We start from the raw sequence: 457,408 nt of genomic DNA, 5'->3' as shown, positions 1-457,408 counted from the left end.
AATTTCAACTAACAATAAATTTTCGCAATTAAATGGAACTCGACCGCTACGACCGGCAAATTCTCGCCATCCTTCAGCAGGATGGGCGGATCAGCAACCAGGACCTGGCCGAGCGCATCGGCCTGTCGCCGTCCCCCTGCCTGCGCCGGGTCCGGGCGCTGGAGGAGTCCGGCCTGATCACCGGCTACCGGGCCCTGCTCGACGCCAGGAAGCTCGGCCTCAGCCTGATGGCCCTGATCGGCATCTCCATGGACCAGCACACGCCGGAACGCTTCGCCAGCCTGGAGGCCACCATCCGCGACATTCCGGAGGTGCTCGAATGCCTGCTGATCACCGGCCAACAGTCGGACTACCAGCTCAAGGTGGTGATCCGCGACATGGACGCCTACCAGGACCTGCTGCTCAACCGCATCACCCGCATCCAGGGTGTCACCGGCGTGCACACCAGCTTCGTGCTGCGCCGGGTGGTAGATCGCACCGAACTGCCGGTGGGGCTGGACGGCCGCTAGCCGCAGACGCAGCGGCAGCGCGGGCTTGAAGCAAACAGTGTTATTTTGTACAGTAAATAAACCGTTTGCCTGTAGCGTCCCCAGGACGCGATGCCCATGAACGCCCAGATGAGTTTCGATTTCCCCTCCGACGCCGCGCCGCTCCCGCCGGCCCTTGCCCCGCGCCGGCGGATGTCCCGCGCTGCGCTGGCCGCCGAGCAGGCCCCCACGCAGCTGGCTTTCGTCAATGCCAGCGGCAGCCTGGTGGCACCGTCCGCACCCGCCGCAACGGCCCGGCGCCCCTTCGCCGCTCCCGTCCCCAAGATCGTCGAAGCCCCGGCCAACAAGGGCGACGCGATCCGCGAAAGCCGCCTGTGGCAGGAAGACGGCTGGACCGCGCGGGTGCTGCGCAACGACGGCGAATGGAGCGTCGAACTGCGCCGCGACGGCGACAGCGAAGCCGCGCTGCTGGCCCCATGGGACCTGGAACGGGACCTGCGCAATCCCAAGCCCCTCAACTACGGCGAGTTCCTCACCCTCGTGAAATCGGCCGAGGAGGTCATGCAGCGCCAGCGCCAGCAACTGCAGGCCCGCCTGCACAAGCGCCTGACCGTCTTCGCCCAGGACGCCGAGTGGCATGTGACGCTGGACATCGTGCCCGACGAATACGAACCCCACGCCCTGCTCAGCGCCTTCAGCGCCGACGGCGAGCTGGTCGCCCAGCAGCGGGTGACACCGGACTTCAAGCTCAGCACATCAACGGCCCAAGCCTGGATCGACGGCGACTTCCGTCAGGCCGGCAGCGATGGCTTCTGAGGTCGGCCTTGTCCGGCAGTCGCCGGAGCCGCCGCAGCCAGTTGATCTTTGGCGGGCTGCAGGCAGAATCGCGCAGCATCGGAACGGGCACGCCCCGTCCGCCCGCCTCCACGAAAGGAAACCCGTGCGCCCCCTCCACCGCCTTCTGCTCCCCCTGCTCACGACCGCCTGGCTAGTCGCCCCCGCCCACGCGGATGACGCGCTGCGGCAGTGGATCGACGGCCCCCAGCGCAGCGAGAAGAACCGCCAGCGTGACCCCGCCCGCCAGCCGGCGGCGACCCTCGAGTTCTTCGATATCAAGCCCGGCCAGACGGTCGTCGAGATCTGGCCCAGCGTCGGCGCCTGGTGGTTCGAGATCCTCGCCCCCTACCTGCGCGACCACGGCCATTACATCGCCGCCCTGCACGCCGGCGAGCACAATCCCGCCGCCGCCCGCGCCGAGCACGACGCCATCGGCGGCCTCATCGCCAGCCAGGCGGCGCTGTACGGCAAGACCGAGCTGGCCCTCAGCCCCGGCCTCACGACGACTGTCCAGCCAAACTCCGTCGACCTGCTGCTGACCTTCATGAACCTGCACAATTGGATCACCGACGGCAACGCCGACGCGGTGATCCGCGAATTCCACACGGTGCTCAAGCCCGGCGGCGTGCTCGGCGTGGTGGACCACCGCGCCCGCAACGACCGCCCGTCCGCCGAGCAGCTGCAGGCCGGCTACCTGCGGGAAGATGAAGTCATCGCCCGCTTCGAGAAGGCCGGCTTCAGGCTCGTCGCCCGCTCCGACATCGCCGCCAACCCGCTCGACACCAAAGACCACCCCGCCGGAGTCTGGACGCTGCCGCCCACGCTGCGCCTCAAGGATCAGGACCGCGAGCGCTACCTGGCCATCGGCGAGAGCGACAAGTTCACGCTCAAGTTCATCAAGGCCGCGGAGAAGTAAGAGTCGGCCGGAGCGCCTTATGGAGGCGTCGTAGGGGCAAGTTCATTCGCACCCACCGCCTCCCGCACCCTGCTCATCCGTTGAAGCTCAGCCCTGCGGGCGACCCGCCCGCAGGGCTTGGCCCACCTCAGAACACGTGATTCACGCCGAGCATGTAGCCATTCGGGTCGTAACCCGGCTTGGCCACGGTGCCGACCAGGTTGCCACCGTCAGTGAGGCTGTAGGTGCCGTTGGTCTTGTTGAGGACCTTGCCCCAGGTGCCGTACAGCGTGGTCGAATCCTGCAGCTTGTAGGCATAGCCCAGGCCCAGCAGGTTGGCGTCGCGGTTCTTGATCGACTTGTCGTCGAGCTGGCTGTAGCTCACCAGCGCCTTGCCGCGCCACACCGGGATGCCGGCGCTGACGCTCCAGCCTTCGGCCTTGGACAAGGTCGCGGTCACGTTCTCGTAGTTGCCACCGCTGATCCGGCCAGCCACATAGTTGCCATACAGGGTCGCAAAGCCCAGGTTGTAGCTGCCGCCCACCTGCCAGCCACGCCGCTTGGCCAAGCCCGTTTCCTGCGGGCCGCTGGCCGGGGCGACGTAGCTGGCGTTGTCCACGTTCCAGGCCGTCACCGTGGCGTTGAGCGGGCCGGCGCTGTAGTACAGCGCCAGATCACCGCCGCGACCGGCCTTGTCGGTGGTCACGGTCGTCGAACCGGCCGCCACCGGCGTCACCATGTTCACGTTGTTCTCGCTGCCGCTGCTCAGTGTCAGTTGGCCGGAGAAGCCGGCGACCTTCGGCGAGGCGTAGACGAGGGAATTGTTCAGGCGCGTCGGCATGCCGCCGATCACCGGCAGCAGGCCGGCGGAGGAACCGAAGAAACCGGCGCCCATCGCCGCCGACATCACCGACGAGGTGTAGGAGCCGGCGTACTGGCGACCGGCCGTCAGCGTGCCGAAGCGGGTCGAGAGCCCCGCGTAGATCTGCCGCGAAAAGATCTGGCTGCCGTTGCTGGTCTGGCCACCGCTGGACACGGCGGTGTTGTTGATGCCCGGCGTAATCGCGCCGGTACCGACGGAACCCGTGTCGAAGAGGATGCCGGCCTCCATCAGATAGACGGCTTTCACTTCGTCGCCCAACTCCTTCTCACCCTTGAAGCCCAGGCGGGAGGACGTCATGCCGCCCGAGCCGATCGTCGATTTCTGGCCATAGCCGCTGTTCACCGTCGAGGCGCTGACGTCGGCCACACCGTAGATCGTCAGCGTGCCGGACGGGCCGGTCGGTACCCCCATCTGCAGGCCAGCGCCGCGGGCCGGACCGCCGGTCTGGATCTCGGTCTTCTTCTGTTCCTCCTGGTTCTTCATCAGTTGCTGGATCAGCTGGCGCTGTTCGGCCAGTTCGCGCTTGAGCGCGTCGATCTCGCTCTCGGCGAAAGCCGGCGCGGCGGCGCCAGTGCCGAAGGCGGCCAGCAAGAACAGGCTCAGCGGGCGGCGGGCGATGGAACGGCTAGTGGAACGACTCATGGACTTCTTGTGATGCACGGACAGTCTCCTCTCCTGAAACCGGCTCTCGGCCGGCAACGATGTGCCCCTCTGCAGGGGGCTGTGGCGTGCGACAGCCCGGCCGACCGGGCCGTCGCGGGGCGGCGGGGCGCAAGACTCCCGCCGTGTTCTCTGAACAGACGCAAATGGGGAAATACGGAACCGGGAAGGACTAGGCGGAATAGATCCGCCGCAGCTCGCGCTTGAGCAGCTTTCCGGACGCGTTGCGCGGCATGTCCTCGACGAAGAAGATCCTCTTCGGAACCTTGAAGGCCGCCAGATGCTCACGTGCGTGGGCCATCAGTTCGTCGGCGCTGGCCGTGGCACCCTGCTTGAGGGCCACCACCGCGGCCACGATCTCGATCCAGCGCTCGTCGGGCAGGGCCACCACCGCCACCTCGGCCACCGCCGGATGGGTGTACAAGGCCTCCTCCACGTCCCGGCTCGACACCAGCACGCCGCCAGTCTTGATGACGTCCTTGATGCGGTCGGTGATGTACAGGTAACCCGCCTCATCCACATAGCCCACGTCGCCGGAACGGAACCAGCCGTCGGCAAAGGAGCCGACGGTTTCCTCTGGCTTGTTCCAGTAGCCGCTCATCAGCTGCGGCGAACGATGGACGATCTCGCCCATCTCGCCAGGCGGCACGTCGTTCATGTCGGCATCGACGATGCGGGTTTCCACGTTGAAGATCGGCCGCCCCGCCGAAGCCGGCCGCTCGGCATGTTCCTCGGGGCGCAGCACCGTTGCCAGCGGAGCGATCTCGCTCTGCCCGTAACAGTTGTAGAGCTGCAGCGCCGGCAGACGGGCGGCCAATTCCTGCACCACCGCCACTGGCATGATGGAGGCGCCGTAATAGCCCTTCTCCAGGGACGACAGGTCGCTGCGCCCGAAAGCTGGGTGACGCAGGAAGGAAATCCACACCGTCGGCGGGGCGAAGAAAGAGGTGATCTTCTCGGCGGCGATCAGCTCGAAGCACAGCTCGGCCTGGGGCGCCGGCAGGATGATCGTGGTCGCGCCGACCAGCAGTTGCGGCATCAGGAAGACGTGCATCTGCGCCGAATGGTAGAGGGGCAGCGAGGCCAGGGAACGGTCGCCGGGCTTGATGTCGGTGGCCAGCAGCGTGCTGGTGTACTCCGCCAAGAGCGCCCGGTGGCTCATCATCGCGCCCTTCGGCGCCGCCGTCGTGCCTGAGGTGTACAGCAACTGGGCGATGCTCTCCTCGTCGATGTCCAGCACCGGCGCCTCGTCACGGCCCGGCGTGTCGGCCCAGGCCAGCACGTTGTGGTCGCCATCGCCGCCATGCAGCGTGCCCTGCCATTGGCAGGCCAGCGTCGGGCCGAGGGCCTGCACGTGGCTGGCGATGTCGGTGTCGCAGAACAGCGCGCGGGCGCCGGACTGTTCGACGATGTAGCGCAGCTCGCTGTCGATCAGCGCGTAGTTGATCGGCACGTGGATCAGCCCGGCCCGCACGCAGCCCAGCCACAGCATCACGTAGGCGTCGGAGTTGCGGCCGTAGGCGGCTACCCGGTCACCGCTCTGCAGGCCGAGGCCCAGCAGCTGGTTGGCCACCCGGTTGGCCGCCGCGTCGAGGCGCGCGTAAGTCCAGCTGCGCGTCTGGAAGCGCAGCGCTTCCTTGCCCGGATTGCGACGCACCGAGCGGTGCAGCGCATCGCCAATCAGGTTGCGGCTGGCGCGGCGGACGTCGTTGCGGATGTCATTCATCTTGGTCTCCTCCTTGGCTGCTTAGTATTTTTTTATGGGTGGTGTCACAGGCGCTCGACGATGGTCGCCGTCGCCATGCCGTGGCCGATGCACATCACCTGCAGGCCGAGCTGCCCGTCCACATGGGCCAGGCCGGTGAGCATCTTGGCCAGCAGGCCTGCGCCGGTGGCGCCCAGCGGATGGCCGTGGGCAATGGCACCGCCCCACGGGTTGAGCTTGTCCATGTCCGGCTCGAACTCCCGCGCGAAGCACAGGGCCACGCTGGCGAAGGCCTCGTTCACCTCGATCCAGTCCAGGTCGCGGATCGACAGGCCGGCCCGTTGCAGCGCCAGCCGGGTGGCCGGGATCACACCGGTGAGCTGCATGACCGGGTCGGAGCCGACCGCCACGCGGGCCCGGAAGCGGGCCAGCGGCTTGAGCCCGAAATCGGCACTGGCCCGCCGGCTGCCGATCAGCACCGCGGCGGCGCCGTCGGACATCTGGCTGGCGTTGGCGGCGGTCACCACGCCGGCGTCGGAACTGCGGAAGACCGGCTGCATCGCGGCCATCTTTGCCGGGTCGATGACGGCCCGGATGCCTTCGTCGTGGGCCAGGCGGATTGGCTGCCCGTCCTTGTCCACGCCGGCCTGCGGCAGGATCTCGCGGTGCAGGCCGGCGGCCCGTGCGGCTTCGGCGCGGCGGTGGCTCTCGATGGCGAAGGCGTCAAGCTCGGCGCGGCCGAGGGACCAGTGGTCGGCCACCCGCTCGGCGCTCTCCACCTGATGGGGGATCGGGTAACGGGCCAGCAGGTCCGGATGCAGACCGTCGAAGCCGCGGAAGTCGCCCTGCCCCAGCGTGAGGTCGAGGAACATCGGCACCCGGCTCATGCTTTCCACGCCGCAGCCGATGGCGAAGTCCAGGTCGCCGGCGGCCACCGCCTGGGCCGCCGCGTGGGTGGCGAACTGGCTGGAGCCACACATGCGGTTCATCGAAACGCCCGGCACATGCTCGGGCAACCCAGCCAGCAGCAGGGCCTGGCGGGCGATGTTGGCGCCCTGCTCGCCGGCCTGGCTGACGCAGCCGGCCAGCACGTCGCCGACCCGCTCGGCGGGCAGGCCGGCACGCTGGAGTACGCCGTCGATGGCGGCCGCCAGTAGGCTGTCGGGACGGGTGTCGCGGAAGGCACCACCACGGCGCCCGAAAGGCGTGCGTACGGCGGCGAGGATCAGGGGTTCGGAAGGAGTGGCGAAAGTCATCGGAGCGTTCCCGTAAGACGAAGAAATCGTGGATCAGGCCGCCCGCAGCATTTCGCGGGCGATGATGTTGCGCTGGATCTCGCTGGTGCCCTCGTAGATCTGCAGCACCTTGGCGTCGCGGAAGAGCTTTTCGACGGGGTATTCGGTCGAGTAGCCCATGCCGCCGAAGATCTGGATGGCCTCGGTGGCGCCCCACATGGCCGCGTCGGCGGCGGTGGCCTTGGCAACGGAAGCCTGCAGCGTGTTGGGCTGGCCCTGGTCCACCAGCCAGGCGGCCTGATAGGTGAGGAGACGCGCCGCCTCCAGGCGCATGCGCATCTCGGCCAGCTTGTGGGCGATGGCCTGGTGCTCGACGAGCGTGCGCCCCATCGAGCGGCGCTCCCTGGCGTAGGCCAGGGATTCGTCGATGCAGCGCTCCAGCAAGCCGACGCCGAAAGCCGCCACCATTGGCCGCGAGTGGTCGAAGACCGCCATTGCCAGCGCGAAGCCACTGCCCTCCTCGCCAAGCCGGTTGTCCTCCGGCACGAAGACCCGGTCGAGGAAGACCTCGGCGGTCGGTGCGGCGCGCTGGCCGAGCTTGCCGAGGGGCTCACCGACGCTGAGCCCGGCGCTGTCCCGCGGGACGATGAAGGCGGTCATGCCCTTGTGGCCGGCGGCCGGGTCGGTCTTGGCGAAGACCACGAAAAACTCGGCCAGCGGCGCGTTGGAGATCCAGGTCTTGCTGCCCGACAGCAGATAGCCGCCGGCCACCCGCTCGGCACGGGTGCGGATGCCGGCCACGTCCGAGCCGGCACCGGGCTCGGTCAGCGCGAAGCTGGCCAGCGCACCTTCGGCAATGCGCCCCAGGTAGCGCGCCTGCTGCTCCTTTGACCCCGCCAGCACGATGGGCTGGGCCGCCAGCGCATTGATGCACAAGGCGGTGCCGATGCCCAGGCAGCCGTAGCACAGGGCCTCGGTCACCAGCACCAGCTCCAGGCAACCAAGTCCGGCGCCGCCGACCGCGACGGGGAGGTTGACGGTGGCCAGGCCGAGTTCGACCGCCAGCGCCTGCACTTCCAGCGGGAAGGCGCAGTCCCGGTCGGCCTGGACGGCGCGCGGGATGATTTCACGGTGGGCGAACTGGCGGGCCAGTTCGCGGATCTGACGGCGCTCGCCGTCCAGTTCGAAGTACATCGCAAGTCCTCGCAACAACAATCCGGAACAGTCGGCCAGGCGTGCCAACGCCCACCTCGGCACGCCATGGGGGCGCACAAGGACCGTCTCGGAACAACAGGGAAATTGACGAAGGGCGCCAGCCGGAAGCTGGGCCACAACCGGGCCAGAAGGCCTGTCAGGTCACGCGCGGATGCTTCTCAGGAAATGCCATGATTGTCGTGTCTCCGTATTTATCGGTCCCCGGGCTGGGGCCGGCGGGCATCTTTGAAGCACCCGTTGATGGCGACATGGTAGGAGATCGCCCGGCGGGCGGGGATGGCAGAGGCGGACGACAAATTGACATTTTCTGCCATCATTCCATCTTTCCCAGGCCCGCCCCGTCCGCCGATGAATCCGCAGACCCAGACGATCCCCGCCCGCTTCGCCACCGAGCTGATCGCCCATCTGCGCGACACGCCGGGCTTCGACCCGGATTGCGCGCTGCGCGCCGGCATCGCGCCCGCGCAGCTGCAGCACGACGGCGCCCGCGTAACTATCGAGCAGTTGTCGTCCCTGTACCGGCTGCTCGCCATCCAGTACGACGACGAGACGCCCGGGCTGTTCTCGCGGCCGCTGCGCAACGGCACGCTGAAGTTCCTGTGCCTGTCCATGCTGGACGCGCCCAGTCTCGGCGTCGCGCTGCACCGCTTCGCCGGCTTCTTCCGGCTGGTGCTGGACGACCTGCAATTCGAACTGGGCGAATCGGAAGCCGGCGCCTGCGTCACGCTGGTCGAAAAGGCCGATCTGGGCGAGCGCCGCATCCTGGCACTGGAGTTCATGTTGCTGCTGGTCCAGGGCGTGGCCTCGTGGATGATCGAGAAACCCATCTCTTTCCAGCACATCGACCTGGCCTATCCACCGCCGCCCCACGCCGACGAATATCCGCACATGTATGCCGGCCCGGCCCGTTTCTCCCGACCGGTGACAGCTCTTCATCTCGATCCGGCCGGCCTGTCCCTGCCGATCCGCCGCAACAAGGCGGCGCTGAGCGCCTTTCTGCGCAATGCGCCGATGGACTGGTTCCATGTTTCGGCCAGCAAGCGTCCGGTCACCCACCGGGTCGGCGATCACCTGCGGGAACGTCTGGCCCAACCACTGACCATCGAGGACGTGGCCCGCACACTGCACACCTCACCGCGCACGCTGGCGCGCCGGCTGGCCGTGGAAGGCAGCCGCTTCCAGTCCCTGAAGGACAGCCTGCGGCGGGATGCGGCCATTACGCTGCTGACCAAGACCAATGAACCGATCGCGCTGATCGGCGCCCAGATCGGCTTCGACGACCCGTCGGCCTTCAACCGGGCCTTCAAGCAATGGACCGGCAGCCCGCCCGGCGCCTATCGGCGCCAGCCGCGGACCGAGCGGGCAAAAAAAGACGCGCCCGAAAGCGCGTCCTGAGATCCCAGGCCACACATCTGCCCGGCGGCAAACCCGGCTTAACGCCAGGGCGCGCTGGCCTCGATGAAGTCGGCGATGTCCCGGTCCAATGCGTCGAAGCCTTCGTCGAGCTCCGTCTCGCCGCGGTCGAGCGCAGCCTCCAGCGCCCGCGCCGAGGCCATCAGGTCGAAGGCGCACAGGAAACCCGCGTTGCTGCCCAAGGTGTGCATGCGCCGCCCGGCGGCCTCCCGATCACCGTCGGAGAGGGACTGACGGGCCTGTCCAGCGGCGTTGGCGTTATCGTTCACAAAGAGCTCCAGCAGGCCGAGGAACATCTCCCGGTCGCGCCCCAGGCGCTGGACCGCACGCTCCCGATCGATGCCGGGAATCTCCGGGAAGGCTGCATCCTCAGGTATATCGGCAGCTGTGGATGCCGTGCCTTCTGCCGGAGCAAGCACCACAGCAACCTGCACGCCGGCCTCCTCGTCATCCGGCTGCCGCGGCCGAATCCAGCGTTCCAGCATGCGCGCCATCTGCTCCAGGTCCATCGGCTTGGCGAGCACGTCGTTGGCACCTGCGGCCCGCGCCGCGGCCTGCTGCTCGTCGCGCACGCCGGCGGTGAAGGCGATGAGGGGCAGGTCGATGAGGCCCAGTTCGCCGCGGATCAAGCGCATCGCGGTGAGGCCATCCATCACCGGCATCTGCACGTCCATCAGCACCGCGTCGAAACGTTCCGGCCGCGTCTGCAGGATCTGGATCGCCTGCAAGCCGTCGGCGGCCAGCGTGGCGCCGGCCCCTTCCAGGCGCAGCGCCCGCTCCACCAGGTCGCGGTTCATCGCGCTGTCATCCACCACCAGCAGATGCGCCCCCACCAGGCGCGGCCCGGCCGGCCTGGGCGGTTCAGCCTGCACGGCCAGCGCCTCCACCTCGGCCGCGCTGGCGCGCAGCAGCGGCAGTTCGAACCAGAAGCAGCTGCCGCTTCCAGGCCGGCTGTCGGCGCCGATCTCGCCGCCCATCAACTCGACCAGGCGCTTGCAGATGGACAGACCCAGGCCGGTACCACCGAAGCGGCGGCCGATGCCCGCGTCGGCCTGCGCAAAGGGCGCGAACAGCCGGCCGAGCGCCGCCGGATCGATGCCGATCCCGGTGTCGCTGATTTCGAAGCGCAGCACCAGCTTCCCATCAAGCAGCGGTCGGGCGGCAACCCGCACCGTCACCGCGCCCCGCTCGGTGAACTTGATCGCATTGCCGGTGAGATTGAAGAGAATCTGCTCGAGGCGCAGCCCATCCCCCAGCAGGGGGCCGGGGGGCTCGGCCGGCCCTTCGATGTGCAGCATCAAGCCCTTGCCGCGGGCAGTCTGTCCCATCAGGCTGTCGAGACTGGCCAGCAGCGCGGCAAGGTCGAAGGGGCGCGGCTCGATGCGCAACTGCCCCGCCTCGATCTTCGACAGGTCGAGCACGTCGTTCAGGATGGCCAGCAGCGACTGCCCCGCAACCCGGATCCGCTGCACCATCTCGTGCTGCCTGTCGGCCAGCGGCTCCCGCTCCAGCACCTGGGCGAGACCGAGCACCGCATTCATGGGAGTCCGGATCTCGTGGCTCATGTGGGCCAGGAACTCGCTCTTGGCCGCGTTGGCAGCCTCCGCGGCCTCCGACGCCCGGCGCAGTTCGTATTCGTGACGCTTGCCCTCACTGATGTCGCGGATCACGCCGAGGATCTCCTCGATGCCGCCCTCCGCGTTCAGCAGCGGGCTGGCGCTGACATCGGTCCAGACGGACGTGCCATCCTTGCGCCGCACCTCCAGCTCGCCGCGGAAATGCTCCAGCGCCTGGGCTTTGGCAAGACTGGCCTTCAGGCGCGCAAAATAAGCCTCGGCGATCCGCAGGGATTCCAGCGTCAGCACCGCCGTCAGCGGCTGTCCGATCGCCTCCTCCGCGGAATAGCCACGCAGACGCTCGACGGACGGGCTGATATAGGAAAAATGGCCGTGCAGGTCCATCGTCACGATCACGTCGACGGCATTGTCGGCCAGCAGCCGGTGCCGCGCTTCGCTGATCTGCAGGCGCTCCTCCATCTCCTTGCGGGCGGTAATGTCCTCGACGATGACCAGATAACGGCGGCTCCCCTCGTTGGCAACCTGCACCGGCGCGCAGCTCAGGCTGACCCACACCACCGCCCCATCCGGACGCAGATAGCGCTTGGTCAGACGATAGCCCGAGATGGTGCCCGCATTGAGCTGCTCGATGTGCCGACGGCTCTCCGTCACATCGTCGGGGTGGGTCATGACGGTCGGGTCCAGCCCGACCATCACCTCCGGCGACAGGCCAACGATCTCGGCGAAACGGAGGTTGGCCTCGGTAATCCGCCCGCCCTCGGAATCCAGCAGCGCCACGCCAAGGGGCGCCTGCTCGAAGATCACGCGAAAACGCGCCTCTGCCGCCTGCTGGACCTGCAGGGCCAGCATTTCCTGGCGTTCCCGGTCGCGGCGCCACAGGAGATAACCTGCCGAATAGACGAACAGCAGCCCCAGGCCCACCACCAGCCCGGTTGCCCAGGCCAGGGTGTGGATGCCCGCATAGGCCTCGACCTCGTCGATCTCGGCCAGCATCAGCCACGGTGTACCGCCCACCGGGGAGGCGTAGGCCAGCACCGGAACGTTGCGGTAATCCCGCCCACCAGCCAGGATGCCGTGCTCGCCCTTGGCCGCCCGGCCCGCCGGCAGGGACGGCTGATCGAGGGGCTGGCTCAGGGACAAGGCAGGAACGGCCCGGTGGCGCAGCGGCGTGAGGAAGCGCACGTTGTTGCCATCCCGCCGCACCAGATAGGTTTCCGCCGTGCGGGTCGGCACCGGCCAGGACTCCACCAGCGGATACAAGGCCTGCTCCGCCTTCCACGTGAGATAGGCCACCCCCAGCGGCTTCTCGCCCGAAGCCCCAATCGGCGCAAGAACCCCGTACAACACTTCGCCTTCGGCCGTACGGTAGAGATCGACAAACTCGATGCGCGGCTCGCGCAGGATGTCCTTGATCAGCGCCGTGTGATCACGGACATCAGCCTTGCCGACCATCACCACCGGACGCGCTTCGGCGTCTACAACAGCCAGCCCGCCCCAGCCCCGCACGCGGGCTACTTCCTGCATGCGGTTGCGGATCTGGTCGAGAACAGCCGAATCCCGGCGCCCGCTGTCCAGCCATTGGCGGAACAGCATCTCCAGTTGGGAACGGCTGGCAAAGTACAGCTCGGCATCAACGCGGGTCTCCGCCAGCGAATCCTCGATCTGCTGGCGCTTCTGCTCGGCGATGACCGCCAGTGTACGGTGCGTTTCCCGACGCGTTTCCTCACTCAGGTAGCGATAACCCACCGCACCGACCGCACCGATAAGCACCGAAACGGCAACGAGCGGCAGGGCAAGGCGGAGCCATCGTCGGCGGACAGGGCCGGAGCTTCTGGAAGAGGCTTGGGAGACAGGCACTATGATCATCGTGGCAGGAACAGCATGCCGCAGGCTCGCTCCAGAGGCACGGGGAAGTGCCCGTTAAGGCGCGTTGTCGCTCGGCTCCGCACCCCGTTTCCGGCGAGAAACGGCAGCACACGACGCCCGAAGCAATATTGACGTTTAATTATGCACCAATGCAGTGCGCGTGTCGATAAACCCTCGGGGCGCAGCGGATGACACGCACCACAAATGATCGAAATCGAATTTGCGCACCGTTAGCGGGCGCCCAATGCGACGACACAAATCCAGTCTGGAAAGCAAAAAAGCCCAACCACCTGAGTGATTGAGCTTTGACGCTTGAAACTTGGTTGCGGGGGCAGGATTTGAACCTGCGACCTTCGGGTTATGAGCCCGACGAGCTGCCAGACTGCTCCACCCCGCGTCAGAGAGGCCGGATATTACCTACCAACCTGGGCTTTGCCAAGCTTTTTGTGAAAATCCCTCGAGCGTGCGGCGTATTCGGCAGCGCCGGGCTGCGCGGCAATTCATGCCAAAAAACTAAAGAACCCCAACTCCGCGACTGCAAGCGCCACGCGAACATGCTCACTGCGCCGCAAATAAATGCAAGTTGCATTAATCTGAAGCTGCAAAGGTAATACGCCACATCTTTCATGTGCCTCGACTAACCGCCTTCACACAGCTCGCTCTAGGACAATCGGGAATTCGAAAATCCATATGCCTTCAGGCAGGACAGGCAATCCGCCGATCTACAGGAATACGCCCATGACCCGTTGCATCAAGGCCTTCCCTCCCCTTCTCCTTTCCTTGTCACTCTGCGCCTGCGGAGGCGGAGGCGGCAGTGTGAGCACGGGAACGGGCAGTGGCGCCCAGGGGCCATCCCTGGTGGCCTCCAATACAGCTGAAGGCCTGTGGTTCGGCACGAGCGACACCGGGGCCAGCATTTACGGCGTGATCCTGGACGATGGCAGTTTCTATGCGGTGTATGCCAGCGAGAACGACAAGCATCTGATCGATGGGGTCATCACCGGCACCGGCCAGGCCGCCAGCGGCAGCTTTACGGCGAAGGATGGCGTCGATTTCAACTTCAACGGTTCCGGCGTCAATCCGGTCAGCGTCTCGGCAAGTTATTTCGCCAAGTCTTCGCTCAGCGGGATGCTGAGCTACACCAACCGCGACACACACACTTTCACCGCCCAATACAACCCGGTTTACGAACAGACTGCCAGTGCCACGCTAGCAACCGGAACCTACACGGGATACATCGCCTCTTCCACCGGCCGCCAGACCGCATTCATGACCCTGCAGACCAACGGCACCGTCACCGGCGTCGCGTCGAACTGCAATATTTCCGGCACAGCCACGCCCCGCGGATCGGTCAATGTCTTCAACCTTTCCCTCACCTTCCGCGGAAGCAACTGTGCATCCGACGGCGACACCCTGAGCGGGATCGGTTTCTACGACATTCCGGGCAAGCAGCTCTTCATTACAGCACCTAACTCAACCCGCAGCGACGGCGTGTTCTTCCAGGGCACCCGCCCCTGATCACTTCCATCACGGAATGCCGGCGCGGCAACTCCGCGAGCATCAGCGGCGCCCTCACGATCCTGAAGAGCACGTCTCGTTGGAAACCACCCTCTTGGTAAGCGGGAAAGAGCGGCAGCGTCCAGGCGTGCCTTTCAATGTAAGACTCCGCGGGAGTGCCATCGGATGTGCAATGCCGTTCTAGCGCGGATCGACTACAACTCTTACCAGTTCGGACTGGAAGATCGTGAGCATGCGGCCCGCCTCCCCCTCGGACCTGCACCGCAGCCAGTCGCCCCAGGCCCCATCCGGCAGGATCACCACCGACCGCTTCTCGTCTTCGGGCTTGTGAAAGCGGCTCATCACCGGATGCCCGTCCGCGTTGATGGTCAGCATAGACATGGACCAGGACGGCAGGCCGTCATCCCTGATCCGCCGCTCCCAGATGCCGGCAATGCCCATCGGGCGGCTGTCGGTCCGCTCGATCCGCCACCTCACGGCCTTCCCCGACTCGTAGCAGGGCTCATAGAGGGCGTCGGCGGGGATGATGCAGAGTTGACCACGCGTCCACACGTCGCGGAAGGAAGGCTTGTCTCCAAGCGTTTCGCTCCGGGCGTTGTAGGTGGACCGGGCGATCTTCGCATCCCGGGCCCAGGCGGGGATCAGCCCGAAGCAGGCGGGCACCCACAGGCGCGGCGCGAAATTGGTGACGATCGGAACGACAGACCCGGGATAGGCCTCGCCGTAGGCAAAATCGGGGGGCGGCAACGGGAAGGCCGCAAGTGCTTCCGGGGAGGATGGGCGAAAATTGGCGCACATGACAGCAGCCCGGAACCCCAGCAGCGACGGCTACTTCGGTCGCAGGCGCGAAACGAGTTGCTGTCGGCGCTGCTCTGCCTTCTTGCTGTGCCTCATGTCGCGGAAAAACAACACCGTCGCCAAAATGGCGGCCAAAACACAGCCCAAGATGACGACGACCCCCAGCAATCCATGCATGTCCATGATCGGGTGAGTTTGACTGAACCTGAACCCCGGTGTAACCCCAGCGAAAAGGCCGACCCATCCGGATCGGCCTAAGTCTTTGAATCCATTGGTGCCGGTGAAAGGAATCGAACCCTCGACCTTCGCATTACAAGTGCGCTGCTCTACCAACTGAGCTACACCGGCATCATCGGGGCCCCGCATCCACAGGCCGATCGTATCAGCATGGACGCAAAAGGCACGCCTGCACTATCCTTCAAGATGATCAGGCCCCGAGCGAGGGGCGGATTATAAACAAACCGATCCATTCGCGCAGCACGCCGATCGCCCCCATGTCCATTGCGCCCCGCCCGGCTGCCTCCCCCGTCGAAGAAGGCAGCGCGGGCAAACCCACCATCAGCCTGCTTTTCATCGAAGACTCCGACAGCGACGTACGCCTGCTGCTGCAGCGCTTCCGCGCCGCCGGCTATGCCCCCCGGCATCGATGTACGGCATCCACCGCAGAGTTCCGCGATGCCCTCGGGCAAGGCCCCTGGGACGTCATCCTGTGCAATCACAACCTGCCCGGCTGCGGCATGCAGGCGGCCCTTGGGGTCGTGCGCGAGCTGGCCCTCGACCTGCCCTTTATCATCGTCTCCAACGTCATGCAGGAAGACGAGGCGATTGCCGCGATGCGCGCCGGCGCCCATGACTACCTGAGCAAACGCAAACTCGACCGGCTGATTCCCGCCGTCGAACGCGAGCTGCGAGAAGTTGCCAACCGGCGGGAAAAGCGACTCGCCGAGCAGACCCTGCGCCAGAGCGAGGCTCGCCTGCGCGCACTGACCGACAACATCCCCGGCGTGGTCTTCCAGATGGGCTATACGCCGGACGGCATGCTCGGCTTCCAATACCTCAGCGAAGCGGCGACGATGCTCTTCGGCACCGGCTCCGACGAACTCGTCGGCGGCTCGGCCAGCTGGATGACCTGGCTCCTCGACGACGATCTGCCGGGATTCGTGGCCGCCGCCGCCAGCTCGGCCGACCAGCTGTGCACACTCAACTGGGAAGGCCGCATCCAGCTGCCATCCGGCGAGCAGAAGTGGATCAACCTGCGCAGCTCACCCCGCCGCTCCGAAAACGGCAACGTGGTGTGGGACGGCGTGATGTGGAACATCACCCACAGCAAGCGGGTGGAAGCAGACCTGCGCGAATCGCGCAGCCAACTGGCTGCCCTGTCGAACCATCTGCAGCGCATCAAGGAAGATGAGCGCGAGCGGATCGCACGGGACGTCCATGACGTCCTCGGTGGCACGCTGGTGGCGATGAAATTCGAGATCGCGCGCCTGGAGGCCAGGCTTCACGACGGCCCAGGGCAGGCCATGACCGGGGTCCGCAACGTGGGGCGCATGATCGACGATGCCATCGCAACGGCAGGACGCGTGACCCGCGAACTGCGGCCTGGCATCCTCAAGGACTTCGGGCTGGCGGCAGCGATTGAATCCCAGGGCGAAGACTTCGCCCAACGCACGGGCATCGCCTGTAACATCCTGCGCACCGACCACGACCTCGCGCCGGCTTACGATACCGCGCTGGCCTTTTTCCGGATCTTCCAGGAGGCGCTGACCAACGTCAGCAAGCATGCCCGGGCCCGCCAGGTGAACGTTCGCCTGCTGCAGGACGGAGAGGAGGCCCTGCTCGAAATCACCGACGACGGCTGTGGCATTGCAGCGGCCGATCTCCTGAAACCGCGTTCCTTCGGTCTGCGCGGCATCCGCGAGCGGCTGGCCAGCCTGGGGGGGCAACTTGAAATCGGCCCGGCCAGACCTTACGGGACGCGCCTCGCCCTGCGTGCGCCACTACAACCTGCACTGCCTGAAGAAGCGCCGAACGACGACAGGAAACACCGTCCATGAGCAAACCGATTCGTGTCCTGATTGCCGACGATCACGCGATTGTCCGTCAGGGCCTGCGTCAGATCCTTTCCGACACCACCGACCTGACCGTCGCCGGCGAAGCCGACAATGGTGTCGAGGCCGTACAGATGGTCCGCAGCGGCGAATGGGACGTGGTGCTGATGGATGTCTCGATGCCCGACCGCAATGGCATCGACGCACTCAAGCTGATCAAGAAGGAGTTCCCGCGCCTGCCGGTGCTGATCCTCAGCATGTATCCGGAAGAACAGTATGCGATCCGCGCGCTGAAGGCCGGCGCGGCAGGCTACCTCACCAAGCAGAGCGCCCCCGACCTGCTCGTGACGGCAATCCGACAGGTCGCCAGCGGCAAGAAATATGTCAGCCCATCCCTGGCCGAGGAACTCGTCAATGCCATCGGCAGGGACAGCGAACGGCCCGCCCACGAGAAGCTGTCCGACCGTGAGTACCAGACCCTGTGCCTGATCGCTTCCGGCAAGACCCCGGCCGAAATTGCCGAAGCCCTCAACCTGAGCGTCAAGACGGTCAGCGTCTACCGGGCCCGCCTGCTCGAAAAGATGAACCTGCGCAACAACGCCGAACTCACCCATTACGGGCTCAAACACGGTCTTGCCGAATGAGCATGCCCAGCCGTCACGAATTTTTGCATATTCGGATACCGTCCGGCTCAAGGCCACGCCCTGCGGACCGTTATCGGCGCACACGTCACGAGTACGAGTACGAGTTTTCCAGAAACCTGAGTGTGGACCAGTCCGATCACGCAGAGAACCAGGACGCCGGATGATCCAACGCTCCCACCCGTTGCGCCGCCCGCAGATGACCGATACCAGCCAACCCTCTGACGTCGCCCGGGAAACCCTGCGCCAGCTCGCGCTGCGCCGCATCGCCCCGACGCCCGACAACTACCGGGCCCTCTATCACGAGATCGCCGGCTCGGTCGCCGAAGACGTTTTCCCCGAGCGCCCTCTCAAGCAGATCGCGGCGGCATTGCCGCGCAACAACCAGGACGCCCTGCGCCTGGCGCTCGATTTCGAGGCCGCCGTCGACCAAGGCGAATGGTCCGCCCTGCGTACGCTGCTGGTGGACAAGTTCTCCATCCCCAGCAAGCCCGACCTCAATTGGGCTCCCCTGCTGCGCGACCTGGTCACCGAATGGGATCGGCGCCAGGCCGGCCTGACGCAGGCGCGCAAACGGGAAATGCTGGAGCGCGTACTGACCAGCTCCGGCGGCAGTCCGGCCAAGCTCTTCGAACGGCTGCAAGGCTTGTTCCGGGCCTGGAGTCGCAGCAACGACGATGAGGCATCACCGGTCGCCGGCGAGGCACAGCCCGTCGAAACCGAAGATCAGGCCGAGCCTGTCGCCGAGGCCACGCCCTCCGCCGTTACCGCCCCTCCTTCACCCGCCTTTGCCGATCTGCTGGCGACGCTGCTCGACAGCCTGGCCAACCAGCCCCAGCTGGCCGGCACCCCGCTGGCTGCCGAGGCCCGGGACTTGGCCGCCACCCTCCGCCAGGATTCCGGCAGCATTCCTTTCAGCACGCTCCTCGAACGGGTGGACAAGCTGCGCACCGGCCTGGAGTGGGTCGCCGAAGATCAGCACGCGGTGCGCGACGCATTGCAACGGGTTCTGCAACTACTTCTCGAGAACATCAGCGAACTGGTCCTCGATGACCGCTGGCTGCGCGGTCAGATCGTGCTGATGGGCGAGATGTTCGAACGCCCGCTGGATGTCCGCACGCTCGGCGAACTGGAAAGCCGCCTGCGCGACGTGATCCACCGCCAGGGAGCCATCAAGCTCGAACTGAACGACGCGCAGAGCCGGCTGAAGCAGATGCTGGCCAGCTTCGTCGATCGGCTGGGTGATTTTTCCGATGCCACCGGCGACTATCACGACAAGATTGAGCAGTGCGCCAAGCGCATCGAAGGCGCCGCCGACATCAGCGAACTGACCGACGTCATCGCCGAAGTAATGCGCGAGACCCGCACGGTTCAGGAATCCACACTGCGCTCCCGCAGCGAGATTGAGGTGCTGCACGATCGGGTCAACGATGCCAATGCGGAGATCACCCGACTGCAGTTCGAACTGGAACAGACCAGCGAACTGATCCGTCACGACCCACTGACCGGCGTACTCAACCGGAAAGGGCTCGATGAAGCGCTGGCCCGCGAGACGTCCCTCGCCCGGCGCCGCGGCACGGCCCTCTGCATCGGCCTGCTGGACGTGGACAACTTCAAGCAGATCAACGACGTACATGGCCACCAGACGGGGGACGAAGCTCTTCAGCATCTGGTGGAAGTGGTGCGCGAGAACATGCGCCCGCAGGATTCCGTCGCCCGCTACGGTGGCGAGGAATTCGTCATCCTCCTGCCGGACACGTCATTGGAAAGTGCGGTGGCCACGCTGACGCGCCTGCAGCGCGCCCTCACCAAGCGCTTCTTCCTGGCCCGCCAGCAGAAGTTGCTGATCACCTTCAGTGCCGGCGTTGCGGAGCTGTACCAGCACGAATCCCCCGAAGACGCGATCGACCGCGCCGACAAGGCCATGTACATCGCCAAGCGCTCCGGCAAGAACCGGGTCATCGCCGCCGGAGCCTGAAGCAAAACCGAGCCCCGGCGCCCCACTGAGCGGCCGCGGTTTATGCTAAATTCATGTCGAAATGAATATCCATTCGACATGAACTGTATTGATTGCTGCCTGCCTCGTCACATCCGGCGCCGCGGGTAGCGAGCCGCTTGGGCGCTTGTTTTTCTCGCCCGCAGAACGCGTACAGATAGACCGCGCACAGCGGCCGGCCCCGCCCAGCGTGCCGCCACCCCGACTCGACGGTTTCATCACGCGTAGCGACGGCCCGCCGATCCTGTTCCTGGACGGCAAGGCCCACCCCGCCTCCCCTCGGCAGATCCATCCGCAGGATGCCTCGGTCAGCCTCACCACCGCAGACGGACGAAGCCATCGCCTGCAGGTCGGAAACCCCTCCTCCGGCACCGCGCCATGAGCGCCGGCCGACGACAGCAAGGCATGGTGCTCCCCATCCTGATCCTTCTGCTGTCGCTCGGCGGACTCGGCTGGCTGCTGGCCCGCGCCGACACAGGCGCTGACCGGGCGGCCCGCAAACTCCAGCGGGAAATGCAGACAAACCACGCCCTGGAAATGGCCAGGGACGCCCTGCTCGGCTTCGCCGCCAACTACCGCAACAAGGAACACCCCAACGCCGATTTCGGCTACCTCCCCTGCCCCGACCTGGACGGCGACGGCTCTTCGGAAACCTGCGGAACGAAGGATCAACCCAGCATCGGCCGTCTGCCCTACCGAACGCTGAACCTGCCCGACCTGCGCGACGGAGCATGGGAATGCCTGTGGTACGCCGTTTCCGGCAGTTTCAAGAACAACCCGAAGGCCGACATCCTGAACTGGGACAGCATCGGCCAGTTCCGCCTGATCGACCGGAACGGCCAGGCCATCATGCTTGTCGGCGACCAGCTGGGTCTCGCAGCCGCCCTCGTCTTCGCACCGGGCCCGCCCCTTGGTCAGCAGCAACGTGCGGCAGGCCAGGGTCGCTGCGGTGACGGCCAGACGGCGCAGGCCGAGGCCTATCTGGAAGCGCTCGGTGGTACCAGCAACGGGATCGTCGAGATACGCCCCGAAGCGCTCGCAGGCAATGACCGGCTGATCAGCCTGACCAGCGGTGAGATCTTCACGCAATTGAAACGACGGACCGACTACGCCCAACATCTGCAGTCGGCCCTGCAAGCCGTTGCCGACTGCCTTGAGCAAACCGGCCTGCCCAGCCCGGCCACGCCAGAACTCCATGGCCTGCTCCAGTTCGGCGGCGTTCCCGCCCTGAGCAGCCTGAGCGGGCCCTGCACCAGCCCCGAGAAACGCGACCTGTCGAGCAACTGGATAGAACTGATGCGTTATGGACGCTGCGCGGACGGCAGCCCCTGCCTGGCCTCGCCCCCGGGCACCTGTCGCGGCGTGCTGCTGTTCGGCGGAGAACGCAGCAGCACACCGCCCCAGCAACGGATCAGCCTCCAGGACAAGCTGACGACGGACCAGTACCTCGAAGCACCAACGCTGGCCGCCCTCGCCGCCGGCCAGCTCCAGGCCTTGCACGGAACGATATCCCTGCCATTCAACGCCCCCGATGGCCCAAGCTGGGGCGACACGGCCCTATGTCTGCCATGAACTCCTGCCCCACTCGTTTCACCATGCGCCGGACCGCCGGCTTCACCCTCGTCGAAATGGCCGTGGTCATGCTGATCCTGACCCTGCTGGTCGGCGGCCTCAGCACAGGCCTCGGCGCCCAGCTGAGCCGGCGCGCCGAAGCGAACACCGATGAGGCCCTGGCCGAAGCCCGCGACGCACTCCTCGGCTACGTCGTCCGGAAAGGCATGTTTCCCTGCCCCGCCAAAAGTGCCCAGGACGGCAGCGAAGGGCGCGAGGCCGGCAACTGCCAGACCAACACCGGCCTGCTGCCATGGGCCACCCTGGGCATTGCCGGTACGGACGGCTGGGGGCGCCGCCTGCGCTACGCGGTGACATCCCCTTACACGCAAAAGATCACCACGCTGGGTGATGGCGACATCGAGATCTTCACGCGCAACGGCAATGGCGACGTGCTCAAGCTGACGACGGACGGCGGCAAGACGCCAGCCGTGGTCCTGTCCCACGGCGTCAATGGGGCCGGCGCCACGACACAGGATGGCCAGGCTCTTCCACAACCGGCCGGCGCATCCGATGAAGCCATCAACGCCGACGCCAGCGGGCGCAAGTTCTACAGCCGCACGCTTTCCGAAAACGCTGCAGCCCCCGGCGGCCCCTTCGATGACCGGCTCATCTGGCTCTCCCCGAACCTCATCGCCAACCGTTTGATCAGCACCGGCCACTTCCCCTAAGCATCCGCATGCCGCGCCAGAAAAATGACAAATGAATTACAATGACAACTCCATATCACCCTGCCCGGCGACCCGAACACAGGGACCGGCACACCAGGAGCACACATCATGGGAAAACGGCAGTACGGCTTCACCCTCGTTGAAATCGCAGTCGTCCTGGTCATCATCGGACTGTTGCTGGGCGGCGTTCTGAAAGGGCAGGAGCTCATCAACGGCGCGAAGGTCAAGAACGTGATGAACGACTTCCGCAACACCTCGACATACGTCTTCGGTTATCAGGACCGTTTCCGGGCCATGCCCGGTGACGACGCCAACGCAGCGACCCGCCTCGCCGGAGCCGTCAAGGCCAGCACCGGCGGAACCGTCGGCAACGGGCGCCTGGAGGGAAACTGGAATTCGACGACATCCACGGACGAGAGCGTGCTGTTCTGGCAGCACGTGCGGCTCGCCAATTTCGCCGGCGGGGATGGTCGTAACCCGGGCGGGGAAAACATCTCCATCCAGGACTGGCTACCGCACAACGCCGTCGGTGGCCGGCTCGGCGTCACCGGCAGCAGCCCGATCACGGGTTGGGGAGGAAGCCTTTTCGTCTGCCAGGACAAGCTGTCCGGCAGCTTTGCGCGTCAGATCGACATTGCGCTGGATGATGGTCAGTCCGACAGCGGATCGGTGCGGATCCTTGCTGACGGCGCCAGCAGCGGCGCGGCCATTGAAGCAGCCAAGCTCAGCGACAGCGACCTGTATACGGTATGCGCGAGCTACTGACCGGCGCAGGGCGCACCGGGGCCATCACAAGCCTTTGAAAATGCGCGTCTCCGCATTGGCAAGCTGCGACGGCGTGCCCAGCAGCACCAGCACGTCGTCGAGTTCAAGACAGGTCTCGGGCGTCGGCTCGTCCATGCGGACCCGCTGACGCCGGAGCGCACTGACCTCGACCCCCAGCTCTTTCAGGCGCAGATCCGCCAGGCTGCGTCCGATCGCATGCGTCCCGGCATCCAGAACAACGGAATGCAGGCGGATCTGCTGGCGCTCCTCGAGCGCCTCCTCGTGCAAATGCTCGCCGCCGCGGTAGATGCCGCGCAACAGGTGATAACGCTCGGCGCGGATCTCACGGATCCGCTTGAGGATCCGCGGCAAGGGCACACCGAGCAGGGCCAGCGCGTGGGAGGCCAGCATCAGCGACGACTCGACCGCCTCCGGCACCACCTCTGCCGCCCCAGCCTGCTGCAGCTTTTCGAGGTCAACCTCATCGGCGGTCCGCACCACCACCGGCACGTCCGGGCGACAGGCGCGCACCTGGCTCATCGCCCGCAGCGCCGCATTGGTGTCGGCATAGGTGATCACCACCACTGAGGCCCGGGAGATCCCCGCGGCCATCAGCGTCTCGCGCTTCGCCGCATCGCCGAACACCACGGTCTCGCCGGCCGCGGCCGCCTCGCGCACACGCTCGGGGTCGAGGTCGAGGGCAATGTAGGTAATGCCCTCCTGTTCGAGCAGACGGCCGAGATACTGTCCATTGCGCCCGAAGCCACACAGGATCGCGTGCTTGTCGACGAACATCGACTGGGTCGCGATATTGGTCAGCTGCAGGGAACGGGTCATCCACTCCGACGGTACCAGGCGCAGTACGATCTTTTCGCTGTACTGCACGATCAGCGGGGCCAGCAGCATCGACAACACCATGGCAGCCACCACCACCTGCGACAGGGCCGGCGGCAGCAGATGCGCCTCATCGATCTGCGACAGCAGCACGAAACCGAACTCGCCTCCCGCGCACAACCACAGGCCGGTCCGCGCCGCCGTGCCCTGGCTGGCCCCCAGCATCCATGACGCGGCACCGACGATCAGAAACTTGCCAACCAGCAACGCCGCCAACATCGCCAGCACCATCGGCAGGCTGAGGATGATCTGCCCCACGTCGAGGAACATGCCGACCGTCACGAAGAACAGGCCAAGCAGCACGTCGCGAAAAGGCTTGATATCCTCTTCCACGTGGTAGCGGTATTCGGTCTCGGAGATCAGCATGCCGGCCAGGAAGGCACCCAGCGCCATCGACAGGCCGGCCACCTCGGTCAGCCAGGCCAGGCCCAGGGTGATCAACAACACATTGAGCATGAACAGCTCGGCGGAGCGCTGCCGGGCGACCAGGAAAAACCAGCGCCGCATCAGCTTCTGACCGATGAACAAAACCAGGCCGAGCACCAGCACCGCCTTGCCAGCCGCCAGCGCCAGCGTGCCGAACAACTCGTCGGCCGGGCGCGACAGCGCCGGAATCAGAATCAGCAAGGGCACCACGGCCAGATCTTGGAACAGCAGCACGCCGATCGTTTCCCGCCCGTGCTTGGAGTCCAGCTCCAGGCGATCCGACAACAGCTTCGACAGAATGGCCGTCGACGACATGGCCAGCGTGCCCCCCAGCGCGAAACTTGCGCCCCAGTTGAGCCCGCCGATGGTGCCGATGAGCATCGTCAACAACGTGGTGCCCAGCACCTGGACCGACCCGAGGCCAAACACGGTGCGCTTCATGCTGTACAGGCGCGGCAGGGAGAACTCCAGCCCGATGGTAAACATCAGGAACACCACGCCGAACTCGGCCAGGTAGCGGGCGCCGTCGGAATCCTGCATCAGGCTCATCGCGTGCGGGCCGACGGCCGCGCCGACCATCAGGTAACCCAGCACCGGCGGCAGATTGAGCGACCGGAGGATACCGACCACCAGCACGGCTCCGGCAAGAAGGACGAGCACCAGCTCAAGCGTGTTGATCATAGGCATGCAAAGGTTCGCCCTGAATAGGCGAATTAATCGATCTGATATACTGCCGCACCCAATTATACGCGCCGTTCCCATGAGCCCAGCCCCGATTGCCGCTGCGCATGCCCGTGTTCTGGAGCTTGCGCGCCGCGTCCTCGACATCGAGGCGGAGGCGGTGCGCCAGCTCTCTGTCCGCCTGAACGGCAGCTTCGTCCAGGCCGTGGACCTGATCCTCTCGTCCCACGGACGGGTCATCGTTTCGGGCGTCGGCAAGTCCGGCCATATCGGCCGCAAATTTGCCGCCACGCTGGCCAGCACCGGGACCCCGGCGTACTTCGTGCACGCTGCCGAAGCCGCCCATGGCGACCTCGGCATGATCACCGCCAACGACGTGCTGATCGCAATCTCCTATTCCGGCACCGGCGAAGAGCTCCTGAAGATCGTGCCGCTGGTCAAGCGCCAGGGCGCTCGCCTGATCGCGCTGACCGGCAATCCCGACTCGCCGCTGGCGCAGGAGGCCGACGTGCATCTGGATGGCGCGATCAAGGAAGAAGCCTGTCCGCTCAACCTGGCGCCCACCGCCAGCACCACCGCAGCGCTGGCGCTGTCGGATGCGCTGGCCGTCGCGCTGCTCGATGCCCGTGGTTTCGGGCCGGACGATTTCGCACGCTCCCATCCCGGCGGAGCCCTGGGCCGACGCCTGCTGACCCGAGTCGAGGACATCATGCGCACCGGCGACGCGATCCCCCGGGTCGGCGAAGACGCGCTGCTCAGCGACGCGCTGATGGAGATCACGCGGGCCGGGCTCGGCATGACCGCGATCGTTGCCGACACCGACCGCATCATCGGCATCTACACGGACGGCGACCTGCGCCGCTCCCTGGCCAGCGGCTGCAACTTCAATACCGCGCGGATCGCCGACGTGATGAGCCGCAACCCCAAGACCATCCACGCCAACGCGCTGGCCGTGGAAGCGGCCGAAATGATGGAGCGCCTGCGCATCAGCGAATTGCTGGTGACCACCCCCGACGGCGGCCTGGCCGGCGCACTGAACCACCACGACCTCATGCGCGCCAAGGTGATCTGATGCAGTCTCACCACCGGCCTGCTGCCCCCGATCTGCTATGAACCGGCGCGGCCACAGCTTCTTCCCGCTCGTCGTTCTGACCCTCATGGCCGGCGTCAGCGTCTGGCTCGACCGGGTCACCCAGCAGGAGCAGACCGTCAGGACGGACAAGAGCCGCCATGAGGCCGACTTCTCGGCGGAACAGGTCACCTTGCGGCGCTTCGACCTGACCGGCAAGGTCCAGTACGTGCTGGTCGCCGACAGCATGGTCCATTACGGCGATGACGAATCCACCGAACTCGTCCGCCCCCGCCTCGACTACCTGAACCGCCCGGAGCCGGTGCGGATCGAATCCGAGTTCGCAACGGTCAGCAAGGACGGAGAAGTCGTCGTTCTCACCGACCAGGTGCTGCTGCGTCGCGCCGCCCACAACGGCAAACCCGAATCCACCCTGCGCACCGACCAGATGACGGTCTGGCCGGACGACGAGAAGATGCACGCCGACAAACCCGTGAAGCTCACCCAGGGCCAGACGGTGATCACCGCCGAGCACATGGACAGCGACAACGTTGCCGGCGAAGTCCGGCTGCACGGCCAGGTCCGCGGCACCCTCTATCGCACCACTCCGACGCCGAAGCCATGAAAAAGACACCCCGGCAGTTTGTGCTGCTTGCCCTCCTCGCCCTCTCCACCTCCTGCGCCTTTGCCGAAAAGGCCGACCGCGGCAAGCCGGTCAACATCGAGGCGGACCGGGTCACCGTGGACGACAAGAACAAGATTCACATCTTCGAGGGCCATGTGGTCCTGACCCAGGGCACCCTGACCATCCGCAGTGACAAGCTGGTCGTCAGTCAGGACATGGAAGGCTACCAGCGGGGCATCGCCACCGGCGGCGAAGGCGGCCTGGCCCGCTTCCGCCAGAAGCGGGAAGGCAAGAACGAATGGGTTGACGGCGAAGGCGAGCGCATCGAACACGACGCCAGGAGCGAGCTGTCCCAGTTTTTCCAGCGCGCCCATGTGAAGAACGGCGACGATGAAGTCCGCGGCCAGTACATCCAGTACAACGGGGTCACCGAGACCTACGTCGTCACCAACGGCCCCAACGCGACCACGATTCCCAGCCAGCAGGGCCGCGTGCAGGTCACGATCCAGCCCAAGAAAAAAGGCGAGGCCAGCCCGGCCCCCTAAGCTTCCCGGTGCCATGTCACAGGGCTGACAGCCGCACCTGCCCTGGCTCCCGGACATTATTCATATTGCCTCCTGTCTTTCAGATTTTTCTTTTCTTTCAATAAGATTAAAAACAGATAAAGATTTTTGTGCGGCGCAACAAATAGGTGTTGACAGCCCCTCCAACGTGAATATAATGGCCCTCATGTTGCAACGCACCAATACGGGCATTGCAAGACCGACGAGAATGCATTTCATCCATTCACTCAAGGAGATTGTCATGAGCACCCCCGAACAAATCGTTGCCGCCAACAAGGCCAATGTCGAAACCCTGCTGACCGTGGCCAACACCGCCTTCGCCAGCGCCGAGCGCATTGCCGCCCTGAACCTGAACACCGCCCGTGCCGTACTGGAAGACAGCGTCGCCTCCGCCAAGTCCCTGCTGGCCGCCAAGGACGTGCAGGAACTGATCGCCCTGCAATCCGCCCTGGCCCAGCCGGTCGTGGAAAAGGCCGTTGCCTACTCCCGCAGCATCTATGAGATCGCTTCCCAGACCCAGGAAGAAATCTCCAAGCTGTTCGAAGCTCAAGTGGCTGAAGCCAACAAGAACTTCGCAGCCGCCCTCGACAAGGCTGCCAAGTCCGCTCCCGCCGGTTCCGACGTCGCCGTGGCTGCCGTCAAGTCCGCCATCGCCGCCGCCAACTCCGCCTACGACAGCGTGACCAAGGCTGCCAAGCAAGTCGCCGAGATCGCCGAAGCCAACGTTGCCGCTGCCACCAGCGCCACCGTGAAGGCCGTCAGCGCCTCCACCCCGGCCAAGGCTTCCTCCAAGAAGGCTGCCTAAGCTACATAACCAAGCCGAGAGGCCCCGGCCTCTCAGCCCGGTTGAAAAGCCCGCCCTGCACTGCAGGGCGGGCTTTTTTTCGTCTTGCAACGTTCCATTTCGGATGCCGGGAAGACATTGCGACCGATGCAATGAATCTGGAACCATGCTATTTTGGAAGACGTGCCTGAAAGGACACATCGGGGGGGCTCCACGGCCCGCACCGTCACTGTCGTGACGCTCAAAATCAAAATTCGCAAGAGGGAAGACACAGAATGAGCACTGGACAATCGAAGATCATCTACACGCTGACGGACGAGGCCCCGCTCCTCGCCACCTGCGCCCTTCTCCCCATCATCCGGACCTTCACCAGCCCGGCGGGGATCGAAATCGAGAAGGCCGACATCTCCGTAGCCGCTCGTGTCCTGGCTGAATTCCCCGAAAACCTGCGCCCCGAACAACGCGTCCCGAACACCCTCGCCGAACTGGGCCAGAAGACCCTCGATCCGGACGCCAACATCATCAAGCTGCCCAACATCAGCGCCTCCGTGGCTCAGCTGAAGGCCTGTATCAAGGAACTGCAGTCCAAGGGCTACGCCATCCCCGACTACCCGGAAGCCCCGGCCACCGAAGAAGAGAAGGCCATCGCCGCCCGTTACGGCAAGTGCCTGGGCTCCGCGGTGAACCCGGTGCTGCGCGAAGGCAACTCCGACCGCCGCGCACCGCTCGCCGTCAAGAACTACGCGCGCAAGAACCCCCATTCCATGGGTGAATGGAAGCCCTGGTCGCGGACCCACGTGTCCCACATGCACCACGGCGACTTCTACCATGGCGAGAAGTCCATGACCCTCGACAAGGCCCGCAACGTGCGCATGGAGCTGATCGCCAAGGGCGGCAAGATCACCGTGCTGAAGCCGAAACTCGCGCTGCTGGAAGGCGAGGTCATCGACTCCATGTTCATGAGCAAGAAGGCCCTGTGCGACTTCTACGAGAAGGAACTGGAAGACTGCCGCGAATCCGGCATCCTGTTCTCCCTGCACGTGAAGGCCACGATGATGAAGGTGTCCCACCCCATCGTGTTCGGCCATTGCGTCAAGATCTTCTACAAGGAAGCCTTCGAGAAGCACGGCAAGCTGTTCGACGAGTTGGGCATCAACGTCAATAACGGCATGGTCGACCTCTACGAGAAGATCAAGACCCTGCCGGAATCCAAGCGCGACGAGATCATCCGCGACCTGCACGCCTGCCAGGAACACCGTCCGAAGCTGGCCATGGTGGACTCCGCCAAGGGCATCACCAACTTCCACTCCCCGAACGACATCATCGTCGATGCCTCCATGCCGGCGATGATCCGCCAGGGCGGCAAGATGTGGGGCGCCGACGGCAAGCAATACGACAGCAAGTGCGTGATGCCGGAATCGACCTTCGCCCGCATCTACCAGGAGATGATCAACTTCTGCAAGACCAACGGCAACTTCGACCCGAAGACCATGGGCTCCGTGCCGAACGTCGGTCTGATGGCCCAGAAGGCTGAGGAATACGGCTCCCACGACAAGACTTTCGAGATCCCCGAAGACGGCATCGCCAACATTGTCGATATCGACTCCGGTGAAGTGCTGCTGACCCAGAACGTGGAAGCCGGCGACATCTGGCGCATGTGCCAGGTGAAGGACGCCCCGATTCGTGACTGGGTCAAGCTGGCCGTCACCCGCGCCCGCAACTCCAACACTCCGGCGGTCTTCTGGCTCGACCCCTACCGTCCGCACGAAGCCGAACTGATCAAGAAGGTTCAAACCTACCTGAAGGATCATGACACAACCGGTCTCGAGATCCACATCATGTCCCAGGTCCGCGCCATGCGTTACACCCTGGAGCGCGTGATCCGTGGTCTCGACACCATCTCCGTGACCGGCAACATCCTGCGCGACTACCTCACCGACCTGTTCCCGATCATGGAACTGGGCACCTCCGCCAAGATGCTGTCCATCGTTCCGCTGATGGCCGGTGGCGGCATGTACGAAACCGGTGCCGGCGGCTCCGCGCCGAAGCACGTCCAGCAGCTCACCGAGGAAAACCACCTGCGCTGGGATTCGCTGGGTGAATTCCTGGCCCTCGCGGTGTCCCTGGAAGACCTCGGCATCAAGACCGGCAACAAGCGCGCCGTGCTGCTCGCCAAGACCCTCGACTCGGCCACCGGCAAGCTGCTCGACAACCGCAAGTCGCCGTCGCCGAAGACCGGTGAGCTGGACAACCGCGGCTCCCAGTTCTACCTGGCCATGTATTGGGCCCAGGAACTGACCGCCCAGACCCAGGATGCCGAACTGGCCGCCTACTTCGCACCGCTTGCCAAGACCCTGACCGACAACGAAGGCCAGATCGTTGCCGAGCTGAAGACCGTCCAGGGCAAGCCGGCCGACATCGGTGGCTACTACATGGCCGACGCTGAGAAGTGCACTGCCATCATGCGTCCCAGCCCCACGCTGAACGCCGCGCTGAACGCCGTCGGCGCCTGAAGCTGACCTGCCCCCGCCCACAAGGCGGGCCGGCAAGGCAACAAAAAGCCCTCTCACCTGCGAGAGGGCTTTTTGTTTATGGGCACAGATGGCGTCGGCACGCCGCCGGGCAAAACCTTACATCCGCTCGATCATCGCATCGCCGAAGGCCGAACAGGACACCTCGGTCGCGCCATCCATCAGGCGCGCAAAATCGTAGGTCACGATCTTGTCGCCGATTGCCGCCTCCATGGACTTGATGACCATGTCGGCCGCCTCGGTCCAGCCCAGATGACGCAGCATCATCTCGGCGGACAGGATGATGGAGCCCGGATTGACCTTGTCGAGCCCGGCATACTTGGGCGCCGTGCCATGGGTCGCCTCGAAGCAGGCGTACTGGTCGGAGATGTTGGCCCCCGGCGCAATGCCGATGCCACCGACCTGCGCCGCCAGCGCATCCGAGATGTAGTCGCCGTTGAGGTTGCAGGTGGCGATCACATCGTACTCGGCCGGGCGTAGCAGGATCTGCTGCAGGAAAGCGTCGGCAATCGCATCCTTGACGATGATCTCGCGGCCGGTCTTCGGGTTCTTGAACTTGCACCACGGACCGCCGTCGATCGGCTCGGCACCGAAGTCCTGGCGGGCCACCTGGTAGCCGACGTCACGGAACAGGCCTTCCGTGAACTTCATGATGTTGCCCTTGTGGACGATGGTCACCGACTTGCGGTCGTTGTCGATCGCATACTGGATGGCTGCCCGCACCAAGCGCGTCGTCCCCTCGATGGACACCGGCTTGATACCGATGCCGGACGTCTCGGGGAAGCGGATCTTCTTGACGCCCATTTCCTCGAGCAGGAACTTGATGACCTTCTTCGCCCCTTCGGACTCGGCGGCCCACTCGACGCCGGCGTAGATGTCCTCGGTGTTCTCGCGGAAGATCACCATATTCACCAGTTCCGGATTCTTCAGCGGCGACGGCACGCCCTGGAAATACTGGACCGGGCGCACGCACTGGTAAAGATCGAGCTCCTGGCGCAGGGCGACGTTGAGGGAACGGATGCCACCGCCGACCGGCGTGGTCATCGGCCCCTTGATGGACACCGAGTACTCCCTCAGGGCATCGAAGGTCTCCTTCGGAAACCACTCGTCCGGACCGTACAGCTGGGTGGACTTCTCACCCGCGTACACCTCCATCCAGTGGATCTTCTTCTTGCCGCCGTAAGCCTTGTTCACCGCGGCGTCGATCACCTTGATCATCACCGGCGTGATGTCCACGCCGATACCATCACCCTCGATGTACGGAATGATGGGATTGTCGGGAATGGCCTGGCCGGAGACGATTTTTGCGCCGCCGGCCGGCACCTTGATCAGAGACGTACTCATTCCAACCCCCTCAACTCGAATTGTGTTGCGGATGTGTGGGTGAATCGGCCGGGTCACGACTTTCGCCACGCGCGGCTTTCTGGTTCTCGGAGACGTGCAGCACGGAGCCCGTCCATGGCCACCGATCCACTGTCTACCCCGCCGGGCCCTCCTCCAGGCCGCAGCAAAGTGCGTCGATTATGGCCGAAATACGGGCCCGCTAGAAGCACCCGGAATTCCATCGGAAAGCCTTGCGACAGGCCCTTCTCCACCGCTTTCACGACCACCGGACAGCGGTGCTAGACTCGGCAATCCGTCGAATCCGGCATGGGCGCACAGCGGCATTCAGCGCCGGAGCCCTGCACGCCAGGAGAGGAATCATGGAGACCCACAGCACCGAAAACCCGGTCGCCCAGGCCATCGCACAGGCGATGATCGAGGGCTTCAACAAGCACTACCGGATCTTTCGCGAAACCTCCCGGCGTGCCAAGGAAAGCTACGAAGCCGCCGACTGGCAGGGCCAGCTGTCCGCCGTGCGCGACCGCGTGCAGTTCTACGATGACCGCGTGAATGAAGCCGTGCAGCGCCTGCACGAGGAATTCGACGCCGAATCCATCGACGACGCCACCTGGCAGGCGGTCAAGCTGTACTTCATCGGCCTGCTCATCAAGCACAAGCAGCCCGAACTTGCGGAAACCTTCTTCAACTCGGTGACCACCAAGATCCTGCACCGGGACTACTTCAACAACGACTACATCTTCGCCCGCCCGGCCATCTCGACGGACTACATCGAGTCTTTCCCGCCCACCTATTCCAGCTACTACCCGCAGGACGAGGGCCTGCGCGCCACGATCTGCCGGATCGTCGAGGATTTCGACTGGCAACGCCCCTTCGAGAATCTCGAGCGCGACGTAGACTATGTGATGCGCACCGTCGAGCAATACATCGGCGAATGGCCCCGGATGGAGGTGAACTGCCAGATCCAGGTGCTGTACTCGTCCTTCTACCGCAACAAGACCGCCTACATCGTCGGCAAGGCGGTCAATGGCTACCAGGAATATCCTTTCGTGATCGCCGTGCGCCACGGCCAGTCGGGCAAGCTGTACCTGGACACCATCCTGCTCGACACCTGGCGGATCTCGCTGCTGTTCTCGCTTTCGCGCGCCTACTTCCTGGTGGAGATGGAGGTACCGTCCGGCTACGTGCATTTCCTGCGCAGCATCATGCCCAACAAGCCGCGCTCCGAGCTGTACACCATGCTGGGCCTGGGCAAGCAGGGTAAGACGATCTTCTTCCGCGACCTCATCGCCCACCTGCGCCACTCCAACGACCACTTCATCGAGGCGCCGGGCATCCGCGGCCTGGTCATGCTGGTGTTCACGCTGCCGTCCTACCCCTATGTCTTCAAGATCATCAAGGACGTGTTCGGCAGTTCCAAGAACATGGACCGGGCCACCGTGAAGCGCAAATACCTGCTCGTCCGCCAGGTGGACCGGGTCGGGCGGATGGCCGATACGCTCGAATTCTCCAACGTCGGCCTGCCACGCAGCCGCTTCCATCCGGACCTGATCCAGCAGCTCAGGGCACTCGCCCCGTCGGTCATCGAGGAGGACGGCGACACCCTGGTCATCAAGCACCTCTATATCGAGCGTCGCATGACGCCGCTCAACATCCACCTGAGCAAGGCCACGGACGAGCAGATCGACGAAGCCGTGCGGGAATACGGGCAGGCCATCAGCGAACTGGCCATCGCCAACATCTTCCCCGGCGACATGCTGTGGAAGAACTTCGGCATCACCCGCTACGGGCGCGTGGTCTTCTACGACTACGACGAGATCGAATACATGACGGACTGCAACTTCCGCAAGATCCCGCCCGCCCCCAACGAAGAGATGGAGATGTCCGGCGAGCCCTGGTATAGCGCCGGCCCGCGGGACATCTTCCCGGAAGAGTTCGCCACCTTCCTGCTCGGCCAGCCGAAGATCCGCAAGGCCTTCCTCAAGCACCACCGCAAGCTGCTCGATCCGGCCTTCTGGCAGGACGCCCAGGAGAAGATCCGCAACGGCTACGTGGAGGACTTCTACCCCTATCCGCAGGAACTGCGCTTCTGCAACACCTTCGCAGCACCGGCCACCGGCGCCCATCCAGCGCCCTGAGCCCTCAATAAACGCCTGCGGATTGGCGTAAACCCCAGTGTCACCCACCGCCTTCGCCAACCAATATGAGTATGAAAGCCTCTCCCAGGTTTTCATACAACATAACAAGGAGGAGACACATGACATACCCTTTGCGTCAGTCAGCCCTTGCTCTCGCGCTCAGCAGCGCCCTGGTCCTGGCCGCCTGCGGCGGCGGTAGTGGCGGCGGTGGCAAGACAAGCCTCAGCGGCTTTGCCGCCGAAGGCCTGGCGATCGCCAACCAGACCGTAAGCCTCAAGGACGCCAGTGGCGCCATTCGCCAGGCCACCACCGACGCCAACGGCAATTTCAGCTTCGACATCACCGGCCTGAATTACCCCTTCATGCTGCAGGTCACCGGCAGCAAGGGGATCTGGTACGCCCTGGTCACCAGCGACGACGCCGGCAAACCCGCCAACATCAACAACGCCACCAACAGCATCGCACTGCTGGCGCTCGGCATCGGCTCGAACAGCGCCCTGCAGGCCGCCTTCACCTCGGGCAGCTTCAAGGACGTCAGCGGAGGCGCCGTCGCCAACGCCGACAGCAAGCTCCTCGACGCACTGGAGGCGGAACTCGGCACGCGCCCCGCAAGCCTGCGCAGCGCCCGCTTCACGCCAGGTACCGCCGACACCGACGGCGACGAGACCGACCGCCTGCTAACCCTCGCCGATCTCCAGCCCAGCGGCGGCGGCTTCATCACCTACAACGCGCTGCCCGAGCGGGTGTGGGCCGACACCTATACCACCCATACCTACGACGGCAACGCGGACGATCTGCTGACCGTGGGCCTCGGCAAGTCGGGGCTCGGCAGCGCGACCGCCCCGCTCTATGCCAACCCGGCCACCCCCACCGCGGCGGAGCTGCGCCGCAACGCCATCTACAACAACTACCGGGCACTGGTCGACGCCAACAAGAGCACCGGGGGCTACGGCACCCTGTTCGGGCCCAACGTCGACATCCACGGCAGCGACACCCTCGGCGAAGGCAAGATCAGCGGCCTGGAGGCCATCGCCTACGCCGGCGACATGAGCGGCAAGCGCAAGGTGACGCTGATGGTCCAGGTGCCGGACAGCTTCGACAGCACCAATCCCTGCATCGTCACCGCCACGTCGTCGGGCTCCCGCGGCATCTACGGCGCCATTGGCACCGCCGGGGAATGGGGGCTGAAACATGGCTGCGCCGTGGCCTACACCGACAAGGGCAGCGGCAACGGCATGCACGACCTGACCGCAGACACCGTCAATCTCATCGATGGCACCGTCGTCACCGCTGCCGCGGCCGGCAATAGAGCCTTGTTCGCCGCCGATCTCAGCAAGAACGCCCTCGACGCGTTCAAGCTGGCCTTCCCGAACCGCATCGCCTACAAACACGCCCACTCCCAGCAGAACCCGGAAAAGGACTGGGGCCGCAACACCCTCGACGCGATCGGCTTCGCCTTCTATGTGCTCAACGAGAAATACGGAGTCATCGACAGCAACGGCAAGAAGCGCCGCACCATCCGGCCAGCCAACACGCTGGTACTCGCGTCCTCCGTCTCCAACGGCGGCGGCGCGGCCCTGCTGGCCGCGGAGCAGGATACGCTCGGCCTGATTGACGGCATCGCGGTCGGCGAACCGCAGATCCAGCCGAAGGACGTCAGCGGGCTGAGCATCAAGCAAGGCAGCAACACCGTCGCCACCATCGGCAAACCGCTGCTCGATTACTTCACCTACGCCAACCTGTACCAGCCCTGCGCGGCCCTCTCGCCGACCATGGCCAATGGATCGCCGGGGGTGGCCTTCGTTGCCGCCTACGGCACCAACCGCTGCACCGCACTCAAGGCCAAGGGGCTACTCACCGGCGCGACACTGCAGGAGCAGGCCGACGAAGCGATGCAGAAGCTGCACGCCTACGGCTGGGGCACCGAGCACGACCTCTACCACGCGTCCCACCATGCCTTCGCCACCACCGCCATCGTGGTCACCTACCTGAACGCCTACGGGCGCTTCAGCGTTGTCGACAATATCTGCGGCTTCAGCCTGGCGACAACGGTCACCACCGGCACGGACCTGGGCAAGGTGACGGCCACCAATCCGCTCGTGCAGGCCGGCATCTTTGCCAGTGGCAACGGCGTGCCACCGACCGGTGGCATCAACCTGGTTTACAACGATGCCAGCGGTGGCGCATTGCGCGACGTGCTGGCGATTTCGCCCTCCACGGGCCTTGCGGACGGCGCGCTGGACGGTGCGCTATGCGCCCGGGCCCTCGCCACCGGCGTCGATCCGGTCAGCGGCGCCAAGCTCAGCGGCACGCTGCTCGCACAGTCCGAACGCATCAAGCAGGGTATTGCCGAGGTTCAGGCCTCCGGCGCGCTGGGCGGCAAGCCGACGGTCATCGTCGCCGGCCGTTCGGACACGCTGATCCCGGTCAATCACGCCGCCCGCGCCTATTTCGGAGCTAGCCAGAAGCTTGATGGCAGCAAGAGCCAGTTGTACTACTACGAAGTCACCAACGCTCAGCACTTCGATACCTTCATCGACAACGCGCTGCTGGCGGGCTACGACTCCCGCTTGGTGCCGCTCCACGTGTATTTCAACCGGGCCATGGACCTGATGTATGCCCATCTGAAGTCGGGAGCCCCGCTTCCCCCGTCCCAGCTCATCCGCACCACGCCGCGGGGCGGCACGCCGGGGGCGGCACCGGCGCTGACGGGAAGCAACGTTCCGCCGATCGCCACCAGTCCGGCGGCAGCGGATGCGATCAGCTATAGCAACGGTACCGTCAGCGTTCCCGAATAGGTCGCAGCCACATCATCCTCGCCGGCGTCCTCGGACACTGGCGAGGATGGATCACGACCAGCCGAGTTCCTGAATCCACGGGCCGGCGCCCGCCAGCAGAGCCTCGCGCACGTAGGGAACCGTCTCCGCAGGCAAGGCGCCACGCTCAAACCAGCGCAGATCGTCGCACTTGTCCGGCTCGGCAATGCACGGCGTTCCCGACCAACGGAGCGCACGCAGGAAGAAGTCGATACGGTTCGTATCGGAGTGGCGATGCACCACGCCAACGATCTCGAGATCCGCCGCGTCGAGTTCGATGGCCAACTCCTCGCGCATCTCCCGGATGGCCGTCTGGCGTGCGGACTCGCCCTCCTCCACGTGCCCACCGGGCAGGCTGTACAGCCCGTCGAAGAAGCCGGTGCCGGCGCGCCGCATCAACAGCACCCGCTCACCATCCTCCAGCAACACATGCACGCCGGTTGGAATCCCCGCGTGACGCATCAATGCTTGCCCGTGCTGCCGAAGCCACCGGCGCCCCGGTCGCTCTCCTCGAAATGCTCCACCACGTTGAAGGCCACCTGCAGCACCGGCACGATCACCAGTTGCGCAATGCGCTCCATCGGCTGGATCGTGAAGCTGTCATGGCCGCGGTTCCAGGTCGAGACGAAGATCTGCCCCTGGTAGTCGGAATCGATCAGGCCCACAAGGTTGCCCAGCACGATGCCGTGCTTGTGCCCCAGGCCCGAGCGCGGGAGGATCATCGCCGCCAGCCCCGGATCGGCCAGGTGGATGGCGATGCCGGTCGGGATCAGCGTGGTATGCCCCGGCGTCAGCACGACCGGCGCATCCAGGCAGGCGCGCAGGTCGAGTCCGGCCGAACCGCTTGTGGCGTAGGCCGGCGGTTGTGCCTTCAGGCGTTCGTCGAGAATACGGATGTCGATACGGTGCATGGCGTCGCCTCGCGAGTCGTCAGTCAATCAAATCAGGAAGCCGGCAGCAGGGCCGCCAGGTGGGCCACGATGGCACGCGCCACGTCGGGCTTCGGCGCCTTGGGCAGCGGATGACGCCCTTGGTCGTCGAAGAGCACGACCTGGTTGTCGTCGCCGCCCAGGCCGTCCTGCACCAAGTTGCCGACGATCAGCGGCAGCTTCTTGGCCTTGCGCTTGCCTTCTGCGTATTCGTCGAGGTTGCGGCTTTCGGCCGCAAAGCCGACGCAGAACGGCGGCTGCGGCAAGGCCGCCACCTCGGCGAGGATGTCCGGATTGGGCGTCAAAGTCAGGCCCAGCTCGGCGCCGGACTTCTTGATCTTGTGCTCGGCCGACGTCGCCGGCCGGTAGTCGGCAACCGCCGCCACGCCAATGAAGACATCGGCCCCTGGCAGCGCGGCGAACACCGCGTCACGCATATCAAGCGCGCTGCGCACACCGACCTTTGCCACGCCGGCCGGAACCGGCAGGGCCACCGGGCCGCTGACCAGCGTCACCTCGGCACCGGCCTGCGCGCAGGCCCGGGCCAGCCCATAGGCCATCTTGCCCGAGCTGGAATTGGTGATGCCACGCACCGGATCGATGGCTTCAAAAGTCGGCCCGGCCGTCATCACGATGCGCCGTCCGGCCAGCAGCTTGGGCTGGAAGAAGGCAATCACCGCCTCGCACAGCTCCTCCGGCTCGAGCATGCGCCCAAGCCCGACCTCGCCGCAGGCCTGCTCGCCGGCGCCCGGCCCCAGCAGGCCCACGCCGTCGGCCATGAGCTGCGCGGCGTTGCGCCGGGTCGCCGGGCTCTCCCACATCTGGCGGTTCATCGCCGGCGCCACCAGCAGCGGGCACTCCCGGGCCAGGCAGAGGGTTGTCAGCAGATCGTCGGCCAGGCCATGGACCAGCTTGGCCATCACATCGGCGGTCGCCGGCGCGATGAGGATCGCATCCGCGTCGCGGGTCAGATCGATGTGGGCCATGTTGTTGTCCATTCGCGGATCCCACAGGTCCATCCATACCGGGTTGCCCGACAGAGCCTGAAAGGTCACCGCCGTGACGAAGCGTGCGCCGCCCTCAGTCAACACCACATGGACATCCGCCCCCGCCTTGCCGAGCAGCCGTACCAGCTCGGCAGCCTTGTACGCCGCCACACCGCCGGTCACGCCCAGCACCAGTTTCCTGCCCTTCAGCTCACTCATGCCAATGGTATTATCAGTTACCTACGGAAGAATGGATTGTACACCCATGGCGATCACCGATTGGCCAGCCGACGAGCGCCCGCGGGAACGCCTGCTGGCCCATGGCGCGGCAGCCCTGTCCGATGCGGAACTGCTGGCCCTGTTCCTGCGGGTCGGCATTCGCGGCAAGAGCGCCGTCGACCTGGCCCGCGAACTGTTGAAGCACTTCGGCGGCTTGTCGGCCATGTGCACTGCGTCGGCCTCCGCCTTCTCGGCCATTCCCGGCATGGGGCCCGCCAAGTATGCACAGTTGCAGGCCGTCCTTGAACTCTCGCGGCGGGCCCTGGGCGAAGAGATGGCCAGCCGCGACGTCCTCGACTCCCCCACCGCCGTGCGGGACTGGCTGCGCCTGAAACTCGGACAACTGCCCCATGAGGTCTTCATGATCCTGCTCCTCGACGCCCAGAATCGCGTGATGGGCTCCGAGGAACTGTTCCGCGGCACGCTCACGCAGACCTCAGTCTATCCCCGCGAAGTGGTCAAACTGGTCCTGCAGCGCAACGCCGCCGCCGTCATCCTCGCCCACAACCATCCATCGGGCGTCAGCGAACCCAGCCAGGCCGACCAGGCCTTGACCCGCAGCCTCAGCCGGGCCCTATCCCTTGTGGACGTGCGGGTGCTCGACCATTTCATCGTCGCCGGCAACACCCCGCCGCTGTCCTTCGCCGAGCGCGGTCTCCCCCTCGGTTGATCCGGCCAACCCAGGCATGCTCATCACAACGACACCAAGGTATTGATTTGAGTACACATAGTTGTCTATAATCGACGGTCTTATCGAATCAAACCAGTTTGGAGCAACAAATGGCTCGCGTTTGCCAAGTGACCGGAAAAGCACCGATGGTGGGCAACAACGTTTCCCACGCGAACAACAAGACCAAGCGCCGCTTCCTGCCGAACCTGCAAAACCGCAAGTTCTGGAGCGAAGCTGAAAACCGCTGGGTGCGCCTGCGCGTATCCAACGCTGCGCTGCGCACGATTGACAAGAAGGGCATCGACGCCGTCGTCGCCGAGCTGCGCGCTCGCGGCGAGAAGGTCTAAGCCTTTTTAACCAGGAGATAAATCGAAATGGCAAAAGGCGGCCGCGAAAAGATCAAGCTCGAGTCCACTGCTGGCACCGGGCACTTCTACACCACGTCCAAGAACAAGCGCACCACCCCGAACAAGCTGGAATTCAACAAGTACGATCCCGTTGCCCGCAAGCACGTGCCGTACAAGGAAGTGAAACTTAAGTAATTGCTTCCGGCACGCGATTACCGCTTGTTGCACAGTAATAAAAAACCCGCTTCCGAGCGGGTTTTTTATTACTTCGCGGTCCACGCTCCAATTCATCAACGCTCCCCGCCATACAAATAACTGTCACATTTCCGACAACGCGCATCAAAAATGTGCGGAACCCTGCTGCCAACGCACCACCCCGCAGCATGAGACAGCCCCGTCCGGTATTCCACTCGCGCCCAAGGCGCCCCACAAAGCCTGACTGACGAACCGTGAGCCAGCCTCCCGAATACCGTCACACAACAAAAAACCTACCCGGAAAAAGAAAACCGCCAATGCACTTTCGCGCATCGGCGGCCTTGGTCACGACACCAGGGTGCTTAACCCTGGCAGGTCGGGAGCATCAAGCGCGCTGGATGTTCGACGCTTGCTTACCCTTCGGGCCCTGGGTGACTTCGAATTGGACTTTCTCCCCTTCCTTCAGCGACTTGAAGCCGTTCATATTGATCGCAGAGAAGTGGGCGAACAAGTCTTCGCTACCGTCATCCGGCGTAATGAAGCCGAAACCTTTGGCGTCGTTGAACCACTTAACAGTACCAGTTGCCATATTGCAAATTCCTTCTTGATTTCAGTAATACGATCCGGACATCCAGCGTGCTATCGAGTCAAGACAAGCGAGAACTTTCGACGGCATATCTTGTAATACGCGACGCAAAGCCCCGTCGCTTCTAACTTGGCGCGAACACAGTTTTGCTTTTACGTGACTTGATTGAGGCCGTCAACGCATTTATGAACCGGCACGGTTGTTGCAACACAACATGCGAGCAGGTTCAATTTGTCGCGTTCAATCCCATTTCGGGTCGAAGCATCTGTTTTTTCGCGACTTAATTCCCTCTTGCAGCGCACCATGAAAAGTACCAATGCGCTGCCCCAGGTTCCCCTGGATGGGCGTGCGGGGTGGCTCTTGCACAATCATCGGGGTTGTTTAGAATGGTTCGCATGGTCATCAAAAAGCAGGAAGAGTCGGTTCTCGATACAGAGGTCACGCGGGTCAAGCCGCCACCGCTGTTCAAGGTCATGCTCCTTAACGACGATTTCACCCCGATGGATTTCGTGGTGACCGTGATACAGAAATTCTTTGGAATGGACCGCGAACAAGCCACGCGGATCATGCTCAAAGTGCACAGAGAGGGCGTTGGTGTATGCGGAGTCTTCCCGCGGGACATCGCAGCCACCAAGGTCGAGCAGGTCATCGCGTACGCACGCCAGAACCAGCACCCCTTGGCTTGCGTCATGGAGGAAAACTGAAATGATCGCGCAAGAGCTTGAAGTCAGTCTGCACATGGCCTTTGTCGAAGCCCGGCAGAAGCGCCATGAATTCATCACCGTGGAGCACCTCCTGCTTGCGCTCCTCGACAATCCTTCCGCCGCCGAAGTGCTGCGCGCCTGCGCCGCCAAGACCGACGAGCTGCGCAAGGAACTGACGAACTTCGTCAACGAGCACACGCCGAAGGTGGAAGGCACCGAAGACATCGACACCCAGCCCACCCTCGGCTTCCAGCGGGTCATCCAGCGGGCCATCCTTCACGTGCAGTCGTCCGGCAAGAAGGAAGTCACCGGCGCCAACGTGCTGGTGGCGATCTTCGGCGAGAAGGACTCCCACGCTGTGTACTTCCTCCAGCGGCAGAACATCTCCCGCCTGGATGTGGTGAATTTCATCTCCCACGGCATCACCAAGACGCCGCAACAGGGTGCGAACCCGGCGCGTCCGTCGGGTGACCCCGAACAAGGCGAGCAGGAACAGGAAGGCGCAAGCCCCGGCGGCGCCCTCGACAACTACACGCAGAACCTCAATCAGCAGGCCTTGCTCGGCAAGATCGACCCGCTGATCGGCCGCGAAAAGGAAGTCGAGCGCGTCATCCAGACCCTGTGCCGCCGCCGCAAGAACAACCCGTTGCTGGTCGGCGAAGCCGGCGTCGGCAAGACCGCGATCGCCGAAGGCCTAGCGCGCCGCATCATCGAAGGGCGCATTCCGGACATCCTGGCCGACGCCCAGGTCTACGCCCTCGACATGGGCGCTCTGCTCGCCGGCACCAAATACCGCGGCGACTTCGAACAGCGCCTGAAGGCCGTGCTGAAGCAACTGGTCGAACACCCGAATGCGATCCTCTTTATCGACGAGATCCATACGCTGATCGGCGCCGGCGCGGCCTCGGGCGGCACCCTCGATGCATCCAACCTGCTGAAGCCGGCCCTGTCGTCCGGGCAGCTAAAGTGCATCGGTGCGACCACCTACACCGAGTTCCGCCAGATCTTCGAAAAGGACCACGCGCTGTCCCGTCGCTTCCAGAAAGTGGACGTCGTTGAGCCCTCGGTCCCCGAAACCGTCGAGATCCTCAAGGGCCTCAAATCGCGCTTCGAGCAGCACCACGGCATCAAGTACTCCGCTTCGGCACTGTCCAGCGCGGCAGAGCTGTCGGCCCGCTATATCAATGATCGTCACCTGCCCGACAAGGCCATCGACGTCATCGACGAAGCCGGTGCCGCCCAGCGCATCCTGCCCAAGTCGCGCCAGAAGAAGCTCATCGGCAAGGCAGAGATCGAGGAAATCGTCGCCAAGATCGCCCGCATCCCGCCGCGCAGCGTCTCCAACGACGATCGCGCCTCACTGAAGACCCTCGAACGCGACCTGAAGAACGTCGTGTTCGGCCAGGATGCAGCCATCGAAGCCCTCGGCAAGGCCATCAAGATGTCCCGCTCGGGCCTCGGCAATCCGCAGAAGCCGATCGGCTCCTTCCTGTTCAGCGGCCCGACCGGCGTCGGCAAGACCGAAGTCGCCCGTCAGCTCGCCTACACACTGGGCATCGAGCTGGTGCGCTTCGACATGTCCGAGTACATGGAACGCCATGCGGTGTCCCGCCTGATCGGCGCGCCGCCGGGCTACGTCGGTTTCGACCAGGGCGGCCTGCTCACCGAGCAGGTCAACAAGAAGCCGCATTGCGTGCTGCTCCTCGACGAAATCGAAAAGGCCCACCCGGACATCTACAACATCCTGCTGCAGGTGATGGACCACGGCACCCTGACCGACAACAACGGGCGCCAGGCGGACTTCCGCAACACCATCATCATCATGACCACCAATGCCGGTGCGGAAACCATGCAGAAGGCGGTCATCGGCTTCTCCGCGAAGCGCGAGCAGGGCGACGAGATGTCCGACATCAAGCGCCTGTTCACGCCGGAGTTCCGCAACCGTCTGGACGCGATCATCTCCTTCAAGAACCTGGACCACGACATCATCACCCGCGTGGTCGAGAAGTTCCTGATGCAGCTGGAAGCTCAACTGCACGAGAAGAAGGTCGATGCCCACTTCACCGACAAGCTGCGCGACTGGCTCGGCGAGAAGGGTTTCGATCCGCTGATGGGCGCCCGCCCGATGGCTCGTCTGATCCAGGACACCATCCGCTCGGCTCTGGCCGACGAGCTGCTGTTCGGCCGCCTGGCCAACGGTGGCACGGTCACCATCGACCTGGACGATGATGGCAAGGTGAAACTCGTGTTCGAGGAAATGGTGGAAGCTACGGTATAGTTTTTTCCAACCAAGCTTTGCACCTTTGACGGGCGGCTGAAAGGCCGCCCGTTTTCATTTCACCGCTCTGATGGAGTCACCATGGAATTCCAGACCACCGATCTCTGCGACGCCAACGAAGGCAAGGTCCGCGCTGTCGCCCCGATGTTCCGCAGCTTTGGCGGCAAGACCCGCTTCTCCGGCCCGATCCGCACCCTGAAGGTCTTCGAGGACAACGCGCTCGTGCGCTCGACCCTCGACACCCCGGGTAACGGAAATGTGCTAGTAGTGGACGCCGGTGGCTCCCTGCGCTGTGCGATGCTCGGCGACCAGCTCGCCCTGCTGGGCGTCAAGAACGGCTGGGCCGGCGTGATCATGTATGGCAGCATCCGCGACTCGGGCCCCATCGCCGGCATGGACATCGGCGTCTTCGCCCTCGCCACGCACCCAATGAAGAGCATCAAGAAGGGCGCCGGCGACGTGGACATTCCCGTCACTTTCGGCGGTGTCACCTTCGTTCCCGGGCAGTGGCTGTACGCCGATGAAGACGGTGTGATCCTGTCGGAAACCCCATTGCTGTAAACCCGTAGAAGGAACCGCAGCGCAGCGAGGCTCCATTTCATAATCGCCGACACAGTTTCACCATATAAAAACAGGAGCCCAAGCTCCTGTTTTTTTTGATAAATTTATTTCTTATATCTTATATAAGACCTATTGCTGCCATGCACGATCATCCCTATACTTTCTCTCACTGATCGACGTTTCCGAAGCGCTCCAAAGCCTACGGCAGCAGGATCAAGCGGCTCAGGAGTGAGCGTGAAGCACAGCCCGCAAGAGCAGACTTCCGCCCCCCGGCTTCCCCTCCCCACTTGGTTAAAAAAGGATTACGTATGTCTCTGACTCGCGAACAGCAAATCGCCGCTCTCGAAAAAGACTGGGCCGAAAACCCCCGCTGGAAGGGCGTCAAGCGCGGTTACTCCGCCGCTGACGTCGTGCGCCTGCGTGGCAGCCTGCAGCCCGAGTACACCCTGGCCCAGCGCGGCGCCAAGGTCCTGTGGGACAAGGTGAACGGTGGCGCCAAGAAGGGCTACGTGAATGCTTTCGGCGCCATCACCGCCGGCCAAGCCATGCAACAGGCCAAGGCTGGCCTGGAAGCCGTGTATCTGTCCGGCTGGCAAGTCGCCGCCGACGGCAACACCTCCGAAACCATGTACCCGGACCAGTCGCTGTACGCCTACGACTCCGTGCCGACCATGGTTCGCCGCATCAACAACACCTTCAAGCGCGCTGACGAAATCCAGTGGTCCCGTGGCATCAACCCGGGCGATGAAGGCTTCATCGACTACTTCCTGCCGATCGTTGCTGACGCGGAAGCCGGTTTCGGTGGCGTGCTGAACGCCTTCGAACTGATGAAGAACATGATCGCCTCCGGCGCTGCCGGTGTGCACTTCGAAGACCAACTGGCTGCCGCCAAGAAGTGTGGCCACATGGGTGGCAAGGTGCTCGTGCCGACCCGTGAAGCCTGCGAAAAGCTGATCTCCGCGCGTTTCGCTGCCGACGTGATGGGTGTCCCCACCCTGATCCTGGCCCGTACCGATGCCGAAGCCGCCAACCTGATCACCTCCGACTACGACGAGAACGACAAGCCGTTCCTCACCGGCGAGCGCACCCAGGAAGGCTTCTTCCGCGTCAAGAACGGTCTGGAACAGTCCATCTCCCGTGGCGTGGCTTACGCTCCGTATGCTGATCTGGTCTGGTGTGAAACCGGCGTGCCCGATATCGGCTTCGCCCGTGAATTCGCCCAAGCCGTGCTGGCCGCCTGCCCGGGCAAGCTGCTGTCCTACAACTGCTCGCCGTCCTTCAACTGGAAGAAGAACCTCAACGACTCGCAGATCGCCTCCTTCCAGGAAGAACTGTCCGCACTGGGCTACAAGTACCAGTTCATCACCCTGGCCGGCATCCACGTCAACTGGTACAACACCTTCAAGTTCGCCCAGGCCTATGCCGGCGGCGAAGGCATGAAGCACTACGTCGAAATGGTTCAGGAGCCGGAATTCGCCGCTCGCGAACAGGGCTACACCTTCGTGTCCCACCAGCAAGAAGTGGGCACCGGTTACTTCGACGACGTGACCACTGTGATCCAGGGCGGCTCTTCCTCCGTGAAGGCGCTGACCGGTTCCACCGAAGAAGAACAGTTCCACTAAGAAATCCGGTTGCCGGCATCCCTCGCCGGCACGCTTGGTTGAAAACCCCCGCGAGCGCGAGCCCCGGGGGTTTTTCACGTTTGCGCCGGGCCCGGACTCGTTCATTCAGTAAAATGCAGGGGTTCACTTTCACCGAAGCTCCCCATGCAATCCCTCTGGATGATCGTCGCCAGCCTGTTGTTCGCCTGCATGGGGGTGTGCGTCAAACTCGGCTCCGCGCTGTTCTCCACCGGCGAACTGGTCTTCTACCGGGGTCTCGTGGGCTTGCTGATGATGATCGTCCTGCTGCGCCTGCAAGGCACGTCCGTCGCCACGCCGCATTGGCGCCTGCAGCTGTCGCGCGGCCTGTCGGGCACCATCGCGCTGATGTGCTACTTCTTCTCTCTCAGCATCCTGCCGCTGGCCACCGCGGTCACCCTCAACTACACCTCCCCGCTGTTCGTCGCCCTGCTGCTGGCGCTGTGGTTCAAGGAGCGTGTCAGCACCGCGCTGTTCGGCGCCGTCGGGCTCGGCTTTCTCGGCATCGTCCTGCTGCTCAAGCCAACCCTGCAGCCCAGCCAATGGGTTGGCGCGCTCAGTGGCCTGGGAGCCGGCCTGATCTCCAGCCTCGCCTACGTCAACGTCCGCGAGTTGGGCCGCGCCGGCGAACCGGAAGCCCGCACGGTCCTGTGGTTTTCGCTGACCACCTGCGCTTTTGGCCTGCCGTGGGCCCTGCTCGCTGGCGGGCTTCACCCCATCTCGCCGGAAGGTGCGGCCATCCTGCTCGGTGTGGGCGGCTTCGGCGGATGTGCCCAGCTCGCGATGACCCGAGCCTACCGCTACGGCAAGACGCTGGTTTCGGCCAACCTGGCCTACAGCACGGTTGTCTTTTCGAGCCTGTTCGGCGTGGCATTGTGGCAGGAGCACCTGCCATGGACATCCGTGGTGGCCATCGTCGTCATTATCACCAGCGGCATCCTGGTCTCGCTGGCCTCCCGTAAACCCGCACCGGTCCTGGAGGCCGATTGAAGCGGGACGCCATACGGCGCTACACTGCGACCATAGAGTCAGCCTAGAAAGGAAGCAGGCGATGATCACCACCGACCACAAAGACAAGCGGATCAACGTGACGGTCTTTGGCGAGTTCACCTTGGCCGACTACAAGGAATTCGAGGAGCTCGTCAATTACAAGGTGCAGTTCGAAGGCCCTGTCAGCCTCTTCTTCGACCTGCGCGAGATGACCGGCTTCACCGTGGACATGGCCCTCGAGGAAATCCGCTTCGCCCGCGCACACGCCCACGACTTCGCACGCATCGCGATCGTCACCGACGACCAGTGGGTCACCTGGAGCGCCTGGCTGTCGCAGATCTTCGTCGACGCCGAAGTCCGCGTCTTCGAAGACGCAGACGATGCCGAAGCCTGGCTCGGTGGCATTCCCTCGCCGGTTGCCTGAGAGCGTTCGCACCGTGCTGCCGATTTTCACGACGCTCATCACACCGCAGGAGCTGGCCGAATCGGCCAACACCACGTGGCGCCTCTTCGATTGCCGTTTCGACCTGCGCAACCCGGATTTCGGGCGGCAGGCCTACGCCGACGGGCATCTGCCGGGCGCTTTCTTCCTCGATCTTGAAGAAGACCTGTCAGGCCCCTGCACGGGGCTGAACGGGCGCCATCCGCTGCCCGATCCACAGCTGCTCGCCGACAAGCTGGGCGCCCTCGGGGTTTCCGCCGACACCCAGGTTGTCGCCTACGACGACGTCGGCGGCATGTTCGCCGCCCGCCTGTGGTGGCTGCTGCGCTGGCTCGGCCATGATCGTGTCGCCGTGCTGAACGGTGGCCTGCAGGCGTGGATCGGCGGATGCCACCCGCTGACCACCGAGCAAGTCGTCGCAGACGCATCGCGAGCCTTTGGCGTGAATCTGCAAGCCGCCATGAAGGTGGACGCCAACTACGTACTCAGCCACCTGCACAGCCCGGACATGCTCCTCATCGACGCCCGCGCGCCAGACCGTTTCCGTGGCGAGAACGAAACCCTCGATCCGGTCGGCGGGCACATCCCGGGCGCGATCAACCGCTTCTTCAAGGACAACCTCACCCCGGACGGCAGTTTCAAGCAGCTGTCGGAACTCCAGGAGGAGTTCGGCGCGCTAATCAAAGGCGGCGACGCACGCAACGTGATACTGCAGTGCGGCTCAGGCGTCACGGCCTGCCACAACCTGCTGGCCATGGAGGCCGTCGGCCTCGACGGTGCGAAGCTCTACGCCGGATCCTGGAGCGAATGGTGTGCCGATCCAGCCTGCCCCGTCGCCAGCGGCCCCACCTGATTGCGCGTCGGATGGGCGCTGCCCCGGTTAAAATCACGCTTTTGCCTTCCGGCTGCACATCATGACTCAGGACGAACTCAAGCAACAGGCCGCGCTGCGCGCGCTCGACTACGTGATCGAAGGCGAAGTAGTCGGCGTCGGCACCGGCTCGACGGCCAATTTCTTCATCGATGGACTGGCCGCCCTCAAGGACCGCATCGCCGGCGCGGTCCCCTCCTCCGAGGCATCGGCCCGCCGCCTGGCCGCCCACGGCATCCGTCTGCTCGACCTGAACGACGTCACCTCCCTGCCGGTCTATATCGACGGTGCCGACGAGATCGACCACTCCCTGGCAATGATCAAGGGTGGCGGTGGCGCTCAGACCCGCGAGAAGATCGTCGCCGCCGTGGCCGACAAGTTCATCTGCATCTGCGACGCCTCCAAGCGGGTCGCCCAGCTCGGACGTTTCCCGCTGCCGGTGGAGGTTATCCCGATGGCCCGCGCCCAGGTAGCCCGTGAGCTCACCCGCCTCGGCGGCCTGCCGGTCGTCCGGGAAGGCTTCGTCACCGACAACGGGAACCTGATTCTCGACGTGCACGGTCTCGCCATCAGCGATCCCGTCTCCCTCGAAACAACCATCGACGGCATCGTCGGTGTCGTGACCAGCGGCCTCTTCGCCAAGCGTGGCGCCGACGTGCTGCTGCTGGCCAGCGCCGAAGGCGTACAAACCTTCGAACGGGCCTGATTGACACAAAAGGATCATCATTCCCTGCTAGCCTTCGGCAGTTTTCATTGCCTTCAATCACAGGACTTGCCATGACCGAGCACACCTCCAAGAAGTTTGATTCCGAACTGGAAGGAATCCGCAACCGGGTTCTCCAGATGGGGGGCATGGTCGAACTGCAGATCGTGAAGGCGATGGAAGGCCTTGGCGAAGGCGATCTGCTGCTGATCGACCAGGTCATCGAAAACGACAACCGGGTCAACATCCTGGAAATCGAACTCGACGAAGCCTGCAACCAGGTCATCGCCAAGCGCCAGCCCACGGCGGTCGACCTGCGCATGATCAGCACCGTGCAGAAGACCATCACCGATCTGGAGCGCATCGGCGACGAAGCCAAGAAGATCGCCAAGACGGCCAAGCAGCTGCATACCGGCGGCGCTTCGTTCATGCCGCAGATCCGTCTCGGCCACATTGCCGACGCAGTGGTCGACATGCTGCGCACGTCGCTCGACGCCTACGCCCGCCTCGACACCGTCTCGGCCGCCCAGGTGGTCCGCCAGGACAAGGAAGTGGATGCCGAATTCAAGGGCATCATGCGCCAGCTGATCACCTACATGATGGAAGATCCGCGCACCATCTCCCAGTCCATCGAACTGATGTTCGTGGCCAAGTCGGTGGAACGCATCGGCGACCACGCCAAGAACATCGCCGAGTACGTGGTATACATGGTCAAGGGCCGCGATGTCCGCCACACCAGCCTCGAAGAAATCGAGCGCGAAGCCACCCGCTGACCGCCAGCAGAAAAGCTTCGCAACGGGCCCGGCGCCTCACCGCCCGGGCCCAGCTTGTCATTTGCGGGAACAGGGATCGCACAGCCGCTCAGACCATGGGGCGGACTGTTAAAATCGGGCTACTCCTTCCGATCGCGGATCCACCGATACCATGCCGCTCAAGTTCGAACTCCTGCAGGCCGACGACTATTCCCGCTATCTGCTGCGCGGGAAGACCGACATCCTCTACAACCTGCGTGGACTCCTGCACAAGCGGTCGATGGTGAGCGTCTTCATCGACGCCAGCGCGGACTCCTTCCTGAGCGCCATCCTGGCGGTCACGCCGGACGAGCAGCACCTGATCCTGGATTCGACAAACGACGAAGCCATCAACCGGCGGGTCGAGTCAGCCGAACAGCTCATCTGCGTCACCCAGCTCGACAAGGTCAAGATCCAGTTTGCCGCCCGCAGGATAGAGCGCTTCCCATTCGAGGGTCACGAGGCCTTCCGTGTCCCGGTGCCTGACGTCCTCCTGCGCCTGCAGCGGCGCGAGTATTTCCGCCTGACCACACCGAGCCAGCAAGGCCTGTCATGCCTGATCCCCGTCGGAGAGGACGGGGCCGACAAGACGGTTTCGATGGAGGCCAACGTGCTCGACATCAGCGGCGGCGGACTGGCGATCGTGATCCCCCCCAACGGCGCGCAGTTCTCCGCCGACATGGAATTCCACGACTGTCGCCTGATGCTGCCGGAAGTCGGCCCGATCGCAGCCTCCCTGCGGGTACGCAACGTCTTCCGCATCACCAATCGGGATGGCAGCACCACCATCCGCGCCGGTTGCGAGTTCATCAACCTGTCCAACAACATGGCCTCGACGATCCAGCGCTACATCCTGAAGGCCGAGCGCGAACGCAACGCGCGGGAACGCCACCAGCTCTGATCTCAAGGGACGCCGCACAAACAAAAAAGCCGGCAATGCCGGCTTTTTTTCATTCTCACGGCAAGGTCCAGTCAGACGGACATGTTCATCATGTCCTGGTAAGCAGTGACCAGCTTGTTGCGCACCTGCACCATCTGCTGGAAGGACAGGTTGGCTTTCTGCAGATTGACCATGACATCCTGCAGGTTCACGTTCGGGTCGCCGGACGAGAATCCCTTGGACATTTCCTGGGCCTGCATCTGGGCCGAACTGACCTGATCGATCGCACTCTGCAGAACCTGGCCGAAATCAGTCTCGCCGGCCGCGCTCGGCGCCTGGGCAGGCTTGCCCGACGCCACCTGCGAAGTGGCGCGCAGTTCCGACAACATCTGATCGATCCCGCGGGTATCCATGGTTCGGCTCCTTTTTCTCCACTATAGCAGAGCAAAGCACGTGCCAAGCAAGGGCATCAAGCTCAGTCGCTGAAAAGGCCTTCCTCCCGGTACTGCTGGAGCTTGTAGCGCAAGGTCCGTTCGGAGATGCCAAGCTGCGCCACTGCACGCTTGCGCGACCCTCCGACCTCCTTGAGCACCTGCAGGATGTGCTCCCGTTCCAGATCCTTCATGTTGGCGGGACGGGGCGCCTCCTTGTTTGCCGGCAGCGCCTCCACGGCAAAATTTGCCACCTCGCCGGCAAACGCCGCCGGCAACGCCGGGGTCGGCGGCACCAAGCGCACTGGCTCGCCGTTCCAGTGCGGCAGGCAAAGGCGGATCGTCTCCGCCGACACGGCCTCTCCGCCGCTGAGGATCAGCGCACGCTGCACGGTGTTTTCCAGTTCGCGCACGTTGCCCGGCCAATGGTAGGTGACCAGCACCGACTCCCCTTCTGACGACAGGCGCGCAATGCGCTTCAGGCGCTCGCCGTGCATCGCTGCAAAATGGCGGGCCAGCGGAATGACGTCACCGGGACGCTCGCGCAGCGACGGGATCTGTAGCGGAAAGACGTTCAGCCGATAGAACAGATCCTCACGGAAACGGCCGGCCGCCACCTCCTTGGTCATGTCCCGGTTGGTCGTGGCCAGCACGCGGATGTCGAGGGGAATCGCCTTCTTGCCGCCGACGCGCTCCACCTCCCGCTCCTGCAGCACCCGCAGCAACTTAGCCTGCAGGCCCAGCGGCATCTCGGAAATCTCGTCGAGCAGCAACGTGCCGCCTTCCGCCTGCTCGAACTTGCCGGCCTGCGAAGTGGCCGCACCGGTGAACGCCCCCTTCTCGTGGCCGAACAGCGTCGCCTCCAGCAGGGTGTCGGGAATCGCCGCACAGTTGATGGCCACGAAGGGACCGTTGCGGCGCGAAGAATGTTCATGCAGGTACCGGGCAAAGACTTCCTTGCCGGTCCCCGACTCGCCGTTCAGCAGCACCGTCGCATCGGTTTCCGCCACCTTGTCGGCCAGCGCCAGGAGCTTGCGGGTGTGCGGATCGGCCGCCACCATGCCCTCCGCCTGGCGGGTCCGTGCGTAGCGCTGCACGTGCTCCAGCAGCAGCTTGGGCTCGAAGGGCTTCATCAGGAAATCGCAGGCCCCGCCGCGCATCGCATCCACCGCCTTTTCCACGTCACCAAAGGCGGTCATCAACAACACCGGCAACTGGGGCACGCGCTGGCGCAACTCGGCCAGCAACTGCAGGCCATCCATCGGTTGCATCTTCAGATCGGACAGGACCAGGTTGAAGGCCTGCTGCTCCACTTCGAGCAGCGCGGCAGGCCCGTCGCCGACGCCGGTGACCTGGTGGCCTGCGACCTCCAGCGTCAGGCACACCGCGTCGCGCAGGGGAGCATCATCTTCGACAACCAGGATGTTCAGGGTATCGGACATTGGACTTCTCTCTAAAACTGGGGTGCAACTGGGCGTCAGCCGCCCATGGCGAGGGTCAGGGTGAAGGTGGTGCCACGGCCCGGCTCGGACTGGATGCCGATGTCGCCGCCGTGGGCACGGGCCACCCCCCGTGCGATCGCCAGACCCAATCCCGTACCATCGGGTCGCGTTGTAAAAAACGGCTCGAAAAGCCTCGACTGAAGGGCTGGATCGACACCCTTTCCGGTATCGGTCACGCTGAAACGCACCAGCCCACTGTCGAGTGCCGCGTCGAAACGGATGCCGCCGCCGGCTTCGGTCGCCTGTACGGCGTTCTCCAGCAGGTTGGTCAGCGCTCCGGTGATGGCCTTGCGGTCTCCCACCACCTGCGAGGCACCGCAGCCGCAGGCCGGCTCGAAGACCAGACCCTTGGCACGGGCCACGGGCTCCAGCGTCTGCGCCAACTCGGCCACCAGATCGCAGATGGCGAAGGGCTCGCGCCCCAGCGCCTCACCGCGTGCAAACAGCAGCATGTCGCGGATCAGCTTTTCAAGATGCCGCAGACGCTCGATGGCCCGGTTGCCGATCCGTTCCCGGTCGGCTGGCCCCATCTCCTGCTGGACCAGGGTCGCCGTGTAAAGCAAGGCAGCGGACAGCGGCGTGCGCAGCTGATGGGCCAGCCCGGCAACCATCTCGCCCATCGCGGCCAGGCGCTCCTGACGTTCTGCCGTCAGACGCATGCGATGGGCCTCGGTCACGTCGGTCAGCAGCACGATGTGGCCGTCGCCGGACTCCAGCGGCGCATCGACGCGGGTGACCCGCAGGGTGTCGCCGTCGCTAACCAACTGCCACTCGCCCGGCGTCTCGGTTGGCTGCAAATGCGCCGCGCAAAAAGCTTCCCATGGCACGCCGGCCAGCGAGCTCGCGAACATCGCCTCGACGGCCCGATTGGCCTGCACCACCTGCCCTTCGCGGTCGAGGACCACCACCCCGGCCGGCAACGCGCCCATCAGCACGCTGAGACGTTCGGTCAGCTGGCCGACCTGGGTCTGCAGGCCGGCGTAGGCACCGGTCAGCGCCTCCGAAGCCTCGCTGAACTGGCGAAAGGCTTCGGCCAGCTGGCGGGCATCGAGACGGTCGTCGATGGCGGGCAAGGTCATGGGTAATCCGGGGCGTTATTCACCGCTTCGCAGCTTAGGCCCCATCGTCGTGCGGCAAGGCGGCAAATAGGCGGCAAAAAACGCCGCTTATCGCTGCCTTGAAACGCCTCTTGTGAAGGACAATGCGGGCATCCGATAAGAGGAAGTGTGTCCATGGCAGCAGAAGACGCCGCCGCCGCTCCCGTACCGCCGCCCGCTTCGCCGCTGGCCCAGGTTCTGGAGAACATCCGCAATCTGTCCCAGCGCCAGAAGATCGCAGCCGGCGCTGCGCTGGCGTTCGGCATTGCGTTGATCGTCGGCGTACTGCTGTGGAGCCGACAGCCAGAATACTCCGTGCTGTTCTCCAACCTCGCCGAGAAGGACGGCGGTGCCGTCGTGGCCAGCCTCCAGCAGCAGAACATCCCCTACAAGTTCTCGGACAACGGCAACGCCATCCTCGTCCCTGCCACGCAGGTCCACGACCTGCGCCTGCGCCTCGCCGCCCAGGGCATCCCCAAGGGCGGGCTGGTGGGTTTCGAACTGATGGAGAACCAGAAGCTGGGCCTGTCCCAGTTCCACGAGCAGATCAACTACCAGCGCGCCCTCGAGGGCGAGCTGTCGCGCACCATCTCGTCCATCGCCAGCGTCGCCGGCGCCCGCGTACACCTCGCCATCCCGAAGCAGACCGCCTTCCTGCGCGACGAGCAGAAGCCCACCGCGTCGGTAATGGTCAACCTGCATACCGGCCGCGCCCTCGATCCCTCGCAGATCGCCGGCATCGTGCACCTGATCGCCTCCAGCGTCCCCAACCTGACCAACGACAACGTCAGCGTGATCGACCAGGACGGCAACCTGCTCACCAAGAAGCCCGACCCACTGCGCGGCAGCCTCGACGCCAGCCAACTCAAGTACACCCACGAACTCGAAGAAGGCTACATCGAGCGGGTCAATTCGATCCTCACCCCGCTCTACGGCAAGGGGAACTTCCGCGCCCAGGTGTCCGCCGACGTGGATTTCAACCAGACCGAGCAGACCGCCGAAACCTACCGCCCGAACCCCTCGCCGGAACAGGCCATCCGCAGCCAGCAAAGCAACGAGAGCCAGACCCGCGACCAAGGCCCACAGGGCGTGCCGGGCGCGCTGACCAATCAACCGCCGGTCCCCGCCACCGCGCCGGTCACCACGCCGGCGGTGCCGCCGACCACAGCCAGCGGCCAGGCCCCACTAACTTCCACCAAGAGTGCCACCATCAACTATGAAGTGGACAAGACCATCCAGCACACGCGCAAGGCCCTCGGCCAGATCAAGCGCCTGTCGGTGGCGGTGGTGGTCAACAACAAGGAAGAAAAGGACAAGAACGGCAACGTCAAATCGGTACCGATCACCGATGACGAGCGCCAGCGCGTCGAAAACCTGGTACGCGAGGCTGTCGGCTACAGCAAGGACCGGGGCGACACCATCAGCGTGGCCAGCAGTGCCTTCGTCGTCTCCGACAAGGACCTGCTCGAAGCCCCGTTCTGGAAAGACCCGGACAACGTCGCGCTGTTCAAGGAGCTCGCCAAGTACCTGGTCATCGCCGGCGTGATCGCCTTCGTGGCCTTCGGCGTCATCCGCCCGCTGGTCAAGCAGGTTCTGCCCCAGCCGGAGGTGAAGGAGGAGGAAGAAGGCGAAGGCGCCTCGGCACGGGAAGGCGAGGAAGGCTTCGAAGGCGAAGAAGGTGAGGAAGGCGAGGACGGGGCCCATGTCGCCCTGTCGCCGGAAGCCGCCGCCCGCCTCGCCTATGACGAGAAACTCGCCAAGGCGCTGGCCCTCGCCAAGGAGAATCCGCGGATGGTGGCCAATCTGATCAAGGAATGGATGGGAGCCAATGAGCAGCAACGATGAAGGACTGGAAAAGGGTGCCTTGCTCCTGCTGACCCTGGGGGCCGACGAAGCCGCCGAGGTGCTCAAGCAGCTCGGCCCGCGGGAAGTCCAGAAGCTCGGCGCCTCCATGGCCTCCATGCAGGCCCAGCCGCGCGAACGGGTCGAGGGCATTCTCGATGAGCTGATCGCCTACGCCGACAAGGGTTCGCCGATCGAGGCCGACCACGAGCACATCAAGGCAATGCTCACCAAGGCCCTCGGCGACGAGCGCGCCACCCACCTGATCAGCCGCGTGCTGCAGGGCTCCGACACCGCCGGCATCGAGAGTCTGAAGTGGATGGACGCCGCCACCGCCGCCGACATGATCAAGAACGAGCACCCGCAGATCATCGCCACGATCCTGGTGCACCTGGAGTTCGACCAGGCCGGCGACATCCTCAAGCATTTCACCGATCGCCTGCGCAACGACGTCCTGTTGCGGATCGCCACCCTCGACGGCGTCCAGCCGGTCGCCCTGAAGGAGCTCAACGAAGCTCTCACGCGCATGCTGTCGGGCGCATCGGCGGTCAAGAAGACCGCCATGGGCGGCGTCCGCCACGCGGCCGAGATCCTCAACTTCGTCGGCTCGGCGGCGGAAACCGCCATTCTCGACAACGTGCGCGAGTACGACCCGGACCTGGCCCAGAAGATTCTCGACGAGATGTTCGTCTTCGAGAACCTGCTCGACCTGGACGACCGCGGCATTCAGACCCTGCTGCGGGAAGTCCAGAGCGATTCGCTGGTGGTGGCACTGAAGGGCGCCCCACCCGAGCTGCGCGAGAAGATCTTCAAGAACATGTCCCAGCGGGCCGCCGAAATGCTGCGGGAAGACCTGGACTCCCGCGGGCCGGTACGCCTGTCGGAGGTCGAGGCGGAACAGAAGGAAATCCTCAAGACCGCCCGCCGCCTGGCGGAGGAAGGCCAGATCGCCCTGTCCAGCAGCGGAGGCGACGATGCCTTCGTCTAAGCACGAGGCCCACCGATGAGCATGGACCGACACCAGGCCGTCGGTGTCTACCGGCGCTGGCTGCCTCCCTCCTTCGATGAGCCCGCCCCCCAGGAGCCGGCGCCGCTGGAAGCCGAGCCGGCCATCGAGCCCCCTGTCATCGAAGCGCCGCCGTTCGAGCCGGCCCCGGAACCGGAGCCGCCCCCCCTGCCCGACATGCTCCCGGACGACATGCTGGACGAGGACACCACGGTTTTCCAGTTCCCCACCGCCGAGGACATCGAGCGCATCCATGAAGAGGCCCGCAAGGAAGGCTACGCCGCTGGCTACGAGGAAGGCACGGCCCGCGGCCGCATCGAGGCCATGCACTTCCACGGCCTCGTCGAGGGAATGGAAAACTCGCTGACGACGCTCGACCAGGAGGTCGCCGAGGAGATTCTCGCCATGTCTATCGAACTGGCCCGCCAGATGGTGCGCCACACCATCGCCACCCGGCCGGATACGATCACCGATCTGTTGCGCGAAGCCCTCGGGCAGATGCCCCAGACCCACGCCCAGCTCCACCTCAATCCGGAAGACGTCGCCATGGCGCGGGACTATCTCGGCGAGCACATGGCCCACGCCGGCCATCGGCTGGTCGAGGACGCCAGCATCGCCCGTGGCGGCGTGCGCATCGAAGCGACCGGCAGCCAGATCGACGCCACCGTGCAGACCCGCTGGCGCCGCATCATGGACAGCCTCGGCCGCGACATCCCGTGGGATGGAGAAGAGCCCTGATGAATCACGGCACCGAAACCTGGCGCACCTTCCTGGACGATGCCCGCAAGCTCGTCGGCGCCACATCGCCGTACCAGGTGGCCGGCCGCCTGACCCGCATCAACGGCCTGGTCATGGAAGCCTCCGGCCTTAAGCTGCCCCTCGGCTCGGGCTGCAAGATCGTCATCCCGGGCGGCAGCTCGGTCGAGGCCGAGGTCGTCGGCTTCAACGGTGAAAAGATCTTCCTGATGCCAACCGATGACGTCTTTGGTCTGTCGCCGGGCGCCCAGGTCTTCCCCCTCGAACCAACCCAGCCGCCGCTGATTGCCGGCGAGCGCATCGAGCCGCGCCGCCGTGCCTCCGACCGGGCCAAGCACCTGCCGATGGGCGACGAACTTCTCGGCCGCGTCGTCGATGGCGCCGGCCGCCCGCTGGACGGACTCGGCCCGCTGAACACCCGCCATTCCCGCTCCCTTCAGTCGCGCCCCATCAACCCTTTGCAGCGCGCCCCGATCAGCCAGTCCCTCGACGTCGGCATCCGTGCCATCAATGGACTGCTGACCGTCGGCCGCGGCCAGCGGATGGGCCTGTTCGCCGGCTCCGGCGTCGGTAAATCGGTGCTGATCGGCATGATGGCGCGCTTCACCGCCGCCGACGTGATCGTCGTCGGGCTGATCGGCGAACGGGGCCGCGAAGTGAAGGAGTTCATCGAGCACAACCTGGGCGCCGACGGCCTGGCCCGTTCCGCGGTCATTGCCGCACCGGCCGACTGCAGTCCGCTGATGCGCCTGCAGGGCGCCTCCTATGCCACCACGGTGGCCGAGCACTTCCGCGACCAGGGCAAGCAGGTCCTGCTGATCATGGACTCCCTGACCCGTTACGCGATGGCCCAGCGGGAAATCGCACTGGCCATCGGCGAGCCACCGGTCACCCGCGGCTATCCACCATCGGTGTTCGCCCGCCTGCCAGCCCTCGTCGAGCGCGCCGGCAATGGCCCGGAAGGCGGAGGATCGATCACCGCCTTCTACACTGTGCTGGCGGAAGGCGATGACCAGCAGGATCCGATCGCCGACTCGGCGCGCGCCATTCTCGACGGCCACATCGTGCTGTCACGCAGCCTGGCCGACCAGGGACACTACCCGGCCATCGACATCGAGCAATCGATCTCGCGGGCCATGCACAACCTGGTCAAGAGCCAGCATTTCGATGTCGTGCGGCGCTTCAAGCAGCTGTTTTCCCGTTACCAGCGCTCCCGCGACCTGATCGCGGTCGGTGCCTACCAGGCCGGTGCCGACCCGATCCTCGATCAGGCGGTGGCCATGTACCCGCGCCTGGAGGCCTTCCTGCAGCAACGCATCGATGAGTGCGAACCCTATGACTCCGCGGTCGAGAAGCTTTACACACTCTTCGGCGCGGCGCCGTAACACCACGACTGCGCCAGGGCTATTCTTACGCTCCCGTAAAGAGCTCACCCCTCGACCCGATAACGCAGAGAGCACCTGAACATGTCCGAGCCTTTCCCGCTACAAACCTTGCTGGACTTGGCCAACAATCGGATGGACGAGGCTGCGCGCAAGCTGGGCGAACTGATCGCCAGCGAACGGGCGGTCGAGGAAAAGCTCAGCCTGCTGGTGGACTACCGCAAGGAATACCAGACCCGCTTCGTCGAAGCGGCACGCAACGGCATCGGCCCCGATGCCTGGCGCAACTACAGCGCGTTCCTCCTCAAGCTCGACGACGCGATCACTCTCCAGCAACGGGTGGTCGCCGACTCCCGGATCCGCGTGGAACAAGGGCAGCAGGCCTGGGTGGTCCAGCGGAACAAGGTCAAGGCCTTCGACACCCTGTCCCAGCGCCACCAGAGCCAGCAAACCCGCAAGGAAGCCAAGCAGGAACAGAAGCTCACGGACGAACATGCCGCCAAGCAATTCCGTGACCGGGAACAGGACGACTGACAGGCCGCCGGCCGCTGGCATGCCGCTTGCTGACGAGTTGGTGTCTGCATCCTCCACTGGGAACACCATCATGTCCGGACCGGCTTTGAACCCTCTCGCGAACATTGCCACCACGGCCCAGAGCGCCGAGGTCTCCCGGAGCGACAACACCCAGGCATCCGCCACCGACTCGGCGAATTCGGGGTTTGCCCGCGAGCTGCAGCGTCACATCGATCGTGACGCCAAGCCGGCCACCGGAGCCTCCCCCGCGTCGCCCACCAAGGCCGACGGCAACCAGAGCACCGCGAACACGACGACCACCGACGCGGCAGACGCCGCGGCGCAAGCGCCGGAAGACGGCCAGGCCCAACCCGCTGACGTGATCGCCCTACTGGGCAAGCTGCTCGTTCCGGGCAACGGCACGGCCACGTCTTCGGTCACGGACGACGCCGTCCAGCCCGATACCACTCAGTCCCTTGTACCGGCAGATTCGCTCTCCGCAGACCCGGCGCTGGCAGCCCTGCTCGCGGCCGGGCTGCCCCCGCAGGGCACGCCCGCAGTCAAGCTCACCCCGTCCTCCCAGGAAACCTCCGCTGACAAGACGCTCAGCGACGGCCTCCTGGCCGGCAAGCAGCGCGGCAACGCCAGCCTCGTCCTGGCCGACGCTGCCGAGCGGCGTCAGTTGTCCGCCGATACGGCAACGGACGGCGCAACGCCGGGCACGGCACTGGCCGCTGCAACGGCAAAACTTGCCGCAACCGGTGAAACTGCCGGCAAGAGCCGGGACCTCGCAGCGGAAAGCACGACGGTCAATAATTTCGCCGACGTCCACGCCGCAGCCCTGGCCAACCTGCGCGGAGAAGCGACCACCCGTGCCCCGTCACCCGTTCCGCTGCACGTCGCAACGCCGGCAGGCAGCCCCGGATGGCCCGAAGAAGTGGGTAGCCGCGTCAGCTGGATGGTCGGACACGACGAAAGCCATGCCCAGCTCACGCTCACACCACCGCAACTGGGCAAGATCGAGGTGTCGATTACGGTCAACGGCGACCAGACCAGTGCACAATTCGTGGCAGCGACGCCCGCCGCCCGGGAACTCATCGAACAAAGCCTGCCGCGCCTGCGCGAGGTTCTCGAACAAAGCGGGATCAACCTCGGTCAGACCGACGTCGGAACATCGAGCCAATCGAACAACTCGGGCGATGGCCAGCAGCGTGGCAACAATGCATGGGGTACAGGGCGCAACGCCGACGACGGAACTACATCCATGGCGGTTTCCCAGCAGTGGAGCCGGCGCGGCGACGGACTGGTAGACACGTTCGCCTGAAATGAGGTAAATGACGGGCGATCACGCCCCTGTTTCCCGTTTGGCGGGTAGACATGGTGGATACAATGCAGTGAGATAAGGAGCAATCCAGCATGTCGAAAGCACCAGCCAAAGCGGAAGCCGCCGAAGGCGAAGCGCCCGCCAAGGGCGGCAAGAAGAAACTCATCATCATCATCGCGGCCGTGCTGATCCTGGCGATCGCCGGCGGCGGTGCGTTCCTGCTGCTGGGCAAGAAGAAACACGCGGAAGGCGAAGAGGGCGAGGAAGAAACCGCGCACGAACCGCCGAAGGTCAAGGTCGATCCGTCCCACCCACCGGTCTTCGTCCCGCTGGAGCAGTTCACCGTCAACCTGGCCCCCGAAGAAGGCGAGCACTTCCTGCAGGCAACGATGGTGCTGCGGGTTTCCGACGCCAAGATCGGCGATTCGCTGAAGCTCTACATGCCGGAGCTGAAGCACCGCATCGTCATGCTGCTGTCTTCCAAGAAGCCGTCTGAACTGGCCGCCTCGGAGGGCAAGGAAGAACTGGCCGACGAGGTCAAGGACGAAGCCAACGACGTACTCGGCTACGCGCCCAATCCCAAGAAGAAGAACAAGCGCAACCGTCCCGAGGACGACGGCCCCGTGCTGGCGGTCCTCTTCAATCAATTCATCGTGCAGTAACGGGGTTTCATCATGGCCCAGGATTTTCTCTCCCAGGAAGAAGTGGATGCCCTGCTGAAGGGCGTCACAGGGGAGAGCGAGGAAGCCGATGTCGCCGACGATCATGGAACCGGGGTACGCGATTACAACCTCGCGACTCAGGAACGCATCGTCCGTGGGCGCATGCCCACGATGGAGCTCATCAACGAGCGCTTCGCCCGCTATCTGCGGGTCGGCCTGTTCTCCTACATGCACCGCAACGTCGAGGTTTCGGTCGGGCCGATCAAGGTCCAGAAGTTCAGCGAGTTCGTGCGCAACCTGGTGGTACCGACCAACCTCAACCTGTTCATTGCCAAGCCCCTGCGCGGAACCGGACTGATCGTCCTCGACCCGAACCTGGTCTTCCTGGTGGTGGATAACCTGTTCGGCGGCGACGGGCGCTTCCACACCCGCGTCGAAGGGCGTGACTTCACGCCCACAGAGCAACGGATCATCCAGGGGCTGCTGAAAGTTGCCTTCAATGAGTACGAGAAGGCTTGGCTACCGGTCAAGAAACTGGAGTTCGAGTACGTCCGCTCGGAAATGAATCCCCAGTTCGCCAACATCGCCACCCCCAGCGAAATCGTGGTGGCGGCATCGTTCACGCTGGAATTCGGCGGCTCCCAGGCGGAAATGCACTTCTGCTTCCCATACTCGATGCTGGAGCCGATTCGCGAAACCCTGTATTCCACGATGCAGAGCGACCACATCACCCAGGACAACCGCTGGGTCAGCATGATGGGCAAGCAGCTGCAGAGCGCCGAAGTCACCCTCGCCGCGCGCCTTGGCTGGACCAAGGTGACCCTCGGTGACATCGTCAACATGAAACCCGGCGACGTCATTCCATTGACGATTCCGCCCCTCATCCAGGCCGAAGTGGATGGCATTCCGTTCATGGAATGCCATTACGGCGTGCAACGCGGACAATACGCCCTCAAGGTGGAGCGTTTCCTGGCGCAGGAAGAAGAAGTCGCCCCCAAGGGAGGCTAGGAGTACGAGATGTCAGAAACAGACACCCCAGAAGACGAAAACCAGATCAGCGACGACGATTGGGCCGCTGCGATGCAGGAGCAGGCTGCCGCCGAAGGGCTCACCGACCCGGCAGAACCCGGCCTGGCCGACGAATCCCCGTACCAGGCCAAGCCGGCCAGCCAGCTGTTCCCGGATTTCGGCCAGTCGGGCCCCAAGTCGGGCTCCATCAATGACTACGACATGATCCTGGACATCCCGGTGCAGCTCACCGTGGAACTGGGGCGTACCAAGATCGCGATCCGCAACCTGCTTCAGCTGGCCCATGGCTCGGTGGTCGAACTCGACGGTCTGGCCGGCGAGCCGATGGACGTGCTCGTGAACGGCACCCTGATCGCCCAGGGCGAAGTGGTGGTGGTGAATGACAAGTTCGGCATCCGCCTGACCGACATCATCACGCCAGCGGAACGCATCCGCAAACTGCGCAACTGACGGCAGGCCACCATACACAACAATACCGGCTCCTGCGGGGGCCGGTATTTTTCTTCCTGCCGGCAAGCGGCCGTCAGGGCATCGCGGCATCTCCGTGCAGGCGGGACAATACGGAACGCACCGGTCGCCGGTCGGGGGCATTGGCCCGGTGGAGCAGCCAGCGTTCGCCGAGAATCTGCAGCGCACGCTGACGCTTGGCCTCATAACCCGCGGACGGCTCGACCGCCCCCACCTTTCCTTCAGACGCGCCAGCCTCGGGCTGGATGTCACGATGCCAGAGCAACATGATCACACCTCCAGGACGTTGTGCTTGCTTTGAGTGTGGGCATAGCATGCGGTTCAGCACCATGAACTGAAAAGCATGAAAAAATACCGTTTTGGGTGCTTAATCCGGACTTCGATTTATGCTCCGCTCCCCTAAGCTCGTTTATTAGCCTCCCCACCTTGTATCGACCCACCATGCGCCCCACCACGCTTGCCCCCGTCGGCCTGCTGGCACCCACGTTCGCGCTGGCAGCGGACGGCAGTCTCGATGTGGCTGGCAGTGTCATCCAGATGTTCCTGGGCCTAGCACTGATCCTCGGGCTGCTCTACGCCACCCTGCTTTTTCTCAAGCGCTTTGGAGGCGGCGGCGCCGGAGGCGCCAACCTGCTGAAGGTACGCGGCGCAGCCCCTGTCGGCCCGCGGGAGCGGGTCGTGCTGGTGGAGGTGGCCGGCAAGGTGCTCGTCCTCGGTGTCGCCCCGGGGCGGGTCAACACACTGCACACCCTCGACGCAACCGAACTGCCGCCAGCCACCGGTGAAAGCACCTTGCTCTCCGGTGGCAAGGATTTCCAGACCTGGCTGAAACAGACCCTGGAGCGCCGGCCGTGATGCGCTTACTGTCATTCGTGCGCCGCCTCGCACCGCTGTGCCTGCTCGCCCCCCTGCCGGTCCTGGCCCAGGCACTGCCGGCCCTGACCAGCACCCCGGCCGGCGGCGGCGGCACCCAGTACAGCCTGTCGATCCAGACCCTGCTGCTGCTCACCTCCCTGAGCTTCCTGCCGGCGATGCTGCTGATGATGACCTGCTTCACGCGCATCGTCATCGTCATGTCCCTGCTGCGCCACGCCCTCGGCACGCAGACCTCGCCGCCCAACCAGGTGCTGGTCGGCCTGTCCCTGTTCCTGACCTTCTTCATCATGTCGCCTGTGGCCGACAAGGTCTATACGGAAGCCTGGGTGCCCCTGTCGGAAAACCGCATCACCTTCAACGATGCCCTCGACCGTGCCACCGTGCCGGTCAAGGCCTTCATGCTCACACAGATCCGCGAACCGGACCTCAGCCTGTTTGCCAAGCTCGCCAAGACGCCCCGCGTGGAAAAGGCGGAAGATCTGCCGATGCGCGTCGTCATCCCGGCCTTCGTCACGTCCGAACTTAAAACCGCCTTCCAGATCGGCTTCATCGTCTTCATCCCCTTCCTGATCATCGACATGGTCGTGGCCTCGGTGCTGATGTCGATGGGCATGATGATGATGAGCCCGGCCACCGTCGCCCTGCCCTTCAAGATCATGCTCTTCGTGCTGGTGGACGGCTGGGATCTGCTGATCGGCTCGCTGGTACGCAGCTTCGGCTGAACAAGGAGTTCACCATGACGCCCACCACTGTCATCGACCTCGGTCGGCAAGCTCTCGAACTCACACTGCTGGTGTCGGCTCCGCTGTTCATCGCGGCCCTCGTCACCGGCCTGATCGTGTCGATCTTCCAGGCCGCCACGCAGATCAACGAGCAGACCCTGTCTTTCGTCCCCAAGCTGGTCGCCACCTTCATCACCCTGGTGCTGGCGGGCCCGTGGATGATCACGATGATGACCGACTTCATCCGCCGCTTGTTCGACAGCATTCCCACGCTGATCGGCTGAGGCCGGCGCTCCGCCATGCTGTCCATCACCTCAGCCCAGCTCGACGCGTGGCTGGCCATGCTGGCCTACCCGCTGGCGCGCATCCTCGGGCTGGTGGGTACGGCCCCGGTGTTCGCCAACGACGGCATGCCGCGGCGCATCAGGCTGCTGGCCGGGCTGGCCATCGCCGTCGGCCTGGCGCCGGCCCTGCCCCCTGTTCCAAACGTACCGCTGGGCTCGTGGAGCGGCATGCTGATCCTCGGCCAGCAAACCTTGATCGGCCTGGCGATGGGCCTGACGATGCGCATCATGCTGGCGGCCCTCGAGCTAATGGGCGAACTCGTCAGCCTGCAGATGGGCCTGTCCTTCGCGACCTTCTTCGATCCGATGTCCGGCGGCCAGACCGCAGTCGTCGGCCAGTTCCTGACCCTGCTGTCCTCGCTGATCTTCCTGGCCCTCAACGGCCACCTGCTGCTGGTCGACGTGCTCGCGCGCAGCTTCGAGTGGCTCCCCATCTCGGCTGCGCCGGTCCATGGCGATGGCTGGATGCTGCTGGCCCGCACCGGAGGGATCATCTTCAGCAGCGGCCTGCTGATGGCCCTGCCCATCGTCACCGCACTGCTCATTACCAACATCGCCCTCGGCATCCTCACCAAGGCAGCACCGCAGCTCAACCTGTTTGCGATCGGCTTCCCGATCACGCTGAGCGTCGGCCTCGGCATGCTGGTCATGACCCTCGAACGCATTGCACCGCTGCTGCAACGCCTCTACGACGTGGGCTTTGAGAGCATCGCGCAAGTAGTGCGGGCCACACAATGAGCCCGTCAGCACGCCACATATCACTAGCACTCAACTTCCCGGGGCTTTGACCGATATTCCCCATTAGAAGCGCAACGCACCTGCGGAACCCCATGGCCATAGTCATCGTCGACGACACCCCCGTCAATCTCACCCTGATCCAGGCGCTGGTCCGCAAGCTCACGCCAGCCGGAACGGAAATCCATGCCTTCGCCTCACCGGTCGAGGGCCTGCAGTGGTGCGGGGAAAACGAACCGGACCTGATCATCGTCGATTACATGATGCCCGACATCAACGGCATCGAATTCATCGAGACCGTGCGCCGACGCCACCCGGCCGACGCGGTCCCGATCCTGATGGTGACCGCCGCCCATGAGAAGGAAATCCGCTACCAGAGCCTGAGCGCCGGCGCCAACGACTTCCTGACCAAGCCCATTGACCGCCACGAGTTCGATCCCCGTGTGCGGACCATGCTAGCGCTACGCGACAGCCACACGCGCATGCGCCGATGGAACGACGATCTGATCGCGGCGGTCATGCGCAAGACTGCAGAGATCGTCGCCCGCGAGCGGGAGACGGTCACCCGGCTGGCGCGGGCTGCCGAATACCGGGACCCGGAAACCGGCGCCCATATCGTGCGCATGGCCCATTACTCAGAACTGATCGCCCGCCAGATGGGGCTGGACGCGGAGTATTGCGAGCGCCTGCTCAGCGCCGCGCCGATGCACGACGTGGGCAAGGTCGGCACGCCGGATCACATCCTGCTGAAACCCGGCCGCCTGACCGACGACGAGATGCTCATCATGCGCCGCCACGCGGCCATCGGACACGACATTCTCAGCGGCTCCAACTCGCCGATGATCCAGATGGCCGCCGAGATCGCCCTCAACCACCATGAGAAATTCGACGGCAGCGGCTATCCATCCGGCCTGGCAGGTGAGGCAATTCCGCTGAGCGGACGCATCGTCGCCGTTGCCGATGTGTTCGACGCCCTGACCTCCGCGCGCCCCTACAAACCGGCCTGGGAACTGGATCGGGCGGTAAGCCTCCTCAAGGAAGGACGCGGCACGCATTTCGACCCGGTCTGCGTTGACGCCCTCCTGGAACAATGGCCCGCAGTGCTGGCCATTCGCGAGCGATACCAAGACCAGGAATGAACGCCCCGTTTCATGCCCTGGCCTCCCGCCTCGGCCTGCGCTCCCTCGGCCAGCAGCTCACCTTCCTGTTCGCGCTGCTGCTGACGCTGTCGATCGGTATTTACTCCCTCTATATCGGCGCAGGGCAGGCTACCTACGTGGAGCGCCTCGAGCGCCGCCACGGGGACGAACTGGGCCAACAGATGGCCACCGCCCTCGAACCCTACGTGGCAACCGGCGATGCGCCGCAGATCCTGTCCCGCCTGCTGCAGCTCCGCCCCTCCCCAAGCATCCTGCGGGTCACGGTGACCGACCGCCAAGGCGTCCCCCTCGCCAGCGCCGCGCGGGAGCGCGAAGACGCCCCCATGGAGGCCGAGACCATCGCCGCGACGCCGCTGGTCCTTCCGACCGACAACCGGCAGGCCAGTGCTGCCCAGCTCCGTACGACACAGCGGACGATCCTGTCCTGGTCAGGCATCGGCGAGCACGCCCCGCTCGGCTGGCTGCGCGTCGAGATGAAGCCGCTGGCCGCCGAAGCGAGCTTCCAGCACATCATCGAGGACAGTGCGCTGGCCAGCCTGCTGACACTGCTCGCCGGCACGCTGGCCATCCTGTACTTCCTGCGCCGGCCGCTGCGCAGTCTCGAACGCGCCACCCATTTTGCGGAATCCCTCGAGAACAACCAGGGGGCGATGCTGGCCGAGCCCGGCAGCATCCACGAGATCCACAAACTGGTGGATGCCCTGAACTGGACCTCCATTCGCCTCTTTGACGGCCAGGCGGCCCTCAGCGCCAGCGAGTCCCGCAACCGGGCGATCACCGAGGCGGCGCTGGACTGCATCATCACGGTGGACGGAGAAGGCCGCATCATCGAGTTCAACCCTGCCGCCGAACGCACCTTCGGCTACCTTCGCAGCGAGGTGCTGCACCAACCCTACGCCTGGCAGCTGTTCCCCGAGCGCCTGCGGGACGCCCAGGGCACCGAACTCGCCAGGCAGCTCGCCGAGCCCCGCCCCGAACGCACCGGCCAGCGCATCGAAGGCATCGCCGTGCGCAAGGGCGGCGAAGAGTTTCCGGTGGAAGTAGCCTTGGTCGCGGTGGAAAGCAACGGCCAGCGGCTCGTCACCGCCTACTTGCGGGACATCGGCGAGCGCAAGGCGGCCGAAGCCTACATGCGCGAGGCCAAGGAAGCCGCCGAGGCCAACAGCCGCTCGAAGAGCGACTTCCTGGCCAACATGAGCCACGAGATCCGGACGCCGATGAACGCCATCCTCGGCATGACCGACCTGGCCCTCGACACGCAACTCGACGACGAACAACGAGAATACTTGCAGCTGGTGAAGAGCTCAGCCAACGCACTGCTGGGCGTCATCAACGACATTCTGGACTTCTCGAAGATCGAGGCCGGCAAACTGGATTTCGAACACATCGACTTCAGCCTGCGCGACTGCGTCGCGCTGGCCGCACGCACACTGCAGCAACGAGCCACCGAGAAGGGGCTGCAACTCACGGCCCAGGTCTCGCCGGACGTCCCCGACAGCCTGCTGGGCGACCCGCATCGCCTGCGCCAGGTGCTGATCAACCTGCTCTCCAACGGCATCAAGTTCACGACGGCCGGCAGCGTCCAACTGATCGTCCAGCCCGGCCAGGCTGGAGTCGACGGCAAGGCCGCGGTCCACTTCCGCGTCCGCGACACCGGCGTCGGCATCCCGGCCGAAAAACAGAGCCTGATCTTCGACGCCTTCTCCCAGGCCGACACATCCACGACGCGCCGCTACGGGGGCACAGGACTGGGGCTGACGATCAGCGCCCAACTGGTTCAGGCGATGGGGGGGCACATCGGGGTGGACAGCACGCCCGGCGACGGCAGCACCTTCCACTTCACCGCTCATTTCGATCGGGGCCAGCAAGCGGCGGCGCTTGACGACGAAGCCCAGCTGGACAACCTGCCGGTGCTCGTCGCGGTGGACAACCCGACGGAACGGACGATGCTGATGGAACTGCTCAAGCAGTGGCGAATGGCGCCGCTGGCCATGTCCGATGCGGCCGGGAGCAGGCGCGCACTGGCTGCGGCCTACGCCGATGGCCATCCTTTCCGGGTCGTCATTGTCAGCACGCAACTCCCCGACGCCGAGGGTTTCGAGCTGATCCGGGAGATTCCGCGGGTTACCCGGCCGCAACCGTGCATCATCATGCTGGCCGGGGAAGGCCGGCGCGGCGACGGTGCCCGCTGCCGTGAGCTGGGGATATCCGCCTACCTGCCGATGCCCGTGCAGGCCTCGGACCTGCTGAACGCCATCCTGCTCTCGGTCGGGCCCATCGACACGCAAGAGCACGACCGCAGCCTGATCACACGCCACAGCCTGCGTGAGCAGCGACGCCAGTTGCGCATTCTGCTCGCCGAGGACAACATCGTGAACCAGACTCTCGCGCTGCGCCTGCTCGAAAAGCTCGGGCACCAGGTCGAGGTCGCCAACAACGGCGCGGAAGCCGTCGAACTGCATGCCCACGGACATTTCGACATCATCCTGATGGATGTCCAGATGCCCGTCCTCGGCGGGTTCGAAGCCACCGCCCGGATACGAGAAAGAGAAACCGCCGGTATGTCCCGCACCCCCATCATCGCCATGACCGCCCACGCCATGAAAGGCGACCGGGAACGCTGCCTGGAAGCCGGCATGGACGGCTACCTGTCAAAACCGGTCCATGCTCCCGACCTGGTCGAAGTACTGATCAACAACGTCGGGCACGGCGATCCGGCCCCGCTCCCCGCCACCGAATCGGCGCCGGGCGGCGCCCCCATCTTCGACCGCGAGAAAATGCTCGCCAACCTGGACAACGACGAAGAGCTACTGGTCCAGTTGATCGAGATGTATTCCGAAGACGAAGCGCGCATGGTGGCCACCGTGGATGCCGCAGTAGCCGCCGGCGATGCCGACGCGCTCTACAACGCGGCCCATGCGCTGAAGGGGGCGGTCTCCAACTTCTGCGCCGAGCGCGCCCAGGCCAAGGCCCAGCAGCTGGAGCGGCTGGGCCGCGACAAGCAGCTGGCCGACGCACCCGCCGTCCTCGCCGAACTGCACCAGGAGCTGATCGCGCTGCGGGAAGCCTTCAGCCGCCCGCCCAAGTAAGCCCCTCAGCTCCGGGCCTGGATCAGCTCGACCTTATAGCCGTCCGGATCCTCGACGAAGGCGATTACCGTCGTCCCGTGCTTCATCGGACCGGCTTCGCGGACGACCTTGCCGCCGCGTGCCTTGATCGCCTCACAGGCCGCATAGGCGTCGGGCACTTCCAGCGCGATGTGGCCGTAGGCCGTGCCGAGCTCGTAGGACTCCACGCCCCAGTTGTGGGTCAGCTCGAGAACCGCCCCTTCGGATTCGTCCTGGTAGCCGACGAAGGCCAGCGTGAACTTGCCCTCCGGATAGTCGTTCCGGCGCAGCAGGCGCATGCCAAGCACCTCGGTGTAAAACGCGATGGAGCGGTCGAGATCGACGACCCGGAGCATGGTGTGCAGAAGACGCATGGAGCTTTCCTCGGTTCAAATGTGCGGAAGGGATGCCGCCACCTGGCGGAGCGCCTGGCGGGCGGCGAGGTGATCGGGATACAAAGACTCCACTACGGACCAGAAGCGCGGCGAGTGGTTCATCTCGACGAGATGGGCGACCTCGTGGGCCACCACGTAGTCGATCAGCCCCAACGGCAGGTGGATCAAGCGCCAGTGCAGGCGGATACCGCTACGGCTGCTGCAACTGCCCCAGCGCGTGCGCGCATTGGTCAGCCCCACCGCCGGCACCGGGCGTCCGAGACGCAGGCAGAACTCCTCGACCCGATTGGAGAACAGCTCCAGCCCGCGCCGCTGCAGGCCCCGCAACAGTAGCTGGCGGGCATCGCCGCCGCTGCGCAGGGCCAGCTCGAGAATGCGCTCGGGGCCGGACTCGTGCCACAGCACCCGATTGTTGCCGCGCCCGACTTTGAGATGCCAGGTGTCGCCGAGCAGCGGCAGCGTCGCCCCGTCCTCAGCCACGAAGGCCGGCAGCGGACTGGCCTGTGGCCGCTGGTGCAGCTTGTCTACGACCCAGTCCGCATGGCTGCGGATGAAGGCCTCCACGTCCCGCAGACTCACCCGCTGCGGCACACCGACGTTCAGGCCGCGATCGTCGATGCGCAGCCCCAGGGTCTTGCGCACACTGCGCCGCAGCCGATAGACGACCCGCTGCCCGTTCAGGACGATCTCGCGGGTTTCGACGGCCGGCGCCGTCACGCCTGGACCGTTTCCTTGCGGGAATGATCCCGGTAATGGTACGGAAACAGGCGGCGCATCTCGGCCTCGATCCACTTCTCGGCGAGGGCGTTGATCTGGTCGGCGGACAGGCCGGTGGTATCGATCACCGGTCCGACGCTCACCACCACTTCGCCAGGACGCTTGAAGAACGCGTTGCGCGGCCAGAACTCACCGGCATTGTGGGCCACCGGCACCACCGGCGTCCCAGTCTGCGCGGCCAGCCAGGAACCGCCGGCCTTGTAGCGTTTCTTGCTGCCCGGTGCAACGCGGGTACCTTCCGGGAAGATCGTCACCCACAAGCCGTCGGCCAGGCGCTCGCGCCCCTGGGCCTCGACCTGGGCCAGAGCATCCTTGCCGGCGGCCCGGTCGATGGCGATCATCGGCATTTGCGCAATGCCCCAGCCGAAGAAGGGCACCTTGTGGATCTCCTTCTTCATCACGAAGACCATGGGCGGGAAGATGTCCTGCAGCATGATGGTTTCCCACGCCGACATGTGCTTGGAAAGCACGATGGCGGGTCCCTGGGCCGGAATGTTCTCGGCACCGATCAGGCGGTAGGGAATCCCCAGCACGTGCTTGACGACCCACGCCATGATGCGCGGCCAGCCACGGATGATCTTGTGGCGGGTCCTCGGGCCGAAGGGGAAGGTGGCCATGGCGATCACCGCGTACAGCGGGGTGAAGATGCCAAGGGCCAGCATGAACAGCAGATTGCGGATCAGAACCACGGAGCGGACACTTTCAGGCGGTAAGCTGCGCGACGACGGCCGCCAGGTCGGGATGGATTTCGGTGCCCTCGGGCAGCGTGGGGTCGGCCTGGGTCTTGGGCCCCTTGCCGGTCAGCACGAGGTAGGGCTTGCAGCCCACTGCCATGCCGGCCTGCAGGTCGCGCAGGCTGTCGCCGACCACCGGCATGCCGGTCAGGTCCACGTTGAAGCGCTCGGCGATCTGGATGAACATGCCCGGCTTGGGCTTGCGGCACTCGCAAGTGGAATCCGCCGGGTGCGGGCAGAAGAAGATCGCGTCCAGCCGGCCGCCGACCTGGGCCAGGGCCTTGGTCATCTTTTCGTTGATGGCGTTGAGGGTGTCCATGTCGAAGAGGCCGCGCCCGACCCCCGACTGGTTGGAGGCCACCACCACCCGCCAGCCCGCCTCGTTGAGGCGGGCAATGGCTTCCAGGGAACCGGGAATCGGCTTCCATTCCTCGGGTGACTTGATGAACTGGTCGGAGTCGAAATTGATGACCCCGTCCCGGTCGAGCACGATCAGCTTCATGGACAGCTTTCCTCAGGCGGACAGGCGGGAGATGTCGGCCACCTGGTTCATCAGGCCGGCCAGCTGGTTGAGCAGGGCCAGGCGGTTCTGACGCACCAGCGGCTCCTCGGCCATCACCATCACCTCATCGAAGAAGCGGTCCACCGCCGCCCGCAGGCCGGCGAGAACACGCAGCGCGTCGGTGTAGGCCTCGTTCTGGAAGTGGGAACGGGCCAGCGGCGCAACCTCGACGATGGCGTGGAACAGGGCCTTTTCAGCCTCCTCCACCAGCAGCGCCACATCGGGCTCGCCGATCGGGCCTTCGGCCTTCTTGAGGATGTTGACGATGCGCTTGTTGGCGGCGGCCAGCGCGGCGGCTTCGGGCAGTTGCTGGAAGGCCACGACGGCTTCGAGCTTCGGCACCACCAGGTCGATGCGGGTCGGCCTGAGGGCCAGCACCGCGTCCACCACGTCCTGGGCATGGCCTGCGTCGCGCAGGGTGTTGCGCAGGCGCTCGAGGATGAAGTCGTACAGCGGGCCGTCCACCTCGGCGGTCAGCACGCCCGGGGTGAAGGCGGCCACGGAGATCTTGATCAGCTCGGCCAGGTCGAGGGGCAGCGGCGCTTCCATCAGGATGCGCAGCACGCCCAGGGCGGCACGGCGCAGGCCGAACGGGTCCTTGTCGCCGGTCGGGATCTGGCCGATGCCGAAGAAGCCGACCAGCGCGTCGAGCTTGTCGGCCAGCGCCAGCGCGCGGCCGATGTTGCTGTCGGGCAGCGCGTCGCCGGCAAAACGCGGGCGATAGTGCTGCTCGATGGCCTCGGCGACCACCGGCGCGGCGCCTTCGGCCAGCGCGTAGTAGCGGCCCATGGTGCCCTGCAGCTCGGGGAACTCGCCGACCATGTCGGTCAGCAGGTCGGCCTTGGACAGCAGCGCGGCGCGGTTGGCCTGGTTCTCGTCGGCGCCCAGCAGGCCGGCGACCTTGCGGGCCACGGCGGACAGGCGCTCGACGCGGTCGCCGAGGGAGCCCAGCTTGTTGTGATAGACCACCGAGCCGAGCTTGACGACGCGCGGCGTGAGGCCCGCCTTGATGTCCTGCTCGAAGAAGAAGCGCGCGTCGGACAGGCGCGGGCGCACCACGCGCTGGTTGCCGGCGATGATGTTGGTCGGGTCGGCCAGCTCCATGTTGGAGACGATCAGGAAGCGGTTGAGCAGCTTGCCGGCCTGGTCGAACAGCGGGAAGTACTTCTGGTTGGCGCGCATCGTGAGGATCAGGCATTCCTGCGGCACGGCCAGGAACTCGGCCTCGAACTCGCCGACGTAAACCGTCGGGTGTTCGACCAGCGCGCTCACCTCGTCCAGCAGGTCGGCGTATTCGCCCAGCGTGGCGTGCTGGCGGCCGGCTTCGGAAACCAGCTGTTTCTCGATGTTGGCGCGGCGCTCGGCGAAATCCGGAATGATCTTGCCTTCGGCCAGCAGCGTCGGCTCGTAGGCGTCGGCGGTGGCGATCTCGATGTCGCCCTTGCTCATGAAGCGGTGGCCACGGGTCGTGCGGCCGGACTGGACGTCGAGCACCGACCCGGGCACCACGTCGGCACCGTGCAGCATGGTCAGCTTGTGGGCGGGACGCACGAAGGTGGCGTCGCCGTCGCCCCAGCGCATCACCTTGGGAATCGGCAGCTGCTTCAGCGCATCCTGCACGATGCCGGCCAGCACGTCGGCCAGCTTGGCACCAGCCACGGTGGAGGTGTGGAACAGTGCTTCGGCCTTGCCGTCCATGCGGCGCTCGAAGCTCGCCACGGCAGACAACGGAATGCCCTTGGCTTCCAGCTTCTTGGTCAGCGCCGGAGTCGGCTGGCCGTCGGCGGAGAGCGCCACGGACACCGGCATGATCTTCTCGGTGACGTCCTTGGCGGCGGCTTCGGGCAGCACGTGGGCGATGGTCACCGCCAGCCGGCGCGGCGTGGCAAACCAGCGGAAGGCGCCGTCGGCAGCCACCAGGCCGCGCGTGCGCAGGCCGGCGACGATGCCGTTGGAGAAGGCCTGGCCGAGCTTGGGCAGGGCCTTGGGGGGGAGTTCTTCAGTCAGCAGTTCAACGAGCAGGGTCGCGCCGGTCATCACGCGGCCTCCTTCTTCAGCATCGGGAAGCCGAGGGCTTCGCGGGAGTTGTAATAGGCCTGGGCCACTTCACGGGCCAGCGCACGCACACGGCCGATGTAGGCGGCGCGCTCGGTGACGGAGATCGCCCCACGGGCGTCGAGCAGGTTGAAGGTGTGGGAGCACTTCATGACCATCTCGAAGGCCGGCAGCACCAGCGGTACGGCCAGCAAGCGCTTGGCCTCGCCTTCGTACTCGCCGAACAGGCGGAACAGCCATTCCACGTTGGAATGCTCGAAGTTGTAGGTGGACTGCTCCACCTCGTTCTGGTGATAGACATTGCCGTAGGTCACCGGCGTACCGTCCGGGCCGATCGACCACACCAGGTCATAAACGTTCTCGACGCCTTGCAGGTACATGGCCAGGCGCTCGAGACCGTAGGTGATCTCGCCCAGCACCGGCCGGCAGGACAGGGAACCGACTTCCTGGAAGTAGGTGAACTGGGTGACTTCCATGCCATCCAGCCAGACCTCCCAACCCAGGCCCCAGGCGCCCAGCGTCGGCGACTCCCAGTCGTCCTCGACAAAGCGGATGTCGTGGGCATTGGGATCGATGCCCAGCGCACGCAGGCTATCGATGTAGAGCTCCTGGATGTTGGCCGGCGACGGCTTGAGCACCACCTGGTACTGGTAGTAATGCTGCAGGCGGTTGGGGTTCTGGCCGTAGCGGCCGTCCTTCGGGCGGCGGGACGGCTGAACGTAGGCGGCATTCCAGTGTTCCGGGCCGATGGCGCGCAGGAAGGTCGCCGTGTGGAAGGTGCCGGCGCCGACCTCGATGTCGTAGGGCTGGAGCAGGGTGCAGCCGTGCTCGGCCCAGAAGTTCGAGAGACGCAGGATGATCTGCTGGAAAGTCGGTTTTTGAACGGACATGGAGTCTCCGCGGCGAGCGCCGCGCGAATTTGGGCAAAACCCGGATTTTACTGGGTTTCCGTGCGCAGGGGAGCCTTGGCGGCAGGAAGCCGGCTTCGGCCTCCCTTCATCCATCACGATGGAATACTGTCAAGAAATGGGACAGATCGGCCGTAAATAAAAGACCTATATAAAACATTTGCCAGCCAGCATCCCTACATAAGCCGGCGGCGCCTGAGCAAATCAGGTTTGAGGAGAGGATCGATCATGAAACTGGAAAGCCTGCGCGTCTCCACGCGCATGCGACTGCTCGTCGCACTGACCCTGCTCGGCCTGGTCGCCCTATGCGCCGTGAGCCTGGCCCATCTACACAGCAGCATGATGGACGACCGCAAGTTGCAGACCCAATACCTCGTCGAAAGCGGCATCGGTATCATCGACCACTTCGACAAGCTGGCCAAGGCCGGCACCCTGAGTGAAGCCGACGCCCAGAAGGCGGCCAAGGACGCCCTGCGCAACATGCGCTATGCCGGCAACAACTACCTGTTCGTGGTGGACAACAAGAACCACTACGTCGTGCTCCCCCCAAAGCCCGAGAAGGAAGGCACCGACGCCAGCGGCCAGAAAGACGCCAACGGCAAGACGATGATCGTCGAGATGGTCAAGGTTGCGGCAGCCGGCGGTGGCTTCGTGGACTACTGGTACCCGAAGGCCGGTGAGAGCACCCCGCAACCCAAGCTGTCCTATGCCGCCCCCTTCGCCCCATGGGGCTGGGTGGTGGGGACCGGGATCTACGTGGATGACGTGGACCGGCAGTTCCACTCCATCGCTGCCTTGCTGGGCGGTATCTCCCTCGGGTTGCTGATTCTGCTCGGCATGGTTGGCTGGCGCGTCAGCACCAGCGTCACCAGCCAGCTCGGCGGCGAGCCGACGGAAGCCACGGCGGTCATGCAGCGTGCCGCCCAAGGCGACCTCACCTCCCACATCGACGCCTCCAGCCGCAACAGCATGCTCGGCGCCCTCGACACGATGGTGGTCGCGCTGCGCTCGATGGTCGGCGAAATCAACAGCGGCGCCAACCAGCTCGTGCATAACGCCGACCACATCAGCCGCGTGTCGAACGAGGTTGCCGAAGCCGCCGAACGCCAGTCCGACGCCACCACGTCGATGGCCGCCGCGATGGAAGAGCTGACCGTCAGCTCCAGCCACATTTCGGCCAGCGCGCTGGAAACCGAAGAGAACTCCCAGGAGGCCATGCGCCTGGCCGCCGAAGGCAGCCAGCGGGTGGATCAGGCGGCCGGCGCGATCCGCAAGATGTCGGAAACCGTCACCAGTGCCTCCGGCCGCATCCTGGCCCTGGAAGAGCGCATCGGGCAGGTCTCGTCGATCGCCAACGTGATCAAGGAAATCGCCGGCCAGACCAACCTGCTGGCCCTCAACGCCGCCATCGAAGCCGCCCGCGCGGGCGAGCAGGGGCGCGGCTTCGCGGTGGTCGCCGACGAGGTGCGCAAACTGGCCGAACGGACCTCCTCCGCCACCACCGAGATCGAGCAGATGATCGCCGGCATCCAGAGCGACACCAGCAGTGCCGTCGAGGCGATGAACGCGGCGCTGCCCGAAGTGGATCAGGGCGTCGCGCTGGCGGCCTCCGCCGCCGAGGCCCTGCAGGCCATCGAGAGCGGCGCCCGCCAGACCCTCGAACGGGTCCGCGAGATCGCCGACGCGACGCGGGAACAGAGCGCCGCCAGCACCTCCATCGCCCAGCGCGTCGAGGAAATCTCGACGATGGTGGAAAGCACGACGGAGAACATCCGCGGTGCGGCCGATGCCGCCATCGGCCTGGAAAAGATCGCCTTCAGCCTGAAGGACCAGATCGGCCGCTTCCGCGTCTGAACGAAACGGAAGCCTTGCGGCAAGGCATGCATGACGGGGGCGAGTTCATTCGCCCCCGTGTTTTTTTACGAATCCTTTTTCCAGACCAACGATGACCGCCATCAGCACCGCAGCAGCGGCAATCTCTGCCCACGCGGCGGCCGGTGGCGGCGCCGATGCGAAAACCCGGTTCATCGCCGGCAGCCACGTGAACAGAGCCTGCAAGACGAGCATCGCCGCGATCCCCGCCCAGAACCAGGGGTTGGAGAACCATCCGCAGCGCCAGAACGGGCCACGCAGGTTGCGGCAGTTGAAGAGATAGGCGATCTCCCCGGCCACGAAGACGTTGACCGCCACCGTACGTGCCTCTTCCAGCGTCACCCCCAGCGCCCGCCAGCGCAGGAACAGGCCGAAGGACGCCACCAGCAGCAAGGCCCCGACCAGCACGATGCGCCGCACCAGCAGACGATCGACGATGGGCGTGCCGGGCGGGCGTGGCGGGCGCCCCATCACATCGCCCTGGATCGGCTCGAAGGCCAGCGCCAGGCCCAGCAGGACCGCCGTGGTCATGTTGATCCACAGGATCTGCAGCGGCGTGATCGGCAGCGTCACGCCGGCCAGCACCGCGAAGAGGATCACCAGCCCCTCGCCGAAGTTGGTCGGCAGCGTCCAGATGATGAACTTCACCAGATTGTCGTAGACGCCGCGCCCCTCCTCGACCGCGGCCTCGATGCTGGCGAAGTTGTCGTCGGTGAGGACCATCGCGGCGGCCTCCTTGGCGACCTCGGTGCCCCCCGCGCCCATCGCCACGCCGATATCGGCAGCCTTCAGCGCCGGCGCGTCGTTCACCCCGTCGCCGGTCATCGCGACCACCTCGCCGTTGGCCTGCAGGGCCCGTACCAGGCGCAGCTTCTGCTCGGGCTCGACGCGGGCGAAGACATGGACGTTCCGCACCACGCTACGCAGCCCGTCCGCGTCGAGCCGGGCGAGCTCACGGCCGGTCAGGGCCCGCGCCCCCTCCTCCACCAGGCCCAGTTGGCGGGCGATCGCCAGCGCCGTCACCGCGTGGTCGCCGGTGATCATCTTGACCGTGATGCCGGCCCGGTGGCACGCGCGGATGGCACCGATCGCCGCCTCGCGGGGCGGATCGAGCATGGCCTGCAGGCCGAGGAAGCACAGGCCGTCGGCCAGCGCAGTCTCGTCCAGCGTTTCCGCCTCCGTCGGCAGGCGGGCGAAGGCCAGCACCCTCAACCCTTCGGCCGCGAGGCCACGCGCCACCTCATGGACGGCCTGCGCGTCGAGCGGAATCACGCTCCCGTCGCCGTCGAGCATGTGCGTGCAGCGGCGCAGCACGACTTCCGGCGCCCCTTTCAACATGACGATGCAGCCTCTGTCGCTGCGGTGCAACGTGGCCATGAACTGGCGCGCCGAATCGAAGGCGATCTCGTCCAGCCGCGGCATCGCCGTGCCCAGCGCGTCCTCGTCGAGACCGGCCTTGCGGGCCGCAACCAATAGCGCAGCTTCGGTGGGATCACCGGTGATCTGCCAGTCGCCGCTCTCTTCCCGCAAGCCCGCGTCGTTGCACAGCACGCCAGCCAGCAGGAGCTCGCGCAAGGCGGCGGGCGGCTCGACCAGTTCTGTACCGTTGGCACTCACCGCGCCCCGCGGCGCATAGCCGTCCCCGCTGAAGTCGTAGCGCTGGCTGCCGGCAAAGGCGGCGCGTACGGTCATCTGGTTCTCGGTGAGGGTGCCGGTTTTGTCGGAGCAGATCACCGTCGTGCTGCCGAGCGTTTCCACTGCCGGCAGGCGGCGGATGATCGTGCGGCGGCGGGCCATGCGCGCCACGCCGATGGCCAGGGTCACACTCACCGCCGCCGGCAGACCTTCGGGAATCGCCCCAACCGCCAGCGCCACAGCCGCCATCAGCATGTCGAGCCAGGGTTCGCCGCGCAAGCTGCCGACCACGAAACCCAGTGCCGCCAGCGCCAGGATCAGTACCAGCAACGCACTGGAAAAACGCGCCATCGCCCGGGTCAGCGGCGTGGCCAGCGTGTCGGCCTGCTCCAGCATGTCGGCGATGCGCCCGGTCTCGGTACCGCGGCCGGTGGCAACCACCAGCCCGGCTGCCTGACCGGCGACAACCAGCGTCCCGGCAAAAGCCATGCAGCTCCGCTCGGCCAGGCCGCTGTCCGCCGACACCGGCTCGACGCCCTTTCCCACCGCCGTGGACTCGCCGGTGAACGAGGCCTCGGTGATCTGCAGCGCGCGCGTGTCGAACAGGCGCAGGTCGGCCGGCACCTTGTCGCCGGCGGCCAGCCACACCACGTCGCCCGGTACCAGTTCGGCGGCGGAGAGGCGCCGACGCTGGCCGGCCCGCAGCACCGTCACCTCGCTGGCGACACTGCGAGCCAAGGCCGCCAGCGCGTCCTCGGCGCGCCCTTCCTGGATGAAACCGATCAGCGCGTTGACCAGCACCACGCCGAAGATGACGCCGGCGTCGGCCCATTCGTGCAGGAAAGCGGCGATTGCCCCGCTGGCGATCAGGATGTAGATCAGCGGCTGATGGAACTGCAGCGCAAAGCGCAGCACCGCCCCACGCCCGGGCCGGGCGTCGATACGGTTGGGGCCGTGGATACACAGGCGCTCGGCAGCGACCGCCTCGGCGAGCCCGTCATCCGGGCTCGACTGGAAGGTCGCAAAGGCCTCCTGATGGGAGCGGGCATGCCAGCCCGGCGGATCGACAGGCGTCATGACAATGGAGCCGGACGGACGAAGCCCGTCCGGCGGACTGGTTCAGCCGACCTTGGGCAAACCCGACAGGGCCATCGCCAATTCTGCTTCGTCGTAGTCCTGGTCGACCAGCTTGCCGGACAGGTAGTTGGTGTAGGCACTCATGTCGAAATGGCCATGGCCGGACAGACAGAAGAGGATCGTCTCGCTCTTGCCTTCGGCCTTGCAGCGCAGGGCTTCGTCGATGGCCGCGCGCACCGCGTGGTTGGACTCCGGCGCCGGCACGATGCCCTCGCTGCGGGCGAACATCACGCCGGCCTCGAAACAGGCGGTCTGGTGGTAGTTGCGCGCTTCGATCAGGCCCAGTTCCTTCACGTGGCTGACCAGCGGCGCCATGCCATGGTAGCGCAGGCCGCCGGCATGCAGGCCCGGCGGCGTGAACTCGCTGCCCAGCGTGTGCATCTTGACCAGCGGCGTCATGCGGCCCGTATCGCCGAAATCGTAGGCGTACTGGCCACGGCTGAGGGACGGACAGGCCGACGGCTCCACGGCGACGATGCGCCGCTTTTTGGCATTGGCTCCGCCACGCAGCTGCAGGCCGATGAAGGGGAAAGCGATGCCGGCGAAGTTGGAGCCACCACCGGTACAGCCGATCACCACGTCCGGATCGTCACCGGCCATTTCCAGCTGGGTGATCGCCTCTTCGCCGACGATGGTCTGGTGCAGCAGCACGTGGTTAAGCACGGAGCCGAGGGCGTACTTGGTGTCCTCGTGCTTGGCCGCCACTTCGACGGCTTCGGAGATGGCGATGCCGAGGGAGCCGATGTGGTCGGGATACTGGGCCAGCACCGCGCGGCCGTACTCGGTCTCGTTGGACGGCGAGGCCACGCAGCGGCCGCCCCAGGTTTCCATCAGCGCCCGGCGGTAAGGCTTCTGGTCGTAGGACACGCGCACCTGGAAGATCGTCACGTCCAGACCGAACAGGCCACCAGCGTAGGACAGGGACGAACCCCACTGCCCCGCGCCGGTTTCGGTGGTTAGCCGCTTCACCCCTTCCTGGGCGTTGTACCAGGCCTGGGGCACGGCGGAGTTGGGCTTGTGGCTGCCGGCCGGCGACACGCCTTCGTACTTGTAGTAGATCTTGGCCGGCGTATCGAGCAGCTTTTCAAGGCGGCGTGCGCGAAACAGCGGGCTCGGCCGCCACTGGCACAACACCTCACGGACCGGCTCGGGAATGTCGATCCAGCGCTCGGTGGACATTTCCTGCTCGATGATCGCGTTCGGGAACAAGGGCGCCAGGTCGGACGGACCGAGGGGCTGCAGGGTGCCGGGATGCAGCGGCGGCGGCAGGGGCACCGGCAGGTCGGCGGCAATGTTGTACCAGGACTTGGGCATACGGCTTTCGTCGAGCTGGTACTTGATCCTATCGGTCATGGCGAGATCTTCCTTGCGTTGGTCTTGTTATCGAACGGAACGGCCCACCGCTTACTGGCGGCGGGCTGCAGCAGCGCACTGCATTGAAACTGGATAATCCGGATGATAACCCCACGAACTCAGGCGCGCCGACGAGCACCCACCGCAACGGTCGCCACGATCAGCACAGCCAGCCCCACCGCCGGCCAGTTGCCCCAGCGGGCATAGGGCGTCAGCCCCTGGTAGCCGCGCACCTCGGCATGCAGCGCACCGGCGTCAAACGGCGGCAGCACCGCCTGCACGCTACCATCCGGCCGGACCACCGCGGTCATGCCGGTGTTGGTGGAGCGCAGCATCGGCCGCCCGGTTTCCAGCGCGCGCATGCGGGCGATCTGCAGATGCTGGGGCTGCGCCCAGGAGTCGCCGTACCAGGCCAGATTGGAGATGTTGAGCATCACGCTCGCCTCCGGCAGGCTGCGGATCAGCTCCTCGCCGAAGACGTCCTCGTAGCAGATGTTGATGGCCACCTTCTGCCCCGCCAGGCTCAGCGGCGGCTGGCGGGCGGCGCCACGGGTCTGGTCGGCCATCGGGATGCTGACCAGATCGTAGAACCAGCGGAACATCGGCGGCGAATACTCACCGAAAGGCACCAGGTGCTGCTTGGCGTAGTGGCCGGACGGCGACAGGCCCAGGCTGATCGCCGCGTTGAAGATGTGCCCATCCCCGTCGCGGGTGAAGGTGCCGAGCACCGCGTCGGCGCCGTTTGCCACGGCGATCTGCCGCACCGCGTCCAGGTAGCCGGGCGGAAGATCGTCCACCAGCAGCGGGATGGTGGTTTCCGGCAACACGACGAGCTGGGCCGGGTTGTCGCGCAGCATCGTCAGATTGCGCTCCAGCCAGTGGCGCAGCATCTCCGGACGCCACTTGAGGCTCTGCTCCACGTTGGTCTGCAGCAGAGCGACCTTCATCGGCTCGCCGACGGGCTCGGTCCAGGCCACCTGGCGCAGGCCTGCGCCAGCGACAAGGACAGCCGCAACAGCGGCCAGCACGCGCCCACTGCGTCGCCACAGCGTCTCGACACCCAGGGCAGCCAATAAGGCCAGCAGGCCGCCGACGCCATACACACCGAACAGCGGCGCGAAGCCCGCCAGCGGACTCGGCGGACTCTGGCTGTAGCCGCTGGCCAGCCACGGGAAGCCAGTGAACACCCAGCCGCGCAGCCATTCGGAGAGCAGCCAGAGGGCGGCGAACAGCGCCGCGTCCCAGCCGGGCCGCCCGCGCCGCAAACGGGCGAACAGGACGCCGGCCAGGCCCGCGTAGAGCGAGACGAAGGTGCAGAACAGCAGGATCGCCAGCGCCGCCAGCGCCATCGGCATGCCACCGAAACGGTGCAGCGCCACGTACAGCCAGGAAACGCCGGCCAGCATTGCACCGAGCTCCCAGGCCCAGGCGATGGAGAAGCCGGTCCGCAGGGGACGCCGGCTGTCGGCCACCGCCGTGCCAAGCAGCCAGTACAGCAGGCCCAGCGCCAGCGCGGCAACGGGGAACAGTTCGAACGGGGCGTAGGCAAAGACTGACGCGCCCCCCGCCAGCAGGGCCGCGCCCTGGCGCAGGAAACGCATCAGCCGCTGACCGCTTCCGGATCGGGCAGACGCTCGACGAGCAGGGAATGCACGCGCCGGCTGTCGGCACGCAGGACCTGGAAGCGCAGGCCTTCCAGATCCACCACCTCGTTGCGCTTGGGCAGGCGCCCGAGCTTGCGGATCAGCAAGCCGCCGACAGTGTCGTATTCGGAGTCGCTGAAGGTGGTGCTGAAGGCTTCGTTGAAATCCTCGATCTCGGTGCCGGCCTTGACGCGGTAACGGCCCGCCTGGTCGAGGCGGATGTTGTCGGCGGTTTCGTCGAAGTCGTATTCGTCCTCGATGTCGCCGACGATCTGCTCCAGCACGTCCTCGATGGTCACCAGCCCCGCCACGCCGCCGTATTCGTCCACGACGATCGCCATATGGTTGCGGCTGACGCGGAAGTCGCGCAGCAGCACGTTGAGGCGCTTGGATTCCGGCACGAAAACGGCCGGACGGAGCATGTCGCGGAGATCGAAGGCTTCGCCGGCGAAGACCCTCAAGAGGTCCTTGGCGAGGAGGATGCCGACCACGTCATCCTTGCCTTCACCGATGACCGGGAAGCGCGAGTGGGCAGCGTTGATGGCGAAACGGGTGATGTCTTCGATGGAGTCGTCCACATTGACGACGTCCATCTGCGCCCGGGGAATCATCACGTCGCGCACCTTCATGTCGGAAACCTGCAAGGCCCCCTCGATGATGGCCAAGGCATCCGCGTCGAACAGGTTGCGGTCGTGGGCGGAATGCAGAAGGTGCAGCAACTCTTCCCGGTCTTCCGGCTCCCGGGTCAGGAGAGCGGACAGCCGTTCGAGCAAAGACGGTTTACTACTATGGGGTTCCATAAAAAGGGTGGATGAGAAATGGGCCATGGGCAATGGCCGACTGTTACGTCTGTCATTGCCCATGGCGCATTGCTCAGCCCACCATCGAGTCTCCGGCTAGCGTTCTCCCGCGTAGGGGTCGGCGTAGCCCAGCTCAGCCAGGATCGTGCGCTCCCGCGCTTCCATCTCCTCGGCCTCGGCATCCTCTTCGTGGTCATAGCCCTGCAAATGCAGCATACCATGCACGCTTAAGTGAGCGTAATGCGCATCCAGGGCCTTGCCCTGCTCCGCCGCCTCGCGCTCGACGACCTGCCGGCACAGCACCAGATCGCCCATCAGCGGCAAACCTTCCGGCAAGGGCATGTCCTCGCCTTCATCATAGGCAAAGGTCAGTACGTTGGTGGCGTAGTCCTTGCCCCGGTAATCCCGGTTGAGCTCCTGGCCTTCGGCCTCATCGACGATGCGCACGGTGATCCGTGCGGCGCCAGGTTCGGCCGCCCGCAGCCAGCGGCGAAAATCGGTGCGGGAGGGTACGCCCTCCCTGTTGCAGGCGTATTGCACGGAAAGATCGAGTCGGCGGGGCAGCTTGATGTCGCTCATTGCGGGTTCTGTTGTTGCTGGTTGCGGTTCTGGGTGTGGCTCTCGTAGGCGGCGACGATGCGTGCCACCAGCGGGTGGCGCACCACGTCTTCCTTGAGGAACTGGGTGAAAGCGACGCCGCGCACATCGGCAAGCACCTGCGCGGCTTCGCCGAGGCCACTCTTCTGGCCGCGCGGCAGATCCACCTGGGTCAGGTCGCCGGTGATCACCGCCTTGGAGCCGATGCCGATGCGGGTCAGGAACATCTTCATCTGCTCCGGCGAGGTGTTCTGCGCCTCATCGAGGATGATGAAGGCCCGCGACAACGTGCGACCGCGCATGAAGGCCAGCGGGGCGATCTCGATGCAGCCGCGCTCGAACAGCTTGGTCACGCGGTCGAAGCCCATCAGGTCGTAGAGCGCGTCGTACAGCGGACGCAGGTACGGATCCACCTTCTGGGCCAGGTCGCCGGGCAGGAAGCCGAGGCGCTCGCCGGCCTCCACCGCCGGACGGGTGAGCACGATACGCTCCACGTGCTCCCGCTCGAAAGCATCCACCGCACTGGCCACCGCCAGGTAGGTCTTGCCGGTGCCAGCCGGACCGATGCCGAAGGTGATGTCGTGCTCCTGGATCTGGCGCAGGTAGTCCACCTGGCGCGGCGTGCGGCCATGCAACTCGCTCTTGCGGGTCAGCAGGGCCGGCGCCGGCTGGTTGGCCTGGGACAGATTGCTCAACTCGATGAGACCGAGCTGGATGTCGTCCACCGACAGGGGGTTATCGGCGCGGCCATAGAAATGGCGCAGCGCCCGCGCCCCGATCTGTGTCTGCGGCGGCTCGCCGTTCAGCGTGAAGCGCTCGCCACGGCGGGCGATGGTCACGTCGAAGGCGGTTTCGATCTGGCGGATGTTCTCGTCGAGCGCCCCGCACAGATTGGCGAGGCGCACGTTGTCGAGGGGATGCAGGACGATTTCGGTCGGTTTCATCGGACGCATGCTGCCAGACCCGCGCCCGCGGGGGAAGACAGGATCATCGACGGCTCAGTCCCGGGTGACGATCGCGCCACGCAGGGAATGGGGCAGCGCCGACACGATGGTGACGTCCACGAAATTGCCGATCAGGCGCGGATTGCCGGCGAAATTGACGACGCGGTTGTTGTCGGTACGCCCCGCCAGCTCGTTCGGATCCTTCTTCGACGGCCCTTCCACGAGGATGCGCTGGACGGTGCCGACCATGCTCTCGCTGATTTTCGCGGCGTTTTCCTCGACCCGCTTCTGCAGGCGGGACAGACGCGCCAGCTTGACGTCCTGCGGCGTATCGTCGGCCAGGTCGGCGGCCGGCGTGCCGGGGCGCGAGCTATAGATGAAGCTGAAGGAGGTGTCGAAGCCCAGATCGTCGATCAGCTTCATCGTCGCTTCGAAATCCGCCTCGGTTTCGCCGGGGAAGCCGACGATGAAGTCGGACGACAGGGAGATGTCCGGCCGCGCACCGCGCAGCTTACGCACCAGCGACTTGTATTCGAGCACCGTGTAGCCGCGCTTCATCGCCGCCAGCACCCGGTCGGAACCGGCCTGCACCGGCAGGTGCAGATGCGACACCAGCTTGGGCAGCTTGGCGTAGGCATCGACGACGCGCTGGGTCATCTCGCGGGGATGGGACGTGGTATAGCGGATCCGCTCGATACCCGGGATTTCATGCACGCATTCGAGCAGGAAGGCGAAGTCGGCCATCTCGCCGCCGTCGCCATCCACCGGCGCACGCCAGGCATTGACGTTCTGGCCGAGCAGGGTCACTTCCTTGACACCCTGGGCAGCCAGCCCCGCCACCTCGGCCAGCACGTCGGCCAGCGGACGGTAGATCTCGTCGCCGCGGGTGTAGGGCACGATGCAGAAGGTGCAGTACTTGGAACAGCCCTCCATGATCGACACGAAGGCGCTCGCCCCTTCCACGCGGGCCGGCGGCAGGTTGTCGAACTTCTCGATCTCCGGGAAGGAGATATCCACCTGCGAGCGCCCCGACGCCTTGCGCTCGGCGATCAGCTTGGGCAGGCGATGCAGGGTCTGCGGCCCGAACACCAGGTCGACATAAGGCGCACGCGCCACGATAGCCTCGCCCTCCTGGCTCGCCACGCAACCGCCGACACCGATGATCAGGTTGGGGTTCTGCTGCTTCAGATGCTTGACCCGACCGAGGTCGTGGAAGACCTTCTCCTGCGCCTTCTCACGCACGGAACACGTATTGAAGAGGATCACGTCCGCTTCTTCAGGATTGTCCGTTTTTTCCAGGCCATCGGCCGCCCCAAGCACATCCGCCATCTTGTCCGAGTCGTACTCGTTCATCTGGCAACCGAAAGTCCGGATATAAAGTTTTTTCATCGCATGTTGACCAACAACCATCAAGACACTATTATAGCGGCCTTCTCCGGTTGGTGATGTAGCTCAGATGGTTAGAGCGATGGATTCATAACCCATAGGTCGGCGGTTCGACTCCGCCCATCACCACCAACAAATTCAAGCAAAAAGGCCAATCCGAAAGGGTTGGCCTTTTTGCTTTGCGCGGCAGCGCCATCGCGTTGCCACGGAACGCCCTGCACCGCACAAGCGGGACACGCTCGCGCAGACACACGGCGGCGGTCACGAATCTGTAAATCTCCGTGACCTCGCCCGCTGCCGGAGCGCCTTCGAGACATAGTTCTCATCCCCGCCGCCCCACAGCCGGGACAATCGTGTCCAACAACAGGGAGGACATATGGGCTCGACTCATGGAAGCATCAAGCGCTGGGACGGCGCGGAACGCCGGTCGGGGCAGGATCGCCGGCAGATCGACGGAGAATCGCCGACCGGGCACGAACGCCGGAAGCGGCCCGAGCCGCGACAAATGACGGTCGTCGAGCTGTTCTTCTCCCCTGAGCAGTGGCGTGTCGCGCAGCGGCACTGGTTGCCGTCCGGCAACCGCAATGCCCGCAGCCTCTGAAGCTCCAACGGAGCCGTAACGACGGCTCCCTTGCCGCCCCATTAGGGAGCCGGCAGCCACCTTCCGCAACATCAGCACACGTCGGAGCCGGACGCCGCCAGCCCCGACCTCAGATCGGCCTGACGAACAGCCCAATCGTCAAAGCCACGCCGATCCCGACGATGGCGATGCGCAACAGGCGCTCATTCACGTGATGAAGCGCCATCGCCCCCAGCACGCCGCCGATGATCGCGCCACCACTCAGCACCAGGGCCTGCTGCCAGTGGAGCTCGGGTGACATCAGGAACAGGGCGACCGCCGACGCATTGATGACGCCGGCCAGTGCATTCTTCGTTGCTCCCGCATTGCGGGTTGCCAGCCCCGCCATCGTCAACGCGGCCATCATCAGGAAGCCGATGCCCCCGCCGAAATAGCCGCCATAAATCGAGATCAGGAACTGCGCGAAGCCCGCGCCCACCGGCCCCAGATGCATCCTGGCCAGGGACTCCCGCGGCGCAAAGCTGCCCCATGCGAACGCCACCGTCGCAAACAGCACCAGCCAGGGCACGAGGCGCGCGAAGACCGACGATGGCGTGTTCAGCAGCAGCAGGCCGCCCAGCGCGCCGCCGAGGATGCTGATCACGAACAGCCCGCGGAAGGACAGACTGTCCACCCCGGAAACCAGCTGGCGCCCTGCGACGCCGGATGCGATCTGCGCCGGAAAGAGCGCGACAGTCGAGGTGATGTTCGCCGCCAGCGGCGACAGCCCGGAGAGGATCAACGCAGGAAGGGTGATGAAGGAACCACCGCCCGCCAACGCGTTTTGCAGGCCAGCCCATAGGCCCGCCAGAAAAACCAGTACGAGGATCAAAGCCACCCCTTTTGAAGCACGGATCGCTACCGTAGAACCCGCCAAATGCGGGCCTTGCGCATATCAGCCTGCCGTCACACCAAATGCAATTCCGCGGACGCACTTCAGAGCAGACGAATTTTTTTGTTAAATTTTACTAAATCCTTACAAATAGCCAATTTGTGCAAGCACATGTTAAGACTCCCCACCTAGGATTCGCGCTACCACACACTTGCCGCCCGCCCCAATGGCTCAATCGATTGAGCGCCTCCTGCGCACAAGCCTGAATCCGGCGTATCGCCTGCACAAGCTGAGGCGACGCTTGAGGAGAATCGGGCAGGACTTGCAGTATCGGCGGATCCGCACGGACACCCGCAATCTGGAATCCCTTTTCCTCCACGAAAAGCTGACCCGCCTGTTTGCCGACACGTCCCCGCGACTGCATGCCCGCTACTACCGGGACTACGTCTCCCGCAGCTGGCAGGTGGACGAGGTGATTCACCGCATCCACGATCACTACCGTTTCCTGCTCGACCGCTTTCCCCCTGCGGCGCTCGAGGCCTTGTCCAAGGACGGCCTCACCCTGTGGTCCACCGAGTACCCGGGCATGGGCGCAGAGGTTCGCCTGCTGCTGCTGACCCATGACACGATCCGCAATGAAGGCGAATTCCAGCTGACCCTCTTCCTCAACGGCACCTGGAGCCATGCCCTGGGTTTCCTGTATCACGCCGGCCCCGACGGGAGCTACTACCCGCTGGTGTGCCGCAACCAGGGATGCGTCGGCCAGTTCGAACAGGTCAAGCAATTCCGCAAGCAGCACTTCCAGCTCGCGCCGCTGTTCCTCCTGATGGACAGCCTGATCGCCCTGAATACCTTCCTCGGTCTCGACGAAATCCAGGTCATCTCCCCCACCGAGAGCTATCAGTCGCGCCTCGGCAACGAGCGCCTCGACGCTCTCTACCGCCAGGCCTTCGAACCCTTCCACGCGCAGACCCACGCGGAAGACGGCCGGGCATCGATCCGCTTGCCACTACAGGAAAAGCCCCTGGAGAGCATCGACCGCCACCACCGCAAGCGCACCCAGCAAAAACGGCAGGCGCGGGAACAGCTGCGGGCAGCGGTAACGCAGCTCCTTGAGGAATTCGCGCGCCAACCGGAACTCGCCCTACTGCGCGAGAAAGCGCCCCTCCTCGCAGCCTGATCTGGCCGCCGGAACGCAAATCCGCCCCAAGGCTGGCAAACACAATCCGGCCGGGGGCTGGTAGGTCGAAGCCCACCGGCGCTTTGACACAGGCCCCGGAAACGACAATGCCTGCCATCTCCCGATGACAGGCATTGTCACTTGGCCGGACGGTAGCGCGCGCCGCCCCTGTCCGGTCGCTTTCAGCCGCCCTCAAGAGGCGCCGCTGGTCGATCAGGCGACGGTATTGATGAGCTGTCCGACGACCTGCCCGTTCAGATTGGAGGTGGGCTCCGGCGCGGTCTGGGCAGCTTGCGCAGCCTGAGCCTGCTGCTCCTCTTTCTTGCGCACATCCTCCGGCGCCTGCTGTTGCTGAACCTTGGTGGCTTCGGCCTGCTGCTGGAGGGCCTGGGTATAGGCAGCGCTGGAAGCGCCGCTGATCGAACTAACGCTCATGATGTACTCCTGATGATTCCACCACCTGGATCTCCAAGTGGCGCGCTTTTTTCATTTTACGGCAGGCAGCGCGCAAACATGAGGCCCACGGACGCGCTGCGTGATCGATTTCCAGATGCAACTACGGCGACGGCCGCAGCGCCTCACCAACCCCCTGCAATGGCCCCAAGGGGTTGTGGCGCACCTCGTTTTCCTCGATACGCGGCTGGCCGCTCCACTGTTTATAGACGACCTTGCCATCGATGACGACGATCAGCGCACCGAAACGCCAGCCAGTCACCAGCGTATTACGCTTGAAGTTGAGGAAATCGAGCATGAAGTTGCCGACCCGCTTGCGGTCCACGTTGCTCGGCTCCATGAAATAGCCCACGCAAGCATCCTGCACCTTCATGCATTCCTGAATACCCTTCGGGACCGTCGCCGGATCTTGCAGTTGGGACGGCAGCACCGCACGCACCACCTGGGAATGGTTGAGGATCTGCATGTTGGGCGTCGTGTAAGGATCGAAGCCCAGTTTGCGCACCTCCTCCATACCGGTCTGGTAAGGCACGATCTGGTCGAAGGTATTCTTGATATCGTCGAAATCGCGCCAGCGCTTGCCGACTTCCTGCTGGGAAGTAGGAAGCATGCCACCGCAACCGGCCAGCAGTCCGGCCAACAGCATGGACACCGTCACCTTCACAGCACACATCCTTTCCGCCACCAGGGCTGGATCTGGACACGCCCGTCATTCCTGACTCTCAGCGTAATCCGCCGACACCCGCATATCAACCACCGCCGGCCACGACCTGTGGCGGAGAACACGCAGGGCCGCGTGATCCAGGCCGGCTTTCAGCTGAAGTGCGGCGGTAGCGTCGCAATACGCGCCAGTTCGGCCTCCACTTCTGCCAACAGCGGACGCAGCGAAGGAACAGGATCCGCACAACGCCGCTGCAGGCATGTCAGAGACTGCAACCGCGGCCCGGACTCCACACAGCAAACGATCAGCTCTTCCAGCAGGCAGGCGAAGGCGCGCACTTCGAGGCGCTGCAGCGCAGGCGCCAGTCTCGCGTCGTCCGGCGCGAAGAAGGACGCGGCACCGAAATCCCCCAGCAGCACCCGCCCTTCAGCGGCGTGCAGGATGTTATGCGCGTACAGGTCGCCATGGAGAATGCCGCGCCGGTGCAGATGGGCGGCCACCGAGGCGATTCCACCGGCAATGCGCAGAACGGCATCCGCAGAGAACGTGGCGCCATCCGCATAGACGTCGCGGGTACAGGACGCCAAGCTGGGCGGCCCGGCCAAATTTGCGAAGGCCTGATCGATCAGGGCCATTACCAGACCATCGGCCGCCTCACCCTCGGCATCCAGACGACCGAGCACCGGGATCAGGCCCGGATGGTCGCCGGCCTCCAGGCAGGCCGTCATTTCGTGCTGCGGCAAGCCGTCGCTCGTCACGGCCCCCTTGAACAGCTTGACCGCCACCGGGCGCCCTCCGCCATTGCCGCTCCATTCGGCCCGATGAATCACGCCGGACGCCCCTTCGCCAAGCCGCTCGCCCAGCGACAGGTCGGCACGCGGAATGCGGATCGCCGCCTCACCGCCAAGGCGCGAGCGCTCAACGGCGGCACAGAACGGATTGCCCGCATAGGCCAGCCACGACAGGCGCGGTAGCTCGAACAACCACGCCGGCAGGACCGCCAGCCTGTTGGCCGAGATGCGCAGCAGCTCCAGGCCCATGCACGCCGCTATCGTGTCGGGCAAGGCGCGCAGCCGGTTACCGGCCAGCATCAGCTTCTGCAGGCCGGTGCAGTTGCCGATGGCCGCTGGCAGTTCAGCGATCGCGTTGTCGGTCAGGATCAGCCAGCGCAACCTGGCCGGCAGCGCCGCCGCCGGCACCGTATGCAGGCGGCAGGACTTGAAGCCGACCATCTCGAGCTGGGGACATTCACCAAGCACCTCGGGCAGCACGGTGAAGGGATTGCCCGAACAGAACAGGATGCGCAGACGGCGCAGGCGCGACAGTTCCGGCGGCAGGGAGGTCAGCCGGTTACCGGAAAGATCGAGCACCTCCAGCGTATCGGCCAGCTCCAGAATCTCTGGCGGGAAATCGGTCAGGCCACATGCCAGCTTGAGGTGGCGGGCGCCAGCCAGCCTGCCGGCGCGCAGCGCATCGAGGGAATCCATCGGCATTTTCTGAAAAGATCGGGAATGCCGATTCTAGCCTGTCCGGCCGGTTAATCCGCAGCCTTGGCCAGCTTGCGGGTTACCTGCGCGCGGGACTCGCGCGCCTCGTGCTGCGCGCGGGCGCGCATGCTCTCCTGCACGAAGTCCATATGCCGTCTGACTGCCGCATGGGCGGCCTGGGCGTTGCGGGTGCGCACCGCCTCCCAGATCGCCGCATGCTGCGCGCGCAGTTCCAACCAGTCCTCTTCGAGCCGGCGCAGGTGGCGCAGATTGCGGTCGATGTGGTCGTGGGTCACACGGAACAGGCTGGCGGTCAGGTGCCCGAACATCACGTTGTGGGCCGCCTCGGCAATGGCCTGGTGAAAGGCCAGATCAGCCTTCACCTGCTCCTCGAAAACCTCGGCCGACGGCCCCTGGGCGAACAGCGCCTCGACGCGTCCATAGGCCTCGCCGATGCGCAGCAGGTCTGCGTCCGTAGCCCGCCGGGCCGCCAGGGACGCGGCTTCCGACTCCAGCATGCCGCGGAATTCGAGCAGGTCTTCCTGCACATTCGGATGACGCCCCAGCATCTCCTGCCAGGGGTCGGTGAAGCCGGCATCGAGCCGGTCCGTCACATAGGTTCCACCGCCCTGGCGGCTGTGCAGCAGGCCCTTGGAAACCAGTTTCTGCAGGGCTTCCCGCAAGGACGGGCGGGACACGCCCAGCTCCGCCGCCAGCTCGCGCTCGGGCTGCAGGCGATCGCCTGGCTTCAGCGCGCCCTCCAGGATGCGCCGCTCCAGTTCAAGGGCAATGGTGTCGGAAAGGCGCTGGACAACCAGCTTACCGCTGCTACTCATCGGGGTCTCGCTCAAGTGGTCAGACCACAATATTACGACGGCAAAAACGCGCCAACAACTCCCCGACAGCGGACAAGTACCTCTCCAGAGACTATAAATCGGAAAATCGGAGGTATCAGGGTTTTGGATAATTGACTCGATTTTCGCCAATGCGTAAAGTTCCCGCGGACGCGATAAATTGGTCTTACCATTTTACCCGGCGACCGGTTCGAACACTCATAACGCCGCCGTGCGGAACACCGGTTCCGCACTTGCAGGCGAGACAAAGACTGGAGGAGACGTGAGCACACCCGTGGTCAGTACGCATGCCGGACATCAGGCGCGCAGCTATCCGTCCCGCCCCGAGGCGGTCTACTTCTATGGAACCTGCCTGGTGGACATGTTCGTCCCCGAAGCGGGCATGGATGCCATCACCCTCCTCGAACGGGAAGGCATCCGCGTGATCTTCCCGGACAACCAGACCTGCTGCGGCCAGCCGGCCTTCACCAGCGGCTTTCCGGAAGAGGCCCGCCAGGTTGTCGCCTCCCAGCTCGACCTGTTCCCCGGCGACTACCCCATCGTGGTTCCGTCAGGCTCCTGCGGCGGCATGATCCGCTGGCACTGGGAAAAAGTGATCGGCGACGACGCAGCCCTCCAGGCCCGCGCCGCCGCGATTGCCGCGCGCACCTACGAACTCGCCGAGTTCCTGCTCCACGTGGTCGGCTTCGACCGCAAGGACGAAGGCCCGGCCACCACCGTCACGCTGCACACATCCTGCTCTGCGCGCCGCGAGATGGGCACCCACCTGGTCGGCCGCGAATTGCTGGCCCGCCTGGGCAACGTGACCCTCGCCCACCACGACCACGAATCCGAATGCTGCGGCTTCGGCGGCACCTTCTCGCTGAAGCACCCGGACATCTCCACCGCGATGGTCACCGACAAGGTCGCGTCCCTCAAGGCCACCGGCGCCAATCAGCTGGTCACCGCCGACTGCGGCTGCATGCTCAACATCACGAAGCGCGCCGCCAAGGAAGACCTTGACGCCGGCCGCGCCAAGCCCTCCCTGCCCGGCGAGCACCTGGCCACTTTCCTGCTCCGCCGCACCGGCGGAAAACCGGCGGGAGATGCCCAATGAGCGCCCGCGACCGCATCCTGGCCAAGCTGCGCGCTACCCGGCCGGCCGAGCCCAACGCCGTGCCCGACCTGGACGCCCACTACGTGCCGCGTGCCCGCGGCGAGACCAAGGCTGAGCGCCTGGCCCGCTTCCGCGCCGGCATCGAGAGCTTCCACGCGGAAGTCCATATCAGCAGCGAAGCCGACTGGCCCGCCCTGCTGGCCCGCCTGTGCGCCGACAAGAAAGTCGCCACGATGATCTACGGCTCCGACACGGCTGCCGGCCAGCGCCTGGACCAGGCCGGCTTCGCAACCACCGTGCTGCGCCCGTGGGCCGGCCAGATCGAAGACCTCAAGGCCGACCTGTTCCACCGAGTCGACGCCGGCTTCACGCAAACCCGCGGCGCCATCGCAGAGACCGGCACGCTGATGCTGTGGTCCTCCGAAGCGGAGCCGCGCACGATGTCGCTGGTGCCGCCGATCCACTTCGCGCTGCTCGACGCCGCCACCATCCAGCCCACCTTCTTCGATGTGCTGCGCGCCGAGAACTGGGCCGCCGGCCTGCCCACCAATGCGCTACTGATCTCCGGCCCGTCGAAGACCGCCGACATCCAGCAGACCCTCGCCTACGGCGCCCACGGCCCGAAGGAACTCGTCGTGATCGTCATCAACGCCGAAGGAGACGCCCAGTGAGCAACCAGCCCCAGCAGCAATCGTCCGGCCAGCCGATCGCCTTCGTCTCCGCCCAGGCCCTGCGCGAGCGCATGCACGATGCGGTGAACAACCCGCACCTGCGCCAGAGCTTCCGCGGCGCGATGGACTTCCTGATGGCCAAGCGGGCTTCCCAGTTCCCCGATCAGGACGAACTCGACTCCCTGCGCAGCCTGTCGGAAGGCATCCGCCAGTACAGCCTGTCCAAGCTGCCCGACCTGCTCGAACAGCTCGAAGCCAACCTGACCCGCAACGGCGTGAAGGTGCACTGGGCCGAAACGCCCGACGAAGCCAACGCCATCATGCTCGACATCGCCCGCCGTCATTCGGCCAAGCTGATCGTCAAGGGCAAGTCGATGGTCAGCGAGGAGATCGAGTTCAACCACGCGATGGAGGCCGCCGGCGTCGGCGCGCTGGAGTCGGACATGGGCGAGTACATCGTCCAGCTCGCCGGCGAAAAGCCCTCCCACATCATCATGCCGGCGATCCACCAGACCAAGCAGCAGATCGCCAAGCTGTTCGCCGAGAAGATTCCCGGCGTCGATTACACCGACAACGTGGACGCGCTGATCCGGATCGGCCGCAACGTGCTGCGCGACAAGTTCGAGAGCGCCGACATCGGCTTGTCCGGCGTCAATTTCGCGGTGGCCGAGACCGGCACCCTGTGCCTCGTCGAGAACGAAGGCAACGGCCGCATGTGCACCACCGTGCCCAAGGTGCACATCGCCATCACCGGCATCGAGAAGATCGTCGAGAAGCTGGAGCACGTCGCCCCGCTGTATTCGATCCTCACCCGCTCGGCCACCGGCCAGGCGGTGTCCACCTACTTCAACATGATCTCCGGCCCGCGCCAGGCCGGCGACAAGGACGGCCCCGAGGAAGTGCACCTTGTGCTCCTCGACAACGGCCGCAGCCAGGCCTACGCCGACGAGCAACTGCGCAAGACCCTGCAGTGCATCCGCTGCGGCGCTTGCATGAACCACTGCCCGGTTTACACCCGCATCGGCGGCCACGCCTACGGCACCACTTACCCGGGCCCGATCGGCAAGATCATCTCCCCGCACATGATGGGCCTCGAACAGACCCACCTGCTGCCCACCGTGTCCAGCCTGTGCGGCGCCTGCGGTGAAGTATGCCCGGTGAAGATCCCGATCCCCGAGCTGCTGATCCGCCTGCGCGGCGAAGCCAACAGCGCGCCCCACGCCAACCCGGCGATGGTTGGCCAGGGTGCCGGCTACAACGCAACGATCAGCTTCGCCTGGAAGATGTGGGCCCGCCTGTACGGCCGCCCCGCCACCTACCGGGCCTTCAGCTGGTTGGCCACCCGCTTCCGGGCGCTGACGCCGCGCAAGCAAAGCGGCTGGACGGCGGCCCGCACGCCCCTGCAACCCGCTGCACGAAGGCTGAGGGACATGGTCAAGGACCGACGCTAACCCTGTCGCGCCGGGCTGTATCTCCCGGCGCCCCAACCCAAACCAAACCGAAAAATCCCTGCACTGGGAGGAGCCCCTGTGTCCGCTCTCATCGACGCCCTGCGCCTGCGGCTGCCCGCCGACCGCGTGATTACCGACGAACTGCGCCGCCTTGCCTACGGCACCGACGGCAGCTTCTACCGCCTGATCCCGGAAGTGGTGGCGGTCGTCAATGACGAGGCCGAGGTGCGCGACGTGGTCGACCTGGCCCGCCAGCACGGCCGCCCGGTCACCTTCCGCGCTGCCGGCACCAGCCTGTGCGGCCAAGCCGTCACCGACGGGGTGCTGGTGCTGCTCGGCGAAGGGCTGGCCACCTGCCGCATCGGCGCCAACGGCACCACCGTGCGCGTAGGCCCGGCCATCATCGGCGCCGAGGTGAACCGCCGCCTGGCCCCGCTGGGCCGCAAGATCGGCCCCGACCCCGCCTCAATCAACGCCGCCAAGATCGGCGGCATCGCTGCCAACAACAGCAGCGGCATGTGCTGCGGCACCGCCCAGAACAGCTACAACACCCTCGCCTCGGTGCGCGTGCTGCTCGCCGACGGCACCGTGCTGGACACCGGCGATACCGCCAGCGTCTCCGCCTTCAAGACCAGCCATGGCTGGCTGCTCGAGCGCCTCGCCGCGCTGGCCGCCGACGTGCGTGCCGACCACGCACTGGCCGAGCGCATCCGCGCCAAGTACAAGATCAAGAACACCACCGGCTACAGCCTCAACGCACTGGTGGACTTCAGCGACCCGGTGGACATCCTGGCCCACCTGATGATCGGCTCGGAAGGCACGCTGGGCTTCATCTCCCAGGTCACCTACAACACGGTGCCGGAATACGCCCACAAGGCCAGCGCGCTGGCCTTCTTCCCGGACATGGAAACCGCCTGCCGCGCCGTGGCCGGCCTCAAGAACCAGCCGGTGGACGCGGTGGAGCTGCTCGACCGCGCCTCCCTGCGCTGCGTCGCCCACAAGCCGGGCATGCCGGCCCTGCTGAAGACCCTGGCCGACGGCGCCACCGCGCTGCTCATCGAGACCCGCGCGCCCAATGCCGCAGCCCTCGACGAGCGCATCGCCACGGTCCTCGCCGAACTGAACCTCTACCCGCTGATCGAGAGCCCGGCCTTCACCACCGACCCGGCCGAGATCGAGCGCCTGTGGAACGTCCGCAAGGGCACCTTCCCGGCCGTCGGCGCGGTACGCAAGCCCGGCACCACGGTCATCATCGAGGACGTGGCGGTCGCCGTGCCCGACCTCGCCGCCTGCTGCCTGGACCTGCAGCACCTGTTCGCCAAGCACGGCTACCACGAGGCGATCATTTTCGGCCACGCGCTGGAAGGCAACGTGCACTTCGTGTTCACCCAGGATTTCGGCATTGAATCCGAGGTGGAACGCTACGCCGCCTTCATGGACGAGCTGTGCACCGTGCTGGTCACCAAGTACGACGCGTCCCTCAAGGCTGAGCACGGTACCGGTCGCAACATGGCCCCCTTCGTCGAACTGGAATGGGGCGCCAAGGCCTACGGGCTGATGAAGGAGATCAAGCAGCTCTTCGACCCGGAAGGCCTGCTCAACCCCGGTGTGATCATCAACGACGACGCCGAGGCCCACCTCAAGCACCTCAAGCCGATGCCCGCCGCCGGCCAGCTCTACGCCCCGGTGGACCGCTGCATCGAATGCGGCTTCTGCGAGCCCCAGTGCCCGTCCCACGGCCTGACCCTGTCGCCGCGCCAGCGCATCGTCGGCTGGCGCGAGCTGTCCCGCCGCGAGGCCGCCGGCGAAGCCCTTGGCCAGCTCGGCGAGGACTACCTCTACATGGGCCTCGACACCTGCGCCACCTGCGGCCTGTGCTCCACCGCCTGCCCGGTGGGCATCGAAACCGGCGCCCTGACCCGCGCGGTGCGCGGCGACCAACTGTCCACCGTGGCCCGCCAGCTCGGCCACGTGGCGGCCAACCATTTCGGCGCCACCCAGGCCCTGGCCCGCACGGCCATCAAGGCTGGCCACCTGGCCGAGGCGGTGATCGGCACCAAGGCCCTGTCGCGCCTCACCGGCGGCGCCTGGAAGGAAGGCATGCCCAAGCCGCAGCCGGCCGGCCGCGCCACGCGGACCGACGGCGACAAGGTGGTGTACTTCCCCACCTGCGCCGGCCGCATGTTCGGCGCCGACACGCCGGAACACGCCCTGTCCGCCACCGTCATCCGCGTGCTTGAACGGGCCGGCTACGCGCCCATCGTGCCGGACGACGTCAACAGCCTGTGCTGCGGCCAGTCCTTCGCCAGCAAGGGCCTCGCCGACGATGCCGACCGCAAGTCGGCCCAACTGGAAGCCGCGTTGCTGAAGGCCAGCAACAACGGCGAATACCCGGTCATCCTCGACGCCAGCGCCTGCTCCCTGCGCATGAAGACCTTCCTGGCCGAGCGCCTGAAGGTGTACGACCTGGTCGAATTCGCCCACGACGCGCTGCTGCCGCGCCTGATGCTGCACAAGAAGACCGATCCGATCCTGGTGCACCTCAACTGCTCGGCCCGCCGCATGGGCTTCGAAGCCAAGCTCAAGCAGCTCGCCGGCGCCTGCGCCGACAAGGTCGTGCTGCCCGCCGAGGTGAAGTGCTGCGGCTTCGGCGGCGACCGCGGCTTCGTGGTGCCCGAACTCAACGCCCACGCGCTGCGCAAGCTGCACGCCGACGTGCCTTCCAGCTGCTGCGGCGGCTATTCCAGCAACCAGACCTGCGAGATCGGCCTCACCGCCGCCACCGGCCTGCCCTACCGCTCCATCGTCCATCTGCTCGACGAATGCAGCGCCGAGGCTGCCCGCCTGGCGACGTGCTGACGCCGGCCCGCCCCCGTTTTAACCACAGATAGAAACGACCAACCGCATTCATTAGAGGAGGAATACCGAATGCAACCCTGGATGCAGATCTATGACCCGCTGGGCAACCTATGGTTGTCCTCGCTGGTCGCCGCCTTGCCGATCATCTTCTTCTTCGTCGCGCTGGCCATCCTGCGCCTGAAGGGGCATATCGCCGGTACCGTCACCGTGATCATCGCGCTGGCCGTGGCGATCTTCTTCTACAAGATGCCGGTGCAGATGGCCCTGGCCTCGGCCGGCTACGGCTTCCTTTACGGCCTGTGGCCCATCGCGTGGATCATCATCGCGGCGGTATTCCTCTACAAGATCACCGTGAAGACCGGCCAGTTCGACATCATCCGCGCGTCGGTGGTGTCGATCACCGACGACCAGCGCCTGCAGATGCTGCTGGTCGGCTTCTCCTTCGGTGCCTTCCTGGAAGGTGCGGCTGGTTTCGGCGCACCGGTGGCGATCACCGCCGCGCTGCTGGTCGGCCTGGGCTTCAACCCGCTGTACGCCGCCGGCCTGTGCCTGATCGCCAACACCGCTCCGGTGGCCTTCGGCGCGATGGGCATCCCCATCATCGTCAGCGGCCAGGTAACCGGTATCGACCCGTTCAAGATCGGCCAGATGGCCGGCCGCCAGCTCCCGCTGCTGTCGGTGATCGTGCCCTTCTGGCTGGTCGCCATGATGGACGGCTGGCGCGGCATCAAGGAAACCTGGCCGGCGATCATCGTGGCCGGCGGCGCCTTCGCCATCACCCAGTTCTTCACCGCCAACTACATCGGACCTGAGCTGCCGGACATCACCTCCGCGCTGGTCAGCCTGATCTGCCTGACGATCTTCCTGAAGAACTGGAAGCCGAAGAACATCTTCCGCTTCGACAAGCAGCACCACGCCGAGCTGGGCGAGGACAAGCACTACAGCTTCGGTGAGATCGCCAAGGCCTGGTCCCCGTTCGTGATCCTGACCATCATGGTCACCATCTGGAGCCTCAAGCCCTTCAAGGCCCTGTTCGCCAAGGACGGCGCCTTCTACGCCACCGTGCTGCAGTTCCCGGTGCCCATGCTCGACAAGCTGGTCATCAAGATGGAGCCCATCGTCACCAAGGCCACGCCCTACGCCGCGGTGTACAAGCTCGACCTGCTGTCCGCCACCGGCACCGCGATCTTCCTGGCCGCCATCATCTCGATGTTCGTGCTCGGCATGAAGTCCGGCGAGGCCGCCAAGACCCTGAAGGAAACCGTGATCGAGCTGAAGCGCCCGATCTACTCCATCGGCATGGTGCTGGCGTTCGCCTTCATCGCCAACTACTCCGGCCTGTCCGCCACGCTGGCCCTGCTGCTGGCCGGCACCGGCAAGATGTTCCCGTTCTTCGCCCCGTTCCTCGGCTGGCTGGGCGTGTTCCTGACCGGTTCCGACACCTCGTCCAACGCGCTGTTCTGCTCGCTGCAGGCCACCACCGCCCACCAGGTCGGCGTGCATGACACCCTGCTGGTGGCCGCCAACACCACCGGCGGCGTCACCGGCAAGATGATCTCGCCGCAGTCCATCGCCGTGGCCTGCGCGGCCGTCGGCCTGGTCGGCAAGGAATCGGACCTGTTCCGCTTCACCGTCAAGCACAGCCTGGCCTTCGCCACCATGGTCGGCATCATCACCACGCTGCAGGCCTATGTGTTCACGTGGATGATCCCGTGATCGGCTGAGACTTCTTCAGAACGGGGAGATGCGTCCCCTGGGAGCCTCGACGGCGGCCGTGCAAACGGTCGCCGTTTTTTTATGGCAGCCCTGGTTCAACGCGGGGACAGCGTGACGAGGCCGAACCTCGCCGCCAGCTGGATCAGCTTGAAGTCGTTGTCCACCTCCAGCTTCTGGCGGATCGCCGTCATGTGGTTGGACACCGTCTTCTGGCTCAGATGCAGGGTCTCGGCGACGCTGGCGGTGGGTTCGCCATTGACCACCATGCACAGCACGTCGAACTCCTTGGGCGTCAGGCGCGTCATCAGCGCATCGCCCTCCAGCGTCGCACTGGCCAGCACCTGGGCGATATCGACCGACAGGAAACGCCGCCCCACAGCCACCTGCCGGATCGCCTCCAGCATTTCGTCCGGCTCGCTGCACTTGGTCACGTAGCCGAGCGCCCCCAGCCGGATGGCCTGCGTGACATAGCTCGGGTTGTCGTGCATCGAGATCACCAGCACCTTCAGCCCGCGCTCCCGGGCCAGCATCCGCCGGATCGCGTCAAGCCCGCTGCTGCCGCGCAGATTGAGGTCCACCACCGCCAGGTCGATGCCGCCCACGCTCAGGCAGGCATAGGCCTCGTCGGCGGAGGCGGCCTCCGCCACCACCCGCATGTCGCCCTCGGCGTCGAGCAGACGCCGATATCCGTTACGGACCACCGCATGGTCCTCGACCAGCATGATTTGGATCACTTCACCCTCCTGACCCACTCATCATAGAGGGCCCCCCCCGCGTACGGACCATGGCCCCCTCACGTCGGGAAGAATTCCCGGTACCGCGGGGAGCGCTTCCCGCGACGGCACATGGCGTCGAATTCCATACTCCGCCCGGTCTGGACCTCCGTCACAGGGAGACGGCCCCAGGCATCGAACGACAACGAAGCGGAGACCAGAACCACCATGAAATCCCGACGCCTCAAATGCAAGATCGGCCTGCTGGCCCTCGCCCTCTCCGGCACTTTCGGCAGCGCCGCCCACGCGGCCGGCACCACCGTGAGCTGGGACGACATCCGTAACGACGACAGGACACCGGGCGACGTGCTGACCTACGGTCTGGGCCTGAAGGCCCAGCGCCACAGCACACTGAAGACCGTCAATGCGAAGAACGTCGCCGGTCTCGTGCCGGTGTGGAGCTTCTCCTTCGGCGGCGAGAAACAGCGCGGCCAGGAAGGCCAGGCGCTGGTGCACGACGGCGTGGTGTACGTCACCGCCTCCTATTCCCGCATCTACGCCATCGATGCGCGCAGCGGCAAGCGCCTGTGGGAATACGAAGCCCGTCTGCCCGAAGACATCCGCCCGTGCTGCGACGTGGTCAACCGCGGCGCCGCGCTCTACGGCGACAAGATCTTCTTCGGCACCCTCGACGCCGGCATCGTGGCCCTCAACAAGGACACCGGCAAAGTCGTGTGGAAGAAGAAGTGGGGTGACCACAAGGTCGGCTACACGATGACCGGCGCCCCCTTCGTCATCAAGGACCAGAAGAGCGGCAAGGTGCTGCTGGTGCACGGCTCATCCGGCGACGAGTTCGGCGTGGTCGGCTGGCTGTTCGCCCGTGACCCGGATACCGGCGAGGAAGTGTGGGCCCGTCCGATGGTCGAAGGCCATATGGGCCGCCTCAACGGCAAGGATAGTACGCCCACCGGCGATGCCAGCGCCCCAACCTGGCCGAAGGACAAGGACGGCAAGCTCACCGAAGCCTGGGACCACGGCGGCGGCGCCCCGTGGCAGACCGCCAGCTTCGACATCGAGAAGAACATGGTCGTCGTCGGCACCGGCAACCCGGCCCCGTGGAACACCTGGAAGCGCACCCAGGAAGGGGACGACCCGCGCAACTGGCCGAGCCTGTTCACCTCCGGCCAAGCCTATGTGGATGCCAGCACCGGCGAGCTGAAAGGCTTCTTCCAGCACACCCCGAACGACGCCTGGGACTTCTCCGGCAACAACTCGGTGGTCCTCTTCGAGTACAAGGACCCGAAGACCGGCAAGCTCGTCAAGGCCTCGGCCCACGCCGACCGCAACGGCTTCTTCTTCGTCACCGACCGGGAGAAGCTCACCAACGGCGCCGGCTACCCCAACAAACCCACCGCGCTGATCGGTGCCTGGCCCTTCGTCGAAGGCATCACCTGGGCCAAGGGCTGGGACGTGGCCGCGGGCAAGCCGATCGAGACCGGCAACCGTCCGCCCGAGCCGAAGGCCGGCGCCGACAAGGGCGACAGCGTCTTCGTCTCGCCGCCCTTCCTGGGCGGCACCAACTGGATGCCCATGTCTTACAGCCCGGACACCGGCCTGTTCTACATCCCGGCCAACCACTGGGCAATGGATTACTGGACCGAACACCTGACCTACAAGGCTGGCTCCGCCTACCTGGGCCAGGGCTTCCGCATCAAGCGCCTGTTCGACGACCACGTCGGCACCCTGCGCGCCATCGACCCGAAGACCGGCAAGATCGCCTGGGAACACAAGGAGAAGTTCCCCCTGTGGGCCGGCACCCTGACCACCGCCGGCGGCCTGCTGTTCACCGGCACCTCCGACGGCTTCATCAAGGCCTTCGACGCCAAGACGGGCAAGGAACTGTGGAAGTTCCAGACCGGCTCCGGCATCGTCTCCGTGCCCATCACCTGGGAGATGGACGGCGAGCAATACGTGGGCATTTCCTCCGGCTACGGCGGCGCCGTGCCCCTGTGGGGCGGCGACATGGCCGAGCTGACCAAGCAGGTCACCCAAGGCTCCTCGTTCTGGGCATTCAAGCTGCCCAAGATCGCGCGCTGATCCCCATCAGCGCCTTGCTCCGGGCCGGGTCCTCTCCGGCCGGCCCGGGCTTTTTCTTTGCTACCCCACCGCCGGGAGCCCTTCCATGCACTGCCACTCCAGCCTTCGCACGGTGCTGGCCGCCCTGGTCACCGGTCTTCTTGCCGGCGCGGCGCAGGCCGACGATCCGCCCGTATACAACACCTGCGGCATCTGGCCCCACGCCCGCTGCCGGGGCGCAGACCTGCGCCATGTGGATCTGTCCGCCCGCGACCTGGCCGGCACCGACTTCACCGGCGCCAACCTGGCCCGTGCCGATCTGCGCGGCGCCAACCTGGCCGGCGCGATCCTCGACGGAGCCGACCTGAGCGGCGCGCGCCTGTCCAAGGCCAACGCCCCCGGCGCCTCCTTCCGCAACGCCCGGATGATCGGCGCCGACCTGGAGTTCGCCCGCATCATGCGCAGCGACTTCAGCGGAGCCGACCTCACCGCCGCCAATCTCGAAGCCGCCCGCGCCGCCTTCGCGTGGTTCGCAGGCGCCAGGCTCACCAACGCCAACCTGCAGGAAACCAAGTTCAGCACCACCAACTTCCGTGACGCCAACCTCGAAGGTGCGCTGCTGCGCTATACGATCTTCCCCGACTCGTCCTTCGAAGGCTGCACCGGCTGCCCGACCGACTGGTAAAGACCATGCCCAAGCTCACCCTCAGCGCCCGCCTCGTCGCCCTCGGCCTCCTCGTCGGCGCGCGCCTTGCCAGCGCCAACGAAGTGGCGGACGCCAGCGTCGTCGTGGACACCTCGGCGCTGCCGGCCATCAGCGCGGCGGCCGGCGATGCCAACCCCTACCGCGGCAACCCGCGCGCCGCCGCCATCGGCCGGCAGGCCTTCAACCAGGCCTGCGCCCGCTGCCACGGCCCGGACGGCGACAACAAGGGGCAGGTCGGCCCCGACCTCCTCAAGCTCGACCGCGCCTGCTCGCGTATCGCCGACCCGACAATCCGCCAGATGTGCATCGTCGACAACGACCAGTATTTCCTCAAGTCAGTGCAAGACGGCAAAACCCGCGTCGGCGTCGTCCATATGCCGGCCTGGAAGGACGTGCTCCCGCCCGCCGCCATCTGGACGATCCGGACCTTCCTCGAAAGCCGTTCCCGTCCAGCCGCCCCGGTACCACCCCGCTGACGGCCTTCGACGCCGGACCATGCCGGTGGGATTGCTATACTGCCCGCCCACCCCACAGCCCCATCCGACAGCGATGCACGAATACCTCGCCGCCAGCCGTCACATCGACTTCGACCACCCGCTGGTCGGCGCCAAAGCCGCCGAACTCGCCCACGGCACGAGCGACAAGACCGAGATTGCCCGCCGCTGCTTCGAGTTCGTGCGCGACCACATCCACCACAGCTGGGATTGTCAGCAGAACCCGGTAACCTGCCGCGCCTCCGACGTGCTGCTGCACGGCACCGGCTACTGCTACGCCAAGAGCCACCTGCTCGCCGCGCTGCTGCGCGCCAACGACATTCCCGCCGGCCTGTGCTACCAGCGCCTGTCGGTGGGCGACGACAACTACGCGCCCTTCTGCCTGCACGGCCTCAACGCGGTGTTCCTCGACGGTTTCGGCTGGTACCGCATCGACGCCCGCGGCAACAAGCCCGGTGTCGCAGCCGACTTCTGCCCGCCCACGGAGGCCCTCGCCTTCGCCCTCCGGCCCCCGCACGAATGCGACCTGCCGGGCATCCACGCCGAACCGCTGCCGGTCGTGACGAACATCCTGGAAAACTGCAGAGATATCGCCGAGGTGATGGCCAGGCTACCCGACCTCGAACCCTGAGCGCCCCTCAAAACCTCCGCCCATCGCCGGCTTTCCAGCAAAGACGGCGCGTTCGTGTCGAATATCGCGTTTTAACCATTTCCTGCTTGCGCCCCATGGAGCACACCGGCAGTCTACGTCCAACCCGACGCAGAATCGGTACCGCCAGCCCCGACGCGAGATGGACACGAATCACCACCACCGCCTGCTGCACAGCGTAGACCTGCTCCTCGACGCGGTATTCCTCGTCGAGGCATCCGGTCGCATCGCCTACGTGAATGCGGCCAGCGCGCACATCTTCCAATACACGCCGGACGAGCTCATCGGTCGCAACATGATCGACCTCGTGGCGCCCGAAGACCGCGAACGCACACGCGAGGAGGCCCGCCACATCATGGCCGGCCACCCCCACGTAGGCTTCGAGAACCGTTACCTCCGCAAGGATGGCAGCCGCGTGCACATCATGTGGTCGGCCTGCTGGTCTGATGCGGACCAGATGCGCATCGGCGTCGCTCGCGACGTCACCGAGCAGAAGCGGGCCGAAGCCTTCCAGGCGGCCACCTACGCGATCGCCGACGCGGCGCTCAGGGCCGACGACCTGGACACGCTGTTTCCGCAGATCCACCAGATCATTGCCGAGCGCATCCCCCTGACCGGCGTGGCCGTCGCCACCAGCGACCGACAGGGCACGCTGCTGAACTTTCCGTACCAACGGGACCAGTTCGGCAGCGCCCCTCTCCTCGATGAAAGCACCGCCCGCCACTACTGCAGCGACGTCATCCTCGGCGGCCACCCACTGCTCGTCAGCGATCCCGCTCTCGCCGCTCCGGGCAGTCCCTCCAACGAACACAACACCTGGCTTTTCCTGCCCCTGGTCACCCGCCAGGACGCCATCGGCGCGCTGATCCTCCAGGCCGCCCCCGGCACCCTCGACTCCCCCAGCGACCGGGAACTGCTCAAGTTCGTGGCCACCCAGGTCGCCATTGCCGTCGAACGCGGCCAACTGAAGGCCGAGCTCGTGCATGCCGCCCAGTACGACGAACTGACCGGCCTGCCCAACCGCCGCCTCTTTCACACCTGCCTGAACCGGGCACTCGGCCGTTGCCAGCGCCACCACAGCCGCATGGCCCTGCTGTACGTGGACATCGACGAGTTCAAGAAAGTGAACGACACCCTTGGCCACGCCGCCGGCGACCTGCTGCTGCAGGAGATCGCCCACCGCCTGGAGAGCTGCGTGCGCCACGTGGACACCGTCGCCCGATTGGGCGGCGACGAGTTCGTGGTGATCCTCGAAGACATCCACGGCCCCGCCGATGCGGCCCAGGTGGCGGACAAGATCCGTCACAATCTGGCCCGTGAATTCGCCATCGACGGCCTGGCCCTGCACACCCGGGCCAGCATCGGCGTGGCGATCCATCCCGACGACGGACCGGACGCGGATACGCTGCTCCGCCATGCGGATGCCGCCATGTACCAGGGAAAGGCGCTCGGGCGCCCGGCCCGCTGAGCGGACGGCAGCCGACCGGGCCAGGCATCCCACGCGAACACGTCGGCATGAGAATCCGCAAACTCCGGAACAGACTGCTGCTCAGCGCCGTCGTCATCAGCACGGCGACGGCGCTGGCTTACATGTCGGCCGTGTCCCTGGTGATCAGCACCCAGTACCTGGAGCAGTCCCGCAGCCAGCTGAAGAAGGCCGCGACGATCATCTCCGATGAGCTGGACGAACGCCGCAATGCGCTGCTCGATGCGGCCCACCAGCTGATCGCCCAACGCAAGCTGGGCAGCACGCTCCACGCCCTGGCCCGATACGCCGCAGCCAACCCCGAGCGCGAGCCCCCGCCCGGCGCCTATCAACAGCTGGCACACGAGCTCCAGGCGACGCGAGAGAGCGCCCGCGCGAGCGGCATCGCGCTGTATGACGCCAACGGCCGCCTGATCGCCTTCACCCGCATCGACGGGCGCCTTGAACGTACGGGCTTCATCGACAGGAGCCCGGAGCTCCGCTTGATGATGGCGGAAGGCCCGCTGCGTGACGACGATGGCGCCCTCCAGCTGAAGCCGGCGCCACTGCTGCCGTCCCTCCGCCCCGAGCTCGGCCACCCGCTGCCGGCACAGACCGACGCCCATTACACGCGGGTCGACGACGGGCTGTCGATAGAGGTCCATGTACCGATCATGGCCGACGCCCCACGCCGGCAGGTCGGCCTGATCGTCATGACCCACGGCCTCGATGAAGGCTTCGTCCACGAACTGGCCCGGCGCACCGACACCGACATCAATGTGTTCACCCCCGACGGCCTGCGCCACGGCACGCTGGCCCGCTACCACCAGCCCGACCGCAACGGCCAGCCGGCAGATGCCATCGACGCCACGGCGCCGCTGGCGCTGAATGAAATCACCATCGACGGCGTCGGCTACTACCAGGGCCTGATTCCGCTCCAGCGGGACGGGCAGCCCGTCGGCAGCATCGCCACGCTGCGCTCGAAGGCCATCGTCAAAGCCAACATCTGGGAGATGATCCGCATCCTGGGGCTGATCGCCGCCGCCACCCTGGCCTTCGTACTGCCCCTGGCCTGGTATTTCTCCACCTCGATCTCCCGCCCGCTGACCACCCTCAGCCGTATCTTCCGCGGCGTCACCGACAGCGCCCACCCCATCGTCCTGCAAGACGACGAACTACTGCTGCTCGACAAGACAACCATGGACTACGAACTGGCCGACCTGACCCAGAGCTTCATCGCCATGAACGATGCGGTGAGCCAGAAAATCCGCCAGATCAACCACATCAACGCGTCCCTCGAAAACACGGTACAGGAGCGCACCGCCGCCCTCATCGCCCGGGAACAGGAGTCCCGTACCCTCATCGAGAACTCGCCGGACGCCATCACCCGCTACGACCGCGACTGCCGGCGCACCTATGCCAACCCGGCCTTTTGCGCCACCACCGGTCAGCACCCCCGCGAGCTGCTCGGCAAACGGCCAAGCGAGGTCCCCGGCGGCAGCAACGCAGAGCTCTACGAGTCGAAGATCCGCGCCGTACTGGCCGGCAACGGCAACACCCAGTTCGAGCTCAAGTGGCACAACCGGGACGGCCAGGAACGCTGCAGCCTCATCCACCTGGCCGCCGAGGTGGACAGCACCGGCAACGTGACCAGCGTGCTGGCGGTCGGACGGGACATCTCCGACCGGGTCGCCTTCGAGGAGACGATCTGGAAACAGGCCAACTTCGACTCCCTGACCCAGTTGCCCAACCGCCAGCTGTTCTACGACCGCCTGGAGCACGAAGCCCGCCTGGCCGACCGCAGCGGACGCTCGATGGTGCTGATGCTGATCGACCTGGACCACTTCAAGGAGGTCAACGACTCCCTCGGCCACGACAAGGGCGACGTCCTGCTGATCGAGGCCGGGCGGCGCATCGGCGCCTGCGTGCGCGCCTCCGACACGGTGGCCCGGCTGGGCGGCGACGAGTTCACGGTGATCCTGTCCTGCGTGGACGACATGGAGAGCGTCGAGCGCATCGCCCACGCCCTCATCGACAAGCTGTCCAGCCCCTTCCTGCTCGGCGCCGACAAGGCCTTCGTCTCCGCCAGCCTCGGCATCACCCTCTACCCCAGCGACGCCCGCGAGCTCGACATCCTCTTCAAGAACGCCGACCAGGCCATGTACGCGGCCAAGAATGCCGGCCGCAACCGCTTCAGCTACTTCACCCCCGACCTCCACGAGGCCGCCCAGAAGCGCCTGCACCTCAGCAGCGACCTGCGCAACGCGCTGGCGGCCGACGAGTTCCGCATTCACTACCAGCCCATCGTCGAACTGGCGAGCGGCCGGGTCTGCAAGGCCGAGGCGCTGATCCGCTGGGCGCATCCCCAGCACGGCCTGACCGGCCCGCTGGAGTTCATCTCGGTGGCCGAAGAAACGGGGCTGATCATTCCAATCGGTGACTGGGTCTTCAGGCAGGCCGCGCTGCAGGCCCGGCAATGGCGCAGCCGCTTCGACCACAGCTTCCAGATCAGCATCAACACTTCGCCGGCGCAGATCCGCCACGACGGCAGCGCGCTGGCCCACTGGCCGGAATACCTGGCCGAACACGGCATTCCCGGCCAGGGGGTGGTCATCGAGATCACAGAGAGCCTGCTGCTGCACGCCGAGGCACGCATCAACGGAAAGCTGCTGGGCTTCCGCGATGCCGGCATCCAGGTGGCCATCGACGACTTCGGCACCGGCTACTCGTCGCTGTCCTACCTCAAGCGCTTCGACATCGACTACCTCAAGATCGACCGCAGCTTCGTGCGCAACCTGGGCAGCGACGCCAACGACCGGGCCCTGTGCGAGGCGATCATCGTGATGGCCCACACGCTGGGCCTGAAGGTCGTCGCCGAGGGCGTGGAAACCACCACCCAGCGGGATCTGCTCATCGCCGCCGGCTGCGACTACGCCCAGGGCTACCTGTACGCCCCCGCACTGCCCGGCGACGAATTCGAACGCTGGGCCTGGTCGGCCACCACGGCTAGCTGAAGAACTGGCTCGGCGTCTGCCCGAACTGCCGCTTGAACATCGTCGTGAAGGCGCTGGGGCTGTCGTAACCCAGGGCCAGCGCGATGTCGACAACCCGCTCGCCGCTGGCCAGCAGCTCCAGTGCCTTCAGCAGACGTGCCTGCTGGCGCCATTTGCCGAAGGTCATGCCGGTCTCCCGCTGGAACAGGCGCTGGATGGTCTTCACATCCACGCCCAGGTGCGCCGCCCAGTCGCCCAGCGTGGACACGTCGTCCAGGCGCTGCTGAAGGCGCGTGCAGATCTCCAGCAAACGGGGCTCGAGCGGCATCGGCAGGTGCAGCGGCAGCACCGGCAGCGTGCGCAGCTCGTCGAGCATCAGCCGCATCAGGCGGCCGTCGCGTGAATTGGACGCGTAGGGCGCCAGCACGTCCGCCGCCGCGCGGATCAGCTCCCGCAGCAGGGCTGAAATGCCCACCACGCAGGACTCGCCCGGCAGGTTGGGCACCGCGTCCGGGAGGATGAACAGGCTGCGCATATTGACCATGCCGATGCACTGGATAGCGTGGGTCATGCCCGCCGGCATCCAGATGCCCCGCGTCGGCGGCACCACCCACTGCCCGGCATCGGCCTTCACCGCCATCACCCCATGCACTGCGTAGATCAGCTGGTGCTTGCCGTGGGCGTGGGGCGCCACCTCCCAGCCGGCCGGGTAGTCCGTCGCCCGGCAGCTCACCGGGGCGGTATTGGCGTCGATCTCGGCGAGCGCCTCGAAAAGAGGTTTCACGGTCATGAAGGCGTGCGGCGAACAATGTCTTTTTCTAGAGACTCAACGGCCGAATGGCGTGAGACAGGCATGCATCGTATTTCTAGAATCAGCGGACGTCGAGACATACCACAACAGCGCGGGCAGCCCTCAGCGACACCGGGCCGCCACGCCGCACAGAGAGCCCGCACCATGACCAAACCGTCCGCCCCGCCCTTGCCGGCACGCCACGGCGAAGCCGCCTTCGGCATCCTCGGGGCCATCAGCACCTCGCACTTCATCAACGACATGATGCAGTCGCTGATCCTCGCCATGTACCCACTGCTGAAGGGCTCCTTCCATCTCAGCTTCGGGCAGATCGGCCTTATTACCCTCACCTACCAGCTGACCGCGTCGCTGCTGCAGCCGCTGATCGGCCTGTACACCGACAAGAAGCCGCAGCCCTATTCGCTGCCCTTCGGCATGGCCGCCACCCTCCTCGGCCTGCTGCTGCTCGCCTATGCGCCGAGCTACGAGGCCGTGCTGCTCGCCGCCGCCTGCGTCGGCACCGGCTCGGCCATCTTCCACCCGGAATCCTCGCGCATCGCCCGCCTGGCCTCGGGCGGGCGGCACGGGCTGGCCCAGTCGGTCTTCCAGGTCGGCGGCAACACCGGCAGCGCCGTCGGCCCGCTGGTGGCAGCCGCCGTCATCGTGCCCTTCGGGCAGCACAGCGTGGCCTGGTTCGGCCTTACCGCGGTGCTCGGCATCGCGCTGCTGGTGCAAGTCAGCCGCTGGTACGCCACCCACCACATCGCCGGCGGCGCACGCAGCCGCCCACCGGTGGAGTCGCCCTATCCGCGCAAGGTGGTGCTCGGCGCCGTGGCGGTACTGCTGGTGCTGATCTTCTCGAAGTACTTCTACATCGCCGGTCTGAGCAGCTTCTACACCTTCTACCTGATCGAGAAGTTCGGCCTGTCTGTGCAGAGCGCCCAGGTGCACCTGTTCGCCTTCCTGTTCGCATCGGCGGCCGGCACCATCCTCGGCGGCCCTATCGGCGACCGCGTCGGCCGCAAGCCGGTGATCTGGGCGTCGATCCTCGGCGTCGCCCCCTTCGCGCTGATCCTGCCCCACGCCGACCTGTTCTGGACCACCGTGCTGACCATCGTCATCGGCCTGGTGCTGTCGTCAGCCTTCTCGGCGATCCTCGTCTATGCGCAGGAACTCATGCCCGGCAAAGTCGGCATGGTGTCCGGCCTGTTCTTCGGCTTCGCCTTCGGCATGGGCGGCCTGGGCGCCGCCGTACTGGGCCTGCTCGCCGACCAGACCAGCATCGACGCCGTCTACCACGCCATCGCCTACCTGCCGCTGCTCGGTATCGTCGTGGCCCTGCTGCCGAAGAGCCGGCGCGCCGCGACGCAGCCCTAGTGGCTGATGCACAACGCGTTGATCAGGCCCACTGCGATGGAGAGCGTCGCCAACAGGATCGCCGGCGCGGTGTCGCCGGCCTCGATCTGCGCCGCCTTGCTGCGCAGCACGAGGAAGACGGCGAACTGCACCACGCCGGTGATGACCGCCCACAGGACCATCTCCGGCAGGCTCTGGGTGTAGTAGATCGAGGACAGCAGCGGGAAGGTGAAACCGAGGATGGCCCCCGACAGGGAGATCGCCGCCGCCTGGTTGTTGCGGCTGATCAGTTCGAACTCCCTGTAGGGCGTGAGGTGGACATAGGCCACCACGAATACCGCCAGCAGGACCACCGCTGCGGCGAAATAGCTGATGAATGCAAGAAAGGCGCTCACGGCTCGTCCTTATTCGAAGTAATGGGGCACGAAGTTGCTCATGTTGGTGGTGATCGGCGAAACGTCCTCACGGATGCACATGCCTGCCGGCTCGCCGCCGACGATCCACGCACCGAGCACCGGATACTTGCCGTCGAACTCGGGAATGACCGCTAGCCCCTGGTAGACGACGCCCTCCGCACCATAGGGGCCGGCATCCTGGGCCAGCAGACGCCCGTCGGCGTAGAGCGCCACATTGGCGCCCTCGCGTGAATACAAGGGCTTGCGCGCGTAGGACTTGAGGCGTCCCGGCTCGAAATAGGCCGGCAGCAGGTTGGGATGGCCGGGACACAGCTCCCACAGCAGCGGCAGCAGGCCCTTGCAGGCCAGCACGGACTTCCAGATCGGCTCGACGAAGCGCGTGCCGCCACCAACGATGTGGCGACCGAAGTCCTCGCGCATCAGCCACTCCCACGGATAGAGCTTGAACAGCGTGTCGATCGGCTGTCCGTCCAGATCGACGAAGCGCCGGCGCACGGCATCCCAACCGATGTCCTCGACATGGATGTGCCGTGCCTCGCGCCCGGCCTGCACCACCACGTCCTGCATGTAGGTGGTACATACCCAATCCTCCTCGTTGCCCCGCAGGGAGGCCAGGTGGACTACCCCTGTGCCGGGCAGGTGCTGCCATTGCGCCACCAGGCGTTCGTGGAGCGAGTTGAACTGGTCGGCATCCGACCGGCAGTCCTCCAGCCAGTACCACTGGGCCACCGCCGATTCGAGCAGGGAGGTTGGCGTGTCGGCGTTGTACTCCAGCAGCTGCGGCGGATTCACACCGTCATAGGCCAGATCGAAACGGCCGTAGAGGCTGAATTCGTCCTGCGCCAACGAATCCGCCACAGCCTTGTGGAAAGCCTCCGGAATGCCCAACTGCGCCAGGCGCCCATCGGCAACGGCGCGGCGGGCGGCAGTCACGCACATGGCGTGCAGTTCCTGCGTGGCGGCTTCGATCTCGTCCACCTGGGCCGCCGTGAAGCGGTAGCAGACATCTTCCTTCCAGTAGTTGTCCCACGAATGGAAGGACAGGCCGACGGCCTCCAGCCGCCGTCCGAAATCGGGACGCGGTGAAATGGGCAGACGCTCCATCGTCGTCAGCCCCCCGCCGAGAAGCCGTGAGCGGAACTGCCGAAGCCGCCGCGGCTCACCGAACTGACCACCGTTCCGTGCGCCGTCGACGGCGCACCGCGGCTGAGGTAGGAATCGCTGACGACCCGCGTCTCCCCCGATGGCGAGACGGCAACCGGATGCCCCGCCGAACGGTCCCAGTAGTAACGGGGCCCCGCATAGGTCGAACTGTTGCCACGGGCATTTGAATTGTTGCCATGACCACCGCCGGCGCCACCATCCTCCTGGCAGTTGCGGGGGTCGCGCCCCCAGTCCTTCTCGCAGGCCTCCCGGCCGGCATAGAAGTCCTGCTTGAGTTCCTGCACGTCACCGCCGCCGTCACAGCCGGCAAGCAAGCCTGCGGTGCCGATCACCAGCAGGGGAATTCTCTTAGACCGCTTCAAGTTCGTGCTCCCTCATGGCCGACGACAGCCGAAAATTCTTGAATGACAACGCCCCCGCCGGGCCGGGCTGCCAGTCCGTCAGCACGCCGGATACCGTTCCAAGGTATGGACGGGCCACCGCCAGCACACACGCGTGATCCATCGACTCTGCCTCGACCACGCCCGCCGCCGGATGCGCCAGCATCCAGTCCAGCGCGCCGAGAATGCCAGCCACCACCTGCAGGGACGTCGCCGTGTTGTGGGGCGCCAGCGCGCGGGCCTCGTGGAGGCAGAGGGTCGAGCCGTACCAGTAAGCCCCGCCATCGAAGACGAACAGGACACCCAACTGATCGAAGCCATTCGTGAGCTCGTCCCCCAGCACCCGCTTGTGGTGTGGCGACAGGAAGCTGTTGGCCGTCCAGCGTTCCAGCGAACGGGCCGCCGCAGGACACGGCCGATAGGCGTAATAGACGGTGGGACGATGGACGGTCCTGCCCGCGTCGTTCCGCAGGGTCAGCAAGGCGGCCAGGGACAGGGCTTCGTGATGGGTGATCAGCCAGGCCGACTGCTCGCCGCAGGACGGCAGCCAGGACTTCACGCGGACCTCCGCGCCATGGGCATCCAGATGGATCGCTCCCGACTCATCCGCCATCCGATGGGCATCCGACGGCAAACAGGGCTCATGGCTGCCCCAGCCGAGTTCCGCGCACTGCCAGGCTTCGGAAAGGAAACCGTCCACCGACCACGTGTTATGGAAGCCCCCGGCTGGCAGCACCGTGCCGGCATGCTGGGTGTCCCGCTCGGCAATCTGCACGACCCGGACGCCCAGCGCACACGCCAGCCCGGCCCAGGAAGGACGTGTCTGGACAGGAATGCCGCGGATCGACGCCAGTTCCAGCAGCCCTTCCTTGGCCAGATGGCTGATCAACCCCGGATTGGCCCCATGGGCAATCACGGCCGTCGGTGCACCAGGCACATGCATCGCCAGCGCAGCCTTGCGCAGTGCGTGGTTGGTCGTGCTCGCATCCGCCGCGGCATAACCGCCGGCCCAGGGCTCGATGCATGTATCGAGGTAAAGTACCCCGTGCTCACGACACCAGCCCATCAAGGCCAGCGACGACACCTCGACGGAAACGTTAAGCAGCACATCCCCCGGCCGCAGACGGCCGTGCAGGATCTCGCGATGGTTGTCCGCTGTGAGCGGCCGGTTTTCGAGGCAGATGCCGAAAGCGTCGGCCACCGGCCGGCCGCGCTCATCTGCGGCAATCGCCGCGATCTTCGCCGCCGGCAGCCCGGAGTGCCGCAGCAACAATGGCAGCAGCGCCTGTCCGACACTGCCGAAGCCGATCAAGAGGATACGCACCGCATCGCCCGAAAAAATGACGAGCGGATTATAACGTGAGCACGACGGCGGCTACCGCAAACTGGGCGCCGCCGACCGGACCGCTAAACCGCCCGATCGGCAGCCCCCAGAATCACCACATCAGGTCGTCCGGCACCTTGAAGTCGGCGTAGGGATCGTCCTCGTCCACCTCGGTGGTGGCCCGCTTGATCTCCACGACGATGGACGGATCGCGCTCGGCGATCTTGGCGGCGATGATCTTCGGCACCAGTTCGGTCACGTCGCCGCGGCAGATGATCACCAGGTGCCCGGCAACGATGTGGTCGCGCACCTTGGCCGACACGTAGACCCGCTTGATCTTGTTGTCGTGGGTGAAGTTGTAGGCGATGTCGCCGCCGCCCTTCTGCTGGCGGTTCTGCTGCACCATCTGGGCGATCTGTGCGGCGATCGCCTTCTGGGTAGCCGCCGCATCGCGCTGGGCGTTGAGCTCGCGGGCCCGCTCGGCGTTCTTGCGCTGGGCTTCCTGCGCCGCCACGCGCGCCTCGTCGACACTCTCGGTGCCGGTACGCCGCTCGATCTTCTGCTGCCGGGTCTTGTCCTGGTGGACCTTCTTGGCCTTCTTCGGGTCTACCAGACCGGCCTTCAAGAACTGTTCCTGCAAAGACGCCATCTGCGCCACTCCGTCTAATAAGGTGATTAGGCCGCGCTGCAAGTCCGGCCGAAAAGAGAGCGGCAGCATAACAAAAAGTCGCCGCCGCCAGCCCGCGCATGTTCTGCGCCACACAAACTCATGCACCATGCGCCCATGAACGATACGGACCTGCCCCGCCTGTCGCTGCTGGCCGCCAGCTGGCTGCTGTTCGGCGCCCTCCACAGCCTGCTGGCCGGGACGACCCTCGAACGCCTGTTCGGGCGCCACGGGCGGCTCGCCTTCAACCTTCTCGCCGTCATCACGATTGCCGCGCCGCTGGCGCTCCTCGCCGGCCTGCCTGCCACGCCGCTGTTCGACGAGCCCGCCTGGCTGGTCTGGCTGCGCAACGGCCTCGGCGCCGCCGCGGTGCTGGGTTTCATGCACACGCTGAAGTTCTACTCGATGCCGGCCTTCCTCGGCCTGCGCCAGGAAACCTGGCCGCTGACCTTCAGCCCGTGGCACTGCCGGGTGCGGCACCCGTGGTATTTCCTGATGCTGGTGTTCATCTGGACGCGGCAGATGAGCGCGCCCTGGCTGGTCTCGGCGCTGTGTATCAGCGCCTACCTGGTGGTCGGCAGCCGCATCGAGGAGAAGCGCATCCTGCGCCGCCACCCCGATTCCTACGGGGCCTATCGCCGCATCGTGCCAGCCCTGATCCCCTGGCGCGGACGAGCGCTGGACGAAGCCACCCGCCACCGGCTGGAAGCCCGGGCCCTGGAAGAAAGCTGAGCGCGCCGCGCTGCCGCCGGTGCGGCTCAGGAATGCGGCGTCTCGGGCACCGCGGCCGATTTGCGCAGCCACTCCAGCAAGGCCGCGAACAGCGTCTCCGGGTCCACCGGCTTGGCCACGAATCCGTCCATGCCCGCCTCCGCGCAGCGCAGCCGGTCTTCCGCAAAGGCGTTGGCGGTCAAGGCCAGGATCGGGACGCGCTTTCCTTCCGTCAGTTGCCGGATGCGCCGTGTCGCCTCGAGGCCATCCATGTTCGGCATCTGCATGTCCATCAAGATCAGCGCATAGTCCTGGCTGCACACACGATGGAGGGCTTCGGCCCCGTCCTCGGCCACATCGGCCTGCAGGCCAGCGTCCTCCAGCATCGACAGGGACACCTCGCGGTTGACCGGGTCGTCCTCCGCCAGCAGCACGCGCGCGCCGGCAAAGTCCCGCCGCAAGATCTGCTCGGCGTCGTTGCCTCCGGGCACGCTGTCCTGATGGACCGCATTCACCGCCTTGCGCAGGCGCACCGTAAGCCAGAAGGTGCTGCCCTTGCCGAGCTCGCTCGTCACGCCGGTTTCGCCCCCCATCAGCTCGACCACGCGCCGGGTGATCGCCAGCCCGAGGCCGGTCCCGCCGTGCTTGCGGCTGATCGAGTTGTCGGCCTGTTCGAAGGCAGAGAACAGGCGCGGGATGACATCTGGCGCGATGCCGATGCCGGTGTCGCTGACCTCGAAGCGCAGCAGGCTGTGCTCCGGCCCGTCCTCGACGAGGAGGGCCCGCAGCACGATGCGGCCGGCGGCGGTGAACTTCACCGCATTGCCGAGATAGTTGAGCAGGGCCTGCTGCAGGCGTGTTCGGTCCCCGAGCAGCCCGCGGGGCATCGGCGGAATGTCCGTTTCAAGCCGCAGCCCCTTGGCCTTGATGCGTCCCCCGATCATGCTGACGACGTTGTCCGTCAGCTCCTCGACATTCAGCGCGGCCTCATCCAGCTCGAACTTGCCGGCCTCGATCTTGGACAGGTCGAGGATCACATTGACCACGTCGAGCAGATGCGCCCCGGCCGCTTCGATCTTGTCCAGCTTGTTGATCTGCGGCGCCGTCGCGCCGCCGCGGCGCAGGACATGCGCCATGCCGATGATGGCGTTCAGCGGCGTCCGGATCTCGTGGCTCATGTTGGCGAGGAAGGCGCTCTTGGCGACGTTCGCCGTCTCCGCCTGGTTCTTGGCCCAGGTCAGTTCTTGGGTGCGTTCCTCGACGAGCCGCTCCAGATGATCGCGGTGCTGGGCGAGCTCATCCTGGATCGCCTTCGTCTCGGTGATGTCCATCGCCAGCCCCTCGATGAGGATGTCGCCCGCTTCAAGCCGGATCCCGATGGAGCGATCGAAGAACCAGCGCCAGCGGCCTGCGCTGTCGCGGATGCGGTATTCCAGGCTGAAGGGCGTCTGCTCGGAGAGCAGCCGGGAGATGGCCGCCCCGACGCGTGGTTGGTCCTCCGGATGGATCGATTCGGCCCACAGGAAAGGATGGGACAGCAGGTATTCCATCGAATGGCCGAAGACATCCACCGCGCGCGGCGAATAATAGATGCCCCCGCGCAGCACGGAATAGGTGTACGCGATGTCCGGCAGGCTCTCCACCAGGTGGCGGTAGCGTGCCTCCCGCTGTTCGAGGATGGCCTCCGCCTGCTTGCGCGGCGTGATGTCGGTATGCGTGCCGCACATGCGTAGCGGCCGGCCGTCCTCGTCCCACTGCATCACCCGCGCCTGATCGAGAATCCACTTCACGCTCCCGTCCTTATGGAGCATCCGGTACTCGATCCTGTGCATCTCGGAGTGCCCCTTGAGGACGGCGTCGATGGAGTTCCACGCGCGCTCACGATCATCGGGGTAAATAAAATCGGTCCACTGCTGGGTCGTGCGCTGGATCTCCTCATGGGTATAACCCAACATCACGGCCCACTGTCTGTTCCGCTCGACCGTGCGGGTCTCCAGGTTCCAGTCCCAGAAGCCGAGCTCGGCCCCTTCAAGCACAAAACGCAGCTGCTTCTCGCTGTTTTCCAGCGCCAGCTGGGAGAGCTTGCGCTGCGTGATGTCGTGGCCGATGCCCAGCACACCGATGAGGCCGCCATTCTCGTCGAGCATCGGAATCTTGGTGGTTTCGAGGATCTCCCGATGCCCGTCCGACGCGAAGCTGATCTCCTCCTCGTTGACGCTCGGCCCGTTCCTTTCCATGGCCCGCCGGTCATGCTCACGGAAGAAGTCCGCCAACGCCTTGCCGACAAAGTCGTAATCGGTCTTGCCGATGACCGCCTTCTCCGTGGCCCCAAAGAACCGCTCGAAGCGCTGGTTGCAACGCAGATACACGCCGTCCCGATCCTTCAGCCAGACAAGGTCGGGAAGCGTATCGATCAACGTGCGCAGAAAGCTGCGTTCATTCGACAACTCCCGCTTGGCGATCACCTGCGGCGTGATGTCGCGAGCAATCGTCGACGCCCCGACGATCGTGCCATCGGCATCCCTGATGGGCGAAATCGTCACCGACACGTGGATGATCGTGCCGTCCTTGCACACTCCCCGCGTCTCGTGATTGCTCACAGTCTCGCCGGCGAGGATATGGGACAGGATCTCCCCGCCCCCCTGCAAGTCCGCCGGAAACAGCATGCCGGCGGATTGTCCCAGCGCCTCACCTGCCGAATAGCCGAAGATCGTCTCCGCCGCCGGGTTCCAGCTGGTGATGGTGCCGTCCAGCGTCTTGCCGATGATCGCGTCCCAGGACGAATTGATGATGGCCGCTGCACTCTGCAAGGCCTGGTTGGCCTGATGCATCTGCAACCGGGCCAAGCCCATTTCCCCCATGATCTTGGCCAGGTCGGTCAGAAAGGTCATGATCGACTGCACTTTTTCGCGCGAGAAGACCGGGGTTTTCTTCAGCGCTTCGAGATAACCCTGTTCCTCGATGCCGAACTCGTGGGCCTGGCGGATGAAATACGGCAGATCCGGCTTCTCGAAGAAGAACTGGCCCGTGAACAGGTTGGCCACGTGCTCGCCGGCAACCTTGATGGGCACCGCCACATCAACCAGCCCGTTGCGGCAGTTGTAGACGTTGTAGGTTTCACCCTCCTTCAGCCGGCCCGCCAGAATGGTGTCGCTCTCGAGGCAACGCTGCGCCGTCCCCGAATTGCAGCGGTGGAACTTGGTACAGACGTCCTGCCAGCCCGTCGCCACCAGCACTTCGCCATCGAGCTCGAGAATCGCGGTGACGGCGCCTGTCGCCGCCGTGAAGCTCTCGCACAGCGCCTTCAACTGCTTGACGTCAACAAGCTCGGCAAATTTCATTGGGGCGGACCTATCCAGAAGGTATCCAACGAGCGATTGCATGCCCGCAGGCCTGGGCCGAAGACTTCACTGGAGCAATTCGGCTGAGCGCCCATTTTTCGGCCAGGGACTGGAGCGAGTCAAGGAGAGTCTCCACACGCGGATGAAGGGTCTGCCTCGCCACGGCCCCCGAGCAGCGGGCAGGCCTCAAGCGCCGGGTTTCAGGCCCGCCGATCCGGTGGCTTGCCGTGCTGCCGGAAGGCCTTCCACAGCATCAGGTCGTAGCCGATCTTCAACACCCCGCAGGCCACCAGCGGCGCCGCCAGCCAGCCGGCGGCAAACATCGCCCCGCCCACGGTCGGACTGATGGCGGAGGCCAGGCTCCGCGGAACCGCCGTGAAGCTCGCCGCGGCGGCACGCTCCGCCGGCGTAACCACCTCCATCACGAAGGCACTGCGGACCGGCACGTCCATCTGCGACAGCAGCGACCTCACGAACAGCAGCGCGAAAGCCAGCGGCAAGCTCGGCACGAAGGCCGCCGCAATGAGGCACAGGCTGGCCGGAATATGCGTGAACACCATCGTGTTCACCAGGCCGATACGCTCGGCAATCCTGGGTGCGATGAGCTGCGACGCGGCGGACAACAGCCCAGCCCAGAAGAAGAAGCGCCCGGCGGCCAGCAGCGACAGGTCGAAACGCTGGAAGAACCACAGGGCCATCAACGCGTTGATGGCCAGGCCGCCGGCGAAGGAGTCCACCGAGAACAGCAGCGCCAGCCGGACAACCACACCCTTCGATTCGCCCAGCGGCTGCGGCGCCACCACGCCGGACTCCGGCCGCGTCACCGGCAGCCGTCGATACAGCAGCCAGACGACGCCGCCAACCAGCCCGTAGAACGCGAACATCACGCGGAAGGCGGACAGCCGTTCGATGCCAAGCGCTGCCACCAGCAGCTGCGGCACGCCGGACGCCAACGCGCCAAGCGCGGCGAACAGCGCCCCCAGCAGGGAATAACGCGCGAACACGGTCGTGCGCGCGGTGCCCTGGCTGGACTCCGCCAGGCGGGCATGTTCAAGCGGCAGGAACACGCTGACGTCCCCGGAACTCGGATTCAGCGTGCCCACGAAGGCCACCAGGAGCAGCGGCCAGAAGGCCGACAGACAGGCGAAGGACAGCCCCGTCGCCAGCATCAGCAGCGCCGTCCCACGCAGCAGGCGCCGACCCGGGAAACGGTGACCCCAGCCCCCCACCGCCAGTGTGGCGAATGCTGAGCCCAGCAAGGTTGCCGTACTGAGGATGCCCACATCCAGCGTGCCGAAACCGAGCGCCAGCAAGTAGGCCGGCAGCAGCACCGCCACGTAGCCATCGGCAAATGCCCGCAGCGCCTTGCCCACCAGCAGCGGCAGCACCGCCGCATCGACGCCCGCAGGCAGCAGCAAACGACCGAGCACGTCAGCCTCCGCAATCAGCCGGTGTCATCGCGCGCCTGTCGCCGCTCACAGGAAGGTCTTCACCAGGAAGCCGATGAGCGCGCAGCCGCCGATGACGTGGATCACGTTGGCCTTGAAGCGGAACAAAGCGATGGCTGCACCCACCGCGATGAGGGCTGACACCCACTCGAAGGCGCCCTCGAAGCCCTTCGGCCACAGCACGTGGTAACCGAAGAACAGGGCCAGGTTCAGGATCACCCCGACCACCGCCGCGGTGATCGCCGTCAGCGCGGCGGTGAACTTCAGGTCGTTGTGGGTCGTCTCGATGAAGGGGCCGCCGATCAGGATGAAGATGAAGGACGGCAGGAAAGTGAACCAGGTGACCAGCGTCGCCGCGGCCGCACCGGCCAGGAACAGGCTGTCCGGGCCGAACACCGCCTTCACGTAACCGCCGACGAAGCCGACGAAGGTGACGACCATGATGAGCGGCCCCGGCGTCGTTTCACCGAGGGCGAGACCGTCGATCATCTGCGGGGCGGTCAGCCAGCCGTAGTGCCCGACCGCCCCCTGGAAAACGTAGGGCAGCACCGCATACGCGCCACCGAAGGTCAGCAACGCGGCCTTGGTGAAGAACCAGCCCATCTGGGTCAGGGTGTGGTCCCAGCCGTAGCCGGCGGCCAGCAGCCCCATCGGCACCAGCCACAGCAGGCCGCCGATGAGCGCCACACGGAGCAACTTGTGCCAGGCGAACAGGGCGTGCACCGGCGTCGGCGTGTCGTCGTCGATCAACGCGCGGCCAAAGGACTTGTCCGCCTTGCCGTGCCCGCCCCCGGCCTTGAACTTGTCCGGAGCGATACGACCACCGAAGTAACCGACGGCCGCTGCCGCCGCGACGATAGCCGGGAACGGCACATTAAGAGCGAAGATGGCGACGAAGGACGCCGCCGCAATCGCCCACAACGCGTTGTTCTTCAGCGCGCGGGCGCCGATGCGGTGCGCCGCCTGCACGACGATGGCGGTGACCGCCGGCTTGATGCCGTAGAACAGGCCCGCCACCAGCGGCACATCACCATACGCCACATAGACCCACGACAGGCCGATGAGGATGAACAGGGACGGCAGCACGAACAGCCCGCCGGCCACGATGCCGCCCCAGGTTCTGTGCATCAGCCAGCCGATGTAGGTGGCGAGTTGCTGCGCCTCCGGCCCGGGGAGCACCATGCAGTAATTGAGCGCATGCAGGAAGCGCCGTTCGGAAATCCAGCGCCGGCGCTCCACCAGCTCCTGGTGCATGATCGCAATCTGCCCCGCCGGGCCGCCAAAGCTGATGAAGCCGAGCTTCAGCCAGAACAGGAAGGCCTGCCAGAAGCTGACTTCGGCGGGCGGCTCGTCACGGGGCTCGGTCTTGGCGGTCAGGGTCGTGTTCATGCTTTCGGGCCTTTCTCGAAGGAGGCCAGGAGTCCGTCGAAGAGGCTGCCGGCCACCGCCAGCAGCCGGTCATCGTCGCGGAGGATGTCACGCAGGCCGGCCAGGGCGCTCTCGATGCCCGCAGCCTCCGGCGGTTGCACGCCGCCGACGTCCAGGAAATGGACCAAGGCGCCCATGCGTTGCAGGGCCGGGCTTTCGAGACCGAAGCTGGCCAACAGCACCTCGAAGCTCACCCGGGCACCGACATGGGTGAAGGTGGCGCCGTCGAAATCGAAGCCCAGCGCATCGGCGGGACAGTCGGTAGCCGACGGCAGCCACAGGATGGTGGCCTGCGGATCGATGAAACGACGAATCAGCCACGCGCTGGCCAGCCGATCCACCCAGGGGCGGCGGCGCGTCGCCCAGCATCGCCCCTGATAGTCCGCGATATTCAGGCGGGCGACGGGGTCGTCCATCGGCTGCGGCTCATCGGGGAACAGGGCGCGGGCCGCCCGCTGTTCGAAGTCACGCAAGGCCTCGTCGGCCTGCCGCTGCGCTTCTCCGGCAAAGAAGTCGATGGCCGCCAGGTTGGCGAAGGTCTTGCGCAGCTTGCGCGCTTGCTTCAGCGCCTCGTTCGCCGTGTCCGGAGCGAGGCCGTCCCGGGCAATCGCGATGTCCCTGAGCAGATCGGCAAAGTCGGCGCTGCGGTCGAACAGGGCCACGAAGTTGCCATCGCCCGGCTCTTCGAGGCGGGCCACCAGCGCGGTCCCTTCCGCACCGCGAATATCCGTGGCGACCGCATCCAGCGTGCCCCGGCAATCCTCGCGTTCCGGCATCAGATAGACGCCATCCCGCAGGACGGCCGCGCCCGACGCCTTGAGGCTGCGCCACGCACGCATGCGGGCGGTGGCGTTCTCGGTGGGCAGGCTGGTGATGAGTGCAATCCATGTGTTCATGAATACACACTACATTAACGTCAACTACTCTACAAACTTGTTCTGATTTTACATTTAATTCTTGAGCGTTGAGCCGGGCATCCCCGGTTTCTCGCAGCGGACATCCCGGTACGGGCCGCCGATCCTCTCCCACCCGCTTCCCGGTGAGGTCTGCGTGCAGAACATCTTGCCGTTCAGCTTGCTGCGCCACAAATACCAGGGCGCCGGTGCCGCCAACGCGACCGCACAGAAGATCGCCGATGCGAGGGCGAAGGCTGGCTTCCGTTTCATCGCGTCTTCCTTTCTCCGGTTGCCCGCGCTACATCAGAAGCCGACCCGCAGTGACAACCGGAAAGTCCGGGGTTCCGCCGGATGGGTGTGGATGTCGCTCACCGGGGCGCCCTCGCCGCTCAGCTGCGAACTGTAGTAGTAATCGATGTCGCTGACCTTGCGGTTGAACGCATTGAGTACATCGAGAGACAGCTTCAGGCGCGCATCTATCCGGTAGCCGGCGCGCAGACTGACCAGCGTCGAGCCCTTCGAGCGCACCGAATCGTCCTCGATCAAGGGGCGCGGACCAAAATAGCGCAGGCGCGCCCCGCCCGACCACCTGCCACCGGCGTCGTAGCTCACCCCCACCGACGCCACCTTGCGGATCGCACCGGGGACATCATCACCCGGCACGCTGTCGTCCACCCGCGTATAGCGCGCTTTCGAGATCGACAGGTCGGCGTCGACGATGGTCGCCGCGTTCGGCATCCAGTAGTTGGCCCATTCGATCCCCGTCCGCTTGCTTGGAAAGCTCGGCTCCGTCGTGCCGGCGTCGCCGGAGAACACCAGTTCCGACGCGATGTCCAGCCGCCACAGGGACAAGGAGGTCTGCAGGCCGGGGATCAGCGCACTGCGCACGCCCACCTCGTAACCCTTGGTGCGCACCAGCGGCGTCGAACCCGCCACCGGCGTGCCAAAGCCCGGATCACGGAAATCCGGGTTGGTCTTCACGGTGATGCCGCGGGCGTCGTTGCTGTGGAAGCCGTAGCCCATGTTCAGGTAGTACTCGGTCTTGCGCCAAGGCCCGAAGATCAACGACAGCTTCGGGCTGCCGATGCTCGCATCCACCTTGCCGGAATTGGCCGGCGTATCGGCGCTGACATCGAACGCGTAGAAGTCCTTGCGCCAGCCGACGCTGCTACGCAGCCAGTCCAGCCACTGGGCCTGGCTCTCCGCGTAGAGGCTGATGCTTCTTTCCCGCACGCGGTCCTGCGCCACCGTGCCCCAGCGCTGCCGCGCGGTCGTCGTGTACAGGCCGAGCTTGCCGATATCGTCGAGGCGGGACTGCAGGCCCAGCGTGAAGTCCGTGCCCTGGGCCAGCCAGTCGCCGTACCAGGTCTGCGCCAGATTGAAGCCATACACCTTGCGCCGGTCTTCCTGCTCGAACTGGTCGCCGGGGCCCGGATTGCAGCCGAGGGTGCAATAGGTAAAGTTGGACCACAGGTTGAGGCCGTAATCCATCGCGTACACATTGCCGCGCAGCCAGCCGCGCTCATCCTTGCGCGACCACTCGCCGGACAAACTGTAGCGATGGGTCCGGCCACCGTCGCTGGAGTCCAGGTTGCCATAGCGGGAGATCAGCCCGGCCTCCACCGCGCGTAGCGGTACCTGATCCGTCGAAGCCCATTTGGCGGTGTAGGCCATTGCCGCCACCGACCAGCCGTTGGCGCGCGTCCCTTGCGAATAGCGCAGCAGCCCGTTCAGCTTGTCGAGGTCCTCCGGCATCGACCACGGGCCATTGTTTCCGGCCCACTCCAGCGCGTAGAGGAGATGGCCGTCGCCAACGGCCGGCGATCCGGCCAGCAGCGCACGCCGATAGCCATGACTACCGACGGACAGATCGACGAAGTCCTGATCCAGCTTGCGCGCGTAATCGATGGCCGCCGATCCCGCCGATGCGAAGTCCCCCGCGTCGGCCGAATACGGCCCCTTGCGGTACTGCATGCTGTCCACCAGCTCGGGAATCAGGAACTGCAGGTCCGAATAGCCCTGCCCATGCGCATGGGTCGGCATGTTCACCGGCATGCCCAGCAGGCTGGTCGCGAAATCGGTGCCGTGGTCCAGGTTGAAGCCGCGCAGGTAATACTGGTTGGCCTTGCCGTCGCCGCTGTGCTGGGAAACGATGAGCCCCGGCACGACCTCCAGCACCTCCGCCGGACGCAGCAACGGACGGTTCTCCAGCTGCCGCGCCGTCACGTTCCCTTCCGACGCCGCGCTGGCTACACCGACCAGATCCTGCGCATCACTGGCGCTCACCTCGACCACATCCAGCGTCTGGATGCCGCCCGCGTGGGCCCCGGACGCCCCCATACAAGCGGAGGCCAGGAGGAATTGCCTGAAACGGTTTCGTTCTTTGCGTTTGCCGGACGTCATCAGGAAGGATTGCCACGACACCCGGCCACCACGGAAACCGCAGCAGGCCTGCATCGCGCACTCGTATGATCATTTTAAAAATAATCATACAACTATCGTGCCAACGCTCAGACAGCGGCTTTCAGCGGGCATCCACAGCAATCCTGCACAGAGTTCGATCAGACAATCGATCACCTGGCACACACTTTGGAAGGCTGCTTACCGCCCACCCGCCACATCAAGCACGGCGCCAGTCGTGTACGACGCCTCCTCCGACAACAACCACAGCACCGCCCGCGCCACTTCGTCCGGCGAGCCGCCACGCTGCATCGGAATGCCGCTCTTGAGGCGCTCGACCCGGCCGGGGTCGCCGCCCGAGGCATGGATGTCGGTATCGATGATCCCCGGCGCCACTGCATTCACGCGGATGCCTTCGGCCGCCACCTCCTTGGCCAGGCCCACGGTCAGCGTCTCGACGGCTGCCTTCGAGGCGGCGTAATCCACGTATTCGCCGGGCGAACCGAGGCGCGCCGCGCGGGACGACAGATTGACGATGGCTCCGCCGGCACCGCCATGGCGCGTGGACATCCGTCGCACCGCCTCCCGCGCGCACAGAAAGCTGCCCAGCACATTCGTCTCGAAGACACGCCGTATCCGGCTGGCGCTCATGTCCTCGACGCGCATCTGCACGTCCAGCACGCCCGCATTGTTCACCAACGCATCCAGCCGCCCGAAACGGCTATCGATCTCCGCGAACAGGCGCAGCACGTCCTCCTCGCGGGACACATCGGCCTGCACGGCCAGCGCCAGCCCGCCGGCTGCGTTGATCTCCCCGACCAGGGCATCCGCTGCGGAGTTGTCCTTCACGAACGACAGGCACACCCCGTAGCCCCGCTCAGCCGCCAGCCTCGCAATGCTCGCGCCGATCCCGCGGGAGCCGCCGGTGATCAGGATGATCTTTCGGTCCATGCCTGCCTCCATCGGCGCTATCAGGGCGAGCGCTTGCGGTAGTGCGCCTCGGCCATTCCGACCGCGGCCTCCCACAAGGCAGGGGCGCCGCGTTCGATCGGCGGCTGGCAACGCGACTTGATCTGTTCGAGCGTCACCTCGCACTCCACCCACGTCCCGCCGTCCGTCGCCGCGTTGTGCAGCATCGGCTGGAAGCGGTCGAGGGCCTTGGCGAATTTCGCGTCGTCGCTCTCCGCCGCCTCGAACTCGAACCACAGCTCACGGAACTCGGCCGCCTGCGCATCGGGCAACAGGCCAAACAGACGCTCGGCGGCGAGCCGCTCGCGCTCGTCCTGCCCGACATGCGTCGCCGGCACGTGGAAAGGCACATCACCGGCGTCGATCTCGACGATGTCGTGGATCAGCAGCATCTTCACGACACGCTGCACATCGACCGTCCCGGCCGCATGCCCGGCAAGCACCAGCGCATACATCGCCAGGTGCCACGAATGCTCGGCGCTGTTCTCGCGGCGCGAACGATCGATGAGCGGCGACAGGCGCACGACGCTCTTGAGACGGTCGATTTCCTTGAGGAAAGCCAGTTGCCGTTCCAGGTCGGACGAGATCACTTTGCCGTGCTTTCTTTGAGACTGGGGGATGGGCGAGTCTAGCAGAAGGGCGTCGGCGCCCCCGGTCAGCGGCGCACGCGGGAGGCCGCTCCTATGAATCGTCGCACCGATGAAACCCGCCCCCGTATGAGGCCACGCAGATCCACACCCTCATCATCGCTCAACGATCTGAATTGAACGGAGGACTTCGACAAGCTGCTCGCGCTGCGTGGCCAGAGGCTGCGCGGAATTCATCGAGAGATGCAGCTCGATCCAGCTGCCCGCCCGGACCACATGCGCATGGATGTTGGTCATGTTGACATGGAGCGAACCATCGACCTGATCGGACTCCACCGTGTCCCAGTCGCCGGTCTTCCTTTTGACAACATTCTGATGCGCCAGCGTCCTGCCCCGCAGCACGGTGGGCGGGCTTTCCTTAACACCCTCGAATCGGGATGCTGGCTCGAACCACCCTGACAGCCGAATGCCCCGTGCATCATCGCTGAATATGAAATACCTGGGACTCGCCGTCGCACCGCTCACGTTCCGCGGCAACTCCCGTTTGAAACCGGCTCTTGGCAGGCGAATGGACAAGCTGGAAACCGGAACGGTGATTTCGAATGCCTGGGCTTGTTCCGTTATGGCGATCGACTGCTGAGCGTCAGCCGACCTGGGAGCCCCGAACACCAGCGGTTCCGTGGGACCAACGCTGGCCTTGCCTGTGATGTAGGCCAGCTTCCCGTCGCTGCTTTGCTGAAAGGGAAACCTCATCTTCACCGCCTCACCGTCACGCCGCTCGAGGACCAAGGTGATGACATTGGGTGAAACCGTATCGCTGATGGACGGGTCCGATTCACACGTACCAATGGCGGCCATGACAAAGCCCTCCGCTCTTGCCTTCGGAGCCAGAAGCGCCCCGATCTTCTCCGCGGACGGCTCCCCCAACTGCCTGACCTGCTCCGCGGTGAAAGCAAAATCGACCGTGGCCTTGTCACTGGCATCCAGCTTGGGATCACGGGCAAGCGACGACCACGGAAGACACCCTTTGCCTTGTTCAAATTGATAACGTATCGCGCCACGTACCCGGCTGATCAAGGGCACAAACTCACTCAGCAAATCACTGGCGGATTGAGCGGCGTAGCTTGTGCTGGATTGCATTGCCATGCAGGCAATGATGGACAGGGTAAATCTGCGGGGCATGGCGTTTCCAAAAATTGATCGATCAATCACGACGGCGCTTGGGATGAACCCTCTGCTATTTCCCACACCACGCCCTCAGTCGTGCGCGGCCCTTCACGTAACAGCGACTGGCCAGGTGATCGACAGGAATCTCAATACTGGAGCGATTCCTGTATTCACAGCGCAAGACGAGTTGCCGATCTGTTGCCTGATACCCACGGATATCCCAAGTCGCGCCATGCTCATTATCCGGCACCAACTCCACGTTCTCGGCAACGGCCCCATCGAACAAGCGACCATTCGTCAGTACGTTGTTCCTGTCGCCATCGAACCTGGGGCACTCGGAGTGCTGACCGTAAGCCCCGAACGGCAGAACGGCCAACCACGCACATGCGAATCCAATCGTGTTCCTCACACTAACCAACGGCCCCACCCGACGAAGAAGACAACTGGCAAAGATTGGCAGACCGCCATTCACCGTCTCGCGCAGCCGATTCGAGCATGCCCAGCGTTATCTTCATCTTCGGCTTTTGCTTCCGGAGGCTGGGGAGAAGCCATAGCCCCTCCGCTTCGAAGTAATTCGATAGATCAAAGTCTCCCCGCTCCACACCAAAGAGGGCCGCATAGCGCTCCATGAACTCGAAGGCGTCGTCTCCGGCCAGTCCGAGATCGAGCACCAGATCGGTTTCTCTTGTGAGTACTTGCGAGCCCAGGACACGCGAGATGCCTTGGGTCGGAAGCGTTTCCACGAGGGCAATGAGATGCGGCCAGATAGCGTCGTCCCTGCTCACCACAGCTTGTCTTCCTTCATAGCCCGTGAGTTGTACTGAAAAACAGTATTGCTCATGATCTGAACAACATCGTATGCCAATACCGTCCATCCGACGCCTGGGACAAGCCGGCCAATAAACGCACCAAGGCTTCTTGTAAATGTAATCTTGAGTGTGGAGAGACTCGCGCCGGTCAGCGTTGGCAATACAAACGGTAGTTGCTGCTTGATCAAATGCCTGGATACGACGGATGCAACTGACGTTCCTTTTGTGGCACCCGCAAACTTTCCTCGGGTTGGCAAGAACGGCTGCCCAGAAAGAACTGCGACGGCGGCTGCAACGTCAGCACCTCCAAGTTGCTTGAGCGTCTGATCCACACCAATCCAGAAGAACAATTCTTCGCGGGTAAGATTGACATGGGCATCATATGAGTACAGGTTTGACATCTGCCTTCCTGACTAATTGATCTCGACTTTACGAATACAGCTTAGGTTGAGCGGGAGGGCCCATTCGTCACAGACCTTCCCATTGCGTTCAAAGAAGCGCGCCCCGACAGCACAGCCTCACGCGGTACTGGCCGCCTCCTTCGCTATCCGCGTCGGAGACCTCTTGCGATCCGACTTCTTCTTCAACCCCAGCGCTGCAACCTGATCAGAATCGGGGCCGAACTGGGCCTTGACCTGGCTTTTGACGCCGAGGATGGCGTCGTGGAAGTCGCGTTCGATGGCGTCCATCGCGTCGCGGGCGGCGGCGAGGGCGTTCTGGGCGTGGATCTCGGTTTCCTGGGCCTTGCGCAGGGCGTCGTGCAGACTGCCGACGGCGTCGAGGGAATAGTCCTGGTTGACCGGCGTGTAGCCGATGATGCCCTTGAGGCCGACGAAGGCGTCGATGTCGGCCTGGACGGTTTGCGGTGGGATGCGGGTGTTCAGAACGGTTGCCATGGATTCTCCTGTCGATGAATGCGAAGAAGCGGAATGCCGCCGCGACATATTACATTCGCATTGCAGCGACACAATCCATGACATGTAGTTTTTTGGAAAATTCCTGTATGGCCCACAGTGGGCTCCTCCGGGACCGTGCGTGGACGGACATTGGGGCGCCGAAGAAGACCTTCGGCGCCCCAATGTTGATGTTGCAGCGCTGCGCGCTCTACGTGCACGACCCGTACTTGATCGTGCACCGGTGCACGATCAACGTGCACCGCCCGTAGTTCATCGTGCACGCGCCAATGTTGAGCGTGCACCGCTCAGAGTTGATCGTGCACCCGCGCACGTTGATCTCACACCGGTGCACGTTGAGCGTGCACACGTGCACGCTCAACTCACACGCCTGTTAGAAGGACTTCGCGATGCTGATGAAGAACTTTTTCTTGGCGATGTCGGAGTACGAGGTGGTGTCGCTCAGGCTGAGGAAGTGTTTGTAGGCGTTGGGCTCGCTGGAGGCGGAGTAGAAGGCGCCGGCGCTCCAGCCGTCGGGCAGGCTGCGGGTGATGCCGAGCTTGTAGTAGTTGATGTCGAGGCCGGTGGAGTTGGCGATGACCTGGCGGCCGATCTGGCCGCTGAGGTTCCAGCCCTCGGCCACGTCGCGGGCGGCGTTGAGTTCGTAGAAGTAGGAGCCGCGCGTGCTGCCGGTGACGCCGGCGTTGGCGTCGCCGTAGAAGCCGCCGTTCACCGGGGAGTTGTTGGTGCTCCAGCCGAAATATTCGGTGAGGGTGCGGCCGGTCTTGAAGCTGAGCCAGTCGTAGCTCACCGACACGTAGGCTTCGGCGGTGTTGAGGCTGTTGGAGCGGTTGTAGCCGGCAAACGCCGAGTCACTCCAGTTGGCGCCGGGGTAGGTGTAGTAGATCAGGCCGACGTCGTAGCCGACGGCCTCGGTCACCTTGCCGCGGAAGCCGCCGTAGAAGTCCATCTCCACCGCAGCGCCGGGCAGCCAGTGGTCGGACACGTTGGAGGCGGCGAAGCCGACGTAGGCGCCGGAGGCGTGGTCGGCCTCGACGCTGAACTGCAGGGCCGGCTTGCCCCAGCTCTGGGACTGGCCGCGGAAGATGTAGTCGCTGACGAAGCTGACGCTGATCGGCACGGTCCAGGCGGATTCGCCGTCGGCCGCCGCGGCGGGCAGCGCGGTGGCCAGACAGGCGCCCGCCAGGGCGAAGGGAAGCGCAGTGCGCAGGGCGCGATGGGTTGCTGCGGGCATGACGATCTCCTTGAAGTGAATCAATAGGGGGTAAGACGAAACGGGTTTGGGCGCGGCGCCGGCAGCGGGCCGCGCGGGCGTTCAGGCGGGCGGAGTTGTCTCCAGCGCGGGCAGGTCGGCGTCGCCTTCCAGCAGCGCGTGGCTGTCGCTGTCATCCTTCAGGTCCACGCCGCTGCGGCCGAGGCGGCGCGCGCCGGCGATCAGGAAGGCCAGCTTGCGGGCGGCCTCCGCGTAGGGCAGCCCTTCGGGCCGCACGTTGGAGATGCAGTTGCGGTTGGCGTCGGTAAGGCCGGGGCGCGGATGGGCGGTGAGGTAGAGACCGAGGCTGTCCGGCGACGACAGACCCGGCCGCTCGCCGATCATCATCACCAGCTGTTCGGCGCCGAGGATGTGGCCGATCTCGTCGCCGAGTGCGACGCGGGCCTGCGTCGCCACCACCACCGGCAGGGTCCGCAGGTCGGGAAAGTACGGCAACAGCGCTTCCAGCAAGAGCTGTGCGTGGCTGCGGGTGGCCAATGACGACAGCCCGTCGGCCACCACGATGGCCAGCTTGGGCGCCGCCGACCACATGCCCGGCGCCTGCTGCGCCAGCATGTCCGCGCTGTCCGGCGCGAGGCGGCGGCCCCAGTCGGGGCGGCGCAGATACACGCTGCGGTCGGCCGCCTGGCTGTGCACGGCGAGGGTGTTGAAGCCGGCCTCGTGCAGTTCGCCCTGCAGGGCCGGCACGTCCAGCGCCTGATGCACCGCGTCGCGGGCCTGGGCGTGGGCGGTGCCGAAGCGCAGCACCTCGCGGGTCGGCAGGCTGACGCCGCTGCGCCCGAGGGCGACCCGCGCACGGGTGAGGCTTTGCAGGCGCAGCCAGGGGTCGGGGGTGACGATGGCGGGTTTGCTCATGATGCGCCCTCCTCCTTACAGACGGCCGGCCAGGGCCAGCAGCGGTTGGGTGTCGCCCTGGGGCAGCAGCTCGCCGCGGTAGTCGGCGATGCCCATGCGTTCCAGCCAGTCCTCGAATTCCGGCGCGCGGCGGCGGTCGAGCACGCGGCGCAGGTAGAGGGCGTCGTGGAAGGACGTGCTCTGGTAGTTGAGCATGATGTCGTCGGCCCCCGGCACGCCGATGATGAAGTTGATGCCGGCCACGCCGAGCAGGGTCAGTAGGGTGTCCATGTCGTCCTGGTCGGCCTCGGCATGGTTGGTGTAGCAGATGTCGCAGCCCATCGGCAGGCCGAGCAGCTTGCCGCAGAAGTGGTCCTCCAGCCCGGCGCGGATGATCTGCTTGCCGTCGTAGAGGTATTCCGGGCCGATGAAGCCGACCACGGTGTTCACCAGCAGCGGCTGGTAGCGCCGCGCCAGCCCGTAGGCGCGGGCTTCGAGGGTCTGCTGGTCGGCGCCGTGGTGGGCGTTGGCCGACAGGGCGCTGCCCTGCCCGGTCTCGAAGTACATCACGTTGTTGCCGACGCTGCCGCGGCCAAGCTGGCGAGCCGCGGTGTTGGCCTCGTCGAGCAGCGCGGCGGTCACGCCGAAGCTGCGGTTCACCGCCTCGGTGCCGCCGATGGACTGGAACACCAGGTCCACCGGGGCGCCCTTGTCGATGGCGCGGAGGGTGTTGGTAACGTGGGTCAGCACGCAGCTCTGGGTCGGCACGTCGTACTGCTCGCGGAACTCGTCGATCAGGCGCAGCAGCGTGGTGATCGCCGGCAGGCTGTCGGTGGCCGGGTTGATGCCGATCACCGCGTCACCGACGCCGTAGAGCAGGCCATCGAGCATGGAGGCGGCAATGCCCTTCGGATCGTCGGTCGGGTGGTTGGGCTGCAGGCGCACCGCCAGCCGGCCGGGCAGCCCGAGGGTGTTGCGGAAGCGCGTCACCACTCGGCACTTGGCGGCCACCAGGATCAAGTCCTGGTTGCGCATCAGCTTGCTCACCGCGGCGACCATCTCGGGCGTCAGGCCCGGTGCGAGGGCCTGCAGGCTGTCCGCGTCGGCGGCATCGGAGAGCAGCCAGTCGCGCAGTTCGCCGACGGTGAGGCCCGCCACCGGCGCAAAGGCCTCCACGTCATGCTCGTCGAGGATGAGGCGGGTGACTTCATCCTCCTCGTAGGGCACCACGGCTTCCTGCAGGAAGCGGGCGAGGGGCACGTCGGCCAGCGCGATGCGGGCCGCCATGCGCTCCTCTTCCGAGGCCGCCGCCACGCCGGCGAGCATGTCGCCGGAGCGCGCCGGGCTGGCCTTGGCGAGCAGGTTCTTCAGGTCGCCGAAGGCGTAGCGGCGCAGGCCGAGGGTGCAGGTGTAGCTCATGGTCTAAAACTCCGGGCGTGCGCCTTACTCGGCCTCGGCGGCCAGCGCCGCGATGGGGGCCGCTTCGCGCTGCTTGTGGGTGAGCTGGAAGTAACCGTAGCCGAGGGCCAGGATCAGCACGAAAACACCGGCCAGGAGCGGGTTGAACCAGGCCACCGTGGCCAGGCAGATCAGCGCGCCGGCCAGCGCGATGGCCGGGAACAGCGGGTAGAACGGGGCCTTGTAGGGCCGGGCCAGGCGCGGCTCGGTGGCGCGCAGCTTGAACAGCGCGGCCATGCTGAGGGCGTACATCAGCAGGGCGCCGAAGACCGACATGGTGACAATGTTGGCGGTGAGGCTCTGGCCGCCGAAGGACAGCCATTCGTCGCTGAAGATCGCCGCGATGCCGACCACGCCGCCGGCGATGATGGCCCGGTGCGGGGTCTTGAAGCGCGGATGGACCTTGCCGAACCAGCCCGGCAGGTAGCCGGAGCGGGCCTGGGCGTAGATCTGGCGGGAGTAGCCGAGGATGATGCCGTGGAAGGAAGCCACCAGCCCGAACAGGCCCAGCCACACCAGCATGTGCAGCCAGCCGCTGGATTCGCCGACCATGGTCTTCATGGCCTGGGGCAGCGGGTCGTTGATGTTGGCGAGCTTGGTCCAGTCGCCCACGCCGCCGGCAAACACCATCACGCTGACCGCCAGCACCACCAGGGTCAGGATGCCGCCGGTGTAGGCGATGGGGATGGAGCGCTTGGGGTCCTTGGCTTCTTCGGCGGCCATGGCCACGCCTTCGATGGCGAGGAAGAACCAGATCGCGAAGGGGATCGCCGCGAAGATGCCGGGGATCGCCGCCATGGAGAAGCTGTCCGCGCCGCTCCAGCCGCCCTTGGCGAAGTTGTCCATCGAGAAGCCCGGCGCCACCACACCCATGAAGACCAGCAGCTCGAAGATGGCGAGCAGCGTGACGAACAGCTCGAAGGTGGCGGCGATGGTCACGCCGACGATGTTGAGGCCCATGAAGACAATATAGGCGCCGGTCGCCGCGATCTTCGGGTCGAGGGACGGGAACTGCACGTTGAGGTAGGCGCCGATGGCCAGCGCGATGGCCGGCGGCGCAAACACGAACTCGATCAGCGTGGCCATGCCGGCCAGGTAGCCGCCGGTGGGGCCGAAGGCGTGGTAGCTGTAGGCGAAGGGGCCGCCGGCGTGGGGGATGCTGGCGGTCAGCTCGGTGAAGCTGAAGATGAAGGTGCCGTACATGATGGCCACCATGATGGTGGTGACCAGGAAGCCGAGGGTGCCGGCCGAGGCCCAGCCGAAGCTCCAGCCGAAGTACTCGCCGGAGATGACCAGCCCGACGGCGATGCCCCACAGCTGCCAGGTGCCAAGGGTCGCCGCCAGCGCGGGAGAGGACTGCTTTGTTGCGCTCATGATTCACTCCTAAGGGATCGATGGGTGAATCGTGGATCAGCGGGCGGGGTGGCACGTAGCAAGTTTCAGCACCGCAATAGCAAGATTCGGCACGACTGCAATCAGCCTGCAACACACCGCCCAAAACGCGCACCAGCCCTGTGCCGACCCCTGCCGCAATGCACCAAGAGGGTGGCTGGCGCGGGCTTTCCGCGCGCCGCGGCACCCTGGCAGCGGCGCGCCCTGCCCTGCCCGACGCCCGCAGCGGCAAGCCCTTCCGGCAAGTAGAGTGCCAGCGGTACGCGGCTTGCTTCGCGCTTGCCATGACTCATCCGCAGGACACCTCCATGAACAGCCTCCTCCCGCCCCCGTCCGCCCGGCTCCGCCCCCTGCGCCGCGTGACCCGCGCGCGGGATGCGGACGAACAGGCCCACAACCTGTCCCAGTGGGACCAGCGCTACGACCAGCTGTCGCCGGGCCACTTCGAGGGCAGCGTGACGGAGCTGTGGCTGCCCAAGACCCAGGTCTTTGTGGAGAGCGCCAACCGCCAGCTGCGCCAGACCTGCGCCGCGTGGCCAAGCTCGGTGTGGTTCGGCATTCCGGCGGCACGCGACGGCATGATGGCGATGGGCGGCAAGGCGCTGGCGTCGCAGGCGGTGTGCGTGCGCGACGGTGGCGCCGAGTTCGACCTGATCACCGCGCCGGATTTCGACCTGTTCGGCATCGTGGTGGATCGGCTGGCCTTTGCCGACTACCTGGAGAACACCGCCCATCAGGATCTGGACCGCCTGCTGCAACAGGGCGACGTGCGCAACCTGGCCCCCGGCCACAAGGAGGCCCTGTGCGCGACGCTGGCGGGCATCCTCGCCGACGCGGAGGGGCCGGTGGCCAGCCCGGGCTATACCGCTGAGGAACTGCAGCTGCGCATCTTCGACGCGCTGGCGGCGATGCTCACCGGCCAGCACAGCCAGCCGGCCGCAGCGAGCCGTACGCGCCTGCAGCACCAGCAGCTGGTGGACAAGCTGCGCCGCTTCGTCCTCGACCACCCCGAGCAGCCGCCGGCGATCCCGGACCTGTGCGCCCATCTGCACGTCAGCCGGCGGGCGCTGCAGAACTGCGTCGAGGACATCACCGGCCTGCCGCCGCTGGCCTACATGCGCAGCCTGCGCCTCAACGAGGTGCGGCGGGAGCTGCGCTACGGCGAGGGCCGCCGGCCGATATCGAGCGTTGCATACGACTGGGGTTTCACCCACATGAGTCAGTTCGCACGGGACTACAAGCGGATGTTCGGCGAATTGCCGTCCGAATCCGCCCGCCAGGGCTGAGCACCGTCCAATAAGAAACGGCGCCATGCGGCGCCGTCCGGACTGCGGAAATGCCTCTGAAGGCCTCAGGGCCGTGAAGGGAAGATGCCCTGCAGAGCCATGAAACACTTCACCACAAGGTAGGGCTGCATATTGTTGAACGGGGTGCCGCTGCCGGTCGCACTGGAAGTGGTGGCGGCCATCGGCAGCGCCGGGCCGTTGGTGGTGTACAGCGTGGTGCGCGCCTTGGAAGCCGGCATCGCGCCGGCCGGCGACACCGCGGTGGCGTCGGAACCGCTGCCCAGCGGTGCCACCTGGTGAGTGTGCGGAGGCAGGTTCGACACGATAAGGGTCTGGTTTTCCGTGCCGGCGACCTCTCCCTGGTCCCGGTTGCTGAGGCCGGGCCCCTGGCCGGCATGTATCAGCACACGGCCCCGCATGTCGGGCAGCGCAAAGGTGACGCGGCCATCACCGCCATAGGTGGTGCCGAGCAGAGAGAACAGCGCCGTGTTCTGGGAAATGGACAGCAGCTGGCCATTCAGCTCGGCCCAGCCCTGCGGCGCGAAGTTGAAGCCGGCGCACATGATCTGGCCAATGAAGGGCTCCGCCTGGGCCGAGGCGCCGGTGGCGAAGCCGCCCAGGGTGGCAAGGGTGGCGGTGACGAGGAGACGGTGGGTCAGGGTCTTCATGATGGGCTCCTTGGTTCGGGTTCGCAGATCAAGAACGGGAGGTATGCGCGCGCAGCGACGCGGCACCGATCGCCGTGGCCACCAGCAGCAGGGTGCCCGGCTCGGGCACGGTGTTGCCGCCACTGCGCGTGCGCGCAAGCGTGATGTCGTCCACCGTCACCGGGATGACGCCGCTGCCGTCGCCGACAGTCAGCGTGGCGCTGTTGAAGGTGCTGCCGTCGGTGGTGACGAAGCCGAGGTAGAAGGCGTAGTCGCCATTGCCGCTGGCGAGATAGTCGATGGACGAGATGGCCAGGCTCGTGCCATTGACGGTGAGGGTGACGGCACCGGCCTGGATGTCCAGCAGGTCTCGGCCCCCCACCACGTAGAGGCCGAAGCCACGCACCGGCGACAGGAAGCTGAAGACCAGCTCGTCGCCGGACTCGAAGGCGGTGTCCGGGTTGTCGAGGCCAAGGTAATTGGTACCGGAGGTGGTCCAGAAAGTGCTGCCGACGGTCGGCAGGTTGAAACCGGAACTGACGCTGCCGGCGGTCAGGCCGACGGTGAAGCCGGACCCGGCCGGCCCGCTGCCCGGCGGGTAACTGGTGCCCGGCGCGAGGCCGTCGAAGTTGGTGGTGGTGGCGGTGAGGCCGGCGATGGCAGCGTTGAAGTTGCCCTGGGCCTGGTAAGTGGCCAGCGCGGCAAGCGCCGGGGCACTGATGCCAACGGCCATGGCAAGGGCCACGCCGCGCAATGCAAGGGACAGGCATGAAGCTGGAGATTTCGGATGCATGTTCACTCCCGAGCAGGATTCTGATTGGAGACCGCAAACGGGGATCGGCCGTCAGCGACCGAAATTGCACACGGTGGTCTGGGCTTTGTTGCTCCTCACACTTTGGTAAATCATCGACGGCAGGCGCGGCGTGCCATTGCCGAGCCGCAAGGTCAGGGTTTCGGTGAACGCGTCATCCGCGCTGCCAGCCACGTAGCGCACCGCCTGAAAGCCGGGCTGGCCGGGCAGGCTGGCGTCTTCCACGTTGATGAGCGGGCGGCCGTCGGCGCTGTAGGCGGCGCCGCCGAGGGGGATGGAGATTTCGCGGTCCTGGATGGTGAGGCGCAGCTCGGCCGGCTCCACGTCCACCTTGAGGGCACAGTCGTAGCCGCCGGTGCTGCGGCCTGCATAGGTGCCCACCGCGCAGGAGATGCCCAGTTGTTCCTGGCCGCCCGGGGCATTGAGGTACTGGCTGATGCGCCCGAGGCAGTCGGCCAGGGCCGGCATGTCGGCGACGGCCACCTTGCGGAGGGCCTGCTCGCTGTCGCGCTGATCGGGCGACGTACCGCCACCGCACCCGGACAGGGACGAAGCCAGCAACAACGCGATGAACAGCAGCAGGAAGCGCACGGCATTCACACTCGCGAGAAAGGCCGGGCCAGCGGCCGGTTTCGATGCGGACCGTCGTCTGCGAGAGGTTTAGCAATTAACCTACCAATCCGGGTAGTGAATTTTAATTGCTTGATTCCTAAGACCTAAATGCGCTGTGCCGACAGTCCTGCGGAGGCGGTGCCCAGGCGGTGTAAAGATTCCCGACATGGAGTGCGGCATGCAAAAAGAAACGGCGCCTCGCGGCGCCGTCGGGAAATGCGGGCAGAACAGGACTTATTCCGGCACGGCGCGCTGCACGCGACGCTGGCGCACGGCCTCGGCCAGCACGTCGAGCACGGTGAGACTGTCTTCCCAGCCGATGCAGGCGTCGGTGATGCTCTTGCCGTATTCCAGCTCGACGCCGGGCTTGAGGTCCTGGCGACCTTCCTTGAGGTGGGACTCGACCATCACGCCGATGATGCGGTCGTCGCCGGCGGCCATCTGGCCGCCCACGTCGCGGGCCACGTCCACCTGGCGCTTGTGCTGCTTGCTGCTGTTGGCGTGGGAGAAGTCGATCATCAGCTTGCCGGTGACGCCGGAGGCGGCGAGTTCCTTGCAGGCGGCGTCGACACTGGCGGCGTCGTAGTTGGGACCCTTGCCGCCGCGCAGGATCAGGTGGCAGTCCTCATTGCCGCTGGTGCTGACGATGGCGGAATGGCCGGCCTTGGTGACGGACAGGAAATGGTGCGGCGACTGGGCGGCCTTGATGGCATCCACGGCGATGCGGATGTTGCCGTCGGTGCCGTTCTTGAAGCCCACCGGGCAGGACAGGCCGGACGCCAGTTCGCGGTGCACCTGGCTCTCGGTGGTGCGCGCGCCGATGGCGCCCCAGGCGATGAGGTCGGCCACGTATTGCGGCGTGATCATGTCGAGGAACTCGGTGGCGGCGGGCAGGCCCAGGTCGTTCACGTCGGACAGCAGCTTGCGGGCGATGCGCAGGCCGTCGTTGATGCGGAAGCTGCCGTCGAGCTGCGGGTCGTTGATGAGGCCCTTCCAGCCCACGGTGGTGCGCGGCTTCTCGAAATAGACGCGCATCACCACCAGCAGGTCGTTCTTGAGGCGCTCGGCCTCGGCCTGCAGGCGGTGGGCATATTCCATCGCCGCGGTGGTGTCGTGGATCGAACAGGGGCCGATGACGACCAGCAGGCGGTCGTCGGCGCCGAACAAAATGCGGTGGATCGCGCTGCGTGCCTCGAAGGCCGTTTCCGCAGCCTTCTGCGAAGCGGGAAATTCCCGCAGCACGTGGGCGGGCGGGGCGAGTTCCTTGATCTCCTTGATCCGGACGTCGTCGATGGGGGCTTTCGAGGCGGAATGCATGGTGAATCCTGTCGGCTGCTTGATATGAACCGTCGATTCTAGCCGATGCACCCGCCCGGAAGCCATGGCAGCCTTACAGCATGACCTGGGTACCCAGTTCCACCACCTGGTTGGCCGGCAGCTTGAAGTAGCTGGCCGCGCCTTCCGACTGGCGCATCATCCAGGCGAACAGTCCGCAACGCCAGGCGGGCAAGCCACCCGGACCGTCGACGATGCGGGCGCGGGCAACGAAGTAGGTGGTGGTCATCTCCTCCAGTTCGAGGCCGAACTTGGCGGCGAGGGCCAGCGCAGCCGGCAGGTCGGGCTCCTCGCGGAAGCCAAAGCGCGCATCGACGCTGTAGAGGCCGGGTGCCAGCTGGGTGACCGTCACCCGCTCGACGTCGTCCACCCGCGGAATGCCTTCATTCACCACGTGCAGAAAGATGATGCGCTCGTGCATCACCTTGTAGTGCTTGAGGTTGTGGAACAACGCGCTGGGCACCAGGCTCGGCTCGGATGTGAGGTACACGGCGGTGCCGAACACCCGCGGCACGTCGGGCAGCGGGCCGCGCACGAAGCCGGCCATCGGCACGTCGATCTTGCAGCGCTGGTTGGCGAGCAGCAGGCTGCCCTCCTTCCAGGTGGTGAGAAGCAGGAAGATCGCCGCGCCGAGGGCCATCGGCAGCCAGCCGCCTTCGCCGAGCTTGGTGAGGTTGGAGCTGAAGAACAGCAGCTCCAGCGCGCAGAACAGCGCCAGCGCGGCCAGCAGACCAACGCGGCGGCGGCCTTCGGCGGTAAGCAGGATGAAGGCGGTGAGCAGCGTGGTGATGATCATCGTGCCCGACACGGCGATGCCGTAGGCCGCCGCCAGCGCGCCGGAGGAGCGGAACTGCAGCACCAGCACGATGACCGCCACCAGCATCAGCCAATTGACGCTGGGGATGTAGATCTGGCCCTTCTCGGTGTCGGAGGTGTGCAGGATGCGCAGGCGCGGCAGGTAGCCGAGGCGGCCGGCCTGCAGGGTCATGGAAAAGGCGCCGGTGATGGTGGCCTGGGAGGCGATCACCGTGGCGAGGGTGGCGAGGCCCACCAGCGGCAGCAGGAACCAGTCCGGCGCGAGCAGGTAGAAGGGGTTCTCGATGGCCACCGGCGAGCGCAGCACCAGCGCGCCCTGACCGAAATAGTTGAGCACCAGCGATGGCCACACCAGGCCATACCAGGCGAGGCGCACCGGCCGCGCGCCGAAGTGGCCCATGTCGGCGTACAAGGCCTCGCCGCCGGTCAGCGACAGGAACACCGCCGACAGCAGGATGAAGGCGGTGTGCGGCCGTTCGATGGCGAACTGGATGGCATAGCGCGGATCGAGGGCGCGCAGCACCTCCGGTGTCTGCAGGATGCTGCCGACGCCCAGCGCGCCGAGGGCCAGGAACCACACCACGGTGATCGGCCCGAAGAACTGCCCGACCCGGCCGGTGCCATGCTTCTGGATCATGAACAGGCCGACCAGGATGCCGACGGTGATCGGCACCACGTAGTGCTCGAACTGCGGCGTGGCGACGCTGATGCCTTCCACCGCCGACAGCACCGAGATGGCCGGGGTGATGATCGCGTCGCCGTAGAACAGCGCGGCGGCGAAGATGCCGGCGCCCACCGCGGCGAGTGCCCAGCGCGGCCGGTGGGAGGCCCGCTGGGCCAGCGCGGTGAGGGCCAGCACGCCGCCCTCCCCTTCGTTGTCGAAGCGCAGCACGACCCACACATACTTGATCGAGACGATCAGCAGGCCGGCCCAGAAAAAGGCCGACAGCGCAGCCAGCACATTGACCTCGGAGGGGTCGATGCCGTGGGGGCCGGTGAAGGCTTCCTTGAAGGCGTACAGCGGGCTGGTGCCGATGTCGCCATAGACCACGCCCAGTGCGGCGAGGGCGAGGCCGACCAGGCCGGAACGGGAATGATTGTCGGATTGGCTCATGCAGGACTCCGGAAGGACTGATGCGATGGCTGGGGGTTTCAGAGCTGGAAGCGGTAGCCCACTCCAGTTTCGGTCAGAAAGTGACGGGGCTGCGCCGGATCGCTCTCCAGCTTGTGGCGCAGGTGCCCGACATAGATTCGCAGGTAATGGTTACTGTCGCTGGAGGCCGTGCCCCACACTTCGCGCAGCAGCTGGCGATGGGTCATCACCTGGCCGGCGTGGGCGATCAGCACGGCGAGCAGGCGGTATTCGATGGGCGTCAGCTTGACCGCCTCGCCGTTGCGGCTGACCAGGCGCCGGGAGAAATCCACCTCCACGTCGCCGAAAGCCACCTGCGCCACCTCGGTGTCGGCATTGGCGCGCCCACGCCGCAGCAGCGCCCGCACGCGGGCCTGCAGTTCGCCGATGGAGAAGGGCTTGGTGAGGTAGTCGTCGGCGCCGGCGTCGAGTACGTCGATCTTGTCGTGCTCGGTGGAACGGGCCGACAGCACCAGCACCGGCGCCGACGACCAGCGGCGGAAGTCCTGCACGAAGTGGGCGCCATCGGCGTCCGGCAAACCCAGGTCGAGGATCACCAGGTCGGGCCGGCAGTGGCCCGCCTCGACCAGCGCCTGGCGGCAGCTGTCGGCCTCCTGCACGCGGCAACCTTCGGACTCCAGCGCCGAGCGCACGACGCGGCGGATCTGGCGTTCGTCCTCGACGACCAGGATCTGCGGGCCGTTCATGGCAACACTCCGGATTCCAGCGCCTCGACATCGATGGCCGGCGGCAGACCGAGGGGCAGCGTGAAGGCCACGCAACCGCCCCCTTCGGGTGGATTGAAGGCGCGGATGGTGCCGCCATGAACCTCGACGATGCTGCGGCAGATAGCCAGGCCGATCCCCATGCCCGTCACCGGCCCTTCGCAGCCGCCACGCTCGAACAGCTCGAAGACCTGCTCCAGGCGGTCCGGCGGAAAACCGGCGCCGCCGCTCCTCACCTGCACTTCGAGCAGCTCGGCACCGGCGCGGGCGCTGACATGAACCGGCGTATCCGGCGGTGCGTACTTGGCGGCGTTCTCGAACAAGTTGCAGAAGACCCGCTCCAGCAGCACCGCGTCGAACTGCACCAGCGGCAGCTCACCGAGGCCGCTGGTGCGCACCGGATGGCGGGCCATCGCCGGGCCCAGCAGCTGCAGGCTGGAGCCGACCACCTCCTCGATGGACTGCCATTCCTTGCGCAGGCTGAGGCGGCCGCTCTGCAGGCGGGCCATGTCGAGCAGCTTGTCCACCATGCCGTTCACGCGCAGGGCCTGGTCGCGGATCCCCGCCGCCAGCTCGCGCGCCTCGTCCGGCAAGGGCTGGCGCAGCATCGTCAGGGAATCGGCCATGCCATAGAGCGCGGTCAGCGGCGTGCGCACGTCGTGGGACAGGGCCGACAGGATCGAGCTGCGCAGCCGCTCGGACTCCGCCTCCAGTTGCGCCGACTGGGCGGCGGCGACGAAGTGCAGGCGCTCCACCGCGGTCGCCGCCAGCGAGGTGAGGGCTTCCAGTAGCGGCAGCTCGTCGATCGCGTCCTCGGCCAGCGAAACGATCAACACACCGCACACCTCGCCAGCCCCGGCCAGGGGCAGGAAATGGCGGCGCCGGCCAGGCCGCTCGGAGGCCCCCGACTCGATGACGCGGCCGCTGTCGAGCACCATGCGGCCGATCTGCATGTCCAGCGTGCCGAGCGCGCCGGCCGCCAGGCTTTCCGCCTGCAGGTCATTGTCGGCGCCGGGCAGCAGCAACCATGCATCGGCGCCCAGCTGTTTGCCGATGAAGTCCTGCAGGGCCCGATCCACCTCACCGGGCTGGCGGGCGCCGGCCAGGCGCTTGGCGAGGCCGTATAGCGCGCGGGTGATGCGTTCCCGGTGGCCCGCATCGTAGGCCTGCCGGCGCTGGCCGGCGGTCAGCTGGCCGATCAGCAGCGACACCGCCAGCATCACCAGAAAGGTCACCAGGTACTGGCCGTGGCTGATCGCCAACGAGAAGCGCGGCGGCACGAAGAAGAAATCGAACAGCGCCACGCTGGCGAGGGACACCAGCACCGCCGGCCCGCGCCCGAGACGGCTGGCCACCAGCACGACGGCCAGCAGGAAGATCATCACCGCGTTGGCCAGATCGAGCACGTCGCGCAGCAGCAGTGCCACGCCCAGCGCCAGCACGCAGGCAAGCACGGCCAGCAGGTAGCGGAAGCGCACCGATTGCGATTCGAACAGCAGGCGGGTCAAGGGGACGGGCATGAAGCACGGCGCCGGTCGGGACGCCCGAGGGGAAGACGATGCAAATTGTTGCACCGCCCACATAAAAAAGGCGTAAACGCGTTGATCGGCAAAGTCGGAGGGATTGGATATACTGTATTTTTATACACAAATATCCAATGAAGCCTGTTCCACCCCGCGGACGCGGCAGCCGCCTGAACCCGGACAACCGCTTCGCCGCCTGGCGGCGCGACGGTTTCGACGACGGCTGGAAAGGCTCCGCTGACGCTGCCGACAATGCCGTAGAACCGCCCAAGGGCCCGGCGACAACGCTGATCCTCGACCAGGCCAGGTCGGTGATCACCCGCAACAGCTCGCCGGATGTGCCCTTCAACCAGTCGGTCAATCCCTACAAAGGTTGCGAGCATGGCTGTGCATACTGCTTTGCGCGGCCGACTCACGCCTACCTGGGCCTGTCGCCGGGGCTGGATTTCGAGACGAAGATCGCCTGGAAACCCGACGCGCCGGCCGTACTGCGCCGCGAGCTGGCCGCCCCCGGCTACCGCTGTCAGCCGATCGCGCTGGGCATCAACACCGACGGCTGGCAGCCGGTGGAGCGGCGCCTCGGCCTGACCCGCCAGTTGCTGGAAATCCTTGCCGAGACGCGCCACCCGGTATCCATCGTCACCAAGTCGGCGCTGATCGAGCGCGACGTGGACCTGCTCGCCGACATGGCGCAGGACGACCTGGTGCACGTGATGTTCTCGATCACCACCCTCGACCCGGCCCTGGCCCGCAAGCTGGAACCCCGCGCGCCGACGCCGGCCCGGCGCCTGGCGGCGATGGAACGCCTGCACACGGCGGGAGTGCCGGTCGGCACGCTGTTCGCGCCGCTGATCCCGGCCATCAACGACCATGAGCTGGAAGCGGTGCTCGAAGCGGCCCACGCAGCCGGCGGCGATACTGCCGGCTACGCGTTGCTGCGTCTTCCCTACGAATTGAAGGATCTGTTCGCCGACTGGCTGGACAGCCATTTCCCCGACCGGGCCCGGCATGTGATGAGCCTGCTACGCCAGTTGCGCGGCGGCGAGCTGTACGACAATCGCTTCGGCCACCGCATGCGCGGTGAGGGGGTGTTCGCCGATCTGTACAGCCAGCGTCTGCAGCGGCTGGCCGAGCGGCTCGGGCTCAACCGTTCGCGGCGGCGCCTCAACACGGCGGCCTTCCGCCCGCCGGCAAGGCCTGGCGACGACCGGCAGTTACAGCTTTTCTGAAAGGGAGAAGAAGCGGACTCAGCGCCGCAGGCGCCCGCCCCAGCCGATGCCGCCGTAACCGCGCCAGCCCGGGTAGCCCGGCGGATAGGCGTAGGGATAGGGCCACAGCGGGTCCCAGTAGGGTTGCGACTCCATGCGGTAGCGCTCCGCATCGGCCTTCGCCTTGTCGAGGGCGGCAGCCTGCTCGGTATCGCGGCGCACCTTGTCGGCGGTGGCCTGGTCGCGGGCCCAGCGCTCCTGGGCAGAGGTGATCGCATCGAGCACCTCGGGCGCGACGCCCTGCTCGCGCAGGCGGATCGCCTCGGACGGGCTGAGCGCATGACGGGTGCCGGTGCGTGCAAGGGTTTCCAGCAGCGTCGCTGTCGGCACGCCAGCGCGGGACTGGCGCACGATCTCGTCGAGGCTCAAGGGCGGCGCCGGGCGGGCCGCTTCGAGCCGCTCCAGCTCGGCCGGGTCGAGACGCTGGATGGCCTGCGGCGAAGACGACGGCGTCGCACAGGCGCCCAGCAGCACGGTGGCGGCAGCGAGGGCCGCTACCCGCAACCGGACAGGCTCCGGATCAGGCATCCCGGGCCAGCTTTTCATACAGGCCAACCACCAGATCCATCTGCTCGAGGATGCGTTCGCTGGTCGAGCCGACTGCCTCCGCGGCCTTCATCCGGTCGGCCGCGTCGCTGAGACCCAATGCGTTGCGGAAGAAGAACCACTGCTGTTCCACCAGCGCCAGTTCGGTCTTGATCTGTGACGTGTTCTGCGGGCTGGCCTTCAGGGTCTCGTGGGCTTTGGCGAATTCCTTGACCGCCGCGTCCAGCATCTCGCCGGCAGGGCCGGCATTGACGCCGAGCTGGCGGAAAAAATAGGCCTTGGCCATGCGCTGGGACAGCATGCGCTGGCGACCGGCAAGGTTCACTAGCTGGCCGGCCGGCGATCCGGCACTCTTTTCATAGGCCAGCGTCAGCTTGTGGGCCGCCGCCAGCACCGCCTCGCTGCTGCTCCACACCGCCTTGGGATCGCTGCGCAGGTCGTTGAGCAGCGGCCGGTAACGGCCCCACTCCTGCTCCAGTGGCGGCAAGGCGGCGCGCACCTCGTCGCTGGGCTGGATGGCCTTCAGCTCGGTCATCTGCGCGTCGAAGAGCTGCACCGAACGGCTCAGCAGGATGCCGGCCCGGTCGGGCTGCACGCCCAGCACGCGCATCAGCCAGGCCTTGGCGCTGCGCTGGGACAGCATGCGCTGGCGCCCCGCCTTGTTGATGGCCGCGGCCAGACTGGAAGCTCCGGCGGCCTCCGCTGCGGGCGCCGCCAGCGCCCCCTTCATCGCCAGGCTGGTGCAGACCCCGGCGAGGGCCAGGAAGCGCCGTCGCTCCATCGTGCTCAAGCGCCGGTACCACCGACGGTCAGGCCGTCGATGCGCAGGGTCGGCTGGCCGACGCCGACCGGCACGCTCTGGCCGTCCTTGCCGCAAGTGCCGACGCCGGGATCGAGGGCCAGGTCGTTGCCGATCATCGACACGCGGGTCAGGCAGTCGGGGCCGTTGCCGATCAGCGTGGCGCCCTTCACCGGGCGGGTGACCTTGCCGTCCTCGATGAGGTAGCACTCGGACGTGGAGAAGACGAACTTGCCGGAGGTGATGTCCACCTGGCCACCGCCGAAGTTGGCGGCATAGAGACCGTTCTTCACCGACGCGATGATCTCCGCCGGCTCATGCTGGCCGGCCAGCATGATGGTGTTGGTCATGCGCGGCAGCGGCAGGTGGGCGAAGGATTCGCGGCGGCCGTTGCCGGTGGGCGCGACACCCATCAGGCGGGCGTTGAGCATGTCCTGCATGTAGCCGACCAGGATGCCATCCTCGATCAGCACGGTGCGCTGGGTCGGGTTGCCCTCGTCGTCGATGGTCAGGGAGCCGCGGCGGTCCTGCAGCGTGCCGTCATCCACCACGGTGACGCCCTTGGCGGCCACCTGCTGGCCGATACGGCCGCTGAAGGCCGAGCTTTCCTTGCGGTTGAAGTCCCCTTCCAGGCCGTGTCCGATGGCTTCGTGCAGCAGGATGCCGGGCCAGCCGTTGCCGAGCACGACGGTCATCGTGCCGGCCGGGGCCGGGCTGGCACCGAGATTGACACGCGCCTGATGCACCGCCGCCTTGGCGAAGCCGGACAGCACCTCGTCGCTGAAGTAGCCGTAGTCGTAACGCCCGCCGCCGCCGCCGGAGCCCTGCTCGCGGTGGCCGTTCTCTTCCATGATCACCGACACCGACACCCGCACCAGCGGGCGCACGTCGGCGGCCAGGTGGCCGTCGCTGCGCGCCACCAGTACCACTTCCCAGGAGCCGACCAGGCTGGCCATGACTTCCTTGACGCGCGGGTCCTCGGCGCGGGCCATCGCCTCGAGGCGCTCCAGCAGCTTGACCTTGGCCACATCGTCGAGGGAGTCGTGGGGGTTGTCGGCGCGGTACAGAGCCAGCGGCGCCTTCCTGACGGCCTCGATCTTGTGGGTCTTGCGGCGGCCGCTGTCGGCGATCGCGCGGGTCGCATCGGCGGCGTCCTTGAGGGCCTTCAGGCTGATATCGTCGGAGTAGGCGAAGGCGGTTTTCTCGCCGGTGATGGCGCGCACGCCAACGCCCTGCTCGATGTTGAAGCTGCCCGACTTGACGATGCCCTCCTCCAGGCTCCAGGCCTCGGAACGGTGGTACTGAAAGTACAGGTCGGCGTAGTCAAGCTTGTGGCGGAACAGCTTGCCGAAGACCTTGTCGAGATCCTCGAAGTCCAGGTCATAGGGCTTCAGCAGCAGCTTGCTGGCCAGCTTGAGGGGGTTGGGCGGGGGATTCTGGCTCATGGTCTCTCGGGGAAAATGGGTGTTCTTCGGGTCAGCCGATCTTGCGGTGTTGCAGGGCCGGCAGGCTGGCGCGGACATCGGCGATGCGCGCCGGATCGAGGTCGGCAACGACCACGCCGGGGCCTTCCGGCAGGCGGGCGAGCACCTCGCCCCACGGGTCGATGATCATGCTGTCACCCCAGGTACGCCGCCCGCTGGGGTGCTTGCCGCCCTGGGCGCTGGCCAGCACGTAGCACTGGTTTTCCACCGCGCGGGCGCGCAGCAGCATTTCCCAGTGGGCCTTGCCTGTAGTGTAGGTGAAGGCTGCCGGCAGGACGATCAGGTCGACGGTGCCCATCGCCCGGAAAAACTCGGGGAAGCGCAGGTCGTAGCAGATCGACAGGCCGACACGGCCGCAGGGGCTCTCGAAGCTAACCACCTCGTTGCCGGGCTCGATGGTGGCGGATTCGTCGTAATACTCGTCGCCCTTGCGGAAACCGAACAGGTGGATCTTGTCGTAGCGGGCCACGCGCCGACCCTCGTCGTCATAGACGAGGGTGGAGTTCTTGACCTTGTCGGGCACCGAGGCGTCCATCGGACAGGAACCACCGATCAGCCACACCTTGTGCCGGCGGGCGGTCTCGCGCAGGAAAGCCTGGATCGCGCCACTGCCGTCGTCCTGCTCGCGGATGCGCACCTTGGCGGTTTCGTCGGCGGTGATCAGCGGAAAATACTCGGGCAGCGCGACGAGCTTCGCCCCCGCCTCGGCTGCCTCGGCGATCAGGCGCCCTGCGTCGGCCAGGTTGGCGTCCACGTCGGGGCCGGAGACCATCTGGACGCTGGCAATGCGGCAAAGCGGTTGTGTCATGGTCGTCTCCTCGCTGACTGACTAGGGGGGTGTCGCGAGCGGCTTGACCGCCAGCTTGTCCACTTTGGGGTCGGACCAGCTGCCGGTCACCCCGTACTCGAAGCTGAACAGCTTCTCGACCGGATCGCGCAGGACCTTCTGTACCAGGTAGGCGGCCAGCCCGATCGCCGGGTGGATCGCCCCGGTGGTGGCGATGGCGGAGCCGACCGCGATCGACTCGGACAGGGTGGGCTGCACCTTGACCCGCAGGTTCTGCGTCTCCCGCACCGCGTCGGCCTCGCCGCTCATGTAGACGCGGGCCGCGGGGCCGAACAGATCGAGGTCATCGGTACGCAGCACGCCATTGTTCATCTGGATGCTACCGGAAATGCGGTCGAAGGCGAATCCTTCGGAAAACACGTCGCGGAAATCCAGCGTGATGCGGCGCGGCAGCGACTGCAGGCTGAGCACCCCGAGCAGGCGCCCGACGCCGGGCTCGAGCTGGGTGAACTGCCCGCTTTCCACATTGACCTGCAGCTTGCCGCCGAGGCTCGGGAAGTGGATGGAGGTGGGCGCCCCGCGCCAGGACACGTCGCCTTCCAGCTGGGCCTTGCCGCGCTTGACCGCCTCCGGGTAGCCGAGGCGGCTGAGCATTTTTTCGACGCTGCTCACATCGAGCTTGAAGTTGAGGCGGGTCTCCTCCCGGCTGCCGGGCCGCCAGCTGCCATCGCCCGTCAGGCTGCCGTCCGGGTTGACGATGTTGAGCTGCTCCAGGCGCCAGATGTCGCCACGGTTGGCCGCCTTCAGCTCGAGCCTGCCGAGGGCATGGCCGCGCAGCACGAAGTTGTCGGCGCTGACGTCCAGGCCGGGCAGCTCGGACAGGCGCTCCTCGTCGGCGCGCGACGTATCAGTCGCGTCCTTGCCGCCCGCCGAGCCCACCGACAACTGCTTGAAGCGCCCCTGCAGGCGGCCACGGCCCTGGTCGCGCCACACCACGTCGCCGCTGGCCTCGCGGCTGGTCAGCCGGGCCTGCCAGCCGCCCTCCTCCATCACCGCGCGCAGGGTTACGTCGTTGAGGCGCTGGCCAAGCAGGCGCAGTTCGCCGGCCCGCAGGGCCAGGCCGGACAACGGAAAGCCGCTGCTGTCCTGGCTGCCGTTGGCCTGCGCAGCCGTTGTCTTGCCGGCCAGTGCCTTGCGCCACGCGTCGGCATCCAGGTGGTCGGCGGTGGCCGTGACCAGCACGCCCTTGTCGCCCAGGCGCAACGGTTCGTTGAGGACTATGCCACCGCGCACGACCACCGTGCGGTTGCCTTCGCGGCGGCGCAGGAACTGGGCCTGGAAGGCTTGGCCGGCGGCCAGCTTGAGGGTGTCGCCGCCCGGCACGCCATTGACCGACGGGTTGGCAATCATTTCAAAGTGGAAGGGCAGTGCCGCGGCAACCGACTTGTTGAGCGGATCGGGCAGGCTGGAGCTGACGCCCTGCAGGCCCGTATCGAGCACGAAGGCCACGCCGCCCTGCTTCGCCACACTGATCGCCCCCTTCCACGCGGCGCTGCCCGACAGGTGGTCGAGCAACGGCAGATCCAGCTCGCGCCGCAGGGCCTGGGCGCTGAGGGTGCCCTGGGCGTTGATCAGCACGCTGCCGTCAGCACGGGTGCCGCCGGAGACGCTGACCGGGTCGCCGAGCACGCGGGCGGTGCCGCTCTTGATCTGCAGCTGGCTCTCGGTAAACGCCACCCGCCCGCTGGCCTCGGTGAACACCGGCATCGCCGGGTCGACCTGCAGCTGGTTGTGGATGAACTGGTACTCGCCCTTGACCCGCGAGTTCTCCATCTTCTGCAGCGGCAGGCTCAGGTGCAGGTCCAGGCTGCCACTGCCGTCGGCACGGAACGGGTCGGTGAAATGGTTGATCTTGCCGGCGATCGGGCTCTCCGAGAGGAAGCGCAGGAAATCCTGGGTCGGCCCGCTGGCGCTGCCGCGGATGTTCAGCACGTCATTGTTCTCGAAATCCGGCAGCACAACCGCCACATCCTTCAGCTCGACGCCGAAGATATGCGCCCGCTGCGCCTTCACCGTCATGCCGGGGCCTTCGAAGATCAGCTCGCCGGTGATGCCGTCGATCTTCGGCCAGCCCGGCGCATAGTCCAGGCGGCCGTCGGCGATGCGCGCGATGACGCGAAAGGTGCCGTCCTTCGGGTTACGGAACGGAAACCTGGCCAGGTTGCCCTTCAGGACCAGCCGTGTGTCCAGCGCCTTGCCGCCGGTCAGGCTGTGCTGCAGCCAGTCGCGGGCATCCTTGTTCACCACGCTGGGCATGTAGCGCCATACCGCGGTGCTCTCGGCTTCCGCCAGACGCGCCTGCAGGTCGATCTCTCCCAGCGTGTCCGGTGTGGCCCGATAGCGGCCGGAGGCGGTGCCGCGGGCGTCCTTGTTGGCGAAAGCAAGCTTGCCGAGGCTCACTTCCAGCACGCCGCCGGGGTGGCTCCAGGCGCCCTCAGCCGTCAACTCCGAAAAGGCCAGCCGCGGCTCCGGAAAGACCTGCGGCAGATCAACGCTGGCATCCTTGCCGCTCAGCGTGAAGCGGCCGCCGCGGTCGTTGCCCTCCACGCGCCCCGACAGCCCGGCAAAGCCCGGCCACGCGCCCACCGGCGCGATGCCCAGGTGGTTGAACGCGGCGTCCATCGCATAGGTGGCGACGGCCTCGCCAGCGGCGCCACCGCTCCACTTCACGTTGAGCGGCGCCACCGTACCGCTCGGCGCCATCTCGGCCAGGCGCTTGCGGAGGTCCTCGTCGAGGGGCAGCCGCCCGGCCAGGCCCGACAGCGCTGCCAGGTCCAGCTGGTTGGCGACGAACTCGCCCTTGCTCGGCGTACCGCCGCGGCGTTCCTGCAGGCGCAGGAAGAAATCGGTCGGCGCCACCGTCAGGCCGTCGCGGGTCTGCAGAGACAGGCGCCGGGCGCTGGCCTCGATGACGCCCTTGTCGTCGCGGAAGCGCAGCCGGCCTTCCGCGTGCGCCAGCGGAATATCGTCGAGGTCCTTGGCGAGGCGGGCGTGGGCGTCGCGCAACGCGAAATCGGCGGTCAGCGCGGTGAAACGGCCCTTCGCAAAATCCAGCCAGACGCGCAGGCCGCCGGCGCCGTCGGCATCGAGGGGGTAATCGACCCATTGCCGCCAGGCACCGAGATCGGCGTAATCGAGGCTGGCGTAGAGCTCGCCGCTCCAGGTGTCGAGGCGGGCCGGATCGCGGCCGCGCAGTTCGCCGCGCACGTCGAGGGCCGCCGCAAGCTGCGCCGGCGGCTGGGCGACCAGGCCGAAGCGGTGGCTGGCGCCGTGGTTCTCCAGGCGGAAGGACAGCTTGTCGAGGCTCAGCGGCTTGGCACCGCGCAGCGCATCGGACCATTCCAGGCGCGCATTGCGAATCACGATCTCGCGCTGGTCGAGCAGCCAGTCCGGAAAATCGCTGGGCCCGCCAGCCGCGTTGACCTGCAACCCGGCGACAAAGATGCGCCCGTCGGCAAGGCGCCGGATGGCCAGGTCGGGCGCTTCGATCTCCAGCCGGTGCAGGCGCAGGCGCATGAACAGCAGTGATGACCAGCCCACTTCGGTGTCCACCCGGTCGAGGCTCAGGGCCGGCTGGCCGGCCTTGTCCTTGATGACCAGCCCGCCCAGCTGCAGGTGAGGATGCAGGCCGTGCCAGTCGGCGGACAGGCTGTCGATGTCCACCGGCAGGCCGAGGGAGCGGGACAGCAGCTGGGCGACCTCGCCGCGGTAGGCCGGCACCATCGGCAGCACCACGTGGCGCATGCCGAGGAAGACCAGCCCGCCAACGAAATAGACGACCAGCCCCACCGCTGCCAGCCGACGTAGGCAGACACTGGGCAGATGCAACAGGGACCAGCGCAGGAACTTACGCACGCGCGGCTCGGCAGGCGCCCGCCTGGATCGAGGCTGGCCCTGCGGGCACACGCCGGACGAGCAGCCGGAGAGGGGCGCATCCGGCTTCAGGCTTGACGAAAATCAGTCCGGCAGACATAACTGGAGGCGAACATAAACAGTCCCGCATTCTATCAATCGGCCCCGCCCATGTCCGAAGCAAACATCATTCTTCCCGCCCCCGTCGAGACCGCCCTCGCCAGCTCCCGCTTCCTGCGCCGCCAGCTGGACAGCCGCCCGTGGCTGGCCAGCCAACTCGTCGCCAGCATCGGCGCGCCTCTCGACGCCACCGCGCTGCGGGATTACCTGCGCGCCGAGAAGGTGGACGACAACAACCTGAAGACGGTTCTGCGCAAGCTGCGGGCGTGGGTGATCTGCCACGCGCTGGTGCGCGACATCGCCCGCGTGGCCGATCTGGCGGAGGTCACCGAGACGATGACGCTGCTCGCCGACATCACTGTCGAGACCGCCCACGACGTGCTGCGCGAACAGCTGGTGGCCCGCTACGGCGTGCCGGTGTCGGCCGACGGCCGCGAGCAGGAGTTCATCATCATCGGCATGGGCAAGCTGGGCGGCCGCGAACTCAACGTGTCGTCCGACATCGACCTGATCTTCGTCTATCCGGAGGACGGCGCCACCGCCGGGCCGAAGATCATCGACAACTACGAGTTCTTCACCAAGCTCGGCCGCAGCGTGATCCAGGCCCTCAACGACCTCACCGGCGACGGCCAGGTCTTCCGCGTGGACATGCGCCTGCGCCCCAACGGTGACTCCGGCCCGCTGGTGGCCAGCTTCGACATGCTGGAAAACTACTTCATCACCCAGGGCCGCGAATGGGAACGCTACGCGTGGATCAAGGCCCGTGTGATGACCGGCATCCGCGGCGCCGAGCTGTCGGCCATCGCCCGCCCCTTCATCTTCCGCAAGTACCTGGACTTCGGCGCCATCAACGCGATGCGCGACCTGCACGCGCAGATCCGCCGCGAGGTGGCGCGCAAGGACATGGCCAACAACGTCAAGCTGGGCCCCGGCGGCATCCGCGAGATCGAGTTCCTGGCCCAGGTCTTCCAGCTGATCCGCGGCGGCCGCGACAGCGCGCTGCAGATCAAACCGACCCTCAAGGTGCTCGACCGCCTCGCCGAGCGCGGCATCATCGCCCGCCAGGCGGAGCGCGAGCTGGCCGCCGCCTATGATTTCCTGCGCCGCCTGGAGCACCGCCTGCAATACCTGGACGACGCCCAGACCCACAACCTGCCAGCCAGCCCGGAAGATCAGGCGATCATCGCCAGGGCCATGGGCTTCGCCTCCTACGAGGCCCTGCTGGTGGAACTGGACGATCACCGGGAAGTGGTCGGCCGCCACTTCAACGGCGTCTTCGGAGACCCCACCGAGGCCGGCCACGACCTCGACACCCTGTGGTCCACCGCCTGCGACGAAGCGCGCAGCAGCGAGGAATTCCAGCGCCTCGGCTACGCCGACCCGGCTGCCGCCGCACGCCGCCTGTCCGCGGTGCGCACCGGCAACCGCTACCAGCAGATGCCGCCGCCGATCAAGATGCGCTTCGACCCGCTGATTCCGCGGGTCGTCGAGGCTGCCGCCGAGACTGCCGACCCGAACTCCACCTTCGAGCGCCTACTCGACCTGCTCGACGCGATCAGCCGGCGCGGCTCCTACCTGGCGCTGCTGCAACAGTATCCGCAAACCCTGCACAAGGTCGCCGAGCTGGTCAGCGCGTCGTCGTGGGCGGCCCAGTTCCTCAACCGCCACCCGCTGCTCCTCGACGAAGCCCTCGACCCGCGCATCCTCGAGGAAGAGCTCGACCTGCCGGCCTTCCGCGCCGAGCTGGCCCAGCAGCTCGATGAGGTCGAGCCGGACATGGAACGCCAGATGGACCTGATGCGCGAGTATCACCACGCTCAGGTATTCCGCCTGCTCACCAAGGACATCGCTGGCAAGCTGACCGTCGAACGCCATGCCGACTTCCTGTCGGCGCTGGCCGACATCATCGTGGACCTGACGATCACCATGTGCTGGCGCAAGATCAAGACCCGCCACCGGGACGACCCGAAGTTCGCGGTGCTGGCCTATGGCAAGCTCGGCGGCAAGGAGCTGGGCTACGCCTCCGACCTGGACATGGTCTTCGTTCATGACGACGACGCCCCCGAGGCCGCCGAGGTTTACACCCGCCTCGGCCAGCGCACCAACACCTGGCTATCCGCCCAGACCCCGGCCGGCCAGCTCTTCGAGACCGACCTGCGCCTGCGCCCCAACGGCGACTCGGGCCTGATGGTGGTGTCCCTCGAAGCCTTCCGCCAGTATCAGCTGGAGAACGCCTGGGTGTGGGAACACCAAGCCCTGACGCGGGCCCGCTTCTGCGCCGGCGACCGGGACATCGGCCGAAAATTCGAGGAGATCCGCATCGAGGTGCTGCGCCAACCCCGCGACCTGGCCAAGCTGTGCGAGGAAGTGCTGGCAATGCGCCAGCGCATGAAGGACGCGCAGACCAACAAGTCGGAGCTGTTCGACCTCAAGCACGACCGCGGCGGCCTGATCGACGTGGAGTTCATCGTGCAGTACCTCGTCCTCGGCTACGCCCACCAGCACGCCAGCCTGACCGGCAACCTGGGCAACATCGCGCTGCTGAAGATGGCCGGCGAACTGGGCCTGATCCCCACCGACGAAGCCGCCACGGTGGCCGACAGCTACCGGGAATACCGCCGCCTGCAGCACGGCCAGCGCCTCAACAATCAGGTCTCGCGGGTGGACCGGGCGCTGGTGGCCGAACAGGCCGCTGGCGTGCGGGCCCTGTGGAACCGGGTCTTCGGCGACACGCTGGAGTGAGGGCTGCGGGCGCGGACCAGACGCTATCCGAAGGCTGGGCGGCACTACTCGACAGACCGCAGAGATCGAATGAACTCGCCCCGACAGCCCAGCCCTCACATCAAACGATCACGCCTTGTCGCGCACGTCCAGCCACACGTCCAGCCCCTGGGCGTTGAGTTCCACGTCCAGCGCCAGCAGGCGTCGCCAGCCGGCTTCCGGCAGCGTCCAGCCCTGGCGTCGGGCCTCTTCGCCGACCAGCGTCCAGATGTCCGCCTCGATCGCCGCCTTGCGGCCGGCGCCGGCCGCCGCGTGGCGCTCGGCAATGGTCACATGGGCGTCGATCAGGCGATGCAGGTCGGCGGCCAGGCGCGGCACGTCCTGCACCTGCGCATAGTGGGTCAGGTACATGGCCGTCGGTTGCTCGGCTTCCATGCGGGCAACGGAGGCGTGCATCGCGTCCGGCTCGAACTGCACCGGCGTAGTGGTCGGGAAGATACTCGGGCGGCCGTCCACATCGAGGGTCCGGTAGGACAGGCCGAAGGTATCGCCGGTGAAGAAGGCCCGGCTGGCGGTGTCGAAGTAGCACACGTGGTGGCGCGCATGGCCCGGCGTATCGAAGACGCGGATCTTGCGTCCGGCCAGATCGATCTCCAGCCCCTCGGTAGCCTCGATGATGCGCTCCGCCGGCACCGGCACCAGCTCGCCGTAAAGCTCCTTGGCGCGCTCCGGCCCGTACACCGCCGACACGCCGGCAAACAGCTTGGACGGCTCGATCATGTGCCGCGCGCCGCGGGGATGGACCACCAGCCTGGCATTGGGGAAGGCCTGCATGAAGGCCCCGGCGCCACCGGCGTGGTCGAGATGGATGTGGGTCAACAGCACGTAGTCGACCGCCCCCGGCGTCAGCCCGGTTTCAGCCAGCGCTGCCAGCACCTGGTGCAGGGATTCGTTGTTGCCGGTATCCACCAGCGCCGCCCGGCCGCCCTCCTCGATGAGGTGGATCGCCGCCACGTCCGGCCCGGTGTAGCCCGAATCCACAGCGTAGATGCCATTTCCGAAACCGATCAGTCCCTGCATGAAATTTCCTTTAATTAAAACGTGATTTTGTTCACCGGAAGGGCTTAAATGAGAGTTGCCTTCCATCGAAGACCGTATCTGACGACGACCGTCCGGCCTCCCGCAACATCGGTGGAAAGCCAGCAGGAGAACGCCATCATGTTGACACTGCAAGACTGCATCGAGCTTTCTGACCTGAGCGAAGACGAGATCCTCGCCATCGCTGAACACGAGCATGTGCCCGAGATGCTCGCCGTGGAGATGGGCTGCTATCTATGCCACTCTCCGGAAGGCGACCGCCGCATCCGCCACATGATCGCCGACGACATCAAGCATTCCCGTGAGAAGGGCGACGAGGAACACGCCGCGGCACTGCGCTCGGTCCTCCAGCACTACATCAGCGAGCATCACGGATCCCCGTAGGCAGCCATTCTGGTTCGCTTCCCAGGGCGCGGGTTGGCAGAATCGGCCAACCCGTTTTCATTTTCAGCCCAAATGGCAGTTTGCCGGGGCGATGCGGGCCGCTCAAAAGCTGTTCTGACCTACACCGCCGGGCGGGGTAAAATCCCGCCCCTATGAGCCGCGCCCGCGAAACCCTCTTCCACGTCTTCGGTTACACCCACTTCCGCGGTCCGCAGGAAGCCATCGTCGAGCACGTGGCTGCCGGCGGCGATGCGCTGGTGCTGATGCCCACCGGCGGCGGCAAGTCCCTGTGCTACCAGATCCCGGCGCTGCTGCGGCCGGGCGTGACGATCGTCGTGTCGCCGCTGATCGCGCTGATGCAGGACCAGGTCAGCGCGCTGAAGGAAGTCGGTGCGGCGGCGGACTTCCTCAACTCCAGCCTGAGCTTCGAGCGGGCCATGGAGATCGAGCGGGCGATGCTGGCCGGCGCGCTGGACATGCTCTACGTGGCGCCGGAGCGCCTGGTCACGCCACGCTTCCTCGACCTGCTCGACCACCTGCACGAGTCCGGCCAGCTGGCCCTGTTCGCCATCGACGAAGCCCACTGCGTATCCCAGTGGGGCCACGACTTCCGGCCCGAATACCTGCAGCTGTCGATCCTGCAGGAACGCTACCCGCAGGTGCCGCGCATCGCGCTGACCGCCACCGCCGACGCCCAGACCCGCCGCGAGATCGCCGAGCGCCTGCGCCTGACGGACGCCCGCGAGTTTGTGTCCAGCTTCGACCGGCCGAACATCCGCTACACCATCGTCCCCAAGGACAATCCCCGCGCCCAGCTGCTGGCCTTTCTGAAGGACGGCCACCTGGACGAGGCCGGCGTCGTCTATTGCAGCTCCCGCAAGAAGGTGGACGAGACCGCCGCCTGGCTGCAGGAGAAAGGCGTCGCCGCCCTGCCCTACCATGCCGGCATGGGCGCCGACGAGCGGGCCCTCAACCAGGAGCGCTTCCTGCGCGAGGACGGCATCGTGATGGTCGCCACCGTCGCCTTCGGCATGGGCATCGACAAGCCCGACGTACGCTTCGTCGCCCACCTGGACCTGCCGCGCTCCATCGAGGGCTACTACCAGGAGACTGGCCGCGCCGGCCGCGACGGCCAGCCCGCCGAGGCATGGATGGCCTACAGCGTGGCCGACCTGGTGCAGCAGCGCCGCTTCATCGACCAGGGCGAGGCCGGCGACGAGGTCAAGCGCGTCGCCACCGCCAAGCTCGACGCGCTGCTGGGCCTGTGCGAAACCACCGGCTGCCGCCGCCAGCGCCTGCTCGGCTACTTCGACGAAGCCGCCGAGCCCTGCGGCAACTGCGACACCTGCCTGAACCCGCCGCAGGTGTGCGACGCCACCGAGTCGGCGCGCAAGGCCCTGTCCTGCGTATTCCGCACCGGCAGCCGCTTCGGCGCAGCCCACGTCGTGGATGTCCTCATCGGCAAAGCCACCGACAACGTGAAGAAGTGGCAGCACGACCAGGTCAGCACCTTCGGCATCGGCACCGAGCTGGACGACAAGGGCTGGCGCACGCTGATCCGCCAGCTGGTGGCCCACGGCGCGCTGGCGGTGGATCACGAACGCTATGGCGCGCTGATCCTCACCGAAGCCGCCCGCCCGCTGCTGCGCGGCGAGAGCAGCTTCACGCTGCGCATCGACACCGCCCCGGCCAAGAAGGGCCGCAAGGGCGACAGCACCCGCAAGCTGCGCGACTGGCCGGAAGCCACCGGCGCGGAAGCCGCGCTCCTCGAGCGCCTGCGCGCCTGGCGCGCCGCCACCGCCAAGGAACGCAACGTGCCCGCCTACGTGATCTTCCACGACGCCACGCTGCGCGACATCGCCCGCCTGCGCCCCGACAGCATCGAGGCACTGGCAACCATTTCCGGCGTCGGCGACCGCAAGCTGGACGCCTACGGGGAGGACATCCTCGCGCTGCTTGCCGGCACGGAGTAAAACCGCATTGGCCCGGAGCTTCCAGCGGGGCGCCAAAGAGGGCGCGGCAAACGGGAAAAACCGCCACACCTGCGCGGTTTGACGGCTTTTCCCGGCCCGCCACATGCTACATGGCGACTCATCCGGTTCAGAGAATGACCGAACTCACCTGCAGGGTTTCATGACCGGAACCGTGCGCCGCGTCATAAGTGATGAGCACGCTCTTTGCTGCCTTGATGCCTGCCAGCGGATTCGAGCACGTGAAAGCAATCGCGCCACCATCCAGATTCGTCAGGTTCACATTCATCGGTTGTGCGGTCATCAGGGCAATACCCTTGGCCATATGCTTCGCGGCCTGAACCAAAGTGATTGTCGTCATTAAAGTAATCCTCTCAATGAAAATTGCAGTCGGCGGACACACGCGCAAGAAACTGGCAGTCGAAAACAAGGGACATGGCGTCATGCCCCCAACCGCTCATAACAGCGCCTCAAAAGTTCTCGCAGTAATCACCTGGGCAAAGGCCGTCATGTCCATCACCGTGTAACGGCTGGTGATGGCCGAACGGGCCTGCTCTTCGATGACCATGGCGCAGCGCTGGGCCAAGGCTTCCGGCAGGAAACACAGGATGGGAACCAGGTCGGCGTTGTTGATGACGGCCCAGAACTTCACCGACGCCACGCTGCCAACCCATTTCGCCAGCTCCTTGGGGTCTAGCGCAAAGCTGGAACTGCCTCCGACCGACTCCATCTGCTGGCTACGCAACTGGTCCAGCACGCTGTGCTTGCTTTGGCTGCTGTCGCTGTACGAGTAACCCACGTCGAACTTGGCCTTGCCGGAGTCGGTCTCGAACTCACCGTTCGCAGCAAAATTGAACTCGTTCAACAGGCTTTCCTGATCCGTCTCCGAGTCGGACCGGGAGACAAGACTCCGCTGCAGCTTTCCACCAACCGTCACACGGCAGGGGTAGAAATAGCCGAACTTCCTGAAGACGTCCCGATGCAGCGCCTCGTATTGCTGGGGCAACGACTCGTAGTCCTGGAAGACCTTCTCGACCGCGGCCTCAAGACGCGGGGCACAGCGCAGATCGGCATCCTTGTCGAAGAGCAGGATCACCTTGGGCACCAGGGTCTGCTCGGTCAGGTAGATGTCCGTCGTCTCCTTGCGCTGGAGCTTTTCGAGGTCATGCCGGAACTCGGCGGCAACCCCGCAACCGGCATAGCTTCCCGAGGCCTTGGCGGCATGGACGCTGCGCTGGCGAAACTCGTTGAGGATGCGGCTCGCGGTCGCCGTCGTCACATGGCGGGACGAATAGTTGGGCGGCGCCGAACGCATGATCCGGTTCTCATGGATGTAGACGATCGGCGCATCGTCCGAACGCCTTACGAAATCCAGGTCGAGCGGGTCCGGACCGATATACAACCCCCGGTTGAGATAGAGCATCGTGTAGAGCGCCTTGACCTGCTCGAGGCTCAGGCTGGTGAACAACTCCGGCACTTCCACCTCGGCGCCGCTGAGCGGAACCTCCAGTTCCTTGAGCAGATCGGGAGGCGACCCCTCATCGGGCAGGCCCCACTCCAGCGGACGCCGGCCGGTGCCGATGAAAGACGGATCTCCCGGTTGCCCCGGACGAATGGAAGGCTTGCCGGACTTGGCCGACAGGACCCTGACGGCGCTGTCCTCCGACCCGACATCGGCCAGCGTCCAGCTCGCCTCCTGATCCAGGACGACCTTCCCGCCGCTCTTGTCCGCAAAGTGGTCATCCTTCTGAATCCAGTCCCCCAGCGCGATCCGGGTCGCGGCCAGGGTGTCCTGGGGCTTCAGCTTGAGGGACTTGCTCTCGTCGTCGAAGCTGCGGGTGAAAGTGAAGGGCCTGGCTTCCGGCGGCTTGGCCAGCACCACATCCTGCACGGCCACCACCCCCTCCGGGCCAGCGATGTCCTTCAGTTCCCACGCGCCCTCTTCCGCGATGGCAATCTCGCTGCCATCGCGCCCGAGGAAGCGGTCCTCAGCGCCCAGCCAGGCGCCCAGCGCGGTGCGCACCTCGGTGAGAGGCAGCGCAGGCTTCAGTTTGAACGCGCGCTTACCCCCCTCGCTCTTCCGATGAAACGAGTACATGCCCGGCGGCAAATCCGCAGCATCCGTCCGGATGGAGAGCCGAACCTCCGCCGCGTCCTTCGCGCCCGGCAGGCTGTCGATCTGGGTGCCCTCTTCGTCGTCCTTGTCGACAGCGAAACCATCGATGAGAAAGACGTCACCGTCCTTCATCAGGCCCTTCTTGAGCAACTGGGCGCGGACCTCCTTGATGCTCTGGGTCCTCTCGAACTGCAGGACGGAATTCTTCGCCGAATCCGTCTCATTGATGATCTTGACGATAATCTTGGTCATATTCGCTTTTTCCTGAATCCAGCAGTGCTGGCATCAGCGCTCCACCAGGAACGTGACATGCAGCAATCCGAACCGCTCCTGCGGACTCTCCCGCTGCACCTGGATGCGCCCGAAGACCTGTTCCGCCCCCTCGTCGCGCCAGAGGCCGCCCGCGCCAACCCCCATGGGCGCAGACCCGATACTCATGGATGCCGCGAATGGCGCCGCCTGTTGCAGAGAACGTGTAGCGGGCGCCGCGATATTCCGCGGATGCCGGTCGTCGTATACCCGCCCGGAGATGGGCTCCAGATACTGAACCACGGGCCAGGCCTCGATATCGCAACTCCAGTGCGCCCTCACCTCATCGGCAGACGCCCCTTCTTCCAGCCGAGTACGCGCGGCATCGATGGTGAGCAACTCCGCCGACGACTGATAGCGCCGGATCGTGGCCGACATCATGCCGTTCTCATCGACGCGATCGACGGCATAGAGCTTGTCGACGACGGTTTCGGCATTGCTGCGGATGGAGAAGCCGAAGCCCACCGCCGCCTTACAGCGGATCCGTATCGACAAGGCCGCATTCGGCGGCGCGATGACGACATGGGGAAACAGCCGCGCCTCGACGGCGGCGTTGCCCCCGGCGCCCAAGCGCACGTCCTGCATCATGCGGAGCGTGGCGTTCCCGTTATGCTGCTTTGCCAGCGCATCGGCCATGTTCAGGCCGAACTGGACTTCCATGTTCGGTTGAACCCGGAACCAGTCGGTCTCAGTACCACCAATGATCTCGATCATCCGCCCCTCACACCAGATCGATGCCGTAGATGAGGGTCGTTCCGGCCGCCCGATGCACGGCGGAATGGCCGTTCGGCGCATAGAGGAACGCCGGCCCCCGCTTGTCCACGCCGGCGGTGACCCGAACGAAGATCTGCAAGCTGTCACCCACCTGGGGCTCCTGCCCGTTGAAACGGAGGGAGCTCAGATCGATCCGCCGCTGCTGCCCGATCGGATATTTCCCGCTGTTCCAGGCGCCACCCGCATTGTCGAGGTGACCTGCAACATCTCCGCGATACACCTCGAAATCCATGACGAAACCACCGTCATTGAGACAATCGGCAAACTGATAGTACTTTTCCACCTGACCGGATTCCGAAACCATGACGACGTCCTTTTTGATGTGATGTGAGTTGTGCGACGAATCCCGTCGCCCACCTTGCCTCTCGGAGGCTGCATCTGCCCCGGCGCTGCATCGCAGCCGCCCAAAGCATGCCAAAAGAGTATTCACGCCATCAGGCAAAAGCGCCATAATCCGGATTGACTACGATTAGTCCTTTCCGACTAGCGGATGCGGCCATTGCCGCCCCTTCCCGACACAGGATCCGCCCGCTCTTCCTGCGCCCTCTCCACTGTCCCCGCAGCACTGCGGCTCCAGCTTCACGCGACGAGAATCACTTCATGCAGTATTGCCGACTGCTCCTGATCGACGATCACACCCTGTTCCGCACCGGCCTTCGCCTTCTGCTGGCCGATACCCTGCCGATGTCCGATATCGTCGAAGCCGGCTCGGTCATGGAGGCCGTGGAACAACACGGCCGCACCGCCATCGACCTGATCCTCCTCGACCTCCAGCTTCCCGGCCTGAATGGCCTGGATGGCACACGGGTGCTCCACAGCCATTTCCCGTCCGCGCGGATCATCGTCGTGTCTGGCACGACCGAGGCATGGACACCGGAAATGGCAGCCCAATACGATGTCTCCGGCTTCCTGCCCAAATCGGCAACCCCCGCACAGATCGAGGTCAGCATCAGCCAATGCATCGAGGGCCCCCAGCGCCTCTCCGCGCCGTACTCGAGCGGCCGTCCAGGGTCCATCGCCCCACTGACGCCACGCCAGCTTGAAGTCCTGCATCACCTTGGCCTGGGGCGCTCGAACAAGGTGATCGCGCGTCATCTGGGTCTGGCGGAGAACACCGTGAGAGTCCACGTGGCGGCCATACTCGCCCAGTTCAACGTGGCGAGCCGGATCGAGGCAGTCCTGGAAGCGCAGCGTCGGGGCCTCATCCACCAGGTACGATGACCCCGCTTCTGCGCCTCGACGCGCCCCACCTTCTGGCCGCCGAAATGGCGCTGATCGACCAGAGTTTCGGCATCGCCCTGCTCGGCTGCTTTCTTGCCTCGACACTCCTCGCAAGCGGAGTCCTGCTGTCCGGCGGGCCTGCCCATGTCGGGCTCTGGTGCGCAGTGATGGGCATCATCTGCGCCTTTGGCCACCTGTGGCGGCGACGCACTCCTGACAGGGCGACGCCGGCAGACGCCCGGCGCTACGCAAGATGGATGACCGCACTTCTGATCACGCTCGGCAGCCTGTGGGGGCTGGCGGGCTGCGTGTACCTGGATCTGGATTCGCCCCCGTCGGCGATATCGACCCTGGCCCTGATCGCCGGCATGAGCGCGGCAGCCCTATCGATCTTCTCGCCATGCCTGCCGACCGCCATCGGGTTCCTCTTCCCGGCCATCCTGCCCGTATGGGGCTGTGTGCTCATTTCCGGAAGCTCCCGATACCTCTCGCTGTGGATCGGCATCCCGCTGTACCTGCTGGTCCTCACGATCTTTGCCCGGAACTACTCGCAGGTCGCGCGCCGATCGATCCTCCTGCGCTTCGAGAATCTGGAACTCGTGGAGCAGCTACGCGCCCAGACCCAGCGCGCTGAAGAAGCAAATCGGGCCAAGTCGGCCTTCCTGGCCGCAGCGAGCCACGACTTGCGGCAACCGTTGCACGCGCTGGGCCTCTTCATCGCATCATTCAAGCGGACCCAGCTTGACGACGGGCAAACGGAGCTGCTGGCACACATGGACAGCGCATCCAGGGCCACCTGCGAAATGCTGGATACCCTGCTCGACTTCTCCCGGCTGGAAGCGGGAGTGATCGACGCCACCCCGCAGGCTTTCCCGCTCCTGCCAATGCTGCGCAAGCTGGAAGCCGAATTCGCCCCCCAGGCCGAACAGAAGCAATTGGTGTTTCGACTCAGGGAGACTACGGCGACCTGCCGTACAGACCCTGGGCTCCTCGAACTCATCCTGCGTAACCTGATCGCCAATGCGGTCCGCTATACCGAGCGAGGCGGCATCCTGATCACATGCCGGCGCCCACACACGGGGCTGGCAAGAGTCGAAGTATGGGACACCGGGATCGGCATTCCGCCGTCCCAGCACGACGAGATATTCCAGGCCTTTCACCAGCTGGGCAATCCGGAGCGGGACCGGCGCCACGGCCTCGGCCTGGGCCTCGCCATCGTCAGACAGTTGGCAAGAACCATGGACCTGGCGGTCAGCCTTGCGTCCCGGCCAAGGCGCGGGTCGGTGTTCCGGGTGGAAATTCCATGCAGCCCCGACGCGCCCGCCCCGACGTGGCCCCCCGCCACCGCGACGGGGCAGCCCCAGGATCTGCGGCGACTCAAGATCCTCGTCATCGACGACGATCAGACCGTTCTGAACGCCATGCATGCGCTACTGGAAAGCTGGAACTGCGACTGCCGGGCGGTGGAGTCCGAAGCCGCAGCCGTGGGAAGCCTGCACGACTTCGAACCGGCGCTGGTCATTACGGACTACCGCCTCCGCGGGCATCGCACCGGCCATCACGCCCTCGACGCAATCCATGCGTTCCTGCGGCGGCGGCCTCCGGCAATCCTGATGACCGGAGACACGGCCCCCGACCGGCTGCGCGAAGCCATGGCCGGCGGTGTTCGCCTCCTGCACAAGCCGATCAGCGCCGATACGCTGCTCCAGGCCATACTGCAGTTGGCGCCGACCTGATACGGCAGAATACCCGGCGTCCGGCGACGGAAACGACAAGGGCGCCCCTCGGCGCCCTTGTCATGCCATCTCAGGCCGCGCGGATCACTTCAGCGCCAGCAGCTCCACCTCGAACACCAGCGTGGCGTTCGGCGGGATCACGCCGCCGGCGCCGCGGGCGCCGTAGCCGAGGTTCGGCGGAATGGTCAGCTTGCGCTTGCCGCCGACTTTCATGCCCTGCACGCCTTCATCCCAGCCGGCGATCACGTGGCGGGCGCCGAGGGGGAAGACGAAGGGGTCATTGCGGTCCTTGCTGGAGTCGAACTTCGTGCCGTCGGTGAGCCAGCCGGTGTAATGCACCTGCACGTGCTGGCCGGCGGTGGCTTCGGCACCGGTGCCGACTTCCAGATCTTCGATGACGAGGCCGCTCGCCGTGGTGACTTGGGTCATGGAACACTCCTTGTAATAGACCGGCGGGATTCTATTTCAACTGGCCTTCACCCGCTTGGCGAACTTGCTGCGGAACTTGGCCACCTTGGGCCCCACCACGTACTGGCAATAAGGCTGGAAGGGATTCCGCGCGAAATAGTCGTCGTGGTAGGCCTCCGCCGGCCAGAAGGTCGGCGCCGCCAGCACTTCGGTGACGATGGTGTCGCGGAACACGCTCTCGCGGGTCAGCTCGGCGAGCTTGGCATGGGCGATCTCATCCTGTTCGGCGCTGGTGGTGAAGATCGCCGAACGGTACTGGGTGCCCACGTCGTTGCCCTGCCGGTTGAGGGTCGTCGGATCATGGATCGCGAAGAACACGTCGAGCAGGTCGGCAAAACCGATCCGCGCCGGATCAAACTCGACGCGCACCACTTCCGCATGGCCGGTATCACCGTCGCACACCTGATGGTAAGTCGGCGAATCGACGTGTCCGCCGATGTAGCCGGACTTGACTGACAGCACGCCTTCGGCATCGATGAACACCGCTTCGAGGCACCAGAAGCAGCCCCCTGCGAGATAAGCAATTTCAGTCACTTTTCACTCCTCATTCCTCTTGATTCCCGATCTGGCTGGACTGCGCCCCCGGTGCCCGATTAGGACAAGCAGCAAGCCGGCGCGTTCTCCGCACTGTGCGACAGAAACCCGGCCACCGTCACAGAACCGGCGCCCCGCCGCCATCTCGAATTCTTCATTTGCATACCCCCGGAGCGTGACTATGTTGAAGCATCCCCGTCCCTGCAAGGAAGATCATCATGCGCATCTACCTGCCCCATGACGTATGGCAACCGGGCGAATTCGCAGCGTTCCTCGCCATCGGCGACTCGTGGTTCTGGTATCCCAAGAACAACGTTCTACAGGCCCTGATCGAAAACCCGCAACTGAAACCGGATTACGCCAACATCCAGATGCTCGGTTACAACGGGGCCAAGCTGGAGGAATTCGTCTTTGGAAAATACGCCGACGATCTCGCCCACGAACTGCAGCCCCGCAATCGCCACTACTACTCGGCAATCTTCATCAGCGGCGCCGGCAACGATGCCGTCGACTACCGGCTCGGCCTGTTCAAGAACTGCTCGGGCGCCAACAGCAGCGACCAGTGCATCAACAACGAAGCCATGGCGGCGCTGCTCGGCAAACTGGCGACGGCCCTGGGCGCGCTCATCGGGCAGGTGCGCCGCGCCTACGCCGCGGACGGCAGCACGCCGCCCATTTTTCTGCACAGTTACGACTACCCCATCCCGGACGGACGCGGTTTCAACCTCGCAGCGCTCAAGATCACCGGCCCCTGGCTCGCCTCAGCGATGGACGACTGCTTCGTTCCCCCCGACCCCGAAATTCGCCGGGACATCTGTCGCCACCTGATCGACAGCCTGCACGACGAATTCGCGCAGATCGCCGCCTCCGCCGACGGCATTTACCTGATCGACTCCCGCGGCTGCCTCCACGCTCCCGACTACCGGGACGACTGGGACAATGAACTGCACCCGAGCCCCAGCGGCTTTCGGCGCATCATCGCCGAACGCTGGATACCCGTACTGAAGGATAGAGGGTTCGCAAACTGACGGAGCGACGGGCCGCGGCGAAGCGAAGAGCGACGCCGCTGCTCAATCCGGCGGAAAGATCTCCAGATAAAGCAGATCGCTGGCAAAGGCGAGGCACGGCAGGGACAGCAGCAGCAGCGGCGGACACAGCGCGGTGGAGATCAGCGCGCCAGCGAGGGTCAGGGCCCACACCAGCACCGCCGCAAAATTGCCGAACACCGCCCGCACGCTGGCGCTCACCGCGGGCACCAGCGTCGCGCGGCGGTCGAACAGCAGCGGGATCGAGAAGGCCGACACACAGAATACGATGAAGGCCAGCACCGCCCCCATCACGCTGGTGAAGGCGTGGAAGCGCAGCACCTGGGCGGACGTCGGAACGTCGCCGCCGATCATGAAGCTGTAGACGGTGGCTGCGTCGGTCAGCCAGATCATCAACAGCAGCGTGCACACCGCCGCCATCACCCACAGGCCACGCGGAGCCTGGCGGAAACCGGCCAGCGCGTCGGCCAGCACGGCGCGGCGCCCCGCCCCACAAGCCCGCCGCAGCCCGAAGAAGCCGGCCAGCACGGCCGGTCCGACGAGCAGGAAGCCGCCTGCGAAGGGCAGCATCATCGACGTCAGGCCGAAGCGCCACAGCAGTCCGTGGATCAGCAGCCCCAACGCGGCGAACACCCCGGCCAGCGCGACGGCAGGCTGCAGGCAATGGCGCAGGCAGCGCCAGCCTTCGCCGATGGCGGCAAACACGACGGCAACGGGAATCCGGCGAGGATCGAGATTGGCGGACACGGCACGACTCCAATAGACAAGGCCAACATCTCGCCGCAGCCGCCGGCCACCGTCCATGACCGGGATCAAGCCCGCCCGCGACCTCAGCGGAAGGACACGGAAAACTGCATGTCCACCGCGTTCTCGCTGCCCGCCCGGCCGATCACCGAGATGCCGCGGGTCAGCTGGTAGGTCAGCTTGACGATGCTGGTGGTGCCGGCGATGCCCTGCTCGAAGGACAGCAGGGCCCGCGTGGACAGCCGCTTGCCGATGGAGATCACCTGGCCGGGCACCGTCGTCCCCGCCGCCTGGGCCGACGCGCTGGACGTGGTGCCGGTGACGCTGCCGGTGGCCACGCTGCTGGTCTGCACGCGGCTGCGCGGGTCGCTGCTGGCGCCGACGGAGAATTCGTCGAAGCCCAGGTTGCGGGCCAGCGTGGCTGGCAGGCCGCCGCCCGTGCCGCCGAGCAGGGCCTGGGCGGCCGGCAGCAACAGCGCCATTTCGCCGCCGGAGCCCTGGTCGGGCGGGCGCCCGAGGACGATCCAGCCGAGCTTTTCCGGGTCCGGCACATTCGGTTCGGAGACCAGCCGCACCACCGGCCGGCGGGCCGTGCCGCCGATGCTGACACCGGCCTCGACGCTCAGGCCCTTGCGCAGTGCCACCACGTTGAGGCTGGGATTGGCGATCGGCCCGGCGAAGGTGACGATGCCGCGCTCGATGGACAGCTTCTGCCCGTAGCCCTCGAAGACGCCGCCCTGGGCGGTGATGACACCGGAGGCATTGAGGGGCTTGCCTTCACCGGCCTGCAGGCGCAGCTCGCCGGCCAGCCGGGTGTCCACGCCGAGGGCCTTCACGTACAAGGCGTTCCCGAGATTGACGACCAGGTCGCTACCCATGTGGAAAGGGCTGGCCGCCTTGGCGCTGCTGTTATGGGGATCGATGATCTCCACATCATCGCCGAGGCTGGGCGCCGGCGTGCGCGACAGCTCGATGAAGCCCGCATCGGCAACCAGGCGCCCCTTCAGCGTGGCGTAGTTCCAGCCGGTCAGCACCTCGCCTTCGCCGCTCAGCACCAGCCAATGGTCCACCCGCTGCAGCAGCGGCAGACGCTCGGCGCGGTAGCTGAAGCGCCCTTCGCCGCTGGCCAACTGCACCTCACCGCGGGCGCTCAGCGTTCCCGGCTCGCGGGTCAGACGGCTCACGTTGATGCGGCTCTCCCGCGGCCGGACGCGGTTCGGCGACACGAAGCTGAAGTCCTCCAGGCGCAGACGATCCTTGTCGAAGTCCGCCGCCAGCGTACCGCCGGCCAGGTGCAGGCCCTGGTCCGCCATCACGAAGCCGAGCCGCTCGCCACGGATGCGCCCGGAGGTTTCCGGCCGCGCCGGCGTGCCGGCCAGCACGAATTCGCCCTTCAGGCTGCCCTCGGTCTTCAGGTTCTGGTCGGCCAGCGGGCCGGCCCAGGCGATGTTCGGGATATCCACCTTCGCCGAACCGAGCAGCGGCGCGTCCGGCACCAGGCGCAATTCGCCGGACGGCGTGCGCTCGGCCAGCGCGGTGCCGGCGCCAGCGGCATTGCCGAGCTGGCTGCCGTGGGCGCTGAAGCCGAAGGCGAGGCGGTTGGCGGCGGCCGACACGGATAGCTGCAACTCGTCGAGCCCGAGGCGGACCGGCGAATCCCCCTGCAGCTCCAGGTCGCCCTTCTCCCGGTAGAAGCGCACCAGGCCGTTGACCTGCTCGCCGATGTCCACGTCCCACTGACCGCCGATCTGCAGGGAATCGCCAGTGGATTTGACCGCCCGCGTCGCCGGATCGAGCATGAAGCCGACCTGCACGCCGCTGACGCTGCCGCGGGCAATCAGGCGGCGGGCCTGCCAGCGGGTTTCGTCGAGGCGGATGCGCCCGCCGGCCCCGCCGCGCAGCTCCGCCGGTCCCAGCCGGATCAGATCGGACGACAGCAAGAGCGGCGCCGCCGCTTGCAGGTTGAGCGGATAGTCGCCGCGCGCCACCAGGCTTTCCAGACGGCCCTCCCAACGCGGCCCGTCGGACAGGGCACCGGCCAGGGCCAGGCTGACCGCGTTGCCCTTCGGCCCGCTGGCATCCACGCGCAGCCGGTTGGCGGCGCGGCTGCCGTCGAAAGTGAGACTGCCGCGGCTGACCAGCATCTCGGTCGCCGTCGCGCCCTGCAGGCCGGCCAGCCCGACGGTCACCGAGATGGCCCCGTCACGCCCTTCGGCCAACCGACCGCGGCCGTCCAGCCGCTCGACGCGCATGCCGGCAAACACCAGCTTCTCGCCCAGCAGCTCGAACTCGCCGGCCGGCTGGGCGGGCGTTCCGCGCAACACGCCGTCGGCCTTCAGGCGCCCGGCCACCCCATGGCCGAGGATGCCCAGCGCCGGCGCATCCACGTGCAGCGCCAGCGCGTCGCCGGGCTTGCCGTAGCGCCCCTGGGCCGACAGGCGGTTTCCGGCCAGGTCGAGGTTCACATCCGCATTGGCGATGCGCGAACCATCGACAGCCACCTCGCCCTTGCCGACCAGCGGCTTGCCTTCTAGGCGGCTCGGCAGCAGCTCGAAGCCGAGCCGCCCGGCAAGCGTCGGCAGACGGCGGCCACTGGCATCGAAGCGGGCGTTCAGATCGGCCGCCGGCGCGCGGGTCGTGAAGACATGGGGATCGAAGTGGCTCACGCGGCCGCGCAGCTCGAAGCGCCCGTCGCCGTCGAGGGCGAGCTTGCCGAAAGCCTCCAGCCGGGCCTGGCGCGCGGTGGCGACGAGCTCCTCGACGCTCAGCGCCCCCGCCGCATGGCGGGCCTTGAGACGCAGCGCCAGCTGCGGATCGCGCAGTTCGGCCGTGAAGTTCTGCCCGGCGGCCTCCGCTTCGGCACGGATATGGCCGTCGATGCGGGTCGCCACGGCACGCCGGTCGAGGCGGCGGGCATCGACGCCACTCACCTGCAGATCGGCATCCAGGCGGCCGAAGCCGGTCTCGGTCTTGTCCTGCTCCCGAGCCTTCTCCTTGTCTTTCCCGGGGGCCCGCCAGGCCAGGCGACCGCCGATGCGGCCCTGGCCGGGCAGCAGCAGCGCCAGCTCGGACGCCGCCAGCTCACCGCCGGCCCAGCGCAGCCGCGTGCTGACGGACTCCAGCGGCAGCTTGCCCTCGTCGTAGGGCCCCGGCTGGTGGTTGCGCACCGTCAGCGGCCCGCTGACCACCCAGTCCTCGACGGCAACCGTTCGCCCGTCGGCCGGCTTGGCCGTAGCGGGTTCGAGATCGGCCTCCACGTCGAGCCGGGCCGTCGGCGCTGCGGCATGGAAATGGCTGGGGTCCACGCCGTGCACGCGAAGCTTGGCGGAACGCAGCGGCAGCGCAGCGAAGGGCGTGGCCTGCACGCGGGCTTCTCCTTCCATACCGGCTCCGCTGGCCTTGGCCAGAATGGCCAGTTCCTTCTCCAGCGTGCCGTCCGCCTCAGCGTCCACCGTGTAGGCGTCGCCGCCCTGGCGGGTGGTCAGCCGGGCCGTGGCCTTCAAGGCGAAGGGACGCCGGCCGTCAAGACGGCCGCTGGCGGCCAGCTGGCCGAAGGGCGCGGCCGCCTTGAGCTTGGAAAAATCGTGATGGCGCCCGTCCGACTCGATGCTGCCGTCGAGCCCGGTGAGTTCCAGGTCCGGCGCTGCGACCTGGCCATCGATCAGCTTGCCACTCTGCAGACGGTCGACGCGAACCGCACCGAGGCGCACGACGACGGGGATTTCGAGGCTGGCCGGCAGGCTCGGCGGCGTATCGTCAGGCGCACTCGCCACACGCACTTCGGACGCCGTCAGGGATGCCACGTCGACGCGGCCGTTGGCCAGCTCGCCGGGGCGCCAGTCCACCGCCAGGTTGCGGATTTCCAGTTGCAGCGTCGGCGTGCGCAGTTGCAGGCGGCCGAGCTTGAACTGGCCGAACAGGTAGCCCTGCGGCTTGTCCAGGGTCAGCAGGCCACCGCCGAAACTGTCGGCCAGCCCGGCCAGCGTCCGCAGGCCCGACTCGCTGGCGCCGAGCCAGCCGAGCAGCACCACGGCGGCGATAAGCAGGCCGAGCACGGCCGCCAGCGCTCCGCGCAGCAGGCGGGCGGAGACGGCTTCCCGGCGCGGGGAGGAAGACGAAGCGGTGGACGGCGGCGGAGCACCGTCCGGCGCCGGATCGGCAGCAGGCTGCTCCGGCGCGTCACTCATGGATCAGCCGAACAGGCTGGCCAGGCCGGCGCCCGGATCGTCGACGCGCATGAAGGCTTCGCCGACCAGGAAGGCATTGACCTTGTTGGCCCGCATCAACGCCACTTCGGCCGGCTGCAGGATGCCCGACTCGGTGACGACGATGCGCTCCGCCGGGATGCGCGGCAGCAGGTCGAGGGTGGTCTGCAGGCTGACCTCGAAGGTGCGCAGGTTGCGGTTGTTGACGCCCATCAGCGGCGTGCGCAGTTGCAGCGCGAGGTCCAGCTCGGCGCCGTTGTGCACTTCGACCAGCACGCCGAGGCCGAGGCTTTCGGCGATGGCTTCCATCTCCTGCATCTCGGCCAGGCTGAGGGCGGCGGCGATCAGCAGGATCGCGTCGGCGCCCATCGCGCGGGCTTCATACACCTGGTAGGGATCGACCAGGAAGTCCTTGCGCAGCGCCGGCAGGCTGCAGGCGGCGCGGGCGGCCTGCAGGTATTCGGGGGCGCCCTGGAAGAACTGGCGGTCGGTCAGCACCGACAGGCAGGCGGCGCCGGCCTTCTCGTAGCTGGCGGCGATCTCGGCCGGGCGGAAGTCGGCGCGGATCACGCCCTTCGATGGGCTGGCCTTCTTGATCTCGGAAATCACCGCGGCCCGGCCGGCGGCGATCTTGGCGCGGATCGCGCCGACGAAGTCGCGGGCGGCGGGCTGGGCGGCGACCTGCTCGCGCACGGCCGCATCGGAGACGGCGGCGCGGGCGGCGGCCACTTCCTCGCGCTTGACGGCGAGGATCTTGTTGAGGATGTCGGACATTCTGGCTTCCTGTAAGGGCGACTTCATTCGCCCTCGATGCGTTGATCTACCTCCGCGGGCGAACAGATCCGCCCCGACGGGTTCAGGCGAATTTCCTGGTGCAGGCGACGAAGGCTTCCAGCTTGGCGCGGGCCTCGCCGGAAACCAGCACCTCGCGGGCACGGGCGATGCCCTCGCCGATGGAGCCAACCACGTTGGCCGTGTAGAGCGCGGTACCGGCGTTGAACACGACGATCTCGCGGGCCGGGCCGGGGTGGTTGTCGAGCACGCCGAGCAGCATCTCCTTCGATTCGTCGGCGGTGCTGACCTTGAGGCTGCGGCTGGACTTCATCAGCAGACCGTAGTCTTCCGGATGGATCTCGTACTCGCGAATCTCGCCGTCCTTCAGCTCGCCAACCATCGTCGCCGCGCCGAGGGAGACCTCGTCCATGCCGTCGCGGCCATACACCACCAGCACGTGCTCGGCGCCGAGGCGCTGCATCACGCGCACGCAGATGCCGACCAGGTCGGGGTGGAACACGCCGAGCAGGGTGTTCGGCGCGCCGGCCGGGTTGGTCAGCGGGCCGAGGATGTTGAACAGCGTGCGCACGCCCATCTCGCGGCGCACCGGCGCCACGTTCTTCATTGCGCTGTGGTGGTTGGGGGCGAACATGAAGCCGATGCCGGTCTCCTGCACGCACTCGGCCACCTGCTGAGCGTTGAGGTTGAGATTGACGCCCAGGGCCTCCAGTACGTCGGCGCTGCCCGACTTGCTGGAGACGCTGCGCCCACCGTGCTTGGCGATCTTGGCGCCACCGGCGGCCGCCACGAAGATGGTGGCTGTGGAGATATTGAAGGTGTGGGAGCCGTCGCCACCGGTGCCGACCACGTCGAGGAAGTGGCGGTCGTAGGGCACCGTGACCTTGGTCGCCAGCTCGCGCATCACCGTCGCCGCGGCGGAGATTTCGCCGATGGTCTCCTTCTTGACCCGCAGGCCGGTGAGGATGGCGGCGGTCATCACCGGCGAGATCTCGCCGGCCATGATCTGGCGCATCAGCGACAGCATCTCGTCGTAGAAGATCTCGCGATGGTCGATGGTGCGTTGCAGGGCTTCCTGGGCGGAAAACGTCATGGCCAGCTCCGGTCAGGCTTGGGATTGTTCGAGGAAGTTGCGCAGCAGATCGTGGCCGCGCTCGGTGAGGATGGATTCCGGGTGGAACTGCACGCCCTCGACGAACAGCGTCTTGTGGCGCACACCCATGATCTCGCCGTCCTCGGTCCACGCGGTGACTTCCAGGCAGTCGGGCAGGCTTTCGCGCTCGATGGCCAGGGAGTGGTAGCGGGTGCAGGTCAGCGGATTGGGCAGGCCCTTGAAGACGCCCTTGTCCAGGTGATGGACCGGCGAAACCTTGCCGTGCATCAGCTTCTTGGCGTGGATGATCTTGCCGCCGAAGGCCGCGCCGATGCTCTGGTGGCCGAGGCACACGCCGAGCAGCGGGATCTTGCCGGCGAATTCCTTGATCGCCGCTACCGAGATGCCCGCCTCCGCCGGCGAACACGGGCCCGGGGAGACGACGAGCTGGGCAGGCTTGAGCTGGGCGATCTGGTCGAGGGTGATCTCGTCGTTGCGATACACCTGCACGTCGGCGCCCAGTTCGCCGAAATACTGCACGAGGTTATAGGTGAAGCTGTCGTAGTTGTCGATCATCAGCAGCATGGCTGCGCATCCTTTCCGGAGCGGCGCCCCGCCGGAGCGGGGGCCTTTGAGGGGTGTCGGGCCGGGGCGGCCGGGCATCGCGGGGCGACGCGCAGGGCCAGCCGGGCCACGGCGTTCTCGGTGCTTACAGGGCCGTATCGAGTCCGGCTTCGGCGATCTCGGCGGCGCGCAGCATGGCGCGCGCCTTGGTCTGGGTTTCCACCCATTCGGCCTGGGGGTCGGAGTCAGCAACGATGCCGGCACCCGCCTGCACGTGGATCTGCCCGTCCTTCAGCACCGCGGTACGAATCGCGATGGCCAGGTCCATGTCGCCGTGGAAGCCGATGTAGCCGACGGAGCCGGCGTAGATGCCGCGCTTGGTCGGCTCCAGCTCGTCGATGATCTCCATCGCGCGCAGCTTGGGCGCACCCGACACGGTGCCGGCCGGGAAGGTGGCGCGCAGCACGGCCAGCGGATTGAGGCCGTCCTTCAGCTTGCCTTCCACATTGGAGACGATGTGCATCACGTGGGAGTACCGTTCCACCGTGAACTGCTCGGTGACGCGCACCGAGCCGGTCTTGGCGACGCGGCCACAGTCGTTGCGGCCAAGGTCGAGGAGCTGCAGGTGCTCGGCGCGCTCCTTCTCGTCGGCCAGCAGCTCCTGCTCCAGCGCCTGGTCCTCGTCGTGGGTCGCGCCGCGCTTGCGGGTGCCGGCGATCGGGCGCACGGTGACGTCCTTGTCCTCGAGGCGAACCAGGATCTCCGGCGACGCGCCGACCACCTGGAAGTCCTCGAAGTTGAAATAGAACATGTAGGGCGACGGGTTGAGGCTGCGGATCGCCCGGTACAGGGCAAGCGGGCTGGCGCCAAAGGGCTTGCTCATGCGCTGGCTGAGCACCACCTGCATGATGTCGCCCTCGACGATGTAGTCCTTGCCCTTCTGCACGGCGGCCTTGAAGGCCTCCTCGCCGAAGCTCGACACCGGCTCGGACGGCTCAGCGCGGACTTCCGTCGGCACCGACACCGGCTCGCGCAGCTTGCCGACCAGCTCCTTCAGGCGCTTCTGAGCGCGGCCGTAGGCGTTCGGCACGCCCGGCTCGGCATACACCACCAGGGTCAGCTTGCCGGACAGGTTGTCGACGATGGCGATTTCCTCGGACAGCAGCAGCAGGATGTCCGGCGTGCCGAGCACGTCCTTCTTTTCGGTCTTGGCCAGGCGCGGCTCGATGTAGCGCACCGTGTCGTAGCCGAAGCAGCCTACCAGGCCACCGGCGAAGCGCGGCAGGCGCGCGCGCGGCGGCACCTTGATGCGCTCCATGAACTCGGCGATGTACTCGAGCGGATCGCCGCCGTCGCGGCGTTCGACGACTCGGTCGTTGGTCAGCAGCAGCACCGAGCGGCCATGCACCTCGATACGCGTCGGGGCGGACAGGCCGATGATGGAATAGCGGCCGAAACGCTCGCCGCCCTGCACCGATTCGAGCAGGTAGGTGTTGGGCGCGTTGGCCAGCTTGAGATAGACGGAAAGGGGGGTGTCGAGATCCGCGAAGGTTTCGACGGTAACCGGGATGCGGTTGAAACCCTGGGCGGCCAGGGCGCGGAATTCGGCTTCGGTCATGGAGACTCCGGAAGGGCGTGGTGCTTTTTTCGCGAGGGTATCACGGGGCAGGCCCGCGACAGTTCTGGGCAGCTCAGGCGAGCAGCCATGACCGGCCGCCGCATCCGCCAGAGCGGGGGATACGAACGGCAGGGAACTCCTCTACGAAGAACACGCGCTTGCGGGTCACGATGATGGATGGGATCCGTTGATGTCAGCCCAGGATGCGCGGCAGCGCATCGGTGAGGCTCGATAGTAGCCCGTCGCATTCGATGCTGTCCACCGCCACACCCTCGCTGTAGCCATAGGTGACGAGCAGCACCGGCATGCCGGCGGCGCGGGCGGCTTCGGCGTCGTTGGCCGAGTCACCGATCATCAGCGCTTCGTCCGCCGCCGCGCCGAGCAGCGCGCAGGCGTGCAGCAGCGGCGCCGGGTGGGGCTTCTTGTCGGCCAGTGTATCGCCGCTGACAGTGGCGCCGAAGAAGCCGGCGATGCCCATCCGTTCGAGCAGCGGCCCGGTGAAGGCGGCCGGCTTGTTGGTCACGCAGGCCATCGCCACGCCACGCTCGCGCAGGGCTTCCAGCGCGGGCACGACGCCGTCGTAGATCAGCGTGCATTCGCCGTTCACGTCGGCGTAGTGGCGGCGGAAGGCGGCCACCGCCGCGTCGATCTCCGCTTCGCCGGCCGAACCGCTCTCTTCCAGGCAGCGCCGCACCAGGTTGAGCATGCCCTTGCCGACGAAAGTGCGGATCACCTCGATGTCGTGGGGCGGGCGGCCGAGCTCCAGCATCATGCGCCGGCAGGCTTCCGACAGGTCGGGGATGGAATCGAGCAGCGTGCCGTCCAGGTCGAACAGCACGGCACGAACGGCACGGGAAGCGGGGGCAAGGGCAGCGGGCATGGCGGAACTCATCAGGCGGTACAGGAACGGAGGCGGCGCCTGCCGCCTCCGGACGCGCAGGATACGGGAGATCAGGCCGACGGCGCCAGCACCGGCCGGCGCCAGGCGTGCAGCAGCGCCGCCGCGACCATCAGCACGGGCAGCGCCGCCAGCGCATTGACCCGCGCCCAGCCCAGCCCGTCCACCAGCGGCCCGGCGGCGAAGGTGGCCACGCACACGGCGAGGAACACCAGGCTGTCGTTGAGGGCCTGCAGGCGCGCCCGGTCGGCCTCCTGCCAGCATTCGGCGAGGCGCGTCGTGGCGCCCACGTAGAGGAAGTTCCAACCCAGCCCGACGCCCACCAGGGCCAGCTGGAAGTGGCCCAGCGCATCGCCGCCCAACGCAACCCCGACCGCCAGCAGCAGCGCGACGCAGCCGGCCAGCATCACCGGCAGGCTGCCCCAGCGGCGGATCAAGTGACCGGTGACGAAGGACGGCGCGAACATCGCCAGCAGGTGCCACTGGATCACCTCCGCGGTGGCGTCGAAATCCAGCCGCGCACACAACATGGCCAGCGGCGTGGCGGTCATCAGCAGGTTCATAACCCCATAGCCCACCGCCCCTGCCGCCAGCGCCAGACGCAAGCGCCCTTCGCGCAGGATCGCCGCGATGGGGCGGGATGGGCCGGCGACGCGCGCAGCCGGTGCGGGCAGGCGCAGCTGGCCGGCCAGCACCGCCGCCAGCAACGACAGCCCGGCGAGGATCAGGAAGCTGGCCAGGAACGGGGTGTCGAGCAGATGACGCGTCCCGCGGGCCAGGAAGGGACCGAGGAAGGCCGCCAGCACCCCGCCGCTGAGGGTCAGCGATACCGCCAGCCCACGCTCGGCGGCGGGCACGGCCTCCAGCGCGGCGAACCGGTAGTACTGGCCCGTCGCCCCCTGCACGCCGATGCCGATGCCAGCCAGCACGAACAGCGGGAAATGACCCAGCTCGACGGCCAGCGCGGCCAGGCCCAGGCCGGCCGCGCCGCATAGGGCGCCGGCCACGAAGATCGTCTGCCGGCCGAAGCGCGCCAGCAGGCGGGCGGCAACCTGGAGCGCGAGCAGCGTCGCCAAGTATTGGGCGGCCAGCGGCACGGTCGCCAGGCCGGCCGCCACCGACAAGTTGTGGCTGATCGACACCGACGCGGCCAGCACGAAGCCGATGACAGTCATCGTCAGGGCCTGGCACAGGGCCAGCAGGAGGACATTGCGGTTCATGGGATGGGACTCCGAAAATTTGGACAGCCCCATCGTCGCAGGCTAGAGTGATGGCAGAAATGACCAATAAGCCACCTTTTCTGCCATGACGCGTACCATCGCCCTGCTCGTCTATCCCGGCTTCCAGCTGCTCGACGCGGCCGGCCCGCTGAGCGCCTTCGAAGCCGCCAACGGCGTGGTGCCGGGCAGCTACCGGCTGGAAGCACTGTCCCTGGCCGGCGGCCCGGTGACGAGTTCCGGCGGCATCCAGCTGCTGACCCGCGTGGCCAACGCCAGCGACGCCATCGATACCCTGCTGGTGGCGGGTGGCGACGGCGTGGATGCAGCCTCGGCCGATGCCGCCGCCCTCGCCTTCGTCGGCGCCGCCTGCGCGGCCGCCCGGCGGGCTGCAAGCGTGTGCTCGGGAGCCTGGCTGCTGGCTTCCGCCGGCCTGCTGGACGGCCGCCGCGCCACTACCCACTGGCGGCGCTCACCGGCCTTCGCCAAGCGCTTTCCGTTGGTCAGCCTGGACGCGGACCGCATCTACATCCGCGACGGCAAGTTCTGGACCTCGGCGGGCATCACCGCCGGTATCGACCTGAGCCTCGCGCTGATCGCCGATGACCTCGGCGACGCCGTCGCGCGCCAGGTGGCGCGACAGCTGGTGGTGTATTACCGGCGTCCCGGCGGGCAATCGCAGTTCTCGGAGATCGCCGGCATGCAGGTGGCCGGCGGCACTTTCACGGACTTGCTGGATTACGTGCGGCACAACCTGCAGGCGCGCCTGGACGTGGATGAACTCGCCGCACGGGCGTGCATGAGCCCCCGCCACTTCGCACGGCGCTTCAAGGCGGAGATGGGAGTGACGCCGGCCCGGGCGGTCGAGCGTCTAAGGGTGGAAGCCGCCGCTGCGGCGCTGGAGAGCGCCAGCGCATCGGTGCAGGCGGTGGCGCGCAGTTGCGGCTTTGGCGACGCGGAGCGCCTGCGCCGCGCCTTCCTGCGGATTCACGGCGTACCGCCGTCGGCCCGGCGGCGCACGGCCGCCGCGTAGCAGTAGATCAGACGCTGGCCAGCGCGCTGCGCAGATCGCCGATCACCGAGTTGTAGCGCTGCGGGTCACTGTCCTTGCCGGCCCCGAAGACGGCCGAGCCGGCCACGAAGGTGTCGGCGCCCGCACGGGCGATCTCGGCGATGTTGCCGACCTTCACGCCACCATCGATCTCGAGCAGGATCTTGCGGCCGCTGCGCTCGGCGTAGGCGTCGATCTTGGCGCGCGCCTCGCGGAGCTTGTCGAGGGTGCCGGGGATGAAGGACTGGCCGCCGAAGCCGGGGTTTACGCTCATCAGCAGCACCACGTCGAGCTTGTCCATCACGTAGTCCATCCAGTTGAGGGGTGTCGCCGGGTTGAACACCAGGCCGGCCTGGCAGCCGCTGTCGCGGATCAGGCCGAGCGTACGATCAATGTGCTCGGAGGCTTCCGGGTGGAAGGTGATCACGTTGGCGCCAGCCTTGGCGAAGTCCGGCACGATGCGGTCCACCGGCTTGACCATCAGGTGCACATCGATGGGCGCCGTGGTGTGGGGGCGGATCGCCTCGCAGACCAGCGGGCCGATGGTCAGGTTGGGCACGTAATGGTTGTCCATCACGTCGAAGTGGATCCAGTCGGCGCCGGAGGCGATCACGTTGCCCACCTCTTCGCCGAGCTTGGCGAAATCGGCGGACAGCAGGCTGGGAGCGATGCGGTAGGTCATGGTTGATCCTGGCGGGGAGACGCGGAGGGGCGCCAGTTTACCCGCCCCGCTCCAGCTCCGCCAACGCGGGCCGGAGGTGTGCCCGCACCCGAGCGCGGCGGTTGCAGCTGCCGGGCAATTCAGTTCCAATAAGGGATCCCCAATCCGAGCGTCCACAAAAATGACAAGCGCCATCGACCAGGAAACTATCGAGGTCACTGCAGTATCCCGTTTCATCGACGAGCAGTCGGACCTGGAAGCGGACCGCTACGTGTTCGCCTACCACATCACCATCCGTAACGTCGGCCGCATCACCGCCCAGTTGGTCAGCCGCCACTGGATCATCGCCGACGCCGAAGGCACGGTACAGGAAGTCCAGGGCGCCGGCGTGATCGGCCAGCAGCCGGTGCTGCAGCCCGGCCAGTCCTTCGAATACACCAGCGGCTGCACCATCGCCACGCCGGTCGGCACGATGAAGGGCAGCTACCAGATGGTCGCCGAGGACGGCACGCCCTTCGAAGCGGAAATCCCCGAATTCACGTTGGCCATGCCGCGCACCCTGCATTGAGGGCCGCGCGGCCGGCCACCGCTCACACGACGAACTGGCCGATCGCCTTGCTCATGCGGTCCACCGACTGATCCAGGCTCGCCACCGCGCTCTGGGTCTGGCTCACCACCGCCACGTTCTGGTCGGTCATCGACGCCACCCGCTCGATGCTCTGGGCCATCAACGTCATCGCGCTGCGCTGCTCGGCCGACGAATGGGTGATGTCGTTCACCATGCCAAGGGTGCGCTCCATCTGGGCGTTGATCTCCTGCAACGCGCTCTGCGCCCCCTGCACCAGCAACACCCCGTCGCGCACCTGGCCGGCGCCGTCGCGCATGCCGTCCACCGCCTTCTGTGTCTCGCTCTGGATGCCGGCCACCATCGCGCTGATCTCCTGGGTCGCCTTGCCGGTACGCTCGGCCAGTTTGCGCACCTCGTCAGCCACCACCGCGAAGCCGCGGCCCTGCTCGCCAGCACGCGCCGCCTCGATGGCGGCGTTGAGGGCCAGCAGGTTGGTCTGATCGGCGATCTCACGGATCACGCCGGTGATGCGCGAGATCTCCACCGACTGCTGGCCGAGCAGCTCCACCTGCCCGGCAGCATCGCGCACCGTATCGGCAAGGATCATGATCATGTCGCAGGCCTTGGCCGACACCTGGCCGCCGCGCTCCGACACCTCGCTGGCGGTCTGCGCGGCGCCGCGGGTGGCGCCAGCGTGCTCGGCCACCTCGCCGATCGCCACGGTGATTTGCTGAATGCCGGCCGCCGCCGACGAGGTCGCGTCGCTCTGTACCCGCGCCGCCTCGTTCACGTTGCTGACGCCGGACGCCACCTCGCCCGACACCACCGCAACCTGGCGGGCCGTGTCACCCATGCCCTGCACGGTAGCCTGCACCGATGACACGAAACGGTCCGCATCGCGGGCAATCTCGCCGAGCACGTCGCAGCGGGACAGCTCGAAGCGCTGGCGCAGATCGCCGGTGGACAGCAGGCGGCCCAGGTAGCCGTGCAGCGCCGCCGCATCCCGCGCCAGACCAGGCACGAAGCCCAGCATGAAGAACAGCCCCCACAGCAGGCCCAGGCCACCCGCGCCGAGCATCAATTCGCGCAGGAATGGCAAGCTGACGAAGCTCTGCGCCACCGCGCCGGCCGCCAGCACCAGCAGCAAGCTGCCCGCCCCCACAAGCTGGACGGGCGCCGAGGCGAACACCGCCCACGGCGAACGATGCGCTGCCACCACCCGGCCATGCTCGATACGGATCGAGCGGTCGCCCTCGCGGACGCGCCGGTAGGCGTCTTCCGCCGCCCGCACGTCCTCACGGGACGGGCGCGAACGCACCGACTGGAAACCGACCACCCGGCCGTGCTCACGTACCGGCGAGGCATTCGCCACCACCCAGTAGTAGCCGCCGTCGCTGCGCCGGTTCTTCACCAGGCCACGCCACGGCAGGCCGGCCTTGAGATCGCGCCACATGTCGGCGAAAGCCTCCTTCGGCATGTCTGGGTGGCGCACCATGTTGTGGGGCTGGCCGAGCATGGCCTCGCGGCGGTAGCCGCTGATATTGGCGAAGGCCTCGTTGGCCTCGACGATGCTGCCCTGAAGGTCGGTACGTGAATAGATGAACTCGCCCTCGGGAAGCAGTGTTTCAACGTTCGTGACGGGAAGGTTCGTGCGCATTTTGGATCACCGTATTTCATGGGTTTGCCCGGCTTGCACCAGATCTGGCGCGGAGACAGCACGGGAACTGGTCCTGGGGGATCAAATGCAGTTCCTGTGCCAAGCATCCGCTGCGGCAAGCGGCCAATGGCGTGCAGGCGTGGGCAGTCGACACGGGGAACGGCGGAAAAACACGTTCCCGAAGTGCGCCGGACAAGCCCCGTCAAGCCTGTCCGGCGGCACCGCCCGGTTTTGCGCGGGGATATGAACAAACTCACTCATCAAAAATGAAAAAATTAAAATTCGCTCAGTGACTTTGTCGACAAACTGACTTTTTCGACACTATTTGAGCCTTACTGCAGTGCACCAAACGCTGTTTCCGCACCATCGCAGTGCATTTTGTGGAGATTCCCAACGCAGGACGCGGCCTCCCGGCGGGCATGGTGTTTGCTGAAGAGTACCCATCCTCTATTGCAGCTCTTCGCAGGCCATCACCGTGCAAGCACAACTCGGACGCCCCCGTCGAACCAGCCTCATCACGCCCCGAGCCGTGGACAGGACCCGCATCCTCGACACGCTGGTGAACAACCTCGAGGGCATGGTCTATCGCTGCATGGACGACGCCTACTGGACGATGGTCTTCGTCAGCCAGGGCAGCGCCGAGCTGTGCGGCTACGCCCCGGCGGAGATCGTCGACAACGCCTGCATCTCCTGGGAAGAGATCACCCACCCGGATGACCGGGCCCGCGTCCGCGCGCAGATCCGCAGCGCCGCCCGCAACGGCCAGCGCTTCGCGGTGCAGTACCGCATCACCACCGCCAGCGGCCACACCAAGTGGGTGCTGGAACGGGGCATCACGGTGCCCGACGAACAGGGCAAGAGCGTCATCGAGGGCTACATCGAGGACGTGACCCCGCGACGCGCCACGCTGGAGGCGCTGGAGCGCACCGAGCTGCGCTACCGCCACATCTTCGAGTACGCATCGGAGGGCATCTTCCAGACCACCCGCGACGGCTGCTACCTGGCCGCCAACCCGGCACTGGCCCGGCTGTACGGCTACGCGACGCCCCAGCAACTGATGGCCGACCTGTCCGACATCGAGAGCCGGCTCTATGTAGACCCCAGCCGCCGCGATGCCTTCCGCCAGCGGATGGAGAGCCACGGCGAAGTCATCAATTTCGAATCCCTGGTGCGCCGGCGCGACGGCTCGATCATCTGGATTTCCGAGAACGCCCACACGGTGCGCGGGCCGCAGGGTGAGTTCATCTGCTACGAAGGTACCGTCCAGGACATCACCGAGCGCAAGAGCACCGAGGAACACCTGCGCCTGCTGGCCACGGTGTTCTCCAACAGCAACGAGGCGATCATCGTCACCGATGCGCAGAACCGCATCGTCGCCACCAACCAGGCCTTCACCAAACTCACCGGCTACCCGCAGGAAGAAGTCGTCGGCAAGAACCCGCGCGTGCTGTCCGCCGGCAACACGCCGCCGGAAATCTACAAGGAGATGTGGGACAGCCTGAACGACAGCGGCGCCTGGCAGGGCGAACTGTGGGACCGCCGCAAGAACGGCGAACCCTACCCCAAGTGGCTGTCGATCTCGCTGGTCCGCGACGAGAACGGGCAGGTGCAGAACTACATCGGCAACTTCATCGACATCTCGGAGCTGAAGGCCTCCGAAGAGCGCATCCGCCACCTGGCCCACCACGACACGCTGACCAACCTGCCCAACCGCTTCAGCCTCAACGAGAAGCTGGAGCAGGCGATCGGCTTCTGCCGCCGCAACGACATGCAGATGGCGCTGATGCTGATCGACCTGGATCGCTTCAAGGCCATCAACGACACCCTTGGCCACCATGTCGGCGACGAGTTGCTGATCCAGGTCGCCAACCGCCTCAGCAACACGGTGCGCAAGAGCGACATCGTAGCCCGCCTGGGCGGCGACGAATTCGTCGTCGTGCTGCCTGACGTGGACACCCCGGCCGACGCCGCCTACGTGGCCGACAAGATCGTCGCCGCCATCTCCGCGCCCTACCTGATCAATGGCCAGGAACAGCGCACCTCGCCGAGCATCGGCATCTGCATGTACCCGGACGACGCGCTGGAGATCGGCGACCTGCTGAAGGACGCCGACGTGGCGATGTACTACGCCAAGGCCAAGGGACGCGGCAACTACCAGTTCTTCACCGAAGGCATGAACGCCGCCACGGCCCAGCGCCTGGCCCTCGAATCGGAACTGCGCATCGGCCTCGAACGGGAGCAGTTCGTGCTGTACTACCAGCCACAAGTGGACCTGCGCAGCGGCCACATCGTCGGCGTGGAAGCGCTGGTGCGTTGGCAACACCCGACCCGCGGCCTGGTCCCGCCGTCCGAGTTCATCCCGGTGGCCGAGGAGGCCGGCATCATCGACGCCCTCGGCGACTGGGTGCTGCAGGAAGCCTGTCGCCAACTGCGCGACTGGCGCAACAAGGGCCTCGGCACGCTCCGCATGTCGATCAACCTGAGCACCGGGCAGTTTCTCGACAAGACCCTGCCGCGGCGCATCCACGACCTGCTGGAACACCACGGCCTGCCGGCCGAGCTGCTCGACCTGGAAGTCACCGAGTCGGTGTCGATGGCCTCCCCCGACGAGACCATCGAGGTCATGAAGGCGCTGACCGAGAGCGGCCTGACCCTGTCCATCGACGACTTCGGCACTGGCTATTCATCGCTGGCCTACCTCAAGCTGTTCCCGATCCGCACGCTGAAGATCGACCGATCCTTCGTGAAGGACATCGAGACCGACCCCAGCGACGCGGACATCTGCGACGTGACGGTGCTGCTGGCCCACAAGATGGGGCTGGAGGTGATCGCCGAAGGCGTCGAGACGGAGGCCCAGCTCAAGTTCCTGCTCAGCATCGGCTGCGAGAAGATCCAGGGCTACCTGATCAGCGAACCGCTGCCGGCCGACAGGGCCGAGGCCTTCCTGCAGCAGCGCGCGCCGATGACCGGCCTGGGCACCGTGGACCTGTGGACCACGCCCTGAGCCTGTAAACGCCATGGGCGCCGCCCAGAGGCGACGCCCATGGAACGGCGCGGCGAATGACGCCGCAAACGGCGCGGATCAGGCCAGCGCCGTCACCGGCACTTCGAAGTGCTCCAGCAGCATCTGCACGATCGCCGCCAGCGGCAGATCCTCGGCGCTGGTCGGCACCGGCAGCAAGGGCGCACCATCCGGCTCGGGGAAATCCAGGTTGATGCCGTAGCGGCCGGGCCGCTGACCGTAGGCGTACACGTAGGCGGCCAGCCCCACGTCGGCGTGGCTGAAGAAGCCGACCGCCTCCTCGTTGCTGCGCCACGCCTCGCTGAGCACCACGCCGGCGCGGGACAACGGGCCTTCCACCTGTTCCATCAGATAGGCAATCGAGCGGTACTTGTTCATCGCGGTTCTCCTGGGCGTTGTTCAGTTGGCGGTGTGGCGCAACAGCTTCAGGCAGGCCAGCGTGGACGCCAGGTCCACCGCGCGCGCGTCGTCGAAGTTGCGGATGTAGGGGTCGGCACCGGCGGCCAGCAGGACTTCGACCACTTCGTCGCGACCGCTGGAGGCCGCGTACATCAGGCAGGTGGCGCCGGTTTCATTAACGTTGTCCACGTCGGCGCCGGCGGCGATGAGGCGCGCCAGCGTCGGCTTGTCCCGCGACACGCAGGCCAGCCACAGCGCCGTGTTGCCGTCGCCGTTGCGGCGGGCCGGACTGACACCGGCCGCCAACAGCTCTTCCACCAATTCGGCTGAGCCGGCATAGGCCGCGCGCATCAGCGGCGTGAGGCCCTGGGCGCGGGGCGCATCCAGATCGCTCGGATCGAACCCGAACTCGGCCACGAAAGCCCGCAGCACATCGCTGGCCGCCGCCGGCAGGGCCACCGAGGCGAGGCCGCCGGTGCGCTGCGCCAGCGCCGCGTTGAGGGGCTCGAAACCGCCATCCACGCTGTACACCTCGGCGAAGCGGAAGTCGGAGAACATCTCGGCATACACCTGGCTGGCGTTGCCGTGGTAGCAGTAGATCAGCACCGGCGTGCTCTTCGGCAGACGGCGGATCGTGCCGCCGAGCAGAGCTTCGGTGAGGTGCTCGGCGCCGTCGATATGGCGCCGCTCGAAGGTCGCCCGGTCGCGCACGTCGTAGACGGCCAGGGCCGGCAAGCTGGCGCTGCCGCGGCTGTGGATCAGGTCGGCGGCGGTATCCGCGTCGATGCGGACGAAGCCGCTGGTCGTGGTCTGGGAAGAACTGGAAGTGGTCGTGGAACTCATCGCAGGGCATCCTTGCGCCCCGGATAAGGGGGCGTGGTTTCGACGCGGCCGTCGATGACCGACAGGCCGATGGTGAAGTGGTAGAGAGTCTGGAAAGCGCCGTCGTCGAGACCGGCCACGCTGTGCACCGGATCGTCGAAGAAGCAGCCGATGCCGGTACCTCGCAGGCCCAGCGCCTCGGCTTCCAGGTAGAGCACCTGGCCGAGGGCGCCGGCCTCCCGGTACAAGTCGCGGTAGGCCGGCGGATCGGCATCGACCAGCTCGGCGAAGGGCGCCAGCATGCCGAAGGCGATGTTCGCGTTCGACGCGATGTCCTGGTGGCAGTGCAGGCTGCGGGCCACCCGGCGCAGCTCCAGCGGGTCCGCCGGGGCCAGGCTGAACAGCGTGTCGGCGGCGGACAGGCCGTCCACCGGCAGCAGCTTGTAGCGGGCCTGCAGGCGCTCGGCCATGCCGCCATCGACGGGGCCACGCGGCAGAAAGTAAACACCGGGCGCCAGGCCCTCGACCCGGTGGATGAACATCAGCAGGCCGATGCGTGCCCCCGCCGCCGGGCGCAGGGCTTCCAGCAGGCGCTCGAAATCGGACCGCCCCATCACGTGGGCCGGGTCGAAGCGCTGGGCGCTGCGCCGCCGCAGGATCAAGGACGCCGGCTGCACCCGCGGGATGCGCTGCGGGTTGGGCGCCGCGCCGCTGTTGTCGGCCCGCCGCGTCGCCGCCGCCACCTCGGCGATGACCGGCCAGCGGAACATCGGGAAGCGGTCGATCAGGCTGGCCACGCCCTGCCAGCGGGCCGCCCCGCCGGCCTCGTGCAGCGCGACGGGGTCCAGCCAGGTGGCGCCGCCGGCAAAGTCCACCGCCAGCAGCAGTTCCGCCTCCTCCTGGCTGACCTCGGCGCGCCGGCCAGGGAACTCGGCCGCGCGGTCCAGCCCCAGCAGGGCCGCCAGCGCGTGGCTGCCGACCTGGGACTGTTCGACCATCCGCCAACCCAGCAGCGCCGCTGCGTAATCGAGGCAGGCCTGGGCGTGGCCGGTATCCAGCTGGCAGTAGCGGAAGGCCCGCTCGCCGTACTTCCAGGCTTCCCGCCACATCACGCAGGACAGGCCGACCGCCAGCACCGGGCCGGCCGCCAGCGGCTGCAGATGCACGGCTCGCAGTTCCAGCGCGTGGATCTCCGGCCGGTAGTGGTAGAGCCCGTCGGCCAGCGCCGGAATGCCGGCCACCAGCACGTAGGCCTCGACCGGGTGCAGGTTGCCGCTCGACGGATTGGCGCGCACCGCCCAGCGGTCCGGCCCGAGGGTCTTCCAGGCGGTCAGGCCGAAGGACAGGTGCAGCAGCGCGCCGATGCTGGCCAGGTCGGGGATGGCCGGCGTGACCGGCGCCGCCGTCAGATGTTCGGCGCGGGCCAGCGGCAGCTCGATCGGGGGCACGCCCTCGTAATGGCGGAAGGCCGCCGGCTGGGCATCCCAGTCCAGCGTGCCGGGGCCGGCGGCATAGGCTTCGAAGCGGTGCTTGGTCCGCTGATGGTAGGCCTGCACCACCGCCGACGCAGACGGAGGGGCGGGCACGACATCGGGCGGAGCGGCGAGGGTCTCGGGCATGATCCAGACACAAAACGGGTTTGCCCCCGTTTCAGCAAGATCGGTGCCCGCAGCCCCTTCCGCGCTACAGACAGGAGGCGCGCGGCTCCGGTGGCCGCTTGCCGTCCCCATCCCGTCCCCGTGCGGCCGGCGCGTCCGACAAGAGGCCGCATTTTGTCGGTTTCGTGACAGCAGCGCCTCGGATACACAGTGCGCGCCCACCCATGCCATCCAGCCCTCAATGTCACGTGACAACAAGGCCATTAGGCATCGCAAAAAAACGAATATATCAAAGCCATTAAATTCATTGATTTCCGACAAAACGCAACCGAATTAACTGCCGGACAATGCGATGCTTCTGCACCGATCGCTACAAGACGAGACCTCATACAGAGGCACGAAAACTCGCCGTTCGGTGATTACGCCCCCCCTCCAGCACAATCAGGCAACATCATGTGGATCAGCAGAACGGAATACGAACAGCTCCAGGCCCAACTCCTCAGCGCCAGGGAACGGGAAGCAAGACTGCAGGGTGAAACCGAGGCGCTGCGGCAGGACATCGATGCCCTGCGCCGCGCGGAAGACCAGAAGCGCATCCAGTGCGAAAACCTGCTCGGCGTCGTACAGCGCATGGCAGAGTTCGGCTCCTCACTGAGCGGAGCCCAGGGCAGCCTGGCTGAAATGGCTGGTTTGCTCCGTGACGAGAAGGACAAGGCCGTCGAGGCCTCCCATGTGTCCAGGACCAGCGGCCAAGCCACCACCGAGATCGCCGAGAGCCTTCAACGCCTGGCCGCGGAGTCGGAGAAATCCGCGGCAGAGGTGGACACCCTTGCCCAACGTGCCGACGAGATCGGAGCGATCGTCAATCTGATCCGCGGCGTAGCAGACCAGACCAATCTGCTGGCCCTCAACGCCGCCATCGAAGCGGCCCGCGCCGGCGAGGCCGGCCGCGGCTTCGCCGTCGTTGCCGACGAAGTCCGCAAGCTGGCCGAACGCACCTCCAGCGCCACCGCCGACATCTCGACGCTGGTGGCGCGCATCCACGACGATTCGACCCAAGCCCGCGACAGCATGCAGCGCCTCGCCGAGACCTCCAGCCGTTTCAGCGAACGCGGCCAGAAAGCCACCGAGGACATGCGTCTGCTGATGGGGCTGTCCGCCAACATGGAGGGAGTCATCGCCGGCAGCGCCATGAAGAGCTTCGTCGAGGTCGCCAAGATCGACCATATCGTCTTCAAGTTCCGCATTTATCTAGCCATTTTCGGCCTCCTCGACCTCAAGGCGTCCGAACTCGCCACCCACACGGCGTGCCGCCTCGGCAAGTGGTACTACGAAGGCGAAGGCCATGCCTGCTTCAGCCAGTTGCCGGGTTACAGGGACGTCGAGCCGCCCCACATCGAGGTGCATCGGGCCGGCGTGGAGGTACTGACGGCCCACGCCAACGGCGACATGCGCACGGTGCTGCGCCATCTCGATGTGATGGAACAAGCGTCCATGCGCGTGCTCAACAATTTGCAGAAAATGGGCGAAGCGGCGCTGAACGATCCATCCATCCTGTGCCAGGAAGACGGTAGCCACCGGCACTGACACCTGACACAAGGGCGGGGGCATCGCGCATTGACGCCCCCGCCCGCGACGCCGAGAATCCGGCGCCATGCCCAGCCTCGACACCCTCCTCGCCTTTCTCGGCATCTCCGTGCTGATCACCCTCGCCCCCGGCCCCGACAACCTGATGGTCATCGGCCAGAGCCTGGCCCGCGGCCGGCGTGCCGGCCTGGCCTTCGGCCTCGGCTGCGCATCGGGCTGCATGACGCACACCGCGTGGGCGGCCCTTGGCATCGCGGCGGTGGTGCGCGCGTCCCCCGGCCTGCTCCTAGCCGTCAAGCTGGCCGGCGGAGCCTGGCTGCTGTGGCTCGGCATCCAGGCCCTGCGCGGTGGCGGGCGCCTTTCCCCGGCGAACGGCCTGCCGGCCCAGCCCTGGCAGCGCGACCTGCGCCGCGGCTTCGTCGCCAATGCGCTGAACCCCAAGGTCGGCCTGTTCTTCCTGGCCTTCCTGCCGCAGTTCACCGATGCGGCCCACGGCAATCCGAGCCTGCAGATGCTCGCCCTCGGCCTGTTGTTCACGATCCAGACCGCCGTCGTGTTCAGCGCACTGGCGCTGGCCGCCGGCGCCATCGGCCGCCTGCTGGCCCGCCGCCCGCGGCTCGGCCCCTGGCTCGACCGCCTGTGCGGCGTGCTGTTCATCGGGCTCGCTGCCCGCCTGATCGCCAGCGACAGCTGATCCGCCCTCCACCCGGCCAGCACCCTCGGGGCGAATGAACTCCCCCCGGGGATGAACTCGCCCCTACAATCGACTTCGTCCAACCACGTTTCCGGGGCGAATCCAGCCGCCCCTACATACACAAAAAATGCGACGCTCCCCCTCCGGCCCCGCCCCCCTGCCCGCCTCCGGCGAACGCCACGACTGGCAGACCATCAGGAAACTGCTGCCCTACCTGTGGGCCTACAAGTGGCGGATGCTGTTCGCCCTCGGCTGCCTGATCTCCGCCAAGTTCGCCAACGTCACCGTGCCGCTGATCTTCAAGCAGCTGGTGGACGGCCTCGACATCTCCCGCTCCCAGGCCTTCATCGTGGTACCGGCGGCGCTGCTGGTGGCCTACGGGGCGCTACGCTTCTCCACCTCGCTGTTCACCGAGCTGCGCGAGATCGTCTTCGCGCGGGTCACCCAGGAGGCGGTGCGCGAGATCTCGCTACAGGTCTTCGGCCACCTGCACGCGCTGTCCCTGCGCTTCCACCTGGAGCGCCAGACCGGCGGCCTGACCCGCGACATCGAGCGCGGCACCCGCTCCATCGGCTCGCTGATCAGCTACACGCTGTACTCCATCCTGCCGACCTTCGTGGAGATCGGCCTGGTGCTGGGCATCCTGCTGGTGAAGTACGAACCCAGCTTCGCGCTGATCACCGTCGTCACGTTGACGCTCTACATCACCTTCACCTTCAAGGTCACCAACTGGCGTACCGCGCTGCGCCGCCAGGCCAATGAGCTGGATTCGGCCGCCAATGCGCGGGCCATCGACAGCCTGATCAACTTCGAAACGGTGAAGTACTTCAACAACGAGGCCTTCGAAACCCGCCGCTACAACACCGAGCTGAAGAAGTGGACGGCTGCCCAGATCAAGAACCAGAAGTCCCTGTCCCTCCTCAACATGGGCCAGGCGGCGATCATCGCCGTCGGCGTCACCGCGATGATGTGGCGCGCCGCCGACGGCGTGGCCTCCGGGCGCATGACCCTCGGCGACCTGGTGCTGGTCAATGCCTTCCTGATCCAGCTCTACATCCCGCTCAACTTCCTCGGCGTGCTGTACCGGGAGATCCGCCAGGCCCTCACCGACATCGAGCGCATGTTCGACCTGCTCGCCACCCACCGGGAAGTGGCCGACGGCCCCGACGCCCACGCGCTCGCCCGTGGCGCGGCCAGCGTCGGCTTCGACGGCGTCAACTTCGCCTACGACCCGAACCGCCCGATCCTCCACGACGTCGATTTCACCATCCCCGCCGGCCAGACGGTGGCGGTGGTCGGCCACTCCGGCTCCGGCAAGTCCACGCTGGCGCGCCTGCTGTTCCGCTTCTACGACGTGCAGGGCGGCGCGGTGCGCATCAACGGCCAGGACATCCGCAGCCTCACCCAGGACAGCCTGCGCGCCGCCATCGGCATCGTTCCGCAGGACACCGTGCTGTTCAACGACACACTGCTCTACAACATCCAGTACGGCCGCCCCGACGCCAGCCGCGAGGAAGTGGAAGCCGCCGCCCGCGCCGCCCAGTTGGAGGACTTCATCGCCCGCCTGCCGGACGGCTGGCAGACCCGCGTCGGCGAACGCGGCCTCAAGCTGTCCGGCGGCGAGAAGCAGCGCGTCGCCATCGCCCGCACGTTGCTGAAGAACCCGGACATCCTGATCTTCGATGAAGCCACCTCGGCCCTCGACTCGAAGACCGAGAAGGCCATCCAGGCCCAGCTCGACGCCGCCGCCCGCGGCCGCACCACGCTGGTCATCGCCCACCGCCTGTCCACGGTGATGAACGCCGACGAGATCCTGGTCCTCGACCAGGGCCGCATCATCGAGCGCGGCAGCCACGCCGAACTGCTCGCCCGCGCCGGCGCTTACGCGCAGATGTGGGCGCTGCAACTGGAGGAGCGGGCCACGGAAGAGGAGGCCGCCTGACGGGGTGGCACAGGGCACATTGCAAACCTTTGCAAACGGACGGAGGCGTAACTTCGGCGAAATGCACGGCGCGTAGCGTTAATCGATTCCGCTACCCAACCTGCAAGGAGTTTTCCCGATGTTCGCTCCCCGTCTGCTCGCCCTGCTCGTCCCGGCCGTCGTCGCCACCTCCGCCCACGCCGGCATCGCCCTGATCGGCCACGGCAGCCTGTCCGGCTCCGACCTGTCCGGCCTCACCGGCACCCTCGAAAACGGCGCGGCCGCCAACCTCCTCGGCGGCCTCGGCTCCGCCGTCGCCTGGGCCGGCGGCGACACCTTCCTGCTGGCGCCGGACCGCGGCCCCAACGCCGTCAACTGGAACGCTGCGGTGGACAACACCACCAGTTGGATCTCGCGCTTCCAAACCCTCAACCTGGGCCTGTCCTCCGCCACCTTCAGCGCCGGCAGCGTGACCACGCTGAGCCCCACCCTCAGTGCCACCACGCTACTTTCCAGCACCACCGCCCTCAACTACGGCAGCGCCCCGGTGCTGACCGGCAGCAACGGCCAGAACTACTTCACCGGCCGCTCCGACGCCTTCGCCACCGGCCTGTCCACCAACAGCGCCAACGCCCGCTTCGATCCGGAAGGCATCCGCGTCGCCGCCGGCGGCAAGAGCGTCTACATCTCCGACGAATACGGCCCCTACATCTACCGCTTCGACCGCGCCACCGGCGAGCGCACCGGCGTGATCACGCTGCCGGAGAAATTCGCGGTGTCCAACCTGTCCGCCGTCGGCGACACCGAGATCGCCGGCAACACCAGCGGCCGCGTGGCCAACAAGGGCATGGAGGGCCTGGCCATCACGCCCGACGGCAAGACTCTGGTCGGCATCATGCAGAGCCCGCTGATCCAGGACGGCGGCACCAACGCCGGCGTGGTGCGCATCGTCACCGTGGATCTGGCCACCGGCAAGGTCACCCACGAGTACGCCTACCAACTCGAGAACATCGGCACCGCCGCCAAGCCCAAGTACACCGGCATCAGCGAGATCGTGGCCATCAACGACCACGAGTTCCTGATCGACGAACGGGACGGCAAGGGCCTCGGCGACGACTCCAAGGCCGTGTTCAAGAAGCTCTACCAGGTGGACCTGAACACCGCCCAGGACGTCAGCAACGTCACCGGCGAAAGCGCGCTGGCCGCCAAGGCCGTCAGCAAGAGCCTGTTCGCCGACATCGTGGCCCTGCTGAAGGCCAACGGCTACACCGACCGCACGATCCCGGCCAAGCTCGAAGGCCTCGCCTTCGGCCCCGACGTACTGGTGGACGGCGTGCTGGAGCACACCCTGATCGTCACCAACGACAACGACTTCCTGGATACCGTCGGCGTGAACGGCGTGCCCACCGCCAACCCCAACCAGTTCTTCGTGTTCGGCATCACCGGCGACCGGCTCGCCGGCTTCCAGGCCCAGCGCATCCCCGAGCCGGCCAGCCTGGCGCTGGCGGCCCTGGGCCTCGGCGGCCTGATGCTGCGCCGCAAGAAGTAAGCACCGCGCCTCCACGGACCGGGCTCCCGTGGGGCCCGGTCCCGTCGATGCCTGTGGGACTTGCCCGGTCGGCGCACCTCCGAAAGCCGCCCCTTGATGCACAATGAAGCCCCTTGCGGCTTCAACCGGACCCATGCCCCCGCTTCCTCGCAGCATCGCCCACCTGGACATGGACGCGTTCTACGCGTCGGTGGAGCTGTTGCGCTACCCGCAGCTGCGCGGCCTGCCGGCCGTGGTGGGCGGACGCCGCGCGGCGGCGGTCGAGGACCCGGCCCTGTTCCCGCGCCTGCGCGACTACGTCGGCCGCGGCGTGATCACCACCGCCACCTACGAGGCGCGGGCCCTCGGCGTGCATTCCGGCATGGGCCTGATGAAGGCCGCCCAAATGGCTCCGGAGGCACTGCTGCTGCCCGCCGACTTCGACACCTACCGCCACTACTCGCGCCTCTTCAAGGCCGCGGTGCGGGAGATCGCCCCGGACCTCGAAGACCGGGGCATCGACGAGATCTATCTGGACCTCACCGCCCTCAACCCGGATGGCAGCCGTGAAGGCGCCCGTGTCATCGCGCTGCGCCTGCAGCAAACCGTGCGCGACGCCACCGGCCTGTCCTGCTCCCTCGGCGTCGCCCCCAACAAGCTGCTCGCCAAACTATGCTCCGACCTGGAAAAGCCGGCCGGCATCACCGTGGTGGCCGCCGACGACATCCCGGCCCGCATCTGGCCGCTGCCCGCCAAGCGTATCAACGGCATCGGGCCGAAGGCTGCGGAACGGCTGGACGCGCTGGGCATCCACAGCATCGGCGAGCTGGCTGCTGCCGATCCCCTGTGGCTGCAGGAACAGTTCGGCGAGCGCTACGGCCAGTGGCTGCACCGGGCCGCCCACGGGCAGGACGAGCGCCCGGTGGTCACCCACAGCGAGCCCAAAAGCCTCTCCCGCGAGACCACCTTCGAGCGCGACCTTCACCCCCGCCAGGACCGCAACGAACTGTCGCAGCGCTTCACCCGCCTGTGCGAACAGCTCGCCACCGACCTGGTGCGCAAGGGCTATGTCGGCAAGACCATCGGCCTCAAGCTGCGCTTCGACAATTTCCACACGGTCACCCGCGACCTGACCCTGCCGGCCCCGATCGGCGAAGCCGCCGCGATCCGCCGCGCCGCCGGCGAATGCCTGAAGCGCGTGCCGCTGGAGCGGCGCATCCGCCTGCTCGGCGTACGCGTCGGCAACCTGATGAGGCGCGACGCCATCCCCGAACACGAACCCCCGACACCCGTCCAGGCTGAACTCTTCGCGTGAGAATTCGCCTGAACCATAACAACAAGACTTCCAGGAGATCCGCTATGCCACACCCGAACCTCGAACCGGACATCCCCAGCGCCATCGAACCGTGGCGCCAGAACCTCCGCGGCGAACACGAGCCCCTGCTGCGCGGCCCCCGCCCGGCCTGGTGGTGGACCGGCCTGGCGCCGGAGAACTGCCCCGGCCTGCAGCCCGACGGCCGCCTCACCGCCCTGCCCCAGCCCGACCTCACCACCTGTACCCGCGAATCGGTACTGGCCGCCTTCGACAACGGGTGGACGCTGACCGAGGTGCTGTTCGCCAGCCTGCAGGGCGAGGAAGCCTTCTACCGCCCGCCCTACCACCACCTGCGCCACCCGATGGTCTTCTATTACGGCCACCCGGCGGCGCTGTACATCAACAAGCTGCGCGTCGCCGGCCTCATCGACACGCCGGTCAATCCGTACTTCGAACGCATCTTTGAGACCGGCGTGGACGAAATGCGCTGGGACGACATGTCGAAGAACGAGATGCGCTGGCCCAGCTTCGCCGAGGTGCACACCTACCGCGAGCAGGTCTACCTCACCGTGCGCCGCCTCATCGAAACCCACCCGGGCCTCGTCCGCGGCCATGCCCCGATCACCATGGACGACCCGCTGTGGGCGCTGTTCCTGGGCTTCGAGCACGAGCGCATCCACATCGAAACCTCCTCGGTGCTGATCCGCGAACTGCCCCTCGGCGACGTGCGCCGCCCGGAAGAGTGGCCGGCCCTGCACGCCAGCGCCGGCACGCCGGCCCACTTCCCGCCGATAGCGGGGACGGATTTTCCGTCGCCGCGGCTGGTGGACATCCCGGCCACCACGGTACGCATCGGCAAACCACGCAACTGGCCGAGCTTCGGCTGGGACAACGAATACGGCGAACGCCGCGTCACGCTGCAGGCTTTCAAGGTGGACACGCTGCTGGTCAGCAACGGTGCCTTCCTGGAATTCATCCAGAACGGCGGCTACCTGGAGCGCCAGTGGTGGACCGACGCCGGCTGGGAATGGCGCGGCTTCCGCAACAGCAAGTGGCCCTGTTTCTGGATGGCGGACGGCCCGGCCGGCCTGCACCGCTACAAGCTGCGCACGCTGTTCGAAACCATCGACATGCCGTGGAACTGGCCGGCCGAGGTCAACGCCCACGAAGCCGCCGCCTACTGCGCCTGGCGCAGCGCCCGCGACGGCATCCCCTGTAGGCTGCCCACCGAGGCCGAGCACCATGCGCTGCGCGACGCTTCGTGGGCCGACACCGATCCCCCCGCCCGCCACGACGGCGCCACGCTGGCCGTTGCCTACGGCTGGAACAGCCAGCTTGCCAACGGTTCCCCGTGGCCGGTGGATGCCGGCACGCCCAGCCAGGCCGGCGCCCACGACGTGTTCGGCAACGTCTGGCAGTGGCACGGGGACGATTTCCACCCGCTGCCCGGCGCCCGCGTCCATCCCTACTACGACGATTTCTCGACGCCCTGCTACGACGGCCAGCACCAGATGATCCTCGGCGGCTCGTGGATCTCCTGTGGCGATGAGGCCAGCGTGTGGGCACGCTTCCACTTCCGCCCGCACTTCTTCCAGCACGCCGGCTTCCGCGTCGTGCAGGCCGCTCACGACGGCAACGTGGTCAAGCTCGACGGCGAAGACAGCGCCAGCCAGGTCTATGAAGACGCGCGCATGGTGGACGACTACATGCTCCTCCACCACGGCGAACCCCAGACCCAGATGCCCTGGGCCGGCGGCCCCCAGCGCACCACGTCCTTCCCGCAGCGCTGCGCCGACTGGCTGCTCGACGCCGCCCGGCAATACGGCAGTGGCACCGCCTGCGCGCTGGACATCGGCTGCGCGGTGGGCGGCGGCAGCTTCGAACTGGCCCGCGGCTTCAGCGAAGTACTCGGAGTGGATCTGTCGCGTGCCTTCATCGACGCCGCCACCACGCTACAAAAGGATGGCAGCCGGCCCTTCTTCCGCCGCGACGAAGGTGAACTGGGCGAAACCATCACGGCGCGCATCGACCCGGTCATCGAACGCAGCCGGGTGCGCTTCCGCCAAGCCGACGCCTGTTCGCTACCGGCCGAGCTGACCGACTTCGACGCGGTGCTGCTGGCCAACCTGCTGTGCCGCCTGCCCAGCCCGATGGCCCTGCTCGGCCGCCTCGGCGGGCCGCGCGGGCTGGTCAAGGTCGGCGGCCTGGTCGCGCTGTTCTCGCCCTACTCCTGGCTGGAGCAGTTCACGCCGCGGGAATCCTGGCTCGGCGGCTACCAGAAGGACGGCCAGGCGGTACGCAGCGCCGACACCCTCAAGGCCTTCCTGGCCGCCGAAGGCTTCGTGCTGCGCCGGGAGGAAGAAGTACCTCTGGTGATCCGCGAACACGCCCGCAAGTACCAGTTCATCGTCACCCACGGCATGCTGTGGCAGCGGGAACGCTGAACGCCCCGCCGGCCTGAACTACTCCGGCAGGCTGCGGGCCGCCGGCAGGCCGCTGCCGAGGGCCTGCGCCCGCAGCACCTGGGCGGCCTCCGGCGCGGCTTGCCGGAAGCGCTGGAAGGCATCGGCGGCGGCGGCCCCGTTGCCTTCGGCCAGATAGCTCATCGTCAGCAGGCCCAGCGCCGGGGCCAGGTTCGGCTGCGTTTCGAGCACGCTCTCGGCCTGCGCCCGGGCCTTCTGGAACAGACGCGCGCCGAGATAGGCCTGGGCCAGGTGGATGCGCGCATCCAGCGCCGAGGGTTTCAGGCTGACCGCCTTTTCCAGGGCCTGGATGGCACGCCCGAGGTTGCGGCTGCGCAACTGGGCCTCCCCCAGATTGACCCACGCATTGACCTGCTCCGGGTCGAGGCGCACCGCGGTCTCCAGCGCCTCCACGGCTTCGGGCAGGCGGCCCAGCTTGATCAGCGCAAAACCCTTGCCGCTCCACGCCAGCACATTGACGGGATCGATGTCGATGGCCCGGAGTTCATAGCGCAGGGCACCCTCCATGTCGCCCTTGGCTCCCAGGATCCGGGCGGTCGTCAGGCACATGCGCAGCAGCTTCGGATCGGCCGCCTCGACCCGCCGCACCAGCGCCAGCGCCTGTTCCGGATTGCCGGTACCGAGCAGGCTCTCCGCCCAAGAAACCTGCTCGTCCGGCGTCATGCTGCTCAGGGCGTCGAGCTTCTGGAAGGCCATGCCGGCCTCCCGCGGCTTGCCGGCGGCCATATAGGCCAGCGCCACCTGGCGCCAGCCTGCCACGCTCTTCGGATCGATCTCGATGGCCTTCAGGGCATCGTCGAGGGCTGGCTGCACGCGCTTGAGCTCCAGCCGGATCATGCTCCGGTTGGCCAGATGGATGGCTTGGCCGGGCGCCAGCCGGACCGCCTGATCGAAGGCCTTCTCCGCCTCCGCGAGGCGTGTCAGCTTCAGCAGTACCGCACCGAGCCCAGTCCAGGCATCGGCCGACTCGGGCGCCAACTCGACGGCTTTGCGCATGGCCTCCTCGGCAGGCCCCAAGCGTCCCCGATTGAGTTCCGCAAAGCCGAGAGCCAGCTGTGTCTTTTCGGCGCCGTTATGGTTGATGGCGGCATCGCGGGCCACCTGGCGGGCTTCGTCGGGCCTGCCGGTTTCGGCGTAGAGCTCGGCCAGGCGCCGCCGCGCCGCGCTGTCCGGATCGCCCAGGCGCAGTGCCGTCGCAAACGCCTTCACGGCATCGTCCCGCTTGCCCAACCGGTCTTCGATCAGCCCCAGCTGGCGCCAGGTGGACGCGCTGCCGGGGTTCCGCCGGATGGCCTCCTGCGCGGCAGCCTCGGCCTCGGCCAGGCGTCCTTCGTCGAACAGCCAGCTGGAACGCAGCAAAGGCGCCCAAGCGCTGAAAGGCTGGCGGCGCGCCGCTTCCTGCATGGACTTCTCGGCTTCGTCGCGCGCGCCGCGGCGATACTGCACGGAAGCCAGCAGCTCCCACGCCTGGGCAAGATCGCGGTCCAGCTCAAGAGCTTTCCGCAGGCTGGCCTCCGCTTCGGCATAACGCTGCAGCTCCATGAGGCTGCTGCCATGGATGAGGGCGGCGGTCGCGGAACGCGGCTGGGCGACCATCCAGGCCCGCGCGAGGGGCTCCAGCTCAGTCCATTTCCGGGCTCCGGCCAAGGCCTCGACCTCTGTCGTCCAGCCCCTCTCCGGCGCCGGCAGCGCGGGTGGCGGTGGCGGCTCGTCGCCACCGACCAGGATGCGCGCCACCTGCTCGGCCGGCAGGATCATGTTGAAATTCTGGCCGGTACCGAGCACCGCCCGGGTGATGCCGAGCAGCCGCCCTTCCCGGTCGAACAACCCGCCACCGCTGGAGCCGGGCGACTGCGGCGCAGTGGCCACGAGAAAGGGCTGCGGCAGTTCGAGCCGGGCGCTGGCGAGCAGGCCGGCGCTCACCGCCAACCCGAAGCCGAGGGGATTCCCCACCGCGAACACCGCTTCGCCGACGGCCTTTCCATCGACCTGGCGCAGGGGGACCGGCGCAGCCGTCAGGCCGCCGACGGCCAGCAGGCACAGGTCCGCCTGCGCATTGCGGCGCAGCCAGCGCCCAGCCAGTTCGCGCGGGCCGGTCAGCACACGGATCGCACTCGCGTCCTCGATCACGTGGCAGTTGGTCGCCACCAGTCCGGCCCCGACCACCACACCGCTCCCCTGGACCGCAAGCTTCCCCTGCTCATCGAAGGTCTTGATCGTCACCACGGAGGGCGACACGCGCGCGAAGACGCGTTCAGCGTCGCCTCCCTCGCGAGCCAGCGCACCCTTTCCGGTCAGGCCGGCGAGCACCAGCACCAGTACAGCCGCCTTTTTCATCGGGCAGCCTCCTCGTAGGGGGAGAGATAGTTGAGGTAGGCCTCTTCCGCCGCCTTGCCGTCGATCGCCCGCAACCTGTCGTAGGTGCTGCGCGCCGCATCCCGCTGGCCCAGGGCCTGGTGGGCCGCCATCAAGGCGCCCCAGACCTTCGGCTGGGCCGGGTCGAGCTGCAGCGAACGCTCCAGCACCGGCAACGCCTCCTTGTGGCGCGCCAGGACGCTCAGCGTGAAACCCTTCTGGCGCCAGTTGCGCGCATCTCCCGGCACCCGCGTCGCCAGTGCATCGAACACGGCCAGCGCCTCCGCCGGACGCCCACCGTCCTTCAGTGTGACACCCAGTTGGTAGCGCCAGTCATCCTGCGCGGGCTGGGCCTCCACGGCCTCCTTGAAGGCGGCGATCGCGTCGGGGTAGTTCTTCAGCCGGTAGTGGGCAAAGCCGATCCCCGCCCACGCCCGGTCGGGCTCCTCGAACCTGCGTGCCAGGCACGCCTGGTAAGCCTCGATGGCCGCCTCCGGACGCTCCAGGGCGCCCAGTGCAATGCCGCGCCAGAACCAGGCCGTTGCGCCGTCACGCTCCGCCTCGGGCAGGCGTTCGATGACCGTCAGCGCGCGGGCGGGCTGGGCCGCGTTGATGTAGGCCCGCGCCAGGCCGAAGCGCGGCCCCGACGCTTCCGGATACAGGCCGGTGATCCGCGACCAGATCGAAATCGACGTGGCGTGATCCCCGCGGAGCTGGGCCAGCTCCGCCAGGCCCCGGTAGGCCTCGATGAGCCAGGGGTCGAGCTCGATGGCGGTACGGTAGGCCGCCTCGGCGTCCTTGTTGAGGCGGGCGGCCGTGCGTACCTGCCCGAGCACCAGATGAACCACGGCCAGCTCCCGGTGCTCGGCGGCCAGCGTGACGGCCAGCGCCAGCGCCTCGTCCCGCCGTCCGCCAGCCAGCAGTGCCGACACCAGGCCGATCCCCCACTCCGCCCGCTCCGGGGCCATCCGGCGCAGCGCGGTCCAGGCTTCGAGTTCCCGGTCGGCCTGCTTGAGGCCGCGGGCCGCGGCCAGCCGGAAGCGCCAGGCGTCAATGTTGTCGGGCTCGCGGCGAATCCATTCCGTCGCCTGGGCATCCAGTTCCTGCCACTTGGCCTGCTTCATCAGCAGGGTCGCCGCATCGTAGCGTTGCAGGGCGGCGGTGGCCGCCACGGCCCGCACCTCGATCTCGTCGCTCCAGGCGATCGCCGCCGCGAAATTGACGTTCTGGCCGTCGCGGCGGCGGTAGTCGATGATGCCCACCACGGCGCCGGATTCATCCACCAGCGCCCCGCCCTCGGAGCCCGGCGAGATCGGCGCGGTGAACTGGATCAGCTCGCCCACCGGATAGTGCCGGACACCGGCCACCACGCCCTCGGAGATCCCCACGCCCAAGCCCAGCGCGTTAGACAGCGCAAAGACGCGGCTTCCGGCGGCCGGCAGGCTCCGTCGCAAAGCCACGCCGGATGACGGCAGCCCGTCGACGACGACCAGGCACAGGTTGCGTTCCCGGTCCCGCGCGGCGAGGCGTGCCGCGTGCGCCTGCGCCCCGATCTTCAGCGTCAGCCCGCCGGCGGAATCCAGCCCTTCACACACCGTGACGAAGCGCCCTGCGCCGATCTCGGTGGCGGTCAGCCCCCCGGTCGCCTGCCCCTTGCTGCCGGCCACTTCGAGCACGGCCACGGCCGGCGACGCAAGGGTGAAGACCTGCTGGGGGCTGAGGGCCTGGGTCGCTTGCGGCCCGAGCAGGGTTCCGCACAGGCAGCACATGCCAAGCATGCCGCCCCGGGCGGCAAGGTAATGCGACAGACGAAGGGACAGTGACATTCCCGCAGCTCTCCTGGTGATGGGAGGGATCCCATCGATGGCGTTTGAATTTATCCCGGGAACATTACCATTGCCGCGGGCCGGCCAGGGTGAAGCGCCTCACACCGCCAGCGTCTCGCGCATCCATTCGACGAACACCCGCACCCGCGCCGGCAGCAGGCGCGCGTGCGGATAGACCACGCTGACCGGCCGCGGCGGCTGTTCGTAGTCTTCGAGCACCGCCTGCAGGCGCCCATCGGCCAGGTGGCCGGCGATCTGGTAGGACAGGAAGCAGCCGAAGCCAAGCCCGGCCACGCAAGCGTCCACCGCCGGTGCCACGTGGTTGAACTCCAGCCGCCCCTTCACCGGCACGCCGAAGGATCGGCCCTTGTCCTCGAAGCGCCACCAGCCCCCTGACCCCGACAGGAAACCGATACAGTCGGCCTGCAGCAGATCCTTCGGATGGGTTGGCACCGAGTGACGCACGAGGTAGTCCGGACTGGCCACCACCATGCGCCGCACCGCGCCAACCGGATGGGCGATCAGCGTCGAATCCTCCAGCGCGCCGATGCGGATGCCCACGTCGATGCCCTCTTCCAGCAGGTTCACCACCCGGTCGAAGAGCAGCAGACGGCAGCGCAGCTGGTCGTGGCGCAGCATGAAGCGGTTCACCGCCGGCGCCACGTGGAACTGGCCGAACAGCACCGGCGCCGTCACCGTGAGCTGGCCGGACAGCTCGCCGGCCTCCTCCTTCAGGGCGGCTTCCGCCTCGTCGAGGGAAGCCAGCAGGTTGCGGCAGCTCGCCAGGTAATGCCGCCCCTCCTCGGTCAGCGCGATACGGCGCGTCGTTCGGTTGAACAGGCGCACGCCCAGTTCGGCTTCAAGCGCCGCCAGCGTGCGCACCACCGCCGGCAGCGAACTGCCCAGGCTGCGCGCCGCGGCGCTGAGGCTGCCGTCGTCGGCGATGCGCACGAAGGTGGCCATGGCCTTCAGCTTGTCCATGGTCATTACTCCATCTATCGGATGAGTGAAATCAGGATTGCGCCATTTATCCACAAATCGGATCAACGCACACTAGCTGCCATCACCCACACCAAAGGAAGAAACCATGAACACCCCCGCCCAGCCGATCAAGCTGTACCGCTTCCCGCTCTCCGGCCACAGCCACCGGGCCGAACTCTTCCTGTCCCTGCTCGGCCTGCCCGTCGAACCGATCGACGTGGATCTGGCCGGCGGCGAGCAGAAAACGCCCGCCTACCTGGCGATGAACGCCTTCGGCCAGGTGCCGGTGATCCAGGACGGCGATGTGACCATCGCCGACTCCACCGCGATTCTGGTCTACCTGGCCCGCCGCTACGGGGATGCAAGCTGGCTGCCGACCGATCCCGCCGACGCCGCCCAGGTCCAGCGCTGGCTGTCGGTGGCTTCCGGGCAGGTCGCCTATGGCCCCTGCGCGGCGCGCCTGATCACTGTGTTCGGCATGGACTTCAACCCGAAGGAAGTCATCGCCCGCGCCCACGCGCTGTTCGCGGTGATGGAGAAGGAACTGGCCGAACGCCCCTTCCTCGCCGGCGACCACGCCACCATCGCCGACGTGGCCAACCACACCTACATCGCCCACGCACCGGAAGGCAATGTGTCGCTGGCCGACTACCCCAACATCCGTGCCTGGCTGGCCCGTGTGGAAGCACTGCCCGGCTTCATCCCGATGCCCGCCACCGCCATCGGCCTGGCGCTCTGACGACCATGGCCGGCCCCAGCTTCCACACCGGCGAACAAGCCCTGCAGGCCCGCGCCGGCAGCCGGGAACGGCTGGCCGAGGTCGGCCCGCGGGTGATCCGGCCGGCCATGCCGGAAACCCACCGGGCCTTTTTCGGCCAGTTGCCCTTCATCGTGGCCGGCGCGGTGGATGGCGACGGTCAGCCGTGGGCGTCGCTGCTTGCCGGCGCACCGGGCTTCATCACCGCACCGGCGGACGACCGCCTGCACATCGCAGCACGGCCGCCGGCCGGCGATCCGCTGGAAGGTCTGCTGAAGGCCGGCGCCCGCGTCGGCCTGCTCGGCATCGAGGCCCACACGCGGCGGCGCAACCGGGCCAACGGGCGGGTCGTCGCGGTGGATGGGGCCGGTATCGACGTCCATATCGAGCAGAGCTTCGGCAACTGCCCGAAGTACATCCAGCCGCGCCAGGCCGAATACGCGCCCAGACAGGAGGCCCGGCCAGACCGCCTGGATTTCACCGGGCTGGGCGAGCCGGTGCGCGCCCTCGTCGCGGCTGCGGACACCTTCTTCATCGCCAGCGCCCACCCGGACGACGACGGCCTGCCGGCCCACGGTGTGGATGTGTCCCATCGGGGCGGCCCGGCGGGCTTCGTGCGCATAGACGGCGACACGCTGACGGTGCCCGACCTGGCCGGCAACAACTACTTCAACACCCTCGGCAACCTGCTGCTGGCCCCGCGCGCCGGTCTGCTGTTCATCGACTTCGTCCACGGCGACCTGGCCTGGCTGGCCGCCAATGCCGAGATCGTTGACGACGCAGCCGCCCTCGCCGCCTTTCCCGAGGCCCGGCGCCTGCTGCGTCTGCACGTACGCACGAGCCGCTTCGCCCGGCGGGCCGTGGCGCTGCGCTGGCAGCCGCCGCCCGCCTGAGCAAGCATCCGATTCAGCGCTGCAGCGCCTGCAGGGTAATCTTCCTGATCGCGCCGTCGCAGCGCTCGGCCACCCGGCGGTATTCCTCCGGCGTGTCGATCTGCGCCTGCACCATCTCCACCTTGTTGATCTCGCGCCGCACGTAGGGCCCCCAGCGTTCCTCCAGTTCATTGGCGATGCGCGTCCGCGTCTGGCCGACCGGGCCGCGCCACGGGCCGCCGGTAGTGAAGCGGCGGGACAAGGTATCGGCGAGCTCCTTCTCGATGCCGGCCAGATGCTGGCGGTAGGCGTCCACGTGGCGCTGCTCGTGCTGGTAGATCTCCCGGTAGGCGCAGCTGCCCTGCGGGAATTCCTTCGCCACATACACCGTCAGCGGGCTGAAGCCGTAGGTCACGCTGATCTGCGGACTGGCACATTCCCACTGGCGCGACGCATCGACGCGGGACACCACCTTGGTCTCGAAACGCACGATGGCCGCCCCGCGCGTCAGGCCGAGCACCCGCTGCCCCGCCTGCAGGGAACGCGGCCCCATCAGGCTGAGGGTGCGCAGGCCGGTCACCGTATCCAGCCCGACCGGCTCCTCATGCAGTTTCACCGTCACCGACGGCTTCGGCAGCTCGTCGCAGACGTCGGCGAAACTGTTGCAGCAGAACAGGGCGAGCAGCAGGGGCAAAAAACGCATGGATTCGGGCTCAACGGATCTCACTCAGGAGGACCGCAGCCTAACAGCTGACGACGTTTGCGGGGCCCTACGCTCACCGTGCTCAACCACCCGGCGCATCGAAACGCACGCCCTGGGCCAGCGGCAGCGCGCTGGAGTAATTGACGGTGTTGGTGGCCCGCCGCATGTAGGCCCGCCAGGCGTCCGCGCCGGCCTCGCGGCCGCCGCCGGTCTCCTTCTCGCCGCCGAAGGCGCCGCCGATCTCGGCACCGGACGGGCCGATGTTCACGTTGGCGATACCGCAGTCGCTGCCGGCCGCCGACAGAAAGCGTTCCGCCTCGCGCAGGTCGGTGGTGAAGATCGCCGAGGCCAGGCCCTGAGGCACGCCGTTGTGCAGCGCGAGCGCCTCGTCCAGCGTGCGGTAGCGCAGCACGTAGAGGATCGGGCTGAAGGTCTCGCGGCGCACCAGCGCGCTCTGGCCGGGCATTTCCACCAGCGCCGGGCGCACGTAGCAGCCGTCGGGGCAGTCGGCCACCGCCACCACCTCGCCACCATGCACGCAGCCGCCCTCCGCGTAGGCCTGGACCAGCGCCGCGCGGTGGGCGTCGACGGCCACGCTGTCGATCAGCGGGCCGACCAGCGTGACGGGCTCCAGCGGATTGCCGACCGGCAGGCTGGCGAAGGCCGCAGTGAGGCGCGGCAGCAGGTGCGCCGCGACGGATTCGTGGACGATCAGGCGGCGCAGGGTCGTGCAGCGCTGGCCGGCAGTGCCGGCGGCGGAGAAGACGATGGCCCGCAGCGCCAGTTCCAGGTCGGCGCTGGGCGCCACGATCATCCCGTTGTTGCCGCCCAGTTCCAGCAGGCAGCGCCCGAAGCGCGCCGCCACCCGCGGCGCCACGCTACGCCCCATGGCCGTCGAGCCGGTGGCCGACAGCAGCGCCACGTCCGGATGGTCGGCCAGCGCCGTGCCGAGGGCGCCGGGGCCGATCACCACCTGGCTGAGGTCCGGCGGCACGCCGCCCGCCTCGGCCATCGCCTGCACCAGCAGTTCCTGGCAGGCCAGCGCGCACAGCGGCGTGCGCGACGACGGCTTCCACACCACGGCGTCGCCGCACACCAGCGCCAGCGCGGCATTCCACGCCCACACCGCAACCGGGAAATTGAAGGCGCTGATGACGCCGCACACACCGAGGGGATGCCAGCTTTCCATCAGCCGGTGGCCGGGCCGCTCGCTGGCCATCGTCAGGCCGTAGAGCTGGCGCGACAGGCCGACCGCGAAGTCGCACATGTCGATCATCTCCTGCACCTCGCCCTGCCCTTCGGACAGGATCTTGCCGCTCTCGATGCTGACCAGCCGCCCGAGCGCCGCCTTGTGCCGGCGCAGTACGTCGCCGAAACAGCGCAGCAGTTCGCCACGGCGCGGCGCCGGCACCTCGCGCCAGGCCAGGAACGCCGCCCGCGCCCGCGCCACCACGGCACTCAGGTCGTCGCACTCCACGCAACTGCCGATGCGGCTGCCATCGATCGGCGAGCGGGCCACCAGGCTGCCGGCCTCCGGCGCGGGCAGACCGAAACCGGCAAACAGTTCAGCAACTTCGGAAGACAGCAGCGGATGCAGCATGACGGACTCCCGGCGAGGTGATCACGCCGATTGGACAAGCGAACAGCAGGAACAATCCCGGCAAGGTCCGCTCACGCGCCTCAGGCATCCTTCCCGTGGCTTGCGCCGGCGGGGTGAGTTCATTCGCATCCAATTCAAAAGCAAGCCGCGGAGTGCAAGCCGGCCCGGCAAGGGCTAGATTGCGGGTATCAGCCTAGCGCATCCGACATTCCGACCATGGACGCCCCTCTCTTCAGCCATGCCGCCCAAACCCTTGCCGACCCGCGCTGGGCCGCCGTGCTGGCCCGCGACCCGACTGCCGACGGCCGCTTCTTCTACTCGGTGAAGAGCACCGGCGTGTATTGCCGTCCGTCCTGCGGCTCGCGCCGGCCACGGCCGGAGAACGTGGACTTCCACGCCAGCGCGGCGGACGCCGAAGCGGCCGGCTTCCGCCCCTGCCGACGCTGCCGGCCGGACCTGCCGCCCCTCGCCGAGCGTCAGGGGGCGCTGGTCGCCGAGCTGTGCCGCTTCATCGAGGACGCCGATCACGTACCGAACCTGGACGAACTCGCCCGCCAGGCCCAACTCAGTCCCTTCCACCTGCAGCGTCTGTTCAAGGCAACGACGGGACTCACGCCACGCGCCTACGCCGCCGCCCTGCGGGCCCGCCGCCTGCGCGACGGCCTGGCCGCCAGCCCATCGGTCAGCGCCGCCCAGTACGACGCCGGCTACGCCTCCAGCGGGCGCTTCTACGCCGACACCAACGCCGCGCTGGGCATGACGCCGAGCCAGTACCGGACCGGCGGCGCCGACACCGAGATCCGCTTCGCGATCGGCCAGAGCACCCTCGGCGCCATCCTGGTCGCTGCCAGCCCCCGCGGCGTCTGTGCGATCAGCCTCGGCGACGACGCCGATGCCCTCGCCCGCGAACTGCAGGACCGCTTCCCTCACGCCCGCCTGGTCGGCGACGATCCCGACTTCGCCGCGCTGGTGGCGCGGGTGGCCGGCTTCGTCGAAAGCCCCGCCCAGGGCCTCGACCTGCCACTGGACCTGCGCGGCACCGCCTTCCAGCTGCGCGTGTGGCACGCGCTGCGGGAGATCCCGGTAGGCAGCCGGCTGAGCTACACCGAACTGGCCCGCCGCCTCGGCCTGCCAAGGGCGGTGCGCGCAGTAGCCGGCGCCTGTGCGGCCAACACGCTGGCGGTGGCCGTGCCCTGCCATCGGGTGGTGCGCAACGACGGCGGCCTGGCCGGCTACCGCTGGGGCGTCGAGCGCAAGCAGGCCCTGCTCGAACGCGAGGCCCGACCATGACCCTCGACCTCTTCGCGGCGGCGGACCCGTGCCAGCCCATGGCTCCCGGTGCGGTGCTGCTGCACGCGTTCGCGCTGGCCGACGCGGAGGCCATCCTCGCCGACGTGCGGGCCATCACCGCCCAGGCACCGTTCCGGCGCATGTTCACGCCGGGTGGTCAGGCCATGTCGGTGGCGATGAGCAACTGCGGCAGCCTCGGCTGGATCAGCGACCGCCAGGGCTACCGCTACGTCGCCACCGACCCGGACAGCGGCCAGCCATGGCCGCCGCTGCCGCCGCGCCTGCTGCACCTGGCCGGCACCGCGGCGGAGCAGGCCGGCTTTCCCGGCTTCGTGCCGGACGCCTGCCTGATCAACCGCTATGCGCCGGGTACCCGCATGTCCCTGCACCAGGACCGGGACGAGCAGGACTTCACCCAGCCCATCGTGTCCGTGTCCCTCGGCCTGCCGGTCACATTCCTGTTCGGCGGTCTGGCCCGGAGCGACAAGGCCGCGCGCCTCACGCTGAGCCACGGCGACGTGCTGGTGTGGGGCGGCCCGGCACGGCTGCGCTTCCACGGCGTGCTGCCGCTGCTGGACGGCCAGCACCCGGCCACCGGTGCGTGCCGCATCAACCTGACCTTCAGGAAGGCGGGCTGACGATGGGAGGGACGGTTCTTCCCGACTCCAAAGTCCAAACCCTCGCCTCAGCCCCTGAGCCAGGGACCTGAGCACTGAGCCCGCCCCTACTCCCACGGCTCCATCAAGGATCACCGCCATGCGTCTCTCCCTTCCCGCCTCCTTCCGGCCCGCCGACATCCTGGCCTTCCAGGCCCGCGACCCGCAGCAGCTGGCCGAGCGGGTCGATGCCAACGGCTTTGCGAAGGGGCTTCTCTGGCACGGCGCGCCGGCCTGCCTGCGGGTCGCCTTCCAGCCCAGCCAGGTGGACGTGGAACTGGAGGTGGACGGCCCGCCAGCCAGCGCCGGGGCGGTTGCTGGCCTGGCCCGGCACGTCCTGGGCCTCGACCAGCCGGTGGACGCCTTCGAGGCGGCCCACCGCCACCATCCCCAGCTCGGCCCGCAGCTGGCTCACCACGCCGGGCTGCGCGTGCCGCAAGCCGCGACGCCCTTCGAGGCACTCAGCTGGGCTGTCACCGGCCAGCAGATCAGCACCGCTGCGGCGATTTCCATACGCCGCCGGCTGATCGCCTGCGTCGGGATCCGTCACAGCGGCGGCCTGGCCTGCTACCCGGACGCGGCGCAATTTGCCGCGCAGGACGAGGCTCACCTGCGCAGCGCCGGCCTGTCGCAAGCCAAGGCCGACACGCTGCTGAGGCTCGCCGGCCTGGTTGCCGACAGCAAGCTGCCGCTGGAGGCCTGGCTCACCACCACGCCCGCCGAGGAGATCCGCGAGCGCCTGCTGGCCATCCGCGGTATCGGCCCATGGACAGTGGATTACGCATTGCTGCGCGGCTTCGCGCATCTGGATGGCTCGCTGCATGGCGACGCCGCAGTGCGCCGCGGCCTGCAGAAACTGCTGGGAAGGGAAGAAAAAGTCGGCGAGGCCGAAACCAAAGCCTGGCTCGCCGACTTTGCGCCGTGGCGCGCACTGGCCGCGGCGCACCTGTGGGCGGCCGCGAAAGAAACGTAAAAGCCTACTTGAACCCGACCGCCACCATCCGGCGGCGCAGGAAGGCGATCTGCGTCTGCAGCGGCAGCCCCTTCGGGCACACGTCGTGGCAGCCGAGCAGCGACATGCAGCCGAACACGCCGCTGTCATCGCCGATCAGTTCGTAGTAATCCTCGTCGCTGCGCTCGTCGCGGGGATCGAGGCGGAAACGGGCGATCTTGTTGAGACCCACCGCACCGACGAAATCCTCGCGCATGCGCAGCGTGCCGCAGCCGGCCACGCAACAGCCGCACTCGATGCAGCGGTCGAGCTCGTAGATGGCCTCGGCCAGCTCCGGCGCCATCGGCGCCTCGATGGCGGTCAGGTCGGGCTCGGCCCGGCTGTGGATCCAGGTTTCCAGGCGCTCGGCGGTGCCGCGCATCCAGCTGCCGGTATCCACCGACAAATCGCCGATCAGCGCGAACACCGGTAGCGGCGCCAGCGTGATCAACGGCCCGAAGTCGCGGGTCAGGCTGCGGCAGGCCAGCCCCGGCCGGCCGTCGATGAGCATGCCGCAGCTGCCGCAGATGCCGGCTCGGCACACGAAGTCGAACTGCAGGGACGGGTCGAGGGTATCGCGGATTTCGTTGAGGGCGATGAACAGCGTCATGCCCTCCGCTTCTTCGACGTGGAAATCCTGCCAGTGGGGTGCGATGCCTTCGCCCGGGCTGCTGCGCAGGATGCGCAGCGTCAGCTGGCGGGGGGTGTCGGTGCTCATCGGTGTCGTCCTCCGCGGGGTGCGTCAGTGGCGGGCAGGCACGGCCTTGCCATGCGTCTGTCGGGCCCGGTAACCATCACCAGGCATCTCCCAGTCTTGCGTTGTGGCCCCGGAAACGCTGCGGGACCAGGTGCTCGTAGGGCATCAGGGCCTGCTGCACGATGCCGCGGTCGGCATGCCCGAAGGCCTCACGGATGGAGGCGATCTCGGCCGCCCGCGGCGCCGTCGCCGGGTGCTCGATGGCGTCCCGCGCGCCGTAGCCGCGCCAGCCCGGTGGCAGCTCCATGCCGCGCACGTCGAGGGCCTCGTAGGCCAGCGCCGGCAGGGTCTGGAACGGGTCGCTCCAGCTGGCGAGGGTGCGCTTGAGCCAGTTGGCGTCGTCCCGGCGCGGGAAGTCCTCGCGGTAATGGGCGCCGCGGCTCTCGGTGCGCTGCAGGGCGCCGTAGGCGACGCACAGGGCCAGCTTGAGCATCTTCTGCACGCGGTAGGCGGCCACCAGCTCCGGGTTGCTGCCCGGCCACCGCGTCGCCACGCCGATCCGCCGGCTGCGCTGGAGCAGCGCCTGGAGTTCGTCGACAGCCTCGGCCAGCAGGTCGCCGCGGCGGAAGATGCCGACCTTGTCGGTCATGATGTCCTGCATGCGCCGCCGGATGTCGGTGGCGCTCTCCGTGCCCTTGCCCTGCAGCAGCGTGTCGAGCTTGGCCTGCTCGGCTTCGAGGAATCCCCGCACCAGCGCGGTGGACACCTGCAGCTCGCCCGCCGGCGACTCCACGAAGTCGGCGATGTTCTCGCCAACGACCATGCCGGCTACCACCGTCTCGGCCACCGAGTTGCCACCGAGCCGGTTGAAGCCGTGCAGATCCCAGCACGCCGCCTCGCCGCAGGCGAACAGGCCGGCCAGGCCATGGGCTTCGCCGCGGGCGTCGGTGCGGATGCCGCCCATCGAATAGTGCTGAGCCGGCCGCACCGGGATGAAGTCGCGGGCCGGGTCGATGCCGAGGAAGTGGCGGCAGATTTCCTTCACCTCACGCAGGCGGCTGTCGATATGGGCCGCGCCGAGCAGCGTGATATCCAGCCACAGGTGTTCACCGAAACGGCTATTCACCCCATGGCCGGCGCGGATGTGTTCCTCCATGCGGCGGGACACCACATCGCGGGAGGCCAGCTCTTTCTTCTCCGGCTCGTAGTCGGGCATGAAGCGGTGGCCAGCGGCATCCTTCAGCAGGCCGCCATCGCCGCGGCAGCCCTCGGTGACGAGAATGCCCGCCGGGAAGATAGTCGTCGGATGGAATTGCACCGCCTCCATGTTGCCGAGGCAGGCCGCGCCGGTCTCCAGTGCGATCGCCGCGCCGATGCCTTCGTTGATCACCGCGTTGGAGGTGACCCGGTAGATGCGCCCGAAGCCGCCGGTGGCGATGCAGGTGGCCTTCGCCACGTAGGCGACGAGTTCGCCCGTCACCAGGTTGCGCACGACGGCACCGTGGCAGCGCCCGCCCTCGTGGACCAGCGCGATGGCCTCCATGCGCTCATGCACCGGGATGCCCTCCGCCACCGCCTTGTCGCTGACCGCATAGAGCATCGCGTGGCCGGTGCCGTCGCTCACATAGCAGGTACGCCATTTCTTGGTGCCGCCAAAGTCGCGAGCGGCGATCAGGCCGTGGGCCTCGGGCCGTTCGCTGAGCGTCACCCGGCGGCCGTCCATCACCACCTCCCGCTCGCCGGCGCTCACCCGGTTCCACGGCACGCCCCAGGCCGCCAGCTCGCGCACCGCCTGAGGCGCCGCATGCACGAAGAGGCGCGCCACGGCCTGGTCGCAGCCCCAGTCGGAGCCGCGCACGGTGTCCTCGAAATGCACGTCCTCGTTGTCGCCCTCGCCCTTGGCGGTGTTGCCGAGGCTGGCCTGCATGCCGCCCTGGGCCGCCGCCGAGTGGGAACGCTTGGCCGGCACCAGGCTGAGGATAATCACGTCGTGGCCGCGGCGCCGCGCGCCCACTGCCGCCCGCAGGCCGGCGAGGCCGCCGCCGATGACCAGCACGTCGGTGTAGATGATGCGCATGTCAGCCTCCCTTCCGGCCGGGCAGAAGTGCCGGCAGCGTCGCGACACCCGCCTCCACCGTGGCAGGCGCCCCGTCACCACCCGGCACGTAGCGCTCGCCGGCCCGGTCGGCGTGGGCGATGCCGAGCCGCACATAGGCCAGCAGGCTGACCAGGCCAAGCACGATGAAGAACAAGCTGAAGGCTGTCTTCAGCAGGCGCAGACGGCGCCGGGCAACATCCGGGTCGCCCGGTGGCAGCCAGTCCCATTTCAGGGCCAGCCGGTACAGGCCGATGCCGCCGTGGATTTCCGCCGCGAACAGCAACAGCAGGTACAGCGGCCACATGCTGCCGGTCCAAACGCGGTCGGCGGATTCGTACGGGCCGATCAACTCGGGATGCACCAGCATGCCGTACAGGTGGATGCTGGCCAGGAAGAACAGCGCAAAGCCGGTCCATAGCTGGAGCCACCACAGGCCGGTGTCGTCGTGGCGCAGGCGCACCCGGTGTTCGGCGAAGGCCTTGTATTGGCGGAAGCTGGCCGGGAACTTGCGTAGCGCAAGCCAGGCATGCAGTACGAACACCGCGAGCACGCCGCCGACCACGCAGGAGACGATCCACGGCTGCGGCGTAGCGAGGAAATAGGCGCCCTCGAAGAAGCGCGCCACCGTGTAGAAGGCCTCCTGGCTGATCAGGATCGACGACACGAAGAACATGTGGGCCACCAGGAACAGCGCCAGGAACAAGCCGGACGCGCTCTGCAGCAGATCGAGCCGCGCCGGCCAGCGGCTGCGGCGGAGCGCTGGATGCGCGGCGGCGTGCGGCTGCGCAAGCGTCTCCGGCGCCGGGCGGGCGACGGGAGATGGCAGCGTGGCGCTTCGTTCGAGCATGCGGGTCATGGCGATGGACCTCGAAATGCCACTCCCTGTGCGGGGGAGGAAACCGGCCGGGTCGCAGGCAAGACGCGCAGGCTGGGCAACTGCTGGAGCGCCCGCCTCAATATCGACTCGGCATTTCAATCTAGCACAAGACTATTGCACCGCAGCATATGCCCGGCGCACCACTGCCGCCGCGATCCCCGGACTGAGCGACAAATGGCGCGGCAATGTCACATACGCACCACACGCACCGGAGCCAAGTCCTTGATTCCTTTTGCTGCAGCGCACTGGCGCAGAACCTGCTTGAAGGGGGACACCTATTTGCGGAGCGCATCATGCCGAAACCGAAGAAGCACATCCTCGTCTGCGTCCAGGGCCGTCCGCCCGGCCACCCGCGCGGCTCCTGCCAGGAAAAGGGCTGCAACACCGTGTGGCAGGCCTTCCAGCAGGAATTCCAGCAGCGCAACCTGTGGAACGACTTCCTGCTGACCAACACCGGCTGCCTCGGCCCCTGCCAGGCCGGCCCCAGCGTGCTGGTCTATCCGGACAACGTGATGTATAGCGGCGTGACCACCGCCGACGTGACCGCCATCGTCGAGGAGCACATCCTGCTCGACCAGCCGGTGGAACGCCTGAAGGCCCCCGAAGGCATCTGGTGATCCGCGCCGCCGGGCGCGGCGCGGGGTAAACTGGCGGGCCTCAGCACAGCCTGCTTCCCGCCATGCAGATCTGGATCGACGCCGACGCCTGTCCGGCGGTCGTCAAGGACATCGTCTTTCGCGCCGCCGAACGCCTGGAAATACCGACCATCCTGGTCGCCAACCGGATGTTGCGAACGCCTCCGTCGCGCTTCATCCGGGCCGTCCAGGTACCGTCCGGCTTCGATGTGGCGGACGCCCACATCGTCAGCCAGGTCGAGGCCGGCGACCTGGTCATCACCGCCGACATCCCGCTGGCCTCGGCGGTGCTCGAACGCCAGGCCCACCCACTGAATCCCCGCGGTGAGATGTACACCGCCGCCAACATCGCCGAGCGCCTGTCGATGCGCAACTTCCTCGAAGAACTGCGCGGCGCCGGTGTGCAAACCGGCGGCCCGCCCGCCTTCAGCCAGGCGGACCGGCAGGCCTTCGGTGCCGCACTGGACCGTTTCCTGGCCCGCGCGATGCGCACTTGAACAGGGGTCAGCCCAGCTTCAACGGTGCCGCGCAGCCGTCGTCGATACCTTCGAGCTCGATCTGGATGGTCGGGTGCTGGATGCGGAAACGCTTTTCCAGTTCGTGGGCGAGGCTCGTGAAGAACGCGTCGCCGGGGTGACCACCGGGCATGACCAGATGGGCGGTCAATGCCACGTCGGAGGTGCCGAGTGCCCAGATGTGCAGGTCGTGGACGCCGTTCACACCGGGTTGGCTGCGCAGCCAGGCATGCACTTCGAGCAGGTCGATGCTGTCCGGCACACCGTCGAAGACCAGGTGCAAGGACTGGCGGAACAGGCCCCAGGTGCCCAGCACGATGACCACTGCGATGGCCAGGCTGACCAGCGGATCGAGCCATTGCCAGCCGAAGTGCAGGTATAGCGCGCCGGCCGCGACCACGCCCAGGGACACCAGCGCGTCGGCGGCCATATGCAGGAAGGCGCCGCGGATGTTGAGGTCGTCCTTGCTGCCCGACATGAACAGCGCCGCGGTGATGCCATTGACCACCACGCCGATGGCCGCCACCACGATGATCGTCCAGCCGCCCACCGCCTCCGGCGCCTGCAGGCGTTGTACAGCCTCCAGCGCCAGCGCCCCCATCGCGAACAACAGCAGCATCGCATTGGCCAGCGCGGCGAGGATGGACGCACGCTGCCAGCCGTAGGTGCGCTGGTGGGTCGGGCGCAGGCGGCCGGCCAGCGCGGCGCCCCACGCGAGGATCAAGCCAGCGACATCGGACAGGTTGTGGCCGGCATCGGCGAGCAGCGCCAGAGAATCCACACGCCAGCCGTAGAAGGCCTCGATGAGGACGAAGCCGATATTCAGGGAGATACCGATCGCGAAGGCACGGTCATAGGACACCGGGCCGTGATGATGGTGGCCGTGGCCATGCCCGTGGTGTCCGTGAGCATGGGCATGGTCGTGATGGTGATGATCGTGGTCACCGGCGTGGTCGTGGTGATCGTGATCGTGATCGTGATCGTGATCGTGGGCAGGGTGGTCGTTACTCATCAGGCTTGCAGCATCAGTTCATCCACGCTCTTGCGTATCGAGCGGGACCAGGGGACGGAAGACACGCCGACCCGGCAGAAGAAAGTCAGCGCCTGCTCGCGGCCGAAACCGCCGATGCGCTCGAACTCCTCCGCCAGCGCCGCAGCGCCGCGGCCGATTTCGGGCAAGGCGGAAAAGCTGCGGCCGGCGCGGGCATACCAGCGGAAGATAAGCGGCGTCATCTCCGGCTGCAAGTGCAGGCCAACGGACGTGGCGGTCAGCCACAGGCGCTGCAGTGCGATACCGCCGCGCACGTAGTCCTCGACACTCGTCGGCGCCTGCTCGGGGCGGATCAGCACGTGGGACGCGCAGGCCAGCGCCGGGATGTAATCCAGTTGCACCCGCGGTGCGATGGTGCCGCCCAGGTATTTGTTGAAGAACTCGACCCGGCCCCAGCTGGCCATCACCCATTCCATCAGGCGCGCGGTGAGGCTGTCCACGCCGACCGCCTGCTCCGGAATGCGGTCCTTGCTGTAGCGGCTACGCCACTCGATGATGTCCTTGTGCACCGGGAAGGCTTCCGGGCAGGTCAGGCGCAGGTAGGCGTTGCGCCACAGCAGGCCGGCCACCTGGCGGCGCGCAGCGAAGGACTCGAAGAACTGCACCGTATAACCGGCTCCCGGCGCGGTAGCCAGGGCCTGGCGCTGGGCCTCGGTCAGCGGCGTGGTGCGCATCGGGCGGCGCTGCACCACGCGCGTCTCGACGAAGGGGAGCAAGGGATCGGCTGCCAGCCCGGGCTGCTCCGCCAGACGAACATCGAACACCGGCGCCGCGTCGGTGGACGCCGGCCGCAAACTCCAGCTCGCCGCCAGCCCTTCGCCGCTGGCGGCGATGCGCAGGGTTTCCAGCAACGCCCCATGGGCCATGTGGCTGGCGTGGCCGTCGAAATCGTAGAGGCACCAGTCGCGGGTGTCGTTGCCATGCACGGCAAGGTGGTCGTCGCCGAGGATCTCGAAGCGCCACGGCTGGGTGTTGTCGCCGCTGGGCGCCCAGCGGGCCAGGTCGAGGATCTTCAGCAGGGTTTCGCGGCGGGTCATGGCCGGTCTCCTCAGGCGCGCGCCGCCTCGCGCATCGCCCGCAGCTGACGGCGGGCGATGGCAAGGCCGATGCGCTGGATCGGGTTGTCGTTGCCGCCGGGCCGCCAGGTCTTCACGTAGCGGTTGCGGTAGGCATCGAACTGGAAGCCCCACGGCGCGCACAGCACCTCGCCGCGGCCGAGCAGGATCTTCAGGGATTCGGTGGCGGTCACGCCGGCGCACAGCTGGCACGCGGCGATGGTGCTGGGGCCGCGGCGAGCGACGAAATCGACCCGCGACGGATCGGCCAGATAGGCCCGCTGCAGCATGGCCGGCGACAGGCCGAGCAGGAAGCGCACCGCCATCTCGTCCTCGTCGCAGCCATCGAGGCGGAAATACTCCTCGAAGCTCATCCGTCCCGGCAGGAAGCTCAGCACCGCCGTTCCCATGCCCAGCGGCGCCGCCGTCACCGCCGGAATGCGGTGACGGTGGCAGGCATTGAAAGTGTCGCGGCGGGCAGTGAAGGCGAAGAAGTCGAGGCCATCCACGTAGAGATCGACGCCGGCCAGGAACTCGTCCAGATTGCCAGTATTGACGCCACTGCCGAACACGCGGATGTCCACGTCCGGGTTGATGTCGCGGGCCATCTCGGCCATCACTTCGGCCTTCGGGCGGTCGAGGGTGGACATCATCGCGCCGGCCTGGCGGTTGAAATTGACCAGGTCGAAGGTATCCATGTCGGCCACATGGAAAGCGCCCACGCCCAGACGTGTCAGGGTCAGCAGGTGTACGCCCCCCACGCCACCCACACCGGCGATGGCAACCCGCTTGCCGCGCAGCGCAGCCTGCTCGGCCTGGGTAACCCAGCCGATGTTGCGGGAGAAGGCTTCGTCGTAGTCAAAAGCGCGGCGCGACATGCTGTCTGTATCCTTCGGGCAGTGGAGTCTTATGATACGACAGTTCCCTGCCGACCCATTCGACCCGTCCACGCCCCAAGCCGGGTGACGAAGCACGCCATTGGCATGAAGGCGTACTACAATTCAAACAGATACCCATTTCCCTTCAAGGAATCAGTATTACCAGCCGTAAATGGGTATCGCCAGTAATTCAGACTTCAAGGGCTACCGCCATGTCGCTACTCGATCGCTTCAGCCTCGGTGAAGGATTCAGGAAGTATTTCGAGATCGCCACTGCCTTCGACGACGCCGGCCGCAACGATGTGTTCGGCATCCGGCACGAGGTGTATTGCGAAGAACTCGGCTTCGAGCCGGTCCGCCCGGACCGCCGCGAGACGGACGAATACGACCGCCACAGCCTGCACTGTCTGATGCGCACCTCCTCAGAGCCGCATTCGCTGGTGGGCTGCAACCGCCTCGTGATGGCCCGTCCCGAAGAACCGGACTACCCGATGCCCTTCGAACGCACCTGCGCCGCCACGCTGGACCGCTCCATCATCGACCCGGCCAAGGAACCCCGCGGCGCCATCGCCGAAGTCTCGCGCCTCGCCGTACGCGCCTACTACCGCCGACGCAAGGGCGAAACCAAGGCCGCAGTGGCGATCAGCGACGAGGATTTCGGCACCAAGGAACAGCCGCGCTTCCCGTACATCCCGATCGGCCTCTACCTGGGCGTGATCGCCCTCGCCAAGCACGAGGGTATCGAGACCCTGTTCGTCCTCACCGAGCCACGGCTGGCCGATCATTTCGCCAAACTGGGCGTCAAGATCACCCAGATCGGTGGCCCGGTCGAGCACCGGGGCATCCGCGTACCGTCGATGATGAACGTGGACAGCATCATCAAGGGCCTGCGTTTCTTCGTGAAACCCATCTGGCGCGTCGTCGCCGAGGAAATCGAAGCCGGCTACAGCACCGGTCATCCGTCCTTCCGGCCGACCTGATCCTCTCTCCCCGATCCGGGGATTCTCCTGCGGCACCGGGTTCCGGAGCTGGCCCGTCTCTTGCAAAGGACGAGTCAGCACCAACCAAACCCAAACTGTCCTAGGAGAATCCCTCATGAGCAAGATCGGTCTTTTTTACGGTAGCGAGACGGGCAACACCCGCAAGGTGGCCAAGTCCATCGTGAAAAAGCTCGGCGAAGATGTGGTCGAGCTGTTCAACGTGTCCAAGGCCACGGCCGACGATGTTGCCAAGTTCAGCTCCCTCATCCTGGCGACCCCGACCCTCGGTGACGGCGAGCTGGTGGACTCCTGGAAAGAGTTCTTCCCGACCTTCAAGGGCGTTGATCTGTCGGGCAAAACCGTCGCCATCTTCGGCTTCGGCGACCAGGACGCCTACGGCCACGAGTTCTGCGACGCGATGATCCTGCTGTACGACGCCGCCAAGGCCCAGGGCGCCACGATCATCGGCAGCTGGCCCACCGACGACTACGAGTTCTCCAAGTCCAAAGCGGTGGTGGACGGTGAATTCGTCGGCCTGGCCCTCGACAACGACAACCAGAAGGACCAGACGGAAGAGCGCGTCGACACCTGGCTGGATCAGGTCAAGTCGGAACTGCTTGGCTGATGGCTGCGCCCGCCTCTGTCGTAAACACGACAAACAGCGGGCGGGTGTCAGGCATGTCACAGGTCGGGGGCGTCCATGAGTGACGCCCCCGATACCTTTGGCGGCGCCCGCCTGATCTTCGCCCACAAGCATCCCACCAGCGCGCGGCTGCGCTTCGTGCGCTTCGAGCACGGCATGTGCGGCTTCATCCCCTTTCCCGCCGCGGCCAGCCTGTGCCCGGACGAAGAAATCCCGGAATCCCCGGTCGTCACGCTGCCGTCGGTCCATCTGGCGGAAGCCGAACGGCGCCTCGGCCTGCCCTCCGGCGGGCTCAAGATCGAACCGGAATTCCGCCAGTGCGTGGATGTCGGCGATGCCTGCGTCGAGGTCCACCTGGCCATGTTCACCGCCATGGACCCACCTTTCGAGACGATTGCCGGCGCCGGCGGACGCTTCGTGGCAATCACCGAAGCCCGCGGCTGCGCGCAGATCGAACTAGAACTGCTGCGCAAGGCCTACGAGGCCGTCCTCGGCGGCTGACCACCGCCCACCGGCCCGCCCGCGGCGGGCCGGCTCCCATCAAGCGGCGCGGGCCTTCAGGTGCGCCGCCAGCGCCGCATCCATCGTTGCCGCATGCAGGTCGAACCAGCCCGGCACCTGCTCACAGATATAGGCCTTGGCCATCATCGTCGAGCCCTTTTCAACCCGCTCGCGAAAACGCCGCAGATCGCCGAGCACGCGGCGGTGCTCGCCGGCATGCTCACCTTCGGCCGGAAAGGCGCTGCCGCGCATCCACGTCTCCTCGTTGGCGAAGTGCGTCTCGGTGTGCGCGCACAGCGCCGCAAAAGCCTCCACGAAGGCCGCACCAGTGGCCGCCCCGGCCGCATTCACCAGCGCCACGAACTCCCGGTGGGTGTCATCCATTTCCGCCAGGCCAAGCAGGTGGCGCTCGTCGGACCATTCCATCGCATTCTCCACGTCAAGATGCGCCGCCAGCCGGCGCTCCCGGTACGTCAGCGAAAAGCGTGCCGGGCGTGGCACCGAACTTGCTGCATGGACGCATCACCACCTGAAACCGGAGAAAATCCATGGAAGACATCGTCCAATACCAGCTCGGAGACGTGGTGTTCTGCCGCGAAGACCTGTTCAACGACGGCGGCCTGCCCGGCTATGAGGAAGGCGCGCTAATCGCCGCCGCCGGCACCCGCGGCGTGGTGGTCCAGTTCGGCCACGTGGAAGCCATGCCCAGCGAGGAGATCTACCTGGTGCGCTTCGAAGGCGAAGGCCAGGACCTCGGCCTGCCGATCGGCTGCCTGCCCGAGGAGCTGACCCAGGACGAGGCCGAGGCGGCCGAGCTGCGCGCAGCCCACTGAGCGGAGCCCTGCCGATGAAGATCGCCATTCCCGTAACGGGCGAGCAACACGTCGCCGGCCATGCCGGCCAGGCCCGCAACTGGCTGGTCTACGACTGCATCCCCGGCGCCGAGCTGCCGACGCCGCACGCCATCACGCTGGCCCGCGAGCAGGTGCTGCATCACTTCGAGGACGACGGCCCGCATCCGCTCGACGGCATCGAGGTGGTCATCGCCGCCAGCGCCGGCGACGGCTTTGTGCGCCACATGGCCAAGCGCGGCGCCGAGGTGCTGCTGACCGGCGAACAGCAGCCCGACGCGGCGCTGGCCCGCATCCTGGCCGGTGAAGCACTGCCCGACCCGCGTTTCGACATCACAACCACGCTCTGCAAGATCCGCGATCTATTCTCCCGGCATTGAACTCCCGAAGGGATGGCGGGTCTGTCACGTGCCTGCAACTACCGGGCCGTAGCCTGAGCCGGCCACCTATCCCAGGAGAATGTCATGTACCTGTCCCCGTCCGACATCCAGCAGACCCGTATCGCCACCCTCGACAACCTCCACGTCGCCTCCCGCGCGTGGGTCGAAGCCACCGAAAAGCTCGCCGACCTGGCCCTGCGCAACGGCCGCCAGCTGTTCGACGAAGGCCGCGAGCACCTGGAAGAGCTGGCCTCACGCAGCGAGATCTCTCTCGACGCGCTGCCCGTCGAGCGCCTGTCCGACTGGCGCGCCGACTCCGCCAACCTGGTCCGTGAGTACTTCGAGATCATCGGCGATGCGCACCAGTCGATCCTGAAGCTGGCCCGCGACCAGGTCGCCGTCTTCGACCAGGCCGTGAGCCGCCAGCTCGAACACGCCGCCCGCAGCGCCGACGCCAACGGCGAAGCCGCCATCGGCCACGTGAAGAAGGCCCTGCGCCAGGCCGAAGCCGGCTTCAACGAGCTGGCCGATGCGGCCGCCCGCGGCGCCGACCTGGTGGAGGAACAGGTCCGCCAGGTGTCGGACGCGCTGAACAGCGACGACGCGGACGACAGCGAGGCCAGCGGCGAAACCGCCGTCGCGCCGCGCAGCCGTCGCCGCAGCAGCGCGGAATAAGCCCGCCACCGCCGGCGGACCGGGCCGGTCCGTTGGCGGTAAAATCGGGATTCCCGGCGACGGGGCCAGGCGCCCTGCCGCCCGCCTTCACCACAGCCAGGAATCCCATGAGCACCGCATCCCTCTACCAGGCCCGTTACGGCAGCGCCGACGTCGCCGTACCGTCCGCCGGTTCCCCGATCATCGATCACCTGCTGGCCCACCGCTCGGTGCGCGCCTACCTGCCCGATCCGGTCAGCGACGACACCCTGGCCGCGATCATCGCCGCCGCCCAGTCCGCCGCCAGCTCGTCCAACCTGCACGCGTGGAGCGTCGTGGCGGTCCGCGATCCGGCCCGCAAGGCCCGCCTGGCCGAACTGGCCGGCGACCAGGAGCACATCCGCCAGGCCCCGCTGCTGCTGGTGTGGCTGGCCGACCTGGCCCGCCTGGAGGCCGTTGCGCAGAAAGTCGGCGAAACCCCGGCCGCGCTGGATTACCTGGAAATGTTCGAAGTGGGCGTCATCGATGCCGCGCTGGCGGCGCAGAACGCCGTCACCGCCGCCGAGTCCCTCGGCCTCGGCACTGTGTATATCGGCGCGATGCGCAACCGCCCGGAAGATGTGGCAGCCGAACTGCAGCTGCCGTCGAAGGTCGTCGCGATGTTCGGTCTATGCGTCGGCACGCCCGATCCGCAGCAGCCCGCGTCGGTCAAGCCGCGTCCGCTGCAGTCCGTCGTACTGCACCAGGAAATCTATTCCCTGCCCGCCCAGCAGAGCGGCCTGGCGTTCTACGACGACGCGATGAGCGCCTTTTACGCCAGCCAGGGCATGAAGGTGCGCGGCACCTGGTCCAACCATTCGAGCAAGCGCGTCCGCGATGCCGGCTCCCTGTCGGGCCGCGACCGCCTGGTGGAAGCCCTCAACACGCTGGGCTTCGCTCTGAAGTAAGCCCGCACGCGGCCAGGGAGCACGCTCTGTGGGGCGGGTTCATGCGCCCCCGGCCGTTTGCCCGAAATCCGCCGGTGGTGAATCCGCCGCGCCATGGATTGCACCGCCTGACAGCGAAAGCAAAGAGGCCCGGACACATGTCCGGGCCTCTCTCCATCTGCGTCAGACCGCCGTTCAGGCCGCCTTCTTCATCTGCTTCTGGTACAGGAACTCCAGGATCGCCCCACGGCATTCCGCGAAGTGCGGATCGTGGGCCAGTTGCAGGCGGTCCCGCGGCTTGGCCAGCTTCACTTCGAGGATCTCGCCGATGGTCGCCGCCGGGCCGTTGGTCATCATCACTACGCGGTCGGACAGCAGCACTGCCTCATCCACGTCGTGGGTCACCATCACCACGGTGGCGCCGGTCTTCTCCATCACGCCGATCAGCTCATCCTGCAGGGACGCGCGGGTCAGCGCGTCGAGGGCGCCGAAGGGCTCGTCCATCAGCAGGATCTTGGGCTCCATCGCGAAGGCACGGGCGATGCCGATGCGCTGCTTCATGCCGCCGGAGATCTCGTGCGGCATCTTCTGAGCCGCGTGGCTCATGTGCACCATCTCCAGCGCCGCGTTGGTGCGGGCCTTGAGCTTGTCCTTGCCCTCCTTGGTGCCGAAGACGCGCTCGACGGCCAGATGGACGTTCTCGAAGCAGGTCAGCCACGGCAGCAGCGAGTGGTTCTGGAAGACCACCGCCCGTTCCGGGCCGGGGCCGGCGATCTCGCGGCCGTTACAGATCATCGCGCCGGAGCTCGGCAGCGTGAGGCCGGCGATCAGGTTGAGCAGCGTGGATTTGCCGCAGCCCGAGTGGCCGATGAGGGACACCACCTCGCCCTGGCGGATCTGCAGATTGACGTTCTGCAGCGCGACGAAGCGACCTTTCTTGGTGTCGAAAGTCATGCCGACGTTTTCGACCTTGACGATTGCGTTCATGTGAGGACTCCTCGATCCGGGCCGGTTAGTTGTTGCCGTAGCTGAAGCGGCGGGCGATCAGCAGCAAGAATTGTTCGAGCACGAGGCCGACGATGCCGATCACGAAGATGGCGATGATGATGTGCTCGACCTTGAGGTTGTTCCACTCGTCCCACACCCAGAAGCCGATGCCGACGCCGCCGGTGAGCATTTCGGCGGCCACGATGACCAGCCAGGCGGTGCCGATGGACAGGCGGATGCCGGTCAGCATGTAGGGCAGCACGGACGGGAAAAGGATCTTGGTGATGATCTTGAACTCGGACAGGTTCAGCACCCGTGCCACGTTCAGGTAGTCCTGCGGCACGCGCTGCACACCCTGGGCGGTGTTGAGGATCATCGGCCAGATGGAGCAGATGAAGATGGTCCAGGTGGAGGCCGGGTCGGCGGCCTTGAAAACCATCAGGCCGATCGGCAGCCAGGCCAGCGGCGAGACCGGGCGCAGGATGCTGATGATCGGCTCGAGCATGCTGTTCATGAAGGCGAAGCGGCCGATGATGAAGCCCATCGGGATACCCACCAGCGCCGCCACGCCGAAGCCGACCGCAACCCGCTTGAGGGACGACAGGATGTTCCAGCCGATGCCCTGGTCATTCGGCCCGTTCTGGTAGAAGGGATCGGAAAAAAGCGTGATGGCGGCATCGAGGGTCTTTGCCGGGCCGGGAAAGTCGGCGGACTTCATCGCCACCATGGCCCACAAGCCGATGACGAAAGCAAAGCCGAGCAGCGGCGGCAGCACCACGCGCAGGAAGGCGGTACAGCGCTCGCCGAAGGAGGTAGTCGGTTCGGCAGGCTCGGCGGTCGGGGCATGGGCCACGGGTGCGGCAGCCATGGGGGCCTCCTGCTTGGCGGCGACGACATCGTCGCGCATGCCGGAAGCGGCTTCAGTGTCCGGTCCGACGCTCACCAGGCCGGAGGTAAGGGTTGCAGTGCTCATCTGGGTCTCCAGAATTCTGTAGGGGCGAATCGCTTCGCCCGCGGATGTGGATCGGCAGTGCTGGGCGAGCTCACTCGCCCCTACAGGTCAGGCGTGGATCTTGAAGCTGGCGGCGTACTTCTTCGGGTCCTTGCCGTCCCACACCACGCCGTCGATCAGCTTGGAGGTACGGAAATCGGACTTGGGCACCGGCACACCGACGATGCTGGCGGCCTGCTTGTACAGTTCGGTCTTGTTGATCGCCTTGGCGATCCCGAGGTAATCCACGTCCTGCTTGAGCAGGCCCCAGCGGCGGTGCTGGGTGAGGAACCACATGCCGTCGGACAGGTAGGGGAAATTCACCAGGCCGTCGTTGTAGAACTTCATGTAGTTCTTTTCGGACCAGCTCTTGCCGAGGCCGTTTTCGTACTGGCCGATCATGCGGCTGCGGATCACATCCACGTCGGTATTGACGTAGCTCTTGGCAGCCACGGTCTCGGCGGTCTTGGCGCGGTTGGCGGCGCTGGCGTCAATCCATTTGGAGGCTTCGAGGATCGCGCAGATCATCGCGCGGGCGGTGTTGGGGTACTTGGCAGCGAACTCGGCCGTGGCGCCCAGCACCTTTTCCGGGTGGTCGGTCCAGATGTCCTGGCTCGTCACCGCGGTGAAGCCGATCTTGTCCACGATCGCGCGCTGGTTCCACGGCTCGCCGACGCAGTAGCCGTCCATGTTGCCGACGCGCATATTGGCGACCATCTGCGGGGGCGGCACGACGATGTTCTTGACGTCTTTGAAGGGGTCGATGCCGTGGGCGGCCATCCAGTAGTACAGCCACATGGCGTGGGTACCGGTCGGGAAGGTCTGGGCGAAGGTGTATTCCTTCTCCTTCTTGGCGATGACCTTGGCCAGCGAAGCGCCATCCACAGCGCCCTTGTCCTTCAGCGCGTTGGACAGCGTGATCGCCTGGCCGTTGTTGTTGAGGGTCATCAGCACCGCCATGTCCTTCTTCGGACCGCCGATGCCCAGGTGCAGGCCGTAGATCAGACCGTACAGCACGTGGGCGGCGTGCAGCTCGCCGTTGGCCAGCTTGTCGCGCACACCGGCCCAGGAGGCTTCCTTGCTCGGGGTGATCTTGATGCCGTACTTCTTGTCGAAGCCCATCACGGAGGCCATCACCACCGAGGAACAGTCGGTCAGCGGGATGAACCCGATCTTCACTTCTTCCAGTTCCGGCTTGTCGGAACCCGCGGCCCATGCACCGCTCGTCGGAAGCATCGTCCCCATCGCTGCCACACCTCCAATAGTCGCGCCGGCCTTCAGAAAGCCGCGGCGGGAGAGAATCTTGTCGTCGAATTGCGCGCTCATCACATGCCCCTGATCCGCTTACCCAAAAAAAAGAGGCGTCACATCTCCCCGCGCAATTCGCGCTGGGGGGATGGACGCCTTTGTCCAAGTCTGATCGCCTGATCAAGCCGGGCCGCCGTTGGTCCGACTTCTGTCTGGATTAAGCGAGGACCGTGCCAATAACGGCAAATCATTGAACAAAAACAAAAAACCCAAAACGGACACAAAACTACCCCCTAAGAGGTATAAAAATCGCACTCCGCGGATGCACTTCCGCAGTGCAGCAATCGACCTGCCAGCACCATTCCGGCTCATTTCGAGGAAACATCGGGGAATCAGCAAGAAAAAGGGCGGCGACGCCTTCGCGCCACCGCCCTTTCAACATCAACGTCCGGCCGTGAACTACCCCATTCAGAGTAGCAGGTTGGCCATGTCGATCACGTCCTGGGCCACGTCGGCCACTTTGCGGCCGCGCTCCATCGCCAGCTTGCGCAGCGCGTGATAGGCCGCATCCTCGTCGAGCCCACGGGCCTTCATCAGCACGCCCTTGGCCTTGTCCACGACGATGCGCTCGCTCAGCTTGCGGGTCGCATCGTCCCGCTCGGCACGCAGATGCTGGAAGGCCTCGAACTGGGCAATGGCCACTTCGACCAGCGAATCGAGCCTTTCGGATGACACCGAATCAACGACATAGGAGGAAACGCCTGCCTTCACGGCCCGGCGGATCGCCGTCGAATCGGAGTCCTGCGAAAACAGCAGCACCGGGCGCGGACAGTCCCGGTTCATGATGGCCAGATGCTCCAGGGTGTCGCGGCTGGGGGAATCGGCCTGGATGAAGATCACGTCCGGCTTGGTAGCCAGGACCTGCTCGGACAGATCGAAAGCATTCGACAGCACCGCCGCCACCTGATGGCCGGCCAGCGCTACCGCTGCGCAGACGTCCGCGGCACGCTCGCGGGAGGAGTCGACTACAAGCACTCGAAGCATGAGAAAACACCCTGGAAAGACATAGCACTTTAAAGCATGAAGTGCGCCAGTGCGTAAGCGAATTCAATCATCCACAAAAACGAATCAACGCATGAAAGGGGAATGGACCCGCTTTTACAGAATAGGCGGTCCCCCGCTAGGCCGCCGCCCCGGCCGTGACGCCCCCTTTTACCAGGCAGTCGAGGATCAGCACCGACACATCATCGCCGGCCGACTGGCGCCCCAGATGGCGGTTCAGCGCCTCGCGCAAGCCCGCCACCCGCGACGCCCGCGGCGTGGTGCGCAGGGTCTGCTCCAGGCCCGCCCTGCCGAACGGCTGCCCCTGGCGGTTCTCGGCCTCGGTCAGGCCATCCGAACACAGCACGATCTGCGACTGGGCCTTCCAGCCGAAGGCCTCGCAGGCGATGTCCGCCTCGGCGGACGGCACGATGCCGAGAGGGAGCTGGCGCGACACGAAACGCTGCACCACGGCGCCACTGTCGTCGATCAGCAGCACGTCAGGCACGCCGCCGACCCAGATCTGCCCTTCCGGCGCGCCCGCCGCCAGCCGGACCAGGGCCGACGCGACGAAACGCCCCGCCGGAAGCAGTCCGCACAGCAAATCGTTGAGCTCCGTCACCAGGTTCGCCAACGGCGCGTTGCGCGCGGCGCCCCGGTAGAACGCGCCCAGCGCCGGCAGCACGCTCACCGCGGCGGCCAGCCCGTGCCCGGTGGCATCGGCCAGCATCGCGTACAGCGACCCGTCCGGCGCCCGCGCCACGGCCACCACGTCGCCGGAAAAGTTGCGCGCCGGCATCACCGCATACTGCACCGCGCTGTCGTGCAGCCAGTCGCTGCGGATCTGGCGCTCCATGATGCTCATCGCCAGTTCCTGCTCGCGCTCCGACTCGTCGTGGTAACGCTGCAGACGGGCCGCGTCCTCGGCCAGCTGGAGCTGGATGCGGCGCGCCTCGGAGACGTCGCGCACGACGCCGATGAACATGCGCCGGTTGGGCAGCTGGAGATCGGACATGCCGACCTCCATCGGAAAGGTCGTGCCACTCTTGCGCCGCCCCAGCATCTCGCGGATCTGGCCGCCGGTCTTCATCTGCCCGGACGACAGCAGGTTGGGAATGGACAACTCGGCGACGCCGAACTCGCCGTCCGACATCAGCATGCCAAGGGGCTGACCGATCATCTCCGACGACGAGTACCCGAAGATCTGGCTGGCCGCCCGGTTGACCGACAGGATGCGGCCACTGTCGTCGGCCGAGATGATGCCGTCGATGACCCCATTGGCCACCGCCCGGACCTGCTCCAGCGAACTCGCCAGCCGGCGCTGCATGTCGAGCAGGCGGCGCAGGGCCTTGAAACGCGCGGCAAACACCGGGAAGGACAGGGGTTTGGCCAGGTAATCGTCGGCACCGATGTCGAGGCCATGCACGATGTCGCCCTCGCCGCTGAGGGCCGACAGGATGATCACCGGCACCCAGCGGTCGCCGGCAATGCTGCGGATCTGACGGATCGCCTCGAAGCCGTCCATACGCGGCATCATCAGATCCATCAGCACCACGTCGGGCGATTCGCGCCGGAACAGCTCGACGGCCTCCACGCCGTCCTCGGCGTAAATGGGAATACAGTTCAGGTGGGCCAAGAAGGTGCCGACGATGCTCCTGTTCGACGCAATGTCATCCGCGACCAGCACGCGCAACGGTTTTTCTGCCATTCCAGAGTCTCTGCAGTTGGCGGACGATGCCCTTTCATCGGCATCCATCCGCAAATTCCATCCAGTAGGTATCAGACCAGTTCCTGGCCCTTGGCAACCGTGACCACCACCTGATTGCCCGGCGGCAGGTAGGTCAGACTCGCAAAGGCCAGCTGGCGGGACAGCGCGATGCCGCGCCCGTTGGGCGCAAAGGCGCGCTCCGGGTCAAAGTCGAGGAACTTGCGCCAGTCGAAGCCTTCGCCGTCGTCACGGATCTCGAACACCCAGCGACTGTCGTCGCTGCGCACGCGCAGGCGCACCACCTTGTCCCGGTTCTCCGGCAACGCCAACCGGCGGGCGATCTCCTCCTCCCAGCTGTCGTTCTCGCGCAGGCGGCTCTTCTCGGAGAACTCGATCCCCAGGTTGCCGTGCTCGACGCCATTCACCAGCAGCTCGGACAGGCCCATTGCCAACGTATCCGGCTGCGGGCCCAGCAGCGCGATGAAGGACGCCAGCACGCGCGCCTCTTCGAGGGTGCGGATGCGGAATTCACCTTCCTTGATGCAGCGGAAGGCTTGCGCCTGCTCGGCCAGGCTGGCCGTCAGTTCGCGGCGCACGCGCATGTCGTCGAGGGCGGAGCGGATGATGGTCTGCAGCGCCTCGCCCTCGAAAGGCTTGGTGAGGTAGTAGAAGGCGCCGGCGGCAAGCCCTTCGCGGACCTGCTCGGGCGAGGTCGCGGCGGTCTGCATGATGACAGGGATCGAGCGCAGGCGTTCGTCGCTCTTGATCAGGCGCAGCACGCTGATGCCGTCCATGCCCGGCATCATGCGGTCCAGCAGGACCAGGTCGAAGCGGGAATCGGACTGACTCAAGGCCTCCCAGGCCGCCTCGCCAGAATCCACCATCACCAGCTCGAAGCCCATTTCGTCGAGGTATTCGCCGACGATGTCCAGATTGAAGGGCTCGTCGTCTACGACCAGTATTCTTGCCTTGTTCATGTCTCTCTCTCTTTGGCCTCTGCCAACATCAGCCTGTCTTGTTCGGCCAACGGCAACGCAACGATGAATTCTGCACCGCCGGCCGAATTATTGCGCGCCCGGATGAATCCGCCATGAGCGGCGATGATTTCCTGGCAGATCGCCAGGCCCAGCCCCGTTCCGCCGGCCCCCGTGCGGGTCCGGCTGCTCTGCACGAACTTGTCGAAGACCGCCCCGAGTTCGCCCGCCGGGATGCCCACCCCCTCGTCGGACACGCAGAACACCAGTGCGGGGCCGTCTTTCGCTCCCGGCGCGCTAGCGCCGTCGGAGAGCCGGCCGACATGCAGGGACAGCAGGATACCCTTGCCCTCCGGCGTGAATTTGGCGGCGTTCGACAGCAGGTTCATCACCACCTGCCCCAGGCGCGCGGCGTCCCCGGTGACGCGTGGCAGCCCGGCGTCCCGCTCGACCCGGACATGCAGCGCGCGGGCCTGGAAGAGCGCCTCGAACTCCCGCAGTCCGTCCTGCACCACCCTGGACATGTCGATCGCTTGCAGGTTCAACACCATCCGCCCAGCCTCCAGCTTGGACAGATCGAGCAGATCGTTGAGCAGTAGCAGCAGGCGCTCGCCGCTGACCCGGATGCGATGGAAATAACCGCGCAGCTTCTCGTGCCCGGCCTGGGTGATGCGGCCTTCCCCAAGACGGGCATAGCTGAGCACGCCGTGCATCGGCGTGCGCAACTCGTGGGACATGTTGGCCAGGAACGCCGACTTGGCCTCGTTGGCGGCCTCGGCAGCCTCCTTGGCGGCCTGCAGATCCCGCGTGCGCGCCTCCACCAGCGTGGTCAGGTCGAGGTTGTGGTCGAGAATCTGCGCCTCGCGGGCCTTCACCTCGTCGATGTCGGTCTGCGTGCCGATCATGCGCAGCGCCCGCCCACTGTCGTTGCGCTCGACCACCAGGCCGCGCGCCATCACCCATTTGTACTTGCCGTTCCTGCAGCGCAGCCGCGCCTGGTGCGTGAAATAGGGTGTATCACCGCGCAGATGTGCATCGCGGGCCGCCAGCAGCCCCGACAAGTCCTCCGGATGGACCCGCCAGGCCCACTCCTTGCCGCTCTCCTCGGCCTCCTCCGCCCCATAGCCGAGCATGCTCAGCCAGCGCGGGGAGCGGAAGACCTTGCCGCTCGCGATGTTCCAGTCCCACACCCCGTCGCCGGCGCCGTCCAGCGCGAACTGCCAGCGGGCCTCGCTTTCGCGCAGGGCCAGTTCGGTCTCCTTGAGATCGGTGACGTCGCGGATCACCGCCAGCGCCCCGCCGGTGCGTACGGCCCGGAAGCGCGCCTCGAAATGGCGCTGCCGGCCCCCGCGGGCTGACGTGTATTCGACGCGCTGCAACAGCCCGCTGCGCGACGCGGCCTGGGCCGCCTCGGTGAAGCGGCGCGCCGTGTCCGGCGACAAGGATTCGTCCAGGCGTTTGCCGAGGAAGGCTTCGGGCGCCATCGACAGGGTCTCCCGGCTATCCGCGTGGTAACGCACGATGCGCATCTCGTTGTTGAGCTGGAACAGCATGTCCGGCATCGCGGCGATCAGCGATTCGTTGGTCGCGTGAGCCTCCTGGATGGCCTGCTGCTCGGCCTTGCGGGCCGTCACGTCCTCGACGATGACCCAGCGCTGGCCGTCACTGCCGCCCACCACGGTGGTCGTCATGAGCACCGGCACACGCCGGCCGTCCTTGCGCACGAACGCCGTCTCGCGGGCACGAGCCGCCCCTGCCTGACCGGCCTCAGCCGGCGAGTCGCACTCCAGCGCGACACCGGCGCGCAACTCTTCCTCGGTATGGCCGGTGATGCGGCAGAAGGCCGGGTTGGCCTGGAGGTAATGACCTCCGGCGTCGATCAGGGCCATGCCGAGGGACGCATGCTGGTAGAGCGCATCGAGCCGCGCGTGGGAGTCGACCACGGCCTGGCGGGCGCGGCGCAGCGCCGTGACGTCGGACGCGGCGCCGGCCGTCCGCAGCGGTTTTCCGGCCGCATCGAACTCGGCCTTGCCGGCCAGGTGGAACCAGCCGACGCTGCCATCGATGCGGGTGATCGGCACCACGCAGTCGAGCGCGCGGGCAGCGCGGATGAGCCCCCTGAAGGCCACGATGAAGTCATGCCGCCCCGAGGCCGACATGGACCGCAGAACGCCGCGCCCGCTACGCGGCAGGCCGCCTTCCGGGTAACCCAGCAGACGGTCGCAGCGTGGCGACAGGAAGATCTCGCGCCGGTCGGCCTGCCACTCCCAGATGCCTTCGTCCGTTGCCGACGCGGCCAGCTCGAAACGCTTCTCGCTGGCGCGCAGCTCCCGGGTCATGCCAGCGGCCAGCTCTTCGGCCCGCTTCTGCTGCCCGGCCAAACTCGCCACCACCAGGGCCAGCAGCAGGCTGGCGACACTCCCCCCGGCCGCGGCCAGCGTGGACGTCGCCCATTGCTCGGCCGACGGCGGCGCCATTATCGCCAGGCGCCAGTCACGTTCACCGAAGTGCACCTCCCGAACCGCCACCGGCGCGGCCTGCACACCATTGTCGTTCGCATAGACACGCACCGGGGTCGCCTCGGTGACGTCATCCACCACCAGGTCGTAACCGGCAATGGCTGCAGCCCGCAGATTGTCGAACATCGGTGTCACGGCGATGGCCAACACGACCAGCCCATCGGCCACCTCCCCGTCTCCCGCGCCGATCTCGTCGATCGGCCGGGCGGTCCGGTACAGCACGACACCGGGGACCGACTCGGCCGCATTCCTGCCCGTCAGTGTGGCAGGGGCGCTCATCGCCATCTCGCCGGACTTCAGCGTGGCATCCATGGCGCGCCGGCGCACCGGGTCGGCATAGGCATCCAGACCGATCACCTTGTCCGCCCGGTCGTTGAGCGGCCACAGATAAACCAGCGGAAAACTCAGGTGTCGCAAACGCGGATCGGGCTCTGGCAGCACCCGGGTCGGCTTGCCGTAGCTGGCCGACAGCAAGGCCTCGATGGCGGGAATGCGCGGCACTTCGACGCGCCGGGCGAAACCGACGCCCATGACCTCGGGCAGGGCTTCGGTCGGCTTCAGGCCGGCTACATAGGTCTCGAACTCACGCCGCTCGACGAGGTACTGGGCGGAGAACATCCCGGTGACCCCGCGCAGGATGAAATCGACCTTGCCGAAACGCTCCTTCAGCTGATGCTCGAGCCGGTCGGCGGCCGCCTCGTGGCGGGCCTGCTCGAGTTCCGCGTCCTGATCACACAGGTAGGACCAGCTCCATCCGGTGACCAGCAGCCCCACGCCCAGAACCAGGCCGAACCAGCGCCGCTCCGTACCCGGCAGGCTGCGCAGGTGGCGAAGAACGAACCGGATGCGACTCGGCGGGGTTACGGGTATCGGACTCATGACCCGCAGGTGTACGGCCTGCGGCCCCAAAGCTTGAGGCGCAGCCACGCCTCGTCACAATCAGCGGCAGCCGGCCTCGTCCTTGACGCCGAACTTGCGCAGGATGTTCTCCAACGGACAGAAACGCGTGAAGCCGCTCTGCAGCAGATTGGCGCCAACGAAGGCGGTGAACCAAAGGAAGTTGTGGCTGACGAAGAAGGGACTGCCCTCCACGCCGAGGCCGAGGGAGACGAGCACGAAGGTGCCGGCAAAAACCCGCACCCACTGGTTGATGTTCAGCTTCATGTTGGCTCTCCGCCGTGCGCGCCGCGTCCGTGGGTGGCGGCAAAGTACAGGACCGGGATGACGATCAGGGTCAGCAGCGTGGATACCAGCACGCCGAAGATCAGGCTGATCGCCAACCCGTTGAAGATCGGGTCGTCGAGGATGAACAGCGCGCCGATCATCGCCGCCAGGCCGGTCAGGCCGATCGGCTTGGCGCGCACGGCCGCCGCGTGGATGGTGGCCTCCGCCATCGGCACGCCGGCCGCCACCTGCTGGTCGATGAAATCCACCAGCAGGATCGAGTTGCGCACGATGATGCCGGCCAGCGCGATCATCCCGATCATGCTGGTGGCGGTGAACTGGCTGTGCAGCAGCGCGTGCCCCGGCATCACGCCAATGAGGGTCAGCGGGATCGGCGCCATGATGATCAGCGGCACCAGGTAGCTGCGGAACTGGGCCACCACCAGCACGTAGATCAGCACCAGGCCCACCGCGTAGGCGGCGCCCATGTCGCGGAAGGTTTCGTAGGTGATCTGCCATTCGCCGTCCCACTTGATGGCGTAAGCCGCGTAGGGGTCGTCCGGCTGATGGATAAACCACTCGTCGAGGGTGCCGGCGAGGCGCTCGCCGACCAGCGGCAGGTCCTTCACGCGGCTGCGGATGTCGAACATGCCGTACAGCGGCGAATCCAGCTTGCCGCCCATGTCGCCGGTCACATAGACCACCGGCAGTAGATCCTTGTGGTAGATCACCTGCTCCCGCCGCGTCGGCTCCACCTGCACCAGCTCCGACACCGGCACCAGCGCGCCGCCGGCCTCCGCTGCGCGGGCTCGGACACGCATCTGCAGGATCTGCTCGATGCCCGAAAGGTCTTCCGACGGCAGTGTCAGGCGCACCGGAATTTCGTACTTGTTGTCGCCGCCATGCACCGGCGTGACGTTCTCGCCGCCGAGGCCCAGGCGCACCACCTCGACGATGTCGGCCTGGGCCACGCCGAGCTGGGCCGCCTTGGCCTGGTTGACGCGCAGCACCAGCTTGGGAGCCGCCTCATCCACCGTGTCGTCCACGCCGACAATGTCCGCGCTGGCCTCGAAGGCCTGGCGCAGCTTGCCGGCCACCGCCACCTGCCCGGCGTAATCGGGGCCGTACACCTCGGCGACGATCGGCGACAGCACCGGCGGACCCGGCGGCACCTCCACCACCTTGGCGTTGCCGCCGTGCTTCCTGGCGATGGCGGCCACCGTGTCGCGCACGCTCACTGCGATCTCGTGGCTCTGCCGGCTGCGGTGATGCTTGTCCACCAGGTTCACCTGGATGTCGCCCATCTCCGGCTGGGCACGCAGGTAGTACTGGCGGACCAGGCCGTTGAAATTGATCGGCGACGCGGTGCCGGCGTAAGCCTGGAAATCGGTGACCTCATCGACCTTGGCCAGCTCGGCACCGATTTCACGCAACACCTCGGCAGTGGCCTCGACCGGCGTACCGACCGGCATGTCGAGGACCACCTGAAACTCGCTCTTGTTGTCGAAGGGCAGCATCTTCAGCACGACCAACTGCACCACGGCCAGCGACACCGACAGGGCGATCGCCAGCACCACGCCGAACCACAGCTTGGCGCGTGCGCGGCCGCCACGGACCGGATCGAGCAGCGGCGTCATCAGGCGGCGGAACAGGGCTTCGAGGCGGCGGGTGAGGCGGTCGGAGCCGTGGTCCGGCGGCGTTTGCGCGTCCTCGGCCTCGGGAGAGGCGTGCCCGCCCTCCATCAGCTTGCCGGCCAGCCACGGCGTCACCACGAAGGCCACCGCCAGCGAGATGAACATGCCCATCGACGCGTTGATCGGGATCGGGCTCATGTAGGGGCCCATCAGGCCACTGACGAAGGCCATCGGCAACAGTGCGGCGATGACCGTGAACGTGGCCAGGATGGTCGGCCCGCCGACCTCGTCCACCGCCTTCGGGATCAGCTGCCACAGCGGCTTGCCTGGCTCAAGGGCGTGCCAGCGGTGGATGTTCTCGACGACCACGATGGCGTCGTCCACCAGGATACCGATGGAAAAGATCAGCGCGAACAGGCTGACCCGGTTGAGCGTGAAGCCCCAGGCCCAGGACGCGAACAGCGTCGCCGCCAGGGTCAGGGTCACCGCCGCGCCGACGATCAGCGCCTCGCGCTTGCCCAGCGCAAAGAACACCAGCAGCACCACCGCCGAGGTTGCGAAGACCAGCTTGCCGATCAGCTTGTCGGCCTTCTCGGTGGCCGTCGCGCCGTAGTTGCGGGCGATCGTCACCTCGACGCCGTCCGGCACGATGCTACCTTTCAAGGCCTCCATGCGGCGGATCACGCCGTCGGCCACGTCGGCAGCGTTTTCGCCGGGTTTCTTGGAGATCGACAAGGTCACCGCCGGGAAGCGCTCACCGGCCGCCGCTGCGCCAGCCGGCGCGCCCTTGCCGAGGCCGTGCCACACATAGCGGGACGGCTGGTCCGGCCCGTCGAGCACCGTCGCCACGTCGGCCACATGCACCGGCTTGCCGCCGGACACGCCAACCACCAGCCGCCGCACGTCGGCGGCGCTTTCCACGTAGGTGCCGGTCTGCACCAGCACCTCCTGGTTGGCGCGGGTCAGCACGCCGCTCGGCTGGGACGCATTGGCGAGCAGCAGCGCGCCCTTCAGGTCCTGCGGCGTGATGCCGAAGGCGTTCATCCGCCCCACGTCGAGCAGAACCCGCAGCACGTGGCCGGGGCCACCGATGGTGCTGACGTCGCGAGTGCCCTTGACGCGCTTGAGCTCGACCTCCACCGCCCGCGCCACCTGCTGCAGGTCAAAGGCCGAACGGGCCTCATCCCGCGTCCATAGCGTGAGGGCGACGATCGGCACGTCGTCGATGCCCTTCGGCTTGACGATCGGCTCGGCCACGCCGAGCTCGGGGGAAATCCAGTCCCGGTGGCTGTGGATGGTGTCGTACAGGCGCACGATGGCGTCCTGGTTCTTCACGCCGACCTTGAACTGCACGGTGATCACCGCCATGCCCGGGCGCGACACCGAGAACACGTGGTCCATGCCAGCGATGCGCGACAGCACCTGCTCCGCCGGCCGCGCGACGAGGGCCTCCACATCCTTCGCCGAGGCGCCGGGAAAGGCCACCATCACGTCAGCCATCGTCACGTCGATCTGCGGTTCTTCCTCCTTCGGCGTGATCAGCGCGGCGAACACGCCGAGCAGCATCAGCACCAAGGCCAGCAGGGGTGTGAGGGCGTTGCGCTGGAACAGCGCCGCAAGACGTCCGGCGATACCCATCATGGCTCAGCGCCCCTTCCGGGTCAGGCCGGCACGCACCGGGTCGAGGGCCACGCTCTCGCCGCCGGCAAGGCCGGCCAGCACTTCGACGCTGCCGTCGTCCAACGCATTGCCGAGGCGCAGCTGGCGCAGGCTGAAACCGCCCTTGCCATCCGCCACGTAGATGCCGGTCAGCTCGCCGCGACGCAGCACCGCCGCCGCCGGCACCGCCAAGCGAGGCGCCTCGCCAACCGCGAAATGCACGCGCGCCGCCATGCCCGGCACCACGCCAGCCACCTCGGCCGGCAGATTCACTCGCACGCGGGCGGTATGGGTGCGCGGGTCGGCCGCCGGCAGCACGACGACGGACACCGCGTCCAGCCAGCGCCCGGACTCAGGAAACTCGACCCGTGCCTTCATGCCCGCCTTGGCCAGGTCAGCCAGCCGGGCCTGGGGTACGTCGGCCACCGCGCGCAGGCCACCCGGCTCATAGACGATCAGCAGCGGGCGCCCCGGCTGGGCCATCTCACCCGCCTCGGTGAGGCGCTGGGCGACGACGCCACTCAGCGGCGAGGTAACGGTGGCAAAACCGCGGGAGGCGTCAGCCTGCGCACGCCCGGCTTCGGCAGCCTTCTGCTGGGCCAGCGCCGCGTCGTAGGCGGCCTGGGCCTGGTCGAGGGCCGCGGCGCTGACGAAGTTGCGCGCCTTCAGGCTGCGGGCCCGCTCCAGGCCCAGGCGGGCGTCGCCAAGCCGGGCCTGGGCGGCCGCCACGTTGGCAGCAGCACCCGCCACCGCCTGGTCCGCCTCGCGGGTGTCGATGCGCATCAGCACCTCGCCCTGGCGCACGCGCGCACCGGCGTCCACCCTGGCCTCCAGCACCCGCCCCTGAACCTGGGACGCAACGGTGGCCTGGCGGACCGCCTCGATGACGGCCTCGCTTGCATAGGTGCTGGCGCGGGCCAGCGCACGGACCTGGACGGTGGGAACGGCGTCCGCACCATCAGCCGCCAACAGCGGCCCATGGACGAACACGAGGGCGGCCAGCAGGCCGGTACGCAAGGCTGAAAGGTATCGGGACATAAATATTAGAATAATCTAATATTTTAAAGCGTCAAGACCCTGCGGGCTCCCGTTGGGGGTAAATTCACGGATTCTCGGCAGACCGGCTAGAGTCTGCGGGCGAGTATGTCTATTCGCCCCGGCAGACAAACCTGCTCCGCTCGCCGGTGTTTCAGGCCCCGGCCGAATACGCCGCCATCGCACGCACGACGCCGTCGTCCTCGCCGACCGCCGCCACCAGTTCGATGTGGCAATCCGGATGGCGTGCCCGGGCCGCTTCCACCAGAACCGGCACGTCGCGCTTGAGGTGGCCGCCCTGGGCCAGGAACAGCGGCACGATGCGCAGGCTGCGCGCCCCGGCGGCCACCGCCGCCTCCACCGCATCGGCCAGCGTCGGCTCCATCAGTTCGAGGAAGGCCACCGTCACCTGCACGTCCGGCCGCAGGGCTTGCACCCCGGCCGCCACGCGGCGGGCCGGCGCCGCCCATTCCGGGTCCCGCGCCCCATGGGCGAACAATACGATTGCTTCCTGCGTCATCTTCCGCTCCTGCCTGTTTGCGTCAAAACTGATGTAGCCATGTTCGATGTTAATCCACGCAGCAGGTGGAACATGGTCAAATCGCGACCCCACTGCGTTCCCGCTCCGCCATGTTCATTCCGCCCCGCCTCCGGCACGCCGCTGCCACCCTCGTCCTGCTGACCTGCGGCAGCATCCCCGCCCTTGCCGAACTGCGCCCCGAATCCGTTCCCGGCGGCGTCGCGTCCATCCTCGTCGCCGAGGCCGGCGCGCCGCGCCCGGAAGTCCGCTACGCCGGCCATCCGGTGCTCCTGCAGCAGCGCCGGGAAGGCTGGTACGCGCTGGTCGGCCTGTCCCTCGACACGCCGGTCGGCGACCAGTACCTGGAGCTCGGCCCGGACAGCACCCGGCAAACCCTGCCCTTCCACGTGGCCGCCAAGGCCTACCCGGTGCAACGGCTGACGATCAAGAACCCGAAGATGGTCACCCCCGACGACGAGGACCTGGACCGCATCAACGCCGAGCGGGACCGCCAGATCAGCGTCCGCAGCCAGTTCCGCGACGTGGTGGTGCCGCGTACGGACCTCGCACTGCCGGCCACTGGCCGCCTGTCCAGCCGCTTCGGCCTGCGCCGGGTCTTCAACGGCGAGCCGCGCGCACCGCACACCGGGCTGGACGTCGCAGTACCCACCGGCACCGCCGTGCGCGCCCCCGCCGACGGCGTGGTGACGCTGGTGGACGACTTCTACTTCAACGGCAAAACGGTTTTCGTGGACCACGGCCAGGGCTTCGTCAGCATGGTCTGCCATCTGGACAAGGCCGGCGTTCAACTCGGCCAGGCTGTGCGCCGCGGCGAGGTGCTGGGCCAGTCCGGCAGCAGCGGCCGCGCCACCGGCCCGCACCTGCACTGGAGCGTTTATCTGAACGGCGCGGCGGTCGATCCGGCACTGTTCATCGGGCCGCCGCCAGCCCGTTGAGCACCCGCGCGGCGGCGAACAGGCCGACGCTGGCGGTCACAGTCACCACCGAGCCGAAGCCGGCACAGTTGAGGCCGGCCGGCCCGCCCACCGACACCTCGCAGGCCACGTCGGACGACGGGTAGCGCAGCGGCTCGGTGGAGAAGACCGCCTCCACGCTGAACTTCTTCTTCGGGTCGCGGGCAAAGCCGTGGCCCTTGCGCAATTGCCCGCGCACCTTGGCCAGGAGCGGGTCCTGGATGGTCCGTGATAGATCGTCCACGCGGATCTGCGTCGGGTCGATCTGCCCGCCGGCGGCGCCACAGGTGATCACCGGCACACCGGCGCGCCGGCAAAAGGCGATCATCGCCACCTTCACGCGCACCACGTCGATGGCATCCACCACGTAGTCGAAGCCGGCGCCGAGCAGCTCGGCGGTGTTGTCGACGGTCACGAAATCATCCACCACATCCACCCGGCAAGCCGGGTTGTAGCCGGCGATGCGCTCGCGCATGGCCTCCACCTTGGCCTGGCCGAGGGTCGCGTCCGAGGCGTGGATCTGGCGGTTGATATTGGATTCGGCCACATGGTCCAGATCGATCAGCGTCAGCGCGCCAATGCCGCTGCGGGCCAGCCCTTCGGCCACCCACGAACCGACGCCGCCGATCCCCACCACGCAGACCCGCGCCGCCGCCAGCCGGGCGCGTCCGGCTCCGCCATACAGGCGGGCCAGGCCGCCAAAGCGGCGGGAATCGTCGGAGGTGTCGAGATCGGTCGTGTCCATGGTGCGTAAATCCGGTTCGGGCGCGCAAATATACCCGACGGGGCCATAATCCCGGCTCCTTGCCGCTCATCACGCCTCCACGCCCATGCCCCGCTATACCCACATCCTGTTCGACCTCGACGGCACCCTCATTGATTCCGCGCCGGCGATCCTGGCCAGCTTCCGCGACGCCTTCGCCCAGGTGGGTATCAGCCCGGTCGTCGCCATCGACGAGAGCATCATCGGCCCGCCGCTGCTGGAAACCCTGCAGCAGCTCAGCGGCAGCACCGACGCAGCGCTGATCGCCCGCCTCGCCGACGGCTTCAAGGCTAGCTACGACAGCGAGGGCTACAAACAGACCGCCGCCTACGCCGGCGTCGGCGCGATGCTCGAGACCCTGAAGGACGCCGGCCTGTCCCTGTCCATCGCCACCAACAAGCGCATCCACCCCACCCGCCTGATCCTCGCCCACCTGGGCTGGCTCGATCATTTCGACCACATCTACGCGCTGGACCTGTTCGAACCGCACCTGCCCACCAAGGCCGCGATGATCGCCCGCCTGCTGGCCGACCATGAATTGCCGAAGGAAAGCGCCATCTACATCGGCGACCGCAGCGAGGACGGCGAATCGGCGGATGCCAACGAGCTGCCCTTCATCGCCGCCACCTGGGGTTACGGCAGCATCTCGCCCGCGGACATGCCAGCCCACTGGCAGGCGGCCGCAACGCCCGCCGAAATGGCGCAAGAGCTCATGAATCACAGCTAGTGCAGCAGTGCACGGAGGCGCCGGGATTCCCGTGGCATGATCTTGCTTTTCACTGAATTACCCACACTGGGACACCCGCTTTCGCCATGAAGACGCCACAAAACAGGAATAAAACCCTAATCGCCCTGGCCATCCTGACGGGCGCGAGCACCCTCTCCTGTCTCCCCGCCGAGGCGGGACGCTTCGGCGGTGGACGCAGCCTGGGCCACACGACCTCCCATCACGGCACGGTGCATGAATCGTCGCACCTGCCCGAGGCACCGACCACGGCGGCCCATCCGGCTCACGACACGCCGACGCCCGGCTACGTGCTCCGCCACCCGCCGCTGGACCTGCCGGCGCAGCCGGCCCCGGCCGTCCGGTACACAGCGGACGACGCATCGTTCGCACGCTCCGCCAATACCCTGCTGCGGCAGTCGCGCCTCGACGATCTCCGCTTCCAGCGCATGCTCGCCAAGCACAGCCGCAGTGGTGAGCCGCGGCCAACCACGGCCGCATATTCCGAGACGACCACGGGCAACGCCGCCGGCCCGCGCCAGCCCCCGGCCGAACCGGTCCCCCGCGTGGCCGACCCGCGGTTCTCCCAGCTCACCGAAACCGCCGCCAAGCCGGAAACCCCGTGCGAGATCAAATCGGTCATGAGCGACGCGGACTACGTCGCCTGCGGCGCAACGCCGCCCCGCTTCCCGTCCTGGCACTGATCGGGGGAATTGCCCCCGCTTCGCCCCGCTGTTCCCGCCCCTCGACGGCCTGCGTACGCGTACCATTCGCCTCCTAATTCCCTGGAGCGTCGATGAAAGCCGTGATCCTCGCGGGTGGTCTGGGCACCCGCATCAGCGAAGAAACCGTCAATCGACCGAAGCCGATGATCGGCATCGGCGGTCGCCCCATCCTGTGGCACATCATGAAGATCTATTCCAGCCATGGAATCCACGACTTCGTGATCTGCTGCGGCTACATGGGCTACGTGATCAAGGAATACTTCGCCAACTATTTCCTGCACATGTCGGACGTCACCTTCGACATGACCCACAACCGCATGGAAATCCATGAACGCCACGCGGAACCCTGGCGGGTGACCCTGGTGGACACCGGCGAGGCCACCCAGACCGGCAGCCGCCTGGCACGGGTGCGCCAGTACGTGGAGGATGAGGAAGCCTTCTGCTTCACCTACGGCGACGGCGTGGCCGATATCGACATCACCGCGGAACTCGCCTTCCACAAGAGCCACGGCAAGCTCGCCACGGTAGCCGCGGTGCAGCCGCCGGGCCGCTTCGGCGCGCTCAAGATCAAGACGGACGGCAGCGTCAGCGCCTTCGTCGAGAAGCCCCTCGGCGATGGCGGCTCCATCAACGGCGGCTTCTTCGTCCTGTCCCCCAAGGTGCTCGACTACATCGCCGAAGGCGACCAGACGGTCTTCGAAGGCCCGGTGCTCAATCAGCTGATCAGCCGCAAGCAACTGGCCGCCTACCCGCACAACGGCTTCTGGCGCCCGATGGACACGCTGCGCGACAAGACCCTTCTCGAAGAGCTGTGGAACAGCGGCACCGCCCCATGGAAAACCTGGTGAATCCCGCCTTCTGGCGCGGCCGGCGGGTCTTCCTCACCGGCCACACCGGTTTCAAGGGCAGCTGGCTGGCCCTGTGGCTGCAGCAGCTGGGGGCCGACGTGCATGGTTTCGCGCTCGCCCCGAGTACCAGCCCTGCCCTGTTCGATGTCGCCGGCGTTGCCCGCGGCATGCACGCCACGTTCGGCGACATCCGGGATCTTGCCGCCGTGCAAGCCGCCATGGCCGCCGCGCGGCCGGACATCGTCCTCCACCTGGCCGCCCAGGCGCTGGTCCCCCACTCCTACGCGGAGCCGGTGGAGACCTTCGCCACCAACGCCATGGGCACCGTGCATGTGCTGGAGGCCTGCCGCCACCAGCCCGGCCTCGAGGCCGTGGTGGTGATCAGCAGCGACAAGTGCTACGAGAACCGGGAACAGCTGTGGGGCTACCGGGAGAACGATCCGATGGGCGGCCACGACCCCTACTCGGCCAGCAAGGGCTGCACCGAGCTCGTCGTGTCGGCCTACCGGCGCTCCTTCCTCGCCGAGGCCGGCATTCCGCTGGCCAGCGCGCGAGCCGGCAACGTCATCGGCGGCGGCGACTGGACCTCCAGCCGCCTCGTCCCCGACGTACTGCGGGCCTTCGCCGCCGGCGAAGCGGTGGTCCTGCGCAACCCCACGGCCATCCGCCCGTGGCAGCATGTGCTCGAACCCCTGTCGGGCTACCTGCTGCTGGCCCAGCGCTTGGTCGAACAGGGGCAGGCCTATGCCGACGGGTGGAACTTCGGCCCCGACGACAGCGACGCCCGGACCGTCGCCTGGGTAGTGGAACGCCTGGCCAGCGGCTGGGGCCCGGACGCCCGGTGGACCGCCGCCAGCACGCCCCAGGTGCACGAAGCCCACACCCTCAAGCTCGACTGCAGCAAGGCCCACGTCTGTCTGGGCTGGCATCCGCGCTGGCGCGCCGACGAAGCCGTCGCCCGCAGCCTCGCCTGGTATCAAGCTTGGCGCAGCGGTGCCGACATGTACCGCTTCACCCTCGACGAGATCGCCGCTTTCGGCAACGCCCCATGAGCCTCATCCGCAAGACCCTCACCGCCGGCAGCGACGGTCGCCTGCAACTCGATCTGGCGGCCCATCCCGAACTCGCCGGCCAGGAACTCGAGATCATCGTCCGCCCGGCCCGTGCCCAGGCATCCGCCACCGGCTGGCGCCCCGGCATCGACGCCGTCCCACCGTCCGGCAAGGTCGTCGGCGACGCCGAAAAGGACGCGATGATCGACGCGGCGCTGGACGCCTGGCTCACCACCGGCCGCTTCAACGACGCCTTCGAGGCACGCCTGGCCGCCTTCGTCGGCACGAGCTACGCCCTCACCGTCAATTCCGGCTCGTCGGCCAACCTGGTGGCGTTCTCGACCCTCACCTCGCCCAAGCTCGGCGAGCGGGCCATCCAGCCGGGCGACGAGGTCATCACCGTTGCCGCCGGCTTCCCGACCACCGTCAATCCGATCATCCAGAACGGCGCCGTACCGGTTTTCGTGGACGCCACGTTGCCCGGCTACAACATCGACGTGTCGATGCTGGAGGCGGCCCTGTCGCCGTGGACCAAGGCGATCATGATCGCCCACACGCTGGGCAACCCCTTCGACCTGACCGCCGTCTGTGCCTTTGCCGAGGCCCACGGCCTATGGCTGGTGGAAGACTGCTGCGACGCCCTCGGCTCCACCTGGCACGGCCGCAAGGTCGGCACCTTCGGCCACCTGGCCACCCTGTCCTTCTACCCGGCCCACCACATCACGATGGGCGAAGGCGGCGCAGTGCTGACCTGCGACCCGACGCTGCGCCAGATTGCCGAATCCTTCCGCGACTGGGGCCGCGACTGCTGGTGCAAGCCCGGCTGCGACAACACCTGCGGCAAGCGCTTCGGCTGGCAACTGGGCACCCTGCCGCAGGGCTACGACCACAAGTACACCTACAGCCACATCGGCTACAACCTGAAGATCACCGACATGCAGGCTGCCTGCGGCCTGGCCCAGCTGGACCGGCTGGAGGACTTCATCGCGGCGCGCAAACGCAACTTCGCGCACCTCACCGCGGCGCTGGACGACGCCCGTGACTTCCTCGTGCTGCCCGAAGCCACGCCGGGCAGCGATCCGTCGTGGTTCGGCTACCCGATCACGCTGCGCCCCGAAGCCGGGGTCAATCGCGTGGACCTGCTCCAGTATCTGGACCAGCACAAGATCGGCACCCGCCTGCTGTTCGCCGGCAACCTGACCCGCCAGCCCTCGATGGCCGGGCGCAATTACCGCGTCGTCGGCGATCTGCCGGTGGCCGACCGCATCATGCGGGACACCTTCTGGATCGGCGTATGGCCGGGGCTCACCGACGAGATGCTGAACTACACGGCCGGGCACCTGCGGCGCTTCGTCGGCGCCGATTTCGACTAGCCCGCCGATGGCCGTCCCGCCTTCCCTCGCCGGCATCGCCGACCTCGCGACGCCGGTCCGTGACGATCTCGCCGAAGCCCTCGGGCACCTCGGCACGCCGCTCAGCGCCCCGCTCCGGAATGCGCAGCTGCTGATCACTGGCGGCACCGGCTTTCTCGGCTCGTGGCTGGTGGACCTGCTGCTGGCGCTGAATGCCCGCGACCAACTCGGGCTACACCTCACGCTGCTGACGCGGGATACCCGCGCCACGGCAGCGCGGCGCCCCGACTGGGCCCGCAGCCCGCAGATCACGCTGACGGAAGGGGACGTGCGCCGTTTCCAGCTGCCCGGCGCGTGCTTCACCCACGTGGTCCACGGGGCGACCGACGTCGGCCGGCCGGGCATCCGCCCATGGGACCTGGTGGACGCCATCACGGCGGGCAGCCGCCACGTCATCGAGACCGCCGCTGCCGCTGGCGCCACCCGCTACCTGTACTTCAGCTCCGGCGCCGTAGTCGGCACACCGGCCAGCCCCGGCCCGGTCCCCGAAGACAGCCCCTCCGCCCCGCCGGTAAATGACCCGGGTGGCTACAGCGGCGCCAAGCGCTTCGCCGAGCAGTTGCACCTGCTGGGCAGCGCCGAATACGGCTTCGAACTGGTGATCGCCCGCGGCTTCGCTTTCACCGGCCCGCGCATGCCTTTCGACAAGTTCGCCATCGGCAACTTCATCCGCGACGTCCTCCAAGGTACTGCGCCACGCCTCAATTCGGGCGGCACGCCGGTCCGCTCCTATCTCTACGCCGCCGACGCCGCCGAATGGCTCGTCACGCTGCTGGCGCGCGGCCGCGCCGGCCGCATCTACAACGTCGGTGCGGATGAAGCGCTGTCGATACGGGAACTCGCCGCCCGGGTCAGCAGGGTCCTGGGCGGACCTCCGCCGATCGCGCCCGAACCCCAGCCCCACGAAGCCGCCGGCTGGTACGTGCCCGACATCCGGCGGGCCCGCGACGAACTCGGCCTGGCGCCGGCGACGCCGCTGGATGAGGCCATTCGCCGCACGGCTCGCTGGGCCCTCGAATCGGGCACCGTAAGCCGGCCCTGACGGCCTTCAGCAGATTTCGAGGTGGGATTCCCGCAGGATGGCCAGCGGCAGCGCGCTGCCATACTTGGCGCGGACGATTGCCGCCACTTCGTCGGAATAGCTGGCGGCCATCACGATCAGCGCCGCCACCGGCGACTCGTCAAGCATGGACGGCGGAACGATGGGGATATGGCTGGCCGGCGTGAACTTGCCCTGCTTGAAGGGCGCTGAATCCACCACGTAGCGGATGCGCGGGCCGATCCCTGCAAGACTGATCATCGCCAGCGCCTGATGGCCGGCGCCCCACACCGCCACCGATCCGGCCGGATGGCGGGCGATGAAATCGGTGAGTTCGCCGCTCAGCTTGGCCTGCGCCCCACTGAACTCGGACAGATCGAGGGCGGCCCGCTTGCGCACCACCGCCGACAGGACGTAGTCGTCGCGCAGCTCGGCGCACTCGACGATCTCGAAACCGTTCCGGCGCAAGGTGAATTCGAGGGTTTCCCGCGTGAAGTAGAACAGATGGTCGGCAATGAACTCGGAGAACACCCGGTTGCGCAGCACCATGTCGAAATTCGGCACTTCGACGAGCCCCACCGCACCGTCCTTCAGGTTGCGGTGGATGCCCCGCAGGGAGGCATTGGGATCGGGCATGTGCTCGAGGAACATCAGCAACGCGAAGGCATCGAAGGGGCCATCGGCCAGCGTCTGCTCCGGCGCCTCGACGTAGCCCTGCGCCACGCGCAGCCCCGCCTCCCGGCACTGGGCCACCGCGGCATCCGCATGCTCGAGCCCGTAGGCTTCGACCCCGGCGGCCTGCCACAGGGACAGGAACTCGCCCTTGCCACAGCCGATCTCCACGACCTTCCGCCCCGCCAACCCGAAACGCTCCGTGAAGCGGGCGAACTGCTCGGTCTTGAAGGTCTTGACCGGTGTCGAGACAGCCGCCGCGCGGATGACATCCCGGTAATACGGCACCGGCGGCTCGCTCAACTGGACCAGCCCGCAGCCCGAACACTGGCAGACCGTCAGGTCGGCCCCGCGCTCGCCGTCGACCGATCCGGCATCGGGAAAATGCTGGGCCGCCTTGGGCATGTTTGCATAGCGCAACAGCGGCGTGCCGAAGAACGGCGCGCCGCAGACTCGGCAGTGGGCAAGCTTCATCGGTGAAAGTCCGGGCAGGCGCCTGGGCGCGCGCTCAGCGCTTGTGCCCCAGCAGGCGCTCGACGGGGAAGCCGTCGATGTTGTCCTTGGTGTAATGGTCGTTACGGTAGATGTCGCAGTTGGCGCAGGAGGAGTTCTCGTGCTTGCGGTCTTCCAGCTGCATCTTCTGGAACTCGTACCATTCCTGCGAATGCCAGATTTCCTGCAGGCTGCGCTCTTCCATGTTGGCGATGTTGGTACCGCCGATGTAATCGACACAGCACGGCGAAACGGCACCATTGCTGCGGATCGCCATGGTGGTGAAGGGCATCGGACAGGTGACCCGGTCGCTGCAATGGGTTGCCAGATCGGCGGTGGCCTGCTCGACGTTGTCGCCGTAGAAGTTCTTCACGAAATCCACTTCATCGACCTTGATCCAGCCATGGGGCTTGTCGATGTAGGTTTCGTCCGCCACCTCGCGGTAGGTGTTCAGGAAGCGTTCGTTCTCCTCGCTGAACTCGTCGAGCATCTTGCACGACACGAAGGGCTTGTCCGCCCCCAGGCGCAACTTGGTTTCCTGCAGCACGCGCAGGTTTTCGCGGATGCGCTGCATGTCGAACTTGGAGCCGGTGACGACCTGGTGACGATCCTGGCGCGTCGCGTAGATGGACACGCGCAGGTAGTCCAGCCGGTTGCGCACCATGCTCTCGGCCACCTCGGGCGTCAGCAGGCTGGCATTGGTGGTCGTCTCGATGCGCTCGGCGATGTCGGCTTCCCTGGCCAGCGCCAGCATCTCGGCAAAATCAGGGGAGACCAGCGGCTCCCCGTACAGGCTGAGCTTGAGCACCTTGAGCCGGGGCCCGGGCCACCGGCTCAACTGGTCGATGATCCGCCGGAAGCGGTCCATCGGCATGCTCGACTTGTTGCGGCTGAAATACGACTCCGTCTTGACGCTGTGGAAGCACTGGATACATCGGAAATTGCACAGACTCGAGGGCTCGATGAGCACCGTAAACGGCTTGGCCAGCGGCAGAATCTCGCGGAGATTCTGCCGGTTCGTCGCGTGCAATTCCGTGTATTTGATCATTTGACGTAATCGTCTTCAGTGAAGGCTTCGGTCCAGTGGATCGGCAGCTGCTTGCCGTAGGCCTTGGCCATGTAGTTCTTGATGAAGTCGTGGTCTTCGCCGGACAGGCACTTCGGGTTGTATTCCTTGAAGCGCTTGATGCTCTGGCCACGCTCGATCGCCTCGGCCAGCGTGCCGGTGAAGATGTTGCCGATCGCGATGTGGATGTACACGCACGGCATGATGTCGCCGTACTGGGTCAGGTGGAGCGTCGAGTGAACCGCGCCGGAACCCTTGTTCATGCCGTAGGCGGGCCACACGTCGCGGTGCAGCACCGGGTATTCCTGGTGGGCCTTCCACAGGAACTCGGCATCCTCTTCGGTGATCAGGGTGTCGAAACGACCTTCCCAGGCACCAGTCGGACGGGCGACCAGGATGTCGACGGTGAAGCCATGCTCGTCGGCGAACTTGGCCATTTCGATGATGCGCGGAGTCTGGCAATTCTCGTGGCTCACCACCGTCTGGATGACCACGCTGAGGCCTGCCTCCTTGGCGTTGAACATCGCCGCGATGGCCTTTTCGTAGGCGCCCTCGTGGTGACGGTTGGCGTCATGGACCTTGGGGTCGAAATCGTCGAGGCTGATCTTGACCTTGTCCAGACCCAGCGACTTAAGGTGGCGGCATTTTTCCTTGGTCAGGAAATGGCCGTGGGTGCTCATCGTCAGGTGGAACTTGTCGGGCTGCAGGGCGAGGATGACGTCGTCCAGGTTCTTCAGGATCGTCGGCTCACCGCCGGACAGGCAGAACTGGGCCAGCCCCAGCTCATGGGCCTCGTCGCTGAAGCGGCGCAGATCCTCGGGGGTCAGCTTGCGCTGGCCCCCGGGACGCAGCCAGCGGCCCCGCCATGCGGTGCAGTGATCGCAGCTCAGGTCGCAGGCGTAGTTGTAGGCGATATCGACGATCGGCGTCGGAATGCCCTGAGCGTGCCGCTCGGCGATCTTCATGATCTTGTCGTAGACCGCGGGCTTCTCTCTCTTGAGCTTGTCTCTCTTGGCCTGCTCGAGTTCGTTGAGGGTGGTCATTTCATTACTCCGTATTTATGTTGCCGGCCCAATAACATCAATTGCAAAAGGGTCTATTCGGAATTCAGGGGACGGCGTAACACACCGTTTCGTATTCGAGATTCGTATAGTGCCTGAGAAACAGCCGGTGGTCGGGAAGAAGCTCGCGAATATATGCGGGTATTTCCCAGAGATGGGAGATGTGATGATAAACACACACTGCCAACTTGGGTTTCTGCGTCGAAATAAGCTGGCGGCCGCCCCGCAGCGCATGCAGTTCGGCGCCTTCTATATCCATCTTGATGAACGAAACGGGCTGATCCGCAAGCGCCTTGTCGAGCGGCACCACGCGCCCGACGTTCTCCCCTGCGCCAACTGTGCTCTGCGACTTGCCGGTGCTGAAGCGGATTTCGCATTCTTCGTCCCAGACGCCGAGATTGACCGGCTTGACCCGCTCCCGGTTGGGCATTTTCTCCACGTTGGCGAGCAATTGCCGGTAATTGGCCGGGTCGAGCTCGAAAGCGTGAATACGGTCGAAACGGTTATTGGCGGCCTTCATGAAATAGCCCACCGTATCCCCGTCGTAGGCGCCGATATCAACATAGGACTCATCCTCGGAAAGCGCCATGACGTCCTTGTTGAAGTACTGGTTTGGATCGCAGATCGACGGCATCAGTTCAATATCCTTGTCGGCCGCCAGGGCGCGCCGGAGGATGGTGTCGAATACCTGCAGGGAACGCTCGTCGGCGAACAGGCTGCGGGCATGGCGCAGCCTGTCGGCGACGAATTCGTCGTCCTGCTCGTCCAGATACGAAGCCGCAACCAGATCGTATTTGTAGATGAGATTGACCGAGGGACAGCCTTCGCCGCGCAGGAAATCGAAAACCGGGCGGAACTTGCCGACGGTGACGAAGATCGCACAATCCGCCTTTATTTCCAGCAGCTCCTGCGGCGACAGGCATTTGACGCCGCAGAAGGTCTGCCCCCATTTGGCCGGATCGCTGTCGCAGCAATAATCGATGGGCCGTCCGACGTATTCCATCCAGGTATCAACGATACTGCTGAAAATGGCGCCGCAACCGTAAAACACCACGTAACGGTAACTTCGGGTGAGCGCCTGTATTTCCTCGCGATAGCTCTTTCGGGCCGCCAGTAGTTCAGCGATGTTGTCTTGCACGACGGTCTCCTCGGCTCGATTGGGCACAGATGGGAAAGATGGACTATTTACGGCCGGAATTACGAAAGGCTTAATGGTGCTTCGATCATGTTCTCGAGGAATTCTTCGCGCGGCAGAGACGGCCACATGTCCTCGAGGGGCATCGAATCCATGCTGCCATCGGCTTTGCGGAAGGACGCCACCCGCGGGATGCGCTGCTCGTCGGGCATCGTCTTCACGCGGCACACCACCGGCCCCGGATAATCGAGGACTTCGGCGATCGTCCCCGCGACACGGGCCGGATCGTCGAGGTCGACCGTATGCACGCCGTAGGCCTGCGCCACGCGGAGCACTGCCGGCAGGGTCAGGTGGCTGCTGCCGTCGGCACCGGTCAGGCGCTTGAAGTAATTGCCCTGCGACGCCCGGATGGAGGCATAGCCGTCGTTGTCGATGACGAAGAACTTGATCGGCAGGTTCAGGCGCCGGATGGTCTCGAGTTCCTGGGCGTTCATGTGGAAGCCGCCATCGCCGTCGATGCAGACCGTCCGCCGCTCCCCCGCTGCCAGGCAGGCACCGAGCGCCGCCGGCTGGCCGAGCCCCATGGCTCCGGTCCCCTTGTTGTGGAAGATGCGCTGCCCTTCCTTGGCCTGGAAGGCGGTCAGGAAGATTTCGCAGGCCACGCCGGAGCTGCCCGGCAAAACCACATCGGCGCCCTCCAGCGCCTGGGCGAGCGCCTCGGAAAAGGCGTAGACGGTGATCTGCGGCGCGCTCCGGTGCTCCGGCAGCACGAAGGGATAGCGTTCCTTCCAGCCGCGGCAGCGGGCTTGCCAGTCCTGCCAGCGATCGCCCGGCGCCTGGCCTTCCACGCGCGCCAGCAGCGCACGCAGATAGTCACCGACGTCCGCGGCCACGCCGAGGTCGATGCTCGCGCCGAGCTTGTCGATTTCGGCCTGGTCGATATTCACCATGATCTTGCGGGCCCCGCGGGCCAGGCGCTCGGGGGCGTAGGCGATCAGGGCCATGTCCAGGCGTGCGCCGAGAACCAGCAGGCAGTCGCTGTTCTGCAGCGCGAAGTTGGCACCGCGGCTGGCGATGGTACCCGGCATGCCCACGTGCAGGGGGTGCTCGAAGGGCAGCAGGTCCACACCGAGGCGGGTGGTCAGCACCGGGATGCCCAGCGCCTCGACGAGACGCAGCGCTTCCTTCTCCGCACCGCCCAGACGCAGCCCGTTGCCCAGCAACACCACCGGCCGCTGCGCCGCAGCCAGGCTCTCAAGGGTGTACTCGATGGCCGACACCAGATCGGGCGCGGCAGCGCCGGCTTCCGGCTGGAAACCAGGCAAGGCCGCCGGATCAATCTCCGCCGCCTGCACATCCAGCGGGATGTCGATCCATACCGGGCCGGGGCGACCGCTCCGGGCGAGATACAGGGCCTTTTCGAGGTGATAACGGATGGAGTCCGGATCGGTAACGGTCACCGCGTACTTGGTGATCGAGTCGACGATCGACACGATGTCGATCTCCTGCACCCCGAGCTGGCGCAGATCGCTGCCCTTGCAGATATCGGCACGCTTGACCTGGCCGGAGAAGTACAGGCAGGCCGTGGAGTCCAGCCACGCCGCCGCCACACCGGTCACCGCGTTGGTGCCGCCGGGGCCGGTCGTCACCAGCGCCACGCCCAGGTTTCCCGACACCCGCGAATAGGCCTCGGCGGCCACCGCGGCAGCCTGCTCGTGCAGAGTGCTGACGTATTCGAGCCCTTCGGTATTGCCGAAGGAATCATTGAGATGCATGGCGCCGCCGCCGGACAGCATGAACACATGGCGGACGCCAAGACGGGCAACGAAGGACGCAACGTAGTCGGATAGCTTCACGATCAATTTCTGTGGTTGGCAAGGATGTAATCGACGAGCTCACGCACCGCCCCATTGCCGCCCTGGTTCTGCAGGCGCAGGTCGGCGGCCTCGCGGACGGTGGGGTGCGCATTCGCCGGCGCCGCGCTCAGCCCGGCCAGCGCCATCGCCGGCAGGTCATTCACGTCGTCGCCGACATAGCAGATGTTGGACAGCGGGATGCCCTGGCGCTCAGAGATCAGCTGCAAGGCCTTGCCTTTTTCCTTGCAGCCGACGTGGAGCTCGGCCATCGCCATCTTCTTGGCGAAACGCTCGGCGAACGGCGTGTCCTCGCCCGTGATGATGCCGAACACCAGACCCGCCTTGCGGCCCAGCGAAATCCCCATCACGTCTAGGAAACTGAAACGCTTCGACTCCTCGCCGCTGGCGGTCCACCAGAAACCGCCATCGGTCAGGACGCCGTCCACGTCCATGACCACCGCATCAATAGTAACGGTCACGTGCGCCAACCCGTCGCAGCTTTTCCATGATCGGCACTTCCCGTTCGAGCACCCGCTTGACGCCGTCGCCGAGCGCCGTCTCGACCAGGCGGATGTCCCGCACCAGCTGGGTGAAGCCGCTCGGCCCGAGGGAGGCGGCCTGGTCGCTGCCCCACATGGAACGCTCGAGGGTGATGTGGCGCTCGATCATGCATGCGCCGATGGCCACCGATGCCACCGAGGACGGAATCCCCGTCTCGTGCCCGGAATAGCCGACCGGCACCCCGAACTGCTGCTGCAGGATCGGAATGACGCGCAGGTTCAATTCGTCGTAATGCGCCGGATAGGTGCTGCAGGAATGCATCACGACGAGGTCCTGCCGGCCGAGGACCTCGACGGCGTGGAAGATCTCATCGAGGGAGCTCATGCCCGTGGACAGCACGATCGGCTTGCCCTTGCTGCGGGTGTGGCGCAGCAGGTTGTCGTCGGTCAACGAGGCCGAGGCGATCTTGTAGCAGGGCACGTCGAACTGGTCGATGAAATCGACGGACGCCTCGTCCCAGCACGACGCAAACCACGCAATACCCTTCTCGCGGCAATAGGCATCGATTTCCCGGTATTGCTCGAGACCGAATTCGAGCCCGCGCTTCAGCTCGCCATTGGTCGTACCGAAGGGACTTTCCCGCGGCCGCTCCAGCTCTTCGGGCGTATAGACGACATCAACGGTGCGCTTCTGAAACTTCACCGCATTGCAACCCGACGTCACCGCCACGTCGATCAACTGCTTGGCCAGATCCAGGCTGCCATTATGGTTAATACCGATCTCGGCAATGATATAGACCGGATGCCTTTCACCGACCACTGCTTCACCAATACGTACGGTTGACATCGTCACCCTCCATTAAATTATCGGCCCCCCCAATCATGACCGGCATCCAGCGGGAGACTCGCCTGGCAAGCATCGACACGCCGGTCTGAAACTGAAGGGAAAAAATCGAATTGCGACTCGAATTGCGGGCCGCACCGCCCTGTCGCGCGGCGCAAGACGAAACGCCTGCCGCCGCTTCTCCGGAGATCGGGATGAATTCGGATGAAACGGGAGACGCGACACAGGAAATCAGAAAAGGAAACGCGGGAATTGCAACGCCCCCGCCCGACATTCTGCGTCGCGGAGAAATACGTGCGGAGAAACGACGTGCGGAAGGACAGAACGCGCTGCGCTCAAGATGAATCGCATGATTTTCGCTGAAGGCAAAGTATAGCATTCTCACCACCACTCAAGCCGCCGCCGGCAATGCACTGCAAAGTCCCCATGGCGTGGACGGACGCCCAAGCTGACGCTACGCTGTGCGGACTTGCACACGCCTACCATTTGCCGACCTACCGCACGATCCAATACGAACATGCCTTCCGAGCACACCCTGTTTTCGCCCCCGCGCCGCCCTTATTACATTGAAGCGCCGGCCTATCGGCGCACCTCGGCAGGCATACGCGTACTTCATCTCCTGTGCCACGCGCTGAACGTCCGCGGCGAAGAGGCCTACCTGTACGAAACAGTCACCAATCCGCACCTGCGCACCCCTATCCTCACGCAGGAGGCCATTGAACGGCACAAAGCACTGAAACTTGAGCCGATCGTCGTATACCCGGAGGTCGTGCCCGGCAATCCCCGCAAGGCCGGCTCGGTCGTGCGCTACGTCCTCAACCGGGCCGGCCTGCTCGGCGGAGATGCCGACTTCGCGGACACCGAACTGGTCTTCGGTTATTCGCGCATCTTCATGCCGAAGAATGCCGATCCGCAGAACGTCCTGTTCCTCCCCCCGATCGACACCAGCGTTTTCAACAACCTGGACAATCCGCACGACCAGGCGCGCAGCGGCGTCCTGCTCTACCCCGGACGCTACCGCGCCGCACTGAAGCTCTACCCGGAACTCGCCGACAGGGCCACGCTGATCACCGCGGACTGGCCGGAGAGCCACGAGGAGCTGGCCGCCCTGTTTCGCCGCAGCGAAGCCATCTACTGCTTCGAATCGACGGCAATCAATACCGAGGCGGTGCTGTGCGGCTGCCCGTCGATCATCCTGCCCTCTCCGCTGGTGGACACCAGCAAGATTGGCGGATCGGAAGCCGGCCTGAAGGGCATCGCCCTGAACGACACGCCCGACGAGATCGAACGGGCTCTCACCTCCGTCGGCGAAGCATGGGACGACTACATTGCAACGGAAGCCCGCTTCTGGGAGCAGCTGGAGCACTTCATCCAGCTCACCCAGGCGATGCCCGTGCACGAGGTTCCCAAAACCCTCGGCGACGACCCTGCCTTCACCGAAGCCAACAAACGGTACGCCACCTGGCGTACCCGCCAGACCCTGCAGGAGATCGACGCCCAGCTGCTCGCCGAGCGCATGGTACTCAAATGGTCCAAACGGCCGGGCATTCACCTGCTGGCCGCCCTGCACCCCGGCGAGGAATCCCTCCTCGCCGACACCCTGGACAGCCTGGGCGCCCAGCTCTACCCCGAATGGCTGCTCACGGTGGTCACCGCCATGGAAGCCCCCGAAGGGCTGAGCGACATCCCCAACCTGCAGTGGCTGGCCCTGCGCGACGCGGCCCACATCGACTACGTCATCGACGAGATGGCCGCCGCCTCGCCGGGCAGCTGGCTGGCCCGCATCGACCCCGGCCTCAGCTTCGAGCCGCATGCACTCCAGGTCATCGCCGACTACATCAACGTCCGCCCGGACTGGCGGCTGATCTACTGCGACGAAGACACCCGCGAACCCGACGACAGCTTCACCCAGCCGCTGTTCAAGCCGGACTTCAACCTGGACCTGCTGCGCTCCCAGGCTTACTTTGGCTGCTTCGTCGTCGCCGAAAAGAGCGCCTTCCTCGAAGCTGGCCGCTATGGCACGCTCGCCGGCGCCGAGAACTACGACCTGAGCCTGCGCATCCTCGACCACGCGGGCGAAACGGCAATCGGCCACATCGACCAGCTCCTCGCCCACCTGCCCCGCAACTCCCGCCGCAGCATGGAGCCCGAGGCGGAAAAGAGCGCCGTGGTCGCCCACCTGGCCCGGAAGGGGCTCGACGCCAAGGTCCTAGATGGCGCGCTGCTCGGCACCCGCCGGGTCGAATACCACTGGCCGGAATGCCCCCTGGTCAGCATCGTGATCCCGACGCGCGACCGCGCGGAATACCTGCGCCCCCTGCTCGAAAGCCTGCAGGAACGCACCAACTATGACAACTACGAGATCATCGTCGTCGACAACGACAGCACCGACCCCGATACGCTGAACTATCTCACCACCCTGAAGACGGAACGGCAGCTGCCCAACGGCCAGGCCGTCACGGTCGTCGCCTGCCCCGGCGAGTTCAGCTGGTCCGCCAGCGCCAACACGGGCAGCCAGATCGCCCGCGGGGACTACGTGCTGTTTCTCGACAACGACATCCACGTCGTCCAGGACGACTGGTTGGATCGCCTGATGGGTATTGCCCAGCGCCCCGAAGTGGTGATCGTGGCCCCCCGCCTGACCTACCCCGAAACAGCACGTGTCCAGCAGGGCGGCTGGCTGCTCGGCATGAACGGCTCGATGGGAAATCCCTGGGACAACCAGCTCGAACTGACCGACCCCGGCTACATGGGCCGGGCCCTGTGCGACCAGAACCTCAGCACCGTCGGCGGCTCGGCCTTCGTGGTCCGGCGCAGCGTGCTCGTCGAGCTCGGCGGCTTCGACACCGAGCGCTTCCCGCTCGTCCACGGCACCCTCGACTTCTGCCTGCGCACCAGCGACCTCGGCCACAAGATCGTGTGGACGCCTTACTCGGTGCTGGTGCACTACAACAGCGTTTCCATCGTCGCACGCCAGCGCAAGCTCGAAGGCAAGCTCAAGGATCTGCTGAGTTCCCAGGAGGCCAACCACACCCTGCTGGAGCGCTGGATCGACCGACTCGCCTGCGACCCGGCCTACAACCGCAACCTGAGCCTGCTGGAGCCCTACAAGCCCGAACACGTAGCGCCGATCGACTGGGACCTGAACTTCCACGACCGCCCGCGGATCCTTGCGCTCCCGGTTCCAGGCGGCGCCGGCGAATACCGCCTGCGCGCCCCGCTGCGCACCATCGCCCTGGCCGGTCTCGCGCAGACCATGTTCTGCGAACACCCCAAGGCCTTCTCCATGCGCATCCTGTCGCCGGTCGAGATCGCCCGCGCCAGGCCCGATTCGCTGATCCTGCACCAACCCCTCGACGACAGCCAGAGCGACGCCATCGAAATCTACGCCCGCCACCTGCCCAAGGTCCGGCGCATCCTGACGATCGACGACCTGGTGACCGAACTCCCCAAAAAACACCCTATGTACAAATCCGGCTACAAGGACGGCAGACAGCGCCTTCGCAGGAATCTCGCGCTGATGGACCGGGTCGTAGCCAGCACCCAACCCCTCGCCGACCTCTGCGCGGACATGGCCGAAGACGTCCGGCTCATGCCGAACTGCCTCGAATGGTCGCTATGGGGCGACGTGGCGCCAGCCCGCCTGCCGCGCCGCAAGCCCCGTGTAGGCTGGGCCGGCGCACAGCAGCACCACGGCGACCTCGAACTCATCTACCCCGTCGTGGAAGCACTGGCCGAAGAAGTCGACTGGATCTTCATGGGCATGTGCCCGGAGGCACTCAAACCCTTCGTCCACGAATCCCACGGCTTCGAGCTGGACTTCCGCGAATACCCGAAGGCCCTGGCGCGCCTGGACCTCGATCTCGCCATCGCGCCGCTCGAAATCCATGCCTTCAACGAGGCCAAGAGCAATCTGCGGCTGCTCGAATACGGCACCATGGGCTGGCCGGTGATCTGCACCGACATCTACCCGTACCAGAACGCCCCCGTGACCCGCCTGCGCAACGATCCGGACCTGTGGATCCGCACGATCCGCGAACAGCTTGCCGAACCCGAGGCGCTACGGAACGCGGGCCTGGCCCTTCAGCGCTGGGTCCACGACGGCTTCATCCTCGAAAACCACACCACCAGTTGGTTCGCCGCCTACGGCCCCTGATCGGAGATGCAGCCTGAGAGCATAATGCTGCCCTGCATAAGGTCGGCGCGGTTTTCTGCATTTGCCCCTAAAGCTTTGCGATTCCGCGCCGCTATCAAAAGCCAAGTGGAAATCCGCGCAGAGATCAAACCTGCCGACAATCAGAAAAAAGTCAACATTTTTCTAAAGTCTTTTCGCCCCATCCCGTTAATGAACTCAACGGCGGTTGCCTTACACACACCGGGCAAGGCGAACCAAAGTTAAGCCTAATCGCTTATCTTGAACGGAATGAAGGAGAACCAAAATGGCTGCCACTATCAACACCAACTCGATGTCGCTGAACGCCCAGCGCAACCTGTCCAGCTCTCAGGCTGGCCTGGCCAAGGCTGTTCAGCGCCTGTCCTCCGGCCTGCGGATCAACAGCTCCGCGGATGACGCGGCGGGCCTGGCAATTGCCGACCGCATGAACGCTCAGGCCAAGGGCTTCGACGTTGCAATCCGCAACGCGAACGACGGCATCTCGATGGGGCAGACCGCCGACAGCGCCATGCAGGCCATCACCGACAACCTTCAGCGCATGCGCGAACTCGCCGTGCAGGCAGCCAACGGCACCTACACCAGCGGCGACCGGGCCAGCCTTGACGGTGAATTCCAGCAGTTGAACCAGGAAATTGCGCGTGTCGTGTCGGGCACCCAGTTCAACGGCCAGAACATTCTGAGCTTCACCGCCAGCTTCTCGTTCCAGGTTGGCGCAGGTACGGCCACGACCGATACGATCAGCGTCACGACCGCCGGTGCGCTGGCATCCGCATCCTTCGGCACGACCACCGCCGGCGCCATGAGCGGTGCGTCCATCTCCGGCGCCGGCAGTGCTGGCGTCTCCGCTGCCACGGCGGCAATTTCCGCCATCGACGCGGCACTGGACTCCCTGAATACCTCCCGCGCCACCTGGGGTGCCGTGCAGAACCGTTTCGCGTCGGTCGTGCAAACCCTGCAGGTTGCGTCGGAAAACTCAAAGTCGTCCCGCGGCCGTATCATGGACGCTGACTTCGCCCAGGAAACCGCCAACATGACCCGCGGTCAGATCCTGCAACAGGCAGGTACCGCCATGGTTGCCCAGGCCAACAGCATGCCCAACAACGTGCTGTCCCTCCTGCGCTAACCCCGCCTCTAAAGCTCGCCGCGGCAGGCGCCGCGCCTTAACAGGCGCGGCGCCGTCTGCGCAAATGGGAGATCATCATGAGCATTCATCCCGTCGGTTCGGGTGCCGCGTACTACAACGCAGCGTCGATACAACCCTCCCGCACGGAGGCGTCCCGTCAGGCCGATGCTACCGCCCCGAGCGTTGACTCCCAGGCAGTAAAAGGCGCTGACGAAACCGAAAAGACGTCGCTGACTCCGGATCAGCTCGCCCAGGCAGTCACGCAGATCCAGGACGTCATCAAGCAGACCGCCCAAAGCCTGCAGTTCTCGATCGACAAGGACACCGGCAAGACCGTCGTCAAGGTCGTCGACACCGACTCCAAGAAAGTCATCCGCCAGATCCCTTCCGAGGAAGTTCTGGCCATCGCCAAGGCGCTCGACAAGCTGCAGGGCCTGCTCGTCAAGCAGAAAGTCTGAGTCTTGCCACACCCAGCCCCCTGGATCTCATTCGATCCAAAACAGTCTTCATAAAGTGGCACGGTTTATGCTGATAGAGTGCAAGCACACCGACACGTTCAAGTTTCTGCCGTGTCGGTCGTAATCTAAGCCAGCAGGAACCAGGCATCACGGAGGCGCGTTATGGCAACCCTTTCATCAGCAGGTATTGGCTCGGGTCTGAATGTCGAGTCCATCATCACGGGCCTGATGTCGGTTGAAAAACAGCCACTTACGCTGCTTCAGACGCAACAGTCCAGTTATCAGTCCAAGATTTCGGCACTCGGCTCGCTGAAAAGCGCCCTGTCGACCTTCCAGTCTGCCGCCAAGGCCCTCACGCCCACCGTCGGCCAGAGCTCATCGGTAAGTTTTTCCGCCTACAAGGCAACTCTTGCCGATTCGACCATTGCCACTGCCACGACCACCAATACGGCCGTTGCCGGTACGTATTCGATCGATGTCACTTCACTGGCGACCAACCAGCAGCTGACGCTGGGCACGACTTATGCCGCGGGCGCCGCTGCGCTCGACTTCGGCACCGACTCATCCCGCACGCTGACGCTCACCAAGGGCGGCACGACCTCGACGATCACGCTCGACAGCAGCCAGAACACGCTCAGCGCCGTACGCGACGCCATCAACAATGCCAACGCGGGCGTCAGCGCCACGATCGTCACCGATACCACTGGCAAGCAGAACCTGATGTTCACCGCCACCAACGGCGGTACGGCCAACGCGGTCACCATCGGCGGAACCGCCACCTTCATCGACCCGGCCAATGCCAGCACGCCGATCGCCGCTGCCAGCGCCTTCACCGAGAAGGCCGCCAAGGACGCAGTCGTGAGCATTCAAGGGGTGTCGATCGCCACCACTGGCAATACGATCACCGACGCCATCGACGGCGTCACCCTGAACCTGACCAAGACCGGCAGCACGACATTGACGGTCGCGCGGGACAACACCGACCTGAAATCCAAGGTCGATACCTTCGTCTCGACATACAACGCCCTGAACTCTGCGATCAAGAGCCTGGGTGCCTACAATGCCAGCTCTCAGACGGCCGCCGTTCTCAACGGGGACTCGACCCTCCGCAGCGTCCAGGCGCAGGTTCGCTCCGCGCTCACCAGCGTACCCAGCAGCCTGGCGGACAATGCCAACCAGACACTGAGCAGCCTCGGCATTTCCTTCCAGTCCGACGGCAGCCTGAAATTCGACAGCACCAAATTCGACACGGCCGCCAGTTCGAACTTTTCGGCAACTGCCACAGCACTCGGTGCCTATGGCAGCGCACTGAACACGGTCACGACCAACCTGCTGAGTACCAGCGGCGTGATTGCCAGCCGGAACACCGGGCTCACAGCCAGTCTAAAGAGCATCGGTACCCAGATCGATGCGTTGAATCGCCGGCTGACGATCATCGAGAGCACCTACCGAGCCCAATTCACCGCGCTCGATACAACGATGAGTAGCATGAACACAACGAGCACATATCTGACACAACAGCTGTCGCTCATCAGCAAATAAGCCGTAAAGCTCAATCCAAACGGAGAACAAGATGTCGTTCGGCCTCGCCGCCCGTCGTGCCGCAGCCGCCTACAGCGAAGTTGGCTTCGAAACCGGGGTCTCCACCGCAGACCCGCACAAGCTGATCCTGATGCTGTTCGAAGGCGCCCTTCTGCAGATCGGAACTGCAACGGCCGCGCTCGAATCCAATAACATCCCGGCCAAGGGCAAAGCCATCTCCCACGCGATCGAGATCATCGGCAACGGCCTCAAGGTCAGCCTCGATTTTGAAGCGGGCGGAGATCTCGCCGAACGCCTTGGCGCGCTGTACGACTACATGATGCAACGACTTCTCTACGCCAACCTGCACAACAGCAAGCCGGCCCTCGACGAAGTCGCCAAACTGATTACGGAATTGAAAGGCGCCTGGGAAGAAATCGGCACCCCCGACCAGGCCAATCGCTAAGACCGCCGGAGATATCTGCATGAGTTCCCTTGCCCTGCTGGAACAAATGAGCAACTACTCGACCGAGATGGTCGATGCTGCCCGCGCCAACGACTGGGATCGCCTGTCCCGCCTCGAACGGCAGGTAGCGTCGTTGCGTGACCGTCTTGGCGTCGAGGAGGCCCTCGCATTTCCGGGCCGCCCGAAGCGCATGTCCGAGGACGAGCGCCAGAAGAAGGTGGCGCTCATTCGCCGCATCCTCAGCGACGACAAGGAAGTACGCGTCCACACCGAACCCTGGATGGACAACGTGCGCCAGCTTCTGTCGGGCGGCACGAAGGAACGGAATGTTCGCAAGGCTTACGGCGACGACAACAACTAAGCCTTCAGGCAGGCAGGGGATCGCACCATGATTCCGGGCGATCTCGCCTCCCGCCTGCGAATGCTCACGGAGGCCAGTTTTTTCTCCGGCGAGCCGACCGTCGCCCCGACAGCCCGCGTCCGGGCCGTTACATCGATCCTGCCCGACTTCACGCCGGGGCAGCGCATCACCGCCACGCTCCAGTCCGTGGCCCAGGACAACACCTACCACGCGCGCATCGACGGGCGCGATGTGGTCTTGTCGCTGCCGCAATCAGTGAAGGCCGGTGACACCCTCGAACTCATCGTAAGCAAGGTCACGCCTCAAGCCGTCATGGCAACGCTGGCGCAGCCAAGCGGCGAGGCGGCCACGACAAGCCAGGCCGCCCTCAGCCAGACCGGTAAGCTGATCAGCTTCCTGCTGACCGGGCAACCAGCCATACCCAGTGCCAGCCTGAACGGTGGCCAGCCTCTGCTGGCAGCCGCACCGCAAACGGCGGCCGCCACGGCTCAACTGGCCAGCCAGCTGGGCAGCGCGGTAACGGAAAGCGGCTTGTTCTACGAAGCCCACCAGGCCCGCTGGCTGTCCGGCCAGCTCGACACCGCCGCCCTGCGCCGGGAACCGCAGGGCAGCATGCCGGCCAGCCCCCAGCCAGGCAGCAGCCAGCCAACCGGCACCGCCAGCGCCCCCCCCCTGGAGATGCAGACCACACTCACGACCAAAGGAGCAATCCCCGGCGGCGCGGCGGAAAGCGCCAGCAGCCAGAACGCCCTGCTGGCGGGTGGAAAAGCCGACAATGCAGCAACAATTGCCGAGAAACTGTTGCCCATCGTGCATCAGCAACTGGACACGCTCGCCACCCATCAGGCTGTCTGGCAAGGGCAGATCTGGCCGGGGCAGACAATGGAATGGGAAATCGAAGACCCGTCCACGGATGAACGGAATGCCCGCGATGGCGACGAGGAACCGGAAGCCTACTGGAATTCGACGCTGCGCCTGACCCTGCCCAGCCTCGGCGGCATCGAAGCCCGGCTACACCTCACGCCAGCCGGTGTCGCCGTCCGCCTGCTCGCCGACGACAACAGCACCCGCGAGACGCTGCAGTCCGGCGAGGCACGCCTGGCCGATGCGCTGGCCGCCGCCAACGTGCCGCTCACCGGACTGGTTGCAGAGCTCAGGAGCACGTCGTGAACCGCCCCGAGGCGCCGTCGGAGGTCCGCGCCGAAGCGGTCGCACTGGCCTACAACGCCAGCACCTCAGCCCCCACAGTGGTGGCCAAGGGCCGCGGCCTGATCGCCGCGGAAATCATCGCCCGCGCCAAGGAGTCCGGGGTCTATGTGCACGAATCCCCCGAACTCGTCGCACTGCTGATGCAGGTGGACCTGGACACCCGCATCCCCCCCGAGCTCTACGTGGTGGTGGCCGAGCTGCTGGCCTGGCTGTACAGCCTGGAACAGGGTGCCCAAAAAACAACGGCCCCGTTTCCCGGGGCCGCGCAAACGGTACAGCGCTGAACCGCCTCAGGACTGGGGCGGAACGTAGCCGCCGATCTGGTCGGCACCGCCACCGAAGAAATAGCGCTCCATCTGTTCGGCCAGGTACTTGCGCGCCCGCGCATCCATCAGATTCAGGCGGTTTTCGTTGATCAGCATGGTCTGATGCTTGACCCACTGCTGCCAGCCTTCCTTCGAAACGTTCTCGAAGACCTTCTTGCCAAGCTCGCCGGGAATCGGCGGCAGATCCAGACCTTCAGCCTCGCGGCCGAGCTTCACACAGTTGACCATCCGTGCCATGTATCACCTCTCGAATTAGGATTCCGGAGCAGCTCCGCTGCTGCCCATGGGATAGCAAGATTCTAGCCCGCCACGCCGGGCCAATCCAGTCACCCGCCGCCACTTTCCGCAAACGCCCATGCGTTGCCACCACGGGATTTGGCGACATACATCGCCCGGTCAGCCGCGCCGATCAAGGACTCCCCGTCGTGTCCGCAGCCCGAACCAACGGCAATCCCGATACTGGCCGTCACGCCGACGCTTTCCGTACCGCAGTCGAAGCGCAGCGCAGCGATGCAGGCACACACCCGCCGCGCCAGTTCGGCCAGATCGCCCGGCGCTCCCGACGGTACCAGGATCGCAAACTCGTCGCCGCCCATCCGGAAGAACATCTCGTTGCGCCGCACGACGGCCACCACCGCGGCCGCCAGGCCGACCAGCACCCGGTCTCCGGCCTGATGACCGAAATTGTCATTGACCGGCTTGAAGCCATCCAGATCGATGGACAGCAGGCCAACATCCTCGCCGTGACGGCAACCATCCGCCAGCACACGCTCCAGTTCTTCGTGGAAGCGCCGCCGGTTGTAGATGTTGGTCAGTGGATCGCGCTCGGCCAGGCGCATCAACTGGTCCGCCACCCGGCGCTGCTCGGTCACGTCTTCGAAGACCCAGATGCGGCCGATGGAGCGGGCACCATCCGGGCCGGGCACCACGCGCGAAAAATCAGTCACGATCCGGCCGTCGCGGAAAACGATCTCGTAGGGCTCGCTCGGATCCCGGCGACTCAACACGTCGGCTAGATGCAACTGATAACCCGCCGGGTCCGCGATCCGCTCCATCACATGCTGCTGCAGGACCACATCGCGCACCCCCACGAAACTCTCTCCGGGCGCTAGCTCCCAGATGTCGTAGAGCGCACGATTGCAATACACGACCCGGCGATCCGCATCCATGAACAGGATGCCCACCCGCACCACGTCCAGCAGCGCCGACAGGCGGGAGCGCTCCTCGTTGCTGCGCCGCAGGTAATGCTCGGACAAAGCCTGAGCCCGGCGCAGCGCCGCCACCGACTCGAGCAGCTTGTACTCGGCCTCCTTACGCGCCTGGATGTCGGTTAGCGTTGCCCTCAGGCCCAGCAGCCGGCCGGTCTCATTGTGGATCGGCTGCCAGCGGGCGAGCATCCAGACCGTTGCGCCAGCCTTGGTGACCAGCCGCAATTCAAACTCGACGACAGACCCGCTTTGCAGCGCCAGTGCAACCTGGTCACGACAGTAGCGCCGGTCCCGGTCATAGACGAGCAGGTCGATGAAATCCCCCGCGAGCACGTCATGGACGCTGTAATCCGTGGCCCGCTCGATCGCCCCGTTGATCCAGAACAGGGCTCCCTCCGCATTGACCCAGCCCTCGATGCCGCGGTCCGCCCCCGCCGCCTCCAGGAAATGGCGCGTCCCGCCATCGGGCAATGCATTCCTATCATCGGTGCCTGATACCGGTCGGCTGCCGCCGCCGGCAGCGTGCCGCTCAGCCTCTTCAGGCCGCGGCAGGCGCTGGCGCCGCAGCAACAGATAGGCACCTCCCGCCAGGCCGGCCATCGTCGCGAGCCCGGCAGTCACCGTCACGGCGGGTGATTCCATGCCCGGCGGCAAGGCCGCGTTGGCGGGCAGCCCGGTCATGCCAAGCGCCAGCAACGGCCATTTCCCGGCCAGCCAACGGCCCGGAGCGGAAATGGCGCAGAGCTCGAACCAGGCCATCGGCGGCATCGTCACAAGGCTTTCATGAAAACCTTCGAGCGGCGGCTGACGTCGTACATTTCGAGCTTCTGCTTCGGCAGCTCCGCCGGCGGCACCTCCCGGAAGCCCCTCTCGCGAAACCAGTCCGCGGTGCGGGTCGTCAGCACGAGCAGGCGCTCCACGCCAAGGGCACGGGAGCGGGCTTCGATCCGGCGCAGCAGCATCTCCCCGAGGCCCGCGCGCCGGTGTTCCGGCACGACGGCGACGCAGGCCATTTCCGCGGCCCGCTCGTCCATGAAGGGATATAGCGCCGCACAGCCCACCAGCACGCCGTCGTACTCGACCACCGTGAAGCGCTCGATCTCCTGCTCCAGCCGCTCGCGGCTGCGCCGCACCAGCGTGCCATCGGCCTCCATCGGCGCGATCACGCTGCCCAGTGCGCCCACATCCTCGATGGTCGCCTCGCGCAGGCGGAACAGGGGGTCGCGGGTCAGCACGGTGCCGACGCCCTGCGGCGTGAAGAACTCCAGCAGCAGGCCGCCGTCCTTGTCCCGGTCGATCAGGTGCGCCCGCCCGACCCCCCGGCGCACCGCGCGGATCGCACAGGGCAGGTACAGGTCGAGATCCTCGGTCAGCCCTTCGCCGGCGTTCAGCATGGCCTCCGCATCGTCGGCGGTGATGGCCTCGATGAGCCCACCCTTCGCATCGAGCAGGCCAGGCGCGTCGCACAAGTAGATCAGCTTCTCGGCCTTGAGGGCGATCGCCACCGCTTCGGCCACCGCTTCCATGCTCATGTTGAAGATCTCGCCGGCCGGCGACACGCCGAGGGACGACATCAGCACCACGTTCTGCTGGTCCAGGTCGGCGGCGATTTCCTCGGCGATCACCTTGCGCACCGCGCCGGTGAAGCCGTAATCCACGCCATCGACGACGCCGACCGGCTTGGCGGTGACGAAATTGCCGCCGGTTACACGCATGTAGCTGCCGGCCATCGGAGTGTTCGGCAAGCCCTGCGAGAGCTGCGCCTCGACCTCCAGGCGCGTTACCGCCACCGCCGCCTTGACGCATTCCAGCGCCTCCGCGTCGGTGACGCGCAAGCCCTTGTGGTAGCGCGGCGTCAGGCCACGCCGGAGCATCTCAGCCTCGATCTGCGGACGCGCACCATGCACGAGAACCAGCCGGATGCCCAGCGCTGCCAGCAGATTGCAGTCGTAAGCCAGCTTCTCCACCAGCTGGGCACCGGCGACCTCGCCACCAAAGCCCAGCACGAAAGTCTTGCCGCGGAAGGCGTGGATATAGGGCGCCGCCGCACGCACCCAGGCGACGAAACGCTGGGACAGCTGCTCGGCGTGCTCGGCGGAGGGAACAGTAACAGGCGAATTCACAGGCACTTCCAGACCATCGGGGTTAAGCGACGCAACATTTTATTCAGCACTTCTTTCATTTCTGCAATGCGATCTCCAGCTTGTCCACCAGGGTCTGCAGCACTTTTACCCTAGCGTAATATTTATTATCCGCTTCGACCAGAGTCCAGCCCGCATTTTCCGTACTGGTGCGGTCGATCATGTCGCATACGGCGGGCTCGTAAAGCGGCCATTTCTCCCGGTTCCGCCAGTCCTCCTCGGTCAGCTTGTAACGCTTGAAGGCCTGTTCCTCACGGGCCTTGAAACGCCGCAGCTGCTCCTCGTCGCTGACCGACAGCCAGAACTTCACAACGATGGCCCCCGCCGACACGAGCTGGTCCTCGAAATCGTTGATCTCAGCGTAGGCGCGCATCCAGTCCGCCTCCGAGCAGAAACCTTCGACGCGCTCCACCAGCACCCGGCCGTACCAGGAGCGGTCGAAGATCGCGACCCGCCCCTGCCGCGGCAGATGGCGCCAGAAGCGCCACAGGTAGGGTTGCGCCCGCTCTTCCTCGCTCGGTGCGGCAATCGGGGTGATGTGGTACTGGCGCGTATCCAGGGCCTGGGTCACCCGGCGGATCGCCCCGCCCTTGCCCGCCGCATCCATGCCTTCGAACACCAGCACCAGGCTCCGGTTCGCGAAAGCCTCGCTGCGCACGGCCAGGGCCAGCCGCCCCTGCAGCCTTTCCAGCTGCTTGTCGTAGTCCTTCTTGTCCAGCGGCTGGTTGAGCACCAGCGCATTCAGCAGGTTCCGTTCATCCACCGGCGCAGCGAGCGGCGCCGCAGTCTGGCGGGTCCGATAGCCCCGCGTGGCATGCTCACAGCGACGACGCAGACCTTCCAGCAGCGTCCGCCCGACCTGCACCGCCCGGTATTGCGGGTCCGAGCCATCCACGATCACCCATGGCGCAATACCGGTACTGGTCTGGCGCAACACGTGCTCCGCCACGTCCTTGTAGCGGTCGTACTCCTTGTAGACCTCGCGGTCCGTATCCCGCACCCGCCAGCGGGTTTCCGGATTCGCCTCCAGCGCGTTCAGGCGTTTCTTCTGGGCCTGCTTGGACAGATGGAACCAGAACTTGATCAGCAGCACACCCTCTGCCGCCAGCATCGCCTCGAAGCGGTTGAACTCGGCCAGTTGCTGGTCGAGGCGCGCCTTCTTGATGCGCCCGAAGGCGCGATCCCCGATGGCCTCGGAATACCAGTTGCCGAACAGCACCCCGATCTTGCCCCGCGGCGGCAGCGCCCGCCAGAAGCGCCACAGGAAAGGGCGCTCGCGTTCCTCGTCGGAGGGCTTGTCGAAGGCATGCACCTCGATGTGGCGCGGGTCCATCCACTCGTTGAGGATATTGACCGTCTCGCCGCGCCCGGCCCCATCGATGCCGTTGATCAGGATCACGGCGGCGAAACCCTTGGAGTCCAGCAACTCGAACTGCACATCCAGCAGGTCGGTACGCAGCTGGGGTTCGATCGACTCGTAGTCGGCTTTAGACAACTTGTGGCCCAGCTCGGCGGATTCAAACATCGCCCTCTCCCGGGAAATCGCCCCACAGGGTCTGCAAGGCGGCCATTGCCGCCAGCCCGGCGGTTTCGGTACGGAAGACGCGCGGCCCCAACGCCAGCGGCTCGCAGCCAGCTCGTTCGGCCAGCGTCAGTTCGGCGGGCGACCAACCGCCCTCCGGGCCGATCAGCACGCTCAGCGGCCCGTCCGGGCGGGACTTGCGGGCCAGCGCGCCGGCAGCGCCCGGCGCCAGGATCAGCCGACGCCCTTCCACCGCCTGCGCCAGATATTTGTTGAGGGGCAGGATCTCGGCGATCTGCGGCACCCGGTTGCGGCCGGATTGTTCGCAGGCCGACACTGCCACCTGCTGCCAGTGGGCCACCCGCTTGGCGGCCCTGTCACCAGACAGCTTCAGCACCGAGCGCTCGGCCGCCACCGGCTGCACCGCCACCGCGCCAAGCTCCACCGCCTTCTGCACGATCCAGTCCATCTTGTCGCCGCTCGCCAGCGCCTGCACCAGCGTGATCGCCAGCGGCGACTCCCGCGTCACATCCAGGCGCGGGCCGAGGCGGGCCACGGCGTGCTTGCCAAGGACCTGCAACGTTGCAGCGCATTCGCCGCCGCGACCGTCGAAGAGCACGATTTCATCGCCGATGCTCAGCCGCAGCACGCGCTCGGCGTGGTGGGCTACGTCGGCAGGCAAGGGCATGTCGCTGTCGGGAGCGAGCCCGTCGGGGCAGAAGAAGCGCGGATTCATCATGCTATTATCCGCAAAACCGCGTGTTTAAACGGGATTGAAACAAAATGCCGATCCGTCTCCCCACGCCTCCGATCATTGCCCTGCCCGCCTTCCCGGACAGTGGCCCCCTCACCACTCGCCGGGCCGCCCGATGACCACCAGTGCCCAACGCCTCGAACTCGCCCGCTCCCTGGCCGCCCTGGTCCGCCAGATGGCCGGCGAGACGATCCTGCCCCGTTACCTGCGTGCCGTGCGCGAGCACAAGGCAGACGGCAGCGTGCTCACGGAAGCCGACCTGGCCTCTCAGGCGGCCCTCGTCGAAAGCCTGCCCCAGCTCATCCCGGCCCCGGTGCTCGGCGAGGAGATGACCGCCGAGGAACAGGGCCGCGTATGGCAGGCCGGCGTGGACGGCCTGTGGGTCATCGACCCGATCGACGGCACCACCAACTTCGCCAACGGCATCCCCTTCTTCGGCGTGGCGGTGGCCTACCTGGTCAATCACAAGACCCAGCTCGGCGTGGTGTACAACCCGGTCACCGACGAAGCCTTCTACGCGGGCCGCGGCGCCGGCGCGTGGCTCAACGACGTATCGCTGCCGCTGCGCAGCCCGACCACCCGCCTCAAGGATGCGGTAGCCGGCGTGGATTTCAAGCGTATCAGCCACCACCTCGGCGACGAACTGGCCGTTCGCCCGCCGTACTACTCCCAGCGCAACTTCGGCTCCAGCGCCCTCGAATGGTGCTACGTGGCCGCCGGCCGCCTGGACGTTTACATCCACGGCGGTCAGATGCTGTGGGACTACGCCGCCGGGCGCCTGATCCTCGAAGAAGCCGGCGGCTGCTACAGCACCCTCGGCGGCACCCCGCTGACCGCTGGTCCGGCCATCAAGCGCTCGGTGATTGCCGCCGCCAGCCCGGCCCTGTTCGACCAGTGGCGGGTCTGGCTCAACACCCACTCCTGAGCCGCGCCCCGGGCCATCCGGCAAGGGCGGCCCGGTTTTTGCTGCAACACCGCAGGATTAAGCTTCACTCCAGAACCTGAGCGCTTTTGGCACAGGCCATGCCCTCGTGGCCTGCGCCAAAACCATTCACTTTCGAGAGCACCCCATGTCCATGAAGCACCCGATCATCGTGGTGACCGGCTCGTCAGGCGCCGGCACGACCACGGTGAAGCACACCTTCGAAGGCATCTTCTGGCGGGAAAAGGTCAATGCCGCAGTCATTGAGGGCGACAGCTTCCACCGCTACACGCGGGAGGAGATCCGCGACCTCATCATCGAGGCGGAAAGCCAGGGCCAGCGCGGCATCAGCCACTTCGGGCCGGAAGCCAACCTGCTCGAGGACCTGGAGCAGCTGTTCCGCACCTACGGCGAATCGGGCGGCGGCAAACGTCGTTTCTACCTGCACAGCGCCGAGGAAGCCGCCCGCCGCGGCCTGAAAATGGGCGACTTCACGCCCTGGGAAGAGCTGCCGCCGGACACCGACTGCCTGTTCTATGAAGGCCTGCATGGCGCGGTGATCACTGGCAAGGTCAATACCTGCCGGCACGCGGACCTGCTGATCGGTGTCGTTCCAATCACCAACCTGGAGTGGATACAAAAGATCCACCGGGACACCAAGACCCGCGGCTATTCGCTGGAAGCCGTGCAGGAGACCATCCTGCGCCGCATGCACGACTACGTGCATTACATCGTGCCGCAGTTCTCCCACACCCACATCAACTTCCAGCGGGTGCCGATGGTGGATACGTCCAATCCCTTCATCGCCCGCGACATCCCGACCGCCGACGAGTCGATGGTGATCATCCGCTTCCGCGACCCGCGCGGCGTGGACTTCCCCTACCTGCTGCGCATGATCCACGACAGCTTCATGTCCCGCGCCAACACCATCGTGGTGCCGGGCGGCAAGCTGGACCTGGCGATGCAGCTGATCCTCACGCCGCTGATCTGGAAGCTGATGGAACGCCGCCGCCAGTGGGTGTAAGCGCATGAAGCAGTGAGCTGACGGCTTGGCGCACCTTGTCCCAGCCCGGCGGGCGAATCACTTCGCCCCCAACAAGCCTCCCGCAAGGCCGGCCCCGCGGACGATGAACCACGGCTCCGGCGTGGAGCGCGCCGGCCCGCACGCTCAATGCGCGGCCACGGCCATGCTCTGGCCTGACTCGGTCTTCAGGTCATCGCGGAACTCGCCCTCCCAGGCATCGCCGGACGCCCAGGTCAGACGACCACGGCCATGCTTCTTGCCGAGGTTCCACGCGCCGTCGTAGCGGTTGCCGTTCTTCCACGCATAGCTGCCCTGGCCGTGAAAAAGGCCGCGCACGAAGTCACCGGTGTAGCGGTCGCCCGACGCGAAGACCAGCGTACCGCGGCCAACCGGCTCCCCATCCACCACCGCGCCTTCGTAACGATTGCCGCCGGGGAACTGGATGACGCCGTAGCCGACGGCCCGGTCGTCGGCCCAGTCGCCGTCGTACCACTGGCCGCCCACCCAGTTGAAGCGCCCCTTGCCCTGGCGCCGCCCCTCGACCAGCGTGCCGCTGAAGCGCTCGCCATTGGCCCATTCAACGGTGCCCGTACCACTCACGATGCCGCTCTTCGGGTCCATCGTGAAACGGCCCTTGTAGGTAGTGTCACCGGCAACCAGGGTGGTTTCGCCCGGAGCTTCCTTGCGGACCGCCGCCGCCGGCGCTTCGGCCACTTTGGCGACTGGAGCCGGAACGGCTGGCACCAAGACGGTCGTTTCGGCTCCCGCCTTGATCACGTCCTTGGCAACAGGAACCGCTGCAACCGCAGTTGCCGTCACCGCAGCGGCAGCCGTCACCACTGAAGTCTTGACCGCCACCGGCTCGACAACCGGCACCGGCCGGCGCGTCCCGTACAAGGCCTGCGCGTTTGCCGGCAGCGGCGTGCCCCGTTCGCGGGCCAGCGCATCCGCGTTGCTGCGCGCCAGGTTCTGCGGATTACCATGGCACTGGCCGGCCGCATCGCGCCAGGCCACCTCGGCCCTCATCGACAACTGGTCCTTCTCGGTCGCCGACACGCCATTGCCGGCGCCCTTCACGCGCTGGCTCAGATCCGTCGCGCTGTCCCACAGCGGGCCGCAGAATTCGGCGTTGTGCGCATCGATCTGGGTCTGCTCCACCTTGCGCTGGGCCTGCTGCTGGCGCGTGCCGGAACACTTGTCGGCGGCGCCCTCCCAGGCCATCACGGCCTTGCCGTAGAGCATCGCCGCATCGTCCCAGCGCTTGTCCCGCCACGCGCCCTTGGCGTAATCGATGAGCGCCGTCGCATTCTTCCAGGCGGCATCGCAGGCCGGGCCGGCGCTCAACAGCTCGGCGTTGGCGGAGCGGACCTTGACCGTCGCGGCAAGACTCTTCTCGGCCTTCTCCCGATGCGGCGACTGGCACACCGCCACCGCTTCCCGCCACGTCGTCTCCCCCTCGGCGAGCAGGCGCTCGACCTCCGCCGGGTCCCCCTTGTCCGACTTGGCCACGGCGGCACGCAGATCCAGGTCCAGCGCCTTGTCGAAGCGCGGCAGGCACTCGCTCTGGTGGCTGATGGCGGCTTCGACCAGCTTCAGCTCGGTGGTGGCCCGGTCCCCTTGCCGGTTGGCCTGGGCAGCCACCGTCGGACAGGCCGCCGCCACCTTCAGGAATTCGCCGCTGGCGCTGCGCAGTAGCGGCTCGGCCTCCTTCCAGCGCTTGGCTGAAGCCGCCTGGTGGCCCTGCTCAAAACGCGCCTCGGCCTCCTGCAGCAGCACCGGGCAATCCGCCACGGGGCCGCCCGACGCCTCGGGCATACCGCCGGACGTTTCCGGCATGGCCTGCTGGGCCGCAGCCTCTCCAGCGAGAAGGAACAGGCACACGGCCAGTCCGCGACGATGCATCGTATTCATCAACTCAGTCCCCACCCGATTCCAAAGGCATTCTCAGCATCGCATCGATCAAGCCGCCCTGTCCTGCAGCGCCTGCGAGCGGCACGTCATCGCTGGCCATCTGCAGGGCCATCTGCCCGTTCTCCTCCGAGGCACTCTGCAGATCGCCGATCTTCAACGCAAACACGTCCAGGGACTCGCCCTTCAGCACCGCCGCCAGCATCTCCTCCCGCTGGGTCTGGCGGGCCAGCGTCGCGTAGCGCTGCAAGCGGTCTTCATCGAACACGAAGGGGTTGGCAATCGCATTGGCATCGAAGAGCTTCTGATGCAGCGTTGCGCCGGCGAGCGGGTCGCCGCCGAGCCGACCGATGCGGTCGTAGGCCCAGCGGTCCGCGTCGTCGAAGGCCGTCGTTGCCACCCACGACAGGCTGGACACCGACATGCCGACCCGCGCCATGAAGCTGTCGCGCAACACGTTGCCGAGCTGGCGCCCCGCCGACTTGGCGATCTCCTCGCCCACTTTCTGCGCGTATTCCTTGCCCGCCTGTTCGGCGATGTTCCGGGCCGCCTCCTGCAGCGCCTGTTTCGCGATGGCTTCACCCGCCGATTTGGCCGCCGCCGCGGCCGCAGCCTGCGCCGCCTGATCGACCGCCACCTTGGCAGCCTGCGCCGCGGCATTGAGACCGGTGGCCAGCGTCGCAATCTCGAACAGCGTTGACACGATCTCCTTGGTGTAGTGATAGGTCTTCATCCGCCCCCCGCCCTCCTCGGACAGACCCTGGGTCCACAGCACGATCCACAGGGCCTCATCCGGGGTGACCTGCGGGCCGAACACGTTGAGCGGATAGATGCTCATCAGCCAGTGGTAATCCTGGTAGGCCGGCGTGACCGGCGGAGCCAGGCGCGCATAGCCGCGGCACACCTGCAGAGGCTTGATCGTCACGGTCTTGCCCGCCGCCGTCTTGACCGGGAAGGGCTTGCCGTCGTCGCGCAATTCGGCCAGTTCGGTCAGCATCTTGTTGGCGTCCCGGCGGCTGTAGCCCTTCAGCTCGACGAGCTTGTCACCGACCTGCAACCCGGAGTCCGGTGCGACGCCAACGACGGTGAGGCGCTCGTCCACCTGTAGCGCCCGCACCCACGCTACCCGGTCGTCCTCGTCCCATTCATAGCTGGTCGCCACGCTGAACGGCAGCTCCCACTGGTGGCTGCAATCCGGATCCTTCAGCGCCGCCGTGCGCACGATGGCCGGCCGCAGGGCGCGCTCGCCATGGCCGAGCAGGCGCAGGTTGGCGAGCAGCGTCTCATTCACCTTGCGGCCGTCATCGACGGTGTATTTGACCGAACTGCATCCGCTCAGGGTCAACGCCACCCACGACAGGGCAGCCACGGCAAGGAGTCGCAAGGACATCGGCGGAACGAATGTAAGTAAATGTAGGCGCCCGATTATGCCGCAGTTTTCACCTCCTCGTACGCCTCGCCCCGGATCGCACTTATCCCCCTGCAAGGCTACCCAAGTGCCCGGAAATCAAAGATAATTACGGTCTTTGCGCGCCGCTCCCCCGGCCGAAGGTTCTTCGATGTCTTCTACGCGTAACGTCAAGCTGCCCGTCTTCAATCCCCTGACTGGCGCTATCCGCGCGCTGGCCATGGACGCCGTCCAGAAGGCCAACTCCGGCCACCCGGGCGCCCCGATGGGCATGGCCGAAATCGCCGAGGTGCTGTGGCGCCGCCACCTCCGCCACAATCCGGCGAACCCGAAGTGGGCTGATCGCGACCGCTTCGTGCAGTCCAACGGCCACGGCTCGATGCTGATCTACGCCCTGCTGCACCTGACCGGCTACGACCTGTCCATCGACGACCTCAAGAACTTCCGCCAGCTGCACAGCCGCACCCCGGGCCACCCGGAAGTCGGCTACACCCCCGGCGTCGAAACGACTACCGGCCCGCTGGGCCAGGGCATCACCAACGCGGTCGGCATGGCGCTGGCCGAGAAGATCCTCGCCGCCGACTTCAATCGTCCCGGCCACGAGATCGTCGATCACCACACCTACGTCTTCCTCGGCGACGGCTGCCTGATGGAAGGCATCTCCCACGAAGCCTGTTCGCTGGCCGGCACCTGGGGCCTGGGCAAGCTGATCGCCTTCTACGACGACAACAACATCTCCATCGACGGTCACGTGGACGGCTGGTTCACCGACGACACCCCGAAGCGCTTCGAAGCCTACGGCTGGCACGTGGTGCGTGACGTCCAGGGCCACGACCCGGTCGAGATCGAAGCCGCCCTCAAGGCCGCCCAAGCCGAAACCGGCCGCCCCAGCCTGATCTGCTGCAAGACCATCATCGGCGCCGGCGCCCCCAACAAGCAGGACAGCCACGACGTCCACGGCTCCCCCCTGGGCGGCGCCGAGATCGAAGCGGCCCGCGCCTACATCGGCTGGAACCACCCGCCGTTCGAAGTACCGGCCGATGTCTACGCCGCCTGGGACGCCAAGGAAAAGGGCGCCGCACTGGAAGGCGAGTGGAACACCCGCTTCGCCGCCTACGCCACGGCCTTCCCCGAGCTTGCCGCCGAATTCACCCGCCGCATGACCGGCGAGCTGCCCGCCGACTGGAACGCCCACGTGGACGCGGTACTGGCCAAGGTTGCCGAGAAGGGCGAAACCATCGCCACCCGCAAGGCCAGCCAGAACAGCATCGAAGCCTTCGCGCCCAAGCTGCCCGAACTGCTCGGCGGCTCCGCCGACCTGGCCGGCTCCAACCTGACTCTGTGGTCCGGCGCCAAGGGCGTCAGCAAGACCAGCGGCGGCAACTACGTGTACTACGGCGTGCGCGAGTTCGGCATGGCCGCCATCGCCAACGGCATCGCGCTGCACGGTGGCCTGGTGCCCTACACCGCCACCTTCCTGATGTTCAGCGAATACGCCCGCAACGCCCTGCGCATGGCGGCGCTGATGAAGGTGCGCCAGATCTTCGTGTTCACCCACGACTCCATCGGTCTCGGCGAAGACGGCCCGACCCACCAGCCGGTCGAGCAGACGGCCTCCCTGCGCCTGATCCCCAACATGGACGTGTGGCGCCCCTGTGACACCACCGAATCGGCGGTGGCCTGGGCCGCAGCGGTTGAACGTGCCGAGGGCCCGAGCTCCCTCGCCTTCTCCCGCCAGAACCTGCCCTTCCAGCCGCGCAATGCCGAACAGGTCGCCAATATCCGTCGCGGCGGCTACGTGCTGTCCGATTCGGGCACTGGTTCACAGGCTGGCGACGCGCAAGCCGTTATCATAGCGACCGGTTCGGAAGTGGCGCTGGCACTGGCCGCTCAGAAGCAGCTCTCCGAAGAAGGCGTCGTCGTGCGGGTGGTCTCGATGCCCAGCACCAACGTCTTCGACCGCCAGGATGCCGCCTACCGTGCTTCCGTGCTGCCCAAGGGCCTGCCGCGGGTTGCCGTCGAAGCGGGTGTCACCGACGGCTGGCGCAAGTACGTCGGCCTGGAAGGCGAAGTCATCGGCGTGGACAGCTTCGGCGAATCCGCTCCGGCCGGCGAGCTGTTCAAGTATTTCGGCGTCACCGCCGACGCCGTGGTTGCCGCGGTCAGGAAGGTCCTCGCCTGACCGGCTACGCGCCCCAAACGATACATGCGGTGCCGCAGGGCACCGCATGTCAGTGATTTTCGGTTTCGTGCATTTACACTAGGGAGAAGAGTCGATGAGCATCAAAGTTGCCATCAATGGTTTCGGTCGTATCGGTCGCTGCACGCTGCGCGCCATTTACGAGCAGGGTCTGCAAAACGAATTCGACGTGGTCGCCATCAACGCCTCCGGCGATCTGGCCACCAACGCCCACCTGCTGAAGTACGACACCACCCATGGCCGCTTCGCCACCTCCGTGGAAACCGAAGGCGACAACGTCATCATCATCGACGGCAAGAAGATCCCGTTCTACTCCACCAAGGATCCGAAGGGCGTGAACTGGGGCGCCCACGGCGTGGACGTGCTGCTGGAATGTACCGGCGCCTACACCACCAAGGCTAAGGCTGCCGCGCTGCTCGAGCAGGGCGCCAAGCGCGTGCTGATCTCCGCCCCCGGCGGTGACGACGTGGACACCACCATCGTCATGGGTGTGAACGAAGAGGCCCTGAAGGGCGACATGACCGTCGTCTCCAACGCCTCCTGCACCACCAACTGCCTGGCCCCGGTCGCCAAGATCCTGTCCGACAGCGTCGGCATCAAGCAGGGCCTGATGACCACCATCCACGCCTACACCAACGACCAGGTCACCGTGGACGTCCGCCACAAAGACCTGCGCCGCGCCCGCGCCGCTGCCGCCAACATCATCCCCACCAAGACCGGCGCCGCCAAGGCCGTCGGCCTGGTGCTGCCGCAGCTGGTCGGCAAGGTCGACGGCTTCGCGCTGCGCGTCCCGACCATCAACGTGTCGCTAGTGGACCTGACCTTCACCGCCGAGCGCGCCACCACCAAGGAAGAGATCAACGAGCTGATGACCGCTGCGGCCAACGGCCCGCTGAAGGGCATCCTGGCCGTCAACACCGAACCGCTGGTGTCCTCCGACTTCAACCACACCACCGTGTCCTCCACCTTCGACGCCACCCAGACCCGCGTCATCAAGGGTGAAGACGGCTCCGTGCTGGTCAAGGTGCTGGCCTGGTACGACAACGAGTGGGGCTACTCCTGCCGCATGCTCGACGCGGCCCGCGCCTTCGTTAGCGCCAAGTAATTCCGCCGTATCGACGCCCCGCCCTGTGCGGGGCGTTTTCACATCCGACGACACGTAGAACATCATCATGCAAGTCAAGAAACTCACCGACCTCGACGTCAAGGGCAAGAAGGTCTTCATCCGCGCCGACCTCAACGTGCCCCAGGACGACGCCGGCAACATCACCGAAGACACCCGCATCCGCGCCTCCATCCCGTCCATCGAGTACGCCCTTCAAGGTGGCGCCGCCGTGTTGGTCACCTCCCACCTGGGTCGTCCGACCGAGGGCGAGCTGAAGGCCGACGACACCTTGGCGCCGGTCGCCGTGCGCCTCGGTCAGCTGCTCGGCAAGCCGGTTCGCCTGATCCAGAACTGGGTGGACGGTGGTTTCGACGTCGCCCCCGGTGAGGTAGTCCTGCTCGAGAACTGCCGCTGCAACAAGGGTGAGAAGAAGGACAACGAAGAGCTCGCGAAAAAGATGGCCGCCCTGTGCGACATCTATGTGAACGACGCCTTCGGCACCGCCCACCGCGCCGAGGCCACCACCCACGGCATCGCCAAGTTCGCGCCGGTCGCCTGCGCCGGCATCCTGATGGGCGCCGAGATCGACGCCCTCGGCAAGGCCCTTCACGCCCCGGCCCGTCCGCTGGTGGCCATCGTCGGCGGCTCCAAGGTGTCCTCCAAGCTGACCATCCTGAAGTCGCTGGCCGACAAGGTTGACCAGCTGATCGTCGGCGGCGGCATCGCCAACACCTTCCTGCTGGCCTCCGGCAAGCGCATCGGCGAATCCCTGGCCGAACCCGAGCTGGTCAAGGAAGCCCAGGCCATCATGGACATCATGAAGGCCCGCGGCGCTGAAGTGCCGCTGCCCGAAGACGTCGTCGTTGCCGACGAAGTGTCCGCCATGGCCCGTGCCAACAAGGTCTCCGTCGATGAAGTCGGCCCCCACGACCGCATCCTCGACGTCGGCCCGAAGGCGGCCGCCAAGCTATCCCAGATCATCGCCAACGCCGGCACCGTCGTCTGGAACGGCCCGGTCGGCGTCTTCGAACTGCCCCAGTTCGCCGGCGGCACCAAGATGATGGCTTCGGCCATCGCCCACTCGGAAGCCTTCTCCATCGCCGGCGGCGGCGACACGCTGGCCGCCATCGCCAAGTTCCACATCGCCGACGACGTGGGCTACATCTCCACCGGCGGCGGCGCCTTCCTCGAGTTCCTCGAAGGCCGGACCCTGCCCGCCATTGCTGCGCTGGAAGCCCGCTTCAACGACTGAACGCGGTCTTCCCCGGCATACCTGAATGCGGCCCATCCGGGCCGCATTTTCATTTTTTGCCGCCGGTGGTCGCCTTCCTTGATGACACGCGTCAGAATGGGCACTCATTGACGATAATTCATCCGCTACCCACTTGTATTGATACTCCGCCCTCCCGAATAAACGGAAGACACGATCCATGCCCATTCCGGTAAGCGCCCTGCTCGGATCGCCCCGCCGCCTGATGGCAGCCATCGTGATGTTCGTAGCCCTCGACCTGACGGTGCTGCTGATCAACCTGTGGATTGCCGAGCAGGTTGCCCGCGACGCAGTGGCCATCAACCTGGCCGGCCGCCAGCGGATGCTGTCCCAGCAGACCACCAAAGCCTTGCTGCTGGCTACCGCCCCCAACGGCAGCTCCGATGCCGCGCGCCAGGAGTTCAGCGAGGCCTTCGGACTGTTCCGGCGTACGCTGACTGCGTTCGCGGAAGGCGGGGACACCCTCGGCGGCGATGGCCGGCCCCTGCTGCTGGACAAGGTTGGCGACGCCGGCGCCCCCGCGGTGGACACGGCCCGCAGGCTCATCGCCCCGGTCGAGAGCGTTGCCTTTCTTCCGGCCGCCCAGCCCCGCACGCCCGATGCGCGCCAGCTGTCCTTCGCGGCGGACTACATGGTGCGCCATAACCGCGAGATCCTGGATCTGATGAACACGCTGACCTCGGTGCTCGAACAGGAGTCGGTGCGCCGGACCCACGAACTGCGCGCGATCCAGACCGGCGCCTTCGTGCTGGCACTGGCCAATTTCCTGCTCATCGTCTTCGGCATGCTCGGCAAGTATCGCAGCGTGGAGGCCGACAGCCGACGCTGGCGGGAGATGGCCCGCCACGATCCGCTGACCGGCATCGCCAACCGCAAGGCTTTTGTCGAAGCCGCCGAGGGCATCCTTGCACGGGCCCGCATCGACACCCAGGCTGGCACCCTGCTGATGCTCGATCTGGATGGCTTCAAGCCGATCAACGACAGCTTCGGCCATCTCGCTGGCGACCAGATCCTGATCAGCCTGGCCGACAGCTTCGAGACAGCCGCCCGCGCCACCGACATCGTGGCGCGGATCGGCGGCGACGAGTTCGTGATGCTGTGTCCCGCGCTGCACGGGGACCGGGATATCGCCTTGTTCTGCGAACGGATCATCGCCACCGTGGTGGCCCTGCCCGGCAACGACTTCCCCGGCTGCCGGCTCGGCATCAGCATCGGCGTGTCCTGCTACCCAGAAAGTGGTTACGACCTGAACCATCTGCTGGCCATGGCCGACCAGGCCATGTACAGGGCCAAGGGCGCTGGCGGCAACCGCTGGCACACCGCCTGAGCGCCGCCCGCGCCACGCCATCGCCCCGCTTGTCGCAGATGCGACACGACCATTCCAGGCAAGCCATTGATCCATAAGTAAAAGCTGTCTGGCACCCGGCTTGCTTGCTCTCTCCGGTACGGAGAGAGCAATGAAACATCAACTGGACTGGTCATCCTACGAGACCGCCGGACAGGGCGACGCCTATGCCGGGATTCCGACCAGCGGCGGCGATTTCGCCAAGGCCGTCGCGGTCTGCATCAGCGACCGCCTGTGCCAGCGCAAGCCAAAAGGCGTCATGTGCCCTAGTTTCCGCGCCACCGATGACCCCGGCCAATCTCCCGGCGGGCGCGTCCTGTTGCTGAAAGCCGCCCTCAACGGCGAGCTGGGCGACGCCCCTTTCGGCGACCCGCGCCTCGCCACCGCGATGGACCTGTGCGTCGGCTGCAAGGGCTGCAAGCGCGAATGCGCCAACCAGGTGGACATGGCGGCGATCAAGATCGAATACCAGGCCCAGCGCAACCTGGCCCTCGGCACACCACGCCGCGACAGACTCTTCGCCGCGCTGCCGCAGCTGCTGGCGCAGCACGGCGGACTGCTCCGCCAACTCGTGAAGCTGCGCAATCGCCTGCCGCCGCTGGCCCGTCTTGGCGAACGCTGGCTGGGCATCTCGGCCCGGCGCACGCTGCCCGAACCCAACCCGGAGGCCTACCGACCGCCGGTTGCCAGCAATGCCGATGGGCGCGAGGTCATGCTCTTCGTGGACACCTTCGCACGCCACTTCGACCCGGCCATCGCCCGGGCCGCCCATGCAGTGCTCAGCGCCGCCGGCTATCGGGTCATCAGCCTGGAGCCGCCCACCGACGACGCCGAACCCGCACGCCCCCTGTGCTGCGGCCGCACCTACCTGTCCCTGGGCCAGATCGACGCCGCCCGCGCCGAAGCCCACCGCATGCACACGGCCCTGCGGCCGGCGCTGGAGGCGGGGATTCCGATCGTCGGACTAGAGCCGTCGTGCATCCTGTCCCTGCGTGACGACCACCTCAAGCTGGGCCTCGGCGCCGACGCGGAAAAGCTCGCCAAGCAGGTTTACCTCTTCGAGGAATTCATCGCCCGCGAACACGACCGCAAGCACCTGCAGCTCAAGCTGAAGCCCCTGCCGGCCGGCAAGACTCTGGTGCATGGCCACTGCCACCAGAAGGCCGTCGGCGCGATGAAGTCCCTGCGCAAGGTGCTGCGCCTGATCCCCGACTTCGAATTCGAGTTCATCGAAGCCAGCTGCTGCGGCATGGCCGGCAGCTTCGGCCTCGATGCCGAGCACCGGGACATCTCCCTGCAGATGGCCGAACTCGACCTCCTGCCGGCGCTGCGCAACGCGCCCGACGCGACAGTGCTCGCCAACGGCTTCTCTTGCCGCCACCAGATTCTTGAAGGCGCGGAACGGCAGGCACAGCATGTGGCGCTCCTGCTCGAGCGCGCACTGGCCTGAGCGCATGCAGCTCACTGCGATGCGGACGCTCCCGCTGCTACGCATCGGCCGCCTGTTCGACGAAGCGCTGGCGGACCAGCTGTTCCACCAGCTGCTCACCGAAACACCGTGGAACGACGGCTACTACCTGGCCGCCGGCCGGCGCTTCGCGCTGCCCCGCCTGCAGGCCTGGTACGCCGATCCCGGCATCGACTATCGCTACGCGGACAACCTGCACAACTCCCACGCCTGGACACCCGCGCTGCTCGCCCTGCGCGAGCAGATCGAACGAATTTCCGGGCTGCGCTTCAACGCCGTTCTGCTCAACCTCTACCGCAACGGCCAGGATGCTGTGGGCTGGCATGCCGACGACGAGCCCGATCTGGGGCCGGCCCCAGCCATCGCCTCCCTGAGCCTCGGCACCACCCGCCGCTTCTCGGTGCGGCCCCGCCCGCTGGGTGAGGCGCAGCACGTCCCGCTCCCCTCCGGCACGCTTCTGGTCATGGACCCGCCTTTCCAGCAGGATTGGGAGCACGCCATCCTGGCCGATCCGCTCGTCATCCCCCCGCGCCTTAACCTGACCTTCCGCTTGGTGCATCCGGCGGCATGACATTCGCGCACCAATCGCAAAAGCAGGTCAACCTACAACGGTGCGAAAATGTCTCCTGAAGGCACAAACCCGACACAATCAAAGGGTTTTTATAAATACCAGCCATTGAAACAATAATTATTAGATTCATGCACTTAGAAATGAATCACGGTTTTCTAAAAAATATGGAACAAAGCTTGCTGGCCCCTTGGCCATAACGATCATCCGGAGCAGCAGCATGTTGGATACGGTCATAGTTGGCGGTGGTTTGTGCGGGCTGGCAATTGCCAACGGCCTCGCGTCGCGCGGCGAAGAATTCGCCCTGTTCGAAGCCCGCACGCGCCTCGGTGGTCGCATCCTGTCCAGCGACGACGCCACGCCCGGCTTGCCCGCCGACCTGGGGCCCACCTGGTTCTGGCCAAACACCCAACCGCGCATCGCCCGGCTGATCGCCGACCTGGGACTGCGCCAGTTCGCCCAGGCCGACGGCGAGACCGTGCTGCACCTCAAGGAACCCAGCGCCGGCCCGGCCCCCCTATCCGCCGGACCGGTCCACGGCGGCGCCCGGCGGATCTCCGGCGGCTTCGGTGCACTGATCACCGCCCTCGCCAAACGCCTGCCGCGGCACAGCCTGAACTTCGGCCACGTGCTGATGGCCGTCCGCAATTGCGACGATCACGTGGAACTGCACTTTCTCCGCGGCTACGAGCCCATCACCATCAAGGCCCGCCACGTAGTGTTGGCTGTTCCGCCGCGCCTGCTCGAGGAGCGAGTGGATTTCTCACCGGCCCTCGCCGCGCCGCTGCGCCAGATTCTGCGCGACACGCCCACCTGGATGGCGGGCAGCGCAAAGGCCATGTGCGGTTTCGAACGCCCCTTCTGGCATGACACCGGCCACACCGGCAACGCCTTCGTCACCCATCCGCAGGCGGTGCTGGCCGAGGTCTTCGACGCCAGCGACGAGCCAGCCGGCCGCGCCGCACTTGGTGGTTTCGTCGCCATGCCGCCGGCGCTGCGGGAATCCTTCCGCAGCGGCCTGCCGATGCTGGTGCGCAGCCAGCTCGTACAACTGTTCGGCGCCGCAGCCGAACGCAGCACGCCGTTCATCCAGGACTGGTCATCGGAAGCCTACACCTGCAGCCTCCTCGACCACACTCCGCCGGACGGCCATCCGGAATACGGGAACCGGGCGCTGCGCCTGTCCCACTGGAACGACAAGCTCTACTTCGGCGGCTCGGAAACGGCCAGCTACGGCGGCGGCTACATGGAAGGCGCCCTCGAGGCCGCCGGCCGCATCCTCAAGGAACTGGCCCTCGACCGGGCCCTGATGAACTGAAACATCATGAGCATCGGAACCAACGACCTGTGCGTCGCCCGCTTTTCGGCCTGGGTTGCCAAGCAGCGCAAGCAGAGCTTCGACCGCTACCGGATCACCCTGCACCGCAACCTGTCGGCCCAGCGGCGCCAGCACCTGACCCAGCAGGCCATTCTCGACACCGCCGCGGTCCTCTTCCGCGAAGCGCTGGAAATGCTTTACGAACTCCCCTTCGACAGCCGGGGCGTCCGCGTGGAACGCGGCTGGTCGGCACTCACGCTGCGCATCCTGGAGCCCTTCCAGGGTTTCTGCGAAGCCCTGCTGGACGACGCGCTGCGCTTCAACCGCAGCTCCTGCGCGATCTCCAACTTTGCCGAAGAGCACCTGCCGAGCGTGGATTACCAGCTGGAAATGCGCCGCGAACTGGCCGCAGCGTGGAAGGATTTCGCGCTGACCGCCAACGACCTGCTGGTGGACACCGGCAGTCACGCGATGGCGAGCGTGGCCGCCTGAACGGCGGCTGGCACGCCGCCATCAAACGGCCTCCAGCCGTCTCAGAGCCCCAGTTTGCTCCACATCGCATCGACGCGCGCCTTGACGGCCGCGTCCATGACGATCGGCGTACCCCATTCCCGCTGGGTCTCGCCCGGCCACTTGTTGGTCGCATCGAGGCCCATCTTCGAGCCCAGGCCAGCCACCGGACTGGCGAAATCCAGGTAATCGATCGGCGTGTTGTCCACCAGCGTGGTGTCCCGCGTCGCATCCATGCGGGTGGTCAGCGCCCAGATCACTTCCTTCCAGTCACGGATGTTCACGTCGTCGTCCACCACGATGATGAACTTGGTGTACATGAACTGGCGCAGGAAGCTCCAGATGCCGAACATCACGCGCTTGGCGTGCCCCGGATACTGCTTCTTGATGCTGACCACCGCCAGCCGGTACGAACAGCCTTCCGGCGGCAGATAGAAATCGACGATCTCGGTGAACTGCTTCTGCAGCAGCGGTACGAAAACCTCGTTGAGGGCCAGGCCCAGCATCGCCGGCTCGTCGGGCGGCTTGCCGGTGTAGGTGCTGTGATAGATCGGGTCGCGCCGGCTGGTGATGCGCTCGATGGTGAACACCGGGAACTCGGCCTGCTCGTTGTAGTAGCCGGTGTGGTCGCCGTAAGGCCCTTCGAGGGCCGTCTCGCCGGGATGGATCACCCCTTCCAGCACGATCTCGGCGGAAGCCGGCACCTGCAGGTCGGAGCCCAGGCATTTCACCAGCTCGGTCTTCGCGCCGCGCAGCAGGCCAGCGAACTGGTATTCGGACAGGCTGTCCGGCACCGGCGTCACCGCGCCGAGGATAGTCGCCGGGTCGCAGCCCAGCACCACCGCCACCGGGAAAGGCTGGCCCGGATTGGCCAGCTGGTGGTCGCGGAAATCCAGCGCGCCGCCGCGGTGGGCCAGCCAGCGCATGATGACCTTGTTGGACCCGAGCACCTGCTGGCGGTAGATACCCAGGTTCTGGCGGCTCTTGTTGGGGCCGCGAGTCACCACCAGCCCCCAGGTGATCAGCGGCGCCACGTCGCCCGGCCAGCAGTGCTGGATCGGCAGCTCGGCGAGGTTCACGTCCTTGCCTTCCTTCACCACCTCCTGACAGGGTGCCGACGACACCGTCTTCGGCGACATGTTGAGCACCTGGCGGAACACCGGCAGCTTGTCCCACGCGTCCTTCAGGCCTTTAGGCGGCTCCGGCTCCTTCAGGAAGGCCAGCAGCTTGCCGACCTCACGCAGCGCCCCCTGCCAGTCCTCCCCGCTCACGCCCATGCCCAGCGCCACCCGCTGCGGCGTGCCGAACAGGTTGGCCAGCACCGGCACGTGGTGCCCCTTGGGATTCTCGAAGAGAATCGCCGGCCCACCTGCGCGCAGCACACGGTCGCAGATCTCGGTCATTTCCAGGTGCGGATCGACTTCCGCCTTGATCCGCTTGAGCTCGCCGAGACGCTCCAGTTGGCTGATGAAATCCCGCAGGTCTGTGTATCGCATGGAAGGAATGACTGGAAGGGTTGAAAAGCGAACGGCCGCTGCTGCGGCCGTTCCTCGCCCGGATGCCGGGTAGTTCAGTCCAGCAAGGCGTTCACCGCCTTGATGTCCTCGTCGCCGAGGGTGCCCGCCGCCGCCTTCAGGCGCAGCTGGGCGAGCAGCGTATCGTAGCGGGCCTTGGCCAGCCGCTGCTGGGTATCGTAAAGCTGGCTCTGGGCGTTCAGCACGTCGATGTTGATGCGCACGCCGACGTCGTAGCCGAGCTTGTTGGCATCGAGGGCCGACGTGGACGACACCAGTGCCGCCTCGTAAGCCTTCACCTGGGCCAGGCCACTGGTCACGCCGAGGTAGGCCTGGCGGGCACCCTGCGCGGAACTACGGCGCGCGTTGTCGAGATCAGCGCCGGCCTTGTCGCGCAGCGCCATCGTCTCGCGGACGCGGGAACTGGTCGCCCCGCCCTGGAACAGCGGCACCGCCACCTGCACGCCGATCACCGTCGAATCGATGTCGTAGCGCACCGGCGCGGTGGGCAGGATGGCCGCCGTCGAGGACACGGTATTGCCATGGCTGGCCACCAGATCCACCGTCGGCAAGTGGCCGGCGCGGTTGCGCTCCACTTCACGCCCGGCCAGCTCGACGCCCAGCTGGGCCGCCTGTACGGACAGGTTGCCGCCTTCCGAAGCCGCCACCCAGGACTGAATATCGCCCGGCTCTGGCCGGCTCAGCGTGACGCCCTTGCGCAGCCCCTTGAGCCCATCGGTATCCTTGCCGGTCAGCACCGACAGCGCATGGCGCTTGACGGCCAGATCGCTGTCGGCGGCGATCATCTGTGCCGACGACAGGTCGGCCCGGGACTGGGCCTCGTGGACGTCGGTGATCGTGACGGTGCCTACCTCGAAGCTCTTCTTCGCCAGTTCGAGTTGCTGGCTGTTCGCTTCGTGCAGGGCCGTCGCCGCGGCCAGGACATCCTGGGCGGTCAGCACGTCGAAATAGGCCTGGGATGCACGCAAGGCGAGATCCTGACGCGCCTGCCGGTACTGCACTTCGGCCAGCGCCACCTGGACTTCACCCTGCTTGAACTGCACCCAGTTCTGCCAGCGGAACAGGGGCTGGGTCAGCTGCACCTGCCAGCCGTGGCTGTTGAAGCCGACCGACGAACCCGCCGGACGGCGCGGGTCCATGTCGTTCCACATGGTGTTGCCGGACAGGCCGATGGACGGCAGCAGGCCAGCGCGTCCCTGCGGCAGCTTTTCCTGCCCGGCGGCCAGCGACGCCCGGGCCGCGGCCAGCGGCGCATCGTAGGCCAGCGCGTCCCGATAGACCTGTTCCAGATCTGCCGCCGACGCACCCGCCGCCAACAGCCCCGCCACCACCGCTGCCACCAGACGCTTCATCCCGCGCTCCGTTCCTGTTCGACTGCTCAGTACTGGGGCATGGTCGGGTCGACCTGGGCCGCCCACTGGGCCACGCCCCCGGCCAGATTGATCAGGTTGGTGAAGCCCTGGCGCTCCAGGAACATCGCCACCTGCATGCTGCGGCCGCCGTGATGGCAGATCACCACAATCTCCGCATCCGGCTCCAGCTCCTGCATGCGCGCCGGCACGCTGGCCATCGGCATCAGCACCGAGCCCGGAATGGCGCAGTACTGGAATTCGGAAGGCTCCCGAACGTCGAGCAGGAAGGGCGACGGACGGTTTTCGTCCTGCAGCCATTCGGCCAGCTGCGGAGGGGTGATGTGATTCATCAGGGCTGTACTCAGAAGGTGAAGTGGCTCTTCTGCGGCGCGTTGCGCATCAGGGGAACCAGGTTTTCAAACAGCGACTCGGTGCGGAACTGGCTTTCGGACACGCGGGTCACCAGGGTCGCGGTCATCAGCGGCGCTTCGCCGACGAAGGCGAACAGGCGGCCACCGACCTTGACCTGCTCCAGCAGGGAGTCGGCAATACGCGGCACGCCGCCGGACACCACGATCAGGTCGTAGGGCGCGCTGCTGGCCCAGCCGCACACCGCATCGCCTTCCTCGACGATGACGTTCTCGACGCCGTAGCGCTTGAGGTTGTCGTGAGCCATGTTGACCAGCGCCGGTTCGATGTCGACGGTGCGCACCCAGTCGGCCTTGGCGGCGAGCAGCGCGGCGAAGTAGCCCGAGCCAGCGCCGACTTCGAGTACCTTGTCGGAACGCTTGACCTGGATGGCCTGCAGGATCTTGCCTTCGATCACCGGGACCAGCATGCTGCCGCCGTGGCCGAGAGGGATCTCGGCTTCCGACAGGGCCAGAGACTTGTACGCTTCCGGCACGAACTCTTCACGGCGGACGCTCATCAGCAGGTCGAGGACGCCGAAGTCCAGAACCTCCCAGGGGCGGACCTGCTGCTCAACCATGTTGAATCGTGCTTGTTCGAAATTCATTGTGTGACTCCCGGATAAATATTAGCACAAGCTAATATTGATGATCTGCATGCCTGAATTGGTTGCGAAAAAACTTTCGAATTTTAGCTCAGTTGTGCACTGCGCAGATCATCCGTAGCACTCCCACCCGACGGCGCCGGCTTCACCCGGTACCACGCGGCGTACAGTGCCGGCACGAACAGCAAGGTCAGCAACGTGGCGACGATCAGCCCGCCCATGATCGCCACCGCCATCGGCCCGAAGAAGGCGCTGCGGGTCAGCGGGATCATCGCCAGCACTGCCGCCGCCGCGGTCAGCGCAATGGGCCGCAGGCGGCGCACTGCCGACTCGACGATGGCGTTCCAGGCTGGCAGGCCCTTGTGCATGTCCTGCTCGATCTGGTCCACCAGGATCACCGAGTTGCGCATGATCATGCCGAACAGGGCGATCGTGCCGAGCATCGCGACGAAGCCGAAGGGCTGCTTGAACAGCAGCAGGAACAACACCACGCCGATCAGCCCCAGCGGCGCAGTGAGCACCACCATCGCGGTCCGCGAGAAGCTGTTGAGCTGCACCATCAGCACCGTGAACACCACCCCGAGGAACAGCGGGAAGCCGGCATTCACCGAACTCTGCCCCTTGGCACTCTCCTCCACCGCGCCGCCGGTCTCGATGCGGTAGCCGGCCGGCAGGCGCGCCTTGATCGGTTCGAGCAGCGGCTCCACCTGGGCGGTGACGGTCGGCGCCTGGACGCGGCTGTCGTAGATCTGGCCACGCACGGTGATGCTCGGCTCCCGGTTGCGGCGCCACACCAGGCCCTGCTCGAAGGCGTAGCTGACCGTCGCCACCTGGCCCAGCGGCACCGATTTGCCGGTGCGCGTCGGGATCGACAGCTCGGCGACGAGGGACAGCTTGTCGCGCTCGAAGGCATCGCCACGCAACACCACGTCGATGGACTCGATGCCTTCCCGGTAATTGGTGGCCGCCAGGCCGCGCAGCGAGGTGTTCAGGAAGTTGGCCACATCCTGTGTGGACAAGCCCAGCAGGCGCGCCTTGTGCTGATCCACCTCGACCTTCAACACCTTGGACTGCTCGTCCCAGTCGAGCTGCACGTCGGACAGGCTGGCATTGCCGCGCATCACCTCAGCCACCTCGGCGGCGTAATGGCGCACCGTCGCGATGTCCGGCCCATTGACGCGGAACTGCACCGGGAAGCCCACCGGCGGGCCGTTCTCAAGACGCGTGATGTTGGCGCGCAGGTTGGCGAAATCCCGCTTGAAGAGTTCGATCATGCGCTCCCGCAGCGCCTCCCGCGCCGGGATACTGTCGGTCAGGATCACGAACTGGGCGAAATTGGCCGCCGGCAGCTGCTGGTCCAGCGGCAGGTAGAAGCGCGGGCTGCCGGTGCCCACATAGGCCACGTAATTCTGGATGCCGTCCTCCTTGTCGAGGATGCGCTCCAGCCGCTCCGCCTCGGCCTGGGTCGCGCGCAGGCTGGCGCCTTCCGGCAGGCGCAGGTCGATGAGCAGTTCCAGCCGCGTGGAATTGGGGAAGAACTGCTGCTGCACGAGGCCGAAACCGACGATCGCCACGATGAAGACCCCCAGCGTCGTGGCGATCACCACCCAGCGCTTCGCCACGCACCAATCCACGACGGCGCGGAAACGGTTGTAGAACGGCGTACGGAACACCGCGTCCTCGTCCCCTTCCACGTGCGGGTCGCCGAGGCCGATTCGATCCTTGAAACGCTCCAGGCGCGGGAAGCGGCGCGCGAACCAGCTGGTGTTCTTCGGTGCCCGCGGGTCAGGCAGCAGTACGTAGCCCAAGTAGGGCACCACCACCACCGCCGCCAGCCAGGACGCCAGCAGCGCAATCGCATTCACCTGAAAAATCGAGCGCGTGTACTCACCGGTGGAAGACTGCGCAGTGGCGATCGGCAGAAAGCCGGCCACGGTCACCAGCGTGCCGGACAGCATCGGCCCGGCGGTGCTGGTATAGGCGAAGGCGGCCGCCTTCGAGCGCTCCCAGCCCTGCTCCATCTTCACCAGCATCATCTCGACGGCGATGATCGCGTCATCCACCAGCAGGCCCAGCGCGAGGATCAGCGCGCCGAGGGAGATCTTGTGCAGGCCCACGTCGAACAGGCGCATGCCGAAGAAGGTCACGCCGAGCACCAGCGGGATCGACAGCGCCACCACCAGGCCGGTACGCAGGCCCAACGAGAAGAAGCACACCACCAGCACGATGATCACCGCCTCTGCCAGGGAGTGCACGAACTCGCTGACCGAGCGCTGCACCGCCTCCGGCTGGCTGGCCACCTCCTTCAGTTCCAGGCCGACCGGCAGTTGGGACTGGATGCGCGCGACGGTGGTTTTCAGGTCGTCGCCCAGCGCAATGATGTCGCCGCCCTTGGCCATCGACACGCCCAGGCCCAGCGCGTCCTGGCCACGGAAACGGAAGCGCGGCGCCGGCGGCTCGACGAAGCCCCGCGCGACGCTGGCGATGTCGCCGATGCGGAACTCCCGCCCGCCGGCCTGGATGCGCGTCTCGCGGATCGCCTCGACAGTGTCGTAGGCGCCGCTCGGGCGCAGGTAGATGCGCTCGTTCTTCGTTTCGAAGTAGCCGCCGGGCGCCACCGCGTTCTGGCGCGCCAGCGCATCGGTCACCGTCTGCACGTCCAGCCCGAGGGTGGCGAGCTTGGTGTTGGACAGCTCCACGTAGATGCGCTGTTCCTGTTCGCCGATCAGGTCCACCTTGGCCACGTTCGGCACCCGCAACAGCTCTGCGCGGATCTTGTCGCTCTCGGCCTTCAGACGGGCGTAGTCGAAGCCGTCGCCGGTCAGCGCATAGATGTTGCCGAACACGTCGCCGAACTCGTCATTGAAGTAGGGCCCGCGGATGCCCGCCGGCAGCGTGCCCTTGATGTCGCCGATCTTCTTGCGCACCTGGTAGAAGATGTCCGGCACGTCCTTGGCGGGGGTCGAATCCTTGGCGACGAACAGCACCACCGACTCGCCCGGCCGCGAATAGCTGCGCAGGTAGTCCACGTTGGGAACTTCCTGCAGCTTCTTCTCGATGCGGTCGGTTAGCTGTTCCTCGGTTTCCCGCGCCGACGCCCCCGGCCATTCGGTACGCACCACCATCACCTTGAAGGTGAAGGGCGGATCCTCGGACTGGCCGAGCTGCTGGTAGGACAGTATGCCGACCAGCGCCAGCGCGACGATCAGGTAACGGACCAGCGGCTGGTGGCGCAGCGCCCATTCCGACAGGTTGAAATGCTTCACGCGCCGCCCCCCGCCGCTTTCAGGCTCACCGGGGCTGGTGCAGGCGCGGGCTGATTGGGCGCCACCGGCTGCAGCAGCTGGCCGGCGACGATCTTGTGCACGCCGGCCGCGGCGATGGTCTCGCCGGGCTTCACACCGTCGGCGATCAGCACGCCGTCCTCCCGGTACTGGCGCACCGTCACCGACCGCAGCACCGGCTTGACCAGCGCGCCCTCAGCCTGCATCACCCACACCGCGCTGCGTCCTTCGTGCTCGAAGACCGCCGTCGCCGGCACCAGCAGGACGCCGGCCGCGGCCTGGGCGTCCGGCAGCACCACATTGGCGGTCATGCCCAGCTGCAGCGCCGGCGTCGGATCGACAATGCTCACCCGCACCGCGTAGGTACGGGTTGCCGCATCAGCGCTCGGCGCAATCTCCCGGACTTTGCCATGCAGCACCGCATCGGGCTGGGCCCACAGGCGGATCTCGATCTCCTTCGCCGCGCGCAGCGCCGACAAACGGCTTTCCGGCACAGCGATCAGCACCTCCCGCTCACCGTCGCGGGCCAGCTTCATGACGACGGCGGAATCCTTGACCACCTGCCCGACCTCCGCGCTGACCGCGGTGATCACCCCGGCCTGGTCGGCCACCAGCGTCGTGTAGCCACTCTGGTTACCGGCCACCGTTGCCTGCGCACGGGCCTGGGTGACTCGCGCCTCGGCCGACTTGAAGGTGGACTCCTTGGCGTCCAGCACGCTGCGGCTGACGAAGTTCTTGCCGACCAGGTCCCGGTAACGCTCGACCTCTGCCTTGGCAAAGGCGTATTCGTTCTGCGCTGCCGCCAACTGGGCGCGGGCCGCTTCCGCGTTGAGGCCGGCATCGCTCGGGTCCAGCCGGGCCAGCACCTGGCCGGGCTTCACCGCCGTCCCCACGTCCACGCGACGCTCGATGATCTTGCCGGTGATGCGGAAAGCCAGGTCCGACTCGTAGCGCGCCCGCACCTCGCCGGCATACAGCGCACCGGCGGCCACCGGCGCCAGGGCCAGCTTGTGGACCATCACCGGACGCTGTGCCTCGGCCACCGGGGCCGGCTTCGAACAGGCGGCCAGCACCGCCGCGGCAAGGAAACTCAGGGCCAGACTGCGCTTCATCGGGGGGACTCCTCGCGGGGCGCGACCAGCAGGCCGCGGAAGATCATGTCGAAATAGGTATCGAAATAGGTGTCGGACGCCAGGCTTGGCGCGGCGCAGTCCACCACGCAGCTGGCCATCGAGTTCTTCCAGACGGACAGCATCAGCAGCGGGAAGAACACCAGCTGGCGCAAGGTCGGCACGTCCAGCGGACGAAACACGCCGCGCGCGATGCCGATGTCCATAGCATTACCGAGCAGCGCCATCCAGCGCACGATGACGGCCTCGTGGTGATAACGGGCAACCTCCGGGAAATTGCCGGCCTCGGCGATGATCAGCTTGGAAATACCGCCCAGGTCGGTCTGGCCGACCTTCTGCCACCAGTCGAGCAGGATTTCCCGCAGCAGGCGCTCCGGGTCGTCCCTGAGGGTTTCCAGCTTGGCTTCCATCTCGTCGAAGAGCGGCAGCACGCCCTCTTCGATGACCGCCTTGAAGAGCGCTTCCTTGCTGTCGAAATAGAGATACAGCGTGCCCTTGGAGACCCCCGCGCGGGCCGCGACTTCATCCAGGCGCGTCGCTGCGAAGCCCTTTTCGATGAACAGGGACAGCGCCGCGGCGGCGAGTTCGGATGGGCGCGCCTCCTTGCGGCGCTGGCGACGGACGGAATCGTTGGGGCTCATGGCATAGATTTACTGACTGACTGGTCAGTAATTTAGCCAAAGCGCCCTGCGGAGTAAAGGACAAATGAGGGAGAGTGCGTGCTTCCCGCAGACAACCAGCAGCTTATTGCGCCTGCCGGGGCGTCACACCTCGCCGTCGCTCCGGAACTTCTTGAGCTTGTACCAGAGGGTCCGTTCGCTGATCCCGAGTTGCGCCGCCGCGCGGGTCTTGTTGCCATCGCAACGGCTCAGGGCCGCTTCGATCATGCGCCGTTCGAGGGCCTCGACGACCTCATTCATCGGGCCTTCGGGCACATCGTTGTTGGCGCTGCCGGTGCGAGATGGCACAAGCGGCAGCGTATCGAAGACGAAGTGCACCTGCCGCAGGGTGCCGCCGCCGGCCAGCACCAGCGCCCGCTCGACCATGTTCTCCAGCTCCCGCACGTTGCCGGGCCAGGCATAGCTAACCAGATGCTCGTAGAGCCCCGGCTCGGCCAGCGGCTCACGACTGCTACGCCCGTGCTTGGCGGCGAAATGGGCGACCAGGCCGGGAATGTCCTCCTTGCGCTCACGCAGCGGCGGCAGCGCAATGGCGAACACGTTGAGGCGATAGAACAGATCCTCCCGCAACTGCCCGTCGGCAATCGCCTGCCGCGGGTCCCGGTTAGTGGCAGCGATCATGCGCAGGTCGAGGCTGATCGTCCGGTTGGAGCCAAGGCGTTCCAGCGTGCCCTCCTGCAGCACCCGCAGCAGCTTGGCCTGAAGGGCCATCGGCATCTCGGTGAGCTCATCGAGGAACAGGGTGCCGCCATCGGCCAACTCGAACTTGCCAACCCGTTCCTTCACCGCGCCGGTGAAGGCGCCCTTCTCGTGGCCGAACAGCTCGCTCTCCAGCATCTCGGCGGGAATCGCCGCACAGTTGATCGGCACGAAGAGCCGCTCGGCCCGTGGCGAGGCCGCGTGGATGGCCCGCGCGGCGAGTTCCTTGCCGGTGCCGGTCTCGCCGGTGATCATCACTGTCGCCCTGCTCGGCGCGACCTGGCGGATCTGCTGATAGACGGCCTGCATCGGCGCGCTGGTGCCGACGAAGTCCTCCCAGCCACGGTTCAGCTCCTCCCGCAGGAAGGCGTTCTGGCGACTCATGCGGGCCGAGCCGAGAACCCGCTCGATGGCCAGCTCCAGCGCCTCCAGGTCGAAGGGCCGCAGCAGGTAGTCGCTGGCGCCACGCTTCATCGCATCCACCGCCGACTCCACCGTGCCGTGGGCGGTGATGACGATCACCGGCACCGCCAGCCCTTCCTCGCGCAGGCGCGACAGCAGCGTGATGCCGTCCATGTGCGGCATGCGCATGTCGGTGATGATCAGGTCGAGGGGGTTCTGGCGGGCCAGATCGAGCGCTTCCAGGCCGTCGCCGGCAGAGAAGACCGTGTGCCCCATCTGGCGCAGCATGATCTCCAGCACGCGGCGCATGTGGGGTTCGTCGTCGGCGACGAGGATGTAACTCGGGTTCATGAAGTGTGCGGCCCCGCATGGCGGGGCAGGCGAAGGGTGAACAAGGCGCCGCCGAGGGGGCTCTGCCCCGCCACGATGGTGCCACCATGGGCCTGGACGATCTGCTGCACGATGGCGAGGCCGAGGCCCACACCGCCTTCCCGGCGGAAGAAGAAGGCTTCGAAGATGCGCTCGCGCTCTTCCGGCGCAATGCCCGGTCCATCGTCGCCGATACCGATCTCCAGCGCGTCGCCGAGATCCACGCTGAAAGCCTTGACGGTGCCACCGTCCGGCAGGATCTGCAGCGCGTTCAGGATCAGGTTGAGAAAAACCTGGCTCATCTGCTCCGCATCCAGTTCAGCAACGGGATCCGCCGCCTCAAGAGCCTCGGCGAACACCACCCGTTTCTTGGCCGCCTGACCGGCGAGAAGGCCAAAGCAGCGGCGGACCAACGCATTCACGTCGGTTGGCACGAACACCGGCGCCCGCGGCCGGGCGCTGTCGAGCATCGTCGACACCAGCCGGTTGAGCCTTTCGGTCTCGCTATCGATGAAGCCGGTCATCTCCCGTCCTTCCGGCGACAGGCCCGGCTCCCGCCGCAGCATCTGCGCCGACGAACGGATGATGCCGAGCGGCGTGCGCACCTCGTGGGCGATCACCGAAGCCATCTCGCCGACCATCGCCAGCTTGGAGGCCCGCACCAGATTGCGCTGGGATTCGTCGATGTGGCCAACCATCTCCACGAAAGCCGCCGACAACTCGCCCACCTCGCTGGCCCCACCGGGCGGCGCGCCGGCCAGGCGGCCATCGCGCCGGTAGCGGCGGGTGAACTCGGTCAGCGCAACGATGGGCCGGGCGATCGCTCCGCTGACCCACACCGCCAGCAGCAAGGTCGCGCCCACCAGCGCCCCGAGCAACAGCAGCGCGATCGCCACCATGCGGTGGATAGGCGCCAATGCCTCATCGAGGGGCTGGATCACCAGCGTGCGCCAGCCCAGGCCTTCGAAACCGCCGAAGGCCGCGGCCCGGCCGATGCCGACCGCCACTGTCGCGCCATAGGCCGGCGTCGCGTCGAGCACGTAGGCACCGGCCGCCGTCGGGATGGGGGCCCATCCACTCGCCGGCCCGGAATCCGCCGACAGGCCGTCGCGCAGACGGCGGGACGCCGCAATCAGGCGCCCGCTGGCATCGATGATGGCCAGCGTGCGGCCGTCGCCGGCGGCCCGGTCGAGCATGGCATTGATCTGTTGCCAGTCGAACTCCAGGCGCAGCTCGCCCAGGGGCGCATCATCGAAACGGGACAGGATGGGCGCGTTGATCGACAGGCTGGCCGCCGGTCCCACGGCCCCTGGAGCCGGCAGGCTGAGGGCCAGCGGCGTGCCGGAAAGGCTCACCTTCCGGGCTGTTCGATCAACAGTGACAAGCTGGCCGAGGGCCGCGGGCCGGCTGCTGGCGACGATCCGCCCTGCGGCGTCCAGCGCCGACAGATCCCGGTACACCCCGCCATATCCCTCCTGCAGACGGGCGAGAAACGCGGACAAGCGGCGATCCACATCCTGCACCTGCAGATCCTGCATAACCTCCAGCCGGCTCCAGATCGCGGCGTTCTGCAGACGCTCGAACAGCACCTTGTCCAGGTCAGCGGCAATCGCCCCGGCCTGGCTGGCCAGGCTCTGCTCGATCTCGGCCTGCAAGGCCTGACGCGCCTTGACAAACGCCAGGCCGGCCAGAAGTATGGCGGGCGCCAGCGCCACCACGACGAAGGCCTTGAGCAGGGTGCTGCGGATCGTTACCGGTCTGGGCACGTTTTCAACGGAGAACCGCATCGGGACATGGACTGTCGAGTATACGAAAAAGTACGGGCTTGCCTGTGCGTCCTGCTGCCGGCCTTGCTTCTGCTGAACACCCAGGCCCGGGCCGACGACGGCGATGAAGCCCCGACGCCGATCCGCCTCGGCAACTACGAACTGGGCCGTGGCCTGCCCCTTGGCGACAGCGGCTTCACCGTCGGCGGCTATGCCACTGCGCGCTACGACGACGTACGCGGCCGCGATCCGCGCGTGACGGCCGACCACCTGAGCCTGATGCTGTGGTGGGAGGGCGGCGGGCGCCTCAAGTTCTTCTCCGAGACCGACTTCGAGGAAAGCCTGGCGACCAAGCGCACCGGCCCGGACGAAGAACGCTTCCTGGCCCTCGAGCGTTTCTACTTCGACTACACCGTCAACGACACGGCCACCGTCCGCGTCGGCAAGTTCCTGACCCCGATCGGGCGCTGGAACCCGATCCACGCCGACCCGCTGGTATGGACCACGTCCCGCCCGATGGTGACCCACGCGGTTTTCCCGGGCTACGCCACCGGCGTGATGCTGCAGGGCACGACCGAAATCGGCGAGCGGGAGATGGACTACTCGGTCTATGTTTCGTCCGGCACCGAGCTGCGCCGCAAACCCGCCGAAGATCCGTTCACCGAAGCCCGCGGCGTACATTTCAACCTGCCGGTCAGCAGCAAGCTGCAAATCGGCCTGTCCCTCGTCGATTTCGAGCAGGACCAGACCCGCGGCGAGCGCAAGCGCCTGGCCGGCATGGATTTCCTGTGGTCCCACAACCGCTGGGAAATCTCCGGCGAAGGCATCTACCGTGGCTCCAGCGCCGGCGCACCGCATACCGAGAAGGGCGGCTTCATACAGGTGGTGGCGCCGCTCCGAGGCCGCCTCTACGCCGTTGGCCGCTTCGAGCAGATGCGCCTCGACGGCGCCGACCACCCGGCCCGCAACTGGGTCGCCGGCCTCAACTACCGTTACGACCGGGCCCTGTCCCTGAAGGCCGAGGTCATTGGCGGCAGCCACTTGCCCGACGGCACGCCGGAAGGCCTGCTGGCCTCCATCAGCGTGCTGTTCTGAATCCGCTGATGCCCTTCGCCCCCATCTTGCGCCGCGGCTTTGCAGTGTGCCTCGCTGCGCTGCTGCTCGGTACTGCCGGCCTGGCCGGCGCCGCCGAGCTGTCCGGTATCGCGGTGATCGTCGCGCCCGGCTACACGGTCCGCGACCTGGACAAGCACGAGCTGGCCCTGATCTACAAGCGCAAGAAACGCCTGTGGCCGGACGGCCGCCGGATCGCCCCGGTCAACCTGCCGGCCGGCCAGAACATCCGGAAGGCTTTCTCCGTCGCCGTCCTCGGCCATACGCCGGAGGAAATGGACGACTACTGGCGCGACCAGTACTTCCATGGCGAACTGCCCCCCTTCGTCGCCAGTTCCGAGGAAGCCGTGATCCGCCTCGTCGCCACCACGCCGGGCGCCATCGGCTACGTGCCGGCCTGCCTGGCAGACAAGCGCGTGAGCGTGGTGCTGACCATAGACGACGGCCTGCCCTGCCCGCGCTGAGGCCTGCAATCCCCGTCTACCTTTTTTGCAGTACTGCAAGTTCTTGCAGCCCCTCCGCAGGGCCCTTGCACCACCTGGAGCGGAGCTCTTTTCCATATTACGTCAATCACTTAAGCCCACTGAACGGCATGTGGCACCCCTCTTGCGATAACGACTGCAAAGCCGGCGAAGCACGTCGGCGCCATCGTCATCGAAGGGAGTCGCCGTGTCGGCACTGCAAATTCCGTTCAGAACCCCGCTTGTCGGCCCGCAGCCGGCCGGCACCCAACTCTTCCCGCCCTTCGACCAGGCCGCCAGCGGCCAGGCGGCCCTCACCCAGAGCGATACGCAGCGCCTGATCGAACACCGGGGCGACGGCCGGCAAACCGCCGAAGCGATGATCAGCAGCCGTTTCGCCGCCGCCTATGAAGCGCGTATTGGCCATTTCATGCCGCGCCTGTTCAGCCTGCAGGCAGCGTCCGGCCAAGCCATCGGGGTCTGCGGCCTGCGCGAGGCCGACAGGCAAGCGCTGTTCCTCGAACGCTACCTGGCGCAGCCGATTGAGCAGGCCATCGCGGCCGCCATCGGGCAGACGGTGGACCGTGGCACCGTCGTCGAGGTCGGCCAACTGGCCGGGCGCGGCGCCGGCACTTTCCGCGCGCTGATCCTGCGCGTCACCGAGCGCCTGCATGAAGAAGGCCACCGCTGGGTGGTGTTCACCGGCACCACGGCCCTGCGCAACGCCTTCGCGCGCCTCGGCCTGACACCGCAGGAACTTGCCCTGGCCGACCCGGCATGCCTGTCCGCCGCCGAAAAGGCCGATTGGGGCAACTACTATCAGCACGGCCCGCGGGTGATGTTCGGCGACATCCACGAAGGCTTTGCGGCCATCGCCGCACGCCAACTCGCGGGCCGCCAAGCATGAGCGGCCCCGGTTCCATCATTGGCGCCCTCACCCGCCACGCGGCAACGAAACCCGAGGCCCCCGCGCTGGAAGGCGCCCGGCACAAACTCGATTACGCCGCGCTCGCCGAAGCCGTCACGGCCCTGGCCGAAATCCTGCAAGCGCTACGCCCACGCGTCGTCGGGCTTCTCGCCGACAACGGCCCCGACTGGGCGGTGGCGGATCTGGCCTGCCTTGCCGCCGGTATTCCGCTCGTCCCGCTGCCGACCTTCTTCACGCCGGCCCAGCACGCCCACGCGGCCAGCCAGGCGGGCATCGACCTGCTGCTGAGCGACCGCCCGGAGGCCCTGGGCACACTCGCCCGCCAGGGCGCGCCGCGCCTGCTGTACGGCAGCCTTTACATGCGCCGGCTCGGCTCGGCACAGGCGAATCTGCCCCCCGGCACACTCAAGATCACTTTCACGTCAGGCACCACCGGTACGCCAAAGGGCGTCTGCCTGGGGCGCGAGGCCATCGAAAATGTGGCCGTCAGCCTCCAACAAGCCAGCGAGGCACGGCCCGGCGACCGCCACGTGGCCCTGCTACCCCTGGCGACGCTGCTGGAGAACATCGGCGGACTGTATGTCCCGCTGCTGGCCGGCGCGACGACCCGTTTGCTGCCCGGCGAGCAGGTCGGCCTGAACGGCAGCGCCGGCGTCGATCCGACCCGCCTGCTCGCCGCCCTCGGCACCGCCCGCGCCACCTCGACCATCCTTGTGCCGCAATTGCTGCTGGCCCTCGTCGCGGCGATCCGCACCGGCGCAGCGCAACCATCCACGCTGCGCTATGCCGCCGTCGGCGGCGCGCCGGTCTCGCCACGCCTGCTGGAAGCCGCCGCCGCGCTGGGCCTGCCAGTCTTCGAGGGCTACGGCCTGTCGGAATGCGCGTCGGTGGTCGCCGTCAATCGCCCCGGCGACAACCAGCCGGGCTGCGTCGGCCGCCCCCTCGCCCATGTGGCGCTGGCGATCGGCCCTGGCGGGGCCATCCACGTCGGCGGCGCCGGCTTCCTCGGCTACCTGGGCGAAGCCGCGCGCAGCGACGAATGGGTCGATACCGGCGACGTCGGCCATGTGGACGCCGACGGCCGGCTGCACATCACCGGCCGCCGCAAGAACATGTTCATCACCGCCTTCGGTCGCAACGTGGCGCCGGAATGGGTCGAGCGGGAACTGCTGCTGCAGGCGCCGATCGCCCAGGCCGCCGTGTTCGGCGAAGGCCGCAGCAGCAACGTCGCGGTGATCATGCCCCGCGGCGCGGCCAGCCAGGCCGACATCGACGCAGCCATTGCCGCCGCCAACCGGGATCTGCCCGATTACGCCCGCGTCGACGCGTGGATCCGCGCCGCCACGCCTTTCAGCCCCGACAACGGGCAGCTCACCACCAACGGCCGTCCGCGCCGCGACGCGATTGCCGCCGCGTATGCCGACACCCTCGCCGAACCCCATCCGTCCGACACCCCGAAAGAGCCCCATGGACTGCTTTGCTGAACTGGAACAGGCGACCCGCGACGAACGCGCCCGCCTGCTGTCCGCCCCCATCATCGCCGACGCCTTCGGCGGACGTGTCGGCCGCCGCCAATACCTGGCCTTCCTGACCCAGGCCTACCACCACGTGCGCCACACAGTGCCGCTGCTGATGAGCTGCGGCGGCCGTCTGCCGGCCCGCCTGGAATGGCTGCGCGACGCCGTAGCCCACTACATCGGGGAGGAGCTGGGGCATCAGGAATGGATCCTCAACGACATCGCCGCCGCCGCCGGCGACGCGGAAGCGGTGCGCCACGGCCAGCCTGCCTTCGAAACCGAGTTGATGGTCGCCTACGCCTACGACACCGTGCAGCGCAGCAACCCGGTGGGCTTCTTCGGCATGGTCTATGTGCTGGAAAGCACCAGCGTCGCACTGGCCAGCCAGCTGGCCGGCGTGCTCGGCCCGGACCTCGATCTGCCGCCCCGTGCCTTCAGCTACCTGAGCAGCCACGGCAGCCTCGACATCAGCCACATGGAGCATTTCCGCGCGCTGGTGAACCGCCTCGACGATCCGGCCGACAAGGCCGCCCTCCTTCACGCCGCCAGCCGCTTCTTCCGCCTGTACGGCGACCTCATCCGCAGCCTGCCCACCGGAGACACAGCATGAAAGACAAGACCATCCTGATCACCGGCGCCAGCGGCGGCATCGGCCACGCCCTCGCCCGCAGTTTCGCCAGTGCCGGCGCCCGCGTCGTGCTGCTCGGCCGCCAGTCCAGGCCGCTGATCGAGCTCGTCGCCACCCTGCGCGCCGAAGGCTACGAAGCACGGCTGGTCATCGCCGACCTGCTCACCACCCCGCCGGCAGACGTCGCCCGCAAAGCGATCAACGCCTTCGGCAGCCTCGATGGCGTCATCAACTGCGCCGGCATACAGCACTTCGGCTTGAGCACCGACCAGTCGGCCGCCGCCACCGCCGAGACCTTCGCAGTGAATACCGTCGCACCGATCCAGCTGATCCAGGCCCTGCTGCCGCACCTGCAAAGCCGTCCGGAAGCCCACGTCGTCAATGTCGGCTCGATCTTCGGCTCCATCGCCTTCCCGTGTTTCGCCACCTATTCGGCCAGCAAGTTCGCGCTGCGCGGCTACTCGGAAGCGCTGCGGCGGGAGCTGGCCGGCGGACCGGTCCAGGTGCATTACGTAGCGCCCCGCTACACCCGCACCGCGATCAACAGCGAAGCCGTCGCCCGCATGGCCGACGCGCTCGGCATGCACCAGGACAGCCCCGAGGCCGTCGCCGAGCAGGTCCTCGCCGCCGTGCTGCACAAGGCCGCCGACACCTACCTGGGCTGGCCGGAGAAGCTCTTCGTCCGCCTCAACGCCATTCTCCCGCGCCTGGTGGACCGGGCACTGATCCGCCAGGGGCGCCAGATGCGCCCCTTCGCCCGCCGCCATCTGGCCGAATCCAACTAGGAGCCCACCCATGAAGAAACCCCTCACCGCCCTGCTGCTCGCCCTGCTGTCGGCCACCGCCCTGGCCGATGACGGCAAACTCGAACCGTCCGTCGCCGACATCGCCCACCGCTGGGCCCGCATCAACTACCAGACACCGGCCAAGGAGCACGAAAAGGCCTTCAAGGAACTCGCAGAGCAGGCCGACAAGCTGGTCGTAGCCGAACCGGGCAAGCCCCAGCCGATGGTCTGGGAAGCCATCGTGCTGGCCAGCTACGCCAAGGCCAACGGCGGCCTCGGCGCACTGTCCGCCGCCAAGCAGGCCCGCGACCTACTACTGGCCGCCGAGAAGATCGACCCGCAGACCCTCCACGGCTCTGTCTACACCAGCCTCGGCAGCCTGTACGCCAAGGTGCCGGGCTGGCCGATCGGTTTCGGCGACAAGGAACGGGCCCGTAAATACCTGGAAACGGCGCTGAAGATGAACCCGAAGGGCATCGATGCCCACTACTTCTACGCCGACTACCTGGCCGACAGGGGCGACTACGCCGCCGCCGTCGAACACCTGCAGCAAGCCCTCGCCGCGCCTCCGCGCCCCGGCCGCGAAGATGCGGACGCCGGCCGCCACAAAGACGTGCAAGCCCTGCTCGACGAGATCCGCAGCAAGCACGCCGACAAGCTGGCCGCAAAATGAACACCCGGGCCGAACCCGCCACCGCCCCGGCCTGGCGCAGCCGCCTGGGGGATTACGCCCTGTGCGCGCTGACCGCCGCCTGCGGCGTGGCCGGCTACGACTGGCTGTACCGGGAAATCCTGGCCATGTGCTTCTGATGCCGATACGCCATCAGCCGACCTGCGGCCGGCGGCGCAGCAGCGGCAATGCCCCCAGCAAGGCCAGCGCCGCGCACACGGCACCGGCCAGGAAGGTCGCGCGGGAGCCGAAGGCATCCCACAGGCCGCCGGCAATCACACTGGCGGCCAGCAGCGCGACACCGCCGACCAAGTTGAAGACGCCGAAGGCCGTGCCCCGCAACTCAGCCGGCGCCGCATCGGCCACCAGCGTCGCCAGCAGGCCCTGGGTCATGCCCATGTGCAGGCCCCACAGCACCAGTCCCAGCGCGAAGCCGGGCAGTCCATCGACCACGCCCAGCGCCAAATCGGCGAGCACCAGCACGGCCAGGCCCAGCGTCAGCAGCGTGCCCCGGTGACAACGGTCGGCGAGCACGCCGATCGGGTAGCAGGACAGGAAATACACCACGTTCATCACCACCAGCACCGCCGGCACATAGACCAGCGCCACACCGACCTCCTGCGCACGCAGCACGAGAAAGGCCTCGCTGAAGCGGGCCAGCGTGAACACCGCGGAGAGCGTCACGATGCCCCAGTAGAAGGCCGGCAGGCGCGCGAGTTCGGCCCGCGACAGGGGCATCCGCGGCATGCGTGCCCCCGCCGTGCTCGGCGCGTCATGCACGGCCAGCAGGATCACCGCGAAGGACGCGAAGGCCGGGATCACCGCGAACCAGAACACCAGCGGAATATTGCCGGCGGTCAGCCCCATCAGGCCGATCGCCAACAGTGGACCGATGAAGCCGCCGGCGGTATCCAGGGACTGGCGCAGCCCGAAAGCCGCGCCACGCAGCGCCGGCGGCGCCAGATCGGCAATCAGCGCATCCCGCGGCGCACCGCGGATGCCCTTGCCGATGCGGTCCACGAAACGGGCCGCCACCACCCAGCCCAGCGTCACGGCCAGCGGGAAGACCGGCTTGGTGAAAGCCGCCAGGCCGTAACCCAGCGCAGCCAGCAGCTTGCGCCGCCCGAGCCAGTCGGACAGCACCCCGGAGAAGACCTTGGTGATCGCCGCGGTCGCCTCGGCGATGCCTTCGATGAAGCCGACGGCGAGCATCGACGCCCCCATCACCGACACCAGGTAGACCGGCAGCAGCGCGTGGATCATCTCGGACGACACGTCCATCAGCATGGACACCAAACCCAGCGCCCAGATACCGCGTGGAATCTGCCCCGCCACGGCCCCAAGCGCGATGCCTGACTTATCGCCGACGCCCATCCGACACCTCCGCATTCGCGCCCAATGCCGCCACCTTGCCCATCCCGGCTATCCACGTCCAGCCCCTGCGCCCTGGAGCATCAATGCGGGCATGCCAGCCAAGACATTTTCGGAATATGCAAATCACAACAAATAACCCATTTCGGGCATATGGAATCGCCATCATCTGCGCAGTGACATCCTTCCTCCGCAAGACTTCACCCCTTCTGTATATTCCGAACAGTTTTCAACCAAGGATCGTGGCCTCCGACGTCCCACCGAGCCCCCCCGAAAGCCTCCCCAGTGAACAAGAACGTCTCGATGATCCTGCTGATCGTCACCTGCTTCATCCTGTTCCTGACGGGAAGTCTGGTCGCGTCCCGGGACACCATCTGGCACCAGACTGAAGATCGGGCGACCACGCTGGCACGCATGATCGAGCAACATGCCTCCGGCAACATCGACCGCGTGGACGACATGCTGCAGAGCATCGCCGAACGCGTCACCGCCGCCGACCTGGGCAACGCCCGGCAGCTCCCGTCCGCTCGCCGGGACGAACTGACCGGCTTGCTGGTAAGCCACCAGCAACGTACCAACGGGGTCGTGTCCATCTCCCTGACCGACGCCACCGGCCAGGTCTTCGCCAACTCGGTCGGCAGCCCGCCCGGCAATACCCTCGAAGACCGCGACTACTTCCTCGAACTCAGGAACGGCGCACGGCACCAGCCGGTGGTCTCCGGCGCGATCAAGGGGCGGGTCTCGAAAAAATGGGGTATCCAGATCGCCCGCCGCCTCGCGCTGCCGGACGGCAGCTTCGGTGGCATGATCGTGGCCAACTTCGGCCTCACCGAAGGCTTCATCGACTACTACTCCACCCTCGGGCTGTCGCCGCGCACACGCATCAGCCTGGTGGACGGCAGCGGGCGCATCGTCGTCCGCCAGCCGGTGATCGAAAACGCCATCGGACAGCCGCGCACGACGCAGGTGGTCGTCAATGCGATCCACAGCGGCAGCACCGACGGCCTGGAAATCGGCGTCTCACCCATCGACAGCGTCGAACGCATGAACGCCTACCGCAAGTCGGTACGCTATCCCTTCTACGTGGTGGTCGGCATTCCCACCGACGAGGCCTTTGCCGAGTGGAACCGGGGGCTGCTGTTGAGTCTGCTGGGCGGCTCGGTACTGGTCGTCCTGGGCCTGCTGGTGGCGCGGGCCATGCACCGCCAGAGCCAGGCCGACGCCCTGCTGGCAGAACGCACCCGGCAGCTCGAAGAGAGCCACCATGATCTTGCCGAACGCTCCACCGAGCTGATCGCCGCCCGCGACGCCGCCGAGCAGGCCAGCCAGGCCAAGAGCTCCTTCCTGGCCAACATGAGCCACGAGATCCGCACGCCGATGAACGCCATCATCGGCGCCAGCCACCTCTTGAGAACCGGCAATCCCCGCCCGGACCAGCAGGACTGGATCCAGCACATCTCCACCGCGGCTACCCACCTGCTGGCCCTCATCAACGACATCCTCGATCTGTCCAAGATCGAGGCCGACAAGCTCCAGCTGGAAACCACCGATTTCCATACCGCGGCCGTGGTCCAGCAGGCCGTCGAGATGATCGCCGCCCGCGCCCGCGCCAAGGGCCTGCGCGTCGGCGTAGACATTGCCGGGCTGCCGCCGGCCATGCACGGCGACACCACCCGCATCGGCCAGATCCTGGTCAACTACCTGGGCAATGCGGTCAAGTTCACCGAGCGCGGGCACATCGCGCTGCGCGGCTCGGTCGTCGGGGAGGACAGGGACGGCTGGACGATCCGCTTCGAAGTCAGCGACACCGGCATCGGCCTGGACAGCACCCAGCAAGCCCGCCTGTTCGAAGCCTTCGAACAGGCCGACAAGACCACCATGCGCAAGTTCGGCGGCACCGGGCTGGGCCTCGCGATCACCCGCCACCTGGCCCGCCTGATGAACGGCGAAGTCGGCGTGGAAGCCAGCCCCGGCAACGGCGCAACCTTCTGGGCCACGCTGCGCCTGGGCCGGGCCGACAACATACTGCCAATGGACACCTTCGACGCCCGCACACGTGACTCGGGCATCGCCCAGCGCCTGGCCGCCGAATGCGGCGGCTGCCGCCTCCTGCTGGCCGAGGACATGGAAGCCAACCAGCAGGTCGCCCTGGCCCTCCTCGCGCAGGCGGGCCTTCACGCCGACCTGGCCCGTACCGGCAGCGAGGCGGTCGAGATGGCCACCGCCCGGCACTACGACCTGATCCTGATGGACATGCAGATGCCCGAGATGGACGGCGTGGAAGCCACCCGGGCCATCCGCACCCTGCCCGACTACGCCCAGACGCCGATTCTCGCGATGACCGCCAATGCCTTTGCCGAGGACCGCCAGTCCTGCCTCAACACCGGCATGAACGACCACATCACCAAGCCCGTCGATCCCGAAGCCCTGTACGCCACGCTGCTGGCCTGGCTGCCCGCCAAAGCGCATGTCGAGACGGACGCCGCGCAGCTGGCTGCCCGCACGCACCCGGCAGCCGCCACCGACCCGCTGGCACTACTGGCCGACATCCCGGCGCTGGACATTCCCGCCGGCCTGCGCAACACCGGCGGCAAGCCGGCCGCCTACCGGACCTTGCTGCAGAGCTTCCGGCGCAGCGTTCCGCAGGAACGCAGCCAGCTGCGGCAAGCCCTCGACGACCGGGACAGCAACACGCTCGCACGGCGTGCCCATGCCCTCCGGGGAACCGCGGCAACCCTCGGCCTGACGGGGATTGCCGAGGCCTGCCTGGCGCTCGAGGGCGCCGCCGCCGGCGCGCTTCCCGAGCTGCCGGCAGAGCAGCACTGGCAGGCGCTCGACGATGCCCTGCTGGGCTTCGAGGCCCATTCGCAGCAGCTGGCCGCATAGCCGCCCCGGCCTATGCCATCAGCAAAAATCGGCAGGCGGCAGTTTTTCGCGGGAACGTAGCCTTGTCTCCGCTAAACTTGGCGTCCTGACTGAACGCATACCCGCCGGTAATTCCCTTGTCGACACGTAAAGCCATCGCCTTCTCGTTCCTGGACCGTTACGCCAGCCTTGCCATCAACATGGTCGCATCGATGATCGTGGCGCGTCTGCTGACGCCCGGCGAGGTCGGCGTGTTTTCCGTAACGATGGTCCTGCTGGCCTTCCTCGGCACGGTCCGCGACCTCGGCGCGGGGGAATACCTGGTCCAGGAGAAGGAGCTGACGACGGCCCGTGTCCGCGCGGTATGGGCCGTGCAGCTCGGGCTGGGGCTGGCGCTGGCCCTCGTCATCCTCATCGCCGCCGTACCGGTGTCCAACTTCTACGGCGAACCCAAGATGCGCGACATCATGTTCGTCATCGCGCTCAACTACGCCATCAACCCGTTCGGCTCCCTGACCTACGCCTATCTCATCCGCGAGATGCGCTTCGACTCGATCGCGCTGATCCGCTTCTCCGGCACGCTGATCGGCACCATCGCGACGGTCGTGCTGGCCTGGCAGGGCCATGGCGCCATCAGCCTGGCGCTGGGCATGTTCGTGACGACGCTGGTCAGCGCGCTGACCTCGATCCACTTCCGCCCCAAGTCCTTTCCGTGGATGCCCGGCACGAGCGAGATCCGCCGCGTGCTGTCCTTCGGCGGCAAACTGACGTCCACCTCCTTGCTCAACGCGCTGGGCAGCAACACGCCGGAGCTTCTGCTGGGCAAGCTGCAGGGCATGGCGGCCGTCGGCTTCTACTCCCGCGCCAGCGGCCTGGTGGCGATGTTCAGCCGCCTGATCACCGACCCCGTGACCAGCGTGGCGATGTCCGGATTTGCCAAGCAGCGCCGGGAGCAGGGCCAGTTCACCGAAGCCTTCCTGACTGCCAATTCCCATATCACCGCGCTGGGCTGGTCCTTCTGCCTGGCCCTCATGCTGCTTGCCCAGCCACTCACCCGCGTCCTGTACGGCGCCCAGTGGGATGACTCGGTGCCGCTGACGCGCATCCTGGCGATCGGCTACCTCTTCGCCGCGCCGGTGGCGCTGGGCGCCGCGGCGCTGACCGCGGCCGGCCAGGCCGGCCGCATGCTGAAGACAACCAGCATCAGCATCACCTCCACCGTCGTGCTGGCCGCAGCCAGCGTCACCTTCGGCGTCACCATGCTGGCCTGGGCCATGACGGCCACCGCGGTCATCAGCGCCACGGTATGGATGCGCATGATCCGGCCCGTCGTGGGCTTTTCCTGGCTCCAGCTTTACCAGGCCCTGTGGCGCAGCGCGCTCGTCGCGCTGGCCTCGGCAATCGGCCCGCTGGCGGTGGTCGCCGTGTCCGGCCTCGAGCCGGAACACAGCCTGTCCGCGGTCACGCTGGGTGGCGTCGGGGCCGGCATCGGCTTCGTCGCCTCGGTCATCCTGACCGGCCACCCGCTCCGGAATGAACTCACCTCGGTGTGGAGCAAGCTCCGCGCGCGCCTCAAACCGGGCCAGACCGGATGATCGCCCCTCCCCGCACAGCCCCCATCAGCCCATGACACGACTGACGATTGGCGTCCCCGCCTACCGGAACGCCGGCACCCTGCGCACTTCCGTCGAATCCCTGCTCGCCCAGACCTTCAGCGATTTCCGGCTGGTAATCTCGGACGACAACTCCCCGGACGAAACCCGGGAAGTGGCCATGCAGCTGGCGCGCGAGGACAGTCGCATCGAATACATCCGCCAGCCGAAGAACCTCAAGTACCAGAATTTCGGCTTCCTGCTGCGCCAGGCCACGACCGAGTTCTTCATGTGGGCGGCCGGCGACGATTACTGGTACCCGGAGTTCGCCGAACGCTGCATCGCGGAGCTGGACGCCCATCCCGACATCGTTCTGGCAACGCCCCGCGTGCAGTTCGTACAGGCGGGCGTCGCGGCCGGCCTGTCCAACGCGACCTTCCCCCTGCTGGGGGCCGTCGATGCCAACATCCGCAACTATCTGCGCACGCCGGGCGACAACAGCCGCATGTATGGTGTCTTCCGTACCGCCGCCGGGCAGCGCTCGTTTCCGGAAGACTCCTTCCACGCCTACGACTGGGCCTTCTGCGCGGCGATCCTGCGCTTTGGCGGCCACGCCGAGATTCCGGAAGTACTGATGGCGCGCGACCTGACCCCCTCAGCCAACTACCAGGGCCTCGCGCGGGCCGACGGCGACTCCACGCTGACGCGCAACTTCCCGCTCTACGCGATGAGCCGCTGGCTGCTGAAGGAGGCCCGCATTCCCCGTTCCGGCGGCGTCCTGGGCACCCTCGCGGCGCTCAACATCAACAAGCACATCGAGTACACCGATCATTTCCACCCCCTCTACGCGCGTGCCACCCAGCCACTTCAAAGCGTCTGGCGGCGCTATATCGAATGGCGCCTGCTGAAATGAACCCGAATGCCGCTTCACCCGACCAAGCCCGGCAACGGGCGCTGTTCATCGCCACCAGCGTTCCGGAGAACGAGCAGCGCAGCGCATCGGGCTTCCATCGCCGGCAGCGCCTGCTGATCGACGCAATCAAGTCGGTCGCCTCCGACATCGAAGTACTGCTGTATGTCATCCCCGGGCCCGACGCCACCAGCGAGTCCACCCGGCAGGACATCGAGGAGCGCCTGTGCCGGCTGTGGGAAGGGCAGTTCAGGGTGACCCTCTGCGCACGGGAAAAACACTCGGAAGGCAGCACCTTCTGGCAACGCTATTTCCGCCCCGCACTCAGCCTCTTCAAGCAATCCGGCTATGAAACCCAGGCCGGCGCACAGCAGATCGCCGCGCTGAATGCCTGCCTCGATCGCAAGCCCGACTTCATCTTCGTGCATCGCCTGCTCAGCATCCCGCCGGTCCTGCTGACCCATGAAGACCTCCCCCCCGTGTTCATGGACATGGATGACATCGAACACGTGGCCTTCAAGCGCAGCGTCGCCCAACCTCCGGTCTGGGCGAGCAAACGCCTGCAGTACCTGCAGGTCCCGGCGCTCATGTATGGAGAGCGGCAGGCCATCAGGCGCTGCGCAGCCACCCTCGTCTGCTCGGAAACGGACAGCCTGAAGCTGCAGCAGATGTACTCAACGCGACGGGTCGTCGCCATTCCCAACGCGGTCGCCACTAAGCCCCAACGGGGGCCGCTGACCCACGCGCAGACTCTGCTGCTGCTCGGCGACTACAGCTATGCGCCCAACCGTGTCGGCGTGGAGTTCTTCATCGACAAGGTCTGGCCGCGGGTCATCGCGGCCGTTCCCGAAGCACGCATCACCGTTGCCGGACTGCGCTCGGAGCTGCTGCGCCACGCGTCGGCGCCGCCCCCCGGCATTGATTTCCCCGGCTTCGTCACCGACCTGGACGCCGCCTACGCCGCGGCCCGGATCGTGGTCTGCCCGATCCTGTCCGGCGGCGGAACGCGGGTCAAGATCATGGAAGCCGCAGCGTACGGCAAGCCCATCGTGTCCACCGCCATCGGGGCCGAGGGCATCCAACTCGAGAACGGGCGGGAGATCCTGCTTCGCGACAGCCCCGAAAAATTCGCCGAGGCCTGCATCCTGCTGCTGAAGGATCACGCTGCCGCGGCCACCATGGGCAGGCAGGCCGCCGAAGCCATCCAGGCCCGCTACGAACGCTCGCGAGTCGTGGCACGGCTGGCCGACCTGCTGCGCGCCCCTTCTTCTGCCGTCCGCTCCCGAAGCCGCCCATGATCTCCATCGTCATTGCCGCCTACAACTGCGAACCCTACCTGGAACAGGCGATCCGCTCGATCCAGGCCCAGCGCTACCAGGACCTGGAAGTGCTCATCGTCAACGACGGCTCCACCGACGACACGCGCCAGCTTGCCGAACGCTTGGCGCAGGAAGATCCGCGTATCACGGTGATCAACCAGCCCAATTCGGGCGGCCCTGCACAACCGCGGAATCTGGGCATTGCACGCTCCCGTGGCGAATACATCTGCTTTCTCGATCCGGACGACTACTGGTACCCGGACAAGCTCGAGAAGCAGCTCACGCTGATCGAGTCCCTGCCCGACGTGGCCCTGGTCTTCTCGGACATGCACCGTGTGGACGAACATGGCTCCAACCTGGGCCCGACCTATCTGGGCCGTGTCCATTACATGGACACGGCGAAGGATTATCTGGAGCCGATCGCTCCGAACACCTATGTCACGCGCCCCGGCTTCTATGCTTACAGTTCGGTCGGCGTGGTCGGCCCCGTCACCTCGTCCATCGTGCTGCGGCGGAGCGCCCTGAAGGGACTCGAAGAGTGCTTTCCCCTCGACCTCGTCGTCGGTGAAGACATCGATCTGTGGTTCCGCATCCTGATCAACGGCAAGGCAGCCTTCATCGACGAACCCCTGCACGCCTACCGGCAACATTCCGCCAGCCTGATGCACAACAGCGCGCGGGTGAATATCGGCCTGTCGGCAACCCACACGCGCAACTATGCCCGCGTCGAGTCACAGCTGAAACCGGAGCAAAAACAGCAATACCGCCGGCGTATCGCCAACCATCTGTTCGACCTGGGCTGCCAGCAACTGCTGGCAGGCGACAGCCACAACGCCCGCCAGCAGTTCCGGCAATGCTTCGCGTGGAGCCCGCGCCCCAAGTTTGCCCTGGCCTGGTGCAAGACCTTCCTGCCGCGTAGCAGCAACTGATTCAGGCGTGCATCGGAAAGCATGAAAACCCCCGCGGCATTGCCTCCCGCCAGCTTCGCCAAGACCCACGACCTTCCCGGCCTCGTCCTGCGCCTTGCCCTGGCGCTCGGCGTGCTGCTGGCGATCTGGCTGCCCCACTACACCCGCTTCCATATCGACCGCGCGCCCGTTGGGGCCGATGTCACCGCGGTGTCCCTGCGCCAGCCCGCAACGTCCGTACTGGACGAGATCGCCGCCATGCGCTTCGCGATCCGTCTCGAGCTTCCCCCTGAAAAACGCATTTCCGTCGCCGATGCGGCCACCAGGGGCACGGTCGAGCTACCGGTCCTCACTGCCCCCATGCCGCTGCTCGGCTTCCCTGCCGACCTGCATGCCGGCTCGTCCAGCACGCAACTGATCCTCGCCAGCCTGGGCCTCGAAAGACTGCTGCTGGACGCTTACGACACCAGCCACGATCCGCGCTACAAACAGCTCGCGCTGAGGCGGGTGCTCGATTTCGCTGCCTACGAAGGCCATCAGAGAACCTCGTCCGACTTCCTGTGGAACGACCACGCCATTGCCGCACGCATTTCCGTTCTCGCCCATCTATGGCGCACGATCCGCGATGACCCGGCCGTCACGGCAGCAGAAAAGGGCGAGATCCTGTCACTGGTCCAGCGGAGCGGGCGGCTTCTCGCCAAGCCCGGCTTGTTCACAGTCCGGACCAATCACGGGGTGATGCAGAACCTGGGGCTACTGCAGATCGGCGCCGCCTTCCCGGCACTGCCGGAAGCCCCGGCATGGCGCCGGCTGGGCCTCAAACGCCTGCATCAGCAAGCCGGGTTCTACGTGTCTCCGGAAGGATTCGTGCTGGAGCATTCAGGTGAATACCACGCATTCGGCGCCGAACTACTGACCCAGGCGGTCAGGCTATGCGTGCTCAACGGCATGCCCCCGCCCGAGTGGCTCGTGCGCGACGCACAGCTCAGCGCCGGCCGGCTCACGCAACTGATCCGCCCGGACGGCAGCCTGCCGCTCATCGGCAACACCAGCGCCGGCAGCCGCTTCTCGATCCCCGACACGACCAGCGCAGGCCAGTCACCGATCCACGACCTCCCACCGCCCGCCGAGCCCGACACCCGCGCCCCGCACCTGCTGCCGCTATCGGGCTACGCGATCTGGTGGAACCGGGACAAGCCCGACAGCCTGCTGTCCCAGACTGTCATCAACTGGTCCAAGCACGACGGCCACGGCCACAAGCATGCCGACGAAGGCGCGCTCCAGCTGTGGGCCGACGGGACCGACTGGCTCACCAGCACCGGCTACTGGCCCTACGACACGCCCAACATGGCCGACGCCTACGGATGGGCGAGCAGCAACGCCCCCCACCGCGTCGGCGAAGGCCGCATGGACAAGCGCGACATTGCGCTGCTCGGCCATCTCTCCGGACCGCATCTGCGGGCGATCGACCTGGAGCGGCGCACCCCCGGCGGCGCGCGTTACCGGCGCCAGGTCGTCCAGCTAGATGCCTCGACCCTGCTCGTCCTCGATTTTGCCGGAGCCAGCGGCGCCGGCACGGAAACGATCTGGACCCTCGCCCCCCACCTCGACATCGACCAGACCGCCCCCGGACATTACGTCGCCCAAGCCCCCGGCAAGTCCCTGCGCCTGGGCATCAGCCTGGACACGCCCCCCGGCACCACAATGGCCGTGATGCGTGGCTCCCGCGCCCCGTTTGCCGGCTGGGTGGTGCGCGAGAACCAGCCGACGCCCAGCTACGCGCTGCGCGTGCTCACACCTACGCCCGATTCAGTCAGCGGCGCGCTGTTCACGCTGGGCCCCGCCGATGCCGTCGCACGCACGCAGCTCCGGCTGGCCCCCGGCACCCAGGCGGACAACTGGCAAGCGAGCGTGACGGTGGACGGCGAAACCCGGACCATCCGGCGCAGCGCCAGCCAGCTGTCCGTAGGCGAGCAGTCCTACGATTGGTCGGCCCCGGCGGACATCGGCAGCGCGGCGGCAAGCCTCAAGGCCGCCTATGCCACAGCCGTCGCCGAGTACCCGCCATGGCGTGATCTCTCCACCTTCCGCCTGAAGCTGAGCTACCTGATTGCCGGACTGGCCGTGGGCATCGAGCTGGCGTGGCGTCTCCTCGTCCGCCGCTACGCCACACGCCCGCGGCAGCGTCTGCTGGCCGGCACCACTGTCACCGTGCTGTGGGTGGCCTTTGCCGCCTGGGCCCTGGGCGTCTATCTGCACTGAGGGCCGCCGGGCCCCCCTCCACCCCTCTCACTGCGCGGCGACCTGCGCCGCGACCGGCACGAGGACAGCAGCGTCCGCGCTGGCATCGAAGCCGCGGGCGCCGCACCACACCCGCGGCGTCCCCGCTGCCGGCGCCTCCAGACGGCCGGCGCACGCCCCCGGCGGCAGGGACCAGTGGCCGAGCAGGCGGCCGGATGCCGCATGCACATCCAGCCCATCATCAGCCAGCACCCACACGCGGCGCGCCTCCCGCTGGACAGCCAGGGCGACCACGGCGCCCCGGCCGCTGCGGTGAAGGCTCGCCAGCGGCCGCAGGCCACGATCCACTTCGATGAGCTGTACCGGGCCGCCACGCGGCGGGGCCAGCAACACCCAGCGCAAGTCGGGCACCGCCAGCTCGAGCGCGGAAGCCGGCGCAGCCCAGGCCAGCACACAGCACAAGCACAACAAACGGGGAAGGACCTGGAACATCGGAGAGACCTGCTCGGCAACCGGAATGACCTGACAATAAAAGACAATTCCGGACACTTACAGATACACTTCAGCGGTCAATCCACATACTGCACCGGCACATTCCGGCCACCCGGCCCGGTACGCCGACCGATACACCGGAGCCCCCGTGCTGCAACTCTCCCTCTCCGCCGACAGCCCGACGCCCCTCGTGGACCAGATCGTCAATGGAATCCGCACCCACATCGACGACCGCATCCTGCGCCCCGGCGCCCGCCTGCCGGCCATCCGGCAGTTCGCGGCCGATCACGGCGTGTCCCGCTTCACCGTCGTCGAAGCCTACGACCGGCTGGTCGCCCTGGGCCATCTGCAATCCCGCCGCGGCTCGGGTTTCTACGTGACGAGCCGGCCGCTGCCCGCCGCCCCCACCCACCGTGGCACACCGGTCGAGCGCGCCATCGATGCCACCTGGCTGATGCGCGAGATGGCCATGGGCGCCCCGGGCCGCGTGCTGGCCGGGTCCGGCAACCTGCCGGCCGACTGGCTCGACGGCAACGGCGTACTGCGCGCCCTGCGCAGCCTCGGCCGGCGCGAAGACGTCCGCCCGGTCAGCTACGGCAGCGCCCAGGGCTACATCCCGCTGCGCCAGCAGCTACAGATCCGGCTTGCCGAGATCGGCATCGGCGCCCGGCCGGAGCAGATCGTGCTCACCTACGGCGTGCATCAGGCCCTCGACATCGTGTGCCGCTACTTCCTGCGGCCGGGGGACTGCGTGCTGGTGGACGACCCCGGCTACTGGAACCTGTTCGGCAACCTGCGCCTGTACGGGGTAGCACTCATCGGCGTACCGCGGACGGCGGACGGCCCCGATCCCAAGGCACTCGAAGCCCTGCTGGACGAGCACCGGCCCAAGTTGTTCTTCACCCAGTCGGTGCTGCACAACCCCACGTCCTGCAGCCTTTCGGCCGCCAACGCCTTCCGCATCCTGCAACTGGCGGAGAAACACGATTTCCTGGTGGTGGAGGACGACATCTACGGCGACATCGCACCCGATGCCGCCACCCGCCTGGCCAGCCTCGACCAGTTGTCGCGGGTGATCTACACCGCCAGTTTCTCGAAGACGATTTCCGGCAACCTGCGCGTCGGCTTCCTGGCCTGCCACCCGGACCTGGCCCAGTTGTTCACCGACGTGAAGATCGTGTCGATGATGTCCTCATCGGAGATGGCCGAGCAGATGGTCCATGAGCTGCTGACCGACGGCCACTACCGCAAGCTGCTGGAACGCCTCAAGGGCCGCCTGGCGGATGCCACCGGCACCACGCTGCGCATGCTCGCCCGGGTCGGGCTGGAGCCCGACCCCGAGCCGCAGGGCGGTCCCTTCGTCTGGGCCCGGGTTCCCGGCCTGGCGGACACCACGGAACTGGCCCGGCGCGCATCGCGGGACAACATCCTGCTCGCCCCGGGCAATGTGTTCCGCCCACAGGGCCAAGCCTCGGGATTCCTGCGCTTCAATGTGGGCTTCAGCGCCGACCCGCGGCTGGAGCGCTTTCTGACCGAGAGCCCACGCGCAGCCGAAGCCGCCCGCGCACCCGGTGATCCGGGGGTAGCCAAGGCGTAACCGCAATTCGCCGATGCAATGACGCCGCCCGGTGACACCCGGTCCGGCGGACGGAGGAAGGCTGCGGCCGGCCGACTTCCAGCCACGGCGCTGCCGGTGGTGCTGCTCAATGGGCCCGAGCAGCACCGCCGGAATGGATCAGCGCGACTCCTTGATGAGGCGGCTGCGGACCGACTGGACCGGCCGTGCGTTCATCGGGTACAGACGCGAGAAGATCGCGATCTGTTCGGCGGCGATCGGCTGGGGCTGCTTCATGACCATCCACAGCACGCCCTCGCTGCACGGCGGCGTGGTCAGCGACCCCATGTAGGTGTAGTAGCTGCGGTTTTCCGGCAGGAACTGGTTCAGATCGATGCTGACCCCTTCCGGCGAATAATCGGAATTCTTTTCCAGCGGCAGGTTGTTCCACAGGGTCTGGATCAGCGCATGCGCCTTGCCACGCTCCAGCAGCACTGCGACCACTGCCAGCCGGCCGTCCAGGTCCTTGTGCACCAGATGCACGACCATGTCGAAACCGCGCCCATTGACCCGCTCTTCCGACGGCCGATGGAAATGGAACTGGACGAGGTCGTAGACGCGTCCCATCACCGACATCGTATTGCCCTGGCCGAGGTTCACCTGGATGGTGTGGCCATTGTCCACGATGCGGAAATTGGACGGATGGTAGTCGAACTGAATGGGCTCCAGATCCACCTTGATGCCTTCGCGGATATCGATCGGCGACTGCCGCTCGCCATTACCGCACAACTGCCATTCGGGCTTGAGGGAACCCCAGTTCGGCGGGCCCTCGTCGCCCTCGTAGCTCCAGTGGATCTCGTGGTGGGCCAGCGCGACGGGACGCGGGGGCTCGACATACTGCACCGGCTGCCGCACGACGCGCGGACGCGGGCGCGGCGCCGGGATATAGACCGGCACCCGTTGCACCTCCGGCGGCGCAGCTTCGGCCCGTGCCGGCTTATCGGCCTTCTCGGCCGCCTCGGCCTTCGGCGCAGCGGGCTTCTCGATCAAACTCTTCTTGATCGGCAGCGTGATCTCTTCCGAACGCTCGCCCTTACCCTCCGAGACCTGGGTCGTCACGGGCTTGTCGGCCCCCCTGGCCGGCCGGTAATCCGCCGAACGCAGCTCCGGCTTGCCGGCCTGGGCCGCCGCCTTGGAAGCCGTCTTGGCAAGTTGGGAAATGTCAGCCACGCCGCCGGCAGGCTTGCAGACGTCGCGCCACAACCGCTCGTCCACACTGCCCTGCGCAACCGGCATGTCCTTCTCGACCTTGACCTTCTCGTCCTTGATCACCATGGAGTCGGCGTCGAGATAGACCCGCTTCACGGTGGCAAAAGTCTGGTTGCGGCAATCGTAGCGATTCAGGGCTTTTACCGATGCGTAGCCGGCCGCCACGGCCTCGGCGTCCGACAGCACGATCCGCCCCCACGCCACCTTCGTGCCGGGGTCGGATTGCAGGATGCTGGCGCGGTCGAGCTCGATGGTCCGCTTTTTGTCGGACGCGACGGTCTGCCAGTCGGCCGCCAGAGCGGACGTCATGCAGGAACAAGCCAGCAGGGCTACGACGAGGGGTCGCATGCGTTGGCGCATGGTTGCGTCTCCGGGAATTATGCGTGGCCATCGAGTGGCCGATTGCTAGCTATTTCGGCCGCAATGACCCAAACCTTTAGGCATGGCGCCATTCCCGTCGAATTTCGCCCCCTGCAGCCCACTGCCCCCAACGCTGCGGTATCGACAGAAAATCCCACCAAATCTTGCGTTTACCTGTGGCTTCCAGTACTTTGCCGGCACAAACGTTAGGGGTGCCGAGGCGCTTGATCGCCCGGCTGAGAATTACCCTCCGAACCTGATCCGGGTCGTACCGGCGTAGGGAAACGTGGCTCCTGCCGCCTTTCCCTCTTCCGGCGGCCCTCCCCCAAAGGAGCCTCCATGAACGCCAAAGAACAATTCCTCGCCGCGTCCGCCCACGTGGACGAAGCGGCCGTTGCACCGCTGCCCAATTCCCGCAAGATCCACGTCGAAGGCAGCCGCCCGGACATCCAGGTGCCGATGCGCGAAGTCTCGCAGGCCGACACCCCCACCGGCTTCGGCGGCGAGAAGAACCCGCCGATCTTCGTCTACGACTGTTCCGGCCCCTACACCGACCCGAGCGCGAAGATCGACATCCGCTCCGGCCTGCCGGCCCTGCGCCAGGGCTGGATCGAAGAGCGCGGCGACACCGAAGTGCTGCCTGACCTGTCCTCCGAGTTCGGCCGCGCCCGCGCCGCCGACCCCAAGCTCGACGAGCTGCGCTTCCCCGGCCTGCACCGTAAGCCCCGCCGCGCCAAGGCCGGTGCCAACGTCTCCCAGATGCACTACGCCCGCCAGGGGATCATCACGCCGGAGATGGAGTTCGTCGCCATCCGCGAGAACGTGAATCGGGCCGCCTATCTGGCAAGCCTGCGCGCCACCGGCCCGCAGGGCGAGAAGATGGCCGCGCTGCTGACCCGCCAGCACAAGGGCCAGGACTTCGGCGCCGCCATCCCCGGCGAGATCACCCCCGAATTCGTGCGCTCCGAAGTCGCCCGCGGCCGCGCCATCATCCCCAACAACATCAACCACCCGGAAAGTGAGCCGATGATCATCGGCCGCAACTTCCTCGTGAAGATCAACGCCAACATCGGCAACTCGGCGCTCGGCTCCTCGATCAACGAGGAAGTGGACAAGATGACCTGGGCCACCCGCTGGGGCGGCGACACGGTGATGGATCTGTCCACCGGCAAGAACATCCACGAAACCCGCGAATGGATCATCCGTAACAGCCCGGTGCCGATCGGCACCGTGCCCATCTACCAGGCCCTGGAAAAGGTAGACGGCAAGGCCGAGGAGCTGACCTGGGAGATCTTCCGCGACACGCTGATCGAACAGGCCGAGCAGGGCGTCGACTACTTCACGATCCACGCCGGCGTGCTGCTGCGCTACATCCCGATGACCGCCAACCGCATGACCGGCATCGTCAGCCGCGGCGGCTCGATCATGGCCAAGTGGTGCCTGGCGCATCACAAGGAGAGCTTCCTCTACACGAACTTCGAGGAAATCTGCGAGATCATGAAGGCCTACGACGTGGCCTTCAGCCTCGGCGACGGCCTGCGCCCCGGCTCCATCTACGACGCCAACGACGCGGCGCAGCTGGGCGAGCTGGAAACCCTCGGGGAGCTGACCGACATCGCCTGGAAGCACGATGTGCAGACCATCATCGAAGGTCCGGGCCACGTGCCGATGCACCTGATCAAGGAGAACATGGACCTGCAGTTGAAGCACTGCAAGGAAGCCCCGTTCTACACCCTTGGCCCGCTAACCACCGATATCGCCCCCGGCTACGACCACATCACCAGCGGCATCGGCGCCGCCATGATCGGCTGGTACGGCACCGCCATGCTGTGCTACGTGACCCCCAAGGAGCACCTGGGCCTGCCGGACAAGAACGATGTGAAGGAAGGCATCATCACCTACAAGCTGGCCGCCCACGCCGCCGACCTCGCCAAGGGCCACCCGGGCGCGCAGATCCGCGACAACGCGCTGTCCAAGGCCCGCTACGAGTTCCGCTGGGACGACCAGTTCAACCTGGGCCTCGACCCGGACAAGGCCAAGAGCTTCCACGACGAAACGCTGCCGAAGGAATCGGCCAAGGTCGCCCACTTCTGCTCCATGTGCGGCCCGCACTTCTGCTCGATGAAGATCACCCAGGACGTGCGCGACTTCGCGGCGAAGCAGGGCATCGGTGAAGACGAGGCGCTCAGCAAGGGCATGGAAACCAAGGCCGTCGAGTTCGTGAAGAGCGGCGCGGAGATCTACCAGAAGGTCTGACCCATCCAAAAACGGCCTGACCAGGGCCTGACCCGCGCCAACCAGGCGAGGGTCAGGCCCTTATTCCATCCCGGCGGTGTAGCATCCGCGCATACCCTCTTCTCCGGACGCCTTCGATGAACCTGGAAAAAGTCATTTTTGGCTTCTTCATCGTCTTTGCCGCCACGCTGAACTTCGGCTTCTTCATCGGCGAACTCGACAACCCGGTTCACCACGACCTCTACGAGCTGTTCGCGGCGATCGTCGTCAACCTGATCGCCACGGTGCTCAAGTTTGGCGACCGGACGCAGATCGGCGCCGTGCACCTGGCAACCAGCCTGGTGGCCGACCTGCAGTTGCTGGCCGCCGCGATGGTGTGGGGCTACGCGACCCACGTGGCCGGCACGGGCGTCACCGCCGCCAGCATGTCGAGCATCGTCTCCCTGTCCGGCGGGGCGCTGTTCGCCAACGTGGTGTCGGTGATCATCCTCATCGCCGAAACGATCATGCAGCGGCGCTGACCCCCGTGCTGGACCGCACGCCCGCCAGCACGATCTTCCTGGTCCTGCGCCGCCTGCGGGCGCCGCTGCTGACCCTGATCGTGATCTTCGCGGTGTCGGTCCTCGGGCTGACGCTGGTTCCCGGTCCGCCGGACGCCCAGGGCGTGCCGCAGCGGATGAGCTTCTTCCACGCCACCTATTTCTTCAGCTACACCGCCACGACGATCGGCTTCGGCGAGATCCCCTACGCCTTCTCGGAACAGCAGCGGCTGTGGGTGACCGTCTGCATCTACCTGTCCGTCATCGGCTGGGCCTACACCCTCGGCACCGTGTTCGCGATGCTGCAGGACAAGAACTTCCTCAACGCCCTCGCGGTACAGCGCTTCGCGCGCCAGGTGCGGCGCCTGCGCGAAGCCTTCTTCCTGGTCTGCGGCTATGGCGAAACCGGCCACCTGATCTGCCAGGCTCTCGACGAGATGGGCTACCGGGCCGTCGTCATCGACAAGGACGAAGGCAAGATCGCCGACCTGGAACTGCAGAGCTATTCCGCCGACATGCCGGCCCTGTGCGCAGACGCCAGCGTGCCGGATACGCTGGTCTTTGCCGGCCTCACCAAGCCCCAGTGCCGCGGCGTCATCGCGCTGACCGACCACGACCCAACCAACCTGGCGATCGCTATCTCGTCCCGCCTGCTGGCCCCGTCCATCCCCGCGCTGTGCCGGGCCGAACACGCGGACACTGCGGCCAACATGGCGTCCTTCGGCACCCGCCACATCATCAACCCCTTCGAGAAATTCGGCGAGTACATGGCTCTGGCCCTGCGCTCCCCGTCCGCCTACCACCTGCTGCTGTGGCTGACCGGCCTGCCCGGCACCACGGTGACGCGTCACCGGGAACCGCCGCGGGGCAAGTGGGTGCTGTGCGGCTACGGCAGTTTCGGCAAGGTCATGGCGACCACCCTCGAAAAGGCCGAGCTGCCGCTGACGATCATAGACAAGAAGGTCTTCGTCGATCCGCCGCGCATCGGCGTGAAGGGCGACGGCGCCTGCGGCGATGCGCTGGGCAACGCCGGCATCGGGGACGCCGTCGGCATCGTGGCGGCCACCGGCAACGACATCGACAACCTGTCCATCGTCGTCACCGCCCGCACGCTGAACCCCGGCCTGTTCACGGTGCTGCGCCAGAACCAGGTCGCCAACCGGACCTTATTCAATGCGGTGGGTGCGGATTTTTCGGTCGTCCCCAGCGAGATCGTCGCCCACGAATGCCTCGCCACGCTGACGACACCGCTGCTGTCCCTGTTCCTCGACGCCGTCAGGCAGGCCGGCGACGCATGGGCCAGCTCCGTGCTGGAACAACTCACCGGCAAGCTCGGCTGGACCGTGCCCGCGGTATGGAGCGTGACGCTGAACCTCGCCCAGGCCCCCGCGCTGCACCGCCTACTGATGCGCAGAGGCGCGGCACCCAGCCTTGCCGACATCCTCAAGGCGCCGCTCACCGACCGGCCGGAGCTGGGCTGCATCCCGCTGCTGCTGGCCCGGGACGGCCAGCCCCCGCAGTTGCTGCCGGACCTCGGCCAGACCCTGCAGCCCGGCGACCATCTGCTCTTCGCCGGCCGCGAGAGCGCCCGCAAGGAGCTCGGCCTGACGCTGTTCAACGAGCACAGCCTGCGCTTCGTGCTGACCGGACGGGACAGCCCCGGCGGCCTTATCTGGGAATGGCTGGCCGGCCGACGTCGCCCGGATTCGGCGGAGACACGCTAGAATGCCGGCCGTTAGCACAACAGCATTTCCCGCATGAGCACTGCCCCGATCCTGCCTCCAACCTTGTCGCGCGCCACTTTCGTCGTGGCGCTGATCGTCATCTTCACGATGGCGATGATCCCGCTACCCGAGGCACTCAACGCCTTTTCCTTCCAGGACAAGCTCGAGCACTGTTCCGCCTTCCTCCTGCTGATGCTGCTGGGCTGGAGTGGCTGGCCCAACCGCCTGTGGTCAATTGCGGCCGGGCTGCTGCTGTACGGCGTGCTCATCGAGCTGGCCCAGCACTTCTTCACGCTCAACCGGGTGGGTGATCCGTGGGACGTGGTGGCCGACGCGAGCGGGCTGATCATCGGCGCCGGGCTGATCCGCCTGCATGGCCATCGTGGCACGCTGCAGGCCTGAATGGCGGAGAGCACGTATCGAGCATGCCTCCAAGCAAACCTTCGACAGCGCAGATCCAGCACTACGGGCAGGTCCCGCCCTATGTAACCAAGGACGGCTCGGTGATCCGGGAACTGATGCACCCTGCGGTCCACGGCAACGCGGCCCAGAGCCTGGCCGAGGCCACGGTACCGGTCGGAACACGGACGCTGCTGCACCGCCATCACCTGACCGAGGAGCTCTACCACATCACCGCCGGCAGCGGCCTGATGACCCTCGGCGACCAGCAGTTCCCTGTGGCAGTTGGCGACACGATCTGCATCCCGCCCGGCACGCCCCACCGCATCGAGGCCACCGGCGACGAAGCACTGCACATCCTGTGCTGCTGCGCACCGGCCTACACCCACAACGACACGGAAATTCTCGAGGACTGACAGTCCTCGAGTGGCAGTCCTCGGCTCCGCGAACCGGCTTTGCTCCTGCGCGCCCGCGGCCGATGAACGGGTGACCAACCCGCCCCGCCCACCGGAATCGCATGCTGCCCGGCTATTCCGCCAGACCGGCGGACTTGAACAGATCGATGGTCGTGTTTTCGGTCAGGGTCTGCGTCGCGTCGGAGCAGTCGATGGATGCCATCCTGCCTTGGGGCAGACGCACCAGGATCGACGTCTCCCCTTTCAGATCCTCGCTGATCTCGTAGCGGTAGGCCCCGCGCGCGAATTCGAGGCTCGCCCCATGGGCCAACAGCCCAAATTTGAAATAGCCGCGCGGGTGGATCAGCCCATTGGGAAAGCGGAGCTCCAGCCTCGATAGCCGGCCGGCCCGGTACTGCAGATAGCCGTCCTGCGCCCCCAGCTTGCTGGATGCACACAGGGAGTAATACTTGGCACCGGCGCGGCAGGACCAGACGGTTCTCTCGTCCCCACGGCACAGGTTGCCCACGTCCGCCATGACGCCAGCACTCCACGCCACGGCTGCAATACCCAACAGGAAGGACGACATGCGCATCGTTGAAGCGCTCCGGAAAGCGGGACAAGCCCGTGTCGCGGCATCTTATCAAGCTCCCGCCATACCGCCGCATTCTCTGCCGCAGCCCGTCCCCGCGTTTGCAAAGATGGGGGCGCGGGCTATAACGGAGAGGCGCTACGCCATCTGCATCGACAGCCCGGCCCCTTTGCCACTTGCCCCACGCTTCAACGGGAGACCCACGGAGAATGAGCATGCTGACCGCCGACACGCTGAAGAAGGTCTTTCCCCTCTGCTCCGATCCCGACGCCTGGGCCGCGGCACTCGCCCCGGCACTGGCCAAGTACGAGATCAACACCCGCGACCGCATCTGCAGCTTCCTGGCCCAGACCGGGCACGAGTCGGGACAGTTCCGGAACCTCGTCGAATCGCTCAACTACAGCGCCGCCAGACTGGTGAAAGTCTGGCCCAAGCGCTTCCCCACCCTCGCCGCAGCCACGCCTTATGCGCAAAACGAGCAGAAACTGGGCAACCTCGTCTACGCCAACCGGCTCGGCAATGGGGACGCCAACAGCGGCGACGGCTTCCGCTACCGTGGCCGGGGTCTCATCCAGCTCACCGGCAAGAGCAACTACGCCGCGGCGGGCCAGGCCATCGGCGCCGATCTGGTCGGCCATCCGGAATTTCTGCAACAACCCGCCTATGCCGTGCTGAGTGCCGCCTGGTTCTGGCAGAGCCACGGACTCAATGCCCTCGCCGACGACAAGACGGACGATGACGACCTGGAGGACTTCCGGGAGATCACCCGCCGCATCAACGGCGGCTTCGTCGGCGTTCAGGAACGGTTCGCGCTTTACAAGCAGATCGAAGCGCTCATGTGAGCGCACACACGGGGCCGCAGGCCTGAAAGACGCATCGGGGCTGTCTATAGTGGGCTTGTAGGCCTTGTGCAGCGCGTTGGCACACCGCGCCTCTCCACAAGGCTCCAGGCCCGTTTCCGGAGGAGTGCACCATGGCCGCGGCAGACTTCGGCTTCCTGCGCATCAAGGTCATCGCACTGGCCGTCACCGACAAACATCGCGCCCATCGCTTCTACAGCGAGACGCTGGGCCTCGAACCGGCCTACGAAGGCACGCAGAAGGTCGGCTATTTCCTCGGTACGACGATCCTGATGCTCAAATCCGGCTGGTACGGCACGCCCACGGAACAGCCCAACCCCCGCATCACCATCGCCACCGCCCACGCGCCGGACACCGCCACCGCCCTGGCCGCCCGCGGTGTCTGCATATCCGATCCGGTTCAGACCTACGACGACGGCTTCAATGTCGGTAGCTTCCTCGACAGCGAAGGCAACAAGCTGTGGTTCTGTTCGCCGGCCTCGGCTGGGGAGACTGTTCAGACGCCAGTTGAAGGGTGACAGCCCTGAACAGGCACGGCCCCGGGTGGCCTTGGTGCGGCCGCATTTCGCCCGCGTTAACGCAAAAACGCCGACCACATGGATCGGCGTTTTTACTTGAATTACTTGGTGGCCAGTCGCGGAATCGAACCACGGACACGCGGATTTTCAATCCGCTGCTCTACCAACTGAGCTAACTGGCCCCGAAAGAGAGCGCATTATAGGAAACAGCTTGGCACTCGTCAAGCACTTTCTGTTTTTATTTTCGATCAGCCCGGCGGAAAGTGTTCCGAGGCAATCCGCGGCAAGGCCAGGCGCCCCGCCAGTTCCTCTTCGGAGGCCGAGCGGCTGCGCGGGAAAACCACCTGGGCGATGGTGCCCTTACCAGACGGGTTGGGAATCAGGCTGACCTTGGCGCGGTGCAGCTCGGCGATTTCACGCACGATGGGCAGGCCGAGACCTGAACCGCTCTCGGCGCTGCCGAGCACGCGGTAGAAGCGCTCGAAGACCCGCTCCCGGTCGGCCTCGGGCACGCCGATGCCGGTATCTTCGACCTCGACGATGGCACGCTCGGTGGCGAGCGTGCGCACGGTGACGCAACCGCCGGCCGGCGTGTATTTGATGGCGTTGTCGATGAGGTTCTTCAGCAGCTCCCCCAGCAGCACCGGGTTGCCGTCGATGATCAGCGGCTCGTCAGTGGTTTCGAGGCCGAAATCGATGTTCTTCTGGCGCGCCCGCGGCACGAAGTCGCTGAGCATGTTGCGCAGCAAGGACTCGAGATCCACCCGTTCGACGGCATAGATCTTCTCGTAGCTGGCCTCGGCGCGAGCCAGGGAAAGCAGCTGGTTGATCAGGTGGCTGGCGCGCTCCGCACTTTGGGAGATATGCAGCAGCGAGCGGTGGATCTGTTGCGGGTCAGTCTCCATCAGGGCCAGATCGGTCTGCATGCGCAGGCCGGTCAATGGCGTGCGCATCTGGTGGGCGGCATCGGCAATGAAGCGCTGCTGAGCCTGCAGGTTTTCTTCGAGGCGCGCCATCATCTCGTTGAAGGCGACGATCAGCGGGCGCACCTCCTCTGGCACACCAGACACCGAGATCGGCGACAGGTCGGACGGACGGCGGCGGCGGATCAGACGCTGCAGCTGGTTGAGCGGCGCAATACCGCGGGACAGGCCCAGCCAGACGAGGATCACGGCGATGGGAATGATCGCGAACTGGGGCAGCAAAACCCCGGTCACCACCCGCGATGCGAGGGTGCTGCGCTTGTTGCGCGTTTCGGCCACCTGCAGCAGCACCAGCCGATTGGGCATGCTGTCGATGGGGCGCAGGAACTGGTAGGCAACGCGGACCTCCTCACCGGCGATGGTTTCATCCCTATACATCACCAGGTCTGGCACGACGTTGTCCGGCGGACTGAGGTGGGGGATTTCCTTGTCACCCGCGAGCAGCTCGCCCTTGAAACCGATCACCTGGTAATAGACGGTGTCATCCTCGTCGGCCCGCAGGATCAAGCGCGCCGGAGCCGGAAAATTGACCTTGGCCTGGCCGTTTTCCAGTTTGACGAGCCGGGCGATGGCCCGCACGTTGACCGCCAGCGCCTGGTCATAGGGCTGGTTGGCGATGCTGTTGGCAACGTTGTGGGTGACGATGATGGAAATCGGCCACAGGAACAGCAGTGGCGCCAGCATCCAGTCGAGGATCTCGCCGAACAGCGAATTGAAGGCCTTGCCATCCGCAGAGGACGCATCCTCCGCCGCCTTGCGCCATCTAGGCGACCACATCCGGCTTTTCCAGGCAGTACCCCAGGCCACGCACGGTGACGATCTGCACGCCGCTCTGCTCGAGTTTCTTGCGCAGGCGATGCACATACACCTCGATGGCGTTGTTCGACACTTCCTCGCCCCAGCCGCACAGGTGGTCGACCAGTTGCTCCTTGCTCACCAGGCGGCCGGCACGCAGCAACAGCACTTCCAGCAGGCCAATCTCCCGTGCCGACAGCTCCACCACCTGTCCGTCGATCTTGACCACGCGGTCCGCCTGGTCGTAGACGAGGCGGGCATATTCGATGCAGCGGGCCTGGCCGGTGCCGCGACGGGTCAGCGCCCGCACGCGGGCTTCGAGCTCCGGCAGCGCGAAAGGCTTGGTCAGGTAATCGTCTGCGCCGGCATCCAGCCCCCGCACACGGTCTTCGACACCATCCTGGGCGGTCAGGATCAACACCGGCAGCACCGACTTGCGCGCACGCAGGCGGCGCAGCACCTCGATGCCCGACAGCTTGGGCAGCCCCAGGTCGAGAATCAGCAGATCGAAGGTCTGGCCGAGCAGGGCCGTGTCCGCTTCGGCGCCATTGGCAACATGGTCCACCGCGTAGCCGGCCTTCTTGAGCGCACGGCACAGGCCGTCGGCAATGATGGGGTCGTCTTCAGCCAACAGAATCCGCATGGCACTCCCGATGAAACTGAGGTGTAAGTTTGAAGTAAGCAGACCGTTGCATATTCGGCTCGCTGTTCTCCTTTTACTCGGTCTTGGGGGCACGGGCCCGGCTTTGGCCTGGACCACGCCTCGGGGGATCAGGCCGCCCGACGGCTCTGTCCCCCGCCGTCTTTTTCCCGCCTGGCCGCTTCCGGCCACCCCTGCCGCACCACGCCAGCATTCCCAGCCGTCATCCCGGCAGGCAACAGCGCGGCCACACGCCCCACACGAATCCGTCCGAGTCTAGCACAGGGCTCCCTGCCCCATTCCGGCACGCCCTCACCGGCCATGCAAATTAAAACCCCGGCGACCTTGCGGTCCACCGGGGTTGGCAAACGACCGCCGGGTTTTCACCCGGCGGGGAACACAGCTTAGTGGCTGGAAGCAGCCGAGGCACCGATACCGGTTTCGGAACGGATCAGCTGGGCAGCGAAGTCCTCACGCTCCTTCTGGGCATTCGGGCTGCGATCGAGCAGCGAGAAGATCCAGATACCGACGAAGCCGATGCTCATGGAAAACAGGGCCGGCGAGGTGTAGGGGAAAGGTGCAGAGCCCTTCGGATGCCCCAGCACGGCAACCCATACGGAATCGGACAGCACAGTCATCACCACGGCGCTGATCAGGCCGAGGAAGCCGCCGATCACTGCACCCTTGGTAGTGCAATCCTTCCACAGCACGCTCATGAAGAGCACCGGGAAGTTGGCAGAAGCCGCGATTGCAAAAGCCAGGGACACCATGAAAGCGATGTTCTGCTTCTCGAAGGCAATACCCAGCACTACAGCGATGATGCCCAGAATCACGGTAGTGATGCGGGACACGCGCAGCTCGGCAGCGGAATCCGCATTGCCGTTCTTGAACACGGTGGCGTACAGGTCATGGGACACAGCGGAAGCGCCGGACAGCGTCAGGCCCGCAACCACGGCCAGGATGGTAGCAAAGGCAACCGCGGAGATGAAGCCGAGGAAGATGTTGCCGCCAACCGCGTTAGCCAGGTGGATGGCCGCCATGTTGCCGCCGCCCTTCAGCGCGCCCTTGGCATCCAGGAACTCCGGATTGGTCAGCACGAAGGTGATCGCGCCGAAGCCGATAATGAAGGTCAGGATGTAGAAGTAGCCGATCCAGACGGTCGCCCAACCCACGGACTTGCGTGCTTCCTTGGCATCCGGCACGGTGAAGAAACGCATCAGGATGTGGGGCAGACCAGCGGTACCAAACATCAGCGCCATGCCGAAGGAGATCGCGGAGATCGGATCCTTCACGAAGGTACCCGGCCCCATGATGGAGTCGCCCTTCTTGGCGGCAGCCACGGCGATATCCACGCCCTTGGCAGCAGCCTCCTCGATCAGCTTGGCATCCTTGGCAGCCAGCGCAGTCTTGATTTCGACAGCCTTGGCGAACATCGCTTCGGGGCTGAAACCAAACTTGACCAGCACCATGAAGGCCATGAAGGACGCGCCGGCGAGCAGCAGGCAGGCCTTGATGATCTGCACCCAGGTGGTGGCCGTCATGCCGCCGAACAGCACGTAGACCATCATCAGCGCACCGACCACAACCACCGCAATCCAGTACTCGAGGCCGAACAGCAGCTTGATCAGCTGACCGGCACCGACCATCTGGGCGATGAGGTAGAAGGCCACGACAACCAGCGTGCCGGATGCCGCAAAAGCACGGATCGGGGCTTGCTGGAAGCGGTAGCCGGCCACGTCGGCAAAGGTGAACTTGCCGAGGTTACGCAGGCGCTCGGCCATCAGGAAGGTGATCACCGGCCAACCGACCAGGAAGCCGATCGCATAGATCAGGCCATCGTAGCCGTTGGCCATCACCGCAGCGGAAATACCCAGGAAGGACGCGGCAGACATGTAGTCACCGGCGATCGCCAGGCCATTCTGGAAGCCGGTGATGCCACCGCCGGCGGTGTAGAAGTCGGCAGCCGACTTGGTCTTGCCGGCCGCCCACTTGGTGATGAACATCGTGAAGGCGACGAACACGCCGAACATGATGATCGCCGTCCAGTTGGTGGCCTGCTTTTCAGCCTGGCCCAGATCGGCACCAGCCGCCAGCGCTGCACCGGAAGCCACGACGGCCAGCAGGCCGAGGAAAAGTTTGGAAACGCGCATCACTTGGTGGCCTCCTTGATAACCTGAGCCTTCAGATCGTCAAACTCGGTGTTGGCCCGGCGGATATAAACACCGGTAATGATGATGGTGAAAAAGATGACTCCCAAGCCAATGGGAATCCCGAGCGAGGTCACGCCAGCGCCAGTTTTCTGCGCCAGGAATTCCTTGTCGAAGGCCACCAGCATGATGTATCCGTAATACACGACCATCATCATGGCCGTCATGACCCACCCGTAGGCGTTGCGTTTCGAAACCAGCTCCTGGTATTTGGGATTTGCCCGGATGCGGTCGCCGAGTTCGTCTCTCATTTTTTCCTCCTCTCCAATTAACCTTTGCCGAGGAACCACAGGATTCCTCTCAGGGTGATGTCAAGGTACCGGGCCTCCCTTACTGCCAACTTACGTATTCTATGAACCGATAAAAGTCCTTAATAAAGAACAAGAGCCCCCAGAAAGCAGAAAACCCCGCCGAAGCGGGGTTTTCCAAGGCTTTGGGAGCCAGGCGGGAATTACATGCCCATGCCCATGCCGCCCATACCACCCATACCGCCCATGTCGGGCATGCCGCCGGCCGGCTTGTCTTCAGCCAGTTCAGCAACCATGCAGTCGGTGGTCAGCATCAGGCCAGCCACGGAGGCGGCGTTCTGCAGCGCGGTACGGGTCACCTTGGTGGGATCCAGAACGCCCATCTCGACCATGTCGCCGTACACATCGGTAGCAGCGTTGTAGCCGAAGTTGCCAGAGCCTTCGGTGACCTTGTTCACCACTACGGAAGCTTCGGCGCCAGCGTTGGCGACGATTTCACGCAGGGGCTGTTCCATGGCGCGCAGCACGATCTTGATGCCGGCGTCCTGGTCGTGGTTGTCGCCCTTCAGGCCGGCCAGGTTGGCGCGGGCACGCAGCAGCGCAACGCCGCCGCCGGGGACGATGCCTTCTTCAACGGCAGCACGGGTGGCGTGCAGCGCGTCTTCCACGCGAGCCTTCTTTTCCTTCATTTCGACTTCGGTGGCAGCGCCAACCTTGATCACGGCAACACCGCCGGCCAGCTTGGCCACGCGCTCTTGCAGCTTTTCACGGTCGTAGTCGGAAGTGGCTTCCTCGATCTGCACGCGGATCTGCTTGACGCGGGCTTCAATGCGCTCGGCAACGCCGGCGCCGTCGATGAGGGTGGTGTTTTCCTTGCCCACTTCGATGCGCTTGGCCTGGCCGAGGTCGTCCAGGGTGGCCTTTTCGAGGGTCAGGCCGACTTCTTCGGCGATCACCTGGCCGCCGGTCAGCACGGCGATGTCTTCCAGCATGGCCTTGCGACGGTCGCCGAAGCCCGGAGCCTTGACGGCACAGGTCTTCAGGATGCCGCGGATGTTGTTCACCACCAGGGTGGCCAGGGCTTCGCCATCGACGTCTTCAGCGATGATCAGCAGCGGACGGCCAGCCTTGGCGACTTGCTCGAGAACCGGCAGCAGGTCGCGGATGTTGGAGATCTTCTTGTCGAACAGCAGGACGAAGGGGTTGTCCAGGATGGCAACCTGCTTGTCCGGATTGTTGATGAAGTAGGGGGACAGGTAGCCGCGGTCGAACTGCATGCCTTCGACGACGTCGAGTTCGTTGTTCAGGCTCTTGCCGTCTTCAACAGTGATGACGCCTTCCTTGCCGACCTTTTCCATCGCGTTGGCGATGATGTCACCGATGGAGGAATCAGAGTTGGCGGAGATGGAGCCAACCTGGGCGATTTCCTTGTTGGTGGAACAGGGCTTGGACAGCTTGCGCAGCTCTTCCAGCGTGGCCACGACAGCCTTGTCGATGCCGCGCTTGAGGTCCATCGGGTTCATGCCGGCGGCAACGAACTTCATGCCTTCGCGAACGATGGACTGGGCCAGCACAGTGGCGGTGGTGGTGCCGTCACCGGCGATGTCGGAGGTCTTGGAAGCGACTTCCTTGACCATCTGGGCACCCATGTTGGCGAACTTGTCCTTCAGCTCGATTTCCTTGGCCACGGACACACCGTCCTTGGTCACGGTCGGGGCGCCGAAGGAGCGCTCGAGCACCACGTTGCGGCCCTTGGGGCCCAGGGTCACCTTGACCGCGTCGGCCAGGACGTTGATGCCTTCAACCATGCGGGCGCGAGCGGAATCGCCAAACTTGACTTCTTTAGCTGCCATTTAGTGTTTCTCCGGAATTCTTTATCTAGGGACTGGGGGAAGACGCGGGTAGCGAGGCTCAGGCCTCGAGCACGCCCATGATGTCTTCTTCGCGCATGACCAGCAGTTCCTGACCATCGACCTTGACGGTCTGGCCGGCGTACTTGCCGAACAGGACACGGTCGCCAACCTTGACGTCCATCTTGCGCACTTCGCCACTCTCGAGGATCTTGCCGTGGCCGACAGCCAGGATCTCGCCCTGATCGGGCTTCTCGCCGGCGGAATCGGGGATCACGATGCCGCTGGAAGTGGTGCGCTCGGCTTCAACGCGCTTGACGATCACGCGATCATGCAAGGGACGGATGTTCATCTATAGATCTCCTACTCGTTTCAAACCGGGCAAGGCTGCCCGACGGAAAAATGCATTGGCCAATTCAGGTCTTGGCGAGGACCGGGGACGATGCTTGTTAGCACTCAGCCCCGACGAGTGCTAATAATAGGGTCGCCCAGAACGCTTTTCAAGTCTGCGTGCACAGCTTTTTTACTTCCTTCATATGCGGAGCACGGCCTTCGCCAGGAAACACTCTGCAAGCTCCGTGCAAGAAAAAAGTAAGTTCATCGACAGAAAGTCTTTCTAGACTTAGGTCACTGTCCCATCCCGGATTCCGGCATGCGTTCCCGTTCCTGCTTCATCCTGGCCGCCCTTGCGCTGCCCCTCCCCTGCCTGGTGCAGGCCGCCGACATCCAGCCTCTGGGCCTTGCCGACGCTGACCGCCTGCTCCTCGAGGCCAATCCGGCCATCGTCCAGGCCCGCGCGTCACTGGCCGGCGCCCGTGCCGGCATCGACATCGCAGCGGCCCGACCGAACCCGCAGCTGACCGTTGGCGCCACCTCCGTCGATCCAGGCGCGAAAGGCAGCGGCGGCTACTGGAAGCGCCCCACCGACAACGTCGTGCGCATCGACCAGGTGTTCGAGCGCGGCGACAAGCGCGCGCTGCGCCTGCGTGCCGCGGAAAGCAACCTGACCGCCACCCAGGCCGACCTGGACAACACCATCCGCCTGGCCCGCATCGACCTGGCCAACGCCTGGCTCGACCTGCGCGCGGCCCGCGAGATCCGCCGCATCGCCGACGAGAACGCGGCCCTCGCCCGCCGCGCCGCCGACGCCGCCGAGCTGCGCGGCAAGGCCGGCGACCTGGCCGGGGTGGACGTGGCCCGTTTCTCCGCCGACGCCGCCCGCGTCGCCAACGACGCCGTGCAGGCCGAACTGGACCTGTCCCGCGCCCGTGTCGCGCTGGCGCTGCTGCTCGGCAACCGCGTTCCCGCCGATCGCGTCGAGACCACCGACGAATGGCCCGGGGCCGATGCCCTGCCGGCACCGGGCGCATCGAACGCTGGCGAGCGCTACGACGTCGTTGCCGCCCGCCAGCGCGTCGAACAAGCCAACGCAATGCGCGACGTGGCCCGCGCCCAGCGCACCCGCGACGTGTCGATCGGCGTGCAGTACGAACACACGCCGGTCAATCCGAACAGCACGGTTCCCGAAAACGCCTACGGCCTCAGCGTGTCCATCCCGCTGTTCCTCGGCTACGACTACCGTGGCGACATCGCCAAGAGCGAAGCCGACTACGTCGCTGCCGAACAGCAGCTCGTCGCCACCCAGGCCGGCGTCGGCGGCGAGCAGGCCCGCCTGCGCGCCGAACAGGCAGCCAGCGCGGCGCGCTTCACGCGCATCCGCGACGTCGTGCTGCCAGCCGCCGAACGGGCCGGCCGGGGCGCCGACATCGCCATCCAGAAGGGCGGCATGAGCCTCACCGACTATCTCGACACCCAGCGCACCCTGCGCACCACCCGCATCGAGGCCATCCAGGCCCGCGCCGACCTCGCCCGCGCCGCCATGCTGCTGCGCCTGGCCGGAGAAACCCCGCAATGAAAACCCGACTGATCGTCATCGCCCTGGCCGTGGCTGCCGCTGCTGGCGGCGCCTATGTGTATTTCCACAACGGCACCGAAGAAAGCGCCGCCGAACCGGTGGTCATGAAACCGTCGGCCGAGCCCGGCGTACTGCGCTTCCCGACCGCCGCCCCGCAGCTGGCCCAGATCAAGGTCGAACGGGCCGAAGCCGCGCCGGTGCCGCTGGACGAGCCCCTCGCTGCCCGCGTGGTCTATGACGAGAACGCCACCGCCCGCCTGTTCGCGCCGATCGCCGGACGCGTGCTGGAGATCAGCGCCAACGTCGGCGACCAGGTCAAGGCCGGCCAGGTTCTCGCCGTCCTCGACGCGCCCGAGCTGGGCACCGCCGCCGCCGACCTGGCCAAGGCCAAAGCCGACGCCAGCCAGAAGAAGGCCGCCTTCGAACGCGCCAAGAGCCTGTTCGATGCGGAAGTCGTCCCCAAGCGCGATCTCGAAGCAGCGCAGTCCGACTGGCACCAGGCCCAGGCCGAGGTCGAACGGGCCCGCCTGCGCCTCGCCAACCTGACGCCGGGCAGCGGCGTCGCCCAGGGCGGCGAGCGTTACGTGTTGCGCGCACCGATTGCCGGCATCGTTGCTACCCGCCGCATCAACCCGGCGATGGAAGTCCGCCCCGACGCCGACGAGCCGTTGTTCGTCATCACGGACATGAGCCGTCTGTCGGTCCTCGTCGACGTCCCGGAGCGTGATCTGCCGCTGGTCACCGTCGGCAAATCCGCTCAAGTCGAAGTCTCCGCCTATCCGCACCGCAGCTTCGAGGGCAAGGTCGTGCGCGTCGCGCCGACCCTCGATCCGCAGACCCGCCGCGTGCAGGCGCGGGTCGCCGTCGACAACAAGGAAGGGCTGCTGAAGCCCGAGATGTACGCCAAGGTCGGCATCCTCGCCGACAACCAGGGCGAGCTGCCGAAGATCCCGACCGGCGCGCTGCTGGTGGAAGGCGTCAAGAACTACGTGTTCGTCGAACGGGAGCCGGGCGTCTTCGAGAAGCGCGAGGTCACCCTCGCCGTGCAGACCCGCAGCCTGGCCTACGTCTGGCAGGGCATCAAGGCCGGTGAGAAGGTGGTCGGCGTCGGCGCCCTGCTCCTCAACGCCGAACTGGCCAGCAGCTCCCGCTAAGGACGCCCCGGCATGTTCGACTCCATCATCACCGCGGTCCTGCGCCAGCGCGCCTTCGTCATCATCGCCGCGCTGGCTCTGCTCATTTACGGCCTGTATTCCTTCAGCCAGATCTCCATCGAGGCCTTCCCGGACGTGCAGGACGTGCAGGTCCAGGTCGTCACCCAGGCCATCGGCCAGGCGCCGGAAGAGGTCGAACGCACCGTCACGCTGCCGATCGAGCGCGAGATGAGCGGCGTGCCGGGCATGACCCAGCTGCGCTCCGTGTCGATCACCGGCCTGTCGGTAGTCACCCTCACCTTCAATGAGAAGACCGCCGACTACTTCGCCCGCCAACAGGTGCTGGAGCGCCTGCAGACCGTCAATCTGCCGCCGGGCGTGCAGCCCACGCTGGCCCCGCTGACCACCGCCGTCGGCGAGATCTACCGCTATGTGCTGGACTCGCCACCGGGCGCCTCCCAGGAGGAAGTCCGCGCCATCCAGGACTGGACCATCCGCCCGGCCCTGCGCATCGTGCCGGGCATCGCCGACGTGGTGAGCTTCGGCGGCTCGATCCGCGAGGTGCAGGTGCGCATCGAACCAGACCTTCTGCGCAAGTACGGTGTGAGCCTCGACGATGTCAGCAAGGCCCTCACGGGCGCCAGCGGCAACGGCAGCGGTGGCCTGCTGCGGCGCGGCGACGAGGCCCTGGTGGTGCGTTCGCTGGGCCTCTTCAACAACCTCGACGACGTCCGCGACGTGGTCGTGGTGGCCCGTGACGGCAAGCCGGTGCGTATCAGCGACGTCGCCGAAGTGGTCGCCGGCGCCCGCCCGCGCTCGGGCATCGTCGCCTTCAACGATCACGACGACGTCATCGAGGGCATCGTCCAGATGACCAAGGGCGGCAACGCCACCAAGGTCGTCGAAGCCCTCCGCGCCAAGGTGGACGAGGTCAACGCGCGCCTGCCGGAAGGCTACAAAGTCCGCCCGATCTACCAGCGCACCGAGCTGATCGGCCACACCGTGGCCACCGTCGGCGAAAACCTTCTGGTCGGCGCGGTGCTGGTCACCGCGATCCTGCTGATCTTCCTGCGCAACCTGCGGGCGGCCATCATTGTCGCGGCGGTGATTCCGCTGTCGCTGCTGTTCGCCTTCATCCTGATGCACGCGCTGGGCGTGTCAGCCAACCTCATCTCCCTCGGCGCGGTGGACTTCGGCGTCATCATCGACAGCGCGGTGGTGATGGTGGAAGCCCTGATGGTGCGCCTAGCCTTCGACGCCCGGACTGAGCACCACGGCATCACCTCGCCGGTCGGCCGACGCATTCACGCCCTCAAGCAGACCTGTATCGAGCTGGGTTCGCCGATCCTGTTCTCGAAGGCCATCATCATCGTCGCCTTCCTGCCGATCTTCACCTTCCAGCGCGTCGAAGGGCGCATCTTCACGCCGGTGGCGCTGACCCTGTCCTTCGCACTGCTCGGCGGCCTGATCCTGACTCTGACGCTGGTGCCGACGCTGCTGTCCTTCGCCCTCAACAAGGACATGGCCGAGAAGGAAAGCGCCTGGCTGCACAATCTGCAGCACCGCTACCGCGATCTCTTGGTGCGCCTGCAGTCCCACCGGACGGTAACCATCGGCCTGTCCGGCATCTCGCTGGTCGTCGCGCTGGCGCTGGCGCCGCTGCTCGGCTCCGAATTCCTGCCCAAGCTCGACGAAGGCAACATCTGGCTGACCGTCAGCCTGCCCCAGTCCTCATCGCTGACCAATACCAAGGAGATCGAGCGCAAGGTACGCGGCATCCTGCTCAGCTACCCGGAGGTGAAGGCGGTGATCACCCAAGTCGGCCGTCCCGATGACGGCACCGACCCGAAGGGCCCCAACAATCTGGAAATCCTCGCCGACCTCAAGCCCCACGGCGAATGGCGCTTCGCCAGCAAGGACGCGATGGTGGACAGCATGGCGGCCAAGCTGGCCACCATTCCCGGCCTGCCGTCCAACTTCTCGCAGGTCATCGAGGACAACGTGGAGGAATCCTTGTCCGGCGCCAAGGGCGAACTGGCGGTCAAGGTCTTTGGCCCCAACCTTCAGGTGCTCGAAGCCAAGGGCCAGGAGATCGCCACCGTCCTCAACCACATCCAGGGCTCGGCCGACGTGGCGGCCCTGCCGGTGGGCGGCCAGAGCGAGGTGGACATCCGCCTGCAGCGCGAAGCCCTGGCCCGCTACGGCATACTGGTGAACGACGTGAACGCGATGATCCAGACCGCCCTCGGCGGCACCGCGGTCAACGTGTACTACGACGGCGAACGGCGCTACGACGTGACGCTGCGCTTCGGCCCGCAATACCGCGACCAGGTGGACGACATTGCCCACCTGCCGGTGGCCCTGCCCGACGGCAAGGGCAGCATTCCCCTCGGCGACCTGGCCGACATCGAGCTGCGCCAGGGCGCCTCGCGCATCCAGCGCGAAGCCGGCAGCCGCAACGTGATCGTCAAGGCCAACCTGCGTGGTCGCGACCAGGGCAGCTTCGTCGCCGAAGCCCAGCAGAAGGTCGCCGCCGAAGTGTCCCTGCCAGCCGGCTACTCCGTCACCTGGGGCGGCCAGTTCGAGAACCAGCAGCGCGCCATGGGCCGTCTGAAGGTCATCGTGCCGATCACCCTTGGGGCGATCTTCTCGCTGCTGTTCTGGGCCTTCAAGGACATCCGCCCGGCCCTGCTGGTGCTGGCGATGGTGCCCTTCACGCTGATCGGCGGCTTTGCCGGGCTGGCCATCGCCGGCCTGCACCTGTCGGTATCGGCGGCGGTGGGCTTCATTGCAGTGGCCGGCATCTCGGTGCAGAACGGCGTGATCATGGTCGAGCAGGTCATCGAGATCGCCCGCCGCGGCGCCACCCGCACCGAGGCCATCCTCGACGGCGCGATGCTGCGCCTGCGCCCGATCGTGATGACCGCGCTGATGGCCGGCCTCGGCCTGCTGCCGGCGGCCCTGTCCCACGGCATCGGCTCGGAAACCCAGCGCCCCTTCGCGGTGGTGATCGTCGGCGGCATCGTCAGCGCCACGATCTTCACGCTGCTGCTGCTGCCGGTGCTGCTGTCCTTCGGCGGCCCCAAGGATGGCAATCAGAACGGTAACCACAACGGCAGCGAAGGCTAAAACCCCGACGCAAACAGCCTCCGTCCCTCACCGACAAACAGACCTACCATGCGCATCCTCATTGTCGAAGACGACCCCTTGCTGGCCGATGGTGTCGCGCAACTGCTGCGCGGCGCGGGCTTCACCACCGATTACGTGGGCACCGCCGAACTGGCGGAGGCCGCGCTGTCCGCCGAGAAGTTCGACCTGCTGCTGCTCGACATCGGCCTGCCCGGCATGGACGGGCTGGAGCTGCTGAGCCGTCTGCGGTCCCGTCACAATCCGGTCCACGTGCTGATGCTGACCGCCCGCGACGCCCTCAACGAACGGGTGCGCGGCCTCAATCTGGGCGCCGACGACTACCTCACCAAGCCCTTCGCCGCGGTCGAGCTGCTCGCCCGAGTCAATGCGCTGGCCCGGCGCAGCCGCGGCCAGGGCAGCGCGCGGCGCGAATTCGGCCCCCTCGCCCTCGACGAGGAAGCCCACCGGGCCTGGCTGAACAACCAGCCGCTGGAACTGCCGCAGCGGGAATGGGCCATCCTGACCTTCCTGCTCGACAATCTGGAGCGCGTCCTCAGCAAGGAGCGCATCGTCGCCGCCGTGTGTTCGTGGGACGAGGACATGAGCGAGAACGCCGTCGAAGTGTACGTCTCCCGCCTGCGCACCAAGCTGGAGCCGGCGGGCATCCGCATCCGCACCGTACGCGGGCTGGGCTACATGCTCGAAGACATGCCCCATGACGCGAAGCCTGCGTAAAGCGCTGCTGCTGTGGCTGCTGCTGCCGGCCGGGCTTGCCGTCGCGACCTTCCTGCCGCTGGCCTATCACCTGATCCACCAGCCGGCCATGGAAGCCTTCGACCAGGCCCTGGCCGACGCCGGCCTGGCCCTCGTGCCTCACCTGGATGTAATTGGCGGCGAACCCCGTTTCGTCTTCCCGGCGGCGGCCGAGCAGGTTCTGCGTACCGACCGGGTGGACGAGATTTACTTTTTGGTTCTCGGCCCCGACCGGCGCTTCATCGCCGGCGACATCGGCCTGCCCCACGCCGCGTCCGGCGATGACGACAGCAGCGAATCCGACGGCGAGGAACGCGTCAATTTCGACTCCCATTTCCGCGGCCACCCGATCCGCGTCAGCACGCTGCGCCGGACCATCGCCGGCGAGCCCTTCCTGTTCGTCACCGCCGAAACCACCCGCAAGCGCGACCAGCTGCGCGTGGACCTGACTTTTGCGCTGGCTCTGCCCTTGCTCTTCTTCGCCGGTGCCACCGGCCTCACCATCTGGTTCGGCATCCGCCACGCACTGCTGCCGGTGGAGGACATCCGCGCCGCGCTCAAGCGCATGGGGCACCGCGCGCTGCAACCGCTGGACTCGGCCTCCGCCCCGACCGAGATCCGCCCGCTGGTGGACGAATTCAACCTCGTGCTCGACCGCCTGGACCAGGCCTCCGCCGCCCAGCAGCGCTTCGTCGCCAACGCCGCCCACCAGTTGCGCACCCCGCTGGCCGGCGTCCGCACCCAGCTCGAACTGCTGCAGCGGGAAACCGACGCCGATGCGCGGGCCGCCCGCTGCAGCCAGTGCATCAGCGCCATCGAACGCCTCGGTCACCTGGTCAACCAGATGCTGGTGCTGCTGTCGGCGGAGCCCAGCGGCCGCCACGCCGACTTGGCGGCCCCGATCGACGTACCGGAGCTGATCCGCGAGCGCAGCCCTGAATGGATCCGCCTCGCCGAAACCCACCGCATCGACCTGGGTTTCGAACTGCGGCCAGCCTGCGTCCGCGGCGACAGCCTGCTGCTCGGCGAAGCCATCGCCAACCTGGTGATCAACGCCATCCACTACACGCCAGCCGACGGGGAAGTGACGATCCGCTGCCGGCAGCAGGACCACGACGTCTTCATCGAGGTCGAAGACAACGGCCCCGGCATCCCGCTGCCGGCCCGCGAGAGCATCTTCGAGCGCTTCTTTCGCCTGCCGGGCACCGGCGGTCAGGGCAGCGGCCTAGGCCTCGCGATCGTGCGCGAGATCGCCCGCGGCTTTGGCGGCGAAGTCCACGCCCTCGACCCGACCGGCGGACAGGGCGCCCGCCTGCAGGTGCGCCTGCCGGGCAACCCGCCGCTTGCCTGAACCCACCGCCGAGCCCGCAACGCGAGAAAATCCGGCTCCACACCGCCGATCCGCCTACCGCCACGCTGCCGGCATTTTCATCGCCATGCAAAGCGGGCATTGAAAGATGGCGACCTTACCCGTACCGTATGCGCCGAACGCGCAACACAGGCTTGCGCCTGTCGCATGCCCCTTGCGCCCCCTTACCGCTTACAGGATGGAGAGCCCAGCATGGCCATGGATGTCGTCGATTACGAAATCTTCGGGAACGAAATGCAGTACGTCGAGGTGGAGCTCGACCCAGGCGAGGCCGCCGTCGGCGAAGCCGGCGTGATGATGTACATGCAGGACGGCATCCAGATGGACACCATCTTCGGTGACGGCTCGGCCCAGCAGAGCGGCCTGTTCGGCAAGCTGCTCGGCGCCGGCAAGCGCCTGCTGACCGGCGAGAGCCTGTTCACCACCATCTATCACAACGAAGGCAGCGGCAAGCGCCGGGTCGCCTTCGCCGCCCCCTACCCGGGTAAGATCGTGCCGGTGGACCTGTCCACGGTCGGCGGCACGCTGATCTGCCAGAAGGACTCCTTCCTCGCCGCCGCCAAGGGCGTGTCCCTCGGCATCGCGTTCCAGAAGAAGATCGGCGTCGGCCTGTTCGGCGGCGAGGGCTTCATCATGCAAAAGCTCGACGGTGACGGCATGGCCTTCATCCACGCCGGTGGCACCCTGCTCGAAAAGACCCTCGCCCCCGGCGAAACCCTGCGCGTGGACACCGGCTGCGTAGTGGCCTTCCAGCCCAGCGTCGATTTCGACATCCAGTACGCCGGCAAGATCAAGACCGCCCTGTTCGGCGGCGAAGGCCTGTTCTTCGCCACCCTCACCGGCCCCGGCAAGGTGTGGCTGCAGTCCCTGCCCCTGTCGCGCATGGCCGACCGCATCGTGATGGCCTCCCGCGTGGTGCAGGGCGGCGGCGGCAAGGAAAGCACCTCGCTGCTCGGCGGCATCGGCCTCGGCTCCCTGCTCGGCGACGACGATTGAACGCCGCTGCCCGGCCGTCAGCAGGCGGCCTTCCCCCTCCCGCGGGGACGATGTCGCGTAGCGGCAGAAGGGTAGTCCAGTGAGCGACGCACCGGTTTCCGCCCGCTACTACCCGGCCGGCGGCGATGCCCACGGCCACCCGGCGCTGCTGTACTGGGAGGGCGAACACCTGCTCGTCGCCCCCGAGGATTCCGAACCGCTGCGCGTATGCGCAGCGGCGCTGCGGGCCGAGGCACGGGGCTTCAACCACAGCCAGTGGGCAATCACCTGGCCCGGCGACGGCGGTGAACACCTGCTGATCATCGCCGACGCGGCCATCGCACCACTGAAAGCCGCCGCGCCGGCCCTGTTCGCCAGCGGCACGCACGCCCAGCGCAAAACCCACCGGCGCTTCGGCCTCGGCGTAATGGCGCTGATCCTGCTGCCGCTGCTGCTCATCGCCGGCGTCTTCCTGGCCGTCGAGCCGCTGGCCGACCGAGTCGTCGAACACATCCCGCCGTCCATCGAGAAGCAGATCGGCGAAGCGGTGCTGGCCCGCACCCGCCTCGACAGCAAGCTGATCGAACAGGGCCCGGCGCTGGATGCGCTGCAGCTGATCGGCAAGCGCCTGGCCCGCCCCGGCGAAAACCTGCGCTTCTACCTGGCCGAACGCCCGGACATCAACGCCTTCGCCGCCCCTGGTGGCGTGGTGGTGGTGTATTCGGGGCTGATGAAACAGGCCGGCTCGGCGGAGGACGTGGCCGGCGTGCTGGCCCACGAGATCGCCCACGTTGAGCTGCGCCACAGCCTGCGCCAGATCGTCCGCTCGGCCGGCCTGCGGGTCATCGTGTCGGCGCTGTTCGGCGACTACGGCGCCCTCGGCGGCTGGGGCGCCCGCCTCGGTGAGCTGAAGTTCTCGCGGGATGCGGAACGGGAAGCCGACGCCCGCGGCCTGCAACGCCTGGCCGAAGCGCACATCGACCCGCAGGGCATGCAGCGCTTCTTCGAGACGCTGGCGCGCAACGAAAGCGGCGCAGCCTCGACAGAGCCGACCGTGTTCTCCACCCACCCGGCCACCGCCGAGCGCATCGAGCACCTGCGCGAAGCGCTGGCCAGCCACCCGGCCGGCACGACCCAACCCATCCCATTAGACTGGCAGGCCGTCCGCCAGGCCCTGCCCGACACCAAACCATGAGCATCTTCGACGACGCCAAGATCGACTGCCACGCGCACATTTTCGATCCGGTGCATTATCCCTACGGGGAAGACAGCTTCTACAAGCCCGCCGGCCAGGAGCTCGGGACGCCGGCCCAGTTCCTGCATGTCCTCGATGCCTACGGTGTCGGCCACGCACTGCTCGTGCAGCCCAACTCCGGCTACGACCGGGACAACCGCTGCATGCTCGGCGCCATCGCCGCCAGCCGGGGCCGCCTGAAGGGCGTGGCAGTCGTCGCCAACGACTGCCCGCGCACCGAGCTGGAAGACCTCAAGGCCGCCGGCATCGTCGGCATCGCCTTCAATGCGGCGCTGTTCGGCGTGGCCCACTACGCCGACTGCGGCCCGCTGCTGGAACGCCTGGCGGAGCTTGGCCTGTTCGCGCAGATCCAGGTGCAGGAAAACCAGCTGGTCGAATTCGCCCCCCTGCTCGAAGCCAGCGGCGCGCGCCTGCTGTTCGACCACTGCGGACGCCCCGACATGGCCGCCGGCCTCGGGCAGGCGGGCTTCCAGGCCCTGCTGGCCTTCGGCCGCCGCGGCAATGCCCATGTGAAGCTGTCCGGCTACGTGAAGTTCTCGCAGCAGCCCTACCCCTTCGAGGACACCTGGCCCTATGTGCAGGCGCTGGTGGAAGCCTTCGGCAACGGCGGCTGCATCTGGGGCAGCGACTGGCCCTTCCTGCGCGCCCCGTCGCGGGTGGACTACGGCCCGCTGCTCAAGCTGATGGAGCGCCTGCTGCCCGCCCCCGCCGCACGCCGGGCGGTGATGTGGGACAACCCGCGCAGCCTGTTCGGCTTCGAGCAGGCAAGTCCGCTAACATAGCCAGCTCATTCCATAGGGGTCGTCGCCAAAGCATGAGCACACAAGAAAAAAATCCCGTCGTCTTCGGTACCGAAGATCTGCTGCTGAGCCTCTGCAACTCGGTCACCAAGGTCCTCAGCGTGGCCACCCACAGCCAGATCCGCTACTCGGGCATGGTCCAGCGCATCACCAAGACCTGCCTGAAGCCGGACATCGGCTGCTTCGTGCTGTTCGACGGCGGCTTCTCCGGCCTGGTGGTCATCAACTTCTCGGCCCAGTCAGCGATGGAGTTGTACGAGAGCTACATGCTCAACATGGGCATGTCGAAGGACGACCTGGCCAGCTCCCACACCTCCGACGACGTCAGCAACGTGATGGGCGAGCTGATGAACCAGATCGTCGGCGACTTCACCGGCCAGATTGGGCGCGAGCTGCAGACCCACATCACGCAGAACCAGCCGAAGATGCTGGTCCTCAACAAGCAGGTGGTGCTCAGCGTGGATACCCACCTGGACCAGCCCGAGACCCGCCGGGTGACCTTCTACACCGGCCGCAACAACATCTTCTACCTGGAACTGGCGATCGACCGCACGGAGTTCATCAAGCTCTACGACTTCGAGCCCCAGGACGCGCCCGATCCGGACGCGCTGATCGCCGCCGCGGGCTCCACGCCGGCCGCCGCAACGCCCGCTCCCGCCAACGGCGGTGGCGACGACCACGACGACCTGCTCAAGTCCCTCGGGCTGTAAGCCGCAGGTTCAGGCGGGCAGATCGGCGCGGGTATCCACGTCGCGCAGGCAGCCCGCGTCATCGGTCTCGATGGCGAGCAGTTCCGCCTTGTGGTTGGCAAGGATCGCCCGCGCGCCCTCGTCGCCGACAAGGCCCAGCAGTTCATCCCTCCAGCGCGCTGCGAAACCGACCGGATGGCCACGCCGCCCGTCGTGAACAGGCGCCGCCAGCGCCGCGCCGCCGCTGACGGCGTCGGCAACCCGGCGCAGCGTGTCGGTCTGCAGGAAAGGCATGTCGGCCAGCGCAACGACCCAGCCCGCCGCGGCGGCGCTGGCGGCCACGCCGGCCGCCAAGCTGTGGCCCATGCCATCGACCGCAGCCTGGCAGAACACCGTCTCCAGCCCCTCCGCCTGCAGCAGCCCGGCCAGTTCGCGCTGCTCCGGGCGCAGCACCGCGATGCTCCGCGGACAAGCTTCGCGCAGATGGCGCGCCGCCGCCGCGGCGATCGGCATGCCGTCGGGCAGCGGATGCAGCAGCTTGTCGCCGCCAAAACGCCGCCCCTGGCCGGCCGCCAGCAGCAGGCCGACGATCTCGCCGGCCACCGCTAACGCACGCCGCAGCCGGCGCTGGCGACAGTGCTCGCTTCGGCCCGCGGCACGACGACGCCGTTCTTCACGGCAGTCATCTCGGCCAGCACGGACACTGCGATCTCCGGCGGCGTGCGGCTGCCGATGTGGATGCCGATCGGCCCGTGCAGGCGCCCGACCTCGCCTTCCGACAGGTCGAAATACTTCAGAAGCCGCTCTTTGCGCGCCGCGTTGTTCACCCGCGAGCCCAGCGCCCCGACGTAGAAGGCCGGCGACTTGAGCGCTTCCAGCAGGGCCATGTCGTCCAGCTTCGGGTCGTGGGTCAGCGCAACGATGGCGGTGTGGGGATCGGGCCCCATCGCCAGCACCGCGTCGTCGGGCATGCCGGCCACCAGCGGCGCGCCGGGCACGTCCCACTCGACGGAATATTCCTCGCGCGGGTCGCAGACGCTCACCGCGTAGTCGAGCGCCTGGGCCATCGGCGCCAGATAGCGGGCGATCTGCCCGGCGCCGATGATCAGCAACCGCCAGTGGGGTCCGTGGATCGTGCCGAGCCGAGTGCCGTCCCACAGCAGGGCCTCGCCGCGGCAGGCGTCCAGGATGCGCACCGTACCGCTGTCCAGCTCGATCTCCCGGCGCACCAGCTGGCCGGCCTCGATGCGTGCGGCCAGCTCATCGAGCTGGGCCGCGTCCGGCGCTGGTTCGACGACCAGTTCCAGCGTGCCGCCGCAGGGCAGGCCGAAGCGGTTGGCCTCTTCCCGCGTCACGCCGTAGCGCAGCACGAAGGGCTGGCTGCCGGCGATACGCCCGTCCAGCATGCGGGCGATCATGTCGTCCTCGATGCAGCCGCCGGACACCGAGCCCTGCACCCGGCCGTCGTCCCGCAGGGCCATCCAGGCCCCGGCCGGACGGGGCGCCGAACCCCAAGTCTGGGCGACGGTGACGAGGGCCGCCCGATGCCCTTCCTCGCGCCAGCGCCTCAGCGCGGCGAGGACCTGCAGATCCTGACTGTCCATGCTTTGAACCTTTCCCTAAAAACCGGCCGCAAGGGCGAACTCATGCGCCCCTGCGGCGGTGCTTGGAGCCCTGCTCGCTCAGGCCTTCAGCTCTTCGGAACGGAAAGGCAGACGGGTCAGCCACTTGCCGGTGGCGGCGGCGATCGCGTTGGCCACCGACGGTGCCACCGGCGGCACGGCGGGCTCGCCGATGCCGGTCGGCTTCTCGGCGGACGGCACGATGTACACCTCGGTCTTGGGCATCTCGTTGATGCGGATCGGCGCGTACTCGCCAAAATTCCCCTGCTCCACGACGCCATCCTTGAGGGTGATCTCGCCGTGCAGCGCTGCTGACAGCGCGAAGCCCACCGAGCCTTCGACCTGGGCTCGGACCACGTCCGGGTTGATCGCCACGCCGCAATCCACCGCGGTGACGACGCGATCCACGCGCACGCTGCCGTCGGCCTGTACCGTCACCTCGGCCACCTGGGCCACGTAGGAGTGGAAGGACTCATGCACGGCCACCCCGCGGCCACGCCGCTCGCCCGGCTTGCCCTTGGCCAGCGGCGTTCCCCAGCCAGCCTTCTCGGCGGCCAGGCGCAGCACGCCAGCGTGGCGCGGATGCTTGTCGAGCAGCTTGAGGCGCAGGGCCACCGGATCCTGCTTCGATTCGGCCGCCAGCTTGTCGATGAAGGTTTCGGTGGAGTAAGCCGTGTGCGTCGAGCCCACCGAGCGCCACCACAGGATCGGCACCGTGATGTCGCTGGGCGTGTGCAGTTCCACCTGCAGGTTGGGGATCGCGTAGGGCAGCGTCGCCGCGCCTTCCACCGACAGGCCGTCGACACCGTCCTTGATCATGAAGCCCTCGAAGGGCGAGCCCTTGGCGATGGACTGGCCGACCAGGCGATGGCGCCAGGCGCGGATCGAGCCGTCCGCATTGAGCGCGGCCTCCATGGCGTGGTGGAACTGGGGCCGGTAGTAGCCGCCCTTCATGTCGTCCTCGCGCAGCCACACCATCTTGACCGGCGCGCGGGTGCCGGCCGCCTTGACGATGGAGGCCGCCTCCTTGACGTAGTCGGAATCCTTGCAGGCGCGCCGGCCAAAGCTGCCGCCGGCGTACAGCATGTGGATGTTCACCTTCTCGGGCGGCAGGCCGAACAGCGCTGCCAGGTTGCCCTGGTCCACGGTCTGGAACTGCTCGCCGTTCCACACTTCGAGGCTGTCGCCGGTGAATTGCACGACGCAGTTCATCGGCTCCATCGCGGCATGGGCGAGGTAGGGGAAGTCGTAGCTGGCCTTGACCACTTTGGCGGCACCGGCGAAAGCGGCGTCCCCGTCGCCGTCCTTGCGGGCGATCAGGCCGGGGGTCTGGGCCAGTTCACGGTAGCGGGCGAAAATCTCCTCGCTGCCGAGCTTGAAGGCGGCACTGTCGTCCCATTCGACGCTCAGCGCGTCGCGGCCCTTCTTGGCGCTCCAGGTGTCCTTGGCGAGCACCGCGACGCCGTTGGGAATTGCCACCACATCGACAACGCCCTTGATCGCCTTGGTCTTGTTGGCGTCGAAGGATTTGACCTTGCCGCCGAAGCGCGGCGGGTGGGCGACCACCGCCACCAGCATGCCCGGCAGATGGACGTCCTGCGTGAACTGGGCCGTGCCGTTGGTCTTGGCAAAGCTGTCCTTGCGCGGCGCGTGCTTGCCGACGAGGCGGAAATCCTTCGGGTCCTTGAGAGGCACGCTGTCCGGCACGGCCTCGGCGGCGGCGGCTTCGGCCAGTTCGCCAAAGGTCGCCTTGTGCTTGCTCGCTGCGTGGGACACGACGCCGTCGCGCACGCTGATCTCGGCGGCCGGCACGTTCCAGCGCTTGGCCGCGGCGGCGACGAGCATCGCCCGCGCCACGGCGCCGGTCTGGCGCAGCTGATCCCAGGAATTGGCCATCGCGGTGCTGCCGCCGGTGCCTTGCATGGGGCCGAAAGCCAGGTTGTTGTAGCGCTTGGCATCAGCCGGCGCGCCATCGACACGCACCTGCGACCAGGCGGCGTCGAGCTCTTCGGCAACGATGGTGGCCAGGCCGGTGTAGGTGCCCTGCCCCATTTCGAGGTGCTTGGAGATCACCGTCACCGAGTTGTCGGCGCCGATGCTCAGGAAGGGGGTCGGTTCGAACGCGGCGGCAGAACCGGCTGCGGCTGCCGTCTTGGCACCCTTGGCGGCGAAGGCCGGCAGCGCCAGACCGAGGGTCAGGCCGGCGGAACCCTGCAGGAAGTGGCGGCGGGAGAGGTTGTGAATGGCTTGGGTCATGTCGTCTCTCCTCAGGCCAGCGCCTTGGCGGCTTCGTGGATGGCCGCGCGGATGCGCACGTAGGTGCCACAGCGGCACAGGTTGCCGGCCATCGCAGCATCGATGTCGGCGTCGGTGGGGTTCTTCTTGGTCTTCAGCAGGCCCACGGCGCTCATGATCTGGCCGGACTGGCAGTAGCCGCATTGCACCACGTCGAGCTTGCGCCAAGCATCCTGCACAGCCTTGCCGACGCGGGAGTTGTCGACGGCCTCGATGGTGGTGATCTTCTTGCCCGTCACGCTCGATACCGGCGTGATGCAGGAACGCGTCGGCTGGCCGTCCACATGCACGGTACAGGCGCCGCACAGGCCGGCGCCGCAGCCGAACTTGGTGCCGGTGAGGAGGAGCGAATCGCGCAGGGTCCACAACAGCGGGGTGTCGGGGTCGACGTCGGCGCGCTGGGGCTTGCCGTTCACATTCAGCTGGATCATGGTCTATCTCCGTGGGGTTGCCGGATTGTTCTGTGTTCAGGGGGTTGGGGGCGAACAGAATCGCCTACGGGCCTCGATTGACAGGCCGGGGACGAATAAATTCGCCCCCACGGTCATCAGGAATCCCGCCACCATGGACCAAAATGTAGCCCAGCCGCACCCGGAAGGCATTGCAGGATCCTGTGAGATTCTTGCCCAATCATCCAGATTAGTGTCTCATCCGCATAACACCCGGCGGGAAGACGATACCCTCGTCAGCGTCGATGACGGAGAATCAAACCATGACCGGATCAGGCGTTCCCACACACCCAGCGCCCTTCGCGCTCGACGCCTCGCGCCTCGAGCTGGCCGCGCTGATTGAACGATATTGCACCGCGGACGGCCCCAATCCGACGCCGATCAACGGCCTCAGCCTGTTCCGCGCGTCGAGCACCAGCACGCCGATCTGCGCCGTCTACCGCTCGGTGCTGGCCGTCGCGGCCCAGGGCACCAAGCGCCTGAGCCTCGCCGACGAAGCCTTCCAGTACGACAGCCAGCATTACCTGATCACGTCGGTGGATCTGCCGGTGATCGGGCAGATCACCGAGGCCTCTCCAGAGCGCCCCTACCTCTGTGCGGTATTCGACATGGACCCGCGCCGGATCGCCGAACTGGCCGGCTCCATGCAGCTGGCGCCGCTGCCGCCGGGTGCCGGCGCGCTCGGCCTCGGCGTCAGCCCGCTCACCGCCCCGGTGATGGACGCCTTCCTGCGTCTGGTGCGCCTGCTCGACACGCCGAACGACATTCCGGTGCTGGCGCCGCTGCGCGAACAGGAACTGCTCTACCGCCTGCTCACCGGCGCCCAGGGCCAGCGCCTGCGCAGCATCGCCGCCACCGACAGCCAGGGCCACCGCACCGCCCGTGCCATCGACTGGATCAAGGGCAACTTCGACCAGCCTTTGTCCATCGACGCGCTGGCCGACGCGGTCAATATGAGCAAGTCGTCCCTGCACCACCACTTCAAGGCGCTGACGGCGATGAGCCCGCTGCAGTACCAGAAGCAGATCCGCCTGCAGGAGGCGCGCAAGATGATGCTCACCGAGGCCATCGACGCCGCCACCGTGGCGCGCCGGGTCGGCTACGAAAGCCCGTCCCAATTCAGCCGCGAATACCGCCGCCTGTTCGGCGCCCCGCCGCTGCGGGACATTGCGCGGATGCGCTGAACAGCTCGGGGCAGTTCAGCCCTGGACCTTGAAAGCGCCGTCGTCATAGGCCTCGCAATACACCTTCCAGTCCTTGCGCAGCCGGTCGCTGCATTCGTCGGCAGCGCCCAGCAAGGCCTTGCGCCACTTGCCGGCGCCAAAGTCGATGAGCGCGTCGGCTATCGCCGAGCCGCTGCGCCCGCTGCTGCGCAGCTGGGCACTGGCGACGATGGCGCCCATCGTGCCGACGACGCCGCGGATCGCCTCGAAACCGGAATGGGACTCCACCAGCGTCACCCGGTCCTCGGTCGGCTGCAGGCCGCGCAGGATGTAGGAGCGCTTGCCCATTTTTACCGGCTGCAGGAAGGCCATCGACACCGCCTGCATGCGCCGTTGCACCGTCACGACCCGCGCCGCCTCGGACTTCCAGGCCGGTTGCGGCGTCTTGAGGCAAGGCGCCAGCGACGAGGGCAGTGCCTCCTTCAGATCGAGCAGGTAGTTGCCGTCCGGCGAGCCCTTGCCGCGGACCAGGATCACGAAGCGATCCACGCCCAGGCTGCCATTGCCGGCAATCCGCCGGGCCACGTCCAGTACCTCGTAGAAATCCGGATTGGCCTGGGATTCGGCCAGTTCGCCGACCAGCTTGACGACCCTGTCGCGCTGCTTGTCGGTGACCGGCAGCGCCTTGCCGTTGTCCAGGCGCAGATGGCGTCGCTTGCCCTTGAGCACGGTTCGGCTATCCAGGAAGGCCGGGCGCAGCCGCCCGTGCAGGCCGTCGAGGAGATGGCGGATCAGGCCGCTAGCGGTGTCGCGCTCGACCCAGCCGGCCTTGCCGGCAACCAGCGTGGCCCGGTAGGCGTCTAGGAATTCGTCGCATAGTTCGGCGGCCTGCTTCTTCTTCAGCTCCATCGACGCGGCGCCGATCTGCACGCTGGCCAGGCAGCGCACCAGGTCCCAGCTGGCCGGTGCCAGCGCGGCTTCGTCGAAGTCGTTGAGATCGAAATAGACCAGCCGGTTGTCGCCCTTGTAACTGCCGAAGTTCTGCAGATGCAGGTCGCCGCAACTCCAGACCGGCGGCGCGGTGGCGAACAGCGGCTCATCCGGCAGGCGCCGGTAAAACAGATGGCAGGTACCGCGCAGGAAGACGAAGGCGCTCTCCCGCATGTTGCGGTACTTGAGGACCAGGCGGTCCGGGTCCCGGCCGGCATTGAAACCGAGGATCTGTTCAACGACGTCGCTCATCACTGTTCCCTCCATATTCATCGAGCCATGCCAAGCATACGCCCGCCAAGTCTAGTGACGATGCCCGTCGTCGGGCTGGTCGCGGGGCGAGCGCGGCGGCGGCAACTTCTCCATCAGCTTCATGCGGGCGATGCGCACCTCGCAGTCGCCGGGCACCGTCGCGCACAGGCTGGCGTCGTCGATGCGCAGCTTCTTCTGCGTGGCGCGGAAGCGCTGCAGGAAGACCCACGCGGTGTCCTGCGCGCCGAGCATGCCGAGGCGCGCCGAATTGAGCGCGCCGACGAAGCCGAAATACTCGATGCCCAGGCGCCGCGACCCGACCTTCTTCTCCTCGGCCAGCAGACTCGTCAGGCAGGCTTCGTAGGCGAAGGTGTCATGGTGGATCAGCCGGTAGCAACGCCCCTGGGCGTCGAGGGCAGCCTCGGCGATCCGGCCCGGCAATGCCGGGTCGGGGGCGCCGGCGATGGCTGCCGGCAGGCTCAGCACCAGCAGGAAGGCAAGCAGATGTCTCAACACGGAATCAGTCCCCAAAACAAGCCGGGGCGACAGCGCCGCCCCGGTCGAAAAGGCCGGCACGCGGCCGGCTCCGCAAGATCCTTGTTCTTAGTTCAGGCGGGTGACACGCGGCGCCGGCGGCGCCAGGTTCAGGTTCTTCTTCATGTAGCCGACGAAGGCATCGATGTCGATGACGCCGCTGTTGGTCACGTTGGTGCCGCTGGTGGTGACCGCCGAGAAGTTGTCGCCCGGTCCGGGGGCCATGAAGCTGTTGAGCGTAACCCGGTAGGTCTTGCTCATGTCCATCGCCACGCCGTTGAGCTTGAGGGAGCCGGCCACCACGCGGTTGCCGCTGCCGACGGCGGCGCCGGCCGGCTTCGAGGCATCCCAGCTGTAGCTGAAGGTGCTGCTCGGCTGGAGCATGCGACCGCAACCGTTAGCACCGGTCTTGGCCGAGCAGTTGGGGGCTTCCCACTGCTGCTCGAGCAGGCGCACGATCTGCGCGCCGGTGAGATCCACGGTGGCCAGCACGTTACCAAAAGGCGCCACGGTGAGCAGGTCGCCATAGGTGACCGCGCCACCGTTCTTGTAGATCAGGTCGGCACGCACGCCGCCCGGGTTGATGAAGGCGATGTCGGCCTGCGGGCCGCCGGACAGGTACACGTCGGCCATCACGTCGCCCATCGGGCCTTCGGCGGTTTCGTCGCGGGTCGGCGTGGAGCTGTTGGCGAGCAGGGCCCGCTTGATGTCGGCGGTGATCGAGCCGACAACCATGTTCTTCAGCGTGGCGGCGAGATTCACGTAGGACTGCACCGCCGCGTCGATGGTGGCGTCCTTGGCGAGGATCGCGTAACCCGTCGGCGCAGTGGTGTTGAGGTCGTTGATGACCGGCACGGTGTTGGCTGTCAGACCGGTGACGCCCGTGCCCGGCACGATGGTCAGGTTGATGTCGGTAACCGCGCTGCCGTAGAAGCCGGTGGAGGTCAGCAGCTTGCCGTTGCGCTTGCAGACGTATTCCTGGTGCGTGTGGCCGCTGACCACCACGTCCACGTCCTTGCCGAGGGCATCGACGATGGGCAGGATGTCGCCGGACAGGTTCGGGCAGCTCTGGTCGTTGAGAGTGGAGGCCGTGGTCTGTCCGCCCTGGTGGATCAGCACCACCACCGCGTCGACGCCGTCCTTCTTGAGCTGGGTGGCGTAGCTGTTGATGGTGGTCGCCTCGTCGAGGAAGTTGAGGCCGGCGACGCCGGTGGAGGTCACCACCGCCGGCGTGCCCTTCAGGGTCAGGCCGATGAAGCCCACCGAGGCCTTGCCGAACTTCTTCACATAGGTTGCCGGGAACAGGGTCTTGCCGCTGGCGGTATCCACCACGTTGGCGGACAGCCACTTGTAGCTGGCGCCCGGGAAGACGCCGCCGTTGATGCAGGTGTCCTTGCCGACGGTGCCGCCGATGTAGCAGCCGCCGCTCTGCAGGCGCTGCAGTTCGCCCTTGCCGTGGTCGAACTCGTGGTTGCCGACCGAGGTCACTTCGAGGCCGATCTGATTGAGGATGTCCACGGTGGCTTCGTCATGGGTCAGCGTGGAGGTGACCGGCGAGGCACCGACCATGTCGCCGGCGCCGACGACGATGTTGTTGGCGTTGCTGGCCCTGAGCTGCTTGATCAACGTGGCCAGATAGGCCGCGCCGCCGGTGCGCACGGTCGTACCGGCAGCGTTGGCCGGGTCCTTCAGCACGACGGAGCCGCCGTTGTTGGCGGCCGGCACTTCGATGTTGCCGTGGAAATCGTTCATCGCAATCACCTTGACGGTGACCGGATCGGGCGGATTGCTGGAGCTGCCGCCACAGGCCGCCAGCGCCAGGACGGAACTCGCCGCCAGCCAGGCGGAGAGCTTCTTGACAGGGAATTGCATCGGTCTTCCTCGGAAGGTCAGGGATTAGCCTGCAACCTTGCCGAAGGAATATGACCTGGCGATTAAGAAAACCTATTCCGGGTTTTCAGACCAGCCAGTTGACCGCTTCCAGGCCGATCCGGCACAGGAAGGCGATGCCCAGCGCCAGCGCCACCGACAGGCCGATGGAGAACAGCGCATCGCGCCGCCCGACGGTCTTCAGCATCACCGCGAAGGTGGACACGCAGGGCACGTAGAAGGTCAGAAAAACCAGGAAGGTGGCGATCTGCACCCAGTCGAGCAGCGGCGCGATGTCCTGGGTGCCGAGGGCCTGATAGACCATCAGCAGGGACAACTCCTTACGCAGCACTCCGAACAGGATCGGCACGCCGAGGACCACTGGCAGGCCGAGCCACCAGTGGGTCACCGGCAGCAGCAGCGTGTTGATCACCGCGTCGGCGCCGAAGTGGGCCAGCAGCGCCAGCACCACGCTGCCCAGCACCAGCAGCGGCGTGACGATGGTCAGGATGTCGCTGGTGCGCTCCCAGGTGATGGACAGCAGGCGCCGCCACTGAGGCAAGGCATAGGGCGGAATGGCCTGGATCATGCCCGGGCTGGCCTGCACGTAGCGGCGGGTCAGCAGCTTGCCGGACACGGCGATGATCAGCATGGTCAGCAGGAAGATGCCCAGCACCCCTTCCCAGCCCAGGTACTTGCCGCCGATGGCGAGCACGATGGCCGAGCGGGCCGAGCACGGCACGAAGGTGATCAGCAGCGACGCGACGATGCGCTCCCGCCCCGACGAGGTAGCCGCCACCGCCGACAGGGCCGGCACGTTGCAGCCGAGGCCGAGCAGGAAGGGCACCGCCACGCCGCCGTGCAGGCCGATGTGGTGGAAGCCCCGGTCCACCACGAAGGCCACCCGGTGCATGATGCCGGACTCCTCCAGGCTCACCAGCAGCAGTACCAGCGGCAGCATGTAAGGCACGACGATGCCGACCAGACCAACCATCCCGTCGGCGACGGCCCGGCCGACCACGCCGAGGGTGGTATCCGGCTCCCATTGGCCGACCCACGCCGCCAGCGGTGCCGAAGTCAGCGCATCGAGGGTTGTGCTGACCTCGAAGACCATGAACAGCACCAGCGCGAACACCGCCAGCGTGCCGATAAAGCCCCACTGGGGATGCAGGAAGACCCGGTCCAGCGCGCGCTTCCAGCCGGCCTTCTCGGCAGCATGGCCGAGGCGGGTGACCTGTTCGTGCAGCGCCGCGGCACGGTAGTGGCGGTCTGCGAACAGCTCCTCCGCCAGCGGGCGCGGCAGGTGGCGCGCCGCTTCGGCGCGGGCATCCTGGATGGCCGGCAGCAGCGCCGGAAACAGGCGCGCCATCTCGGCGGTGAAATAGGTGTTGTCCTTGGCGAGCTGCGTCAGCAGCAGCGAACGCGGCACTGGGAAGGCGGCTTCCACCTCCGGCCGGTCGAGGATCGCATTGAGCCCGGCCAGTGCCTTGACCAGGTGGGCGCCGGGGAGTTGCGGCAGCGGGCAGGTCTTGCCGCGCACCGTATTGAGGGCCGTCTCGAACAGCGCCGGGATACCCTTGCCCATGTGCGCCACGGTGGGCACCACCGGCACGCCGAGTTCCGCCGAGAGGGCTTCCACATTGACGTAGATGCCGCGCTCGCGGGCCTCGTCGAGGCGGTTGAGGGCGATCACCAGCGGCTTGCCGAGCTGGCACAACTCCTGGGCGAGGGCCAGGTTGGGCTCCAGCGCGGTGGCGTCCACCACCTGGATCAGCACGTCCGGGGCCTTGAAGCCGCCCTGGCCGGGCTCGCCGCGCAGCAGCGCCATCAGCAGCAGGCGGTCGGCGTCGTCGAGATCATGGAGGGTGCGCAGCGACGGCAGGTCTACCAGCGCGGCCTGCTCGAGGCCGACATTCACCTGGCAGGCGTCGAAACCAAGGGCGCTGGCGTCGAGCTTGCCGGATTCGACAGCGGTGCTGGAAGCGGCCTGGAAGATCGTGCTCTTGCCGGTGCGGGCCAGCCCGACCAATGCGATCTGCGGCCGGCGCGCACCGCGCAGCAGCGTGGTGGGCAGGGCAATGGTGGCAACAGCGGGGGCGGCGGCATTCATGCGCGGCTCCCGTCCATGACGGAGAACCGGGCCGGCCCCGCCGGATTGCGCTGCTGTCCAGAAATACGAATCATCGGGAACCGCCGAATGCAGATCAGTTGCGACGATTATAGGTACAAATAAGAATTGTTCGCAAATGAATTCCCCGTTGTGTCAGCAACGGGGTTCGCGTCATGCCAGAGCTCAGACGCGCAGGCCGGCTCGGGTCATCATCAACAGGGCCTGGGCCCGGCTGGTCACGCCGAGGGAACGCAGGATCGCCGACACGTGGACCTTGACTGTGCCTTCCGACAGCCCGAGGAACTCGGCGATGTCCCGGTTCGACTTGCCCTGGGCCACCAGCTCCAGCACCCGGCCCTGCGCCGCGGTGAGCTGGAAGCGCTCGGCGAAGGCCTGGCTGGCGCGCCGGTTACGGTTGCCATCGTTGCCGCCGATGGCCGAATCGGGCGTAAACACGCCGCCGGCCAGGATGGTCCGCACCGCCTCGATCAGCGTATTGCTGGGGCTGGCCTTGGACACGAAGCCCGACGCACCGGCCTTCATTGCCCGCTGCACCGACTCCCGGTCGTCGAGGGCTGACACCACCAGCGCCGGCACGTCGGGGAAGCGCTTCGCAATCACCCCCAGCAGAGAGAAACCGTTGATCTCCGGCAGCATTAGGTCCACCACCAGCAAATCGCAGTTCGGATCGGCCTCCAGCAGGGCCAGCGCGTCGGTGGCATTGCTGGCCTGCTCGCAGTGCACGCCTTCCCCAACCTGGGCCAGGGTCAGCGCCATGGCCTCCCGCACCAGCACGTGGTCCTCGATAATCAGTATGCGCGTCTGCATCATTACAAACCGTTAAATTGAACGCCTGTCTAAAATCGGGGCCAGTTTAGCCTACCCAGCACCCGGCAAAACGGAGAAAATCCGGACCCCGGGCCGAAACGGCACGATGACCATGCCGATCCCCCAGTATTTTGCCCGCCTCCCCGTGGCCTTCCTGCCCCCAACGCCCGCGAAGCCCGTTTCGGGCAGTCCCCTCGCCGCAAGGAGTGATGCGTACCCGGATGCGCGTCACGCGACGACAAGCATTAACCAGGACGGGATCATGGCTTTCCGCGCCTCCGACGGCAATGAACTGTTCCGCTTTGCGCCCGCTTTCCGGCTCGACGCGGCTGTCGGCATCAGTGGGCGCAAAGCGGTGCGGGACAAGCACAGCTTGAGCGGCGCATCGCTGGCGCCACGCCACCCAGCCAACTATCATATGACGGAAGCGCAAACCCGGCGGCTCGCCGCCCACCATCCATACCGGAGTCCGATGGCGTTCGAGCAGAAACCCAGCATGATCTTCGTGAACGCCGCCCCCCTCGCCAACAGCGGGCACACAGCCCCCCGCAGGCCCGAGTTCTGATCCCCGATGGGGCGCCTGCGACTCTTCCTCCTCGCTCTATGCGTGGCCCTGCTGGCTGGGGCCGCTCCTGCACGCGCGGCCCAGGTGGCCCTGGTCCTGTCCGAGGAAGGTGGCGCCTTCAGCGAAGCCGCCGAGGCCGTGTCGTCCGAATTGCGCAGCGCCGGCCACCGCATCCAGGCCATCACGACGCCCTTGCGCGCCGAGGATGGCGCCGTTCTCAACGCCAGCGCACTGATCGTCACCTTCGGCACCCGGGCCGCCCAGATCATCGCCGGGCTCGCGCCGCGCAGCCTGGTGCTGCACACCCTGCTGCCGCGCAGCGCCTATGAACGCCTGCCCCAGCGCGCCGAGGACGCACGGCGCACGTCGGCAGTCTTCATCGACCAGCCCGCCAACCGGCAGATCGAGCTGCTGCGCCTTGCGCTGCCCGACTGGTCGCGGGTGGCGTTGATCGTCGGGCGGGAAAGCAGCGAACTCGGCGCACGCCTGCAGGCCAACGCACGGGAACGCCGCCTCCGTCCGGTACTGGAGCAGGTCAGTGACGAGATCGACCTCTACCCGACGCTGCAGCGCGTGCTGGCCGAACCGACGATCCTGCTCGCGATCCCCGACGCCGCGCTGTACAACAACCGCACCATCTCCAACATCCTGCTCACCGCCTATCACCACCGCTCGCCGGTCGTCGGCTTCTCGCCCGCCTACGTCAAGGCCGGCGCCCTGCTGGCCCTGTACAGCACCCCGGCACAGATCGGCCAGCAGGCCGGCGAAATGGCCCGCCACGGCCTCGCTGGCGGCAGCCTGCCGGCAGCCAGCGCTCCACGCTACTTCCACGTCGGCACCAACCCCTACGTGGCGCGCTCCCTCGGCATCAACCTCGAGGACGCCAACACCCTGCGCGAACGCCTCGAGCGCTGGGAGAACGCCCAGTGATCCGCCCCGAAGAGTGGGACATCCGTCCCCGCGCGATCCTGATCGCGATGCTGCCGACGATGGTCATGGCCTCGGTGCTGATCGCCTATTTCACCACCACCCGCCTGTCCGATCTGGAAGAGGCCCACATCCAGCGCGGCAAGGCCCTCGCCCGCCAGCTCGCCGCCGCCAGCGAATACGGCGTCTTCTCCGGCAACCAGGAAAACCTGCGTAAGCTCGCCAACTCCATCCTGCAGGAAAAGGACGTGGTCCGTGTGGCGGTCTTCAGCCCCCTGCAAGAAGTGCTGGCGGACAGCAGCAAGCCGTTCCAGATCCCCGTCGCGGTGAATCTGGTGCCCCACGAGAACAACGCACCGCTGCGCTTCCGCGAACCGGTCGCCGGCCCCGGCGTCAGCCTCGACGACCCCTTCCTGGACAGCGCCAGCGCGTCGGCGGCCGCCCAGGACCCCCGCCACGGCGAGGTTCTCGTCGAGATGAGCCGCGAATCCCTGCGCGCCGAGGAAAGCCGACTGCTGCGCAATGCCTTCCTGATGGTGGTGGCGGTCCTGCTGGCCAGCATCGCGCTGGCCCTGCGCATGAGCCGTGGCATCTCCGGCCCCATCCTGCGGGTCGCCGCGGCGGTCGCCAGCTTCGGGCGGGGCAATTTCTCGGCGCGGGTGCCGGTCGCAGGCGGCAGCACCCTCAGCACGCTGGCCGCTGGCGTCAACGAAATGGCCGACCGGCTGAGCGCCTCGCAGGAAGACCTGCAGCGCCAGATCGACGCCGCCACCGCAGAGCTGAAGGAAAAGAAGGAAGAGGCCGAACAGGGCAACCGCGCCAAGACGCGCTTTCTCGCCGCCGCCAGCCACGACCTGCGCCAGCCGATGCACGCGCTGGGCCTGTTCGTTGCCGAGCTGGGCCAAAAACCCCACGCCCCCGACACCCGCCGCCTCGTCGAGCAGATCGCCGTCTCCGCCGAAACCATGGAGAACCTGCTCGACAGCCTGCTCGACATCTCGCGTCTCGACGCCGGCGTGCTCGACCGCCAGATCAAGCCCTTCCCTCTGCAACCCTTGTTCGAGCGCATCGACGTGGATTACCGGCGCGAGGCCGAGGTGCGCCGGCAGCGCCTGCGCCTGCGCCCCACGCCCCTGTGGGTCGAGAGCGACCCGCTGCTCCTCGAGCGCATCCTGCACAACCTGATCAGCAACGCGCTGCGCTACGCCCCCCGCGGCACCATCCTGCTGGCGGCCCGCCGACGCGGCCAGCACGTGCGCATCGAGGTCCGCGACAACGGCCCCGGCATTGCGCCAGAAGCCCAGAACGCCATCTTCCAGGAGTTCGTCCAGCTGGATAACCCGGAGCGCAACCGGGCCAAGGGCCTCGGCCTCGGCCTGGCGATCGTCCGCCGCCTGACCAGCCTGCTGCAGCACCCGCTGTCGCTGCACTCGGTCCCCGGCCGGGGTGCCCTGTTTGCGGTAGAGCTCCCGCTGACCGCGCCGGTAATGTCGTCCGGCAACCGCCACACACCCCAGGCCACCCACTCCCTGCAGGGCCTCCACGTGGCCCTGGTGGACGACGATGAACTGGCCCTCGCCGGCACCACCGGCCTGCTCGAATCCTGGGGCTGCCAGGTCAGCGCGGCGACCAGCCCCGATGCCCTGCTTGCCGCACTGGGCGGCCAGCCCGTCCCGGACGTCCTCGTCTGCGACTACCAGAGCGGCCGGGAGCGCGTCGGCGCGGACATCGTCGCCCACCTGCGAGCCCGTTTCCAGCGTCCCATCCCGGCCATCCTGCTCAGCGGCGACACCTCGCCGGACGTCGCCGGCGAAGCCCAGCAGGCCGGCATCCCGCTGCTCCACAAACCGGTCCGCCCGGCCAAGCTGCGCGCTCTGCTGCAGCGCAAGACCCAAGCCTGATGCAGCTCCACGGCGCATCGGTTACTATCGAGGCGTCAATGACATATCCAAAATCAGGGGGACAACGATGAGCACCGAGAACAAGGCGCAGGACCCGATGGAATTCATGCGCAGCATGTGGAGCAAGATGGGCTTCAGCCTGCCCGGCATGGTCACCCCGACGCTCGACGTAGATGAGCTGGACAAGCGCATCGCCGACATGAAGGCCGTCGAGAACTGGCTCAAGATGAACCTCAGCTCCCTGCAGATGGCCGTCCAGGGCCTCGAAATGCAGCGCGCGACGATCGCCACGATGCAGGCCATGAGCAAGCTTGCCGCCGAAGGCGGCAAGGCGCCCGAGGGCGAAGCCGCCCAGCCCAACCCCTTCGCCAGTTCCATGTGGCCGTGGAACCTGATGCAGAACGCCGCCGAGCAGGCCAAGGCCCACGCCGAGGCAGCCGCCGCCACCCCGGCCCCAGTCTCGCCGGCCAAGGGCAAACCGAAGGACAGCAAGTAAGTAGAGCACCACGGGGAGCCTCGCGCTCCCCACGCCGGGGGCGCTCGGGACTCTAAAGCCCCCAGCGCGTCAGCGCCGCCAGCCACCCGGTCAGCGTAAGAGCCGCCGCCACCGTCGTCGCGGAGATCAGCCAGGCCACGCCAGGCCCGTCACCGCCCATGCGCATCGCCAGAATATAGGCCGACGAAGCCGTCGGCAGCGCGGCGAACAGCACCACCACCGTGAAGCCCACGCCCTCCAGCCCAAGCAGAACCGCCAGCCCCCAGGCGATGGCCGGCAATACCAGCAGCTTGAGCCCGCACAGGTAGAGCAACCCCGGCCAGCCCCCCTCATGGCGGCCGCCGCGCAGGGCCGCCCCAACAGCCAGCAGACCCAGCGTCACCGCCGCATCGGCAAGACGCTGCAGGAAAGGCAGCACCGGCGCCGGCAACACGCCGCCGGCCAGGTTGAACAGCATGCCGGCCACGGTGGCGAGGATCAGCGGATTACGCGCCAGCTCCCGCCACAGCCGCCCCTCGCCGTGATGGGCGAGCAGGCCGACCGCCGCCATGTTGGCGAAAGGCACCATCGCCCCGCACAGGGCTCCCATCGTGGCCACGCCGGTCGCACCGGCCACCTTCCCCGCCACCGCGATGCCGATGTAGGTGTTGAAGCGGTAGGCGCACTGCACTCGCGACGCAAAAGTCATCGCCTCCAGGCCCATCAACGAGCGGACCAGCAGCGCCAGCACGAAGCCGCTGCCGAGGGTCGCCAGGCCGACGAGGAACAGCGGCCCCATGGCCGACAGCTCGATGGAGACCTTGGCCAGCGCATTGAACAGCAGCGCCGGAAACAGCACGAAATACACCAGGCGCTCGACGCCCGGCCAGAAGCCGTCGCCGAAACGCCCATAGCGCCGCAGGCCGGCGCCCAACGCGATCAGCGCGAAATCAGGCAACAGCAGCAGGAAACTCTGCATCGCCGCTCAGGAAAGGAAAGAGGGAAAGGCACGCATCCGGCGGAGTGTGCCAGAAGTCGTCACGGGGGACGCCTTTGCCCACGGGGCGCCGCTACTCGTAGTGGCGCATGTCCTCGATCAGCTTGCCGTCGTTGGGCAGACTGCCCGGCGTGCAGAAGTGCACCTCGCCGCGCAGCTTGGTGAGCTCGCGCAGGGACATCGCGATGGCCTCGGCGAGCCCCTCCGGCGCCACCGCCACCTCGCAGTGCAGGGTCATGCGGTCGGACCGGGCCGGGTTGTCCACCACCAGCCGGCCACGGCCGAGCTCCGCATGGCGCTTGAGCACCTCCACCACCTGGCCCGGATGGACGAACATGCCCTTCACCTTGGTGGTCTGGTCGGCCCGCCCGAGCCAGCCCTTGATGCGTGTGTTGGTGCGGCCGCAGGGCGAGATGCCCGGCAGCAGCGCCGACAGGTCGCCGGTGCCGAAGCGGATCAGCGGGTATTCCGGGCTGAAGCTCGTCACCACCACCTCACCCACCTCGCCCGGCGCCACCGGATCGCCGGTGCCGGGATAGACGATCTCCACCAGCACGTCCTCGTCGAGCACCAGTCCCTCCCGCGCCGGCGTTTCATAAGCGATCAGGCCCAGGTCGGCGGTGGCGTAGGCCTGGTAGGCCTGGATACCGCGGGCGGCCAGCGCATCCCGCAGGCTGGGCGGAAAGGCCTCGCCGGACACGAAGGCCTTCTGCAGGCTGGTCACCGGCACGCCCAGTTCGTCGGCCTTGTCGAGGATGATGCGCAGGAAGGACGGCGTGCCGGCATAGGCGTCCGGCCGCAGATCGGCGATGGCCGCCACCTGCATCTCGGTCTGCCCGACACCGGCCGGAAACACCGTGCAGCCCAGCGCATGGGCCGCCGTCTCCATCATCGAACCAGCCGGCGTGAAGTGGTAGGAGAAGGTGTTGTGCACCAGATCGCCGGCACGGAAACCCGCCGCATAGAAGGCCCGGGCCAGGCGCCAGTAATCCTTGCGCGCACCTTCCGGCTCGTAGATCGGCCCCGGCGACGCGAACACCCGCGCGCAGGCCTTGCCCCAGCCCACCGTCGCCAGGCCGCCGAAGGGCCGCTCGCGGCGCTGCAGCGCGGCCAGCTCCGACTTGCGGATCACCGGCAGTTCGGCCAGCGCCGCACGGCTCGTCACCATCGCCGGATCCACGTCCCACAGCAACTCGCTGAAGGCCGGCGCGCGGGCGCGGGCATGGGCGATCTGCGCCGGCAGCGCAGCCAGCAGTTCCCGCTCCCGCTCGGCGGGAGGGCGGATTTCACGGGCATCGTGGTAGTTCATCGTCGCTCCATTCCGTGTCACGCCACCGTCCGCGGGCAGCTGTCTTCGCCCGGCATTCGGTCATATCCGGATTCACCCAACCGGCGCCGGCCGCTCACGACAGCCAGCGCTTGCGCCGCCGGTAGTGCTTCACGTCGCGGAAGCTCTTGCGCCCTTCCGAGGACAGGCCCAGGTAGAACTCCTTCACGTCCTCGTTGTTGCGCAGCTCGTCCGCCGCACCCTCCATCACGACGCGGCCGTTCTCCAGGATGTAGCCGAAGTCCGCATAGCGCAGCGCCACCATGGTGTTCTGCTCGGCGAGCAGGAAGCTCACCTTCTCCTTGCCGTTGAGGTTCTTCACGATCTCGAAGATCTCCTCGACGATCTGCGGCGCCAGGCCCATCGACGGCTCATCGAGGAGGATCATCTCCGGCCGGGCCATCAGCGCACGGCCGATGGCGCACATCTGCTGCTCGCCGCCGGACGTGTAGCCGGCCTGGGAGCTGCGCCGCGTCTTGAGGCGCGGGAAGTAGCTGTACACCCGCTCCAGGCTGTCGCGCAGCTCGGCGCGGGACTGGCGGCGCGTGTAGGCGCCGGTGAGCAGGTTCTCCTCGATGGACAGGTGGCCGAAGCAGTGACGCCCCTCCATCACCTGGATCACCCCGCGCCGCACCAGTTCCGCCGGCGTCATGCGGTCGATGCGATCGCCCTTGAACTCGATCGCCCCCTTGGTCACGTCGCCACGCTCCGCGTGCAGCAGGTTGGAGATGGACTTCAGCGTCGTGCTCTTGCCGGCGCCGTTGGCCCCCAGCAGCGCGACGATGCGGCCCTCGGGCACCTCCAGCGAGACGCCCTTGAGCACCAGGATCACATGGTCGTAGATGACCTCGATGTTGTTGAGGCTGAGGTAGGACATGGCGCCCTCAGCCTTCCTTGCTGCAGTCCCGCGGCTTGATGCCCTTTTCCTTGGCGTAGGCGGCGGCCGATTCCTCGATCATGCCGCGCACCAGCGGGCGGTCGGACTCCACCCAGTCGGAAATCACCTTCCACTGGCCGCCGTCCCACTGCTGGAACTTCACCACACCCGGCCCCTCGTGGTCAGCGCAGCTGATCTTCAGCGGCGGCAGGAAGCCGGTGGCGCCGAGGACCTTCAGGCGCGCTTCGTCGAGATTGAGGTTCTCAAAGCCCCAGCGCACCTGCTCGCCGGTCAGCGCCTTGCCCTTGCCGTACTTCTCCTGGGCCTTGCGGATAGCCTCGACGGTGATGATTCCGTGCACTACGCCGCGGTTGTAATACACCGAGCCGATGCGGGCCTTGTCCTCCATGTTGCCCTTGCCCTTGCCATAGACGAACTTCTTGATGTCGGCGACCACCGGGTAATTGGCCCCGGCCACGTTGAAGCCCGCGGCGGTGAAGCCCTTGGCCGCCGGGCCGGCAGGCACGGTGTCCTCCTCGGCGCCGGACCACCACACACCGACCATCTTTTCGCGCGGGTAGCCGACCTTGGCGGCCGCCTTGAGGGCCGTCGGATTCATCACGCCCCAGCCCCACAGGATCACGTAGTCGGGCTTGAGCTGGCGCAACTGCAACCACTGGGACTGCTGTTCGTTGCCCGGATGGGCGACCGCGATCTTGGTCAGCTCGAAACCGTGCTTGGCGGCCAGCTTGTCGAGGATCGCGTGGGACTCCTTGCCGTAGGCGGAGTCGTGATAGAGCAGGCCGATCTTCTTGCCCTTCAGCTTGTCCATGCCCCCTTCCTTCGTGCCGATGAAGTTCACGATGGCGGAAGCCTGGGACCAGTAGGTGGTGATCAGCGGGAAGACCCACGGAAAGACGCGGCCGTCGGCGGCGTCGGTGCGCCCGTAGCCGATCGTCACCACCGGGATCTTGTCCTGGGCGGCCTTGTCGAGCACCGAATAGGTGATGCCCGTGGACACCGGCTGGAACACCGTGTTGCCGGTGCTGCCCTTCTTCTTGAGGCGCTCGTAGCACTCCACCCCGCGGGCGTTGTTGTACTCGGTCTCGCACTCCTCCCACGTCAGCCTGACACCGTTGATGCCGCCGTCGCGCTCGTTGATCAGCTGCATGTAGTCGATCCAGCCACCGAAGACCCCCGAGCCGCCGGCCGCATAGGGGCCGACCCGGTAGCTCGGCAGGCCGATGAACTGCTCCTCGACGGCGCCCGCCACCGAGGAGGCCAGCAGGCCGGCCACGGCCGCGCCCAGCAGGGCGGAGTGCTTCAGTTTCATGGTGTGTCTCCTCTTATAGGTATGGGTGCAGCGCCCGCTCAGTGCGGGAAGGGCCACAGGCGCAGTTTTTCCTTGGCGATCTGCCACAGGCGCGCCAGGCCGTGGGGTTCGACGATCAGGAAGAAGATGATCAACCCGCCGAAGATGATGAGCTGCAGGTTCGACGCGAAGCCCGCTCCCAACGCATCGCCGAACAGCGCCGGCACCAGGTTGTCGAGCAGGATCGGCAGCAGCACGATGAAGGCCGCACCGAGGAAGGCGCCGAGGATGGAGCCGACGCCGCCGATGATGATCATGAACAGGATCTTGAACGACAGGTCGAGGTTGAAACCCTCCGGCTCGACGGTGCCGATGTAGGTGTAGGCGTACAGCGCACCGGCCACGCCGCAATAGAAGGAACTCACCGCGAAGGCCAGCAGCTTGGTGCGCATCAGGCGGAAGCCGATCACCTGGGCCGCCACGTCCATGTCGCGCACCGCCATCCAGGCCCGCCCGGTAGCCGAACGCACCAGGTTCTTGGCGGCCAGCGCCAGCACCGCGACGACGGCGAAGGTCAGCACGTACTTGGCCTCCGGCGAGGCGAAGCGGTAGCCGAGGATGCTCACCTCCTGGGCCGTCACCACCCCCGACGAGGAATGGTTGGAGAACCACGGAAACTTGACCAGCACCCACACGATGAAGAACTGGGCCGCCAGCGTCGCCACCGCCAGGTAGAAGCCCTTGATGCGCAGGCTCGGCAGGCCAAACAGCACGCCCACCAGCGCCGCCGCCAGCCCGGCCAGCGCCAGCGCCAGAAGGAAGGGCATGCCGTCCACACGCAGGATGAAGTTGTAGGCAGCAAAGGCCCCCACCGCCATGAAGGCCGCCGAGCCGAGGGACAGCTGGCCCGCGTAGCCGGTCAGGATGTTCAGGCCGATGGCGGCCAGCGAGAAGATCAGCACCGGCGTGAGGATCGCCTTCAGCCAGTACTCGTTGGCCAGCAGCGGCACCGCCACGCCGAACACCAGCATCAGCAGCACGAAGCCGATCCGGTCCTGGCGGATCAGGAAGATCCGCCCGTCCTCGGCGTAACTACTTTTGAACTGGCCGGCTTCACGATAAAGCATGCATGCGCTCCCTGTTACTTCCCATTCGCTCACACCCGGTCGATGTGCCGCTCGCCGAACAGGCCCTCGGGCCTCACCAGCAGGAAGGCCAGCGCCAGCATGTACGGGAACCAGCCTTCGATGCCGCCACCGACCAGCGGCCCCACATAGACCTCGGCCAGCTTTTCGGATGCACCGATGATCAACCCGCCGACGATGGCGCCCGGCACCGACGTGAAACCGCCGAGGATCAGCACCGGCAGCGCCTTCAGCGCGGTGAAGGTGAGCGCGAACTGCACGCCGTTGCGGGCCCCCCAGATCATTCCGGCGACCAGCGCCACGAAGCCAGCCACCGCCCACACCACGCGCCAGATCGTCTGCAGTGGAATACCGATGGACAGCGCCGCCTGGTGGTCGTCGGCCACCGCCCGCAGCGCCCGGCCGACCTTGGTGTACTGGAACAGCAGCGTCAGCAGGGCCACCAACGAGGCGGCCACGCCGGCCGCGAACAGGTCGAACTTCGACACGCCGATCCCGTAGTCGTCCATCAGCCAGCCGATCGGCTCATCCATGATGCCCAGCTCGAGGCCGCGCACGTTGGCGCCCCAGGCCATCTGGGCCAGCCCCTCCACCACGTAGGTCAGCCCGATGGTGGCCATGAACAGCGTGATCGGTGGCTGATTGACCAGCGGACGCAGCACGATGCGTTCGGTGGCGATGCCGAGCACCACCATCGTCGCGAAGGCCAGCAGGAAGGACAGCCAGAACACCGCCGCGCTGCCCGCCTCCATGCCGAAACGGGCCGGCAACACTTCCTGGAAGCCGACGAAGCTCAGGGCGGCGAAGAACACCATCGCCCCCTGCGCGAAGTTGAAGACCCCCGAGGCCTTGTAGATCAGCACGAAGCCGAGGGCCACCAGCGCATACATCACACCGGACAGCAGGCCGCCGATCAGCACCTCGATGAAGAACTGCATGTCCGCCCCTCCTCTTCCTTTCGCCAGCCGGGACGCACTCAGGCATGCCTCAATGGGCACCGCCGAGATACGCCCGGATCACGTCCGGATCGTTTTTGACCTCGTCCGGCAGGCCGTCGCCAATCTTGCGGCCGTAGTCGAGCACCACCACCCGGTCGGAGATGTCCATCACCACGCCCATGTCATGCTCGATCAGCACGATGGTGGTGCCGTAGTGGTCGTTCACGTCGAGGATGAAGCGGCACATGTCCTGTTTCTCCTCCACGTTCATGCCGGCCATCGGCTCGTCCAGCAGCAGGATGTGCGGCTCGGCGGCCAGCGCGCGGGCCAGCTCGACGCGCTTCTGCAGACCGTAGGGCAGGCGCCCGACCGGCGTCTTGCGGATGGACTGGATCTCCAGGAACTCGATGATCTCCTCGACCTTCAGGCGGTGGGCAACCTCCTCCCGCTGGGCGGCGCCCCAGTAGAAGGCGTGCTGCAGAAAGTTGCAGCGCATCTTCAGGGCCCGCCCGGTCATGATGTTGTCGAGCACCGTCATGCCCTTGAACAGTGCGATGTTCTGGAAGGTGCGGGCGATGCCCTGCTCCGCCGCGTGGTGGGGCTCCATCCGGCGGCGCAGCTGGCCACGGAAATGGATCTGCCCCTCCTGCGGGTGATACACGCCGTTGATCACGTTGAGCATGGAGCTCTTGCCGGCGCCGTTGGGGCCGATGATCGAGCGGATCTCGTGTTCGCGCACGTCGAAGCTGATGTCGGTGAGCGCCTTCACGCCGCCGAAACGCAGGGAAATGTTGCGCAGGTCGACGATCACGTCGCCGCTTTGCCGGGCCATGGCGTCTCCTCCGGCTCAGGCGGCCTTCCGCGCCTGCGGCGGGAAGGTCTGCACGTCCTCGATGCGCAGCTCGGCGGCCACCCTGTTGCTGCGCCCGTCCTCGTAGCTCACCTGGGTCTCGATGTACTGGCTGGTCTTGCCGGCGTACAGCGCATCGACCAGCACCGCGTACTTCTCGGCGATGAAGTTGCGGCGCACCTTGCGGGTCCGCGTCAGCTCGCCGTCGTCGGCGTCGAGCTCCTTGTGCAGGATCAGGAAGCGGCGGACCTGGGCGTCGCCCATCGCCGCATCGCCGGCCAGATCGGCATTGACCTGCTCGACACAGTCCTTCACCAACTCATACACCGCCGCCTGGCTGGCCAGGTCGGTGTAGCCGGCGTAAGCCAACCCACGGCGCTCGGCCCAGTTGCCGACCGCCTCCAGGTCGATGTTGATGAAGGCGGTGACATGCTCGCGCCCGTTGCCGAAACACACCGCCTCCTTCACGTAGGGGAAGAACTTCAGCTTGTTCTCGATGTAGTTGGGGGCGAACATGCCGCCGCCGTTCAGGCGCCCCACGTCCTTGGCCCGATCGATGATCTTCAGGTGACCGTCGGAATCGAAGACGCCCGCATCGCCGGTCAGGAAGTAGCCCTCGGCGTTGATCGCCTCGGCGGTGGCCTCCGGACGCTTGTAATAGGCTTTCAGCAGCATCGGCCCGCGCACCAGGATCTCCCCATTGTCGGCCAGCTTCACCTCCACCTGCGGCGCCGGCGTGCCCACCGAGTCGAACTTGATGTGCCCGTCCGGCTGCAGGCACACGTAGGCGCAGGTCTCGGTCTGGCCGTAGAGCTGCTTGAGGTTGATGCCGATGGAGCGGTAGAAGCGGAAGAGATCCGGCCCGATCGCCGCGCCAGCGGTATAGGCGACGCGGATGCGGCTGAGGCCCAGCACGTTCTTCAGCGGCCCGTAGATCAGCACATTACCCAGCGCGTAGCGCAGCCGGTCGGTCGCGGACACCGGCCTGCCGTCGAGGAGGTCCGCGCCGCAGCGCCGCGCCACATCCATGAAATAGCCGAACAGCGCGCGCTTCGGACGGCTGGCGTCCTCCATGCGGATCATCACCTGGGTCAGCAGGTTCTCGAAAACCCGCGGCGGCGCGAAGTAATAGGTGGGCCCGATCTCGCGCAGATCGTTCATCACCGTCTCGGCGGATTCGGGGCAGTTGATCGTGAAGCCGGCCACCAGCGCCTGGGCGTAGGAGAACAGGTGGTCGCCGACCCACGCCATCGGCAGGTAGGACAGAATGTCCTCGGCCTCGCCCAGCCGGTCGAAGGCGCAGCCGCCCCGCGCCGCCGCGATGAAGGCCGCGTGGCTCTGGCAGACGCCCTTCGGCTTGCCGGTGGTGCCGGAGGTGTACAGCATCACCGCGATGTCCTCGGGGCTGCCCTTGTCGAGCTCCTGATCGAAGAAGTCCGGGTGATGCTCGTCATGGATACGCCCCATTTCCAGCACCTCGTCCATGCCGTGCAGGAAAGGTTGGCTGTAGTGGCGCAGACCACGCGGATCGTCATAAACGACGCGCTCGAGGCTGGGTAGATCCGCCGCGATCTCGAGCAGCTTGTCCACTTGCTCCTGGTCCTCGACGCAGGCGAAGCGGATGTCCGCGTCCAGCATCACGTAGGCCATTTCCTGGGCCACCGCATCCTGGTACATCATCACCGGGATGCCGCCCAGGCACTGGCAGGCCGCCACCGACCAGTACAGGCGCGGCCGGTTGTCCCCCACCACGGCCAGGCGGTCGCCGCGCTTGAAGCCCAACTCGGCCAGACCGCCGGCCAGCGCACGCACCCGAGCAGCGACATCCGCCCACGTGTAGGCCTGCCAGATCCCGTATTCCTTTTCGCGCATTGCCGGCCGCTGCGGCCGCTGCCGGGCATGCTCCATCAGCAGGCGCGGAAAGGTGTCCAGGCTGGCGACGTCCACAGCAGCCGCTCGGGTCGTGGCCATGCCCCCTCCTCCGGTTTGTCTCGATATCGTCCCCCGCCGCTTCTACCGCCGGCGCCCGCAGGCACCGCCGATGGCAGCGAGTGGTCGTTTCGTCTCGGGAGGCAGTCTGGCAAAGCAAGTTTGCGCAACTGTTTTTCAAATGTACGGAATTGTGCCGGCGCCTGCGGCCGGCTCGCCGGATCAGGCTAAAGCAGCGAGACCGTCCGCCTCCGGTGCGATGACGTAGCGGCCGCGCCCCTGCTCCTTGGCCACGTACATGGCCTGGTCGGCCGCCAGCAGCATGCCCTCGGGTGTGCTCGCCTCTCCGCTGATGGCGATACCGATGGACACGCCGAGCCTGCACGGGCTGCCCTTGATGGTCAGCGGTGGGGACAGCGCCTTGATGCAGCGCGTAGCCAAGACCGCCGCCCCGGCTCCGGCGTCATCTCCCAGGTCCGTGGCGAGCATCACGAACTCGTCGCCGCCAACGCGGGCCAGCGTATCGCTCTGGCGCAGCACCGCCGACAGGCGCTGGGCCACCTCCACCAGCGCCGCGTCGCCAGCCTCGTGCCCGAGGCTGTCGTTGATCGGCTTGAAACCGTCCAGATCGAGGAACAGCGCAGCCACCCGCGTACCGTGGCGGGTGGCACGGGCCAGGGCCTGGCACATGCGGTCGTCGAGCAGCATGCGGTTGGGCAGACCGGTCAGGCCATCGTGGTGGGCCATTCGGCGTAGTTCGGCCTGGGTGCCGGCCAGCTTGTCGAGCAGACGGTTGAAGGCCTTGGTGAGATGGCCGACCTCGTCGTCCCGCACCACCGGCAGGGGCTTCAGCGGAATCTCGTCCTGCGTCATGCGTTCGGCCAGGTGCGCTGCCCGGTGCAGCGGACGCAGCGTGGCCCGCACGAACAGGCCGGCGACCAGCAGCACGAGGGCCATCGCAGCCAAGCTGTAACGAACCACGTTGTCCTTGATCCGGCGTATCGGCGCAAAGGCCTCGGCCGTCGGCAGGCGGGCCACGACGAACCAACCGGTACTCGGCACGCTGGCCATCGCCGACAGTTCCTCGACGCCCTTGGCATTCATCGTCACGCCGCTGCCGCGAAAACCGGCCATCGCCCGGTCATGCAGGGGATTGACGCCGGGCGGCGGCGTCGGCTTGAGCAGCAGGTCCGGATCGCCGGCGGCGACAAACAGCTTGTCGGCCGGCGCGATCAACAGGAAACCGCCGGTTTCGCCGATCCGCCCCTGGTTGATGCGATCGAGGAAATCCGGTGCCGTCAGCGCGGTGATGCCCACCAGCACCGCCTGGACCCGGCCGCGGCCATCCTTCAGCGGCACCCCGATTGGCAGCACCGGTTGCTTGGTGAAGGTGCCGAACAGCGGCGCGCCGACGCCGGCCTCGCCATGCAAGGCCCGCAGAAAGCCCGGATTGCCGGCCGCCGAAGCGCCGCGCCGGCCGGACACCTGCGGGAAATCGACGATTACATGGCCGTCGGTGGCTATCACCAACAGCCCCAGGTTGAACAGCGGATTCAATCGATGCCGCTCGGCCAGCCAAGCCTCCAGCCGGGACGGCTGGCCGAGCTGATCCAGCGGAAAGGTGGCCGCCAGCTGCTCGATGAAGCGGCGCCGCTCGCGGATCTTGTAATCGACCTCCCGCGCCACTTCGTCGGCCAGCGCCATCTGCTGGGCCGAAACCAGCTGGGTCAGGTCCTCGCGCAGGTAGCGGGTCTGCATCACGTAGCGTGCGACGCCGCCACCGATGACCAGCAGCATGCCGAACAGCACCAGGCGGGTGACGAGACTGTTGGAGATGCGCTTGAGGGCCATCGGACTATGGTAGCCGAAGGTGCTGACAGGTCCCTCTGACGAAAGTCATCCTTTCACGGATAAATCATGAGCGCCGGGCTAGTCGGCGTGCTCGGCCCAGCGCTCGGAGCGCAAGGCTCGGGCCACCGCCGTCGCCCGGGCTTCCAGCAGGGCATCGGCGGCGCCGGCGGGATCATCCTCATGCTCGGCAAGGATCGCCGCCTCGTCGAGCACCTTGCAGGCGTCCAGCGCGGCGGCCAGCATCGCGGCCTTCGGGTAGGGACGGGTTGCCCGGCCAGGATAAGCCCGGAAATCGCAGGTACAAAGGAGCATCAGCCACTCGAAGCGCTGCGGCTGGCCGAAGGCATCGACGCGCTCGAGCATGGCCGCGATGGAGCCGGCCCGCATCTCGGCGGCGCGATGCACGCGTTCGACTTCCAGCAGCGCCAGTACGGCCAGATCCTGGAACTCGGCCGGCACACGGAAGCGTTCGGCAATCGCCTCGATGCGCGGCCGGCCGCGCTCCATGTGGCGGTAATGGGCCGGCAGGTGCTCCGGCGGCGAATCGGACTTGCCGACGTTGTAGAGCAGCGCGGCGAAGCGCACCGCCAGCGGCGCCTGGCGCCGCGCGGCCTCGTCCACCACGCGGAACTGGTGCTCACCGATATCCACGGTCGGCGGGTCGTCGGCACTCTGGGGCATGCCGAACAGGGCGTCCAGCTCCGGCAGCAATACCTGCATCGCCCGGCACTCCTTCAGCACCCACAGCATCCGCGACGGCGCATCGCTCATCAGGCCGTTCGCCAGTTCGGCCCAGGCCAGCGCAGGATCGAGATCGGCAAGCAGGCCTTCGGCGACCTGGCGACGCATCAGGGCCACCGTATCCCGGTCCACCTCGCCGTCCTGGCTTGCCGCCGCCGCGGCAATGCGCAGCAGATTGACGGCCGGACTCACCAGCAGGGGCGCGATGGGGCTGCGGGGCAGTTGAAAGCTCATGGACGGTCTCGCGAAGGAATGACGGGTTTGCGACAGATGCCGGACGAATGTGTCGCGGGCACGCCAAAAAACCCATCACGAAAACAGCGTGCGGGTGTTTGGGAAGACTTGCGGGATGCTGGAAGCAAGAAGGGGACCTATCGGTCCCCAAACAAGGCAGCCGGTTTGCCCGGCCGCTCACCGCGATCGCCACCCCGCTGACGGGGCGGCGTCGCAACCATGCAGATGGTTATTCGCTACCGATCGGGCCGAGCTGCTTGCGGAGTTCGTCCCACATGGACGGCGGCGGCGGTGCGGAGGTCATCCCCATCCGTTCCTTGTCCATATCGGTACGCACCGGCCCCTGGGCCCCGTACCACTCATCGCCACTGTAGGACCGCGACTCCATTCCCTTGCTGGAGTCCGGACTGTGCATTGTTCCCATCGAGCTGCTGTCGGTGAGTTCCTTGAGGCTGTCATTGAGGTCGGCCGCCTGGGCGGTGGCCAGCGGAATCAGCGCGAGAACACTTCCGGTCAGAAGACCGGCGCCGATCTTGATCCAGTGATTGGATTTCATTTTGCCCTCCGTGCGTGGTGATCCTCCCCGGGAAAAAGGCAAGCAAGTGAACAGTGCGCCACCGCAGCGGAGCCGCATGGCCCATGGGCGGTGGTGTGCACAACTCCATATTAGTCGATGAAAACAGTCGGATAAGAACAACCACTCGCACTCCATCAGCGCGGGGTTTCCGGCGCAAGGGCGTCCCCCAGTTCCAGCATTGCCAGCACGTCCCCCACCAGGGCGCGATGCTCTTCCGGGGCGTTCCGGTACCAGTGGGCCAGGTAAGCGCGCAGGCTGCTGCGTGCGTCGGCGGGATCGAGATTGAGGTAGGCCAGGGCCTGCCAGTTCTCCGGATTGCCGTCGAACAGGGGCAGCAGCAGGTTGGCCAGCACCTCGTTCTTGTCACGCAGGTAAGGGTTGTTGCGCAGCGCCGCCTCGTTGTCGCGCAACCAACTGGCCAGCGGTGCGTTCGGCGGCAGCTGGCGGTGTCCTTCGGAGATCAGCAGATCGAAAAAGCGGCGCAGCGTGGCGGCCTCGCCCACCCACTCGGGTCCGGGCGGCGTGCTCTCCCAGCGCTGCGCGAGGCGCTTGAGGGTGAACAGCGAAGCCGTCTCGCACAGGGTTTCCTCGAACCACTGGTTGGAACGGCTCGACACGGTGCCCGGAGCCACGTTCTCGTCGTAGTTGGACAGCACATGGCACAGCTCGTGGGCGAATTCGTAGGCATACAGGTGCCAGTTGTCGCCGCGCGCATGCAGGTGGATCCGGTATTCGCCCTGCTCCCCGCGGCCGTACAGCGCCACCGGCGGCCCGTCGGTATGGGTGACGACGATGGGCGCCGCAAGCCGCCCCGGCAGGTTCGCCAGCAACTCGTCCGCCACCTCGTTGAGCACCGTTTCGATGGCCTCCTTGCGGGCACTGCCCCAGCCACCGCCCTGCACCTGGATATCCACAGCGGGCTTGCGCAGCCCGGCCGCCTTTTTCGCCGCCGGCACCTCCACGCCGCTGCCGGCATGGGCCAGCGAGCACAGGATGGAAGCCATGATGAAGGGCAGGCGCATGCCGCGCCGCAACCAGGCTTCCGGCACGCCCGCACGAAACGGACTCCGCTTCTTCTTGTGCATGAGACCTTCCACTCCACCTATGCAAGGACTGCGCCCCATTTTTTTCAGGATAGATCGGCAGCCGGCGTTCCGCGCTATCATCCGCGCCGCCGATGCAAACAACATCCCCCCCAAATCCGATGAAGAACCGACTTCTCCACTGGCTGACGCTGCTGGCCCTGTGCCTGCCCTGCCTCCTGTCCCAGGCCGCCGACGCCCCCGCCGGCGACAGCCGCGCCCGCTTCGAAACGGCTGCACAGAGCGCCCTCGCCGCCGTCCAGCCGGGCCCGCGGGACATTCCGCTCGGCGAGCAGGGCAAGCTGCACCTGCCGGCCGGCTACGGCTTCATCCCCCAGGCCGAAGCGTCGGCGCTACTGGCCGCCCAGGGCAGCCACACCGGCCCCGGCTTCCACGGCCTGATCGTCAGCGACAGGCTGGAAGGCTTCCTGGCCCTCGAATACGAAGCCGCCGGCTACGTGAAGGATGAGGACGCCAAGGACTGGGACGCAGCCAAACTGCTCGACAACCTGAAGGAAGGCACCGAGGCCGCCAATGAAGAACGCCGCAAGCTGGGCGTTCCCGAATTCAGCGTGATCGGCTGGGTGGAAGCACCGAGCTACGACGCCGCCACCCACCGCCTGGTGTGGTCTGCAACCACGCGCCGCAAGGACGCCCAGGCCGGCCAGGACGGCGTGAACTACAACACCTACATGCTCGGCCGCGAGGGCTATTTCTCGATGAACCTGATCACCAGCCTGGCCCGCGTCGACCAGGAAAAGCCCGCCGCACGGGAACTGCTGGCAGCCCTCGAATTCAACGACGGCAAGCGCTACGCCGACTTCAACTCCTCCACCGACAAGGTCGCCGAGTACGGCCTCGCCGCGCTGGTCGGCGGCATCGCGGCGAAGAAGCTGGGCCTGCTGGCCTCCCTCGGCATCTTCCTGGCCAAGTTCTGGAAGGCCGGCGCGCTGACCGTCGTCGGCCTCGGCGCCGGCGTGCGCAAGCTGTTCGGCAAGAAGGACGGCGCGTGAAGCTGCTCCTGCTCCTCCTCAGCGGCGCCAAGTTCGGCAAGCTGCTGACCACCGGCGGCACCATGCTGCTGTCCCTCGGCGTGTATGCGCTGATCTGGGGCTGGCGCTACGCCGCCGGTTTCATCGTGCTGCTGTTCTGCCACGAGATGGGCCACTACATCGCCGCCCGCCAGCGCGGCCTCAATGTGGGCGCACCAACCTTCATCCCCTTCGTCGGCGCGTGGATCAACCTCAAGGAGCAGCCGATGAACGCCGAGACCGAGGCCTACGTGGCGATGGCCGGCCCGCTGGCGGGCACCGTCGCCGCCCTCGCCTGCTACTTCCTGGCCCGCTCGGAAGACAGCACGCTGCTGCTGGCGATCAGCTATTCCGGTTTCTTCCTGAACCTGTTCAACCTGATCCCGGTGCCGCCGCTGGATGGTGGCCGCATGACCGGCGTGGTGTCGCGCAAGTTCTGGCTGCTCGGTGCTCCGGCGCTGGTCGGCCTGTTCCTGTGGCGACCGAGCCCGATGCTGATCCTCATCGCCATCCTCGCCGCGCCCCACATGCTGAAGGCCTTCCGCGGCGAAGGCGAAGAGGCCCCCGGCTATTACGACACCCCGCCGGGCAAGCGCTTCGAATACGCCGTACTGTACCTGGGCCTGCTGGCCTACCTGGCGGTGATGACCTACGACGTGCACGAGATGCTGGGCGGCCTGCGCGCCCAGCACTAAGCGGCCGAATCCCGTACGGCCCGCCCCATCGGCGCCCAGCGTCGCTGGGGCGACCTAGCGGCGGGCCAGCCAGGCGGCGAGATCAGCCGCGCTCAGCGGCGGCGAGTAGAAATAACCCTGCGCGACGCCGCAACCCAGCGCTTTCAGCAGTGCAGCCTGCTGGTCGTTCTCGACGCCTTCGGCGACCAGGCTCAGGCCCAGTACCTGGCCGAGGGCGATGATCGTGCGCACGATCTCCGCATCCTCGGCGTTGCGGTCCGCAGCCATCACGAAGGAGCGGTCGATCTTCAGCGCATCGAGCGGCAGGCGCCGCAGGTAGGCGAGGCTGGAGTAGCCGGTGCCGAAATCATCCACCGCGACGCTCACGCCGAGCTCCCGCAGGCGACCGAGGAGCACGGCGGCGCTGGCCGGGTTGGCCATCACCGTGCTTTCGGTCAGTTCGATTTCGAGATCGGCCGGCGCGATGCCGTGCCGCCGCACCAGGGCCGCGATGCGCTCGGCCAGATCACCGCTGTCGAGCTGGCGGGCCGACACATTGACGGCGATCGGCAGGCGCCGGCCCTCGTGCTGCCAGCAGGCGGCCTGGCGGCAGGCCTCGTCAAGCACCCAGTCGCCGAGGGCGACGATCAGGCCGCTTTCCTCGGCCACCGGAATGAACTCGGCCGGCGCCAGCAGGCCATGGACCGGATGGCGCCAGCGCACCAGGGCCTCGACACCGACCACCTCTCCGGAGCCGAGCGACACCTTGGGCTGGTAATGCAGCACCAGCTGGCCGCCGGCCACCGCCCGGCGCAGGTCCATTTCCATGTTCAGGCGGTGACTGGTGCGGGCGAGCATGTCCTCCTGAAAGAAGCGGTAGGTGTTGCGGCCGGCGGCCTTGGCGGCATACATCGCCATGTCGGCGCGCTTCATCAGCTCGTGCGGATCCGCGCCGTCCTCGGGGAAGAAGGCCATGCCCATCGACGCGCCGATTTCCACGCTGTGGCCGCGCAACTGCATCGGACGGCTGATCTCGGCGATCAGCTGCCCGGCCAGGCTGGCACAGTGGCGCGTCTCGTCGAGGTCTTCCATCAGCACCACGAACTCATCGCCGCCGAGCCGGGCGACGGTGTCCATCGCCCGCAGGCGGCCCTGGATGCGCCGCGCGACCTCCTGCAGCAGCAGGTCGCCGACGTCGTGCCCGAGGCCGTCATTGACGCTCTTGAAGCGGTCGAGATCGATGAAGGTCACCGACAGGCGGCGCCCCTCACGCTGGCTGCGGTGGATCGCGTGCTGCAGGCGCTCGAGGATCAGCGCCCGGTTGGGCAGGCCGGTCAGCGCGTCGTGAAAGGCCAGGTGCTGGATCCGCTCATCCTTGCGGCGCATGTCGGTAACGTCGTGAAAGACCGCCACGTAGCGTACCGGCTCGCCGTTGTCGTCGTCGATGCGGTTGATCGTCGTCCATTGCAGGTAGGCTTCGCCGCCCTTGTTGCGGTTCCACACTTCGCCCTGCCAGTGCGCCTCGTCGTGCAGCCGGCGCCACATTTCGCGATAGAAGCCGGCATCGTGGTGCTCCGAGCGCAGCAGGCTGGGCTGCCGCCCGAGCACCTCGGCGGCGCTGTAGCCGGTGATCTTGCCGAAGGCCGGATTGACCGACAGGATGATGCCCTCCGCGTCGGTGATCATCACCCCCTCGGCGGAGTTGTGAAAGACGCTCGCCGCGAGGCGCAATTGCTCCTCGGTCCGCTTGCGGTCGGTCAGGTCGCGGCCGACACCGAGCACGCTGACCACGCGCCCGTCCTGCGCCCGCTCCGGCACCATGCGGATCATGTGGTAATGCGGCCGCCCGTCCGGCCCCGGGAAGATCAGGTCGAAGTCGCGGCTCTCGCCGCTACGGGCCACCTCGCGCACCGCCTCGAGCAGCCCGTCGAAACGCCCGTCCGGCCACAGAGCCTCCGGCGACCGGCCCAGCACCTCGTCGGCCGTGAAGCCCAGCGTCTGTTCCAGCGAGCGGTTCAGGTAAATGATCCGCCCCTCGCAATCCCAGCGCGCGATGTTGTCCGGCACGTTATCAGCCAGGGACCGGAAGGCCCGCTCCCTTTCGGCCAGCGCCTGCGCCGCGTGGCGCGGCTCGGTGATGTCCTGCAGCATCAGTAGCAGGTGAGGCTCGCCGCAACTGACGAAGGGCGAGCATTGCGCGCGGACCCACACCTCCTTCCCGAAGCTGCTGACGAAACGCGACTCCGTTTCGAGCCGGCGGCCTTCGGCCTGCACCCGGGTGACCAGCTCATACAGCCCGCCCCGGTGCCACGAGGCGATGTGGTGAAAGTTCTGCCCCAGCAGCTGCTCCCGCGTACCGCCGGTCAGCTGCGCGACGGCCGGGTTGGCCAGCACGCACCACCCGTCCTGGCGGTAGGCGAGCACGCCGACCGCCGACGTGGCGAGGATGTTCTCGTTGAGCGCCAGCGCCTCGCGTAGTTGTTCCTTGGTCTCGCGCAGCTTGCGGGTCCGCTCCTCGACGCTCTGCTCGAGGCGTTGATTGAAGGCGCCGAGAGCCGCCTCGGCGAGCTTGCGCTCGGTGATGTCGGTGGCAATGCCGCAGACTGCATAGATCCGGCCGGCCCCGTCGCGCAGCGGCACTTTCAGCGACAGCATCGTGTGGATGCCGTCGTCCATCGGCACGAGTTCCTCGAACTCACGCGCCTCGCCGCTCTCCAGCACCGCCAGGTCGGCCGCGCGCACCGCCTCGGCAACCTCGGGCGTAAACAGGTCGAAATCGGTTCGGCCGCGCAGACTGTCGTTGGTGACGTGGTGCAGGTCGCAATAGCGCTGATTGACCAGCAAGTAGCGGCCGTCTCGGTCCTTCACGAAGATCACCGCGGTGGTGTTGTCGATGATCGAGTTCAGCAGCTCCTGGCTGTGCGCCAGCGCCTCCTGCGCGCCCCTCAGGTCGCTGATGTCGGTGCAGATGCCAAGAACCTTGTCGCAGCGCCCGTCGTCCTCGATCAGTGGTGTCTTGGTGGTGCTGAACCAATGCACGGAACCGTCGGAGAAGGACACCGGCTCGGCGACGATCAGCTTGCTCCGTCGCTGGTCGATCACTTCCCGGTCATCGCGCAGGAAGGCCTCCAGCTCCTCGGCGTTGGAATGGAAATGGGCATTGCGGTGCCCTTCGACATCCGCCGCTCCCAGGCCGTAGGCCGCCGCCAGCGCAGTGTTGGCGAGCAGGAAGGTGCCGTCGCGGTCCTTCACGAAGATCATGTTCGGGCAGCTATCGATCACCTGGCGCAGGAAATCCCGCTGCTGGCACAGGCCGTCGCCGATGGGTTTTTCGTTCGTCATGCTGCCCTTGCGCTTGAATGCCCATAATGGTTTTCGGCTCCGATATTCGTGCCTATTCCACGCTTCAGGCAAGCAGCGCCGCGCGTCGCCCCTGTAATCGGTCACACCCGGACACCCGACCCGACCCTTCTCCCAAAGAAAAAGCGGCGCCAAACGGCGCCGCTTTCTCCTGCTGTTCCCCTCTTGCGAAGGGTCTTTTTATAAGCCTTACATGCTGCGACGGTACTGGCCGCCCACCTGATACAGGGCGCCGGTGATCTGGCCGAGGGAACAGTACTTCACCGCTTCCACCAACACCGCGAAGACGTTGCCGTTCTCGATGACGGTCTGCTTGAGCTTGGCCAGCCACTTCGGCGCTTCGTCGGCGTTACGGGCCTGGAAATCGGCCAGGCGGGTAAGCTGGCTCTGCTTTTCGTCCTCGGAGGAACGGGCCAGCTCGATTTCCTGCTGGGCCATGCCCTTCGGGTTGAGGAAGGTATTCACGCCGATGATCGGGTAAGAACCGTCGTGCTTCTTGTGCTCGTAGTACAGCGACTCTTCCTGGATCTTGCCGCGCTGGAAGCCGGTTTCCATCGCGCCGAGCACGCCACCGCGGGAGCTGATGGCCTCGAACTCCTTGAGCACCGCCTCTTCGACCAGGTCGGTCAGCTCATCGATGATGAAGGCGCCCTGGTTGGGGTTCTCGTTCTTGGAGAGGCCCCATTCGCGGTTGATGATCAGCTGGATCGCCATCGCGCGGCGCACGGACTCCTCGGTCGGCGTGGTGATCGCCTCGTCGTAGGCGTTGGTATGCAGCGAGTTGCAGTTGTCGTAGATGGCAATCAGCGCCTGCAGCGTGGTGCGGATGTCGTTGAAATCCATCTCCTGGGCGTGCAGCGAGCGGCCGGAAGTCTGGATGTGGTACTTCAGCTTCTGGCTGCGCTCGTTGGCGCCGTACTTGTTCTTCATTGCCACCGCCCAGATGCGGCGGGCGACGCGGCCGATCACCGAGTATTCCGGGTCCATGCCGTTGCTGAAGAAGAAGGACAGGTTCGGCGCGAAGTCGTCGATGTGCATGCCGCGCGCCAGGTAGCTTTCCACGTAGGTGAAGCCGTTGGACAGCGTGAAGGCGAGCTGGCTGATCGGATTCGCGCCGGCTTCGGCGATGTGGTAACCGGAGATCGACACCGAGTAGAAGTTCTGCACCTTGTTATGGACGAAGAACTCCTGGATGTCGCCCATCATCTTCAGCGCGAACTCGGTGCTGAAGATGCAGGTGTTCTGGCCCTGGTCTTCCTTCAGGATGTCGGCCTGCACGGTGCCGCGGACGGAAGCCAGCACCCACTCGCGGATCTTGTCGGCTTCCTCTTCGGTCGGCTCGCGGTCGTTCTGCGCCTTGAACTTGGCCAGTTGCTGCTGCAGCGCGGTGTTGAAGAACATCGCCAGGATGATCGGCGCCGGGCCGTTGATGGTCATCGACACCGAGGTGGTCGGGTTGACCAGGTCGAAGCCGTCGTACAGCACCTTCATGTCATCCAAGGTGGCAATGGACACGCCGGAGTTGCCGATCTTGCCGTAGATGTCCGGACGCGGATCCGGGTCGCAGCCGTAGAGGGTGACCGAGTCGAAGGCGGTGGAGAGGCGGTGCGCCGGCATGCCTTCGGACACGCGCTTGAAGCGGCGGTTGGTGCGGAAGGCGTCGCCTTCGCCGGCGAACATGCGGGTCGGGTCCTCGCCCTCGCGCTTGAAGGCGAACACGCCGGCGGTGTAGGGGAAGGAGCCGGGCACGTTCTCCTTCATCAGGAACTTGAGGGTCTCGCCTTCGTCCTCGTAGGTCGGCAGCGCCACCTTGCGGATCTTGCTGCCGGACAGGGACTCGGAGGTCAGGACGGTGCGGATTTCCTTGTCGCGGATCTTCACCACGTATTCGTCGGCGGCGTACAGCTCGACGGTCTTCGGCCACATGTCGAGGAGCTTCTTGGAGGTGCCGGTCAGTTCGCCGTCCTTCCACTCGATGAGCTCGTCGAAGTTGGCCGCATCCTTGCTGCAGCCTTCGAACAGTCGCTTGGAAATGCGCAGGGCCTGGCGCTCGCGGGCGATACGGGACTGATCCAGGGTGTGCTTGTGGTAGCCGCGCACCGACTCGGCAATCTCGGCCAGATAGCGGGCCCGCTCGGCGGGCACGATGGCGCGGCCGCGGCTGGAGGCCTTGACTGCCACCAGCGGCAACTTGGCCTTGGCGAGCTTAAGTCCCTTGGCGGCCAGGGCCGGGGCGAGGGACTGGTACAGTGCGGTCACGCCGTCGTCATTGAAGCGAGCGGCCATGGTGCCGAATACCGGCATTTCGTCGGTGGGGGTGGAGAACAGCTCGCGGTTGCGCTGGTACTGCTTGCGCACGTCGCGCAGCGCGTCCTCGGCACCCTTGCGGTCGAACTTGTTGATCGCCACGAAATCGGCGAAATCGAGCATGTCGATCTTCTCGAGCTGCGAAGCGGCGCCGAACTCGGGGGTCATCACGTACAGGGACACATCAACGAAGGGCACGATGGCCGCATTGCCCTGGCCGATGCCGGAGGTCTCGACGACGATCAGGTCGAAGCCGGCCAGCTTGGTGGCGGCGATCACTTCGGGCAGCGCAGCGGAGATTTCGGAGCCGGTATCGCGGGTCGCCAGCGAGCGCATGAAGATGTTCGGATGCTCGATGGCATTCATGCGGATGCGGTCGCCGAGCAGCGCGCCGCCGGTGCGCTTGCGCGACGGGTCGATGGAGACGATGGCCAGCTTGAGCTTGTCGTCCTGGTCGAGGCGGAAACGGCGCACCAGTTCGTCGGTGAGGGAGGACTTGCCGGCGCCGCCGGTGCCGGTGATGCCGAGGGTCGGCACCTTGAGGGCCTTGGCGGCCTCGATCAGCGCCTTCTTGACGTCGTCACCGTAGGCGCCGTTCTCGAGGCCCGTGATGATGCTCGACAGCGCCCGGCGGTCGCCGGACTTGAGGCTGGCGACGACGGCATCGGCGCCCTGGGGGCCGGCGGTGGACAAATCCACGTCGCAGCGCTCCACCAGGTCGTTGATCATGCCCTGCAGGCCCAGCACGGCGCCGTCTTCCGGCGAGTAGATGCGGGTCACGCCGTAGTCGTGGAGTTCCTTGATCTCGGCCGGCACGATCACGCCGCCGCCGCCGCCGAAGACCTTGATGTTCTCGCCGCCGTTCTCGCGCAGCAGGTCGATCATGTACTTGAAGAATTCCACATGGCCACCCTGGTAGGACGTGATCGCAATGCCCTGCACGTCTTCCTGCAGCGCGGCATTGACGATCTCGCCCACCGAGCGGTTGTGGCCGAGGTGGATCACCTCGGAGCCGGTGGATTGAAGAATCCGCCGCATGATGTTGATCGACGCGTCGTGGCCATCGAACAGCGCCGCCGCAGTGACGAAACGCACCTTGTTCTTGGGCTTGTAAGCGACGAGCTTCTTGGCAACGCTCAGGTCGGTCATGGTTGTCTCCCCCACATCATGTTTATCGATGCGTTCATGGTAGAAGCGGGCGGCGGTGTCCGCCATTGCCGTTGTCGACGGGATTCGTGCAAAATCCGCCAAGCTGCATTTGCACCTTTCCATCCGCACTTCAGGGAGTCGAAACCCGCTTGCCCACCAGTTCGTCCCGTAAACGTGCCACTGTTTCAATGGGTTTCGTCAGCGGCATGCTGTCCGGAATGCTGCGTCGCAACATCAGCGCAGCGCCATTGCTCGCCGGCCTCGACATCAACATTGCAGACGCAGCCAGTCGCGTTCCGGTGGACCGCTACGCCACGCTGTACAACCTGGTGATCGATGAGTTGCAGGACGAAGCCTTCGGCCTGTTCTCCACGCCGATGCGGCCGGGCAGCTTCGAATTCCTGTGCCGCGGCATGCTCGGCGCACCCACACTGGCCGACGCCTTTGACCGGGCGCGCCGCTTCCTGTCCATCGTGCTGCCCGACCTAGCGGTCGGCGTGCAGCGCCACGACAACCGCGCCGAGCTGTACATCACCGAACTCGTGCCCGTTGCCGCCACGCCGGACGACCCGGCCCGGATCTTCGCCTTCGAATGGCTGCTGCGCCTGCTGCACAGCCTGTCGTGCTGGCTGGTGGGGCGCGGGCTAGCCCTCGACGCGGTGGACTTTCCGTTCGCCCGCCCCGCCCATGCCGACGACTACGCGCTGGTCTATACGGAACGTTCCGCCTTCATAACCGGCACACGGCTGGTGGCACGCTTCAACGCGACCCTCCTCGACCTGCCGATACGCCGCGACGAAGCCGCGCTGGCGGCCTTCCTGGACGGCGCGCCGGGGCGCATCAGCATGCTCTACCGGCGCGACCGCAACACCGTCACGCGGGTCCGCGACCTGATCCGCCATGCACTGCCGGTGAGCCTGTCCCAGGACGACGTGGCCGGCCGCCTGCACATGTCGCCGCGCACGCTGCACCGCCGCCTGGAAGAAGAAGGCTCCAGCTTCCGCGGCATCAAGGAGGCGCTGCGCCGGGACCTGGCCCTGTCGCGCCTGACCAAAACTCGCCAGTCCATCGCCCAGGTCGCCGCCGACCTCGGCTACGCCGACACCTCGGCCTTCTACCGGGCCTTCACCGGGTGGACCGGCATGTCGCCGGAGCGCTACCGGCGCCAGCTCGCCCACGACGAAGCGGTCAACCGCGACGACAACGCCTAGAATGGCGGGTCGGCCCAGAACATTCCCTTTTCATGCCTCGCGTTTACGAACCACTGACTGAAGAGCTGCTGCGCGAAGCGGACGAGTTGCTGCCCACCCTCATCCGCAATGCGCTGATCGGCATCTACATCATCCAGGACGATCTGTTCCGCTACGCCAATCCGCGCTTTGCCGAGATGTTCGGCTATACGCAGGCTGAGATCTGCGGCCGCCTGGGACCCACCGCGCTAATCATGCCGGACGACCGCTGCAAGGTCAGCGAGGCCATCTCGCGGCGTCTGCACCACGGCGCGGAAACCGCCCACTACACCTTCCGCGGCCGGCGCAAGGACGGCAGCCAGATCGAGCTGGAGGTCTTCGGAAACCGCACCGAGTTCGACGGCCGCCCGGCCATCATCGGCATGCTGGTGGACATCACCGCCCGCTGCACCGCCGAGCGCACCGCCCGCGAACAGCTGCACTTCATCGGCCAGCTCATCGAGGCGATCCCCAGCCCGCTGTTCTTCAAGGACGAACACGCCCGCTACCTGGGCTGCAACAAGGCCTTCGAAGCCTTCCTCGGCAAGCAGCGGCACGAGCTCGTCGGCCGCTCGGTGTTCGAGATCTCGCCGCCGGAGCTGGCCGCCCGCTACCACGAGGCCGACCAGGCCCTGTTCGACCATCCCGGCGTGCAGACCTACGAGGCGCTGGTCTCGTCAGCGGACGGCCGCAACCGGGACGTGATCTTCAACAAGGCCACCTATTTCAAGTCGGACGGCAGCCTCGGCGGCCTGGTCGGCGTGATCACCGACATCACCGACCGCAAGCAGACCGAAGCGCTGATCTGGATGCAGGCCAACTACGATCCGCTGACCGGCCTGCCCAACCGCCGCCTGCTAAACGACCGCCTGGCCGAGCTGATGAAGCACTCCCATCGCACCCACGACTGCGTGGCGGTGATGTTCATCGACCTGGACCGCTTCAAGGAGGTCAACGACACGCTCGGGCACGAAGCCGGCGACCGCCTGCTCGTCGAGGCGGCGCGGCGCATCGTCAGCTGCGTGCGCGAATCCGACACGGTGGCGCGCCAGGGCGGCGACGAATTCACCGTGCTGCTGCCCGGCCTCGCCGACGAAGCGCCGATCGAGCGCATCGCCGAAGACATCATCGATACCCTCGCCCAGCCCTTCCAGCTGGGCCACGACATCGCCTACGTGTCAGCCAGCGTCGGTATCACCCTGTTCCCGAAGGATGCCGAGACGCCGGCCAACATCCTGAAGAACGCCGACCAGGCCATGTACCACGCCAAGGACGAGGGTCGGAACCGCTTCAGCTACTTCTCGCCACGCATGCAGGAGGCCGCGCTGCAGCGCCTGCAACTGGGCAAGGACCTGCGCCACGCCCTCGACCGGGGCCAGCTGAGCCTGCACTTCCAGCCCATCCTGCGCCTCGCCGACAGCCATTTGCACAAGGCCGAAGCCCTGCTGCGCTGGAATCTGCCATCACGCGGCTTCGTGTCCCCGGCGGAGTTCGTCCCGGTGGCGGAAGAGCTGGGCCTGATCGACACCATCGGCACCTGGGTCTTCCGCCAGGCCATCGACATGGTGGTGCGCTGGCGGGCGACGGTGCCGCCCGAGCAGGCCGACAGCCTGCAGGTCACCGTCAATGCCTCGCCGCGCCAGTTCGCCAAGGGGCGCTCGCTGGCCGTCCTGCTCGACGAACTGAACGAGAGAAAGGTGCCCGGCGCCAGCATCGCGATCGAGATTACCGAGGGTCTGCTGCTCGACGAGCACCCGTCGGTCACCGCCCAGCTGGCGAGACTCAGCGCCGCCGGCATCCAGATCTCCATCGATGACTTCGGCACCGGCTACTCGGCGATGGCCTACCTCAAGCGGATGGACATCGACACCTTGAAGATCGACCGCTCCTTCGTGCGCGACCTGACCACCGACCCGAGCGACCTGGCGATCACCGAGGCGATCATCGCAATGGCCCACAAGCTCGACCTCGAAGTGGTCGCCGAGGGTGTCGAGAGCGAGGCCCAGCGGGAACGCCTGGCTGCCGCCGGCTGCGACTACGGCCAGGGCTACCTGTTCTCGCCGCCGCTGCCTGAGGCCGCCTTCTTCGACTACATCGCCCGCCACTGCCAATGACGTCCCGCCTGCCGCCAGCCAACCCCGGCAAGCCCGCCACGCCGGAAGAACTGCGGCGCTACGACCTGCTGCTGGCCGGCTTCGACCTGCTCGACCAGGCCATCGCGGTGTTCGATGCGGCCCCCAGGCTGGTAACCTGGAACAAGGCCCTTTTGCGCCTGCTCGATTTCCCCGAAGAGATGGTGCGGGTTGGCACGCCCTTCGAGGACTTCGTGCGCTTCAACGCCCAGCGCGGCGAATACGGCCTTGGCGGACGCGGCGGCAACCAGGCCGACGTGGAGCGTCTGGTTGCCGAACGCATGGCCTCGGTGCGCTCCTTCCAGCCCCACCAGGCCGAACGCATCCGCCCCAATGGCCAGGTGCTGTCGATCCGCGGCGTGCCGATCCCGAACCTGGGTTTCGTGACCCTGTGGACCGACATCACCGAGCAGCGCCGCTACGAGCAGCTCATCGAAAGCCAGAACGCCGCCCTCGAAACCCGCGTCAGCGCACGCACGGCGGAACTGGAAGCGGCCACCGCTCGCCTCGATGCGCTGGCCGGCCAGCTGGCCCGCAGCGAAGAACGCCTGCGCCTGATCATGGACGCCATCCCGGCGCTGATCGCCTACGTGGATGCCGACGAGCGCTACATCTTCGCCAACCGCGGCTACACCGAATGGTTCGGCATCGACCCGACGCGGATCATCGGGCGCAGCATCGCCGAAGTCTTCGGCCCCGAGGCTTACGCACAGATCCGGCCCTACATCGGCCTGGCGGCCACCGGCGAGCAGGTCAGCTACGAGTATTCGCGCCTCAACCCGGCCGGCCGCCAGGTCCATGCGCGCAGCGCGCTGGTGCCCGAGGTCTCGCCGAACGGCGGCGTGCAGGGCTACTTCGTGCTGTCCATCGACATCACCGAGCAGAAAGCCAGCCAGGCCGCACTGATCCAGGCCCAGAAGATGGAGGCCGTCGGCCAGCTCACCGGCGGCCTGGCCCACGACTTCAACAACCTGCTCACCATCATCACCGGCAACCTGGCCACGCTGCGCGACAAGCTGCCGGCCCACCAGGGCTACGACGACTACCTGGAGCCGGCCCTGTCGGCCGCGCGGCGCGGCACCGAGCTGATCCGCCGCCTGCTGACCTTCTCCCGCCAGCAACCGCTGGAGCCCAGCCCGGTCGAAGTCGGTGCGCTGGTGCATGGCATGACCTCGCTGCTGTCGCGCTCCCTCACCGAGCGCATCCACATGCAGCTCGACCTGCCGGCGGGCAAGCTCTACGCGCTGGTCGATCCCCACCAGCTGGAAAGCGCCCTGCTCAACCTAGCCATCAACGCCCGCGACGCGATGCCCGACGGCGGCGAACTGCGCATCGCCGTGACGCGGCGCCAGGTCACGCCGAACATCGCCCAGCAGGCCGAGGTCCCGCCCGGCGACTACGTGCAGTTCGACGTCTCCGACACCGGCTCGGGCATTCCGCCGGAACTGCTGCCGCGCCTCTTCGAACCCTTCTTCACCACCAAGGCCTTCGGCGCCGGCAGTGGCCTCGGCCTCGCCATGGTGTATGGCTTCATCCGCCAGTCCGGCGGCAACATCCGCGTGCTCAGCACGCCAGGCGCCGGCACCAACGTGCGCTTCATCGTGCCGATGACCGACGCGCCGGCGCCGGCACCCGGCCACGCTGCCCCGGCCGCCACCGCCACCGAGAACGCCCACTGCCTGGTGCTGCTCGTCGAGGACGAACCCGAGGTGCGCAAGGTGATCCGCCAGCAGCTCACCGAGCTGGGCTACCCGGTCCTCGAAGCCGGCAACGGCATCGAGGCGAAGACCATGCTGGAGGCCGTGGAGGACATCGCGCTGCTGGTCTCCGATACCGTGATGCCCGGCCTCGGCGGACGGGAGCTGGCCGCCGCCGCCCGCGCGCTGCGCCCCGAGCTGCCGATCCTGCTGATCACCGGCTACGCCACCGGCGAGCCGCCGGCCGGCATGCCCGACATCCCGACCCTGCGCAAACCCTTCGAGCGCAGCGCCCTCGCCGCGGCCCTCGCCGCCCTCGCCCCCCCGGAGACTCCGGCATCATGACCGCCGCCGACAAGGACAGCCCCCTGATCTTCATCGTCGAAGACGAAGCCGACATCGCCCGCCTGATCGCCAGCAGCCTCGCCGAATACGGTTTCCGCAGCGAGAGCTTCGGCACCGGCCGCGCGCTGCTGGCGCGGACCCGCCGCGTGCAGCCGGAGCTGGCTATCCTCGACCTGGGCCTGCCCGACATGGACGGCCTGCAGGTGCTGCGCGAACTGCAGGAACAGCACCCCTGCGCGGCCCTGATTCTGACCGGCCGCGACGGCCTCACCGACCGGGTGCTGGGCCTGGAGCTGGGCGCCGACGACTACCTGGTCAAGCCCTTCGAGCCCCGCGAGCTGGTGGCCCGCGTGCGTTCCATCCTGCGCCGCTACCAGAAGGCCGCCGCGCAGGAATCCAGCGGCCACAGCAGTGCGTCCTTCGCCGGCTGGCATTTCGACCTCGGCCGCCTCCACCTCAGCACCGCCGACGGCCGCGAAGTCACGCTGTCCGCCGCCGAGGCGGCGCTGCTGCAGACCCTGCTGAAGCGCCCCAACAAGATCCTGACCCGCGAACAGCTGATCGGAGAACGCGACCTCGACCCCTTCGACCGCAGCATCGACGTGCGCATCTCGCGCCTGCGCCGCAAGCTGGAGGACGACCCGCAAGACCCGAAGATCATCAAGACGGTATACGGCGCCGGCTACCTGCTGTGCGCCGCCGTGGAATGGCAGTGATCCCGCCCGGCAGCCGACTCCCGTAGAATGCCGGCTCCTTTAGGAGGGAAAAACCAATCATGACAAGACCATTCAAAGTACTCGGCGTCCAGCAGATCGCCATCGGCGGCCCGTCCAAAGCGCGCCTGCGCACCCTGTGGGTGGACATGTTCGGCCTCGAAGTCACCGGCACCTTCCAGTCGGAACGGGAGAACGTGGACGAGGACATCACCGCCATGGGCAAGGGCCCGTTCAAGGTCGAGGTGGACCTGATGCAGCCCCTCGATCCCGACAAGAAGCCGGCCGTGCACACCACCCCGCTGAACCACGTGGGCCTGTGGATCGACGACCTGCCGAAGGCCGTCGAGTGGCTCACCGCCCAGGGCGTGCGCTTCGCGCCGGGCGGCATCCGCAAGGGCGCCGCCGGTTTCGACATCACCTTCCTCCACCCCAAGGGCAACGAAGAATTCCCCATCGGTGGTGAAGGTGTGCTGGTCGAACTGGTCCAGGCCCCGCAGGAAGTGATCGACGCCTTCGCCAAGCTGGCCAGCTGATCACCCGTAGTAAACGACGAAGGGCCGGCCCTCTTGCGGGGGCCGGCCCTTCGTCGTTTACTACGCCGCTTACAGCGACTTGGCCTGGAATGTGTTGCAGTCCTTCACCTGCCCGCTGTCCATGCCGCGCTTGAACCAGCGCACGCGCTGCTCCGACGAGCCGTGGGTGAAGCTGTCCGGCACCGCGTAACCCTTGGCCTGCTTCTGCAAAGTGTCATCACCGATGGCGGTGGCGGCGCGCAGCGCCTCGTCTATGTCGCCCTGGTCGAGGATGTGGCGGGCCGTATCGGCGTTCTTAGCCCACACCCCGGCCAGGCAGTCCGCCTGCAGCTCCAGGCGCACCGACAGCGCGTTGGCCTCCCGCTCGCTGGCCCGCTCCCGCGCCGCCTGCACCTTGGCCGACACGCCGAGCAGGTTCTGCACGTGGTGCCCGACCTCATGGGCGATCACGTAGGCCTGGGCGAAATCCCCCGGTGCCTTGAAGCGCGTCTTCAGCTCCTGGTAGAAGCCCAGGTCGATGTAAACCTTGTGATCCGCCGGACAGTAGAACGGCCCCATCGCCGCCTGCCCGGTGCCACAGGCGGTACGGGTGGCACCGGTGAACAGCACCAGCTTCGGATCCTCGTACTGCTTGCCAGCCTGGCGGAAGATCTGCTGCCAGGTGTCCTCGGTTTCGCCGAGCACCTTGCGCACGAATTTCGTCTCCGCGTCGTTGGCCGGCGGACGCTGTTGTTGCTGCGCCGCCGACGGCGGCGGGGCCGACACATGGGACGCCTGGTTCAGCACGACCCGCGGATCGATGCCGAAATACATCGCCACCAGTGCCAGCACCACGGTGCCGACACCGATACCGCCCACGGGCAAGCCCCCGCCCCCGCCACCGCGTCTATCCTCGACGTTGTCGCTTTCCCGGCTGTCGTCCAAACGCATAAAGCCTCCTTCAAGACCTGCAATATCTTGTCGCGCCGCAACATTTTTCTTGTGCGACGGGCGCATTATGGCTATAGTCCGCGGTCCGGTGCAAAAAAGCGGTTTCGCACCGAGTCACATCGTCCCTGACCTTCTTATATCTCCCGTATTAGACGTGAGGTTGTCCTGATCGGTTAGTGCCGATATGCCAGTCAGGCAGCCATTCAGTCGCACGCATTTGCGCGTAGCGGCGCGTTGCCGTTTTTTCTTCGCGGGCACCGCATCCGCCATACAAAAGATAAGGAAGCGAACATGGATTTCGCCACTCTCGGGCTCTCCGAACAGATCGTCAAAGCCGTTGCCGACGCCGGCTACACCGAACCCACCCCGGTCCAGCAAGCCGCTATTCCCGCCGCCCTCGCCGGCAAGGATCTCGTGGTTTCCAGCCAGACCGGCTCCGGCAAGACGGCAGCCTTCATGCTGCCGTCCCTGCAGCGCCTGACCACCGAATCCACCATCAAGGCCCGCGGTCCCCGCGTGCTGGTGCTCACCCCGACCCGCGAACTGGCCGTTCAGGTCACCGACGCCTGCAAGGGCTACGGCAAGAACCTGCGCTACGCAAAGGCCGTCAGCGTGGTCGGCGGCATGCCCTACCCGGTGCAGAACAAGCTGCTGTCCAGCCCCTATGAAATTCTGGTGGCCACTCCCGGCCGCCTGATGGACCAGATGAACAGCGGCCGCATCGACTTCGGTCGCCTGGAGATCCTGATCCTCGACGAAGCCGACCGCATGCTCGACATGGGCTTCGTGGACGACATCGAGGCCATCGTCGCCAAGCTGCCGGCCGATCGCCAGACCCTGTTCTTCTCGGCTACCCTCGACGGTCAGGTCGCGCGCATGATGCAGCGCCTGCTGAAGGATCCGGAGCGCATCGAGATCGCCTCCGCGCAGACCCGCCACGAGAACATCGAACAGCGTCTGCTGGTCGCCGACGACATCAGCCACAAGAACCGTCTGCTCGACGGCATCCTGCGTGACGTGGGCGTCGAACAGGCCATCGTGTTCACCGCCACCAAGCGCGACGCCGATGCCCTGACGCTGAACCTGGAATCCCAGGGCCACTCCGTTGCCGCCCTGCACGGCGACATGAACCAGCGCATGCGCACCCGCACCCTCGACCAGCTGCGTCGCGGCCACCTGCGCGTGCTGATCGCCACCGACGTTGCCGCCCGCGGCATCGACGTGCGCACCATCAGCCACGTGATCAACTACGACCTGCCGAAGGTCGCCGCCGACTACGTGCACCGCATCGGCCGTACCGGCCGCGGCGGCGCCAGCGGCATCGCCATCAGCCTGGCCGAGCGCCGCGATGTGCGCCTGCTGCGCGCCATCGAACGCTACACCCGCCAGCCGCTGGCCGTGCACACCCTGCCCGGCCTCGAGCCGCGCAGCACGCTGCCGGCCGACGAGCGTCGCCCCGGCGGCCCGCGCCGCGATGGCCGTGGTGGCTACGGCAACAAGAGCGGCGGCGGCGGCCGCTTCGGCGACAAGCGCCCGTCCGGCGGCAGCGGCAGCGGCAGCGGCAACCGCTTCGACCGCGAGCGTCGTGACGACAACCGTGGCGAAGGCCGCAGCGAAGGTCGTAGCGCCAGCCCTTGGGCCGGCAACGGCGAAGGCCGCCGCGACTTCCGCGATGCGCCCCGCCGCGACGCCTCCGGCGCACCGCGTCATCCTGAGCACCGCACCGAGTTCCCCCACGTGGCCAAGCGCAGCTCCAGCCAGCACAGCCCGGCGGGCTTCGGTGGCAACCACGGTGAAGGTCAAGGCAAGCCGCGTACCGGCCGCACCTTCAACCGCGACCGCTAAGACACGGCGCGACACCGGGCCCCGGCCCGGCCGCCGATGACATGACAAGGGGGCGCCCACGGGCGCCCCCTTGTCATGTCCAGCCCCCCCTTCCCACGGCAAGAACGAGTCCCGACGCGCCTCTCCCCGCGATGCTGAGCGAAAAGGAATACCGCCAAAAGACCCCTCAATTCCTGCGGTGGATCAACAGCCTGCCATCTATGATGGAATACAGTTTGTCGGCCAACACCGTTCCGGCCTGACCTACGCTCATTCCAAAGGGGGAAAAACCATGAAGATCACCAGTCCCGTCATCGGCGAAGTCGACGTATCGCCCGACCGCATCATCGAATTTCCGAACGGCCTGCCCGGCTTCGAAGCCAGCCGCCAGTTCACGCTGCTGCACCCGGAAGGCAACGCCGCACCGAACATCTTCGTGCTGCAGGGCGTGGATGCCCCCGAAGTGACGTTCACCGTCACCACACCGGACGTGCTCGGGCTGAACTATGAATTCACGCTGACCGACGACGAAGTCGCCGCGCTCCAGCTGGGCAATCCGGACGACGTCAGCGTGCTGCTGATCGTCCGCGACAACGACGAGGGCAGCACCGCTCCGCAGACCAACGTGATGGCCCCGCTGGTCATCAATACCGCCGCCCGCCGCGCAGTCCAGAAGATCATCGGCCGCGTCGACACCAGCGTGACGCTGCGCGCCGTCGCCTGAACGCCGCCGGCATCGCGCCTGACGGCCTCCCACCCGGTTCCGGGCCGGAGGCCGTTTCGTTCAATACAGCAGGTAATCCCGCCGCTCCTCGTCCCAGGCCTTCTCATCGGCCATCGCCAGCGCATCCAGGTCGCCGGGACGCGTCGTCGCATCGTCCACCCATTCGCGCAGGATCTCCGAGCCATTGATCAGATCGATGGCCAGGCGGTCGTGCTCGTACTCGTACGGGAAATCCCGCCACAGCGGGTAATCGCGGCGCACCCGGCGGATCGCCTTGAAGGCCAGCGCCTGCAGGCGCCACGGGCGGAAGGCCGCGTGGTCGTAATGGGTCGGATCTTCCACGTGGATCTGCACGCCCTGGCACAGCTTGCCGGCGTGCTTGTGGAAGGTCGGCTCGAACCAGCATTCGCGCAGCTTGCAGCCGGCCAGCCACTTGGGCGCAAAGGCCTGCATCTCGGCCAGCACCTTGGGGGCATCCAGGTCCGGCGCACCGAACAGTTCCAGCGGGCGGGTGGTGCCGCGCCCTTCGGACAGCGTCGTACCCTCCAGCATCACGGTGCCGGCATAGGCCCGCGCCATCGACAGGTTGGGCGCGTTGGGGCTCGGGTTGATCCAGCTGCGCTCGCCCAGCGGCCAACCGTAGCCGGGGGCCGTCTCGGGCTGCCAGCCCTCCATCGTGATCACCTGGCAATCCACGTCGAGCTTCAGTGTGGCGACGAACCAACGTGCCAGCTCGCCCATCGTCAGGCCGTGGCGCATCGGCAAGGGGCCGGCGCCAACGAAGCTCTCCCAGCCAGGCTGCAGCAGCGTGCCCTCGACCGGACGCCCGGCCGGGTTCGGGCGGTCCAGCACCCACACGCTCTTGCCATGGCGGGCGGCCGCCTCCAGCACATAGCGCAGCGTGGTGATGAAGGTGTAGATGCGGCAACCCAGGTCCTGCAGGTCCACCAGCAGCACGTCGAAGCGGTCCATCATCGGCGCCGTCGGCCGGCGCACTTCGCCGTACAGGCTGAACACCGGGATGCCGTGCCGGGGATCGAAGAAATCCGGCGACTCCACCATGTTGTCCTGCTTGTCGCCGCGCAGCCCGTGCTGGGGGCCGAGGGCCGCCGACAGCTGGATGTCGGGCAGGGCCGCCAGCGCATCGAGGGAGTGGGTCAGGTCACGGGTGACGGAGGCCGGATGGGCCAGCAGGGCAACCCGCTTGCCGGCCAGCGGACGGCGCAGTTCGGAGTCGGCAAGCAGGCGGTCGAGACCGAAACGGATCATGGTGTCGGAGCCTTGAGAGCGACGGCCAAACCGTCGCGGTGATGAAAGTCGGGCTGACCCGGCGGATGCGCCAGCGCCCAGTAACTGTGATGGCCGTCGCCATGCTCGACGACGGCGGTGATGCCCAGCTGCAGTTCGCCGGCCGGCAGGCTGGCCGCTTCGAGTTGCGCCTCCAGGCTCAGCACGCCGGCATCGCGGGTGATGACGAGCCGCGGCGCGGGACCGACCGGCGAGGGCACGCGGCCCCGGTAGGTGGCGAAATCGAAGCGCGCCCACTGGCCGTTCGGAGAAAAATTGAATTCCCGATATGCATCGGCAGCTGCGACGCCGACGAACACTTCAAAACAGGTATAGGCCCACAGGCGGTCCGCAGGCAAGGGCGTCGCAGCGTCTGGAATGCGCAGGCCCGCCAGCTCGCCGTCCAGCCGGTAGCGCAGCCGCAGGCCGCCATTGGCACTGCGCTCGAATTCCACGTGAATCGCCGCCACACCGGCGGCCGGCGTATCCGGATGGCAAACCAGCGGGACGGAAGAGGAAACCATCATGGATCGTAGGAAAAGCTCGGGGGCTGGATTTTAGCGGTTCTGTCGCGACAGGTTAAACTCCCGCGGGCCGGCACGGTCAATTCCATTCGTGCCCTTGTAGCGATTCCCATGTCAGCCTCCCATTTCCCCGTCCAGCGCAGCTTTACCGACCGCCTGCGCCAGATCGCCCTTTTCGAGATCTGCGGCTTGCTGCTGATCACGCCGCCCTACATCTGGCTGTCCGGCCAGCCGTGCCGCGACTCCTTCGTGCTGATGGCCATCCTGGCGGTCATCGCCGCCATCTGGAACGGCAGCTTCAACACCGCCTTCGACTGGCTGGAAGGCCGCCTCACCGGCCGCACTGCGGATCGCCGCCCATGGCGGCTGCGGGCGGTCCACGCCATCGGCTTCGAAGGCGGGCTGTTCATGCTGACGCTGCCGGTGGTGATGCTGTGGACCGGCATGGACTGGCTCAGCGCCCTCGTCGCCGACATCAGCATCGCGCTGGCCTACGTGGTGTATGCCTTCGGCTTCAACCTGGCCTACGACCGGGCCTTTCCGATCGTCACCGGAGCCGGCCGCTGACCCCCGCAGCAGCCGACCGACGAAGCGCGGACGGGCCGCTATAATCCGCCCCTTCGCTTCCGCCGGAAACCTGCCGTGTCCGACCGCCTCAAAGTCCTTCCCCAATACCTGATCCCCAAGCAGGCCCTCACCGTGCTGGCCGGCAAGCTGGCCGGAGCCCGGGCCGGTGGCCTCACCACCGGGGTGATCCGCTGGTTCGTCGGCCGCTACGGGGTGAACATGGACGAGGCGGCCAACCCGGACATCGCCAGCTATGCCAGCTTCAACGACTTCTTCACCCGCCCGCTGAAGGCCGGCGCCCGCCCCCACGCCGACGCCGACTTCATCTGCCCGGTGGATGGCGCGATCAGCCAGTTCGGCCGCATCGACCGCGACCAGATCTTCCAGGCCAAGGGCCACACCTACTCCACCCAAGCGCTGGTCGGCGGCGACCGGGACCTGGCGATCCAGTTCCAGGACGGCGAATTCGCCACCCTCTACCTCAGCCCACGGGACTACCACCGCATCCACATGCCCTGCGACGGCCGCCTGACCCGCATGATCTACGTGCCCGGCGCGCTGTTCTCGGTCAATCCGACCACCGCCCGCGGCGTGCCCGGCCTGTTCGCCCGCAACGAGCGGGTGGTGTGCGTCTTCGAGAACGTCGAGATCGGCCCCTTCGTGCTGGTGCTGGTCGGCGCGACCATCGTCGGCAGCATGGCCACCGTGTGGCAGGGCCAGATCAACCCGCCGCGCCCCGGCAAGATCCGCGAATGGGACTACCCCGCCGGCCAGGTCACGCTGAAGAAGGGCGACGAGATGGGTCGCTTCCTGCTCGGTTCTACTGTGGTAATGCTGTTCCCCAAGAAACGCCTGTCCTTCACCGAGGCCTGGGCCCCGGCCCGGCCGATCCGCCTCGGCGAGGCGATGGGCAGCCGGCCGCGCTGAACCGCGCCGGCCTCAGTGGCGCAGGCGCAGGATGCGCCACGCGCCAGCCAGCACCATGGCGCCGATGATGCTGCCCACCACCCAGTCCGGCCACGGGCTGCCGAGCCAGGCGACCAGCCCGCCGGCGACGATCACGCCGAGGTTGGCCAGCGCATCGTTGGCGGTGAAGATGTAGCTGGCCTTCATGTGCGCGCCGCCATCCCGGTGGCCGGCGATCAGCACCATGCAGGCCACGTTGGCGACCAGCGCCAGCAACGACACGCCCATCATCGCACCGGCCAAGGTTTCCGAGCCGTAGAGCACGTGGTCCGCCACCTGCACGAACAGGCCCAGCCCGAGCAGCAACTGCAGCACGCCGGCGAAGCGCGCCGCCTTCAACTGCAGCGCCGCCCCGCGCCCGACCGCGTACAGCGCCACGGCGTACACCGCCGCATCGGCGAACATGTCGAGGCCGTCGGCGAGCAGGCCGGACGACTCCGCCCACCAGCCGGCCAGCCCCTCGACCACGAACATCGCCGCGTTGATGGCGAGCAGCCAGCGCAGCGCCCGCCGTTCGGCGACCGGATCCTCCACCCGCGCCGTCGGCGCCCCGGCCGCCGGACCACTGGCGACGCGCTCCGCCCCCATGCCCAGGCGGGCGATGCGGGCCTCGACCTCATCGGCCGCCGCCGCGTGCCAGACAGTGACGGTGCGCGCACCGAGATCGAACACCAGCCCGTGGGCCAGTCCGTCCAGTTCCATGCGCACCAGTGCCTCCTCGGCCGGACAATCCATGTCGCTGACGCGGAAGGTCGACCGCAGCGTGGCCTCGCCACCGGGCCGGACCGGCTCATTGAGGCCGACCAATTGCGGACTTGCCGCGCCGCAACTGCAACCACCGGAACAGGAAGAGGTCGTTTCAGCCATGGCAAAGCATCTCGAAGTGATTCTGCCCCGATGGTAGCCTGTCGGCCTCCCAGTCTGCAGCCTCGCTAGCCATGAACGCCCCTTTGATCCGCTACGTCGAACCGGTCTTCCGCCCGCCCAGTGAGGCGGAATCCCTGATCCTGCCGGTCACCGACGGTTGTTCGTGGAACCAGTGCAGCTTCTGCGAGATGTATACCGCCCCTCAGAAAGCCTTCCGCGCCCGCGACGAAGACGAAGTGCTGACCAGCATCCGCCGCATCGGCGAACGTTACAGCAGCCAGGTCCGCCGGGTGTTCCTCGCCGACGGCGACGCGCTGGTGCTGCCGACCCGCCGCCTGCTGGCGATCCTCGAGGCGATCCGCACGCACCTGCCCGGCGTGCATCGGGTCTCCAGCTACTGCCTGGCCCGCAACCTGAAGAAGAAAACGGTTGCGGAACTGGCCAGCCTGCGCGAGGCCGGCCTGCGCATGGCCTACCTCGGCGCGGAATCCGGCGACGACGAAGTGCTGGCGAAGGTGAACAAGGGCGAAACCTTCGAATCGACGCGGGAAGCCCTCGACAAGCTCGGCGAGGCCGGCATCACCCGCTCGGTGATGATCCTCAACGGCCTCGGCGGACAGATCCTCAGCGACCGGCACGCCGACAACTCAGCCCGCCTCGCCAACGCCACGCAGCCGGAATTCCTGTCTACACTGGTGGTCAGCTTCCCGACCGGCGAAGCCCGCTTCCGCGACGCCTTCCCGGAATGGGAGCCTCTCGATCAGCCCAGCCTGTTCCGCGAGATGGAGCGCTTCCTGAGCCAGCTCGAACTGCGCCGCACGGTGTTCCGCTCCGACCACGCCAGCAACTGGCTGGTGCTGAAAGGCACCCTCGGCGCCGACAAGGCCCGCCTGCTCGCCGAAGTACGCAGCGCCATCGCCACACCGGCGGCAGCCGGGCTGCGACCGGCCTGGGCGCGGGGGCTGTGACGATGGTCTTCCAGCAGATCCTCGAATTCCGCACCCGTGGCCGCGGCAGCCTCGACATCACCGCGCAGGTTGCCGACGTGGTGGCCAGCGCCGGCATCGCCACCGGCCTCGCCCATGTATTCGTGCAGCACACCAGTTGCTCGCTGATGATCACCGAGAACGCCGACCCGGACGTGCGCCGCGACCTCGAAACGGTCTTCGGTCGGCTCGCCCCGGACGGGGATCCAGCCTACCGCCATGACCAGGAGGGCGACGACGACATGGCCGCCCATGCCCGCAGCGTGCTGTCGGATGTCAGCCTGAGCGTGCCCATCGGCCAGGGCCGCCTGCTGCTGGGCACCTGGCAGAGCCTCTTCCTGTGGGAACACCGCAGCAGCAGCCACAGCCGGCGGGTGGTGGTGACCGTCATCGGCTGAACGGCTGCGACACACCCCCAAGCCCGTCACGGGAAGCCGCAGGCCGAGGTGCTATGCTCTTCGGGTCCGTCGCTGGCACCGCCCGCCGGCCGCACCGTTCCCCGGAGCCCATCCATGACCTGCGTATTCCCGCTGCGCCTCGGCAGCGCCGCCATCCTGCTGGCCCTCGCCGCCCCGGCCGGCTTCGCCCAGACCCCGGGCACCAGCGCTGCCAAACCGGCGGCCGCCGCCGCTGCACCGAAAACCGCGCCGGCCACCGCCACGCCAACCAGCACAACCGCCAAGCCCGCGGCACCTGCCACGCCAGTCGCCGCGGCAAGCCCAGCCGGCGCCGCGAAACCCGCCCCGGCCACCGCACCCACAGCCCCGGCCACACCGGCTGCCGCCGGCAGCGCCCCGGCTGACCCGGCGGCACCGCCCCCCGCCCCGCCTCCGCCGCCGCTGTCCGACATCATCTTCACCAACGGCGACATCATCACCCTCGACGACAAGCATCCCGCCGCGCAGGCTATTGCGATCAAGGGCAGCAAGATCATCGCCGTCGGCACCAGCAAGGCCATCCTGGCGCGTTGGAAGAGCGAAGGCACGGAAGTCGTCGACCTGGCCGGCAAGACGCTGGTGCCGGGTTTCATCGACGCCTGGGGCGAGCTATCCCGTCTCGGCCTGTATTCGGTGGCCGCTCAGCTGCAGTCCCCGCCCGAAGGTCGCGTCACCGACGGCACCGTGTTGCTGCGCGAACTGCGCGACTGGTCCAAGGGCGACATGGCCAAGCGGCTGGGCTGGATCGTCGGCTTCGGCTACGACGAAAGCCGCCTGCGCGAACTGCGTGCGCCCAGCCGCAACGAACTCGACGGCATCTCGGCTGATCGGCCGGTGATCATCGTGGACCGCAGCGGCACCCGGCTCGTCGCCAACAGCCGCGCGCTGGCGCTGGCCGGCATCGACCGTAACAGCATCGACCCGCCGGGCGGCCACATCGGCCGCTGGCCCGGCTCGAAGGAGCCGGACGGCAGCCTGGAAGGCGCCGCCGCCACCGCGCTGCTCGGCGCCCTGCCGCAGCTCGGCCAGGACCAACGTCAGGCGCTGATCCAGCAGGGCCAGACCCTCTACCTGCGCAACGGCTACACCACCGCGGTGGAGGCCCGCGCCACCGCCGACGACCTGGCGCTGTACACCCAGGCCGCCGATGCCGGCACCCTCAAGCTGGACGTGTCGGTCTATGCGGAAGCCGGCAGCGCCGCAGCCGCCCTCAAGACCCACAAGCAGATCGGCGCCAAGTATTACAAGGGCCACCTGCGCCTGGCCGGCGTGTCCTTCACCCTCGACGGCAGCGCCGAAGACCGCAGCGCCTGGCTGACCCAGCCCTACCAGCTGCCGCCGCCCGGCAAACAAACCCGCTACGCGGGCTACCCGCTGCTCGGCGAGGACAGCGTCGGCACGCTGTTTGGCAGCGCCTACGCCAACGGCTGGCAGGTGGCCGTGCAGGCCAGCGGGGATGCGGCCATCGACCAGTTCATCAACGGCCTGAAGGCCGCCGCCGACAAGTACCCGGGCAAGGACCGCCGCCCGCTGCTGGTCGGCGCCGCGACGATCCGCGACGACCAGCTCGACGCCCTGAAGACCCTCGGCGTCGGCGTGTCGCTGGCCCCGCAGCGCCTCGGCCTCAGCCTCGACACGCTGACCCGCGACGCCCTCGGCACCGAACGGACGGCCCGCTTCAGCCCCGCCGGTGCAGCCCTCGGGCGCGGCCTGCCACTGACGCTGCACAACGACGCCGCCCTCATCGAACCGGCGCCGCTGGAGGTGCTCGCCGCCGCCGTGAAACGGCCGGTGGGCACCGATCAGCAGATCCCGGCGGTGGAAGCGCTGAAAGCCATCACGCTGAACGCAGCACGCCAGCTCGGCGAGGAGAAGATCAAGGGCAGCATCGCCGTCGGCAAGCTCGCAGATCTCACGGTGCTGTCGGCCAATCCACTCAAGACCCCGGCGGACAAGCTCGGCGACATCCGCGTGATCGGCACCGTGAAGGAAGGCGCCACGGTCTTCGGCGGCGCGGACGGCGGCGTGCCGATCATCCGCTGACCTGCAAGCCTCGGCCCCGACAGGGGCTGCGGCCGCGCCCGGCTCAGCGCAGCGCGGACAGGTACTGCACCACGGCCTCGATGTTCTGCGCGCCGATGCCGGTCACCGCGGCCGTCATCGGCGGGTAGATCCGCTCGCCGCTCATCGTCAGGTAGCGGGTCAGGCTGCGGCGCAGGTATTCGGACTGCTGCCCGGCCAGGCGCGGGAAGTTTTCGCCGCCTTTGGCCTCAGCGCCGTGGCAGCGCACGCAGTTCTTCTCGAACAGGGCCTTGCCCTCGGCGGCCCGCGGCCCGCCCATGGAGACCGCCGGCACCACCGGCTGCGCCGCGTAGAACACCGCGATGGATGCCTTTTCGTCGTCCTTGAGCACCTTCATCAGGCCCTGCATGAAGGGATCCTTGCGCTTGCCGGCGAGGAAGGCATCGATCTGGTTGAGCACGTAGGCGGGGTGCTGGCCGGCCAGGTTGGGCACCTCGGTGTACTTGCTGAGCCCAGTCTCCCCATGGCAGTTGGCACAGAAGAAGGACGCCTTGCGGCCTGCCTCCTGGGCCGTCTTCTGCTCGGCTGGCGGGCTCTTGATGATCCGCTCCAGCTGCCCGCGCCCCCCCGCCGTACCCGGCGCAGTGGTCTGTGCCACTGCAGGCACCGCCGCCGCCATCGACAGGCCCAGCAGCGCCCCCAGCAAACCGGCCCCGATAGGCCTCTTCCGTTCGATCGACATCGCGCCATTCCCTTTGTTGTTATTCAAAAGTCGTATTCGACGACCGCCTTCGATTGTAATCCTTTGACATAAGCCCGAGCGACATCCGCAACGCGATAAAAACAATCCGGCCCCGCGCCACTACAATCGCGCCTTCCCGTTCCATCGCCAGACCCCGCGCCCATGCCGTCCACGTCCATTCCCGCTTCCGTCGCCATCATCGGGGGTGGCCCCGCCGGCCTGATGGCCGCCGAAACCGCCGCGGCCACCGGCCTGCAGGTGGATGTCTTCGACGCCATGCCATCGGTCGGGCGCAAGTTCCTGCTGGCCGGCCGCGGCGGCCTCAACATCACCCATTCGGAACCCTTCGCGGCCTTCGCCGGCCGGTATGGCCAGCGCCGGGCACAGATCGAGCCGATGATCACGGCTTTCGGGCCGCAGGCCCTGTGCGAGTGGGTCGAGGGGCTTGGCGTGTCCACCTTCATCGGCAGCTCGGGGCGCGTCTTTCCGGCCGAGATGAAGGCCGCCCCGCTGCTGCGGGCGTGGCTGCAGCGCCTGCGCGAAGCCGGCGTGCGCTTCCATGTGCGGCACCGCTGGACGGGCTGGGACACCGACGGCAGCCTGCTGTTCACCGCGCCCGACGGTCCGCGCCGGGTCCAGGCGGACGCCTGTGTGCTGGCCCTTGGCGGCGGAAGCTGGGCGCGCCTGGGCTCGGACGGCGCGTGGGTCCCGGCCCTGTCCGGGCTCGGCGTGGGCGTCGCACCGCTGCGCCCGGCCAACTGCGGCTTCATCGCCGCATCGCCCCGCACCGACGGAGCCGACGGCTGGAGCGCCCATTTCCGCGAGCGCTTCGCCGGCCAGCCTCTCAAGTCGGTGAGCATCCGCGTGGAGGGCATCGCTGCACCCGCACGCCCCGGCGAAGCGATGATCACCGCCGATGGCATCGAAGGCAGCCTGATCTACGCGCTGTCCGCCTCCATCCGCGAGCGCATCGAGCAGGACGGCGGCGCCACGCTGTCGATCGACCTAGCCCCCGGCCGCTCGGCGGAGCGCGTCGCCGCCGAGGTAGCCCATCCCCGCGGCGCCCGCTCCCTGGCCAGCCACCTGCAGAGCCGCGTCGGCATCGCCGGCATCAAGATGGCGCTGCTGCGGGAATGCGTGAGCGCCGACGCGCTGGACGATCCGGCCCGCCTGGCCGCGGCGATCAAGGCGCTGCCGCTGCGCCTCGTCGCCCCGCGTCCGCTGGACGAGGCGATCAGCAGCGCCGGCGGCGTGCTGTTCGAGGAACTGGATGAACACCTGATGCTGCGGCGGCACCCCGGCGTGTTCTGCGCCGGCGAAATGATGGACTGGGAAGCCCCGACCGGCGGCTACCTGCTGACCGCCTGCTTCGCCAGCGGACGGGTCGCCGGACGCGGTGTGGCCGAGTGGCTGCACCGCCCCATGCCGTAACGTGAACCACTCCGCAAAATATATCTAAAGTTATAGAAAACGGCGCCGTCAGCATCTGCTTCAGCCATATCTCCCCCACGGAGCCGCCACCATGAAACTGACACAGCGCCTCATCCTGACCCTGGGCATCGCCCTGTTCGCGCTGATCCTCGTCGGCGGCCTGGGAATCTGGCAGCTCCGCCAGGCCACCGCCCGATTCGACTACGTGCAGGCCAATACCTTCCCGAGCCTGCAGACCCTGCTCGAAGCCCGCAGCCGGCTCACCGCCAGCCGCCTGGGTACCTACCAGCTGGCACTGGCGGTGGACGCCACCCACCGCAGCGAGATCACCAAGGAAATCCAGGAAGCGGACAGCCAGCTCGACCTCACCCTGCAGAAATACGAGCGCGAACTGATCTCCGACGACACCGACAAACAACTCCTGGAAGCCGACAAGCGCGCCATTGCAGACTATCGGAAGATCCGCGAAGAGTACTTCGCCAAGCTCGAGACCAACGACATGGATGCGGTGCGCAATTTCCTGCGCGTCACCATGCGCGAAAAAGCTGCCGCCGCCGGTAACGCGCTCGGCAAGCACGAGGAATACAACTATCAGTTCGCCGACAAGCTGAACCGCATCAATACCGACGAAGCGGCAACCGCCCTATGGACCACCTCGGGCACGCTCATTGCCGCCTTCGTGGTCGTCGGTGTGCTGGCCCACCTGCTGATCGGCGCGCTGCGCAGCAGCCTGGCGAGCATTCGCGACACGCTCACCCACGTCAATGACAGCCAGGACTTCACGGTCCGCGCGCCGGTTCAGCGCATGGACGAGATCGGCGAGACCGCCACGGCCTTCAACCAGTTGCTGTCCAAGCTGCAGGACAACTTCCGCAGCCTCACCGAAGGCGCCCGCTCGGTCGCCGACGCCAGCCGCGAGATGACGCACGCCTCGAAGCAGGTCTCGGGCGCCGCCAGCTCGCAAAGCGAAGCCTCTTCGGCAATTGCCGCGACGGTCGAAGAGATGACGGTCAGCGTCACCCACGTCGGTGATCGCGCCCACGAAGCCCATGAGCTGGCCGGCCGTTCGGGCGAGATGGCCCGCGCCGGCTCGTCGACCATCGACCGGACGATCGCCGACATCCGCAGCATCTCCGCCTCCGTCAGCGCCGCTGCCGAATCCCTGCGCGAGCTGAGTGCCCAGGGCGAGCGGGTCGGATCGGTGGTGCAAGTCATCAAGGAAGTGGCCGACCAGACCAACCTGCTGGCCCTCAACGCGGCCATCGAGGCCGCCCGGGCCGGCGAGCAGGGCCGCGGCTTCGCGGTGGTTGCCGACGAAGTGCGCAAGCTGGCCGAGCGCACCGCCACTTCGACGCAGGAGATCTCCTCCACCATCGAGGCCATGCGCCGCCACTCCGAACAGGCCGCCCACGAGATGGAGGCCGCCGAGAGCCTGGTCACCCAGAGCGTCGAACGGGCCGACGACACGGACAAAGCGATCAAGGAAATCGGCAGCGCCGCCAGCGGCACCGCCAGCATGGTGTCCGAGATCTCCGATGCGATCCGCGAACAGGGCGCCGCCAGCAACAACATCGCCGTGCAGATCGAGCGCATCGCGCAGATGGCCGAAGAGGCCGCCGCCGCCGCGGAGCAGTCGTCCAGCACGGCCCGCCGCCTCGACGAACAGGCCCAGCGCCAGATCTCCACGCTGCAGCTGTACAAGGTCTAGGCCCCCGGCGGCGGCCATTCGGCGCCCCGCCCGTGGTCAGGAGGAGTGCTAGAGGCTAGACTTGCCGTTCTCCTACCGCAACGGAGGCGCCGATGAACAGCAAACCCCTCGAATTCTGGTTCGAATTCGCCAGTTCATATTCCTACCTGAGCGTGATGCGCATCGAGGCGCTGGCGAAGGAGGCTGGCGTCAGGCTGGCGTGGCGGCCCTTCCTGCTCGGGCCGGTGTTCCTGTCCCTGGGCTGGAACGATTCGCCGTTCAACATCTATCCCCCCAAGGGCCGCTACATGTGGCGCGACCTGGCCCGGCTGTCGGCCCGCTACGGGCTGCCGTTCAAGGTGCCGTCGAGGTTCCCGCGCAATGGCCTGCTGGCCGCCCGGGTCGCGCTGGCTGGCGCTGGTCAGCCGTGGATCGGCGACTTCACGCGCGCAGCGATGCAGGCCAATTTTGCCGAGGACCGGGACATTGCCGATCCGGCGGTGATCCGCGACATTCTCGAAGCGCTGAAATTGCCCGCCGACGCGATCCTCACCGAAGCGGAAAGCCCCGAGAACAAGCAGGCCCTGCGCAGCCAGACCGAGCAGGCGGCCGAACGGGGCCTGTTCGGCGCACCGAGCTTCATCACGCCGGATGGGGAACTGTTCTGGGGCAACGACCGGCTGGAGGATGCGCTGGCCTGGGCGGCGTCGCCCCCGCCCCACCCCGGCTCAGCGGCCGGGCATTAGAGGCTCGGCAGCTTTCGCCGGCTCCTTGGCCCCTTCGCTCTGCTTGAGTTTTTCCGCCTTCTCGGCGCGCTTTTCCGCAGCCTTGGCGGCCCGCTCCTTGTAGGCGCGGCGATCGCTCTCGGCCTGACTGGCCCGCTGCGCCGCCGCCGCGGCCTCGGTGGCCCGGCGCCGCGCATCGGCAGCCTCCTTGGACTGACGGGCCTCGGCTTCGTGCAGCGCGCGGGACTTGCCCTCCTGCTCGCGCGTGACGCGCTCGGCGTCCTTGTCCGCCAGAGCGCGCAGGCGCGCCTCGCTGTCGGCGCGATTGCGTGCCTCCTGCTCGGCCTTTTCGACGGCCTTCTGCGGCGCCTGCTCAGCCTGCCCGGCGATGCGTTCGGCGTAACGGCGGTTCTTTTCGGCCAGATCGATGCGCCCCGCCTCCAGGTCGAGGGCCCGCGCCTTGCGGATGTCCTCCACATGGCGCTCGCGCACGCGATCGATGCAGCGGTTCACCAGGAAACGTTCGTAGCAGGCGATCTCGGCCGCCTTGAAGCGCGCCTCGGCGGCCTCGCGCAGGGCCTTCGCCTCGTCGCGCATTTTTTCCGCGCGGGCCTTTTCCGCGCCTTCATCGACGGGGGTTTCCTGGGCCTGCACGGTCCCCTGGCACAACAGCGCCAACAACAGCACGGACAGACTGGCAGAAAGGGATGATCGGCAGGACGGACGGCTTCGACGCATGGGACGACAGGGCTGGATACGACGGAACTGCTTACAATACCGGATTTCCTGCCTGCTTACCGCTTCCGCTGCCGTGATCCAGTTCCGCAATCTCCGCCTCGCCCGGGGCGTCAAGACTCTCATCGAGGGCGCCAGCCTGCAGATCCACCCTGGTTGGAAAGTCGGCCTCACCGGCGCCAACGGCTGCGGCAAGTCCAGCCTGTTCGGCATGCTGCGCGGCGAACTCCACCAGGACTCCGGCGACCTGGAGATGCCCGCCTCGTGGACCATCGCCCACGTGGCCCAGGAAACCCCGGCCCTGCTTCGCCCGGCCATCGAATACGTGCTCGACGGCGACGCCGAGCTGCGCCGCATCGAAATCGCGCTGGAGAAGGCCGAAGCCGCCCACGACGGCGAAGAGATCGGCCACCTCCACGGCCGCCTGCAGGAGATCGGCGGTTACGCGGCCCGCGCCCGCGCCGCCGCGCTGATGGACGGCCTCGGTTTCAAGGTCGCCGAGATGGAGCGCCCGGTGGCCGACTTCTCCGGTGGCTGGCGCATGCGCCTCAACCTGGCCCAGGCGCTGATGTGCCGCTCCGACCTGCTGCTGCTCGACGAACCCACCAACCACCTCGACCTGGACGCCGTCATCTGGCTGGAACAGTGGCTCACCGACTACCGCGGCACGCTGGTCCTGATCTCCCACGACCGCGACTTCCTCGACGCGGTGGTGAACCAGATCGCCCATATCGAGAACCAGCAGCTCACCCTGTACACCGGCGGCTACTCCAACTTCGAGCGCCAGCGCGCCGAGCGCCTGTCCCAGCAGCAGGCGATGTTCGAGAAGCAGCAGCGCGAGCGGGCCCACCTGCAGAAATACGTGGACCGCTTCCGCGCCCAGGCCACCAAGGCCCGCCAGGCCCAGAGCCGCATCAAGGCGCTGGAGCGGATGGAAATGATCGCTGCGGCCCACATCGACAACCCTTTCAACTTCAGCTTCCGCGACTGCACCGCCGCCCCCGATCCGCTGCTGCAGATCGAGGACGCCGCCGCCGGCTACGTGGACAAGCCGATCCTGGCGGACATGAAGCTGACCATCCGCCCCGGCGAGCGCATCGGCCTGCTCGGCCGCAACGGCGCCGGCAAATCGACGCTTATCAAGCTGCTCTCCGGCGGCTTGCAGCCCACCACTGGCGTACGCCGGGAAGGCAAGGGTCTGCAGCTCGGCTATTTCGCCCAGCACGCGCTGGAGAGCCTGCGCCCGGACGAATCGCCGCTGCAGCACATGCTGCGCCTCGACCCGCAGACCCGCGAACAGGAACTGCGCAACTACCTGGGCGGCTTCGATTTCAACGGCGACATGGCCACCACGCCCTGCGGCCCCTTCTCGGGCGGCGAGAAATCCCGCCTGGCGCTGGCCATCCTGATCTGGAACCAGCCCAACCTGCTGCTGCTCGACGAGCCGACCAACCACCTCGACCTGGAAATGCGCCACGCCCTCACGCTGGCCCTGCAGGACTACGAAGGCGGCATGGTCATCGTGTCCCACGACCGGGCGCTTCTGCGCGCGACCTGCGACCGCTTCCTGCTCGTCGATGGCGGCCGCCTGACGCCCTTCGACGGCGACCTGGACGATTACAAGAACTGGCTGGCCCAGCAGCGCGCCGCCGATGCCGCCGCCGGCCAGTGCCCGGACAAGGCTGCCGACAAGGCCAGCCGCAAGGCCGACCGGGAAGCCGCCGCCGCCGACCGCCAGGCCCGCCTGGCCGCCCGCCGGCCGCTGGTCAAGGAACTCGAGCAGCTCGACAAGAAGCTCACCCCGTGGAACGCCGAAAAGGCCAAGCTCGATGAACGCCTTGCCGACCCGGACCTGTACACCGGCCCCGAAGCCGGCGAGGTACCCAAGCTACTCAAGCGCCAGGCCGAACTCAGCGAAAAGATCGACGAAGCCGAGATGCGCTGGCTCGAACTTCACGAAGCCCTCGACGCCATCCCGGCGGACTGAAGCGGCCCCGTCCGGAGCCGCCCCACATTCCCCCTGAAGCCGCCACAGTCTCTTTGCTAGAATCACGGATTCGCCAAATCAACCGCCGTAACCTGGAGCTTTTGCCGTGCAACTCGTCTGTCTCGACCTCGAAGGTGTTCTCGTCCCCGAAATCTGGATCGAATTCGCGGAGCGCACCGGCATTCCCGAACTGCGTCGCACCACCCGCGACGAGCCGGACTACGACAAGCTCATGAAGTACCGCCTGGACCTGCTCAAGCAGCACAAGCTGGGCCTGCCCGACATCCAGAAGGTGATCTCCGAGATGGGCCCCGAGCCGGGCGCCAAGGATTTCCTCGACGCGCTGCGCAAGGACTTCCAGGTCATCATCCTGTCCGACACCTTCTACGAATTCGCGATGCCGCTGATGGCACAGCTCGGCATGCCGACCCTGTTCTGCCACAAGCTCGAGGCCGACGCCGAGGGCTACCTGGTGAACTACCACCTGCGCATGGCCAACCAGAAGAAGGAAGCCGTCCAGCGCTTCAAGGAAATCAACTTCAAGGTCATCGCCGCCGGCGACTCCTACAACGACACCGCGATGCTCAAGGAAGCCCACGCCGGCATCCTGTTCCGCGCGCCGGACAACGTCATCGCCGAGTTCCCGCAATTCCCGGTTGAACGCGAGTACAGCGGCCTGGCCGCCCAGATCCGCGCCGCCTCCGCCCGCATCTGATCCCATCCGATACGCCGGTCGCGGCCCCGTGGCCGGCGGCCGGTGCCTGAGCCATCATGCACCGCGAACGCTTCTACACCCTCTCCGCCTCCTGCCCCGACCGCACCGGGATCGTCGCCAAGGTGTCCGGCTTCATTGCCGAGCACAAGGGCTGGATCCTCGAAACCGCGCTCCACGCCGAACCCGCCGTCGACAGCGAGCACCGCGGGCGCTACTTCATGCGCATCGAGATTAAGGCCGATTCGCTGCCCTTCATGCTCACCGAGTTCCGCGAGCGCTTCCGCCCGATCGCCGAGGAGCTCAACATGGACTGGAAGATCACGGATTCGGCGGTCAAAAAGCGCGTGGTGATCCTCGTCTCCAAGCAGGAACACTGCCTCTACGACCTGCTGGCGCGCTGGCAGTCGAAGGAACTGGACATCGAGATCCCCTGCGTGATCTCCAACCACGACACCTTCCGCGGGTTCGTCGAGTGGCATGGCATCCCCTTCCACCACGTGCCCGTCACCGCGGACAACAAAGTCCAGGCCTACGCCGAGGTGCAGCGCCTGTTCGAGGAATCCCACGGTGACACGATGGTGCTGGCCCGCTACATGCAGATTCTGTCGCCGGAACTGTGCGCCGCCCATCCGGGCAAGATCATCAACATCCACCACAGCTTCCTGCCCAGCTTTGTCGGCGCCAAGCCCTACCACCAGGCCTACGCCAAGGGCGTCAAGCTGATCGGCGCGACCTGCCACTACGTGACGGCGGATCTCGACCAGGGCCCGATCGTCGAGCAGGACGTGATCCGCATCGACCACTCCGACTCGGTGGATGACATGGTCCGCTACGGCAAGGACATCGAGAAGGCGGTGCTGGCCCGCGGCCTGCGCTACCACCTCGAAGACCGGGTGCTGGTGCACGGCAACAAGACCGTCGTGTTCCGCTGAACGCAGTCCAGCCCCGTAAAACGACGAAAGCCGGCGAAGCGCCGGCTTTTTCGCGTCTTGCACACGCTTATAGCAAGCGCATCCCCGCTGCGAAATCCAGCTTCCGCAGCGCCACCGCATCCCGCGAAAAACTGGCCAGGAAGGCGCTACGCCGCGTTCCGACTGCGGTCGGTGTCGAGAACTCGATCAGCGGGACGCTGAGCGCATCGTCCTGGTCCGCCTCGACCAGTACGTTCATCGCATCCACGCGCAGCGCCAGGCGCCGGGCGTGGATCACCTGCTCCGCCGCCAGCAGCGTCTCGATCACCGTGGCCAGCACAGTTTCCAGACCTGCGCCGACGACACCTCGTTCGGCCAGCGCGGCTTCATTGTCGGCCAGCTGGCGCCGCAACTCATCCAGGTCGCGGCCGCGCCAGGAATGGCACTCCAGCGCATCCAGGCCCGGCCGGCTGCGCTCCAGCAGGCTGAGGCGCATCTGCAGCAGCTGATGATCGAAGGACAACCGATCGCCCTGCCGCTGCCGCACGGCAATTTCCTGCAGCGCGGCCATTACCAGGCCTTCGAGTACAAGTTCATGGATGCGCCGGAACAGCGCCTCCTCATCCGCGGCAAATGCGAACAGCCGGAAATGCTGGAAGCTGACTGTGGTCTGCGGCACATCCTGGCGCAGCTGGTCGCCCTCCAGCGCAATGCCCAGCACCTTCTGCTCGACGCGCGTCGCCGCCACCATGCAGAAGATGCGCTCCAGCCCGGCCGCCGCCGGTGACGCCAGGAAATCCTGCAGATCGATGCTGGCCGCCAGCGTTTCCGCCACGTCCGCCGGGCGTGCAAATACAGCCCGCAGCACCGGGCTGTGCGACCAGCCGGCGGGGTGCATTTCCACGCGCGGTGGAATGCACCCCACGACCTGATCGGCGTAGGCCAGGGCATGGTTAACGGCCGGAGACAGGCGCGCCGCTGCATGGTCCACGAACTGCAGGCGCGGATCGATGCTGCCGATCACCCTCGCCACGGCAGCCTGTAGGCCATCGTTCCCGTTGCATGATGCCGCGCGTCCGCGCAGCAACCAGTCGAAAAAAGCCATCCGGCACGCTATCCCAAAAAGTCCGTAGCAAGCATACAAACAAAAACGGGCGCCTGAGCGCCCGTTTCGTGGTGAAGCCGGCTTACCGGAATTACTGGTGGTAAGCGCTTTCGCCGTGGGAGGTGATGTCCAGACCTTCGCGCTCTTCGTCTTCCGGCACGCGCAGGCCGATGAACATGTCGACCAGCTTGTAGCAGATGAAGGCCACAACGGCGGACCACACCACGGTGACGCCGACAGCGGTCAGCTGAACGATTACCTGGTCACCGATGGAGTAGTTGTCGGCGACCTTGTTGGCCACGTAGTCCCAGATGCCGACGCCGCCCAGGGACGGGGAAGCGAACACACCGGTCAGGATGGCACCAAGGATGCCGCCCACGCCATGCACGCCGAACACGTCGAGGGAGTCGTCAGCGCCCAGCAGACGCTTCAGGCCATTGACGCCCCACAGGCAGACGACGCCAGCCAGCAGGCCGATCACGATCGCACCGACGACACCGACGAAACCGCAGGCCGGGGTGATCGCCACCAGGCCGGCCACGGCGCCGGACGCAGCGCCCAGACCGGACGGCTTGCCCTTGATGATCCATTCGGCGAGCAGCCAGGCCACAGCCGCGGCAGCGGTGGCAACCCAGGTGTTGATCATGGCCAGGGCGGCAGAGCCGTTGGCTTCCAGCGCGGAGCCGGCGTTGAAGCCGAACCAGCCCACCCACAGCAGGGAGGCGCCGACGATGGTCAGGGTCAGGCTGTGCGGAGCGAAGGATTCGCGACCGAAGCCGACACGCTTGCCAACCAGGAAAGCACCCACCAGGCCGGCGATGGCGGCGTTGATGTGCACCACGGTGCCGCCGGCGAAGTCGAGGGCGCCCTTCTGGAACAGGAAGCCGGCCGTCGCATTGGCCGCATCGGCCGCTTCAGCCGAGGTGTAGGCATCCGGGCCCGACCAGTACCAGACCATGTGGGCCATCGGCAGGTAGCTGAAGGTGAACCACAGCACGGAGAACAGCAGCACGGCGGAGAACTTGATGCGCTCGGCGAAGGCGCCGAGGATCAGGGCCACGGTGATGGCTGCGAAGGCGCCCTGGAAGACGACGTAGATGAACTCGGAGACCACCACGCCCTTGGTGAAGGTTGCAGCGATCGAATCCGGCGTGATGCCCTTCAGCAGCACCTTGTCCAGGCCGCCGAAGAAGGCGTTGCCCTCGGTGAAGGCCACGGAATAACCGTAGAGCACCCACAGCACGCTGATCAGGGAGAACACCGTGAACACCTGCAGCAGCACGGACAGCATGTTCTTGGCACGCACCAGGCCACCGTAGAACAGGGCCAGGCCGGGGATGGACATCATGATGACGAGGACGGCGGCGACGATCAGCCACGCGTTGTCACCCTTGTTGGGCACCGGAGCCGGTGCAGCAGCAGCGGCTTCGGCCGGCTTAGCCTCGGCAGCGGCTGCCGGGGCGGCAACAGGCGCTTCGGCCGGTTTGGCGGTGGCAGCCGCTTCGGCGGGTGCGGTCACCGCAGGAGCGGCGGTCGGCGCGGCCGGAGCGTCCTTGTCCTGGGCCAGCGCGTGGCCCGCAAAGCCGACCGTCAGGGTCGTCAGCAGGGCAGCGAAGATTTTTTTCATGATGGGAAGCTCCCTTACAGCGCTTCGGCACCGGACTCGCCGGTACGGATGCGGATGGCTTGTTCGAGATCGAACACGAAGATCTTGCCGTCACCGATCTTGCCGGTGCTGGCGGATTTTTCGATGGCTTCGATGACCTGGTCGAGGATCTCGGTCTTGACGGCGGCCTCGATCTTCACCTTGGGCAGGAAGTCGACCACGTATTCCGCGCCGCGGTACAGCTCGGTATGGCCCTTCTGACGGCCAAAGCCCTTCACCTCGGTCACGGTGATACCTTGCACGCCGATGGCGGACAGGGCCTCACGCACTTCGTCGAGCTTGAAGGGCTTGATGATGGCAGTTACGAGTTTCATGATTGGGTCCTCTTGCAAGGCGACCCGAACGAGCCGCCGCGCGGTTACGGGGAAAGTTAGAACGTACGGGTGATGGTCAGCTGCACGCGATCCTTGCCCAGGTCCTTGCCGAAGGCGTTGGTGTAGAAGGCCTGGCTGGCGTTGGTGTTGATGTAGTTCAGGCCGACGACGACGCCGGCGATGTCCTTGGTCACGCCGAGCTTGTAGTCGGTGTAGGACGCGCCGCTGTTGTCGCCGTGGATCTTCTGGCGACCGACGTGGCCGATCAGGTTGAGGCCCGGGGCGAGTTCATAGGCGGCGGTCAGGTCGAGGTAGCCGGAGTTCTTGGAGTCGGTCCAGCCGAACAGGTCGCTGAAGGAGTGGGAGTACTTCAGGGTCAGGAAGGTCCAGGAACCGGCGATATAGCCTTCGATGGTGTTCGGGTTGTTGCCGTAGCCGGAGCCCGGGTAGAAGTACTGCAGCACGCCCACGTCGTAGCCGAAGTCGCCGACGGTGTTCTTGAAGCCGCCGTAGAAGTCCATCTCGATGCTGTTGCTGACCGTCGGGCTGCCATCGGTCAGCCAGGACACGTTGGACGCCCAGGTGCCGGCGTACAGGCCGCTGGAGTGCGCGTAATCGAAGCCACCCTGGATGGCCGGCTTGCGATTGGTCTGACCGATACCGCGGTAGATGTACTCCGACGCCAGCGTAACGTTGCTGGTGAAGGTGTGCTCCGGAGCGGGAGCCGCATCTTCAGCGTTTGCCAGGGACGGCAGGGCGGCACAGGCGGCGATCAGGGCGGAAGCGATAACGGTCTTGCGCATGATTGGGTTCTCCTAGTATTAAAAGTTGGCTCACACGATTTAGCAACCACTATGCCAGTTTTAAAAATCCCATTATTTCAATAACTTGATATACAGAACCGGCTTCTGCTGCAGCGCAGGAAAAAATCATTCCGCACCACTTTGGGAGCACGCACCAATCGGGGGCGCCGTGTTGGTGCATGGGGCACGGCAACGGCCACCGGGCTCCAATGCTAAACTTGAATACAACTTGGATTTTTCCCCTTTTCCCGTGAGGAACGCTGCCATGGCCAATCCCAAAATCCTCGATGAAATCGGTTCGAAGGTTTCCGAACTCCTCGCCAACAGCCCCGCCAAGGATCTCGAAAAGAATGCCCGCGCACTGCTCGCCAGTGGTTTCTCCAGGCTCGACCTGGTAACCCGCGAGGAATTCGATCTGCAGAAGGAAACCCTCGCCCGTTACCGCGACAAGCTGACCGAACTCGAACACCGGGTCGCCCAGCTCGAATCGGAGCTGGCATCGCGTCCGCCGGCAGAGGCGGGTTGAACCTTCCCGCCGTTCCGACTGTCATTAGAAGGGCGCCCCGGCGCCCTTTTTCATGTCAGCCCCAAAGCAATTACAACTCGCCATTTCGGTTTCCCGGAGACATCCCTTGAAGAAGCTGCTCGCCCTGCTGGCCGTCGCCAGCGCCCCGGCTTTCGCCGCCCCGGTCAGTTACACGATCGACTCCAACCACACTTATCCGCTGTTCGAAACGGACCACCTCGGCTTCTCGACCCAGCGCGGGCGCTTCAACAAGACCAGCGGCAAGATCGTCCTCGACACCGCCGCCCACCGCGGCTCGGTGGAGGTCAGCATCGACGCGGGCTCCATCGACATGGGCTTCGCCAAATGGAACGAGAACATGCGCGGCGAGGGCTTCTTCAACACCGATGCCTACCCGACGATCAGCTTCAAGGCCGAGCGCATCAGCTTCGACGGCGACAAGCCGGTGACCGCCGAAGGCAGCCTGACCCTGCTCGGCATCACCAAACCGCTGCAGCTCACCCTGTCCCGCTTCCACTGCGCGCCCCACCCCCTCAACAAGCGCGAAACCTGTGGCGCCGACATCACCGCCCGCCTGAAGCGCTCGGACTTCGGCATGACCAAGAACATCCCGTCCGTCAGCGACGAGGTGCGCCTCGTGATTTCGGTCGAAGCCTACCGCGACCAGCAATGACAATGCGCTAAACCCGGAGCAACACCTGGGCTAGACTGCCGGTTTATTCCAAAAAGATACGCCGTGAGTATAGCCCTTGTGACAAGCCGCGCCCTCGTCGGCCTGCTCGCCCCGGAAGTCACCGTCGAGGTGCATCTGGCCAACGGACTGCCCGCCTTCACACTGGTCGGCCTGCCCGATGCGGAAGTCCGTGAAGCCCGCGACCGCGTGCGCGCCGCACTGCAGACCGGGCAATTCGAGTTCCCCCAGCGGCGTATCACAGTCAACCTGGCGCCGGCCGACCTGCCGAAGGAAGGCGGCTGCTTCGACCTCCCGATCGCGCTGGGCATCCTCGCCGCCTCCGGCCAGATCCCCGCCAAGCAGCTGGACCGTTACGAGTTCGCCGGGGAACTGTCCCTTACCGGCGAACTGCGGCCGGTGCGCGGCGCACTGGCGCTGGCCCGGCAGGCCGCCCACAGCGGGCGCACGCTGATCCTGCCGATCGCCAACGCCCCCGAAGCCGCGCTGGTGCGGAACGTGCAGATGCTGCCGGCACGCAGCCTGTCGGCCGTCGCCGCCCACCTGTGCGGGCACACGCTCCTCGCGCCCCACGACGGCGAGACGCTGGCGCCACCGGCGGCCTATCCCGATCTGGCCGACGTCAAGGGCCAGGCCCACGCCCGCCGGGCGCTGGAGGTTGCCGCCAGCGGCCAGCATTCCCTGCTGCTGTACGGCCCACCGGGCACCGGCAAATCCATGCTGGCCCAGCGCCTGCCCGGCCTGCTGCCGCCGATGGACGACCAAGAGGCGCTGGAAAGCGCCGTCGTGCAATCCATCGAAGGCAGCTTCCGCCCCGAGCGCTGGCGTCAGCGTCCACTCAGAACGCCTCATCACACTTCTTCGACGGCGGCACTGGTCGGTGGTGGCGGAACACCCCGGCCGGGCGAGATCAGCCTCGCGCACAACGGAGTGCTCTACCTCGACGAACTGCCCGAGTTCGACCGCCGCGTGCTGGAAGCCCTGCGCGAACCGCTGGAAAGCGGCCACATCACGATCTCCCGCGCCGCGCGCCGCGCTGAGTTTCCGGCCCGCTTCCAGCTCGTCGCGGCAATGAACCCGTGCCCCTGCGGCTACCACGGCCATCCGGACGGCCGCTGCCGGTGCACGCCAGAACAGGTCAGGCGCTACCGCCAGCGCCTGTCCGGCCCGTTGCTGGACCGCATCGACCTGGTGCTGGAAGTGCCGGCACTGTCGATCAGCGAGTTGCAGACCACGGCCGGCGGCGAAAACTCGGCGGTGGTGCGGGAACGGGTCGCCCGCACGTGGGCCATCCAGCAGGCCCGGCAGGGCATGCCCAACGCACGCCTCGACGCGGCCGGCGTCGACCGCTGGTGCCGGCCGGATGCCGCCGCCGACGCACTGCTGCGTACCGCCATCGAACGCCTGGGCCTGTCGGCGCGCGCCTACCATCGCATCCTGAAAGTGGCGCGTACAATCGCCGACATGAACGGCACCGACAATATCGGCGCCCCCCACGTGGCCGAAGCGGTACAGAGCCGCCGCGGCCCTGGGGAATTCAGCTGAACACGAACAGGAGTATCCCTTGGCATCGACCTTCTCTTCCGGCCTCCCCAGCGCCAGGAACTGGCGCCTGTGGCTCGCCGGTTTCCTCATTCTGGTGGTGGCCCTCGCCGCCGGCTACACCTGGCTGACGCTCAACTGGAGCTATTCGTCCGGCGAACGGGCCGGCTACGTGCAGAAGTTCTCCCAGAAGGGCTGGCTGTGCAAGACCTGGGAGGGGGAACTGGCCATCGTCGCGATTCCCGGCAGCCTGCCGGAAATCTTCAAGTTCACCGTGCGCGACGACAAGGTCGCCGCCGCCATCAACACGGAGATGGGCAAACGGGTCGCACTCTCCTACGAACAGCACGTGGGCATCCCGTCCACCTGCTTCGGCGAAACCGGTTACTACGTCACCCAGATCCACGCCGTCGAGTAAAGCACCTCATCCCATGCCCTATGCCCAGTTGGCGGCGCTGCTCGCAGCGCTCGCCACTGTCGGTCCGTTCTCGATCGACACCTATCTCCCGGCCCTGCAAGCCATCGGCCTCGACCTGCACGTCAGCCCCGTCGAAGTCCAGCAAACCCTTACCGCCTACATGCTGCCGATGGGCGCGATGGTGCTGTGGCACGGCGCCCTGTCCGACGCCTACGGCCGCAAGCGGGTGATCGTCATCTCGATGCTGCTGTTCACGCTGGCCTCGCTGGTCTGCGTATTTGCCGGCAGCATCCAGACCCTGCTGATCGGCCGCGGCCTGCAGGGCATCAGCGCCGGCGCCGGCATGGTGGTCGGCCGCGCCGTGGTGCGCGACCTGATGGAAGGCCCGCGCGCCCAGCGCATGATGAGCCACGTCAGCATGGCCTTTGCCCTCGGCCCCGCCATCGCCCCCATCCTCGGCGGCTGGATCTACAGCACTTTCGGCTGGCGCGCGGTGTTCGTCTTCCTGGCCCTGCTGGGCGTCGTGCTGGCCAGCCTGTGTGCGTGGAAGCTGCCGGAAACCCATCCGGCGGCGGCCCGCCACCCGCTCCATCCCGGCTCGCTGGCGCGGCGCTACACGCAGGTCTTCCGCTCACCGGGCTTCCTGCTGCTGACCTTCGCGGTCGGGCTCAACTTCAACGGCTTCTTCATCTACGTGCTGTCGGCGCCGGTGTTCCTGATGCGCCACCTGCAGCTGCCGGAAACCGGTTTCGGCTGGTTCTTCATCCCCTGCGTGCTGGGCATGATGGGCGGCTCGGCACTGTCGGCGCGGCTGGCCGGCCGGCAGTCGCAGGCACGCACCATAGCCATCGGTTACGGGGTGATGATCGGCGCCGCCGCGCTCAACCTGGGGATGTCCTTCCTGATGCAGGCCGGCCTGCCCCACTCGGTGGTGCCGATCGCCCTCTACAACTTCGGCATGGCCATCGCGATGCCCAGCCTGACGCTGCTGGCGCTGGAGCACTTCCCGGCCCAGCGCGGCGTCGCGTCAAGCTGCCAGAGCTTCCTGCAGATGTTGGTCAGCGCCGGAGCCGCTGGCGCGCTGGCGCCCGCCCTGTGGGACACGGTGCCAGGGCTGGCGACCGGCGCAACGGGCTGTCTGCTGCTCGGAATGGCCTGCTTCGGACTGTGGTGGCACTTCTACCACCGCAGCAGCCGGGCCGCCGCCGATCAGCACATTCAAGCGACAGACTCCGACGAACCCTAGCCGACGCGGCGCAATCAGCCCTTGGCCAGCTCCCGCTCCGCCCAGAACAGCGCGGTGATGGTCTTGGCGTCGGTGATACGGCCGTCGAAGACCGCCTCGCGGGCCTCCGCCAGGCTGAGGGTCAGGATTTCCAGGAACTCCCCTTCATCCCAGGCGTGGCCGACATGCTCCAGGCCGGTGGCGAGGAAGATCTCGATGCGCTCGTTGGAGTAGCCGATGCACGGGTGCATCACGCCCAGGTAACGCCACTGCTCCGTGACGTAGCCGGTTTCCTCCTGCAGTTCGCGGCGGGCGCAGTCGAGGATGTCCTCGTCCGGATCGAGCTTGCCTGCCGGCAGTTCGAGGAAAGCCCGCCCCACCGGGTAACGGAACTGGCGCTCGAAGACCAGGCGGCCATCCGCCAACACCGGGATCACCACCACCGCGCCCGGATGCTTGATGTACTCACGCACGCCATCCTTGCCGTCGGGCAGGCGCACTTGGTCCCGATGAACCTTCAGCAGGCGTCCCTCGAACACCAGCTCCGACGACAATTGCGCCTCGTGCAACGGATCCGTCATCCCATTCTCCTTCGTGCTTACGCAGATTCGATAAAGGCCGAAGCATGGCATCCCGGACATGGGGCTGACCAGCCCATCCGGCATAATCGGGGCCTGTTCCCCCGTCACGCCCTCCCCGTGCCTGCTTCCTTTCCCCGCCTGCGCGACCACCTGCTCGACCCCAGCGGCGGTCTGGTCTATCACCTGCGTGCATGGCGGCAGCGCCACCGGCATTGGGCGGCCTTCCACGCCGTGGTGGCCGGCTGGCTGGATACGTGGCAAGTCATGGAGAAGGAACTGGTCATCGTCGGCCCCAATGCGGGCTACGCGCTGCCGGACGGCTTCCTGGGCCGCTTCGACGGCGTCGTCGCGCTGGAGCCCGATCCCCTCGCCCGCCATCTGCTCGCCCGCCGCCGCGACGCGACGGCGCTGCGCTTCGACCGGCTGGACTGCCTGCGCACACCGGACGGCCTGGCATGGCTGGCCGCATGCTTTCCGCACGCGGCCTTCCTGTTCTCCAATGTGCTCGGCCAGATCGCCGCGCCGGCGGAGGACTGGTCCGCGCTACTCCAACACCACCTGGCTGGACGCAGCTGGGCGAGCTATCACGACGTGATCTCGACCCTCACCGCACCAGGCCGCCGGGATGTGCTGACAATTGTGGAGACGGAAAGCCTGGAAACGACGCTGGCACGCTTCTGGCTGGGCCAGACCCTCACGGTGACGGACCACGCCACCTTCCGCCTCGGCGGCACCGGCCCCTTTGCCTATGCGCCGTGGCCGATAACCGTCGCCCGCTGGCACCTCGTCGAGTGGGTGGCCCACCGGGCGCAGGGTCAGGCCCAGGTATTGACGCGGCTGCCCGACGACGCCTGCCCGCCGGCGACGCTGAGGTAGAGGGCGCTGGCCGGGTCGTCGTTGCCGCTGCTCGTCGTACTGCCGGTCTTCTGGGTGGATGCATCGGCCAGCTCGATGCGCGCCTCGGTCGCCATCTGCTCGGCCCGCGCGGCGACGCTGCGGTCCTGCGCCGACGGGTCGGCGGGCGCCAGTGCCGATGCTCGGACCTGCTCGGCCTTGCGCAGGGTGTCCTGCGGAGTACGCCCCGGCGAGACATCGATGCTGACCTCGCCGCCATTGGCGTAGCGCTTGCCGTCCGGTCCGGTCTGATAGGTGTAGCTGGCACCGCTAGTGACGACACCGGCTCCGGCGGCGATGTGGGCCAGCTCATGGGCACGCACGGCCCGGTCCTGCTGCTGCAGCTTGGCCACGACGCGCTGGTCCGACTCGCTGAGCTTGCCATTGGCCCCCGTCGAGACCCCGGAGGAGGACGCAGCAACGCTACCTCTGGACTGGACGGCCAGGGATTGGCTGAAAGCAGCAAGAGAGGACGTGCCGATGGACGGAACGGACATGAGTGAAGTTGAGGGAATCCTGTCCCTGAAGACTAGACGGCAAACCGAGCCACGTCAGCCCTGTCCTTCACTCCCCCAGGTAGGCCGCGCGCACCTTGGGATCGGCCAGCAGGTCGGCTCCCGAACCGCTGAGGGTGATGCGCCCTGACTCCATCACGTAGGCCCGTTGCGAAAACTCCAGCGCCAGGTTGGCATTCTGCTCGACCAGCAGGATGGTGACGCCCTCGGCGGCCACCGAGCGGATCACCTCGAAGATCTTTTCCACCACCAGAGGCGCCAGGCCCATCGACGGCTCATCCAGCAGCAGCAACTTGGGCCGCGACAACAGCGCGCGACCGATGGCCACCATCTGCTGTTCGCCACCCGACAGGGTACCAGCCACCTGGGCCAGGCGCTCCTTGACCCGCGGCAGCATGCCGAAGATGCGCTCCATGTCCGCCTCGACGGCCTCCGTGTCACGCCGGCAGTAGGCCCCCATGCGCAGGTTTTCCTCGACGGTCAGGCGCGTGAAGATGCCGCGCCCCTCCGGCACCAGGGCCAGGCCCTTGCGCAGGCGCTTGTGGGCCGGCAGCTTGTCGATGGCCTCACCGGCGTAGCGGATCTCGCCGCCGGCGGTGCTGAGGGTGCCGGCGATGGCGTTCAGCGTGGTGGTCTTGCCAGCGCCGTTGGCCCCGATCAGGGACACCAGCTCGCCCTTCGCCAGTTCCAGGCTGATGCCCTTCACCGCCTTGATGGCGCCGTAGGCCACCTTGGTGTCGCGCAGTTGGAGGATCGGCGTGTTCGCGTCGCTCATGCTGCCGCTCCTGCCTTGTGGTTGCCATGCCCGCCCAGGTAGGCGGAAATCACGGCGTCGTTCTTCTGCACCTCGGCGGGCACGTCCTCGGCGATCTTCCTGCCGAAATCGAGCACCGCCAGGCGGTCGCACAGACCCATCACCAGCTTCACGTCGTGCTCGATGAGCAGCACGGTGACGCCGTCCTGGCGGATGGTCTGCACCAGCTCACGCAGCTTGACGGTTTCGGTGGCGTTCATGCCCGCCGCCGGCTCGTCGAGGGCCAGCAGCTGCGGCTCGGTGGCCAGCGCGCGGGCGATCTCCAGGCGGCGCTGGTCGCCGTAGGAGAGGTTCTTCGACACCGTGTCGGCGAAGCGCTCGATACCCACGTAGCGCAGCAGCTCGTAGGCGCGCTCGGTGATCAGGCGCTCCTCCTCCCTGGCCTGGCGGGTCTGCAGCAGGATTGAAAACGGGTTAGCGCGGGAGCGGATGTGGTGGCCCGCCATCACGTTCTCCAGCGCCGTCATGTCGCGGAACAGGCGGATGTTCTGGAAGGTGCGGGCGATGCCGGCCTCCACCACCTGGTGCGGCTTGCCGGTGGGCAGTTCGGTGCCGTTGAAGACCACCTCGCCGCTGTCCGGCACGTAGGCCCCGGTCAACACGTTGAAGAAGGTCGTCTTGCCGGCGCCGTTGGGGCCGATCAGGCCATACACCTCGCCCTTGCGGATGGTCAGCGACACATCGGACAGCGCCGTCAGGCCGCCGAAGCGCTTGGTGATGCCGCGGGCTTCGAGCAGGGTGATCACTTGTCAGCCTCCTTGCCGACCACCAGCTCGGGGCGGGAATAGCGGCTGTAGGCGGGGATCAGCCCGGCCGGGCGCAGCAGCATCATGAAGATCATCGCCAGCGACAGCAGCAGCATGCGCAGCACTTCGGGGTCGAGGATGACCTTGTCGAACAGCGCCTGCTGCACCGGGATCGCCACGTAGCGCAGCACCTCGGGCAGCGCGGTGAGGGCCAGCGCACCGACGATGACGCCGGCCAGGTTGCCCATGCCACCGAAGACGATCATCGTCAGCACCGCGATGGACTCCATCAGCGAGAAGCTCTCCGGCGAGACGAAGCCCTGGAAGGCCGCGAACAGCCCACCGGACACGCCACCAAAGGTGGCGCCAAGGGAGAAGGCCAGCAGCTTCATGTTGCGGGTGTTGATGCCGATCGCCTTGGCGGCCAGCTCGTCGTCGCGGATCGCCGCCCACGCGCGGCCGACCCGCGACACCTGCAGGCGCTGCACGAGCACCACCGACAGCGCAACGAAGGCCAGAAAGATGTAGTAGTACTGGAACAGGGAATTGACGGTGATCTCCTCGCCGATCTTCAGCGGCTTGGAGACGTCCCAGCCGAACAGCACCAGCGGGTCGATCATGTTGATGCCCTGGGGCCCGTTGGTGATGTTGATCGGCTGGTTCAGGTTGTTCAGGAAGATCCGCACGATCTCCCCGAAGCCCAGCGTGACGATGGCCAGGTAGTCGCCGCGCAGGCGCAGCGTCGGCAGGCCAAGGATGATGCCGGCCAGCGCCGCGCAGCCGGCACCCAGCGGCAGCACCAGCCAGAACGGCAGATGCAGCTCGAACTGCGGCGAGGCCAGGAAGGCAAAGGTGTAGGCTCCCACCGCGTAGAACGCGATGTAGCCCAGGTCGAGCAGGCCGGCGAAGCCCACCACCAGATTGAGGCCGATGGCGAGCATCACGTAGAGCATCGCGAAATCAAGGATGCGCACCCAGGTCTTGCCGAACAGCATGGCGATCAACGGGGCCGCAAAGGCCAGCAGGATCACCACGCCACGGGCCGCCGCCGGGTTGCGTTTGCCAAGCCAGGGGATGGCGAGAGCGAGTTCGTTCATGTGCAGAAGGCCTCAGGCTCGATCAGCGACCCGCTCACCCAGCAGGCCGGTGGGCCGGAAGATGAGCACGATGCCGAGGATCATGAAGGCGAAGATGTCCTGGTAGCTGGAGTTGAGGAAGCCGAAGCTCATGTCCTCGATGTAACCGGCTCCGATGGATTCGACGAGACCCAGCACCAGCCCGCCGAGCATCGCCCCGCCCAGGTTGCCGATGCCGCCCAGCACCGCCGCGGTGAAGGCCTTGAGGCCGGGCATGAAGCCCATCGCGTAGTGGGCGATGCCGTAGTTGGACGAGAACATCACGCCGGCCACCGCCGCCAGTGCGGAACCGATGATGAAGGTGGCGGCGATGATCTTGTTGGTGTCCACGCCCATCAGGCTGGCCACCTTGTGGTTCTCGGCGGTGGCGCGCATCGCGCGGCCGAGGCGGGTTTTATTGACGAGCAGCATCAGCGCCACCATCAACAGGGCCGACACCACCAGGATGGCGATCTGCACCGGTGTGATGAAGACGCCGGCCACCGGCTCCAGCGGCGTGGTGGACACCAGCTGCGGGAAGGTATGGTAGTTGCGGCCCCAGATGATCATCGCGATCGTCTGCAGCAGGAAGGACACGCCGATGGCGGTGATCAGCGGGGCCAGCCGCGGCGCGTTGCGCAGGCGGCGGTAGGCGGTCCGCTCGATGGTGTAGCCGAGCACCATGCACACCAGCACGGAGGCGGCCAGGCCGCCGAGCAGCGTCGGCACCAGGCCGAGCTCGGGCGCGTAGGTCTGGATCAGGCGGATCGCCTCGAGGGCGACCAGCGCGCCGACCATCAGCACGTCGCCGTGGGCGAAATTGATCAGCCCGAGAATGCCATAGACCATCGTGTAGCCGAGAGCGACCAGCGCATACACGCTGCCCACGACGAGGCCATTCACGGTTTGTTGAAGGAGGGTTTCCATTAATTGCGATACACCGCAGAGTGAAGAGAGGGAAAGACCCCGGTTGGGGCGAACTCGATCGCCCCCGGAGATACAACAATGGGCGCCGGTCGCCTGAAAGTCGACTCCGCGCCCATTCGAGCCCCTGAGGGCTGGATGCCTGATTACTGCACGGCCTCCCACTTGCCGGCCTTGAACTGGTAGACGGTGACCGCACCGTCCTTGATGTCACCCTTGGCGTCGAAGGCCACGGTGCCGATCACGCCGGGGAAATGCACCTTCGAGATGAAGGGGCCGTACTTGGCCGGATCGGAACTGTTGGCAGCCTTCATCGCCTCGATGATCGCTGCGGTGGCGTCGTAGGAATACGGCGCGTAGATCTGCACGTCGGCGTTGAAGCGCTTCTTGAAGCGGGCGTTGAAGTCCTTGCCACCCGGCATCTTGTCCAGCGGCAGGCCAGGCTGAGTGCAGAAGGCGTTGGCGCCGATCGCATCGCCGGCCAGCTTGGCGATCTCGCCGGTGCAACCGCCGTCGCCGGTGATGAACTTGGCGGTGATGCCGAGTTGCTTGATCTGCTTGAGCATCGGGCCGCCCTGGGTGTCCATGCCGCTATAGACGATCACGTCCGGGTTCTGGGCCTTGATGCGAGTCAGGATGGCCAGGAAGTCGGTGGCCTTGTCGCTGGTGAACTCACGCCCGGTCAGCGTGCCGCCGGCGCCCTTGACGGCCTTGTCCACCTCGTCGGCGAGACCCTGGCCGTAGGCCGTGCGGTCGTCGATCAGCGCGACCCGCTTGCCCAGCTTGGTGGCGGCGTAGCGGCCGATGGCCTGGCCCTGCTGCACGTCGTTGGCGATGGTGCGGAAAGCGCCCTTGAAGCCCTGCTGGGTCAGCTTGGGGTTGGTGGAGGCCGGCGACACCTGCGGCAGGCCGGCTTCGTTGTAGATCCGCGAGGCGGGGATGGAGGCACCGGAATTGAGGTGGCCGATGACACCCTTCACACCGCTGTCAGCCAAACGCTGGGCCACCGTGGTGGCGGTCTTCGGGTCGGCCTGGTCGTCTTCGGCCTGCACCTCGAATTTCACCTTCTTGCCGCCGAGGGTCACACCCTTGGCGTTGTACTCCTCGATGGCCAGACGCACGCCGTTCTCGATGTCCTTGCCCAGGTGGGCCTGGGTACCGGTCAGCGGCGCGGCGGTGCCGAGCTTGACGACTTCCTGCGCGTAGGCGCCGGATGCACCAAGACCGAGCACGGCAAGGGCGACAAGGGTGTGTTTCATGCGGTTTTCTCCTCGGATTTGTAAGGTGTGAAGCAGGCAAGCAACTTCGGGGCCGTTCAGTTGCGGGGTTCCCACTGGCCGGCCTTGAACTGATACAGGGACACGCCGCCCTCGCGGCTGTCGCCGTTGGCATCGAAGGCGATGTTGCCGGTGATGCCCTTGAATGCGACTTTCTGCAATAACGGCAGATAACGGATGGGATCGGCCGAATTGGCCAGCTTCATCGCTTCGATGAGTGCGGTAGTGGCATCGTAGCTGTAGGGCGCATAGAGCTGCACCGGCACCTTGAAACGCGCCTTGAAGCGCTCGTTGAACTGCTTGCCGCCTGGCATCTTCTCCATTGCGATGCCCGCCTTGGTGCAGTACACGTCCTCGCTCATCGCCGTACCGGCGATCTTGATCATCTCGGCAGTGCACGCACCGTCGCCGCCCAGATACTTGGCACCGATGCCAAGCTGCTTCATTTGCTTGAGGAGCGGTGCGCCCTGAGCGTCCATGCCACCATAGAAGATCGCATCCGGCTGGGCGGCCTTCAGCTTTGTCAGGATGGACGCAAAATCGGTGGCCTTGTCGGAGGTGAACTCCCGCCCGACCGGCGCCAGGCCGCGTCGCTTGAGGCTGTCCACCACCGCATCGGCCAGCCCCTGGCCGTAGGCCGTGCGGTCGTCGATGACGGCGATGCGTTTCGCCTTCAGCATGTCGGCGGCAAAGCCGACCATCGCCGCGCCCTGCTGGGTGTCATTGGCGATGATCCGGTAGGTCGTGCGGTAATGCTGCTGGGTCAGCTTGGGGCTGGTGGACGACGGCGTGATCGCCGGAATGCCGGCCTGCTCGTAGATCCGCGAGGCCGGGATCGACGCGCCGGAGGTGACATGCCCAACCACACCCTTCACGCCCGCGTCGGCGAGGCGCTGGGCCACCGTGGTGGCGGTGCGCGGGTCGCCCTGATCATCCTCGGACAGCAGCTCGAAACGCACCTTCTGCCCGCCTAGCAGCACGCCCTTGGCGTTGGCGTCGTCCAGCGCCAACTGGGCGCCATATTGCTCGTCCTTGCCCACGTGGGCGATCGGACCGGTCAGCGGCCCGGCGAAGCCGATCTTCACGACCGTGTCGGCGCGTGCCGCTGCGCCGCCGAACATCACCAGGCCCGCCAGGGCCAGCACCCTCATGCCGTGTTTCACTGTCCGTCCTCCGCCAAGTGGGTTCGTGCCAGAATCGACTGTGAAAGCCTCGGTCCTGCCGGGGGTGGATTGTAACCAAGCCCGACCGCTTTGACCGGAAACGGGTAGATATGGAGCCCCCGATGCGCCAACTGATCGCCCTCCTGCTCGGCGCCCTGGCCGCTCTCGGCCTGGCCGGCTGCGACGCCGCGAACATGCAAGACCTCAAACCCGGCGTGTCCACCGGCTATGACGTGCGTGCCAAGCTCGGCCAACCCGGCATCGAATGGCGCAACGAGGACGGCAGCGTGACCTGGGAATACACACGCCAACCCGAAGGCACCGAATGCTTCATGGCCACCATCGGCCCCGACAACATCCTGCGCAGCCTGGAAAACGTGCTGACTCCGGAGAACTTCGCCCGCGTCCAGCCCGGCTGGAACCGCGACCAGGTCCGCCGCCTGCTCGGCAAACCGCGCAGCATCCAGAAATTCGCGCTGAAAAAAGAAGAAGTGTGGGACTGGCGCCTGCCCCCTGAATTCAACGCTGCCATTTTCTTCAATATCCATTTCGACCAGCACGGCGTCGTCACTGGCACCAGCCGCAGCACCGAAATACGCGGATAACGATAAAACCACATTAAAACAATGGTTTTGTGAAAAAAGTCCGTCCGCATGTTGCAAATAGCCCTTCAGCATCGAGAGCCCAATCCGTTATAAACGCGCACCGACCCCGCCCCGGAGCCCCCCCGTGCGCAACAACCAGCCTGTCAGCCAGAACGAATACGTCATCCCCGATGGCGCGGCAATCATCAGCCGCACCGACCGGAATGGAAAGATCACCGACTGCAACGACGAGTTCATCGCTGCCAGCGGCTTCACCTACGATGAGCTCATTGGCCAGCCCCACAACATCGTTCGTCACCCCGACATGCCGCCGGAAGCCTACCGGGACTTGTGGGACACCCTGCTGCGTGGCCGCCCGTGGAGCGGCATCGTCAAGAACCGCCGCAAGAACGGCGACTTCTACTGGGTAAAGGCCACCGCCACGCCCATCCCCGACGGTTCCGGCTACATGTCCGTACGCATCAAGGCCACGCGCAGCGAGATCAGCAGCGCGGAAGCCCTCTACGCGCAGATGCGGCGCGATCCGGCCATCCTGCTGCAGGAAGGGCGCCTCGCTCCCCGTGGCATCGCCGCGCTGACGCAGCGGATCGTTCCGCCCCTCAGCATCGGCACCCGCATCTACCTGCTCACCGCCTTCATGGCGGCCATCGGGGCCGGTTTCGGCATCGTCGGGCTCAACGATGCGGCCCAGGCCCGTGATGCGCTCAAGCAACACCAGGGCGCACAGGCTGGGATCGTTCAGCAGGTCACGTCCCTGAGCGCCCAGTTGCGGGCCAGCGGCAGTCCTGAGGCGGGCGGGCTGGACCAGCTCGGCGAAACCCTGCGCCGCCAGGGGGATGCGGCCCAGGCCGAATACGCCCGCGCCGAAACCCGCTACCAGAACTTCCTGCAGCTGTTCGTCGGGCTCGGCGCAGTCGGCCTGCTGGCGGCCGCCCTGGGATCCGCCGCGCTGACCCACCGCCTGCGCCAGTCCGTCGCGGCCGGCAAGGGGGTTGCCGAAGCCATCGCCAGCGGCAACCTGCTGCAACCGCTCCCTCAGGCCGGCAACGATGAACTGGGCGCGCTGATCATCCACCTGGCGGTCATGCGCAACAACCTGCACGAGCTGATCGCGTCGATCCGCAACCAGGTCACCGCGCTGCTCACCAACGCCCGCCAGCTCAGCCAGACCGCCGGCGATACCCACCGGCTCGCCGAGGAGCAGTCCGAATCGGCGTCAGCAATGGCCGCCGCCGTCGAGCAGCTGTCGGTGTCCATCGACCACATCGGCGAGCACGCCCGTGAATCGCGGGAGCTCTCCGAGGGCTCCGGCAGCCAGGCCAGCAGCGGCGCCAACGTCATCGCCGCGGCGGCCGGCGAGATGCGCGCCATCGCCGAATCGGTGAATGTGTCGGCCGGTTCCGTGCGGGATCTCGAAAGCCTGTCCGGCGACATCTCGATGATCGTCGGCGTGATCCGCGACATCGCCGACCAGACCAACCTCCTCGCCCTCAACGCGGCCATCGAGGCAGCCCGCGCCGGAGAATCTGGGCGTGGCTTCGCCGTCGTCGCCGACGAAGTGCGCAAATTGGCCGAACGCACCGCCAACTCCACCGCCGAGATCACCACGATGATCGAACGCATCCAGAGCGCCACCCGTGGCGCCGCCGACGACATGGAAGCCGGCGTCACACGGGTGGCCCGCGGCGTCTCGCTGGCCGCCGAGGCCGGCACCACCGTCGGCAGCATCCAGGACAGTACCCAGCGGGTGCTCGCCTCGGTGGCCGGCATCACGCTGGGCCTGGCGGAGCAGTCGACGGCCGCCCGGGACATCGCGCAACGGGTCGAACGCATTGCCGGCACCTCCGAATCCAACGCCGCCAGCGCCGCCACGCTGACCCGAGCGGCCGGCGAACTGGCCGAGCTGTCCCGTCAGCTGGAAGCCGTGTCCGGGCGCTTCCGCATCGCCTGATGCGACGCCAGGTGCTCCATCGTGCACTTCGCATGGAGCACCTGTATCGAAACTGAACACTCCTACCACCCACTCATTGCACTGCACAAAAAATAAACAACCCCGCCAAGCCACTGATAAACAAGACGTTTGAGTCCATAACGAGACCTGATCCGATACTGGCATGCCCCCTGCTGAATAAGGTCTAGCGCTACACGAAGCGTTTTCGAACCGATACCAGGAGGAGATACCCATGCTGTACGCATTGCCCGGCACTGCCGACGCCAAGGTCCAATACAAGTCCAAGTACGACAACTTCATCGGTGGCAAGTGGGTCGCTCCTGTCAAGGGCGAGTACTTCGACGTCATCACCCCGATCACCGGCAAGGCCTACACCCAGGCTGCCCGCTCCACCGCCGAGGACGTCGAGCTGGCCCTCGACGCCGCCCACGCCATCGCCGACAAGTTCGGCCGCAGCCCGGCTGCCGAGCGCGCCAATCTCCTGCTGAAGATCGCCGACCGCCTCGAAGCCAACCTCGAGCTGCTGGCCTACGCCGAGACCGTGGATAACGGCAAGCCGATCCGCGAAACCCTGAATGCCGACATCCCGCTGGCTGTCGACCACTTCCGCTACTTCGCCGGCTGCCTGCGTTCGCAAGAAGGCTCCCTGTCCGAGATCGACGAGAACACCGTCGCCTACCACTTCCATGAGCCCCTGGGCGTCGTCGGCCAGATCATCCCCTGGAACTTCCCGATCCTGATGGCCGCCTGGAAGCTGGCTCCCGCCATCGGCGCCGGCAACTGCGTGGTCCTGAAGCCCGCTGAATCCACCCCGATCTCCATTCTGGTGCTGGCCGAGCTGATCGCCGACCTGCTGCCCCCGGGCGTGCTGAACATCGTCAACGGTTTTGGCCGCGAAGCCGGCATGCCGCTGGCCACCAGCAAGCGCATCGCCAAGATCGCCTTCACCGGCTCCACCGCCACCGGCCGCGTGATCGCCCAGGCCGCTGCGACCAGCCTGATCCCCGCCACCCTGGAACTGGGCGGCAAGTCCCCCAACATCTTCTTCGAAGACATCGCCAACGCTGACGACGAGTTCTTCGACAAGGCCGTCGAAGGTCTGGTGCTGTTCGCCTTCAACCAGGGCGAAGTGTGCACCTGCCCGTCCCGCGCCCTGATTCAGGAATCCATCTACGACAAGTTCATCGAGCGCGCCGTTGGCCGCGTCAAGCTGATCAAGCAGGGCAGCCCGCTGGATACCGACACCATGATCGGTGCCCAGGCTTCCGCTGACCAACTCAGCAAGATCAAGGCTTACCTGGAAATCGGCAAGGGCGAAGGCGCCCAAGTGCTGGTCGGTGGCGATCAGGCTCACCTGGACGGCGAACTGGCCGGCGGCTACTACGTCCAGCCGACCCTGTTCAAGGGCCACAACAAGATGCGCATCTTCCAGGAAGAGATCTTCGGGCCGGTGCTGGCAGTGACCACCTTCAAGGACGAAGCCGAAGCCCTCGAGATCGCCAACGACACCGTCTATGGCCTCGGCGCCGGCGTGTGGAGCCGCGACGGCAGCCGTGCCTTCCGCATGGGCCGCAACATCAAGGCCGGCCGCGTATGGACCAACTGCTACCACGCCTACCCGGCCCACGCTGCCTTCGGCGGCTACAAGGAATCCGGTATCGGCCGTGAAACCCACAAGGTCATGCTCGACCACTATCAGCAGACCAAGAACCTGCTGGTCAGCTACAGCCCGAACAAGCTGGGCTTCTTCTGATCCCAGAGCTTCACGAGTAAGGCAAGGTGTTACGGGGCGGGTCTCTCGCCCCGTTTTTTTTCGCCCTCAGGAAAGCACGAACATGACCGAACGCATCGTGGCCACCGAAGCCGCCAATCAATACATCGACGAACTGCGCGCCGATCACGGCCCGCTGATGTTCCTGCTGTCCGGCGGCTGCTGCGACGGCAGCGTACCTAACTGCTACAAGGTCGGCGAGGTGCTCCCCGGCCAGAGCATGCTCAAGCTGGGCGCGGTCAATGGCGCTGATTTCTACCTGGGGCACCAGGAATTCCAGTACTACGAGAACAGCCAGCTGACCCTCGACGTGAAGCCGGGCAACGGCGGCGACTTCTCCCTCGACTGCGGCCGCGGCAAGGCCTTCTTCACCCACTCGCGCCCGTTCACCGACGACGAGCTGCCCAGCGTGCGTCCCGTAAGCACGGGCTGAAAACAGGAAAGAAATGCGCCCCCACCATCGGGAGCGCACACATCAGCGGATCATTCCGGAACGTAAACCAGCGAACCATCCGGCATCCGGTAGGCGATGCCGGCCTTGATGCCCTGGCCAGCCGACGCTGCGGCGCCATCGCCACGGAAACGCTCGATCTTCTTCCCGTTCTTGACGACGATCTCCATGTCCGGCGTGCCGGCATCGCGGATCACCGTCACCTGCCCGGCATCGAAGACGTTCACCGGGCTGCGGGCCACCGCCAGCAGCAGCGCGGCGATCAGCACCAGGAAGACATCCACCAGGTTGATCACCGACAGCAGCGGATCATCATCCTCGCCGGTATCGTGCAGACGCCATTTCATCGCGCCACCTCCATGGCTACCGGGCCGTCCGCGGGCAGACCCTTCTCGACGGCCAGCAGGTCCGTCGCATACCAGCGTCGTCGCACGCTGTGCGCCCAGAAGGTCAGCGCCGCCGCGATGAGGGCCAGGATCACCGCCGAAAAGGCCACCATCAGGCTGTGCGACACGTCGGCCAGCTGCCCGTCGCCGAGCGCCTTGAGGGCCGGCCCCATCGGAATCATCGTCGCCACCAGGCCGAGCATCGGCGCTACCCGCGTGGCGATGCGGGAGACTTCCAAACGCTGGCTGGCCACCGCCTCGAGCTCGGCGATCTCAAGGGCCGGGTTGGCGCGGTGCGCTTCGATCAGCTCGAAGCCGGCCGCCAGGCCGAGTCGCCGCTGCCAGGCCTGCCACAAAAAGGCCCCGCAGGCGTGAAAGGCATACAGGAACAGCGCCGCGATGGCGAGCAGCACCGGCGCCAGGAAGAGCTGGCTGGCGTCGTACATCAGGATTTCAAGATTGGCATTCATCGTTTCAAGCCCGGGAAAGAGAAAGTGAGCGGCGCGCCGTCGGCGCGCACAGGGACTGGCGCAGGGCGCCCGACAGCAGCAGCACACCGAACAGCGCGGCCAGCCCGCCGGATGAGGCTCCTGTGGGCTGCGCAAGCGGTTCGGCGAGCTTCGCCAGATGCTGCCCGGCGACGGGAGCGTCGGCGGGCGGAGGCGGGCTGACGGGCGGCGTGGCCGACGGCGCATCCAGCAGACGCCGTGCGCTGGCCCCACGCACCTCCTGGGCAGGCCGAGCGGCAATCTTTGGTTGCGCGGCCTCGAACAGTTCCCCCGGCAAAGGCGGCGTTGGGCCCGCCAGTACCGGGGGCGGCGGCGTGCCCGTGCCCCGCGCCTGTCCGTCCCGGTCACCCACGTGATAGCCGGTGCGCAGGAACTCGATGGCATCCGGATTACCGTCGCGCGCCGCCGCCTCGAACCACTTGCGCGCCTCCGCCTCATCCTTCGGCACGCCGCGTCCCTCCTGCAAGGCGCTCGCGTAATGGAGCTTGCCCAAGGTCGCATACGGGGAATCGCCGGCCAGCGCCGCCCGGTGCATCAGCTCGGCGGCGGCCGGCAGATCCGGCGGCACGCCGCCCGCCCCGTCCTGCAACATCAGAGCCTTCCAGATCATCGCGCCGATGTAGCCGGCGGCGATGCATTTGTCGAAAACCTTGCGAGCATTGTCGTGGTCGCCGCACTTCTCCAGCAGATAGCCCTTGCTGCACACCATCAGGCTGGCCGGCTGATCCACGATGTATTCGAGGGTCTGGTCGCCGACCACGTGGGCCAGGTCGGTGGGCTCGCCGGTCTGCGGCACCGGCCCGCCGCAGAAGCGGTTGTCCGCCGCCAGCGCGGCGGTCGTGAAAAACAGGGCCAGCATGACGGCCCCGGTCGGTTTAAGCATCGGCTTCCTCGTCGAGTCATGGCGGGAACCCTTGCCCCGCCTCACTCCGACTCTAGGCCTGCGGACGAGCCGGGGCATCGGCATCCTGCCCGGATGCCGGTGGGCAATTTGCCCGACCGTCAGACATCATGTGCATCGGGAAGATTGCCCAGCCTTTTCCGGGCAGGCTGACCTCACGGCGGCGCAGCCCGCCAGGGTCTACTGGCAGCGGCCATCCGGCCTCGACAACCAGGAGACAAACCCATGCCCCACCATTTCGACGAACGCCTCATCCGCTGGCAGCCCTTCGGCGACTTCCCCCATTTCGTCTACGCGATCCTGCAGGTGGACATGCAGCAGCGCATCGCCGACGTGCTGTTCAAGTTCGCCGCCGGCCAGCAGATCGTCCTGCACCGCCACAAGGCCCTCAACCACACCTTCGTCGTGCAGGGCGAACATCGCCTGTACGAACTGGACGGCCGCCTGCGGGAAGTACGTCCGACCGGCAGCTTCACGGTGTCGCCGCCCAACGAGACGCCGCACCGGGAAGGCGGCGGCACCGAGGACTGCATCGTGCTGTTCAGCATGCGCCCGCAGCCCGGCGAGTTGCTGTACGAGATCCTCGACGACGCCGGCGAGACGATCGCCGAACTGAGCCTGGAAACCCTGCAGGCCCTGTTCGAAGCCCCTGCCACCGAACCGACGGCGGAAGCGGCCTGAGGATCAGATCAGCCCGAGGCGCAGCGCCAGCCGGGTCAGCTCGATGTCACTGCGCACGCCGAGCTTGCTCTTGATCTGGTAGTGGCAGTTCTGCACCGTTTTCGAGGAGATCGACAAGCGTTCGCCGATCTCCTCGGCGCTGCAGCCGTCGAGCAGCAGGCGCAGGATCTCGAACTCCCGCGGAGCCAGTTCGGCGAGCGGTACCCGCGGCTGTTCGATCAACGCCAGGGCCAGCTCCGGCGCGATGTCGGGGCTGATCACCTGGCGCCGCGCCGCCACCGTGTAAACCGCTTCCACCAGCACCGCCGGCGGACTGCTCTTGGTCACGTAGCCGAGGGCGCCGGCACGCAGTGCCTGGGTCGCGAACAAGGGCTCCCGGTGCATAGTGAATACCAGGATGCGCACACGGTCGTCGCGCTGCACGAGGCGGCGGATCAGCTCCACACCGCCCATGTCGGGCAGGCCCAAGTCCAGGACCAGCACGTCGGGCTCAAGCACCCGGAACTGCTCTAGCGCATCGCGGGCCGTGCCGGCCTCACCGACGATGCGCAGGTCTGGCCGCATTTCCAGCAGACGGCGATAGCCTTCGCGCACGATTGCGTGGTCGTCCACCAGCAGCAGGCGGGTAGTGTCAGACATGGGCCGCCCCTTCCTCGTGGCAGGCATCGGGCGGAAAGAGCGCGCTCACCCGCATGCCGCGCGGCGTGACCGGCTCCAGCGCGAAACGCCCGCCGAGCGCCTCGACCCGCTCATGCATGCCCAACACGCCAAGGCCGCTGCCGGCCGTATCGCCCTGGCGTGGTGCGCCGTCGTCCTCCACCCACAGGCGGCAGCCGACCGCGTCCCGCTGCAGGCGCACCGCCACCGTTTGCGGCTCGCCGTGGCGCAACGCATTGGTGAGGCTCTCCTGCACGATGCGGTACAGGCTGACCGTCAGGCCGTCCGGCAGGTCGTCCACCGCACCGTCGATGTCCAGCGTAAAAGCGCAAACCGGTCGCCGTCGGCGCCCCCCTGCGAGCAGCTGCTCGAGGGCAGCTTCCAAACCGAATTCCTCCAGCCCCACCGGCCTTAGCTGGTGCAGGATGCCCTGCAGGCTCTCCATCATGTGGCCGGTAACCGACGCGATGGCCTGGGCGGCCGGCAGCAGATCCGGGCGGGAGTTCTCCACCGCCGCGCTGACGTAGGCGGCCTCGGCACCGATGGAGGCCAGGCACTGGCCGAACTCGTCATGGAGTTCCCGCGCCAGGTGGCGGCGTTCTTCTTCCCGCACCGTCAGCAGGCGCAGGGCCAGCTGGCGCTGGCCGGCCAGGGTCTGCTGCAGACGCGCCACCAAATGGTCGAAGCCGCTGGCGATGAGGCGCAGCTCTACCAGCCGCGGGCGCGGCATGCGCGCCGCCAGGTCGCCGGCCTGCAGGCGCCCGAGCACCGCCAGGATCTCCTGCGCCGGCCCCAACGCACGGCGCACCGGCAGATAGACCAGCAGGTTCAGCACCAGGATGCCGACGGTCATGCCCAGCACGGTGCGGATCTGGTCCCACACCGCGTTGGCCTCGCTGTCCAGATTGGGCGTGACGACGAACTCGCCAACCTTCACGCCCGGATACTGGCCGATCACCCCGCGGAACGCGATGTCCGGCCCGGTCAAGGCCGCCAGCAGGCCGCGCAGCAAGGTCGGCGCCTCCGCCCCGTCGCCGAAGCAGCGCTGCACCACCGGCCGCTTGTAGATGTCCTCCACCGCCACGCAGATACCCAGCAGCGGCCCGATGCCGTCGAGGGACGACAGCTCCAGGCCGTCCAGGCTGCGCCGGAACACGTCGCGCGGCTGCGCCGCCTCGCTGGCCAGCAGGCGCTCCACCGCGCCACCGGCCCGCTCGATATGGGCCCGCATGCGCGCCTCGGCGCGCTGCAGCACCACCGCGCTGGCAGCGAGTCCGATCGCCACCGCAAACAGGCTGACCCGCAGCAACAGCGTGCGCTTCAGGTCCACGCTGTGTTCATGCCCCTCGTCCATCGCCACGGCCGGACGGCTCATGTGCGTCTCCATCCTTCCCCTCAGGCCTGCGCAGCCATACCATAGTGAAACAGTCGGATTTTATAAAACACGCGGCCCGAGCCGCGGTCCCGCAGATTACCCGATACCCCGTGGGCAAATTGCCCGAACAGAGACCATGCACACCCTCGAAACCCTGCCCTTCGACAACGCCTTCGCGCGGCTGCCCGCCGCCTTCTACACACGCCTGCCGCCGCAGCCGCTGCCCGATCCCTACCTGGTCGCCGCCAGCCCGGCCGCAGCCGCACTGATCGGCCTATCGGAAGGCGAACTGGCGCGCCCCGAGTTCGCCGAGTTCTTCGCCGGCAACCGCCTGCTACCCGGCAGTGAGCCCCTCGCCGCGGTGTATTCCGGCCACCAGTTCGGCGTGTGGGCCGGCCAGCTCGGCGACGGCCGCGCCCACCTGCTCGGCGAAGTGGCGATCGGCCTCGACGACCCGGCCAGCGGCTGGGAGATCCAGCTCAAGGGCGCCGGCCAGACGCCCTACTCGCGCTTCGCCGACGGGCGTGCGGTGCTGCGTTCGAGCATCCGCGAATTCCTGTGCTCCGAAGCCATGGCGGGTCTCGGTATCCCCACCACCCGCGCGCTGGCAGTGGTCGGCTCCAACGCGCCGGTGCGCCGGGAGAGCATCGAAACCGCCGCCGTGGTGACCCGGCTGGCGCCGAGCTTCATCCGCTTCGGCTCCTTCGAGCACTGGGCCGCCAACCGCAAACTGGACGAGCTGCGCCAGCTCGCCGACTACGTGATCGACCGCTTCCGCCCCGAATGCAGGGATGCCGCCAATCCCTACGAAGCCCTGCTGCGCGACGTCGGCCGGCGCACCGGCGAGTTGATCGCCCGCTGGCAGGCGGTGGGCTTCATGCACGGGGTGATGAACACCGACAACATGTCCATTCTCGGCCTGACCCTCGACTACGGCCCCTTCGGCTTCATGGACGCCTTCGACGCCCATCACATCTGCAACCATTCCGACGACCACGGCCGCTACAGCTACAAGGCCCAACCGCAGATCGGCCACTGGAACCTGTACGCCCTCGGCCGCGCGCTGGCCCCGCTGATCGGCGAGGCCGCCGCGGTGCAGGCCGCCATCGAGGAGAGCTACGCGCCGGTCTTCGAGCAGCAGTTCTTCGCGCTGTTCGGCGCCAAGCTGGGCCTGGCCGAGCTGCGCGCCGGCGACGAGGATTTCATCGGCGACACCTTCCAGCTGCTCCAGCAGCAGCACCCGGACTTCACGCTGTTCTTCCGCAACCTGGGCCACCTGCCGGCGCAGGTGGACGAAGCGGAACGGGCGGCCGCCGACGCGCCGCTGCGCGACCTGCTGATCGACCGTGACGCCGGCGACGCATGGATCACCCAGTGGCGGGCACGCCTCGCCGCCGACGGACGCCCCGATGCCGAACGCCAGACCGCCATGGATGCCGTCAACCCGCAGTACGTGCTGCGCAACTGGATCGCAGAAGCCGCGATCCGCGCCGCCCAGGCCGGCGATTTCAGCGAGGTTCGGGCTGTCCTCGCCTGCCTGTCCCGCCCCTTCGACGAGCAGCCGGAGTACCAACGCTTCGCCGCAGCGCCGCCGGACTGGGCGGAAGGGCTGGCGGTGAGCTGCTCGAGCTGAGACCGGCCCCGGAGGCGTGCCGGCGTTGACGCCTCCGGGCCGATCTGAAACCATCGGCGGCCATCACCGATGCATCCGGAATCAATCCGCCAGAAATCCGCCGTCATGCACCTCGACAACGCCCTGCACCTCGTACCCCGCCGGATGGACGCCCGATGAAACAAGCCGGTAAGCGGATCGGATTCGTCCTGCTGTCGAATACGGCCCACCCCCAGCCGAGCACGCGCATCGCCGTGCTCAACATGTTTCCCTACCTGCGTGCCGCGGGCTACGAGCCCGTCATCCTCTTCGAGCCGCCCGCCGGCACCGAGACCCCCAATGTGGACGGCGTCGCCGCCCAGGCCCGGGCACAGGGCGTCGACGCGGTGTTCTTCCAGAAAGTACATGGCCCCAGCGTGCTGGCCGCCATGGCCGAGCTGCGGGCACTGGGCATTCCGACGGTGTACGGTGTGTGCGACCGGATCGATGACGGGATCGTGCGGGCGACGGATGCCACGGTGATCGTCACCGAATTCCTGAAGCGGCAACACGCGCCGGAACTGCAGCCGCGCATCCACGTGGTGCACGACGGCATCGAAGCGCCTGAACTGTGCCGCCCCGAACAAGCGCCCAGCCGCGACGGCCGGCTCCGCGCAGCGCTGGTAACCTCCTCCGCGCTGGAGTCGGTCCCGCCCCTGTCGCCGCTACCGCGCTTCCTCGACCTGACGGTCATCGGCCGCTACCGGGACGACCTCAGCCCGCTGCGAATCGCCCGCGAACGTCTCAAGAAGGCCCTGCGAGCCCCCGGCGGACCACGCCTGGCGCCACTCTTCGGCCCTGGTTTCAAGACCCGGGCCTGGCATCCCGAACGCGTCTATCAGGATCTCATGCAGGCCGACGTGGGCATCATCCCGGTGGACATGAGCTTCGATCCGCTCCCCGGTCGGGACGTCTCGTACTGGGAGGTCAAGTCCGAAAACCGCCTGACGCTGAACATGGCCCTCGGCCTGCCGGTCGTGGCCAGCCCGGTACCGTCCTACCTGCCCATCATCGAACAGGGCGTGAATGGTTATATCGCCCGCAGCCGCGCCGAGTGGCTCGACGCCCTCGAGGCCCTCCGCGATCCGGAACACCGCCGGCAGGTCGGCCAGGCGGCACGGGCCAGCGTGCTCGAACGCTTCTCGATGGAAGCCCAGGCCCGCGGCCTGATCGCCGTGCTGCAGAGCCTGACCGAAAGAAGCCTCACCACCTGAGTCCGGCGGCAGCCTATTCAGCCGAAAAGCCAACCGCCGTGGCTGCCCGCCACGGCACCGGCCACAACGACCAGACTCAGGCTCAGCAGCAGCACATGCACGCGCTGGATGCGCGCCATCGTGCCCAGTGGATCGCGCCGCGCGCTGGCCTGGAAGGCCTTGTGCAGCACGAAGGGTTCGAGGATGAAGAGCATCACCGCGAACAACGTCCATACGATCACCATGCCGTGCATCCACCACCAGTTGGCCGGATCGGCGAAACGCGAACCGACGCCCAGTCGCCATACCAGCCATGCCCCCGACGCACCGGCCAGCAGCACGCTCCAGCGGGCTATCCCGGCGAAACGGTGCTCGAGCCGCTCGAACAGTTCGAGCTGGGCCTGCGGCTCGGCCAGCGCCCGACAGGCCGGCAGCAGCACCAGCGTCACGAAGGCTACGCCACCTATCCACAGCAGTACCGCCAGCACGTGCAGCGCACGGGCGATGGCGAAATCGTTGAAACCGCTCACTGACTCTTCCTTTCCTGTTTCGGCGCGCTGAAGGCCGCCTCGTTATGCCGTGCCGCCTCGCCGCTGACCCATTGCAGCAGGGGGCCGCGGGGATTGTCGCGCTGGGTCGTTTCACAGGCGCTGACGCACTGGGCACACTGGGTGCAGGTGAACATCGAGCGCTTGATGTTGCGCGGCTTCAGGCGCATCGGGCAGACATGGTCGCAGGCACTGTAGCAGCTCGCGCAGTCGGCGGCCCGCTCGCGCTCGAAGCCGACCACCATCGCCTCCCTGTTGCCCATCCAGGCCAGGCTCTGGAACAGGCCCACCGCGCAGGCATAACGGCAGAACAGATGGCGCGCGAACAGGAACTCCGCCGACAGCACCAGCGTGCCGGCGGTGATGAAGATGAATTCATTGCGGGTCGGCGCCAACGCCAGCAAGTGCCCATACACCTGAAAGGGCGGCAGCAGGTAGGTGAGCAGCACCACCGCCCACACAAAGGCGAAGCCCACCGCCAACGGTACCGTCACCAACCACCACAGGCGGTCGTAGCGGACCGGCGTACCATCCGGCTCCCACGGCGGCAGCTCGCGGGCCTCCCACACGCTGGGGCGGCCGATGGCCCGGCGCATGAAGCCGTTGATGGTTTCCACCACTGAAAAGTGCGGGCACAGCCAGCCGCAGTACAACCGCCCCCAGCGCCAGGCCACGCCGATCAGCACGGCGCCGACCGCCAGGATCGGCAGCAGCACCCGCCCGATGACCCGCAGCACCGCCCCCAGCGCGTCGATATGCCCCGCCGAGAAGTCCTCCAGGCCGGCGTGCCACTCGAAGCCGAGCAACCAGGCATGCCCCGCCACCAGGTCGTAGCGCAGCAGATCGAACACCGGCGCCAGCACGAACAGCACGAAGAAGCCGCCCTGGGCCCAGCGCCGCAGACGCTGGCGGCCTCCGTCTGGCCGCGCCGTGCCTACCGGGCGGATCGGGATCACACGGGGCGTTGCCATCAACGAGGTCCGATCAAGGGGTAACGGAAGGGCTTGCCGGCCAGCGCCTTGGCGAGGCCGATGGCGCCGCAGAAGATCAGCGTGGAATGGCAGGTCGTGAAGTAGAGGATCACGATCACCCAGGTGTACGGCGAACCGTAGCCGCCGGTGAAGATGATCGCCGCGTTGGCGACCACCAGCAGCACGCCGGCCCACAGGCTGGCGGCGACGGTCTGGCGCAGATGCACGCGTGCCAGCTCCGGCGCCCGCCGGTGCTCGCGGAACCACAGCACCAGCAGCGCGATGAAGGCGATGCCCGGCACGATCATCAGATTGGCCAGGTACAGGGCCTCCGCCGCGACGGCGATCTCGCGGCCGGGGATGTTGAAATCGAGCTCGGAACTGGCCATGGCACCCTCAGCTTAGCCATCCCCTGCCGCCGCGTACTTGATGCGGCGCAAGTGCGGTTGCGCCCGCCTCAGATCACCTCGAGCAGCAGGCGGCGCAGTTGTTCGGCCTCCCGCCGGCCGTCGCGGGAGCTGACGATGGCGTGATACCACTCGTCGAACAGCTCGCGCAGCGCGGCCGGACTGGGCGCCGCATCGATGCGGTTCTGCAATGAACTGGTCCCTACCGCCCCGATGAAGGTGTTGAGGGTATTGACCATGAAATTACGGGCCTTCCTGAGGCGCTGCGGATCCTCCCCCGGCGGGTGCAGGCGGAAGGCCGTCAGCGCAGGTTGCTGTGGTGGCGGCGCCTGCCGCACGCCATCCGGCCCGGTGGCCTCCACCATTCCGATGTAACCCTCTTCCTCGAGCATGCCGAGGGTGTGTTCCAGATCGTCCGACTGCAGCAGGCCGCGCAGATCCTCGACCGTACGCTTCCCATCCACGAAGATCAGCAGGCGGCGTACCCGCGGGCTGAAGCCGGCAGCCCGTTTCTCGATCTCCTCATACCCCTTCAGGGTTTTGGCAAAAATGACGCTCATCCCTATCTCCTCCACATGGCCCGCGTATCCCGGGCCTTCATGTCCGATCCGCGCAGCATTGTAACGACATTGGAATGAGCCGGGCAGCCGACCCTCGCCAGGGACTTCCGCCACCCAGCGCAACACGCCGGGAATACGCCGGGAATACGCCAGGAATGGGCGGCTAAGTCCCCACGATGACCTGGACGGCCAACCGGCGGGCCTGCTCGAGCAGCTCGGTCCCGTTCTCCAGGCCGTCGATGAAGCGCTGGGGAATCCCCGACAAGCCACTCTGGGCGCCAGCCAGCGCACCGGTAAGGATGGCCCGGGCCTGGTTCTGACCACCGCCGTTCACCGCGTGCAGCACCGCCGATTCGAAATCGTCCGGAAAACGGGCCGCCAGGTAGTAAGCGGCGGGAAACTGGTGATATACCGCGCAGGGCAGCCCATAGACCAGCGACACCTTCCACGCCGGATCGATGTGGATCGACGGATCGCGTGCCGCGCGGGCGGTATCGGACGGCCCGAGCAGTGCATCCGGAGACGGAAAGCGCCCGGCCGTCGGAGCCTCCTCGGCGTCCGGATGGGGCGCCTGCAGCGCGCCGCGGGTCACCGAATGGAACGGCAGCAGCCCACTCTTCACGCGTGCCATCATCCGGCCCGACAGCTGCTCGTCCAACGCGTAGCCTTCGACAAGCATGCCGAGCACCGCCCCGAAAGCCACGGTCATCGCCACCACGGTGCCATCGGTCTGCGTCAACACGGTGTTGCGCGTCACCGCCGAGGCCAATTCGGCCGGCCGCAGCGCATAGCGCACGGCGATCGCCAGCGTCCGCTCGGCCGCCTCGGTGGTATCGGCGTTGCCGCCGCAATGGCCCCACGCCTGCCCCTGCCCGACGCGCCGGCGCCAGGCTTCGCGAATCGACTGACTGGTATAGCCGCCGGGACCGTGCATCGGCGTGCCGTCGATCAGCGGGAAGAAATCCTCATCCATGCGCCGGCAGAAGTCGGCTTCGTCATACCCGCCCCGCTCCACCAGCGAATCCAGCGTCAGCGCCAGCAGCACCCCGGCCTGGGATGGCTGGCCGGCGCTCAGGCCGGCGTGATAGCGACCGGGCCGCGGCGTGGTGTAGCTGTCGATCCAGTCGCCGTAGTCGGCGCGCAGGGCGTCGAGGTCGTAGTACCAGTGGGGACCGAGAGCCAGTGCATCGCCGATGAAGGCCCCCATCAGGGCTCCGACGGCACGATCCTGCAGGGATTGGGCGAGCATGCGAACCTCCGGAAGGATTGACGCAGATCATTCGGGCGCCGGGGCGGGCGAACGGCACGAACCACCTGCGGTTCGACCTCCGGTGCGCAATGCCGTGATTATGCTAGCGACAGCGCACGACACAAGGCCCGCTGCCGGCTTTCGCGGCAGCCCCGTCTGCCGGAAGCGCCCCATGCCACCTGAGCCAGCCCCTCGCGCGGCCCCCGGAGGTCCATGGAACACGACGCGTAAACGGCACAAAGGCCCCGAAGGGCCTTTGTGCCGGACAGCATGAACGCGCGGCGCGAGCCGCGGACGATCAGGCGACCTTCAGAGCAGAAGCAGCAGCCTTGGTGCCCTTGTCGACGCTTTCGACGGCAACCAGGGTGGCCTTCTCGACGCTGGCTTGGGCGGCAGCGGCAACTTGCTTGGCAGCCTTGGTGGCGCCTTCGTAAGCACTGCTGGCGTTGGCCAGGGCGGTCTTCACGGCCTTGATGGCGGGCTCGGAGCCAGCCGGGGCGTTCTTGAAGATGCCGTCCAGCGCGACTTCGATGTTCTTGGACAGAACAGCGGCTTCGGCTTCGACCAGCTTGGTCAGCTCTTCCTGAGCGTCGCCGCCGATGTCGGACAGGCTGCGGCCGTAGGCCACGGACTTCTCGACGGCCGGGGTGATGGCGCCCAGTTGCAGGGCGGCAAAGGCTTGCGGATCCTTCGCGGCGAGCACAGCCTTGGAGAAGGCCAGGCTGTCATCGAAAGCACCACGGGCGGTGGCCAGGTTCAGGCTGGCAATGCGCTCGACGGCGGAAAACAGGGTGGTGGCGAAGCTGGTGGCGGTCTTCAGACCGGCTTCGACGTTGGCCTTGGAAGTGGCCACGAACTGTTCGGGGCTGACGGACATGATGTTCTCCTCGAATTGGGTTGCGGTCACCGAAAGAATTTCGGTATGGCTCTATGTTGCATCGCACAAAGAGAGAATGCAAGTGGTTTTGTGCATTGCAGCAAAAAATTATCTTTCGCGCTCAGAGCCCCCGGAGAACGGCCCGTGTCACCCCGTCGTGGAAACCTCGAAGACCTCGCCTGTGGCGAAAAACTGCCCACCGGAAACGTAATGGATGGAGCGCCGCACGTCTGCCGAGAAATGCCAGCGCCCATCTGAGAACTCGGCCGGATCGGCCCACGCGGCCAGCACCTCGCCAAGGAACAGGTCATAGGTGTGCTGAACCCCCGGTTCGTCGATGACCCGGCATTCGAGCCAGGCAATGCAGCCCGCCGGCAGTGGCGCCGCCACCTGGCTGGCCGGAAATGTCTCGAATTCGAGGGCAGCGAACTTGTCGCCGTCACGGCCGCTCGACCGCCCCGCCGCCAGGGTCTGCTCGGCAATGGCGCGACATGGCACGGCCAGCACGAACTCACCAGACGCATCGACCAGTTCGCGGGTCAGCGTCGCGCGGTCGAGCACCACGGCGACCTTGGGCGGATCGAAATCGAGAGGCATGCTCCAGGACGCGGCCATGATGTTGCGGCACGCCCCATGGGCGGAAGAAACCAGAACCGCGGGACCGTGGTTGAGCAGTCGATGGGCCTGGGCCAGGGGAACGGGCTGGGGAACGGACAAGGCATTCATGATGCGGGATGGTGAAACACTCGGCATGCCCCGAGTGTAGCCGCTGCCGCGCGGCACGCCCGTGACCGAATAGCGACTTGGCCGCAGATGGGCACCCGCTCCGGGCGACACGCCTCCGTCAGCGTATGAGCACGTTCAGGCCCGCTTTGACATCGCCTTTCATGTCGGCCTCATCCACGTATCCGACGGCGCCGGGCGTGGCACCGACCCGCCGGATCATCTCCGCCGTCGTCGGCACCTGGGAGGGCGGCACCCCCTTGCCCACATAGCGTCGCACGGTCCAGTAGGCCGAATAGCGCTCCTCGTCCCGGTCCAGCCAGCGGGCCAGGAAACGCCCCCGCAGGGGATGGCCCGCCACGAGATCGAACGGCGTCACGCGCACGCCCCCCACCTCGACGATCTTTCCGGTGTAGAGACGCTCGACCGTTACATTGTCCAGACGGGGCACGGAAGGATGGGCAATCACCACCACATCGCCGGCAAGCGCATGGCCACTCACCATGTTCCCGCACAGGAACAGGATCAGGCCGGCGCGACGGAATCCCATGACGCGCCTCAGAAAGTGAAGTTGTACGACATGGACAGGACATCCACTGCGCGATGTCCGCTGCTCTCTCCGGTCGGCGCATCGAGGAAGTCCGATGCGCTGCCGGTACGGGTGTGCAACCACTCGACCTTCAGTTTCTGCTGGGGTGTCAGTGTGTAGGACGTCCCTACGGCGACGGAGCGTTGGTCTACGACGTTGAGGGAGTCGACCCCCGCCCGCTGAGTGGGGTTGATGATGTCAGCCCCGGCAACCGACGCGGGCAGCAGATTTCCGTTAACGTCAGCGTAGAGCCGCCGCGCGGCCGACGACGACAGAATTCTTGCCACATACACATAGGGCGTCCACGGCCCGATGCGCCGCTGCAGAGCCGCATAGGCCGCCCACGAATCGGTACCGAGCGTGGCGCGCGTGACCCGCCGGCGCACCGCCTCGCCGGTGAAGATGAAGTCGTGGGGCAGCGCAAACTCGGCACTGGCAGTGAACGTATAGTTGAGCACCCGGCTGACGGTCGGCACGCCCGGGCCCGGCAGCGCATCGGTGACCTGGTAGTAACCGCCACCGCTTGCCACCGGCACGAAGGGATAGGTCGCCGGAATCGGGCCGTCAGACCGTTTCACATCCCCTCGATGAACGCTCAGGCGCAGCCGGTTATCCCCGTCGCGCACCGTCAGCAGCGCGCCGGTCAGCCACATGTCGATGTGTTCGAACCAGGCCCCGCGGGGGCGGGAACCGGGCACCGCATCGCGGCGGAAGAAGCGCCAGTAGGAGTCGGCGGAACCCACGTAGCCCTCCAGGCTCACCTCCCGGTCCTCGTCCAGCCAGTTCCGCGCCACCGCCAGGCCGGTCACGTCGGCGGTCGGGGCCAGCGAATAGACCTCGACCGGCAGGCGGGCGAAATTGAAGGTCGTCCCCACGTCGAGGGTTTCCGAAAAGCGCAGCAACGGCAGACGCAGCTTGCCGGCCCGCAGCAGCCAGTCGTTGTCCGGCCTCCAGGAGACGAAGGCCCAGGGCAGGTTCAGATCCCATTGACGGTCGCTGTCCGGCGCCGGTGCCAGCGTGGCCTGCACAGTGGCGCTCCAGGCCGGCGTCAGGCTGGCGTCGAGCTGCACGCCGAGGCGCGAATCCCGCTGCAGGGTGCCGCCGCTGTCGATGAAACGCTGATAGCGATAGGATCGGTTGGACTGGGCATAACCCACCGTGCCGAAGCCCGACAGGCTGATTTCCTGGGACGCGGCCAGTGACGGCGCCAGGAGAACTGCGCATCCGGCGAGAATCGGCAACAGGTGTTTCATCGAACCAGCTCCGGAGGATTCGCGCCGGCGGCGGGCGGCGCGGACGGGGTGTCGTTACTCGTTTCCAGCGTGGGCAGGACTCGTCCCAGCCCCTCGACGATCGGGCGCAGCTGCTCTTCCAGCGCCCGCAGCGCCGCCCGCGCGCGCCCGCTGTCCCGGGCCCGCGCAGCGGCTTCCAGACGTCCGGCGATGGCGGAGATTTCGATCATGCCCAACAACCCGGCCCGGCCGCGGAGGGTGTGGGCAAACGGCACCACCCGCTCCCAGGCCCGGTTTTCCACATCGTTACGCAGGCGCTGCGGACCGTCGGCGAACTGATCGCGGAACTTGGCCAGCAGGCGCGGATACAGGGTCGGGCTGACCCCGGTGTCGTTGATCGCGCAGCGGGGATCAATGCCGGGAATGCCGGCCAGTCCCGTCACCGCCGCCTCACCGCCCGGCTGGAACAGCGCCGCCGGCTCGGGCCGCGCCGGCCCGTGATAGTGGTTGCGCAGCACGGCATAGAGCTCGCCGGGCTCATAGGGCTTGGCGAGGCAGCCGTTCATCCCGACCGCCAGGCAGCGCGTCAGCGCGGTGCGTCCGCTGTGGGCCGACAAGGCATAGATCGGCAGGCTGTCGAAGGCCGGCTGCACGCGGATCCGACGCACGGCCTCATAGCCGTCCATCATCGGCATCTGCAGATCCATGAATACCAGGTCGTAGCAGTCGGGAGACTGGGCAGCGAGCTGTGCCAGCGCATCCCGGCCATCGGCAGCGCTGTCCGTCTCCACCCCCCAGCGTCCCATCAAGGCCACGGCCACGTCGCGGCTGGTGGAGTTGTCCTCGACCAGCAGCACGCGCATGCCGTCCAGCGCACCGGCCTCGGGGCTCCGCCCGCCGTGCTCGGCCTCGCGGCGACCGAAGATAACGTCGCCAAGACGCTTCAGCGCAGCTGGCAGCAGGGGCTTCTCACAGACGTGCAGGCCACCGGGAAGAATTTCGTGGATACGTGCATCCAGCGCACGCGGCGTGGACATCAGCGCGATGTGCCGAGGCACCAGCTCCGTCCGGCTCCGCAAGCACTCCAACAGCGCGCCACCGTCCCGGTCCGGGAGCGTCCAGTCGAGGAACAGCAGATCGTAGGGCACGCAGTCCCGCTGGGCCGCCTGCAGACATTCGAGCACCTCGGCCGCGCTGGTCGCCGCGTCCACCGCCTCGATGCCCTGCTGGTTGAGCAGGTCGATCAGGGACAGCCGCGCCTCCGGATAGTCGTCTGCCACCAGCACCCGCAGCCCTTCCCACGGAAGCGGTGCGGCGAGCAGCGCGTCGTGGACGTCGCCGAGGACCAGCGGCAGGCGTACCTGAAACACGCTGCCACGGCGGGGCTCGCTGCTGACCCGCACTCCGCCGCCCATCGCCTCCACCAGGCGCCGCACGATGGCCAGCCCCAGGCCGGTGCCGCCGTACTGGCGGGTGGTGGCGCCGTCGGCCTGCACGAAGTCCTCAAAGATGTGCTCGATCTGCGCCGTACGCATGCCGATACCGGTGTCCTCGACGCTGAAGCTGACCGGCAGGACCCCGGAACTGGCCGGCTCCGCCCCGACACGCAGGGCGACATGCCCGGCGGGGGTAAACTTGACTGCGTTGGAGAGCAGGTTGCCGAGCACCTGGCCGATGCGCAGCGGGTCGCCGAGGAGCTGCGCATCGAGCGCCGGCGCGCAGCCCGGCCCGACCTCGAAGATCAGTTCGATGCCCTTCTCGCGGGCGGCCCCCTCGACCATCTGCAGTGCATTGGCCACCACCGGCTCGAGGCGGAACGGGATGTCCTCGAGTTCCAGGCGGCCGGCTTCGATCTTGGAGAAGTCGAGGATGTCGTTGAGCGTGTCGAGCAGCGAGCGGCCGGCGCCGCGGATCTTCTCCGCGTACTCGCGCTGGCGCGGCAGCAGGCGGCTGTGCAGGATCAGCTCCGCCATGCCGATCACCGCATTGAGCGGCGTACGGATCTCGTGGCTCATGTTGGCGAGGAACATCGACTTGGCCTGCGTGGCCTGCTCCGCCCTGGCGCGGGCCTGCTGCAGTTCCCGGCCGATCGCCTCGCGCTCGCGGATGTCGGTCTCGATGGCCCGGGCCATCGAATTGAGGGTCGTACTCAACGCCTGCACCTCTTCCACCCCATCCGCGCAGCCCAGCCGCACGTCGTACTGGCCACGGGCCAGCTGGCCGGTCACCGCGCACATGTCAGCAAGGGGCTGCAGCACCTTCCGGTGGGTGGTGCGAAAGGCCAGCAGGACCAGCAGGGCCGTCATGCCCATGCTGACCACCGACGCGACGATCCACGCCCCCAGGCGCTCGCGGGCCTCGGTGACCTCGGCGCCGGTGCGCTGGTCCACCCGCTGCATCAGTTCGGTGATCGCGGTTGCCACGCGGAGCCGCTGGCGATCATAGTCCGGCCCGAAAACCAGCTTCACGGCCAGATCGGGGCGCGGAACACCCTCCGAGACGATCGTGCGGGTATGGGGGTCGTACAGTCCCTGGGTGGCCGCGAAAGCCACCTGCTCGATGGCCTTCAGCCCTTCCGTCTCCGCCAGCACCTTCTCCAGCGTCGCCAGCTCCGGGCCCTGGAAACCCAGCACCACCATGCGGGAGCGCATCGATACGCGCGGTCCGGCTCCTCCGGGCACATAGCGAGCCTGCCCGGCGATCACCCGCTCCCAGAAAGTGGCATCGTCATCGTCCTGGATGGCCGATGCCTCGCCCTCCCGGATGGACAGAATCGCGTAGTAATAGGTGAGGTAGCGGGTTTCTCCGGTCGCCGCATAGGCCCGTACGAGGCGCGACAGGGTATCCGTCTCGCGGCGCAGCTCCTCGACCACCCGCAGGGCGTCCACACGATGATCCTGGACGGCCTGAACCTTGTCGAAGGCACGCAGCACGAGCATCGAGATCGAGCCATTGATCCCGACGATCAACAGCAGCGCAGCCGAGAACAGGAGGGAAAGCTTGCTGAGCTTCATGCACGGGCGAAAACGGATGACGGTCCGGATTATGCCGTACGCAATCGCCGACGGGAGTGCGCGGCGTCACTGAGAAGATCGAGAACGCAATAGAAGGCACCCGCGGCCAGCGGCGGGTTGGCCACCGGCCAGCCCAGGCCTGGGGCGCAGGCCCGCCAGCTCCAGCAGCCCAGCCAAGTTCCCCACAGCTCCATCAGCAGGGACAGCAGGAACATCGTCACGTACAAGCCCGGCGCCGGCCCGCGCCGTACGCACAACAGGAACAGCAGCACCAGCGGCGGCCCCAGCCAGTCGAGGCCGGCCAGCGCTAGCACCGTCACGGCCACGACCGCGAGCCGCGGCCCCCACACCAGCAGCCAGGCCGGCAGCCGCGCCGCAAGAAAAAGGCCCAGCCAGTACAGCAGCACATGGCCGGGCGGCACGAATAGCGGCAGATTGCCGAGGCGGTAGTCGTACAGCCCCCACCACAGGGACAGCACCAGCTCCCCGGCCGTTGCGATCCCGAGACAGGCGAGCAGGCGCAGCCGCAGATCCTGCTCACGCCACAGCAGCCAACCGAACAGCGCCCACACCCACAGGCTGACCAGCGGCTGACCCCAGGCGCCGGCGCGGCTGTCGGCCAGCAGGCCGGCGGCGATGGTGACGACGATCAGGAAGGCCAGGCGCGGTGCGGACGACATTCCGGAAACCCCGCGCCAGACCAATGGCGGCGGCTTATTCGATGCCCTGGCTGGCCAGGTATTCCTCGTAGGTACCGCGGTAGTCGATGATCTCGCCCGGCCCACGGATTTCGAGGATGCGGGTGGCGATGGAGGACACGAAGGCCCGGTCGTGGGACACGAAGAACAGCGTACCGCCGAAATCCGCGATACCCGAGTTGAGGGACTCGATGGACTCCATGTCCATGTGGTTGGTCGGCTCGTCGAGGAGCAGCACGTTCTTGCGCTGGAGCATCAGCTTGCCGAACAGCATGCGGCCCTGCTCACCGCCGGAGATCACCTTGACCGACTTCTTCACGTCGTCACCCTTGAACAGCAGACGCCCCAGCGTGCCGCGGATCAGGGTTTCGGCGTCGTCGCCCTCGTAGCCGCCCTCGCGCACGTAGCCGCTGATCCAGTCGGTGAGGTTCTCGCCGCTGGCGAAATCCTCGGCGTGATCCTGCGCGTAGTAACCGAGCTTGGCCTTCTCGGCCCACTTGATGGTACCGAACTGGGGCGTCAGGCCGTGCAGCTCGGAACCGACCAGCAGCTTCAGCAGCGTCGTCTTGCCGATGCCGTTCTCGCCGATGATCGCAATGCGGTCATTGGCGTCGGCGGTGAAGGTGAAATTCTTGATGATCGGGTTGGCCGGATCGTAGCCGAAGGTGAGGTTCTCGATCTCGACGGCCTGGCGGTGCAGCTTTTCCTTCTCGTCGTAGTCGAAGCGGATCCACGGGTACTGGCGGCTGGACGGCTTGAATTCGTCGATCTTGATCTTCTCGATCTGCTTGGCGCGGCTGGTCGCCTGGCGGGCCTTGGACTTGTTGGCCGAGAAGCGGCGCACGAACTCCTGCAGCTCCTGGACCTTTTCCTTGGCCTTCTGGTTGGCCGCCGACTGGCGCTCGCGGGCTTGCGTCGAGGCCTCGATGTAGTCATCCCACGTGCCGGGCCACACCTGGATGCGGCCGTAGTCGAGGTCGGCCATGTGGGTGCACACCTGGTTCAGGAAGTGGCGGTCGTGGGAGATGATGATCATCGTGGAGTTGCGCTCGTTGAGCACGTTCTCCAACCAGCGGATGGTGTTGATGTCGAGGTTGTTGGTCGGTTCGTCGAGCAGCAGGATGTCCGGGTTGGCGAACAGGGCCTGGGCCAGCAGCACCCGCAGCTTCCAGCCGGGGGCGACTTCGCGCATCGGGCCGTTGTGCTGCTCGGTGGGGATGCCGACGCCATGCAGCAGCTCGCCGGCACGGGCCTCGGCGGTGTAGCCGTCGTACTCGGCGAAGTGGCCTTCCAGCTCGGCCGCCTTCATGTAGTCCTCTTCGGTAGCTTCCGGGTTGGCGTAGATCGCGTCCTTCTCCTGCATGCAGGCCCACATCTCGGCATGGCCCATCATCACCACGTCGATCACCCGCACGTCTTCGTAGGCGAACTGGTCCTGCTTCAGGAAGGCCATGCGCTCGCCGCTGTCGATGGCGACGTTGCCAGCGGAGGGCTCGAGCACGCCGGCCAGGATCTTCATGAAGGTGGACTTGCCGGCCCCGTTGGCACCGATCAGGCCGTAGCGGTTACCGTCCCCGAACTTGACGGAGACGTTCTCGAACAGGGGCTTGGCCCCGAATTGCATCGTGATGTTATTGGCGATGAGCACGGCAGGTATTCCTTGAGTCCGCCGCAGGAGCGGCACGACAGCAAAACGGAAAAGGAAAACGCCGGCCAGTGGCCGGCGAAGCTGTTGCAAATTTTACCGATGTTTCAAGCACCTGGGCAAATATCTCGCCCCTCGCGCTCACACCAGCGACGGGCCGGCGACGATCGCCGCCGCCTCCTGCTCGGAAATGCGCACCGAAGCGGAGGCAATCACGTGTACGGTCAGCCAGTCGTGCAGGCGCAGGGCGCCATCCTCCTCGAAAGACGTGAACCGGCAGCCCAGTTGCCCACCTTCCGGGCTGGCGAGGAAATTCATCGTCGTCGCCTCGCCGCGGATCTGGTCCGGAATCCCGTCCAGGTGCAGCACGAAGGAGAAACTGCGCGGCTCCGCCGGCGGCGTGCTCGCCGGCACGCCGAAGCCCTCGAGGGACAGATCGTTCAGCGGCAACCGGAGCCCGTCGATCGAAACCCAGAAACAGGTACTGCCCCAGCGCCGCGCCACGAAACGTTGACGCTTGCGGCGTTCCGCATGTTGCCCTGCGTCCAATCCATCCTCCGCCATCGCCTCACCCTTTCCGTTCTCTCCATCCAGGCCTCGATTCTATCCCCATCCCATAGCTTCATCCCATTGCCGTGTGAAAGCGGCATAGCCACGGACAACCACGGCCTAGGTCAGGCTGCGCCTGCCCTTCCCGTGCGGATGGACAGACGCCACCGGCTCGCGTAGCATCGCGGCCGTCATTGGGGAGTAGCCTCCTTTCGCTCGAAAGGGCCTGTGTCAACATACTTGGCTTCGCAGCCATGGCGCAGGCGGTCCCGAACTTGGCAAGACCTTTGACCACCCGCCTCCGGATTTGGCCGGAGAGGCGCGTGGTCATTCGTCTGTATCCGGCCAAGGGATTTCACATGGAAGCTTTCCTCGTCTCCACGGGCATCGTCGCCCTCGCCGAAATCGGCGACAAGACCCAGCTGCTGGCCTTCATCCTGGCCGCAAAATTCCGCAAGCCGGTACCGATCATCATCGGCATCCTCGTCGCCACGCTGGTCAATCACGGTTTCGCCGGTGCCGTCGGCACCTGGGTCACGACCCTGCTCGGCCCAACCACGCTGCGCTGGGTCCTCGGCGTGTCCTTCATCGCGATGGCGATCTGGACGCTGATCCCCGACAAGTTCGACGAGGACGACGCCAAACTGGCCCACTTCGGCGTCTTCGGCACCACGCTGGTGGCGTTCTTCCTCGCCGAGATGGGCGACAAGACCCAGGTGGCAACCATCGCACTGGCCGCCCAGTACCAGAACCTGGCCGTCGTCGTGGCCGGCACCACCCTCGGCATGATGATCGCCAACGTGCCGGCGGTGCTGCTCGGCGACCGCATCGCCCATGCGATCCCGGTGCGCCTGGTGCATGGCATCGCCGCGGCGATCTTCGCCGTGCTCGGCGTGGCCACGCTGCTCGGTGCCGGCGAGAGCCTGGGTTTCTGAACCCGGCACCCTCGTAACACGACGCCCCTATCCTTCTCCCCCGGCGGGCAGCAGCCCGTCGGCCCTTCGGAGACGACCACATGACCCTGCAAGCGATCGAGAACATCAACCTCGTATCCCTCCTCGACACCTTGCTGAGCCTGGTGACTGCCTTCGTGCTCGGCGGGCTGATCGGCTACGAGCGCCAGTACCGGCAGCGTACCGCCGGGCTGCGCACCAACGTGCTGGTGGCGGTGGGGGCGGCGATCTTCGTGGACATGGCCAACCACCTGGGCGGCCACGAAGGCGCCGAGCACGTGGTGGCTTACGTGGTGTCGGGCATCGGCTTTCTCGGCGCCGGGGTGATCATGCGCGAAGAGGGCAACGTGCGCGGCCTCAACACCGCCGCCACGCTGTGGGGCTCGGCTGCGGTCGGCGCCTGCGCCGGTGCCGACCTGTTGCCCGAGGCCGCCCTCGGCGCGCTGTTCGTGCTTGCGGCCAACACACTGCTGCGGCCGGTGGTGGACCGCATCAACCGGGAACCGATCGACACCCTGGCGGTGGAAGTCACCAACACCGTCTATGTGATCGCCCCGCGCGAACGCCAGAAGGAAGCCCTGCGCCTGCTGGAAGCGGCGCTGGAGGCCGCCGAGCACACGGCCCGCGACCTCGTCGTGCATGCCTTCGGCGACGATGCGGTGGAAATCGAGGCGGTGCTGATGGCCACCGCGGTGGATGGCGACGAGCTGGACCGGCTGACCCGCCGGCTCGCCGAGCAGCCCGGTATCAGCCAGGCCTTCTGGAGCCCCAGCACCACCGAATAGGCCCCATCCGCGTCATTCCTGCCGCCGCCGCATCTCGTCGAGCATCGCAGAGAACTGCTCGGCGGTTTCATGGCGGACCAGCGCCGGGCCGATCATCGGCGGAAACCAGAAGCCCGGCAGGGCTTCGGCGTGGTAGTTGAGGCGGGTACCGCCGTCCTCCGGCTCGAGCCGCATCAGGCTCTCCATGCGCTGGAGGTTGCCGCCCAGGCCATGGGCACGGATCTCGCTGTAGGGCGTCAGGCGGATTTCCCGCAGGGATTCGAAGTTCGCCGAGAACAAGCCATAGCGCGCCACGCCCTGCTGGTGCACCTTCAGCATGCCCTCGCTACGCTCGAGGACTCGGCTGCTCTTCAGGTTGGACACAAAGGACGCCATGTGTTCGAAGTCGGTCAGCACCGCCCAGGCCTGGGCCGGCCGCACCGGCGTGTGCATCACCACGTCCACCACGAAACCGCCGTTGGCACGCTCCACATGCACATCCTGGTCGCGCACGGCCGGCTCCGCGGCCTGGCCACCGTACGGCAAGGCCAGCAATGCGAGGCTGCACAGGGCAAGAAGACGATCGGCGACACGCGGCATGGCATGAACGGTTTGCAGAAACGGACATCAGTCTGCCACGCCAGGCTGTCGTGCGGCTTGCCGAACGCATACCCACCGTGAGCGCCCCTCAGCGCCCCCGCCCGTAACGCTCCCACGGCGGCTCAGGGCTCAGCCAGGCCTGGAACTCGCCCAGGAAGGCCCGCACCGCCGGCAGGCGCCCGCGGCTGGGCAGATAACAGGCGTACAGGTTGCGGCCGAAATCCACCTGCGGCTCGTAGGCGTCGAGCAGCGTTTCCAGCTCGCCCCGCGCCAGCGCGTCGCCGCACAGGTAGGTGGGCAGAATCGCGATGCCCTGCCCGGCCCGTACCGCGTCCAGCGTGCTGCCGATGTCGTTGAAGCGCAGGCGGCTGTGTATCGGTACGCTGAGCTCGCTGCCCCCGTCATCCCGCAAGCGCCACATCCCGCCGTCGCTGAGCAGGTGGCTGAAGCACTGGTGCGCCGCCAGGTCGGCCGGCAACCGGGGCCGGCCGTGGGCTGCCAGATAGGCCGGCGCCGCGCAGATCACGCGCCGCAACACCAGCAGCAGGCGCGACACCACGTCCTCCGGCGGGGACTTGGTCATGCGCAGCGCCAGATCGATGCTCGCGTCGGCGAAGTCCACCCGCTCGTCGCTGAGGATCAGCTCGCACTCCAGCTCCGGATAGCGCGCCAGCAGGCGCGGCACGAAAGGCGCCACGCATTGGCGCCCGAACACCGCCGAGGCGCCGATGCGCAGCACGCCGCGCGGCACCTCGTCCACGTTGCGCACCGCCAGTTCGGCGCCATCCACCGCGTCGAGGGCCTGCAGCGCGTGGCGGTGGAAGATCTCGCCGGACGGCGTCAGCACCAGCTTGCGGGTGGAGCGCTCGAACAGGCGCACACCGAAGGCCTGCTCCAGTTCGCCGACCTGTTTGCTGACCTGGGCCCGCGTGCAGTCCAGACGCCGGGCGGCGGCGGCCATGCTGCCTTCCTCGACGACGCGGACGAAACTCTCCCAACTTGCCAGCCAGCGCATTTGTCAATGATCCGTTGACGTATTGGTGACGATTATCATCTTTTTCGCGGCGTATCCAAAACCTATAGTCGATCCACCCCCTGCTCACCCGGATCGCCATCATGTTCCACACCTTGCGCAAGCCCGATGTCCTGCTCACCACGCTAGCGGCCGCCGGCATCCTGCTGGTCACCATGGGCGCCCGCCAGTCCATCGGGCTGTTCGTCAGCCCGCTGAACACCTCCACCGGCCTCGGCATCGCCACCATCAGCCTGGCGCTGGCCATCGGTCAGTTCAGCTGGGGCGCCATCCAGCCGGTGGCCGGCGCCATCGCCGACCGCTACGGGCCCCGCCCAGTGCTGATCGGCGGAGTACTGCTGCTGGCCGTCGGCAGCGCGCTGACGCCCTTCGTGGACTCCGCCTTCGGCCTGGTGCTGACCCTCGGCCTGCTGTCGGCAATGGGTTCCGGCGCCGGCAGCTTCTCGGTGCTGATCGGTGCCGCCGCCCGGCGCATGCCGGCCGAAGCCCGCGGCGCGGCATCCGGCGTCATCAATGCCGGCGGTTCCTTCGGCCAGTTCGTTTTCGCACCGGTGCTGCAGGGCCTGATCCAGGCCCTCGGCTGGATGGGGGCCATGTGGTCGCTGGCGGTCATGACCCTCGGCGCGCTGCCGCTGGTGAACAAGCTCACCGACCGGCCGCTGGCGCCGGTCCATCACACGGATGCGGATGCCGGCAGCGACGGCGGCCTGCGCCAGGCCATCGTCACGGCACTGCGCAACCGGGACTACCTGCTGCTGCACGCCGGCTTCTTCACCTGCGGCTTCCACATTGCTTTCCTGGTCACCCACCTGCCCGGCGAGGTGAGCCTGTGCGGCCTGCCGCCGTCGGTGGCGAGCTGGTCGCTGGCGATCATCGGCCTGTCCAACGTGGTCGGCAGCCTGTACGCCGGCGCCTGCATTTCCCGCTATCGCAGCAAGCACGTGCTGGCGGTGATGTACGCGTCGCGGGCGGTGCTGATCGGCTGGTACCTGCTGGCGCCGCACACCGAGCTGACCTACTACCTGTTCGCCGCCGGGCTCGGCGTCACCTGGCTGGCCACCGTGCCGCCCACCGCCGGTATCGTCGGCAAGCTGTTCGGCATCCGCTACCTGGCCACGCTGTTCGGGCTGACCCTGCTGTCCCACCAGATCGGCGGCTTCCTCGGCGCCTGGCTGGGCGGCCTGGCCCTGGCCCGCTTCGGCGACTACAGTTGGATGTGGTATGCCGACATGGTGTTGGCGGTGTTCGCCGCGCTGGTCAACCTGCCGATCCGCGAAGCGCCGGTGGCCCGCAAGCTGGCCACCACCTGACAGCCGGAATCAGGGCAGACGAAAACGGGCGATGTCCTGCTCCAGGTGACCGGCCAGCGCCTTCAGCTGGTGGGCGGTCTGCTCCGTCTCGCTGGAATTGAGGCTGTTGCGCTCGGCCATCTGCGCAATGCCCTCGACGCGGCGGGCGATCTCGGTACTGGCGGCGCTCTGCTCGCGCAGGGCGTCGCTGATCTCGTTGATGGCCTGCACGGTCCGCCCCGAACCGTCGCGGATCTCGGCAATCGCGCCACCCGCCTGGCCGGCCCGCTCGACCCCCTCGCCGACCCGGCCGACGCCCTCCTCCATGGCCTGCACCGCATCCTGCGTGCTGTCCTGGATCGCCTTGACCATCGCGGCGATCTCCTGGGTCGACTGACCGGTACGCTCGGCCAGTTTCCGCACCTCGTCGGCCACCACCGCGAAACCGCGCCCCTGCTCGCCCGCACGGGCCGCCTCGATGGCCGCGTTGAGGGCCAGCAGGTTGGTCTGGTCGGCAATCTCCTTGATCGTACCGACGATGGCCGAGATCTGTGTCGAGCGTTCGCCGAGGCCGCCGACAATGCCGGCGGTGCGCTGCACCACCTCGGAAATCCGGTTGATGTCGTCGATGGTCCGCCGCACCACATCGCCGCCTTCCACCGCCAGCCGGCCCGCATGCGTCGCTTCGCCCTGGGCATCCTGGGCATTCGATGAAATGTGGTTGATGCCGACCGTCATCTGCTCGACCGCCGCCGCCATCGCCGACGCCGCATCGCTCTGGCCGGACGAACTCTGCGCCACCTCGCCGGATGCCGTTACCAGGCGATCGGCGGCCGTCGACAGCTCATCCGCGGTCTGGCTGGCCCCACGCAGCAGGGTGGCGATCGACCCGCTCATGCGATTGAAAGCCTGGGCTACCCGCTGCAACTCGTCCCGGCAGACCAGATCGACCTTCACGGTGAGGTCGCCGTCGGCAACCCGCTCAGCACTGGCCGCCAGGCTCGCCACCGCCCCGCCGATCGCCGAAGACACCGCGGCCAGCAGATAGACGATCAGCAGTGACACGCCGATGGCAACCGCCACGGTGGTCGCAAAAGTCTGCAGCAGGCGGCTCTCGCGGGCCGCCAGCAGGCCTTCCAGTTCCGGCACGAATTGCGTGAAGGCATGCCCGTACAAGGCGTCGATGGTAGCCGTCGTGCGCTGCACCCAATCGGCCGCCGGCGTCTCGTAGCGGCCGGCCAGGATGTCGCGCCGAACCACGTCGGTCAGCGCCTTCAACTGCGGGCCGGCCTCGCCCTCCAGGCGCGCCACCGCGGCAGCCAGCCCCGGCCGCTCCGCGCTGGCCTTCTTCAGCTCCTTGGTGACACTCTGATAACGCGCATCGCTGACCGCCAGCAGCGTGGCCAGGTCTTCCCGATCCTTATCGGTGGCACTCTTCTGGGTCAGCAACTGATTGCCCATCGCGCGCATCTTGCCGATCCGCTCCATCACGTCGGGCAGACGGACCAGTACGGCATCGACGAGATAGAAGCCATCCGCCTCCCGGTCGAGCAGCAAGCCCGACGCGGTAACCACGTCGTCGATGTAATCCAGCAGGTGCTCGATCAGCTCCCGGTGGGCCATCCGATTTGCGGTGGCGTCCATGCTGCCGCCCGTGGCGACCAGCCGCGCCCACTCTTCCCGTACGGCCTGCCACTTCGGCTGGGTCGCCTGCAGCACCGGCGCCGCCTTCAGCGTCTCGTCCACCTGGCCCATCCAGCGCCCGACCTGAGCGGCGATCTCATCGGCACGCCCTTTCGCATCAGCCTGGCCGGACAGCACGCTGATCATCGCGGCCCTGTGCTTCTGGGTGTCCTGCAAGGCATGCAGGGCCGGCACCAGCAGCTGCACACCAGCCTGCTCGGCGCGGGTAGCCTGCACCTCGCCCCACAGATTGAAGCCCAAGAAGCTCCCGAGGCCCGCGAGCGCGCACACCACGCAGGCGCTGATCACCGCAAACTTGCCGCGGAAACCCAGGCGATTGAGAAAAGCCACGGCCGGGGCGAGAAATACGTTCATGGTGACACCTGCATTCGATGCGTTGAGTTCCAGCCCATCATCACGGGCCGCGGACACCCTATCATTGATGGGAAACAAGAAACGCAAACGATTGTCAAGCCCCCCGAGTCTCCTCACACGGCAACCATGTGCAACGAAATGCAGCGAAAAACATAAAAAAGCTTGCCAAGCCCCGTTTCGATTGGGTACTATGCGCCCGCTTTTTGCAGTTGCCGAAACACATTCGCGACGCACCAGATTTCGCAAAGAGTCCAATCTTCCGATTGGACTCTTTGTTTTCAGGTAGTACGCGGCAGTAGCTCAGTTGGTAGAGCGCAACCTTGCCAAGGTTGAGGTCGAGAGTTCGAGACTCTTCTGCCGCTCCAGTCAAAAGCGCAGCGCCCTTCAAAAAGCGTTTCGTTGCCAGCAGGCCTTCTTGGTCTGCGACATGCCGGTTCCGGCTCATGTAGCTCAGTGGCAGAGCACTCCCTTGGTAAGGGAGAGGTCGGCAGTTCAATCCTGCCCATGAGCACCAGCACTTGCCACAAAGGCCGACCTCCGGGTCGGCCTTTGTGCTTTCCAGCCCCTCCCGCACGCCACTCCCGTCCACCGCTCCCGTGGCCGGACACCGCTCTTCGCCCGTTCATCCGGCTGACGCCTCGGCGAACTATCCTGTGAGCTGAACAGCAACACACTCCGACGGCGATTGGCCTTTGATGCATTGCAACAGGAACGCTATCCTGTCGCTATCCTTTCATCCGGCTCCACTCTTTCAAGCGAGACACAGCGTGAGCGACATCGATCTGAAACGGTTTTTCCTGGAACAGGTACGCCTGTTCGAGCATTTCCCGGCCGACAAGGTCGACGAGATCGTGGCCAGCGGCCGGCTGGCCACCTACGAAGGCAACGAGGCCATTCTGGAAACCGGCGACGAGGGCCAGTACCTCGGCGTGCTGATCACCGGCCACGCGGAAATCTCGGTCACCGACAACACCGGCACCCGCACGGTGCTGACCCAGCTCGGGCCGGGCGACGTGTTCGGCGTGATGTCCACCCTCACCGGCGACCGCGTGACCGCCGACGTGATCGCCGGCAACCGTTGCTACGTGCTGCTGATCCCGCTGGAGACCTTCAACACCCACATCCTCACCAACCCGAAGGCCATCGGCTACCTGTCGCGGATGCTGCTCGAACGCATGCGCAGCATGTCGCTGGACATCGTGTCGGCCAAGTCCTCCGCCGCGTCGGTGCTATCCCTGCACTCCGCGCGCGCCGGCAAGGTGATTGCCCTCAACGTGGGCCTCAGCCAGATCCACTTTGGCATCTACGATACCCGCGACCTCGGCTCCGACGTCCACGGCATCATCGACAACGCCGAAGAGTACGTGTCGCGCATCAGCGTGATGGTCGGCCCGCAGGTCAAGACCATCACCCGCGACCCCTTCCCACTGTCCGAGCTGTTCCCGGTCATGCAGGACGCCGCCCGCCAGCTCGGCGACGCCTTCGCCTTCGAGCTCGATGAAATCTGCGCGGTCGGCCACCGGGTCGTCCATGGCGGCAACCG

402 protein-coding genes, 6 tRNA genes, 1 pseudogene and 2 riboswitches (1 of these 411 cut by a window edge) are annotated in these 457,408 nt (G+C 66.6%); of the genes and pseudogenes, 196 read left to right on the top strand and 213 right to left on the bottom strand.

All coding sequences use genetic code 11. From position 1 onward, the window contains the following. Positions 1-32 precede the first annotated feature (32 nt). The 3 genes from AC3QL2_RS16275 to AC3QL2_RS16265 all read left to right on the top strand — a co-directional run bounded on the left by AC3QL2_RS16275 (position 33) and on the right by AC3QL2_RS16265 (position 2,241). Positions 33-509: an Lrp/AsnC family transcriptional regulator gene (locus AC3QL2_RS16275; protein ID WP_493231564.1), complete on the top strand. Its 477-nt coding sequence runs from the start codon at positions 33-35 to the stop codon at positions 507-509. 96 nt (positions 510-605) lie between these two features. Then, positions 606-1,304, top strand: coding sequence for a hypothetical protein (locus AC3QL2_RS16270; protein WP_493231562.1), 699 nt, complete (start codon positions 606-608; stop codon positions 1,302-1,304). A 124-nt stretch (positions 1,305-1,428) separates the two neighbouring features. Then, the gene (locus tag AC3QL2_RS16265; protein ID WP_493231560.1) at positions 1,429-2,241 is read left to right on the top strand and encodes a class I SAM-dependent methyltransferase; all 813 of its coding nucleotides are present in this window, start codon (positions 1,429-1,431) and stop codon (positions 2,239-2,241) included. Positions 2,242-2,368: 127 nt separating this feature from the next. On the opposite strand, the gene AC3QL2_RS16260 is transcribed toward AC3QL2_RS16265, so the two are convergent. The 4 genes from AC3QL2_RS16260 to AC3QL2_RS16245 form a co-directional block, all read right to left on the bottom strand. Beyond that, positions 2,369-3,745 carry a porin gene (locus tag AC3QL2_RS16260; protein WP_493231558.1) on the bottom strand — a complete coding sequence of 459 codons (1,377 nt, stop codon included), beginning with the start codon at positions 3,743-3,745 and terminating at the stop codon, positions 2,369-2,371. A gap of 190 nt (positions 3,746-3,935) precedes the next feature. Then, positions 3,936-5,489 carry an acyl-CoA synthetase gene (locus tag AC3QL2_RS16255; RefSeq protein WP_493231556.1) on the bottom strand — a complete coding sequence of 518 codons (1,554 nt, stop codon included), beginning with the start codon at positions 5,487-5,489 and terminating at the stop codon, positions 3,936-3,938. A gap of 44 nt (positions 5,490-5,533) precedes the next feature. Then, positions 5,534-6,724 carry a thiolase family protein gene (locus tag AC3QL2_RS16250; RefSeq protein WP_493231555.1) on the bottom strand — a complete coding sequence of 397 codons (1,191 nt, stop codon included), beginning with the start codon at positions 6,722-6,724 and terminating at the stop codon, positions 5,534-5,536. A gap of 33 nt (positions 6,725-6,757) precedes the next feature. Beyond that, on the bottom strand, positions 6,758-7,897 hold the full coding sequence (locus AC3QL2_RS16245; protein ID WP_493231553.1) for an acyl-CoA dehydrogenase family protein: 1,140 nt from the start codon (positions 7,895-7,897) through the stop codon (positions 6,758-6,760). 369 nt (positions 7,898-8,266) lie between these two features. Here AC3QL2_RS16245 and AC3QL2_RS16240 point away from each other — a divergent pair, with 369 nt between their 5' ends. Beyond that, entirely contained in the window at positions 8,267-9,313 is a 1,047-nt protein-coding gene (locus tag AC3QL2_RS16240) for an AraC family transcriptional regulator (protein WP_493231551.1), read from the top strand. Positions 9,314-9,351: 38 nt separating this feature from the next. Here the strand turns inward: AC3QL2_RS16240 and AC3QL2_RS16235 are convergent, their stop codons facing one another. Continuing rightward, the gene (locus tag AC3QL2_RS16235) at positions 9,352-12,678 is read right to left on the bottom strand and encodes a PAS domain S-box protein (protein WP_493231549.1); all 3,327 of its coding nucleotides are present in this window, start codon (positions 12,676-12,678) and stop codon (positions 9,352-9,354) included. A 416-nt stretch (positions 12,679-13,094) separates the two neighbouring features. Beyond that, a tRNA-Met gene (locus AC3QL2_RS16230) sits at positions 13,095-13,171 on the bottom strand. 419 nt (positions 13,172-13,590) lie between these two features. Between AC3QL2_RS16230 and AC3QL2_RS16225 the strand changes: the two genes are divergently transcribed. Then, positions 13,591-14,292, top strand: a complete 702-nt coding sequence (locus tag AC3QL2_RS16225) for a hypothetical protein (RefSeq protein ID WP_493236659.1) — start codon at positions 13,591-13,593, stop codon at positions 14,290-14,292. Between the two features lie 180 nt (positions 14,293-14,472). Here the strand turns inward: AC3QL2_RS16225 and AC3QL2_RS16220 are convergent, their stop codons facing one another. Beyond that, positions 14,473-15,090 carry an SOS response-associated peptidase gene (locus AC3QL2_RS16220; protein WP_493231546.1) on the bottom strand — a complete coding sequence of 206 codons (618 nt, stop codon included), beginning with the start codon at positions 15,088-15,090 and terminating at the stop codon, positions 14,473-14,475. Positions 15,091-15,362: 272 nt separating this feature from the next. After that, positions 15,363-15,438: transfer RNA gene (locus tag AC3QL2_RS16215), tRNA-Thr, on the bottom strand. A gap of 146 nt (positions 15,439-15,584) precedes the next feature. On the opposite strand from AC3QL2_RS16215, the gene AC3QL2_RS16210 reads away from it, so the two are divergent. The 7 genes from AC3QL2_RS16210 (at position 15,585) to AC3QL2_RS16180 (ending at position 22,825) form a co-directional block, all read left to right on the top strand. Beyond that, positions 15,585-17,147, top strand: coding sequence for a PAS domain-containing sensor histidine kinase (locus AC3QL2_RS16210; protein WP_493231544.1), 1,563 nt, complete (start codon positions 15,585-15,587; stop codon positions 17,145-17,147). Next, positions 17,144-17,785, top strand: coding sequence for a response regulator (locus tag AC3QL2_RS16205; protein WP_493231543.1), 642 nt, complete (start codon positions 17,144-17,146; stop codon positions 17,783-17,785). Before AC3QL2_RS16210 ends, AC3QL2_RS16205 begins: the two co-directional genes overlap by 4 nt. A 160-nt stretch (positions 17,786-17,945) precedes the next feature. Continuing rightward, positions 17,946-19,760 carry a GGDEF domain-containing protein gene (locus AC3QL2_RS16200; protein ID WP_493231541.1) on the top strand — a complete coding sequence of 605 codons (1,815 nt, stop codon included), beginning with the start codon at positions 17,946-17,948 and terminating at the stop codon, positions 19,758-19,760. 208 nt (positions 19,761-19,968) lie between these two features. Continuing rightward, positions 19,969-20,160, top strand: coding sequence for a hypothetical protein (locus AC3QL2_RS16195; RefSeq protein ID WP_493231539.1), 192 nt, complete (start codon positions 19,969-19,971; stop codon positions 20,158-20,160). Between the two features lie 23 nt (positions 20,161-20,183). Continuing rightward, positions 20,184-21,350: a hypothetical protein gene (locus tag AC3QL2_RS16190; RefSeq protein WP_493231538.1), complete on the top strand. Its 1,167-nt coding sequence runs from the start codon at positions 20,184-20,186 to the stop codon at positions 21,348-21,350. Between the two features lie 23 nt (positions 21,351-21,373). After that, on the top strand, positions 21,374-22,060 hold the full coding sequence (locus AC3QL2_RS16185; RefSeq protein ID WP_493231537.1) for a type II secretion system protein: 687 nt from the start codon (positions 21,374-21,376) through the stop codon (positions 22,058-22,060). 108 nt (positions 22,061-22,168) lie between these two features. Continuing rightward, positions 22,169-22,825: a prepilin-type N-terminal cleavage/methylation domain-containing protein gene (locus tag AC3QL2_RS16180; RefSeq protein WP_493231535.1), complete on the top strand. Its 657-nt coding sequence runs from the start codon at positions 22,169-22,171 to the stop codon at positions 22,823-22,825. A gap of 24 nt (positions 22,826-22,849) precedes the next feature. Here AC3QL2_RS16180 and AC3QL2_RS16175 read toward each other — a convergent pair whose 3' ends face one another. Continuing rightward, positions 22,850-24,826: a monovalent cation:proton antiporter-2 (CPA2) family protein gene (locus AC3QL2_RS16175; protein WP_493231625.1), complete on the bottom strand. Its 1,977-nt coding sequence runs from the start codon at positions 24,824-24,826 to the stop codon at positions 22,850-22,852. Positions 24,827-24,905: 79 nt separating this feature from the next. Between AC3QL2_RS16175 and AC3QL2_RS16170 the strand changes: the two genes are divergently transcribed. The 5 genes from AC3QL2_RS16170 to AC3QL2_RS16150 all read left to right on the top strand — a co-directional run bounded on the left by AC3QL2_RS16170 (position 24,906) and on the right by AC3QL2_RS16150 (position 30,380). Then, entirely contained in the window at positions 24,906-25,898 is a 993-nt protein-coding gene (locus AC3QL2_RS16170) for a KpsF/GutQ family sugar-phosphate isomerase (RefSeq protein WP_493231534.1), read from the top strand. 37 nt (positions 25,899-25,935) lie between these two features. Continuing rightward, the gene (lptC, locus tag AC3QL2_RS16165; protein WP_493231532.1) at positions 25,936-26,520 is read left to right on the top strand and encodes an LPS export ABC transporter periplasmic protein LptC; all 585 of its coding nucleotides are present in this window, start codon (positions 25,936-25,938) and stop codon (positions 26,518-26,520) included. After that, the gene (gene lptA / locus AC3QL2_RS16160) at positions 26,517-27,065 is read left to right on the top strand and encodes a lipopolysaccharide transport periplasmic protein LptA (RefSeq protein ID WP_493231530.1); all 549 of its coding nucleotides are present in this window, start codon (positions 26,517-26,519) and stop codon (positions 27,063-27,065) included. Before lptC ends, lptA begins: the two co-directional genes overlap by 4 nt. 259 nt (positions 27,066-27,324) lie before the next feature. Further along, positions 27,325-27,888, top strand: a complete 564-nt coding sequence (locus AC3QL2_RS16155) for a phasin family protein (RefSeq protein WP_493231529.1) — start codon at positions 27,325-27,327, stop codon at positions 27,886-27,888. Between the two features lie 254 nt (positions 27,889-28,142). Further along, the gene (locus AC3QL2_RS16150; protein ID WP_493231527.1) at positions 28,143-30,380 is read left to right on the top strand and encodes an NADP-dependent isocitrate dehydrogenase; all 2,238 of its coding nucleotides are present in this window, start codon (positions 28,143-28,145) and stop codon (positions 30,378-30,380) included. Positions 30,381-30,497: 117 nt separating this feature from the next. Here AC3QL2_RS16150 and icd read toward each other — a convergent pair whose 3' ends face one another. Continuing rightward, positions 30,498-31,742, bottom strand: a complete 1,245-nt coding sequence (gene icd / locus AC3QL2_RS16145; protein ID WP_493231525.1) for an NADP-dependent isocitrate dehydrogenase — start codon at positions 31,740-31,742, stop codon at positions 30,498-30,500. 359 nt (positions 31,743-32,101) lie between these two features. On the opposite strand from icd, the gene aceK reads away from it, so the two are divergent. Together aceK and AC3QL2_RS16135 are read left to right on the top strand one after the other, a co-directional pair. After that, entirely contained in the window at positions 32,102-33,877 is a 1,776-nt protein-coding gene (gene aceK, locus AC3QL2_RS16140) for a bifunctional isocitrate dehydrogenase kinase/phosphatase (protein ID WP_493231524.1), read from the top strand. A gap of 119 nt (positions 33,878-33,996) precedes the next feature. Next, the gene (locus AC3QL2_RS16135) at positions 33,997-36,675 is read left to right on the top strand and encodes a D-(-)-3-hydroxybutyrate oligomer hydrolase (RefSeq protein WP_493231522.1); all 2,679 of its coding nucleotides are present in this window, start codon (positions 33,997-33,999) and stop codon (positions 36,673-36,675) included. A gap of 51 nt (positions 36,676-36,726) precedes the next feature. Here AC3QL2_RS16135 and AC3QL2_RS16130 read toward each other — a convergent pair whose 3' ends face one another. Genes AC3QL2_RS16130 through coaBC form a run of 3 tightly spaced genes read right to left on the bottom strand, consistent with a single transcriptional unit; the run spans position 36,727 to position 38,827 of the window. Next, on the bottom strand, positions 36,727-37,155 hold the full coding sequence (locus AC3QL2_RS16130) for an NUDIX hydrolase (RefSeq protein WP_493231521.1): 429 nt from the start codon (positions 37,153-37,155) through the stop codon (positions 36,727-36,729). Further along, positions 37,155-37,604 (bottom strand): dUTP diphosphatase, encoded by a 450-nt coding sequence (gene dut, locus AC3QL2_RS16125; RefSeq protein ID WP_493231520.1) that lies wholly within the window; start codon positions 37,602-37,604, stop codon positions 37,155-37,157. The genes AC3QL2_RS16130 and dut overlap by 1 nt, the downstream gene beginning before the upstream one ends. A gap of 32 nt (positions 37,605-37,636) precedes the next feature. Beyond that, on the bottom strand, positions 37,637-38,827 hold the full coding sequence (gene coaBC, locus AC3QL2_RS16120) for a bifunctional phosphopantothenoylcysteine decarboxylase/phosphopantothenate--cysteine ligase CoaBC (protein ID WP_493231519.1): 1,191 nt from the start codon (positions 38,825-38,827) through the stop codon (positions 37,637-37,639). A gap of 46 nt (positions 38,828-38,873) precedes the next feature. On the opposite strand from coaBC, the gene radC reads away from it, so the two are divergent. The 3 genes from radC (at position 38,874) to rpmG (ending at position 40,099) form a co-directional block, all read left to right on the top strand. Then, positions 38,874-39,557 (top strand): RadC family protein, encoded by a 684-nt coding sequence (gene radC / locus AC3QL2_RS16115; RefSeq protein WP_493231518.1) that lies wholly within the window; start codon positions 38,874-38,876, stop codon positions 39,555-39,557. A 110-nt stretch (positions 39,558-39,667) separates the two neighbouring features. Then, the gene (gene rpmB / locus AC3QL2_RS16110) at positions 39,668-39,904 is read left to right on the top strand and encodes a 50S ribosomal protein L28 (protein ID WP_079433361.1); all 237 of its coding nucleotides are present in this window, start codon (positions 39,668-39,670) and stop codon (positions 39,902-39,904) included. Between the two features lie 27 nt (positions 39,905-39,931). Next, positions 39,932-40,099 carry a 50S ribosomal protein L33 gene (gene rpmG / locus AC3QL2_RS16105; RefSeq protein WP_015434855.1) on the top strand — a complete coding sequence of 56 codons (168 nt, stop codon included), beginning with the start codon at positions 39,932-39,934 and terminating at the stop codon, positions 40,097-40,099. A 385-nt stretch (positions 40,100-40,484) separates the two neighbouring features. On the opposite strand, the gene AC3QL2_RS16100 is transcribed toward rpmG, so the two are convergent. Further along, entirely contained in the window at positions 40,485-40,688 is a 204-nt protein-coding gene (locus AC3QL2_RS16100) for a cold-shock protein (RefSeq protein WP_079433360.1), read from the bottom strand. Between the two features lie 392 nt (positions 40,689-41,080). On the opposite strand from AC3QL2_RS16100, the gene clpS reads away from it, so the two are divergent. The 10 genes from clpS (at position 41,081) to AC3QL2_RS16050 (ending at position 50,566) form a co-directional block, all read left to right on the top strand. Beyond that, positions 41,081-41,389 carry an ATP-dependent Clp protease adapter ClpS gene (gene clpS, locus AC3QL2_RS16095; protein ID WP_374485506.1) on the top strand — a complete coding sequence of 103 codons (309 nt, stop codon included), beginning with the start codon at positions 41,081-41,083 and terminating at the stop codon, positions 41,387-41,389. A 1-nt stretch (position 41,390) separates the two neighbouring features. After that, complete coding sequence (gene clpA, locus AC3QL2_RS16090; protein WP_493231516.1) at positions 41,391-43,667, top strand: ATP-dependent Clp protease ATP-binding subunit ClpA; 2,277 nt, start codon at positions 41,391-41,393, stop codon at positions 43,665-43,667. A gap of 81 nt (positions 43,668-43,748) precedes the next feature. Continuing rightward, a complete protein-coding gene (gene rraA, locus AC3QL2_RS16085; RefSeq protein ID WP_493231514.1) occupies positions 43,749-44,228 on the top strand; it encodes a ribonuclease E activity regulator RraA in 480 nt (159 codons plus the stop codon). A gap of 308 nt (positions 44,229-44,536) precedes the next feature. Then, positions 44,537-45,850, top strand: a complete 1,314-nt coding sequence (gene aceA / locus AC3QL2_RS16080) for an isocitrate lyase (RefSeq protein WP_481121314.1) — start codon at positions 44,537-44,539, stop codon at positions 45,848-45,850. Positions 45,851-45,994: 144 nt separating this feature from the next. Then, positions 45,995-46,858 (top strand): DMT family transporter, encoded by an 864-nt coding sequence (locus AC3QL2_RS16075; protein ID WP_493231512.1) that lies wholly within the window; start codon positions 45,995-45,997, stop codon positions 46,856-46,858. A gap of 61 nt (positions 46,859-46,919) precedes the next feature. Beyond that, the gene (locus tag AC3QL2_RS16070; RefSeq protein ID WP_481115603.1) at positions 46,920-47,282 is read left to right on the top strand and encodes a SpoIIAA family protein; all 363 of its coding nucleotides are present in this window, start codon (positions 46,920-46,922) and stop codon (positions 47,280-47,282) included. A 13-nt stretch (positions 47,283-47,295) separates the two neighbouring features. Next, positions 47,296-48,153: a sulfurtransferase gene (locus tag AC3QL2_RS16065; RefSeq protein WP_493231510.1), complete on the top strand. Its 858-nt coding sequence runs from the start codon at positions 47,296-47,298 to the stop codon at positions 48,151-48,153. Between the two features lie 61 nt (positions 48,154-48,214). Continuing rightward, complete coding sequence (gene rpiA, locus AC3QL2_RS16060; RefSeq protein ID WP_493231508.1) at positions 48,215-48,877, top strand: ribose-5-phosphate isomerase RpiA; 663 nt, start codon at positions 48,215-48,217, stop codon at positions 48,875-48,877. Positions 48,878-48,948: 71 nt separating this feature from the next. After that, on the top strand, positions 48,949-49,647 hold the full coding sequence (phoU, locus tag AC3QL2_RS16055; protein WP_493231507.1) for a phosphate signaling complex protein PhoU: 699 nt from the start codon (positions 48,949-48,951) through the stop codon (positions 49,645-49,647). 151 nt (positions 49,648-49,798) lie between these two features. Further along, positions 49,799-50,566 (top strand): flagellar brake protein, encoded by a 768-nt coding sequence (locus AC3QL2_RS16050; RefSeq protein WP_493231505.1) that lies wholly within the window; start codon positions 49,799-49,801, stop codon positions 50,564-50,566. Positions 50,567-50,637: 71 nt separating this feature from the next. On the opposite strand, the gene fliE is transcribed toward AC3QL2_RS16050, so the two are convergent. The 3 genes from fliE to AC3QL2_RS16035 all read right to left on the bottom strand — a co-directional run bounded on the left by fliE (position 50,638) and on the right by AC3QL2_RS16035 (position 53,557). Next, positions 50,638-50,958: a flagellar hook-basal body complex protein FliE gene (gene fliE / locus AC3QL2_RS16045; protein ID WP_493231504.1), complete on the bottom strand. Its 321-nt coding sequence runs from the start codon at positions 50,956-50,958 to the stop codon at positions 50,638-50,640. A gap of 62 nt (positions 50,959-51,020) precedes the next feature. Then, positions 51,021-52,418: a sigma-54-dependent transcriptional regulator gene (locus AC3QL2_RS16040; protein ID WP_493231502.1), complete on the bottom strand. Its 1,398-nt coding sequence runs from the start codon at positions 52,416-52,418 to the stop codon at positions 51,021-51,023. 35 nt (positions 52,419-52,453) lie between these two features. After that, positions 52,454-53,557 carry a sensor histidine kinase gene (locus AC3QL2_RS16035; RefSeq protein WP_493231500.1) on the bottom strand — a complete coding sequence of 368 codons (1,104 nt, stop codon included), beginning with the start codon at positions 53,555-53,557 and terminating at the stop codon, positions 52,454-52,456. A gap of 153 nt (positions 53,558-53,710) precedes the next feature. Here AC3QL2_RS16035 and fliF point away from each other — a divergent pair, with 153 nt between their 5' ends. The 9 genes from fliF to fliN all read left to right on the top strand — a co-directional run bounded on the left by fliF (position 53,711) and on the right by fliN (position 62,539). Beyond that, positions 53,711-55,420 carry a flagellar basal-body MS-ring/collar protein FliF gene (fliF, locus tag AC3QL2_RS16030; RefSeq protein ID WP_493231499.1) on the top strand — a complete coding sequence of 570 codons (1,710 nt, stop codon included), beginning with the start codon at positions 53,711-53,713 and terminating at the stop codon, positions 55,418-55,420. Next, positions 55,404-56,405, top strand: coding sequence for a flagellar motor switch protein FliG (gene fliG, locus AC3QL2_RS16025; protein WP_493231497.1), 1,002 nt, complete (start codon positions 55,404-55,406; stop codon positions 56,403-56,405). The genes fliF and fliG overlap by 17 nt, the downstream gene beginning before the upstream one ends. A 15-nt stretch (positions 56,406-56,420) precedes the next feature. Then, the gene (locus AC3QL2_RS16020) at positions 56,421-57,161 is read left to right on the top strand and encodes a flagellar assembly protein FliH (RefSeq protein WP_493231496.1); all 741 of its coding nucleotides are present in this window, start codon (positions 56,421-56,423) and stop codon (positions 57,159-57,161) included. Further along, positions 57,161-58,564 (top strand): flagellar protein export ATPase FliI, encoded by a 1,404-nt coding sequence (gene fliI / locus AC3QL2_RS16015; RefSeq protein WP_493231494.1) that lies wholly within the window; start codon positions 57,161-57,163, stop codon positions 58,562-58,564. Before AC3QL2_RS16020 ends, fliI begins: the two co-directional genes overlap by 1 nt. 81 nt (positions 58,565-58,645) lie before the next feature. Beyond that, positions 58,646-59,095 carry a flagellar export protein FliJ gene (gene fliJ / locus AC3QL2_RS16010; RefSeq protein WP_493231492.1) on the top strand — a complete coding sequence of 150 codons (450 nt, stop codon included), beginning with the start codon at positions 58,646-58,648 and terminating at the stop codon, positions 59,093-59,095. A 70-nt stretch (positions 59,096-59,165) separates the two neighbouring features. Then, positions 59,166-60,398, top strand: coding sequence for a flagellar hook-length control protein FliK (locus AC3QL2_RS16005; RefSeq protein ID WP_493231490.1), 1,233 nt, complete (start codon positions 59,166-59,168; stop codon positions 60,396-60,398). A 92-nt stretch (positions 60,399-60,490) separates the two neighbouring features. Then, complete coding sequence (locus AC3QL2_RS16000) at positions 60,491-61,060, top strand: flagellar basal body-associated FliL family protein (protein ID WP_493231488.1); 570 nt, start codon at positions 60,491-60,493, stop codon at positions 61,058-61,060. A 12-nt stretch (positions 61,061-61,072) separates the two neighbouring features. Further along, on the top strand, positions 61,073-62,068 hold the full coding sequence (gene fliM, locus AC3QL2_RS15995) for a flagellar motor switch protein FliM (protein WP_493231487.1): 996 nt from the start codon (positions 61,073-61,075) through the stop codon (positions 62,066-62,068). 9 nt (positions 62,069-62,077) lie between these two features. Then, on the top strand, positions 62,078-62,539 hold the full coding sequence (gene fliN, locus AC3QL2_RS15990) for a flagellar motor switch protein FliN (RefSeq protein WP_493231485.1): 462 nt from the start codon (positions 62,078-62,080) through the stop codon (positions 62,537-62,539). Positions 62,540-62,612: 73 nt separating this feature from the next. Here fliN and AC3QL2_RS15985 read toward each other — a convergent pair whose 3' ends face one another. Next, positions 62,613-62,825 carry a hypothetical protein gene (locus AC3QL2_RS15985; protein WP_493231484.1) on the bottom strand — a complete coding sequence of 71 codons (213 nt, stop codon included), beginning with the start codon at positions 62,823-62,825 and terminating at the stop codon, positions 62,613-62,615. A gap of 173 nt (positions 62,826-62,998) precedes the next feature. On the opposite strand from AC3QL2_RS15985, the gene fliO reads away from it, so the two are divergent. The 6 genes from fliO (at position 62,999) to AC3QL2_RS15955 (ending at position 69,483) form a co-directional block, all read left to right on the top strand. After that, a complete protein-coding gene (gene fliO / locus AC3QL2_RS15980) occupies positions 62,999-63,412 on the top strand; it encodes a flagellar biosynthetic protein FliO (RefSeq protein ID WP_493231483.1) in 414 nt (137 codons plus the stop codon). Then, positions 63,412-64,155 (top strand): flagellar type III secretion system pore protein FliP, encoded by a 744-nt coding sequence (gene fliP / locus AC3QL2_RS15975; RefSeq protein ID WP_493231482.1) that lies wholly within the window; start codon positions 63,412-63,414, stop codon positions 64,153-64,155. The genes fliO and fliP overlap by 1 nt, the downstream gene beginning before the upstream one ends. Before the next feature lie 14 nt (positions 64,156-64,169). Then, positions 64,170-64,439, top strand: a complete 270-nt coding sequence (gene fliQ / locus AC3QL2_RS15970) for a flagellar biosynthesis protein FliQ (protein ID WP_493231480.1) — start codon at positions 64,170-64,172, stop codon at positions 64,437-64,439. Between the two features lie 15 nt (positions 64,440-64,454). Beyond that, on the top strand, positions 64,455-65,237 hold the full coding sequence (gene fliR, locus AC3QL2_RS15965; RefSeq protein WP_493231479.1) for a flagellar biosynthetic protein FliR: 783 nt from the start codon (positions 64,455-64,457) through the stop codon (positions 65,235-65,237). A gap of 92 nt (positions 65,238-65,329) precedes the next feature. Beyond that, positions 65,330-66,373 (top strand): HD domain-containing phosphohydrolase, encoded by a 1,044-nt coding sequence (locus AC3QL2_RS15960; RefSeq protein ID WP_493231477.1) that lies wholly within the window; start codon positions 65,330-65,332, stop codon positions 66,371-66,373. Further along, positions 66,370-69,483, top strand: a complete 3,114-nt coding sequence (locus AC3QL2_RS15955; protein WP_493231476.1) for a hybrid sensor histidine kinase/response regulator — start codon at positions 66,370-66,372, stop codon at positions 69,481-69,483. Before AC3QL2_RS15960 ends, AC3QL2_RS15955 begins: the two co-directional genes overlap by 4 nt. Positions 69,484-69,488: 5 nt before the next feature. Here AC3QL2_RS15955 and gloA read toward each other — a convergent pair whose 3' ends face one another. From gloA to glyQ, 6 genes are read right to left on the bottom strand one after another with little or no spacing between them, the layout of a single operon-like run. After that, positions 69,489-69,875, bottom strand: a complete 387-nt coding sequence (gene gloA / locus AC3QL2_RS15950) for a lactoylglutathione lyase (protein WP_493231475.1) — start codon at positions 69,873-69,875, stop codon at positions 69,489-69,491. Between the two features lie 15 nt (positions 69,876-69,890). Further along, positions 69,891-70,613: a M48 family metallopeptidase gene (locus AC3QL2_RS15945; protein ID WP_493231474.1), complete on the bottom strand. Its 723-nt coding sequence runs from the start codon at positions 70,611-70,613 to the stop codon at positions 69,891-69,893. Then, a complete protein-coding gene (locus AC3QL2_RS15940) occupies positions 70,610-71,362 on the bottom strand; it encodes a lysophospholipid acyltransferase family protein (RefSeq protein ID WP_493231472.1) in 753 nt (250 codons plus the stop codon). The genes AC3QL2_RS15945 and AC3QL2_RS15940 overlap by 4 nt, the downstream gene beginning before the upstream one ends. 13 nt (positions 71,363-71,375) lie before the next feature. Beyond that, on the bottom strand, positions 71,376-71,909 hold the full coding sequence (gene gmhB / locus AC3QL2_RS15935; RefSeq protein WP_493231471.1) for a D-glycero-beta-D-manno-heptose 1,7-bisphosphate 7-phosphatase: 534 nt from the start codon (positions 71,907-71,909) through the stop codon (positions 71,376-71,378). A 12-nt stretch (positions 71,910-71,921) separates the two neighbouring features. After that, a complete protein-coding gene (gene glyS, locus AC3QL2_RS15930) occupies positions 71,922-74,006 on the bottom strand; it encodes a glycine--tRNA ligase subunit beta (RefSeq protein WP_493231469.1) in 2,085 nt (694 codons plus the stop codon). Next, entirely contained in the window at positions 74,006-74,914 is a 909-nt protein-coding gene (glyQ, locus tag AC3QL2_RS15925; protein ID WP_493231468.1) for a glycine--tRNA ligase subunit alpha, read from the bottom strand. The genes glyS and glyQ overlap by 1 nt, the downstream gene beginning before the upstream one ends. A 246-nt stretch (positions 74,915-75,160) precedes the next feature. Here glyQ and AC3QL2_RS15920 point away from each other — a divergent pair, with 246 nt between their 5' ends. Then, a complete protein-coding gene (locus tag AC3QL2_RS15920; protein WP_493231467.1) occupies positions 75,161-76,786 on the top strand; it encodes a methyl-accepting chemotaxis protein in 1,626 nt (541 codons plus the stop codon). 45 nt (positions 76,787-76,831) lie between these two features. On the opposite strand, the gene AC3QL2_RS15915 is transcribed toward AC3QL2_RS15920, so the two are convergent. The 7 genes from AC3QL2_RS15915 to miaB all read right to left on the bottom strand — a co-directional run bounded on the left by AC3QL2_RS15915 (position 76,832) and on the right by miaB (position 86,302). Next, positions 76,832-79,516 carry an HAD-IC family P-type ATPase gene (locus AC3QL2_RS15915; protein WP_493231465.1) on the bottom strand — a complete coding sequence of 895 codons (2,685 nt, stop codon included), beginning with the start codon at positions 79,514-79,516 and terminating at the stop codon, positions 76,832-76,834. 42 nt (positions 79,517-79,558) lie between these two features. Beyond that, positions 79,559-80,929, bottom strand: coding sequence for a TrpB-like pyridoxal phosphate-dependent enzyme (locus AC3QL2_RS15910; protein WP_493231464.1), 1,371 nt, complete (start codon positions 80,927-80,929; stop codon positions 79,559-79,561). Between the two features lie 119 nt (positions 80,930-81,048). After that, positions 81,049-82,530, bottom strand: coding sequence for an apolipoprotein N-acyltransferase (gene lnt, locus AC3QL2_RS15905; RefSeq protein ID WP_493231462.1), 1,482 nt, complete (start codon positions 82,528-82,530; stop codon positions 81,049-81,051). Then, positions 82,530-83,372, bottom strand: coding sequence for a CorC family transporter (locus tag AC3QL2_RS15900; protein WP_493231460.1), 843 nt, complete (start codon positions 83,370-83,372; stop codon positions 82,530-82,532). Before AC3QL2_RS15900 ends, lnt begins: the two co-directional genes overlap by 1 nt. Positions 83,373-83,468: 96 nt before the next feature. Continuing rightward, entirely contained in the window at positions 83,469-83,951 is a 483-nt protein-coding gene (ybeY, locus tag AC3QL2_RS15895; RefSeq protein WP_493231458.1) for an rRNA maturation RNase YbeY, read from the bottom strand. Continuing rightward, positions 83,948-84,913, bottom strand: a complete 966-nt coding sequence (locus AC3QL2_RS15890) for a PhoH family protein (RefSeq protein WP_493231456.1) — start codon at positions 84,911-84,913, stop codon at positions 83,948-83,950. The genes ybeY and AC3QL2_RS15890 overlap by 4 nt, the downstream gene beginning before the upstream one ends. A 54-nt stretch (positions 84,914-84,967) precedes the next feature. Next, a complete protein-coding gene (gene miaB, locus AC3QL2_RS15885; protein ID WP_481121281.1) occupies positions 84,968-86,302 on the bottom strand; it encodes a tRNA (N6-isopentenyl adenosine(37)-C2)-methylthiotransferase MiaB in 1,335 nt (444 codons plus the stop codon). Between the two features lie 52 nt (positions 86,303-86,354). On the opposite strand from miaB, the gene AC3QL2_RS15880 reads away from it, so the two are divergent. Both AC3QL2_RS15880 and AC3QL2_RS15875 read left to right on the top strand, forming a co-directional pair. Continuing rightward, a tRNA-Met gene (locus AC3QL2_RS15880) sits at positions 86,355-86,431 on the top strand. A 244-nt stretch (positions 86,432-86,675) separates the two neighbouring features. Continuing rightward, positions 86,676-86,900 carry a hypothetical protein gene (locus AC3QL2_RS15875; RefSeq protein ID WP_493231455.1) on the top strand — a complete coding sequence of 75 codons (225 nt, stop codon included), beginning with the start codon at positions 86,676-86,678 and terminating at the stop codon, positions 86,898-86,900. Positions 86,901-87,009: 109 nt separating this feature from the next. Here the strand turns inward: AC3QL2_RS15875 and AC3QL2_RS15870 are convergent, their stop codons facing one another. Further along, a complete protein-coding gene (locus AC3QL2_RS15870; protein WP_493231454.1) occupies positions 87,010-87,750 on the bottom strand; it encodes a sulfite exporter TauE/SafE family protein in 741 nt (246 codons plus the stop codon). Positions 87,751-88,072: 322 nt separating this feature from the next. Here AC3QL2_RS15870 and AC3QL2_RS15865 point away from each other — a divergent pair, with 322 nt between their 5' ends. After that, a complete protein-coding gene (locus tag AC3QL2_RS15865; RefSeq protein WP_493231452.1) occupies positions 88,073-88,930 on the top strand; it encodes a DUF535 family protein in 858 nt (285 codons plus the stop codon). A gap of 213 nt (positions 88,931-89,143) precedes the next feature. On the opposite strand, the gene AC3QL2_RS15860 is transcribed toward AC3QL2_RS15865, so the two are convergent. The 4 genes from AC3QL2_RS15860 to AC3QL2_RS15845 form a co-directional block, all read right to left on the bottom strand. Beyond that, positions 89,144-89,365: a hypothetical protein gene (locus tag AC3QL2_RS15860; RefSeq protein ID WP_493231451.1), complete on the bottom strand. Its 222-nt coding sequence runs from the start codon at positions 89,363-89,365 to the stop codon at positions 89,144-89,146. A gap of 121 nt (positions 89,366-89,486) precedes the next feature. Continuing rightward, positions 89,487-90,029 (bottom strand): hypothetical protein, encoded by a 543-nt coding sequence (locus AC3QL2_RS15855; RefSeq protein ID WP_493231450.1) that lies wholly within the window; start codon positions 90,027-90,029, stop codon positions 89,487-89,489. 167 nt (positions 90,030-90,196) lie between these two features. Further along, on the bottom strand, positions 90,197-91,531 hold the full coding sequence (locus AC3QL2_RS15850; protein ID WP_493231448.1) for a leucine-rich repeat-containing protein kinase family protein: 1,335 nt from the start codon (positions 91,529-91,531) through the stop codon (positions 90,197-90,199). 50 nt (positions 91,532-91,581) lie between these two features. Next, on the bottom strand, positions 91,582-92,367 hold the full coding sequence (locus AC3QL2_RS15845) for a FadR/GntR family transcriptional regulator (RefSeq protein ID WP_493231447.1): 786 nt from the start codon (positions 92,365-92,367) through the stop codon (positions 91,582-91,584). 280 nt (positions 92,368-92,647) lie between these two features. On the opposite strand from AC3QL2_RS15845, the gene AC3QL2_RS15840 reads away from it, so the two are divergent. From AC3QL2_RS15840 to lldP, 5 genes are all read left to right on the top strand, one after another. Next, positions 92,648-93,481 carry a (Fe-S)-binding protein gene (locus AC3QL2_RS15840; protein ID WP_493231445.1) on the top strand — a complete coding sequence of 278 codons (834 nt, stop codon included), beginning with the start codon at positions 92,648-92,650 and terminating at the stop codon, positions 93,479-93,481. Continuing rightward, entirely contained in the window at positions 93,478-94,152 is a 675-nt protein-coding gene (locus AC3QL2_RS15835) for a LutC/YkgG family protein (RefSeq protein ID WP_493231444.1), read from the top strand. Before AC3QL2_RS15840 ends, AC3QL2_RS15835 begins: the two co-directional genes overlap by 4 nt. 71 nt (positions 94,153-94,223) lie before the next feature. Next, positions 94,224-95,603 carry a LutB/LldF family L-lactate oxidation iron-sulfur protein gene (locus tag AC3QL2_RS15830; protein WP_493231624.1) on the top strand — a complete coding sequence of 460 codons (1,380 nt, stop codon included), beginning with the start codon at positions 94,224-94,226 and terminating at the stop codon, positions 95,601-95,603. 78 nt (positions 95,604-95,681) lie between these two features. Beyond that, positions 95,682-98,462, top strand: a complete 2,781-nt coding sequence (locus AC3QL2_RS15825) for an FAD-binding and (Fe-S)-binding domain-containing protein (protein WP_493231442.1) — start codon at positions 95,682-95,684, stop codon at positions 98,460-98,462. Between the two features lie 69 nt (positions 98,463-98,531). Further along, positions 98,532-100,178, top strand: coding sequence for an L-lactate permease (gene lldP / locus AC3QL2_RS15820; protein ID WP_493231441.1), 1,647 nt, complete (start codon positions 98,532-98,534; stop codon positions 100,176-100,178). Positions 100,179-100,273: 95 nt separating this feature from the next. Here the strand turns inward: lldP and AC3QL2_RS15815 are convergent, their stop codons facing one another. Continuing rightward, the gene (locus AC3QL2_RS15815; protein WP_493231439.1) at positions 100,274-100,912 is read right to left on the bottom strand and encodes a response regulator; all 639 of its coding nucleotides are present in this window, start codon (positions 100,910-100,912) and stop codon (positions 100,274-100,276) included. Between the two features lie 207 nt (positions 100,913-101,119). Between AC3QL2_RS15815 and AC3QL2_RS15810 the strand changes: the two genes are divergently transcribed. The 6 genes from AC3QL2_RS15810 to AC3QL2_RS15785 all read left to right on the top strand — a co-directional run bounded on the left by AC3QL2_RS15810 (position 101,120) and on the right by AC3QL2_RS15785 (position 109,295). Continuing rightward, positions 101,120-102,988 carry a methanol/ethanol family PQQ-dependent dehydrogenase gene (locus AC3QL2_RS15810; protein WP_493231438.1) on the top strand — a complete coding sequence of 623 codons (1,869 nt, stop codon included), beginning with the start codon at positions 101,120-101,122 and terminating at the stop codon, positions 102,986-102,988. A gap of 85 nt (positions 102,989-103,073) precedes the next feature. Next, on the top strand, positions 103,074-103,652 hold the full coding sequence (locus tag AC3QL2_RS15805; RefSeq protein WP_493231437.1) for a pentapeptide repeat-containing protein: 579 nt from the start codon (positions 103,074-103,076) through the stop codon (positions 103,650-103,652). A gap of 5 nt (positions 103,653-103,657) precedes the next feature. Next, positions 103,658-104,149: a c-type cytochrome gene (locus AC3QL2_RS15800; RefSeq protein ID WP_493231435.1), complete on the top strand. Its 492-nt coding sequence runs from the start codon at positions 103,658-103,660 to the stop codon at positions 104,147-104,149. A 73-nt stretch (positions 104,150-104,222) separates the two neighbouring features. Beyond that, positions 104,223-104,798: a transglutaminase-like domain-containing protein gene (locus AC3QL2_RS15795; protein WP_493231434.1), complete on the top strand. Its 576-nt coding sequence runs from the start codon at positions 104,223-104,225 to the stop codon at positions 104,796-104,798. 160 nt (positions 104,799-104,958) lie between these two features. Next, a complete protein-coding gene (locus AC3QL2_RS15790; protein WP_493231432.1) occupies positions 104,959-106,284 on the top strand; it encodes a sensor domain-containing protein in 1,326 nt (441 codons plus the stop codon). Positions 106,285-106,331: 47 nt separating this feature from the next. Next, the gene (locus tag AC3QL2_RS15785; RefSeq protein ID WP_493231430.1) at positions 106,332-109,295 is read left to right on the top strand and encodes a bifunctional diguanylate cyclase/phosphodiesterase; all 2,964 of its coding nucleotides are present in this window, start codon (positions 106,332-106,334) and stop codon (positions 109,293-109,295) included. Here AC3QL2_RS15785 and AC3QL2_RS15780 read toward each other — a convergent pair. Beyond that, on the bottom strand, positions 109,288-110,064 hold the full coding sequence (locus AC3QL2_RS15780; RefSeq protein WP_493231429.1) for an AraC family transcriptional regulator: 777 nt from the start codon (positions 110,062-110,064) through the stop codon (positions 109,288-109,290). The two genes, AC3QL2_RS15785 and AC3QL2_RS15780, sit on opposite strands and share 8 nt — an antisense overlap. Positions 110,065-110,229: 165 nt before the next feature. Between AC3QL2_RS15780 and AC3QL2_RS15775 the strand changes: the two genes are divergently transcribed. Next, on the top strand, positions 110,230-111,441 hold the full coding sequence (locus tag AC3QL2_RS15775) for an MFS transporter (protein ID WP_493231428.1): 1,212 nt from the start codon (positions 110,230-110,232) through the stop codon (positions 111,439-111,441). Here AC3QL2_RS15775 and AC3QL2_RS15770 read toward each other — a convergent pair. The 5 genes from AC3QL2_RS15770 to AC3QL2_RS15750 all read right to left on the bottom strand — a co-directional run bounded on the left by AC3QL2_RS15770 (position 111,438) and on the right by AC3QL2_RS15750 (position 115,353). Next, positions 111,438-111,815 carry a DUF350 domain-containing protein gene (locus AC3QL2_RS15770; RefSeq protein ID WP_493231426.1) on the bottom strand — a complete coding sequence of 126 codons (378 nt, stop codon included), beginning with the start codon at positions 111,813-111,815 and terminating at the stop codon, positions 111,438-111,440. The genes AC3QL2_RS15775 and AC3QL2_RS15770 overlap by 4 nt on opposite strands. Before the next feature lie 9 nt (positions 111,816-111,824). Beyond that, a complete protein-coding gene (locus AC3QL2_RS15765; RefSeq protein WP_493231424.1) occupies positions 111,825-112,940 on the bottom strand; it encodes a glutathionylspermidine synthase family protein in 1,116 nt (371 codons plus the stop codon). Between the two features lie 5 nt (positions 112,941-112,945). Further along, positions 112,946-113,362 (bottom strand): hypothetical protein, encoded by a 417-nt coding sequence (locus AC3QL2_RS15760; RefSeq protein ID WP_493231423.1) that lies wholly within the window; start codon positions 113,360-113,362, stop codon positions 112,946-112,948. Continuing rightward, entirely contained in the window at positions 113,349-114,704 is a 1,356-nt protein-coding gene (locus tag AC3QL2_RS15755; protein ID WP_493231422.1) for a saccharopine dehydrogenase NADP-binding domain-containing protein, read from the bottom strand. Before AC3QL2_RS15755 ends, AC3QL2_RS15760 begins: the two co-directional genes overlap by 14 nt. 112 nt (positions 114,705-114,816) lie before the next feature. Then, positions 114,817-115,353 (bottom strand): DUF2058 domain-containing protein, encoded by a 537-nt coding sequence (locus AC3QL2_RS15750; RefSeq protein WP_493231420.1) that lies wholly within the window; start codon positions 115,351-115,353, stop codon positions 114,817-114,819. 135 nt (positions 115,354-115,488) lie between these two features. Here AC3QL2_RS15750 and AC3QL2_RS15745 point away from each other — a divergent pair, with 135 nt between their 5' ends. Further along, the gene (locus AC3QL2_RS15745) at positions 115,489-116,103 is read left to right on the top strand and encodes a methyltransferase family protein (protein WP_493231418.1); all 615 of its coding nucleotides are present in this window, start codon (positions 115,489-115,491) and stop codon (positions 116,101-116,103) included. Positions 116,104-116,129: 26 nt separating this feature from the next. On the opposite strand, the gene AC3QL2_RS15740 is transcribed toward AC3QL2_RS15745, so the two are convergent. The 17 genes from AC3QL2_RS15740 to eat form a co-directional block, all read right to left on the bottom strand. After that, positions 116,130-119,423, bottom strand: coding sequence for a PAS domain S-box protein (locus tag AC3QL2_RS15740; protein ID WP_493231417.1), 3,294 nt, complete (start codon positions 119,421-119,423; stop codon positions 116,130-116,132). A 200-nt stretch (positions 119,424-119,623) separates the two neighbouring features. Continuing rightward, complete coding sequence (locus AC3QL2_RS15735) at positions 119,624-120,853, bottom strand: MFS transporter (RefSeq protein WP_493231415.1); 1,230 nt, start codon at positions 120,851-120,853, stop codon at positions 119,624-119,626. A 45-nt stretch (positions 120,854-120,898) separates the two neighbouring features. After that, positions 120,899-122,260, bottom strand: a complete 1,362-nt coding sequence (chrA, locus tag AC3QL2_RS15730; protein ID WP_493231413.1) for a chromate efflux transporter — start codon at positions 122,258-122,260, stop codon at positions 120,899-120,901. Further along, positions 122,257-123,195, bottom strand: a complete 939-nt coding sequence (locus AC3QL2_RS15725) for a chromate resistance protein ChrB domain-containing protein (RefSeq protein WP_493231412.1) — start codon at positions 123,193-123,195, stop codon at positions 122,257-122,259. The genes chrA and AC3QL2_RS15725 overlap by 4 nt, the downstream gene beginning before the upstream one ends. A 54-nt stretch (positions 123,196-123,249) precedes the next feature. Further along, a complete protein-coding gene (locus AC3QL2_RS15720; RefSeq protein WP_493231411.1) occupies positions 123,250-123,465 on the bottom strand; it encodes a hypothetical protein in 216 nt (71 codons plus the stop codon). Positions 123,466-123,498: 33 nt separating this feature from the next. Then, on the bottom strand, positions 123,499-125,535 hold the full coding sequence (locus AC3QL2_RS15715) for a TonB-dependent receptor (protein ID WP_493231409.1): 2,037 nt from the start codon (positions 125,533-125,535) through the stop codon (positions 123,499-123,501). Between the two features lie 261 nt (positions 125,536-125,796). Further along, the gene (locus AC3QL2_RS15710; protein ID WP_493231407.1) at positions 125,797-126,546 is read right to left on the bottom strand and encodes an SDR family oxidoreductase; all 750 of its coding nucleotides are present in this window, start codon (positions 126,544-126,546) and stop codon (positions 125,797-125,799) included. Between the two features lie 20 nt (positions 126,547-126,566). Next, positions 126,567-127,154 (bottom strand): HD domain-containing protein, encoded by a 588-nt coding sequence (locus tag AC3QL2_RS15705; RefSeq protein WP_493231405.1) that lies wholly within the window; start codon positions 127,152-127,154, stop codon positions 126,567-126,569. Between the two features lie 153 nt (positions 127,155-127,307). After that, positions 127,308-128,333: a hypothetical protein gene (locus AC3QL2_RS15700; RefSeq protein WP_493231404.1), complete on the bottom strand. Its 1,026-nt coding sequence runs from the start codon at positions 128,331-128,333 to the stop codon at positions 127,308-127,310. A 55-nt stretch (positions 128,334-128,388) separates the two neighbouring features. Then, on the bottom strand, positions 128,389-128,577 hold the full coding sequence (locus AC3QL2_RS15695) for an STY0301 family protein (protein ID WP_493240415.1): 189 nt from the start codon (positions 128,575-128,577) through the stop codon (positions 128,389-128,391). A gap of 151 nt (positions 128,578-128,728) precedes the next feature. Further along, positions 128,729-129,103, bottom strand: coding sequence for a DUF1493 family protein (locus tag AC3QL2_RS15690; RefSeq protein WP_493231400.1), 375 nt, complete (start codon positions 129,101-129,103; stop codon positions 128,729-128,731). Further along, positions 129,100-129,528, bottom strand: coding sequence for an STM2901 family protein (locus AC3QL2_RS15685; protein WP_493231399.1), 429 nt, complete (start codon positions 129,526-129,528; stop codon positions 129,100-129,102). Before AC3QL2_RS15685 ends, AC3QL2_RS15690 begins: the two co-directional genes overlap by 4 nt. Positions 129,529-129,645: 117 nt before the next feature. Then, positions 129,646-130,023 (bottom strand): hypothetical protein, encoded by a 378-nt coding sequence (locus AC3QL2_RS15680; RefSeq protein ID WP_493231398.1) that lies wholly within the window; start codon positions 130,021-130,023, stop codon positions 129,646-129,648. Between the two features lie 391 nt (positions 130,024-130,414). Further along, on the bottom strand, positions 130,415-131,275 hold the full coding sequence (locus tag AC3QL2_RS15675; protein ID WP_493231396.1) for a TorF family putative porin: 861 nt from the start codon (positions 131,273-131,275) through the stop codon (positions 130,415-130,417). 81 nt (positions 131,276-131,356) lie between these two features. Then, on the bottom strand, positions 131,357-132,169 hold the full coding sequence (eutC, locus tag AC3QL2_RS15670) for an ethanolamine ammonia-lyase subunit EutC (protein WP_493231395.1): 813 nt from the start codon (positions 132,167-132,169) through the stop codon (positions 131,357-131,359). Positions 132,170-132,184: 15 nt separating this feature from the next. Next, positions 132,185-133,567 (bottom strand): ethanolamine ammonia-lyase subunit EutB, encoded by a 1,383-nt coding sequence (locus AC3QL2_RS15665; RefSeq protein WP_493231393.1) that lies wholly within the window; start codon positions 133,565-133,567, stop codon positions 132,185-132,187. Positions 133,568-133,591: 24 nt separating this feature from the next. Continuing rightward, positions 133,592-134,980: an ethanolamine permease gene (gene eat, locus AC3QL2_RS15660; RefSeq protein WP_493231391.1), complete on the bottom strand. Its 1,389-nt coding sequence runs from the start codon at positions 134,978-134,980 to the stop codon at positions 133,592-133,594. A 326-nt stretch (positions 134,981-135,306) separates the two neighbouring features. Between eat and AC3QL2_RS15655 the strand changes: the two genes are divergently transcribed. Next, on the top strand, positions 135,307-136,284 hold the full coding sequence (locus AC3QL2_RS15655) for a helix-turn-helix domain-containing protein (RefSeq protein ID WP_493231390.1): 978 nt from the start codon (positions 135,307-135,309) through the stop codon (positions 136,282-136,284). A gap of 65 nt (positions 136,285-136,349) precedes the next feature. Here AC3QL2_RS15655 and AC3QL2_RS15650 read toward each other — a convergent pair whose 3' ends face one another. The 7 genes from AC3QL2_RS15650 to AC3QL2_RS15620 all read right to left on the bottom strand — a co-directional run bounded on the left by AC3QL2_RS15650 (position 136,350) and on the right by AC3QL2_RS15620 (position 143,882). After that, a complete protein-coding gene (locus AC3QL2_RS15650) occupies positions 136,350-136,952 on the bottom strand; it encodes a phage tail protein (RefSeq protein ID WP_493231388.1) in 603 nt (200 codons plus the stop codon). Between the two features lie 28 nt (positions 136,953-136,980). Beyond that, positions 136,981-137,724 (bottom strand): PEP-CTERM sorting domain-containing protein, encoded by a 744-nt coding sequence (locus AC3QL2_RS15645; RefSeq protein ID WP_493231386.1) that lies wholly within the window; start codon positions 137,722-137,724, stop codon positions 136,981-136,983. A gap of 51 nt (positions 137,725-137,775) precedes the next feature. After that, on the bottom strand, positions 137,776-138,333 hold the full coding sequence (locus AC3QL2_RS15640; protein WP_493231385.1) for a hypothetical protein: 558 nt from the start codon (positions 138,331-138,333) through the stop codon (positions 137,776-137,778). Positions 138,334-138,588: 255 nt separating this feature from the next. Then, the gene (gene aroG / locus AC3QL2_RS15635) at positions 138,589-139,671 is read right to left on the bottom strand and encodes a 3-deoxy-7-phosphoheptulonate synthase AroG (RefSeq protein WP_493231383.1); all 1,083 of its coding nucleotides are present in this window, start codon (positions 139,669-139,671) and stop codon (positions 138,589-138,591) included. A gap of 73 nt (positions 139,672-139,744) precedes the next feature. Next, a complete protein-coding gene (locus AC3QL2_RS15630; protein WP_493231382.1) occupies positions 139,745-141,619 on the bottom strand; it encodes a potassium transporter Kup in 1,875 nt (624 codons plus the stop codon). Positions 141,620-141,657: 38 nt separating this feature from the next. Then, complete coding sequence (locus AC3QL2_RS15625; protein WP_493231381.1) at positions 141,658-142,344, bottom strand: response regulator; 687 nt, start codon at positions 142,342-142,344, stop codon at positions 141,658-141,660. After that, entirely contained in the window at positions 142,341-143,882 is a 1,542-nt protein-coding gene (locus tag AC3QL2_RS15620) for a DUF4118 domain-containing protein (protein WP_493231379.1), read from the bottom strand. The genes AC3QL2_RS15625 and AC3QL2_RS15620 overlap by 4 nt, the downstream gene beginning before the upstream one ends. A gap of 137 nt (positions 143,883-144,019) precedes the next feature. Here AC3QL2_RS15620 and AC3QL2_RS15615 point away from each other — a divergent pair, with 137 nt between their 5' ends. After that, a complete protein-coding gene (locus AC3QL2_RS15615; RefSeq protein WP_493231378.1) occupies positions 144,020-145,114 on the top strand; it encodes a PA0069 family radical SAM protein in 1,095 nt (364 codons plus the stop codon). Between the two features lie 18 nt (positions 145,115-145,132). Here the strand turns inward: AC3QL2_RS15615 and AC3QL2_RS15610 are convergent, their stop codons facing one another. Genes AC3QL2_RS15610 through AC3QL2_RS15590 form a run of 5 tightly spaced genes read right to left on the bottom strand, consistent with a single transcriptional unit; the run spans position 145,133 to position 152,684 of the window. Beyond that, entirely contained in the window at positions 145,133-145,657 is a 525-nt protein-coding gene (locus AC3QL2_RS15610) for a hypothetical protein (RefSeq protein ID WP_493231376.1), read from the bottom strand. A 16-nt stretch (positions 145,658-145,673) separates the two neighbouring features. Further along, a complete protein-coding gene (locus AC3QL2_RS15605; RefSeq protein WP_493231622.1) occupies positions 145,674-146,480 on the bottom strand; it encodes a type IV pili methyl-accepting chemotaxis transducer N-terminal domain-containing protein in 807 nt (268 codons plus the stop codon). Positions 146,481-146,485: 5 nt separating this feature from the next. Continuing rightward, positions 146,486-147,943 (bottom strand): metalloprotease TldD, encoded by a 1,458-nt coding sequence (gene tldD / locus AC3QL2_RS15600; RefSeq protein ID WP_493231374.1) that lies wholly within the window; start codon positions 147,941-147,943, stop codon positions 146,486-146,488. 31 nt (positions 147,944-147,974) lie between these two features. After that, entirely contained in the window at positions 147,975-148,790 is an 816-nt protein-coding gene (locus AC3QL2_RS15595; RefSeq protein ID WP_493231372.1) for a carbon-nitrogen hydrolase family protein, read from the bottom strand. A 21-nt stretch (positions 148,791-148,811) separates the two neighbouring features. Next, positions 148,812-152,684, bottom strand: coding sequence for a YhdP family protein (locus tag AC3QL2_RS15590; protein ID WP_493231371.1), 3,873 nt, complete (start codon positions 152,682-152,684; stop codon positions 148,812-148,814). A gap of 168 nt (positions 152,685-152,852) precedes the next feature. On the opposite strand from AC3QL2_RS15590, the gene glnE reads away from it, so the two are divergent. After that, positions 152,853-155,543 carry a bifunctional [glutamate--ammonia ligase]-adenylyl-L-tyrosine phosphorylase/[glutamate--ammonia-ligase] adenylyltransferase gene (glnE, locus tag AC3QL2_RS15585; RefSeq protein ID WP_493231370.1) on the top strand — a complete coding sequence of 897 codons (2,691 nt, stop codon included), beginning with the start codon at positions 152,853-152,855 and terminating at the stop codon, positions 155,541-155,543. Positions 155,544-155,651: 108 nt separating this feature from the next. On the opposite strand, the gene AC3QL2_RS15580 is transcribed toward glnE, so the two are convergent. Further along, positions 155,652-156,602: an MBL fold metallo-hydrolase gene (locus AC3QL2_RS15580; protein ID WP_493231368.1), complete on the bottom strand. Its 951-nt coding sequence runs from the start codon at positions 156,600-156,602 to the stop codon at positions 155,652-155,654. Between the two features lie 138 nt (positions 156,603-156,740). Here AC3QL2_RS15580 and AC3QL2_RS15575 point away from each other — a divergent pair, with 138 nt between their 5' ends. After that, on the top strand, positions 156,741-157,004 hold the full coding sequence (locus AC3QL2_RS15575) for a hypothetical protein (RefSeq protein ID WP_493231366.1): 264 nt from the start codon (positions 156,741-156,743) through the stop codon (positions 157,002-157,004). Positions 157,005-157,156: 152 nt separating this feature from the next. Further along, positions 157,157-158,977 carry a DNA helicase RecQ gene (gene recQ / locus AC3QL2_RS15570; RefSeq protein WP_493231364.1) on the top strand — a complete coding sequence of 607 codons (1,821 nt, stop codon included), beginning with the start codon at positions 157,157-157,159 and terminating at the stop codon, positions 158,975-158,977. A 127-nt stretch (positions 158,978-159,104) separates the two neighbouring features. On the opposite strand, the gene AC3QL2_RS15565 is transcribed toward recQ, so the two are convergent. The 4 genes from AC3QL2_RS15565 to AC3QL2_RS15550 form a co-directional block, all read right to left on the bottom strand. Then, the gene (locus AC3QL2_RS15565; protein ID WP_493231362.1) at positions 159,105-159,335 is read right to left on the bottom strand and encodes a hypothetical protein; all 231 of its coding nucleotides are present in this window, start codon (positions 159,333-159,335) and stop codon (positions 159,105-159,107) included. Positions 159,336-159,431: 96 nt separating this feature from the next. Continuing rightward, positions 159,432-161,342: an MAC/perforin domain-containing protein gene (locus AC3QL2_RS15560; RefSeq protein ID WP_493231360.1), complete on the bottom strand. Its 1,911-nt coding sequence runs from the start codon at positions 161,340-161,342 to the stop codon at positions 159,432-159,434. Positions 161,343-161,375: 33 nt separating this feature from the next. Next, the gene (locus AC3QL2_RS15555) at positions 161,376-162,113 is read right to left on the bottom strand and encodes a hypothetical protein (protein ID WP_493231358.1); all 738 of its coding nucleotides are present in this window, start codon (positions 162,111-162,113) and stop codon (positions 161,376-161,378) included. Positions 162,114-162,120: 7 nt separating this feature from the next. Next, positions 162,121-162,477: a hypothetical protein gene (locus AC3QL2_RS15550; protein ID WP_493231356.1), complete on the bottom strand. Its 357-nt coding sequence runs from the start codon at positions 162,475-162,477 to the stop codon at positions 162,121-162,123. A 296-nt stretch (positions 162,478-162,773) separates the two neighbouring features. Here AC3QL2_RS15550 and AC3QL2_RS15545 point away from each other — a divergent pair, with 296 nt between their 5' ends. Next, positions 162,774-163,394, top strand: a complete 621-nt coding sequence (locus AC3QL2_RS15545; protein WP_493231355.1) for a response regulator transcription factor — start codon at positions 162,774-162,776, stop codon at positions 163,392-163,394. Then, positions 163,391-165,130 carry an ATP-binding response regulator gene (locus tag AC3QL2_RS15540; RefSeq protein WP_493231353.1) on the top strand — a complete coding sequence of 580 codons (1,740 nt, stop codon included), beginning with the start codon at positions 163,391-163,393 and terminating at the stop codon, positions 165,128-165,130. The genes AC3QL2_RS15545 and AC3QL2_RS15540 overlap by 4 nt, the downstream gene beginning before the upstream one ends. 84 nt (positions 165,131-165,214) lie before the next feature. Here AC3QL2_RS15540 and AC3QL2_RS15535 read toward each other — a convergent pair whose 3' ends face one another. Together AC3QL2_RS15535 and msrA are read right to left on the bottom strand one after the other, a co-directional pair. After that, complete coding sequence (locus AC3QL2_RS15535; RefSeq protein ID WP_481121196.1) at positions 165,215-165,559, bottom strand: FKBP-type peptidyl-prolyl cis-trans isomerase; 345 nt, start codon at positions 165,557-165,559, stop codon at positions 165,215-165,217. Positions 165,560-165,595: 36 nt separating this feature from the next. Beyond that, positions 165,596-166,132, bottom strand: a complete 537-nt coding sequence (msrA, locus tag AC3QL2_RS15530) for a peptide-methionine (S)-S-oxide reductase MsrA (protein ID WP_493231351.1) — start codon at positions 166,130-166,132, stop codon at positions 165,596-165,598. Between the two features lie 218 nt (positions 166,133-166,350). Between msrA and AC3QL2_RS15525 the strand changes: the two genes are divergently transcribed. Next, entirely contained in the window at positions 166,351-167,160 is an 810-nt protein-coding gene (locus AC3QL2_RS15525) for a hypothetical protein (protein ID WP_493231349.1), read from the top strand. 42 nt (positions 167,161-167,202) lie between these two features. Here the strand turns inward: AC3QL2_RS15525 and AC3QL2_RS15520 are convergent, their stop codons facing one another. The 8 genes from AC3QL2_RS15520 to AC3QL2_RS15485 form a co-directional block, all read right to left on the bottom strand. Then, positions 167,203-167,925, bottom strand: a complete 723-nt coding sequence (locus AC3QL2_RS15520; protein ID WP_493231347.1) for a DUF2189 domain-containing protein — start codon at positions 167,923-167,925, stop codon at positions 167,203-167,205. A gap of 83 nt (positions 167,926-168,008) precedes the next feature. Continuing rightward, a complete protein-coding gene (locus AC3QL2_RS15515; RefSeq protein WP_493231346.1) occupies positions 168,009-172,109 on the bottom strand; it encodes a translocation/assembly module TamB domain-containing protein in 4,101 nt (1,366 codons plus the stop codon). Between the two features lie 3 nt (positions 172,110-172,112). Then, positions 172,113-172,901 carry an indole-3-glycerol phosphate synthase TrpC gene (gene trpC, locus AC3QL2_RS15510; protein WP_493231344.1) on the bottom strand — a complete coding sequence of 263 codons (789 nt, stop codon included), beginning with the start codon at positions 172,899-172,901 and terminating at the stop codon, positions 172,113-172,115. Between the two features lie 82 nt (positions 172,902-172,983). Continuing rightward, positions 172,984-174,012 (bottom strand): anthranilate phosphoribosyltransferase, encoded by a 1,029-nt coding sequence (trpD, locus tag AC3QL2_RS15505; RefSeq protein ID WP_493231342.1) that lies wholly within the window; start codon positions 174,010-174,012, stop codon positions 172,984-172,986. 12 nt (positions 174,013-174,024) lie between these two features. Continuing rightward, a complete protein-coding gene (locus AC3QL2_RS15500) occupies positions 174,025-174,597 on the bottom strand; it encodes an aminodeoxychorismate/anthranilate synthase component II (protein WP_493231340.1) in 573 nt (190 codons plus the stop codon). 124 nt (positions 174,598-174,721) lie between these two features. Next, a complete protein-coding gene (trpE, locus tag AC3QL2_RS15495) occupies positions 174,722-176,194 on the bottom strand; it encodes an anthranilate synthase component I (protein WP_493231338.1) in 1,473 nt (490 codons plus the stop codon). Positions 176,195-176,387: 193 nt separating this feature from the next. Further along, positions 176,388-177,074: a phosphoglycolate phosphatase gene (locus AC3QL2_RS15490; protein WP_493231337.1), complete on the bottom strand. Its 687-nt coding sequence runs from the start codon at positions 177,072-177,074 to the stop codon at positions 176,388-176,390. Between the two features lie 71 nt (positions 177,075-177,145). Next, on the bottom strand, positions 177,146-178,312 hold the full coding sequence (locus tag AC3QL2_RS15485; protein ID WP_493231336.1) for an MFS transporter: 1,167 nt from the start codon (positions 178,310-178,312) through the stop codon (positions 177,146-177,148). 85 nt (positions 178,313-178,397) lie between these two features. On the opposite strand from AC3QL2_RS15485, the gene AC3QL2_RS15480 reads away from it, so the two are divergent. Then, positions 178,398-179,342: a GlxA family transcriptional regulator gene (locus tag AC3QL2_RS15480; protein ID WP_493231334.1), complete on the top strand. Its 945-nt coding sequence runs from the start codon at positions 178,398-178,400 to the stop codon at positions 179,340-179,342. A gap of 7 nt (positions 179,343-179,349) precedes the next feature. On the opposite strand, the gene rpe is transcribed toward AC3QL2_RS15480, so the two are convergent. Further along, positions 179,350-180,042 (bottom strand): ribulose-phosphate 3-epimerase, encoded by a 693-nt coding sequence (gene rpe, locus AC3QL2_RS15475; RefSeq protein WP_493231333.1) that lies wholly within the window; start codon positions 180,040-180,042, stop codon positions 179,350-179,352. A gap of 160 nt (positions 180,043-180,202) precedes the next feature. Here rpe and apaG point away from each other — a divergent pair, with 160 nt between their 5' ends. Continuing rightward, positions 180,203-180,589 carry a Co2+/Mg2+ efflux protein ApaG gene (gene apaG / locus AC3QL2_RS15470; protein ID WP_493231332.1) on the top strand — a complete coding sequence of 129 codons (387 nt, stop codon included), beginning with the start codon at positions 180,203-180,205 and terminating at the stop codon, positions 180,587-180,589. Between the two features lie 22 nt (positions 180,590-180,611). Here apaG and AC3QL2_RS15465 read toward each other — a convergent pair whose 3' ends face one another. Further along, the gene (locus AC3QL2_RS15465; protein WP_493231331.1) at positions 180,612-182,246 is read right to left on the bottom strand and encodes a methyl-accepting chemotaxis protein; all 1,635 of its coding nucleotides are present in this window, start codon (positions 182,244-182,246) and stop codon (positions 180,612-180,614) included. A 529-nt stretch (positions 182,247-182,775) separates the two neighbouring features. Between AC3QL2_RS15465 and AC3QL2_RS15460 the strand changes: the two genes are divergently transcribed. Then, the gene (locus AC3QL2_RS15460) at positions 182,776-185,250 is read left to right on the top strand and encodes a sensor domain-containing protein (RefSeq protein WP_493231330.1); all 2,475 of its coding nucleotides are present in this window, start codon (positions 182,776-182,778) and stop codon (positions 185,248-185,250) included. A 78-nt stretch (positions 185,251-185,328) separates the two neighbouring features. On the opposite strand, the gene AC3QL2_RS15455 is transcribed toward AC3QL2_RS15460, so the two are convergent. From AC3QL2_RS15455 to AC3QL2_RS15445, 3 genes are read right to left on the bottom strand one after another with little or no spacing between them, the layout of a single operon-like run. Further along, positions 185,329-185,646, bottom strand: coding sequence for a hypothetical protein (locus AC3QL2_RS15455; protein WP_493231329.1), 318 nt, complete (start codon positions 185,644-185,646; stop codon positions 185,329-185,331). Positions 185,647-185,667: 21 nt separating this feature from the next. Next, positions 185,668-186,510, bottom strand: coding sequence for an ankyrin repeat domain-containing protein (locus AC3QL2_RS15450; protein ID WP_493231328.1), 843 nt, complete (start codon positions 186,508-186,510; stop codon positions 185,668-185,670). Continuing rightward, on the bottom strand, positions 186,507-188,108 hold the full coding sequence (locus AC3QL2_RS15445) for a SagB/ThcOx family dehydrogenase (protein WP_493231327.1): 1,602 nt from the start codon (positions 188,106-188,108) through the stop codon (positions 186,507-186,509). The genes AC3QL2_RS15450 and AC3QL2_RS15445 overlap by 4 nt, the downstream gene beginning before the upstream one ends. Positions 188,109-188,540: 432 nt before the next feature. Between AC3QL2_RS15445 and AC3QL2_RS15440 the strand changes: the two are divergent. The 7 genes and pseudogenes from AC3QL2_RS15440 to ovoA all read left to right on the top strand — a co-directional run. Beyond that, positions 188,541-189,179 (top strand): annotated as a pseudogene (locus AC3QL2_RS15440) (methyl-accepting chemotaxis protein); the annotation flags it as partial. Further along, positions 189,159-189,674, top strand: coding sequence for a CZB domain-containing protein (locus AC3QL2_RS15435; protein WP_493231620.1), 516 nt, complete (start codon positions 189,159-189,161; stop codon positions 189,672-189,674). The pseudogene AC3QL2_RS15440 and the gene AC3QL2_RS15435, both read left to right, overlap by 21 nt. A 67-nt stretch (positions 189,675-189,741) precedes the next feature. Beyond that, entirely contained in the window at positions 189,742-190,368 is a 627-nt protein-coding gene (locus tag AC3QL2_RS15430) for a LysE family translocator (RefSeq protein ID WP_493231326.1), read from the top strand. 127 nt (positions 190,369-190,495) lie between these two features. Continuing rightward, positions 190,496-192,310 carry an ABCB family ABC transporter ATP-binding protein/permease gene (locus AC3QL2_RS15425; RefSeq protein WP_493231324.1) on the top strand — a complete coding sequence of 605 codons (1,815 nt, stop codon included), beginning with the start codon at positions 190,496-190,498 and terminating at the stop codon, positions 192,308-192,310. A 118-nt stretch (positions 192,311-192,428) separates the two neighbouring features. Continuing rightward, on the top strand, positions 192,429-193,838 hold the full coding sequence (locus AC3QL2_RS15420; protein ID WP_493231322.1) for an esterase-like activity of phytase family protein: 1,410 nt from the start codon (positions 192,429-192,431) through the stop codon (positions 193,836-193,838). Between the two features lie 133 nt (positions 193,839-193,971). After that, positions 193,972-195,132 carry a DNA polymerase IV gene (gene dinB, locus AC3QL2_RS15415; protein WP_493231321.1) on the top strand — a complete coding sequence of 387 codons (1,161 nt, stop codon included), beginning with the start codon at positions 193,972-193,974 and terminating at the stop codon, positions 195,130-195,132. A gap of 44 nt (positions 195,133-195,176) precedes the next feature. Further along, positions 195,177-197,576, top strand: coding sequence for a 5-histidylcysteine sulfoxide synthase (gene ovoA / locus AC3QL2_RS15410; RefSeq protein ID WP_493231319.1), 2,400 nt, complete (start codon positions 195,177-195,179; stop codon positions 197,574-197,576). Between the two features lie 18 nt (positions 197,577-197,594). On the opposite strand, the gene AC3QL2_RS15405 is transcribed toward ovoA, so the two are convergent. From AC3QL2_RS15405 to AC3QL2_RS15395, 3 genes are all read right to left on the bottom strand, one after another. Next, positions 197,595-199,952: a serine protease gene (locus AC3QL2_RS15405; protein ID WP_493231318.1), complete on the bottom strand. Its 2,358-nt coding sequence runs from the start codon at positions 199,950-199,952 to the stop codon at positions 197,595-197,597. Then, positions 199,949-201,796 (bottom strand): tetratricopeptide repeat protein, encoded by a 1,848-nt coding sequence (locus AC3QL2_RS15400; RefSeq protein ID WP_493231316.1) that lies wholly within the window; start codon positions 201,794-201,796, stop codon positions 199,949-199,951. Before AC3QL2_RS15400 ends, AC3QL2_RS15405 begins: the two co-directional genes overlap by 4 nt. Positions 201,797-201,895: 99 nt before the next feature. Beyond that, on the bottom strand, positions 201,896-202,777 hold the full coding sequence (locus tag AC3QL2_RS15395) for a LysR family transcriptional regulator (protein WP_493231314.1): 882 nt from the start codon (positions 202,775-202,777) through the stop codon (positions 201,896-201,898). 106 nt (positions 202,778-202,883) lie between these two features. Here AC3QL2_RS15395 and AC3QL2_RS15390 point away from each other — a divergent pair, with 106 nt between their 5' ends. Further along, positions 202,884-203,516, top strand: coding sequence for a glutathione S-transferase family protein (locus tag AC3QL2_RS15390; RefSeq protein ID WP_493231312.1), 633 nt, complete (start codon positions 202,884-202,886; stop codon positions 203,514-203,516). A 5-nt stretch (positions 203,517-203,521) separates the two neighbouring features. Beyond that, on the top strand, positions 203,522-204,427 hold the full coding sequence (locus AC3QL2_RS15385) for a pyridoxamine 5'-phosphate oxidase family protein (protein WP_493231310.1): 906 nt from the start codon (positions 203,522-203,524) through the stop codon (positions 204,425-204,427). Positions 204,428-204,440: 13 nt separating this feature from the next. On the opposite strand, the gene AC3QL2_RS15380 is transcribed toward AC3QL2_RS15385, so the two are convergent. Both AC3QL2_RS15380 and amaB read right to left on the bottom strand, forming a co-directional pair. Further along, positions 204,441-205,109 carry a hypothetical protein gene (locus tag AC3QL2_RS15380; RefSeq protein WP_493231308.1) on the bottom strand — a complete coding sequence of 223 codons (669 nt, stop codon included), beginning with the start codon at positions 205,107-205,109 and terminating at the stop codon, positions 204,441-204,443. Between the two features lie 82 nt (positions 205,110-205,191). After that, entirely contained in the window at positions 205,192-206,709 is a 1,518-nt protein-coding gene (gene amaB / locus AC3QL2_RS15375; RefSeq protein ID WP_493231306.1) for an L-piperidine-6-carboxylate dehydrogenase, read from the bottom strand. Positions 206,710-206,925: 216 nt separating this feature from the next. Here amaB and ada point away from each other — a divergent pair, with 216 nt between their 5' ends. The 3 genes from ada (at position 206,926) to AC3QL2_RS15360 (ending at position 209,628) form a co-directional block, all read left to right on the top strand. After that, positions 206,926-207,999 (top strand): bifunctional DNA-binding transcriptional regulator/O6-methylguanine-DNA methyltransferase Ada, encoded by a 1,074-nt coding sequence (gene ada, locus AC3QL2_RS15370; RefSeq protein ID WP_493231305.1) that lies wholly within the window; start codon positions 206,926-206,928, stop codon positions 207,997-207,999. Then, positions 207,996-208,637 (top strand): DNA oxidative demethylase AlkB, encoded by a 642-nt coding sequence (gene alkB, locus AC3QL2_RS15365; protein ID WP_493231303.1) that lies wholly within the window; start codon positions 207,996-207,998, stop codon positions 208,635-208,637. Before ada ends, alkB begins: the two co-directional genes overlap by 4 nt. Positions 208,638-208,755: 118 nt before the next feature. Continuing rightward, positions 208,756-209,628 (top strand): DNA-3-methyladenine glycosylase family protein, encoded by an 873-nt coding sequence (locus tag AC3QL2_RS15360; protein ID WP_493231301.1) that lies wholly within the window; start codon positions 208,756-208,758, stop codon positions 209,626-209,628. 4 nt (positions 209,629-209,632) lie between these two features. Here AC3QL2_RS15360 and AC3QL2_RS15355 read toward each other — a convergent pair whose 3' ends face one another. The 3 genes from AC3QL2_RS15355 to AC3QL2_RS15345 form a co-directional block, all read right to left on the bottom strand. Continuing rightward, a complete protein-coding gene (locus tag AC3QL2_RS15355; protein WP_493231300.1) occupies positions 209,633-210,364 on the bottom strand; it encodes a fumarate reductase iron-sulfur subunit in 732 nt (243 codons plus the stop codon). 76 nt (positions 210,365-210,440) lie between these two features. Next, complete coding sequence (locus tag AC3QL2_RS15350) at positions 210,441-212,420, bottom strand: fumarate reductase flavoprotein subunit (protein ID WP_493231298.1); 1,980 nt, start codon at positions 212,418-212,420, stop codon at positions 210,441-210,443. Position 212,421: 1 nt separating this feature from the next. After that, a complete protein-coding gene (locus AC3QL2_RS15345; RefSeq protein WP_493231296.1) occupies positions 212,422-213,297 on the bottom strand; it encodes a fumarate reductase cytochrome b subunit in 876 nt (291 codons plus the stop codon). 314 nt (positions 213,298-213,611) lie between these two features. Between AC3QL2_RS15345 and AC3QL2_RS15340 the strand changes: the two genes are divergently transcribed. Beyond that, positions 213,612-213,935 (top strand): (2Fe-2S) ferredoxin domain-containing protein, encoded by a 324-nt coding sequence (locus AC3QL2_RS15340; protein ID WP_481117372.1) that lies wholly within the window; start codon positions 213,612-213,614, stop codon positions 213,933-213,935. Positions 213,936-213,997: 62 nt separating this feature from the next. Continuing rightward, positions 213,998-214,450 carry a YaiI/YqxD family protein gene (locus AC3QL2_RS15335; protein WP_493231294.1) on the top strand — a complete coding sequence of 151 codons (453 nt, stop codon included), beginning with the start codon at positions 213,998-214,000 and terminating at the stop codon, positions 214,448-214,450. A 7-nt stretch (positions 214,451-214,457) separates the two neighbouring features. On the opposite strand, the gene AC3QL2_RS15330 is transcribed toward AC3QL2_RS15335, so the two are convergent. Genes AC3QL2_RS15330 through AC3QL2_RS15320 form a run of 3 tightly spaced genes read right to left on the bottom strand, consistent with a single transcriptional unit; the run spans position 214,458 to position 217,452 of the window. Further along, positions 214,458-215,480, bottom strand: a complete 1,023-nt coding sequence (locus AC3QL2_RS15330; protein ID WP_493231292.1) for a cation diffusion facilitator family transporter — start codon at positions 215,478-215,480, stop codon at positions 214,458-214,460. After that, complete coding sequence (locus AC3QL2_RS15325; RefSeq protein ID WP_493231291.1) at positions 215,480-216,556, bottom strand: nitroreductase family protein; 1,077 nt, start codon at positions 216,554-216,556, stop codon at positions 215,480-215,482. Before AC3QL2_RS15325 ends, AC3QL2_RS15330 begins: the two co-directional genes overlap by 1 nt. 11 nt (positions 216,557-216,567) lie before the next feature. Beyond that, entirely contained in the window at positions 216,568-217,452 is an 885-nt protein-coding gene (locus AC3QL2_RS15320; protein WP_493231289.1) for a ThiF family adenylyltransferase, read from the bottom strand. A gap of 212 nt (positions 217,453-217,664) precedes the next feature. Between AC3QL2_RS15320 and AC3QL2_RS15315 the strand changes: the two genes are divergently transcribed. From AC3QL2_RS15315 to AC3QL2_RS15305, 3 genes are all read left to right on the top strand, one after another. Next, positions 217,665-218,432 (top strand): PEP-CTERM/exosortase system-associated acyltransferase, encoded by a 768-nt coding sequence (locus AC3QL2_RS15315; protein ID WP_493231288.1) that lies wholly within the window; start codon positions 217,665-217,667, stop codon positions 218,430-218,432. A gap of 115 nt (positions 218,433-218,547) precedes the next feature. Next, the gene (locus AC3QL2_RS15310; RefSeq protein WP_493231286.1) at positions 218,548-219,057 is read left to right on the top strand and encodes a flavodoxin; all 510 of its coding nucleotides are present in this window, start codon (positions 218,548-218,550) and stop codon (positions 219,055-219,057) included. A gap of 75 nt (positions 219,058-219,132) precedes the next feature. Continuing rightward, entirely contained in the window at positions 219,133-219,576 is a 444-nt protein-coding gene (locus AC3QL2_RS15305) for a hypothetical protein (protein WP_493231285.1), read from the top strand. Between the two features lie 39 nt (positions 219,577-219,615). Here AC3QL2_RS15305 and AC3QL2_RS15300 read toward each other — a convergent pair whose 3' ends face one another. Then, positions 219,616-220,002 (bottom strand): hemerythrin domain-containing protein, encoded by a 387-nt coding sequence (locus AC3QL2_RS15300; protein ID WP_493231283.1) that lies wholly within the window; start codon positions 220,000-220,002, stop codon positions 219,616-219,618. 122 nt (positions 220,003-220,124) lie between these two features. Here AC3QL2_RS15300 and AC3QL2_RS15295 point away from each other — a divergent pair, with 122 nt between their 5' ends. From AC3QL2_RS15295 to AC3QL2_RS15280, 4 genes are all read left to right on the top strand, one after another. Next, a complete protein-coding gene (locus AC3QL2_RS15295; protein ID WP_481117363.1) occupies positions 220,125-220,409 on the top strand; it encodes a nitrogen fixation protein NifZ in 285 nt (94 codons plus the stop codon). A 14-nt stretch (positions 220,410-220,423) separates the two neighbouring features. After that, on the top strand, positions 220,424-220,807 hold the full coding sequence (locus AC3QL2_RS15290; RefSeq protein WP_493231281.1) for a NifB/NifX family molybdenum-iron cluster-binding protein: 384 nt from the start codon (positions 220,424-220,426) through the stop codon (positions 220,805-220,807). Positions 220,808-220,891: 84 nt separating this feature from the next. Further along, the gene (locus AC3QL2_RS15285) at positions 220,892-221,482 is read left to right on the top strand and encodes a hypothetical protein (RefSeq protein ID WP_493231280.1); all 591 of its coding nucleotides are present in this window, start codon (positions 220,892-220,894) and stop codon (positions 221,480-221,482) included. Between the two features lie 107 nt (positions 221,483-221,589). After that, entirely contained in the window at positions 221,590-222,408 is an 819-nt protein-coding gene (locus AC3QL2_RS15280) for an NADPH-dependent oxidoreductase (protein WP_493231279.1), read from the top strand. A gap of 174 nt (positions 222,409-222,582) precedes the next feature. Here the strand turns inward: AC3QL2_RS15280 and AC3QL2_RS15275 are convergent, their stop codons facing one another. The 11 genes from AC3QL2_RS15275 to AC3QL2_RS15225 all read right to left on the bottom strand — a co-directional run bounded on the left by AC3QL2_RS15275 (position 222,583) and on the right by AC3QL2_RS15225 (position 237,867). Then, entirely contained in the window at positions 222,583-223,374 is a 792-nt protein-coding gene (locus AC3QL2_RS15275) for an ABC transporter ATP-binding protein (protein ID WP_493231277.1), read from the bottom strand. A 25-nt stretch (positions 223,375-223,399) separates the two neighbouring features. Further along, on the bottom strand, positions 223,400-224,347 hold the full coding sequence (ntrB, locus tag AC3QL2_RS15270; RefSeq protein ID WP_493231275.1) for a nitrate ABC transporter permease: 948 nt from the start codon (positions 224,345-224,347) through the stop codon (positions 223,400-223,402). A gap of 87 nt (positions 224,348-224,434) precedes the next feature. Then, the gene (locus AC3QL2_RS15265) at positions 224,435-225,691 is read right to left on the bottom strand and encodes a CmpA/NrtA family ABC transporter substrate-binding protein (RefSeq protein ID WP_493231273.1); all 1,257 of its coding nucleotides are present in this window, start codon (positions 225,689-225,691) and stop codon (positions 224,435-224,437) included. A 390-nt stretch (positions 225,692-226,081) separates the two neighbouring features. Continuing rightward, entirely contained in the window at positions 226,082-226,657 is a 576-nt protein-coding gene (locus AC3QL2_RS15260; protein ID WP_493231272.1) for an ANTAR domain-containing response regulator, read from the bottom strand. A gap of 136 nt (positions 226,658-226,793) precedes the next feature. Next, positions 226,794-228,362, bottom strand: coding sequence for a SpoIIE family protein phosphatase (locus tag AC3QL2_RS15255; protein WP_493231271.1), 1,569 nt, complete (start codon positions 228,360-228,362; stop codon positions 226,794-226,796). Between the two features lie 71 nt (positions 228,363-228,433). Continuing rightward, a complete protein-coding gene (locus AC3QL2_RS15250) occupies positions 228,434-229,339 on the bottom strand; it encodes a response regulator (protein WP_493231269.1) in 906 nt (301 codons plus the stop codon). Continuing rightward, positions 229,336-232,734, bottom strand: a complete 3,399-nt coding sequence (locus AC3QL2_RS15245; protein ID WP_493231268.1) for a PAS domain-containing protein — start codon at positions 232,732-232,734, stop codon at positions 229,336-229,338. Before AC3QL2_RS15245 ends, AC3QL2_RS15250 begins: the two co-directional genes overlap by 4 nt. A 60-nt stretch (positions 232,735-232,794) precedes the next feature. Next, positions 232,795-233,019, bottom strand: a complete 225-nt coding sequence (locus AC3QL2_RS15240; protein WP_493231266.1) for a YgaP family membrane protein — start codon at positions 233,017-233,019, stop codon at positions 232,795-232,797. After that, entirely contained in the window at positions 233,016-236,294 is a 3,279-nt protein-coding gene (locus AC3QL2_RS15235) for an efflux RND transporter permease subunit (RefSeq protein WP_493231264.1), read from the bottom strand. Before AC3QL2_RS15235 ends, AC3QL2_RS15240 begins: the two co-directional genes overlap by 4 nt. A gap of 3 nt (positions 236,295-236,297) precedes the next feature. Then, positions 236,298-237,350 carry an efflux RND transporter periplasmic adaptor subunit gene (locus tag AC3QL2_RS15230; RefSeq protein ID WP_493231263.1) on the bottom strand — a complete coding sequence of 351 codons (1,053 nt, stop codon included), beginning with the start codon at positions 237,348-237,350 and terminating at the stop codon, positions 236,298-236,300. Positions 237,351-237,501: 151 nt separating this feature from the next. After that, the gene (locus tag AC3QL2_RS15225) at positions 237,502-237,867 is read right to left on the bottom strand and encodes a sirohydrochlorin chelatase (RefSeq protein ID WP_493231261.1); all 366 of its coding nucleotides are present in this window, start codon (positions 237,865-237,867) and stop codon (positions 237,502-237,504) included. A 110-nt stretch (positions 237,868-237,977) separates the two neighbouring features. Between AC3QL2_RS15225 and AC3QL2_RS15220 the strand changes: the two genes are divergently transcribed. Continuing rightward, complete coding sequence (locus AC3QL2_RS15220; RefSeq protein ID WP_493231259.1) at positions 237,978-238,823, top strand: peptidoglycan DD-metalloendopeptidase family protein; 846 nt, start codon at positions 237,978-237,980, stop codon at positions 238,821-238,823. Here the strand turns inward: AC3QL2_RS15220 and tcdA are convergent. Continuing rightward, a complete protein-coding gene (tcdA, locus tag AC3QL2_RS15215; protein WP_493231257.1) occupies positions 238,798-239,586 on the bottom strand; it encodes a tRNA cyclic N6-threonylcarbamoyladenosine(37) synthase TcdA in 789 nt (262 codons plus the stop codon). The genes AC3QL2_RS15220 and tcdA overlap by 26 nt on opposite strands. 85 nt (positions 239,587-239,671) lie before the next feature. Here tcdA and AC3QL2_RS15210 point away from each other — a divergent pair, with 85 nt between their 5' ends. From AC3QL2_RS15210 to AC3QL2_RS15185, 6 genes are all read left to right on the top strand, one after another. After that, positions 239,672-240,331: an HAD family hydrolase gene (locus AC3QL2_RS15210; RefSeq protein ID WP_493231255.1), complete on the top strand. Its 660-nt coding sequence runs from the start codon at positions 239,672-239,674 to the stop codon at positions 240,329-240,331. 86 nt (positions 240,332-240,417) lie between these two features. Next, positions 240,418-241,032 carry a hypothetical protein gene (locus tag AC3QL2_RS15205; protein ID WP_493231253.1) on the top strand — a complete coding sequence of 205 codons (615 nt, stop codon included), beginning with the start codon at positions 240,418-240,420 and terminating at the stop codon, positions 241,030-241,032. A gap of 92 nt (positions 241,033-241,124) precedes the next feature. Next, positions 241,125-241,901: a glucose-1-phosphate cytidylyltransferase gene (rfbF, locus tag AC3QL2_RS15200; protein WP_493231252.1), complete on the top strand. Its 777-nt coding sequence runs from the start codon at positions 241,125-241,127 to the stop codon at positions 241,899-241,901. Continuing rightward, positions 241,898-242,953 carry a CDP-glucose 4,6-dehydratase gene (gene rfbG / locus AC3QL2_RS15195; RefSeq protein WP_493231250.1) on the top strand — a complete coding sequence of 352 codons (1,056 nt, stop codon included), beginning with the start codon at positions 241,898-241,900 and terminating at the stop codon, positions 242,951-242,953. The genes rfbF and rfbG overlap by 4 nt, the downstream gene beginning before the upstream one ends. After that, positions 242,950-244,326 carry a lipopolysaccharide biosynthesis protein RfbH gene (gene rfbH / locus AC3QL2_RS15190; RefSeq protein WP_493231248.1) on the top strand — a complete coding sequence of 459 codons (1,377 nt, stop codon included), beginning with the start codon at positions 242,950-242,952 and terminating at the stop codon, positions 244,324-244,326. Before rfbG ends, rfbH begins: the two co-directional genes overlap by 4 nt. 7 nt (positions 244,327-244,333) lie before the next feature. Further along, positions 244,334-245,407 (top strand): NAD-dependent epimerase/dehydratase family protein, encoded by a 1,074-nt coding sequence (locus AC3QL2_RS15185; RefSeq protein WP_493231247.1) that lies wholly within the window; start codon positions 244,334-244,336, stop codon positions 245,405-245,407. Between the two features lie 6 nt (positions 245,408-245,413). Here AC3QL2_RS15185 and AC3QL2_RS15180 read toward each other — a convergent pair whose 3' ends face one another. The 8 genes from AC3QL2_RS15180 to AC3QL2_RS15145 form a co-directional block, all read right to left on the bottom strand. Next, positions 245,414-246,550: a methyltransferase domain-containing protein gene (locus tag AC3QL2_RS15180; protein ID WP_493231245.1), complete on the bottom strand. Its 1,137-nt coding sequence runs from the start codon at positions 246,548-246,550 to the stop codon at positions 245,414-245,416. Between the two features lie 34 nt (positions 246,551-246,584). After that, positions 246,585-247,616 (bottom strand): radical SAM/SPASM domain-containing protein, encoded by a 1,032-nt coding sequence (locus AC3QL2_RS15175; protein WP_493231243.1) that lies wholly within the window; start codon positions 247,614-247,616, stop codon positions 246,585-246,587. Further along, on the bottom strand, positions 247,613-248,677 hold the full coding sequence (locus AC3QL2_RS15170; RefSeq protein ID WP_493231241.1) for a radical SAM/SPASM domain-containing protein: 1,065 nt from the start codon (positions 248,675-248,677) through the stop codon (positions 247,613-247,615). The genes AC3QL2_RS15175 and AC3QL2_RS15170 overlap by 4 nt, the downstream gene beginning before the upstream one ends. A 64-nt stretch (positions 248,678-248,741) precedes the next feature. Next, positions 248,742-249,833, bottom strand: coding sequence for an FkbM family methyltransferase (locus tag AC3QL2_RS15165; protein WP_493231240.1), 1,092 nt, complete (start codon positions 249,831-249,833; stop codon positions 248,742-248,744). A 59-nt stretch (positions 249,834-249,892) separates the two neighbouring features. Next, a complete protein-coding gene (locus AC3QL2_RS15160; protein ID WP_493231238.1) occupies positions 249,893-251,686 on the bottom strand; it encodes a thiamine pyrophosphate-binding protein in 1,794 nt (597 codons plus the stop codon). 2 nt (positions 251,687-251,688) lie between these two features. Further along, a complete protein-coding gene (locus tag AC3QL2_RS15155) occupies positions 251,689-252,165 on the bottom strand; it encodes a KdsC family phosphatase (RefSeq protein ID WP_493231236.1) in 477 nt (158 codons plus the stop codon). Next, positions 252,149-253,033, bottom strand: a complete 885-nt coding sequence (locus tag AC3QL2_RS15150) for an N-acetylneuraminate synthase family protein (RefSeq protein ID WP_493231235.1) — start codon at positions 253,031-253,033, stop codon at positions 252,149-252,151. Before AC3QL2_RS15150 ends, AC3QL2_RS15155 begins: the two co-directional genes overlap by 17 nt. Next, entirely contained in the window at positions 253,011-253,409 is a 399-nt protein-coding gene (locus AC3QL2_RS15145) for a hypothetical protein (protein ID WP_493231234.1), read from the bottom strand. The genes AC3QL2_RS15150 and AC3QL2_RS15145 overlap by 23 nt, the downstream gene beginning before the upstream one ends. Before the next feature lie 138 nt (positions 253,410-253,547). On the opposite strand from AC3QL2_RS15145, the gene AC3QL2_RS15140 reads away from it, so the two are divergent. The 8 genes from AC3QL2_RS15140 (at position 253,548) to AC3QL2_RS15105 (ending at position 262,626) form a co-directional block, all read left to right on the top strand. Further along, positions 253,548-257,186 carry a glycosyltransferase gene (locus AC3QL2_RS15140; protein WP_493231233.1) on the top strand — a complete coding sequence of 1,213 codons (3,639 nt, stop codon included), beginning with the start codon at positions 253,548-253,550 and terminating at the stop codon, positions 257,184-257,186. 283 nt (positions 257,187-257,469) lie between these two features. Further along, a complete protein-coding gene (locus tag AC3QL2_RS15135; RefSeq protein WP_493231231.1) occupies positions 257,470-258,327 on the top strand; it encodes a flagellin N-terminal helical domain-containing protein in 858 nt (285 codons plus the stop codon). Between the two features lie 77 nt (positions 258,328-258,404). Then, positions 258,405-258,785, top strand: a complete 381-nt coding sequence (locus AC3QL2_RS15130) for a flagellar protein FlaG (RefSeq protein ID WP_493231230.1) — start codon at positions 258,405-258,407, stop codon at positions 258,783-258,785. A gap of 162 nt (positions 258,786-258,947) precedes the next feature. Beyond that, entirely contained in the window at positions 258,948-260,327 is a 1,380-nt protein-coding gene (fliD, locus tag AC3QL2_RS15125) for a flagellar filament capping protein FliD (protein ID WP_493231229.1), read from the top strand. A 31-nt stretch (positions 260,328-260,358) separates the two neighbouring features. Continuing rightward, a complete protein-coding gene (gene fliS / locus AC3QL2_RS15120) occupies positions 260,359-260,772 on the top strand; it encodes a flagellar export chaperone FliS (RefSeq protein WP_493231227.1) in 414 nt (137 codons plus the stop codon). A 19-nt stretch (positions 260,773-260,791) separates the two neighbouring features. Then, the gene (locus AC3QL2_RS15115) at positions 260,792-261,133 is read left to right on the top strand and encodes a flagellar protein FliT (protein ID WP_493231226.1); all 342 of its coding nucleotides are present in this window, start codon (positions 260,792-260,794) and stop codon (positions 261,131-261,133) included. A 27-nt stretch (positions 261,134-261,160) separates the two neighbouring features. After that, the gene (fliK, locus tag AC3QL2_RS15110) at positions 261,161-262,303 is read left to right on the top strand and encodes a flagellar hook-length control protein FliK (protein ID WP_493231224.1); all 1,143 of its coding nucleotides are present in this window, start codon (positions 261,161-261,163) and stop codon (positions 262,301-262,303) included. Next, positions 262,300-262,626 (top strand): EscU/YscU/HrcU family type III secretion system export apparatus switch protein, encoded by a 327-nt coding sequence (locus tag AC3QL2_RS15105; protein WP_493231222.1) that lies wholly within the window; start codon positions 262,300-262,302, stop codon positions 262,624-262,626. The genes fliK and AC3QL2_RS15105 overlap by 4 nt, the downstream gene beginning before the upstream one ends. Positions 262,627-262,632: 6 nt before the next feature. On the opposite strand, the gene AC3QL2_RS15100 is transcribed toward AC3QL2_RS15105, so the two are convergent. The 5 genes from AC3QL2_RS15100 to AC3QL2_RS15080 all read right to left on the bottom strand — a co-directional run bounded on the left by AC3QL2_RS15100 (position 262,633) and on the right by AC3QL2_RS15080 (position 268,275). Beyond that, a complete protein-coding gene (locus tag AC3QL2_RS15100) occupies positions 262,633-262,905 on the bottom strand; it encodes an oxidative damage protection protein (RefSeq protein WP_493231221.1) in 273 nt (90 codons plus the stop codon). Between the two features lie 89 nt (positions 262,906-262,994). After that, on the bottom strand, positions 262,995-264,635 hold the full coding sequence (locus AC3QL2_RS15095; RefSeq protein ID WP_493231219.1) for a diguanylate cyclase domain-containing protein: 1,641 nt from the start codon (positions 264,633-264,635) through the stop codon (positions 262,995-262,997). Positions 264,636-264,646: 11 nt separating this feature from the next. After that, positions 264,647-265,999 (bottom strand): amino-acid N-acetyltransferase, encoded by a 1,353-nt coding sequence (gene argA, locus AC3QL2_RS15090; protein WP_493231217.1) that lies wholly within the window; start codon positions 265,997-265,999, stop codon positions 264,647-264,649. Positions 266,000-266,054: 55 nt separating this feature from the next. Next, positions 266,055-267,542, bottom strand: coding sequence for a polyphosphate:AMP phosphotransferase (gene pap, locus AC3QL2_RS15085; protein WP_493231216.1), 1,488 nt, complete (start codon positions 267,540-267,542; stop codon positions 266,055-266,057). Beyond that, positions 267,535-268,275 carry a 16S rRNA (uracil(1498)-N(3))-methyltransferase gene (locus AC3QL2_RS15080; RefSeq protein ID WP_493231619.1) on the bottom strand — a complete coding sequence of 247 codons (741 nt, stop codon included), beginning with the start codon at positions 268,273-268,275 and terminating at the stop codon, positions 267,535-267,537. The genes pap and AC3QL2_RS15080 overlap by 8 nt, the downstream gene beginning before the upstream one ends. A gap of 133 nt (positions 268,276-268,408) precedes the next feature. Between AC3QL2_RS15080 and AC3QL2_RS15075 the strand changes: the two genes are divergently transcribed. Both AC3QL2_RS15075 and AC3QL2_RS15070 read left to right on the top strand, forming a co-directional pair. Then, the gene (locus AC3QL2_RS15075; RefSeq protein ID WP_493231215.1) at positions 268,409-269,218 is read left to right on the top strand and encodes an inositol monophosphatase family protein; all 810 of its coding nucleotides are present in this window, start codon (positions 268,409-268,411) and stop codon (positions 269,216-269,218) included. A 145-nt stretch (positions 269,219-269,363) separates the two neighbouring features. Continuing rightward, entirely contained in the window at positions 269,364-270,239 is an 876-nt protein-coding gene (locus tag AC3QL2_RS15070) for a phosphoribulokinase (RefSeq protein WP_493231214.1), read from the top strand. A 144-nt stretch (positions 270,240-270,383) separates the two neighbouring features. Here the strand turns inward: AC3QL2_RS15070 and AC3QL2_RS15065 are convergent, their stop codons facing one another. Both AC3QL2_RS15065 and AC3QL2_RS15060 read right to left on the bottom strand, forming a co-directional pair. Then, the gene (locus tag AC3QL2_RS15065) at positions 270,384-272,150 is read right to left on the bottom strand and encodes an MORN repeat-containing protein (protein ID WP_493231213.1); all 1,767 of its coding nucleotides are present in this window, start codon (positions 272,148-272,150) and stop codon (positions 270,384-270,386) included. 4 nt (positions 272,151-272,154) lie between these two features. Further along, positions 272,155-273,531, bottom strand: coding sequence for a hypothetical protein (locus AC3QL2_RS15060; protein ID WP_493231211.1), 1,377 nt, complete (start codon positions 273,529-273,531; stop codon positions 272,155-272,157). Between the two features lie 175 nt (positions 273,532-273,706). Here AC3QL2_RS15060 and tkt point away from each other — a divergent pair, with 175 nt between their 5' ends. The 8 genes from tkt (at position 273,707) to AC3QL2_RS15020 (ending at position 283,321) form a co-directional block, all read left to right on the top strand. Then, positions 273,707-275,737 carry a transketolase gene (gene tkt / locus AC3QL2_RS15055; RefSeq protein ID WP_493231209.1) on the top strand — a complete coding sequence of 677 codons (2,031 nt, stop codon included), beginning with the start codon at positions 273,707-273,709 and terminating at the stop codon, positions 275,735-275,737. Positions 275,738-275,831: 94 nt separating this feature from the next. Further along, the gene (gene gap, locus AC3QL2_RS15050; protein ID WP_493231208.1) at positions 275,832-276,860 is read left to right on the top strand and encodes a type I glyceraldehyde-3-phosphate dehydrogenase; all 1,029 of its coding nucleotides are present in this window, start codon (positions 275,832-275,834) and stop codon (positions 276,858-276,860) included. Between the two features lie 67 nt (positions 276,861-276,927). Then, positions 276,928-278,112 (top strand): phosphoglycerate kinase, encoded by a 1,185-nt coding sequence (locus AC3QL2_RS15045; RefSeq protein ID WP_493231206.1) that lies wholly within the window; start codon positions 276,928-276,930, stop codon positions 278,110-278,112. 178 nt (positions 278,113-278,290) lie between these two features. Next, entirely contained in the window at positions 278,291-279,457 is a 1,167-nt protein-coding gene (locus AC3QL2_RS15040) for a GGDEF domain-containing protein (RefSeq protein WP_493231205.1), read from the top strand. Between the two features lie 130 nt (positions 279,458-279,587). Beyond that, entirely contained in the window at positions 279,588-280,925 is a 1,338-nt protein-coding gene (locus tag AC3QL2_RS15035) for a (Fe-S)-binding protein (RefSeq protein WP_493231203.1), read from the top strand. 19 nt (positions 280,926-280,944) lie between these two features. Next, the gene (locus AC3QL2_RS15030) at positions 280,945-281,514 is read left to right on the top strand and encodes an alpha-ketoglutarate-dependent dioxygenase AlkB family protein (protein WP_493231201.1); all 570 of its coding nucleotides are present in this window, start codon (positions 280,945-280,947) and stop codon (positions 281,512-281,514) included. 217 nt (positions 281,515-281,731) lie between these two features. Continuing rightward, positions 281,732-282,829 (top strand): flavin monoamine oxidase family protein, encoded by a 1,098-nt coding sequence (locus AC3QL2_RS15025; RefSeq protein ID WP_493231200.1) that lies wholly within the window; start codon positions 281,732-281,734, stop codon positions 282,827-282,829. 6 nt (positions 282,830-282,835) lie between these two features. After that, entirely contained in the window at positions 282,836-283,321 is a 486-nt protein-coding gene (locus AC3QL2_RS15020) for a hypothetical protein (protein ID WP_493231198.1), read from the top strand. Between the two features lie 41 nt (positions 283,322-283,362). On the opposite strand, the gene ubiD is transcribed toward AC3QL2_RS15020, so the two are convergent. The 9 genes from ubiD to AC3QL2_RS14975 all read right to left on the bottom strand — a co-directional run bounded on the left by ubiD (position 283,363) and on the right by AC3QL2_RS14975 (position 295,568). After that, the gene (ubiD, locus tag AC3QL2_RS15015; protein ID WP_493231197.1) at positions 283,363-284,835 is read right to left on the bottom strand and encodes a 4-hydroxy-3-polyprenylbenzoate decarboxylase; all 1,473 of its coding nucleotides are present in this window, start codon (positions 284,833-284,835) and stop codon (positions 283,363-283,365) included. Between the two features lie 74 nt (positions 284,836-284,909). Continuing rightward, the gene (locus AC3QL2_RS15010) at positions 284,910-286,226 is read right to left on the bottom strand and encodes a TolC family outer membrane protein (protein WP_493231195.1); all 1,317 of its coding nucleotides are present in this window, start codon (positions 286,224-286,226) and stop codon (positions 284,910-284,912) included. 26 nt (positions 286,227-286,252) lie between these two features. Next, positions 286,253-286,576, bottom strand: coding sequence for a rhodanese-like domain-containing protein (locus tag AC3QL2_RS15005; RefSeq protein WP_493231194.1), 324 nt, complete (start codon positions 286,574-286,576; stop codon positions 286,253-286,255). Between the two features lie 11 nt (positions 286,577-286,587). Continuing rightward, on the bottom strand, positions 286,588-287,241 hold the full coding sequence (locus AC3QL2_RS15000; protein WP_493231192.1) for a protein-L-isoaspartate O-methyltransferase family protein: 654 nt from the start codon (positions 287,239-287,241) through the stop codon (positions 286,588-286,590). Positions 287,242-287,324: 83 nt separating this feature from the next. Continuing rightward, positions 287,325-290,504, bottom strand: a complete 3,180-nt coding sequence (locus AC3QL2_RS14995; protein ID WP_493231191.1) for an efflux RND transporter permease subunit — start codon at positions 290,502-290,504, stop codon at positions 287,325-287,327. After that, positions 290,501-291,634, bottom strand: coding sequence for an efflux RND transporter periplasmic adaptor subunit (locus AC3QL2_RS14990; protein WP_493231189.1), 1,134 nt, complete (start codon positions 291,632-291,634; stop codon positions 290,501-290,503). The genes AC3QL2_RS14995 and AC3QL2_RS14990 overlap by 4 nt, the downstream gene beginning before the upstream one ends. Further along, positions 291,631-292,293: a TetR/AcrR family transcriptional regulator gene (locus AC3QL2_RS14985; RefSeq protein ID WP_493231187.1), complete on the bottom strand. Its 663-nt coding sequence runs from the start codon at positions 292,291-292,293 to the stop codon at positions 291,631-291,633. The genes AC3QL2_RS14990 and AC3QL2_RS14985 overlap by 4 nt, the downstream gene beginning before the upstream one ends. 123 nt (positions 292,294-292,416) lie before the next feature. Beyond that, the gene (locus AC3QL2_RS14980) at positions 292,417-293,784 is read right to left on the bottom strand and encodes a sigma-54-dependent transcriptional regulator (protein WP_493231186.1); all 1,368 of its coding nucleotides are present in this window, start codon (positions 293,782-293,784) and stop codon (positions 292,417-292,419) included. Continuing rightward, positions 293,781-295,568 carry a sensor histidine kinase gene (locus AC3QL2_RS14975; protein ID WP_493231184.1) on the bottom strand — a complete coding sequence of 596 codons (1,788 nt, stop codon included), beginning with the start codon at positions 295,566-295,568 and terminating at the stop codon, positions 293,781-293,783. The genes AC3QL2_RS14980 and AC3QL2_RS14975 overlap by 4 nt, the downstream gene beginning before the upstream one ends. 27 nt (positions 295,569-295,595) lie before the next feature. On the opposite strand from AC3QL2_RS14975, the gene AC3QL2_RS14970 reads away from it, so the two are divergent. From AC3QL2_RS14970 to AC3QL2_RS14935, 8 genes are all read left to right on the top strand, one after another. Next, positions 295,596-296,663, top strand: a complete 1,068-nt coding sequence (locus AC3QL2_RS14970) for a hypothetical protein (protein WP_493231182.1) — start codon at positions 295,596-295,598, stop codon at positions 296,661-296,663. Positions 296,664-296,671: 8 nt separating this feature from the next. Next, complete coding sequence (locus AC3QL2_RS14965) at positions 296,672-297,145, top strand: type 2 periplasmic-binding domain-containing protein (RefSeq protein WP_493231181.1); 474 nt, start codon at positions 296,672-296,674, stop codon at positions 297,143-297,145. A 205-nt stretch (positions 297,146-297,350) separates the two neighbouring features. After that, on the top strand, positions 297,351-298,049 hold the full coding sequence (locus tag AC3QL2_RS14960) for a thermostable hemolysin (RefSeq protein ID WP_493231180.1): 699 nt from the start codon (positions 297,351-297,353) through the stop codon (positions 298,047-298,049). Beyond that, positions 298,046-299,554 (top strand): AMP-binding protein, encoded by a 1,509-nt coding sequence (locus AC3QL2_RS14955; RefSeq protein WP_493231179.1) that lies wholly within the window; start codon positions 298,046-298,048, stop codon positions 299,552-299,554. The genes AC3QL2_RS14960 and AC3QL2_RS14955 overlap by 4 nt, the downstream gene beginning before the upstream one ends. Then, entirely contained in the window at positions 299,538-300,197 is a 660-nt protein-coding gene (locus AC3QL2_RS14950; protein ID WP_493231178.1) for an iron-containing redox enzyme family protein, read from the top strand. The genes AC3QL2_RS14955 and AC3QL2_RS14950 overlap by 17 nt, the downstream gene beginning before the upstream one ends. Continuing rightward, the gene (locus AC3QL2_RS14945) at positions 300,194-301,000 is read left to right on the top strand and encodes an SDR family oxidoreductase (RefSeq protein ID WP_493231177.1); all 807 of its coding nucleotides are present in this window, start codon (positions 300,194-300,196) and stop codon (positions 300,998-301,000) included. The genes AC3QL2_RS14950 and AC3QL2_RS14945 overlap by 4 nt, the downstream gene beginning before the upstream one ends. 10 nt (positions 301,001-301,010) lie before the next feature. After that, entirely contained in the window at positions 301,011-301,673 is a 663-nt protein-coding gene (locus tag AC3QL2_RS14940) for a tetratricopeptide repeat protein (protein WP_493231176.1), read from the top strand. Beyond that, positions 301,670-301,810: a hypothetical protein gene (locus AC3QL2_RS14935; protein WP_493231175.1), complete on the top strand. Its 141-nt coding sequence runs from the start codon at positions 301,670-301,672 to the stop codon at positions 301,808-301,810. Before AC3QL2_RS14940 ends, AC3QL2_RS14935 begins: the two co-directional genes overlap by 4 nt. Positions 301,811-301,823: 13 nt before the next feature. Here AC3QL2_RS14935 and AC3QL2_RS14930 read toward each other — a convergent pair whose 3' ends face one another. Then, a complete protein-coding gene (locus AC3QL2_RS14930; RefSeq protein ID WP_493231174.1) occupies positions 301,824-303,044 on the bottom strand; it encodes an MFS transporter in 1,221 nt (406 codons plus the stop codon). A gap of 282 nt (positions 303,045-303,326) precedes the next feature. Between AC3QL2_RS14930 and AC3QL2_RS14925 the strand changes: the two genes are divergently transcribed. The 6 genes from AC3QL2_RS14925 (at position 303,327) to AC3QL2_RS14900 (ending at position 312,897) form a co-directional block, all read left to right on the top strand. Beyond that, positions 303,327-305,927: a hybrid sensor histidine kinase/response regulator gene (locus AC3QL2_RS14925; RefSeq protein WP_493231173.1), complete on the top strand. Its 2,601-nt coding sequence runs from the start codon at positions 303,327-303,329 to the stop codon at positions 305,925-305,927. A 116-nt stretch (positions 305,928-306,043) separates the two neighbouring features. Next, positions 306,044-307,501 (top strand): lipopolysaccharide biosynthesis protein, encoded by a 1,458-nt coding sequence (locus AC3QL2_RS14920; protein ID WP_493231172.1) that lies wholly within the window; start codon positions 306,044-306,046, stop codon positions 307,499-307,501. Positions 307,502-307,532: 31 nt separating this feature from the next. Then, positions 307,533-308,411, top strand: coding sequence for a glycosyltransferase family 2 protein (locus AC3QL2_RS14915; protein WP_493231171.1), 879 nt, complete (start codon positions 307,533-307,535; stop codon positions 308,409-308,411). Then, on the top strand, positions 308,408-309,706 hold the full coding sequence (locus tag AC3QL2_RS14910) for a glycosyltransferase family 4 protein (RefSeq protein WP_493231170.1): 1,299 nt from the start codon (positions 308,408-308,410) through the stop codon (positions 309,704-309,706). The genes AC3QL2_RS14915 and AC3QL2_RS14910 overlap by 4 nt, the downstream gene beginning before the upstream one ends. After that, entirely contained in the window at positions 309,703-310,656 is a 954-nt protein-coding gene (locus AC3QL2_RS14905; RefSeq protein ID WP_493231169.1) for a glycosyltransferase family 2 protein, read from the top strand. The genes AC3QL2_RS14910 and AC3QL2_RS14905 overlap by 4 nt, the downstream gene beginning before the upstream one ends. Positions 310,657-310,677: 21 nt before the next feature. Further along, on the top strand, positions 310,678-312,897 hold the full coding sequence (locus tag AC3QL2_RS14900; RefSeq protein ID WP_493231168.1) for a heparinase II/III family protein: 2,220 nt from the start codon (positions 310,678-310,680) through the stop codon (positions 312,895-312,897). A 27-nt stretch (positions 312,898-312,924) separates the two neighbouring features. On the opposite strand, the gene AC3QL2_RS14895 is transcribed toward AC3QL2_RS14900, so the two are convergent. Next, positions 312,925-313,368 carry a hypothetical protein gene (locus tag AC3QL2_RS14895; RefSeq protein WP_493231167.1) on the bottom strand — a complete coding sequence of 148 codons (444 nt, stop codon included), beginning with the start codon at positions 313,366-313,368 and terminating at the stop codon, positions 312,925-312,927. A 148-nt stretch (positions 313,369-313,516) separates the two neighbouring features. On the opposite strand from AC3QL2_RS14895, the gene AC3QL2_RS14890 reads away from it, so the two are divergent. Further along, complete coding sequence (locus AC3QL2_RS14890; RefSeq protein ID WP_493231166.1) at positions 313,517-314,965, top strand: aminotransferase-like domain-containing protein; 1,449 nt, start codon at positions 313,517-313,519, stop codon at positions 314,963-314,965. Positions 314,966-315,103: 138 nt separating this feature from the next. Here the strand turns inward: AC3QL2_RS14890 and AC3QL2_RS14885 are convergent, their stop codons facing one another. Further along, positions 315,104-316,552, bottom strand: coding sequence for a carbonic anhydrase (locus AC3QL2_RS14885; protein ID WP_493231165.1), 1,449 nt, complete (start codon positions 316,550-316,552; stop codon positions 315,104-315,106). Between the two features lie 198 nt (positions 316,553-316,750). Further along, positions 316,751-316,852, top strand: a riboswitch (TPP riboswitch). Between the two features lie 39 nt (positions 316,853-316,891). Between AC3QL2_RS14885 and thiC the strand changes: the two genes are divergently transcribed. From thiC to AC3QL2_RS14860, 5 genes are all read left to right on the top strand, one after another. Continuing rightward, complete coding sequence (gene thiC / locus AC3QL2_RS14880; protein ID WP_493231164.1) at positions 316,892-318,808, top strand: phosphomethylpyrimidine synthase ThiC; 1,917 nt, start codon at positions 316,892-316,894, stop codon at positions 318,806-318,808. Positions 318,809-318,924: 116 nt separating this feature from the next. Then, positions 318,925-319,308, top strand: a complete 384-nt coding sequence (locus tag AC3QL2_RS14875) for a DUF6394 family protein (protein WP_374487221.1) — start codon at positions 318,925-318,927, stop codon at positions 319,306-319,308. Between the two features lie 5 nt (positions 319,309-319,313). Further along, on the top strand, positions 319,314-321,050 hold the full coding sequence (locus tag AC3QL2_RS14870) for a potassium channel family protein (RefSeq protein WP_493231163.1): 1,737 nt from the start codon (positions 319,314-319,316) through the stop codon (positions 321,048-321,050). A 33-nt stretch (positions 321,051-321,083) separates the two neighbouring features. Beyond that, on the top strand, positions 321,084-321,452 hold the full coding sequence (locus AC3QL2_RS14865) for a VanZ family protein (protein WP_493231162.1): 369 nt from the start codon (positions 321,084-321,086) through the stop codon (positions 321,450-321,452). 23 nt (positions 321,453-321,475) lie between these two features. After that, entirely contained in the window at positions 321,476-321,865 is a 390-nt protein-coding gene (locus AC3QL2_RS14860; RefSeq protein WP_493231161.1) for a cupin domain-containing protein, read from the top strand. A 112-nt stretch (positions 321,866-321,977) separates the two neighbouring features. Here AC3QL2_RS14860 and AC3QL2_RS14855 read toward each other — a convergent pair whose 3' ends face one another. Further along, on the bottom strand, positions 321,978-322,439 hold the full coding sequence (locus AC3QL2_RS14855; protein ID WP_493231160.1) for a hypothetical protein: 462 nt from the start codon (positions 322,437-322,439) through the stop codon (positions 321,978-321,980). Between the two features lie 206 nt (positions 322,440-322,645). On the opposite strand from AC3QL2_RS14855, the gene AC3QL2_RS14850 reads away from it, so the two are divergent. Further along, positions 322,646-323,278: a glycoside hydrolase family 19 protein gene (locus tag AC3QL2_RS14850; protein WP_493231159.1), complete on the top strand. Its 633-nt coding sequence runs from the start codon at positions 322,646-322,648 to the stop codon at positions 323,276-323,278. 131 nt (positions 323,279-323,409) lie between these two features. Continuing rightward, positions 323,410-323,814 carry a VOC family protein gene (locus AC3QL2_RS14845; protein ID WP_493231158.1) on the top strand — a complete coding sequence of 135 codons (405 nt, stop codon included), beginning with the start codon at positions 323,410-323,412 and terminating at the stop codon, positions 323,812-323,814. 106 nt (positions 323,815-323,920) lie between these two features. Here AC3QL2_RS14845 and AC3QL2_RS14840 read toward each other — a convergent pair. From AC3QL2_RS14840 to AC3QL2_RS14810, 7 genes are all read right to left on the bottom strand, one after another. Beyond that, positions 323,921-323,996: transfer RNA gene (locus AC3QL2_RS14840), tRNA-Phe, on the bottom strand. Between the two features lie 66 nt (positions 323,997-324,062). After that, positions 324,063-325,574 (bottom strand): sensor histidine kinase, encoded by a 1,512-nt coding sequence (locus AC3QL2_RS14835; protein ID WP_493231157.1) that lies wholly within the window; start codon positions 325,572-325,574, stop codon positions 324,063-324,065. Next, a complete protein-coding gene (locus AC3QL2_RS14830; protein ID WP_493231156.1) occupies positions 325,561-326,235 on the bottom strand; it encodes a response regulator transcription factor in 675 nt (224 codons plus the stop codon). The genes AC3QL2_RS14835 and AC3QL2_RS14830 overlap by 14 nt, the downstream gene beginning before the upstream one ends. Before the next feature lie 401 nt (positions 326,236-326,636). Further along, a complete protein-coding gene (locus tag AC3QL2_RS14825; protein WP_493231155.1) occupies positions 326,637-328,382 on the bottom strand; it encodes a cation acetate symporter in 1,746 nt (581 codons plus the stop codon). Continuing rightward, positions 328,382-328,690, bottom strand: a complete 309-nt coding sequence (locus AC3QL2_RS14820; protein WP_493231154.1) for a DUF485 domain-containing protein — start codon at positions 328,688-328,690, stop codon at positions 328,382-328,384. Before AC3QL2_RS14820 ends, AC3QL2_RS14825 begins: the two co-directional genes overlap by 1 nt. Positions 328,691-328,890: 200 nt before the next feature. After that, a complete protein-coding gene (groL, locus tag AC3QL2_RS14815) occupies positions 328,891-330,540 on the bottom strand; it encodes a chaperonin GroEL (protein WP_493231153.1) in 1,650 nt (549 codons plus the stop codon). A gap of 58 nt (positions 330,541-330,598) precedes the next feature. Then, entirely contained in the window at positions 330,599-330,889 is a 291-nt protein-coding gene (locus tag AC3QL2_RS14810) for a co-chaperone GroES (RefSeq protein WP_493231152.1), read from the bottom strand. Between the two features lie 300 nt (positions 330,890-331,189). Between AC3QL2_RS14810 and AC3QL2_RS14805 the strand changes: the two genes are divergently transcribed. From AC3QL2_RS14805 to AC3QL2_RS14765, 9 genes are all read left to right on the top strand, one after another. Beyond that, entirely contained in the window at positions 331,190-332,452 is a 1,263-nt protein-coding gene (locus AC3QL2_RS14805) for a TolC family protein (protein WP_493231151.1), read from the top strand. Next, a complete protein-coding gene (locus AC3QL2_RS14800) occupies positions 332,449-333,606 on the top strand; it encodes an efflux RND transporter periplasmic adaptor subunit (RefSeq protein WP_493231150.1) in 1,158 nt (385 codons plus the stop codon). The genes AC3QL2_RS14805 and AC3QL2_RS14800 overlap by 4 nt, the downstream gene beginning before the upstream one ends. 12 nt (positions 333,607-333,618) lie before the next feature. Continuing rightward, positions 333,619-336,735 (top strand): efflux RND transporter permease subunit, encoded by a 3,117-nt coding sequence (locus AC3QL2_RS14795; RefSeq protein WP_493231149.1) that lies wholly within the window; start codon positions 333,619-333,621, stop codon positions 336,733-336,735. 48 nt (positions 336,736-336,783) lie between these two features. Beyond that, the gene (locus AC3QL2_RS14790) at positions 336,784-337,470 is read left to right on the top strand and encodes a response regulator (RefSeq protein WP_493231148.1); all 687 of its coding nucleotides are present in this window, start codon (positions 336,784-336,786) and stop codon (positions 337,468-337,470) included. Further along, entirely contained in the window at positions 337,451-338,839 is a 1,389-nt protein-coding gene (locus tag AC3QL2_RS14785) for a sensor histidine kinase (protein WP_493231147.1), read from the top strand. The genes AC3QL2_RS14790 and AC3QL2_RS14785 overlap by 20 nt, the downstream gene beginning before the upstream one ends. Before the next feature lie 210 nt (positions 338,840-339,049). Beyond that, entirely contained in the window at positions 339,050-339,853 is an 804-nt protein-coding gene (locus AC3QL2_RS14780) for a TIGR00266 family protein (RefSeq protein ID WP_079434233.1), read from the top strand. A gap of 79 nt (positions 339,854-339,932) precedes the next feature. Next, positions 339,933-341,027, top strand: coding sequence for a M48 family metallopeptidase (locus AC3QL2_RS14775; RefSeq protein ID WP_493231146.1), 1,095 nt, complete (start codon positions 339,933-339,935; stop codon positions 341,025-341,027). Continuing rightward, positions 341,024-341,869, top strand: a complete 846-nt coding sequence (locus tag AC3QL2_RS14770) for an amidohydrolase family protein (RefSeq protein ID WP_493231145.1) — start codon at positions 341,024-341,026, stop codon at positions 341,867-341,869. The genes AC3QL2_RS14775 and AC3QL2_RS14770 overlap by 4 nt, the downstream gene beginning before the upstream one ends. A gap of 32 nt (positions 341,870-341,901) precedes the next feature. Continuing rightward, positions 341,902-342,597: a DUF3334 family protein gene (locus AC3QL2_RS14765; protein WP_493231144.1), complete on the top strand. Its 696-nt coding sequence runs from the start codon at positions 341,902-341,904 to the stop codon at positions 342,595-342,597. Between the two features lie 9 nt (positions 342,598-342,606). Here AC3QL2_RS14765 and AC3QL2_RS14760 read toward each other — a convergent pair whose 3' ends face one another. The 4 genes from AC3QL2_RS14760 to AC3QL2_RS14745 all read right to left on the bottom strand — a co-directional run bounded on the left by AC3QL2_RS14760 (position 342,607) and on the right by AC3QL2_RS14745 (position 346,924). Further along, a complete protein-coding gene (locus AC3QL2_RS14760) occupies positions 342,607-343,179 on the bottom strand; it encodes a nucleotidyltransferase family protein (protein WP_493231143.1) in 573 nt (190 codons plus the stop codon). A 2-nt stretch (positions 343,180-343,181) separates the two neighbouring features. Beyond that, entirely contained in the window at positions 343,182-344,180 is a 999-nt protein-coding gene (locus AC3QL2_RS14755; RefSeq protein ID WP_493231142.1) for an XdhC family protein, read from the bottom strand. 78 nt (positions 344,181-344,258) lie between these two features. Further along, entirely contained in the window at positions 344,259-346,454 is a 2,196-nt protein-coding gene (locus tag AC3QL2_RS14750) for a xanthine dehydrogenase family protein molybdopterin-binding subunit (RefSeq protein ID WP_493231141.1), read from the bottom strand. Between the two features lie 11 nt (positions 346,455-346,465). Next, positions 346,466-346,924 (bottom strand): (2Fe-2S)-binding protein, encoded by a 459-nt coding sequence (locus AC3QL2_RS14745; protein WP_493231140.1) that lies wholly within the window; start codon positions 346,922-346,924, stop codon positions 346,466-346,468. A 281-nt stretch (positions 346,925-347,205) separates the two neighbouring features. Between AC3QL2_RS14745 and AC3QL2_RS14740 the strand changes: the two genes are divergently transcribed. After that, on the top strand, positions 347,206-348,126 hold the full coding sequence (locus AC3QL2_RS14740) for an AraC family transcriptional regulator (protein WP_493231139.1): 921 nt from the start codon (positions 347,206-347,208) through the stop codon (positions 348,124-348,126). Between the two features lie 15 nt (positions 348,127-348,141). On the opposite strand, the gene AC3QL2_RS14735 is transcribed toward AC3QL2_RS14740, so the two are convergent. The 5 genes from AC3QL2_RS14735 to AC3QL2_RS14715 form a co-directional block, all read right to left on the bottom strand. Further along, complete coding sequence (locus AC3QL2_RS14735) at positions 348,142-349,347, bottom strand: DUF2252 domain-containing protein (RefSeq protein WP_493231138.1); 1,206 nt, start codon at positions 349,345-349,347, stop codon at positions 348,142-348,144. A gap of 51 nt (positions 349,348-349,398) precedes the next feature. After that, entirely contained in the window at positions 349,399-349,863 is a 465-nt protein-coding gene (locus AC3QL2_RS14730) for a hypothetical protein (protein WP_493231137.1), read from the bottom strand. An 87-nt stretch (positions 349,864-349,950) separates the two neighbouring features. After that, positions 349,951-351,753, bottom strand: coding sequence for a bifunctional metallophosphatase/5'-nucleotidase (locus tag AC3QL2_RS14725; RefSeq protein ID WP_493231136.1), 1,803 nt, complete (start codon positions 351,751-351,753; stop codon positions 349,951-349,953). Between the two features lie 85 nt (positions 351,754-351,838). Beyond that, positions 351,839-353,860 carry a FeoB small GTPase domain-containing protein gene (locus tag AC3QL2_RS14720; RefSeq protein ID WP_493231135.1) on the bottom strand — a complete coding sequence of 674 codons (2,022 nt, stop codon included), beginning with the start codon at positions 353,858-353,860 and terminating at the stop codon, positions 351,839-351,841. A 183-nt stretch (positions 353,861-354,043) separates the two neighbouring features. Then, positions 354,044-354,691: a response regulator transcription factor gene (locus AC3QL2_RS14715; RefSeq protein WP_481121033.1), complete on the bottom strand. Its 648-nt coding sequence runs from the start codon at positions 354,689-354,691 to the stop codon at positions 354,044-354,046. 103 nt (positions 354,692-354,794) lie between these two features. Here AC3QL2_RS14715 and AC3QL2_RS14710 point away from each other — a divergent pair, with 103 nt between their 5' ends. The 4 genes from AC3QL2_RS14710 to AC3QL2_RS14695 all read left to right on the top strand — a co-directional run bounded on the left by AC3QL2_RS14710 (position 354,795) and on the right by AC3QL2_RS14695 (position 358,577). Continuing rightward, positions 354,795-355,253, top strand: coding sequence for a hypothetical protein (locus AC3QL2_RS14710; protein ID WP_493231134.1), 459 nt, complete (start codon positions 354,795-354,797; stop codon positions 355,251-355,253). A gap of 6 nt (positions 355,254-355,259) precedes the next feature. Beyond that, entirely contained in the window at positions 355,260-356,183 is a 924-nt protein-coding gene (locus AC3QL2_RS14705; protein ID WP_493231133.1) for an ABC transporter substrate-binding protein, read from the top strand. Continuing rightward, positions 356,180-358,081, top strand: a complete 1,902-nt coding sequence (locus AC3QL2_RS14700; RefSeq protein ID WP_493231132.1) for a hybrid sensor histidine kinase/response regulator — start codon at positions 356,180-356,182, stop codon at positions 358,079-358,081. The genes AC3QL2_RS14705 and AC3QL2_RS14700 overlap by 4 nt, the downstream gene beginning before the upstream one ends. Positions 358,082-358,148: 67 nt before the next feature. Beyond that, a complete protein-coding gene (locus AC3QL2_RS14695; RefSeq protein WP_493231131.1) occupies positions 358,149-358,577 on the top strand; it encodes a PhaM family polyhydroxyalkanoate granule multifunctional regulatory protein in 429 nt (142 codons plus the stop codon). A gap of 52 nt (positions 358,578-358,629) precedes the next feature. Here the strand turns inward: AC3QL2_RS14695 and AC3QL2_RS14690 are convergent, their stop codons facing one another. From AC3QL2_RS14690 to AC3QL2_RS14635, 12 genes are all read right to left on the bottom strand, one after another. After that, positions 358,630-359,535, bottom strand: a complete 906-nt coding sequence (locus AC3QL2_RS14690) for an AEC family transporter (protein ID WP_493231130.1) — start codon at positions 359,533-359,535, stop codon at positions 358,630-358,632. A 91-nt stretch (positions 359,536-359,626) separates the two neighbouring features. Next, a complete protein-coding gene (locus AC3QL2_RS14685; RefSeq protein WP_493231129.1) occupies positions 359,627-360,862 on the bottom strand; it encodes a phenylacetate--CoA ligase family protein in 1,236 nt (411 codons plus the stop codon). Between the two features lie 94 nt (positions 360,863-360,956). Continuing rightward, positions 360,957-361,757: an ABC transporter ATP-binding protein gene (locus AC3QL2_RS14680; protein WP_493231128.1), complete on the bottom strand. Its 801-nt coding sequence runs from the start codon at positions 361,755-361,757 to the stop codon at positions 360,957-360,959. Positions 361,758-361,764: 7 nt separating this feature from the next. Further along, on the bottom strand, positions 361,765-363,090 hold the full coding sequence (locus tag AC3QL2_RS14675; protein WP_493231127.1) for an ABC transporter substrate-binding protein: 1,326 nt from the start codon (positions 363,088-363,090) through the stop codon (positions 361,765-361,767). 38 nt (positions 363,091-363,128) lie between these two features. Continuing rightward, positions 363,129-364,196 (bottom strand): branched-chain amino acid ABC transporter permease, encoded by a 1,068-nt coding sequence (locus AC3QL2_RS14670; RefSeq protein ID WP_493231126.1) that lies wholly within the window; start codon positions 364,194-364,196, stop codon positions 363,129-363,131. A gap of 29 nt (positions 364,197-364,225) precedes the next feature. Then, positions 364,226-365,152, bottom strand: coding sequence for a branched-chain amino acid ABC transporter permease (locus AC3QL2_RS14665; protein ID WP_493231125.1), 927 nt, complete (start codon positions 365,150-365,152; stop codon positions 364,226-364,228). A gap of 49 nt (positions 365,153-365,201) precedes the next feature. Further along, complete coding sequence (locus AC3QL2_RS14660) at positions 365,202-365,984, bottom strand: ABC transporter ATP-binding protein (protein ID WP_493231124.1); 783 nt, start codon at positions 365,982-365,984, stop codon at positions 365,202-365,204. A 15-nt stretch (positions 365,985-365,999) separates the two neighbouring features. After that, positions 366,000-367,973, bottom strand: a complete 1,974-nt coding sequence (locus AC3QL2_RS14655) for an AMP-dependent synthetase/ligase (RefSeq protein WP_493231123.1) — start codon at positions 367,971-367,973, stop codon at positions 366,000-366,002. A gap of 180 nt (positions 367,974-368,153) precedes the next feature. Then, positions 368,154-369,782, bottom strand: a complete 1,629-nt coding sequence (locus AC3QL2_RS14650; RefSeq protein WP_493231122.1) for a diguanylate cyclase domain-containing protein — start codon at positions 369,780-369,782, stop codon at positions 368,154-368,156. Positions 369,783-369,860: 78 nt separating this feature from the next. After that, positions 369,861-370,757 (bottom strand): tRNA nucleotidyltransferase, encoded by an 897-nt coding sequence (locus AC3QL2_RS14645; protein WP_493231121.1) that lies wholly within the window; start codon positions 370,755-370,757, stop codon positions 369,861-369,863. 229 nt (positions 370,758-370,986) lie between these two features. After that, a complete protein-coding gene (locus AC3QL2_RS14640; RefSeq protein WP_493231120.1) occupies positions 370,987-371,313 on the bottom strand; it encodes a hypothetical protein in 327 nt (108 codons plus the stop codon). 155 nt (positions 371,314-371,468) lie between these two features. Next, positions 371,469-372,419: a hypothetical protein gene (locus AC3QL2_RS14635; protein ID WP_493231119.1), complete on the bottom strand. Its 951-nt coding sequence runs from the start codon at positions 372,417-372,419 to the stop codon at positions 371,469-371,471. A 119-nt stretch (positions 372,420-372,538) separates the two neighbouring features. Between AC3QL2_RS14635 and AC3QL2_RS14630 the strand changes: the two genes are divergently transcribed. Beyond that, complete coding sequence (locus AC3QL2_RS14630) at positions 372,539-373,429, top strand: DUF2167 domain-containing protein (protein WP_493231118.1); 891 nt, start codon at positions 372,539-372,541, stop codon at positions 373,427-373,429. Continuing rightward, a complete protein-coding gene (locus AC3QL2_RS14625) occupies positions 373,426-374,142 on the top strand; it encodes a site-2 protease family protein (protein WP_493231117.1) in 717 nt (238 codons plus the stop codon). Before AC3QL2_RS14630 ends, AC3QL2_RS14625 begins: the two co-directional genes overlap by 4 nt. Positions 374,143-374,196: 54 nt before the next feature. Here the strand turns inward: AC3QL2_RS14625 and AC3QL2_RS14620 are convergent, their stop codons facing one another. Together AC3QL2_RS14620 and icmF are read right to left on the bottom strand one after the other, a co-directional pair. After that, entirely contained in the window at positions 374,197-377,463 is a 3,267-nt protein-coding gene (locus AC3QL2_RS14620) for a sensor domain-containing protein (protein ID WP_493231116.1), read from the bottom strand. A 207-nt stretch (positions 377,464-377,670) separates the two neighbouring features. After that, positions 377,671-380,937 carry a fused isobutyryl-CoA mutase/GTPase IcmF gene (icmF, locus tag AC3QL2_RS14615; RefSeq protein ID WP_493231115.1) on the bottom strand — a complete coding sequence of 1,089 codons (3,267 nt, stop codon included), beginning with the start codon at positions 380,935-380,937 and terminating at the stop codon, positions 377,671-377,673. A 188-nt stretch (positions 380,938-381,125) separates the two neighbouring features. Between icmF and AC3QL2_RS14610 the strand changes: the two genes are divergently transcribed. The 5 genes from AC3QL2_RS14610 to AC3QL2_RS14590 are packed head-to-tail and all read left to right on the top strand — an operon-like array spanning position 381,126 to position 387,589. Further along, positions 381,126-382,148 carry an AraC family transcriptional regulator gene (locus AC3QL2_RS14610; RefSeq protein ID WP_493231114.1) on the top strand — a complete coding sequence of 341 codons (1,023 nt, stop codon included), beginning with the start codon at positions 381,126-381,128 and terminating at the stop codon, positions 382,146-382,148. Positions 382,149-382,180: 32 nt separating this feature from the next. Continuing rightward, complete coding sequence (locus tag AC3QL2_RS14605; RefSeq protein WP_493231113.1) at positions 382,181-384,280, top strand: putative bifunctional diguanylate cyclase/phosphodiesterase; 2,100 nt, start codon at positions 382,181-382,183, stop codon at positions 384,278-384,280. Next, entirely contained in the window at positions 384,277-386,340 is a 2,064-nt protein-coding gene (locus tag AC3QL2_RS14600; protein ID WP_493231112.1) for a PAS-domain containing protein, read from the top strand. Before AC3QL2_RS14605 ends, AC3QL2_RS14600 begins: the two co-directional genes overlap by 4 nt. Beyond that, positions 386,337-387,056: a response regulator transcription factor gene (locus AC3QL2_RS14595; protein WP_493231111.1), complete on the top strand. Its 720-nt coding sequence runs from the start codon at positions 386,337-386,339 to the stop codon at positions 387,054-387,056. Before AC3QL2_RS14600 ends, AC3QL2_RS14595 begins: the two co-directional genes overlap by 4 nt. Positions 387,057-387,112: 56 nt before the next feature. Beyond that, entirely contained in the window at positions 387,113-387,589 is a 477-nt protein-coding gene (locus tag AC3QL2_RS14590) for a VOC family protein (protein WP_493231617.1), read from the top strand. 69 nt (positions 387,590-387,658) lie between these two features. Here AC3QL2_RS14590 and ypfJ read toward each other — a convergent pair whose 3' ends face one another. Next, positions 387,659-388,519, bottom strand: coding sequence for a KPN_02809 family neutral zinc metallopeptidase (gene ypfJ / locus AC3QL2_RS14585; protein ID WP_493231110.1), 861 nt, complete (start codon positions 388,517-388,519; stop codon positions 387,659-387,661). A gap of 291 nt (positions 388,520-388,810) precedes the next feature. On the opposite strand from ypfJ, the gene AC3QL2_RS14580 reads away from it, so the two are divergent. Then, positions 388,811-390,364, top strand: a complete 1,554-nt coding sequence (locus AC3QL2_RS14580; RefSeq protein WP_493231109.1) for a DEAD/DEAH box helicase — start codon at positions 388,811-388,813, stop codon at positions 390,362-390,364. Positions 390,365-390,635: 271 nt separating this feature from the next. Further along, positions 390,636-391,067 (top strand): flagellar assembly protein FliW, encoded by a 432-nt coding sequence (gene fliW, locus AC3QL2_RS14575; RefSeq protein ID WP_493231108.1) that lies wholly within the window; start codon positions 390,636-390,638, stop codon positions 391,065-391,067. 60 nt (positions 391,068-391,127) lie between these two features. Here the strand turns inward: fliW and AC3QL2_RS14570 are convergent, their stop codons facing one another. Both AC3QL2_RS14570 and AC3QL2_RS14565 read right to left on the bottom strand, forming a co-directional pair. Beyond that, a complete protein-coding gene (locus tag AC3QL2_RS14570) occupies positions 391,128-392,336 on the bottom strand; it encodes an exo-beta-N-acetylmuramidase NamZ family protein (protein ID WP_493231107.1) in 1,209 nt (402 codons plus the stop codon). Beyond that, entirely contained in the window at positions 392,333-392,881 is a 549-nt protein-coding gene (locus tag AC3QL2_RS14565; protein WP_493231106.1) for a DOMON-like domain-containing protein, read from the bottom strand. The genes AC3QL2_RS14570 and AC3QL2_RS14565 overlap by 4 nt, the downstream gene beginning before the upstream one ends. Before the next feature lie 108 nt (positions 392,882-392,989). On the opposite strand from AC3QL2_RS14565, the gene AC3QL2_RS14560 reads away from it, so the two are divergent. Both AC3QL2_RS14560 and asd read left to right on the top strand, forming a co-directional pair. Continuing rightward, positions 392,990-393,445 carry a PACE efflux transporter gene (locus tag AC3QL2_RS14560; RefSeq protein WP_493231105.1) on the top strand — a complete coding sequence of 152 codons (456 nt, stop codon included), beginning with the start codon at positions 392,990-392,992 and terminating at the stop codon, positions 393,443-393,445. 75 nt (positions 393,446-393,520) lie between these two features. Then, a complete protein-coding gene (gene asd, locus AC3QL2_RS14555; protein WP_493231104.1) occupies positions 393,521-394,372 on the top strand; it encodes an archaetidylserine decarboxylase in 852 nt (283 codons plus the stop codon). A gap of 12 nt (positions 394,373-394,384) precedes the next feature. Here asd and AC3QL2_RS14550 read toward each other — a convergent pair whose 3' ends face one another. Beyond that, the gene (locus tag AC3QL2_RS14550) at positions 394,385-395,278 is read right to left on the bottom strand and encodes a cation efflux transmembrane domain-containing protein (RefSeq protein ID WP_493231103.1); all 894 of its coding nucleotides are present in this window, start codon (positions 395,276-395,278) and stop codon (positions 394,385-394,387) included. Positions 395,279-395,349: 71 nt separating this feature from the next. On the opposite strand from AC3QL2_RS14550, the gene AC3QL2_RS14545 reads away from it, so the two are divergent. The 3 genes from AC3QL2_RS14545 (at position 395,350) to AC3QL2_RS14535 (ending at position 398,744) form a co-directional block, all read left to right on the top strand. Then, positions 395,350-396,246, top strand: coding sequence for a radical SAM protein (locus AC3QL2_RS14545; protein ID WP_493231102.1), 897 nt, complete (start codon positions 395,350-395,352; stop codon positions 396,244-396,246). 2 nt (positions 396,247-396,248) lie between these two features. Further along, a complete protein-coding gene (locus AC3QL2_RS14540) occupies positions 396,249-396,662 on the top strand; it encodes a secondary thiamine-phosphate synthase enzyme YjbQ (protein ID WP_493231615.1) in 414 nt (137 codons plus the stop codon). A gap of 114 nt (positions 396,663-396,776) precedes the next feature. Next, positions 396,777-398,744: an amidohydrolase gene (locus AC3QL2_RS14535; protein ID WP_493231101.1), complete on the top strand. Its 1,968-nt coding sequence runs from the start codon at positions 396,777-396,779 to the stop codon at positions 398,742-398,744. Positions 398,745-398,787: 43 nt separating this feature from the next. On the opposite strand, the gene AC3QL2_RS14530 is transcribed toward AC3QL2_RS14535, so the two are convergent. Beyond that, a complete protein-coding gene (locus AC3QL2_RS14530) occupies positions 398,788-399,465 on the bottom strand; it encodes a c-type cytochrome (protein WP_493231100.1) in 678 nt (225 codons plus the stop codon). Positions 399,466-399,627: 162 nt separating this feature from the next. Here AC3QL2_RS14530 and AC3QL2_RS14525 point away from each other — a divergent pair, with 162 nt between their 5' ends. From AC3QL2_RS14525 to AC3QL2_RS14515, 3 genes are all read left to right on the top strand, one after another. Then, a complete protein-coding gene (locus AC3QL2_RS14525; protein ID WP_493231099.1) occupies positions 399,628-400,896 on the top strand; it encodes a TIGR03862 family flavoprotein in 1,269 nt (422 codons plus the stop codon). 91 nt (positions 400,897-400,987) lie between these two features. Then, the gene (locus tag AC3QL2_RS14520; RefSeq protein WP_493231098.1) at positions 400,988-402,604 is read left to right on the top strand and encodes a methyl-accepting chemotaxis protein; all 1,617 of its coding nucleotides are present in this window, start codon (positions 400,988-400,990) and stop codon (positions 402,602-402,604) included. A gap of 92 nt (positions 402,605-402,696) precedes the next feature. Beyond that, positions 402,697-403,329, top strand: a complete 633-nt coding sequence (locus tag AC3QL2_RS14515; protein WP_493231097.1) for a 2-hydroxychromene-2-carboxylate isomerase — start codon at positions 402,697-402,699, stop codon at positions 403,327-403,329. Here AC3QL2_RS14515 and AC3QL2_RS14510 read toward each other — a convergent pair. After that, positions 403,312-403,995: a hypothetical protein gene (locus AC3QL2_RS14510; RefSeq protein WP_493231096.1), complete on the bottom strand. Its 684-nt coding sequence runs from the start codon at positions 403,993-403,995 to the stop codon at positions 403,312-403,314. The two genes, AC3QL2_RS14515 and AC3QL2_RS14510, sit on opposite strands and share 18 nt — an antisense overlap. Before the next feature lie 124 nt (positions 403,996-404,119). On the opposite strand from AC3QL2_RS14510, the gene AC3QL2_RS14505 reads away from it, so the two are divergent. The 3 genes from AC3QL2_RS14505 (at position 404,120) to purU (ending at position 407,677) form a co-directional block, all read left to right on the top strand. Then, positions 404,120-406,030, top strand: a complete 1,911-nt coding sequence (locus AC3QL2_RS14505) for an ATP-binding cassette domain-containing protein (RefSeq protein ID WP_493231095.1) — start codon at positions 404,120-404,122, stop codon at positions 406,028-406,030. A 106-nt stretch (positions 406,031-406,136) separates the two neighbouring features. Beyond that, positions 406,137-406,745, top strand: coding sequence for a bifunctional phosphoserine phosphatase/homoserine phosphotransferase ThrH (gene thrH / locus AC3QL2_RS14500; protein ID WP_493231094.1), 609 nt, complete (start codon positions 406,137-406,139; stop codon positions 406,743-406,745). Between the two features lie 56 nt (positions 406,746-406,801). Then, positions 406,802-407,677, top strand: coding sequence for a formyltetrahydrofolate deformylase (gene purU, locus AC3QL2_RS14495; protein WP_493231093.1), 876 nt, complete (start codon positions 406,802-406,804; stop codon positions 407,675-407,677). A 67-nt stretch (positions 407,678-407,744) separates the two neighbouring features. Here purU and AC3QL2_RS14490 read toward each other — a convergent pair whose 3' ends face one another. From AC3QL2_RS14490 to AC3QL2_RS14475, 4 genes are all read right to left on the bottom strand, one after another. Beyond that, entirely contained in the window at positions 407,745-408,761 is a 1,017-nt protein-coding gene (locus tag AC3QL2_RS14490; RefSeq protein ID WP_493231092.1) for a hypothetical protein, read from the bottom strand. 91 nt (positions 408,762-408,852) lie between these two features. Next, complete coding sequence (amt, locus tag AC3QL2_RS14485) at positions 408,853-410,388, bottom strand: ammonium transporter (RefSeq protein WP_493231091.1); 1,536 nt, start codon at positions 410,386-410,388, stop codon at positions 408,853-408,855. 14 nt (positions 410,389-410,402) lie between these two features. Then, the gene (gene glnK / locus AC3QL2_RS14480) at positions 410,403-410,741 is read right to left on the bottom strand and encodes a P-II family nitrogen regulator (RefSeq protein ID WP_079434291.1); all 339 of its coding nucleotides are present in this window, start codon (positions 410,739-410,741) and stop codon (positions 410,403-410,405) included. 56 nt (positions 410,742-410,797) lie between these two features. After that, complete coding sequence (locus tag AC3QL2_RS14475) at positions 410,798-411,544, bottom strand: TorF family putative porin (RefSeq protein WP_493231090.1); 747 nt, start codon at positions 411,542-411,544, stop codon at positions 410,798-410,800. Positions 411,545-411,809: 265 nt separating this feature from the next. On the opposite strand from AC3QL2_RS14475, the gene AC3QL2_RS14470 reads away from it, so the two are divergent. The 5 genes from AC3QL2_RS14470 (at position 411,810) to AC3QL2_RS14450 (ending at position 415,967) form a co-directional block, all read left to right on the top strand. Beyond that, entirely contained in the window at positions 411,810-412,070 is a 261-nt protein-coding gene (locus AC3QL2_RS14470; RefSeq protein ID WP_481120987.1) for an accessory factor UbiK family protein, read from the top strand. A gap of 106 nt (positions 412,071-412,176) precedes the next feature. Continuing rightward, positions 412,177-412,743, top strand: coding sequence for a YceI family protein (locus AC3QL2_RS14465; RefSeq protein WP_493231089.1), 567 nt, complete (start codon positions 412,177-412,179; stop codon positions 412,741-412,743). Positions 412,744-412,806: 63 nt separating this feature from the next. Then, positions 412,807-414,306 (top strand): YifB family Mg chelatase-like AAA ATPase, encoded by a 1,500-nt coding sequence (locus AC3QL2_RS14460; protein WP_493231088.1) that lies wholly within the window; start codon positions 412,807-412,809, stop codon positions 414,304-414,306. Between the two features lie 19 nt (positions 414,307-414,325). Next, positions 414,326-414,721 carry a DUF8785 domain-containing protein gene (locus tag AC3QL2_RS14455; protein WP_493231087.1) on the top strand — a complete coding sequence of 132 codons (396 nt, stop codon included), beginning with the start codon at positions 414,326-414,328 and terminating at the stop codon, positions 414,719-414,721. Positions 414,722-414,734: 13 nt separating this feature from the next. After that, on the top strand, positions 414,735-415,967 hold the full coding sequence (locus tag AC3QL2_RS14450; protein ID WP_493231086.1) for a multidrug effflux MFS transporter: 1,233 nt from the start codon (positions 414,735-414,737) through the stop codon (positions 415,965-415,967). Between the two features lie 14 nt (positions 415,968-415,981). Here the strand turns inward: AC3QL2_RS14450 and AC3QL2_RS14445 are convergent, their stop codons facing one another. Next, positions 415,982-416,527, bottom strand: coding sequence for an NUDIX domain-containing protein (locus AC3QL2_RS14445; RefSeq protein WP_493231085.1), 546 nt, complete (start codon positions 416,525-416,527; stop codon positions 415,982-415,984). Positions 416,528-416,644: 117 nt separating this feature from the next. Between AC3QL2_RS14445 and AC3QL2_RS14440 the strand changes: the two genes are divergently transcribed. After that, complete coding sequence (locus AC3QL2_RS14440; protein ID WP_493231084.1) at positions 416,645-417,403, top strand: hypothetical protein; 759 nt, start codon at positions 416,645-416,647, stop codon at positions 417,401-417,403. Here AC3QL2_RS14440 and AC3QL2_RS14435 read toward each other — a convergent pair. The 7 genes from AC3QL2_RS14435 to AC3QL2_RS14405 all read right to left on the bottom strand — a co-directional run bounded on the left by AC3QL2_RS14435 (position 417,343) and on the right by AC3QL2_RS14405 (position 423,963). After that, complete coding sequence (locus tag AC3QL2_RS14435) at positions 417,343-417,918, bottom strand: putative metalloprotease CJM1_0395 family protein (RefSeq protein WP_493231083.1); 576 nt, start codon at positions 417,916-417,918, stop codon at positions 417,343-417,345. The genes AC3QL2_RS14440 and AC3QL2_RS14435 overlap by 61 nt on opposite strands. Before the next feature lie 67 nt (positions 417,919-417,985). Then, positions 417,986-418,711 (bottom strand): ABC transporter ATP-binding protein, encoded by a 726-nt coding sequence (locus tag AC3QL2_RS14430; RefSeq protein ID WP_493231082.1) that lies wholly within the window; start codon positions 418,709-418,711, stop codon positions 417,986-417,988. Continuing rightward, on the bottom strand, positions 418,708-419,496 hold the full coding sequence (locus AC3QL2_RS14425) for an ABC transporter ATP-binding protein (protein WP_493231081.1): 789 nt from the start codon (positions 419,494-419,496) through the stop codon (positions 418,708-418,710). Before AC3QL2_RS14425 ends, AC3QL2_RS14430 begins: the two co-directional genes overlap by 4 nt. Next, positions 419,493-420,593 carry an ABC transporter permease subunit gene (locus AC3QL2_RS14420; protein WP_493231080.1) on the bottom strand — a complete coding sequence of 367 codons (1,101 nt, stop codon included), beginning with the start codon at positions 420,591-420,593 and terminating at the stop codon, positions 419,493-419,495. The genes AC3QL2_RS14425 and AC3QL2_RS14420 overlap by 4 nt, the downstream gene beginning before the upstream one ends. Positions 420,594-420,605: 12 nt before the next feature. Further along, positions 420,606-421,538, bottom strand: coding sequence for a branched-chain amino acid ABC transporter permease (locus AC3QL2_RS14415; protein WP_481120978.1), 933 nt, complete (start codon positions 421,536-421,538; stop codon positions 420,606-420,608). Between the two features lie 143 nt (positions 421,539-421,681). Continuing rightward, positions 421,682-422,794: a branched-chain amino acid ABC transporter substrate-binding protein gene (locus AC3QL2_RS14410; RefSeq protein WP_493231079.1), complete on the bottom strand. Its 1,113-nt coding sequence runs from the start codon at positions 422,792-422,794 to the stop codon at positions 421,682-421,684. A 56-nt stretch (positions 422,795-422,850) separates the two neighbouring features. Then, the gene (locus tag AC3QL2_RS14405) at positions 422,851-423,963 is read right to left on the bottom strand and encodes a branched-chain amino acid ABC transporter substrate-binding protein (RefSeq protein WP_493231614.1); all 1,113 of its coding nucleotides are present in this window, start codon (positions 423,961-423,963) and stop codon (positions 422,851-422,853) included. 134 nt (positions 423,964-424,097) lie between these two features. Between AC3QL2_RS14405 and bamE the strand changes: the two genes are divergently transcribed. From bamE to AC3QL2_RS14385, 4 genes are all read left to right on the top strand, one after another. Then, positions 424,098-424,580, top strand: coding sequence for an outer membrane protein assembly factor BamE domain-containing protein (gene bamE, locus AC3QL2_RS14400; protein ID WP_493231078.1), 483 nt, complete (start codon positions 424,098-424,100; stop codon positions 424,578-424,580). 124 nt (positions 424,581-424,704) lie between these two features. Beyond that, complete coding sequence (locus AC3QL2_RS14395; protein WP_493231077.1) at positions 424,705-426,531, top strand: methyl-accepting chemotaxis protein; 1,827 nt, start codon at positions 424,705-424,707, stop codon at positions 426,529-426,531. Between the two features lie 232 nt (positions 426,532-426,763). After that, the gene (gene adh, locus AC3QL2_RS14390) at positions 426,764-428,284 is read left to right on the top strand and encodes an aldehyde dehydrogenase (RefSeq protein WP_493231076.1); all 1,521 of its coding nucleotides are present in this window, start codon (positions 426,764-426,766) and stop codon (positions 428,282-428,284) included. 82 nt (positions 428,285-428,366) lie between these two features. Continuing rightward, positions 428,367-428,735 carry a DUF779 domain-containing protein gene (locus tag AC3QL2_RS14385; RefSeq protein WP_493231075.1) on the top strand — a complete coding sequence of 123 codons (369 nt, stop codon included), beginning with the start codon at positions 428,367-428,369 and terminating at the stop codon, positions 428,733-428,735. A 50-nt stretch (positions 428,736-428,785) separates the two neighbouring features. Here the strand turns inward: AC3QL2_RS14385 and AC3QL2_RS14380 are convergent, their stop codons facing one another. The 3 genes from AC3QL2_RS14380 to AC3QL2_RS14370 are packed head-to-tail and all read right to left on the bottom strand — an operon-like array spanning position 428,786 to position 430,531. Then, positions 428,786-429,100, bottom strand: coding sequence for a DUF2149 domain-containing protein (locus AC3QL2_RS14380; RefSeq protein ID WP_493231074.1), 315 nt, complete (start codon positions 429,098-429,100; stop codon positions 428,786-428,788). Beyond that, positions 429,097-429,609: a MotA/TolQ/ExbB proton channel family protein gene (locus AC3QL2_RS14375; RefSeq protein WP_493231073.1), complete on the bottom strand. Its 513-nt coding sequence runs from the start codon at positions 429,607-429,609 to the stop codon at positions 429,097-429,099. Before AC3QL2_RS14375 ends, AC3QL2_RS14380 begins: the two co-directional genes overlap by 4 nt. A 4-nt stretch (positions 429,610-429,613) precedes the next feature. Continuing rightward, positions 429,614-430,531, bottom strand: a complete 918-nt coding sequence (locus AC3QL2_RS14370; protein WP_493231072.1) for a hypothetical protein — start codon at positions 430,529-430,531, stop codon at positions 429,614-429,616. A gap of 243 nt (positions 430,532-430,774) precedes the next feature. Here AC3QL2_RS14370 and AC3QL2_RS14365 point away from each other — a divergent pair, with 243 nt between their 5' ends. Next, positions 430,775-431,230 (top strand): cupin domain-containing protein, encoded by a 456-nt coding sequence (locus tag AC3QL2_RS14365; RefSeq protein WP_493231071.1) that lies wholly within the window; start codon positions 430,775-430,777, stop codon positions 431,228-431,230. Positions 431,231-431,233: 3 nt separating this feature from the next. Here the strand turns inward: AC3QL2_RS14365 and AC3QL2_RS14360 are convergent, their stop codons facing one another. Further along, positions 431,234-431,869, bottom strand: a complete 636-nt coding sequence (locus AC3QL2_RS14360) for a response regulator (protein ID WP_493231070.1) — start codon at positions 431,867-431,869, stop codon at positions 431,234-431,236. Further along, a complete protein-coding gene (locus AC3QL2_RS14355) occupies positions 431,862-433,262 on the bottom strand; it encodes a histidine kinase (RefSeq protein ID WP_493231069.1) in 1,401 nt (466 codons plus the stop codon). The genes AC3QL2_RS14360 and AC3QL2_RS14355 overlap by 8 nt, the downstream gene beginning before the upstream one ends. A 136-nt stretch (positions 433,263-433,398) precedes the next feature. Here AC3QL2_RS14355 and AC3QL2_RS14350 point away from each other — a divergent pair, with 136 nt between their 5' ends. Then, positions 433,399-434,895, top strand: coding sequence for a protein adenylyltransferase SelO (locus tag AC3QL2_RS14350; RefSeq protein WP_493231068.1), 1,497 nt, complete (start codon positions 433,399-433,401; stop codon positions 434,893-434,895). 155 nt (positions 434,896-435,050) lie between these two features. Further along, positions 435,051-436,127, top strand: coding sequence for a glycosyltransferase family protein (locus AC3QL2_RS14345; protein ID WP_493231067.1), 1,077 nt, complete (start codon positions 435,051-435,053; stop codon positions 436,125-436,127). Positions 436,128-436,144: 17 nt separating this feature from the next. On the opposite strand, the gene AC3QL2_RS14340 is transcribed toward AC3QL2_RS14345, so the two are convergent. From AC3QL2_RS14340 to AC3QL2_RS14280, 13 genes are all read right to left on the bottom strand, one after another. After that, on the bottom strand, positions 436,145-436,636 hold the full coding sequence (locus tag AC3QL2_RS14340) for a hypothetical protein (RefSeq protein ID WP_493231066.1): 492 nt from the start codon (positions 436,634-436,636) through the stop codon (positions 436,145-436,147). Beyond that, positions 436,633-437,625 carry a 4Fe-4S binding protein gene (locus tag AC3QL2_RS14335; RefSeq protein ID WP_493231065.1) on the bottom strand — a complete coding sequence of 331 codons (993 nt, stop codon included), beginning with the start codon at positions 437,623-437,625 and terminating at the stop codon, positions 436,633-436,635. Before AC3QL2_RS14335 ends, AC3QL2_RS14340 begins: the two co-directional genes overlap by 4 nt. Continuing rightward, entirely contained in the window at positions 437,625-438,014 is a 390-nt protein-coding gene (locus tag AC3QL2_RS14330; protein ID WP_493231064.1) for a magnetosome magnetite crystal formation protein family, read from the bottom strand. Before AC3QL2_RS14330 ends, AC3QL2_RS14335 begins: the two co-directional genes overlap by 1 nt. Positions 438,015-438,082: 68 nt before the next feature. Further along, positions 438,083-438,592, bottom strand: coding sequence for a hypothetical protein (locus AC3QL2_RS14325; protein ID WP_493231063.1), 510 nt, complete (start codon positions 438,590-438,592; stop codon positions 438,083-438,085). Between the two features lie 163 nt (positions 438,593-438,755). Further along, complete coding sequence (locus AC3QL2_RS14320; protein ID WP_493231062.1) at positions 438,756-439,841, bottom strand: ADP-ribosylglycohydrolase family protein; 1,086 nt, start codon at positions 439,839-439,841, stop codon at positions 438,756-438,758. A gap of 298 nt (positions 439,842-440,139) precedes the next feature. Further along, entirely contained in the window at positions 440,140-440,718 is a 579-nt protein-coding gene (locus AC3QL2_RS14315) for a phasin family protein (RefSeq protein ID WP_493231061.1), read from the bottom strand. Positions 440,719-440,865: 147 nt separating this feature from the next. Further along, on the bottom strand, positions 440,866-441,444 hold the full coding sequence (locus AC3QL2_RS14310; protein WP_493231060.1) for a flavin reductase family protein: 579 nt from the start codon (positions 441,442-441,444) through the stop codon (positions 440,866-440,868). Between the two features lie 118 nt (positions 441,445-441,562). Next, positions 441,563-441,991 (bottom strand): type 2 periplasmic-binding domain-containing protein, encoded by a 429-nt coding sequence (locus tag AC3QL2_RS14305; RefSeq protein WP_493231059.1) that lies wholly within the window; start codon positions 441,989-441,991, stop codon positions 441,563-441,565. An 8-nt stretch (positions 441,992-441,999) separates the two neighbouring features. Continuing rightward, positions 442,000-443,283: a hypothetical protein gene (locus AC3QL2_RS14300; protein WP_493231058.1), complete on the bottom strand. Its 1,284-nt coding sequence runs from the start codon at positions 443,281-443,283 to the stop codon at positions 442,000-442,002. Beyond that, entirely contained in the window at positions 443,280-446,276 is a 2,997-nt protein-coding gene (locus AC3QL2_RS14295; protein ID WP_493231057.1) for a hybrid sensor histidine kinase/response regulator, read from the bottom strand. Before AC3QL2_RS14295 ends, AC3QL2_RS14300 begins: the two co-directional genes overlap by 4 nt. A gap of 29 nt (positions 446,277-446,305) precedes the next feature. Continuing rightward, complete coding sequence (locus tag AC3QL2_RS14290) at positions 446,306-446,956, bottom strand: hypothetical protein (RefSeq protein WP_493231056.1); 651 nt, start codon at positions 446,954-446,956, stop codon at positions 446,306-446,308. Between the two features lie 34 nt (positions 446,957-446,990). Then, positions 446,991-448,622, bottom strand: coding sequence for an ABC-F family ATPase (locus AC3QL2_RS14285; protein WP_493231055.1), 1,632 nt, complete (start codon positions 448,620-448,622; stop codon positions 446,991-446,993). Positions 448,623-448,760: 138 nt separating this feature from the next. Beyond that, complete coding sequence (locus AC3QL2_RS14280; protein WP_493231054.1) at positions 448,761-449,168, bottom strand: PilZ domain-containing protein; 408 nt, start codon at positions 449,166-449,168, stop codon at positions 448,761-448,763. A 184-nt stretch (positions 449,169-449,352) separates the two neighbouring features. After that, positions 449,353-449,524, top strand: a riboswitch (yybP-ykoY riboswitch). A 3-nt stretch (positions 449,525-449,527) separates the two neighbouring features. Here AC3QL2_RS14280 and AC3QL2_RS14275 point away from each other — a divergent pair. Together AC3QL2_RS14275 and AC3QL2_RS14270 are read left to right on the top strand one after the other, a co-directional pair. Next, positions 449,528-450,103 (top strand): TMEM165/GDT1 family protein, encoded by a 576-nt coding sequence (locus AC3QL2_RS14275; RefSeq protein ID WP_493231053.1) that lies wholly within the window; start codon positions 449,528-449,530, stop codon positions 450,101-450,103. 80 nt (positions 450,104-450,183) lie between these two features. After that, a complete protein-coding gene (locus tag AC3QL2_RS14270) occupies positions 450,184-450,906 on the top strand; it encodes an MgtC/SapB family protein (protein WP_493231052.1) in 723 nt (240 codons plus the stop codon). Positions 450,907-450,918: 12 nt separating this feature from the next. On the opposite strand, the gene AC3QL2_RS14265 is transcribed toward AC3QL2_RS14270, so the two are convergent. Both AC3QL2_RS14265 and AC3QL2_RS14260 read right to left on the bottom strand, forming a co-directional pair. After that, positions 450,919-451,485 carry an SRPBCC family protein gene (locus AC3QL2_RS14265; protein WP_493231051.1) on the bottom strand — a complete coding sequence of 189 codons (567 nt, stop codon included), beginning with the start codon at positions 451,483-451,485 and terminating at the stop codon, positions 450,919-450,921. Positions 451,486-451,573: 88 nt separating this feature from the next. Further along, positions 451,574-452,500 (bottom strand): LysR family transcriptional regulator, encoded by a 927-nt coding sequence (locus AC3QL2_RS14260; protein WP_493231050.1) that lies wholly within the window; start codon positions 452,498-452,500, stop codon positions 451,574-451,576. 101 nt (positions 452,501-452,601) lie between these two features. On the opposite strand from AC3QL2_RS14260, the gene AC3QL2_RS14255 reads away from it, so the two are divergent. Further along, on the top strand, positions 452,602-453,828 hold the full coding sequence (locus AC3QL2_RS14255) for an MFS transporter (RefSeq protein WP_493231049.1): 1,227 nt from the start codon (positions 452,602-452,604) through the stop codon (positions 453,826-453,828). Between the two features lie 9 nt (positions 453,829-453,837). Here the strand turns inward: AC3QL2_RS14255 and AC3QL2_RS14250 are convergent, their stop codons facing one another. Then, positions 453,838-455,865 (bottom strand): methyl-accepting chemotaxis protein, encoded by a 2,028-nt coding sequence (locus AC3QL2_RS14250; RefSeq protein ID WP_493231048.1) that lies wholly within the window; start codon positions 455,863-455,865, stop codon positions 453,838-453,840. 289 nt (positions 455,866-456,154) lie between these two features. Between AC3QL2_RS14250 and AC3QL2_RS14245 the strand changes: the two genes are divergently transcribed. The 3 genes from AC3QL2_RS14245 to AC3QL2_RS14235 form a co-directional block, all read left to right on the top strand. After that, a tRNA-Gly gene (locus tag AC3QL2_RS14245) sits at positions 456,155-456,230 on the top strand. A 74-nt stretch (positions 456,231-456,304) separates the two neighbouring features. Further along, positions 456,305-456,379 (top strand) — tRNA-Thr (locus tag AC3QL2_RS14240). Positions 456,380-456,632: 253 nt separating this feature from the next. Continuing rightward, on the top strand, positions 456,633-457,408 hold the 5' end (the start) of the coding sequence (locus AC3QL2_RS14235) for an acetate/propionate family kinase (RefSeq protein WP_493231047.1). Its footprint extends 1,534 nt past the window's final position; the window shows 776 of its 2,310 coding nt (coding positions 1-776); it begins with the start codon at positions 456,633-456,635; its stop codon lies beyond the right edge, outside the window.

The sequence above is a fragment of the Zoogloea sp. GW822-FHT05C07 genome, from assembly GCF_058800215.1.
The sequence above is the reverse complement of the archived record's forward strand: the minus strand, read 5'-3'. Positions and strand labels throughout refer to the sequence as shown.

Excerpts from the sequence above, each read along its gene's own strand:
- AC3QL2_RS16275 (WP_493231564.1), top strand. The coding sequence starts at position 33 with ATGGAACTCGACCGCTACGACCGGCAAATTCTCGCCATCCTTCAGCAG.
- AC3QL2_RS16270 (WP_493231562.1), top strand. The coding sequence starts at position 606 with ATGAACGCCCAGATGAGTTTCGATTTCCCCTCCGACGCCGCGCCGCTC.
- AC3QL2_RS16260 (WP_493231558.1), bottom strand. The coding sequence starts at position 3,745 with ATGAGTCGTTCCACTAGCCGTTCCATCGCCCGCCGCCCGCTGAGCCTG.
- AC3QL2_RS16255 (WP_493231556.1), bottom strand. The coding sequence starts at position 5,489 with ATGAATGACATCCGCAACGACGTCCGCCGCGCCAGCCGCAACCTGATT.
- AC3QL2_RS16250 (WP_493231555.1), bottom strand. The coding sequence starts at position 6,724 with ATGACTTTCGCCACTCCTTCCGAACCCCTGATCCTCGCCGCCGTACGC.
- AC3QL2_RS16245 (WP_493231553.1), bottom strand. The coding sequence starts at position 7,897 with ATGTACTTCGAACTGGACGGCGAGCGCCGTCAGATCCGCGAACTGGCC.
- AC3QL2_RS16240 (WP_493231551.1), top strand. The coding sequence starts at position 8,267 with ATGAATCCGCAGACCCAGACGATCCCCGCCCGCTTCGCCACCGAGCTG.
- AC3QL2_RS16220 (WP_493231546.1), bottom strand. The coding sequence starts at position 15,090 with ATGTGCGCCAATTTTCGCCCATCCTCCCCGGAAGCACTTGCGGCCTTC.
- AC3QL2_RS16210 (WP_493231544.1), top strand. The coding sequence starts at position 15,585 with ATGTCCATTGCGCCCCGCCCGGCTGCCTCCCCCGTCGAAGAAGGCAGC.
- AC3QL2_RS16205 (WP_493231543.1), top strand. The coding sequence starts at position 17,144 with ATGAGCAAACCGATTCGTGTCCTGATTGCCGACGATCACGCGATTGTC.
- AC3QL2_RS16200 (WP_493231541.1), top strand. The coding sequence starts at position 17,946 with ATGATCCAACGCTCCCACCCGTTGCGCCGCCCGCAGATGACCGATACC.
- AC3QL2_RS16190 (WP_493231538.1), top strand. The coding sequence starts at position 20,184 with ATGGTGCTCCCCATCCTGATCCTTCTGCTGTCGCTCGGCGGACTCGGC.
- AC3QL2_RS16185 (WP_493231537.1), top strand. The coding sequence starts at position 21,374 with ATGCGCCGGACCGCCGGCTTCACCCTCGTCGAAATGGCCGTGGTCATG.
- AC3QL2_RS16180 (WP_493231535.1), top strand. The coding sequence starts at position 22,169 with ATGGGAAAACGGCAGTACGGCTTCACCCTCGTTGAAATCGCAGTCGTC.
- AC3QL2_RS16175 (WP_493231625.1), bottom strand. The coding sequence starts at position 24,826 with ATGATCAACACGCTTGAGCTGGTGCTCGTCCTTCTTGCCGGAGCCGTG.
- AC3QL2_RS16170 (WP_493231534.1), top strand. The coding sequence starts at position 24,906 with ATGAGCCCAGCCCCGATTGCCGCTGCGCATGCCCGTGTTCTGGAGCTT.
- lptC (WP_493231532.1), top strand. The coding sequence starts at position 25,936 with ATGAACCGGCGCGGCCACAGCTTCTTCCCGCTCGTCGTTCTGACCCTC.
- lptA (WP_493231530.1), top strand. The coding sequence starts at position 26,517 with ATGAAAAAGACACCCCGGCAGTTTGTGCTGCTTGCCCTCCTCGCCCTC.
- AC3QL2_RS16155 (WP_493231529.1), top strand. The coding sequence starts at position 27,325 with ATGAGCACCCCCGAACAAATCGTTGCCGCCAACAAGGCCAATGTCGAA.
- AC3QL2_RS16150 (WP_493231527.1), top strand. The coding sequence starts at position 28,143 with ATGAGCACTGGACAATCGAAGATCATCTACACGCTGACGGACGAGGCC.
- icd (WP_493231525.1), bottom strand. The coding sequence starts at position 31,742 with ATGAGTACGTCTCTGATCAAGGTGCCGGCCGGCGGCGCAAAAATCGTC.
- aceK (WP_493231524.1), top strand. The coding sequence starts at position 32,102 with ATGGAGACCCACAGCACCGAAAACCCGGTCGCCCAGGCCATCGCACAG.
- AC3QL2_RS16135 (WP_493231522.1), top strand. The coding sequence starts at position 33,997 with ATGACATACCCTTTGCGTCAGTCAGCCCTTGCTCTCGCGCTCAGCAGC.
- AC3QL2_RS16130 (WP_493231521.1), bottom strand. The coding sequence starts at position 37,155 with ATGCGTCACGCGGGGATTCCAACCGGCGTGCATGTGTTGCTGGAGGAT.
- dut (WP_493231520.1), bottom strand. The coding sequence starts at position 37,604 with ATGCACCGTATCGACATCCGTATTCTCGACGAACGCCTGAAGGCACAA.
- coaBC (WP_493231519.1), bottom strand. The coding sequence starts at position 38,827 with ATGAGTGAGCTGAAGGGCAGGAAACTGGTGCTGGGCGTGACCGGCGGT.
- radC (WP_493231518.1), top strand. The coding sequence starts at position 38,874 with ATGGCGATCACCGATTGGCCAGCCGACGAGCGCCCGCGGGAACGCCTG.
- rpmB (WP_079433361.1), top strand. The coding sequence starts at position 39,668 with ATGGCTCGCGTTTGCCAAGTGACCGGAAAAGCACCGATGGTGGGCAAC.
- rpmG (WP_015434855.1), top strand. The coding sequence starts at position 39,932 with ATGGCAAAAGGCGGCCGCGAAAAGATCAAGCTCGAGTCCACTGCTGGC.
- AC3QL2_RS16100 (WP_079433360.1), bottom strand. The coding sequence starts at position 40,688 with ATGGCAACTGGTACTGTTAAGTGGTTCAACGACGCCAAAGGTTTCGGC.
- clpS (WP_374485506.1), top strand. The coding sequence starts at position 41,081 with ATGGTCATCAAAAAGCAGGAAGAGTCGGTTCTCGATACAGAGGTCACG.
- clpA (WP_493231516.1), top strand. The coding sequence starts at position 41,391 with ATGATCGCGCAAGAGCTTGAAGTCAGTCTGCACATGGCCTTTGTCGAA.
- rraA (WP_493231514.1), top strand. The coding sequence starts at position 43,749 with ATGGAATTCCAGACCACCGATCTCTGCGACGCCAACGAAGGCAAGGTC.
- aceA (WP_481121314.1), top strand. The coding sequence starts at position 44,537 with ATGTCTCTGACTCGCGAACAGCAAATCGCCGCTCTCGAAAAAGACTGG.
- AC3QL2_RS16075 (WP_493231512.1), top strand. The coding sequence starts at position 45,995 with ATGCAATCCCTCTGGATGATCGTCGCCAGCCTGTTGTTCGCCTGCATG.
- AC3QL2_RS16070 (WP_481115603.1), top strand. The coding sequence starts at position 46,920 with ATGATCACCACCGACCACAAAGACAAGCGGATCAACGTGACGGTCTTT.
- rpiA (WP_493231508.1), top strand. The coding sequence starts at position 48,215 with ATGACTCAGGACGAACTCAAGCAACAGGCCGCGCTGCGCGCGCTCGAC.
- phoU (WP_493231507.1), top strand. The coding sequence starts at position 48,949 with ATGACCGAGCACACCTCCAAGAAGTTTGATTCCGAACTGGAAGGAATC.
- AC3QL2_RS16050 (WP_493231505.1), top strand. The coding sequence starts at position 49,799 with ATGCCGCTCAAGTTCGAACTCCTGCAGGCCGACGACTATTCCCGCTAT.
- fliE (WP_493231504.1), bottom strand. The coding sequence starts at position 50,958 with ATGGATACCCGCGGGATCGATCAGATGTTGTCGGAACTGCGCGCCACT.
- AC3QL2_RS16040 (WP_493231502.1), bottom strand. The coding sequence starts at position 52,418 with ATGTCCGATACCCTGAACATCCTGGTTGTCGAAGATGATGCTCCCCTG.
- AC3QL2_RS16035 (WP_493231500.1), bottom strand. The coding sequence starts at position 53,557 with ATGACCTTGCCCGCCATCGACGACCGTCTCGATGCCCGCCAGCTGGCC.
- fliF (WP_493231499.1), top strand. The coding sequence starts at position 53,711 with ATGGCAGCAGAAGACGCCGCCGCCGCTCCCGTACCGCCGCCCGCTTCG.
- fliG (WP_493231497.1), top strand. The coding sequence starts at position 55,404 with ATGAGCAGCAACGATGAAGGACTGGAAAAGGGTGCCTTGCTCCTGCTG.
- AC3QL2_RS16020 (WP_493231496.1), top strand. The coding sequence starts at position 56,421 with ATGAGCATGGACCGACACCAGGCCGTCGGTGTCTACCGGCGCTGGCTG.
- fliI (WP_493231494.1), top strand. The coding sequence starts at position 57,161 with ATGAATCACGGCACCGAAACCTGGCGCACCTTCCTGGACGATGCCCGC.
- fliJ (WP_493231492.1), top strand. The coding sequence starts at position 58,646 with ATGTCCGAGCCTTTCCCGCTACAAACCTTGCTGGACTTGGCCAACAAT.
- AC3QL2_RS16005 (WP_493231490.1), top strand. The coding sequence starts at position 59,166 with ATGTCCGGACCGGCTTTGAACCCTCTCGCGAACATTGCCACCACGGCC.
- AC3QL2_RS16000 (WP_493231488.1), top strand. The coding sequence starts at position 60,491 with ATGTCGAAAGCACCAGCCAAAGCGGAAGCCGCCGAAGGCGAAGCGCCC.
- fliM (WP_493231487.1), top strand. The coding sequence starts at position 61,073 with ATGGCCCAGGATTTTCTCTCCCAGGAAGAAGTGGATGCCCTGCTGAAG.
- fliN (WP_493231485.1), top strand. The coding sequence starts at position 62,078 with ATGTCAGAAACAGACACCCCAGAAGACGAAAACCAGATCAGCGACGAC.
- AC3QL2_RS15985 (WP_493231484.1), bottom strand. The coding sequence starts at position 62,825 with ATGTTGCTCTGGCATCGTGACATCCAGCCCGAGGCTGGCGCGTCTGAA.
- fliO (WP_493231483.1), top strand. The coding sequence starts at position 62,999 with ATGCGCCCCACCACGCTTGCCCCCGTCGGCCTGCTGGCACCCACGTTC.
- fliP (WP_493231482.1), top strand. The coding sequence starts at position 63,412 with ATGCGCTTACTGTCATTCGTGCGCCGCCTCGCACCGCTGTGCCTGCTC.
- fliQ (WP_493231480.1), top strand. The coding sequence starts at position 64,170 with ATGACGCCCACCACTGTCATCGACCTCGGTCGGCAAGCTCTCGAACTC.
- fliR (WP_493231479.1), top strand. The coding sequence starts at position 64,455 with ATGCTGTCCATCACCTCAGCCCAGCTCGACGCGTGGCTGGCCATGCTG.
- AC3QL2_RS15960 (WP_493231477.1), top strand. The coding sequence starts at position 65,330 with ATGGCCATAGTCATCGTCGACGACACCCCCGTCAATCTCACCCTGATC.
- AC3QL2_RS15955 (WP_493231476.1), top strand. The coding sequence starts at position 66,370 with ATGAACGCCCCGTTTCATGCCCTGGCCTCCCGCCTCGGCCTGCGCTCC.
- gloA (WP_493231475.1), bottom strand. The coding sequence starts at position 69,875 with ATGCGTCTTCTGCACACCATGCTCCGGGTCGTCGATCTCGACCGCTCC.
- gmhB (WP_493231471.1), bottom strand. The coding sequence starts at position 71,909 with ATGAAGCTGATCGTGCTCGACCGGGACGGGGTCATCAATTTCGACTCC.
- glyS (WP_493231469.1), bottom strand. The coding sequence starts at position 74,006 with ATGACCGGCGCGACCCTGCTCGTTGAACTGCTGACTGAAGAACTCCCC.
- glyQ (WP_493231468.1), bottom strand. The coding sequence starts at position 74,914 with ATGTCCGTTCAAAAACCGACTTTCCAGCAGATCATCCTGCGTCTCTCG.
- AC3QL2_RS15920 (WP_493231467.1), top strand. The coding sequence starts at position 75,161 with ATGAAACTGGAAAGCCTGCGCGTCTCCACGCGCATGCGACTGCTCGTC.
- AC3QL2_RS15915 (WP_493231465.1), bottom strand. The coding sequence starts at position 79,516 with ATGACGCCTGTCGATCCGCCGGGCTGGCATGCCCGCTCCCATCAGGAG.
- AC3QL2_RS15910 (WP_493231464.1), bottom strand. The coding sequence starts at position 80,929 with ATGACCGATAGGATCAAGTACCAGCTCGACGAAAGCCGTATGCCCAAG.
- lnt (WP_493231462.1), bottom strand. The coding sequence starts at position 82,530 with ATGCGTTTCCTGCGCCAGGGCGCGGCCCTGCTGGCGGGGGGCGCGTCA.
- AC3QL2_RS15900 (WP_493231460.1), bottom strand. The coding sequence starts at position 83,372 with ATGGAACCCCATAGTAGTAAACCGTCTTTGCTCGAACGGCTGTCCGCT.
- ybeY (WP_493231458.1), bottom strand. The coding sequence starts at position 83,951 with ATGAGCGACATCAAGCTGCCCCGCCGACTCGATCTTTCCGTGCAATAC.
- AC3QL2_RS15890 (WP_493231456.1), bottom strand. The coding sequence starts at position 84,913 with ATGAAACCGACCGAAATCGTCCTGCATCCCCTCGACAACGTGCGCCTC.
- miaB (WP_481121281.1), bottom strand. The coding sequence starts at position 86,302 with ATGAAAAAACTTTATATCCGGACTTTCGGTTGCCAGATGAACGAGTAC.
- AC3QL2_RS15875 (WP_493231455.1), top strand. The coding sequence starts at position 86,676 with ATGGGCTCGACTCATGGAAGCATCAAGCGCTGGGACGGCGCGGAACGC.
- AC3QL2_RS15860 (WP_493231451.1), bottom strand. The coding sequence starts at position 89,365 with ATGAGCGTTAGTTCGATCAGCGGCGCTTCCAGCGCTGCCTATACCCAG.
- AC3QL2_RS15855 (WP_493231450.1), bottom strand. The coding sequence starts at position 90,029 with ATGCTGTTGGCCGGACTGCTGGCCGGTTGCGGTGGCATGCTTCCTACT.
- AC3QL2_RS15850 (WP_493231448.1), bottom strand. The coding sequence starts at position 91,531 with ATGGATTCCCTCGATGCGCTGCGCGCCGGCAGGCTGGCTGGCGCCCGC.
- AC3QL2_RS15845 (WP_493231447.1), bottom strand. The coding sequence starts at position 92,367 with ATGAGTAGCAGCGGTAAGCTGGTTGTCCAGCGCCTTTCCGACACCATT.
- AC3QL2_RS15835 (WP_493231444.1), top strand. The coding sequence starts at position 93,478 with ATGAGCGCCCGCGACCGCATCCTGGCCAAGCTGCGCGCTACCCGGCCG.
- AC3QL2_RS15830 (WP_493231624.1), top strand. The coding sequence starts at position 94,224 with ATGCACGATGCGGTGAACAACCCGCACCTGCGCCAGAGCTTCCGCGGC.
- lldP (WP_493231441.1), top strand. The coding sequence starts at position 98,532 with ATGCAACCCTGGATGCAGATCTATGACCCGCTGGGCAACCTATGGTTG.
- AC3QL2_RS15810 (WP_493231438.1), top strand. The coding sequence starts at position 101,120 with ATGAAATCCCGACGCCTCAAATGCAAGATCGGCCTGCTGGCCCTCGCC.
- AC3QL2_RS15805 (WP_493231437.1), top strand. The coding sequence starts at position 103,074 with ATGCACTGCCACTCCAGCCTTCGCACGGTGCTGGCCGCCCTGGTCACC.
- AC3QL2_RS15800 (WP_493231435.1), top strand. The coding sequence starts at position 103,658 with ATGCCCAAGCTCACCCTCAGCGCCCGCCTCGTCGCCCTCGGCCTCCTC.
- AC3QL2_RS15795 (WP_493231434.1), top strand. The coding sequence starts at position 104,223 with ATGCACGAATACCTCGCCGCCAGCCGTCACATCGACTTCGACCACCCG.
- AC3QL2_RS15790 (WP_493231432.1), top strand. The coding sequence starts at position 104,959 with ATGGACACGAATCACCACCACCGCCTGCTGCACAGCGTAGACCTGCTC.
- AC3QL2_RS15785 (WP_493231430.1), top strand. The coding sequence starts at position 106,332 with ATGAGAATCCGCAAACTCCGGAACAGACTGCTGCTCAGCGCCGTCGTC.
- AC3QL2_RS15780 (WP_493231429.1), bottom strand. The coding sequence starts at position 110,064 with ATGACCGTGAAACCTCTTTTCGAGGCGCTCGCCGAGATCGACGCCAAT.
- AC3QL2_RS15775 (WP_493231428.1), top strand. The coding sequence starts at position 110,230 with ATGACCAAACCGTCCGCCCCGCCCTTGCCGGCACGCCACGGCGAAGCC.
- AC3QL2_RS15765 (WP_493231424.1), bottom strand. The coding sequence starts at position 112,940 with ATGGAGCGTCTGCCCATTTCACCGCGTCCCGATTTCGGACGGCGGCTG.
- AC3QL2_RS15750 (WP_493231420.1), bottom strand. The coding sequence starts at position 115,353 with ATGGCGTCTTTGCAGGAACAGTTCTTGAAGGCCGGTCTGGTAGACCCG.
- AC3QL2_RS15745 (WP_493231418.1), top strand. The coding sequence starts at position 115,489 with ATGAACGATACGGACCTGCCCCGCCTGTCGCTGCTGGCCGCCAGCTGG.
- AC3QL2_RS15740 (WP_493231417.1), bottom strand. The coding sequence starts at position 119,423 with ATGAAATTTGCCGAGCTTGTTGACGTCAAGCAGTTGAAGGCGCTGTGC.
- chrA (WP_493231413.1), bottom strand. The coding sequence starts at position 122,260 with ATGAACACGACCCTGACCGCCAAGACCGAGCCCCGTGACGAGCCGCCC.
- AC3QL2_RS15725 (WP_493231412.1), bottom strand. The coding sequence starts at position 123,195 with ATGAACACATGGATTGCACTCATCACCAGCCTGCCCACCGAGAACGCC.
- AC3QL2_RS15720 (WP_493231411.1), bottom strand. The coding sequence starts at position 123,465 with ATGAAACGGAAGCCAGCCTTCGCCCTCGCATCGGCGATCTTCTGTGCG.
- AC3QL2_RS15715 (WP_493231409.1), bottom strand. The coding sequence starts at position 125,535 with ATGGGGGCGTCCGGGGCCCACGCGGGCGGCATCCAGACGCTGGATGTG.
- AC3QL2_RS15710 (WP_493231407.1), bottom strand. The coding sequence starts at position 126,546 with ATGGACCGAAAGATCATCCTGATCACCGGCGGCTCCCGCGGGATCGGC.
- AC3QL2_RS15700 (WP_493231404.1), bottom strand. The coding sequence starts at position 128,333 with ATGCCCCGCAGATTTACCCTGTCCATCATTGCCTGCATGGCAATGCAA.
- AC3QL2_RS15685 (WP_493231399.1), bottom strand. The coding sequence starts at position 129,528 with ATGTCAAACCTGTACTCATATGATGCCCATGTCAATCTTACCCGCGAA.
- AC3QL2_RS15680 (WP_493231398.1), bottom strand. The coding sequence starts at position 130,023 with ATGGCAACCGTTCTGAACACCCGCATCCCACCGCAAACCGTCCAGGCC.
- AC3QL2_RS15675 (WP_493231396.1), bottom strand. The coding sequence starts at position 131,275 with ATGCCCGCAGCAACCCATCGCGCCCTGCGCACTGCGCTTCCCTTCGCC.
- eutC (WP_493231395.1), bottom strand. The coding sequence starts at position 132,169 with ATGAGCAAACCCGCCATCGTCACCCCCGACCCCTGGCTGCGCCTGCAA.
- AC3QL2_RS15665 (WP_493231393.1), bottom strand. The coding sequence starts at position 133,567 with ATGAGCTACACCTGCACCCTCGGCCTGCGCCGCTACGCCTTCGGCGAC.
- eat (WP_493231391.1), bottom strand. The coding sequence starts at position 134,980 with ATGAGCGCAACAAAGCAGTCCTCTCCCGCGCTGGCGGCGACCCTTGGC.
- AC3QL2_RS15655 (WP_493231390.1), top strand. The coding sequence starts at position 135,307 with ATGAACAGCCTCCTCCCGCCCCCGTCCGCCCGGCTCCGCCCCCTGCGC.
- AC3QL2_RS15650 (WP_493231388.1), bottom strand. The coding sequence starts at position 136,952 with ATGAAGACCCTGACCCACCGTCTCCTCGTCACCGCCACCCTTGCCACC.
- AC3QL2_RS15645 (WP_493231386.1), bottom strand. The coding sequence starts at position 137,724 with ATGCATCCGAAATCTCCAGCTTCATGCCTGTCCCTTGCATTGCGCGGC.
- aroG (WP_493231383.1), bottom strand. The coding sequence starts at position 139,671 with ATGCATTCCGCCTCGAAAGCCCCCATCGACGACGTCCGGATCAAGGAG.
- AC3QL2_RS15630 (WP_493231382.1), bottom strand. The coding sequence starts at position 141,619 with ATGAGCCAATCCGACAATCATTCCCGTTCCGGCCTGGTCGGCCTCGCC.
- AC3QL2_RS15625 (WP_493231381.1), bottom strand. The coding sequence starts at position 142,344 with ATGAACGGCCCGCAGATCCTGGTCGTCGAGGACGAACGCCAGATCCGC.
- AC3QL2_RS15620 (WP_493231379.1), bottom strand. The coding sequence starts at position 143,882 with ATGCCCGTCCCCTTGACCCGCCTGCTGTTCGAATCGCAATCGGTGCGC.
- AC3QL2_RS15615 (WP_493231378.1), top strand. The coding sequence starts at position 144,020 with ATGAAGCCTGTTCCACCCCGCGGACGCGGCAGCCGCCTGAACCCGGAC.
- AC3QL2_RS15605 (WP_493231622.1), bottom strand. The coding sequence starts at position 146,480 with ATGGAGCGACGGCGCTTCCTGGCCCTCGCCGGGGTCTGCACCAGCCTG.
- tldD (WP_493231374.1), bottom strand. The coding sequence starts at position 147,943 with ATGAGCCAGAATCCCCCGCCCAACCCCCTCAAGCTGGCCAGCAAGCTG.
- AC3QL2_RS15595 (WP_493231372.1), bottom strand. The coding sequence starts at position 148,790 with ATGACACAACCGCTTTGCCGCATTGCCAGCGTCCAGATGGTCTCCGGC.
- glnE (WP_493231370.1), top strand. The coding sequence starts at position 152,853 with ATGTCCGAAGCAAACATCATTCTTCCCGCCCCCGTCGAGACCGCCCTC.
- AC3QL2_RS15580 (WP_493231368.1), bottom strand. The coding sequence starts at position 156,602 with ATGCAGGGACTGATCGGTTTCGGAAATGGCATCTACGCTGTGGATTCG.
- AC3QL2_RS15575 (WP_493231366.1), top strand. The coding sequence starts at position 156,741 with ATGTTGACACTGCAAGACTGCATCGAGCTTTCTGACCTGAGCGAAGAC.
- recQ (WP_493231364.1), top strand. The coding sequence starts at position 157,157 with ATGAGCCGCGCCCGCGAAACCCTCTTCCACGTCTTCGGTTACACCCAC.
- AC3QL2_RS15565 (WP_493231362.1), bottom strand. The coding sequence starts at position 159,335 with ATGACGACAATCACTTTGGTTCAGGCCGCGAAGCATATGGCCAAGGGT.
- AC3QL2_RS15560 (WP_493231360.1), bottom strand. The coding sequence starts at position 161,342 with ATGACCAAGATTATCGTCAAGATCATCAATGAGACGGATTCGGCGAAG.
- AC3QL2_RS15555 (WP_493231358.1), bottom strand. The coding sequence starts at position 162,113 with ATGATCGAGATCATTGGTGGTACTGAGACCGACTGGTTCCGGGTTCAA.
- AC3QL2_RS15550 (WP_493231356.1), bottom strand. The coding sequence starts at position 162,477 with ATGGTTTCGGAATCCGGTCAGGTGGAAAAGTACTATCAGTTTGCCGAT.
- AC3QL2_RS15545 (WP_493231355.1), top strand. The coding sequence starts at position 162,774 with ATGCAGTATTGCCGACTGCTCCTGATCGACGATCACACCCTGTTCCGC.
- AC3QL2_RS15540 (WP_493231353.1), top strand. The coding sequence starts at position 163,391 with ATGACCCCGCTTCTGCGCCTCGACGCGCCCCACCTTCTGGCCGCCGAA.
- AC3QL2_RS15535 (WP_481121196.1), bottom strand. The coding sequence starts at position 165,559 with ATGACCCAAGTCACCACGGCGAGCGGCCTCGTCATCGAAGATCTGGAA.
- AC3QL2_RS15525 (WP_493231349.1), top strand. The coding sequence starts at position 166,351 with ATGCGCATCTACCTGCCCCATGACGTATGGCAACCGGGCGAATTCGCA.
- AC3QL2_RS15515 (WP_493231346.1), bottom strand. The coding sequence starts at position 172,109 with ATGAGTGACGCGCCGGAGCAGCCTGCTGCCGATCCGGCGCCGGACGGT.
- trpC (WP_493231344.1), bottom strand. The coding sequence starts at position 172,901 with ATGTCCGACATCCTCAACAAGATCCTCGCCGTCAAGCGCGAGGAAGTG.
- trpD (WP_493231342.1), bottom strand. The coding sequence starts at position 174,012 with ATGACGTTTTCCGCCCAGGAAGCCCTGCAACGCACCATCGACCATCGC.
- AC3QL2_RS15500 (WP_493231340.1), bottom strand. The coding sequence starts at position 174,597 with ATGCTGCTGATGATCGACAACTACGACAGCTTCACCTATAACCTCGTG.
- trpE (WP_493231338.1), bottom strand. The coding sequence starts at position 176,194 with ATGACCGAAGCCGAATTCCGCGCCCTGGCCGCCCAGGGTTTCAACCGC.
- AC3QL2_RS15490 (WP_493231337.1), bottom strand. The coding sequence starts at position 177,074 with ATGCCCGCTGCCCTTGCCCCCGCTTCCCGTGCCGTTCGTGCCGTGCTG.
- AC3QL2_RS15485 (WP_493231336.1), bottom strand. The coding sequence starts at position 178,312 with ATGAACCGCAATGTCCTCCTGCTGGCCCTGTGCCAGGCCCTGACGATG.
- AC3QL2_RS15480 (WP_493231334.1), top strand. The coding sequence starts at position 178,398 with ATGACGCGTACCATCGCCCTGCTCGTCTATCCCGGCTTCCAGCTGCTC.
- rpe (WP_493231333.1), bottom strand. The coding sequence starts at position 180,042 with ATGACCTACCGCATCGCTCCCAGCCTGCTGTCCGCCGATTTCGCCAAG.
- apaG (WP_493231332.1), top strand. The coding sequence starts at position 180,203 with ATGACAAGCGCCATCGACCAGGAAACTATCGAGGTCACTGCAGTATCC.
- AC3QL2_RS15465 (WP_493231331.1), bottom strand. The coding sequence starts at position 182,246 with ATGCGCACGAACCTTCCCGTCACGAACGTTGAAACACTGCTTCCCGAG.
- AC3QL2_RS15455 (WP_493231329.1), bottom strand. The coding sequence starts at position 185,646 with ATGAACAAGTACCGCTCGATTGCCTATCTGATGGAACAGGTGGAAGGC.
- AC3QL2_RS15450 (WP_493231328.1), bottom strand. The coding sequence starts at position 186,510 with ATGAGTTCCACGACCACTTCCAGTTCTTCCCAGACCACGACCAGCGGC.
- AC3QL2_RS15445 (WP_493231327.1), bottom strand. The coding sequence starts at position 188,108 with ATGCCCGAGACCCTCGCCGCTCCGCCCGATGTCGTGCCCGCCCCTCCG.
- AC3QL2_RS15435 (WP_493231620.1), top strand. The coding sequence starts at position 189,159 with ATGCAGCGCCTCGCCGAGACCTCCAGCCGTTTCAGCGAACGCGGCCAG.
- AC3QL2_RS15430 (WP_493231326.1), top strand. The coding sequence starts at position 189,742 with ATGCCCAGCCTCGACACCCTCCTCGCCTTTCTCGGCATCTCCGTGCTG.
- AC3QL2_RS15425 (WP_493231324.1), top strand. The coding sequence starts at position 190,496 with ATGCGACGCTCCCCCTCCGGCCCCGCCCCCCTGCCCGCCTCCGGCGAA.
- AC3QL2_RS15420 (WP_493231322.1), top strand. The coding sequence starts at position 192,429 with ATGTTCGCTCCCCGTCTGCTCGCCCTGCTCGTCCCGGCCGTCGTCGCC.
- dinB (WP_493231321.1), top strand. The coding sequence starts at position 193,972 with ATGCCCCCGCTTCCTCGCAGCATCGCCCACCTGGACATGGACGCGTTC.
- ovoA (WP_493231319.1), top strand. The coding sequence starts at position 195,177 with ATGCCACACCCGAACCTCGAACCGGACATCCCCAGCGCCATCGAACCG.
- AC3QL2_RS15405 (WP_493231318.1), bottom strand. The coding sequence starts at position 199,952 with ATGAAAAAGGCGGCTGTACTGGTGCTGGTGCTCGCCGGCCTGACCGGA.
- AC3QL2_RS15400 (WP_493231316.1), bottom strand. The coding sequence starts at position 201,796 with ATGTCACTGTCCCTTCGTCTGTCGCATTACCTTGCCGCCCGGGGCGGC.
- AC3QL2_RS15395 (WP_493231314.1), bottom strand. The coding sequence starts at position 202,777 with ATGGACAAGCTGAAGGCCATGGCCACCTTCGTGCGCATCGCCGACGAC.
- AC3QL2_RS15390 (WP_493231312.1), top strand. The coding sequence starts at position 202,884 with ATGAACACCCCCGCCCAGCCGATCAAGCTGTACCGCTTCCCGCTCTCC.
- AC3QL2_RS15385 (WP_493231310.1), top strand. The coding sequence starts at position 203,522 with ATGGCCGGCCCCAGCTTCCACACCGGCGAACAAGCCCTGCAGGCCCGC.
- AC3QL2_RS15380 (WP_493231308.1), bottom strand. The coding sequence starts at position 205,109 with ATGCGTTTTTTGCCCCTGCTGCTCGCCCTGTTCTGCTGCAACAGTTTC.
- amaB (WP_493231306.1), bottom strand. The coding sequence starts at position 206,709 with ATGCTGCATCCGCTGCTGTCTTCCGAAGTTGCTGAACTGTTTGCCGGT.
- ada (WP_493231305.1), top strand. The coding sequence starts at position 206,926 with ATGGACGCCCCTCTCTTCAGCCATGCCGCCCAAACCCTTGCCGACCCG.
- alkB (WP_493231303.1), top strand. The coding sequence starts at position 207,996 with ATGACCCTCGACCTCTTCGCGGCGGCGGACCCGTGCCAGCCCATGGCT.
- AC3QL2_RS15360 (WP_493231301.1), top strand. The coding sequence starts at position 208,756 with ATGCGTCTCTCCCTTCCCGCCTCCTTCCGGCCCGCCGACATCCTGGCC.
- AC3QL2_RS15355 (WP_493231300.1), bottom strand. The coding sequence starts at position 210,364 with ATGAGCACCGACACCCCCCGCCAGCTGACGCTGCGCATCCTGCGCAGC.
- AC3QL2_RS15350 (WP_493231298.1), bottom strand. The coding sequence starts at position 212,420 with ATGCGCATCATCTACACCGACGTGCTGGTCATCGGCGGCGGCCTCGCC.
- AC3QL2_RS15345 (WP_493231296.1), bottom strand. The coding sequence starts at position 213,297 with ATGACCCGCATGCTCGAACGAAGCGCCACGCTGCCATCTCCCGTCGCC.
- AC3QL2_RS15340 (WP_481117372.1), top strand. The coding sequence starts at position 213,612 with ATGCCGAAACCGAAGAAGCACATCCTCGTCTGCGTCCAGGGCCGTCCG.
- AC3QL2_RS15335 (WP_493231294.1), top strand. The coding sequence starts at position 213,998 with ATGCAGATCTGGATCGACGCCGACGCCTGTCCGGCGGTCGTCAAGGAC.
- AC3QL2_RS15330 (WP_493231292.1), bottom strand. The coding sequence starts at position 215,480 with ATGAGTAACGACCACCCTGCCCACGATCACGATCACGATCACGATCAC.
- AC3QL2_RS15325 (WP_493231291.1), bottom strand. The coding sequence starts at position 216,556 with ATGACCCGCCGCGAAACCCTGCTGAAGATCCTCGACCTGGCCCGCTGG.
- AC3QL2_RS15320 (WP_493231289.1), bottom strand. The coding sequence starts at position 217,452 with ATGTCGCGCCGCGCTTTTGACTACGACGAAGCCTTCTCCCGCAACATC.
- AC3QL2_RS15315 (WP_493231288.1), top strand. The coding sequence starts at position 217,665 with ATGTCGCTACTCGATCGCTTCAGCCTCGGTGAAGGATTCAGGAAGTAT.
- AC3QL2_RS15310 (WP_493231286.1), top strand. The coding sequence starts at position 218,548 with ATGAGCAAGATCGGTCTTTTTTACGGTAGCGAGACGGGCAACACCCGC.
- AC3QL2_RS15305 (WP_493231285.1), top strand. The coding sequence starts at position 219,133 with ATGAGTGACGCCCCCGATACCTTTGGCGGCGCCCGCCTGATCTTCGCC.
- AC3QL2_RS15300 (WP_493231283.1), bottom strand. The coding sequence starts at position 220,002 with ATGGAATGGTCCGACGAGCGCCACCTGCTTGGCCTGGCGGAAATGGAT.
- AC3QL2_RS15295 (WP_481117363.1), top strand. The coding sequence starts at position 220,125 with ATGGAAGACATCGTCCAATACCAGCTCGGAGACGTGGTGTTCTGCCGC.
- AC3QL2_RS15290 (WP_493231281.1), top strand. The coding sequence starts at position 220,424 with ATGAAGATCGCCATTCCCGTAACGGGCGAGCAACACGTCGCCGGCCAT.
- AC3QL2_RS15285 (WP_493231280.1), top strand. The coding sequence starts at position 220,892 with ATGTACCTGTCCCCGTCCGACATCCAGCAGACCCGTATCGCCACCCTC.
- AC3QL2_RS15280 (WP_493231279.1), top strand. The coding sequence starts at position 221,590 with ATGAGCACCGCATCCCTCTACCAGGCCCGTTACGGCAGCGCCGACGTC.
- AC3QL2_RS15275 (WP_493231277.1), bottom strand. The coding sequence starts at position 223,374 with ATGAACGCAATCGTCAAGGTCGAAAACGTCGGCATGACTTTCGACACC.
- ntrB (WP_493231275.1), bottom strand. The coding sequence starts at position 224,347 with ATGAGCACTGCAACCCTTACCTCCGGCCTGGTGAGCGTCGGACCGGAC.
- AC3QL2_RS15265 (WP_493231273.1), bottom strand. The coding sequence starts at position 225,691 with ATGAGCGCGCAATTCGACGACAAGATTCTCTCCCGCCGCGGCTTTCTG.
- AC3QL2_RS15260 (WP_493231272.1), bottom strand. The coding sequence starts at position 226,657 with ATGCTTCGAGTGCTTGTAGTCGACTCCTCCCGCGAGCGTGCCGCGGAC.
- AC3QL2_RS15255 (WP_493231271.1), bottom strand. The coding sequence starts at position 228,362 with ATGGCAGAAAAACCGTTGCGCGTGCTGGTCGCGGATGACATTGCGTCG.
- AC3QL2_RS15250 (WP_493231269.1), bottom strand. The coding sequence starts at position 229,339 with ATGAACAAGGCAAGAATACTGGTCGTAGACGACGAGCCCTTCAATCTG.
- AC3QL2_RS15245 (WP_493231268.1), bottom strand. The coding sequence starts at position 232,734 with ATGAGTCCGATACCCGTAACCCCGCCGAGTCGCATCCGGTTCGTTCTT.
- AC3QL2_RS15240 (WP_493231266.1), bottom strand. The coding sequence starts at position 233,019 with ATGAAGCTGAACATCAACCAGTGGGTGCGGGTTTTTGCCGGCACCTTC.
- AC3QL2_RS15235 (WP_493231264.1), bottom strand. The coding sequence starts at position 236,294 with ATGATGGGTATCGCCGGACGTCTTGCGGCGCTGTTCCAGCGCAACGCC.
- AC3QL2_RS15230 (WP_493231263.1), bottom strand. The coding sequence starts at position 237,350 with ATGTCCCGATACCTTTCAGCCTTGCGTACCGGCCTGCTGGCCGCCCTC.
- AC3QL2_RS15225 (WP_493231261.1), bottom strand. The coding sequence starts at position 237,867 with ATGACGCAGGAAGCAATCGTATTGTTCGCCCATGGGGCGCGGGACCCG.
- AC3QL2_RS15220 (WP_493231259.1), top strand. The coding sequence starts at position 237,978 with ATGTTCATTCCGCCCCGCCTCCGGCACGCCGCTGCCACCCTCGTCCTG.
- tcdA (WP_493231257.1), bottom strand. The coding sequence starts at position 239,586 with ATGGACACGACCGATCTCGACACCTCCGACGATTCCCGCCGCTTTGGC.
- AC3QL2_RS15210 (WP_493231255.1), top strand. The coding sequence starts at position 239,672 with ATGCCCCGCTATACCCACATCCTGTTCGACCTCGACGGCACCCTCATT.
- AC3QL2_RS15205 (WP_493231253.1), top strand. The coding sequence starts at position 240,418 with ATGAAGACGCCACAAAACAGGAATAAAACCCTAATCGCCCTGGCCATC.
- rfbF (WP_493231252.1), top strand. The coding sequence starts at position 241,125 with ATGAAAGCCGTGATCCTCGCGGGTGGTCTGGGCACCCGCATCAGCGAA.
- rfbH (WP_493231248.1), top strand. The coding sequence starts at position 242,950 with ATGAGCCTCATCCGCAAGACCCTCACCGCCGGCAGCGACGGTCGCCTG.
- AC3QL2_RS15185 (WP_493231247.1), top strand. The coding sequence starts at position 244,334 with ATGGCCGTCCCGCCTTCCCTCGCCGGCATCGCCGACCTCGCGACGCCG.
- AC3QL2_RS15180 (WP_493231245.1), bottom strand. The coding sequence starts at position 246,550 with ATGAAGCTTGCCCACTGCCGAGTCTGCGGCGCGCCGTTCTTCGGCACG.
- AC3QL2_RS15175 (WP_493231243.1), bottom strand. The coding sequence starts at position 247,616 with ATGATCAAATACACGGAATTGCACGCGACGAACCGGCAGAATCTCCGC.
- AC3QL2_RS15170 (WP_493231241.1), bottom strand. The coding sequence starts at position 248,677 with ATGACCACCCTCAACGAACTCGAGCAGGCCAAGAGAGACAAGCTCAAG.
- AC3QL2_RS15150 (WP_493231235.1), bottom strand. The coding sequence starts at position 253,033 with ATGTCAACCGTACGTATTGGTGAAGCAGTGGTCGGTGAAAGGCATCCG.
- AC3QL2_RS15145 (WP_493231234.1), bottom strand. The coding sequence starts at position 253,409 with ATGCTATACTTTGCCTTCAGCGAAAATCATGCGATTCATCTTGAGCGC.
- AC3QL2_RS15140 (WP_493231233.1), top strand. The coding sequence starts at position 253,548 with ATGCCTTCCGAGCACACCCTGTTTTCGCCCCCGCGCCGCCCTTATTAC.
- AC3QL2_RS15135 (WP_493231231.1), top strand. The coding sequence starts at position 257,470 with ATGGCTGCCACTATCAACACCAACTCGATGTCGCTGAACGCCCAGCGC.
- AC3QL2_RS15130 (WP_493231230.1), top strand. The coding sequence starts at position 258,405 with ATGAGCATTCATCCCGTCGGTTCGGGTGCCGCGTACTACAACGCAGCG.
- fliD (WP_493231229.1), top strand. The coding sequence starts at position 258,948 with ATGGCAACCCTTTCATCAGCAGGTATTGGCTCGGGTCTGAATGTCGAG.
- fliS (WP_493231227.1), top strand. The coding sequence starts at position 260,359 with ATGTCGTTCGGCCTCGCCGCCCGTCGTGCCGCAGCCGCCTACAGCGAA.
- AC3QL2_RS15115 (WP_493231226.1), top strand. The coding sequence starts at position 260,792 with ATGAGTTCCCTTGCCCTGCTGGAACAAATGAGCAACTACTCGACCGAG.
- fliK (WP_493231224.1), top strand. The coding sequence starts at position 261,161 with ATGATTCCGGGCGATCTCGCCTCCCGCCTGCGAATGCTCACGGAGGCC.
- AC3QL2_RS15100 (WP_493231221.1), bottom strand. The coding sequence starts at position 262,905 with ATGGCACGGATGGTCAACTGTGTGAAGCTCGGCCGCGAGGCTGAAGGT.
- AC3QL2_RS15095 (WP_493231219.1), bottom strand. The coding sequence starts at position 264,635 with ATGGCCTGGTTCGAGCTCTGCGCCATTTCCGCTCCGGGCCGTTGGCTG.
- pap (WP_493231216.1), bottom strand. The coding sequence starts at position 267,542 with ATGTTTGAATCCGCCGAGCTGGGCCACAAGTTGTCTAAAGCCGACTAC.
- AC3QL2_RS15080 (WP_493231619.1), bottom strand. The coding sequence starts at position 268,275 with ATGAATCCGCGCTTCTTCTGCCCCGACGGGCTCGCTCCCGACAGCGAC.
- AC3QL2_RS15075 (WP_493231215.1), top strand. The coding sequence starts at position 268,409 with ATGACCACCAGTGCCCAACGCCTCGAACTCGCCCGCTCCCTGGCCGCC.
- AC3QL2_RS15070 (WP_493231214.1), top strand. The coding sequence starts at position 269,364 with ATGTCCATGAAGCACCCGATCATCGTGGTGACCGGCTCGTCAGGCGCC.
- AC3QL2_RS15065 (WP_493231213.1), bottom strand. The coding sequence starts at position 272,150 with ATGAATACGATGCATCGTCGCGGACTGGCCGTGTGCCTGTTCCTTCTC.
- tkt (WP_493231209.1), top strand. The coding sequence starts at position 273,707 with ATGTCTTCTACGCGTAACGTCAAGCTGCCCGTCTTCAATCCCCTGACT.
- gap (WP_493231208.1), top strand. The coding sequence starts at position 275,832 with ATGAGCATCAAAGTTGCCATCAATGGTTTCGGTCGTATCGGTCGCTGC.
- AC3QL2_RS15045 (WP_493231206.1), top strand. The coding sequence starts at position 276,928 with ATGCAAGTCAAGAAACTCACCGACCTCGACGTCAAGGGCAAGAAGGTC.
- AC3QL2_RS15040 (WP_493231205.1), top strand. The coding sequence starts at position 278,291 with ATGCCCATTCCGGTAAGCGCCCTGCTCGGATCGCCCCGCCGCCTGATG.
- AC3QL2_RS15035 (WP_493231203.1), top strand. The coding sequence starts at position 279,588 with ATGAAACATCAACTGGACTGGTCATCCTACGAGACCGCCGGACAGGGC.
- AC3QL2_RS15030 (WP_493231201.1), top strand. The coding sequence starts at position 280,945 with ATGCGGACGCTCCCGCTGCTACGCATCGGCCGCCTGTTCGACGAAGCG.
- AC3QL2_RS15025 (WP_493231200.1), top strand. The coding sequence starts at position 281,732 with ATGTTGGATACGGTCATAGTTGGCGGTGGTTTGTGCGGGCTGGCAATT.
- AC3QL2_RS15020 (WP_493231198.1), top strand. The coding sequence starts at position 282,836 with ATGAGCATCGGAACCAACGACCTGTGCGTCGCCCGCTTTTCGGCCTGG.
- ubiD (WP_493231197.1), bottom strand. The coding sequence starts at position 284,835 with ATGCGATACACAGACCTGCGGGATTTCATCAGCCAACTGGAGCGTCTC.
- AC3QL2_RS15010 (WP_493231195.1), bottom strand. The coding sequence starts at position 286,226 with ATGAAGCGTCTGGTGGCAGCGGTGGTGGCGGGGCTGTTGGCGGCGGGT.
- AC3QL2_RS15005 (WP_493231194.1), bottom strand. The coding sequence starts at position 286,576 with ATGAATCACATCACCCCTCCGCAGCTGGCCGAATGGCTGCAGGACGAA.
- AC3QL2_RS15000 (WP_493231192.1), bottom strand. The coding sequence starts at position 287,241 with ATGAATTTCGAACAAGCACGATTCAACATGGTTGAGCAGCAGGTCCGC.
- AC3QL2_RS14990 (WP_493231189.1), bottom strand. The coding sequence starts at position 291,634 with ATGAAGCGCAGTCTGGCCCTGAGTTTCCTTGCCGCGGCGGTGCTGGCC.
- AC3QL2_RS14985 (WP_493231187.1), bottom strand. The coding sequence starts at position 292,293 with ATGAGCCCCAACGATTCCGTCCGTCGCCAGCGCCGCAAGGAGGCGCGC.
- AC3QL2_RS14980 (WP_493231186.1), bottom strand. The coding sequence starts at position 293,784 with ATGAACCCGAGTTACATCCTCGTCGCCGACGACGAACCCCACATGCGC.
- AC3QL2_RS14970 (WP_493231182.1), top strand. The coding sequence starts at position 295,596 with ATGGACTGTCGAGTATACGAAAAAGTACGGGCTTGCCTGTGCGTCCTG.
- AC3QL2_RS14965 (WP_493231181.1), top strand. The coding sequence starts at position 296,672 with ATGCCCTTCGCCCCCATCTTGCGCCGCGGCTTTGCAGTGTGCCTCGCT.
- AC3QL2_RS14955 (WP_493231179.1), top strand. The coding sequence starts at position 298,046 with ATGAGCGGCCCCGGTTCCATCATTGGCGCCCTCACCCGCCACGCGGCA.
- AC3QL2_RS14950 (WP_493231178.1), top strand. The coding sequence starts at position 299,538 with ATGGACTGCTTTGCTGAACTGGAACAGGCGACCCGCGACGAACGCGCC.
- AC3QL2_RS14945 (WP_493231177.1), top strand. The coding sequence starts at position 300,194 with ATGAAAGACAAGACCATCCTGATCACCGGCGCCAGCGGCGGCATCGGC.
- AC3QL2_RS14940 (WP_493231176.1), top strand. The coding sequence starts at position 301,011 with ATGAAGAAACCCCTCACCGCCCTGCTGCTCGCCCTGCTGTCGGCCACC.
- AC3QL2_RS14935 (WP_493231175.1), top strand. The coding sequence starts at position 301,670 with ATGAACACCCGGGCCGAACCCGCCACCGCCCCGGCCTGGCGCAGCCGC.
- AC3QL2_RS14930 (WP_493231174.1), bottom strand. The coding sequence starts at position 303,044 with ATGGGCGTCGGCGATAAGTCAGGCATCGCGCTTGGGGCCGTGGCGGGG.
- AC3QL2_RS14915 (WP_493231171.1), top strand. The coding sequence starts at position 307,533 with ATGACACGACTGACGATTGGCGTCCCCGCCTACCGGAACGCCGGCACC.
- AC3QL2_RS14910 (WP_493231170.1), top strand. The coding sequence starts at position 308,408 with ATGAACCCGAATGCCGCTTCACCCGACCAAGCCCGGCAACGGGCGCTG.
- AC3QL2_RS14905 (WP_493231169.1), top strand. The coding sequence starts at position 309,703 with ATGATCTCCATCGTCATTGCCGCCTACAACTGCGAACCCTACCTGGAA.
- AC3QL2_RS14900 (WP_493231168.1), top strand. The coding sequence starts at position 310,678 with ATGAAAACCCCCGCGGCATTGCCTCCCGCCAGCTTCGCCAAGACCCAC.
- AC3QL2_RS14895 (WP_493231167.1), bottom strand. The coding sequence starts at position 313,368 with ATGTTCCAGGTCCTTCCCCGTTTGTTGTGCTTGTGCTGTGTGCTGGCC.
- AC3QL2_RS14885 (WP_493231165.1), bottom strand. The coding sequence starts at position 316,552 with ATGCGCCAACGCATGCGACCCCTCGTCGTAGCCCTGCTGGCTTGTTCC.
- thiC (WP_493231164.1), top strand. The coding sequence starts at position 316,892 with ATGAACGCCAAAGAACAATTCCTCGCCGCGTCCGCCCACGTGGACGAA.
- AC3QL2_RS14875 (WP_374487221.1), top strand. The coding sequence starts at position 318,925 with ATGAACCTGGAAAAAGTCATTTTTGGCTTCTTCATCGTCTTTGCCGCC.
- AC3QL2_RS14865 (WP_493231162.1), top strand. The coding sequence starts at position 321,084 with ATGAGCACTGCCCCGATCCTGCCTCCAACCTTGTCGCGCGCCACTTTC.
- AC3QL2_RS14860 (WP_493231161.1), top strand. The coding sequence starts at position 321,476 with ATGCCTCCAAGCAAACCTTCGACAGCGCAGATCCAGCACTACGGGCAG.
- AC3QL2_RS14855 (WP_493231160.1), bottom strand. The coding sequence starts at position 322,439 with ATGCGCATGTCGTCCTTCCTGTTGGGTATTGCAGCCGTGGCGTGGAGT.
- AC3QL2_RS14850 (WP_493231159.1), top strand. The coding sequence starts at position 322,646 with ATGAGCATGCTGACCGCCGACACGCTGAAGAAGGTCTTTCCCCTCTGC.
- AC3QL2_RS14845 (WP_493231158.1), top strand. The coding sequence starts at position 323,410 with ATGGCCGCGGCAGACTTCGGCTTCCTGCGCATCAAGGTCATCGCACTG.
- AC3QL2_RS14835 (WP_493231157.1), bottom strand. The coding sequence starts at position 325,574 with ATGTGGTCGCCTAGATGGCGCAAGGCGGCGGAGGATGCGTCCTCTGCG.
- AC3QL2_RS14830 (WP_493231156.1), bottom strand. The coding sequence starts at position 326,235 with ATGCGGATTCTGTTGGCTGAAGACGACCCCATCATTGCCGACGGCCTG.
- AC3QL2_RS14825 (WP_493231155.1), bottom strand. The coding sequence starts at position 328,382 with ATGCGCGTTTCCAAACTTTTCCTCGGCCTGCTGGCCGTCGTGGCTTCC.
- AC3QL2_RS14820 (WP_493231154.1), bottom strand. The coding sequence starts at position 328,690 with ATGAGAGACGAACTCGGCGACCGCATCCGGGCAAATCCCAAATACCAG.
- groL (WP_493231153.1), bottom strand. The coding sequence starts at position 330,540 with ATGGCAGCTAAAGAAGTCAAGTTTGGCGATTCCGCTCGCGCCCGCATG.
- AC3QL2_RS14810 (WP_493231152.1), bottom strand. The coding sequence starts at position 330,889 with ATGAACATCCGTCCCTTGCATGATCGCGTGATCGTCAAGCGCGTTGAA.
- AC3QL2_RS14805 (WP_493231151.1), top strand. The coding sequence starts at position 331,190 with ATGCGTTCCCGTTCCTGCTTCATCCTGGCCGCCCTTGCGCTGCCCCTC.
- AC3QL2_RS14800 (WP_493231150.1), top strand. The coding sequence starts at position 332,449 with ATGAAAACCCGACTGATCGTCATCGCCCTGGCCGTGGCTGCCGCTGCT.
- AC3QL2_RS14795 (WP_493231149.1), top strand. The coding sequence starts at position 333,619 with ATGTTCGACTCCATCATCACCGCGGTCCTGCGCCAGCGCGCCTTCGTC.
- AC3QL2_RS14790 (WP_493231148.1), top strand. The coding sequence starts at position 336,784 with ATGCGCATCCTCATTGTCGAAGACGACCCCTTGCTGGCCGATGGTGTC.
- AC3QL2_RS14785 (WP_493231147.1), top strand. The coding sequence starts at position 337,451 with ATGACGCGAAGCCTGCGTAAAGCGCTGCTGCTGTGGCTGCTGCTGCCG.
- AC3QL2_RS14780 (WP_079434233.1), top strand. The coding sequence starts at position 339,050 with ATGGCCATGGATGTCGTCGATTACGAAATCTTCGGGAACGAAATGCAG.
- AC3QL2_RS14770 (WP_493231145.1), top strand. The coding sequence starts at position 341,024 with ATGAGCATCTTCGACGACGCCAAGATCGACTGCCACGCGCACATTTTC.
- AC3QL2_RS14765 (WP_493231144.1), top strand. The coding sequence starts at position 341,902 with ATGAGCACACAAGAAAAAAATCCCGTCGTCTTCGGTACCGAAGATCTG.
- AC3QL2_RS14755 (WP_493231142.1), bottom strand. The coding sequence starts at position 344,180 with ATGGACAGTCAGGATCTGCAGGTCCTCGCCGCGCTGAGGCGCTGGCGC.
- AC3QL2_RS14750 (WP_493231141.1), bottom strand. The coding sequence starts at position 346,454 with ATGACCCAAGCCATTCACAACCTCTCCCGCCGCCACTTCCTGCAGGGT.
- AC3QL2_RS14745 (WP_493231140.1), bottom strand. The coding sequence starts at position 346,924 with ATGATCCAGCTGAATGTGAACGGCAAGCCCCAGCGCGCCGACGTCGAC.
- AC3QL2_RS14740 (WP_493231139.1), top strand. The coding sequence starts at position 347,206 with ATGACCGGATCAGGCGTTCCCACACACCCAGCGCCCTTCGCGCTCGAC.
- AC3QL2_RS14735 (WP_493231138.1), bottom strand. The coding sequence starts at position 349,347 with ATGAGCGACGTCGTTGAACAGATCCTCGGTTTCAATGCCGGCCGGGAC.
- AC3QL2_RS14725 (WP_493231136.1), bottom strand. The coding sequence starts at position 351,753 with ATGCAATTCCCTGTCAAGAAGCTCTCCGCCTGGCTGGCGGCGAGTTCC.
- AC3QL2_RS14720 (WP_493231135.1), bottom strand. The coding sequence starts at position 353,860 with ATGAATGCCGCCGCCCCCGCTGTTGCCACCATTGCCCTGCCCACCACG.
- AC3QL2_RS14715 (WP_481121033.1), bottom strand. The coding sequence starts at position 354,691 with ATGATGCAGACGCGCATACTGATTATCGAGGACCACGTGCTGGTGCGG.
- AC3QL2_RS14710 (WP_493231134.1), top strand. The coding sequence starts at position 354,795 with ATGACCATGCCGATCCCCCAGTATTTTGCCCGCCTCCCCGTGGCCTTC.
- AC3QL2_RS14705 (WP_493231133.1), top strand. The coding sequence starts at position 355,260 with ATGGGGCGCCTGCGACTCTTCCTCCTCGCTCTATGCGTGGCCCTGCTG.
- AC3QL2_RS14695 (WP_493231131.1), top strand. The coding sequence starts at position 358,149 with ATGAGCACCGAGAACAAGGCGCAGGACCCGATGGAATTCATGCGCAGC.
- AC3QL2_RS14690 (WP_493231130.1), bottom strand. The coding sequence starts at position 359,535 with ATGCAGAGTTTCCTGCTGCTGTTGCCTGATTTCGCGCTGATCGCGTTG.
- AC3QL2_RS14685 (WP_493231129.1), bottom strand. The coding sequence starts at position 360,862 with ATGAACTACCACGATGCCCGTGAAATCCGCCCTCCCGCCGAGCGGGAG.
- AC3QL2_RS14680 (WP_493231128.1), bottom strand. The coding sequence starts at position 361,757 with ATGTCCTACCTCAGCCTCAACAACATCGAGGTCATCTACGACCATGTG.
- AC3QL2_RS14675 (WP_493231127.1), bottom strand. The coding sequence starts at position 363,090 with ATGAAACTGAAGCACTCCGCCCTGCTGGGCGCGGCCGTGGCCGGCCTG.
- AC3QL2_RS14670 (WP_493231126.1), bottom strand. The coding sequence starts at position 364,196 with ATGCTTTATCGTGAAGCCGGCCAGTTCAAAAGTAGTTACGCCGAGGAC.
- AC3QL2_RS14665 (WP_493231125.1), bottom strand. The coding sequence starts at position 365,152 with ATGCAGTTCTTCATCGAGGTGCTGATCGGCGGCCTGCTGTCCGGTGTG.
- AC3QL2_RS14660 (WP_493231124.1), bottom strand. The coding sequence starts at position 365,984 with ATGGCCCGGCAAAGCGGCGACGTGATCGTCGACCTGCGCAACATTTCC.
- AC3QL2_RS14655 (WP_493231123.1), bottom strand. The coding sequence starts at position 367,973 with ATGGCCACGACCCGAGCGGCTGCTGTGGACGTCGCCAGCCTGGACACC.
- AC3QL2_RS14650 (WP_493231122.1), bottom strand. The coding sequence starts at position 369,782 with ATGGCCCTCAAGCGCATCTCCAACAGTCTCGTCACCCGCCTGGTGCTG.
- AC3QL2_RS14645 (WP_493231121.1), bottom strand. The coding sequence starts at position 370,757 with ATGAGCTTTCAACTGCCCCGCAGCCCCATCGCGCCCCTGCTGGTGAGT.
- AC3QL2_RS14640 (WP_493231120.1), bottom strand. The coding sequence starts at position 371,313 with ATGAAATCCAATCACTGGATCAAGATCGGCGCCGGTCTTCTGACCGGA.
- AC3QL2_RS14635 (WP_493231119.1), bottom strand. The coding sequence starts at position 372,419 with ATGCACAAGAAGAAGCGGAGTCCGTTTCGTGCGGGCGTGCCGGAAGCC.
- AC3QL2_RS14630 (WP_493231118.1), top strand. The coding sequence starts at position 372,539 with ATGAAGAACCGACTTCTCCACTGGCTGACGCTGCTGGCCCTGTGCCTG.
- AC3QL2_RS14620 (WP_493231116.1), bottom strand. The coding sequence starts at position 377,463 with ATGACGAACGAAAAACCCATCGGCGACGGCCTGTGCCAGCAGCGGGAT.
- icmF (WP_493231115.1), bottom strand. The coding sequence starts at position 380,937 with ATGACCGACCTGAGCGTTGCCAAGAAGCTCGTCGCTTACAAGCCCAAG.
- AC3QL2_RS14610 (WP_493231114.1), top strand. The coding sequence starts at position 381,126 with ATGGGTTTCGTCAGCGGCATGCTGTCCGGAATGCTGCGTCGCAACATC.
- AC3QL2_RS14605 (WP_493231113.1), top strand. The coding sequence starts at position 382,181 with ATGCCTCGCGTTTACGAACCACTGACTGAAGAGCTGCTGCGCGAAGCG.
- AC3QL2_RS14600 (WP_493231112.1), top strand. The coding sequence starts at position 384,277 with ATGACGTCCCGCCTGCCGCCAGCCAACCCCGGCAAGCCCGCCACGCCG.
- AC3QL2_RS14595 (WP_493231111.1), top strand. The coding sequence starts at position 386,337 with ATGACCGCCGCCGACAAGGACAGCCCCCTGATCTTCATCGTCGAAGAC.
- ypfJ (WP_493231110.1), bottom strand. The coding sequence starts at position 388,519 with ATGCGTTTGGACGACAGCCGGGAAAGCGACAACGTCGAGGATAGACGC.
- AC3QL2_RS14580 (WP_493231109.1), top strand. The coding sequence starts at position 388,811 with ATGGATTTCGCCACTCTCGGGCTCTCCGAACAGATCGTCAAAGCCGTT.
- fliW (WP_493231108.1), top strand. The coding sequence starts at position 390,636 with ATGAAGATCACCAGTCCCGTCATCGGCGAAGTCGACGTATCGCCCGAC.
- AC3QL2_RS14570 (WP_493231107.1), bottom strand. The coding sequence starts at position 392,336 with ATGATCCGTTTCGGTCTCGACCGCCTGCTTGCCGACTCCGAACTGCGC.
- AC3QL2_RS14565 (WP_493231106.1), bottom strand. The coding sequence starts at position 392,881 with ATGATGGTTTCCTCTTCCGTCCCGCTGGTTTGCCATCCGGATACGCCG.
- AC3QL2_RS14560 (WP_493231105.1), top strand. The coding sequence starts at position 392,990 with ATGTCAGCCTCCCATTTCCCCGTCCAGCGCAGCTTTACCGACCGCCTG.
- AC3QL2_RS14550 (WP_493231103.1), bottom strand. The coding sequence starts at position 395,278 with ATGGCTGAAACGACCTCTTCCTGTTCCGGTGGTTGCAGTTGCGGCGCG.
- AC3QL2_RS14545 (WP_493231102.1), top strand. The coding sequence starts at position 395,350 with ATGAACGCCCCTTTGATCCGCTACGTCGAACCGGTCTTCCGCCCGCCC.
- AC3QL2_RS14540 (WP_493231615.1), top strand. The coding sequence starts at position 396,249 with ATGGTCTTCCAGCAGATCCTCGAATTCCGCACCCGTGGCCGCGGCAGC.
- AC3QL2_RS14535 (WP_493231101.1), top strand. The coding sequence starts at position 396,777 with ATGACCTGCGTATTCCCGCTGCGCCTCGGCAGCGCCGCCATCCTGCTG.
- AC3QL2_RS14530 (WP_493231100.1), bottom strand. The coding sequence starts at position 399,465 with ATGTCGATCGAACGGAAGAGGCCTATCGGGGCCGGTTTGCTGGGGGCG.
- AC3QL2_RS14525 (WP_493231099.1), top strand. The coding sequence starts at position 399,628 with ATGCCGTCCACGTCCATTCCCGCTTCCGTCGCCATCATCGGGGGTGGC.
- AC3QL2_RS14520 (WP_493231098.1), top strand. The coding sequence starts at position 400,988 with ATGAAACTGACACAGCGCCTCATCCTGACCCTGGGCATCGCCCTGTTC.
- AC3QL2_RS14515 (WP_493231097.1), top strand. The coding sequence starts at position 402,697 with ATGAACAGCAAACCCCTCGAATTCTGGTTCGAATTCGCCAGTTCATAT.
- purU (WP_493231093.1), top strand. The coding sequence starts at position 406,802 with ATGCACCGCGAACGCTTCTACACCCTCTCCGCCTCCTGCCCCGACCGC.
- AC3QL2_RS14490 (WP_493231092.1), bottom strand. The coding sequence starts at position 408,761 with ATGGCTTTTTTCGACTGGTTGCTGCGCGGACGCGCGGCATCATGCAAC.
- amt (WP_493231091.1), bottom strand. The coding sequence starts at position 410,388 with ATGAAAAAAATCTTCGCTGCCCTGCTGACGACCCTGACGGTCGGCTTT.
- glnK (WP_079434291.1), bottom strand. The coding sequence starts at position 410,741 with ATGAAACTCGTAACTGCCATCATCAAGCCCTTCAAGCTCGACGAAGTG.
- AC3QL2_RS14475 (WP_493231090.1), bottom strand. The coding sequence starts at position 411,544 with ATGCGCAAGACCGTTATCGCTTCCGCCCTGATCGCCGCCTGTGCCGCC.
- AC3QL2_RS14470 (WP_481120987.1), top strand. The coding sequence starts at position 411,810 with ATGGCCAATCCCAAAATCCTCGATGAAATCGGTTCGAAGGTTTCCGAA.
- AC3QL2_RS14450 (WP_493231086.1), top strand. The coding sequence starts at position 414,735 with ATGCCCTATGCCCAGTTGGCGGCGCTGCTCGCAGCGCTCGCCACTGTC.
- AC3QL2_RS14445 (WP_493231085.1), bottom strand. The coding sequence starts at position 416,527 with ATGACGGATCCGTTGCACGAGGCGCAATTGTCGTCGGAGCTGGTGTTC.
- AC3QL2_RS14435 (WP_493231083.1), bottom strand. The coding sequence starts at position 417,918 with ATGTCCGTTCCGTCCATCGGCACGTCCTCTCTTGCTGCTTTCAGCCAA.
- AC3QL2_RS14430 (WP_493231082.1), bottom strand. The coding sequence starts at position 418,711 with ATGAGCGACGCGAACACGCCGATCCTCCAACTGCGCGACACCAAGGTG.
- AC3QL2_RS14420 (WP_493231080.1), bottom strand. The coding sequence starts at position 420,593 with ATGAACGAACTCGCTCTCGCCATCCCCTGGCTTGGCAAACGCAACCCG.
- AC3QL2_RS14415 (WP_481120978.1), bottom strand. The coding sequence starts at position 421,538 with ATGGAAACCCTCCTTCAACAAACCGTGAATGGCCTCGTCGTGGGCAGC.
- AC3QL2_RS14410 (WP_493231079.1), bottom strand. The coding sequence starts at position 422,794 with ATGAAACACACCCTTGTCGCCCTTGCCGTGCTCGGTCTTGGTGCATCC.
- AC3QL2_RS14405 (WP_493231614.1), bottom strand. The coding sequence starts at position 423,963 with ATGAGGGTGCTGGCCCTGGCGGGCCTGGTGATGTTCGGCGGCGCAGCG.
- bamE (WP_493231078.1), top strand. The coding sequence starts at position 424,098 with ATGCGCCAACTGATCGCCCTCCTGCTCGGCGCCCTGGCCGCTCTCGGC.
- adh (WP_493231076.1), top strand. The coding sequence starts at position 426,764 with ATGCTGTACGCATTGCCCGGCACTGCCGACGCCAAGGTCCAATACAAG.
- AC3QL2_RS14385 (WP_493231075.1), top strand. The coding sequence starts at position 428,367 with ATGACCGAACGCATCGTGGCCACCGAAGCCGCCAATCAATACATCGAC.
- AC3QL2_RS14380 (WP_493231074.1), bottom strand. The coding sequence starts at position 429,100 with ATGAAATGGCGTCTGCACGATACCGGCGAGGATGATGATCCGCTGCTG.
- AC3QL2_RS14375 (WP_493231073.1), bottom strand. The coding sequence starts at position 429,609 with ATGAATGCCAATCTTGAAATCCTGATGTACGACGCCAGCCAGCTCTTC.
- AC3QL2_RS14370 (WP_493231072.1), bottom strand. The coding sequence starts at position 430,531 with ATGCTTAAACCGACCGGGGCCGTCATGCTGGCCCTGTTTTTCACGACC.
- AC3QL2_RS14365 (WP_493231071.1), top strand. The coding sequence starts at position 430,775 with ATGCCCCACCATTTCGACGAACGCCTCATCCGCTGGCAGCCCTTCGGC.
- AC3QL2_RS14360 (WP_493231070.1), bottom strand. The coding sequence starts at position 431,869 with ATGTCTGACACTACCCGCCTGCTGCTGGTGGACGACCACGCAATCGTG.
- AC3QL2_RS14355 (WP_493231069.1), bottom strand. The coding sequence starts at position 433,262 with ATGAGCCGTCCGGCCGTGGCGATGGACGAGGGGCATGAACACAGCGTG.
- AC3QL2_RS14350 (WP_493231068.1), top strand. The coding sequence starts at position 433,399 with ATGCACACCCTCGAAACCCTGCCCTTCGACAACGCCTTCGCGCGGCTG.
- AC3QL2_RS14345 (WP_493231067.1), top strand. The coding sequence starts at position 435,051 with ATGAAACAAGCCGGTAAGCGGATCGGATTCGTCCTGCTGTCGAATACG.
- AC3QL2_RS14335 (WP_493231065.1), bottom strand. The coding sequence starts at position 437,625 with ATGGCAACGCCCCGTGTGATCCCGATCCGCCCGGTAGGCACGGCGCGG.
- AC3QL2_RS14330 (WP_493231064.1), bottom strand. The coding sequence starts at position 438,014 with ATGGCCAGTTCCGAGCTCGATTTCAACATCCCCGGCCGCGAGATCGCC.
- AC3QL2_RS14325 (WP_493231063.1), bottom strand. The coding sequence starts at position 438,592 with ATGAGCGTCATTTTTGCCAAAACCCTGAAGGGGTATGAGGAGATCGAG.
- AC3QL2_RS14320 (WP_493231062.1), bottom strand. The coding sequence starts at position 439,841 with ATGCTCGCCCAATCCCTGCAGGATCGTGCCGTCGGAGCCCTGATGGGG.
- AC3QL2_RS14315 (WP_493231061.1), bottom strand. The coding sequence starts at position 440,718 with ATGTCCGTCAGCCCCGAACAGTTCGTGGCCACTTCCAAGGCCAACGTC.
- AC3QL2_RS14310 (WP_493231060.1), bottom strand. The coding sequence starts at position 441,444 with ATGAATGCCTTGTCCGTTCCCCAGCCCGTTCCCCTGGCCCAGGCCCAT.
- AC3QL2_RS14305 (WP_493231059.1), bottom strand. The coding sequence starts at position 441,991 with ATGGGATTCCGTCGCGCCGGCCTGATCCTGTTCCTGTGCGGGAACATG.
- AC3QL2_RS14300 (WP_493231058.1), bottom strand. The coding sequence starts at position 443,283 with ATGAAACACCTGTTGCCGATTCTCGCCGGATGCGCAGTTCTCCTGGCG.
- AC3QL2_RS14295 (WP_493231057.1), bottom strand. The coding sequence starts at position 446,276 with ATGAAGCTCAGCAAGCTTTCCCTCCTGTTCTCGGCTGCGCTGCTGTTG.
- AC3QL2_RS14290 (WP_493231056.1), bottom strand. The coding sequence starts at position 446,956 with ATGTCGTCCGCACCGCGCCTGGCCTTCCTGATCGTCGTCACCATCGCC.
- AC3QL2_RS14275 (WP_493231053.1), top strand. The coding sequence starts at position 449,528 with ATGGAAGCTTTCCTCGTCTCCACGGGCATCGTCGCCCTCGCCGAAATC.
- AC3QL2_RS14270 (WP_493231052.1), top strand. The coding sequence starts at position 450,184 with ATGACCCTGCAAGCGATCGAGAACATCAACCTCGTATCCCTCCTCGAC.
- AC3QL2_RS14265 (WP_493231051.1), bottom strand. The coding sequence starts at position 451,485 with ATGCCGCGTGTCGCCGATCGTCTTCTTGCCCTGTGCAGCCTCGCATTG.
- AC3QL2_RS14260 (WP_493231050.1), bottom strand. The coding sequence starts at position 452,500 with ATGCGCTGGCTGGCAAGTTGGGAGAGTTTCGTCCGCGTCGTCGAGGAA.
- AC3QL2_RS14255 (WP_493231049.1), top strand. The coding sequence starts at position 452,602 with ATGTTCCACACCTTGCGCAAGCCCGATGTCCTGCTCACCACGCTAGCG.
- AC3QL2_RS14250 (WP_493231048.1), bottom strand. The coding sequence starts at position 455,865 with ATGAACGTATTTCTCGCCCCGGCCGTGGCTTTTCTCAATCGCCTGGGT.